This is a genomic window from Bradyrhizobium sp. 6(2017), from assembly GCF_011058295.2.
Lineage (GTDB): Bacteria > Pseudomonadota > Alphaproteobacteria > Rhizobiales > Xanthobacteraceae > Bradyrhizobium > Bradyrhizobium septentrionale.
In genome coordinates, this window is the sequence record NZ_CP049289.2 from 1927823 (window position 1) to 2389195 (window position 461373).

The 461373-nt window shown below is 59.9% G+C and carries 359 protein-coding genes and 88 pseudogenes (2 of these 447 only partly in view); 257 read left to right on the forward strand and 190 right to left on the reverse strand.

Annotated elements, in window-relative coordinates:
* Positions 1-92, reverse strand: partial view of a Fic/DOC family protein gene (locus G6P99_RS09175; protein WP_246709479.1) — the 5' portion only. It extends 484 nt beyond the left edge of the window; 92 of the gene's 576 nt are visible here — the first part of the coding sequence; the start codon lies at positions 90-92; its stop codon lies beyond the left edge, outside the window.
* 339 nt (positions 93-431) lie between these two features.
* Here G6P99_RS09175 and G6P99_RS09180 point away from each other — a divergent pair, with 339 nt between their 5' ends.
* Entirely contained in the window at positions 432-977 is a 546-nt protein-coding gene (locus tag G6P99_RS09180) for a hypothetical protein (RefSeq protein WP_165127851.1), read from the forward strand.
* A 376-nt stretch (positions 978-1353) separates the two neighbouring features.
* Here G6P99_RS09180 and G6P99_RS09185 read toward each other — a convergent pair whose 3' ends face one another.
* Positions 1354-4719, reverse strand: a complete 3366-nt coding sequence (locus tag G6P99_RS09185) for a type ISP restriction/modification enzyme (RefSeq protein ID WP_165127853.1) — start codon at positions 4717-4719, stop codon at positions 1354-1356.
* A gap of 512 nt (positions 4720-5231) precedes the next feature.
* On the opposite strand from G6P99_RS09185, the gene G6P99_RS09190 reads away from it, so the two are divergent.
* The 14 genes from G6P99_RS09190 (at position 5232) to G6P99_RS09255 (ending at position 21377) form a co-directional block, all read left to right on the forward strand.
* Entirely contained in the window at positions 5232-5519 is a 288-nt protein-coding gene (locus G6P99_RS09190; RefSeq protein ID WP_165127855.1) for a hypothetical protein, read from the forward strand.
* Positions 5509-6537 carry a hypothetical protein gene (locus G6P99_RS09195; protein WP_165127857.1) on the forward strand — a complete coding sequence of 343 codons (1029 nt, stop codon included), beginning with the start codon at positions 5509-5511 and terminating at the stop codon, positions 6535-6537. Before G6P99_RS09190 ends, G6P99_RS09195 begins: the two co-directional genes overlap by 11 nt.
* The gene (dcd, locus tag G6P99_RS09200; protein ID WP_246709480.1) at positions 6521-7135 is read left to right on the forward strand and encodes a dCTP deaminase; all 615 of its coding nucleotides are present in this window, start codon (positions 6521-6523) and stop codon (positions 7133-7135) included. Before G6P99_RS09195 ends, dcd begins: the two co-directional genes overlap by 17 nt.
* Before the next feature lie 298 nt (positions 7136-7433).
* Positions 7434-8111 carry a DNA-binding response regulator gene (locus tag G6P99_RS09205; RefSeq protein WP_165127859.1) on the forward strand — a complete coding sequence of 226 codons (678 nt, stop codon included), beginning with the start codon at positions 7434-7436 and terminating at the stop codon, positions 8109-8111.
* On the forward strand, positions 8108-8686 hold the full coding sequence (locus tag G6P99_RS09210; RefSeq protein WP_165127861.1) for a hypothetical protein: 579 nt from the start codon (positions 8108-8110) through the stop codon (positions 8684-8686). The genes G6P99_RS09205 and G6P99_RS09210 overlap by 4 nt, the downstream gene beginning before the upstream one ends.
* Position 8687: 1 nt before the next feature.
* On the forward strand, positions 8688-12104 hold the full coding sequence (locus tag G6P99_RS09215; RefSeq protein WP_165127863.1) for an ATP-dependent helicase: 3417 nt from the start codon (positions 8688-8690) through the stop codon (positions 12102-12104).
* A 91-nt stretch (positions 12105-12195) separates the two neighbouring features.
* Positions 12196-12708 carry a hypothetical protein gene (locus G6P99_RS09220; RefSeq protein ID WP_165127865.1) on the forward strand — a complete coding sequence of 171 codons (513 nt, stop codon included), beginning with the start codon at positions 12196-12198 and terminating at the stop codon, positions 12706-12708.
* Positions 12701-13198, forward strand: coding sequence for a DUF7665 family protein (locus tag G6P99_RS09225; protein WP_165127867.1), 498 nt, complete (start codon positions 12701-12703; stop codon positions 13196-13198). Before G6P99_RS09220 ends, G6P99_RS09225 begins: the two co-directional genes overlap by 8 nt.
* Positions 13146-13664: a hypothetical protein gene (locus tag G6P99_RS09230; RefSeq protein WP_165127869.1), complete on the forward strand. Its 519-nt coding sequence runs from the start codon at positions 13146-13148 to the stop codon at positions 13662-13664. The genes G6P99_RS09225 and G6P99_RS09230 overlap by 53 nt, the downstream gene beginning before the upstream one ends.
* A 2-nt stretch (positions 13665-13666) precedes the next feature.
* Entirely contained in the window at positions 13667-15130 is a 1464-nt protein-coding gene (locus G6P99_RS09235; protein ID WP_165127871.1) for a hypothetical protein, read from the forward strand.
* Between the two features lie 42 nt (positions 15131-15172).
* Positions 15173-16303 (forward strand): metallophosphoesterase family protein, encoded by a 1131-nt coding sequence (locus G6P99_RS09240; protein ID WP_165127873.1) that lies wholly within the window; start codon positions 15173-15175, stop codon positions 16301-16303.
* A complete protein-coding gene (locus G6P99_RS09245) occupies positions 16303-18978 on the forward strand; it encodes an AAA family ATPase (RefSeq protein WP_165127875.1) in 2676 nt (891 codons plus the stop codon). The genes G6P99_RS09240 and G6P99_RS09245 overlap by 1 nt, the downstream gene beginning before the upstream one ends.
* 151 nt (positions 18979-19129) lie before the next feature.
* Positions 19130-20467: a hypothetical protein gene (locus tag G6P99_RS09250; protein ID WP_165127877.1), complete on the forward strand. Its 1338-nt coding sequence runs from the start codon at positions 19130-19132 to the stop codon at positions 20465-20467.
* A 415-nt stretch (positions 20468-20882) separates the two neighbouring features.
* Complete coding sequence (locus tag G6P99_RS09255; protein WP_165127879.1) at positions 20883-21377, forward strand: hypothetical protein; 495 nt, start codon at positions 20883-20885, stop codon at positions 21375-21377.
* 186 nt (positions 21378-21563) lie between these two features.
* On the opposite strand, the gene dinB is transcribed toward G6P99_RS09255, so the two are convergent.
* The 6 genes from dinB to G6P99_RS09285 form a co-directional block, all read right to left on the reverse strand.
* Positions 21564-22598, reverse strand: coding sequence for a DNA polymerase IV (gene dinB, locus G6P99_RS09260; RefSeq protein WP_246709844.1), 1035 nt, complete (start codon positions 22596-22598; stop codon positions 21564-21566).
* 65 nt (positions 22599-22663) lie between these two features.
* The gene (locus G6P99_RS09265; RefSeq protein WP_165127883.1) at positions 22664-23389 is read right to left on the reverse strand and encodes an SOS response-associated peptidase; all 726 of its coding nucleotides are present in this window, start codon (positions 23387-23389) and stop codon (positions 22664-22666) included.
* A gap of 55 nt (positions 23390-23444) precedes the next feature.
* Entirely contained in the window at positions 23445-23870 is a 426-nt protein-coding gene (locus G6P99_RS09270; protein ID WP_165127885.1) for a thermonuclease family protein, read from the reverse strand.
* 15 nt (positions 23871-23885) lie between these two features.
* Complete coding sequence (locus G6P99_RS09275) at positions 23886-25949, reverse strand: ATP-dependent helicase (protein ID WP_165127887.1); 2064 nt, start codon at positions 25947-25949, stop codon at positions 23886-23888.
* A 61-nt stretch (positions 25950-26010) separates the two neighbouring features.
* The gene (locus G6P99_RS09280) at positions 26011-26460 is read right to left on the reverse strand and encodes a hypothetical protein (protein WP_165127889.1); all 450 of its coding nucleotides are present in this window, start codon (positions 26458-26460) and stop codon (positions 26011-26013) included.
* Positions 26461-26497: 37 nt separating this feature from the next.
* Complete coding sequence (locus G6P99_RS09285; RefSeq protein ID WP_205751479.1) at positions 26498-26890, reverse strand: hypothetical protein; 393 nt, start codon at positions 26888-26890, stop codon at positions 26498-26500.
* 144 nt (positions 26891-27034) lie between these two features.
* Between G6P99_RS09285 and G6P99_RS09290 the strand changes: the two genes are divergently transcribed.
* Both G6P99_RS09290 and G6P99_RS09295 read left to right on the forward strand, forming a co-directional pair.
* On the forward strand, positions 27035-27967 hold the full coding sequence (locus G6P99_RS09290; RefSeq protein WP_165127893.1) for a Ku protein: 933 nt from the start codon (positions 27035-27037) through the stop codon (positions 27965-27967).
* A 167-nt stretch (positions 27968-28134) separates the two neighbouring features.
* On the forward strand, positions 28135-28749 hold the full coding sequence (locus G6P99_RS09295) for a cell envelope biogenesis protein TolA (RefSeq protein ID WP_165127895.1): 615 nt from the start codon (positions 28135-28137) through the stop codon (positions 28747-28749).
* Positions 28750-28797: 48 nt separating this feature from the next.
* Here the strand turns inward: G6P99_RS09295 and G6P99_RS09300 are convergent, their stop codons facing one another.
* Positions 28798-28965 carry a hypothetical protein gene (locus G6P99_RS09300; protein ID WP_165127897.1) on the reverse strand — a complete coding sequence of 56 codons (168 nt, stop codon included), beginning with the start codon at positions 28963-28965 and terminating at the stop codon, positions 28798-28800.
* A pseudogene (gene ligD, locus G6P99_RS09305) lies at positions 28965-29856 on the reverse strand (non-homologous end-joining DNA ligase). Before ligD ends, G6P99_RS09300 begins: the two are co-directional and overlap by 1 nt.
* A 138-nt stretch (positions 29857-29994) precedes the next feature.
* On the opposite strand from ligD, the gene G6P99_RS09310 reads away from it, so the two are divergent.
* The 5 genes from G6P99_RS09310 to G6P99_RS09330 all read left to right on the forward strand — a co-directional run bounded on the left by G6P99_RS09310 (position 29995) and on the right by G6P99_RS09330 (position 33601).
* A complete protein-coding gene (locus G6P99_RS09310; RefSeq protein WP_165127899.1) occupies positions 29995-30180 on the forward strand; it encodes a DUF3606 domain-containing protein in 186 nt (61 codons plus the stop codon).
* Between the two features lie 216 nt (positions 30181-30396).
* Positions 30397-31329, forward strand: a complete 933-nt coding sequence (locus G6P99_RS09315) for an AraC family transcriptional regulator (RefSeq protein WP_165127901.1) — start codon at positions 30397-30399, stop codon at positions 31327-31329.
* Positions 31330-31457: 128 nt separating this feature from the next.
* Positions 31458-31874, forward strand: a complete 417-nt coding sequence (locus G6P99_RS09320) for an SPW repeat domain-containing protein (protein ID WP_205751480.1) — start codon at positions 31458-31460, stop codon at positions 31872-31874.
* Between the two features lie 49 nt (positions 31875-31923).
* Complete coding sequence (locus G6P99_RS09325; RefSeq protein ID WP_165127903.1) at positions 31924-32841, forward strand: NADP-dependent oxidoreductase; 918 nt, start codon at positions 31924-31926, stop codon at positions 32839-32841.
* Between the two features lie 106 nt (positions 32842-32947).
* Positions 32948-33601 (forward strand): nitroreductase family protein, encoded by a 654-nt coding sequence (locus G6P99_RS09330; protein WP_246709481.1) that lies wholly within the window; start codon positions 32948-32950, stop codon positions 33599-33601.
* Positions 33602-34026: 425 nt separating this feature from the next.
* On the opposite strand, the pseudogene G6P99_RS09335 reads toward G6P99_RS09330, so the two are convergent.
* A pseudogene (locus G6P99_RS09335) lies at positions 34027-34289 on the reverse strand (hypothetical protein).
* Between the two features lie 376 nt (positions 34290-34665).
* Here G6P99_RS09335 and G6P99_RS09340 point away from each other — a divergent pair.
* The 3 genes from G6P99_RS09340 (at position 34666) to G6P99_RS09350 (ending at position 36700) form a co-directional block, all read left to right on the forward strand.
* Entirely contained in the window at positions 34666-35187 is a 522-nt protein-coding gene (locus tag G6P99_RS09340; protein WP_165127905.1) for a thermonuclease family protein, read from the forward strand.
* Between the two features lie 133 nt (positions 35188-35320).
* Positions 35321-35503: a hypothetical protein gene (locus G6P99_RS09345; protein ID WP_007605933.1), complete on the forward strand. Its 183-nt coding sequence runs from the start codon at positions 35321-35323 to the stop codon at positions 35501-35503.
* A gap of 150 nt (positions 35504-35653) precedes the next feature.
* Positions 35654-36700, forward strand: coding sequence for an IS110 family transposase (locus tag G6P99_RS09350; RefSeq protein WP_165127907.1), 1047 nt, complete (start codon positions 35654-35656; stop codon positions 36698-36700).
* 730 nt (positions 36701-37430) lie between these two features.
* Here G6P99_RS09350 and G6P99_RS09355 read toward each other — a convergent pair.
* A complete protein-coding gene (locus G6P99_RS09355) occupies positions 37431-38474 on the reverse strand; it encodes an IS110 family transposase (protein ID WP_165129299.1) in 1044 nt (347 codons plus the stop codon).
* Between the two features lie 361 nt (positions 38475-38835).
* Between G6P99_RS09355 and G6P99_RS09360 the strand changes: the two genes are divergently transcribed.
* The 6 genes from G6P99_RS09360 to G6P99_RS09385 all read left to right on the forward strand — a co-directional run bounded on the left by G6P99_RS09360 (position 38836) and on the right by G6P99_RS09385 (position 49442).
* Entirely contained in the window at positions 38836-39783 is a 948-nt protein-coding gene (locus tag G6P99_RS09360) for an ArdC family protein (protein WP_165127909.1), read from the forward strand.
* A gap of 107 nt (positions 39784-39890) precedes the next feature.
* The gene (locus tag G6P99_RS09365; protein WP_165127911.1) at positions 39891-42008 is read left to right on the forward strand and encodes a ParB/RepB/Spo0J family partition protein; all 2118 of its coding nucleotides are present in this window, start codon (positions 39891-39893) and stop codon (positions 42006-42008) included.
* 182 nt (positions 42009-42190) lie between these two features.
* Positions 42191-46513 carry a strawberry notch-like NTP hydrolase domain-containing protein gene (locus G6P99_RS09370; protein WP_165127913.1) on the forward strand — a complete coding sequence of 1441 codons (4323 nt, stop codon included), beginning with the start codon at positions 42191-42193 and terminating at the stop codon, positions 46511-46513.
* Complete coding sequence (locus tag G6P99_RS09375; RefSeq protein ID WP_165127915.1) at positions 46513-47574, forward strand: DUF7146 domain-containing protein; 1062 nt, start codon at positions 46513-46515, stop codon at positions 47572-47574. Before G6P99_RS09370 ends, G6P99_RS09375 begins: the two co-directional genes overlap by 1 nt.
* 330 nt (positions 47575-47904) lie before the next feature.
* Positions 47905-48828, forward strand: a complete 924-nt coding sequence (locus G6P99_RS09380; protein ID WP_165127917.1) for a DUF2493 domain-containing protein — start codon at positions 47905-47907, stop codon at positions 48826-48828.
* A gap of 134 nt (positions 48829-48962) precedes the next feature.
* Positions 48963-49442, forward strand: a complete 480-nt coding sequence (locus G6P99_RS09385; RefSeq protein WP_165127919.1) for a hypothetical protein — start codon at positions 48963-48965, stop codon at positions 49440-49442.
* Positions 49443-49458: 16 nt separating this feature from the next.
* On the opposite strand, the gene G6P99_RS09390 is transcribed toward G6P99_RS09385, so the two are convergent.
* Positions 49459-49620, reverse strand: coding sequence for a DUF736 family protein (locus tag G6P99_RS09390; RefSeq protein WP_165127921.1), 162 nt, complete (start codon positions 49618-49620; stop codon positions 49459-49461).
* Between the two features lie 380 nt (positions 49621-50000).
* Here G6P99_RS09390 and G6P99_RS09395 point away from each other — a divergent pair, with 380 nt between their 5' ends.
* Positions 50001-50321, forward strand: a complete 321-nt coding sequence (locus G6P99_RS09395; protein WP_165127923.1) for a DUF736 domain-containing protein — start codon at positions 50001-50003, stop codon at positions 50319-50321.
* Between the two features lie 218 nt (positions 50322-50539).
* On the opposite strand, the gene G6P99_RS09400 is transcribed toward G6P99_RS09395, so the two are convergent.
* The gene (locus G6P99_RS09400) at positions 50540-50791 is read right to left on the reverse strand and encodes a helix-turn-helix domain-containing protein (protein ID WP_165127925.1); all 252 of its coding nucleotides are present in this window, start codon (positions 50789-50791) and stop codon (positions 50540-50542) included.
* A gap of 159 nt (positions 50792-50950) precedes the next feature.
* Here G6P99_RS09400 and G6P99_RS09405 point away from each other — a divergent pair, with 159 nt between their 5' ends.
* The 23 genes and pseudogenes from G6P99_RS09405 (at position 50951) to G6P99_RS09515 (ending at position 71363) form a co-directional block, all read left to right on the forward strand.
* Positions 50951-51223 carry a DUF2285 domain-containing protein gene (locus G6P99_RS09405; RefSeq protein ID WP_165127927.1) on the forward strand — a complete coding sequence of 91 codons (273 nt, stop codon included), beginning with the start codon at positions 50951-50953 and terminating at the stop codon, positions 51221-51223.
* Between the two features lie 164 nt (positions 51224-51387).
* Positions 51388-51582, forward strand: a complete 195-nt coding sequence (locus G6P99_RS09410; protein WP_165127929.1) for a transcriptional regulator domain-containing protein — start codon at positions 51388-51390, stop codon at positions 51580-51582.
* 67 nt (positions 51583-51649) lie between these two features.
* Positions 51650-52159: a DUF2285 domain-containing protein gene (locus G6P99_RS09415; RefSeq protein WP_246709482.1), complete on the forward strand. Its 510-nt coding sequence runs from the start codon at positions 51650-51652 to the stop codon at positions 52157-52159.
* A 133-nt stretch (positions 52160-52292) separates the two neighbouring features.
* Positions 52293-52574, forward strand: a complete 282-nt coding sequence (locus tag G6P99_RS09420; protein WP_165127931.1) for a helix-turn-helix transcriptional regulator — start codon at positions 52293-52295, stop codon at positions 52572-52574.
* A gap of 22 nt (positions 52575-52596) precedes the next feature.
* A complete protein-coding gene (locus tag G6P99_RS09425; protein WP_165127933.1) occupies positions 52597-53478 on the forward strand; it encodes a replication initiator protein A in 882 nt (293 codons plus the stop codon).
* Between the two features lie 289 nt (positions 53479-53767).
* Positions 53768-54232 (forward strand): DUF2840 domain-containing protein, encoded by a 465-nt coding sequence (locus G6P99_RS09430; RefSeq protein ID WP_165127935.1) that lies wholly within the window; start codon positions 53768-53770, stop codon positions 54230-54232.
* Positions 54229-54741, forward strand: coding sequence for a S26 family signal peptidase (locus G6P99_RS09435; protein ID WP_165127937.1), 513 nt, complete (start codon positions 54229-54231; stop codon positions 54739-54741). Before G6P99_RS09430 ends, G6P99_RS09435 begins: the two co-directional genes overlap by 4 nt.
* Before the next feature lie 206 nt (positions 54742-54947).
* Positions 54948-55637, forward strand: coding sequence for a lytic transglycosylase domain-containing protein (locus tag G6P99_RS09440; protein ID WP_246709483.1), 690 nt, complete (start codon positions 54948-54950; stop codon positions 55635-55637).
* A 250-nt stretch (positions 55638-55887) separates the two neighbouring features.
* Complete coding sequence (locus G6P99_RS09445; protein ID WP_165127939.1) at positions 55888-57651, forward strand: relaxase/mobilization nuclease domain-containing protein; 1764 nt, start codon at positions 55888-55890, stop codon at positions 57649-57651.
* 36 nt (positions 57652-57687) lie between these two features.
* Complete coding sequence (locus G6P99_RS09450) at positions 57688-59652, forward strand: conjugal transfer protein TraG (protein ID WP_165127941.1); 1965 nt, start codon at positions 57688-57690, stop codon at positions 59650-59652.
* Positions 59653-59658: 6 nt separating this feature from the next.
* The gene (locus G6P99_RS09455; protein WP_165127943.1) at positions 59659-60084 is read left to right on the forward strand and encodes a CopG family transcriptional regulator; all 426 of its coding nucleotides are present in this window, start codon (positions 59659-59661) and stop codon (positions 60082-60084) included.
* A 134-nt stretch (positions 60085-60218) separates the two neighbouring features.
* Positions 60219-61553: an MFS transporter gene (locus G6P99_RS09460; RefSeq protein ID WP_165127945.1), complete on the forward strand. Its 1335-nt coding sequence runs from the start codon at positions 60219-60221 to the stop codon at positions 61551-61553.
* A 278-nt stretch (positions 61554-61831) separates the two neighbouring features.
* A complete protein-coding gene (gene trbB / locus G6P99_RS09465) occupies positions 61832-62746 on the forward strand; it encodes a P-type conjugative transfer ATPase TrbB (protein WP_205751565.1) in 915 nt (304 codons plus the stop codon).
* A 1-nt stretch (position 62747) separates the two neighbouring features.
* The gene (locus G6P99_RS09470; protein WP_165127947.1) at positions 62748-63074 is read left to right on the forward strand and encodes a TrbC/VirB2 family protein; all 327 of its coding nucleotides are present in this window, start codon (positions 62748-62750) and stop codon (positions 63072-63074) included.
* A complete protein-coding gene (locus G6P99_RS09475; RefSeq protein ID WP_165127949.1) occupies positions 63074-63337 on the forward strand; it encodes a VirB3 family type IV secretion system protein in 264 nt (87 codons plus the stop codon). The genes G6P99_RS09470 and G6P99_RS09475 overlap by 1 nt, the downstream gene beginning before the upstream one ends.
* A 10-nt stretch (positions 63338-63347) precedes the next feature.
* Positions 63348-65789, forward strand: a complete 2442-nt coding sequence (gene trbE, locus G6P99_RS09480) for a conjugal transfer protein TrbE (protein WP_165127951.1) — start codon at positions 63348-63350, stop codon at positions 65787-65789.
* Entirely contained in the window at positions 65786-66514 is a 729-nt protein-coding gene (gene trbJ / locus G6P99_RS09485; RefSeq protein ID WP_165127953.1) for a P-type conjugative transfer protein TrbJ, read from the forward strand. Before trbE ends, trbJ begins: the two co-directional genes overlap by 4 nt.
* Complete coding sequence (gene trbK-alt / locus G6P99_RS09490) at positions 66514-66885, forward strand: putative entry exclusion protein TrbK-alt (protein WP_165127955.1); 372 nt, start codon at positions 66514-66516, stop codon at positions 66883-66885. Before trbJ ends, trbK-alt begins: the two co-directional genes overlap by 1 nt.
* A complete protein-coding gene (gene trbL / locus G6P99_RS09495; RefSeq protein WP_165127957.1) occupies positions 66882-68111 on the forward strand; it encodes a P-type conjugative transfer protein TrbL in 1230 nt (409 codons plus the stop codon). The genes trbK-alt and trbL overlap by 4 nt, the downstream gene beginning before the upstream one ends.
* 103 nt (positions 68112-68214) lie before the next feature.
* Positions 68215-68898 (forward strand): conjugal transfer protein TrbF, encoded by a 684-nt coding sequence (trbF, locus tag G6P99_RS09500; RefSeq protein ID WP_165127959.1) that lies wholly within the window; start codon positions 68215-68217, stop codon positions 68896-68898.
* Positions 68895-69913 (forward strand): annotated as a pseudogene (trbG, locus tag G6P99_RS09505) (P-type conjugative transfer protein TrbG). Before trbF ends, trbG begins: the two are co-directional and overlap by 4 nt.
* On the forward strand, positions 69910-71115 hold the full coding sequence (locus G6P99_RS09510; RefSeq protein ID WP_165127961.1) for a TrbI/VirB10 family protein: 1206 nt from the start codon (positions 69910-69912) through the stop codon (positions 71113-71115). Before trbG ends, G6P99_RS09510 begins: the two are co-directional and overlap by 4 nt.
* 8 nt (positions 71116-71123) lie before the next feature.
* Positions 71124-71363: a DUF2274 domain-containing protein gene (locus G6P99_RS09515; RefSeq protein WP_165127963.1), complete on the forward strand. Its 240-nt coding sequence runs from the start codon at positions 71124-71126 to the stop codon at positions 71361-71363.
* On the opposite strand, the gene G6P99_RS09520 is transcribed toward G6P99_RS09515, so the two are convergent.
* Positions 71339-72277 carry a LysR family transcriptional regulator gene (locus tag G6P99_RS09520; RefSeq protein ID WP_246709484.1) on the reverse strand — a complete coding sequence of 313 codons (939 nt, stop codon included), beginning with the start codon at positions 72275-72277 and terminating at the stop codon, positions 71339-71341. The genes G6P99_RS09515 and G6P99_RS09520 overlap by 25 nt on opposite strands.
* A gap of 544 nt (positions 72278-72821) precedes the next feature.
* On the opposite strand from G6P99_RS09520, the gene G6P99_RS09525 reads away from it, so the two are divergent.
* Positions 72822-73553 carry a Crp/Fnr family transcriptional regulator gene (locus G6P99_RS09525; protein ID WP_165127965.1) on the forward strand — a complete coding sequence of 244 codons (732 nt, stop codon included), beginning with the start codon at positions 72822-72824 and terminating at the stop codon, positions 73551-73553.
* A 77-nt stretch (positions 73554-73630) separates the two neighbouring features.
* Here the strand turns inward: G6P99_RS09525 and G6P99_RS09530 are convergent, their stop codons facing one another.
* A complete protein-coding gene (locus tag G6P99_RS09530; RefSeq protein WP_165127967.1) occupies positions 73631-74446 on the reverse strand; it encodes an enoyl-CoA hydratase/isomerase family protein in 816 nt (271 codons plus the stop codon).
* Positions 74447-74569: 123 nt separating this feature from the next.
* Between G6P99_RS09530 and G6P99_RS09535 the strand changes: the two genes are divergently transcribed.
* The 4 genes and pseudogenes from G6P99_RS09535 to G6P99_RS09550 all read left to right on the forward strand — a co-directional run.
* A complete protein-coding gene (locus G6P99_RS09535) occupies positions 74570-75763 on the forward strand; it encodes an ABC transporter substrate-binding protein (protein WP_246709848.1) in 1194 nt (397 codons plus the stop codon).
* Positions 75764-75784: 21 nt separating this feature from the next.
* Positions 75785-77728 (forward strand): AMP-binding protein, encoded by a 1944-nt coding sequence (locus G6P99_RS09540; protein WP_165127971.1) that lies wholly within the window; start codon positions 75785-75787, stop codon positions 77726-77728.
* A gap of 1707 nt (positions 77729-79435) precedes the next feature.
* Positions 79436-80977 (forward strand): porin, encoded by a 1542-nt coding sequence (locus G6P99_RS09545; protein WP_165127973.1) that lies wholly within the window; start codon positions 79436-79438, stop codon positions 80975-80977.
* Positions 80978-81110: 133 nt separating this feature from the next.
* Positions 81111-81238: pseudogene (locus G6P99_RS09550) on the forward strand (P-type conjugative transfer ATPase TrbB); the annotation flags it as partial.
* A gap of 414 nt (positions 81239-81652) precedes the next feature.
* On the opposite strand, the gene G6P99_RS09555 reads toward G6P99_RS09550, so the two are convergent.
* From G6P99_RS09555 to G6P99_RS09570, 4 genes and pseudogenes are all read right to left on the reverse strand, one after another.
* Positions 81653-81880 carry a molybdopterin cofactor-binding domain-containing protein gene (locus G6P99_RS09555; RefSeq protein WP_165127975.1) on the reverse strand — a complete coding sequence of 76 codons (228 nt, stop codon included), beginning with the start codon at positions 81878-81880 and terminating at the stop codon, positions 81653-81655.
* Between the two features lie 59 nt (positions 81881-81939).
* A complete protein-coding gene (locus tag G6P99_RS09560; protein WP_334262128.1) occupies positions 81940-83037 on the reverse strand; it encodes a molybdopterin cofactor-binding domain-containing protein in 1098 nt (365 codons plus the stop codon).
* Positions 83020-83463 (reverse strand): annotated as a pseudogene (locus G6P99_RS09565) ((2Fe-2S)-binding protein); the annotation flags it as partial. The gene G6P99_RS09560 and the pseudogene G6P99_RS09565, both read right to left, overlap by 18 nt.
* Positions 83464-84398: 935 nt before the next feature.
* Positions 84399-85286, reverse strand: coding sequence for a LysR family transcriptional regulator (locus G6P99_RS09570; RefSeq protein WP_165127977.1), 888 nt, complete (start codon positions 85284-85286; stop codon positions 84399-84401).
* A gap of 24 nt (positions 85287-85310) precedes the next feature.
* On the opposite strand from G6P99_RS09570, the gene G6P99_RS09575 reads away from it, so the two are divergent.
* From G6P99_RS09575 to G6P99_RS09585, 3 genes and pseudogenes are all read left to right on the forward strand, one after another.
* Positions 85311-85916 carry a nuclear transport factor 2 family protein gene (locus tag G6P99_RS09575; protein ID WP_165127979.1) on the forward strand — a complete coding sequence of 202 codons (606 nt, stop codon included), beginning with the start codon at positions 85311-85313 and terminating at the stop codon, positions 85914-85916.
* Positions 85917-85957: 41 nt separating this feature from the next.
* Positions 85958-86802 (forward strand): annotated as a pseudogene (locus G6P99_RS09580) (zinc-dependent alcohol dehydrogenase family protein).
* 85 nt (positions 86803-86887) lie between these two features.
* Complete coding sequence (locus G6P99_RS09585; protein ID WP_165127981.1) at positions 86888-87871, forward strand: MBL fold metallo-hydrolase; 984 nt, start codon at positions 86888-86890, stop codon at positions 87869-87871.
* Positions 87872-87982: 111 nt separating this feature from the next.
* On the opposite strand, the gene G6P99_RS09590 is transcribed toward G6P99_RS09585, so the two are convergent.
* On the reverse strand, positions 87983-88789 hold the full coding sequence (locus G6P99_RS09590; RefSeq protein WP_165127983.1) for an IclR family transcriptional regulator: 807 nt from the start codon (positions 88787-88789) through the stop codon (positions 87983-87985).
* A gap of 160 nt (positions 88790-88949) precedes the next feature.
* Positions 88950-89585: an aspartate/glutamate racemase family protein gene (locus G6P99_RS09595; RefSeq protein WP_205751481.1), complete on the reverse strand. Its 636-nt coding sequence runs from the start codon at positions 89583-89585 to the stop codon at positions 88950-88952.
* A 209-nt stretch (positions 89586-89794) separates the two neighbouring features.
* Here G6P99_RS09595 and G6P99_RS09600 point away from each other — a divergent pair, with 209 nt between their 5' ends.
* The 5 genes from G6P99_RS09600 (at position 89795) to G6P99_RS09620 (ending at position 94437) form a co-directional block, all read left to right on the forward strand.
* Positions 89795-90571, forward strand: coding sequence for a short-chain dehydrogenase/reductase (locus G6P99_RS09600; protein ID WP_165127987.1), 777 nt, complete (start codon positions 89795-89797; stop codon positions 90569-90571).
* Positions 90571-91047 carry a tripartite tricarboxylate transporter TctB family protein gene (locus G6P99_RS09605; RefSeq protein WP_165127989.1) on the forward strand — a complete coding sequence of 159 codons (477 nt, stop codon included), beginning with the start codon at positions 90571-90573 and terminating at the stop codon, positions 91045-91047. Before G6P99_RS09600 ends, G6P99_RS09605 begins: the two co-directional genes overlap by 1 nt.
* Before the next feature lie 9 nt (positions 91048-91056).
* Entirely contained in the window at positions 91057-92586 is a 1530-nt protein-coding gene (locus G6P99_RS09610) for a tripartite tricarboxylate transporter permease (protein ID WP_165127991.1), read from the forward strand.
* A 94-nt stretch (positions 92587-92680) separates the two neighbouring features.
* Positions 92681-93586, forward strand: a complete 906-nt coding sequence (locus G6P99_RS09615; RefSeq protein WP_165127993.1) for a tripartite tricarboxylate transporter substrate binding protein — start codon at positions 92681-92683, stop codon at positions 93584-93586.
* Between the two features lie 14 nt (positions 93587-93600).
* On the forward strand, positions 93601-94437 hold the full coding sequence (locus G6P99_RS09620) for a transporter substrate-binding domain-containing protein (protein WP_165127995.1): 837 nt from the start codon (positions 93601-93603) through the stop codon (positions 94435-94437).
* A 208-nt stretch (positions 94438-94645) separates the two neighbouring features.
* Here G6P99_RS09620 and G6P99_RS09625 read toward each other — a convergent pair.
* The 3 genes and pseudogenes from G6P99_RS09625 to G6P99_RS09635 all read right to left on the reverse strand — a co-directional run bounded on the left by G6P99_RS09625 (position 94646) and on the right by G6P99_RS09635 (position 98522).
* Positions 94646-95772 (reverse strand): annotated as a pseudogene (locus tag G6P99_RS09625) (CaiB/BaiF CoA transferase family protein).
* A 410-nt stretch (positions 95773-96182) separates the two neighbouring features.
* Positions 96183-97385, reverse strand: coding sequence for an alpha/beta hydrolase (locus tag G6P99_RS09630; protein ID WP_051346685.1), 1203 nt, complete (start codon positions 97383-97385; stop codon positions 96183-96185).
* 831 nt (positions 97386-98216) lie between these two features.
* Positions 98217-98522 carry a hypothetical protein gene (locus G6P99_RS09635; RefSeq protein WP_156928950.1) on the reverse strand — a complete coding sequence of 102 codons (306 nt, stop codon included), beginning with the start codon at positions 98520-98522 and terminating at the stop codon, positions 98217-98219.
* Between the two features lie 476 nt (positions 98523-98998).
* On the opposite strand from G6P99_RS09635, the gene G6P99_RS09640 reads away from it, so the two are divergent.
* Entirely contained in the window at positions 98999-99583 is a 585-nt protein-coding gene (locus G6P99_RS09640) for a protein-S-isoprenylcysteine O-methyltransferase (protein ID WP_246709485.1), read from the forward strand.
* A 253-nt stretch (positions 99584-99836) separates the two neighbouring features.
* Here G6P99_RS09640 and G6P99_RS09645 read toward each other — a convergent pair whose 3' ends face one another.
* Complete coding sequence (locus G6P99_RS09645; protein WP_035977990.1) at positions 99837-100061, reverse strand: hypothetical protein; 225 nt, start codon at positions 100059-100061, stop codon at positions 99837-99839.
* 444 nt (positions 100062-100505) lie between these two features.
* Here G6P99_RS09645 and G6P99_RS09650 point away from each other — a divergent pair, with 444 nt between their 5' ends.
* The 3 genes and pseudogenes from G6P99_RS09650 to G6P99_RS09660 all read left to right on the forward strand — a co-directional run.
* Positions 100506-100832 carry a hypothetical protein gene (locus tag G6P99_RS09650; protein ID WP_165128001.1) on the forward strand — a complete coding sequence of 109 codons (327 nt, stop codon included), beginning with the start codon at positions 100506-100508 and terminating at the stop codon, positions 100830-100832.
* A 196-nt stretch (positions 100833-101028) separates the two neighbouring features.
* A complete protein-coding gene (locus G6P99_RS09655; protein WP_165128003.1) occupies positions 101029-101256 on the forward strand; it encodes a hypothetical protein in 228 nt (75 codons plus the stop codon).
* 1352 nt (positions 101257-102608) lie between these two features.
* A pseudogene (locus tag G6P99_RS09660) lies at positions 102609-103131 on the forward strand (transposase); the annotation flags it as partial.
* Positions 103132-103348: 217 nt separating this feature from the next.
* On the opposite strand, the gene G6P99_RS47480 reads toward G6P99_RS09660, so the two are convergent.
* The 3 genes from G6P99_RS47480 to G6P99_RS09675 all read right to left on the reverse strand — a co-directional run bounded on the left by G6P99_RS47480 (position 103349) and on the right by G6P99_RS09675 (position 104918).
* Positions 103349-103798, reverse strand: a complete 450-nt coding sequence (locus G6P99_RS47480; RefSeq protein ID WP_029085181.1) for a hypothetical protein — start codon at positions 103796-103798, stop codon at positions 103349-103351.
* Positions 103799-103807: 9 nt separating this feature from the next.
* Positions 103808-104044: a hypothetical protein gene (locus G6P99_RS09670; protein ID WP_156929123.1), complete on the reverse strand. Its 237-nt coding sequence runs from the start codon at positions 104042-104044 to the stop codon at positions 103808-103810.
* Between the two features lie 619 nt (positions 104045-104663).
* Positions 104664-104918: a hypothetical protein gene (locus G6P99_RS09675; RefSeq protein ID WP_165128005.1), complete on the reverse strand. Its 255-nt coding sequence runs from the start codon at positions 104916-104918 to the stop codon at positions 104664-104666.
* Between the two features lie 556 nt (positions 104919-105474).
* Between G6P99_RS09675 and G6P99_RS09680 the strand changes: the two genes are divergently transcribed.
* The 3 genes from G6P99_RS09680 (at position 105475) to G6P99_RS09690 (ending at position 106873) form a co-directional block, all read left to right on the forward strand.
* Positions 105475-105912, forward strand: a complete 438-nt coding sequence (locus G6P99_RS09680; protein WP_029085200.1) for a hypothetical protein — start codon at positions 105475-105477, stop codon at positions 105910-105912.
* On the forward strand, positions 105909-106370 hold the full coding sequence (locus tag G6P99_RS09685) for a helix-turn-helix transcriptional regulator (RefSeq protein ID WP_165128007.1): 462 nt from the start codon (positions 105909-105911) through the stop codon (positions 106368-106370). The genes G6P99_RS09680 and G6P99_RS09685 overlap by 4 nt, the downstream gene beginning before the upstream one ends.
* A 314-nt stretch (positions 106371-106684) precedes the next feature.
* Positions 106685-106873, forward strand: coding sequence for a hypothetical protein (locus G6P99_RS09690; protein ID WP_156929130.1), 189 nt, complete (start codon positions 106685-106687; stop codon positions 106871-106873).
* A 414-nt stretch (positions 106874-107287) separates the two neighbouring features.
* Here G6P99_RS09690 and G6P99_RS09695 read toward each other — a convergent pair whose 3' ends face one another.
* From G6P99_RS09695 to G6P99_RS47485, 3 genes are all read right to left on the reverse strand, one after another.
* The gene (locus tag G6P99_RS09695; protein ID WP_246709486.1) at positions 107288-107566 is read right to left on the reverse strand and encodes a hypothetical protein; all 279 of its coding nucleotides are present in this window, start codon (positions 107564-107566) and stop codon (positions 107288-107290) included.
* Between the two features lie 540 nt (positions 107567-108106).
* Positions 108107-108670, reverse strand: a complete 564-nt coding sequence (locus G6P99_RS09700; RefSeq protein ID WP_029084528.1) for a recombinase family protein — start codon at positions 108668-108670, stop codon at positions 108107-108109.
* Complete coding sequence (locus G6P99_RS47485; RefSeq protein ID WP_414645569.1) at positions 108552-108869, reverse strand: recombinase family protein; 318 nt, start codon at positions 108867-108869, stop codon at positions 108552-108554. Before G6P99_RS47485 ends, G6P99_RS09700 begins: the two co-directional genes overlap by 119 nt.
* A 532-nt stretch (positions 108870-109401) precedes the next feature.
* On the opposite strand from G6P99_RS47485, the gene G6P99_RS09705 reads away from it, so the two are divergent.
* Positions 109402-109746, forward strand: coding sequence for a hypothetical protein (locus G6P99_RS09705; RefSeq protein WP_156928981.1), 345 nt, complete (start codon positions 109402-109404; stop codon positions 109744-109746).
* Positions 109747-110038: 292 nt separating this feature from the next.
* Here the strand turns inward: G6P99_RS09705 and G6P99_RS09710 are convergent, their stop codons facing one another.
* Together G6P99_RS09710 and G6P99_RS09715 are read right to left on the reverse strand one after the other, a co-directional pair.
* The gene (locus G6P99_RS09710; RefSeq protein ID WP_084518726.1) at positions 110039-110236 is read right to left on the reverse strand and encodes a hypothetical protein; all 198 of its coding nucleotides are present in this window, start codon (positions 110234-110236) and stop codon (positions 110039-110041) included.
* 195 nt (positions 110237-110431) lie between these two features.
* Positions 110432-110557 carry a hypothetical protein gene (locus tag G6P99_RS09715; RefSeq protein WP_256375207.1) on the reverse strand — a complete coding sequence of 42 codons (126 nt, stop codon included), beginning with the start codon at positions 110555-110557 and terminating at the stop codon, positions 110432-110434.
* A 61-nt stretch (positions 110558-110618) separates the two neighbouring features.
* Between G6P99_RS09715 and G6P99_RS09720 the strand changes: the two are divergent.
* The 3 genes and pseudogenes from G6P99_RS09720 to G6P99_RS09730 form a co-directional block, all read left to right on the forward strand.
* A pseudogene (locus G6P99_RS09720) lies at positions 110619-110871 on the forward strand (integrase core domain-containing protein); the annotation flags it as partial.
* Positions 110872-110936: 65 nt separating this feature from the next.
* A pseudogene (locus G6P99_RS09725) lies at positions 110937-111288 on the forward strand (DDE-type integrase/transposase/recombinase); the annotation flags it as partial.
* Between the two features lie 966 nt (positions 111289-112254).
* On the forward strand, positions 112255-114045 hold the full coding sequence (locus G6P99_RS09730) for an NEL-type E3 ubiquitin ligase domain-containing protein (RefSeq protein ID WP_029084531.1): 1791 nt from the start codon (positions 112255-112257) through the stop codon (positions 114043-114045).
* 564 nt (positions 114046-114609) lie between these two features.
* On the opposite strand, the gene G6P99_RS09735 is transcribed toward G6P99_RS09730, so the two are convergent.
* The gene (locus G6P99_RS09735) at positions 114610-114789 is read right to left on the reverse strand and encodes a hypothetical protein (RefSeq protein WP_029084532.1); all 180 of its coding nucleotides are present in this window, start codon (positions 114787-114789) and stop codon (positions 114610-114612) included.
* Positions 114790-114916: 127 nt separating this feature from the next.
* Positions 114917-116503, reverse strand: coding sequence for a hypothetical protein (locus G6P99_RS09740; RefSeq protein ID WP_225024810.1), 1587 nt, complete (start codon positions 116501-116503; stop codon positions 114917-114919).
* Between the two features lie 414 nt (positions 116504-116917).
* On the opposite strand from G6P99_RS09740, the gene G6P99_RS09745 reads away from it, so the two are divergent.
* Positions 116918-118660, forward strand: coding sequence for an ABC transporter ATP-binding protein (locus tag G6P99_RS09745; protein WP_165128009.1), 1743 nt, complete (start codon positions 116918-116920; stop codon positions 118658-118660).
* A gap of 1039 nt (positions 118661-119699) precedes the next feature.
* The gene (locus tag G6P99_RS09750; protein ID WP_256375208.1) at positions 119700-119825 is read left to right on the forward strand and encodes a hypothetical protein; all 126 of its coding nucleotides are present in this window, start codon (positions 119700-119702) and stop codon (positions 119823-119825) included.
* Positions 119826-120182: 357 nt separating this feature from the next.
* Here the strand turns inward: G6P99_RS09750 and G6P99_RS09755 are convergent, their stop codons facing one another.
* From G6P99_RS09755 to G6P99_RS09765, 3 genes are all read right to left on the reverse strand, one after another.
* Positions 120183-120422, reverse strand: a complete 240-nt coding sequence (locus tag G6P99_RS09755) for a hypothetical protein (protein WP_156928982.1) — start codon at positions 120420-120422, stop codon at positions 120183-120185.
* 714 nt (positions 120423-121136) lie between these two features.
* Positions 121137-121463: a hypothetical protein gene (locus tag G6P99_RS09760; protein WP_029084537.1), complete on the reverse strand. Its 327-nt coding sequence runs from the start codon at positions 121461-121463 to the stop codon at positions 121137-121139.
* Between the two features lie 38 nt (positions 121464-121501).
* Entirely contained in the window at positions 121502-121990 is a 489-nt protein-coding gene (locus tag G6P99_RS09765) for a hypothetical protein (RefSeq protein WP_165128011.1), read from the reverse strand.
* Positions 121991-122001: 11 nt separating this feature from the next.
* Between G6P99_RS09765 and G6P99_RS09770 the strand changes: the two genes are divergently transcribed.
* Complete coding sequence (locus G6P99_RS09770) at positions 122002-122583, forward strand: hypothetical protein (RefSeq protein ID WP_029084539.1); 582 nt, start codon at positions 122002-122004, stop codon at positions 122581-122583.
* A gap of 975 nt (positions 122584-123558) precedes the next feature.
* On the opposite strand, the gene G6P99_RS09775 is transcribed toward G6P99_RS09770, so the two are convergent.
* The 3 genes and pseudogenes from G6P99_RS09775 to G6P99_RS09785 form a co-directional block, all read right to left on the reverse strand.
* Complete coding sequence (locus G6P99_RS09775; protein ID WP_051346723.1) at positions 123559-123897, reverse strand: NAD-binding protein; 339 nt, start codon at positions 123895-123897, stop codon at positions 123559-123561.
* A 29-nt stretch (positions 123898-123926) separates the two neighbouring features.
* The gene (locus G6P99_RS09780) at positions 123927-124343 is read right to left on the reverse strand and encodes an NAD(P)-binding domain-containing protein (protein ID WP_224741971.1); all 417 of its coding nucleotides are present in this window, start codon (positions 124341-124343) and stop codon (positions 123927-123929) included.
* Positions 124324-124762 (reverse strand): annotated as a pseudogene (locus G6P99_RS09785) (IS6 family transposase); the annotation flags it as partial. The gene G6P99_RS09780 and the pseudogene G6P99_RS09785, both read right to left, overlap by 20 nt.
* A 174-nt stretch (positions 124763-124936) precedes the next feature.
* On the opposite strand from G6P99_RS09785, the gene G6P99_RS09790 reads away from it, so the two are divergent.
* The 5 genes from G6P99_RS09790 to solA (G6P99_RS09810) all read left to right on the forward strand — a co-directional run bounded on the left by G6P99_RS09790 (position 124937) and on the right by solA (G6P99_RS09810) (position 129500).
* Positions 124937-125101, forward strand: a complete 165-nt coding sequence (locus tag G6P99_RS09790; protein ID WP_224496552.1) for a hypothetical protein — start codon at positions 124937-124939, stop codon at positions 125099-125101.
* A 504-nt stretch (positions 125102-125605) separates the two neighbouring features.
* The gene (locus tag G6P99_RS09795; protein ID WP_246709850.1) at positions 125606-125911 is read left to right on the forward strand and encodes a hypothetical protein; all 306 of its coding nucleotides are present in this window, start codon (positions 125606-125608) and stop codon (positions 125909-125911) included.
* Between the two features lie 1406 nt (positions 125912-127317).
* Complete coding sequence (locus G6P99_RS09800) at positions 127318-127536, forward strand: hypothetical protein (protein WP_029085031.1); 219 nt, start codon at positions 127318-127320, stop codon at positions 127534-127536.
* A gap of 73 nt (positions 127537-127609) precedes the next feature.
* On the forward strand, positions 127610-128182 hold the full coding sequence (locus G6P99_RS09805) for a hypothetical protein (RefSeq protein ID WP_165128013.1): 573 nt from the start codon (positions 127610-127612) through the stop codon (positions 128180-128182).
* A 169-nt stretch (positions 128183-128351) separates the two neighbouring features.
* A complete protein-coding gene (solA, locus tag G6P99_RS09810; RefSeq protein WP_029085032.1) occupies positions 128352-129500 on the forward strand; it encodes an N-methyl-L-tryptophan oxidase in 1149 nt (382 codons plus the stop codon).
* Between the two features lie 993 nt (positions 129501-130493).
* Here the strand turns inward: solA (G6P99_RS09810) and G6P99_RS09815 are convergent.
* From G6P99_RS09815 to G6P99_RS09825, 3 genes and pseudogenes are all read right to left on the reverse strand, one after another.
* Positions 130494-131132: a hypothetical protein gene (locus G6P99_RS09815; RefSeq protein WP_165129315.1), complete on the reverse strand. Its 639-nt coding sequence runs from the start codon at positions 131130-131132 to the stop codon at positions 130494-130496.
* Positions 131133-131363: 231 nt separating this feature from the next.
* Positions 131364-131709: pseudogene (locus tag G6P99_RS09820) on the reverse strand (transposase); the annotation flags it as partial.
* Between the two features lie 62 nt (positions 131710-131771).
* Positions 131772-131996, reverse strand: a complete 225-nt coding sequence (locus tag G6P99_RS09825) for a UPF0149 family protein (RefSeq protein WP_029084244.1) — start codon at positions 131994-131996, stop codon at positions 131772-131774.
* 414 nt (positions 131997-132410) lie between these two features.
* Between G6P99_RS09825 and G6P99_RS09830 the strand changes: the two genes are divergently transcribed.
* Both G6P99_RS09830 and G6P99_RS09835 read left to right on the forward strand, forming a co-directional pair.
* A complete protein-coding gene (locus G6P99_RS09830) occupies positions 132411-133559 on the forward strand; it encodes a hypothetical protein (protein ID WP_224496553.1) in 1149 nt (382 codons plus the stop codon).
* Between the two features lie 344 nt (positions 133560-133903).
* Positions 133904-134533: pseudogene (locus G6P99_RS09835) on the forward strand (prolyl oligopeptidase family serine peptidase).
* Positions 134534-135004: 471 nt separating this feature from the next.
* Here G6P99_RS09835 and G6P99_RS09840 read toward each other — a convergent pair.
* Entirely contained in the window at positions 135005-135520 is a 516-nt protein-coding gene (locus tag G6P99_RS09840; protein WP_246709487.1) for an IS5 family transposase, read from the reverse strand.
* 229 nt (positions 135521-135749) lie between these two features.
* Here G6P99_RS09840 and G6P99_RS09845 point away from each other — a divergent pair, with 229 nt between their 5' ends.
* On the forward strand, positions 135750-136484 hold the full coding sequence (locus G6P99_RS09845; protein WP_165128015.1) for an alpha/beta fold hydrolase: 735 nt from the start codon (positions 135750-135752) through the stop codon (positions 136482-136484).
* 465 nt (positions 136485-136949) lie between these two features.
* On the opposite strand, the pseudogene G6P99_RS09850 reads toward G6P99_RS09845, so the two are convergent.
* Positions 136950-137363: pseudogene (locus G6P99_RS09850) on the reverse strand (transposase); the annotation flags it as partial.
* On the opposite strand from G6P99_RS09850, the pseudogene G6P99_RS09855 reads away from it, so the two are divergent.
* Positions 137363-137866: pseudogene (locus G6P99_RS09855) on the forward strand (IS701 family transposase); the annotation flags it as partial. The pseudogenes G6P99_RS09850 and G6P99_RS09855 sit on opposite strands and share 1 nt — an antisense overlap.
* A 201-nt stretch (positions 137867-138067) precedes the next feature.
* Here the strand turns inward: G6P99_RS09855 and G6P99_RS09860 are convergent.
* The 3 genes from G6P99_RS09860 to G6P99_RS09865 all read right to left on the reverse strand — a co-directional run bounded on the left by G6P99_RS09860 (position 138068) and on the right by G6P99_RS09865 (position 139952).
* Entirely contained in the window at positions 138068-138649 is a 582-nt protein-coding gene (locus tag G6P99_RS09860) for a PRC-barrel domain-containing protein (RefSeq protein ID WP_165128017.1), read from the reverse strand.
* 306 nt (positions 138650-138955) lie between these two features.
* The gene (locus tag G6P99_RS47490; protein WP_165128019.1) at positions 138956-139687 is read right to left on the reverse strand and encodes a DUF1842 domain-containing protein; all 732 of its coding nucleotides are present in this window, start codon (positions 139685-139687) and stop codon (positions 138956-138958) included.
* Positions 139688-139736: 49 nt separating this feature from the next.
* Complete coding sequence (locus G6P99_RS09865) at positions 139737-139952, reverse strand: hypothetical protein (protein ID WP_198031287.1); 216 nt, start codon at positions 139950-139952, stop codon at positions 139737-139739.
* Between the two features lie 1881 nt (positions 139953-141833).
* On the opposite strand from G6P99_RS09865, the gene G6P99_RS09870 reads away from it, so the two are divergent.
* On the forward strand, positions 141834-142262 hold the full coding sequence (locus G6P99_RS09870; protein WP_225024809.1) for a ParA family protein: 429 nt from the start codon (positions 141834-141836) through the stop codon (positions 142260-142262).
* Between the two features lie 718 nt (positions 142263-142980).
* Complete coding sequence (locus tag G6P99_RS09875; RefSeq protein WP_029085056.1) at positions 142981-143214, forward strand: DUF2188 domain-containing protein; 234 nt, start codon at positions 142981-142983, stop codon at positions 143212-143214.
* Here G6P99_RS09875 and G6P99_RS47495 read toward each other — a convergent pair.
* Both G6P99_RS47495 and G6P99_RS09885 read right to left on the reverse strand, forming a co-directional pair.
* Positions 143165-143776 (reverse strand): hypothetical protein, encoded by a 612-nt coding sequence (locus G6P99_RS47495; RefSeq protein WP_334261977.1) that lies wholly within the window; start codon positions 143774-143776, stop codon positions 143165-143167. The genes G6P99_RS09875 and G6P99_RS47495 overlap by 50 nt on opposite strands.
* 948 nt (positions 143777-144724) lie before the next feature.
* Positions 144725-144982: a hypothetical protein gene (locus G6P99_RS09885; protein WP_165123020.1), complete on the reverse strand. Its 258-nt coding sequence runs from the start codon at positions 144980-144982 to the stop codon at positions 144725-144727.
* A gap of 495 nt (positions 144983-145477) precedes the next feature.
* Here G6P99_RS09885 and G6P99_RS09890 point away from each other — a divergent pair, with 495 nt between their 5' ends.
* Positions 145478-145624, forward strand: coding sequence for a hypothetical protein (locus G6P99_RS09890; RefSeq protein ID WP_165128021.1), 147 nt, complete (start codon positions 145478-145480; stop codon positions 145622-145624).
* 2584 nt (positions 145625-148208) lie between these two features.
* Here the strand turns inward: G6P99_RS09890 and G6P99_RS09895 are convergent.
* Positions 148209-148471: pseudogene (locus G6P99_RS09895) on the reverse strand (helix-turn-helix domain-containing protein); the annotation flags it as partial.
* A 271-nt stretch (positions 148472-148742) separates the two neighbouring features.
* On the opposite strand from G6P99_RS09895, the gene tnpA (G6P99_RS09900) reads away from it, so the two are divergent.
* From tnpA (G6P99_RS09900) to tnpC (G6P99_RS09910), 3 genes are read left to right on the forward strand one after another with little or no spacing between them, the layout of a single operon-like run.
* Positions 148743-149144 (forward strand): IS66-like element accessory protein TnpA, encoded by a 402-nt coding sequence (gene tnpA, locus G6P99_RS09900; protein WP_165124207.1) that lies wholly within the window; start codon positions 148743-148745, stop codon positions 149142-149144.
* Between the two features lie 50 nt (positions 149145-149194).
* The gene (gene tnpB / locus G6P99_RS09905) at positions 149195-149488 is read left to right on the forward strand and encodes an IS66 family insertion sequence element accessory protein TnpB (RefSeq protein WP_349259795.1); all 294 of its coding nucleotides are present in this window, start codon (positions 149195-149197) and stop codon (positions 149486-149488) included.
* A 46-nt stretch (positions 149489-149534) separates the two neighbouring features.
* On the forward strand, positions 149535-151187 hold the full coding sequence (gene tnpC / locus G6P99_RS09910) for an IS66 family transposase (protein ID WP_165124201.1): 1653 nt from the start codon (positions 149535-149537) through the stop codon (positions 151185-151187).
* On the opposite strand, the gene G6P99_RS09915 is transcribed toward tnpC (G6P99_RS09910), so the two are convergent.
* Together G6P99_RS09915 and G6P99_RS09920 are read right to left on the reverse strand one after the other, a co-directional pair.
* Positions 151172-151543 carry an avidin/streptavidin family protein gene (locus tag G6P99_RS09915; RefSeq protein ID WP_165128023.1) on the reverse strand — a complete coding sequence of 124 codons (372 nt, stop codon included), beginning with the start codon at positions 151541-151543 and terminating at the stop codon, positions 151172-151174. The two genes, tnpC (G6P99_RS09910) and G6P99_RS09915, sit on opposite strands and share 16 nt — an antisense overlap.
* A gap of 1114 nt (positions 151544-152657) precedes the next feature.
* A complete protein-coding gene (locus G6P99_RS09920) occupies positions 152658-154619 on the reverse strand; it encodes a glycoside hydrolase family 127 protein (protein WP_029085035.1) in 1962 nt (653 codons plus the stop codon).
* 658 nt (positions 154620-155277) lie between these two features.
* Here G6P99_RS09920 and G6P99_RS09925 point away from each other — a divergent pair.
* Complete coding sequence (locus tag G6P99_RS09925; RefSeq protein ID WP_165123021.1) at positions 155278-155625, forward strand: hypothetical protein; 348 nt, start codon at positions 155278-155280, stop codon at positions 155623-155625.
* Between the two features lie 188 nt (positions 155626-155813).
* Here the strand turns inward: G6P99_RS09925 and G6P99_RS09930 are convergent.
* The 5 genes and pseudogenes from G6P99_RS09930 to G6P99_RS09950 form a co-directional block, all read right to left on the reverse strand.
* Positions 155814-156609, reverse strand: a pseudogene (locus tag G6P99_RS09930) (IS6 family transposase).
* 286 nt (positions 156610-156895) lie between these two features.
* A complete protein-coding gene (gene solA / locus G6P99_RS09935) occupies positions 156896-158044 on the reverse strand; it encodes an N-methyl-L-tryptophan oxidase (RefSeq protein ID WP_029085032.1) in 1149 nt (382 codons plus the stop codon).
* A gap of 169 nt (positions 158045-158213) precedes the next feature.
* Positions 158214-158786, reverse strand: a complete 573-nt coding sequence (locus G6P99_RS09940; protein ID WP_165128013.1) for a hypothetical protein — start codon at positions 158784-158786, stop codon at positions 158214-158216.
* Positions 158787-158859: 73 nt separating this feature from the next.
* Entirely contained in the window at positions 158860-159078 is a 219-nt protein-coding gene (locus G6P99_RS09945) for a hypothetical protein (protein WP_029085031.1), read from the reverse strand.
* Between the two features lie 166 nt (positions 159079-159244).
* Positions 159245-160472 (reverse strand): annotated as a pseudogene (locus tag G6P99_RS09950) (aspartate aminotransferase family protein); the annotation flags it as partial.
* Positions 160473-160898: 426 nt separating this feature from the next.
* Between G6P99_RS09950 and G6P99_RS09955 the strand changes: the two are divergent.
* Positions 160899-160994 (forward strand): annotated as a pseudogene (locus G6P99_RS09955) (GNAT family N-acetyltransferase); the annotation flags it as partial.
* 1510 nt (positions 160995-162504) lie between these two features.
* Here G6P99_RS09955 and G6P99_RS09960 read toward each other — a convergent pair.
* The 5 genes from G6P99_RS09960 to G6P99_RS09970 form a co-directional block, all read right to left on the reverse strand.
* The gene (locus G6P99_RS09960) at positions 162505-162726 is read right to left on the reverse strand and encodes a hypothetical protein (RefSeq protein WP_029085079.1); all 222 of its coding nucleotides are present in this window, start codon (positions 162724-162726) and stop codon (positions 162505-162507) included.
* A 5-nt stretch (positions 162727-162731) separates the two neighbouring features.
* The gene (locus G6P99_RS47500) at positions 162732-163001 is read right to left on the reverse strand and encodes a hypothetical protein (RefSeq protein WP_029085080.1); all 270 of its coding nucleotides are present in this window, start codon (positions 162999-163001) and stop codon (positions 162732-162734) included.
* A 25-nt stretch (positions 163002-163026) separates the two neighbouring features.
* Entirely contained in the window at positions 163027-163212 is a 186-nt protein-coding gene (locus G6P99_RS47505) for a DUF5677 domain-containing protein (protein WP_414645587.1), read from the reverse strand.
* Positions 163213-163250: 38 nt separating this feature from the next.
* Positions 163251-163676 (reverse strand): hypothetical protein, encoded by a 426-nt coding sequence (locus G6P99_RS09965; RefSeq protein ID WP_156929100.1) that lies wholly within the window; start codon positions 163674-163676, stop codon positions 163251-163253.
* Positions 163677-164229: 553 nt separating this feature from the next.
* Positions 164230-164496, reverse strand: a complete 267-nt coding sequence (locus G6P99_RS09970) for a DUF3892 domain-containing protein (RefSeq protein ID WP_084518836.1) — start codon at positions 164494-164496, stop codon at positions 164230-164232.
* 1240 nt (positions 164497-165736) lie between these two features.
* Here G6P99_RS09970 and G6P99_RS09975 point away from each other — a divergent pair.
* The gene (locus tag G6P99_RS09975; RefSeq protein ID WP_256434653.1) at positions 165737-165862 is read left to right on the forward strand and encodes a hypothetical protein; all 126 of its coding nucleotides are present in this window, start codon (positions 165737-165739) and stop codon (positions 165860-165862) included.
* A gap of 302 nt (positions 165863-166164) precedes the next feature.
* A complete protein-coding gene (locus G6P99_RS09980; RefSeq protein WP_029085083.1) occupies positions 166165-166356 on the forward strand; it encodes a hypothetical protein in 192 nt (63 codons plus the stop codon).
* A gap of 76 nt (positions 166357-166432) precedes the next feature.
* Here G6P99_RS09980 and G6P99_RS09985 read toward each other — a convergent pair.
* The 8 genes and pseudogenes from G6P99_RS09985 to G6P99_RS10020 form a co-directional block, all read right to left on the reverse strand.
* Positions 166433-167015 (reverse strand): annotated as a pseudogene (locus G6P99_RS09985) (transposase); the annotation flags it as partial.
* Between the two features lie 14 nt (positions 167016-167029).
* Positions 167030-168510 (reverse strand): annotated as a pseudogene (tnpC, locus tag G6P99_RS09990) (IS66 family transposase).
* 122 nt (positions 168511-168632) lie between these two features.
* The gene (gene tnpB / locus G6P99_RS09995; protein WP_092304020.1) at positions 168633-168989 is read right to left on the reverse strand and encodes an IS66 family insertion sequence element accessory protein TnpB; all 357 of its coding nucleotides are present in this window, start codon (positions 168987-168989) and stop codon (positions 168633-168635) included.
* The gene (tnpA, locus tag G6P99_RS10000; protein ID WP_224741334.1) at positions 168986-169390 is read right to left on the reverse strand and encodes an IS66-like element accessory protein TnpA; all 405 of its coding nucleotides are present in this window, start codon (positions 169388-169390) and stop codon (positions 168986-168988) included. The genes tnpB (G6P99_RS09995) and tnpA (G6P99_RS10000) overlap by 4 nt, the downstream gene beginning before the upstream one ends.
* A gap of 114 nt (positions 169391-169504) precedes the next feature.
* Positions 169505-170201 (reverse strand): annotated as a pseudogene (locus tag G6P99_RS10005) (IS256 family transposase); the annotation flags it as partial.
* A gap of 403 nt (positions 170202-170604) precedes the next feature.
* Positions 170605-170928, reverse strand: coding sequence for a helix-turn-helix domain-containing protein (locus G6P99_RS10010; protein WP_029085263.1), 324 nt, complete (start codon positions 170926-170928; stop codon positions 170605-170607).
* On the reverse strand, positions 170894-171112 hold the full coding sequence (locus G6P99_RS10015; RefSeq protein WP_334262130.1) for a type II toxin-antitoxin system RelE/ParE family toxin: 219 nt from the start codon (positions 171110-171112) through the stop codon (positions 170894-170896). Before G6P99_RS10015 ends, G6P99_RS10010 begins: the two co-directional genes overlap by 35 nt.
* 298 nt (positions 171113-171410) lie before the next feature.
* Positions 171411-171620: pseudogene (locus G6P99_RS10020) on the reverse strand (transposase); the annotation flags it as partial.
* A gap of 1239 nt (positions 171621-172859) precedes the next feature.
* On the opposite strand from G6P99_RS10020, the gene G6P99_RS10030 reads away from it, so the two are divergent.
* Together G6P99_RS10030 and G6P99_RS10035 are read left to right on the forward strand one after the other, a co-directional pair.
* Entirely contained in the window at positions 172860-173387 is a 528-nt protein-coding gene (locus tag G6P99_RS10030) for a RidA family protein (RefSeq protein ID WP_029085234.1), read from the forward strand.
* Between the two features lie 248 nt (positions 173388-173635).
* A complete protein-coding gene (locus G6P99_RS10035) occupies positions 173636-173827 on the forward strand; it encodes a hypothetical protein (protein WP_156929149.1) in 192 nt (63 codons plus the stop codon).
* Positions 173828-174361: 534 nt separating this feature from the next.
* Here G6P99_RS10035 and G6P99_RS10040 read toward each other — a convergent pair.
* The 4 genes from G6P99_RS10040 to G6P99_RS10055 all read right to left on the reverse strand — a co-directional run bounded on the left by G6P99_RS10040 (position 174362) and on the right by G6P99_RS10055 (position 178137).
* Positions 174362-174781 carry a globin domain-containing protein gene (locus G6P99_RS10040; protein WP_029085235.1) on the reverse strand — a complete coding sequence of 140 codons (420 nt, stop codon included), beginning with the start codon at positions 174779-174781 and terminating at the stop codon, positions 174362-174364.
* A 274-nt stretch (positions 174782-175055) separates the two neighbouring features.
* Positions 175056-176402 carry an IS5 family transposase gene (locus G6P99_RS10045; RefSeq protein ID WP_165128025.1) on the reverse strand — a complete coding sequence of 449 codons (1347 nt, stop codon included), beginning with the start codon at positions 176400-176402 and terminating at the stop codon, positions 175056-175058.
* Between the two features lie 168 nt (positions 176403-176570).
* Complete coding sequence (locus tag G6P99_RS10050; protein WP_334261979.1) at positions 176571-177425, reverse strand: hypothetical protein; 855 nt, start codon at positions 177423-177425, stop codon at positions 176571-176573.
* Between the two features lie 172 nt (positions 177426-177597).
* Entirely contained in the window at positions 177598-178137 is a 540-nt protein-coding gene (locus G6P99_RS10055; protein ID WP_156929127.1) for a hypothetical protein, read from the reverse strand.
* A gap of 859 nt (positions 178138-178996) precedes the next feature.
* On the opposite strand from G6P99_RS10055, the gene G6P99_RS47510 reads away from it, so the two are divergent.
* Positions 178997-179338 (forward strand): transposase, encoded by a 342-nt coding sequence (locus G6P99_RS47510; protein WP_371261266.1) that lies wholly within the window; start codon positions 178997-178999, stop codon positions 179336-179338.
* Between the two features lie 16 nt (positions 179339-179354).
* Entirely contained in the window at positions 179355-179948 is a 594-nt protein-coding gene (locus G6P99_RS10065; protein WP_165123022.1) for a Flp family type IVb pilin, read from the forward strand.
* Between the two features lie 1116 nt (positions 179949-181064).
* On the opposite strand, the gene G6P99_RS10070 is transcribed toward G6P99_RS10065, so the two are convergent.
* From G6P99_RS10070 to G6P99_RS10105, 8 genes and pseudogenes are all read right to left on the reverse strand, one after another.
* Positions 181065-181316 carry a hypothetical protein gene (locus G6P99_RS10070; protein ID WP_224496559.1) on the reverse strand — a complete coding sequence of 84 codons (252 nt, stop codon included), beginning with the start codon at positions 181314-181316 and terminating at the stop codon, positions 181065-181067.
* Positions 181317-181995: 679 nt separating this feature from the next.
* A complete protein-coding gene (locus G6P99_RS10075; RefSeq protein WP_029085131.1) occupies positions 181996-182307 on the reverse strand; it encodes a hypothetical protein in 312 nt (103 codons plus the stop codon).
* A 128-nt stretch (positions 182308-182435) separates the two neighbouring features.
* Positions 182436-183569: an FAD-dependent oxidoreductase gene (locus G6P99_RS10080; protein ID WP_029085130.1), complete on the reverse strand. Its 1134-nt coding sequence runs from the start codon at positions 183567-183569 to the stop codon at positions 182436-182438.
* Between the two features lie 189 nt (positions 183570-183758).
* A complete protein-coding gene (locus G6P99_RS10085) occupies positions 183759-184025 on the reverse strand; it encodes a hypothetical protein (RefSeq protein WP_063619010.1) in 267 nt (88 codons plus the stop codon).
* Positions 184026-184442: 417 nt separating this feature from the next.
* Positions 184443-184724, reverse strand: a complete 282-nt coding sequence (locus tag G6P99_RS10090; protein ID WP_156929153.1) for a hypothetical protein — start codon at positions 184722-184724, stop codon at positions 184443-184445.
* A gap of 940 nt (positions 184725-185664) precedes the next feature.
* A pseudogene (locus tag G6P99_RS10095) lies at positions 185665-186008 on the reverse strand (hypothetical protein).
* Positions 186008-187090: pseudogene (locus G6P99_RS10100) on the reverse strand (IS5 family transposase). Before G6P99_RS10100 ends, G6P99_RS10095 begins: the two co-directional pseudogenes overlap by 1 nt.
* A gap of 279 nt (positions 187091-187369) precedes the next feature.
* Positions 187370-187699: a hypothetical protein gene (locus G6P99_RS10105; RefSeq protein ID WP_156929097.1), complete on the reverse strand. Its 330-nt coding sequence runs from the start codon at positions 187697-187699 to the stop codon at positions 187370-187372.
* Between the two features lie 1060 nt (positions 187700-188759).
* On the opposite strand from G6P99_RS10105, the gene G6P99_RS10110 reads away from it, so the two are divergent.
* The 6 genes and pseudogenes from G6P99_RS10110 (at position 188760) to G6P99_RS10135 (ending at position 194980) form a co-directional block, all read left to right on the forward strand.
* Positions 188760-189971, forward strand: coding sequence for a protein BatD (locus G6P99_RS10110; protein WP_165123023.1), 1212 nt, complete (start codon positions 188760-188762; stop codon positions 189969-189971).
* Positions 189968-190956 (forward strand): annotated as a pseudogene (locus G6P99_RS10115) (zinc-dependent alcohol dehydrogenase family protein). Before G6P99_RS10110 ends, G6P99_RS10115 begins: the two are co-directional and overlap by 4 nt.
* A gap of 752 nt (positions 190957-191708) precedes the next feature.
* Positions 191709-191816 (forward strand): annotated as a pseudogene (locus G6P99_RS10120) (transposase domain-containing protein); the annotation flags it as partial.
* A gap of 1157 nt (positions 191817-192973) precedes the next feature.
* On the forward strand, positions 192974-193114 hold the full coding sequence (locus tag G6P99_RS10125; RefSeq protein WP_156929095.1) for a hypothetical protein: 141 nt from the start codon (positions 192974-192976) through the stop codon (positions 193112-193114).
* 134 nt (positions 193115-193248) lie between these two features.
* Positions 193249-194490: pseudogene (locus G6P99_RS10130) on the forward strand (IS256 family transposase); the annotation flags it as partial.
* Positions 194491-194692: 202 nt separating this feature from the next.
* Entirely contained in the window at positions 194693-194980 is a 288-nt protein-coding gene (locus G6P99_RS10135) for a hypothetical protein (RefSeq protein ID WP_029085284.1), read from the forward strand.
* 1134 nt (positions 194981-196114) lie between these two features.
* On the opposite strand, the gene G6P99_RS10140 is transcribed toward G6P99_RS10135, so the two are convergent.
* The 4 genes and pseudogenes from G6P99_RS10140 to G6P99_RS10155 all read right to left on the reverse strand — a co-directional run bounded on the left by G6P99_RS10140 (position 196115) and on the right by G6P99_RS10155 (position 199550).
* Positions 196115-196441, reverse strand: coding sequence for a hypothetical protein (locus G6P99_RS10140; RefSeq protein ID WP_165128027.1), 327 nt, complete (start codon positions 196439-196441; stop codon positions 196115-196117).
* A 138-nt stretch (positions 196442-196579) separates the two neighbouring features.
* A pseudogene (locus G6P99_RS10145) lies at positions 196580-197501 on the reverse strand (IS481 family transposase); the annotation flags it as partial.
* Between the two features lie 101 nt (positions 197502-197602).
* Entirely contained in the window at positions 197603-198523 is a 921-nt protein-coding gene (locus G6P99_RS10150) for a class I SAM-dependent methyltransferase (protein WP_029085100.1), read from the reverse strand.
* 136 nt (positions 198524-198659) lie between these two features.
* Positions 198660-199550 (reverse strand): acyltransferase, encoded by an 891-nt coding sequence (locus G6P99_RS10155; RefSeq protein ID WP_165128029.1) that lies wholly within the window; start codon positions 199548-199550, stop codon positions 198660-198662.
* A gap of 142 nt (positions 199551-199692) precedes the next feature.
* On the opposite strand from G6P99_RS10155, the gene G6P99_RS10160 reads away from it, so the two are divergent.
* The 12 genes and pseudogenes from G6P99_RS10160 to G6P99_RS47520 form a co-directional block, all read left to right on the forward strand.
* On the forward strand, positions 199693-199944 hold the full coding sequence (locus G6P99_RS10160; protein WP_165128031.1) for a glycosyltransferase: 252 nt from the start codon (positions 199693-199695) through the stop codon (positions 199942-199944).
* Positions 199945-200113: 169 nt separating this feature from the next.
* Positions 200114-200860 carry an ABC transporter permease gene (locus tag G6P99_RS10165; protein ID WP_165128033.1) on the forward strand — a complete coding sequence of 249 codons (747 nt, stop codon included), beginning with the start codon at positions 200114-200116 and terminating at the stop codon, positions 200858-200860.
* A complete protein-coding gene (locus G6P99_RS10170) occupies positions 200853-202622 on the forward strand; it encodes a polysaccharide ABC transporter ATP-binding protein (RefSeq protein WP_165128035.1) in 1770 nt (589 codons plus the stop codon). Before G6P99_RS10165 ends, G6P99_RS10170 begins: the two co-directional genes overlap by 8 nt.
* Positions 202623-202635: 13 nt before the next feature.
* The gene (locus G6P99_RS10175) at positions 202636-204333 is read left to right on the forward strand and encodes a class I SAM-dependent methyltransferase (protein ID WP_165128037.1); all 1698 of its coding nucleotides are present in this window, start codon (positions 202636-202638) and stop codon (positions 204331-204333) included.
* Between the two features lie 245 nt (positions 204334-204578).
* Positions 204579-204704: a group II intron maturase-specific domain-containing protein gene (locus G6P99_RS10180; protein ID WP_224496560.1), complete on the forward strand. Its 126-nt coding sequence runs from the start codon at positions 204579-204581 to the stop codon at positions 204702-204704.
* A 1174-nt stretch (positions 204705-205878) separates the two neighbouring features.
* Positions 205879-206736 (forward strand): di-heme-cytochrome C peroxidase, encoded by an 858-nt coding sequence (locus G6P99_RS10185; RefSeq protein WP_165128039.1) that lies wholly within the window; start codon positions 205879-205881, stop codon positions 206734-206736.
* A gap of 315 nt (positions 206737-207051) precedes the next feature.
* A complete protein-coding gene (locus G6P99_RS10190) occupies positions 207052-207372 on the forward strand; it encodes a hypothetical protein (protein ID WP_156929011.1) in 321 nt (106 codons plus the stop codon).
* Positions 207345-207607, forward strand: a pseudogene (locus G6P99_RS47515) (substrate-binding domain-containing protein). Before G6P99_RS10190 ends, G6P99_RS47515 begins: the two are co-directional and overlap by 28 nt.
* Before the next feature lie 50 nt (positions 207608-207657).
* Positions 207658-208650: a Gfo/Idh/MocA family protein gene (locus G6P99_RS10195; RefSeq protein ID WP_051346753.1), complete on the forward strand. Its 993-nt coding sequence runs from the start codon at positions 207658-207660 to the stop codon at positions 208648-208650.
* Between the two features lie 111 nt (positions 208651-208761).
* Entirely contained in the window at positions 208762-210279 is a 1518-nt protein-coding gene (locus tag G6P99_RS10200; RefSeq protein WP_165128045.1) for a GMC oxidoreductase, read from the forward strand.
* On the forward strand, positions 210276-211943 hold the full coding sequence (locus tag G6P99_RS10205) for a GMC family oxidoreductase (protein ID WP_165128047.1): 1668 nt from the start codon (positions 210276-210278) through the stop codon (positions 211941-211943). Before G6P99_RS10200 ends, G6P99_RS10205 begins: the two co-directional genes overlap by 4 nt.
* A 451-nt stretch (positions 211944-212394) precedes the next feature.
* Positions 212395-212582, forward strand: a pseudogene (locus G6P99_RS47520) (IS630 family transposase); the annotation flags it as partial.
* Positions 212583-212972: 390 nt separating this feature from the next.
* Here G6P99_RS47520 and G6P99_RS47525 read toward each other — a convergent pair.
* Positions 212973-213347, reverse strand: a pseudogene (locus G6P99_RS47525) (plasmid pRiA4b ORF-3 family protein); the annotation flags it as partial.
* A pseudogene (tnpC, locus tag G6P99_RS10215) lies at positions 213344-214906 on the reverse strand (IS66 family transposase). The pseudogenes tnpC (G6P99_RS10215) and G6P99_RS47525, both read right to left, overlap by 4 nt.
* A 46-nt stretch (positions 214907-214952) precedes the next feature.
* On the opposite strand from tnpC (G6P99_RS10215), the gene G6P99_RS10220 reads away from it, so the two are divergent.
* Positions 214953-215201 carry a hypothetical protein gene (locus G6P99_RS10220; protein WP_156929139.1) on the forward strand — a complete coding sequence of 83 codons (249 nt, stop codon included), beginning with the start codon at positions 214953-214955 and terminating at the stop codon, positions 215199-215201.
* Between the two features lie 438 nt (positions 215202-215639).
* Here the strand turns inward: G6P99_RS10220 and G6P99_RS10225 are convergent, their stop codons facing one another.
* Positions 215640-215906 carry a hypothetical protein gene (locus G6P99_RS10225; protein ID WP_165128049.1) on the reverse strand — a complete coding sequence of 89 codons (267 nt, stop codon included), beginning with the start codon at positions 215904-215906 and terminating at the stop codon, positions 215640-215642.
* A gap of 172 nt (positions 215907-216078) precedes the next feature.
* Here G6P99_RS10225 and G6P99_RS10230 point away from each other — a divergent pair, with 172 nt between their 5' ends.
* Positions 216079-216303 carry a hypothetical protein gene (locus tag G6P99_RS10230; protein ID WP_165128051.1) on the forward strand — a complete coding sequence of 75 codons (225 nt, stop codon included), beginning with the start codon at positions 216079-216081 and terminating at the stop codon, positions 216301-216303.
* Here the strand turns inward: G6P99_RS10230 and G6P99_RS10235 are convergent.
* A complete protein-coding gene (locus tag G6P99_RS10235) occupies positions 216300-216968 on the reverse strand; it encodes a hypothetical protein (RefSeq protein WP_165128053.1) in 669 nt (222 codons plus the stop codon). The two genes, G6P99_RS10230 and G6P99_RS10235, sit on opposite strands and share 4 nt — an antisense overlap.
* A 1029-nt stretch (positions 216969-217997) precedes the next feature.
* Between G6P99_RS10235 and G6P99_RS10240 the strand changes: the two genes are divergently transcribed.
* Entirely contained in the window at positions 217998-218171 is a 174-nt protein-coding gene (locus G6P99_RS10240; protein ID WP_165123024.1) for a hypothetical protein, read from the forward strand.
* Positions 218172-218502: 331 nt separating this feature from the next.
* On the opposite strand, the pseudogene G6P99_RS10245 reads toward G6P99_RS10240, so the two are convergent.
* Both G6P99_RS10245 and G6P99_RS47530 read right to left on the reverse strand, forming a co-directional pair.
* A pseudogene (locus G6P99_RS10245) lies at positions 218503-219398 on the reverse strand (IS256 family transposase); the annotation flags it as partial.
* Positions 219290-219553 (reverse strand): hypothetical protein, encoded by a 264-nt coding sequence (locus G6P99_RS47530; RefSeq protein WP_371261262.1) that lies wholly within the window; start codon positions 219551-219553, stop codon positions 219290-219292. The gene G6P99_RS47530 and the pseudogene G6P99_RS10245, both read right to left, overlap by 109 nt.
* A 386-nt stretch (positions 219554-219939) precedes the next feature.
* Here G6P99_RS47530 and G6P99_RS10250 point away from each other — a divergent pair.
* Together G6P99_RS10250 and G6P99_RS10255 are read left to right on the forward strand one after the other, a co-directional pair.
* Positions 219940-220719, forward strand: a pseudogene (locus G6P99_RS10250) (TrbI/VirB10 family protein); the annotation flags it as partial.
* Positions 220720-220723: 4 nt separating this feature from the next.
* Complete coding sequence (locus G6P99_RS10255) at positions 220724-220966, forward strand: DUF2274 domain-containing protein (protein WP_029085104.1); 243 nt, start codon at positions 220724-220726, stop codon at positions 220964-220966.
* Between the two features lie 537 nt (positions 220967-221503).
* Here G6P99_RS10255 and fcl read toward each other — a convergent pair.
* Both fcl and gmd read right to left on the reverse strand, forming a co-directional pair.
* A complete protein-coding gene (fcl, locus tag G6P99_RS10260) occupies positions 221504-222559 on the reverse strand; it encodes a GDP-L-fucose synthase (RefSeq protein WP_275949210.1) in 1056 nt (351 codons plus the stop codon).
* On the reverse strand, positions 222543-223625 hold the full coding sequence (gene gmd, locus G6P99_RS10265; protein ID WP_165124591.1) for a GDP-mannose 4,6-dehydratase: 1083 nt from the start codon (positions 223623-223625) through the stop codon (positions 222543-222545). The genes fcl and gmd overlap by 17 nt, the downstream gene beginning before the upstream one ends.
* A 718-nt stretch (positions 223626-224343) precedes the next feature.
* Here gmd and glmS point away from each other — a divergent pair.
* Both glmS and G6P99_RS10275 read left to right on the forward strand, forming a co-directional pair.
* On the forward strand, positions 224344-226170 hold the full coding sequence (gene glmS, locus G6P99_RS10270; protein WP_029085165.1) for a glutamine--fructose-6-phosphate transaminase (isomerizing): 1827 nt from the start codon (positions 224344-224346) through the stop codon (positions 226168-226170).
* A gap of 682 nt (positions 226171-226852) precedes the next feature.
* Positions 226853-227239: a hypothetical protein gene (locus G6P99_RS10275; RefSeq protein WP_275949058.1), complete on the forward strand. Its 387-nt coding sequence runs from the start codon at positions 226853-226855 to the stop codon at positions 227237-227239.
* Between the two features lie 1315 nt (positions 227240-228554).
* On the opposite strand, the gene G6P99_RS10280 is transcribed toward G6P99_RS10275, so the two are convergent.
* The 4 genes from G6P99_RS10280 to dctA all read right to left on the reverse strand — a co-directional run bounded on the left by G6P99_RS10280 (position 228555) and on the right by dctA (position 234635).
* A complete protein-coding gene (locus G6P99_RS10280; RefSeq protein WP_165128059.1) occupies positions 228555-228941 on the reverse strand; it encodes a response regulator transcription factor in 387 nt (128 codons plus the stop codon).
* Between the two features lie 93 nt (positions 228942-229034).
* Positions 229035-229712 carry a response regulator transcription factor gene (locus G6P99_RS10285; RefSeq protein WP_029084516.1) on the reverse strand — a complete coding sequence of 226 codons (678 nt, stop codon included), beginning with the start codon at positions 229710-229712 and terminating at the stop codon, positions 229035-229037.
* Positions 229709-232381, reverse strand: a complete 2673-nt coding sequence (locus G6P99_RS10290) for a PAS domain S-box protein (RefSeq protein ID WP_029084515.1) — start codon at positions 232379-232381, stop codon at positions 229709-229711. The genes G6P99_RS10285 and G6P99_RS10290 overlap by 4 nt, the downstream gene beginning before the upstream one ends.
* Positions 232382-233312: 931 nt before the next feature.
* Complete coding sequence (gene dctA / locus G6P99_RS10295) at positions 233313-234635, reverse strand: C4-dicarboxylate transporter DctA (protein WP_029084514.1); 1323 nt, start codon at positions 234633-234635, stop codon at positions 233313-233315.
* A 489-nt stretch (positions 234636-235124) separates the two neighbouring features.
* On the opposite strand from dctA, the pseudogene G6P99_RS10300 reads away from it, so the two are divergent.
* The 11 genes and pseudogenes from G6P99_RS10300 to G6P99_RS10350 form a co-directional block, all read left to right on the forward strand.
* A pseudogene (locus G6P99_RS10300) lies at positions 235125-235353 on the forward strand (DNA-binding protein); the annotation flags it as partial.
* Positions 235354-235590: 237 nt separating this feature from the next.
* Positions 235591-236623 (forward strand): annotated as a pseudogene (locus G6P99_RS10305) (Rieske 2Fe-2S domain-containing protein).
* A 3-nt stretch (positions 236624-236626) separates the two neighbouring features.
* Positions 236627-237379: pseudogene (locus G6P99_RS10310) on the forward strand (GntR family transcriptional regulator).
* Positions 237380-237389: 10 nt separating this feature from the next.
* A pseudogene (locus tag G6P99_RS10315) lies at positions 237390-238371 on the forward strand (PDR/VanB family oxidoreductase).
* A 1129-nt stretch (positions 238372-239500) separates the two neighbouring features.
* Complete coding sequence (locus G6P99_RS10320) at positions 239501-240178, forward strand: molybdate ABC transporter permease subunit (RefSeq protein WP_029084512.1); 678 nt, start codon at positions 239501-239503, stop codon at positions 240176-240178.
* Between the two features lie 1386 nt (positions 240179-241564).
* The gene (locus G6P99_RS10325; RefSeq protein ID WP_165128061.1) at positions 241565-242665 is read left to right on the forward strand and encodes a hydrogenase small subunit; all 1101 of its coding nucleotides are present in this window, start codon (positions 241565-241567) and stop codon (positions 242663-242665) included.
* A 13-nt stretch (positions 242666-242678) separates the two neighbouring features.
* Positions 242679-243992: pseudogene (locus tag G6P99_RS10330) on the forward strand (nickel-dependent hydrogenase large subunit); the annotation flags it as partial.
* Between the two features lie 109 nt (positions 243993-244101).
* Positions 244102-245010, forward strand: coding sequence for an HK97 family phage prohead protease (locus tag G6P99_RS10335; RefSeq protein ID WP_165128063.1), 909 nt, complete (start codon positions 244102-244104; stop codon positions 245008-245010).
* Between the two features lie 84 nt (positions 245011-245094).
* Positions 245095-246207, forward strand: coding sequence for a phage major capsid protein (locus tag G6P99_RS10340; protein ID WP_165128065.1), 1113 nt, complete (start codon positions 245095-245097; stop codon positions 246205-246207).
* 29 nt (positions 246208-246236) lie between these two features.
* Positions 246237-246560, forward strand: coding sequence for a hypothetical protein (locus G6P99_RS10345; RefSeq protein ID WP_029084510.1), 324 nt, complete (start codon positions 246237-246239; stop codon positions 246558-246560).
* 235 nt (positions 246561-246795) lie between these two features.
* The gene (locus G6P99_RS10350; RefSeq protein ID WP_234583992.1) at positions 246796-247893 is read left to right on the forward strand and encodes a phage portal protein; all 1098 of its coding nucleotides are present in this window, start codon (positions 246796-246798) and stop codon (positions 247891-247893) included.
* Here the strand turns inward: G6P99_RS10350 and G6P99_RS10355 are convergent.
* Together G6P99_RS10355 and G6P99_RS10360 are read right to left on the reverse strand one after the other, a co-directional pair.
* Positions 247857-248462, reverse strand: a pseudogene (locus G6P99_RS10355) (IS630 family transposase); the annotation flags it as partial. The gene G6P99_RS10350 and the pseudogene G6P99_RS10355 overlap by 37 nt on opposite strands.
* A 43-nt stretch (positions 248463-248505) precedes the next feature.
* Positions 248506-248618: pseudogene (locus tag G6P99_RS10360) on the reverse strand (IS5/IS1182 family transposase); the annotation flags it as partial.
* A 486-nt stretch (positions 248619-249104) separates the two neighbouring features.
* Between G6P99_RS10360 and G6P99_RS10365 the strand changes: the two are divergent.
* Complete coding sequence (locus G6P99_RS10365) at positions 249105-249290, forward strand: hypothetical protein (protein WP_245284957.1); 186 nt, start codon at positions 249105-249107, stop codon at positions 249288-249290.
* A gap of 427 nt (positions 249291-249717) precedes the next feature.
* Positions 249718-250602, forward strand: a complete 885-nt coding sequence (locus G6P99_RS10370) for a type III secretion protein (RefSeq protein ID WP_156929136.1) — start codon at positions 249718-249720, stop codon at positions 250600-250602.
* Positions 250603-250639: 37 nt separating this feature from the next.
* Here the strand turns inward: G6P99_RS10370 and G6P99_RS10375 are convergent, their stop codons facing one another.
* The 7 genes from G6P99_RS10375 to G6P99_RS10405 form a co-directional block, all read right to left on the reverse strand.
* Positions 250640-251692, reverse strand: coding sequence for an IS630 family transposase (locus G6P99_RS10375; protein ID WP_165128067.1), 1053 nt, complete (start codon positions 251690-251692; stop codon positions 250640-250642).
* Between the two features lie 42 nt (positions 251693-251734).
* A complete protein-coding gene (locus tag G6P99_RS10380; RefSeq protein ID WP_165128069.1) occupies positions 251735-252079 on the reverse strand; it encodes a hypothetical protein in 345 nt (114 codons plus the stop codon).
* Between the two features lie 12 nt (positions 252080-252091).
* A complete protein-coding gene (locus G6P99_RS10385) occupies positions 252092-252403 on the reverse strand; it encodes an HNH endonuclease (RefSeq protein WP_029084774.1) in 312 nt (103 codons plus the stop codon).
* On the reverse strand, positions 252400-253884 hold the full coding sequence (locus G6P99_RS10390) for a terminase large subunit (protein ID WP_246709488.1): 1485 nt from the start codon (positions 253882-253884) through the stop codon (positions 252400-252402). Before G6P99_RS10390 ends, G6P99_RS10385 begins: the two co-directional genes overlap by 4 nt.
* A gap of 79 nt (positions 253885-253963) precedes the next feature.
* Positions 253964-254386, reverse strand: a complete 423-nt coding sequence (locus G6P99_RS10395) for a phage terminase small subunit P27 family (protein ID WP_051346768.1) — start codon at positions 254384-254386, stop codon at positions 253964-253966.
* Positions 254379-255206: a hypothetical protein gene (locus G6P99_RS10400; RefSeq protein ID WP_063618995.1), complete on the reverse strand. Its 828-nt coding sequence runs from the start codon at positions 255204-255206 to the stop codon at positions 254379-254381. Before G6P99_RS10400 ends, G6P99_RS10395 begins: the two co-directional genes overlap by 8 nt.
* Complete coding sequence (locus G6P99_RS10405; protein ID WP_165128073.1) at positions 255203-255895, reverse strand: ParB/Srx family N-terminal domain-containing protein; 693 nt, start codon at positions 255893-255895, stop codon at positions 255203-255205. The genes G6P99_RS10400 and G6P99_RS10405 overlap by 4 nt, the downstream gene beginning before the upstream one ends.
* Positions 255896-256155: 260 nt before the next feature.
* Here G6P99_RS10405 and G6P99_RS10410 point away from each other — a divergent pair, with 260 nt between their 5' ends.
* The 3 genes from G6P99_RS10410 to G6P99_RS10420 all read left to right on the forward strand — a co-directional run bounded on the left by G6P99_RS10410 (position 256156) and on the right by G6P99_RS10420 (position 257900).
* Positions 256156-256479 carry a hypothetical protein gene (locus G6P99_RS10410; RefSeq protein WP_165128075.1) on the forward strand — a complete coding sequence of 108 codons (324 nt, stop codon included), beginning with the start codon at positions 256156-256158 and terminating at the stop codon, positions 256477-256479.
* 390 nt (positions 256480-256869) lie between these two features.
* A complete protein-coding gene (locus G6P99_RS10415) occupies positions 256870-257595 on the forward strand; it encodes a transglutaminase domain-containing protein (RefSeq protein WP_165128077.1) in 726 nt (241 codons plus the stop codon).
* Complete coding sequence (locus G6P99_RS10420) at positions 257574-257900, forward strand: hypothetical protein (RefSeq protein WP_165128079.1); 327 nt, start codon at positions 257574-257576, stop codon at positions 257898-257900. Before G6P99_RS10415 ends, G6P99_RS10420 begins: the two co-directional genes overlap by 22 nt.
* Positions 257901-258000: 100 nt before the next feature.
* On the opposite strand, the gene G6P99_RS10425 is transcribed toward G6P99_RS10420, so the two are convergent.
* The gene (locus tag G6P99_RS10425; RefSeq protein WP_156929034.1) at positions 258001-258228 is read right to left on the reverse strand and encodes a hypothetical protein; all 228 of its coding nucleotides are present in this window, start codon (positions 258226-258228) and stop codon (positions 258001-258003) included.
* A gap of 496 nt (positions 258229-258724) precedes the next feature.
* Between G6P99_RS10425 and G6P99_RS10430 the strand changes: the two genes are divergently transcribed.
* Entirely contained in the window at positions 258725-259612 is an 888-nt protein-coding gene (locus G6P99_RS10430) for a hypothetical protein (protein ID WP_029084777.1), read from the forward strand.
* Between the two features lie 543 nt (positions 259613-260155).
* On the opposite strand, the pseudogene G6P99_RS10435 reads toward G6P99_RS10430, so the two are convergent.
* Positions 260156-260792 (reverse strand): annotated as a pseudogene (locus G6P99_RS10435) (IS630 family transposase); the annotation flags it as partial.
* A gap of 577 nt (positions 260793-261369) precedes the next feature.
* On the opposite strand from G6P99_RS10435, the gene G6P99_RS10440 reads away from it, so the two are divergent.
* Positions 261370-261990: a hypothetical protein gene (locus G6P99_RS10440; protein WP_165128081.1), complete on the forward strand. Its 621-nt coding sequence runs from the start codon at positions 261370-261372 to the stop codon at positions 261988-261990.
* A gap of 470 nt (positions 261991-262460) precedes the next feature.
* On the opposite strand, the gene G6P99_RS10445 is transcribed toward G6P99_RS10440, so the two are convergent.
* Both G6P99_RS10445 and G6P99_RS10450 read right to left on the reverse strand, forming a co-directional pair.
* The gene (locus tag G6P99_RS10445) at positions 262461-262718 is read right to left on the reverse strand and encodes a hypothetical protein (protein WP_224496563.1); all 258 of its coding nucleotides are present in this window, start codon (positions 262716-262718) and stop codon (positions 262461-262463) included.
* A gap of 327 nt (positions 262719-263045) precedes the next feature.
* Positions 263046-263228, reverse strand: a pseudogene (locus tag G6P99_RS10450) (transposase); the annotation flags it as partial.
* A gap of 258 nt (positions 263229-263486) precedes the next feature.
* Here G6P99_RS10450 and G6P99_RS10455 point away from each other — a divergent pair.
* Positions 263487-268232: a Ulp1 family isopeptidase gene (locus tag G6P99_RS10455; RefSeq protein ID WP_205751482.1), complete on the forward strand. Its 4746-nt coding sequence runs from the start codon at positions 263487-263489 to the stop codon at positions 268230-268232.
* A gap of 79 nt (positions 268233-268311) precedes the next feature.
* Here G6P99_RS10455 and G6P99_RS10460 read toward each other — a convergent pair.
* Together G6P99_RS10460 and G6P99_RS10465 are read right to left on the reverse strand one after the other, a co-directional pair.
* Positions 268312-268561, reverse strand: a pseudogene (locus G6P99_RS10460) (transposase); the annotation flags it as partial.
* 66 nt (positions 268562-268627) lie between these two features.
* Positions 268628-269500: a transposase gene (locus tag G6P99_RS10465; RefSeq protein WP_165128083.1), complete on the reverse strand. Its 873-nt coding sequence runs from the start codon at positions 269498-269500 to the stop codon at positions 268628-268630.
* A gap of 6 nt (positions 269501-269506) precedes the next feature.
* Between G6P99_RS10465 and G6P99_RS10470 the strand changes: the two genes are divergently transcribed.
* On the forward strand, positions 269507-269860 hold the full coding sequence (locus tag G6P99_RS10470; protein ID WP_165128085.1) for a hypothetical protein: 354 nt from the start codon (positions 269507-269509) through the stop codon (positions 269858-269860).
* 135 nt (positions 269861-269995) lie between these two features.
* Here the strand turns inward: G6P99_RS10470 and G6P99_RS10475 are convergent.
* Positions 269996-270178: pseudogene (locus G6P99_RS10475) on the reverse strand (transposase); the annotation flags it as partial.
* A 258-nt stretch (positions 270179-270436) separates the two neighbouring features.
* On the opposite strand from G6P99_RS10475, the gene G6P99_RS10480 reads away from it, so the two are divergent.
* Positions 270437-276046, forward strand: coding sequence for a Ulp1 family isopeptidase (locus G6P99_RS10480; protein ID WP_246709489.1), 5610 nt, complete (start codon positions 270437-270439; stop codon positions 276044-276046).
* Positions 276047-276125: 79 nt separating this feature from the next.
* Here G6P99_RS10480 and G6P99_RS10490 read toward each other — a convergent pair.
* Positions 276126-277336: pseudogene (locus tag G6P99_RS10490) on the reverse strand (IS1380 family transposase); the annotation flags it as partial.
* A 546-nt stretch (positions 277337-277882) separates the two neighbouring features.
* Here G6P99_RS10490 and G6P99_RS10495 point away from each other — a divergent pair.
* Positions 277883-282931: a Ulp1 family isopeptidase gene (locus G6P99_RS10495; protein WP_246709490.1), complete on the forward strand. Its 5049-nt coding sequence runs from the start codon at positions 277883-277885 to the stop codon at positions 282929-282931.
* A gap of 79 nt (positions 282932-283010) precedes the next feature.
* On the opposite strand, the pseudogene G6P99_RS10505 reads toward G6P99_RS10495, so the two are convergent.
* The 3 genes and pseudogenes from G6P99_RS10505 to G6P99_RS10515 all read right to left on the reverse strand — a co-directional run.
* A pseudogene (locus G6P99_RS10505) lies at positions 283011-284221 on the reverse strand (IS1380 family transposase); the annotation flags it as partial.
* A 521-nt stretch (positions 284222-284742) separates the two neighbouring features.
* Entirely contained in the window at positions 284743-285441 is a 699-nt protein-coding gene (locus G6P99_RS10510; protein WP_165128087.1) for a hypothetical protein, read from the reverse strand.
* A gap of 7 nt (positions 285442-285448) precedes the next feature.
* Positions 285449-286225 (reverse strand): hypothetical protein, encoded by a 777-nt coding sequence (locus G6P99_RS10515; protein WP_165128089.1) that lies wholly within the window; start codon positions 286223-286225, stop codon positions 285449-285451.
* Positions 286226-286790: 565 nt separating this feature from the next.
* On the opposite strand from G6P99_RS10515, the gene G6P99_RS10520 reads away from it, so the two are divergent.
* From G6P99_RS10520 to fdxB, 22 genes and pseudogenes are all read left to right on the forward strand, one after another.
* On the forward strand, positions 286791-287885 hold the full coding sequence (locus G6P99_RS10520) for a hypothetical protein (protein ID WP_165128091.1): 1095 nt from the start codon (positions 286791-286793) through the stop codon (positions 287883-287885).
* On the forward strand, positions 287878-288219 hold the full coding sequence (hypA, locus tag G6P99_RS10525; RefSeq protein ID WP_029084745.1) for a hydrogenase maturation nickel metallochaperone HypA: 342 nt from the start codon (positions 287878-287880) through the stop codon (positions 288217-288219). The genes G6P99_RS10520 and hypA overlap by 8 nt, the downstream gene beginning before the upstream one ends.
* Positions 288219-289172, forward strand: coding sequence for a hydrogenase nickel incorporation protein HypB (gene hypB / locus G6P99_RS10530; RefSeq protein ID WP_029084746.1), 954 nt, complete (start codon positions 288219-288221; stop codon positions 289170-289172). Before hypA ends, hypB begins: the two co-directional genes overlap by 1 nt.
* Positions 289169-291401: pseudogene (gene hypF, locus G6P99_RS10535) on the forward strand (carbamoyltransferase HypF); the annotation flags it as partial. The gene hypB and the pseudogene hypF, both read left to right, overlap by 4 nt.
* A gap of 75 nt (positions 291402-291476) precedes the next feature.
* Positions 291477-291665, forward strand: a complete 189-nt coding sequence (locus G6P99_RS10540) for a HypC/HybG/HupF family hydrogenase formation chaperone (protein ID WP_234583993.1) — start codon at positions 291477-291479, stop codon at positions 291663-291665.
* Complete coding sequence (gene hypD, locus G6P99_RS10545) at positions 291662-292804, forward strand: hydrogenase formation protein HypD (RefSeq protein WP_165128093.1); 1143 nt, start codon at positions 291662-291664, stop codon at positions 292802-292804. Before G6P99_RS10540 ends, hypD begins: the two co-directional genes overlap by 4 nt.
* Entirely contained in the window at positions 292801-293847 is a 1047-nt protein-coding gene (hypE, locus tag G6P99_RS10550; RefSeq protein WP_165128095.1) for a hydrogenase expression/formation protein HypE, read from the forward strand. The genes hypD and hypE overlap by 4 nt, the downstream gene beginning before the upstream one ends.
* 800 nt (positions 293848-294647) lie before the next feature.
* A pseudogene (ald, locus tag G6P99_RS10555) lies at positions 294648-295755 on the forward strand (alanine dehydrogenase).
* Positions 295756-295886: 131 nt separating this feature from the next.
* Positions 295887-296099 carry a hypothetical protein gene (locus G6P99_RS10560; protein WP_156929026.1) on the forward strand — a complete coding sequence of 71 codons (213 nt, stop codon included), beginning with the start codon at positions 295887-295889 and terminating at the stop codon, positions 296097-296099.
* A 387-nt stretch (positions 296100-296486) separates the two neighbouring features.
* The gene (locus G6P99_RS10565; protein WP_165128097.1) at positions 296487-296681 is read left to right on the forward strand and encodes a 4Fe-4S binding protein; all 195 of its coding nucleotides are present in this window, start codon (positions 296487-296489) and stop codon (positions 296679-296681) included.
* A gap of 186 nt (positions 296682-296867) precedes the next feature.
* Entirely contained in the window at positions 296868-298364 is a 1497-nt protein-coding gene (gene sufB, locus G6P99_RS10570) for a Fe-S cluster assembly protein SufB (RefSeq protein WP_165128099.1), read from the forward strand.
* Positions 298365-298432: 68 nt separating this feature from the next.
* Positions 298433-299185 carry a Fe-S cluster assembly ATPase SufC gene (gene sufC / locus G6P99_RS10575; protein ID WP_029084741.1) on the forward strand — a complete coding sequence of 251 codons (753 nt, stop codon included), beginning with the start codon at positions 298433-298435 and terminating at the stop codon, positions 299183-299185.
* 19 nt (positions 299186-299204) lie between these two features.
* Positions 299205-300527 (forward strand): Fe-S cluster assembly protein SufD, encoded by a 1323-nt coding sequence (gene sufD / locus G6P99_RS10580; protein WP_029084740.1) that lies wholly within the window; start codon positions 299205-299207, stop codon positions 300525-300527.
* Positions 300524-301771: a cysteine desulfurase gene (locus tag G6P99_RS10585; RefSeq protein WP_165128101.1), complete on the forward strand. Its 1248-nt coding sequence runs from the start codon at positions 300524-300526 to the stop codon at positions 301769-301771. The genes sufD and G6P99_RS10585 overlap by 4 nt, the downstream gene beginning before the upstream one ends.
* 469 nt (positions 301772-302240) lie before the next feature.
* Complete coding sequence (gene nifD / locus G6P99_RS10590) at positions 302241-303743, forward strand: nitrogenase molybdenum-iron protein alpha chain (RefSeq protein WP_029084738.1); 1503 nt, start codon at positions 302241-302243, stop codon at positions 303741-303743.
* A gap of 67 nt (positions 303744-303810) precedes the next feature.
* Positions 303811-305367 carry a nitrogenase molybdenum-iron protein subunit beta gene (nifK, locus tag G6P99_RS10595; protein ID WP_029084737.1) on the forward strand — a complete coding sequence of 519 codons (1557 nt, stop codon included), beginning with the start codon at positions 303811-303813 and terminating at the stop codon, positions 305365-305367.
* A gap of 95 nt (positions 305368-305462) precedes the next feature.
* Entirely contained in the window at positions 305463-307109 is a 1647-nt protein-coding gene (gene nifE / locus G6P99_RS10600) for a nitrogenase iron-molybdenum cofactor biosynthesis protein NifE (RefSeq protein ID WP_165128103.1), read from the forward strand.
* Between the two features lie 8 nt (positions 307110-307117).
* The gene (nifN, locus tag G6P99_RS10605; protein ID WP_165128105.1) at positions 307118-308530 is read left to right on the forward strand and encodes a nitrogenase iron-molybdenum cofactor biosynthesis protein NifN; all 1413 of its coding nucleotides are present in this window, start codon (positions 307118-307120) and stop codon (positions 308528-308530) included.
* On the forward strand, positions 308527-308922 hold the full coding sequence (gene nifX, locus G6P99_RS10610; protein ID WP_029084734.1) for a nitrogen fixation protein NifX: 396 nt from the start codon (positions 308527-308529) through the stop codon (positions 308920-308922). Before nifN ends, nifX begins: the two co-directional genes overlap by 4 nt.
* Positions 308923-308928: 6 nt before the next feature.
* Complete coding sequence (locus G6P99_RS10615) at positions 308929-309330, forward strand: NifX-associated nitrogen fixation protein (protein ID WP_084518764.1); 402 nt, start codon at positions 308929-308931, stop codon at positions 309328-309330.
* Between the two features lie 8 nt (positions 309331-309338).
* On the forward strand, positions 309339-309539 hold the full coding sequence (locus G6P99_RS10620; protein WP_029084733.1) for a CCE_0567 family metalloprotein: 201 nt from the start codon (positions 309339-309341) through the stop codon (positions 309537-309539).
* 13 nt (positions 309540-309552) lie between these two features.
* Positions 309553-309852, forward strand: coding sequence for a ferredoxin III, nif-specific (fdxB, locus tag G6P99_RS10625; protein WP_029084732.1), 300 nt, complete (start codon positions 309553-309555; stop codon positions 309850-309852).
* A gap of 25 nt (positions 309853-309877) precedes the next feature.
* Here the strand turns inward: fdxB and G6P99_RS10630 are convergent.
* Positions 309878-310820, reverse strand: a protein-coding gene (locus G6P99_RS10630; protein ID WP_165128107.1) for an IS630 family transposase whose coding sequence is annotated in 2 segments (ribosomal slippage) — positions 309878-310484 and positions 310483-310820 — 945 coding nt in all. Because the reading frame shifts where the segments join, the coding sequence is not laid out codon by codon here.
* Between the two features lie 559 nt (positions 310821-311379).
* On the opposite strand from G6P99_RS10630, the gene G6P99_RS10635 reads away from it, so the two are divergent.
* Together G6P99_RS10635 and G6P99_RS10640 are read left to right on the forward strand one after the other, a co-directional pair.
* Complete coding sequence (locus tag G6P99_RS10635) at positions 311380-312231, forward strand: host specificity protein (protein WP_224496567.1); 852 nt, start codon at positions 311380-311382, stop codon at positions 312229-312231.
* Positions 312232-312871: 640 nt separating this feature from the next.
* Positions 312872-313267 (forward strand): Rieske (2Fe-2S) protein, encoded by a 396-nt coding sequence (locus tag G6P99_RS10640; protein WP_029084673.1) that lies wholly within the window; start codon positions 312872-312874, stop codon positions 313265-313267.
* 9 nt (positions 313268-313276) lie between these two features.
* On the opposite strand, the gene G6P99_RS10645 is transcribed toward G6P99_RS10640, so the two are convergent.
* Complete coding sequence (locus G6P99_RS10645) at positions 313277-313882, reverse strand: hypothetical protein (RefSeq protein WP_029084672.1); 606 nt, start codon at positions 313880-313882, stop codon at positions 313277-313279.
* Positions 313883-314154: 272 nt separating this feature from the next.
* Here G6P99_RS10645 and G6P99_RS10650 point away from each other — a divergent pair, with 272 nt between their 5' ends.
* From G6P99_RS10650 to G6P99_RS10680, 7 genes are all read left to right on the forward strand, one after another.
* On the forward strand, positions 314155-314475 hold the full coding sequence (locus G6P99_RS10650; RefSeq protein WP_029084671.1) for a HesB/IscA family protein: 321 nt from the start codon (positions 314155-314157) through the stop codon (positions 314473-314475).
* Positions 314476-314494: 19 nt separating this feature from the next.
* Positions 314495-314785: a NifU family protein gene (locus G6P99_RS10655; protein ID WP_029084670.1), complete on the forward strand. Its 291-nt coding sequence runs from the start codon at positions 314495-314497 to the stop codon at positions 314783-314785.
* Positions 314786-314796: 11 nt separating this feature from the next.
* Positions 314797-315990, forward strand: a complete 1194-nt coding sequence (gene nifS, locus G6P99_RS10660; RefSeq protein WP_165128109.1) for a cysteine desulfurase NifS — start codon at positions 314797-314799, stop codon at positions 315988-315990.
* Entirely contained in the window at positions 315987-316211 is a 225-nt protein-coding gene (nifT, locus tag G6P99_RS10665) for a putative nitrogen fixation protein NifT (RefSeq protein ID WP_029084668.1), read from the forward strand. Before nifS ends, nifT begins: the two co-directional genes overlap by 4 nt.
* An 87-nt stretch (positions 316212-316298) precedes the next feature.
* Positions 316299-316592, forward strand: a complete 294-nt coding sequence (locus G6P99_RS10670; protein WP_165128111.1) for a hypothetical protein — start codon at positions 316299-316301, stop codon at positions 316590-316592.
* A gap of 384 nt (positions 316593-316976) precedes the next feature.
* Positions 316977-318530, forward strand: a complete 1554-nt coding sequence (gene nifB, locus G6P99_RS10675; protein ID WP_165128113.1) for a nitrogenase cofactor biosynthesis protein NifB — start codon at positions 316977-316979, stop codon at positions 318528-318530.
* Between the two features lie 11 nt (positions 318531-318541).
* Positions 318542-318766, forward strand: a complete 225-nt coding sequence (locus G6P99_RS10680; protein WP_029084666.1) for a 4Fe-4S binding protein — start codon at positions 318542-318544, stop codon at positions 318764-318766.
* Here the strand turns inward: G6P99_RS10680 and G6P99_RS10685 are convergent.
* Positions 318763-319026 carry a hypothetical protein gene (locus G6P99_RS10685; RefSeq protein ID WP_029084665.1) on the reverse strand — a complete coding sequence of 88 codons (264 nt, stop codon included), beginning with the start codon at positions 319024-319026 and terminating at the stop codon, positions 318763-318765. The two genes, G6P99_RS10680 and G6P99_RS10685, sit on opposite strands and share 4 nt — an antisense overlap.
* A gap of 74 nt (positions 319027-319100) precedes the next feature.
* Between G6P99_RS10685 and G6P99_RS10690 the strand changes: the two genes are divergently transcribed.
* The 6 genes and pseudogenes from G6P99_RS10690 (at position 319101) to G6P99_RS10715 (ending at position 322305) form a co-directional block, all read left to right on the forward strand.
* On the forward strand, positions 319101-319874 hold the full coding sequence (locus tag G6P99_RS10690) for a hypothetical protein (protein ID WP_165128115.1): 774 nt from the start codon (positions 319101-319103) through the stop codon (positions 319872-319874).
* Positions 319871-320191, forward strand: a complete 321-nt coding sequence (locus G6P99_RS10695) for a nitrogen fixation protein NifZ (protein WP_029084663.1) — start codon at positions 319871-319873, stop codon at positions 320189-320191. The genes G6P99_RS10690 and G6P99_RS10695 overlap by 4 nt, the downstream gene beginning before the upstream one ends.
* Positions 320188-320428 (forward strand): annotated as a pseudogene (locus G6P99_RS10700) (nitrogen fixation protein NifZ). The gene G6P99_RS10695 and the pseudogene G6P99_RS10700 overlap by 4 nt, the downstream one beginning before the upstream one ends.
* Positions 320429-320443: 15 nt before the next feature.
* Positions 320444-320803: a DUF3024 domain-containing protein gene (locus G6P99_RS10705; protein WP_029084662.1), complete on the forward strand. Its 360-nt coding sequence runs from the start codon at positions 320444-320446 to the stop codon at positions 320801-320803.
* A gap of 33 nt (positions 320804-320836) precedes the next feature.
* Positions 320837-321097, forward strand: coding sequence for a hypothetical protein (locus G6P99_RS10710; RefSeq protein WP_029084661.1), 261 nt, complete (start codon positions 320837-320839; stop codon positions 321095-321097).
* A 14-nt stretch (positions 321098-321111) separates the two neighbouring features.
* Entirely contained in the window at positions 321112-322305 is a 1194-nt protein-coding gene (locus G6P99_RS10715) for a DegT/DnrJ/EryC1/StrS family aminotransferase (protein WP_246709854.1), read from the forward strand.
* A 701-nt stretch (positions 322306-323006) separates the two neighbouring features.
* Here G6P99_RS10715 and G6P99_RS10720 read toward each other — a convergent pair.
* Positions 323007-323318: a Rieske (2Fe-2S) protein gene (locus tag G6P99_RS10720; protein WP_246709491.1), complete on the reverse strand. Its 312-nt coding sequence runs from the start codon at positions 323316-323318 to the stop codon at positions 323007-323009.
* Between the two features lie 1526 nt (positions 323319-324844).
* Here G6P99_RS10720 and G6P99_RS10725 point away from each other — a divergent pair.
* Together G6P99_RS10725 and G6P99_RS10730 are read left to right on the forward strand one after the other, a co-directional pair.
* Positions 324845-325192, forward strand: a complete 348-nt coding sequence (locus tag G6P99_RS10725; RefSeq protein ID WP_029084658.1) for a (2Fe-2S) ferredoxin domain-containing protein — start codon at positions 324845-324847, stop codon at positions 325190-325192.
* Between the two features lie 159 nt (positions 325193-325351).
* A pseudogene (locus G6P99_RS10730) lies at positions 325352-326391 on the forward strand (IS630 family transposase).
* Between the two features lie 350 nt (positions 326392-326741).
* Here the strand turns inward: G6P99_RS10730 and tnpC (G6P99_RS10735) are convergent.
* The 5 genes and pseudogenes from tnpC (G6P99_RS10735) to G6P99_RS10755 form a co-directional block, all read right to left on the reverse strand.
* Positions 326742-328333, reverse strand: a pseudogene (gene tnpC, locus G6P99_RS10735) (IS66 family transposase).
* A 74-nt stretch (positions 328334-328407) separates the two neighbouring features.
* On the reverse strand, positions 328408-328752 hold the full coding sequence (tnpB, locus tag G6P99_RS10740) for an IS66 family insertion sequence element accessory protein TnpB (protein ID WP_165125830.1): 345 nt from the start codon (positions 328750-328752) through the stop codon (positions 328408-328410).
* Positions 328753-328922: 170 nt separating this feature from the next.
* Positions 328923-329096, reverse strand: a pseudogene (locus G6P99_RS10745) (transposase); the annotation flags it as partial.
* 323 nt (positions 329097-329419) lie between these two features.
* The gene (locus G6P99_RS10750; RefSeq protein WP_029084285.1) at positions 329420-330169 is read right to left on the reverse strand and encodes an OmpW/AlkL family protein; all 750 of its coding nucleotides are present in this window, start codon (positions 330167-330169) and stop codon (positions 329420-329422) included.
* 459 nt (positions 330170-330628) lie between these two features.
* A complete protein-coding gene (locus G6P99_RS10755) occupies positions 330629-330988 on the reverse strand; it encodes an ArsC/Spx/MgsR family protein (RefSeq protein WP_051346674.1) in 360 nt (119 codons plus the stop codon).
* Between the two features lie 873 nt (positions 330989-331861).
* Between G6P99_RS10755 and nifH the strand changes: the two genes are divergently transcribed.
* The 7 genes from nifH (at position 331862) to G6P99_RS10790 (ending at position 338074) form a co-directional block, all read left to right on the forward strand.
* The gene (gene nifH, locus G6P99_RS10760) at positions 331862-332746 is read left to right on the forward strand and encodes a nitrogenase iron protein (protein ID WP_029084287.1); all 885 of its coding nucleotides are present in this window, start codon (positions 331862-331864) and stop codon (positions 332744-332746) included.
* Between the two features lie 144 nt (positions 332747-332890).
* On the forward strand, positions 332891-333607 hold the full coding sequence (locus tag G6P99_RS10765) for a nitrogen fixation protein NifQ (RefSeq protein WP_245284874.1): 717 nt from the start codon (positions 332891-332893) through the stop codon (positions 333605-333607).
* Between the two features lie 375 nt (positions 333608-333982).
* Positions 333983-334324: a nitrogenase stabilizing/protective protein NifW gene (gene nifW / locus G6P99_RS10770; RefSeq protein WP_029084289.1), complete on the forward strand. Its 342-nt coding sequence runs from the start codon at positions 333983-333985 to the stop codon at positions 334322-334324.
* Between the two features lie 308 nt (positions 334325-334632).
* Positions 334633-334758: a hypothetical protein gene (locus G6P99_RS10775; RefSeq protein ID WP_256375202.1), complete on the forward strand. Its 126-nt coding sequence runs from the start codon at positions 334633-334635 to the stop codon at positions 334756-334758.
* Positions 334759-335309: 551 nt separating this feature from the next.
* Positions 335310-336419: an electron transfer flavoprotein subunit alpha/FixB family protein gene (locus tag G6P99_RS10780; RefSeq protein WP_029084291.1), complete on the forward strand. Its 1110-nt coding sequence runs from the start codon at positions 335310-335312 to the stop codon at positions 336417-336419.
* Positions 336420-336430: 11 nt separating this feature from the next.
* Positions 336431-337738 (forward strand): FAD-dependent oxidoreductase, encoded by a 1308-nt coding sequence (locus G6P99_RS10785; protein ID WP_029084292.1) that lies wholly within the window; start codon positions 336431-336433, stop codon positions 337736-337738.
* 39 nt (positions 337739-337777) lie between these two features.
* Entirely contained in the window at positions 337778-338074 is a 297-nt protein-coding gene (locus G6P99_RS10790; protein WP_029084293.1) for a ferredoxin family protein, read from the forward strand.
* A 245-nt stretch (positions 338075-338319) separates the two neighbouring features.
* Here G6P99_RS10790 and G6P99_RS10795 read toward each other — a convergent pair.
* The 6 genes and pseudogenes from G6P99_RS10795 to G6P99_RS10825 all read right to left on the reverse strand — a co-directional run bounded on the left by G6P99_RS10795 (position 338320) and on the right by G6P99_RS10825 (position 342240).
* A pseudogene (locus tag G6P99_RS10795) lies at positions 338320-338820 on the reverse strand (carboxymuconolactone decarboxylase family protein).
* Positions 338821-338826: 6 nt separating this feature from the next.
* Positions 338827-339381: a peroxiredoxin gene (locus tag G6P99_RS10800; protein ID WP_029084294.1), complete on the reverse strand. Its 555-nt coding sequence runs from the start codon at positions 339379-339381 to the stop codon at positions 338827-338829.
* 490 nt (positions 339382-339871) lie between these two features.
* Positions 339872-340135, reverse strand: coding sequence for a DUF2478 domain-containing protein (locus G6P99_RS10805; RefSeq protein ID WP_246709855.1), 264 nt, complete (start codon positions 340133-340135; stop codon positions 339872-339874).
* A pseudogene (locus G6P99_RS10815) lies at positions 340095-340537 on the reverse strand (DUF2478 domain-containing protein). The gene G6P99_RS10805 and the pseudogene G6P99_RS10815 overlap by 41 nt, the downstream one beginning before the upstream one ends.
* Positions 340521-341717 carry a molybdenum ABC transporter ATP-binding protein gene (gene modC / locus G6P99_RS10820; protein ID WP_165128119.1) on the reverse strand — a complete coding sequence of 399 codons (1197 nt, stop codon included), beginning with the start codon at positions 341715-341717 and terminating at the stop codon, positions 340521-340523. Before modC ends, G6P99_RS10815 begins: the two are co-directional and overlap by 17 nt.
* 358 nt (positions 341718-342075) lie before the next feature.
* Positions 342076-342240, reverse strand: a complete 165-nt coding sequence (locus G6P99_RS10825; RefSeq protein ID WP_156928932.1) for a hypothetical protein — start codon at positions 342238-342240, stop codon at positions 342076-342078.
* A 957-nt stretch (positions 342241-343197) separates the two neighbouring features.
* Between G6P99_RS10825 and G6P99_RS10830 the strand changes: the two are divergent.
* Positions 343198-345532 (forward strand): annotated as a pseudogene (locus tag G6P99_RS10830) (DPP IV N-terminal domain-containing protein).
* A gap of 627 nt (positions 345533-346159) precedes the next feature.
* Here G6P99_RS10830 and G6P99_RS10835 read toward each other — a convergent pair.
* Together G6P99_RS10835 and G6P99_RS10840 are read right to left on the reverse strand one after the other, a co-directional pair.
* Positions 346160-347230 (reverse strand): cytochrome-c peroxidase, encoded by a 1071-nt coding sequence (locus G6P99_RS10835; protein WP_165128121.1) that lies wholly within the window; start codon positions 347228-347230, stop codon positions 346160-346162.
* A gap of 1699 nt (positions 347231-348929) precedes the next feature.
* On the reverse strand, positions 348930-349229 hold the full coding sequence (locus G6P99_RS10840; protein WP_165128123.1) for a hypothetical protein: 300 nt from the start codon (positions 349227-349229) through the stop codon (positions 348930-348932).
* A 932-nt stretch (positions 349230-350161) separates the two neighbouring features.
* Between G6P99_RS10840 and G6P99_RS10845 the strand changes: the two genes are divergently transcribed.
* The gene (locus G6P99_RS10845) at positions 350162-351799 is read left to right on the forward strand and encodes a hypothetical protein (protein WP_165128125.1); all 1638 of its coding nucleotides are present in this window, start codon (positions 350162-350164) and stop codon (positions 351797-351799) included.
* 153 nt (positions 351800-351952) lie between these two features.
* Entirely contained in the window at positions 351953-352192 is a 240-nt protein-coding gene (locus G6P99_RS10850) for a hypothetical protein (RefSeq protein WP_224496568.1), read from the forward strand.
* A gap of 853 nt (positions 352193-353045) precedes the next feature.
* On the opposite strand, the gene G6P99_RS10855 is transcribed toward G6P99_RS10850, so the two are convergent.
* Both G6P99_RS10855 and G6P99_RS10860 read right to left on the reverse strand, forming a co-directional pair.
* A complete protein-coding gene (locus G6P99_RS10855; RefSeq protein ID WP_029084300.1) occupies positions 353046-353765 on the reverse strand; it encodes a hypothetical protein in 720 nt (239 codons plus the stop codon).
* 59 nt (positions 353766-353824) lie between these two features.
* A complete protein-coding gene (locus tag G6P99_RS10860; RefSeq protein ID WP_029084301.1) occupies positions 353825-354574 on the reverse strand; it encodes a hypothetical protein in 750 nt (249 codons plus the stop codon).
* 880 nt (positions 354575-355454) lie between these two features.
* Here G6P99_RS10860 and G6P99_RS10865 point away from each other — a divergent pair.
* The gene (locus G6P99_RS10865; protein WP_156928934.1) at positions 355455-355823 is read left to right on the forward strand and encodes a hypothetical protein; all 369 of its coding nucleotides are present in this window, start codon (positions 355455-355457) and stop codon (positions 355821-355823) included.
* Between the two features lie 235 nt (positions 355824-356058).
* Here G6P99_RS10865 and G6P99_RS10870 read toward each other — a convergent pair whose 3' ends face one another.
* Positions 356059-356298 (reverse strand): hypothetical protein, encoded by a 240-nt coding sequence (locus G6P99_RS10870; protein WP_246709492.1) that lies wholly within the window; start codon positions 356296-356298, stop codon positions 356059-356061.
* Positions 356299-357359: 1061 nt separating this feature from the next.
* Between G6P99_RS10870 and G6P99_RS10875 the strand changes: the two are divergent.
* Positions 357360-358341: pseudogene (locus G6P99_RS10875) on the forward strand (IS630 family transposase).
* Between the two features lie 312 nt (positions 358342-358653).
* Here the strand turns inward: G6P99_RS10875 and G6P99_RS10880 are convergent.
* From G6P99_RS10880 to G6P99_RS10910, 7 genes are all read right to left on the reverse strand, one after another.
* Entirely contained in the window at positions 358654-359022 is a 369-nt protein-coding gene (locus tag G6P99_RS10880; RefSeq protein WP_175619473.1) for a tetratricopeptide repeat protein, read from the reverse strand.
* Between the two features lie 208 nt (positions 359023-359230).
* Positions 359231-361348 (reverse strand): type III secretion system export apparatus subunit SctV, encoded by a 2118-nt coding sequence (gene sctV, locus G6P99_RS10885; RefSeq protein WP_029084950.1) that lies wholly within the window; start codon positions 361346-361348, stop codon positions 359231-359233.
* Positions 361349-361356: 8 nt separating this feature from the next.
* Positions 361357-361782, reverse strand: coding sequence for a tetratricopeptide repeat protein (locus G6P99_RS10890; RefSeq protein ID WP_029084949.1), 426 nt, complete (start codon positions 361780-361782; stop codon positions 361357-361359).
* 2 nt (positions 361783-361784) lie between these two features.
* A complete protein-coding gene (locus tag G6P99_RS10895) occupies positions 361785-362321 on the reverse strand; it encodes a hypothetical protein (RefSeq protein WP_165128127.1) in 537 nt (178 codons plus the stop codon).
* A gap of 33 nt (positions 362322-362354) precedes the next feature.
* The gene (locus tag G6P99_RS10900) at positions 362355-363248 is read right to left on the reverse strand and encodes a SctD/MshK family protein (protein WP_029084947.1); all 894 of its coding nucleotides are present in this window, start codon (positions 363246-363248) and stop codon (positions 362355-362357) included.
* Positions 363249-363366: 118 nt separating this feature from the next.
* Positions 363367-363549, reverse strand: a complete 183-nt coding sequence (locus G6P99_RS10905; RefSeq protein WP_029084946.1) for a hypothetical protein — start codon at positions 363547-363549, stop codon at positions 363367-363369.
* A gap of 43 nt (positions 363550-363592) precedes the next feature.
* Complete coding sequence (locus tag G6P99_RS10910) at positions 363593-363892, reverse strand: hypothetical protein (protein ID WP_165128129.1); 300 nt, start codon at positions 363890-363892, stop codon at positions 363593-363595.
* Between the two features lie 940 nt (positions 363893-364832).
* Between G6P99_RS10910 and G6P99_RS10915 the strand changes: the two genes are divergently transcribed.
* From G6P99_RS10915 to G6P99_RS10940, 6 genes and pseudogenes are all read left to right on the forward strand, one after another.
* Positions 364833-366320 (forward strand): DUF1521 domain-containing protein, encoded by a 1488-nt coding sequence (locus G6P99_RS10915; protein WP_165128131.1) that lies wholly within the window; start codon positions 364833-364835, stop codon positions 366318-366320.
* Positions 366321-367088: 768 nt separating this feature from the next.
* Positions 367089-367490 (forward strand): IS66-like element accessory protein TnpA, encoded by a 402-nt coding sequence (gene tnpA / locus G6P99_RS10920; protein WP_165124207.1) that lies wholly within the window; start codon positions 367089-367091, stop codon positions 367488-367490.
* Between the two features lie 50 nt (positions 367491-367540).
* On the forward strand, positions 367541-367834 hold the full coding sequence (tnpB, locus tag G6P99_RS10925) for an IS66 family insertion sequence element accessory protein TnpB (RefSeq protein WP_349259795.1): 294 nt from the start codon (positions 367541-367543) through the stop codon (positions 367832-367834).
* A 46-nt stretch (positions 367835-367880) separates the two neighbouring features.
* Entirely contained in the window at positions 367881-369533 is a 1653-nt protein-coding gene (gene tnpC, locus G6P99_RS10930) for an IS66 family transposase (RefSeq protein ID WP_165124201.1), read from the forward strand.
* Between the two features lie 81 nt (positions 369534-369614).
* Positions 369615-370007 (forward strand): annotated as a pseudogene (locus tag G6P99_RS10935) (IS66 family transposase); the annotation flags it as partial.
* A gap of 368 nt (positions 370008-370375) precedes the next feature.
* Positions 370376-370566 (forward strand): annotated as a pseudogene (locus tag G6P99_RS10940) (IS3 family transposase); the annotation flags it as partial.
* A 710-nt stretch (positions 370567-371276) separates the two neighbouring features.
* On the opposite strand, the gene G6P99_RS10945 reads toward G6P99_RS10940, so the two are convergent.
* The 4 genes from G6P99_RS10945 to G6P99_RS10960 all read right to left on the reverse strand — a co-directional run bounded on the left by G6P99_RS10945 (position 371277) and on the right by G6P99_RS10960 (position 373625).
* Positions 371277-371594, reverse strand: coding sequence for a hypothetical protein (locus G6P99_RS10945; protein WP_224496607.1), 318 nt, complete (start codon positions 371592-371594; stop codon positions 371277-371279).
* A 523-nt stretch (positions 371595-372117) separates the two neighbouring features.
* On the reverse strand, positions 372118-372495 hold the full coding sequence (locus G6P99_RS10950; protein WP_029084862.1) for a hypothetical protein: 378 nt from the start codon (positions 372493-372495) through the stop codon (positions 372118-372120).
* Between the two features lie 269 nt (positions 372496-372764).
* Positions 372765-372977: a hypothetical protein gene (locus tag G6P99_RS10955; protein ID WP_165128133.1), complete on the reverse strand. Its 213-nt coding sequence runs from the start codon at positions 372975-372977 to the stop codon at positions 372765-372767.
* A gap of 495 nt (positions 372978-373472) precedes the next feature.
* Positions 373473-373625 carry a hypothetical protein gene (locus tag G6P99_RS10960; RefSeq protein ID WP_224497162.1) on the reverse strand — a complete coding sequence of 51 codons (153 nt, stop codon included), beginning with the start codon at positions 373623-373625 and terminating at the stop codon, positions 373473-373475.
* A gap of 30 nt (positions 373626-373655) precedes the next feature.
* On the opposite strand from G6P99_RS10960, the pseudogene G6P99_RS10965 reads away from it, so the two are divergent.
* Positions 373656-374159, forward strand: a pseudogene (locus G6P99_RS10965) (IS66 family transposase zinc-finger binding domain-containing protein); the annotation flags it as partial.
* Positions 374160-374432: 273 nt separating this feature from the next.
* Here G6P99_RS10965 and G6P99_RS10970 read toward each other — a convergent pair.
* From G6P99_RS10970 to G6P99_RS11005, 8 genes and pseudogenes are all read right to left on the reverse strand, one after another.
* Positions 374433-374939 (reverse strand): avidin/streptavidin family protein, encoded by a 507-nt coding sequence (locus G6P99_RS10970; protein ID WP_035978291.1) that lies wholly within the window; start codon positions 374937-374939, stop codon positions 374433-374435.
* Positions 374940-375296: 357 nt separating this feature from the next.
* Positions 375297-375806 (reverse strand): hypothetical protein, encoded by a 510-nt coding sequence (locus tag G6P99_RS10975; protein WP_063619001.1) that lies wholly within the window; start codon positions 375804-375806, stop codon positions 375297-375299.
* A 225-nt stretch (positions 375807-376031) separates the two neighbouring features.
* On the reverse strand, positions 376032-376418 hold the full coding sequence (locus G6P99_RS10980) for a hypothetical protein (RefSeq protein ID WP_246709493.1): 387 nt from the start codon (positions 376416-376418) through the stop codon (positions 376032-376034).
* A gap of 38 nt (positions 376419-376456) precedes the next feature.
* Positions 376457-376726 (reverse strand): glycosyltransferase family 2 protein, encoded by a 270-nt coding sequence (locus tag G6P99_RS10985; RefSeq protein WP_246709494.1) that lies wholly within the window; start codon positions 376724-376726, stop codon positions 376457-376459.
* Positions 376723-376989, reverse strand: a complete 267-nt coding sequence (locus G6P99_RS10990) for a hypothetical protein (protein WP_029084858.1) — start codon at positions 376987-376989, stop codon at positions 376723-376725. The genes G6P99_RS10985 and G6P99_RS10990 overlap by 4 nt, the downstream gene beginning before the upstream one ends.
* Positions 376989-377507, reverse strand: a complete 519-nt coding sequence (locus tag G6P99_RS10995; protein WP_246709495.1) for an HlyD family efflux transporter periplasmic adaptor subunit — start codon at positions 377505-377507, stop codon at positions 376989-376991. Before G6P99_RS10995 ends, G6P99_RS10990 begins: the two co-directional genes overlap by 1 nt.
* 28 nt (positions 377508-377535) lie before the next feature.
* Positions 377536-378111 carry a hypothetical protein gene (locus tag G6P99_RS11000; protein WP_165128135.1) on the reverse strand — a complete coding sequence of 192 codons (576 nt, stop codon included), beginning with the start codon at positions 378109-378111 and terminating at the stop codon, positions 377536-377538.
* Positions 378112-379187: 1076 nt separating this feature from the next.
* Positions 379188-379426: pseudogene (locus tag G6P99_RS11005) on the reverse strand (IS5/IS1182 family transposase); the annotation flags it as partial.
* Between the two features lie 1221 nt (positions 379427-380647).
* On the opposite strand from G6P99_RS11005, the gene G6P99_RS11010 reads away from it, so the two are divergent.
* The 5 genes and pseudogenes from G6P99_RS11010 to G6P99_RS11030 all read left to right on the forward strand — a co-directional run bounded on the left by G6P99_RS11010 (position 380648) and on the right by G6P99_RS11030 (position 387420).
* Positions 380648-382051 (forward strand): GGDEF domain-containing protein, encoded by a 1404-nt coding sequence (locus tag G6P99_RS11010; RefSeq protein WP_165128137.1) that lies wholly within the window; start codon positions 380648-380650, stop codon positions 382049-382051.
* Between the two features lie 454 nt (positions 382052-382505).
* Positions 382506-383213 (forward strand): hypothetical protein, encoded by a 708-nt coding sequence (locus tag G6P99_RS11015; protein WP_414645571.1) that lies wholly within the window; start codon positions 382506-382508, stop codon positions 383211-383213.
* Between the two features lie 511 nt (positions 383214-383724).
* Complete coding sequence (locus tag G6P99_RS11020; protein WP_165128139.1) at positions 383725-384480, forward strand: hypothetical protein; 756 nt, start codon at positions 383725-383727, stop codon at positions 384478-384480.
* 540 nt (positions 384481-385020) lie between these two features.
* Positions 385021-386639: pseudogene (locus G6P99_RS11025) on the forward strand (oleate hydratase).
* A 22-nt stretch (positions 386640-386661) separates the two neighbouring features.
* Entirely contained in the window at positions 386662-387420 is a 759-nt protein-coding gene (locus G6P99_RS11030) for an SDR family oxidoreductase (RefSeq protein WP_165128141.1), read from the forward strand.
* Between the two features lie 57 nt (positions 387421-387477).
* On the opposite strand, the pseudogene G6P99_RS11035 reads toward G6P99_RS11030, so the two are convergent.
* Positions 387478-387747: pseudogene (locus G6P99_RS11035) on the reverse strand (oleate hydratase); the annotation flags it as partial.
* Between G6P99_RS11035 and G6P99_RS11040 the strand changes: the two are divergent.
* Positions 387734-388414: pseudogene (locus G6P99_RS11040) on the forward strand (oleate hydratase); the annotation flags it as partial. The pseudogenes G6P99_RS11035 and G6P99_RS11040 sit on opposite strands and share 14 nt — an antisense overlap.
* A gap of 110 nt (positions 388415-388524) precedes the next feature.
* Positions 388525-389553, forward strand: a complete 1029-nt coding sequence (locus tag G6P99_RS11045; RefSeq protein ID WP_165128143.1) for an IS110 family transposase — start codon at positions 388525-388527, stop codon at positions 389551-389553.
* 313 nt (positions 389554-389866) lie between these two features.
* Here G6P99_RS11045 and G6P99_RS11050 read toward each other — a convergent pair whose 3' ends face one another.
* Genes G6P99_RS11050 through G6P99_RS11060 form a run of 3 tightly spaced genes read right to left on the reverse strand, consistent with a single transcriptional unit; the run spans position 389867 to position 391676 of the window.
* The gene (locus G6P99_RS11050) at positions 389867-390274 is read right to left on the reverse strand and encodes a hypothetical protein (protein WP_165128145.1); all 408 of its coding nucleotides are present in this window, start codon (positions 390272-390274) and stop codon (positions 389867-389869) included.
* A complete protein-coding gene (locus G6P99_RS11055) occupies positions 390235-391086 on the reverse strand; it encodes a hypothetical protein (protein ID WP_165128147.1) in 852 nt (283 codons plus the stop codon). The genes G6P99_RS11050 and G6P99_RS11055 overlap by 40 nt, the downstream gene beginning before the upstream one ends.
* Positions 391083-391676, reverse strand: a complete 594-nt coding sequence (locus tag G6P99_RS11060; RefSeq protein WP_224496613.1) for a recombinase family protein — start codon at positions 391674-391676, stop codon at positions 391083-391085. The genes G6P99_RS11055 and G6P99_RS11060 overlap by 4 nt, the downstream gene beginning before the upstream one ends.
* Before the next feature lie 447 nt (positions 391677-392123).
* Here G6P99_RS11060 and G6P99_RS11065 point away from each other — a divergent pair, with 447 nt between their 5' ends.
* Complete coding sequence (locus tag G6P99_RS11065) at positions 392124-392942, forward strand: YopT-type cysteine protease domain-containing protein (RefSeq protein WP_165128149.1); 819 nt, start codon at positions 392124-392126, stop codon at positions 392940-392942.
* A gap of 356 nt (positions 392943-393298) precedes the next feature.
* Here the strand turns inward: G6P99_RS11065 and G6P99_RS11070 are convergent.
* Together G6P99_RS11070 and G6P99_RS47535 are read right to left on the reverse strand one after the other, a co-directional pair.
* A pseudogene (locus G6P99_RS11070) lies at positions 393299-393668 on the reverse strand (YbgC/FadM family acyl-CoA thioesterase); the annotation flags it as partial.
* Between the two features lie 467 nt (positions 393669-394135).
* On the reverse strand, positions 394136-394375 hold the full coding sequence (locus G6P99_RS47535) for a phospholipase effector Tle1 domain-containing protein (RefSeq protein ID WP_224496614.1): 240 nt from the start codon (positions 394373-394375) through the stop codon (positions 394136-394138).
* A 619-nt stretch (positions 394376-394994) separates the two neighbouring features.
* On the opposite strand from G6P99_RS47535, the gene G6P99_RS11080 reads away from it, so the two are divergent.
* The 13 genes and pseudogenes from G6P99_RS11080 to G6P99_RS47540 form a co-directional block, all read left to right on the forward strand.
* Positions 394995-396197 (forward strand): cytochrome P450, encoded by a 1203-nt coding sequence (locus G6P99_RS11080; protein WP_165128151.1) that lies wholly within the window; start codon positions 394995-394997, stop codon positions 396195-396197.
* A gap of 92 nt (positions 396198-396289) precedes the next feature.
* Entirely contained in the window at positions 396290-397579 is a 1290-nt protein-coding gene (locus tag G6P99_RS11085) for a cytochrome P450 (RefSeq protein WP_029084614.1), read from the forward strand.
* A 1-nt stretch (position 397580) separates the two neighbouring features.
* Positions 397581-397889, forward strand: coding sequence for a ferredoxin (locus tag G6P99_RS11090; RefSeq protein WP_029084613.1), 309 nt, complete (start codon positions 397581-397583; stop codon positions 397887-397889).
* The gene (locus tag G6P99_RS11095) at positions 397876-398712 is read left to right on the forward strand and encodes an SDR family oxidoreductase (RefSeq protein ID WP_165128153.1); all 837 of its coding nucleotides are present in this window, start codon (positions 397876-397878) and stop codon (positions 398710-398712) included. The genes G6P99_RS11090 and G6P99_RS11095 overlap by 14 nt, the downstream gene beginning before the upstream one ends.
* Positions 398712-400055 (forward strand): cytochrome P450, encoded by a 1344-nt coding sequence (locus tag G6P99_RS11100; protein ID WP_029084611.1) that lies wholly within the window; start codon positions 398712-398714, stop codon positions 400053-400055. The genes G6P99_RS11095 and G6P99_RS11100 overlap by 1 nt, the downstream gene beginning before the upstream one ends.
* A gap of 148 nt (positions 400056-400203) precedes the next feature.
* Positions 400204-401199, forward strand: a complete 996-nt coding sequence (locus G6P99_RS11105; protein ID WP_029084610.1) for a polyprenyl synthetase family protein — start codon at positions 400204-400206, stop codon at positions 401197-401199.
* Between the two features lie 70 nt (positions 401200-401269).
* A complete protein-coding gene (locus tag G6P99_RS11110) occupies positions 401270-401494 on the forward strand; it encodes a hypothetical protein (protein ID WP_029084609.1) in 225 nt (74 codons plus the stop codon).
* Positions 401491-403041: a hypothetical protein gene (locus tag G6P99_RS11115; RefSeq protein WP_029084608.1), complete on the forward strand. Its 1551-nt coding sequence runs from the start codon at positions 401491-401493 to the stop codon at positions 403039-403041. Before G6P99_RS11110 ends, G6P99_RS11115 begins: the two co-directional genes overlap by 4 nt.
* On the forward strand, positions 403038-403940 hold the full coding sequence (locus G6P99_RS11120; protein ID WP_029084607.1) for a terpene synthase family protein: 903 nt from the start codon (positions 403038-403040) through the stop codon (positions 403938-403940). Before G6P99_RS11115 ends, G6P99_RS11120 begins: the two co-directional genes overlap by 4 nt.
* Before the next feature lie 86 nt (positions 403941-404026).
* Positions 404027-405035: pseudogene (fni, locus tag G6P99_RS11125) on the forward strand (type 2 isopentenyl-diphosphate Delta-isomerase).
* 175 nt (positions 405036-405210) lie between these two features.
* A pseudogene (locus tag G6P99_RS11130) lies at positions 405211-405855 on the forward strand (IS5/IS1182 family transposase); the annotation flags it as partial.
* Positions 405856-406696: 841 nt separating this feature from the next.
* Positions 406697-410356 carry a Ulp1 family isopeptidase gene (locus tag G6P99_RS11135; protein WP_165128155.1) on the forward strand — a complete coding sequence of 1220 codons (3660 nt, stop codon included), beginning with the start codon at positions 406697-406699 and terminating at the stop codon, positions 410354-410356.
* Positions 410357-410576: 220 nt separating this feature from the next.
* Positions 410577-410931: pseudogene (locus G6P99_RS47540) on the forward strand (transposase); the annotation flags it as partial.
* A gap of 157 nt (positions 410932-411088) precedes the next feature.
* On the opposite strand, the gene G6P99_RS11145 reads toward G6P99_RS47540, so the two are convergent.
* Positions 411089-416638: a Ulp1 family isopeptidase gene (locus tag G6P99_RS11145; protein ID WP_246709496.1), complete on the reverse strand. Its 5550-nt coding sequence runs from the start codon at positions 416636-416638 to the stop codon at positions 411089-411091.
* Positions 416639-417048: 410 nt separating this feature from the next.
* On the opposite strand from G6P99_RS11145, the pseudogene G6P99_RS47395 reads away from it, so the two are divergent.
* Positions 417049-417503: pseudogene (locus tag G6P99_RS47395) on the forward strand (transposase); the annotation flags it as partial.
* A gap of 1 nt (position 417504) precedes the next feature.
* Here the strand turns inward: G6P99_RS47395 and G6P99_RS47545 are convergent.
* Both G6P99_RS47545 and nodS read right to left on the reverse strand, forming a co-directional pair.
* A pseudogene (locus tag G6P99_RS47545) lies at positions 417505-417630 on the reverse strand (carbamoyltransferase N-terminal domain-containing protein); the annotation flags it as partial.
* A 13-nt stretch (positions 417631-417643) separates the two neighbouring features.
* Entirely contained in the window at positions 417644-418273 is a 630-nt protein-coding gene (gene nodS / locus G6P99_RS11160; protein WP_029085112.1) for a nodulation methyltransferase NodS, read from the reverse strand.
* A 164-nt stretch (positions 418274-418437) separates the two neighbouring features.
* On the opposite strand from nodS, the pseudogene G6P99_RS47550 reads away from it, so the two are divergent.
* Positions 418438-418772 (forward strand): annotated as a pseudogene (locus G6P99_RS47550) (carbamoyltransferase N-terminal domain-containing protein); the annotation flags it as partial.
* A 371-nt stretch (positions 418773-419143) separates the two neighbouring features.
* Here G6P99_RS47550 and G6P99_RS11170 read toward each other — a convergent pair.
* The 5 genes from G6P99_RS11170 to G6P99_RS11185 all read right to left on the reverse strand — a co-directional run bounded on the left by G6P99_RS11170 (position 419144) and on the right by G6P99_RS11185 (position 420911).
* Entirely contained in the window at positions 419144-419431 is a 288-nt protein-coding gene (locus G6P99_RS11170) for an ABC-three component system middle component 2 (protein WP_334261988.1), read from the reverse strand.
* Complete coding sequence (locus G6P99_RS11175; protein ID WP_245284947.1) at positions 419428-419649, reverse strand: ABC-three component system middle component 2; 222 nt, start codon at positions 419647-419649, stop codon at positions 419428-419430. The genes G6P99_RS11170 and G6P99_RS11175 overlap by 4 nt, the downstream gene beginning before the upstream one ends.
* The gene (locus tag G6P99_RS11180) at positions 419637-419897 is read right to left on the reverse strand and encodes an ABC-three component system protein (RefSeq protein ID WP_051346831.1); all 261 of its coding nucleotides are present in this window, start codon (positions 419895-419897) and stop codon (positions 419637-419639) included. Before G6P99_RS11180 ends, G6P99_RS11175 begins: the two co-directional genes overlap by 13 nt.
* Before the next feature lie 159 nt (positions 419898-420056).
* Entirely contained in the window at positions 420057-420215 is a 159-nt protein-coding gene (locus tag G6P99_RS47555) for a hypothetical protein (RefSeq protein WP_156929106.1), read from the reverse strand.
* A gap of 63 nt (positions 420216-420278) precedes the next feature.
* The gene (locus G6P99_RS11185; protein ID WP_156929107.1) at positions 420279-420911 is read right to left on the reverse strand and encodes a hypothetical protein; all 633 of its coding nucleotides are present in this window, start codon (positions 420909-420911) and stop codon (positions 420279-420281) included.
* A 1805-nt stretch (positions 420912-422716) separates the two neighbouring features.
* Between G6P99_RS11185 and G6P99_RS11190 the strand changes: the two are divergent.
* Positions 422717-423847, forward strand: a pseudogene (locus tag G6P99_RS11190) (transposase).
* Between the two features lie 637 nt (positions 423848-424484).
* Here the strand turns inward: G6P99_RS11190 and G6P99_RS11195 are convergent.
* Positions 424485-424672, reverse strand: a pseudogene (locus tag G6P99_RS11195) (IS256 family transposase); the annotation flags it as partial.
* A gap of 14 nt (positions 424673-424686) precedes the next feature.
* Between G6P99_RS11195 and G6P99_RS11200 the strand changes: the two are divergent.
* The 5 genes and pseudogenes from G6P99_RS11200 to G6P99_RS11220 all read left to right on the forward strand — a co-directional run.
* Positions 424687-424914, forward strand: a pseudogene (locus G6P99_RS11200) (IS3 family transposase); the annotation flags it as partial.
* A gap of 101 nt (positions 424915-425015) precedes the next feature.
* Positions 425016-425501 (forward strand): IS66-like element accessory protein TnpA, encoded by a 486-nt coding sequence (gene tnpA / locus G6P99_RS11205; protein WP_165128157.1) that lies wholly within the window; start codon positions 425016-425018, stop codon positions 425499-425501.
* Positions 425482-425835, forward strand: coding sequence for an IS66 family insertion sequence element accessory protein TnpB (tnpB, locus tag G6P99_RS11210; RefSeq protein WP_165128159.1), 354 nt, complete (start codon positions 425482-425484; stop codon positions 425833-425835). Before tnpA (G6P99_RS11205) ends, tnpB (G6P99_RS11210) begins: the two co-directional genes overlap by 20 nt.
* Positions 425836-425918: 83 nt before the next feature.
* A pseudogene (locus G6P99_RS11215) lies at positions 425919-426492 on the forward strand (IS66 family transposase zinc-finger binding domain-containing protein); the annotation flags it as partial.
* Between the two features lie 70 nt (positions 426493-426562).
* Positions 426563-427845, forward strand: a pseudogene (locus tag G6P99_RS11220) (IS256 family transposase).
* Positions 427846-428283: 438 nt separating this feature from the next.
* Here G6P99_RS11220 and G6P99_RS47930 read toward each other — a convergent pair.
* The 4 genes and pseudogenes from G6P99_RS47930 to G6P99_RS11245 form a co-directional block, all read right to left on the reverse strand.
* Positions 428284-429020: pseudogene (locus tag G6P99_RS47930) on the reverse strand (transposase); the annotation flags it as partial.
* A gap of 1159 nt (positions 429021-430179) precedes the next feature.
* The gene (locus G6P99_RS11235) at positions 430180-433428 is read right to left on the reverse strand and encodes an efflux RND transporter permease subunit (protein ID WP_165128161.1); all 3249 of its coding nucleotides are present in this window, start codon (positions 433426-433428) and stop codon (positions 430180-430182) included.
* Between the two features lie 3 nt (positions 433429-433431).
* On the reverse strand, positions 433432-434565 hold the full coding sequence (locus G6P99_RS11240) for an efflux RND transporter periplasmic adaptor subunit (protein ID WP_246709500.1): 1134 nt from the start codon (positions 434563-434565) through the stop codon (positions 433432-433434).
* A gap of 37 nt (positions 434566-434602) precedes the next feature.
* Positions 434603-434884: a metal-sensing transcriptional repressor gene (locus G6P99_RS11245; RefSeq protein ID WP_029084808.1), complete on the reverse strand. Its 282-nt coding sequence runs from the start codon at positions 434882-434884 to the stop codon at positions 434603-434605.
* Between the two features lie 466 nt (positions 434885-435350).
* On the opposite strand from G6P99_RS11245, the pseudogene G6P99_RS11250 reads away from it, so the two are divergent.
* Positions 435351-436350, forward strand: a pseudogene (locus G6P99_RS11250) (cation diffusion facilitator family transporter).
* Positions 436351-436640: 290 nt separating this feature from the next.
* Here the strand turns inward: G6P99_RS11250 and G6P99_RS11255 are convergent.
* Positions 436641-437538 (reverse strand): annotated as a pseudogene (locus tag G6P99_RS11255) (transposase).
* A 341-nt stretch (positions 437539-437879) separates the two neighbouring features.
* On the opposite strand from G6P99_RS11255, the gene G6P99_RS11260 reads away from it, so the two are divergent.
* Positions 437880-440114: a hypothetical protein gene (locus G6P99_RS11260; RefSeq protein ID WP_165128165.1), complete on the forward strand. Its 2235-nt coding sequence runs from the start codon at positions 437880-437882 to the stop codon at positions 440112-440114.
* Positions 440115-440383: 269 nt separating this feature from the next.
* Positions 440384-444721 carry a Ulp1 family isopeptidase gene (locus G6P99_RS11265; protein ID WP_165128167.1) on the forward strand — a complete coding sequence of 1446 codons (4338 nt, stop codon included), beginning with the start codon at positions 440384-440386 and terminating at the stop codon, positions 444719-444721.
* 204 nt (positions 444722-444925) lie between these two features.
* Here the strand turns inward: G6P99_RS11265 and G6P99_RS11270 are convergent, their stop codons facing one another.
* A complete protein-coding gene (locus G6P99_RS11270) occupies positions 444926-445390 on the reverse strand; it encodes a tyrosine-type recombinase/integrase (RefSeq protein WP_245284933.1) in 465 nt (154 codons plus the stop codon).
* Positions 445333-446133, reverse strand: coding sequence for a hypothetical protein (locus G6P99_RS11275; protein ID WP_245284934.1), 801 nt, complete (start codon positions 446131-446133; stop codon positions 445333-445335). Before G6P99_RS11275 ends, G6P99_RS11270 begins: the two co-directional genes overlap by 58 nt.
* Positions 446134-446633: 500 nt before the next feature.
* On the opposite strand from G6P99_RS11275, the gene G6P99_RS11280 reads away from it, so the two are divergent.
* Positions 446634-446933: a DUF736 domain-containing protein gene (locus G6P99_RS11280; RefSeq protein ID WP_029085048.1), complete on the forward strand. Its 300-nt coding sequence runs from the start codon at positions 446634-446636 to the stop codon at positions 446931-446933.
* A 36-nt stretch (positions 446934-446969) separates the two neighbouring features.
* On the opposite strand, the gene G6P99_RS11285 is transcribed toward G6P99_RS11280, so the two are convergent.
* The gene (locus tag G6P99_RS11285) at positions 446970-447308 is read right to left on the reverse strand and encodes a hypothetical protein (RefSeq protein ID WP_246709501.1); all 339 of its coding nucleotides are present in this window, start codon (positions 447306-447308) and stop codon (positions 446970-446972) included.
* A 33-nt stretch (positions 447309-447341) separates the two neighbouring features.
* Here G6P99_RS11285 and G6P99_RS11290 point away from each other — a divergent pair, with 33 nt between their 5' ends.
* From G6P99_RS11290 to G6P99_RS11300, 3 genes and pseudogenes are all read left to right on the forward strand, one after another.
* A complete protein-coding gene (locus tag G6P99_RS11290) occupies positions 447342-447890 on the forward strand; it encodes a MobC family plasmid mobilization relaxosome protein (RefSeq protein WP_245284936.1) in 549 nt (182 codons plus the stop codon).
* A gap of 178 nt (positions 447891-448068) precedes the next feature.
* Positions 448069-448428, forward strand: a pseudogene (locus tag G6P99_RS11295) (relaxase/mobilization nuclease domain-containing protein); the annotation flags it as partial.
* A gap of 151 nt (positions 448429-448579) precedes the next feature.
* Entirely contained in the window at positions 448580-448942 is a 363-nt protein-coding gene (locus G6P99_RS11300; protein ID WP_246709895.1) for a hypothetical protein, read from the forward strand.
* A 245-nt stretch (positions 448943-449187) separates the two neighbouring features.
* On the opposite strand, the gene nopM is transcribed toward G6P99_RS11300, so the two are convergent.
* Positions 449188-450933 (reverse strand): T3SS effector NEL-type E3 ubiquitin ligase NopM, encoded by a 1746-nt coding sequence (gene nopM, locus G6P99_RS11305; protein WP_029085050.1) that lies wholly within the window; start codon positions 450931-450933, stop codon positions 449188-449190.
* Between the two features lie 396 nt (positions 450934-451329).
* Here nopM and G6P99_RS11310 point away from each other — a divergent pair, with 396 nt between their 5' ends.
* From G6P99_RS11310 to G6P99_RS47560, 4 genes and pseudogenes are all read left to right on the forward strand, one after another.
* Entirely contained in the window at positions 451330-452094 is a 765-nt protein-coding gene (locus G6P99_RS11310) for a Ulp1 family isopeptidase (RefSeq protein WP_246709502.1), read from the forward strand.
* Between the two features lie 28 nt (positions 452095-452122).
* Positions 452123-452263, forward strand: a pseudogene (locus G6P99_RS11315) (IS5/IS1182 family transposase); the annotation flags it as partial.
* A 173-nt stretch (positions 452264-452436) separates the two neighbouring features.
* Positions 452437-452823, forward strand: a pseudogene (locus G6P99_RS11320) (IS5/IS1182 family transposase); the annotation flags it as partial.
* A 226-nt stretch (positions 452824-453049) separates the two neighbouring features.
* Positions 453050-453151, forward strand: a pseudogene (locus G6P99_RS47560) (hypothetical protein); the annotation flags it as partial.
* Positions 453152-453229: 78 nt separating this feature from the next.
* Here the strand turns inward: G6P99_RS47560 and G6P99_RS11325 are convergent.
* The 3 genes and pseudogenes from G6P99_RS11325 to G6P99_RS11335 form a co-directional block, all read right to left on the reverse strand.
* A complete protein-coding gene (locus tag G6P99_RS11325) occupies positions 453230-453469 on the reverse strand; it encodes a hypothetical protein (protein WP_246709503.1) in 240 nt (79 codons plus the stop codon).
* Between the two features lie 30 nt (positions 453470-453499).
* Positions 453500-454136, reverse strand: a pseudogene (locus G6P99_RS11330) (recombinase family protein); the annotation flags it as partial.
* A complete protein-coding gene (locus G6P99_RS11335; RefSeq protein ID WP_165128171.1) occupies positions 454114-454305 on the reverse strand; it encodes a hypothetical protein in 192 nt (63 codons plus the stop codon). The gene G6P99_RS11335 and the pseudogene G6P99_RS11330, both read right to left, overlap by 23 nt.
* Before the next feature lie 276 nt (positions 454306-454581).
* Between G6P99_RS11335 and tnpB (G6P99_RS11340) the strand changes: the two genes are divergently transcribed.
* From tnpB (G6P99_RS11340) to G6P99_RS11355, 4 genes and pseudogenes are all read left to right on the forward strand, one after another.
* Positions 454582-454827 carry an IS66 family insertion sequence element accessory protein TnpB gene (gene tnpB / locus G6P99_RS11340; RefSeq protein ID WP_165128173.1) on the forward strand — a complete coding sequence of 82 codons (246 nt, stop codon included), beginning with the start codon at positions 454582-454584 and terminating at the stop codon, positions 454825-454827.
* A gap of 69 nt (positions 454828-454896) precedes the next feature.
* A pseudogene (locus G6P99_RS11345) lies at positions 454897-455316 on the forward strand (IS66 family transposase); the annotation flags it as partial.
* Positions 455280-456064, forward strand: a pseudogene (gene tnpC / locus G6P99_RS11350) (IS66 family transposase); the annotation flags it as partial. The pseudogenes G6P99_RS11345 and tnpC (G6P99_RS11350), both read left to right, overlap by 37 nt.
* Positions 456043-457353, forward strand: coding sequence for a tyrosine-type recombinase/integrase (locus G6P99_RS11355; RefSeq protein WP_414645588.1), 1311 nt, complete (start codon positions 456043-456045; stop codon positions 457351-457353). The pseudogene tnpC (G6P99_RS11350) and the gene G6P99_RS11355, both read left to right, overlap by 22 nt.
* A 118-nt stretch (positions 457354-457471) precedes the next feature.
* Here the strand turns inward: G6P99_RS11355 and G6P99_RS47935 are convergent, their stop codons facing one another.
* From G6P99_RS47935 to G6P99_RS11365, 3 genes are all read right to left on the reverse strand, one after another.
* Positions 457472-457675 (reverse strand): phosphoribosyltransferase-like protein, encoded by a 204-nt coding sequence (locus G6P99_RS47935; protein ID WP_420869819.1) that lies wholly within the window; start codon positions 457673-457675, stop codon positions 457472-457474.
* Positions 457672-458547, reverse strand: coding sequence for a carotenoid biosynthesis protein (locus G6P99_RS11360; RefSeq protein ID WP_165128177.1), 876 nt, complete (start codon positions 458545-458547; stop codon positions 457672-457674). The genes G6P99_RS47935 and G6P99_RS11360 overlap by 4 nt, the downstream gene beginning before the upstream one ends.
* 300 nt (positions 458548-458847) lie before the next feature.
* Positions 458848-459144: a hypothetical protein gene (locus G6P99_RS11365; protein ID WP_165128179.1), complete on the reverse strand. Its 297-nt coding sequence runs from the start codon at positions 459142-459144 to the stop codon at positions 458848-458850.
* Between the two features lie 180 nt (positions 459145-459324).
* Between G6P99_RS11365 and G6P99_RS11370 the strand changes: the two genes are divergently transcribed.
* The 3 genes and pseudogenes from G6P99_RS11370 to G6P99_RS11380 all read left to right on the forward strand — a co-directional run.
* Complete coding sequence (locus G6P99_RS11370; RefSeq protein ID WP_224496621.1) at positions 459325-459486, forward strand: hypothetical protein; 162 nt, start codon at positions 459325-459327, stop codon at positions 459484-459486.
* Positions 459487-459621: 135 nt separating this feature from the next.
* Positions 459622-459845 (forward strand): annotated as a pseudogene (locus G6P99_RS11375) (ABC transporter substrate-binding protein); the annotation flags it as partial.
* A gap of 1138 nt (positions 459846-460983) precedes the next feature.
* A protein-coding gene (locus G6P99_RS11380; RefSeq protein ID WP_165128181.1) for an IS4 family transposase crosses the window boundary here: on the forward strand, positions 460984-461373 show its beginning. 1005 nt of this gene lie beyond the right edge of the window; only the first 390 of its 1395 coding nucleotides appear in the window; its start codon is at positions 460984-460986; the stop codon falls past the right edge of the window.

Consider the following 461373-nt stretch of genomic DNA (forward strand, 5'->3'; position numbering starts at 1 on the left):
AGGGTTTTTGCATCCCTGAGGCGAGCCCGGTTCTTGAGGACGGATGTGCCCTTGTAGCAATAGGGGTCGTCGAATACGTCGTATCCGCTCAAGTCTACTAGCGACCTTTGGGTTGGACGTATGCCCTTAACACCTCAGCCCGCTTCTGGGCAGGCGTCAGGTTCTTTTTGCTAAGGGCCGACAGGCGTTCCCTCGACGCTTTGCCGAGCTTCAACCCTTCCACGGCCGAAATAGCCGCGAAAGTCTTGTCTCCCAAGACACGGGAAGACGAGTTGATGCTGGAGCCTTTGCGCTTATCGGTCATGAGCGAAATATAACACGGATTCGAGTGGGTTGCGAATACGAACTTTCATATACGTTGCCGGGAGTTATCATCCTCTTACCGCACTCATATGTGGCTGGAAACCGCTTAAGGCTAGGGGCTGGAAGCAATGCCAGGGAAGAACAAACTTCGTCTAGAACTGATCCCCGGTCCGCTTTGGCGTCAAAATCTCCGGTGCAATGTCGTCGGCCTCGGCCCAGGCCGCTGGCTGAAACTCAGTCGGGCGACCAGGGCGGCTCTCGGAAAATGCACGATCTGCGGAGGAGCCGATCGTCTGCATGGCCACGAAAATTGGAAGTACGTCGAAAAGCCTCGCAGCGGGGTCGCCATTTTGGTGGGTGTCGATGCGATCTGCACGATCTGCCATTCGGTTCAGCACTGGGGACGCATCCAGCAACTTGTGGCAATCGGCGTTATGTCCACGGCCGATGAGCGACGACTGATCCGCCATTTCATGAAGATCAACAAATGCGACAGGGCCGCATTCGAGCGGCACGTCGTTCGCTCTTTTAGAATCTGGCGTGTGCGAAGCAAAAAGCGATGGAAAATCGACTGGGGCGGTTTTCAGCCGATGATCGTCGAAGCCAAGATCGCGCGGGACCTCTATCGTCGTCGGCGAGAAGCCGCCGCCGAGCGCCGATTAGAGGCGGCTTAACGGGAGGGTGCGGTGGTGGATTTCGAGGAAGAGGGCTACGAAGAAACAGACGAAGAGAGTGAATTTCGCGAAGAGCGAAGAGAATGAACGGCAAATCGCCTTGATGGTGGTTGATGCGCTCCGGCAGTCCCACTTCAGGATTACGAGTATCGGGGCAAAGGATTCGACGCCCTCCGCCAATCGTTCCGCATGATGCCGCCCGAAACCGAGCGCCCTAACATTCCTGCCATCAAGTGAAAACTAGAGGAATTGGTACTCCGCGAACTCCGAGAGCGACAGATCGACATGTACGGTCAACCCAAGACTGTATGACTTCAATCGGCTAATTCATCGTCAGTTGGCAATAATCATCTAGAGGCCGATTCTGAAACGCCGTTCAAATACTCGCAACGTCAGCAGACTCATTCTCGGCGCTCAAAGGACTGTGGCAAGCGGTGCAATCACGGAAATTCTTATCGAGTGCCGGCCCGAGGACGCGCAGCGCTGCGAGCCTCCGAGCCGTTTCGGTAAAGTGTCTGACCTCTTCCAGTGTGATCGCTCGGCCGAGTACCGACTCCTCGCGGTAGGATAGCCATTTCTTCAACACCTGATAACCGCCTATGTGGAATTCCCACACTGAGTCAGGCACATTTCTCCAATAGGTTTGGGCGTTGATCCAAACGTCATGGGTTTGCGCACCTAACAATGTCGCTTTCTTCTGCGCCTCAATCTCGGTCGTGGTATAGGCTCGCGTATCCAATCGACCGCGCGACGGCATGACGACCCCTTTTTCGCTGCGGTTCCCCCAACCGGCGGTCACCCGCCAAAACGCTTTAGCGTCCTCTACAACGCTTGGTGTTGCTATGGTCGCGAGCTCAGGACGGATCGTACCTGAGGTAACACCGATCACCGGTTTCTCAGAGGTAAGGAGATCGCTCAACTGCTGTCCGAGGGCGGCTGAAGCAAGCAGTATTTTTGCTTTAGAGGGCAGCGGGATTCGTATCCATCCTTGACGGATACCTCCTGCGTTTTCCGAACACCACGCTGGGCTGTAGGTAATCGCAAGGACATGCCGCCAGACAGCCTGAGCAGTATCCAGGTTCGCCTCTAAGCCGAGGGTCTTCAACCAATCGACCGCGCGAACAGAGAGATTGGCCCGCGGTGAACCGGAAAGGTTTTCAACGGCAGGAATGCCGTAGCCGTGTTCGTCGATGAAGCGATCATGGTACAGGGTTTCAACCCAGTATGCAGGGAAGCCCTCTGGCTTGGAAACATTTTGAACGCGTGTGCAGAAGAACCCATGAGCGTCCGGCAACACATGTTGCAGTTCGGGGCGGTTTCTATTCCAAATCCCGGGCGTAGCAACAACATATGCCCAACCGGAATCAAACGGCCGGATACCGAAGCGGACGAGCCGAGAATCCTCGAAGCGTTCTCCCTTCAAATGCAAGACGCGCTTACGCATCGTCTCAGGATCTTTGAGGTCCATCTTCGCCGCCAGACCCGGCGCGACCGAGCGCACCGTGTCCATCGACTGGTCAGGGTCAAGGTAAACCTGCATGCGGTGCTCTAGCGCCTTGCGATCAAAATCAAACAAAGTGCCGCCGCGCTTCTCTAACAACCCAGGAAGCGGACTTGTCGCGGCCAATTCGGGTATCGCGGCCCATGATGCGTAGTCGGCCACGGCGGCGCCGGGCCGAAGTTGAAACCGGTTTTTTGAAGAAGGCGCCAGCGGCGTGTATCCGTCGTTGAGCGAGGAGGCAGTAAGCGTGGCTTTGAGCTCCGTTCGCTTTTCCGTGCCCCAAAATTCCCTGAACAGCACTTTGCCTAGGGCAAGGTGCGCGCCCGGCTTTCTGACGAGCATCGAGACGGCGGTTCCTACTCTTATGCCCTCACGGTTCATCGCTGTCGAAAAGACCGAAGGATCAGGAAGCCCGTCCGGTGTCTGTTTGCCCGTTTCCCTGCTGTCCCCATTGAGATTGTCGATCCAAATGGTATCGAATTCTTGAAGAAGACGTTGGCGCATTGCGACGAAGGACGGCCGTTCTAGCCATGAGAAATTGCTTATGTACGCGATGACCCCTTTGCCGCTCACATCGGCGATCCGGCGCTCGGCGATCCGAAAGAATCTGACGTAGAGCTCATCGAGATTGAATTTCTTCACGCCCCACTTGTCGCGCAAGCCGACTTTATAGAGGTCAACCAATCCGCCCTCACTTTCGGGGCTCGTTCCCGCATAAGCGTTGTAGGGAGGATTCCCCAGGACAACGAGGACCGGAGTTGTTTTCTTGACTGAGCCCGCAGCTCCACGCTCTTCGAATAAAGGTTCGAAGCCGGGTATCGGTGGCTCATCTTCATTTTGAGTCCAGCCGGTCAGCGCATTGGTCAAGTAGATTGCGGCGCGCTCATTTTTAACCAGCGGGGCACCGGCCCGTCTCACGGCTTCGCCGACCTGCCAATGAGCGATCACCAGCGGAGCCGTCATTATCTCAAAGCCGACGATACGCGTGGTCGCAGCTTTCTTTACTTCGTCTGCAACCAGTACGCCGATCCCTTTACCTTCCAATGTCTTTCGAATGCGCTCCAGCACGGCGACAACGAAGCTGCCCGTGCCGCAGCATGGGTCGAGCACCCAAACACTTGGGTCCGCCAGTCCGTCTTCCAAGCCCAGTTCGGTGCGAAGCGCGCGGTCTACACGCTCGACCATATATGACACGATCTCTGGCGGCGTATACCAAACCCCGAGATCTTTCCTCAAATCCGGGTCAAAGAATTCCAAGAATGGCTCATAGAAGAACTGGATCGCCTCTGCGTCATTGAATGCCGCAAAGAAGACCTCGCGATCGACACGGTCGAGAGCGCGGGCAGCAGCATCAAGAAGCGGTACTATTTCCAGCGGCTCCAGTCGCTCGGGGGTTGCGACTTGTTGAAACAGGAATCGGGCGACCGGGACTGTCATCGACCACTGCGCAGATTGCCAATTGAAGGGTGGCAACTTTTTCTGGCCTACATCAACAATCCAGGCTGAAAACAATCCGTAGAATAACGTTTGAACCAGGGTAGAACGAAACAGATGCTCGCCATCACCTTCGTCGAAATGAATGCCGATGGCTTCTTCGATACCCTTTCGAAGCGCGGCAAGTGCCGGAAGATCGGCTCGATCCGTCAACCGTGCCAGTGCATCACGCGCATAGGAAGCCAGGAAGAAGGCCAAATCACTTGGCTTTGTCAGCGGCGCGGCAGTAAGGAGGCACCGCTCCAGAAAATCGTTGAAGCGGGTACGAAGGGTGTCCGGCCTGGTTCCATCTACCAGCTTCCAAAATGCCTTTTCGTCGTTGCCGATATCGAATGTCTCAACAACGCCTTGCGCCGTCACGAGCCGCCACTGCCATAAATTCGTGGCGAGTACGAGCCCATAGGCCGGTAGATATTTTTCCGTGATCTGCTTGCTGGCGAGCAGCGTCTTTATCGAGTGGCTAGCGCCTTTGACCTCGACCACGCCGCGCTCGGGCGAAATTCCCTCTGTCCAACTGGGCTGTTCAGATTTTTTGAACTTTGTCTGCTCGAACAGCCCAAAATCGGGAATGCCGTCCTTGCCGGACGGGTGGTGCAGGCAATACACGGACGGCTTCAATTTATGACCGACAGCATTCACAACAATCGCGACAGCCGGGTAGTACGATGTCTCCTTGGTGCCAGCCTTCGTCGCCTTTACCTTGGCGATTTCGTCGAGATAGAGGTCTAGCGGAGCTAGCTTTGACATGCGGTGCTGTTGCTCGTAGGTGGCGGAGCGCGCGGCGACTCAAGGGCGCTAGGTTGTACCTTGATCGAGAACCCGTGCCCAGAGGCCGGACAGCCCGAGGCGGGGCCCGCCTTCCTAGGACCGGCAGGGTCTCGTCCGGCGCATCCACCTGCGCAAACGCCACGGCGGCGCCGCCTCGTCCGGCAATCCAGACCGCCACGAGCACACGCTGACCCACACCCTCCCGCTCTCGGCAAGTGCCAACCGGTTGCATGCGCAAACCTCTTCGACACTGGTGACTATCATGCGGTGTTCCACCGAGGCGCTTGGGCTCGCCAATCTGACGAGATCAGTGGAGAAGAAGGCGGGAGGCGAGGAGGCGAGGTAGAGGACTGTGTCAAAGGATTGGAAGTGAAGTAGTTGTTAACAACCGGTTGACGCCTGCGGCCTCTTGATTCATCAGTAGAAGATTCGGTCCATCGATTCATAAAGGTCATAGGATGCTCGCAGCAGTCCCGACGAACGAGTCAAGAATGCTCGAATTGTTCGGCCTTGCTCTCCGTCTCGTGAGCGACAAAGGATCGGTCTCGCCTCAGTTGGCTGAGCACTTCGACACGGTGTTGCGCCAGGCAAAAGTCCTGGCGAAGGATCCTTCGCAAGTTCAAGGCCAAATTTCCCCTCAAGCCGTCCAACTGGCGAGACGGTTGCGGGAGGTGACCGCACTCCGGGATGCCGTCGATCCGATTTCCGATATCGCATCGATGACGCCGGCGATGGCGGCTCAGATCTTAAACTCTTTGGGAGAAGGCGTTGCGCCCTAGGATCGATCTCTTTCTCGTCCGAGACAGCCTGAGAGATTGCCTAGAGACCACGTACTTCAGTGGCAAACTTCACACCTTCACGGCCCGGCTGATCGAGGCGATCGAATACGTCCTCGACAATCAGAGCTCGCTCAGCCCCGATGTCGTGCGAGATTTTTCCTACCATGCGCTTACTGCGAATCGATACCTAGCGGGTAGCACTACGAAGGAATCTCCGTACGAGCTCGAATATTGCTTGCGAGCCGTACTTCGAAAATGGTCCAAGCGCGATTGTCTGATCACCACCGCCCTTACGGACGGTCGCGATTTTCACTTTTACCCAGTCGATCCTTGGGAGTTCGTAAAGACGGCACTTCCGAATTTCGATGCTAAAGGGTTAGACGCACCCCTGGTCCAACTCGGCGTTCCGCGGATCTATAGCCACAAGCCTCTCTTTTGTGTCCCGCTGTATCATGAGCTCGGGCACTTCGTGGACATCTCGAATAGCGTCGTCGATCTCAGCGTGCTCGTTGAACCAACTATCGCGCCTCGCGAGCTGTCGCATCGCCGAGAGCATTTTGCGGACCTATTTGCATCTGCCTATGTCGGCGAGGCTAGCACGCGAGCCTTGGAGACCATTGCGCCCAATCATCCGACAACCCATTCCCACCCTGCCACAGCGGACCGCGTCGCGACGGTGAGAGAATTCATGAACGGTCGCTCGACGCCCCTGATCGCGTTACTGCAGCACTGCTTGGCTCAACTTGGATTGCCGACGCTCAAGATCGAGTACACGTCCCCGGTCATTCGTGATGCGTTTGACGACATCCGCACCTTTCGCGTCGGCTCCGAAAGCGAATTGCACGGTCTGTTCGACTCCGCGTGGAAGTATTTCGAGGATGCCTTAGACAAGAAGACGCCCGCCTGGACATCCGGCATGACCGATGCCGAAATCGAGCGGATAGTGAACGATCTCACGGAGAAATCGATTCGGAACACGTCGATACGGGAGAGGTGGTCCAGTGGCGCTGCTCCATAAAACTGAAATTCGGGCGCGTATGGCGCAGAAGGGTGACACGGCGCTCTTCATCGACCCGCTCTTGGAAGACTCGCAAATCGGCGAAGTTACCATCGACATGAGGCTCGGATGCGATTTCTACGTGTCTATCCTGACGCGTCGTCCGTACATCAGCACGGTGAAATCGGACCCGTCGTTCCGTGGCATCAGTTCGTACTTCCAAACGACGCGCCGTGAATTTGGTGACAGCTTTATCCTATATCCCGGTCAGCTCGCTCTCACCACTACGCTGGAATACGTCGGCTTGCCGGCGGACGTTCATGCGGATGTCCTGACCCGGAGCAGTTACACCAGGCTTGGAATCCATCTGAACACGATGATCCAGCCCGGCTATCGAGGCTGCTTTCCGATCGAGCTTTTCAACGAAAGTAACAATCCCGTTGAACTGGTCGTGGGAAGTCGTGTTTTTCAGGCTCGTCTGTTCTCCGTACCCTTCAAATCGGATTACCGGGCGGCCTCCAGGAAGTATCTGGGTAACGTGCGTCCCATGCCGTCGCGTGCTGCGGATGATCCGGATTTGGAGCGACTGGTGAGCATCCGGGAAAAGCGCGTCCCGTAGGGTCCGCATTTCAATCCATCCAAGTCACGCTCCGAAGGGTGCCTGATCGGCAAGCCCCTCCGGCTGACACTCGCGCCACGGCGGCCGGTTCGTAGGCCCAATATCCGCATTGCGCGCCTCCGATTCGGCCTCTATACGCGAGCATCAAGCCAAATCCGCAATTCCCGGTAGTTACATGCCTCGGCCGCTGCGCAAAGCCCAATCTGACGGTACCTTGTATCGAAGACGACCGGAGGTCGAAGCCGCTCTGGACGAGCTGCTCGCGCAACCCCGGGCTAACGTTGCCGATCGATGTTCAGTGACCCATGCAACGAACGCGGACTATCTTCCTTCCGAATGCCTGCTCCATCTTGTGAGGGAGGCCAAGTTCGACAATTCGGACGATCATTTCGCGGCTCTTTACCGGGAGCTCAGGCGTCGTGTCTTGGCGCGACTGCCCTCTCCGGCGGTCGGGCGGACCACGGATGGAAAGGTCCTGGAATCTCAGACTAAAGTCGATGTCTCCGACGCAGTCATGAATCGGTTCGAGGACCTTTTGATGCTGGATCGACAGGATTACGAGGAACGGCTCGACTATTTCGAGGTCAATTTCGATCATGCGGTCGCGACGCTCAGGTCGACGGCGAAGCGGAGTGCTCGGCGCCGCGAGAACCGGGCGGTTCCGATGACCTACGACGACGAAACCAGCGAGCTGAACGCGGAGATCGAGAAGGCTGCCGTCGCCCAGAACCCGATTTCAGAGTCGAAACTTGACGATCCGGGTTACCGGTCGAAGCTCGACAAGGCGATTGAACTCTTACCGGAGCCTATACGTTTCGTCATGGTGTTGCTGCTGAAGGGTTATCCGATTGAATCGAAGGAGCCCGGCGTCCGCGACATCGTCGGCACACTCGGATGCACCGAAAAGACTGTGCGAAACCGCCGAGACAAGGCGATCGAAGAGCTCCGTAAGGCACTCAACGAGGATGAGACATGACCACCCTTAAACCGGAAATGCAGCTGGAGGACGTGCTCCTCGCATTCTCCGTGGAGCCCGTCCATGACAAGCCGACGCTTGACCGTTACCTGGCCCTCTACCCACAATACACCGAAGACCTGATAGATCTGTCCCTCGACCTGCGGATCGAAGGTCGAGGGATTTCCGAGGCCTTCGAAGACGAAGCCACTTTTCAACGTGCGTTGGAACAGCTTAGGCGAGCCGGCGCATCCCGCAGCGCCGCAAATCCCTTCGAGGCTTTTCGGGGTACGTCATTCGCTTCGTTGGCAGACTCGTTAAGGGTGCCGAGATCCGTCCTTATTGCATTTCGGGATCGCCTCGTGATCGTGTCTTCCGTACCGCAGCTCTTTCTCGCTCGGATCGCTCGCGCCGCGCATACCACCGTGGCCGATTTGCTCGCCTATCTGAACCTTCCGCCGGCCGTGGCCGGCGCAATAAATTACAAGGCCGATGTTAAGCCGACTTCATCGGAGAAGGTGCCGTTCGAGGCGCTCCTCGATTCATCCGGCGTCACCCCCGAGCAGAAGGCGGATATCTACACGTCGTCCGACTAGCATGGACTCGATCGAGATCGCGCGTCAGACCGCCGAACGGCTCCATTCGGAAGCCGTCTCGCGCGGCGCCGACCCTTGGAAACCGTATGAATTCGCGACCGCCGAAGCGACGAGGCGGAGCATCGCCGTCGAGAAGCTGCCGAGGGGCGACGTTCGGTTGCGCGGTGCCCTGGCGTTGTGGGATCCCGACGCGCTGACCTTGCTGCACGAGGACGCCGGCGACGATTTCGGGAACGCTTTCCTCGTCGGTCATGAGTTGGGTCACGTCGAACTCGGTGCGGCGACCGAAGAAAATCTTTCGCTCGCGGCCAATCCTTCGCGGCCTGCGGAGGCGGCCCCGGTGGGCGTCGACCGAGTGATCGACTACGGTCGGCGCGAGCGTCGCGAAGTACAGATGGATTTGTTCGGCCGCGAATTCCTTCTTCCCCGATCGGTGGCCCGTCGGCTTCATATCGAAGATGGTATGACCGCGTCCGCCATCGCGTCGCGGCTGGGAGCCCCGTTCGGCGTCGTGGCGCAGCAGTTGTTAGACGGCTTGCTCTTGCCTGCCGTGACCGTCGACGTGCGTCCCCGCGAAGAAAAGCCACTCAACGAAGAACAGAGGACAGTTGCACAGCATTGGGGGTCACCTTTTCTTCTGGAGGCCGGGCCCGGCACCGGCAAGACGCAGACTCTCGTGGGGAGGGTCGAATGGCTGCTCGACGTCAAGAAGGTGCCGGCAGACGAGATCCTCGTGCTCACCTTCTCCAACAAGGCGGCTGGAGAGCTTGCGGACCGGATCGCTGCGAAGCAGCCGCAGGCCGCTGCGGCGATGTGGATCGGCACGTTTCACTCGTTCGGGCTGGACATCATGCGCCGGTTCTACGAGCGCCTCGGCCTGCCGCCCAACCCCCGCATGATGGATCGCACCGAGGCCATTGATCTGCTGTCGGACGGGTTTCCGCGGCTCGGGCTGACGCACTACCAGAACCTATGGGATCCCTCGTTTGAGATCAGCGATATCCTTGCGGCGATTTCGCGCGCCAAGGACGAGGTGACGAACGTTACGCGCTACGCCCAACTCGCCGACGACATGTTCGCCGCGGCATCTTCCCCTGAGCAGATTGAGGCGGCGGAGAAGTGCAGGGAGGTCGCTAAGGTCTACGCCTTCTACGAGACTCTGAAGAGCGAGCGGAAATGCCTGGACTTCGGTGACCTCGTCTCGATGCCCGTGACGCTCGTGGAGTCCGACGGCGAGGTCCTGCAGCACCTCCGCGGAAGGCACCGGCATATCCTCGTCGATGAATTCCAGGACGTGAATCGAGCTAGCGTACGTCTGCTCAAGGCGATCGCCGGCGATGGAGAGAATCTGTGGGTGGTAGGCGACGCCAAGCAGTCCATCTACCGGTTCCGCGGCGCCTCGTCCGTGAACGTGGCGCGCTTCGGCAAAGAGGATTTCGCCGGAGCGAAGCGCGGCAGATTGAAGGTCAACTATCGGTCTACCGAAGAGATCGTTGACACCTTCGTCGAGTTCGCCAGCCAGGACATGAAAGCCGCCTTGGGCGATGAGGTGGGATTGAAGGCGGAGCGCGGGCCTTCTGGCGTCAAACCGCAATACCGCGCGGTCGACGTAGCGCCCGACGAGATCGAGGCTGTTGCCGAAGCCATTGCGGAGAACAGGGCTTCCGGCATCGCCTATCGCGATCAGGCCGTGCTCTGCACGGGAAACGAACGACTTGGACGACTTGCTTCCGGTTTGGAGAGCCTTGGTGTTCCAGTGCTCTACCTAGGCAGCCTGTTCGAGCGGGACGAAATCCAGGAACTGCTGTCCCTTCTCTCGATGCTGACGGACCGCCGTGCTATGGGCCTCGTGCGCGTGGCGACAATGTCGGAATTCCGTATGGACCTTTCGGACGTCGGCGCGGTCATCCAGCATCTGAAGACCGTCGATGCCCAGCCGGTGGAATGGCTCGAGCGGATCGTCGACATTCCGGGCCTGTCGTCCGCGGGGCAAGAAGCGCTCGCGAAGCTTCGCGGCGCGTTGTATGGATTCGACTCCAGGTCCGATCCTTGGACCGCCGTCGCGAAATTCCTGCTCGACCGGACGAGAACAGGCGCGGGAATCTCGACTTCCGACCAGATGTCGATCAGGGCTCGCGGCATCGCCATCTGGCAGTTCATGAACTTCGTACGATCCCAGCCCACTGCGGCAGGCTTGCCGGCGCGACGCCTTCTCGACCGCATCCGGCGTCTGGTCCTGCTTTCGGACGAGCGGGACCTCCGCGAATTGCCGGCCGCAGCGCAGGGCATCGATGCCGTCAGACTCATGACGATCCACGGCAGCAAGGGCCTCGAGTTTCGCGCGGTGCATATACCGGGCATGAATGCCGACACGCTTCCGCGGTCGCCCAACCACGTAAGGGGGTGCCCACCGCCCGACGGAATGGTGGAGGGAGGTCATGGCACGGGTATCGATGTCCTCAAGGCGGGCCATGTCGAGGAGCAGGAATGTCTGTTCTTCGTGGCGCTATCTCGAGCGCGCGATCGTCTTCTCCTGTACTCGCCGACCAGAACGGCGAACGGAAGGGCGCGAGGGCGCTCTTCTTTCGTAGAAAGGCTCGGCGGCACGATCGAGGGCGGATCGGTCGATCCCCGGTCCTCACTTCCCGTCGCTTCCGACGAACTGCCCATACCAGTGGCGTTTCCTACAGGAATTCTATTGACGGACCACAAGCTGGGGCTATTCGAGCGCTGTCCCAGACGATTTCTTTACGCGCATGTGCTCGAAGTGGGCGGAAGGCGGACCGAAACGCCCTTCATGCGGATGCACGGTGCGGTGCGCTCGATCGTGGAGTGGCTGATCGAGGATGCGTCAGCCGAGCCGTCGTCCGCCGAACTCGAGGATCGGCTCGCGGAAGCATGGGATCGACAAGGTCTTGACCATCAAGGCTATTCGGGCGATTTCGAGCGCGTCGCCAGGCAACTCATCGAGTTCTTCGTCGCATCCCGTTCGGGGTACGGCAGGCTGCCCCTTATCGAAATGCGCTTAGCCGTGCCTGGCGGCGAGATCGTCGTTAGACCCGACGATGTGCTGACCGCCCGGGACGGACGCACGCATGTGCGTTCCGTTCGGACTGGACACTCCGGCTCCAAGGATATGGAATCGGTGTCCACGGCCGTTTTCGTATTGGCGGCGCAGGGCAGCTTCCCCGGCTGTACCGTCGAACTGGTCCACCTGAGCGACGCCGCCGTCAACGCCGTGCCGGTGAAACCCAAGGCGTTGGCCAATAGGAAGGTCGCCGCCGCCGCGGTGTTCGACGAGATCCGGGCGGGCCGGTTCCCTAGGAAGGAATCGGTCCGGACTTGCCCAAGATGCCCGGCCTTCTTCATCTGCGGCCCAGTGCCCGGCGGAACCCTGGAAAAGCGGTTCGAAAAATAATCGGTCGAGCCGTTACCGGTCGGCCGTTCCTGCGGCGATTGATCAGTTGAAGGCGGCCCATTTGGGGGGCGCCGGCATCGGAGATCAATCCATGAATCCCCACAACAATCAGTCGATGGAGGGAGGCCTCGTCGAAGAGGCGGTCCACGTCGAGATCGAAATCGAGGATCGTATCGAGGTCCTGACCTTGCCAGTCACCGGCGAGGTCGAACTGGTCGACGTGATCCGCGAAAAGCTCAAGATCGGCGAGGATTTCCATATCTTCGAGCGTAATCGCGACGAGCCGTTCAAGCACCACGATCGCGGCCGCAAGCACGTCAGGGTGGTCGCCCATCGCTGCCACCAGGTGAAACTCGACGTCCGCTTCGAGCAGCACAGCAAGCCGCACCACTTCAAGCCCTCGACCACGGTGTTCAAGGCGCTGCAGTGGGCGGTCAGCAAGCACGCCTACGACCTCGATCCGACGAACGCGGCAAAGGCGAATCTGATCCTTCCCGGCGCCGACGCACCGTTGCCGCGCGAGGACGTGCTCGGCAAGTACGTGAAGCCGGGCGACTGCACGCTGGTGGTCGATCTGACGCTCAAGGACTTCACCAATGGCTGAGGAGACGAAGTCCGCCTCCCAGCGCTCGCTGGAAGATCAGCTCGGCTCCGTTCCGTTCCAGGCCGGAGCCGAAGAAGGCCGGTGGAAGGTCCTGCGCTACGACTATCCGACGCTCGAAGTCGAGGTCACGGCCACGGACCCGTTCGGCGGCGGCACGGCGAGCTACCAGTTTCAGCTCGCATGCGACAACTTCCCGGCGCTTGGCCCGTTCGTCCAGCGCTGGGATCATGCCGCCGGATGTCGACCGGCGCCACCGTCGAAGGGGGCGCCGGGATTCGTCGAAGCGCTGAAGGACTGGGGTCATGTTTCCGGTCAGCACGGCGGCATCTATCGCGCATGGCAACGCCACGCGGCGGCCCACAACGGCTGGACCGCGAAGAGGCCCGACGAGGCCTGGCGGCACGATCGTCACATCACGTTCATCATGGAGAACCTCTATGCCCTCGTTGCTGAACAAGCTGCTTGGCTGGCTCGGTCTTGCGCCGCCTAGGCTGCGGTGTCGGCGCGAGGTGTGGAACGCCGGCGTCGCCGAGTTGGAGCGCCGTACTTTGAACGGCCGCCGCGAAAGCGGCGCCTATCTGCTGGGGAGCAACCGACCGGACGGCAGCAGGGAGATCTCGGAGTTCGTCTTCTACGACGACATCGACCCCGCCGCCCTTGCCACCGGCATCGTGACCATCCGTCAGACCGCGCTGCCGCGGCTCTGGGAGGTCTGCCGATCTCGAGGTCTGGGCGTGATCGCCGACGTGCACGTCCATCCGTATGGCTATGGCCAGAGCGAGTCGGACCAGGCCAATCCCGTCATCCCACGCATCGGTCATCTCGCGCTGATCCTGCCGAACTTCGCGCGCGGGCGGCCGCTGCCGGGCTTGATCGGCATGTACGAGTTCCTAGGCGACGGAAGGTGGGCTTCGCACAGCGACCAGGGTTCGCGTTTCTTCAAGTTGGAGGCTTGATCATGACCAAGCACTGGAAGCGCTCGCGCATCACCAAGGCGTTCGCCGACGGCTCGCGGGTCGGATCGTTCGCCGAAGCCGAAGCACGCCTGGATTCCATCAGGCTGGAAATCGTCGTCGGTGCCGACCAGATCGCAACGCCCGCGGGACAGGCGGCGGCGCTCACGGCGGTAACGACCGGCCGAAAGTGCTTCGGTCGCGTCACCATCGTCGCCAACGAGGACGCCGCGCTGATCGCGAAACTGCCGATCGGCAAGTCGGTGCTTGCGGTTGCCAGGCGCCTCGGGGCGCGGCTGACGGATATGCCGAGCCGCAAGGCGACCCATCAGATCTGCATCGGCGACGCGCCGGCCACTGCCGGCTGGAGCACCGCTTGTTGGTGGGACCGATGGTTGTCGGGCACGCGGGCGTTCGCGGACGGCGCCGTCGGCGATTCGCGCCTTGCGCTCGCCGGAGCGTTCGCCGGCGCGCTCGCCGTCAGGCAGGTATTCGCCTGCGCCGTCGCAGGTCGAAACGTCCTCCCACACGATGAGACGGTATCGTTGTGGTCACCCTGGACGGAGGTCAAGGACGGAGATGTCGGGCCGGAGCGCTTCGACGTCCCGGACAAGCTCTGGCTGCTCGGACTCGGGCACCTTGGACAGGCTTTCGTGTGGAATCTCTGTCTCCTCGGCGGCAGCGGTGACAGGCTCGCGGTCCTGCAGGACGACCAGCAGATCGGAACGGAGAACGAAGCGACGAGCATGCTGGTCTTGCCAGGCGGTCGGCAGATCGGTGGGATGAAGACCGGGGCGGCCCGTTCTTGGCTCGAAGCGAGTGGCTGGCGGACACGGCTCGTTGAGCGCAGGCATCTCGGCGACATAACGCTGACCGCGGACGATCCGCCATATCTCGTTTCGGGATTGGACAAACTGGAGCCAAGGCTCGTTCTCGCCAAGCATGGCTTTCCCTACATGATCGACGCCGGCATCGGACATGGGCCGGGCGATTTCGAGGGGATACAGATAAGGACTATCACCAAGGGCCAGGACATCAAAGGGCTCTGGGGCAAGCCCCCGCCCATCGACGGGAGCCGGGTGGCGAGACTCCAGGACAGTCCGGCCTATCTCGAATTGCAGCGGCACCTGGGCCGCTGCGGGACGTTCGAATTCGCCGAAGCCAGTGTGGCAGTGCCCTTCGTGGGGGTCGCCACCGGAGCTCTCGTGGCGGCGCAGATCATCCGCGTTGCTTCGCTCGAGGCAGTCCCCGTCCTGCTGCAGTTGGAACTCGGCGCGCCCGAGATGGCGACGTCGGGATCGATGCTCCCGTCGTCGGGGACGAATCTCGGAAGTTGTGAATACCGGCTTGATGCGATGCATCGGCAGCCGGGCAAAGATGACGCACCGGAATCCAGCACGATGGACGAAACGGAACGGCATCGGACGAAGCGATCGAATATCCACAGCGGCGGCGAAAGCACTGGTTAATCGATCGGAGCGGGCGCAACTTCGGGCGAAAGGAATCATCTTATGCGAATCATTCATTCTGCCGACTGGCAGATCGGCAAAGTATTCAAGCAGTTCGGTGCCAAGGAAGAGGCGCTGCGACAAGCGCGTCTCGCCGCCATCGAGCGTCTCGGCGAGCACGCAAAGCGCCACGGTGTGCGGCACGTTCTCGTCGCGGGTGACGTCTACGACAGCGAAGCGCCCAACGCGCACACCTTGCGTGCGCCCATCGAGCGGATGAAGACGTTCGTCGGCGTTCATTGGCACCTGCTTCCGGGCAACCACGATCCCCATCGCCCGGAGGGCGTCTGGGATCGCGTCGCGCAGCTCGGACTACCCGACAATATCCACCTTCATCTTGCGCCGACGCCGTTTGCGCTCGACGACAATTCCTTCCTGCTGCCGGCGCCGTTGCGCCGCAAGAGCGAGTTCGACGACATCTCCGCATGGATGGACGCGGCGGCGACGCCGCCGCATTCCCTGCGAATCGGGCTCGCGCATGGATCTGTCGTCAAGTTCGGGAGTGAAGGCGAGGCATCCAATCCGATCGATCCCGCGCGTGTCATCAAGGCCAATCTCGACTACCTCGCGCTTGGCGATTGGCATCGCACGCTCCAGGTAGGGCCTCGAGTCTGGTACGCTGGGACGCCCGAACCCGACCGCGCGGGCAGCCAGGAGCAGGGCACTTCGTTGCTCGTTGAGATCGCTGGGTCGGGCGCGACACCATCGGTCACGCCACTCGTGACCGGCACCTACCGGTGGATTACGCGTTCGGAAAGGATAGACGGCGAAGAGGCGCTGGAGGACCTCGATCGGCGATTGCGCAACGAACCCGACCTATCGAAGCTGATCCTGCGCCTCAAAGTCGAAGGCAGCCTCCCGCTTGCCGTGCACGCCGCGTTTCGTCGGCGAATGGTCGATCTTGACGCTGCCGTGTTCAACCTCGACCTCGACCAAAGTTCGATGGCGGCGCGGCCGACGCAGGCCGATCTCGAAGCGATCGATTTCGATGGGGTGTTGCGCCGTTCGGCTGACCGCCTCAAAAAGGTCATTGACGATTCCACCGCAGCCCCCGAGCAGCGACGGCGGGCCGAGGATGCTCTCGTCGAACTTTATGTTCGCATCGTCGGCGACTCGCGTGAGGAGGCCGCCTGATGCTTATCAATTCGCTCAGCGTCGAGGGGGTCGGCCGTTTCTCCACCGCGGCGCGCGTCGATGGATTCGGCGCAGGCGTCAACGTCCTAGCGGCCGGCAACGAGGTCGGAAAATCCACTCTCTTCAAGGCCATTCGCTCGTGTCTGTTCCTTCGTCACGACAGCAAGACGCAGGAGCTCAGAGATCTGGGCTCCGACGACAGCCAGCTACCCGCGACGGTCCAATTAGACTTCGAACATGAGGGAAAGCGCTACGTAATCAAGAAGAGCTTTCTCCGGTCTCCCTCGGCAGTCCTGACCGAGAACGGTCGCGAGATCGCGCGCTACGCCGAGGCCGATAAGGCCATATGGGACATTTTGGGCATGGCGCCAGGCAGTGGCCGAAGCATCGACGACGGTGCCTTCGGCCTGCTTTGGGTTGGACAGGGCGCTTCGTTCGCGGCACCGATCCCCGGTTCGGGTGCGTCCTCGCTTCTCAACGCGGCCATCGAGTCGGAAGTCGGCGCGCTGGTAGGTGGTGAACGTGCTCGGTTCGCCATCGACGAGATCAATCGCGAGCTCCAGCGTAACCTAACGGACAGCGAGCGTGGTCCGCGCAGCGATGGCCCCTTGGCTCGCGCGCGCGACCAGCTCGAACATTGGCGCAAGCTGGAAGTCGACGCCTCGGCTAAGGTCAATGCGCTTGAGAACCAGTTCGCGGAGATCACCCAGCTTCGAAGGCGGCATCGCGAGATCACTGATCCAGCTTTAATGGCGCAGATGACGGAGGAACTCGCCGGAGCTCGAAGCAGCCTACGCGAAGCTCAAGCGGCAGCCCTTGAGATCCGAAGTCTCGAAGCAGAAAGCTTGGCCGCTCAACGTGCGCTAGAGGCGGCGGCGCAACGTCTTCGCGGGGTCCGAGAAGTTGCCCTGCGCATCGACCGCAATCGCTCTACGGAGGCCGATCTGGAAAGAACCCTTCCTGAATCTGTCGCGAAGGAGGAAGAGGTCAGGGCGACACTTGCGCGCACAGACGAGCAGTTGGCGGCTACGGAGAACGAAGCCAAGGAACTGGCCGCCAAGGAGCAGCAGCTCGATCGGCTCTCGGCGGCGCTGGTCCGGTCGTTGGGCAGGGACGAAACGGTTCGACGCTTGGCCTCGCTCGAGGAAGCTACCAAGAGCCTTACAGGAATCAACGCCCAGCTTTCTCAAGTCGAGATTACGCCAAAGGTCGTGGATGAGCTCGACGAGCTTGACCGTCAGATAGCCTCGCTCGACGCGCAGCTATCGGCGGCGGCCGCGACGTTGACGCTTGAGGTAAGGCCGGAAGGCCTTGGCCAGGTACACATGGGCTCCCTTCAAGCCGAGGGCACTCATGCCGTGGCAGTATTGACGCCAACCAAAATCACGGTCGGAGATCTTGCTGTCGTGACCGTCACGCCGGCTCTTCATCCCCGGCATGAAAAACGACAGTCGCTCGATGCGGAGCGGTGCGCGCTCTTGAAAGCCGCGGGTGTTCGCAGCGTTGCGGAGGCCCATGCAACTCTAACGCGCCGCCGCGATCTCGAAAACAACCGTCGCGGCGTTCTCGCCGAACTCAGGAGCCTGAAGGCCGGCGAAGATCCGTCGGCGGCCTGCGCCGCCGCGAGATCGGCGCTCGCGGAAACTCAAGCTGCGGTCGATGTTGCCCTTTCGGTGACCGGCCGAATGGCTCTACCCGGCCAAACGGTAATCGATGCCGAGCGGCTCGAATACGCGCAGACGCGCAATTCGCTCGATACGCGCAACGCCAGCCTCAATGCCGCGCGCAAAGAACAGCAAAAGGCAGTCGAGACTGCCGTCGCCCAACGGGCTGATGCATCGAGCAAGCTCGAGCTGGTCCGAAAGAGCGTCATCGAGGATCTCGCGCTCTGTCCCGACGCCGATCGCGCTGCTCGCGATGCCGCTTCGGTCGCCGAAGTGGCTGCCGCCGAAAGTGCAATGCAGACCAAAGCCGGCGCGCTCGCTGCAGTCCGGCAGACGGCTCCAGACCTCGCCGAAGCCGAGCGTCGCGAACTTCGTTGCAGCCGCCTGGAGAAAGCTCTCGAGAATCGCAACGCCGAGCTGATGTCGCTCGAACGCGACATCGGTCGGCTCACCGGCCAGATTCAGGCGGCCGGCGGCGACGGGGTCGGAGAAGCCCATGCCGCTGCGTTAGAGCAGCGCCGTCTGGCCGAGCGCGAGTGCGACCGCATCGAAGATCGTGTCGCGACCCTCCAGTTGCTGCGCGACACGATGGGCGACTGCCTCGCGGAAGGCCGCGATCGCTATTACGAGCCCGTGCGCCGACATCTGCGACCCTATCTGAACGATCTCTTCCCTGGCGCGGAACTCGAACTTGGAGAAGGGTTCACGATCGCCGGAATGAAGCGAACGCGTTCGGAGAGTTTCAAGCGGCTCTCCGGCGGCACCCAGGAGCAGATCGCAGTGCTTGTTCGTCTCGCCATGGGAACCTTGCTGGCGGAGCGCGGCGGAAACGTACCGATCATTCTCGACGATGCTCTCGTCTATTGCGACGACGAACGCATCAATATGATGTTCGACGCGCTCAGCCGCGCCGGAAAGCATCAGCAGATCATTGTGCTTACCTGCCGATTGCGCTCGTTTGCCCCGTTGGGCGGAAATATGCTGCGGGTTCAGACGAGTGGCCTCCAGTAGGTTGCAATCGTCTGGCGGCGCGCTACCGCAGATACCTTAGTAACGGTCCGCGTCATCTTGCGTGATGCAGATTGCTTCGATTTTGCGTGCTGAACAATCGTGTGACCTGTAGTTTGGGTCGCTGTCTCAACTCGATCAAGGAGATTTGAGGATGGATGAGTTCATGGCGATGCGGCAAACGCCGTTGGGTTTAGCCAAACCACTATCCGATGTTGGCCCGATCGACGAAGCACGGTTCAGACCGCGCTCCAGATATTGGAAGCGATTAGGGACTCTCGGGCCTCGACGCATATTCCATTTCGCTCGTCCATCCGGAATTCTGAGCCCCTTGATTGTGACCATCGCCATTCTGCTGGCTGGCTATGCTGTGATCTGGGTGTTGCCTGGACTAATCGATTCCGCAGAACAGCGTGCTTCGAGCCGTGCGCCGGTGCACACTGACCGAAGCTCCGCAAAAACGCGTGTGGTCAGGGTTTTCACGGCACCAAAGACGATCGCCTATCGAGATCCATCCGGTACCCTCTACCGGATAATTGCCGAGGAGACGGAGGTTGATCGCTTCGTCAATGATACGCTCATGTATCTCGAGACGGAGCAAAGCAAGATCAAGGCTGAAACCCAACGCAAAATTGATGAGCTTCTGGAAAATGCATTCTCGGACGGCCGCAGTAGCATCACGCGCTATGCGGACTGGTATTTTGAATGGGGGCGGTCCTGGTCGTTTCTCAAGGAGGCGACCGTCGGGGGCTTAAAAGGCTTGGGCGTAAACAATGTTCAAGGATTTTCGGAAGCGGCCCGCAACGAGGTAGAAGCCTATTTGGTTCAAAATTACCAACGATTCGTGCTCAAGGCCGAATTGCGCAATCCCATCATTGAGGCTGGGATTTCCCAGATCCTCGCCCAAGCGCACGCGCGCTATCTCGAGACACTGACTACCATTGACAACCGTGCTCAAGTCTTTCTGAGCCAGTACACACGACATCTCCAAGTCATAGATCCCCTGGCAAAGGCAGATCTCGCGATCGACTGGGACGCGCAGAAATGGAAGGCGCCCCGCTATTCAGCGGATGATGAAGCGTTCAAGGCGGCTTTTCGGGGAGTGGCGGTTTCTGGGCTGATTGCCGTAACCATTGGACCTACGATCGAGCGTGCGATCGCTCAAGCCTTCGTGGCGGCCGCCGGCCGAGTCGTCGCGGGCCTTCAGCCCCAAATCTACGGATTTGTTGCTGGTACCGTTGTGGAGCCTGGCGCGGGGAGTTTGGGGGGCTTGCTTGTTGGCGCGGCTGGCGCGTTAATATTCGATTACGCATTCAACTGGCAGCGCGAACGTCTTGGTCGCGCCGAATTTGAACAAATCAACGCTGAAGCGTTGAAGATTACCAAGACGGAATTGTCGCGAGCGTTCCAGCGTGATCTGCTTGCAGCAGTCCACGCTTGGTTTGATGATACACGGACGATCGTTGCTGAGCAGAAGCTAGGTAAAAAATAGCCGCATTGGGCTTCCTCCTTGTCAACCGGCGATATTGCTGCGTCATCGGTTCGCGTCCGCGATCGCTTCATTATGCGAAGGTGGCACAGCATCAGCGCGGCGCTGAATGCCGCCGTTCCGTCGATTACCAACCTGTTGGATTTAACGAGCCGCTATGAAGGTATTGGAGCTAAGTCATAGAGCCGTCTCACAAGACAGTATTGCAGCAAGAAAGTGCTTTGCGTGCGGTGGTCCATGCTATGTCGACTTATATGCGCGTAGATCGATCGAAGATTTTCGACGAGGAGACGCAGACGTGCCGAACAAGCCTCTTTCCGCCAAATTAATCGCATCTGCTTTGTTTTAACCGCCGGCGGCCGTCCACATCTTACAGGCTGGGGATGCTCTTGACGGCGTTTGTCTGAAAGGAGCCTCAATGCCGACTGACTCGATCGAGAATGAAGAGATTGACCGCTCGCCGCCTATTGCGGTCTTTCTGTCTGGTGAATCCTTCTTCAAGTCTGCCGAATATCTAAGAGGCGGCATTGACGCGGAGGAAGTGCGTCTGCGTTTTAATATGCCGGTCTACTATCTCTACAGCCACGCGATGGAGCTAGTGCTCAAAGCGTATTTGCGTAGCAAAGGAGTTACCAGCAATCGGCTCAGATCTCGCGATTACGGCCACAAGTTACGGGTGCTTTGGGAAGCTTGCTTGGCAGAAAGCCTTCCTCATCACCCAATTAATGATGTTTTCGTCGCACAAATGATAGAAATTCTGGATCCATTCGCGGCAGATTTTGAGTTCCGGTACATACAGGTCGGTTTCAAGAGCCTCCCCACACTGAGAGCCGTTCAAGCAGCGGTCGGCGATCTGATGGCGACGGTGCGACCCTTCTGCGAAGCCACAGTGGACGGTCCTCTTCCCGACTGAGGGTTGGCGACTCACCCAGCAACCGTTGGAACGAATCTCCCTCCGATCGGAAGTGCGAAAAGCTTGCGGCTCCGGAGTCAGTGCTGGGGCGCAATTCAGACCAGAGAGTAGCGGTTGACATCCGCGGCTGGATCCAGCGATGCGTCCATGGCGACGATAGCTGCAACCGAGTGTCAACCGCGACAGTTAAATCGGTAGACCAAGTTGCGGCTCTAGCTGGTCGCCTTGTAGCGACGAAAGTGAGATCCCCAACAGCCGGACTGGCTTGGAAAAGGGCATCTCGTTCTGAAGCAATGTAGCCGATAGGCGTTCGAGTTCCTCGCGACTCGAAACCGCGACAGGCACGGACCGGCTGCGCGTGATTATCTCGAAGTCGTTGAATTTCACCTTCAGGGTTACTGTCCGGCCTCGCGTGCCCTTATCCTCGCAATGGCGCCAGACCTTGTCGATCAGCGGCTGCAGTTCGACGACCATGGCGTCGAAGTCGGTGAGGTCGGTGGAGAACGTGTTTTCGGCGCCGACGGATTTGCGGATCCGGTCGGCGCGGACCTCTCGGTTGTCGACACCCCGCGAGATCCAGTAGTAGTAGCTTCCGGCCTTCCCGAAGTTCGCCTCCATGAATTCGAGCGACTGGTTGCGCATGTCGAGGCCGGTGTAGAGGCCGAGGGCGTTCATCTTGGTGCTGGTTGCCGGCCCGATGCCGTGAAACTTGCCGACGGGGAGGGCTTCGACGAACGCCGGCCCCATCTCCGGCGTGATGACGTACTGGCCGTTCGGCTTACGGTAGTCGGAGGCGAGCTTGGCCAGAAACTTGTTGTAGGAGATGCCGGCCGAAGCGTTGAGGCCGGTTACTTCCTTAATCTTCGCACGGATCGCGAACGCCACGTCTCGCGCCAATGGAATGCTTTGCAGATTTTCGGTCACGTCGAGGTAAGCCTCGTCCAGCGACAGTGGTTCGATGATCGGCGTGTGCTCTGCGAAGATCTCACGAATCTGCTGGGAGACCGCCTTGTAGACCTCGAAGCGCGGCTTCACGAAGATCAGATCTGGGCACTGTCGCTTGGCGGTTACCGAGGGCATGGCCGACCGCACCCCGAACTTGCGGGCTTCGTAACTCGCGGCTGCTACGACGCCCCGCTCCTGGGATCCACCGACTGCGACCGGCTTGCCGCGGAGATCCGGATTGTCCCGTTGCTCGACGGACGCGTAGAAGGCATCCATGTCGACGTGGATGATCTTGCGCGGGCGGCCCGGGGGAACTGCCTGGTCGTCATCGTCCTCGACGGTCACGTTGTCTGCCCGACGGGATCTTCCTTGACGCCGCGGGCGACGATTTTGAGCGACCCGTCCGAAAGCGGCCGCTGCAGCTTCAAGACCTCGTCCGGAGGGGCCGTCATCCAGGTCTCGACTTCGACCGGCGTCGTCAGGATCACCGGCATTGTTTTAGGGTGGATGGCGCCGACCTCGGCGTTCGGCTCTGTCGTGAGGAACGCGTAGAGGTCGTTGGTGGTCTCGCCTTCCTTGACCTTACGGACGGAGGTCCAGTTGGTCCAGATGCCGGCGAAGCAGGCGAGGGGGCGCGTCTCATCGAGCGCGAACCAGACGTCGCCGCCTTCGGCCTTGTTGAACTCGCTAAAAGAGTTGAACGGAACCAAGCAACGGTTCTCGACGCCGAGCCAACGGGTCCAGTGTTTGCTCTTCACGTTGCGGATGTTGGTCGTTCCGCCGTCCGGCTCCATCCGGAGCAATTCGTTGAAATCGACGGGTTTGCCTTTGGCTTGCAGCTTTTCGGCTCGTTTTTTGGTCGCGTCCATCAACGCCTTTGACGACGATGGCATCCCCCACCGCGCCGTGGCGAGTTCGCGGCCCCCGGGTCCGTTGCGCACGATCGGTGCCTTGTAGTCGGGAAACACGCCGGGCATCGGCGCCAGGTTGCCGACATACCGGTTGATCACTCGAAACAGCGCGATGATGGCGGCCTGGTTGGTAGTGATCGAATAGAGATTGCACACGGGGGTCTCGTCTGCTTTGACGGCCGCACGAACGGCCCTTGAACGGCGTCGAATCCTATTTGCGCGAGCAGGTGGTGTCGCTGATCTTGTACCTGCCGCGGGAGAATTTGGGCCAGTCGCACGCGGTGCCGGACCTGGTCATCTGTTCCGCGATGTCGACTTTTTCGAGGAAGCACTGTGCCACGATGCGGTCCCGGCTGGTAGGTCGGGACCGCCCGTCGCAGACGGTGCCTTCACCCACTTGCAGGCAATGGACCGTCTTGCCCTCGATCATGCTCGACAGCACGCCGGCGGCCTGTCCGTAACCAGCTTGCCCGCGTTCGGGTGCGTCGATTCCGCAGATCCTCACGCGTACCTTGGCGCCATCGGCTTCCATGGTGAAGGTGTCTCCGTCCGATACGGCTAGAACTCTCCCCAGGTAGTCAGCCGCTATCGCTGGGGAGCAAAAAAATGCGGCGACGATGGCGACGAGCAATCTCATTTCGTATCTCCCGGGCTACCGCCACATTCCGCGCATGCGGGCGCCAATATCCACCTTGGGTCCTTGGCTAGCGGTGCGCGCCGCGGTACCGGCCGGCACAAGTGGCCAGGCCGTCCGCTCGAACAGATCGAGTAGCTTCTCGGGAATGAAGCGCGTCCTGGAGACATAGAGATGGCGATCGCCTTGCGCGTGCTGGCCGTGGACGAAGAACCGCTGCGGCACGACCAGATGAAGGTCATCCTTTGCGCGGGTTATGGCGACGTAAAGCAGGCGACGTTCCTCCTCGATCTCGGCCGAGGTGCCGGCACCGAGGTCAGAAGGCATGCAGCCATCGACGGCGTTGAGCAGATAGACCGATTTCCACTCCTGGCCCTTGGCGGAATGGATCGTGGACAGGATCAGGTAGTCCTCGTCGAGCAGCGGAACGCCGGCCTGATCGCTGGTCGCGTCGGGTGGATCCAGCGTGAGCTCGGTCAAGAAGCGTTCCCGCGAAGAATATCCGGAAGCGATCTGCTCCAGCTGGAGCAAATCAGCCCGCCGGGTCTCGGCGTCTTCATGGATGCGATCGAGATGTGGTTCATACCACAAGCGCGCACGCTCCAGATCGACAGGCCATTCCGAATTTCGAAGATTGCCGACGGTTTCGACGAAGCCCTTCCAATCATCGCCGGCGCGCGGCGGCGTCGGGATGCCTACGAGCGCGGCGATCGGATCCGCGGCCTCCGCCATACGGTCGAGCACGCGTTGCGCGGTCGCGGACCCGATGCCGGGCAACAGATGCAGCAGGCGGAACCCGGCGACACGATCTCTCGGATTTTCGACGAACCGCAGCAACGCCAGCATGTCCTTGATGTGAGCGGCGTCGAGAAACTTCAGTCCGCCGAACTTCACGAACGGGATATTCCGGCGCGTCAGCTCGATTTCAAGCGGTCCACTATGGCTGGAAGTCCGGAACAGCACGGCCTGCTCCTTGAGGAGCGTGCCGGACTCGCGGTTCTCCAGGATGCGCTCGACGATGAAGCGGGCCTGGTCGGCCTCGTCGCGGACGGTGACGAGTTGCGGCTTCGCTGCGGAGGTGCGCCCGGTCCAGAGGTTCTTGGTGAAACGCTCCTTGGCGAGACCGATAACGCCATTGGCGGCGGCGAGAATCGTTTGCGTCGAGCGATAATTGCGGTCGAGCGTGATAATGTCGGCCGGCGGCGAGAACTGGTCGGGAAAGTCGAGGATGTTGCGCACGGTCGCGGCCCGAAACGAGTAGATCGATTGGGCGTCGTCGCCGACAACCGTCAGGCCGCGGCCGCCGGGCTTGAGTGCCAGTAGGATCGAGGACTGCAGGCGGTTGGTGTCCTGATACTCGTCGACCAGGACGTGGTCGAAGCGGCCGCCGATGTCATCGGCGAGGCCGGCGTCGCCGACCATCTGCGCCCAGTAGAGCAGGAGGTCGTCGTAATCGAGAACGTTCTGCTTCTGCTTGGCTTCGACATAGGCCTCGAAAAGTTCCTTTAGCTCCGCCGCCCAACCGGAGCACCATGGATACGACGTGCCGATCACCTGCTCGATTGGCATCTCTGCGTTGACGCAGCGCGAATAAATGGAAAGGCAGGTACCCTTGGTCGGGAAGCGGCTCTCGGTCTTCGAGAAGCCCTTCTCATGCCGGACAAGGTTCATGAGGTCCGCGGAGTCCTCGCGGTCATGAATCGTGAACGCGGGGTCCAGTCCGATCTGTTCGGCGTATTCGCGCAGCAGCCGGGCGCCGATGCCGTGATAGGTGCCGGCCCAGGTCAGCGCGTCGGTCATGATCCCGGCGTTGTCACCCAACACCTTGCGCGCGATGCGTTCGACACGCTTGGTCATTTCGGACGCAGCCCGACGGGAAAACGTCATCAGCAGGATCCGGCGCGGGTCGGCGCCCTGAACGATCAGATGGGCGACCCGATGGGCGAGGGTGTTGGTCTTCCCGGACCCAGCTCCTGCGATCACCAGCAGCGGCGGCGCCGCCAATCCTCCCGCGGGGCCGTGCTCGACCGCCCGCCGCTGCTCGGGATTGAGGGTTTCGAGGTAGGCGGTTGCCGTCTGCACCTTGGGCGTCCGTTCATGGTTGGAAGAAACGACGGTCAATGATTCCTGCCGTGATCGCAACCTAGACCTCCCCTCGGGGGTGACGCGGCTGCCAACCTAGTTGGAGCAAGGTCGCCGAGGGGCGCCGCCCGGCCTTGGCGCACTTGCTACAGCGCAGACGGCTTGCGAGATCGTGCACGAAGGTGGTCGGCGGGTGCTTGAGGGCTGCCAGATCGACGTCGTTCGGGCTCTTGCACCGTGAACACTGGATTTCCAGCCAGGGAAAACCGCCGTTAATAGCCTGGTCAATTGTTGGCGAAGGGTCGATCGGTTCGCCATCGCTCCACATCCGCTCGTTCCAGCTTTCACAGAGCAACCTATCGGCCTGCTGGATCAGCGCAGCGCCCTTGGCTCGCATCTCTGCTGATTGCGCAGCCAACATGCCGGTCATCGCGCGTGCTTTCCCCAATTCCTTCGTCAGAGCCTTTCGGCCTCCGCCTGACAGCGGCGTGGGGTGGTGTTTTGGCGCCATCCGGACATCCAAGCGCAGACCAAACTCGGAGAGCAGGCTAGGTCATGTCAAATCCCGGCCAGCACCCGTCTTCTTCGTGTCTTCCGGTGCGCTGCTGGCAGGTGTTGTCGAGCAATCGCTGCGCGACGTCCTTCCAGACCGCGTTGCCGCCATACAATCGGACTGCATCGGCGGTCTGGATTTCCACGATCCGCTCGCAGCGGCGGCAGGAGACGCGCAGCACGTGACGCTGAATTTCCGAAAGACGTCGCTGCCGCATCTGGGCTCCGGTCGCATCGGCGCGCGGGTCTTTGAGTACCGATTCCCAGTATTCGGCCGAGAGGGGCGCATCCGGAGCCGCTGAAGGGGCCGGCCTGCGAGCGGCTTCAACGGCCAGCTTTTCCATCTGCTTTGGGGTCGGCATGCGCCAGCTCGCGGGTCGGTCGGTCATACGAATTAGAACATAACAAGAACAAAAGTCGAGTCCGACCAAGTGGTCGCGGAGAAAAAATCGTCCTGTTTGGAAGGCCGCGATGTCGGAACCAAGCCGGGCCGTTCGTCTTGAATCCGGCATCAGTATGGAGTTCCACCCGCCATGGCCCCCCGCGCTAATTGGAAAGGCTTTCTGCGTCTTTCCCTCGTCACCTGTCCGGTCGCGCTCTATCCGGCCACGTCGGAATCCGAAAAGGTCTCGTTCAACCAACTCAACCGGAAGACCGGCCACCGCATCAAATACGCCAAGGTGGATGCTGATACCGGCGAGGAGGTCGACAACGAGGACATCGTCAAGGGGTACAAGATCGACACGGACACCTTCATCGAGGTGACGAAGGAGGAGCTTGAAAACGTTGCGCTGGAATCGACGCGAACCATCGAGATCGACGAGTTCGTCGACCGCAGCGAGATCGACCCGAGGTATCTGATCCGTCCCTACTACCTAGTCCCGGACGGAAAGGTCGGTCACGACGCCTTCGCCGTCGTCCGCGAAACAATACGTGAGATGAACAAGGTCGCCATCGGACGGGTGGTGCTGACCAACCGTGAGCACATCATCGCCCTCGAGCCCATGGACAAGGGCCTGATGGGGACGCTGCTGCGCTATCCTTACGAGGTGCGTTCCGCGGACGAGTATTTCGACGACATCCAGGATGTCAAAGTCACCAAGGACATGCTTGATCTCGCCAGGCACATCGTCAACCAGAAGGCGGGCCACTTCGAGCCGGACAAGTTCGAAGACCAGTACGAAACCGCGCTTCTCGATCTCATCAACCAGAAGCGCGCCGGCAAACCCATCACCGCGAAAGCGCGTCCCCGCGGCGAGAACGTGGTGGATCTGATGGACGCGCTCCGCAAGAGCATCGGCGGAGGCGCGGCGGCAGCGACAGAGGCGCTGAAGAAGCCAGCCAAGAAGGCGCGCAAGGCGGCGGCCGGGCAGAAGGAAATGCTGATGCCGATTGCCGGCAAGAAACCGGCCAAGGAGGCCGCGGCGAAGAAGCCGGCGGCCAAACCGCAGCGGAAGTCGGCGTAGGGTATGCTTCCGGTCGGTTCACGGTAAGCTCGCTCCGACAGGCCGGATGCGTCGGGATATTCCCGGGCCGACCGCTCTGTTCGCCCGCTTTGGAAATTCTCTCCTCGCGAGGTAGACAGCACGGCTGATCGCATAGCAGCGGTCATTGGGCGGTGCGGGAAGCTCTCATGGCGAGAAAACTGAAGACGTACCAGACTTCGCTGGGCTTCTTCGATCTGGCGATTGCCGCTCCCTCCATGAAAGCGGCTCTGGAAGCGTGGGGCGCAGATAGCAATCTCTTCCATCAGGGTGCGGCGAAGGAGAGCCACGATCCGGACGTCATCGCCGCGACCATGGCAAAGCCCGGCGTCGTTCTCAGGCGGCCGGTTGGAACGGACCGACCTTTCAGCGAACATGCCGAACTGCCCACGGATCTTGGCGGCGGCGGACCAACGAAAGCCGCCCGCAAGTCGAAAGGTCCGAAGACGAAGAAGCCTTCCTCTCGCCCCGTCGACAAGGCTGCGGAGCGGAAGGCCGCTCTCGCCTACGAACAGGAGCAGAGGCGCCGCGAGCTTGAACGGGCGAAGGAAGAGGCCGCTAGGCAGAAAGACCGTGAACGCCGTCAGCAGGCGGTCGACAAGGCGCAGGCTGCGTTGGACAAGGCCGAGCAGGAGCACGCGAAGCGGGCCGCGGTGATCCAGGCCGAGGTCGAGGCTCTTGAGAAGAAATCGCAAACCGAACAAGCCCGCTGGCGTAAGGAGAAGGAGCGATTGGAAGCTGCACTGCGCCGCGCGCGTGGTTAGTTCCTGTGGCGGCACCCACGCGTAAAGGCCAGTGTCCCCACCAGGCGTTCATCGTTCAGGATCTGGTATGCGTGCTGCGGCTTGGTTCACGGCGGCGCGCTCGCGTCGGTCCTCGGGAGCGAGCTCCATGACGGCCCGATGTAGTTCGGCTGGAATCGTCAGTTTGCTTTCCAAGGGCTTGTTGGCCCACTGCCAGAAGCGATCAAATGCATCCATCACAGGTCCTCCCGCAGGCCTCGGAAGAACGGGTGCCGAACCTTTCCCTCGCCCGACTTCGCGCGATACTCGATCTCGGCGAGCAGCTTTGGTTCGACCCAGATGCCCTTATGTGCGATCCGCTTTGTGTACGGCTGCGTCTTTCGGATCAGCGGCTTCAGTCTCTTCTGGAGGTCAGCGGCGGAAGTCTTGTCAAAGCCGTGGTCGACCTTGCCCGCATAGATCAGATCGTCGCCCTTAAGTCGGCCGACATAGATGCCGTCCCATTTTCCCTCGTCGAGCGCGAAGCCGGCGATGGTCAACGTCTCGCGCTGGACGCACGTTTTCTTCACCCAATCGCTTGTACGGCCCTTCGGATAGGGACCGTCTCGCACCTTCGAGACGACACCTTCCAGGCCAAGTTTGCAGGCGTGCGCGAACATCTCGCGTCCCTCGATCTCGAAGCTTTCGCTGAACTGGATGTCGGTGCCATCGACTATCTTCCTCAGCTCGGCTTTCCTCTGGATCAGCGGCAGCTTCCGAAGATCGCGGCCATTCAGATAGAGCAGATCGAACGCCACCAGCACGATCTTGGTCGACTTGGTTTTTGAGCTCGTTCTGCAGCACCGAGAAATCGCTGCTGCCGTCGGCGGCGGGGACGGCGATCTCGCCGTCGATGACGGCCGAGCTCGCCTTGATGCGCCGGGCATCGTGGGCGACCTTTTTGAAGCGGTGGGTCCAGTCGTGGCCCCGCCGGGTAAAGATCCTGGCCGCCTCGTTGGCCAAATGGACCTGGACCCGGTAGCCGTCAAACTTGATTTCGTGAATCCATCGCCTGCCGGACGGCACCCTCTCGGTCGAGGTTGCCAAGGCCGGTTCGATGAAGCCGGGCAACGGCGCCTTCACGCCGATTGCCGCGGGTCTCTTACGCTGAAACGCTACTTAAGCACTCCACGCAACAGCTGATTCAAACTGACACAGTTCGAATCGTTCCGGAACCCGTGAATCCTTTGCTGCGTTGCTTTGTTATCAATCCGACAGGAGGAGCCGATGGCGGCAGCGAAGAAGACGACGGCGCGCGGGCGCAAGCAGGACCGGGCCCGTGTGGCCGGCGGGCAAAATTATGAAGTGGGGTACGAGTCCAAGAAGACAGGGCGGTCGGCGTCAGCGGTCAAGAAAGCTGTCAAAAAGGTCGGCAAGAGCGGGAAGCGCGTCGAGAAGCGTCTCGGGCGCTAGTCACAAGCTTCAACTTATTTGAGGGGTCCGAAATCCCGTCGGGCGTCCACGTGCCTTCCGAAGCCGGCTCTGGAAACTTCCGCTTTCGGGGCGAAGCGCACACGGCCTGACCTGCCGTCGGCTCCCGGTTGCGACTGACCCATCAGCGACATGTGAGGCGAAGTCTGCTATCATGCAACGCGGGTGTGGGGGGTCTAGCTGGACGAGATGGCCCGCATGTTCGACCTCTTGAGTGATGTCTTTGAGACCATCAGGCTCAAAGGAACACTTTACTTCCGTACCGACTATTCGCCACCCTGGGCCATTACCGTTCCGGCATACGAGCAAGCCGCGCGGTTCCATTTTGTGATCCAGGGATGCTGCCATGTGAGCCTCCCGTCCGGCAGCAATATCGTTCTTGAACCAGGCGATGTCGTATTGATTCCCCGCGGTCGGGGGCATGTGCTTGCGGATCGTCCCGGCCGGGCGCCGGCGCCGTTAGAACGCGTGATCCAAGAATCGGGTTACGACGGCAAGGGCGCGTTTGTGATTGGCAAGAGTGACCCTCAGGCCACGACGCAAATGGTTTGTGGTCACCTGGGCTTTTCGCAGGGCGCCGATCATCCGCTGCTTGGCGCGTTGCCCGAAGTAATCCTGATAACCCAGCCCGACCGCGCTCGTTATCCGCTGCTTGACGAGTCACTGCGCTTGGTTGCGCGGCGAGCACTGAGTGACGAGGTCGGTGCCGCCGCTTCGATCGCGCGTCTGTCGGAAGTCTTTTTTATTGAGGCTGTGCGGGCCAGCGTCGAACGTCATCCGCCGCTGGCCAACGTCATGACCGCGATGACGGATCTTCATATCGGCCGCGCCCTTGAACTGGTGCACAAAACGCCCGGCGATCCATGGACGGTCGAAACTCTCGCAAAAGCAAGCGGCATGTCGAGGAGCCGCTTCGCGGAGCGGTTTACGGAACTCGTCGGTGTTGCGCCCATGGCTTATGTCACGGAATGGAGATTGCAAAAAGCTTTGGCCAGGCTCAGCAGTTCCAAAGCAAGCGTGAAAGAAGTTGCAGCTCAGGCCGGATACCAATCGGCGGCCGCCTTTGCGCGGGCATTTTCCCAACGCTTTGGAATTCCTCCGACCGATACTCGTGATCTTGAACCGTCATAGGTTTGCATATCGTCCCAACTGTCTTGCAGACAGTCCATACTTTGTCCGCGTGTCTTGCTCCTGCCTCCTGCGCGATCCTAGGTGAGTGGTGTTGCGAATAGTCGCCATTCAAACCAAAGGAGTCCATCGTGCAAATCACTCGACAAGCCGCCCATCCCTTCAGTCACTTCGATCCCAGGTTCGTCACCAAGACGATGCACGCTTACCTGGACTATCCTGTTGCTGCGAGCTTGATCGCCTTGCCGTTCGTGCTCGGACTCGGCGACTCAAATCCTTCGGCAAAATGGGTCGCTGTCGTCACTGGCGTGGCAGCGATCATTCTGACGTTCTTTACGAATCACAAGACGGGCGTGATCCGGATTATCCCGTTCTCATTTCATGTCGCGGTTGATGCTCTCGTCGGCATCATCTTCGTGACGGTGCCGTTTGCCCTCGGCTTTACCGGTCTCGATGCCTGGTATTACTGGGCAAACGGCGGGGCGCTGTTGGTGGTGCTCTGCTTGCAGAAGTCTGACGCGATGCAGAAGCGGACAGCAAGCGCTTGAAGTCCACTTGCTTCCAGCAAAGCGACAAACGACTCAGGAGAAAATTACCATGAAGGCAATTGTAGTAACGGACAAGGCTGCGGGAAAGGCCGGGATGAAGCTTGTGGAGCGGCCCGCGCCGCAGGCAGCGATAAACGACGTCGTCGTTCAGGTTCATGCGTCGGGATTCGTCCCGACTGAGCTGGAGTGGCCCTCGACCTGGACCGACCGCCTCAACCGTGATCGAACGCCATCGATCCTTGGGCACGAGCTGGCCGGAGTGGTCACCGCTCTCGGCTACGGCACGACGGGGCTGTCGGTGGGACAGCGAGTGTTCGGCCTCGCCGACTGGTATCGCGACGGCACCCTGGCAGAGTATGTGGCCATGGAGGCACGCAACCTCGCGCCGCTGCCGGGCGACGTCGACTTCACGGTGGGCGCGAGTCTGCCAATCTCGGGCCTCACCGCGTGGCAGGGACTGTTCCAGCACGGCCGCCTTCGGGCGGGGCAAAGCGTACTCGTACACGGCGCGGCCGGCGCGGTCGGTTCGATGGTGACGCAGCTCGCACGAGAATTCGGCGCCCACGTCATCGGCACCGGACGCGCTGCCGACCGCCAGACGGTGCTCGACTTCGGCGCGAAGGAGTTCGTCGAACTCGACAACGACGCCCTGGAAGACGTCGGCGGCGTCGATCTGGTGTTCGATGGCATCGGCGGCGACATCGGGAAGCGGTCCGCAGGCCTAATTCGAGCCGGAGGAACGCTGGTGTCCATCGTCGCGCCGCCCGAGGCACGGCCCGCCGACGGCCTCGCGGTCGACTTCGTCGTCGAGTCCGATCGCGCCCAACTGAGTGAGATCGTCCAGCGGGTGCGAGACGGACGACTGCGGACGAACATCGGCAACGTTGCGACCCTCGACGATGCCGTCGCGGCTCTCAATCCGACCAAGCGGATCAGCGGGAAGACGATCATCCGCGTTCGTCCCTGAGCGACGCGCGCCCATTGATGCACGCAGCCGGCCGGCGCTGTCCAGGGCGACCGGCTGGCGCGCGCCCCATACAGCGAAAACACTCCATTCACCCACAGGAATCACCATGACCGACGGAATCCCTATGAGCGACGGATTGACCATGACCAACGCTGTCATCGAATGCATCCTGAGCCGCAGCGCCGCCAAGTACTACGACCCTGCTGCCACCTTGAGCGACGACCAAATCTGCGAGCTGGTGCGAATCGGCACCACCGCGCCGACGTCGTTCCACTTGCAGAATTGGCGCTTCATCGCCGTACGCACGCCTGAAGCCAAGGCTCGGTTGCGTCCCATTGCTTGGGATCAGCCCGCGATCACCGAAGCAGCCGTTACCTTCATCGTCTGCGGCCAGTTGGCCGATTCCAGCGTAATACCAGGGCGCCTGGCACCGCTGGTGGAAGCGGGCATCATGCCGGCGAAGATGGTGCCGGAATGGGAAATCCCCGCACGCAATCTGTATATGGAGTACCCGCAGCGCCAGCGCGACGAAGCAGTACGCACCAGCACCTTCGGCGCGGCGGCGATGATCTATGCGGCCCGCTCGCTGGGCCTGGGTTCGACACCGATGATCGGTTTCGATGCCGAAGCGGTGCATCGCGAGTTTGGACTGGCCGAGGACGAAGTGCCGGTCATGCTGTTGTCCGTGGGGCCGGTGCGTCCGGGAAACTGGCCACAGAAGCCGCGCCGCCCGGTGGCCGATGTGCTGGAATTCGCCTAGTTGAGGAGTCCGGTCTTAGCAGGGCGGCCGCCGGGTCTCACGCACCGGGTCCCTCTTCGCCCTGCTCGGCGGCGTCCTGCAGCAGGGCGGTCCTCAGCTGTTCCCAGGATTCCACATGGCGATGGCTGTCACCGCGGTCGCGTGCGTTCTCTCCACGCTCGCGGTGTTCATTATCGAGCTGGGGGCCCCGCGCGTTGGTCATTAATCTCAAAGCCGCCAAGACGTTTGGTCTTAAAGTGCCGCCAAGCTCGCTTGCCACCGCTGACGAGGTAATCGAATGACAGCCATTTTTCGCTGCACCGCATGAGTCTCAAACTGCCCCATCGCGAAATTTTTCTGCAACGCGAGCTTGGTCGCTATCGGGGTAAGGCGGACATGGAGCACGCCGCATTCCATTTGCTCGCGTCGATTGTCCAGCGCTTTGCCTAGACCTCGGGCGGGCATTCGGGGCAGGTATCGCCGACCGAGTCCAGGACCTCACCGCGCGGGCAGCCGCCTCGGGCGAAAGACCCGGTGGCATATCCTTGCGGGCGATTTCGAACGCCCGCTCACGGGCGTGCGGATCCGCGCGGTCCTGCATCCAGCCGTGGTACTCACACTCGCGGATCGCGCCTGCCTCCTGCAGCACGGCTATCGCCCATCCCCGTACCGTGCGGATCGCCGTCCGCCTCTCCTTGGTCATCAGCATCAAGATCGCTCCTCCGCGAAGGACGAATCCTTGCAGCCCTCGATTCGTTCCGGCTGCTAACACAGAGCAGGGATTCCAAATCGTCGGGGCAGGTGCTTTTCCACGTGTTCCGCCGCCCTGTGCAAAACCAGCCACGCAGCAGCCTGCCATTCAACGCGACCGGCGAAGTTATAAAGAATGACGGCGTCTGGAAGGTTTATGAATTCACTTGGCAGATGGATGCGATTCTGCTCGGGGCTCGCTTTGAGGGACGCTAGCTGCGCGACACAGGGGTTTCACTATCCCGAGCGGCCCGAGCACCCGCCGGCGCTGAAACCACTCGAGAACTGGCCGAAATCCAATCCGCGAGATTTGCGGTAGTTACAAGGTCATTGGAATGCGTCGAACCTTTGTCGCATTGATTCTCGCCATTCTGTCGAGCTTGGCCTTGGCCGACGAGTTTGTCGGACAGGCCAGCGTGATAGACGGCGACACGCTGGAAATGCATGGAGTGCGCATTCGGCTTTGGGGGATCGATGCACCGGAGAGCAGTCAGCTGTGCCGCGGCGAAGACAGTCTACAATATCGTTGCGGAGCGCAGGCCGCGAATGACCTTGATGTCTTCATTGCCCGCCGTGCCGTCAATTGTGTTCCAGTCAGCCTCGACCCATATGGCCGCACGGTCGCGACCTGTTCGGTCGGTGGTGCGGACCTCGGCGAATGGCTTGTACGCAACGGTCTTGCGTTGGATTGGCCCAAATACTCGAAAGGCAGGTATCACGAAGCTCAGCGCGATGCTGAGCGTGCGGGCCAGGGACTCTGGAAGGGCAGCTACGTCGAGCCGTGGCTCTACCGTGCATGCATCCGCGCAAGCGGAAGGCCGTCCGCCTGTTCGGACGATGCAAATGCCCATCCTTGATGCGATCCCAGCAAGGCGCCAATCCACAACGTGCGTTGGCCAATCACCGCACTTGGGCAAGTGGCTCTGGCGCGGTTTGGGCGACTCACGCTACCCATCATTCCTAATCACCTCACTGCACAATGGGAATGAAATGGTTGCAGCTACCCGTGAATTGCCGGCCTCTGGTTACGCGCTTGAAGTGGACGGCCGGCTCAAAGCCGAATTTACAACCAGAGACGGCGCCAGGGCAGGTGGCGAAGAACTAAAGAAGCGTTTTCCCATGCTTCAGATCAGGATCTATGACGCGCAGACGCATGCGCGCGAGGAAATCTAGGTCCTCCGACTAAAGCCTTCGTGGAGTTCGTCCGCTTGCGCGCGTGCGGCTCCGCCGCATCGGGCTCTCGTGTTGGGGTGGACGGCCCCCTTCCGCCACTCTGCGTGGCTAGACTGAGGTGGTCGCTGACCTCAAATGAAGGAGCCGCCCGTGGAAACGATTGTTCGCATCGGTTTGGATACGTCAAAAAGTGTGTTTCAGTTGCATGGCGTTGACGGGATGGAGCAGCCGGTTTTGCGGCGTAAGTTGAGGCGCAGCCAGGTTCTGGAGTTCTTCAGGCGTTTGCCGCCTGCGTTTGTCGCGATGGAGGCTTGCGGAGCATCGCACTATTGGGCGAGGGAGCTACGATCGCTCGGGCATGAGGTGGCGATGATCCCGCCGCAATATATCAAGCCATATGTGCAGCGCGGGAAATCCGACGCCGCGGACGCCGAGGCGATTTGTGAAGCGGCGAGTCGGCCAAAACTGCGCAAGAACTTTGTGCCGATCAAGAGTCCCGAGCAGCAGGGTGCGCAGATGCTGACACGCGTGCGCAGTCAGTTCATCGGCAGGCGTACCCAGCTCGCCAATTCGATCCGCGGCTACGCCGCGGAATTTGGCTTTACTGCGCCCAAGGGGCTTTCGCGCCTCCATCAGCTGCTGATCGATATTCGGGCTGATGAGACGGTTCCCGACTTGGCGCTGGAGCTCGTGGAAGCGTTGGCGGCAGAGCTGGCGCGCGTCGACGACCAGATCGCTAAGCTCGACAAGAAGCTCATGCACCTGCACCGGAGTAGCGAGATGAGCCGACGACTGGCGGCCATTCCGGGAATTGGTCCGATTGGCGCGACGCTGCTGTCAATCAAGGTCGTGGATGCAGGTGGGTTCAAGTCGGCAAGAAACTTTGCTGCGTGGCTTGGCCTGACACCAAAGAACCATTCAACGGCCGGAAAGAACCGGCTCGGCGTGATTACGCGCGCCGGTGACGGCATGTTGCGAACCGTTTTGGTCGCTGGCGCGACGGCTGTGATCGCAGATGTGCGGCGACGCGAGAGTCGCTCCTGGCCCTGGCTGAAAGACATGATCGCGCGCAAGCCGCCGAAGCTAGTCGCCATAGCGTTGGCAAACAAGCTGGCGCGGATCGCTTGGAAACTGATGGTCAGTGGCGAGCATTACCGACCTGCTGGCAGCGTCATACCGACGACGACGCCGGTCTAGGCTTAAACGAAATGCAGAGCTTGGCGCTAGACCGTTAGGTTTGACGCTGAGGGCGGAACTTGCAGGATAGGAAGAGGTGGTACGTTCGGCGCGAGCCGGTCATGTGAGATGCTCCGCTCGGTTTACCGGCAGAAAATGCCGCTCTCGTGTTTGGATCTCACTGTCCGCGAAGCCCATCTTGGCCGGTGGTCGCAAGACCCGCAAACAGGCCGGACATATGAGCGCAAGCGATCCGAGCATGCTGCCAGAGCCAATCCTTGCAAGTCGGGGGCCGTCCACATATGAACCGAGCCGCTTTGCGTCTCGGCCGTCCGGCTTCGATCCCCTCGCGCAAGAGCTTCGGAGCTCCTCGCCGGGGGCACTCGGGAAAGGGGCCCGCCGTCATGAAGTATGCCGGCGTCGCTATCACTGCCCCGTTCCCGGGTACCCTTTTAACCGGTCTTCTCTAACCGGGGTTGGGACGTCAAGCATAAATCTCATCTGACTATGTCATTCCGGCTGCTCCTTCCGAACCTGTCAGGGCGTCAAAGTATCCGGCGATCGCGCTTCTCTTCGAGGTCGGATCCCCGCCTCATGATGATGTTCGTGAAGAAGTGGCGGGACCATCTCGGGGACGCAGTCACGGAGCAATCGGCTCGCGCTGCAGACCGGTTATCGCCCTCACCATTCCTCGTCCTGCCGGACTCCTTGACAGCCTTTCGGCTGTGTTCTGATGGTCAGTTGATGGGTGTCAGACTGCGGCTCTGGTCTCCAGCGTTGATTTCTCCCACCGGAAGTCGCTGCCATCGCGCCACATGCGGTGCAATATAACGGACAGCTTGCGGGCCACCGCTACCAACGCATTTTTCATTGAGCTGCGTTTGGCAATACGAATGCCCCATGCCTTCAACGAGCACCACCGCCTGGTGTTGACCATCAATGAGTGTGCGGCTTCAAAGAGATGTTCCCGGGCAAAAGCGTCGCCGCACCGGGTGATGCGCCCGTTGTAATCGACCTCTCCCGATGCGTACTTTCCTGGGGTCAATCCGAGGTGGACACCAACGTGCCGTGATTTGCGGAAGCGGGCCGGATTATCGATGGTCGTCTTGAACGCCAAGGCTGTCAGAGGGCCAACGCCAGGAACTGTCATAAAGCGGCGGCAGGTCGCGTCTCTTCTTACCAGGCGTCCAATCAGGCGCGTCAACACGCGCGCCTGTTCGCCGAGCATACGACGGGCTTCCAGCAGTGGGACGACGAGAGCTTGCAAGGCTCCGTCAGGTACGATGAGCTCGCGTACACGTACTTCAAAACGGCTTTGTCCGATGAGGCCGACCTTGAATCCAAAGGTTCGAAGCGCCGCCCGAATATGGTTGTTGAGGTCGCGCTGCTTGTCGAGAAGGCATCGGCGACTACCCATCAATGCTCGCAGCTTTTGGCTGTCTTCGGTTTTGATATGGACCGCCTTAAACCACCCTGTTCGCATCATTTGAGCAAGCGCTCGCGCATCGTTTCGATCGGTTTTGACGTTTTGCGCCTGCATCACGCTCTTTGCGTGCCGGGTTTCGACACAAATGACCGGCAGGCCGCTTTCCGAAAGCCCGTTGTGCAGCCAGGACGAGCATTGACCGGCTTCCAACCCAATGCGTTGGAAAGCGAAGCCGGTACTCCTCAGCCAGGAAATTAGCGCCTCGGGCTCGGTGTCCGTCACCCCCTCCCGTACGATGTTCCCATCTCGATCAACGATGCAAATCGCAGTGCGCTTCAGAGACACGTCGAGTCCAGCGAAGTGATTCATCAGAATCTCCATCTCATTCCTGGGCGAATCGATCGACGTATTATGCGCCGGCCGAGGGAGCTCCCCCGGTTACTTCATCTCGTCGCTGCACTCGGTCCCGCGTGCCGCCTTCGGCGTCGCTATGCTCACGCTCCTGCGGGTGCCATTTTCCGTTGATGCGATGCGCCCTTGGCGCACGCCTGGTCGGGGCCTTCGGCCTGAGCACCTCAAAGCCAAGCCCCATGAAGAATTGGACGAAAGGCAGGCCGCGTCGCAGGTTCGCATTCTCACTTAGAGGCTGAGAGTAAGAGTGCCGCCCGGTTTGCCGTGACGGGTTACAGGCTGCGAGAGAGGCTCGCGGCGCCCGTCGCGGAGATCCGCGATGTCCAGACAATATCCTCGGGCGCGCACCGGTGATGACCGGACAAGCCCTTATGGCGAAATCACCAACAAGATCATAGCCGAGCTGGAGGCTGGCCGAGTGCCGTGGGTGCAGCCTTGGGGCACGGCGGCGGCGACGGCGCCTTTGGCTATGCCGAAAAGCGCCGCGACCGGCCGTCAATATAGCGGCATCAACATTCTAATCCTCTGGGGGGCCGCCACTGAGCGCGCATTCACCGGTCAGAGCTGGCTTACATTCCGCCAGGCGCTGTCGCTCGGTGGTCACGTCCGCAAGGGCGAGCGCGGCACGACAGTCGTCTACGCCGATCGGTTTGTCCCGGTCGACGAAAAGCGCCGCGCGAGCGAGAACGGTGAGGAAGCGCAGGCGGTTCCATTCCTCAAGCGCTTCACGGTCTTCAACAGCGATCAATGCGACGGCTTGCCTCCAGAGATCGCAACAGCGGCGCCGCCTCCGCCGCCAGGCCTGATCGAGCCGCAGGTCGAATACCTGATCAAGGCGACCGGCATCGACTTCCGCATTGGCGGCAACCGTGCCTTCTATGTGCCCACAGAGGATTATGTGCAGGTGCCCCCACCGCAAGCCTATTTCGAACCGATCAATTGGCATCGAACGGCCCTCCACGAGCTGGCGCATGCCAGCGGCCATCCGTCACGCCTCAATCGCGACTTGTCGGGCAGCTTTGGTACCAAGAAGTATGCCTTTGAGGAGTTGGTTGCGGAAATCTCATCCGCGTTCGGTTGCGCGTCACTCGGTATCGTGCCCACGGTGCGGCACGCCGACTATATCGGCTCGTGGCTAGAAGTGTTGCGCGAGGACAATCGTGCAATTGTCCGGGCCGCTTCCCAGGCCAGCAAGGTCGCGGACTATCTCCTCGGCTTTCTCCCAGAACCCGCCGTCGATATGCCGGAGGACCAGCAGACGGCGTGAGGCTCTGCTCGGTGGCCGCGCGCACGAGAGCGAGAGGGCAGGGACGTTTCCGTGACGGGTTGGAGGCCGAGAGAGAGGCTCCCGGCTGCCCGTCGTGGAGAATCGATATGACGAAGGCTGTCCAAAAGATCACGCTATCCCCCTCGCGAGACATTCCGTTCAACAAACTGGTCCTCAGCCAGTCCAACGTCCGGCATGTGAAGGCGGGCGTTTCCATCGAGCAACTCGCTGAAAGCATCGCGCAGCGTACGCTCTTGCAAAGTCTCAACGTGCGGGCGGTTGTGGACGCCGAAGGCAATGAGACCGGCATGTTCGAGGTGCCGGCCGGCGGCAGGCGCTATCGCGCGCTGGAACTTCTCGTAAAGCAGAAGCGCATGGCAAAGACTCAGGCGGTTCCTTGTGTCGTGCGCGAGGGGGGCATCGCTGAAGACGACTCGCTTGCAGAGAATGACGAGCGGATAGGGCTTCATCCGCTCGATCAGTTCCGAGCATTCCAGAGCTTGAGTGGCGCCGGATTATCCGACGAGGATATCGCTGCTCGGCATTTCGTGACACCGGCCGTTGTGAAGCAACGACTCCGGCTGGCGTCCGTGTCGCCAAAGCTCCACGACGTCTATGCCGAAGACGGTATGACTCTCGAGCAACTCATGGCCTTCTCTGTTACAGCCGACCACGCCAGGCAGGAGCAGGTCTGGGAGAACGTCAGCCGATCCGGCTATGATGAACCCTATCAGATCCGGCGAATGCTGACGGAAAATACCGTGCGCGCGTCCGATCGCCGCGTTCAGTTCATTGGGCTGGATGCTTACGAGCAGGCTGGCGGCGGCGTTTTGCGGGATCTTTTCGAGCACGATGATGGCGGCTGGCTCCAGGACGTTGCTTTGCTCGATCGTCTCGTTACAGAAAAGCTCAAAGCCGAGGCCGAGACGATTGCTGCGGAGGGCTGGAAGTGGATTTCGCTCGCCGTCGAATTCCCCTACGGCCACACGGATGACCTGCGTGAGCTGGAGGGCAAACCTGTCGATCTCTCCCCGGAGGAGCAGACCACCATTGACGCACTCAACGCCGAGCAAGCCAAGCTTGAATCCGATTATCAGGATGCCGACGAGTTGCCCGATGAGGTCGATCAGCGTCTGGGCGAAATCGAGGCGGCATTGGTCGCGCTCGAAGACCGGTCGATGATTTACGATCCGGCCGAGATCGTCCGCGCTGGCGTCTTCGTCTGCATCGATTCCGAAGGCCGCCTCTCGGTGGATCGGGGTTACGTCCGGCCGGAGGACGACGTGTCGGCAGACGATCCTGATGTCGGGCAGGGCGCCGACACACCGTCGATCGAGGGGAAGGCGGCTGGTGCTTCGGTCCAGCGCGCGGTCATCGCGGTGGCTGGCGGCGCTACTGATACGGAAGAAGATGATGAGGATGGGACGAAACCTCTGCCGGATCGGCTGATCACCGAGCTGACAGCGCATCGCACGCTGGCGTTGCGGGATGCGCTGGCGGAAAATCCTGCGATTGCGTTCCAGGCGGTGCTGCACAACTTCGTGCTGACGGCCTTTTACCGGTTCGCATCGTCCGGAAGCTGCCTTGAGATCGGCCTTCGCACGCCGACCTTTCCGGCTCAAGCGCCTGGCTTGAGGGAAAGCGCGTCCGGGAAGGCCGTTGAGGCGCGGCATGAATCCTGGAAAGCACGGTTGCCGAAGGGCGAAAACGATCTCTGGACCGCGCTCACAGTCCTCGACGGCACCGCACAGGCATCCCTGTTCGCTCACTGTGCGTCATTTGCGGTCAACGCTCTCTACGAGCCCGCCAACCGCTACAATCAGGGCCGCGTCTCCGTCCACGGCGTTCGCACCCGACTCGACCAGGCTGATGTGCTGGCAGGTGCCGTCGGCCTCGACATGGTTCAAGTGGGTTGGAAGCCCTCCGTCGACAACTATCTCGGCCGGGTCACCAAGCCTCGCATTCTGGAGGCAGTGCGGGAAGCAAGAGGCGAATCGTCCGCGCAATTGATCGACCACCTGAAGAAGGCCGACATGGCCAAGGAGGCTGAGCGTCTTCTCGATGGTTCGGGTTGGTTGCCGGAACCGCTGCGTCTCGTCGATTCCAGTGCGGCGTCAATGGAGCAGGAGAGTGAAGCGGGCCCGCTGCCCGAATTCCTCGACGAGGACGAGGATCGGGACAACGCGAACGACGATGATCCGCAACAGGTCGACGCGGCTGAGTGACATCGTAGGAGGGACGGCTCCGGCCGTCCGGCAATTGCTTGGGGACCGGTGTGTCGCGCCGGTCCCCATTCTTATGGGCTAGGGCAGAGAGGGAGAGCCGGGCCGGGAAGGTTTGAATCGCCGTGGTCTTAAGGAGAGCGACGGGCGGTTCGACCCATTCCTGCTCTCCCGAGAACCCTGTCATGACCGAATCTCTCGCCGGCGGCGCTGCCGCCGCGCCGCTCTCGATGCGCGCCGCTGCAACTCTCACCTCCGCCGCCGTCAGGGCCGCGCGACAGCTCGTGATTGATCTCGAGCGCGGCCGTCGCATCGATGCCGCTGTCCTGCGTAACGCCATGGAAGCTGCCTTCGGCGCTTCCGACGCCACTGGCGTCTGGAACTGGAAGACCGCCTATGATGTCTGCGAGGCGGCAACCGTTCTGTTCCTTCGCAAGTTTGGCCCGGCTATCCGTGTCAAGGCCGGCTCGACGGCCGCGATGCTGCCGATGCTCGCGACAATCACGCGCTGTCTGCCGACCCACACGCGGCGCTCCGAGCACAGCCAAGCCCTTCAACAATTCTCGACGCCGATCCCGCTTGGGCTCGCCGCATGCACCGCGGCCGGCGTCACGCCGTCCGACCGGGTTTTAGAGCCCTCCGCGGGGACCGGCTTGCTCGCCGTCTTTGCCGAGCTTGCTGGCGGCGCCTTGGTGTTGAACGAGCTGGCCGTGGGTCGCGCGGCATTGCTCGATCAACTGTTCGCCAAGGTTAAGGTCACGCGATTCGACGGCGCCCAGATCGATGATCACCTCGATGCGGGTGTCGTACCGAGCGTCGTCCTGATGAACCCGCCGTTCTCGGCATTGGCGAACGTCGATCGACGGATGGCAGATGCGGCGCTCCGGCACATCGCCTCAGCCTTGGCGCGTCTTTGCGACGGTGGGCGTCTGGTCGCCATCACCGGCGCAAGTCTTGCGCCGGATAGTGCGGCATGGCGAGATGCCTTTGTTCGCCTCCAGGAGCGCGGGCGGGTGGTGTTTTCTGCCGCCATCGATGGCGCGGTCTATGCGAAACACGGAACGCAGACCGACACAAGGCTGCTTGTGATCGACAAGCAGCCCGCCGCAGACCCGAAAGTCTTGTCGGCCTCGTTGGGCATGGCGGGCGATGTCGCCACGTTGCTCGACTGGGTGAGCCAGCATGTGCCCCCGAGGCTGCCTGTCGCCACCCCCGTCATGGTCGACGTCATCAGACGCCCCGCGACGTCTCGGCCGGCAGGCGCCTTTGCACCCAGCCCATCGCCCGCTTCGGGAGACAGCGCGCCAGAGGGCGTCGAACTCACCTACGAGACGGTCGAGTGGACACCTCCGGAAGGCGCTCGACTGACCGATGCGCTTTATGAGGAATACGCACTGCAGGCGATCCGTATTCTGGACGTGCATGCGCATCCGACCAAACTCGTGCAGTCCGCCGCGATGGCCTCGGTCGCGCCGCCGAAGCCATCTTACCGGCCACATCTGCCGGCCAATGTCGTGGCGGATGGCATCCTGTCCGACGCCCAACTCGAAAGCGTCATCTATGCTGGTGAAGCGCATTCCGAGTTTCTTGCGGGCTCCTGGACGGTCGATGCGACCTTTGATGTTGTGGCGGCCGCGCGCGACGATGCAGAAAATGCCGTTCGCTTCCGCCGCGGCTGGTTCTTGGGCGATGGCACCGGCGCGGGCAAGGGTCGGCAGGTCGCCGGCATCCTTGTCGACAACTGGCTCAAGGGCCGCCGCCGTGCGGCCTGGATCAGCAAATCCGACAAGCTGATCGAAGACGCGCAGCGCGACTGGTCCGCGCTCGGCATGGAGCGGTTGCTCGTGACGCCGCTGTCTCGGTTTCGCCAGGGCACGCCGATCCGGCTTTCGGAAGGCGTCCTATTTACCACCTACGCTACGCTGCGCACCGACGAGCGCGGCGAAAAGCTTTCGCGCGTGCGGCAGATCGTTGAATGGTTGGGCTCCGACTTCGACGGAGTGATCGTCTTCGACGAGAGCCACGCGATGCAGAACGCGGCAGGCCAGAAGGGCGAGCGTGGCGACCAGGCGGCCTCTCAGCAGGGCCGTGCGGGGCTCAGGCTCCAGCACGCCTTGCCGAATGCCCGCGTCGTCTATGTCTCCGCGACGGGCGCCACGACCGTACACAATCTGGCTTACGCCCAGCGGCTGGGATTGTGGGGTGGCGACGATTTCCCGTTTGCTACGCGGGCCGAGTTCGTCGAGGCGATCGAGGAGGGCGGCGTTGCGGCCATGGAGGTACTTGCGCGCGACCTCAAGGCGCTCGGCCTCTACGCGGCCCGCTCGCTCTCTTACGAGGGCGTCGCGTACGAGCTCATCGAGCACCAGCTTACGCCCGCGCAGGTTCGCATCTACGACGCCTATGCAGGTGCGTTCAGCATCATCCACAACAACCTCGACGCGGCGATGCGAGCCGCCAACATCACCGGCGAAACCGGAACGCTGAACGGCCAGGCGAAATCAGCGGCGCGATCTGCCTTCGAAGGCGCGAAGCAGCGCTTCTTTGGCCACCTCCTGACTTCGATGAAGACGCCATCCTTGATCCGCTCGATCGAACGCGATCTGGACGCTGGCCATGCCGCCGTCATCCAGATTGTCTCGACCGGTGAAGCGCTGATGGAGCGCCGGCTGGCCGAGATACCAACGGAGGACTGGGGCGACGTCCAGGTTGACATCACCCCACGCGAGTATGTCCTCGATTATCTCGCCCATTCCTTTCCGGTCCAGCTCTACGAGCCGTTCTCCGACCAGGAGGGCAATCTCTGCTCCCAGCCTGTCTATCGTGACGGCCAACCGGTCGAGAGCCGGGACGCCGTCGCCCGCCGCGACCGCCTCATCGAGAAGCTCGCCTCGCTGCCGCCAGTCCCTGGTGCGCTGGACCAGGTCGTCCAGCGCTTCGGCACTGACATGGTCGCGGAGGTGACCGGCCGTTCGCGGCGCATCGTTCGCAAGGGCGACAGGCTGGTGGTCGAAAACCGAGCCAGTTCGGCCAACCTCGCCGAGACCTCGGCGTTCATGGATGACGTCAAGCGCATCCTCGTGTTCTCCGACGCGGGCGGCACGGGGAGGAGCTACCATGCCGAACTCTCGGCGCGGAATCGCCGCCTGCGAGTCCACTATCTGCTCGAGCCCGGCTGGAAGGCGGACGCCGCGATCCAGGGGCTCGGCCGGACGAACCGGACCAACCAGGCGCAGCCGCCGCTGTTTCGTCCCATCGCGACCGACGTGAAGGCCGAAAAGCGCTTCCTCAGCACCATCGCCCGCCGGCTCGATACATTGGGAGCCATCACGCGCGGCCAGCGCCAGACCGGAGGGCAGGGCCTGTTCCGGCCCGAGGACAATCTCGAAAGCCAGTACGGCCGCGACGCGTTGCGCCAACTCTACACGCTGCTGGCGCGCGGCAAGGTCGAGGGCTGCTCGCTCGAGAGGTTCGAGGATGCGACCGGCCTGAAGCTCACGGATACTAACGGCCTCAGGGATGACCTGCCGCCGATTACGACTTTCCTGAACCGGTTGCTGGCGCTCACGATCGATCTTCAGAATATCCTGTTCACCGTCTTCGAGCAGCTATTGACGGCTCGGATCGAAGGCGCGGTTGCCTCCGGTACCTATGACGTTGGGCTGGAAACGCTCCGCGCCGAGAGCTTCGTCGTCACCGACCGGCGGACGATTTACGTTCATCCGGGCACTAGCGCCGAGACCCGGCTGCTCACGATCACCCAGTGCCAGCGCAATCATCCAGTGAGCCTGGATGATGCTCTCGGTCGTCTTTCGGACCCTCGCGCCATCCTGTTGATCAATGAGCGCTCAGGACGAGCAGCAGTGCAGGTCACGGCTCCGAGCTTCATGCTTGATGATGGTGAGATCGAGCGGCGCGCGCGCCTGATCCGGCCCATGGAACAGCATAGCGTTCCGTTGAAGATCATGGCGGAAAGCCATTGGGTCGAGGTCGACCGCGAACGCTTCGCCGCGGCCTGGCTGGCGGAGCTTGCCGACGTGCCCGAGTTCACGGAAAGCACGATCCCCGTCGTGGCCGGCTTGCTGTTGCCGATCTGGAAGCGGCTGCCGAACGAGTCGACCCGCGTCTATCGGCTGCAGACCGACGCGGGCGAGCGGATCATCGGCCGCAACGTCTCCGCTATGTGGGTCGCGAATATCCTTGCGGCTGACGCGCCAGCGCTGACGCCGGACGCCGCCTTCGCCGCGTTGATGGAAGGACGGACCGTCCTCGAGATTGCGGAGGGGCTCCAGCTTCGCCGTGTCCGGGTGACGGGCGCACACCGCATTGAACTGTCGGGCTTCAACGACACGATGCGCGATCGCTTGCGGGCCTACGGCCTCTTTGGAGAGATCATCTCCTGGAAGCTGCGCATGTTCGTGCCCACGGACGCGAGCGGTGTCGAGATCCTGTCGAAGGTGCTCGACCGCTACCCAGTCGAGCGTGCAAGTGAGCGGGAGGCCGCCTGATGCCTCGCGCGCCTTGCGAACTGGCACGCCGCCTCGCGCGTGAGGCCGAGGCGGTGTGCCGACACTATCTCTCCAATGGCAGGCGGGAGGGGCGGTACTGGCTGGTTGGCGACGTCCACAACACCCCGGGCCGCTCGTTGTTTGTGCGGCTCCAGGAATCACCAAAGGGCTCCGCCGGAAAATGGACTGATGCCGCAACAGGCGAGCATGGCGATCTCCTCGACGTCATCCGTGAAAGCCTGGGTTTGCGCGAATTCCGCGAGGTCGCAGAGGAGGCGAGGCGCTTTCTGAGGCTGCCTCGTGCTGAACCGGAACTCGTCTCGCAACACGTTCGTCCGTCAGCACCGGCCGGATCGCAAGAGGCAGCGAGACGGCTCTTTGTTATATCGCAACCGATCGAGGGGACCGTGGTCGACACATATTTGCAGCGTCGCGGAATAGCCCGCGTGCACCATGGTGGCAGTCTGCGTTTCCATCCGCGCTGCTACTATCGGCCCGATGAACACCTGCCGACCGAGACCTGGCCGGCGATGATCGCCTGCGTCACGGACCTCGATGGACAGATCACTGGCGTGCACCGCACCTGGCTCGATCCGGACGGCTTTGATCGCACTCGGCTGGGCAAAGCTCCGATCGATACGCCACGACGCGCGATGGGCGATCTCGTCGGCAACGCGGTTCGCTTCGGCGTGGTGGACGATGTGCTCGCTGCCGGCGAGGGTATTGAGACCATGCTGTCGCTGCGCTACGTGCTGCCGACTATGCCAATGGCGGCTGCGCTTTCGGCCAATCACCTCTCAGCCATAATACTGTCGTCTGGCCTGCGCCGGCTCTACATCGCCCGCGACGCCGATGCCGCCGGCCATGCGGTGCAGGCGACTCTCAGCCAGCGCGCAGCAGACGCCGGCATTGAAGCGATCGCGCTGTCGCCCCGGTTGGGCGACTTCAACGAAGATCTGCATGTCTTCGGTCTCGACGCGCTCCGAGCAGCCCTGCGGTTTCAGCTTGTGCCAGAGGACGTCGTTCGCTTCCTGCATTCGTCGACGGTGGCCGCGGAATAGCTCCCGGTCTTCGATCGACGTTGATAGGCCGGTCATATGCGAGGCCAATACCGGAAAAGGACGCGACCTCGGCCTTCTAGAGGGCGATCGGACGGCAAGCGGCCCGGGCCGGCAATGGCTGCGTCCGGCTATTTTCCGCCGCGCGCCAGCGATGTGAAGACACATCATACGGTTGGCCGCGCGCTTTGCATCGCGAAGCAAAATAGCCGGCCTCCGCCATCCTCCGCTGCCGCTTCGGCCCTTTCGGGTTCTGGCCCGTTCCGCCTGCCGTCAGAGGATCGCCACGAAGGCCGCGATGGTCGCGGCCGATCCGGCAAAGGACCTCTTCCCATGAACGACCATGACGATATCGAACCGCCGCACGCCACATCTCCGACCGACCACGTCCTCACTGAATTACAGCTCTTCGGTTATCGTCCCTTCGACGACCAGCCCGATCCAAGACCGCTCCCCGAGGGCAAGATGATCGTCGGCGCCGTGGTCGATATCTTTGACGCCCTTGTTGCGACCCTGAACGACACGCGGCTTGAGCCGGACCTTGACGATCTGCTCTGGTCGACCGTCAACTTGTTCCATCGGGCCGTCGATCGCATCGAACGGCAACTAGATGACAACGAACAAGCGCAGCATAAGAGCCAACGCGAGCAGAACGGCTCGGAAGTGCGATCGGTCGAACTCGAGCGCCTGACGGCCGAAGGCATCACGCTGATCGAGCGCCGCAATTGCCTGGAACTGTTCCGGGATCAGGCCATCGAGCGATTTGAGGTCCACACCGGCTCAGCTTGGCGTCCTCGGTCGGGATCATTGGTCAATCACCGAACGCTCACCGCGGCAATGATCGACTCCCGCGACTTCATCGCTGCCAAGCGTCGTTCCGAGACTGAGGTCATGTTGCCACCAGGACCGAAAATCGCACTCACCGGTGGGCTCGACTTCAATGACCACCACCTCATCTGGGATCGCCTCGACAAGGTTCACGCCAAGCACCCCGACATGGTCCTCCTGCATGGCGGCTCCCCGAAAGGCGCCGAACTGATCGCCTCCAAATGGGCAACCAGCCGCAAGGTGCCACAGATCGCCTTCAAGCCCGACTGGACGAAACACGCCAAGGCGGCGCCGTTCAAGCGCAACGATGCTCTGCTTGAGCTTCTGCCGATTGGCGTCATGCATTTCCCGGGCACGGGAATTCAGGACAATCTCGCTGACAAGGCGAAGCGGCTCGGCATTCCCGTCTGGAAGTTCGGCGGCGCATGAGCGCCGTCGCCTCGAAGACGCCAAGGTGGAGTTGCACGCCGCAACTTCGCCTCCTTTCGATTTTACGTCCGAAGCCGCGCCGCGGTGGTGGTGGAAGGCGCGACCGGTACATGTTTGCACATGGAGCCACCGCCATGCTTGTCCTTGGGCTTGCCCTCAACGCCGTTGGCATAGGCTTGTTCTGCTGGCTGATCTTTGCGCTGGCGGTCTATGCCTTGCCGTTTTTCGTCGCACTCAGTTTCGGGACAATGGCGTTTCATGGCGGCGCCGGCGTCGTCGGCGCGCTGCTTATCGGATTAGCCTCCGGCGCACTGACGCTTGCCGTCGGTCAGATCGCCGTCGCGGTCAGTCGGTCACGGACTTTGCGTATCGCGATCGCAACCGCATTCGCCGTCCCTGCGGCAATCGCCGGCTATCATGTGGTGTTTGCCCTGTCGCAGATCGGGGTGCCTTCGCTCGCTTGGCGCGAGGCCTTCGCTTGCCTGGGTGCGGTTTGCATCGGCGGCACGGCATGGACGCGCTTGACCGTTTTCGCGGAGACCCGCCCGTTGGAGTCGGCCGGGGTGGCGGAGAATATGCCTCAACCAGTTCTCACAGCCGCCAGGCATGAGTGATGACGCTTCGTCGCCATCATCGGTCGAGCAAGGTCGCACAGGGCGCCACGTTGAACGAGGGGTCATCGAGCTCGAACGAGAAGTAACCGCGCTTCTCCTCGGAGCGCTTTAAGCAAGCCGTACCAATCTCTATCCGGCCCACACAGCTGCGGTGGCGCGGCGCGCCGCGCTCGATCATTCCTTCCGGGACGATACCGCCCTTTGCGGCAGATTGTTTCTCTTTCTGCGCCGAACCGTTCCGACCTCTTGTTCAGCACAACCGAGATTCGCCAGTCTTCTCCCGAGATTGCGGTTCAGCACGCGGACGCACGTGGCCTCTTTGATGGCTTGATCTGGCCGAAGACCGGCTGCGCCTCGATCGTCTGAGCCGCAACGCCGTTGATGCGACTTTCTTCCCCTGGGCTTGCGCCCATTCCTCGCGAGACAAGAAAGTCGCTCCAACGACGTCCTCCGCTGCGCTCCGGCCCGCGAGCGGGTGCGTCGCCGATCGTCCTCGGCCTTTAGATCGCCATCGAGGCCGCGGTGGTCGCGGGCTCGAAACACAACAGGAGAAGTGACATGGCTAACATCGGTTCTTTCAAGAAGGTCGGCAACGATTTCCAGGGCGAGATCGTCACCCTGAGCCTGCAAGCCAAGGGCGTCCGTATCGTCGCCGAGACCAACCGCTCCAACGAAAACGCTCCCAGCCACCGCATCTACGTGGGCCGGGCGGAGATCGGGGCAGCCTGGTCGAAGCGCTCCGAAGAGGGCCGCGATTACCTCTCGCTCAAGCTCGATGATCTCTCGTTCAACGCGCCGATCTACGCGAACCTGTTCGATGACGAAGGCGGCGAGGGCTACACGCTGCTCTGGTCGCGGCCCCGCAAGAACGGCGAGTAAGACTCTCTCCACCAAGCCCCGCCCGATCCCTCGGGCGGGGCTTCCTAAACTCCTACCCAGTCCGCGCATCGACAGACGGGCCGTTGCGCCATTGTGCTAGGTTTGATTGCTGCGCAGCTGAGGGGCAACCATATTTGATGGGCGGCCGGCGCGTCATCTCTGGGGCGCGGTTTGCGAAGAAACGGTCTCGTGTGGCCGAATCAACTCTTGCGGTCCGATTACTTTCGCCTGGCAGGCTTTGATCGCTCGTTTCGCGCCTCCTCGTCCGGGAGGACGAGATCAACGTGGCTGATGCCCAACGTGCTGGCGAGTTCAAACAAGGTTACAACGGTTGGATTTCGGCGGCCACGTTCCAGGTCACTGATATACTGTTGGGTGAAACCGGACACTTCGGCGAATTTCTCCTGCGTGAAGCGCTTCTGCTTCCGCAGTCTTGCGAAATTTCGGCCGACCAACTTGCGCATGTCCATCAGCGCAAATTGCGTCTTTACATACTATGAGGTTTATCTCCTATAGTATGTATTTCGAGCTGCTCGCTGGTCGGCTGGGTCGCAATGAGGCTAAAATGAGACGTCGGGATCAGCCCGCCTTCAGGAGATTAGAATCATTCGCTGTTTGTTGGAACGGTCATGACAAAACCGCAGCTAGATCCTGACGTCGCGGATGTCGCGCCTAATGAGCCGGTGATGACAGCCTATGACGAACAGCATGTCGTCACGTACATTCGCCTTCTGCAGGCGGAGAGTGAGGGAGCGGATTGGCGCGAAGTCGCTCGAATCGTGTTACATATCGATTCGGAGCGAGAGTCGGACCGTGCACGCAACGCATACCAGAGTCATCTTGCGCGCGCCAAATGGATCACCGAGCAGGGACGCCTCTTACGTGGCGCGGGCTCAAAATAGAAGAAAATCGCTGACTTAGATTTGCAGCCAGAAGTATTTTCTCTCGCTCACCGGTGGTCATTCACATGCACCACGTGGTGCCAAACTAGGGGCTTCCTACAACCGCATCGTTCATAGTTATTGCGCCGCAATCCTTGTGAGCTGCATGCAATGGGGCGGAAGCAATGCCTGAATTCGACTGGCGATCGCCGGAATCGTTTAAGAGCTTAGAGAACGCTGAGATCACTCACATCGCCTGGACAGGCCTTCGTATGAACGTGGACTACCAACGCGATTACGAAACAATGATCGTGAACAGTCCAGATGGCGAAGTGACCGAGGAATTCAGGAGGAGATGGGGCATCTGCTTTCGCCCATGATCCGCAAAAGTCCGCCAAAGAACAGGCGATCTTTTGGACGCCTGAAGTTCTAGCATCCGTTGTTCCGGTGGCAATCGCCCCGGCCGCTTCTCACGAGTCAGCGTCTCTGCCGCTGCTCGACTTTACAGCTGGACAGGTGTGCCGCGCCGCCGACGGTTGGCACGCGGTGCTGCACATCGGCTCGGTGGAGCATCGCATCTGGTCGAAGCAGCCGCTGAGCGCAGGCGCTCGCTATGCAGCCGAGTTGCCGTTTGACCGCGATTTCGAAGCGCGCGCGCACGCTGCCACGCGGCTGTGGCGCGCGTTAAATGGACGCGCGCCGGGACCTGACTTTCATCGCTTGTCTAAACAACGGCGCGAACGATTATGCGCAGCCCTTCGCGCGGTCGCTGCGTATTTCGACGGCGCGACCTATCGCAGCATCGCTGAGGCACTTTTCGGCGAAAAGCGCATACCGGATCGCGCCTGGAAAACGCACGATCTGCGCAGCAGAATCATCCGTCTCGTACAAAGCGGCCTCGCGTTCGTGCGCGGAGGCTATCGCAGACTTCTGCGGCCCGAGCGCAGGGACGAGTAGCGCCGCCCTCCCGGGGGTGCCGAAAATCGTCCCCCCAATATTCGGCATCCCCCTCCGACATCGCGCTTCTCCATGATGACCGCACACACGCCGCCGTCGCATGCGCGACGCGCCGTCATTCTGGAGCTCTCAAATGCCCGATCCGATGGCCGGTCTACCCCCGCGCTTCCTGCGTACACCGGAGGCCGCGCGTTATCTTGGTCTTTCCGGTCGTACGCTTGAGAAGCACCGCACGTACGGCACCGGGCCGATCTATCGGAAGATCGGCGGCCGCGTCGTCTACGCCCTGGATGACTTAAAAGCCTGGGCTGATCTCGGCGCCAAGACGTCAACGTCAGATCCCGGCAAGGGCACTGTGCTGCCTGCCAAGAAGCATCCGGTCCTGCGCCCGTATGCAGGCCAGGAACGTCGCTGATCGCCGCGCGAGAGCAATAAACATGCGGCGCAAACAGCATTCCGAGCGCGACCAGCTTGAGCTTTTTCGGGCTCTGCCCGGCGATCTCGCGCCCCGCGACGCGCAGGATCTGATGGCTTATCCGTTCTTCTCGCTCGCAAAAACAAAGCGCATCATTCCGATCGATTTCCGCGCTGGCGTAATCGCGATTCGTGTCGAAGCCGTGCCGGAACACGGCATGGCGACCATTTGGGATGCCGACGTTCTGATCTGGGCTGCTTCCCAGATCGTCGAAGCACGTGACGCCGGCCTGAAGACGTCGCGCCTGATGGCTGCAACGCCGTACGAGATCTTGACGTTTGTCGGCCGCGGCACCAGCGCGAGGGATTATGACCGGCTGAAGGCTGGTCTCGACAGGCTTCAGTCAACGACCGTGCTGACATCGATCCGCCAGCCGGCAGAGCGGCGACGGCATCGTTTCTCCTGGATCAACGAGTGGAAGGAGACGGCCGATGCAAGTGGCCGTCCATTTGGGCTCGAACTGATCCTGCCGGATTGGTTCTATGCCGGCGTCATCGATGACGCGCTCGTGCTCACGATCGACCGCGCCTATTTCGATCTGACGGGCGGACTTGAGCGCTGGCTTTATCGGCTCGTGCGCAAGCACGGTGGTCGCCAGGACGGCGGCTGGAGCTTTGACCTTGTGCATCTCCATGCCAAGTCCGGCATCCTCTCGCCGCTCAAGCACTTCGCTTACGACGTTCGTCAGATCGTCCAGCGCCAGACATTGCCCGGCTATCAGCTCGTGCTCACGCGCGACCCGAACGGTAGCGAGCGGCTGAACTTCGCGCCAATACCCGTCGATCCCCTAACGGCACGCCTGCGCCGCCGCGGTCTCATCCCAAATTCGGAGGACATCCTGTGAATCAACTCGTGCTATCGGGGACCGCAACCCTCGTGCTATCGGGGACCCGATCCTCGTGCTATCGGGGACCGGAATCGAGCTTAAGTGCTTGTTTCCCAGCGCCTTCCAGCCGCTCTAACTTTACTAACCAGAAATCCTTCGGATTTCTTCTAACGGACCAGTCTGAAAGACGCGTTGGAGGCGACTGGCAACGGTGGACCGCCAGTCCTGTTTGCCTGCAGAAGCAGCACACGCACTTCACCGGCCGCAAAGCTCACGGCTCCCAGCACGAGCTTCAGGGAGCGGCGGCATGAGCGACCTCACCGAAGTGGAAGTGTTGTGGCTTGAGAAGCGTATCGAAAACCGCATTCGGTTCGGTCGCATCGTCAAGGAACGGAAGCTTGATCGTCACCGGCGTGTCCTGTCATTTGCAGCCGGCAGCATCTTTGCCTTCGTCCGTTGGACCTCCAACGACTTTGGCACGATCATTTCGCGTATCGACGTCTTGCGCGCGGTCGCACCGGGACAGCGCTGCTCGACCGTGCCGTATGTGAAGCCCGGCGGAGAGATTTTGCTACGTCTCTCTGGCTGGCCGAAGGTCGAACGAGTGTTGCAGATGACCGATGCCGTTGAGGCGCTCGGCATCGATCCGGCCGACGTCGCTCCTGACCATTGGCATCACGTCCATAACCGTCTGTCCGTCAACGAAAACCCGCGGCCCTACACGAAGGCGCGCCACCAGGCCTGGCTCCATCGTCAGGGAGTGATGCGATGACGCGCCGCGTGATCACGCTGACCACGACGTTCGCGGTTGCTGCCGCGCTCGTCGCGACAATCGCCCTGGAGCCGCTTCCCCTCTTCATTTGGAATGCATCGGCAAGCGCGCCAATCGGTCTCTATAGCTTACGTCCGGCGAAGCGCTTCCATGTTACTGAGCTAGTCGCCATTCAGCCGCCAGAGCCGCTTGCGACCTTTCTCGACCTGAACGGCTATCTGCCAGTCGGCGTCCCCATGCTCAAGCGAGTCTTGGCGCTGCCCGGGCAGGCAGTCTGCAGAAGCGGGCTCACCATTTCGGTTGACGGCATTGAAATGGGTGAGGCGCGAGACCGCGACGGGCGTGGCCGGCCGCTGCCGAAATGGCAGGGTTGTCGCGTGGTCGGCGACGGCGAGCTTTTCCTCATGAACTGGCAGTCGGCCGACTCGCTTGACGGCCGATATTTTGGATTCCTTCCGGCGTCGGCCGTGATCGGCCGTGCGCTTCCCGTGTGGACACGGGAGGAGTGACCGTGCGTGTTCCATGTGTTCGACCAGCCATTCCTCTGTTTGATCAAATGCGGGGCCATCCCTCCGTCCCGACCAACGATAGCACAGCCGTCGCGCGCAGCGCCGGTCCAGGGCGGCCGAAAGGCTGGCGCGAAGCGGCTTTACCTTGGACGGGCGCGAGCACGGCGGCACGCTTGTGTTTTTTCGAGAGGAGCGCGCGCGCTGTCGTGCCGTTGTTTGCTGCGCTGGCTGTGAGTAACGCCACGGCTGTCGCCGAAACGCGACCCGCGGAGCCTATCGCGAGTCATCGGACGAGCGATCCATTTGCAGATTTCGTCGAGGAAGCGTCGCGTCGCTTCGGCGTGCCGGTGCGTTGGATACGCGCGGTCATAGGCGTCGAAAGCGCCGGAGACGCGCGCGCCAAGTCACCCAAGGGCGCCATGGGGTTGATGCAGATCATGCCAGAGACTTGGGCGGAGCTACATCTGCGGTACGACCTCGGCAACGATCCCTACGATCCACATGATAACATTCTTGCGGGAACTGCGTACCTTCGCGAGCTACACGGTCGGTACGGTTCACCGGGCTTCCTTGCGGCCTACAACGCCGGACCTTCTCGCTACGAAGAACATCTCGCCGGCCGCCCATTGCCAGCAGAGACCCAGACCTATTTGCACAAGCTTGTGCCAATTATCGGCAGCGACATTGCAGCGTCCGGCGCAGTCACCAGTTTGCAGCCATCAGCAGCGACGCTCTTCGTTGCGCGGTCTGAAAGTTCAAGGATCACTCCCCGGCTCCGGCCTGAGCGTCCACCGAGCCGGGCGTCGACGGCCGCGTCCGTTCTCGACGCCTCAGCCATTGTGCCACAAACAACAGGGCTGTTCGTCGCGAGGCCTGATGCGGGAGGCCCGCAATGACTGAATGCGCAAGCTCGCAAGCATTGGCGTGCTCTGGAGAAGAATGGGCGGAAAGGCGAGGGCAGTGGGGAAACACGACAGCAGGACGGCGAGATAAAAGGGGCTCGCCGGTCGACCCGCAAGCCATTGGCATGGCTTGGGTTCTACCGTGCCGGTCGGTCGGGGCGCGTGCCGCGCCATGCATTTTTAGCAATGCAATCAAAGACATTTTCGGCACTGTCAGCGCTCTTGCGCCTCTTGAGGCCCTGCCATGACGGTGGGCGACAGCGATCTGCGTATTCGACCCGGGCGCATTCGCAGCACCCGCGCGCCGAAACCGAAGAGCTTCATCAACCAGGTGCTACGCGCCGCGAAGAAAGCCGGGCACACCTCGGGTCAGGCTGCCGCCGGTAAGCGTTCCGCAGCCTTCGGGCGCTCGACGTTTGGCCGCGGTAGGCTTGCGTTCAGCCGCAGCCGATTGTTCAACCCGACGCGACGCGTCGTGGTCAAAGCGCGCGTTGTCCGCCGCAAAGGACGAGCATTCCGCTCGGCGCCGCTGACGGCCCATCTATCATACCTGAAGCGCGATGGCGTGACTCGGAGTGGTGAACGGGCCGAGATGTTCGATGTGAGCGGTGACAGTGCCGATGGCGCGGCTTTCGCGGAGCGGTGCGAGGGAGACCGGCATCATTTTCGGTTCATCGTCTCGCCCGAGGATGCCGGCGAGATGAGCGACCTCAGAGCTTTCAGCCGCGACTTGGCCAGGCAGATGGAGATCGACCTCGGCACGCGGCTCGACTGGGTTGCCGTCGATCACTGGAACACAGACAACCCTCACGTCCATCTTCTCGTTCGGGGCGTCGACGAAGAGGGCGCCGATCTCGTCATCTCCCGCGACTACATCAGCCGAGGTTTGCGCTCACGCGCCGAGGAACTGGCTGCCATCGAGCTTGGACCAAGACCGGAGCATGAAATCCGCAATTCGTTGGAGAGGGACGTCACAGCGGAGCGATGGACGCGGCTTGATCAAGAGATCCGGATGGCAGCTGACGAAACCGGCTATGTCGATCTTCGCCCCAATAATCCCAGCAGTTCGGATCCCGAGATCCGGCGCCTGATGGTTGGTCGTCTCCAACATCTGGAGAAGATGGGTCTCGCGGCGTCAGCTGCACCTGGGGAATGGATGGTCGGGCTTGAAGCCGAGCATAACCTACGCGATCTCGGCATGCGCGGCGATATCATCAAGACGATGCACCGCGCCTTTACCGAGCGCGGCGAGGCACGCGGCGTTTCCGACTATGTCATCGAAGGTGGGCCGCCGACATCCCAGATCGTCGGACGGCTGGTTGATCGAGGACTGCATGACGAACTGACCGGGGAGGCCTACGCCGTGATCGACGGAACAGACGGACGCGCTCACCACGTCCGTTTCCGCGGGGTCGAGGCCTTCGAACACGCTCCGCCGGTCGGCGGGATCGTCGAAGTGCGACGCTTTGGTCAAGCCGGCGAGCCGAGCCCCACCGTGATGCTTGCGACCCGTTCCGATCTCGAGCTCAGTGCGCAGGTCACCGCGAAAGGCGCGACCTGGCTCGACCACCGCCTGGTCGAGCGGGACCCTATGCCACTCGCCATGGGCGGATTCGGCCGCGAGACTCGCGACGCCATGGAAGCTCGCACCAAGCATCTGATCCAGGAAGGTCTGGCACGGCGGCAGGGCCAACGCATCATCCTGCAGCGCGACCTGCTGAACACGCTGCGCCGACGTGAGCTGGACGAGGTGGGGGCAAGAGTCTCGGCCGACACCGGCCTGCCTCATGTGAAGGCCGCCTCCGGGGAGCAGGTGACCGGAACGTATCGCCAGCGGCTGACGCTCGCCTCGGGGCGTTTCGCCATGATCGATGACGGACTTGGCTTTCAACTCGTGCCCTGGTCTCGCGAACTCGAGAAGAAGTTCGCCCAACACGTCACCGGCGTCGCGAAGGACGGCGGAGGCATCGAATGGGGCTTTGGCCGCAAGCGCGACCTGGGTCTCTAGCAATCTCGCCAATTCAATTACCGAAAGGCATACGGGATGTCCGGAACAAAAATCCTTTGGGGACAGGTGATTGTTGTCAGTCTGATCGTTTTGCTCGCCATCTGGGGAGCAACCGAGTGGACGGCCTGGCGGCTCGCCTACCAGCCGGAGCTCGGGCGGGCCTGGTTCGAGCTGTCGGGCTGGAAGGTCTATTACCCGCCAGTCTTCTTCTGGTGGTGGTTCGTCTACGATGCCTATGCACCTCAGGTCTTTGTCGAGGGCGCCTTCATCGCGGCGTCAGGCACCTTCGTTTCGATTGCCGTGGCGATCGGCATGTCGGTTTGGCGTGCGCGCGAGGCCAAGAATGTCGAGACCTATGGCTCGGCCCGCTGGGCCGATGAACGGGAGGTTCAAGCGGCGGGACTTCTCGGCCCGGATGGCGTGGTGCTGGGCAAGCTCGACCGCAACTACCTTCGACATGACGGACCGGAGCACGTGTTGTGTTTTGCGCCCACTCGGTCCGGCAAAGGCGTCGGGCTTGTGGTTCCTTCGCTGCTGGCCTGGCCCGGTTCAGCCATCGTTCACGACATCAAGGGCGAGAACTGGCAACTGACCGCCGGTTTCCGCTCCCGTCACGGCCGCGTTCTGCTGTTTGACCCGACCAACCCAAAGTCCTCAGCCTACAATCCGCTGCTCGAGGTCCGGCGCGGGGAGTGGGAGGTACGCGACGTCCAGAATGTAGCCGACGTCCTTGTTGACCCCGAGGGTTCGCTCGACAAGCGGAACCATTGGGAGAAGACCAGTCATTCGCTCCTGGTCGGCGCCATCCTCCATGTCCTCTATGCCGAGGAGGATAAGACCCTGGCCGGCGTCGCCGCCTTCCTGTCCGATCCGAAGCGGCCGATCGAGGCGACGCTGAAGGCGATGATGACCACGCCGCACCTTGGCGAGCACGGCGCTCATCCCGTGGTCGCTTCGACTGCACGCGAACTCCTCAACAAATCGGAGAATGAGCGCTCCGGCGTCCTGTCCACCGCGATGTCGTTCCTCGGACTTTACCGCGATCCCGTCGTGGCCAAGGTGACCCGCCAGTGCGACTGGCGGATTGCAGATCTGATCGCCGATATCAGCCCGACGACGCTTTACCTCGTGGTGCCGCCGTCCGACATCTCGCGGACCAAGCCCTTAATCCGTCTCGTGCTGAACCAGATCGGCCGGCGCTTGACGGAGGACTTGCATGCCAGCGATCGCCGGCATCGCATCCTGATGATGCTCGACGAGTTCCCGGCGCTGGGAAGGCTTGATTTCTTCGAGTCGGCGCTCGCCTTCATGGCGGGCTATGGCATCAAGAGCTTTCTGATCGCGCAATCGCTCAACCAGATCGAAAAGGCTTACGGACCCAACAACGCGATCCTCGACAACTGCCACGTCCGGGTCAGCTTCGCGACCAACGATGAGCGGACTGCCAAGCGCGTGTCCGACGCGCTGGGTACGGCGACCGAGATGCGGGCAATGAAGAATTATGCCGGGCACCGATTGAACCCCTGGCTGGGGCACTTGATGGTCTCGCGACAGGAGACGGCGCGGCCACTCTTGACCCCTGGCGAGGTCATGCAGCTTCCTCCGCGAGACGAGATCGTCATGGTGGCTGGCACGCCACCGATCCGGGCAATGAAGGCGCGCTATTACGAGGATCGGCGGTTTACCGAGCGGGTCTTGCCGCCGCCCGATCCCGCGGCCGCCGGACGGTCATCGCGGACGGACGGGTGGTCGGCGCTCCGAACGCTGAAGCCAGCGGCAGGTCCAACCGATACGGCCAATAGCGGTCTTCGCCGTGAGCCCGAACTCCCCGATCATGTCGCGATCGTCAAGGAGACGACCGAGCCGACGCCGGCAGAAGAATTTGCCGCTGTTCTTGACGACGACGAGGACGCGATCCGCCAGTCCCGGCTCATGCGCCAGCAGATGCGCGGCGTTGCCCGCCAAGTCACGCTTGATCCAAACGACGGCATGGAGCTCTGAGGCGTTATGCGCGACCGGATGAACGTATATTTCCCGCCCGAGCTTCTGAAGCAGATCACGGATCTTGCCGATCGCAAGAAGCTATCCCGGTCCGCAATCGTCGAAGCGGCGGTTGCTTCATTTGTGTCGCCGGACGGAGCTGATAGGCGGGAGGCGGCGTTTACCCGTCGCCTAGACCGGCTGTCGCGTCAGATACAGCGGCTTGAACGCGACGTCGGCTTGACGGCCGAGACCTTGGCTCTCTTCATCCGCTTTTGGCTTACGATCACGCCGCCGTTGCCCAACGATGCGCAGCCGGCCGCGCAACTCAAGGGCCGGGAACGCTTTGAAGGATTTGTCGAGGCGCTCGGGCGCCGTTTGCAAAAGGGGCAGAGTTTCCTGCGCGAGATTCCAGAAGATATCGTTCATCAGGAGACGGGCAGCGAAACTTGATCGAACTATGTAGACGAGCCGTTCGCCGGTCCTTCTTTTTCTACGCCAGCCCACGACCGCAGCAATTTAGCCAAGCCGACAAAAAGCTGGACGCGCTATCGGCTCGAATGAGCTGAGGAGCAAGAAGGGCCAGCATGCAAATTTCAGTGGCGTGGCGGCTCATCGCGCGCGTTTTTCTCCCGTTTGCTGCCGGATACTATCTTTCATATCTGTTCCGAACGATCAACGCTCTGATCGCCGGCAGTCTCATCTCGGATACCGGGCTCGATACTGCCGACCTCGGGTTGCTCACGTCAGTCTATTTCCTGGTCTTCGCGGCGGCCCAGATCCCTATTGGTATATTGTTGGACCGCTTTGGCCCGCGTCGCGTCCAAAGTGCGTTTCTCTTGGTCGCCGCGGCAGGTGCCGGACTATTCGCGGTGTCCACGGGGTTGTCGACGCTCTTGATTTCGCGAGCAATGATTGGCCTTGGGGTGGCGGCGGCGTTGACGGCTGGCTTGAAGTCCATCGTTCTCTGGTTTCCCAGGGAACGAGTAGCCTTGCTCAACGGCTACATGATCATGCTCGGGTCGCTAGGAGCAGTGACCGCCACGGCTCCCGCCGAGCACCTCCTCGCTTGGATGGGTTGGAGACAATTCTTTGAAATCCTGGCGGCCGTGACCGGTGCCACGGCCCTGCTCATTTACGTCGTAGTTCCTGAACGAGTCATCATCCCATCATCCGCATCAATCCCGGCCACCCTTAGCACGGTTTTTGGCGACAGGCGTTTTTGGCGAATTGCCCCGTTGTCAGCGACTTGCGTGGGATCGGCCTGGTCTCTGCAGGGATTGTGGGCATCGCCGTGGCTGACGGACGTAGAGGGACTTGATCGTGCGAGCCTTGTCGGGCAGTTGTTCATGATGTCGATCGTACTTAGTGGCGGTGCCTGGTTGTTCGGTACGACGGTCCATTGCATCAGACGAAGAGGAGTTGGAGCGGAAACAATATTGGTAATTGTCGCATTGCTGTTCGTCGCCGCCGAGCTTGCCCTGATCCTGCACGCGCCTTTGCCGTCCATCTTGCCGTGGTCCGTTGTCGCAATTGTCGGAACTGCGACAGTGGTCAGCTTCGCGGTAATAGCCGACTACTTTCCGCCAGAACTCACCGGTCGTGCCAACGGCGCCCTGAACGTTCTGCATTTCGGTTGGGCATTTCTGGCCCAATACGGGACGGGGCTGATCCTGGAGCAATGGTCCAAGGAGGATGGCCATACGTCCATCCTGGCGTATCAAGTCGCGTTCGGTCTCAACGTAGCCGTGCAGATCGCGGCGTTCGTTTGGTTCGCGCTGCCGTGGCTCCGATCCTTCACCTGGTGGATGGGTTCAATTCCCTTCTTCGCGTCGGTTAGCGTTTCCGACGCCGTCGAACTCGCCATTTCGTACGAACAAACGGTCGTACTATTGCCGGCGGATGTCGATGAGGAGTGGTGAGCCGCTGCCCGCAACGTTACGTGTTAGCCTTCCCGGCAAGCACTGATCAACATTCATCGCCATCCAACTGGTGCGTTCGAGCAGGCGTCAAATATCCGTTCCCAGTCTCTCTTTTTCTGCGCCAGTCTACGATGACCGAAAGCGCCTGTTGCGCCGAGTCGATTGGTGGCTTTCTTAATCATCCCCATCTGAGGACGCTCTTTAGACGTCCTCATTCGGTGGGGGCGGCGGTGGCGATCCATTCTTTTCAATCGGAAGCAAATTCGCGTGGCGCGCGAATGCTTCGTAGTGCGCTCGGCACCGCGATTGCGGGCTATCTGGAAGATGACGCGATCATCGAGGTCATGCTCAATCCAGATGGCCGATTGTGGATTGATCGGCTGTCGAGTGGCCTCACTGATACCGGCGAAACCTTGTCTGCGGCGGACGGCGAGCGCATCGTTCGTCTGGTGGCGCACCATGTAGGCGCGGAGGTGCATGCAGGCTCGCCACGCGTCTCTGCCGAACTGCCCGGGACCGGTGAGCGCTTCGAAGGCCTCTTGCCTCCAGTCGTTGCGGCTCCAGCCTTCGCTATCCGCAAGCCCGCGGTCGCCGTGTTCACACTCGACGACTATGTCGCCGCGGGAACCATGACATCGGATCAGGCCAGCGCCTTAAGGGCTGCGGTCGCCGCGCGCAAGAACATCCTCGTCGCTGGTGGCACGTCGACTGGCAAGACCACGTTGACCAACGCGCTTCTGGTCGAGGTGGCAAAGACCTCCGATCGGGTCGTGCTGATTGAAGATACCCGCGAACTTCAGTGTAAGGCGCCCAATCTTGTCGCCCTGCGGACCAAGGACGGCGTAGCAACCCTATCTGACCTTGTCCGATCCTCGCTTCGACTGCGTCCTGACCGCATCCCGATCGGCGAGGTCCGCGGCGCAGAAGCGCTCGACTTGCTCAAGGCCTGGGGCACCGGTCACCCCGGCGGCATCGGCACCATCCATGCTGGTACCGCGCTCGGTGCTCTGCGGCGGCTCGAGCAACTCATCCAGGAAGCGGTAATCACGGTTCCGCGCGCCCTGATCGCGGAGACCATCAACCTCATCGCCGTGCTTGCCGGTCGCGGTACCGATCGTCGCCTCGCCGAACTCGCCCTCGTCTCGGGGCTTGGGTCCGCCGGCGACTACAGCCTTTCACCAGCAGGAGACTGACATGCGTCTGCAATTTCGCTTTCTTCGAGAAGCCGCTTCACTGGCAGCTTCCGGCACGGTCCTTCTGACGACGGCGCCGGCTTGGGCGGCTGGCTCGAACATGCCGTGGGAGCAGCCACTCAATCAAATCCTGCAGTCAGTCGAGGGTCCAGTCGCGAAGATCATCGCCGTCATCATCATCGTCGTCACCGGGCTCACGCTCGCATTCGGCGATTCCTCCGGTGGCTTCCGCAGATTGATCCAGATCGTGTTTGGTCTGTCGATCGCGTTCGCGGCCTCGAGCTTCTTTCTGTCGTTCTTCTCCTTCGGCGGCGGCGTGGTGATCTGATGGATGACCCTGTCGCGGGTTTTGTCGTTCCCGTTCACCGCGCGCTCACCGAGCCGATCCTGATGGGCGGTGCGCCGCGATCGGTCGCGATCGTCAACGGCACGTTGGCAGCCGCCCTCGGACTTGGACTGCGGCTTTGGATCGCGGGTCTGGTCCTCTGGTTCATCGGTCACATGGCCGCCGTCTGGGCCGCCAAGCGCGATCCCGCCTTCGTCGATGTGGTGCGCCGACATCTGCGCATTCCCGGTCATCTTAACACCTGAGCTCTCAGTCATGATGAACCTTGCCGAATATCGCCATTCCAATGCTCGTCTTGCGGACTTCCTGCCTTGGGCAGCCCTGGTCGACGAGGGAATCATCCTGAACAAGGATGGCTCGTTCCAACGGACAGCAAAGTTCCGGGGACCTGACCTCGACAGTGCGGTGCCAGCTGAACTTGTCGCCGTCGCAGGGCGTTTGAACAATGCCTTGCGTCGTCTGGGATCTGGTTGGGCCGTATTCGTTGAGGCGCAGCGCCATTTTGCGGGTGCTTACCCACCGAACACCTTCCCAGATGTCGCGTCTGCGCTGGTCGACGCCGAGCGCAGAGCACAATTCGAGGAAGCAGGCGCCCACTATGAGTCCAGCTATTTCCTGACCTTCCTCTATTTGCCGCCGGAGGAGGGGGCCGCCAGGGCAGAGCGACTGCTTTATGAGGGGCGCGATCGCACCGTTGGAGCAGACGCTCGGGAGGTGCTCCGCGGGTTTGTCGATCAAACCAACCGGGTGCTTCAGCTCCTGGAAGGGTTCATGCTGGAATGCGCTTGGCTCAATGATCAGGACACGCTGACCTATCTGCACTCGACGATTTCGACCAGGCGTCATCGTGTTCGAGTGCCCGAAACTCCCATGTACATCGATGCGCTGTTGGCCGACCAGCCGCTGACCGGCGGGCTCGAGCCGATGTTGGGCTCAGCCAATTTGCGGGTCCTTACGATTGTCGGTTTTCCGGGCGCGACGACGCCTGGAATCCTGGACGACCTGAATCGCCTGGCGTTTTCATATCGCTGGTCGACTCGCGCGATCATGCTCGACAAGACCGATGCCACCAAGCTGCTGACCAAAATCCGCCGCCAGTGGTTCGCCAAGAGAAAGTCGATTGGCGCCATTCTCAAGGAGGTCATGACCAACGAGGCGTCGACGCTGCTCGATACCGACGCACACAACAAGGCGATCGATGCCGACGCCGCCTTGCAGGAACTGGGGTCGGATCAGATCGGACAAGCCTTTGTCACGGCAACTATCACGGTCTGGGACGGCGATCCCGGTGCGGCCGATGAAAAGCTGCGGCTGGTCGAGAAAGTCATTCAGGGCCGCGATTTCACCTGCATGATCGAAACGGTGAACGCCGTCGAAGCCTGGCTCGGCAGCCTGCCGGGACATGTCTACGCCAATGTGCGGCAGCCGCCGGTCTCGACCCTTAATCTCGCTCATATGATTCCGATGTCGGCCGTTTGGGCGGGCGAGGCGAGGGATCTACACTTCAAGGGTCCGCCGCTCCTATTTGGCAAGACCGAAGGGTCGACGCCGTTTCGATTCTCTCTCCATGTCGGCGACGTCGGCCATACCCTCGTAGTGGGACCGACCGGTGCTGGCAAGTCGGTGCTGCTGGCACTGATGGCGCTTCAATTCAGGCGTTACCCGAACTCTCAGGTCTTTGCGTTCGATTTCGGCGGTTCGATCCGGGCGGCCGCGCTCGCCATGGATGGCGACTGGCATGATCTCGGCGGTGCATTGTCTGAAGGAGATGAAAACCCCGTCGCCCTACAGCCGCTGGCCTGGATCGATGATCCCTCGGAGCGCGGATGGGCCACCGAATGGATCGGCGCGATTCTGGCGCGGGAGAAGATCGAGATCACCCCGGAGGTCAAGGATCATCTGTGGTCGGCGCTGACGTCTCTCGCGTCGGCGCCGAGGGAGGAACGCACGCTCACGGGCCTGTCGGTCCTGCTGCAATCCAATTCCCTGAAACGTGCCTTGCAACCTTATTGCCTGGGCGGTCCGTCTGGGCGCCTGCTCGATGCCGAATTCGAGCGCCTTGGTGAGGCCTCGGTCCAGGCGTTTGAGACCGAAGGGTTGATCGGAACGAGCGCGGCCCCGGCCGTGCTGGCCTACCTCTTTCATCGTATTGGGGACCGTCTCGACGGCCGGCCCACACTTCTTATTGTCGATGAGGGTTGGTTGGCCCTCGACGACGAGGATTTTTCCGGTCAACTCCGGGAATGGCTGAAGACGCTTCGGAAGAAGAATGCGTCCGTCATCTTCGCCACCCAATCGCTTTCGGACATCGACGGCTCCGCGATCGCGCCGGCGATTATCGAAAGCTGTCCGACGCGACTGTTGCTGCCGAACGAACGGGCGATCGAGCCGCAAATCACCGCGATCTACCGCCGCTTCGGCCTCAATGACCGCCAGATCGAGCTTCTGAGCCGCGCCACGCCGAAGCGGGACTACTACTGCCAGTCTCGCCGCGGCAACCGGATGTTCGAACTTGGTCTCGGTGAGGTTGCCCTTGCCTTTACGGCAGCCTCGTCCAAGACCGACCAGACTGCCATCGAGCGGCTCCTCGCCGAACATGGACGTGATGGCTTCGTTTCCGCCTGGCTCCGGCACCGTGGCGTCGCCTGGGCCACAGACCTGATCCCCAATCTCGGCAATCTGGAGAGGTCGCTATGAGCCGTCTTAGCTCTTTGCTTGCCGCTGGTACCATTGCCCTCACACTGGGCGTCACAGCGCCTACGCGGGCGCTGATCGTATTCGATCCCAACAACTACGTCCAAAATGTCCTGACCGCCGCGCGGGAGCTTCAGCAGATCAACAATCAGATCACCTCGTTGCAGAACGAGGCGCAAATGCTGATCAATCAGGCAAGGAATCTGGCAAACCTACCGTATTCATCGCTCCAGCAACTGCAATCCTCGATTCAGCGCACCCAGCAATTGCTGGCCCAGGCCCAGCGCATCGCTTACGACGTCCAGCAGATCGATCGCGCGTTCTCGACGAGCTATGCGCCGGCTACTGGCAGCCAGTCGAGCCAGATCTTGGTCGCCAATGCTCAATCGCGGTGGCAAAATTCCTATGCCGCAACGCAAGATGCGCTTCGGGTCCAGGCCGGCATCGTTGGTAACCTCGACACCAACCGCATCCAGACGTCCGCACTCGTAACGTCAAGCCAGGGCGCCAGCGGCGCCCTGCAGGCAACCCAGGCCGGCAATCAGATCCTTGCGCTTCAGGCGCAGCAGCTTGCCGATCTCACCGGCGCCGTGGCTGCACAGGGCAGGGCGGAGAGCCTTGAAGCGGCGCAGCGCGCGGCCGCGCAAGATCAGGGCCGAGAACAACTCCGGCGGTTTCTGACGCCGGGACAGGGCTATCAATTCTCCAATGTGCAGATGTTCCACTGATGACGGATACGGGCCCATTCAAGGCGTTATCGCTACTCACATCAATTGGGATACTGGTCGTCGCAGCTTGCACGATCCAGCTTCGTGGTGGCCAAGATGCGTCTGTGCCGTCGAAGGCAGAACAGACCACAGGCGTCGACGATTCCGATCTCGCCCGCTGTCGCACCGTCACTTCGGAGGATGCGGCAGGCTATCAGCATTGCGAAAAAATTTGGACCGAAAACCGGCGTCGCTTCTTTGGAAGGAAGAACGGCCCTGCAACTTCCAGCCGCGGTGATCCGGCCGCCGACTTCGCACCCAGTCCAAAGGATCAGAGCCGGATGCCGCAAGGTTATCCCTCGGTTGCGATACCCGAGGTCGAAAAGCCATGACCGGCACTGGCATCATCGATCAGTTCCTTGAGACGTTTACTCGCTACATCGACAATGGCTTCGGGCTATTGGGTGGTGACGTCGGATATCTCGCAACAACTCTGGCTGCGATCGATATCACGCTCGCCGCGCTGTTCTGGAGTTGGGGGACGGACGAAGACATCATCGCGCGTCTCGTCAAGAAGACGCTCTTCGTCGGTATCTTTGCCTACCTCATTGGCAATTGGAATAATCTCGCGCGCATCGTCTTCGAGAGTTTTGCCGGTCTTGGACTGAAAGCGTCCGGCAGTAGCCTCTCCGCGGGAGATTTCTTGCGACCGGGAAAGATCGCTCAAGTTGGTCTCGATGCTGGTCGACCGTTGCTCGACTCGATTTCGGGCCTGATGGGCTACATCAGCTTCTTCGAGAATTTCGTTCAGATCGTCATTCTCTTGTTTGCGTGGGTCGCCGTGTTGCTCGCCTTCTTCATTTTGGCGATCCAACTCTTTGTCACGCTGATCGAATTCAAGCTGACGACGCTTGCGGGCTTCGTGCTCATTCCGTTTGGTCTGTTTGGCAAGACCGCATTTGCGGCCGAGCGCGTCTTGGGCAACGTCATATCATCCGGTATTAAGGTTCTGGTCCTGGCCGTTATTGTCGGCATTGGCTCGACCCTGTTCTCGCAGTTCACCTCCGGCTTCGGCGGCGCACAACCGACCATTGAAGACGCGATGACCCTGGTACTCGCGGCGCTCTCATTGTTGGGCCTTGGCATCTTCGGTCCGGGAATCGCAAACGGGCTTGTGTCCGGTGGGCCGCAACTCGGTGCTGGCGCTGCGGTCGGAACCGGCCTCGCGGCCGGTGGCGTCGTTGCAGCTGGCGCGGGCCTTGCTGCCGGTGGTGCTGGCCTTGCCGGTGGAGCGATCGCAGGTGCTGCGCGCGGTGGGGGCGCCGTCTTGAGCGGAGCATCCGCAGCCTATCGAAGCGGTGGAATTGCCGGCGTCGCCGAAGCCGGTAGCTCGGCTGCCATGAGCCCGTTACGTCGAGCTGCGACCGCATTCGCCAGCAACGGACAAACGAGCGAACCGGCTGCGAAGCCTTCCGCGGATGGGCAACCTGATTGGGCACGGCGCATGAAACGTGCACAGACCATTCAACATGGTGCGTCGACCGCTGGCCACGCGGTCCGCTCAGGCGATCATGGCGGCAGCGGCTCCTCCGTCGATTTGTCCGAAGGAGAGCGCTGAAACGCAGCCAAGTGTCGCCGTCCACCCGCTGTAGGCAGCGACGTCCCGAGTCATGAAGTCGCACCACGTCACACCGACCACTCGATCCAATGGGGCAATATCGATGTTCAAACGACCTTCTGTTCACTACGGGCGCATGCCCGGACCGATTACGCCTTATCAAAAGGCAGCTCAGGTCTGGGATGAACGCATTGGATCCGCCCGCGTGCAGGCCAAAAACTGGCGCTTGATGGCGTTCGGCTGTCTCATGCTGTCAGCCGGCCTCGCCGGTGGACTTGTCTGGCAATCGGCGCAGGGGTCGATCACGCCCTGGGTGGTTGAAGTTGATCGACTCGGGCAGGCCCAGAGGGTTGCGCCCGCCAATTTCGACTATCAACCCACCGACGCGCAGATCGCCTACCATTTGGCGCGCTTTATCGAAGATGTCAGAGGGTTGCCGGCCGACGGCATCGTGTTGCGCCAGAATTGGCTCCGGGCCTATGACTTTGCGACCGATCGCGGCGCGGCTGCCCTCAACGACTTCGCGCGTAACAACGATCCCTTTGCGAAGCTGGGTAAAGCCCAGATTTCCGTCGACGTATCGAGCGTCATCCGCGCCTCACCCGACAGCTTCCGAGTGGCTTGGATCCAGCGCATTTACGACAACGGCTCGTTGAGCTCGACCGAACGCTGGACCGCGATACTCACGGTTGTCATCGAGACGCCGCGCGATGCCGAACGCCTTCGAAAAAATCCTCTTGGCGTCTACATCCGCGCCATCAATTGGTCGAAGGAGCTGGGTCAATGAGCAAGACAAGCGCTTATGCGAAGACGCCCATCCTACGCCGCAAGCAGAACGCCGGAGTCGTGGTCCCGAAGCGAGCGGTCCTGTTTGCCCTGCTACTCTGCACGTCGGCTCTCGGAGGGTGCGCGACCTATATTCCGCCGGAGATCAGCTATGACGCGGAAGTGCCCGCGTTGCCAGCGCCGCCAGGACCAGTCGACGACAAGTCGCAGCCGCTTCACGTACCTCCCGTTTGGAAACCTGCTTTTGGCGGCAAGTCAGGAGGCAAGGAAGAGACTGAACCTATGAGCCGGGTCGAGACAGCCAACAGCGCGGCGCGCGTCGAACCGCGCAAGCGGGGCTATTTCAACGCGGCCCAGATCTACGCATATAGCCCCGGGGCGCTCTACCAGATTTATGCCGCTCCGGACAGATCACTGATATTGCGCTCGAAGAGGGAGAGGAATTGACGGGATCAGGACCGATTGCCGCTGGTGACACAGTGCGCTGGGTGGTGGGCGATACCGAGAGCGGAAGTGGTGACACGCGACGCGTCCACATCCTGGTGAAACCTACCCGCGCTTCGATCGAAACCAACCTTGTCGTCAACACCGACCGGCGCACCTACCTGATCGAACTCCGTTCCCGAGAGCGGCCATACATGCCGTCCGTTGCCTGGTACTACCCGGAAACCGTTCGCGAACAATCGCGGGCGGCCACGCTAAGACTTGTTCCTCCCGATCCGGCCCAGCGCGTCTTTCGTTACGCGATTGAAGGGGACAGCCCACCCTGGCGGCCGCTTGCCGCGTATGATGATGGCCGAAAAGTCTACGTCGAATTCCCGCAGGGGATTGTCCAGGGCGAGATGCCGCCGCTCTTCGTCATCGGTCCCGACGGAAAGACCCAACTCGTCAACTATCGCGCATACGGCAACATGTTGATTGTGGATCGGCTGTTTGCAGCCGCAGAATTGCGGCTCGGGGGTGAGCTCCAGCAGAAGGTCAGAATTGTCAGGACCGACGGGAGGCCGTCGTCATGAACGCCCAGAATGATCGCGAACAGGCGATTCAGCCGCAAACACCGGACGAGCAGTCTAGGAGCTTCCGACTAAGAGCGGAGCCTCCGCGAGTGACGCGTCTGTCGCGGAAGGTTCTAGCGGGAGGAAGCGCAGTTGCCTTGCTCGTGATCGGTGGTGCGGTGTTGTGGTCCCTGCAAAGCAATCGACCCCGAAATCAGGCGGCGGACGAGCTCTATAGTACCGAGCATCATAACGTAGCCGATGGCATCACGGCACTACCGAAAGATTACACGGGCGTTCCGCGCCAGGCAGCTCCGCAACTCGGTCCGCCGCTCCCTGGAGATCTTGGCCGGCCGATCCTTGCCGCTCAGGGCCAGTCGCCAGCGATCGGCGCGGATGCAGAACAGCAGCGCCGAGATCAGGAAGCAGAGGCAGCCCGCGTAAGCCACTTGTTCGCTTCGACCAATGGGAGAGAAGCGCGGTCACCTGCTGCAGCGACTCAGGGGAGCGACCGCAGTGCTTCGTCAATCCCGACCACCAATTCCGACGAAGGATCTTCGCAAAACGGTCAGGACAGGAAGCTCGCCTTCGTCAATGCATCCGCGGATCGCCGTACAGTAAGCTCGGACCGCATCACTAGGCCGGCTTCACCGTACGTCGTGCAAGCCGGAACCGTCATTCCTGGAGCCCTGATCACCGGGATCAGATCGGATCTTCCAGGCCAAATCTCCGCGCAGGTAACAGAAAGCGTTTTTGATTCGCCAACCGGGCGCCTTCTGCTCATCCCGCAGGGAGCGCGCCTGATCGGTGTCTACGACAGCCAGGTCGCGTTCGGCCAGTCTCGCATCCTGCTGGTTTGGACTCGCCTGATCATGCCGAATGGTCGTTCGATCGTTCTGGAGCGACAGCCGGGCGCGGATGCGGCAGGATACTCAGGGTTGGAAGATGAAGTCGACAACCATTGGGGCGAACTGTTCAAGGCTGCCGCCCTATCGACGCTGCTGGCTGTCGGTACCGAGCTCGGCGCGGGCTCCGACACCAACAGCAATGATAGTGCCATTATTCAGGCACTGCGACACGGAGCGGGAGACTCTCTGAACCAAACCGGCCAGCAGATTGTCCGCCGCAGTCTCAATATTCAGCCGACTCTGACCATTCGTCCAGGATTCCCGGTACGGGTGATCGTCAATCGTGATCTCGTGCTCGAACTGTACAGAGGGTGAGGACAGTTATGGCCAAGCTCAAGATTGCAACGCTGCCCGACGATAAGCCCGTTAAGGTCAGCGTCGAATTGCCGGCCGTAGTGCATCGAGATCTGATTGCTTATGCGAAAGCCGTTGCAAGTGAGTCCGGTCAGCCCATCAGCGATCCGGGCAAGCTTATCGCCCCTATGCTGGCGCGGTTCATGGCTACCGACCGCGGCTTCGCAAAGCTACGGCGCTCATCTCAAGCGCGGGCCGGTGAGGGATAGCGTTCGGCCAGGAGTTTGAGAAAGCAGTCTAAGGCAGGATTTTCGTTGTCTGCGCGCCAATGTGCGGTGAAGTCGACTCGCGTCGCTCCCGTGCCATCGCGCAATTCGCGATAGACCAAGCCAGCAAGGCTCGCTCCAACATCTGATTCCAGCACCAACCCGATCCCGAGCTTCATGCTGATGAGACTCTTGATGATCCCTCGACTAACGTCGTGGTGATAGATCTTCGGTCGATCCGCGGCAGAAACAAGCTTTGAGATCAAGAGATCCTCAAGTTCGCGGCCGGGATCGTGCTGGCTTAGCAGAACGGTCTCGTTTCGGAGGTCTGTCCAATAGACTACGGGTTGCGCTGCCAATGCATGATTTTCCGGCAGAGAGACCAGGATGCGCTCACTCCAGAGCGGGCGGACGCTATTGTCCGGAAGCAGCACGTCTCCAGTTACAATAACAACGTCCGCCGTGCCATTTCGCAGGGCGTTCGCTAAGCGCATTCGCGACCGCTCGACCGTTGCGATTTCGATCCGAGGATGTCGGTCCTTGAACTCGGTGAGTGTCGCTCGTAGATTGCCGGCCGATATGGAGGTGCAAAAGCCGATCGAGAGGCGGCCTGCTTCGCCTCGCGCATTCAATTTTGCCGTTGCAATAAGAACATCGACCTGCTCCAGAATCAATCTAGCTATCCTCAGAACGCTTCGTCCGGCCGGCGTCGGCTTTACCCCTCCGCCTGAGCGCTCGAATACGGTGACGCCGATCCGATGCTCAAATTGACGAATAGATCGGCTCAGGATTGAGTGCCGAGTGGACAGTAACTCGGCGGCTTGCCGAATACTCCCATAATCTGCGGCTGCGACTGCAAACCGAAGCTGCTTCAGATCGACAGCGCCCATAAAGAGCGCGCGTGGCTGGTCCATCATCTCGTTCTCCAAGGCCGGCGGACCCATCGCTGCGCTGCACGCAGCGATGGCGGCTCGCCTGGTTGGTTCAGCGATCTCATGATCGAAGCCGCGTTTGTGATGCCACCGCCCCAATTTTGGCGAAGGGTCTTGATCAACCGCATTGTTCGTGTATGAATATATTTCACACAAGCATGAATGTCATTCACAATCCAGAATGACCGCGACGAGCCGGTGGCACGTTCGGGCCATCAGTGGGAAGTCCCAATCGCGCTCATCTAAGGGGATCGTTTTTGGATGACGAGTTTCCAGGGAGACGCGCGGCTAAGTCACGACCGCCGCGTGAGCGCGTATCGATGTCGGATTCGGCAGAATGAATCGAGTGCAAATGCGACAAGAGCGATGCGTTAGCCGCCGGCTCGCTGGTCGGCTTTGAAGTTATCATCGTAGTCTCGCACGCCTAGAGATCGCGCGGTCCGATCTGGTCTAACAATATAAGTGAGAGGGCCTTCTGTGGAATGTGGGTGAACCGAGGCGTCAAGCTCTCAAGTGGTGGGACAGGCAAATGCTTGCGCAGTCTAACAGACAGCAGTTTTTGAAGAATGCAATTCTGACCGGTCTCCCCAGGCCCGAATTGGCAGCGATAAGCCGCTTCCTTGTGCCGGTTGCCTTGAAAGAACGGATGATCTTGCAGGAGCCCAAAAGGCCGGTCAAACACGTCTATTTTGTTGAATCCGGGATTGTCTCACTAAGGATTGTTGCTGCGGAAAGCATATTCGAGACTGCGGTCGTGGGATATCGGGGGGTCGTCGGGGCTTCGTTCCTACTGGGAGGGCACATTCTAACCCAGCAATGCGTGGTGCTTTTTCCCGGAAATGCGTTCCGAATCGAGGCGGACAATTTGCATAGCGCGATGAGCGAACTGCCTCAACTTCGCGAGCATCTTTCGCGATACGTGCAAGCATTGGTCACACATGGTGCTCAAACGGGATTGTGCGGCGTTAGGCACGAACTTGAGCGACGGTTAGCGTGCTGGCTCAGTCTGACATGTGATGCGCTCAATGGACATGCTCTTCCCCTCACGCACGATTACTTCAGTCTCATGGGACTGCGGCGTGCGGGGGTGACGGAGACACTCATCAGGTTCGAAGAACAAGGCCTCATTCGAAAGACGCGGGGGCTCCTACGAGTGGATGATCGTGGAAATCTTGCTCGAAAGGCGTGTGGCTGCTATGGCGTGATTGCGAGCGCTTATGCCTCGGTTGAACGCTTGGCAAGAGCCGAACATCCAGGCTAAACAACGATGTCATGGGATATTGCCTACGCCGCAACTAACCTATGCTATCCCATTTCGAGATCCTTGCTTCGCTCAACTTAGATTGGGCTTTGCCTGGAAAACGCGGGTGGCCGCTTTTCCAGATGCGAAGCGAGTCCTTCCTTCACCTCTGGACTGTCGAAGCCCAGGAATTCCATTGCAAGCCCGGCGTCGAATGTCGGCCCAGCCTGGCGCAACCAGTTATTGAGGGCATATTTGGTCCACCTAATGGCTGTTTGTGCGCCGTTAGCAAGCCGTGTTGCGATTTCGACCGCGCGCTGATCGAGCGCGCTGTCGTCAAGGGCTTCGGTGATCAAGCCGATCCGCTCCGCCTCGGCTCCCAAAAGAGGATCGCAGGTCAGGAGATAATATTTTGCCTTTGCCATACCGCACAGAAGCGGCCAGATCATCGCTGCGTGGTCGCCGGCGGCGACGCCCAGTCGGGTATGGCCATCGAGGATCCGGCAGTCTCGCGTCGCGAGGGAAATGTCCGCCAGGATCCCGCAGACCAGTCCGGCGCCGACCGCAACCCCCCGCATGGCGCTGATTACCGGCTTGGAGCAATTGATGCAGTTGTAGACAAGGTCGCGGGCCTCTTTCCACCCTCTTGCTCGCGCTTCGAAGTCGTCGATCTGCGCCCGCACCAGCGAGAAGTCGCCCCCTGCCGAGAAGTGCCGGCCGGCGCCGGTTATGATGACCGCGTTCGCTTCGGGATCGGCGTCGACATCGCGCCAAACCTCGACCAGCTCGCGGTGCATCACGGCATCGGCGGTATTCATCTTGCCATTGCTCATCGTGATGCGGACAACCCGTGGGGCCGGGTAATCGAACTGGAGACGCTGGTAACCCGAATATCGCTGCTCTTCTTGCCGCATGGCATGACCTCCCTCTCGCTAAGACCGTCAAAAAACGTGTCGTACTCTCTAGCGGCTATTCACAATATCGAATAATATGCTACTGTCTGAATATAAACAACGGATTTGTCGGGAGGGAACGTGATGCGCAAGCGCGGGACGGCGTTGGCTCTGCTGGGGGCGATCTCGATCGCTTTCTGCCCTCGAATCGTACAGGCGGACGAACCCGTCAAGATCGGCGTCCTGACTGATATGTCGTCGGTTTATGCCGATTATGGCGGCGCCGGCTCCGTTCTGGCGGCAAAGATGGCGGTCGCAGACAGCGGAATGGCCGATCGGGTCGAGGTCCTGTCCGCGGATACCCAGAACAAGGCCGACATCGGCGTCGCAACAGCGCAAAAATGGTTCGACCAGGGGGTCAACGCCATATTCGACGTACCAAATTCGAGCGTCGCGTTGGCCGTCAACGGCGCTGCGGGCCGCGCACAAAAGCTGGTTTTCTTCAGCACCACGATTAACGACAGGATCACCGAGGAGGAATGCAACGGCTACGGCCTGGCATGGGTCTGGGATACCTATTCGGTCGGCCGCGCCGAGGCAGCCGCGCTGATGCGCGAAGGCAAGGACACTTGGTTCGTCATTACGCCTGACGGCGCCGCCGGCATCGCGCTAGAGCAGACCGCCCGCGAGGCCGCGGCAACAAATGGCGCAAAAGTCGTCGGCGCGGTGCATCATCCAACTAATCAGCCCGATTTCGCATCCTATCTGCTACAGGCGCACTCTTCTGGCGCCAAGGCCGTATTGTTCGGTTCCGGCGGTGGCGATTTGGTGAACGCGCTGAAGCAGGCGAGAGAGTTCGGGCTGCCGCAGGGAGGCATCACCATCGGCACCATGTACGCGATCAACACCGATATACAGTCGCTCGGTCTCAACGATATGCAAGGTCTCACGGTCGTGACCGCATTCGACTGGAACCGCAACGAACAAACCAGAGCGTTTGGCAATCGTTTCTTCGCCGTTCACAAGAAGATGCCGACCATGTTTCAGGCGGGTGCGTATTCCGCCGTGTTGCAGTATTTGGCTGCCGTCAAGGCGACTGGCAGCGTGGAGACCGACAAGGTTCGCGCTTACCTGCTATCCGTACCGATGAATGACGTGTTCTTGCAGAATGGAAAGCTTCTGCCGAATGGCCGGATGCTCCACGACATGTTCCTCGCGCGCATCAAGAGTCCCGCGCAATCGAAGGGCGACTGGGATTTCTTCGACTTTGTTGGCGAAGTGCCGGGAACAGAAGCGTTCCGGAAGTTGTCCGACAGCAAGTGCCCGCTGGTGAAATAACGAATATCTGGAGAGGACCGTATGGCGCAGGATCTGGCTAGTGATATTTGGCATCCCAGTTCCGATGAGGTTTCTGAAGCCGGCGTTTCTCGGCTGATGAAGCACTTCGGCATCACAGATTTCGATGACCTATATCGTTTCTCAATCGACGAGCCGTCGAAATATTGGGACGGCGTCAACGCATTTTGCGGCGTCGTTTGGTCAAAGCCCTACGATCGGTTCGTCGATCTTACGGAGGGGCCGGAATTCCCGCGGTGGTTTGTAGGCGGCGAACTGAACTGGGTCGATTCCGTTTTGCAGCACGCCGAGGATAAGCTGCAGCGAGATCGCCCGGCGGTCATCGCGGAGAACGAAGCTGGTGAAATCGTCACTGCAACGTATGCCGAACTGAGACGTCAGGTGGAAGGATTCGCAGCCGGCCTGACAAAACTCGGCATTCGGCCCGGCGATCGCGTCGGACTGTTGATGGAGTCGGGAATTGAAGCCGTCGTATCCTTGCTTGCTGTTCCCTATATCGGCGCGATCGTCGTACCGCTGTTCTCCGGATTCGAGGTCGACGCGGTTTGTTCGCGCCTTTCGGCGGCGGGTGCCCGGGCCATCATCGGAACATCTGCCTTCTATCGCCGCGGGCGCGCCGTAGAGACAGGTCGGACGCTCGCGGAAGCGGCAAGCCGCCTGGCCAAGGTCGAATATCTGATCTTGAAGGGAAGCGGAGATCATTCGGCCTTCGGTCCAAAGGCTCTGAACTGGCGAGGTCTAATAATGGAGCCGCCTTCCGGAACGAAAGCGCGCCGAATGAGTGCGAATGATCCCTTCATGATCATATTCACGTCAGGAACGACGGGAAAGCCCAAGGGGATAGTTCATACCCATGGCGGTTTCCCCGTGAAGATCGTCCACGATGCGACCGTGTTCTATGATCTTCGCGAAGGAGACCGCTACTTGTGGCCGGCCGATATGGGTTGGGTTGCGGGGCCGATCTTCACGGCGGCCACGCTGATGCGCGGCGCTACCATGATCTGCTATGACGGTGCGCCGGATGCACCGGATTGGTCGCGCGTTTCCCGCTTGATCGAGCGGCACCAGGTGACGCACCTGGGCGTTTCGCCCACTCTGATCCGGGGCCTCGCCGCGCACGAAGCGCAAGCGTGCGCCGGCCGCGTCGATTCCATCCGACTCATGATCACTAGCGGTGAGGCGATCGCGCCGGAGCCGTTCAACTGGTTCCGGAAAAGATTCGGGAACGGCAAAGCGCCATTGATCAACTATACTGGCGGCACCGAGGCGTCGGGAGCCTTGTTGGCGAGCGTGATCGTCAAACCGATCCGGCCAGCGGGTTTCAACACCGTGAGCCCCGGAATCGCGGCATTCGTGGCCTCGGGCGAGGGAGCGTGCCTCGTCGGCGCTGTAGGCGAGCTCGCGCTGGCAGGTCCATATCTCGGAATGACGCAGGCGTTCTGGGAAGACCGCGAACGTTATCTTGACACGTATTGGCGCTCGGTGCCCGGCCTGTGGGTCCATGGCGATCTTGCTATTGAGGAGCCCGATGGCCATTTCTTTCTGCTCGGACGCTCCGACGACACCATCAAGGTCGCGGGCAAGAGGCTCGGGCCGGCGGAAGTCGAAGACGTCCTGCTCGAAATGCCGGAAATCAGTGAAGCCGCAGCCATCGGAATCGATGATGCCTCGAAAGGCCAGCGCCTCGTCGTCTTCGTCGTTCCGACGCCGCAGCCGCAGTTGTCGACGTCCTTTCCGACGGAGGCGTCCGACTATGTTGCACAAAGGCTGGGACGCGCGTTCCGGCCATCCGTGGTGCATGTGGTCGGCAGCTTGCCCAAGACCCGCAGCTCGAAAGTGATGAGACGGGTCCTGCGCAACATATACACCGGATCGCCCCCCGGCGATTTGTCGTCGCTGGACAATCCTGCGTCCATCGCGGAAATTGAACGATTGAGGGCAGGCTGAATTCGTCTTGCTCGTCTTGGTGGCCACATTCGAGGGCTCACTTTGAACCCGCACGAGTTCGAAGTGACCGATACGATTCCGCGAGGCTGTCTCGACATATTCAACCAGGACCAACGCAAGTCTGTTGAGGGGCGGATTGGGAGGTTTAGGAGTCTCTAGTCTTCAGCTGATGGACATCGAGAAGATGCAGGAAAAGGTGGTATTGCGTTGACTAAATGGGAAGTAGATCGAGCGAATGGGACAAGGCCGTGTATGATCGATCGCCTCGAATGTTTTGAGCGAGCGAGTTCTTTACTGAGAGCTATCAGCTGAAACGCTGACGCGTCGTCGACAAGCAGGCCTATCAATTAGTACCTGGTCGGCAAGGAACGGATATCGAGGGATATGACTACGTGACCGATGGCCGCAGAAAAAGAAACTGGAGAGACGACGAGGACGCGCTCTTGCGTAAAGCAATCCTCGAAGCCTACCCCGTGGAGTTAATTACACAATCGTTGAGCCGGTCGTCGCCCGCCGTTCGAGCGAGGGCGCATGCACTTGGTCTGACGATAAGTCGACTGGGATTTCGACGGCGACGCGCAACTAAGTGGGCTTAGCGGCTTGCTGGGAAGCAGCATAAATGAAAGCTGCTGCCGTAAGCGAAATAGGCAAAATATGTGCAGCTGGTTTCTCCTGCCAAATCCGGTTGGTTATGGAGCCGATCCTCTTCGACCGAGCGTGATCGTACAATCAGGTCCATATTCGCGTTGACGCAAATCACTCTGGTTCACGCAGAAACATCCAAAGCGCGTGTCTACTGCAGGACGACTGCGCCACGAAGCTGAAGCTGGCACGTCGTGCTGCACATCGGCTTGGTGGAGCGTTGCATCTGGTCAAAGCAGCCGCTGACCCCAGGCCCCGACTATGCAGTCGAGTTGCCGCTTGACCGCGATTTCGAGGCGCGCATTGCCACGCGGCTGTGGCGCGCGCCGAATGGACCCTCGAGGCCCCGCCTTTCATCGGGTTAATAAACAGCGGCGGGAACGATGATGAGCTGTCTTTCGCGATCGCTGCGTACTCAGCAGGTACGACCTATTGCAGCAGAGCCTCAGTCGGCGAAGAGCGCATACCTGATCGCGTCTGGAAATCGCTGGATTTGCGCAACCGAACCATCCGTCTCTAAAAAATGTCGGCCTGGCCTTGGTACGCGGAGCTATCGCAAATTGCGGCCGTTCAAGTGTCGGTTTCTTCCAGCGACATACCAAGGCCAACCTATTGAGCGATCGACTGCATCGCAGTGCTTCTCGAACGAGGAATCAATACGCAGAGGCAAGCGACGAGCATGAGCATGCTGCGCGAGTACCCCATGTCCCGACCAATGATTGCAGGGCCGTCACCCGTTTCAAGCCATGGGGCCAATGGCGTGGCCGCTTATGAGCAAGCGAGTCGCGTACGGAACGTACGCTTCTGACTCGTTTTGGTCACGCAGGCCAGTAACGACGATCGTCCGTCCAATTCGGACGAAGTCCGCCCACCATTTCGAAGTGAAATCTGCAATGTCCATAACGTTGGAAGCGGAAGCATCCGCAGTGCGGCGTTCGAAAGTTTAGTGGCCAAGACCGTTCCGGGGGCCATCGACCGTCTCGAATTTGGGGCGGCAATCGTCGTCGATCTATTAGCGAAATAGTTGGACGACCATCGTGGATACGAGGCTAATGGAGGTTTGATATGAGGATAATTGAGAGTCTACTTCTTGGATCATCGACGGCTCTCGTCGCGGTCGGCGGCGCTCAGGCGGCCGATCTTCCCGTCAAGGCCAAAGCGGTCGAGTACGTGAAGGTTTGCTCCCTGTATGGTCCCGGTTTTTATTACATTCCGGGCACCGATACCTGTATCAAGCTGGGCGGCTACCTGCGTGTGGACGTCGTGGCGAACACTAACTCGGACGACTCCGGCAATACCTCGGGTGCCGCTGGCGCGAACAATCGTTTCACCAACGGCTACACTTGGCGTTCCCGTGAAGCCCTGTCCATCGATACGCGCACCGCGACTGAGTATGGCGTGGTCCGTACTTATTTTTATACACCGTTTAGCTGGACGACGGACAGTTATGGTCCGGGCGCTGCGGCGGGTTCGACGATCTACTCGCCGATCGGGACTTCTCCCGCTCCGGGTAACGCGACGGGCGGCGGGATCGGCGGCGGAAACATCGGCGTCAACTACGCTTTCATCCAGTTCGCCGGCTTCACCGTGGGTAAGGCGATCTCGCAGTTTTCGTCTCCGTGGAACAACTATCCGGGAAACAACTTCGACGGCCTTGTCGGCGGCGGCGGTACGACTACCGGTGTGAACCAGTTCACCTACACCGCGCAGTTTGGCAACGGTGTGTCGCTATCTCTGTCGGCTCAGGATCAGACGGCGTACTACCAGGCCGGCGTGAACAACATCAGCGCTGGTGGCGCCTGGGGCACCAGCGACTACGCCGGCTCAATCGCCCCGGACCTCGTCGCAATGCTGCGCGTCGATCAGGCCTGGGGACTGCTCCAGGCGTCGTTCGCGGCGCATGACAACCACACGGCCTATTACGGCGCCACCGAGTCGACCGGGCATCCGGACGACAAGTGGGGCTGGGCTGGCCAGCTGGCTCTGTCGATAAAGGACATCCCGACCGGACCTGGCGACACCATCAACTTGCAGGGCGTCTACACAAACGGCGCCACGCGGTACAACATTCAGGATCTGGCTGTTCCGGCCGGTGCAAACACGATCTTTGGTGGCACCAGCCTGGTTAGCGCCTACCAGAGTGTTGGGTTTGGCATTGCGCCCGACTCTGTGTTCGGGGCCGGCGGTCAGCAGCAATTGATCTCTACTTGGGGCTTCAATGGAGCATACGTGCACAACTGGAACCCCAACTGGAACACCAGCATCTACGGTGCGTACGCTGGGATTATGTATAACAGCACGGCTAAGTCACTCATCTGCGGGCCGGCCGGCAACGGTGTGGGCGGCAGTTTCCGCTTGACCTTCGGGAGCGCCGGCCTGACCACGTGCAACCCCGACTATAACATCGCCCAGATCGGTACTCAGACCCAGTGGACACCCGTCAAGAACCTGACCTTTTCGGCTGACCTGACCTACACCCGTCTTGATCAGAACATGGCTGGCACCATCACCGCCTCCGGCGCTTCCGTTGGCAAGCCCGTCGCAATGTACCAACTGAGGGATCAGCGGACGCTCGTCTTGCTGCTCCGCGCTCAGCGCAACTGGTAAACGCCAATTGACTGGTTGGGCTGTCTAATCTCCAAGTGGGGCCTCCGGCCTTTTTGTCTCCTGACGGGCCAAGACCTCGAGAAGTGCTGTCGCCGTTCCAAGAACATCCGCGCTTCCGGCGGTACATCGGGCGACCCGCGAATTGCAGTTCGAAGTGCCCAATCTTAGAACGCTGCGAACCAAGATGGCGTCGCCACGCTATCGGACCTCGTCCGCTCGTCGTTCCGATCGCGCCCGGATCGCGTACCGTTCGGTGAGATGAGCGCGCCGAACTACGCCGAGGGTCGATCCTGGGCCTGGATCCGTTGCAGTCCGAACAAGGTGATGTTTCGCGCCGCCAACCAGGATAACTGCTGCGTTCTTCGACACACGGCGAAAGGTGGTCGATATGGTCGCAATCCTTCGAAAGGGAGGAATACGAGGAACGTTGCCAGGTTCCTTCCTGTCGCCGCACGTTCAGGCATCTCATGCCAGTTCCAGTCGTCGCGTCTTCGACCGACAATCGTGAAATCAAATGCGAAGCGGCAATGAGCGCAGCCGTCTGCCGGTAGCTGCGAACAGGGCATTCGCGATGGCTGGTGCAACGGCGGGAAGACCTGCCTCGCCGACGCCTCCCGGTTCACGGCTGCTTTCAAGAATGTGCACATTCAAATGCGGGGTTCGGTCTTCACCACGTCATAATCGTTGTGCACATCTTCCTTGTTCAATCGTGATCTCCTCCGTGAGGGTGGCGCTCAAGCCCATCACCAAGCAGCCTTGCATCTGCGCAAGCACGGCATTTGGGTGAATTGCTGTCCCGCAGTCGATGACGCCGGTCAGACGGTGTACGATCAATCCCTTCGCATCGACCGAGATTTCTGCAACCTGGCAGACGAGACTTCCCACTGCCTCGAAGAAGGCCATCCCGAGAAATCGCCCGGCCGGGCGTGGCAATAGCCAGCCCGATTCCGCAACGGCCTTATCTAAGACGGCAAGCGCGCGTCGGCAGCAGCGGCAGTGATATTCTGCGTTGGAACCCAAACCTCGCAACGTGACTCGGACAGCCGCACCGTGCAGTTCATTGGCTCCATGGGGGCGTGGTACAAAAAGGATGTCGAGTAGTCCTGCTGGACGCGCGTTTCGTCGGGTGCAGTGTCGACGCTCGCCGGCGCAGTCAACGTTTCCTCTGCTTTAGACGACCGATCGCCCAGACCTAGAAGTTGCTCCTGCGCGATCCGCGCCGAGTCGACCGCCCCGTTGCTCGACTTGCTGAACTCGACCTCGATGTCCTCGACGGCTTGCTTTGCTCTCCAAAAACGATCAGCGACTACCGCATTTGGAAGTCGAACGATCTCTATGATCCCAGGTCGACTCTTGACGTCTTTTGCATCGAAACTCGTCAAGGTTTCACCAAAAACCGGCGACTGGCGGATTGCCGCGTAGACCATCTCCGGTAATCTCACATCGACGCCATAGATCGCTGAGCCGTCCACCTTGGCCGGCAGATCGAAGCGAGGAATGGATTTGCCGATGTGGATCTTTCGATCCAGCAGTTGTCGAGGCTCCTCCGTGAGAAAGCGCTGCGCGTCAGCGGCCAAGACGGCGATATCCAGTCGCCGGCTCGAGGCAGGGTGCTCGACAAATCCGTCCTGCAATTGACATTCTTCGTGCGTCACGCCCCATTGCGCTGCTGCGGCATCGATCAGGGCTTCGTGTGCAGAGGCGGCCGCTTTTCGTAACGGAGTGTAGCAACGTCGGACGGTATAGCTGCCCGAGGTGGACTGGATCGGCCGGCCCGGCGTGTTATATCGACGATCAAGGGGAGGGGGTCGAATCGTGACTCTTTCCCAGGGAAGGCCCAACTCGTCCGCCAAGATCATCGCAAGACCCGTCTGGCTACCCTGCCCCATCTCGACTGCGGGGACGATGAGGTCAACATTTCCTGTTGCGTTGATATGGATGAACGCTGTGAGTTCGTTGGCTTGGCTTGGCTTGGCTTGGCTTGGCTTGGCTTGGCTTGGGTTGGGGATTCGGGGAGCGCCGCGGCGGTATTTCCAACGAAAGTGTGCCGCGAGATGGATCGCGCTCCGTACGCGAGCGTAGGTCCCGCAGCGGCAAATGTTGGTGATGATCTCGGCAATCTGCTCGTCGCTGGGATTGAGGGTCTCCGCCAGAAGAGCCGCTGCCGCCATGATCATACCCGACTGGCAATAGCCGTATTGGGGCGTTTGCTGTTCGATCCAGGCCCACTGCACGGGATGCGAGCGGTCACGGCTCAGCCCTTCGATCGTCGTGATCTGCCGAGATTCAACCTCGCTGATCTGTGTTTGGCAGGAGCGCACCGCCACCCGCCCGTCCAGATGAACTGTGCAGGCGCCGCATAGTCCAGCGCCACAGCCGTACTTGGCGCCTGTCATGTTGAGCACGTCGCGCAGGACCCAGAGCAATGGGGTTTCGCGCTCCACATCGACAGTTCGCACCGCTCCATTTATCGTCAGTCTGACAATGACCATCTTGCTATCCACGATTTGAGCAGGCCCCGGATTCATGGCCAAAGGCAATTCTCGGATGTGCGTATCGGTGACGTCCAACCGAAATATTCGAATTCTGCTATGCCCGCGGGGAAGCTTGTTGCTCGCCGGAAAGCCTTGTTGGCTACTGAGATGGTGTCCGACGTGCTTTAACCGAGGCCTCCTTACCTCGCACGCGTCTATTCGGTGGCCGCCATCATCGGTCCGCCCGTGGCGCTGAGAAGCAAGTTCGGCCATGCTTACCTTGCGCCCACAGTCGGGATCATCATAAATGGTCCACATAGTCTCTTCGGATTTGGAGGCATAGTGTGCGGGTCTGTCTTCGCCCAGCTGCAAGCGATCGCCGCGGTGGTGAGCCAGGGCGGCCTCTCCTTCATTCGTTCAAACGGCATCCCGCCGGCCAGAACGATTACCGCGAGCGTGCCGGCGGCGCGACAACGCCGGCGAGAGGGAATGTAGCGCCGAAGCCACCGTCTCATAGACGAGAAAGTCAGCGGCCACAGGCGCGACAATGCCTTCGCAGTTCGCACCATCTGGGCAAGGCCGCCTACCACCCCGACTCGGGACGGCTCAACGATATCCATGATCGTGCTGATGTAGGAGGTCTACGAGAGCTGGACCAGAAACACGGCCATTCCCATCAATCCGACCGGATTCCCGAAAATAGCGGGATAGCCATGAGACCAATGCGCGCCGCCACGCCGATCAAGCCCATCGCGGCCGCGATTTTCCTGCTTGGGACGGCAGCGCCAGTTCGCTTCAACAGAAGATATAGCTGCCGAAAAAGCTGCCCTGTCGCTCCGATCAACCAGGTGACGGATCCAACGGTCATGCCTGCGGGCTAGCTATATGGCTTCGATCTTTCAAGCAGACCGGGTGATGCCGAGTCATCGCCAACCATTTTTGCAAAGTCAGGTCGCGCTCAACGTCTCGATCACGGCCAGGACGGCGGCAGGTGTACGGCGCAGCCGGGGATGGCAGAGGCGCCATCCCTCCAGTCGAGGGAGAAAGCTTTCCAGCAGCCGCTCGAGGCTACCCTCGCCGAGAGGTCTCGTGGCGAGTGGCTCAAGCACATATGCGATCCCGACCCCCGCCACCGCGGCGGCAATCGCAACGTCGCAGTGCGAGGCGGTGATGGGTCCTGACACCGTCAGGGCGACCCGCCTGCCGTCCATATCGAAGCACCATGGGGCGCACTCATGGGTGTTTGGACGCCGCCAGTTGATGCAGCGATGTTCGAGCAAATCCGTGGGGATACCGGGCCTGCCATTTGCAGCCAGATAGGCCGGCGCGGCCAGCACAACGTGGCGCAACTCGCCGCCAAGGGGCACTTCGTTCATGTCGGAGTCGGCGCTTTCTCCGCGTCTCACGATGATATCGAAGCCATCCGCAAAGCTGCCAAGGCCGTCGTCGACGGTGAGATCGAGGACGATGTCCGGGAGCGCTTCCGCGATCCGGTTGAGTGCTTGCCGGACGAAACCCTGGTAGGCCGGACGGGGAACACGCATGCGGACCAGGCCACGCGGCCTGACGCGCTGGTCGCGCGCGTCCTGGACCGCTTCCTCCATCTCAGCCATCGCCGGTCCAAATCTGTCCAGCAGACGAACGCCCGCGCCTGTCAGCGATACGCGACGCGTCGTTCGGTGCAACAGTGTGACGCCTAGCCGCTCTTCCAGCGAGCGGATCGTCTGGCTCAGCGTGGATGGCGCCATCCGAAGCTTCTCAGCGGCACGCGTAAAGCTGCCCTGGCTCACGACCTCGGCGAACGCTTGCAACTGGGCGAAGTCAGACCCGCGCATTATGCCTCCAAATCTGAAGAGACTATGTGGACCATTTATGATGATCCCGACCGTGGGCGCAAGGTAAGCATGGCCGAACTTGCTTCTCAGCGCCGCGGACGGGCGGATGCGGTGCTTCGCAGAATTGCTCGAACAGGGATTGCATCATTGACGCTCGGAGCGGAAAGCGTGGCAAACACAGCCGAACACGAGAGGGTGGCTCGTACCGCCGATGAGTCAAATTTCCAGATCGTCATGGACGCGTTCCGTAGATGGAGCGGAAGCGAGGGATCCTTATTTGACCTGATGGCCGACGGTGCGGAGATCGAGATTCCAGGCACCGCCGCGCATTGCGGTGTCTTCAATAAAAGCGTCTTTAATGCCGACATAGCGATACCATTCATTGCGCGCTTCAGTGTGGCGCCAATTCCTTCGGTTCGCCGCATTTGGGCAGACGGCGATGATGTCGCTGTACAGGCGCAAGCCGTTGGAACAAGGCGCGACGGGAAGCCGTATGCGAACAATTACGTCTTCATTCTGAAGCTTCACGAAGGGCGGATCGCAAGGGCAACCCTGTTTCTCGATATGGTTGCCTTCAACGACGTCTGGAACCATGTGGAGCCGTCAACCTCTAAGCGGAGAGTAGAGTGAAGCGTTGGAGTATCGATCGCCACGGGGTCGATAGAGTGCGGATGACGGAGGTACCGCGTCCGGTCCCTTCACGGGGCGAGGTGCTGGCGCGGGTTTCGGCAGTGGCCCTGAATGCCCGCGATCTGATGATGATCGAGAGCGGGATGGGGCTCGCGCGCGAATTTCGCTTCATTCCGGCTTCCGACATGGCGGGCGTGGTCGAAGCCGAGGGCGATAGCATTCGCCGATTTGGCCCAGGCGAGCGTGTCATCACCACCGTAAGGCCATCGTGGATCGATGGCCCGTCTAGCGGATCAGCAGCCGGCCCTTCATATCGAACGTTGGGCGGATACTATCCGGGTGCGCTGGCAGAATACGTCTGCTTTCCCGAGGATTGGTTCACCGCGGCCCCGGCGACGCTTGACGACCTACCTGCCAGTACATTGCCGGTAGCCGGCTTGATGGCCTGGTTCTTGCTGATCGAGCAGGGGCGCCTCAAGGCGGCAGAAACGGTCTTGGTGCCTGGTACCGGTGGCGTCGCCATCTTCGCGGGGCAGACTACAAGGATGCATGGGGCCGAAGTGATCGTCAGTTCCGGAAGCGATGACAAACTCCATCGCGCCAGGGCGCTCGGCGCAGTCCACCTCATCAATCGGAACAAGACGGATGTCGTCCGCGAGGTGCAGGCGCTTACGCCGACCGCACCGATCCTTGTGACAGCGCCGACGATCCAAGGCATCGTCACCGGCCACCGCCGCGCCCTGGAAGATCTCGTTCGTGCCGTGGATCGGAGCAGACTGAAGCCGAGCATCGATCGGCGCTATTCTTTCGACAAGTTGCCCGAGGCCCCTGAACCACCTTGCTCGCGGGTCCATTCGGGAAAGTTGTCGTCGATGTCCTGGCGTAATGATGCAGTCGGCTGTGCCCGGAAGGCTCACTGTGCATCTCCTCGATCCCCGGCGAAAGCCGACTAACTTGCTTGGAGGTAAGAAATGTTTCGGCCGAAGAACGGAGAGATTTCTCGGAGAACCGTGCTCGGGAGCGCAGCGACGGCCGTGCTAGCTTCAACGTTTGATTCGGCTCCCGCGCAGGCGTTGGCGCCTCTATCGAAGGCCGCAGGTCCGTTCTTTCAGAAGTTTAGGCTCGGAGAGATCGTGATCACGGTCGTTTCGGATGGCTTGATATTCGGCGGCGATCCAAAAAAGACGTTCACGGGAGCAACGCCGGAGGAGATATCCACGCTGCTGTCCGGCAGCTTTCTCGAGACCAGCAAGCTTGCGTTCGACGAGAACGTGGTGCTGGTAAACACTGGCTCCAAATTGGTCCTGTTCGATACCGGCTCGGGACCCGTCAAGGATTTCGGCCCGGATGCAGGCAAGCTATTCGAGAACTTGAAAGCGGCCGGCGTCAATCCTGCCGATATAGATGCGGTCGTTCTCACTCACGGTCATGCCGATCACATCTGCGGCGTGGTGCGGGATGGGCGCATCATGTTCGATAACGCGCACTTCTACATCAATCAGGTCGAATATGACTTCTGGCTCGATCCTGCGAAGGCAGGAACGCCATTGAAGCTGTTCCATCAACAGGCGGTTCTGAACCTGCTGCCGATACGGGACAGGTTGAGCTTTATCCGCGACGGCCAGGAGGTCGTGCCGGGAGTACAGGCGATACTCGCCCCTGGCCATACGCCCGGGCAGATGGCCTTCATGATTACGTCGGGCGCAAAGAGCTTGGCGTTGATCGCGGATGTAGCCCGGCACCACATCCTGAACGTCGAAACCCCGCGGCTCGAATTTGTCGGCGATATCGATCCGCGGCAATGTGTCGACACGCGCATAAGACTGTTTGAGATGCTAATCCAAAACAGGACTCCGCTCTTGTCCTACCATTATCCGTTTCCAGGTGTTGGTCATCTGGCGAAATGGGGTGATCGCTATCGCTATTATCCAGCAGGGTTGCTGCAGGGTATCTAATTCAGTCGCGCCTTGCGGGGTGGCTGCGTGGCTGAGCGTGGTCAGCGCACGTTGCACCGATCGTGCTGCCGAATGACCGATGTCGAGATAATGGTCCGCATGGACGAACGGTCAGCTGGCTTGAGACCGACGGGGAAAGAGGGAAGTGCCGACGAGCGCAGCAAGTTCACGCAACTCGAGGCCAAGTTCTTCCAGCCGCTCCTGTGTTTGCTGTCCGTTGATCGAGACTGCGCTGAAGCCGAAACGAGGACGTCTGCTGTCATCAACGGCGACCGAAGCCACCGTCACCAATCCGCGATACATCATGCCGTCGTCCAGCGCCCAGCCCGTCTCTCGCGTCCTCGCGACGTCCGCTTGATAGGCGGCAAAGGTCGGCGGCGATTGCCAGTGCAAACTGGCGAACCGACGACGGAGCTCCGTTGCCGGGAGTTGCATCGCGGCGGCAACGCTGCGTCCGACTGCACCCGCCAACATCGGCAGGCGGTAGCCGATATTGATCTCAACACGGATGGCGGTCTGGCTGTGCGCTCGGTCGATCAGCACGACGTGGTCGTCATCGGTGACCCGCCAGAGCAGTAGCAGCGTTTCGTAGTTCAGCGCCAGGCGTTCAAGCTCGGGGTGGATCAATTCCCTATGGCTGATACCGACCATGCCATATGCAAGCTCGGCCATGGCCAGCCCCAGCGTGTAGGTCTTGGCAGTGGGGTGGAACGAGACGAACTGGGCGCGCGCCAATGTACGCAGGATGCCAAAGCAGGTGCTGACGCTTACCTTGGTGGCGCGTGCGACGGTAGCGACCCCCACCGGTGAGCTGCTCGCAGCCAGAAATTGCAGGATCCTGAGCGCGTTGACGACCGCGCCCACATCCCGCTGCGGCGCCATATCCTTGTGCGAGTCTCTCTTCTTCAATTCGGTCATCGAGACCACATCCTTTGCGCATGCGCAAGTCAAGATTCGGCCGAAACATGCCAGATTATTGGCAAGCTTTACAGAGGCACGTCCCGGGCGCGGCGGGACTCACGTGGACGAAAGACCGACGTCGCAGATGGGGCGGCGGCCGGGGCGTTAGAGAGGGCGTTTATACAGTTGCGGGTTCAAGGAGGCGACGCAGCTTCTTGACGGCCGTATCCGGGGAGGTCAGCACGGGCTTGCCTGTTGCTGCGGCGACCGCCGAGGCCGACGACGCCATGCTGGACTGCGCTAATGCGATTACGTCGCAGCCGCCCAGATCACGCTGGGCTGCTTCGGCGATAAGACGATCATGACGCCCCGTGTCTCCCTCATTCAGCGCCTTGAAGGCTCCAGGTACGAACACCTTCGCGGCTAGGGTTCCTCGAGGGAATTCCTCCGGCATCGTGTCGAGCGTCGGAGCGAATGTTGCGAGCAAGCCGATCCGCCGCCCGCGCGCTACTGCAGCTTCGATCATCGCTTCGTTCGGCTTCAGGACCGGCACAGGCGCAAGCATGCGCTGGGTCGCCTCGATCGCGCGTCCAAAAGCCGAGCATGTGAACAATATGCCGTTCGCGGGCGCCCTGACAGCATAGCTGGCGACTGATAGGAAGCGCTCGGATACATGATCATGCCCGCGCTCCCTCGATAGAAACAGGTCTTCGTCCAGCACGTTGAAGACTTCCGCTTCCGGCCAATGCCGTTCGAACGCGGCCAACATCGGCGCAGCGGAAATCATCTGAATGTGGATCAGGGCGATGCGCATGAGGTTCAACACGTCGTGGACGAACGACTTCCTTCCGGGTGCGCTTTGCGGCGCGGGCCCTTCAGAGAATGCCTGAACGCGCCATCTACTAGAATCCCGGGCGCCGAGCAAATATCGTCTTTCAATATTGTGAATAGCGTATTATATACTGAATGACGAACAAGCCTGCATGGCAAACCAATGCTGGCAGTTGGGAGGGAACTCGCCGAATGGATTTGAAACTGAATGGCCTGAAGGCCCTGATCACCGGATCGTCAAAGGGGATAGGGGCCGCATGTGCAGAGTCCCTTGCCCGTGAAGGGTGCTCGGTCGTTTTGGTGGCCCGCGACGGCGACGCATTGAACGCCGTGAGCGCTCGATTGGCGGCCTTTGGCGGCATGGTTATTGCCGAACCGGCAGATTTGGCCGATAGCCGAAACGTCGATCGCCTGGCGGCAGCCCACGGAGACGTCGATATCCTGGTGAACAACGCTGGCGCGATTCCCGCCGGGCATCTACACGAAATCGACGAGGCGACTTGGCGTCGCGCCTGGGACCTCAAAGTATTTGGCTACATCAACATGTGCCGGCGGTTTTATGCCGCGATGCAGGTGCGGCGCCGCGGCGTCATCATCAATATCATTGGCTCCGCCGGCAAAAGAGTCGACTCCAGCTACATCGCCGGCTCCACGGGAAATGCTGCGCTCATTGCCTTCACCGAGGCGCTCGGCAGCGCGAGCGCGGCGGATGGCATCCGCGTCGTGGGCATCAATCCCGGCCCGGTTGCGACCGAGCGGCACGAGGCTATCTTTCGCCGCCGCGCCGAGTTGAAGTTGGGCGATGGGGACCGCTGGCGGGAGTTGCTGGTCTCGCTGCCATTCGGCCGAGCTGGCCTCCCCGATGAAATTGGGGCCATGGCCGCGTTTCTTTCCTCAGTACTCTCCAGCTACACCAGCGGCGACGTGATCACAATCGACGGCGGCGCCATCAACAGACGTGCGTCGTGATGCCGGCCTTGCGAAGCTATGCTTTGAACAAGGATTGTCTTGGCGGCGCTCTGGTCGCGAGCGTCGGGGCTATCGCCATTGCAGCAGTCCGCAAAGACGAGTTCGGGGCACTGGACCGCATGGGTCCGGCCTTCTTCCCGAGCGTCGTGGGCGCTACGATGATCATAGTTGGCAGTGCAATCGCGCTTGTCGGAGTGGGGAAAGCAGCGTCGGATCGTGATCGTGTCTTGACACTCGATTTGCGCGCCTGGGGGCTGGTTCCGCTCAGCCTCTTCGCCTTCATCGTCGTTGGCGCGTTCTCCGGTTTGCTGCCAGCGACCTTCGCGATCGTTTCGATCGCGGCCTTGGCCGACCGGCACAACACATGGCAGGACATAGTGCTGTTGGCAGCGATCATGACGGTCACTTGCCTTGTGGTGTTTTGGTGGGGACTGCAAGTGCAATTTCCGCTCTTTCACTTCGGCTTTGGCGAATGAGGTCCTAGCTTGACTGCTGCTCTCCTTGACCTTTGGAGCGGGTTCGGCGTTGCGTTGCAGCCGCAGAACCTGCTGTGGTCGCTCCTCGGCGTATTGATCGGAAACCTGATCGGGGTACTGCCCGGTATGGGCGCGCTGACGGCGATCTCGATGCTATTACCGCTGACCTACACGTTGGCGCCGATCCCGGCGATCTTGATGTTGGCAGGCATCTTCTATGGTTCGCAGTACGGTGGCGCGATCGGGGCGATCCTGTTGAACATGCCGTCACATCCGCCGCACGCAGTCACGTGCCTGGACGGCTATCCAATGACCATGCAGGGGAGGGGCGGCGCGGCCTTGGGGGTCACGATGATCGCCTCGTTCTTCGCGGCCTCGGTCGGAATCATTGTCATGATCTTTGCGTCGCCGCTGCTGGTCCGAGTGGCGTTCGAATTCGGGCCGCCCGAGATTTGCGCCGTTATGCTGTTAGGGCTCACCGCCGGCGCCACGATGGGGCGTGGATCGGCGCTGAAGGGCGTGTCGATGACCGCCCTTGGTCTTTTGCTCGGCATCGTCGGCACCGACGTGAACAGCGGCATAGCGAGGCTGACGTTCGGGGTAACGGAATTGCGCAGCGGCATCGAGTTGGTCGCGCTCGCGATGGGCCTCTTCGGCGTTGCCGACTTCATCAACACTGTGAACCGCATGGCTCCGATTACCTCCCGTGCAAAAGTTCGCTTCCGCGACATGCGCCCGACACGCGCGGAGTTGAAGATGGCGGTGTATCCGATGATGCGAGGCACGCTGATTGGTACGCTGTTCGGCGCGATGCCGGGGACCGGGCCAACGATCACGACCTTCATTGCCTATGCGGTCGAACGGCGGATTGCGCGCGACCCTGGCCGGTTCGGCCGCGGTGCGATCGAAGGAGTTGCGAGCCCTGAAGCTGCGGCGCATGCCAAGACGCAGGTTGATTTCATCCCGACCATGAGCCTTGGAATTCCCGGAGATGCCGTCATGGCACTAATCCTCGGGGCGCTACTGATTCAAGGCATCCAGCCTGGACCGCAACTTATACGTGAACACCCAGATCTGTTTTGGGGCCTGATCGCTAGTTTCTGGGTCGGCAACGTCCTGCTGATTTTGCTCAACGTGCCGTTGATCGGAGTTTGGGTGAAGATGCTGCAAGTGCCGTATCGGTTCCTGTTCCCATCCGCGTTGCTATTCATCGCGATCGGCGTTTACGCAAGCGGCAACTCGCTGTTTGCCGTCGCGGAGGTTCTGGCCTTCGGGCTTCTGGGGGCGGTGTTGCTCGCGCTCGATTTTCCGATTGCCACAATATTGCTGGGCTATGTGCTAGGGCCTCTTATCGAGGAGAATTTTCGCCGCGCACTGATTTTGTCGCACGGCGATCTGGCGATTTTTATCGAACATCGTATAAGCGCCGCCTTCCTCTTGGTCTGCGGCGTGATCGTCGCGGCTCAAGCGACGATGGTGATGAGGTCTCGGCTTTCGCTCGGCCGGTCCGCCACTCAGGAGGCCGGACATGCCCGGTAATGCCAACGCCGTGCGACATCCACGGCGCATATTCATGAGAGCCCTGTTTCGGTCAGTCGGAGCGCTATTCCCGCTCTGTCTCGCGGCTCAGTCGATGCAAGCGTCGGATTATCCGCAGCGGCCGGTTCGAGTCATCGTGCCATCCAGCGCGGGCGGCACGACCGATCTGATCGCTCGTATTGTTTCGAGCCGGCTGGCCAAACTGTTGGGGCAGAGCTTTGTGGTGGAGAACCGCGTCGGCGCGAATGGCGTGGTCGGTGAGGACTATGTTTCGCGTCAAAAGCCGGACGGTTACACGATCATGTTTGTGCCCTCTGGGCACGCGATCAACAACAGCATTTACAAGAACATCGCCTATGATCCAGAGAAGGATTTCACGCCGATCATCCTGATCAACACCGTGCCCCTGGCGGTCGTGGCCCGGCCGGGGCTGCAGGTTGAGCACCTGGCAGATCTCGTCTCGCTGGCTCGCGCCAAGCCTGAGCGGATCACCTTTGGATCGGGCGGCATCGGCTCGTCCAACCAGCTCGCAACGGAGCTGTTTGCAACTCAGTTCAATCTGAAGCTGGTGCACGTCCCCTTCAATGGGGATTCGCCCACCATCAACGGGCTACTCGGTGACCAGATCGATTTCGCATTTATCAATGTGCCGGCGGTGCTGCCTTACATCAAGGAAAAGACGCTCAAAGTGCTCGCGGTCAGCACGGCTGGGTCCATCCCCTCGTTGCCGGACGTGCCGCCGGTCGCGGCGACAGCGCCGGGCTATATCGCTGCCTCGTGGCATGCGGTGTTCGCGCCCGCCAAGCTGCCGCCCGAGATAGTGGCGACCCTGAACCGTGGCATCAATCAGGTGCTCAGTTTGCCGGAGGTTCGATCCCGCCTCGCCGAAATGGGCATCGAGGTCAAAGGTGGGACATCAGATGAGTTGGCTGGCTTCCTCCACTCGGAGATCGCCAAATGGGCGGAGATTGCGCGTATCGCGAAAGTCAAGGCCGAGTGAGGAGATTTGCTCTGATGACGCGTTTTCAGAACCTTTTGCGATGGGCGCCGCTCGGCTTGGTATCGGCGATTGCCTGCTCCAGCGCGACGGCCGGCGCGCTCGACGATATACACGCGCGGGGACGACTGATTGTCGGCGTCAAGACCGACTACCGCCCCCTTGGCTTCCTTGATGAGAACGGCCGAAACGCGGGCGTCGAAGTGGAGTTGGCTCGGTTCATTGCTGGCAATGTTCTGGGAGATTCTTCTAAGGTCGAGTTCGTGCCGGTGGTGTTCAAGAACCGTGTCGACTATTTGCTGTCCGGCAAGATTGACTTGATCTTGGCGACAATGGTCACCACGCCAGAGCGCCTGAAGATCGTGGATGCTAGCATTCCGTATCTGCGGCCCGGCGGCGGCACTTTGCTTGCGCCAAAGGCGGGGCCCGTCACTTCTTGGGAAACGACCCGAGGTCACAACATCTGTGGAATCGAAGCAAGCTACTTCAATCCAACGTTGATCTCGCGGTTTGGAGCCAAGGTGACCGAATATCCGGATGCCGATCAGGCCTACCAGGCCCTCGCTGATGGAAAGTGCACAGGGTTCGCGTTCGATGAGATATTGTTGCGGATGAAGATAAGGGATCCGCAGTGGAGTGCATTCGCCATCGTGGGCGAACCGTTGCAGATGAATGGCTTTCAGATTGGCCTCCGTAAGGGTGACGAAGCTTTCCGGGCTACCTTGGACACGCTGATATTAGAGGCACAAGCCGAAGGTAAGATGGTTCAGTGGGAAGCCAAGTACGGCATGGACATTGATCCTTGGAGCCTTGAGCAGGTACAAGTCGCGACGAAGAAGCTGGCGGGCGACTGACTTGCCGGCGGGTTGCGGGAATCGCTAGGCGGTCGTTTCCGCGGAGTGAGCCGCGCAGAAAGACTTTGGCAGGCCGAGCACGCGCAACGAGATAGCTGAGGATCAAGTTCGTCGATTTCGGCGCTACCAATTGACTTGGTCTCGCAGAACTTGCGCTTGAGGTCGCGCTCTTCGACCAAGCCAAATCCCTGGCACGCCGTGTCGGCCGCTATTTTGCGATCTTCGATGTGGCCGACGCGGCAGCCGTGAGCGCGGCGATCTCGTCGCCGTCATAGCCGAGAGCTGAAAGCAACTCGACCGAATGCGCTCCCAGCGGTGGAGCGGAGCGGCGCCGGAGGTTTGTTGTCGCGGCTGTCCATACGATCTTGGACACGATCGGCACGCTGCCCCGCCCGACGGAGACCGGCTCATCCTCGAAGAAGCCGCCGGCACAATTCTCCTCAGCGACCAGAGCCTCGGCTGGTGCAAGGGCGCGACAGCCCGGAATCTTTGCAGCTTCTAGCTCGGCCAGGCACTGGTCCGAGGTGCGGGTCGAGCACCAGCCCGCCATGATCGAACTGAGTGCCTCGCCGTGCTCTCCACGAGTGATGTCGGAGGTGACGCGCGGATCGGAGAGTAAATCGTCTCGTCCAAGCAAGCCAGTCGAGCGGCGAAACTTGCCATCTCCGATCACCTGGACCAGGATCCAGCCGTCCTTAGTAGCAAAGAGGTCGGATGGCCCGGCGATCGGGCTGCGGTTACCGATCGGCTTACGGCTACGTGCGCCGGCGGCCTCCTCGATCAGCATTGGATTCGTCGTGGTCAGCGCCATTCCAAGAAGCGAGGTCTGTACATGCTGACCGTGCCCGGTCAGTTCGCGCTCATAGAGCGCAGCCATGGTCGCGAAAGCCACGGACATGCCCGTCGCGTAGCCGACATAGGAGACAGCGGCGCGCATCTGCTGTTCCCCTGTACCTGTCAGCCACATGGCACCGCTGAGTGCTTGGCCCGTGCCGTCGAAGCCGATGCGATCCCGGCTGGGGCCCTGGGGTCCATAGGCCGAGACCGTCGTCAGGATGATGTCTCGCCTGCAGGCTTTCAGGCTATCGTAATCGAGCCGGGCCCGCTTCAGCGCCCCGGGAGGAAGCTTGACAATCACCACGTCAGCGGAGGCCACGAGCCGCTCGAATGCTGCGCGGCCCCGCGAGTGATCGAGGTCGAGCGCGAGCGATTTCTTGTTCTGATTCATCTGAAGATAAACCGCCCCCCTGCCCTCCAACCCGATAGGCATGATTTCACGGGCGCGCCCGCCGGCGGCTCGATGCGGATCACCTCAGCGCCTTGCTCGGCAAGCATCGCGGCGCAAAAGGGCGCAGCGATATAAGTCGAGAATGCGCACTCCCGATAGACCAACGGCGGTATCGCCAGAAATCGGGGGCCGCGAGGTATCGCATCCACTCGGGTTCTTGGTCATCCATCGTCCTCGCTCAGATTAGTGCGATTAGGGGGCTTCCCATCGCAGGAAGGGATTCATGCATGAGCGGCGTAGCCGATCAAGACTTTCGGCGAACATTCGTCGGCGCGACCTGTTACGGGGCGGCATCCTTCGGATCGCTGTCGAACCAGCACAAGGAGGTCGTTCTTGATCCGGCTCGTTTGCGGCTGGCTGGGCGGCAGCTTTTGCCATGACGCGCGCTCCTCGAGATGGCGTTTGGGCATTTGACGATTTCCATCCTGGAGCGGAACTAGAGCGAAGAGGCTACTTATCAAGTTCGGGTCGTCATCAGAGAACCGTTTGCCCCGAATAGCCCAACTGCTCCAGACGGTGAAGTCGCAACGTTGAAGTCGAGCGGTCCGCAAGTAATCATGCAATAATCGTAAGCCGAGCGCTGATCATTTCCCATTAGAAACTGATAATGGATCTGCATAAAGTTGAACCGATGGCGTCGGAAGCGGATAGGACTTACCATTGAGTGTATTTGGACGCGCCGAATCTTTGGATGGACTCCTGAATGGTCTCGACTGATACGTTTCAGAGTGACAGGGTCGAAACGATAGAAGCTGATCGCGTCATCTCGTGCTTGGTATTCGACCCAGTCGATGGCAGCCGTTCCGGCCACAAGTTGCGCCGCTTCCCGTATTTGGCCGCCCATCGGATGCAACGACAATTTAGGGATAGTGGCGCCCACTGTAAGAATGCATAGCTTTGGTCCGCGCGTTTCGAGCAGAGGATCCAATTTTAGCGCGCGCGCTACCGCCGCTATTGAGAGCGCAGCGCCAAGGGAATGGCCTACAATCAGAATTTCATCAACTTCTGCGGCCCGAGCTGCTTTTGATATCAGCTCCGCAAAATCGCTGAGCCGCCTGTCAAGTTCGCGTTTTTGCCCGTGAAGAAATTGAAGGGAGAAAATGGCATCGTCGAGAATGTGGTTTATCCGACGCTTTGGTCCAATCCAGAGCATCGAGATGACGAAGATGGCAAGCGATAGAAGAATTCCAAGCAGTAATTCTTCTACCCAAAATGTTGGGCGTATGAACCTGATCACCAGATATGATAACCCAGCGCTGCAAAATGCGATCAACAGTAAACAGCAATACGGAAAGATGAAGAAGAGGGCATATTTCCAGCTTGCGATAGCATATTTAAATAATGTTCCCGTTACGATGAAGTCGAATAGGGCTTTCACGGACTGAACGAGACGAGGCACGAGCCCGACTCCCGAATCGCATCGAATGAGATCATCCCAGCGCAGTATTTCGAAGGTGACGTAAGTTTTCCAGTTCGGCCCCCATGCCTCCAAGTTACACGAGGCATTGATTGCAGATGTGTTCGAGATTTCCGACAGCCGTGAAGAAGCGCCCCAAATCTTATCGAAGCTCGACAGCGAGCGGCGTAAGCGATCAACCTGCTCTTTTGGGGTGATTGGATCGTAGCCGCCGATGTGGAAGACGTGCCGTCGTTGAATCATTTAACAACTCGAAGTCTGCATTGAAGGTTGCCGCTCATTCTGGAAAAGCGAAACGTATATACACTTTACTCCAGAACCGCTGCGACGTTGATCGGGATCCGTGGTGAGCCTGATATGGACGATGGTTAAATTACCACTCCAGCTGCGAGGTGGCACTCATTGATATTAGCCTTGGTCAAAAAAGCGCACAGGACAAGCCCTAGGCCACTTCGGAGGCCATTGTTACGATTTACAAGTTGATTTAATGCGACTGGAAGTGGACGAGGCGTCCTGAAATGGAAAGCGCGTTACAGCGCGGCACTGGATGCGCCGTCCTGACGCTCCTTTTTGCAAGCAGCTCGCTTTTGAGCGGCGGGCTCAGGCGACGCCCGGAATTTCGGTTGCGATGTTCGGGATGTAAACGGCAACCACTTTAACATCGACAAAAGCCCGGCGCTGCATACCATGGTGATACGAAAGATAAGGGCAATCGGCCCCCGCTGTTGCGCGCCCACGAAAACACCCGAGTCTTTCGAACTCAGTTTTACCTGCGGCCCGAGCGACCAATTCTTAGCACGACGCCCAAAAGACAGTTGGAAGGTGGGGTTTGATATAGCATTTGATGCTTTGGGTTACGTCTCTGTTGGGCCCGGTGTCCGTGTTGTTTCTCTTTAGCAATTCGGGCCGGGGAGGCAGTCATTGACGACGTTTAGACAATTCTCATTGGCTATAGCCATATGCATGCTGGCAACCGTGTGTGCCGCCTTCACAAAGCCGATTCATATCGTAGCGGTCGGCGCAAGCAACACGCAAGGTTGATACGTTGGAGAGCAAGACGCTTACCCAGCTAAGTTAGAAGCCCTGCCGAGAGCGAAGGGCGTCAACGCGACCGTCGTCAATGCCGGCGTTCCCTTCGATACCACGGCTGGTATGCTCAAGCGCATTGATAACGCCGTTCCAACGGGAACCGACATCGTAATCTTGCAGCCTGGAGGCAATGATAGGCGCTTTTTTGTTACGAAGGAGCAGCGGGCGGCCAATGTCGCGGCGATGGAGCGGCGGCTGTGTGATCGCGCCATCAAAAGCATCGTGTATGACGAAGAGATTCCTTCTCAGTATTATGCTTTTGACTTCATTCACCTCACGGCTGACGGTCATGCTTTCATAGCGTCGCAGTTACTCCCGCGAGTGCTGGCGACCGTAGACCGAAGAGCCATGGTGGCTTCGCCGCGGGCGAAATAGAAATAGTTTTGTCATGGCAACCGGTCCGGCGCTCGCAATCCTGTCGATCGCGGACTTTTAGCTGGATCCAGGGAAGCTAACAAAGAGCGTCTTCGTAGATGTCTTTCTCAACGGGTGCTATTTGAGAAAACTCGAGCAAGAGCTCGACCAATGCTCTCATAACCATCCTCTGCTTTGTGCTATTCGCCCCAAAGAGAGCGAACGAACGCGGCGACGCACCAGCCTTGGATACCGCCGGACGTGCTGCCAATTAATCAGTGGAAACGACCGGCAACCCTTGTATGATCCCTCTCTGGACCTCTCCAGATCAAATCTCAGACGTTCGCTAAGGATGGCGCCGTTTCGATGGTCGGCAAAGATGGCGCGCGAGCGAAACAAGCGCTCGGCACACGGTGACACCTGGCATTGCCAAATTCGTGTTTGTGATGATGGCGGTTGGTTGGTATCTGATCCGCTACAAATACGCGCGTCGTGCTCGCCGTGAAAAGGTCGTGCGGAGCGCCCGAGGTCTTCGCGAAAACACCCTGCTGCTGATATCGCTTACGGGTCTTGGTATTGTGCCATTCATCTACATTGTAACCGCCATACCTCACTTCGCATCGTACGCCTTCCGGCCAGCTCAAGCGTGGCTGGGTGTTGTTGTGGCGATCGCAGCGCTGGTCATGTTCCGGCTAACCCATCGCGCTCTCGGTCGAAACTGGTCGTTAAGCCTCGACGTGCGGGAAAACCATCGCCTGATCACAGACGGGATTTATCGAGAAAGTCGGCACCCCATGTATTCCGCATTCTGGCTTTGGGCTGTCGCTCAGGCATTGCTTATGCCGAATTTGGTAGCCGGTTTCGCTGGCTTGATCGGATTTGGGACATTGTTTTTCGGCCGGGTTGCCAGAGAAGAACAGATGATGCTGGAAACGTTCGGCGACGAGTATCGCGAGTATATGGCGCGGACCGGACGCATTATACCGAGGCTGTTCTGAGCTGGCTGTACGAGATCGGTCTCGCCCGTCCAATATCCAACGCCACGTAAAGTAATCGCTCCGTGTCGTTTTTGTCACATCCGGCAGAGAAACGACCGCACGAGCGCCAGCTTTGATGCAGCGTTAATTGCGCCGTAGCCGTTGGAAGGTTAGGTGTTTGTGCTCGGCTACATGAAGGATGGGCAAGTGCGCTCATTCCTCGTGAAGGGCAATACGGTGGCCCTTAAGGAAGAACTTGTCCGTCAAGGCAGCCTTACTCCGGAATGCCAAATTCCTTCGCAACACGCGCCGCGATCTCGTGCGGATCGTGAGCACCCGACTTGTCGATCTCGATTACCTTGCGAGCCACAATGTCGGAAACAGGGTCATTGCGATCAACAAGGTGTAGCGACTTTAGGCTGAACGTGAAGGCGCGGTTGAGTCTTTCAACCTCTTCGGGACTAATCTTGCCACCCTTCAATAGCCGATTGATCGGCATTGTCGCCCTCCCTAGCCAAGGTTCCTTTTTAGCTGAAAACTGAAGGGCCGCGCATTGAAATCGACGTACTCACGCGCGCAAATAAGTAGCGGTGCCTACGTCATCGCGGCGCTCTCCCGCTGAAGGCGATTCGCAGGGCGGCGAGAGCTTCGCGCTGAGACTTCAGGAACAGGGGAAGGGCGGGAAAAGTTGAGACTCAATGAAAACTCCATGAAGGATATCTCACAGCTATCAATAGACTGGGCGACCGCCTTGACAGCTTTCTCCTTCAGTTTGTCAAAAGGCCAGACTGAGGCTGCTCATATCGCCAAAATAAGGCCCGGTAAATCTTCATAGCCTAGGAGACGCTCAATCCTGGTAGGTGCGTCGCAGTTCGGTTTTGGCGATAGTGCCTCATCTCGCAGACTCATTGCGCGATACCGTCACTCGTAAGGGAGCAGAATCATGTCCAGACTTCAGGGGACGTATGTGAACGACAACATCGGAGCGAAGCTTGTAATTTCACAGGCTAACGATTCGAACGGCCAGATCGCTGCTGCTTCGATCAGCTATAATGGCCATAACTATCCTGCGACCGGCCACTACCACTTCAAGAACAGCACTGGCCCAACCACGGTAGCGGTTCTAACCGGTCTGGACGATGACACTGGCTATGTCGCCTTATCCTTGACCGCCGAAAACCAGGAATTCAAACGTCTGAAGAGCTTCGGTGGGCTCGCTAATTTCGATGCCGAGACTATCGGCCTCGGCGGCGCCTTCATTCGCCAATAACGCAGACTGGATGTGGCTTTCGGAGTCACGCAGCCACGTTCGGCTTTGTGGGCTATGGGGGCGGAACGGAAGACTTCACCGCGCGGCCGAACCATATAGGCGCCGCTCTCTTTGTCGGGATTGCCTGCGAACCTAGAATCACCAGGTTCGCAGGCATCGTAGCAACCCATTTTTTCAATGACCTGATTATTTGGTGATGAGCGAAACCTTCGAAGGCTGGACACGCGAGCAGGACGAGATCTTCTGGCATTTGGTAAAGAAGCAAACTCCAGAGGAAGTCATCGCGGCGGCGCTGAACAAAACTTGTCAGGATCTCAGACGGCGCGGCTATGTGCTGGGATTGCCAGCGAAATGGTTCAAATCCGCAAGGAGAACGACCGATCAGCCGGTGCTGGAGGGCGGGAAGGGGGGCGACGCTGTCTAGCGGAGAGATTTCCAAGGGCCGACCGCCCTGTTGAACCGATCCAGTTTTCGCGTGCCAATGATGCGATGACCGTTGGGTCTCGCGTAATAGTAGCGTACTCGGCTGGTCCAAAGCTGAAAGGGCGGAGCGGCCTCATCGTCGCTCTTGGTGTGACCAGGACAAGGGTGCGCGTCCTCTTGGACGGCAACATGAGACCGATCACACTCCACGTGTGCCTGTTGGAAGTTGTATAGTCGCGCCGCGCAGCAAAATGATGTCCGTCCGCGCAGCGAGCAAGTACAAAACAGCCCAACGCCGCCCGCTTGAAATGCATGCGGGCGACGTTGGCTCTCCCCAGGAGGGATGACAAAATCCTGACCTGGATAAAGTATGGAGGGGAGCTTACGTCTTCGCTATCCGCATGACTCCGGTATCACCGATGAGTAGTGGAGGCAGTGCGGTGCGGTCTAGGATCGGCTGACGGCAGAACGCGGAGCTGCCCAGCAGGGTGGTTGCGGCGGTGAAGGATGCAAGGCGTGGAGGGGGCTGGCTTGAGGTGACATAAGCAAAGAACGGCTACGGATACCGCCTGGATACTTCGTGAAACCTCAAACGACCATCGCCATGAATGAGCAACTACCAGACTTGGGAGCACTTCAGACAACCGTGGAACTAATCTCACAAGAAGGTTAGGAACAACATATAACGGCCCATGTTGGAGAAGCTTTCAACTATACTCACCGCCATCGAAATTGCGAACGCCAAAAAGCGCGTTAAATATCGACACGCGAACGTTCGACACGAACATGACGACTTTGTCAGGATTGCTTATCAATGGCTGGACGCGCAAATGCCAACCAAGAGGATGTTGCGCCGTACTTACCCTTTAAGGGACATCATCGAGATTTGGGGCGGTAGGCACATTGCAGAGTCCGATGTAGAGGTTGCGGCTGAACTACACCCGAGTATCCAATGGCAAATACCCTCACTTCAATATCAGCGCTCGCCTAACGTTTCCCTCCGGTAGTCGCCTTGCCAACATTGCAGAGGCGAGAACGCAAGACTACAAGCTTACGACGTATCACTTCATTCAAACGTACGGTGGGATCGAGGAACCGTAGGGCACGGAGCACCGTCGATGGATCGTCACGCGGTCGCACGGTTTACCCGCCAGAATAATCTGCGCATCGCTATGGTGTTCTTGTTCCCGCCTACACCAACTGCACACAGCCTTACGGCACGACGTGCGTCATTGTTATCCCGACCAGCAACAGCTAAGAGGCCGACCGGAAATTAAAGTTGGGTGATTTCAGCAGGTTGTGCGTTTTCGAGGTGTTCGAAGCCATCGGAGAAGCAGGTGACTTGGGCCAAAAATCACCCGCTGTCAGCATGACAGACGAGAACTGCGCTATGCAAGCGATTGTACGGATGCGGAATGGGACTTGCTCGAGCTGTTGATCCAAGGCCGAGCAAGGTCGGGCGACCGCGCACGACCTGCATGCGATCGGTATGGGATGCGATCCAGTACATTACATTGCGACGACGGGATGCCAAAGGGCGCTACTGCCGAAGGATTTTCCTCCCTTCACGACGGTGCGGTACTATTTTTATGGCCTGCGCGACCGCGGGGCGTTGGATTGATCAATGAAGCCCCGGTTGAAATCGCGCGTAGGCTTGCTGGACGGGAGCCGCAACCAACGGTGGCGATCATCGGTCAAGACGACCGAGAGCGGAGGGCCGCGCGGCTTTGATGCGGGCAAGAAGATCAAAGGTCGCAAGCGCCACATCGTCACCGATACACAAGGAAATTTGCTGAGCACCATCGTGCACCCGGGCAATGTTCAGGATCGGTTTGCGGGGGGCGATGTAGTGCCAGGGCCAAAGACCTCAGCGTGCACCCCCCGCAATTGACTCGCCAACGTGCGCATGAGCGAACTACCGAGGCCGTCTACGATGCTATCGCTCTGATCCTCGGTCCCCTCTCACCGGCCGAATGTGCCAATTACTTCGCCGACGCCGGATATGGCCAAAACTAAAGTCATCACGCTCTAGGTTGTGACAAACCGAAGTTGCATCCGATGCAAAGACCGCCACGGGATATCGCCCCGAGCGATCAGACCTTGACCCTTATGACCGGGAGCACGCCGTCACCTACATGCGCATGCTGGAAGCGGACGCAGAGTGCGCAGACTAGCGAGAGGTAGCGGAGATCGTATTGCGCATCAATCCTAAACGCGAGCCGCAGCGTGCCCGCCGAGCGTATGAGACGTATCTCGCCCGGACCAAGTGGATGACTAATCAAGGATACCGGCACATCTTGCGTGACGGCGGCCCGGCCGTCGTGGATAACTAACTTCAGGTATCCATGTTCTTTAGTCCGCAATTGCTTTGTTGAGCGCGTTCGAGGCTTGCCTGAGGCCATCCACATATTCGGCTGTGTCAACGGCCTCGGAGCCGCCCACCGCATGGACGCGGACTTGGCGACCTCAAGATCTGCCAAAAGCTGATCAATGTTCGCTCGCTCTCGCTGCAACTCTTCAATGATCGAACCGTGTTTTGTCATCCCGCTTCCTTACTCATCAGGCTTGACTGTTGTACTCGCAGCCACCGTTAAACTCGACGAGCCGGCGTGTTCGCTCATCGTATCGCCAGCACGCTCGGGGGTGTGGCCGCTTGTGAACGTGCCGCGATACCCGAAGAAGAACAGATGCATGTCGCCGAAATCGGGGCGGTCACCTTCGTAGTCGTCAAGCTCCACATCATTCCACGCAAGCCCGTCATCCAGATCATTGCGGGGCTCGCCAGGCATGAGGACAGCAGAGCTCGCAGGGGGATGGTTGTGGTCGTAGTTGACCGGAACTGGCGGCTCTGCGTGCACGCTCAGGCTTACTTGCATAGCTTCGATGACGGCAGGGAGCGTCCCATAGTTTGCGACCGAGTAGGAAGGCCATTCCCACCGCGAAAGCGGCGACCGTGAGCAAGCAACCTATAACAACCTCGGGCACTCGGAACTTCATGCTCGCTCGTCTGATTGAGAGGTGCCATTGCGCCCGTACAATCTAAGGATGCTGCACCAAATGGTGGTTCAATTGAATAGCTGGCTTCCAGCCCGACCCTATTGGGATTTGGTTGCGGGAGGACGGACCTTCTCCCCGCGAAGCGTCAACGAGATACTCCGCAGGTTGAGCGCGTGCTAACGTCTAATGGCTTCGCCGTCAGGTTGGCACCTATGCCGACAAGTAGGTGTAGGGCTCGGGTTGCCGTGTCCGGGTGCGGAACGCTGCGCGCCGGCTTGTGCTGGTGTGCCGCGTCTCGGAGTGCACGCTCCGTCAAGTGCTGGAGCTGTGTAGTGCGTGGCGACCTTCCGTACATCGCATACGTCATTTTGATGGGACTAACCTCGCTCGCCATCGCCGCGGTCGTAATATTCATGCAATGAGGTGGCCGTCCTCGTGTTCAGCCGCGGTGTCCGATGCCTCGGGATCTTCAGAGGTTCGGCAGCTCAGGGCCCCACGGAGCTCAACAAGATGGATGGTTGGATAGTGACAGCGGCTTTCTTCAAGGAAGATAGTGACGATGACGAAGAATTCAGGCACATAACTTTGCGTGGGGGCCGTCGCCGATCCGGCGGAAGTGGTGAGGATGACCATCGCGGAATGCGGCGCAAAGGCCGCAATGCTCAACTGCCCAATCGAAGAGGAGCAGTTGCGAAGACTTGGCGTGAAGCCCGGCGAGCTTCTCATCGTGCACGATGACGAAATCAGTCCGACTATTTCGCACCCTCGTAACGCGGCAGTCTGATGTCGTTCAGTTGCGTTCGGTTCGTGACATTGTAGTCCGGAAAGCACCGCTCGCGCGAGTAGTTAGTCTGCACAAGGTATGAAAGCGCGCCGTTTGCCTCTCTGCGCAATGTGGCCGTTTGGCACACTGATTGCTGAGCCCATGTATGACTTGGTCGCTTATTGATTGAGGGCCAAGTCCTCGCACCGTAACTCGTGCGGGCGGTCGTCAGCAGCCGCCCGCACGCTTTTCATGGTGGTGCGCACTATTTCGCCTCTCTTGCATCTTGAATGGCACGCGAGTTGCTGAGAGCCTTTGGCTTGGCTGTTTATTTCACGCAACCCCAGCAGCCAAGCTTGGCGTAGCAAACTTCGCGCGGGCGGCTCCTCCAGACGCCCGCGCCTCTTTTCCTGGGTTCTACCAGCCTTCTGCAACAGGCTCGCTGGGGAGATAGTTCACATGAGCCGTGAAGAGGCTTTGGAAGACGCCATCGCGGCGCTCGGAGATTGGTCCGGGGGAACGACCGAAACGAGCGTAGTTCTCGCGACGATTGCGCAGCTCATGGCGACTGGGCCGCCCCCTAGCCGGCCTCAAAACCAAAAGCTCGTTTCCCCGACTGACACTCACGATGGCTTTGTGGAGTGTGCTGTAATGGACCGGCTCAAATTCATACCGGCCTTCGAGGCCGCTATTCGCTCTTCCGCCCCTGAGAAGCCAGCTGCACTCCGAGAGGTCATCCGCCAGCGCGGAGGCCCTGATGAGTTCGCGGTGACGAGCACTGAGCTCTTTAGGCTGATCAAGATCATATTCTCGCGGCGCATGAAGAGCATCGCTCATGAATGGCAAGCTGCCGCCCGCTCGTGGTCGCTTGGCTTGGGGGCGGCTCGCGAGCAATGAAAGACAGCACTGGGAGCATCACTGCGGATGTTGGACCGACATCGATCGGCCTTATCGGCATCTTAATGACAGCGGTCCAACTGGCCGCGCACTTCAAGACCACGCCTCGGACAATCGCTCGTTGGGCTGAAGAGCCAAATTTTCCGTGCGCGAGCACTTCAGCAGGTGAGGTAATGTGGCTGTTAACGGACGTGCAGGAGTGGAACCGCCAACGCCGACGCACCCGCGCCGCGCTACGCTCCAAAGAGAAGACCATCGAGAAGGTGGTGGAAAAAGCTGGCCGCCGCCAGCGCCTGATTGCAGCGTTTTCCCGGCGATATCCGCCGCAGATCCGGCGATCGGCAGTTCTGCCGCTTGGCGCGCCCCTCTCGCGCAAGATGATCGTTCAGGCCGATGGCTCGCTAGCCCCTGCGCCCACTGAAGAACAAGAATCGAATGAAGCCGATTTTCATCAGTGATAGGATCTTAGTGCTGCCGTGTTTCGCCAAGCTGTCAATGCGACTGCCGGCGGCATTGATCGCGTCGATGACGCGCTTCTCAAGTGCACCCAGCGTGTCTTTCGGCACGTAGTTCCGGGACACCTCAACGCGGAGATCGGCCAGCCTTTTTCGAGCGAGATTGTTCGAGCGACCGCCGGATACGGATTTGGCTGCCTGATCCGCGGTCACTTTGCATCCGTTATAAAGTTGGACAGTTCATCCTGAATGTGAGGGTGCTTCCGATGGAGACCACGGCCCCGAGCAGCCGGTGCGCGGCAGGAGAGAGGACGCCCATGGCCCTTGTTTCCATCGAAGATCGCGCGGCGGTTCGTATCATCACCTACGCAAACGCCCCGTTCGGCACCATGACCGCTGCCGGGACGGCCGAGATGTTTCATGCAGTCGCGGCTGCAGGAGAAAACACATCGGTGCGGGCCGTCGTCATCACGGGGAGCGTACCCGGCATCTTTCCGCCATTATGACGTCAGGGAACTCTCTGACGCCGCGGATGCGATGAGCCCGGAGCGCCGCGACTGCCGTCGCCGCCCGGTCCTCGACCGCCAGGCTTCCATGCGCTCACGGACCTGATTGCAGCCGTCGAGAAGCCGGTCGTAGCCGCGATAAATGGCTTATGCATGGGTGGAGGCTTTGAGCTATCGCTAGCATGCGACCCGCGCATCGCAGGGATGCCGTTACGGCATCGGTCTGCTGGAAACCCGTATTGGCATCTTTCCGGGTGGCGGCACGCAGCGCTTGCCCAGGATCATTGGAGAGGCCAAGGCGCTCGAGATGATCCTGCGCGGGTTAACCGTGACGGGACCGCGCGCCACGAAATCGGGATTGTGCATGAGGTCGTTGATGACCCGCACGCGCGCGCCCTGGAGGTCGGGGCCGAATTATCGAGCCGAGGCGCTATTTGGTACGGTACGCTCGCGGAATGCCTGCGCGAGCCTCATGTCGAAGGCGAAAATCAACACCGCCTCCACATCTCTCGTCACGAGTCGGGCCATAGGGGGGCGACGGTGCGGGTGCGCATCTTGTTGCGACCCAAGATAGTAGCGGTCGGATCTCCATCCAATATCCGCTGCACTTGCTTGGGGTGGCAGCCAAGCTAAGTGGATCAGGTTGCTGACGTAGTTGTCCGTTATGTTTTCCTGCGCGGCAATTTGAGCCATGGATTGGGCTTTCCCTGTCCGTAGCTGCTCGAACCAACTGCGTGCTCGCGCGATAGCTTTCACAAGAACAGGGTCAGCTTGTGGGCGACGATAGTCGTCGATCAGGAATTGGGTCGAGCCGGCGCGATCCGTCCCTACGAACGGAACCTCGAGCGAAATCTCGCGCTCCTCCCCGTGCGGGGCAGGAGGTTTTGGAGCGTTGTTGGATAGCGCGCTGCGCAATTGGCTCGAGCTGAGGTTGATGTTTTAGCTCGTCTTCCTGACGATCACGCGCGAAACCAAGTCCGAGACGATGGCCATCTTCCGCTCTGAATGTTCGGAAGCGATCACTTGGGCAAGCTGTTCTGCAGTCCCGATTGCTGCACGAATTTCTGCGACACGGTAACCGCTTCCTAGGAAACTCGAGATTTGCGCGCCCTCTGTGAGAAAATCATATAGGCGTCCGAGGACAATATCGTCAGCTTGCGCTGCCGGAACTCTAAGTTGATCCGGCTCTTCTGATGATAGAGATCGACCTCGGCGATTCGGGGTGACGTAATATCAATACCGTTTGCCGTTCTTACTCGTGTGGCCCGCGGCGAGACGGTTACCGGCGTCGTCGTACATGAGTCCTCTCAGCACGTTCGGACTCTCGGCGTTCGATCGCGATCGTCTCCTATGGCCGTTCGCGCTGAGCTGGGCCTGAACGGCATCCCAGGTCGTCGGGGAGATGAGTGCCGGATGTTGTCCCGGATGACGAGCACCCTTATGCACGATCTCTCCCAGATAAAGGGGGTTGGAGAGGACCTTGTAGATATGACCGCGAGCGAAGGGGAGATTGCCAATAGCCCGCTCCCGCTGAATCGAGTAAGGCTTTGTGCGGAGATTGAGGCGAGCCAGCTCGTTCTGAACGTTCCTGACGTTCTTGAATTTGAGAAATAGATCAAAGATCGTGCGCACAGTCTGGGCCTCAAGATCGTTGACCTTGAGAGTGCGATCCATGCGGTCATAGCCGAGAGGGACCCAGCCTCCCATCCACATGCCCTTCTTTTTGGAGGCAGTGATCTTGTCGCGAATCCGTTCGCCGGTTAGTTCGCGCTCGAACTGAGCAAAGGATAGCAGCACATTTAGCGTAAGGCGCCCCTTCGAGCTCGTCGTGTTGGGTCACTGAAACGAACGAGACGCTTGCAGCGTCGAACACGTCGACAATCTTTGCGAAGTCCGCAAGCGAGCGGGTGAGGCGGTCGACCTTATAAACGACGACGATGTCGACCGCCCCCGTCTCGACGTCAGCAAGGAGCTGCTTCAAGGCCGGACGATCCATCGAACCGCCCGAGTATCCTCATGTGTCTGGGTGCGACCGGGAGCTTATCAGGGGGGGGGCTCAGGGGGCGTTATTGCAAGTCAAAAGCTGAAAGACGCGGTGGCTAACGGATATACGCGCAATCTTAACAGGTTGGCGAATGATCTCGGGGAGCGCGGTCTATCGTTTGACGGGAGTAGTGACGCTTTCTTGCTCGCCCATGCTAAAGAAATCTCCAAGGGTGATAAACTTATGTGGGCCGCGGTGGGGGCGCTTAGAGAACATCGTGCCCCCAACGCTCCGGGCGCTTCATCTATTGGTGGGCGCCCACCGCTTCCTCCTGCCGTTGGTGACGAAGGGTTCATTAAGGGCGCCATAAGCCACGCCCTTGAGAGCAACAAGTTGGGTTCGACTACCGCCCGGAGTTTCGATTGGGCGCTTCGCAAATTCTCCCGAGAGCTAGGGCTTTACAGCGATTCGCTTTCTGCACTCGCACGTAGCCCTACGTGTCTACGCGGACAGATTGTTTCGCAACGACGGGGGGAAAATGGTCTTGTTCCTGCCAGTGAACGACGCCGATCCTACAGATCCTCGTTGCCAAGGGAATCATTGGTCGCTGCTGTTCGTTGATCGCCGCGACCGGAACTCGCCGATTGCCTATCACTACGATTCCTTCTGGGGATTCAACGAGACGTCTGCAGACCATCTGGCAGGAAGGCTGGGCCTCCCCGGCGACTCGGTGCAAGCCGGCATGGCCCAGCAGCAGAACGGCTGGGATTGCGGCGTCTTTGTCGTGGACGGCACGCGAGCGCTGGTTAGGGGGTTGGTGGCAGGCCAGCGAGGCCTGCAGAACCTTAGCAACTCAGCGTCAGTCGGCCGGCACTGCAAACCCGACTGAGGGGCTGTTAAGGGGTCAACTGCTCCTATGAGCAGCCAAGACCAGCCTCCTGAAGTTGCAGATGCTTCTTCAGCAGTAATTCGGTCACACCTTAAGCTGACATATCGGTCTTCATTGTTGCTTCCCTTCTCAATGAGAGGATCAATCAGTGACGGAGGTCGGCAGCTCCTGCCGCCGGGCAACGAGAGACACTCAAGAGTCGTGCCAGCGGCGGGGGAAGAGGTCCCGAAAAGCCGTCCTTCATTCTATTCAACAACTTGAACCTCGAGCGCGGCAGCCCGTCGGTCGAGCATCATGTGCCGCAGACGCGATAAGCCGAGCAACTGAGAGCAACGCAAGTCACGTCGGAAGAGCTGCAACCGGAAGCGGTGGGTGGCGTTGGAAGGCCAGCGGCGTCGAACAGCAGGTCGCATGCCGTGCCGCCGATGATCGCGTAGTGGTCCTCATGTCCCGCGAAAAACTCCCGGAACTTCTCGATGCCAGCTACCATGTGATTTTCTCCAAGAGATGTTCTGCCGCCATGGAGACACGTTCGTCTCGTTGATCCCTGAACTGAGCGTAAAGTGACAGAGGGTCCACGGTGTCGGTGTCAGATAATGCGGCGGGATCGTGTGCCCACGTCTCGATGACAAGATCGGCTTGATCGCGGCTGGCTTCAACGAAGCCGGAGGTCTGTGCGATCGCCTTAATTGCCGGCGGCGACGGCGTAGGTGGCGATCAACGGCCTGGACAAATCGGTCAGCGCGGCAAGCGCCGATTCGCCAGCCTGCTTGAGGGGTGCCTGGAAGTGATCGCCTTGGACGAACTTCACAGCGCGCACCGGGCTGCGGAGGACCGCGCGCCGCCTCGAACAACTGGCGTCCATCGTACTTGAAATCGAGCGCTGGCACCTGACCCTGAAAAACCGCATTCTGCTCGACAACTACTACCTGCCCGGCGACCTCGAACGCCAGATACGGGCCTTCATCGAACACTACAATCACGTCCGCTATCATGAGAGCATCGACAACCTCACTCCTGCCGATGTCTACTTCGGCAGGGCTGAGGCGATCCGCGCCGAGCAAACGCATCAAGCGCAACACCATCGCAAACCGCCGCTTGCAGCATCAATTGCAAGCGGCTTAAACTCTAACCACTGATGAGCCAGAGCCTCCCTTCTCGAAAAGCCTGATCAGTCTCAAATCATCTGACGACGGACAATCACGGACAAGCTCCGTTCGTACGGCGCTGCGAGGGCGAAGATGGGCTTTCACGTCGAACATCGCCAGCAAAAAGCTCTCAACAATTGGGCCGAGAATTCTCATCAGCCGATGCGGCGACGCGAGCGGATCATGAAGCGTTTCAAATCGTCCCGTCAGGCTCAACGGTATCTGTCAGTTCATGATCAGGTCGCGAACCTTTTCCACATCCCCTATTCCGGAGCCGTCACTGCCGACTACCGTCGCGCTTCGCGCGGGCGAGCCTTTGCGACTTGGCGCGAGATCTCCGCGACAAGCGCTATCGCCGAATCTCGAACCTTTGAGAAGCGCCTCCTTCGGCTCGCGGTCGATTAAGTTGACGATGCCCCGCTGCCTCCAGCAGCACGCCAGCCGCGATGGAATTGCAACCCACGGTGATCCGGGTTTTGGAGCGGCTCTCGCCCGACACCAGTCGGACTGTGTGCGCGGGAAACTGGGGTGCACGCCGAAGGCGAACATTATCAGTGGAGGGAGATTCCACCCAGAGAGTTGTCGATTGATCTGGTAGCTGACGAGCGGTTCAGAGGGCAACTTCCGGATCGGAGCCTCGTGACAAAGGCCGTCTTTGGACGGTTGAGCGATCCACTGGGCCGTAGGGCGAGTAAAGTCTAAGCAGGCCTCGAAAGAAGCAATGTGGATGCAGACCCACCCCCAATTTGGGGAAGGCCGCGCGGGAAGCAATCGACACATGCACCTGTCCGGTCCACCGGGGTAATGGACACGGCACGTTGGAAGGGTGATGCGCGTCGCGGCTTCGACGCTGCTCCTGGCAGCGGACCGTGCGGGAGTCGGAAAGGGTCGTACGACCGTTGAAGCCGGGTAATGCCGGTGGAGGAAAGGACCCTGACCGCCGAACGGGATGTTCGTGCCGCCGAGAAAGACGCGGCGGCCTGTCAATCGGCGTTGGACTGGGGTCCATGCCGAAACACATCCCTCGATTTGTCTCACAGGCGCTGATGGCGAACACTCAAGAACTCTGCATCTGGCCGAGCAGCAATGGCTCAGGACAGTTTATTCGTAACCCGTTCAGACGTCGGCTTTGTTGAGTTCAAGACGCTCAATCCCCCTGCTGCTCGGGCCTCATCTGGCTCAAGCCGAGAAAGGCTGCACCGAATCGAAGCCGAACTCCTTCACACATCGCGCAGATCGTTCCCTCAACATAGTTCAACGCTCGTCAGCTCGACGTAAGCTGAATGTCTTAGATGCTGCAACCGTTCGATGTGGGCTGATAGGTCGCCTTGATTTGCTCAGTCCGACAAAGGAGTAGGGAATGGATCCCTTTGATGCAGGGCAGGCTCAGCGCGGTGATGGCAGCACTGCCGAATCTTCCGAACGCGAGGACCGGGAAGGTGAGGAGGCCCAGTGGGTTGGAGTCTTGACCCACGCGGTGCTCGCCGCTGACGATCCGGCAAACCTCGGGGTTTCTGCTCCTGAGGGGGGGCACGACCAGATGCTGGAGGAGTGGGCTGTCGAAGAGGGGCAGAACCCGCTCGAGGATCGGCAAGAGGCTGTAAGGCGAGTGAATGCTTGGAATCAGGGCGAGCTGAATCTTGGAATGCTGCGCCTCACCAGCCTGCCTCCACTTCCGGCCGGGCTCCACTTGCTCGACGCGTCCTTCAACCGGCTGACCAGTCTGCCCGAGACTCTCCCTGACGCACTCTCTTCGCTCAGTGTTAGGGGGAATCAGCTGGCCAGCCTGCCCGCGCTTCCGGCCGAGCTCGCCTCGCTGGACGTGTACCACAATCGGCTCACCAGCCTGCCTGACGCCCTCCCGGCCGCGCTCGAGGACCTCAACGTTGGCCACAACCAATTGACGAGCCTGCCCGAGACCCTCCCGGCCAGGCTCGAAAGCCTTGACGTTAGTGAAAACCAGTTGACGCGTCTGCCAGAGACTCTCCCGGCCAGTCTCGAAAGACTTGACCTTAGCCAAAACCAGCTAACCAGCCTACCCACGGGCTTGCTAACGCAGTTGGGTGCTGCTGCCGAGATGGTTGTGTCTGGCAATCCGCTGCCCGAGGAGGTGCTGACGAACCTGGACACAATCCAAAGTGCCTATGGGTATGCCGGCCCGAGGGTCTTGTTTCTGGCCGACGAAGGAAGTGATTTGTCCGAGACGGACGAAGATCAGTCGGAGGAGGACGCCGCTGCGCAGTTTCTTCCCGAGACAGTAGCGGACTGGCTCAACCGGGATCCGAAGGAGGGTGATCCCGAGGTGGTGGCCAAGTGGCAGAGCTTTGCAGAAGAACCCGGCGCCCAGCAATACGCAAACTTCCTCAACGGGCTGCGGGGTACCGTGAACTCTGGGAACGAAGGATTCCAGCAGGGGGTGGCCAATGATCTGCGGCAGGCGGCGGCCAACCCGCAATTGCGCGCGCAGTACTTCCAGCTTGCTCTTGACGCCAACGAGAGCTGCGCGGATCGCAGAACTTTGACCTGGAACGGCATGCAAACCGCACGCCTGATCGCCAACGTCGAGAGCGGGCTCTATGACAATAACGAGGGGGTAGCGGCCCTCGTTGATCTAGGCCGTGTCATGTTCCGCTTGGACGCACTGGGGGGGATCGCGCGCGAGAAGGTCCAATCGCTCCGCACGGGCGACACCATCAACGACGTCGACGAAATCGAGGTCTACCTTGCCTATCAGGCCAAGCTGCGCGAGCGGCTGGGGCTGCAGCATATCGCCCCGGACATGAACTACTTCTACGACTCTTACCTCACCGAGGAAGACATTGACAGGGCTGAGACGTCTGTGCGGAGCAAGGAGGCGACGGGGTTCGCCGACTATTTGGCGACGGACTGGAAACCTTGGGACGATGTGGTGCTCCGCATTGAACCCGAACACCATGCCACGATGGAGAAACAGCTCGCCCATGCCTTGGAGGAGGAGTTCCAAGGCCGACTGAAGCAAAAGCTCGTTGAAGCCGGACTGATCGGCGCTGAAGCCGATGTCGTTGCGGATGCCGAGCGGGAGTTCGGACACCAGGTCAGCAAGGACATCGCTCGCGAGATCAAGGGGGCTCTGAGGGACACGGTGTTCAACAAACGCGGCCTCAGTCTGTGAAGCGGCGTCTGCTGCTTGACCACGCGGTCCTTTCCAGATCGAAGGATCAAGCAACTGCCTGAGCGAGGTATTGGTTCAACCGCAGCGCGCGGAAACTGAAAACTGCGACGGCTGATCAGCCATTATGCTGTGAAGCGGCAGTAGTGCTTTGCTTCCGATGGCGAATGGAAGGAGGGCACAGCTGACTGTGCTGCTCACTCTCGAAGCCAGCAGGCCCGGCGGTGCGAGTTACCGTCTCGGCTTTGGGTGCACTATGCCCCTGGCTTGGATTGTGGCCGTGCTCTCGCGACTGTTCTGACGAGAAGGGCACCTCGGGAAACCAGGGTGCTCTTTGTCGTTTAGGGGATTAGCCGGGCTTCGGTAACGATCGCGAGTTGCCGCCCGTGTTCGATGATTAGGTAGTTAGTCCCTGGGCGTAACAACCGGGAGCGCGGATTTCGAATCCAATAGCATAGTCGTTGGGCCTATTTATCATCTCAAGGGGGACGTTGATCCCCAATGCTGGCATGAGTGTTGGCTGCTATTCGGGAGAAAGGCCAACCGGTACGGAACGACCCGAAGCCGTTAATTCCAGAATGCCGGCGGGTTAACGTAGCCGTTAAGGGAACGTTGAGCGCGCGCGGCGTCCGCGAAGTGCTCGGCGCCGTCCATCGTCGGCGCGTGCGCGTGGGAACTGAAGCCGAAACCTTTCGGCCAAAACGAAACCGCGCCGGCCGGATCAGTGAAGCGGATAACGTGGGGCATTTGCGTTCCTTTCGCGTTGCGCACAATCGCGCGTGTTCAGAAATCGAGCGGCGACGAGCGAAAACGCCAATTGCAACCCTTCTCCACTGTAGCAGGTGTTCTGACGCGTGATCGTTGATGGCGGCAATCAACAGAGTTGTCGAACGAAACGTTCTGCCCATAAAAAACGTGCCAAGGTGCTCGTTGCGGAAAATTCGTGTGTTGTTATCACCCTGTTCAAGAGTGCCATGACAGCCTCTTGCGAAACCAAGCCGAAGTCGGCCAAGGCGCAAGAAGCAAGCTGTGATGAAATTATGTCCGCACGAGCCGCAATCGCCTTTGGCAGTACAAGCGCGAAAGTCTCCTTTGCGTAACCGCGTGGAAATACGTCAGAGCCCAAGCGCTCACGCAAGTAAGAACGGAGGAGCTCCTTGCCCGAGCGAAGTGCAAACGGAAGCTTCGCTCCAAAATTGATCAATCTCGGATCGCCGAATGGGCGGACGGGCCAAAGTCCTCGCGTCGCGAGTGGGCGAGCATGACAAAGACTTGCGAGCAGAGTTGTGGATAGAGTGGCGCTGATGGGGGCGCTAAAAAGGAAGGATGAACGAGCGGCGTCAAGCCCGCGTTTCGTCAATAGGTCTTCTGCAAGCCCAAGCGCGATATCCAGGTGGGGTGAAGACGGAGATCTGGGTTCATCCTCGTCGTTGGTGAAGCGAGCGCAAAGCTCGTCTCCTCCTATGCCGGTCCAGATTATTTCGCAGCCATCACCGCGGAACCGATCCCAGAGTGACCCGAACGCCTCAAGGTAATACTCTGAAATGAGTGGCAGACGTCCTTTCAGGTCAAGATCTAGATCAATCGCCGGCATGTGGGCGTGCATGTCAACTTTGTGATCGCGGCAATCCAGTGCGCTCAAAATGCTCGCTCGGCGGTCAATCTGCTTGGGGCTACTCCCGTCGCCCAATAGTATCCCGCCACATGCTAGCGATGCTACGTTCTCGCCAACAGCAATTGCGACGGAAGCGGAGTCCATTCCTCCGCTCAGCTCCACAGCGCTTGCGCAGAAGGCCGTCGGCCGCGAACGAACAACCGCCTGAAGAGTATCAGAAAACTCAAGGACATGATTGCTCTCCTCTCGTCCAGAGAGCTCAGGGGCTGATGAAGTTGTCGCGCCGTACACAAATGACGTTTCCGATCTGTCGACGTACAAGGTGGAGCAAGCAGTCAGCAGGTTAACGCCAACGCAGGCCTGTCGCGCAGAGTAGAACGTTCTCATAGATAGATGATGGGCTATGATTTCTGCATCAATCGTTCCCGAGTTATCCAAAAGATCGACGAAATCCCAGGAGAGCGTAACCGTACGGGTGCGCTCCTCCACGTGGAAGTAAATTGGGAGGCTACCTATATGGCCTGCTCGTACACGCAACCGAGGACCCCGGCGAGCGGCCTCGATCACGATAAAATCGAGCGGCCAGTACATGCATTTCTGGTAGTGCTGACGAAACTGATCCGTAGACGCATGGGCTATTACGACCGAATGAACGCCAGCCCCGTCCGCCGCTACTTGACGCTCACGTATGACGAAGAACCATTGCTCAGTGTTCTTCACTAACGAACTCTCAAGACTCTTATGTTGGAACGGCCGGATGCAGCTTTCACCAAACTGTATCGAACTGCCTTTGGCAACAGGATCGTAGTTTTCCAAGTCGGCTATTTTCAGAGTGGCCTTGAGCATTTGTTCCTTAAACGTTACCGCCTCTCGTGGGAGAGGCGGTAACGGAGTTAAGAATGATCTTAAAGGTAGCCGAAGTTACTGCTGTCGTTAGGGAAGGGGCCCTTCTCTCCCTGAATAGTGGGAGGTGGCAGCACCGGTAAGGGGAGGTCAGTTGTATCGGGCCGCGATGGCCGCTTAGACGTGTCTGCAGTTGCGCTCTTCATGTCTGTTCCTATTGATAGCGTGATCGGGCTTCTCGTCGTGTGGTGCGGCAGCGTGTCGAACCACACTATAACGTCTCTCATGTGAGAAGCCGGGCGACAACCTACCAAGATTTGGCGGGGTTGGATGACGGTGCTGGACAAAACTGGGTTGGAGTCTAGTAACGGTAAACGGCAGCAAATTCCGCAGAGCCGCATCTTTACGTGAGATCGTATGGAATCCAGATCGCAAGGCCATGTCGGCTCTCTCAGTGTAAGCAAAGCCCCATTCCCTGGATCCACCGCAGATCAGGTCAACGACAGCGCATTGTCGCCGGTTTCCGAAATTCTGCATGCGTACTGGCGATCCGATCGGCGCTTGCTTCTCATCGTTGCCACAGTGGTGCTGATCTCCAGCGCGAGCAGCGTCGCAGCCCCCTATGTATTTTCGAGTCTCATTGATCGTCTCCCGCGGGAGGAAGGCATGTCGGCGCTTGCCTGGGGATTCGCCGGCTATGCGGTCCTGCTCGGCATAGCCTCCGCATTGCAGCGCATGCTGCAGTATCTTTCCTTCATGACAGCCGAGAACCTGGGCTTCATCGCTGCAACTCGCTTTTTCGATCGCATCCTGAGAAAAACCTCGGCCTTTTTTCTTGAGCACAATCCCGTGGAGATACAGAGTGCGGCCGCGCGCGGGTGCAGCGGGTTGACGACGTTGGTCCAGCTTGGAGCTATGATATTCATCCCGGCTGCAGCGCAGCTTCTGCTTACGCTCGCTACTCTCGGTGTGCTCGTCAATATCCAAATCGCTGCAATCGTCGTCGCTTATGGGGCTGTCGCGATTACATTGGGGTGGAGTTCCACGCGTCGGGCGCGCGTGTTTCTGGACCGGGCCATCGAAGCCGGACAGGAGAATGCGCGTTTCGTCGGCAACGTCATGAACTCCATGGACACGTTGCGCCATTTCGGTAGTCATTCCTGGATGAGCCAGCGCTTTACGATGAAGGCGCGGGAGGTGCGCGATAACTGGCGAGCCTACGTGTTTCAACGATTGGCCTACATAGCCGTGCTCGGCTTAGCCATCGCGCTACAATTTGCCGTCACACTTCTCCTTCTAATGCCTGAATACCGGGCCGGCGCGGTCACGATCGGCGATATTGTGCTATTCAACACGCTTCTACTCCAACTCAATATGCCCTTCGAGATGGTCGCGCGCGCGATCTCTGACGCGGCGCGGTCGCGAGCCGACCTCATTCCTCTCGCCAGACTGTGGGGCGCACCAGAAGAGCGGCGAACATCTCATGCTCATGATTTCACGCCCTCCGCTGGCCAGCTATCCTTCGAGGGCATTCGTTATGCCTACGACAACGGTCGTGGCGTTACGAATGTCTCGTTTATGGCTAGGCGCGGCGCCATTACCTTCCTTGTCGGCGAATCCGGATCGGGGAAGTCGACAATATTCAAGCTCGTCCTAAAATCGATTGAGCCAGACTGCGGCCGTATTCTGGTCGATGGAACCGATATAGCGACCATCGATCACACGGATTGGTATGCCGCAGTTGCTGTTGTGCCGCAGGACGTGATGTTGCTCAATGAGTCGGTAGCCGACAACATTCTGCTAGGACGGCGCCGCGACGAGGTGCGCCTTCGCGGTGCGTCGGAAAAAGCCGCAATTCTCCCCATTATCGAGGCTCTGCCGGAAGGATTTGAAACAACCGTTGGAGAACGCGGTTTGAAGCTTTCAGGCGGGGAGCGCCAGCGTATTGCTATTGCCCGCGCGCTCTATGGCGAGCCGGCGATCCTTCTTCTCGACGAGGCCAGCTCCGCGCTTGACGAACGAACCGAGCGGGACATTTTGGACCATATTCGCAGCCTGGCGGAAGATGTGACCGTGCTGGCAATCACTCATCGCAAAGGCGTCATTTCTACAACCGACGTCGTGGTCGAGCTGACCGACTGCGGTTTGTCCTTGACATAGGCGAAGGGGATGATCAGCCCGGCGCGTTGATTGTCTGCACTGCAGGCGCATTGCTGGACGAGATGCCTTCGCAATTGCAAGAAGTGGCCCACGCAATTAAGACGTGTCAATCGTGCATACGATGACGTAATTGCGGTCAGCGCCTGCGGCTCAAAAAGTCAGCTATCTTCAAGCCTTCCCGCAAGCTCGCGAATCGGAGGGGACTATGAAGCAACCGCCAGCCTGTTGAGCTCGTCGGATAGCAGGGGAAGGTATTTTTCGAAGCGTTCGGCTCTTTGGTTGGGGACGAGCGCTGTCACCACTTTCTGGAGGGCCTGTCCGACGACGGGTACGATTGACAGCACCGATCGCGCTACGGCGGTCGTGACATCGGCGCCGCTCGTTCCCAAGTCTGGTTTTTCTGAAACGCCCGGGTGTTCTGTCATGACGACGATACAACCCGAACGGGCCAGCGAACGCAATTCCCCGAAAGGGGATGGATTTTTAGGTGCAGGCTGTCCGCGGGTGTAGGAACCCGGACCGAAACAGGCTGGCGATCGATCGGCGTCGATTGCTGCCGAAAGCGCGGTGAGCCTTGGCGGGCTCGCTAGGCGCTACTGGAGCGCCTTGGCGGGCGCGCCCTTCTGGCTTTATGCCGGGGGCGCTGCGCCATGTCCAGAGGGGAAACCCTTAAAAGCGTTGCGACCTGTCTTTCGGCAGGTTCCTACCCCCGGCTGCCAGTCTGACACTGGGCGCCGTTGTAGGAAGCCAAACCGAAAGACTAACCACATGCAAACCCTCATAGAACAGCCAGCGGACTCCGCCGGGCGATTTTATCCGGCCTCGCTATCCAAGCGGGAGCGGGAAACGACTCTCCAGCGCCTCCGCAGACTCAGGAAAGAGGCATCGGCCGAAATCGAGCGGAGCGGGACGATTGCGATCGCGAGGACTGCTTCGAAGACGACGAGCCCGACCTTGGAAGCCTCGATTGCCACCACAGCCCGTTTGCATTGGCACAACCCGATGCCGACACCTCGGTTCATCAGATGCACCGGGTCGCATGGCAATCATCGACCACGCCAGAGCGATCAAGATCCGCGAAGAGGCGAGGGTCGCGCTGCTCGAGCGTGACAGCAACATCGTTCGGCCCCAGCCGGCGAAGGCGGGGGTAACGAAATGCGCCTGATCGGCTTGTTGGTGATGCGATATCGGCTCAGGCTGGCGCGGAACGCGATCCTGCTGAGCCGCAAGCTGGCGACGATCGGCAGCGGCATGCTGTTCTGACCGTCCCAAAAAAATACGCCGCCGGTCTCAAAAATACATGCCCGGCGACGTTTTCTTCCCGAACTGGGACGCTGAAATCCCCAGCCTTAAACGTACTGCACCGTGTGTGCCACAGGCTCATGACCGGCGGGCCGAAGGCCCTTGAGCGTCTGTGCTCGGCGCCGGCATGCTGTTCTAGCCACCTTTAGAATACGTCTTGACGGCGGTTCCTTATCGGAGCCGCCGTCTCAGCCGGTTAACCCCCGCCGTCTTGGCCGCCTTAAATATCTTTGCTGGTCAGCGGATCGTGGCTCGAAGCAATGCCACCGGTATTGGGCCAAAGTTGATATCCCTGCTTTGCAAATGCATCAGGGTCAAAGCCAATAAGGCCCGGTGCAGTCACGTCCCTAATTTCCTTTGCAAACGCCCATGAGCCGACTTTTGGAGCGGGGAGATTGCTACCACTCTGCTCTTTGGTAATTGCCGATTGAGCACCGGCCTTAAAAACATATCCCTTCACTGAAGACTCCACATTGCCCTGCCTTGCGAGGTGGATATCCTAGATCCATTTTGCGGATGCGGCACCGCAATTCATGCGGCGGGGAAGATGGGACGTAGGAGGATCGGAATTGATGTCACATATCTCGCCATTCAAGTCATACAAGACCGCTTCAAGACTTGGCTTCCACAGGCGTATGTTCAAGCTGTTCGCGACAACAGTGCCTCACGAGCGCGAACCACAGCCCCTTGTAAAGCGTTTGCTGCTCGGCTCTTGGGACGGAGGCAGCAACGACGCTCGGAAGACCCTGGAGGGCCTTGAGAAGCGGAAGACGCCCCTCAGCGATCACCTTCACGATGTGCTGCCCGCCTGGTGCGCGATTTCATTTTCTTGAATGGTGAGTTCACCAGGTTGTTTGAAGAGTTCGAACTGCTGGCGGCACTGGCATATTTGACCCTGTCGAATTCGCTGGAGGATTTGCAGAACACCTTGAGCAAAACTGGCGGACGCGATTTCGCCTGGAGCCCAATCGGGCGTGCCGGCTGGGACGGACAAACCAGGCGGCAGATACTCAAAGGATGGAACACGCCCGAGGCAAATGCCGCAATCCTGAAAGCGGGATTCGCGAACAAATCTGCCGAATATTTACAAGTTGGCGATCGACAGCCTGAGTCGTCTCGCAGAACACGTGGGTTGGCGATGGCCGGGGAATCGCGGCTTCGCTATTGGCCGGCCTCAATCGGACCTATCAGGTTCGCCCTTGGTTTTCTTTCGAGCGAAATAGTCGATCATCGCGTTGAAGTTAAACCCGATGCCGGCGATGTTCGCCTTTAGCTCGAAGAAGCCGGCAACCGTTGCCAGCCCGCCTTTGGGCGTGCTGTCTGCCTTCGCCGCAGCGGATACCGTGCAGCTGGCAAGAGTTTCCGTCACCCGGAGCAGCAGGTTCAAGCGGCGATCATTGAAGATTGGCTCGGCCGGAGCAAGAGCTTGAAGATGCGTTTTCGCCTCGGTCAGGCGATCGGCTTTGGCCGACCAAATCGCGATCGCAGCATAAGCGAACACGAAATCCTCGAACTCATGTCCCGGCAGGTTCTCTCGCTTTACGGATCGATCTCGGTGGCGGCAGCATCGATTTTCTTGCTATAGAGCAAACATCCTGCGACGTGGACCTTATCGAGGTCAGACCCGCCAAGCGCAATTGCCTGACGATAAGCCATTTCTGCCTGATTCCACTCGTCAGCATATCGGTAGCTGTCGCCTAACTCGCGTTGAATGGCGGCCCTGCCGCTTTTTGGCCAGGGATCCTCAAGCAGCAGCGCGTGAAATTGCAATGCCGACTCCTTCAGCATCGACTTGTCCCGTTTCATGCTGCCGAGAAGTTGAAGGAGCCCGCCATAAAGGTGCTTCTCGTACCCATCCAGCCGCTCATCCGCTTCGGTCTGCCGCACAAAGCCAATGATTTCGCCCAACTGTTGCTCGGCGGTTTGCGTGTCAGCAATCATGAAGTATTGAACGGCTTTGGCTCCCCGATACTGCAGCTGGTTTTTGCGGTCGTCATCCAGTTCGAGGATGCGGTCTAATATTTCCATTCGAGCTGCAAATGGCAGATCATCAAATTCAAGATCTGCCGTTCGCCAGCAACCATCAAGATGCGCCGATGGTGCTGTCCCACATGGTCGCACGACGGCTGGAGAAGAACGCAAAGCTGAAGCGGCGCCTGTCGGCCGGTTACCGGCAAGAGCTGACGCTTCAGAACGGCATCGTTGTGCGGGCGATGACGCTCCCGTTTGACGGTGACCGGGTCGGCGAGCTGTTCAAGTTCACCACCCAGGGGCTGCTCTTCCATTTTTCGGGATTGTGCTCGATCGGCAGGAGCACGGGGTCTGGGCGAGCTGCTAAACCGGCCCGGGGAGGAGATCCACCGGAAGCTCCTGGCGCAGAATGCCCTCGTCCGGGCAAAGGGCGACATCGGTGGCGGTACCTTCGTCTACGAGGGGCGCAAGGCATGGATTTCCCGGAGATGTCGGTCTGGGCGTTTCAGCTGTTCGGGGGCCTTCGCGTCAGTGGCGACGCCCAGGAGCCCGAAGCCATGACGCGGGTGGTCGGCGGGGTGACCGCCTCGCAACGAGTTCTCCGGCTGCTCGATGATGGTCAAGGCTCCGATGCTCCAACAGCGGCTTAGCTGCCATAAGAGAGACGAGCGAGAGAGCAGCAAAATGCCGATACGGAAGAAGTGGAAGCCGAAATGGAGCGAGCCATGCCCATGCGCCTCCGGAAAGAAGTGCAAGGATTGCTGCTTCAAAGCTGATGTCCGCTTCGAGTGATCTAGCGGACTTAGGGGAGGGTATTTCTGCTTGGGTGTTGTCTGCACGTCACGCGCGCGCATCAGCGGTTGCCGGCATAGCGGTTGATGACGCGGAATAGTGCGCGGATGACTTTTTGGTTTGTGATCGAATCCATGTTGCACATCCAGAGATGATCATAACCGATCTATGGGGTCTGTCAGGCGAGGCAATCCTCAAATTCTAGTGGCATTTCCAATGCCCGCGCCCCATGACCACCAAATCGCGGGAGGTAATTTGGGCGCAGGATCATGGGCGCGAAGATGCGCGCCGAGACTGCCCGTAAGGCTGCCAAAGGAGGCAGCGCAGAAGGGGGACCGCGCGGAGGAGGAGTGGTCGATCCGCATATATGGTACGGCGGGCCCCCGCGTCGCCGATGCGCGACGAAAAGCAGGGCCTGGTGCGGAAGTGATCGGCTTTGAGGGCGAGCGCCATAAACCTTAGTATAGTTTCCGTGGCCCCTTTGGATGCCGGACCCTTACCTACGTTCGATTGAGCCGCTGATCGCGATCATCTTAGCTAGGGTGTGCGGTAGCGCCCCGCTATCGCCGCCCTCCTTGGGCGTTTCCTCCCTAGACTTGGGCTGCTTGTGGCAACGCAGGCGGCCTATCTTTTTGATGCCGTCAAGGTTCGCATCAATTCCGCGCCTAGCGAACGACTCTGGATGTAGTCGATTGACCTCTGCGAGCATCTCGACTGACTATGCGTTTCGTCTTGAAGCGTGCACCCAGATGGCGCGAACGGCCAACTAAGTAAACGTCTCTGTGCGTACCTTCCCCTGAAGCGTCGCCTTCCACCGTCAACGTCATCAGGCCTTACAACCCCGCCCTTCGCGCGGCGAGCCGTGCCAGGCCGGACCAGTCGGCGTCGCCGTCGCCTTGCGCGACGCCCTCGATGAAATGATCCCGCACCAGGCTCGCGACCGGCATCGGGACCGCCAGCGCGTCGGCTGCGGCGAGCGCCAGCCGCATGTCCTTCAACCCGAGCGACATCTTGAAGCCATCAGCGGGTTGTTTCTCGTCGGCGATGATTGGTCCGTAAGTCCGATAGACCGGCGCTGAAAACAGCGTGCTAGTCAGAATATTGAGATAACGATGCGGGTCGATACCGGATTTGCGCACCAGCGCGAATGCCTCGCCCAGCGACTCGAGCACCGACGCGATCAGGAAATTGCCGGAGAGTTTTACCAGATTACCTCGGAGGGGCGGTTGCTGATGACAAAAGTCTCCTGACCCATCGCATCAAACAGCTGATGGCAACGCTTGAGCATCGCGTCAGCGCCGGTCGCGATGATGAAAAGCTTGGCTGCCGCCGCGGGCCGCCCGAACACAGGCGCAGCGACGTAACCCTGGCCGGCTTTGCCATGCGCCTCCGTCAGGTGATCGGACAGCCCCACGCTGATCGTGCTCATGGAAATGTGGATGGCATCGCGGCGAAGCGCGGAAAGCGCGCCGCGGTCTCCGAACTCGACGCCCTCAACGGTCGCGTCGTCGGCGAGCATCGTGATGAGAATTTCGCCTTGGCAGGCATCGGCAACGCGCTCGGCGATTTTCGCGCCCTCGCGCGCCAGGGCTTCAATCGCCGTACGAACGGAGCTTATCCGTGATCATCACGCCACGCGCGGCGGCGTGCCGGCAGATTTCAAGAGCTTCTTCATGAGCCGCTGCGCAGCGCGCGAGTCTCTTCGGCGCTGGATCAAGACGTCGAGAACGAAGCCATTCTGATCGACAGCGCGCCAGAGCCAATGTTGTGCGCCCGCGATCGAGATAACGACTTCGTCCAGATGCCATTTGTCACCGCGAGCGGGTGCGCGCTGGCGGATCCGATCGGAGAACGGCTTGCCGAATTTCCGCCCCACTGGCGCACGGTGTCATAGGTCACGCCAATGCCACGCGCCGCCAGGATTTCCTCGACCATGCGCAAGCTTAAGGGAAACCGGAAATACAACCCAACGGCACAGCTGATCACTTCCGGTGGGAAGTGATGGCGGAGATAAAGAGGGTCCCGGGCGGTCGGCATGCCGGTTGTCTACCCCATCGGTCGCTCCAATTCGTTAACTTGACGGTGCCGGTTGGGGGGGAGCCTACAAGCGTTGGCAGGCGACGAACTCCACGAGTTAAGGTATTCTGGAGAAAACTCGGTCGCGCATCTCCGCGCAAAGCCGGGACACCGACCAGATCAAGGAGATCACGGATGGCCCACAAGAAACTGGTCAATCAGAGCGGGCTGCTGCTTACAGTGTTGCTCATCACGCGTGTTGGCTCGGAGCCCAACCAGTCCGTGACGACGCGCGGCAGCAGCTGGGATAACGTGCTGAACACACATGACACGCTGCCCTCAGCGGAGCGGGCGGCTTGAACGTGGTGGGCTCGAATACGTAACCGCGGTCCACGGCGCTACGACCACCGACTCTCTACGGCCTAAACGCCGCCGGCAGTTTGATGGAAGCTCCCGTCGGCGACCAACGCCTCCCGGAAATCCTACGCTTTGTCGTGCTTGGACATCGTCCCCTCTCTGTGATCACTTCCAGACAGTGCGTCGCCGCCAGTTAAGCCTGTGGTCAGGCATAGGCACAAGCGAATCCCATTAAAGAGATCGTCAACCACGACTATCGCAAGCCCAGAGAAGCCGGGAACGGACCGGCGCTTCCCCACATGATGCTCCGGTCCCTATCCAATTCTGAACCGATGATGTGACGCCGACCATTGTTGCCCAGGCGATCATAATGAATGACTACATGTTCGAACCAATCGCGGACGAGAGCAATAAGGTTGGACTGCTGGCTCATGGCTACACGGGCGGGGTCACCCGGTCGGAGCCGCCGTTGCGCTCGAAAACCTCAAACTCATCGAGGAGCGGGGTCTGATTGCGAACGTTGGCCGCATCGGGCCCTACATGCAGGGGCTGCGCACGCTCGTTGACCATCCACTCGTTGGGGAGGTCCGCGGCGTTGGCCTTATTGCGGCAATCGAGCTGGTGCTGGACAAGAAACGGAAAGTCGCCGCTACTACTCCGGGCGACGTTGGCAGCATCGCGAGCCGGTTGCTGCACGAGCGAGGGATCATCGTGCGGAATGTAAACGATGCATTGTCGATTTGCCCATGGATCAAATCGACGAGCTCGTCAACGGGATCACGGGCATGCTCCACGATCTTAAGGCGACTGTAGTTAATTGTCGCGAGCCTCACTAACGTTCACTCAACCCCGTTAGTGCGCCTCAAGTCCGATTGCCTGGACAGATCCACCAATGATCGATACACGGCGCATAACGCGCATGCATTTGCCCGATCAAACCGGTGCTTGCGCAAATCCGCGGCGCAGTCGAAGTCGCGTAACAACTATAGGGCGAGATCGACGGCGCGAGATGCAGACGCCCGGAAGGCATGACCCTCATCGCTGCGAATCACGATGGCCTTCTTTTCGCAGCAGGAGGCGTTGACGATCGCTGGGCCTCGCTCTCGATCAAGGCAAACGGGATGGATTTATCTCGGTTGGCACAATGGCGACGACAGCATCTACGCCACAAGGTCGACCAGGGCTTGGACCACGCCTCAGCCGCCGACCTCGAAGCGGCTGATCCGGAAGACGCAGTCCCTGCTTTCAAGCGACCGCCCTAAAAGGAAGCTTGAGCCGAAGCTTCTCGCGAGAACGAGTACCGGGCCAAGTCGGCCGAGGGAACGGTACGATACCATTCTTCAAGGACTTGCGAGAGTTCCCCGAGATCATGCCGCTTGCTTGCGGCCCAGGTAAAGAGGGTGACTTTTCTAGATTGGCCTCGGTCCCGGCAGCCATGTGGTATTGCACTTTCAGCGAAGCCTCTTGGCCGGCTCGGGCAGCTCATGCCAGCCGCCGGACAGCCAGCGGCAACTTGTAGGCGGTGGTCTCGAAGTGCCCGAATGAATGTTTTTGATGAACTCGTCACCCCGTCGAATGAACCATAGCCATCGCGTTTGCCACAATCAGGCGCAATGCCTTTCAAGCTCGAAGCCGTCTCGCTGCAGCTCCCCGATACTGCTATGCGTTTTCATTTGCTCTTCCTCTCTTTGAGGAGGGCGCCGTTCGCTTTGATACCCGGATCATTCTCCAACCGCTTACCGCATGAGTTCGCGCGCCTGCGGCTCAATTGCAGGCGGCTCTCAAGCGGAGAACGAATTGTATACAGAGTCGGCCGTGCCATTCCTTCCTCCACTTGGTTCGAGGTCTAAACCGCGATCTAACTCAGAACTTTGCCTGAAGAGGGCCGCGGTAACCCTGGCGGCCCTTTCTGGCTGCGGGTGGTGCTCGAAATGAGGAAGTGGCGATGTTCGAGCTCTCACAAATGTTGTCAGCTTTGACCTGACATCAACAAGCGACGCGATGCCCAACAGAGGACTGTAGTGCTTGCAGAAATCGCGCCTTTCAGTCCGGCACGTCGCTTGCTTTGTTCACACCACGATCACACCGTGACGAGAGGACGATGTGGAGAATGCTGTCTCGAGTTCACGAGGTGTTAATTACGATGGTCGTGGCGCCGCGTCATTGCTGCGCTTTCTCGAATCGAGAGAGCGCTCGGCTACGATATCTATCTTACGACCGTGCGCGACTGCCGGCTGCTGCTTCCGGTCGCCGCACCGTTCTCCACCGCAGCGCTCTTCGCAGCCCACGTGCTCGCGAGCTTTCTGCTGCTCGTGCCGTTATTCGCCAGCGTGGTCTTCGCGGAAGCACTGTTGGCGCTCTATGGCACTGCGATGGCGGCGGTGCACGTCATCCGCGCGGACAACGATCCACGGCCGGGAGCTGCAGATCACCACTAAAGCGCTGGTCGCCATCTCGGCGGCAGCCTCTTTCTTATCGGCGGCGGCCCCATGGCTCGGCCAAACATTTGTCATGAGGCTGCTCGCGTCGTTCATCGTCAAGCTGTTGCGTGCCGTGTGCAAGAAGCTGTTGCAAATCCTCTCATCGGTCGGCATAGCGGAGAACGCTTGGCTCGATATTGTGGTGGCGAGGGACGATCTTACCGAGCATCGCGTCTTCGTAGCCCAGTGCAGGCTGCAGAATTCTCCCAGAGAGCTGTCGAAAGAGCTCGGCATCGCATTCCGTGGCAGCCGCTTGCCGTACGGAGCACTGGTCGTCGGTGCCGGGGTGGTACGCGCCAAAAGGCTGATCAACAACCGTCAGCAGTTCGCAAGTCTGCTCGATGGCTGCGATCTCCGGGTTGCGCTGGTGCAATATTATCTCAGCGTGGTGCGCTCCACCCACTCGCGGCCGACCATTGTCGAGCTGGATGTCGAACATCCTCATCAACAAGCGATAGACGCCTGCGATCGCGGGAGCGAGGCGGCATTTCGCCGTTCCGCGCAGGCGGGTCGAGCGCTGCTCGCTCTCAGCCCTATGGTAAAGTCCCTGGTCGATGGCGCGGCGCTCCCTTTCGACCGCTGCGGCAGGGCGGCAAGCCCATAAGACCGAAAAGGCTGACAAGGCGAATTGCGAATACTGCGCGACTGCACCCTTCAGGGATTCTTGTGCTCCTGCTGCGGCTGCAGTGTGTCCACCAAGGGCGGGGCCCGCAAAAGTGCGGTGGCGCGGCAGATCAATCGCGCGTGCTAAACAGCGAAAGAGGGAGTGAGGGATGCGTGCTTGCGAAATCGCCGTCGTCGGCCTCGGCCTGATAGGGAGTTCTGCGTTCCATGCGCTGGTGCGTCGTGGGGCCGACGTGCTCGGATTCGACCCTCTTGTCTTGGGCGAGGCTCGCGGCTCGTCGCATGGCTCATGCCGAGTGTACCGACGCTTCAATTTCGAGAGCGCGGCTTACACGGAGCTTAGCGATGCTGCCCTCAAGGGATGGCGGATGTTGGAGGCCGCCAGCGGACGAACAATCCTCATGCCGACCCACGTACTCGAAGCAGGACCTCCCGGATCGAAGATGGTGGCCGACTCCCGCGCCGCCGCGCTCAAGGACGCCGTCCCCGGTCCGGTCACGGGAGCGGAAGCAAACGCCGCATTTCCCGCGTTCCGGCTTCCGGATAATTGGGATGTGGTCGTCCAGGAAAGCGGCGGGATCCTGTTGGCCGAAGCGGCGATCCGCGCGTTTCGCGAAGGCGCCGAACACCGCATCATTCTGGCTCCGGCCCGAATACGGCCGGTGGCCGCCGGCATCCGTATTTCAATGCCCCGAGAGGTAATCTTGGCCGAGAGGGCCATCATTGCTGCAGGACCGTGGATTGCCGGGCTAATCCCGGGACTCGCACGACACTTAAAGATCACCCGACAAACGGTCGGTTGGTTCAAGCCGGCCAAACCCGAATTGGTGCGTTACGGCGAGTTTCCGGCGTTTATTGTCGAAGGGGAGAAAGGAGTGGTCTACGGCTTTCCCGATTTCGAGGGACGAGGCGTGAAGGCTGCACAGCACGACCAAGGGCCAGTCGTGGGGGCAGACGCCTGGCACCCGCCGCCAACGGACGCAGAACTGGAGACTGTCGGATTGACACTAGCTGAATTGGTTCCCGGTGCGGCGGGGCCAATCGTCGAGCGCGATATCTGCCTCTACACGAACACGCTGCGAGCAGACCTGCAACCGGACGAGGGCAACGAATTCATCATCGATCGACTTCCGGCCGACCCCCGCATCGTCGTTGCGTCGCCTTGCTCCGGTCACGGTGCGAAGTTCGCCAGCGCGATCGGTACGATGCTCGCGGATCTGGCACTCGATGCGAAGCTGATAGCGCCGAACGCGTTTCGGCTCGACCGTTTCAGCGGCGTCGCGCCGCCAAACTCCTGAGACGTCAATTGGCATCCAATTCTGGAATTGCAGACAATGGCGTAATTGCGGTCGTGGGCTCGGGCACCAATGGAGCTCCCGCAAACAACCAATTCGCATCAACTGCCATGAAGCACTATGTTGGGCCGGAAACCGCAGTGTGCGTGGTCGGCGAGACGGGGCAAGTGAGTCTTTGAAGGCCGCCCGTAATCGGTCTGTGCCGGGAATGCCCCAGCTGATCAAGTAGCTCGCAGTGTTTGTGGGTCGCGAGGGCTTCGCCCTGATCTAACGGCTGACGCTTGGCCGGCGTCGGGTTCCAGTTATTCGCCGATCGCGAACCGCGAACATACTGGGCGGAGCGGAAGGAGTTTCCGAAAGTGGCGATCAATCACACCAAATACCCTAATCAACTTCATTGGTCTTTTCGAGGCTTTTCGGCCTTGTGCACGCGCTACCCCTGCCCTGCAGTCCATTGCGGGTCTCACCTGCTTTCGAGAAGCTGACGAGGCCGCGGTCCCGTAGCTGAGCGGCATTCGCTCCGCCCAGCCTGTTCGTTCGCTAAACGTGGTCGGCCTGCCGCTATCGCAGACCGTGCCTTCGCCCCATCGTTCTCTGTATGCCGAATCAGGCCCACGCCCGCATGACGCTGTAATTGGTAAGCGGAGTTGATCAGCTTCTCTTTATAGCTCGCACGGAGACCGCCCTCCGTGGTATTATCGGGAACACCGGCTCTGCCAGCTTCAACATCGAGCGGGACATCCCCCAACTCGTTGGCTTCCGCGAGAAAATGCCAGCAACGCAAGAAGGCCGCACTTTGCCGGCGCGGCCTTCTCGAAAACCTTCTGATCCAGCTATTCAGCGGCGTCGGACATGGCGCCCATCATCGTTGCGGATGCGACCACGCAAGCTCACCGCCTTGGGGTCCTTAGTGAAGATCAGGCGCGCGGACCATTCCAGCCGAAGGATACGCTTGTCAAGCGGGCACCTGGTGAGCACACGCTCAACGTGCGTCGCTCAGGTGAGACGCTGAGCCGTTTCGGCCTCGTCACCGCCCCAGCCGGCGTCCGCGATCGATGTGTCGATCAGCTCGCCGCGCAACAGCGCGAGCGGCGATTTGTAGTACAGCGCGACGTTGTGGAGGGGATCCGTCAGGACTTTGAAGACCCATACCAGCCCGGTCTGGCCGTCACGGGTGACGAAGAGCTGGATCATCCGAAAGAGGCCGCCGCCAATGCCTATAACGAGCCATACCGTGCCGACTTGCCGGATGAAGTCAAGCCGCCCGACAGGCGGATCGAACATGCCAAACAGCGGGAAGACGTAGAGTGCGAACGGCGCCAGGCCCCAGATTATCAAGAGCACAATCTTGCGCGTCTGGTTGTAGCCGACCTTGACCGCCTCCTTGTACTCGTTGCTGACTTTGTTCACGTTATCGTAGCCGCTCGGCTCGAAGAAGAAATGTCCGGTCTGCCGCGTCAGCATCGCAAGCCAGCCAACGAGGCCGGCCATTGCCGGGTCCTTGAACAAGAGCGCATAGCAACCGAGGAAGATGAAAGCGCTGATCAAATGCAGCATCTGATTAATTCTGCTCCGGTGATAGTAACGGTAGTCATCCCACCGCAGGTTTCGCAGCATGTCTGACAAAGGGCTCATGATTAATCCTCGGTCATTTGACGATGTTGAAGCCATAAGCCGAGTCCGTGACAGATGCGTGAATGCATTATGATGTCGCATTGCAGCTTAATGAGGTGGTAAAGCCGAGCGCCAGGCGCACGCGAAAAGTCGGATGTTCGCTTTTCGGCTTGATATTGGTGACCAGGGCAGCCCAGTCGACCACGATCTCCTTTAACCGAATCAGACCCCTTGCAGACGGGGCGGGGCCATACGTTTTTTGAGCAGACGGTTTTCCAGGGTCAGATCGGCTACGGCCTCCTTCAGGGCGGCGGCCTCCCGGCGGAGATCCTTCACCTCGCCGGAGGTCGCAGCTCGCGCCGTATCGCCCGCCAGGAGGCGCTTGCTGGCCTCGAGGAACTCCTTGGACCAGCCGTAATACATCGAGGCGGCAATGCCCTCGCGCCGGCAGAGCTCGGAGATATTCTCCTCGCCCCGCAGTCCTTCCAGCACGGATACGGATCTTCTCTTCCGTCGAATACTGCCGGCGCGTCTGGCGCCGAATGTCCTTTAGCACTTGTTCTGCCGGCGCTTTGCCCAGTCCGGATTTCTGCTCCATCTGCGCTCCTGTTGGCTACGATGAACCAGAAATCCTCCCTCCGCAAAATCCTTCAATTTGTCTCACATGCGCTGACGGCGAACAGTATGGTCGAGATTCTCGAAGACCGGCTGGTCCGTGCTGTCCTCATGCCACACGACTGGAAGCCAATCGCTGGGCGTGATCTGCTCCGGGCAGGCCAGCAAACCGGCGATAAAGCCGTCAGGATCTTCGAGCAGCATCGTTTCCTCGCCGAGGGCGAGCAATTCCTCGTCAAGCTGCTTGGGTCGGCGCGACAGACCGGACATGGGCACTCCAATTCCATGGAAGCACGGCCTTGCCAAAGCCCATTGCCTTCCAACGCCTCGCATGAGACTCGACAGATCGAAATTCCGCCCAGACCAACAAGGGTCGCCTTCTCATGCTTAGCGCAAAAGGCGGCTTTCTGCTGCGCAACCTGCTGCGCAACGTACGGTCGTTGCTCATAGCGCGATTGTCAGCTTTGAGACCAACGTCCCCAAGTTAACGCTGACACAAAGTAGAAAGCGACTGGAGAACCTCCAATTTTCAAGCGGCACGCTGCTTGCTTCGTTCGGGGCACCAGCGGGCGCGGTTCCCCACATATCCGCTCTTCGAAACCGAATGCACATATTCCGTCTGCTTCCGCCTACCTCGCAAGACGCGGCGAGCCCGGCCCGCCGACCCAGTCCAGGACAACTCCCATGAAAAAGTCGCTCCTCCTCGCCGCGTCGCTCTCCATGACCTGTTTGATGTCCGCGGCACTGCCCCAGAAGCTGCCGGCTGCGATGCAGGCGGACGATCCTTTCCTTTGGCTCGAGGAGATCGAAGGGCCGCGCGCATTGGCTTGGGCTCGCGCCGAGAACGACAAGACGCTCGGCGCGCTCCAATCGGATCCCCGCTATCAGCGCTTCTATCAAGAGGGGCTCACCATCCTCCAGGCCAAGGATCGGATTCCGTACGTTTCCTTCGGACGGCGCGGTCTCGACAATTTCTGGCAGGACGAGAATCACGTGCGCGGCGTCTGGCGACGTACCACGTTTGAGAGCTATCGCGCCCAGGACCCGCGATGGGACACCATCCTCGACTTGGACGCGCTGGCTGCCGCGGAGAAGAAGAATTGGGTCTTTGAAGGGGGTAGCTGCCTGCCGCCCGAAGAGCGCCTGTGCCTGCTCAAATTTTCCGAGGGCGGCAAGGACGCCGTGTTCGTGCGCGAGTTCGACGCGGACGCACAAGCCTTCGTCACGACCGGCTTCGACCTTCCGGAGGGAAAGCAGGGCGTCAGCTGGATCGACGGCGACACGATCCTGATTGCACGCGATTGGGGCGAAGGGACCACGACGCAGGCCGGCTACCCTTTCGTCGTGAAGGAGCTCAAGCGCGCTCAGCCGCTCGTTGAAGCGCGCGAGGTCTTTCGCGGCGAACCGACCGATGACGGGACGGTGCCATTCGCGCTGCGCGACAGTGCAGGCATGGTCCATGCGACCGGCGCGGTGCGCACTATCAGCACGTTCGAGTATGAGTATGTGCTCTTCGGGCCCAAGGGGCCGATCAAGCTCAACCTGCCAAAGAAGGCGACCATCGGTGGCATCGACAGTGGCCGCCTGCTCGTGACGCTCGACGAGGAGTGGACGCCGTCCGGCGGCACCCGGTTCGCAGCCGGCTCGATCATCTCGTATGACCTGGCCGAATGGAAGCAGGATCCGCTGCGTGCCAGACCGTCGCTCGTCTTCCAGCCCGGGCCTCGGCAGGCGCTCAGCGGGTTCAGCGCCACCAGGAATTTGTTGATCCTGACGACCCTCGACAAGGTTCAGAGCAAGGCGTTCGTCTACAAGTATGATCAGGGCACCTAACGGGCCACGCCGATCCCGCTTCCGGAGAATGCGAGTGTCGGTCTACCTGCCGCATCGAATGAAAGGACGAGGTGATGTTCACCGTCTCCAGCTTTCTCAGGCCGACGTCGCTCTGGTACTTCGACGCCGCGACCGAAGCCTCGACATACTGAAGTCGATGCCTCCTAGGTTCAACGCGTCTAGACTTGTCGTGGAGCAGTTCGAGGCAACTTCGCGATACGGCACCCGCATTCCTTTCTTTGTGGTGCGGCCCAAGAGCGCGAGGTTTGACGGATCGACTCCAACCATTCTTTATGGCTATGGCATGGTTTCAGATTCCGCTCCTGCCGTCTTATGCGGGGGTTATGGGACGGCTCTGGCTCGAGCAGGGCAATGCATATGTCGTCGCGAACCTGCGCGGCGGCGGCGAGTACGGGCCGCGATGGCACGAGGCCGCCCAGGGGGCAACAAAGCAGCGCACATGGGATGATTTTATCGCCGTTGCGGAGGACCTGATCCGACGGAAGATCACCTCTCCGCGCCGCCTGGGCGTAGCCGGCGGCAGCCAGGAAGGCCTGCTGGTGGGGACCGCATTCACCCAACGACCCGACCTCTTCGATGCCGCCATGGTGGAGGTGCCGCTGTTCGACATGGTTCGGTTCACCAAGCTGGCCGCCGGGGCCTCCTGGACCGGCGAGTATGGCGATCCCGCCATTCCCGAACAGCGCGAGTGGCTCGAGGCCTACTCGCCCTATTAGAAGTTGGTGCCGGCCAAGACCTACCCGACCCCCTTCATTCTCACCTCCACCAAGGACGACCGCGTGCATCCGGCCCACGGCCGTAGGACAGCCGCAAGGCTCGCTGAGCTAGGCCAGCCCTATTTTTACTATGAGAACCTCGACGGGGGGCATAGTGCCGCCGCCAATCTCATTGAAGATGCACGCCGGGTGGCCCTCGAATATACCTATGCATTCCGGCGGCTTGTCGATGAGTGATGTCGAGAAAACAAAATCTCACTTCACATGATCGACCTTGGCGGCGCCGTCATCGGCAGCGGCGTCAGCAAGCCCGTGTTTACTATATTCAGACCGTGGTATCGCCCCGGATTAGAGCGGCAGGGCAGCGCTGTCGGTCATCATCACGGGCTTACTTGAAGCTGCCGGCGGCAGGGACGTGGACGTTCTCGACCTGCCGCTATCTCGCGCGGGTCGTTCGATACACCAGACTATACGATCTGGGTAGCGGCCATCTGAACCAGCCTGAGCGCTTGAGATTGGCCACTGTCAGTTACCTCGGCAGATCGGCCGCAAGCCATTCCGACGACGACATTGTTTGATTCTGTTGAAGACCCGTTCGACCCGGTTGCGAGCGCGATAGAGATAAGGGCTGAAGCAGATCGGATCGTTACGATTAGTTTTCGGCGGGATGTTGGCCCACGCGCACTTCTTCGTGGCAAGCTCTCCAATTCAGTCGGCGTCATAGCCACGATCGGCAAGCAGCATCGACCCCGATTTCAGACGAGACAGCAATTTCCCGGCAAGTCGAACGTCATGGGCCCCGCCGGGGCTCAATGCCAGCCGTACCGGCAGGCCATTGCTATCGACCAACGCATGAATTTTGCTCGTCAAGCCGCCGCGTGATCTTCCCATCAATTGGCGCCGATTCTTTGTGATGCAGGCGCCGTGCTGATGCACGCGGACAATCGCGGTGTCGATCATCTGGACAGCGGCATCATGGGCAGCGGCAAATGCGTCTATGATACGGCCCCAGACACCAGCCCGCCGCCAGCGGACGAAGCGGGTTGTATCAAGTGGTGTACGGCCCAAACGCCTCGGGCAGATCGCGCCAAGGTGCTCCAGATCGCAAGCCCCAAATATACCATTGAGGACGCGGCGGTCGTTCACTCGAGGAACGCCACGCGGCTTGTTCGGCAGCATCGGCCTTATGGCAGTCCATTCATAGTCGGCGAGTTCATAGCGCATGATTCGAGCCCCAAGTTTTAGGAGTTTGAGTCACAGGGGTCTCGCCAGGCGCAACATTTCTGGCGTGGCCCCGGCTCGGCACTTTCGGTCAGAAGCGAACATCAGCTTGCCGACGCCCCGCTGAAACCGTTGAAAATGACCCAAACGACATTCGGTTGCTTGCCAGGCGTTTACGGATTGCCCTCAAAGTGCAGACTTCCGTTCAGAGACAACGAAGGACGACCCGCCGATGACCCATCGAATTCTTGTGCACGGGGTGCCTGACACGCCATTCATTTGGAGTGCTTTGATCGAGCAGCTTGGTGCGCACGCGCTGGCACCCAGTCTTCCCGGCTTTTGCGCCCCGCCGCCCGCGGGATTCGGCAGCACCAAGGACGAATACGCGAAATGGTTGGTTGATCTGCTGCAGGATCAATACGCCACCTACGGCCCGCTTGATATCTTCGGACATGATTGGGGTGCATTGTTGACGTTAAGGGCTGCTTCACTGCGCCCGGACTTGATCAACTCATGGGCGATATCGGGAGCGGCGATCGACCCGGATTATGGTGGCCACTTTGTTGCTCATATCTGGAATACACCGCTCCTAGGCGAAATTGCGATAGCCGCTTCACCAAGAAAGATGATAGAAATCATTTTACGTCAGAGCGCGCTTCCACCTGATATTGCGAGGCACGAAGCGGCTGCATGGAGCGCAAACATGCGCAGATCCATCCTCGCACTTTATAGGTCAGCCAACGCGCTCCGATTTGAGGGAGACTGGGTTAACCGGCTCGAAGCCCTACCCAAGCGGGGGCTGTTGATTTGGGGAGCGAAGGACCCTTATGTGCCGGTGTCGGTGGCCCGACGCTTTGCGACGAGGCATGGCGCGAATCTTCTTATAGAACGCAATGCGGGTCACTGGGCCATCGTCGAGCGCGCCAAGGAAATCTCGGGCGTACTCCTAGCTCACTGGCAGAAATAGCTCGGTTCGTGTCCGCCAGGAATCGACGTTTGCCCCTGTAGGACCAACGAGGGCCTTGATAACCTCTTCTGGTTCCGGACCATCACGACCTGGCTGCGCTGCCGCACGAACCTGGTCACCATAGGGTCAAAGCAGACGTAACCTTCGTCGCATGACGCCGCCGGTTTTATGGGGTACACGGCCTTCTGTAATGGGCCCGACGATGTAGCCTCCCGAGTGAACGTCACGCCGCCGAGCTCATGCTTCTGTCCGTGGTCAAGGCCTGGCCGCCACATCATGCTGTCAGAGGGAGCGGTGAGCCTATCTAGATACGCGTGGTTCGTCAGGCGACGACCACTGGCCGTGTAACGGCTTCACCGGATCCACCGTCCCGGCACGGGACTTCGGGCACAGGGCTCAGTTCAGCCCGGTTGCGTTCTTGATCTCCTCCACGTCTTCTATGTTGCGGATCGGATCCGCTCCTGCTCATCGATAAGTTGTGCCGTCGACCCAGATGCGATGCAGGATCACTGCGAGCTTGCGTGCCAGGGCAACTTTTGCGCGCTTCGAGCCTCGCCGCTTAGCGACGTCCATCCCCCAGCGCTTGAGTTTTGAGAACCGCGTGATGCGCGATAGCAGAACGTTGGCGGCTTCATACAACACCCTGTGCACCATCTCATCGCCAGCCAGCGTGAGCCCGCCTGTGACGTCTTCTTCTCCCGATTGGTACTTCTTTGGCGTGAGCCCGAACAGCAGCGCCTGCTGCCTTCGATTTTACGATGCGATGAGGGTCATCAATCGCTGATTTGTAGGTAACAGCCACTAGGGGGACCAACGCCCGGCACTGGTCATAAGCCGGCGACAGACTGCATCGTCACGCACAATTGCCAGCACAGCCTTGGCGCAGCGGGCCGAAGGGTCGGCTGAAAGCCCGATTTGCTGCTGTCCGTGTGCGCATCGCCGACGGGCCTCCGCAGCGAATATGGGATAAGGATCAGCAGCATCTCCCGGGCGACGAGGCGTGGCTCATTGGCGAGCATCGCGCCTCGGGGAGAAGAAATACTATCTTGCTAACCTGTTCGCGGCGGCAGATCTGCGCATACTGGCCGCCACCATCAAGGCGCGATGGATTTGCGAGCAAGCCCATCAGCAGCAGAAAGAAGAGCTTGGCCTCGATCACTTCGAAGGGCGTTCGTGGCAAGGTCTTCATCGTCACGCCCTAATGACTATGATTGCCTACGCCTTCTAGCAGCACCGTCGCCTCGCACACGCGGGGCGGAAAAAAAAGAATCAACGGGCCTCCGCCTCAACCAACCATGCCCGCCGTACCGTCACGCTATCGTTGATCTCATCCTTCGGCCAGCGTCTCAGCGGTGTCCCTACTGCAGAAAACAAATCCATGAAAAACCTTGGCGCAAACAGATTCTGCCAAAGTAGTGCTAAGTTGCCCTTACCTTGGCTGGGACGGCGCATCAGCACCTCGTCAATTCCCTTCAGCCGTTCAGGCGACAAGACAGTCAGGCCACAGCTCCCTACGGACGGGCGATAGCAGGCACACCGAGCCGTCAACGGCGGAAAGAGAGGGGCCCCTAGCACCGGACGCGTCATCGATCCGGCCACTCAAACAAAAAGCCGCCCCGTTGGGGGCGGCTTCGGATCGTAGGCGAGAGCTCCGGCATGGCCTTCAATTCATCCTTAGTGGCGTTAAGCACTGCGTGATCGGGGTACCAACTCTTACTGGCGCTGGTGGTGGTGGTTGTCGTGGTCGTAGTTGCGGCACCGGTGGTGGTTCGCGTGGTGCTGTCTGGAGCGGAAGTCGCTGCAGGAGCATTCGCTGGGGCGGACGTTGTCGACGTAGTTGTCGAGGTCACCGGTTGGTCAACCCACTTCAACTTATCGAAGGCGACTGCCACGTAGTGCTCGCCCAAGCCGAGAACGCCGCCAACACCTAGAACGACATTGGCCACCTTGCCTGACCTATCCAAGATCACCTCGTTGATTTCGCCGATCTTCTCGTTTGCTTCATTGTACACATTCACGCCGGCAAGCTTAGACGCACGCCATTCACCCACCTTGTGCGTGGTGGCAGTGGTAGTCGAACCGACCTGGTTCGTGGATTGCGCCGAAGCCGCGCCGGTCATCGACGCAGTAGCCAGGAATGCGATTGCAATGCATTTCGAAATCATGATGTTCCTCCATTGCTTAGGGGAACAACAGGGCGCGGAAAGTTTGGTTCCAGAGACGGAACAAGAAACAGTATCCGTGCTGCCGAGGTCTCTGAGACCTGATGCTGTTCCGTGATGGCAGAATTCCGTCCCTATGTTTTCAGACTTTCGAGAGGCACCCCACGAACTCGAGCGAAGATTTGCTTGTGGTTGCCGTTCAGCCCGTTGGGCCGTTTCCAACGCGATGACCGCTTTCACGAGGACCAGACGTGAGCCAACTTCACCGCCAGCCACTTCGCTAATGCAGCGTTCACGGCTACCGGACATTCATGTGCCATCCAGTGGCCAGACCGGATCATGACCTCGGTCAAGTCGTCGCAGTATTGACGCATCGGCTCTGGGAACCGGGAGCCTCCAGTCGTCAAGGGGAGGTCCCGGGTTCTGTTGAATTTCTGAAGAGGTTGGCGTTGCCCACCTTGAGCCGGTAGGCTCTGGGTGCTGATGCCACAAAGGAGAGCAACGCCATGAAGAGAGATACCACACCGGCTGGGTGTCTGAACGATCAGCCCAGTCTCGATAATCGGGCAGGAGCCTTGCCGGCCCGAACTTGATGCGTTCATGCGACGACTGGAGACACCAGCTTGACCGGCGCGGCCTCGACCTCCTGTCAATCGCCGTGGCCGCTGCGATAGCGGTAGGAGGCGATTCCCGATTGCCAGTTCGGGACCAGGTCATGCGCAGATCGACGTTGGGCAGAATCACCGGTCCCAGCCCGGCATGGTGCGGCCAGTGGATCGGCGGGTAGCCAGTAAGGAGTACTAGAAGTAGTGCCGGCGCCGGCAAGAGCGTAGGCAGCTGGCTGTAATTGCCTTGCAGGGAGGCGGCGACATCGAGCGGCGGATTAACAGCTTGGGTGATGCTGCCGCAGCCCTGGATCCGCCTGTTCGGCGTGTCAACGACCAGATCCAGCATGAAGATTATGTCTCCTGGGCGGCTTTCGCCAATCTGATAGCAGGCGTGAAACAATCCGACGTGGTCTTTGGTTGTCGTATCTGGCATAGAGCTATCCTTTCCTGTTTAAGAGGATTGAGCGGGTGATCGGCCGTGGTCATCCGGCCAACTTCCGCACGTAGTTGTCAGATTCTTCCGCCGAGATCGCCTTCACCGGAATGCGCGTGCCATTGCTACCGGACACGACGATTTGCGGCACATAATGGCCGGGGAAGCTGCCCTTGACCGCGTAGGGCGTGGACCCATCACCGAGCGGTCCCGTCCAGCCCATCACGTCGATCTTCAGGCCGCCGACCCAATGCGGATCGCGCACTAGGGTAATTCCTGTCGTGAAGTTCGGCGCATCACCCTCAACTTCGACCAGAAATAGCCCGAATCCATCGGATCCGTGATGAAGGTGACTTTTGTCGTTTTAGACGGCTCCGTCTGATAGAAACCCATGATTGTCCTCGTGAGCTGACGATGCTTGGGCGACGCTGCGCAGCATCCCCGCACGCCTGATGACCCGTGCGGCGCTGGGTGGTGTCCGCCAGCGGCCGCAGAGAATTTGCGCGGTGAGTGCTTCAATGGCCATAGAAAGGTGCGCCTCGCCGGTGCGAGCCCCGCGGCTCAGCGTCGAGTTGCGGACATTGTGGCATCGGCCTGACACGAATGAATACGACGAGACCGGCGTCAACTTTCTGCGCGACCAGTCTAAGACAGTTCGCCGTCTTTTGCGTCTATATCCGCGTCGGGCTTTCGATCGTAAGTGCAGTAGGCCACGGCAGCACGGCTTGCAGGTTCGTTGTCCGCGCTTTCGGCAGGAGCTTGAGCAATTCGGGTTTGATAAAGCCGAGCGGCCGAGCGCAGCCGTGTGTACGAAAAACCAAGGGAGAGCGCGCGGTTTCGTCGCGCCCTGAGTAGAAAATGACTGTTGCGAACGTCTAGGTTGTATGCAACCGTAGGCTTGGGCATCAGAAACCCGAGATAGCATCAGTGGCCATCAAATGGGCCAGCGTATAACAGCCCCGTTCGGTGGGACGGTGCGCCCATGTCGAAGGGGCACCCCAAAAGCACATTGGCCGTTCAGGATTTCTGAACCCCCGGCAGCCAGTCCGCTACCGGCATCAGAGCTAAAAGCAAAATCCATGAACCATCAGCGAATCTCGCGCCGCGCCGTGGCGATCGCTCGCGTCTGCAGTCTCGAAGTGTTGCACGACAACGAAACATCTCAGCAGAGAGCCGACCGGTTGCTGGTGCCGCACAAGCGGCGTAACGGCATCGTCAACTTAATCGACCGCCGAGCTGAAGGAGGCGCTTCTCAAAGATTCGAGATTCGGCCATTGTGCTTGTCGTCTCGCACCAAGTCGCAAAGGCTCGCTCGCGCGAAGCGACGGCAGTGACGGCTCCCCATGCGAGCCAACAGATAAGCCCGCTAGCCTCTCCGGATTTGTTAACGATCTGTGGACGCTCACATTGCTGTCGGCCGCCAACGACGATCTTGGCGGGGTTTCCTCGGCAAGGCGGTTGATACCTTGGTCCGGCGAGTGTCGCCCACGTGTGGATTCAGGATCACTCGCCGAGGAGCTTCGACAATACAACGCCGCTCGCTTGAAATGATTCGAGCGGCGTTGGCTCCTAGCCCCGCGAAGGTGATGCAAAATCCCGACAAGGATGGGTCAGCACAAAGCGTGCCAAGGTTCATGTCTCAAACTGGAACTTTGTAGAACTGCGGGAGTCGATTCCTGGCTCTCGACCCCTTCACGACGCTCAATCGATGGAAAGCCCAACCAACTGAGCTGACGCCATTTAGTGTTCTTCGCGCTGGGACCCTTTGACTCTCGCGGAGCAGGGATTTCCTGTCTCTGGGGCTTCGGGTTCTGTCGCGTCCTTCCAGCAGTTGATGTCGCAATATGGTGCAGGCCCGGAACGTGTTGGAAGTTCAAACCAACACGCCGGGGAGGGCGGCTGCGCTTCGGTGACAACATCAACCGCCTGTCGACCCGTGTGGACTGGTTTTCGATCCGGCGCGTCTTTTTTCTTTGGCTGGGCCGACCTGACTCTTCTGGCAGGGGATTTGTGCCGGGCTTTGAAGATTATCTAGAAAGCGCCGGTCCGTAGCGGGTGTTGGTTCCAACCAACACCGGGGATTAAGAGGCCGGTTTCATCGAAATCGTGCCAGCAGGAGCAGCACGATCGGAAGGAGTAGTCATCGATGAACACGATCGTCATCAACAATAAAAAGGGTGTCGGCAAGACGACGCTTGCTGTGCATCTGGCTTGGTTCATGGCGGAAGCTGGCCGCCGGGTTCTGATGATCGATGTTGACGCGCAGGGCAGCGCGACCGACACGCTCAAGCAGCATACAGGGTCGATCTCGGCGGCCGATCTCTTCAAGCCCGCGACCCGAGTCGCTGGTGAAAACAACGGTATCACGCTGGCACCGGCCGACAGCTCCTTTACGGATATCGATCGCGGCAACGCTGCTGCCGTCATGACCCTGCAGCAATCTCGCCGATGCCGCCGAGCGGTTCGATATCTGAATGATCGATACCTCGCCATCGCTTGGGCTTCGCAGCGTCGCTTGCCTGGTCGCCGCCTCGCATGTGCTGGCGCCAATTTACCTGGAAGACTAAAGGCCTGATGCAGACCGTGATCGGTGTCCAACGACGGTGCGGTCGCCAGGACACGAGATTCCTCGGCTTGCTGCATTCGAATTTCAATACCAAGTCGCCTCGTCAACGGACGCACTTAGAGCAGCTCTTGCGCGAAGCGGCAAAGTACGTATTCCCAGGCCCGATTGTTGCACGAGACCGCTATGCTGAAGCCGTTGCGGAACGCGTGCCGGTGTGGAGATTGAAGCGTCGCTCGGCGCAAGAAACTCGCGTAGTTTCACAACCGAGGTCGGCGGCATCGTCGCTGGCAATAAGGGTTCGCTATCAGAACCGGACCGGAGAGCTTGTTGTCGATCAAACGCAAGCAGTCGCAGCACTCAACGCAGCAAGGGTGGAGACGAAAAAAAAGAGCTTGGGATCTCGGTCATAATGGAAAAATGGATCGTCTCCCAATCCGTCATCAATCCAGGCCTTCGACTCCAACCAGAGAGAGAAGATTGGCTAGCAGCTAGGCGACATCTCGCTCTCGATACTCGATCTCGCCGATTGAAGCCGCTACTCTCGTAAATAAGGGAAGCGGCCAAGGCGCGGCAGTTGGTCTCCGCGGTCACAGCAAACAGGCCAGCCCTATCACTACAAGGCGCTGCTCCTTGGGAGCCCACCAAAACGGTAGTTCAGGCGACCGCGGCAGATTTGCAGAGTACGACCCGTCTATCGATCACGGGGGCGATGCCGGAGCCAAGCTTTATGGAAAGCGTTCAGTACTTCGTCACGCGCCATGAAGGCCAGTGGAGGGTTGCGCTCAATTGTGAGTACTCCGGCGCTTACGCCACTGAGGAAGAGGCGATCCGCGCCGCGGTCGACGCAGCCCACAAGGAGGGAAAGGCAGGACGCGACGCTCAGGTTCTAGTTCAGGGCCATGACCACAGGTTCAGAAACGAGTGGACATATGGCCAAGACCTATACCCACCGTCCGGCTAATCGGGCTGGAGGCTCGTTTCAAGGCTCGTGCCGATAAGCGAGCATACTGTGACCGACAGCATGCTGGAAACCGGTCAAAGAGGGAGCGCCGGAGCGGGTCACAGTGTCTTGAGGTATTCAAGCAACGCCTTTTGTCTTGGTCGCTTAAACTGATCCCGTACTCGTGTCCGCATCGGCTATTGCCAGAATTGATATTACTACAATCCGTGACGGACAGAGTTTCGCTCAGCGGCTCCTGGGTGGCAGCAAGACCAACGTTTTCAATGTCGTATTTCCGTCCAACGCTAAACTGCGATTTGCGCTCCCCTGATGGCTTGAGCAATTCCGCCAGGGTAGGGACCGAGCCGTTATGAAGATAAGGTGCGGCGGCAAATACCCTGCAGAACACGAGCCTCGTAGGCGCCCCCACGGAGGGAGCCGACTCCGAATCGTTTCGGCTTGAGGAGGACAGGGGCATGTCCGTCCCGCCAGAACGCCAAGCGCTACTAGCTGAGGTCTGGACCATTCTCTCAGCCGCCCGCGATCTCGGAGATATCGTTACGCACTTGGTTGCGCGCCGCATTGTGGACACTCACTTGAATGACCGTCAGCCCCGCATCACGTCGGATATCGAAGTGATTATGATGTACTTCCGTTGAGCACATCAAGCTATTGAAGATTTACGGGGCCGGCCACTGCGCCGGCTTTCGTTTTGGTCGATCTCTTCGCTTTCGTTTCTGGTCCGATCACTTGTGCCTTCTCTGTCGGTCCGGACGTACAGCCGCCATGCTGTGCAAGCCGTATTAACGACAGATACGGCCGCGTCTGCGATGAGAATATAGCTTCGAGAAGCTGGGTTGATGTTCATGTGCGCCTCTCCTCATCGGCAGACGAATAGCAGCCTCGAAGGCCGGTATAAATGTGGTCTGTCCATTGCACCAGCCTCAAGCGATCGTGAGCGCTGGCCTAGGAAGTGACTTTCCGTTTTCGAGGCCGTCTGGGCGGCGGCCTAGTCTGTTCGAGCTTCGCGATCGCGGCAAGCACGACAGCTGTTGCGACCGTCCCTTGGGACCACTGTGTGAGTGCCTCAATGGCGTTCTTCAACGCCTCTTCACGGGTCATAGCATGATCTCCACGCCGCGCCGCTAGGCCGATGCTACGGAAAGACGCGCGAGCGGCTGGAGGAGCCGCTCGCGCTAGTTAAGGCTGCGCGGACTTGGCCATCTCATGGGGGGTGTGCGAAAGTATGAGAAGCCAAGTCCAAACGTCTCTCAGCAACTCGCGTGCCAGACAGTCACGATCCAAGAGAGGCGAAAAGCTGCGCAGCCTCTCCACGCGTCATGATCGACACGAAGCGCGGCGCTAGGGCGATCAATGAAAAGCGTGCGGACGGCGGAAGGAGCCGCCCGCACAAGTTGCTGGTGGAGACTTGGCCGTCTCACGAGGGTCATCAATATGCAACCAAGCCATACAGGGCTCAGCAACTCGCGTGCCTGACGGTCACGCTGCAGAGACGCAAAACGGCTTGCTTTCACACCTCGTGCAGACTGACTACCTGCACTGTGGTGGCAGCTTCCAGACGTACGTCATGAACCGGACGCGACTGAACGAGATCAGACGTGCGGCGCTTTTGGTGGCGTCTGGGGCGCAGGATGATTGGATCAACCTCGTCATCGTGTATAGCTATCAGCTCGCCGGGCTCCACGCCGAGCCTTTGCAACTGCTCCTTTTCGATCGGGCAGTTTAGCATTGCGGCCTTTGCGCCGCAGTCTTTCAGGGTCAGCTTCACTGCTGCACCTCGGGAGCAGCCCTCGCCATGTGAGATCGGCTCGCACCTGATCCTGCAAACTCGGAGCCATGGGGCGTGCATGCCGTCAACCGAGCGCGGCTGCTGGGGGGCGACCGGATCAAGTTAGAGCGACAGGCACGGGCTCTATCGCGCCGAGCAGGATGACATCCAATGCGACGGCTCACGCCATTCAAGGAGCAATCCGTTGCGTGGTTTGAGCCTTGCAGGCCGGCAAAAGCCGAGGCGCGTACCACAGCCGCCGAGGTGCTGGCCTCGGCGGCCTAGAGCTATCAATAGACTGGACGACCGCCTTGACGGCGTTTTCCTTCAGTTTGTCAAAAGGCCAGACTGAGGCTGCTCATATCGCCAAAGCAAGGCCCGTCATAGCCTAGGAGACGCTCAATCCTGGTAGGTGCGTCGCAGTTCGCTTTTGGCGATAGTGCCTCATCTCGCAGACTCATTGCGCGATACCGGAACTCGTAAGGGAGCAGAATCATGTCCCGACTTCAGGATGGCACTGGCTATGTCGCCTTATCCTTGACCGCCGAAAACCAGGAATTCAAACGTCTGGAGAGCTTCGGTGGGCTCGTTAATTTCAATGCCGAAACTATCGGCCTCGGTGGCGCCTTCATTCGCCAATAACGCAGACTGGATGTGGCTTTAGGAGTCACGCAGCCACGTTCGGCTTTGTGGGCTATGGGGGCGGAACGGAAGACTTCACCGCGCGGCCGAACCATATAGGCGCCGCTCTCTTTGTCGGGATTGCCTGCGAACCTAGAATCACCAGGTTCGCAGGCATCGCAGCAACCCATTTTTTCAATGACGTGATTATTTGGTGATGAGCGAAACCTCCGAGGGCTGGACACGCGAGCAGGACGAGATCTTCTGGCATTTGGTAAGAAAGCAAACTCCAGAGGAAGTCATCGCGGCGGCGCTGAACAAGACTTGTCAGGATCTCAGACGGCGCGGCTATGTGCTGGGTTTGCCAGCGAAATGGTTCAAATCCGCAAAGAGAACGACCGATCAGCCGTTGCCGGAGGGCGGGAAGGGGAGGCGCCCCTGTTTAGCGGAGAGATTTCCAAGGGCCGACCGCCCTGTTGAACCGATCCAGTTTTCGCGTGCCAATGATGCGATGACCGTTGGGTCTCGCGTAACAGTAGTGTACTCGGCTGGTCCAAAGCTGAAAGGGCGGAGCGGCCTCATCGTCGCTCTTGGTGTGACCAGGACAAGGGTGCGCGTCCTCTTGGACGGCAACATGAGACCGATCACACTCCACGTGTGCCTGTTGGAAGTTGTATAGTCGCGCCGCGCAGCAAAATGATGTCCGTCCGCGTATGCGAGCAAGTACAAAACAGCCCAACGCCGCCCGCTTGAAATGCATGCGGGCGACGTTGGCTCTCCCCAGGAGGGATGACAAAATCCTGACCTGGATAAAGTATGGAGGGGAGCTTACGTCTTCGCTATCCGCATGACTCCGGTATCACCGATGAGTAGTGGAGGCAGTGCGGTGCGGTCTAGGATCGGCTGACGGCAGAACGCGGAGCTGCCCAGCAGGGTGGTTGCGGCGGTGAAGGATGCCAAGGCGCGGAGGGGGCTGGCTTAAATTGCAGAGGTTTAGGAAAAATTGAATTGAGCTGCCGATCTGCAAACTCTTGCAGATGCGGGCCTGCGGTCGGGAGTGTTTGTAATTCCGGACAGCTCCAAGCGCTGCCGAAAGGCAGCGGACAAGCAAACCGGCACCGCATCCTCTGGTCTGGCGCGAGGCCGGCGACCACCCGACGCGAGTTCGTGGTGTTAACTTCAGAGGGACGACTTCAAATCTACCAGCCTGCTTAGCGCCTTAGCAACTACTCTGACCTCATGGAATGGCAATAACCTGTGACCGCGCCAGCGCCTGCATCAGGTGCGTTGCCAGGGCCCCAGCGGGAAGGGGGCTTTGCGATTTGCCCGTCGGCTTGTGAGGTGCGGGGATAGTGACTGTCGCCATCTTCAAGAAAGACCGCGACGACGAAGAAGACTTCAGGCATGTAACTTAATCGTCGAGCAAGGGCTAAAATACAGGATCTCATCAAGGCGCCTCTGCCAGATAGCAAATCACCTTGGAAGAACGGGGATATCGTGGTCAGCCCAAGAGGGGCTGATCCCTCGACGGTGACTTTGACCGACCGCATACGCCAGGCGCTGAAGCGTCATCTCTTTGTGCAGCCTTTCAAGGTGGTTGCCCGCGTGGGGTCGACAGGAAGTGATGAAACGGTTCTCGAACCCGATGACAACATCAAGTCAAACAACCTCGACGTGGTCATAACCCCACGCAGAGACGGCGAGCTGTTCCTTTACGTGAATGACTCGATTTGCCGTTCGACGGAATGTGTGGCTCAAGCTTCTACGATCGCCACGACGGAGAAGCCACGATTGAGGTTCGTCAGGTCAATTAGCGCTGGTGTTTCCCATGAGGTTGATTATCCTTCTCGGCACGCTCGCCATCGCATTGCCTTTTGTTAATTGCCCAGGCGGCCATGCCATTAGGAAACGCCGTCTCCTTGCGTCTTCTGGAGCGACCGACGGGGCACGGTGATTCGAAATATACCGTTCCGCCTGAGCCTGCGAAGGGCGATCGTCTCGAAGCTGATACGTTGTTCGAATGGGTCCAAGCGCAAGGACGATCAGCGAAGGGCTATGCGCGCCACGTTATTTCGCTCGACATCGCCTATTTGGTATGTCTCGGCTTGTTTCTAGGTTATGCTAGCGTTCTTCGTGCGAGGCTATCGCATTGGCCTCCAATCTTGTTGAATGTACCCGTTTGGGCGTTTTGGCTTTTGCCCGCAGTCTATATTCTCTGCGACCTCACCAAGGATGTCCTTATCCTCGTGATGCTCAACTGGCCGCCTCGGCCATTCGAGGCGTCGCTTTCACTCTCCTCGCGGGCATGCGGGGCCTTAAAATCATCTCCGTCGGTCTGGCTTTCTCGCAGGTGCTGTTGCTTTGCCTCCTGTCGTATGTCTCACCCGCAATCGCCGAACGCTAGACCCAGCTTGGGAAATTCCAATCGTCGGCCGCGCGAGGGTCTAGCAAGGTGGTTGGCTGACGACGGAAAGTTGGAACCCGCGCAGCCGGCCTATGCGGCTTGAGGTCCATGACCCAAACGATCGTTTTCTCCTGCAGTCCGATACCCCCAAACCGTGTCGGTCGAAACTTCCTCCACGTTCTGAGCGGCCTGCAAGCTGCACTTGCCCGTGAGTTTGCGTTCCGCCCCGGGACGCGGCTCTTCTTTCAGCGCCCGCTCCAGATTGCCTTCCACGAAGCGTCGCTTGGTGCGGTACACGGTCGAGCCGCTCACGCCGACGCTCCTACGATCTCCTCGTCGCTGGTCTCGGCATCGGCGGCCAGCAAAATCTGCGCTCGCTTGAGCTTGCGGGACGCATGCTTGCCGCCGCTAAGCAGCGCCCTCAGTTCGGTGCGCTGGATGACGCTTGAACGCGCCGGCCTCATCAGACGGCAGCCAAGGACACCTCGCAGCATCGAGGTCCTCATTGATCCGAAACTCCTGGCGGAGCTAATCTGACTGCCGGACCCAACCTGTCAAAATCACTGTGCAGAGCCACTAGTGAGAGCAGCCAGAGGCCCTGAAATTCCAATGCAGCATTAAGCTGCCCCGTCTACACGGTCGTTGAGCCACAGCAGCGTATCCCTCCATTGAGGGCCGCCTTGTTTGACGGACGCGAGCGCTGCAGGTCCTAGGGGTAATCCTAGGAGAAGCGCTATGACGATTTCGCGGGCAGAGGTGATCACATCGGTCGAGCGGCGGCGTCGGTGGTCACAGGATGAGAAGGAACGGCTAGTTGCAGCATCGTTCGAGCCCGGAGCCACTGTTTCCGAGGTGGCTCGCATGGCCGGCCTTCATGTGAGCCAGCTGTTCAGGTGGCGCAAAGAGCTTTGCAAGCACGGTGAAACGAGTGTAGCGCCGTTGGTGCCGGTCGAGATTGTGCCGTCTGTGCCGCCGCGGGATGTGGCCGAAGCGCCATTGACGACGGCGCCGGCGCGTCGACGGAGGAGCCAGGGCATCATCGAGATTGATCTCGGTAGCGGACACCGCATCCGGGTCGACGGTGACGTTGATGGAGACGCGCTGCGGCGAGTTCTCGATGCCCTGGTGCGCCGATGATCCCGGTTCCGACAGGCGCGCGAGTGTGGCTCGCGACAGGCTACACGGATATGCGCAGAGGCTTTCCGTCGTTGGCACTCCAAGTGCAGGAGGTGTTGCGCAAAGACCCGCTCAGCGGTCATCTGTTCGTCTTCCGCGGTCGCCGCAGCGATCTTGTGAAGATGATCTGGCACGATGGCCAGGGAGCATGCTTGTTTACCAAAAGACTCGAGAGAGGAAGGTTCATCTGGCCATCGGTTGCCGGTGAATCGGTAACGATCTCTCCGGCGCAATTGAGCTATCTGTTGTCCGGGATCGATTGGCGCAACCCTCAAGAAACCCAGCGCCCGACGCGGGTCGGATAGCCGTTTTACGGTTTGAATCTGCTGCTTGATCTGATTCAATGGCTTCATGATATCGAAGCCGGACGATCTTCCATCGGACCTTGCGAGTGCCCTGGCGGCGCTGCAGGCCGAGCGTGAGGCGCGGCTGCGAGCCGAGGCGGTGGCTGCCAGTGCGCGGGCGGAGCTGTCGGACAACGAGGCGCTGATCGCGCATCTCGAACTGCGGATCGAGAAGCTCAAACGCGAACTGTACGGGCAGCGCTCCGAGCGCGCGGCACGGCTGCTCGAGCAGCTGGAGTTGGAGCTCGAAGAACTCGTCACCACGGCGAGCGAGGATGAGCTTGCCGCGCAGGCCGCAGCGGCGAAGACGCAGAACGTCCGCCCCTTCATGCGCAAGCGGCCGGTGCGCAAGCCATGGCCGGATGACATCGAACGCGAGCGCGTCGTCATTGAGGCTCCAACGACCTGCGCCTGCTGCGGTGGATCGCGGCTGGCGAAGATCGGTGAGGATGTGACCAAGACGCTGGAGGAGATCCCGCGCCACTTCAAGCTGATCGAGACGGTACGCGAGAAGTTCACCTGCCGCGATTGCGAGAAGATCAGCCAGCCGCCCGCGCCGTTCCATGCCACGCCGCGCGGCTTCATCGGCCCACAATTGCTGGCGACGATCCTGTTCGACAAGTTCGGCATGCATATCCCGCTCAACCGCCAGAGTGCGCGCTTTAAGGCCGAGAGGATCGATTTGCCGCTGTCGACGCTGGCCGACCAGGTCGGCCACGTGACCTTCGCCGTCATGCCGCTCTTCCACTTGATCGAACGCCATGTGCTCGCGGCCGAGCGCCTTCATGGCGACGATACCACCATCCGTATCCTGGCGAAGGGCAAGTGCACGACCGGGCGGATCTGGACTTATGTGCGGGATGACCGGCCCTTTGCCGGGCCTGCGCCGCCGGCGGCGGTCTATTACGCCTCGAGCGACCGACGAGGCGAGCATCCGCAGAAGCATCTGGCCGCCTTCGCCGGCATCTTGCAAGCCGATTGCTACAACGGCTTCGAGCCGCTGTTCGACCCGCAGAAGAAGGTGCTGCCGATTACGCCGGCGTTTTGCTTCGCCCATGCGCGGCGGGGCTTCTTCGAGCTGGCTGACATCGAGAAGAATGCCCGCGAAGGCAAGAGAGGTAAACCGGTCTCTCCGATCGCGCTGGAGGCGGTCAGGCACCTGGATGTGTTGTTCGAGATCGAGCGCGCCATTAACGGCTGCGGCGCCGAAGAGCGGCGCGCCGTGCGCCAGGAAAAGAGCAAGCCGCTCCTCGGGGACATGCACGCCTGGTTGCTGCGTGAGCGCGAAACCCTCTCTCGCTCCTCCGAGGTCCTGAAGCCTATGAATTACATGCTCAGGCGCTGGGACGACTTCGCCCGCTTCCTCGACGATGGCAGGATCTGCTTGACCAACAATTGTGCTGAGCGCGCATTGAGAGGCATCGCCTTGGGAAGGCGCAACTGGACCTTCGCCGGCAGCCAGCGTGGTGCCGACCGTGCCGCCATCATGCTGACGATGATCACGACCTGTCGTCTCAACGACGTCGATCCGAAAGCCTGGCTCGCCGACGTCCTCGCCCGTATCGCCGATCTTCCCGCATCGCGTCTGCACGAATTGCTGCCCTGGGAATGGAAGCTCCTGCGCCAAGCCGACAAGCCCGCCGATCAGCAGGCCGCCTGACCTTCACGCAACGCCATCATAGAGCTCGCCGTACCCGCGCGCATGCGTCCATCACGCGGTCCTCGTCGTATGCGTACACAGCAGCTGAAGTTGACCGCAAAGCTAATCGCCGTGCCTTGATTGGTCTGAGCAAGCCAGCCAGTCATCGCTTGGGGCACATTGCCGTCGGAGCTGTTGCTTGCGTTTCGTGTAGGTGCCAGACGTGCTCCGGTACTCTGACCGTAGCTGTTGACGGTCAGAGTTGAGCCATATTGGTTGGTCCAGGTCCAGGTGGGTTGGGCATTTTCTGCTGCATCCAATAGCAGAACGCATACGGATGCCACGTAGTGCGTCAGTTTCCAGATTTCTTGAGACATCGTCGAATCCATGTGATCCGAAATAGGAGAACCATACAACCGATTTTGGACGACGTGCGTTGATGCACACCTTTCAAAGCGGAACCCACCATGACGGTGATTCCTAAAGCTCGTCGAGGCCGTTCTAGTTCCAGGTTGGTCTGTTCAACAATTCCCGGGAATCTGCCTTTTGCCGATGGTTGCTTTGTGTCTTATCTGCCACAAAAGACCTCCGAGGCACCTGCCAGAAATGGTAGGCCGTCCCGCTCGCTGAGCATGTTGCGAATGCACGCCGACGACGTCACGGTCACAAGAGCGCGCCCGCGCGGAGGAATTCAGAGGCATAAGAAAGTGGGCGCGCTAATACCTATCTGAGCGACCAAGGGTTCCTCGATCGACCGTGCGATGTTATGCGCCGTAAGCTGGTAGCTCCGCCTTCTCGCGTCCGGCAACCTTCGCAAGCCGACCACCCGAGAGGAAGTTAGGCGGGCGCCAATATTGAAATGAGCGAATTTGCGCCAGATTCGGGCAGGCAAGTTAGCTGCAACCTGGTGTCGTCGTAAAAGATGACCTTTCGACTGTTCAGCACCATGTCCGCTCTCCCTCGGTAAACCAAAACGAATGACGTGCTGGGGATTAACGCGCAATACTCACCATATCGTCTTACCCGCGGATGGTAGCTGTTATCACGCAGGAATCGGCGACCGCCAGTCCTGAACACTCTGGATCAGAATCGTAAGATTGTGCAGCGGTTTATCGCCTCGGCTTTCAGACTTCAACGACGACCTACAAACGTTCGGCCTCGGTGAACTCCGCTCAGCCTCGCAGCTCCAGTTTACGCCGAAGGATGTCGCGCGCTTCGTATGCTCCGATTGCGACCAGGCCAGCTGAATGCGATCTCCAGCAAGTGGTTAGGCTGACGCCTGTCAGCCTCTCAACGGTTCACCGGTTCCAACGCACGTCTTGACGGTCGATGGGATTGAAATCGCTAGAAGGACCAAAAACCAAGCCGAAGCATCGACCAAGCCATCGCTCCTGAAAGCACCTTCTGCTGCGTGCGACGAGCAGCCTATGCCGGCGCTCAACCTATGCTCTTCTTTCCGGCCAAGTTGCTTCAAATAGGTCCCGATTATGGTCACCACTCATTAATCCAGATCCGCATTTCACCTTCGCCGCGGTTGGCCCAGCTGAACCACGGAATGAATGTCAAACGCTGCGTTTGCCGCTGTCCAGGCACGTTGTCGTAGTGATAAAGCGGTGCTTCCTCAGAGAGCCTGTGTTGCAAACGAAAGCCATCAGCCTGCAGCAAACTCTTGCCGGCAAAGAGGCCCTTGCCTTCAACAAGCGAAAATTGGCTGTCTGCATCCAGCCAAATATTATGTAGCTCCGGCCCGTTGTCGGCTTCTTCCAGACAATAAATTAGGGGGCCACGCTGAATAGCCACTTTGCCGGCCAGGTGGCGAAGTTGTGGATGGCCATACACGCGGCGTGCTTTCATGGGCAGCTGCAATTTGCAGCGATCGCCCTGCCGCCACGTGCGGTGAATGTGCAAATAGCCTTTGCACGACTCGCAATTGACTGGTTCGCCGTTCAGTCTGACCTCTGGCGCGCTGCACCATTCCGGCAGGCGCAGCGCGAGCGTGTGCGTGATTGGCTGCTCCGATTCCACGGCGATCTCCACCTGGTCCTCCCAGGGATAGTTCCCGCTCATGCGCAGTCGCAGCGTATGCTCTCCGACCGGTAACGCCACGCTGTTGCCAACGTAGAGATTGACATAGAGCGCGTCGGAGCGTGGCGTGTAGATGTAATGACCAATTGATGTGAAAAGGCGCGCGATGTTTGGCGGACAGCAGGCGCAGCCGAACCAGCGCTGTCGTACCGGCGAGACATGACTGTAGATGCGGTTGGACCGCAGTGTTTTGGGATGAGCTTCGAGTGGATTGACATAGAAAAAATGGCGTCCATCTAACGCGATACTGCCCAGAACGGTGTTATAGAGCGCACGCTCCATCACATCGGCATAGCGACTGTCCGCCTCCATCTCCAGCATCCGGCGGGCGAACATCATCAGGCCAATCGACGCGCAGCTTTCCGCGTACGCAGTATCGTTCGGCAGATCGTAGTCGCTGCTGAACGCTTCGCCCGCGCTTTGCGAACCAATGCCGCCGGTGATATAGATCTGCCGCTGCACCATGTTTTGCCATAGCCGCAGGCAAGCTTGGCGTTGCTGCTCGTTCTGAAGCAGACGCGCCAGATGGGCAACCCCAGTCATGAGGTATACAAACCGAACCGCATGACCTGTTGCATTCCGCTGCTCCGAGACCGGCAGGTGCGCCTGGCTATAGGCTTTATCTCTGACCATCCAGGGCTCGACGTTTGCTTTGCGGTGACGGGATCGCTTCTCATACTCTATGTCATAGAAGTGCGGCTCCCTGCCGCGTTGCTCCACGAAATAATTCGCCAGTGTGAGATATCGCTGCTCCAGCGTCGCTTCGTAGAGGCGTATCAATGCGAGTTCGATTTCCGGATGGCCATCATAGCCGTGTAACTGATGGCGCTCCGGGCCAAACACCACGGCGATGTGATCAGCAAGCCTGCAAACGACCTCCAGTAAGCGCCTTTTGCCAGTCGCCTGAAAGAAAGCGACGCCCGCTTCAATCAAGTGGCCGGCGCAGTAAAGCTCGTGGCATTCGCTTAAGTTGCTCCAGCGCTCCCCAGGCGCCTTTACCGTGAAATAAGTGTTCAGATAGCCGTCGCCGCACTGGGCGGCCGCAATCAGTTCAATCAGGTCATCGGCGATTTTCTCCAGTTCTGGATTGGATGTTTCGCATAGCGACCAGGCGACTGCTTCCAGCCATTTCGCCACATCACTGTCCTGGAAAACCGGGCCGTAGAACTCGCCACTTGCTCGATTGGCGGCGATCCGAAAGTTGTCTATCGCATGGCTCGGCGGGACTTCGGGAATACGGTCGTTCAGCGCCTCCCACTGATAAGGGAGCGTCACCTCCCTCACCAATTGCCGGCATTTCCCAATGAGCGGATCAGTAATCCGTAAGTCATGGAGATCTACTTCCGTAGTAGCCGTCGGCCGATTCATCTCGCTCTCCTTCGTGTTGGGGGCACGGGCCGATGGTTCATGAAAACCTTACTCATATCCCATTGTTGAGTTTGCAGGGTGCGAATTGGCAGCCTCAGCATGTCCTGCCTGCCGTCGTCAGCTCATGCGTCTTTCGCGTGCTTCCAAATCCCGGCATGACGAGCGATTGAAGCGTCCCTCTGGTCATCAGGGGCGGAGAGAGAACTCACCTTCTTTGAATAGACTCAGACGTTCTATGACGGTCGACACGAACGACATTGTCAATCTCCATACATCGCGCTGACCAGCACGCTCGATGGTGAAGACAGCAATTTCCGTGCCGGCAACGGCGCAGATCGTTCGTCTCGACTAGCACGTCCTCGGTATCCACCAGTCCGTCGCGGCTTCGACGTGGATTCGGCGCACCGCCTTCGGCCCGGATGGATTTTGCTCTGCGCTGCTGCTGCTCCAGTTCCGGCGGGGCGTCGCGCGCTTCCTGGTCCCCGCCGCAATCGAGACCGGTTGGCCGCGGACTGGTTATGACCGTTCCTGTGAGCTCGAGCCTTGCGGATAGAGGCGCCTTTGCCGGTATTGAGGCGAATGCCGTATCGCATCGCCTGGCGAACCTTCGGCCTTAATGAATTGCGCTCATTCCCTGCTGCGATAATGGAGAGGGCCGATGCGCAGGCGCGCCTGGCCGCGTTGGAAGGCGCAGGCGACGGGGCCTCGCGAGAAGAAGAGGGCGCAACAGAAGCTGAAGGAGAGGAGGCTCGCCATAAGTTCGCAGGTCGGCGCGGAAAGCGAGCCGCTTCAGGAAGTCAAGCCATGGATGGACCTGCTCATTCAGGACATCGAGGCAAACGAGTTGCGCCGCTACGAACGGCAGGCGCGAATTCGGCGAGAACGCGATCGGTCGGGGACGAAGCATGGAGCCGTTCGAAATGAGGGCCGTCGAGGTCGGTCGTCATGGGGGACGTCCTTTGCCGGATCGGCCGCGCCCATCGTGGCCTTCGTGGCGATCATCTGACGGCAGGTGGAACGGACCAGAACCCGACGCAAAGCGAAGGGCCGAAGCGAGGGGGAGATGGCAGAGGCGCGGCTATTTTGTTTCGCACAAAGGCGCGGTCCGCGCCGGCGGAAAATAGCCGTGACCTCCGCCATTGCCGGGCCGTACCGCTCGCCGTCCGATCGCCCTCTAGAAGCCAGGGGGCGGCTCTATCCGCAAGGGCCACTCACGGCATCGTCAACTTGATCGACCGCCGAGCTGAAGGAGGCGATTCTCAAAGGTTCGAGATTCGGCGATAGCGCTTGTCGTGGAGATCTCGCGTCAAGTCGCAAAGGCTCGTTCGCGTGAAGCACGACGGAAGTCGGCAGTGACGGCTCCGGAATAGGGGATGTGGAAAAGGTTCGCGTCCTGATCGTGAACTGCCAGAACCCGTTGAGCCTGACGGGACGATTTGAAACGCTTCATTATCCGCTCGCGTCGCCGCGTCGGCCGATGAGAATTCTCGGCCCGATAGGTGAGAGCGTTGTGCCGGCGATGTTCGACGTGAAAGCCCATCTTTGCCCTGGCAGCGCCGTAGGAACGGAGCTTGTCCGTGAACATCACGCGCGGCGGTGTGCCGGCGGATTTCAAGAGCTTCTTCATGAGCCGCTGCGCAGGGCGCAAGTCTCTTCGGCGCTGGATCAAAACGTCGAGAACGAAGCCATTCTGGTCGACAGCGCGCCAGAGCCAATGTTGTTCGCCCGCGATCGAGATAACGACCTCGTCCAGATGCCATTTGTTACCGCGAGCGGGAGCGCGCTGGCAGATTCGATCGGAGAACGGCTTGCCGAATGTTCCGTCCCACTGGCGCACGGTTTCATAGCTTACGCCAATGCCACGCGCTGCCAGCACTTCCTCGACCATGCGCAAGCTTAAGGGAAACGGGAAATACAACCAAACGGCATAGCTGATTACTTCCGGTGGGAAGCGATGGCGGAGATAAAGAGGGTCCCGGGCGGTCGGCATGCCCGTCGTCTACCCCCTCGGCCGCTCCAATTCGTTAACTTGACGGTGCCCTCCTGCGAGCTACTTGATCAGCTGGGGCATTCCCGGCACAGACCGATTACGGGCGGCCTTCAAAGACTCACTTGCCCCGTCTCGCCGACCACGCACACTGCGGTTTCCGGCCCAACATAGTGCTTCATGGCAGTTGATGCGAATTGGTTGTTTGCGGGAGCTCCATTGGTGCCCGAGCCCACGACCGCAATTACGCCATTGTCTGCAATTCCAGAATTGGATGCCAATTGACGTCTCAGGAGTTTGGCGGCGCGACGCCGCTGAAACGGTCGAGCCGAAACGCGTTCGGCGCTATCAGCTTCGCATCGAGTGCCAGATCCGCGAGCATCGTACCGATCGCGCTGGCGAACTTCGCACCGTGACCGGAGCAAGGCGACGCAACGACGATGCGGGGGTCGGCCGGAAGTCGATCGATGATGAATTCGTTGCCCTCGTCCGGTTGCAGGTCTGCTCGCAGCGTGTTCGTGTAGAGGCAGATATCGCGCTCGACGATTGGCCCCGCCGCACCGGGAACCAATTCAGCTAGTGTCAATCCGACAGTCTCCAGTTCTGCGTCCGTTGGCGGCGGGTGCCAGGCGTCTGCCCCCACGACTGGCCCTTGGTCGTGCTGTGCAGCCTTCACGCCTCGTCCCTCGAAATCGGGAAAGCCGTAGACCACTCCTTTCTCCCCTTCGACAATAAACGCCGGAAACTCGCCGTAACGCACCAATTCGGGTTTGGCCGGCTTGAACCAACCGACCGTTTGTCGGGTGATCTTTAAGTGTCGTGCGAGTCCCGGGATTAGCCCGGCAATCCACGGTCCTGCAGCAATGATGGCCCTCTCGGCCAAGATTACCTCTCGGGGCATTGAAATACGGATGCCGGCGGCCACCGGCCGTATTCGGGCCGGAGCCAGAATGATGCGGTGTTCGGCGCCTTCGCGAAACGCGCGGATCGCCGCTTCGGCCAACAGGATCCCGCCGCTTTCCTGGACGACCACATCCCAATTATCCGGAAGCCGGAACGCGGGAAATGCGGCGTTTGCTTCCGCTCCCGTGACCGGACCGGGGACGGCGTCCTTGAGCGCGGCGGCGCGGGAGTCGGCCACCATCTTCGATCCGGGAGGTCCTGCTTCGAGTACGTGGGTCGGCATGAGGATTGTTCGTCCGCTGGCGGCCTCCAACATCCGCCATCCCTTGAGGGCAGCATCGCTAAGCTCCGTGTAAGCCGCGCTCTCGAAATTGAAGCGTCGGTACACTCGGCATGAGCCATGCGACGAGCCGCGAGCCTCGCCCAAGACAAGAGGGTCGAATCCGAGCACGTCGGCCCCACGACGCACCAGCGCATGGAACGCAGAACTCCCTATCAGGCCGAGGCCGACGACGGCGATTTCGCAAGCACGCATCCCTCACTCCCTCTTTCGCTGTTTAGCACGCGCGATTGATCTGCCGCGCCACCGCACTTTTGCGGGCCCCGCCCTTGGTGGACACACTGCAGCCGCAGCAGGAGCACAAGAATCCCTGAAGGGTGCAGTCGCGCAGTATTCGCAATTCGCCTTGTCAGCCTTTTCGGTCTTATGGGCTTGCCGCCCTGCCGCAGCGGTCGAAAGGGAGCGCCGCGCCATCGACCAGGGACTTTACCATAGGGCTGAGAGCGAGCAGCGCTCGACCCGCCTGCGCGGAACGGCGAAATGCCGCCTCGCTCCCGCGATCGCAGGCGTCTATCGCTTGTTGATGAGGATGTTCGACATCCAGCTCGACAATGGTCGGCCGCGAGTGGGTGGAGCGCACCACGCTGAGATAATATTGCACCAGCGCAACCCGGAGATCGCAGCCATCGAGCAGACTTGCGAACTGCTGACGGTTGTTGATCAGCCTTTTGGCGCGTACCACCCCGGCACCGACGACCAGTGCTCCGTACGGCAAGCGGCTGCCACGGAATGCGATGCCGAGCTCTTTCGACAGCTCTCTGGGAGAATTCTGCAGCCTGCACTGGGCTACGAAGACGCGATGCTCGGTAAGATCGTCCCTCGCCACCACAATATCGAGCCAAGCGTTCTCCGCTATGCCGACCGATGAGAGGATTTGCAACAGCTTCTTGCACACGGCACGCAACAGCTTGACGATGAACGACGCGAGCAGCCTCATGACAAATGTTTGGCCGAGCCATGGGGCCGCCGCCGATAAGAAAGAGGCTGCCGCCGAGATGGCGACCAGCGCTTTAGTGGTGATCTGCAGCTCCCGGCCGTGGATCGTTGTCCGCGCGGATGACGTGCACCGCCGCCATCGCAGTGCCATAGAGCGCCAACAGTGCTTCCGCGAAGACCACGCTGGCGAATAACGGCACGAGCAGCAGAAAGCTCGCGAGCACGTGGGCTGCGAAGAGCGCTGCGGTGGAGAACGGTGCGGCGACCGGAAGCAGCAGCCGGCAGTCGCGCACGATCGTAAGATAGATATCGTAGCCGAGCGCTCTCTCGATTCGAGAAAGCGCAGCAATGACGCAGCGCCACGACCATCGTAATTAACACCTCGTGAACTCGAGACAGCATTCTCCACATCGTCCTCTCGTCACGGTGTGATCGTGGTGTGAACAAAGCAAGCGACGTGCCGGACTCGTGCAGCAACCGGCTCGCGATGCTGCCAACGTCGCCCGGAGTAGTAGCGGCGACTTTCCGTTTCTTGTCCAGCACCAGCTCGATTGCCGCAATAAGGCCAACGCCGCGGACCTCCCCAACGAGTGGATGGTCAACGAGCGTGCGCAGCCGTTCCTGCATGTAGGGCCCCGATGCGGCCAACGTTCGCAATCAGACCCCGCTCCTCGATGAGTTTGAGGTTTTCGAGCGCAACGGCGGCTCCGACCGGGTGACCCCGCCCGTGAAGCCATGAGCCAGCAGTCCAACCTTATTGCTCTCGTCCGCGATTGGTTCGAACATGTAGTCATTCATTATGATCGCCGATAGCGGAAAATAGCTGGAACTGCTTCGAAACTACAATTACATTGGGCGCGATGTTGCAGGTTTCGCAACCGAACATTTTTTTGGTCCAGCCAAAGCCGCAAATCACCTCATCAGCGACCAAAAGGATGCTATGCTTTTTTAGTACCCTTTGAATTTTGTCCCAGTAAGTTGGCGGCGGAACGATGACGCCGCCCGCGCCCACTACGGGCTCACCGAAGAATGCTGCGATGGTATCGGCACCTTCGCGCTGAATCAGCGACTCGAGCTCCTCGGCCCAACGCGTTGCAAAGGTCTCCTCCGAGTCGCCCGCACGGCTGTCTTTGTAGAAATGGGGAGAGCCCGTGTGCATAATGTTGGGCAGCGGCAGATCGAAAGAGCGGTGGTTGTCGGGAAATCCGGTCAGGCTTGCCGCACCGACCGTGACGCCGTGATAGCCGCGCAACCGGCTGATGACCTTCTTGCGCTGAGGCTGGCCCAATGCATTCGATCGGTAGGTGATCAGCTTCAACACCGTATCGTTCGCTTCCGAGCCGGAGTTTGTGAAGAACACCTTACTCATCGGCACCGGAGACATCTTCACCAGCTTCTCGGCAAGCGCGATGGAAGGCCCATTCGATCGTGAGGCGAAGGTATGATAGAATGGCAGGATTTGCATCTGGCGATGCGCGGCTTCGATAAGCCGCTTTTCGCGGAAGCCAAGACCCGCACTCCAGAGACCGGCCATCGCATCGAGGTAGCGTTTTCCTGCCGTGTCGAAGGCGTAGGGGCCCTCGCCGCGTTCAATTATGAGCGGCCCGGCCCGTTGGTGCGACCGTGCGTTGGTATAGGCGTGAAGCTGATAGGCCACATCTCGGGCCTGTTGAGAACTGGGCAGCATGGTCGGCGTCACATCATCGGTTCAGAATTGGATAGGGACCGGAGCATCATGTGGGGAAGCGCCGGTCCTTTCCCTGGCTTCTCTGGGCCTTGCGATAGTCGTGGTTGACGATCTCTTTAAAGGAATTCGCTTGTGCCTATGCCTGACCACAGGCTTAACTGGCGGCGACGCACTGTCTGGAAGTGATCACAGAGAGGGGACGATGTCCAAGCACGACAAAGCATCGGATTTCCGGGACGTGTTGGTCGCCGACGGCAGCTTCCATCAAGCTGCCGGCGGCGTTCAGGCCGTAGAGAGCCGGTGGTCGTAGCGCCGTGCACCGCGGTTACGTATTCGAGCCCACCACGTTCAGGCCGCCCGCTCCGCCGAAGGTGAGCGGGTCTTGTGTGTTCAGCACGTTATCCCAGCTGCTGCCGCGCGTCGTCATTTCGGCTCGTCACGACGGATGCGGACTTGCGCGCAAAGCTCGCATCCTACGGGGAGGGTGCGACTTACATGCTCCGCGATCTCGCTGCGACGTAATCTCCCTCCAGGGCCGCGGTCCCATGCCGAATCAACTTTGAGCGAAGGAATCAGAACCCGCTGATCAGGTACAGGACCCTAATCGTGTTAGCGAGGAATCGCTTCCACCGAATTGTCTCATCGGGATTTACTCCGCCAACTTTATGTTTCGTTCTTGGGCGTTCTGGCTGCCTGTCTTTGTTGATGCAGCAAATGCGGGCGCGTTTTGCTTGCGCCGGTGACGCGCTCCAGGTTCACCCAGAGCATTAGCGTAAACGGCTTGAAGCGCACGTAGCGTTAGGTTGTAAGATAAAGGGAATTTGCGGGCGCCGCCAGAGCCGATTTTGCGGGCGCCCCCGGAGCCGATCATGACGAAAAGATAAGAATGCTTCAGTTCTCAAATGGAGCTCCGCATGAACATGTTCGAAACGCGGCGTGAGGCAGCTGGGCGAGGGAGCCGACTTCGTTGTGTCGATTAATCATCGCGATGAACGTTTCCCGGCCCCGTTGGGTCCAGGCAAGAAGATACGTTCTGGCTAAGTATGATCCGACAGATCGGATCCATTGGCCGTGGTCCGTTTTGCGTTGTCGATGTGTGCAGCCAATGCCGTGGTGGACGGTAAAGACGCCTAGAACCGGAAGCTGTCAAAATCGCGGAGCGCGGGACGCATCGACGGAATGGTCGCACTAGCTATGGCAAAAGGGGCCGCACCGCTCGATGAAACCAAGCCGCCGCGCAAATACCAGTTGCTGTTCGCATAGAGAAGGAGATTTGCAATGAAGCTGTTCGATATGCATCTAGAATTCGGCCAATCCAACATCAGAACGCGATGCGATTCGGACAGATCGATGGAGTCTTGGCCGACTGGAACGCGACTCTCGATGAGAACGGCTTCCAAGGGGAAGAGCAGCGCCGGTCAAAATCGTCAGAATTCATCGTTGATCGATTGGGCGAAGACCTGCACCACAATAATCACGAGGTTCCTATGATTGCATCGCCGCGGCGCTGTTTCTGATCTCAACGGGGCCGATTGGCGCAACGGCGATGCCGTACCTTCGCCAGGGCGGTGTCGTCGTAATAAATGAAATCACCGAAGTTGGAGAGCGGAAGTACAATTTTCGAACCAAGTTCGATGAGAAGACCTCGGCATCGATGCAATTATACGATCTCGGTTCATCGGAGTCGCCTTCTACCACTTGGATCTACCGGCCATTGCCACACGATGAAGGGATAAGACTTCACGCCTCCGGCTTGGCCAAAATCTCGGCGATCGTTTCACCATACATGCAGCGCCAACCGTCGTCTGTCAGCCGCCAGCCAATTTCCCCTTAGTGACGAGCATTTGGGCCGGCTTCGATCAACCCCACTGCCACCAGGCCCTCAATGGTCTTCGTGCCGACGCCAGTCCCGAGTTCGGCTTTGATGTGGAAATTGACGTAGTCAACGTCATGCGGTCCAGCGCTTGGCGCTCCTTTGCCATGAGGAGTCTATGCATTGGTTCACCGCCTAAATGGCGCCGCCAGCCGTTGGCTACTCATGTTCACGCACTAATTGGTCGTGAGACGCTTGGAAGTTGTCAGTAATTTCCGTCAAGAGCTGGAACATCATCTTTACGCTGATCAAATTGTCCAAGGTCGGATTCAACATGTTCAGAACCGAAGAAACCTGCATCAATGATCGAGCGGTAGCGTGTCCGGGATCCGCCAAGCCGGCATTGCTGGGACTCGCCAGAAGAACCTTCATTTCGTCCATCAGCCCTAACTTGAACAGCACGCCCTTTGGATTTGCGTGAACATTATGGCTTGCCAGGCGATAGTAGGGACGAGGTGATCGAGCTCGACGGCCTCAAATATGTCTTCGATCTTCGGACTGGCCTTTTTTAGATGCTCAGCAGCCCAACCCTGCTGGGTCTTAAAGTTGCGTCCATACCTTGATAGCGCCGCCGCGTATTGGCTCTCAAGGTGTTGCATTTCTTCGTCGCTGCAGGGTTCTTGACCCAACTTTGTGCAGTGCTTTTGATACTGCAACGCCGCCCGGCGGGTCTCTACAACTTCATGCGCGAAATAGCGCTCCGCTAAAATCTTCCCCGTGTTCCCCGATCAGACTGGCCACCGCCGTCGCCTCGCGGAGCGTCCGCCATCTAGCCATAGCGGCATCAGCAAATCCTCCGCTCAGCAACCAGATGATTTCCTGGGTAAGCTGGCAGGATCGCGCGTGAAGCAGGCGGATGGCCGCCATCGAATAGGCGATTGGCTCTGGCTCTGACACGCCATGCGCTATGTTGTTTCCGAATTCGCTGGCAATTGTAACGAGCAATCGAGCTCCTCGAGTCCGGCTCCCCAACGCTCAGCGATCCTGCTCCGGAAGCCGTCCAAGCTGTCCTTCTGTTCCGTCGCGTGCTCTTGCCATCCCCGCTTAAGAGTGGAGAGCAATTGCGTCGAAACCTTCTCTGTGAAGTCGTTTGTCAGAGATGGAATTTGATCCTCAAGATCGCCAAGCCGTCGCGACAGCTCGTCTTCATCACGTCGATCAAATATTATCTCGACCGGCTCGCCGGCTCCCCCATCATCGACCGTCACCGCATCGACGCTGTTTGCTTGAAGGAGTCCGTCGACTAAGCTGGCGAGGTGATTTTCAGCTATATGCACGCCTTGCTCGCGAATCTTCTCCTGGATCAATTTGGCGGCCACTTCACGGGCCATGTCGTGAAGGCTTCGATTGAAAGCTTCTTGTATTGACCCCGAGTGGAGCGGCGGTGCAAACTTCATTTGGCGCGAGTGCATCGCTTAGACATCGTAACTTCCGTCGGGCAATTTCTTGCGTTTCGTCTTAGGAACTGGCTTAACTTTGGTCGTGTCAATTGTCGCCAGCTTTGGCTTGAATGTCTTTAAGGGCTTCCGCTTCGGTCCCGTTTTTGTTGTGGTGGCCACAGGCTGTTTCCCTTTAATGAATATAAGAAGGGAATGTGCCACAACCTAAGCGGGCAGGAAAGCCAAGGGCTGGGGCTCTCACGCCCGCCACTCCGCGGCTCGGCTTTCACTCGAACTTCCGCGCCATGGACGCATGCGTCCAATTCTTGATTTTGACCCAATGCGGGCATCGGCCGCCGCGGTATGGGCGATCGGAGCGCTTCGATACCAAGCCCTCAAAGCCGAACTCGCAGGCCTTCCGGAAGAGGTCCGGGCCGATCTCACCTTGCTCGAAGTCCGAGACAAAGATGCCCCTCCGGCCGGAGCGCGAGGGCCGACATGCTGGTCACGGGCAATCCGGAAGACTAAGAAGATTGTCGGGAAGAAAACGATTGTTCTCGGTATTGAGGTACTCGCGACCATCGTGTTTTTTGACGGTCACCTTGACCGTCTTGCCCTGCTCAGTGACCTCATAAGCGCTTTTGTCGCGTCTGACGTTTGCAATGGCTGTTTCTTCCGTGTCTTGCCATCCTGAACCACCGACTGCTTGAATGCGCCGATGGCGGTCTTGATGGTTAGGCAGCCTGGCAATGCAGGTAATGCGGCGAGTCATGGCTCACTCCGATTCGTCTCCAGCGGCGGAACGGCATCCAGCAAATCCCCAATCAACCAAGCGAGGATACACAAACTGGGGAGCAGCCTTATGGCCCGACGGGCGTCATTATTATCCGGACCAGCAGGACGGCGCTTAAGACCGCAAGGCCAATACAAATGCGGCCAAGGTTGAATAAGAACGGAAGTGTGATCGTTCGAACATGCCACGCTCCTCTTGTCCTTGACGCGAGCGGGTACCGCTCCTGCATTTGTATCCTAAACTCCATGCCGCGAGTTCTTTCTTTAGGCGTGCAAGCTTGGCGACCCCGGCTTCGGGATCGCGGCCTCTCACCTGGCGCTTTAGCTCTCCCGCGTCGCGACAAGGTCTCGTCTGAGAATGCCGACCCGTTTGTTGAGCGCGTGGCGCAACGCATTGCCCTCACATACCAGCAGACCGCTTGGACATACAATCCATCATGACCCGTTGAATCTGGACTAGTGTCATACTTTCGATCTGGGCAATGCGCTTCTTAACTCCGGCACGCAAGTTGGTAGTCTTTTTAGACATCGAACAGAGTCCTGATGCTCCACTGGACAGCCCGAATAGCTAACGGCGGTTCACCGTACAGCACCAACATTGGATCAGGCTCCTACCTATTCTAGGGGGCGCCGGCCGCCCGGATCGCGGTCGGCACCCGGCGCATACTCCTCCATTCTTCAAGTCAGAGGGACAAGCAGGACTCGATCGCGCCGGGGCGGGATGACAACCGAAGGACGGCTCACGTCATTTAAGGGGCAATCCGTTGTGCGGGTGAGCCTTGGTGTATGTCGTCCGGCAACGTCGTCGCCAAGGCTCTCACGTCCTCAGCGAATAGGCGTCTCTCCCGCGGGACCCTGGGGGCTTGGGGCAGCTCAAAAATACCGCAACCCCGTAGGATCCCGCATTGCCAAGCCTCCAATAGAGCAGCATGTTTCGTCTGGGATTCATTGGAGGGAGAACCGTAGTGATCTCGCAAGCGGACGTCGGAGCGGTCGGCCAATCATTCAGCCGTGCCGGACGATAGAAGAGCTGAGGCCGTTGCCGCGGAAATGAACGGCGCCGGGTTTAAGAATGTTGCGATCAGGGACACAAGCCGGCCCGCGAAATGAACAGTCGGTGAGCAGTCTTCTCTAGTATGGAATTGCTGCTTGCGAGACAGTGCGCTCTAGCTCTTCTACGGCACGTACAGCGCCCTTGGTTGACGGAAAGAAATGCGTCGGTGAGTGCGTCGATCTCGCCGTTCCAGCCATCGGCCGCGGGCTCGCGCGGCACGCCGCTGACGGTCACCACCTCGGATAGCTTGGGCACCTTGCCCACCGGCGCCGCGGTCAGACTCATCCACTGATAGGACCGATCCCTCGGGATCACCGAGCGCACGGCCGATGAAGGAGCAAAGCTTGCAGCCGTCTGGCGCTCTCCGCTTCTGTTGCCGTCTGCCGACCAGGGTGATCTGGTTGCTCTCGCTGTGGGTACGGTTTCGCTGTGGGGGACGGCCTGGGAGCACGACACGGGATACCGCGCGCAATTCGGGCGCGTGCGAACTGTCGATGATCTGTTGGTAGGTGAGGAGTTCGAGCGCCGCCAGACAGAGTGCGACCTACTCGATCTGGTACGAAACAACTACGGCTTAAAGAAAGGAGTAGCCACATGCTGTTCTTTGTCGATCTCGCCCTCGCGCCTCTGCAGTTCATGGCCTCGTTTTGCGACGAGATGGTGAGGCCGCTGACGCGATCGGTGCGCCCTGCCATCGCGGGCCCGGCCCAGATAATTCCTATCACCCCAGAGCGTCGGGCGCGCCGGAAGCGGAAGATTCTGCGTCGCCTGCAGCTCGGCTATTGAGGAGGCTGCGCTGATGACCGTGGGGATGTCCCGATTGGTGTTGAACTACGTCGGGCCGACGTTGCCGGAATGAATGTTACGCGGCCCTCGAGACGTGGGCAACGGGCTTGATCGTCATGCGATCGTGGTGAGCTTGAAGGGCCGCACGTAGAACCGACAATTGCTTATGCGCCTTCAATCGTCGAAAGCCCTTGTTGGCCTCGATCATGCCGGCCGCGACCCATCGCAAGGCCATACCGGCATCCCGGCAGCGTTCGGCGTTGCGCGTGACGCGGCGAATGGTGCCCATCATGTTCTCGGCGATGTTGGTCCAGGCGAGCGATCGACGAAGCTCCTTCGGCCGCTTCAACCGGACGACAGTCAGGATTTCGTCGAGGCCTTCGAGGATGCTGGCCGCTACGCCGGGGCATTGCTGGTCGAGTCGACGCGCGAGATTGCGGATCAATTTTTCAGCCTTGTCGGCGTCATCGAGCTCCCAGGCCTGGCGCAGCACCCGACGGGTGGCCGCATGATGCTCTTTCGGCAGGCGTTCCATGATGTTGCGCGCCTTGTGGATCTGGCAGCGCTGGATCGCAGCGGCCGACGAAGGTGCGGCGGATCGCCTTCGACAACGCTTTCGCGCCGTCGGCGATGAACAGTCTTGGCACCGTCGGGTCGAGCGTAAGCGCTGTTTTCAGGCCACAGCTTTGAGGTCGTGACGGCAATAGGCCCACGGCAGCAGGTGATCGATCTCGTTATTCGGATGACCGTTGACGATCCTGGTGAGCGCGTCGGTCAAGTAGGCAAGCGGATCGACATCGTTCAGCTTACAGGTTTCGACCAGGGAGGCGATGATAGCCCAGTGCTCGGCACCACCGTCGGAGCCTGCGAACAGCGCATTTTTCCGGTTGAGCGTGATCGGACGGATCGAGCGCTCTACGGCGTTGTTGTCGAGCTCGATACGGCCATCATCGATAAAGCGCGTCAGGCCCTCCCAGCGTGAGAGCGCATAGCGGATGGCGTCGGCCAGCTTGCCCTTTTGGCTGATCAACGCGAGCTTTGCGCGGAGCCACTGCTCGACGGCTTCCGCCAGCGGTCGGCTTTTCTGTTGCCGAACGAGACAGCGCTCCTCGGCGCTACGGCCACGGATGTCCTTCTCGATGGCATAGAACTCGGCGATATGCTTGAGCGCCTCGCCCGCAATGGGCGCGGGACCGGGGGCGGCGAGTTCGTAGAAGTTACGCCGCATGTGGGACCAGCAGAATGCAAGCTGAACGTCGCCACGCTCGGCCAGCTTGCCATAGCCAGCATAGCCATCGACCTGCAGGATCCCCTTGAAGCCTGCCAGATGGGCGATTGGTCGGTCGGCTTTGCGATCGGGAGCATAGACATAGGCGACGCCCGGCGGATCGGCGCCGCCCCATGGCTGGTCGTCCGCTGCATAGGCCCAGAGCTGACCGGTCTTGGTGCGCCCTCGGCCGGGATCGAGCACCGGCATCGTCGTCTCGTCGGCGAACAGCTTTGGCCGTCGCCTGAGCTTGCCGAGGAGGCGCTCATGCAACGGACGCAGGTGGAAGGCTGCTTGTCCCACCCAGTCCGCCAGCGTCGAACGATCGAGCTCAATGCCCTGGCGGGCGTAAATCTGAGCCTGCCGATAGAGCGGCAGGTGATCGGCATATTTGGACACCAGAACCTGGGCGACGGTTGCTTCGGTCGGCAGTCCGCCCTCGATCAACCGGGCCGGGGCCGGCGCCTGCATGACACCGTCCTCGCAAGCGCGGCAGGCGTATTTGGGACGCCGGGTAACGAGGATCCGGAACTGCGCCGGGACCAGGTCCAGCCGCTCGCTTCTATCCTCGCCGATCCGATGTAACTCGCCCTGGCAGCAGGGACAGGTCTTGTCCTCGATGTCGACGACGACTTCGATCCGCGGCAGGTGCGCCGGCAAGGTGCGCCACGGTTGACGCGGCGCCTACCGGCTTGCACCTCACGGCCTTCAGGTGCGCTGACGTCCTGCGCCGTCTCGCCGTACGCTGCCACCTGCTCGACGTCTTCTAGGCCCAGCAGCATCTGATCTTCAGGCAGCGTCTCTGCCCGCCGGCCAAACCGATGCCGCTGCAATTCCTTGATGATCTGACGCAGCCGTTCGCTCTCGCACCGCTCCGCAAGCAGCATCGCTTTCAGCGTCTCGGGATCGTCAGGCAGGGCGTCGCTCACACCCAATTCAGAGCATATTCGCCGCCAACTGGCGACGCGTCCGACGCTCCTGATTCACTTCGCCGCAGCACCGCCAACAACTATCCCGCTTGTGTTGGCGCCGGCGTCGCCCGTGCTTCATGCACAAGCCGCCAGTCGAGCCCCTCCAGCAGCGCCGACAATTGCGCCGCCGACAGACGCATCACACCGTCCTCGATCTTCGGCCAGCGGAAGATTCCATCCTCCAGCCTCTTGGCGAACAGACACAAACCCGTTCCGTCCCAGAACACCAGCTTGATCCGATCCGCCCGCTTGGCCCTGAACACATAGACAGCTCCCGAGAATGGGTCAGCCCCCATGCTCTCGCGCACCAGGGTAGCAAGCCCCTCCATTCCCTTGCGGAAGTCTACCGGTTTAGTCGCCACCATCACCCGGACCGCACCCGACGGACCGATCACTGGCTCGCCTTCAGCGCCTGGACGATCGACGCAATCATTGTTGGGTCGGCACCACGACCGGCCCGGATCGTGATGCCGTCAACTTCGATCTCGATGATCCCGGAATCCGTCTTGGCCTTGCAGCGCACCGCTTTGCGCTCACGGCCAAGAGCGGGCGCCGGCACTACGGCATCCACCACCGCCGGCACAAACTGTACTTCTTCCACTTCGGAATGACCGCCCGCAGCTTCTCGCAACTGACGGCGCCAGCCAAACAACTGCTGCGGCGACAATCCATGCCGTCGCGCTACCGAACAGACCGAGTCGCCGCTCGCAACGATCTCCGCAACAATCCGCGCCTTGTCCTCGTCGCTCCACTTCCGCCGACGGCCGGCTCCAGTGAAGACCTCAAGCCGCCTCACCGGCTCCGTGATAGCACTATGCACTGTGTCCATTCTAAGCCTAACGGTTCAAACAAACCGCAGACTCGCAGATCGCCCCGTCAACCGGTAGGTGGCCGCTGAACAGCGCTTACGGTCGAGCCCGCGCGAGACCAGGTTGTCCAGCAGGGCCTGAACCGTTGCGGCATTCTGGGTCGCCCCTTCCACCAGCGCCAGCGGATGCTTGTTGCCTTCGCCGTCAACTCCGATCGCGGCGACCAGCACGAGATCGTCGCCGAGATGCAGCCCGTCGATTTGGACCACCAGAAGGTCGAGCGCGGACTGATCGGCAGCCATGAAGTCAGCCAGCCGCGCCGCCGACAGCGCTACGAATCTCCGCGAGGCCGCCGACTTCGAAACCCCCGATCCGGGCGGTGCCGGCACGTCACCTTCGGGCAGCCGGACGGCGCGGCCGAACCGGCGCGTCGACACATTGATCAGCATCAGGTTCATCGCCCAGCGACCGAGCCAATCCTCCTGCGCCGCCGTTTCCCAGCTCGGGATCGTGACCTCGCGGCCATCCACGCCCCGGACCCGCGGGCGCTCGACCTCGATCTTGCCGCCGTGGAAACCGATCCGTCCCCGCGTTCGGCCCCAACGGTGCGCCCGCCGCGCCGCATCGCGACCGTGGCGCGGCCCGCAGGCCGCCGTCACATCCGTCTCCATCATCGTGCCGAGCGCCTCGATCCCTGCCGCAAGGCAGAACCGATCGAAGCTCGCCCGCACTTCTGCAAACGCTTCGTCCAACAGCCCCGGTCGCCGGCGAACCAGCCGGTGTGATATCTCTCGTCATGGCGTTGCTCTCCTTTGTGGAATCAGCACCCCGAGCCTACCGGCTCAAGGTGGGCAACGCCGACCTCTTCAGAAATTCAACAGAACCCGGGACATCCCCGATGACCGTCGCGGAATTGGTCGCCCTCTTGCTCACAAAACCGCAGGATTTGCCGGTTGCCTATAGTCTTTGCTCCGAGCAGTGCCTGCTGAGCGTTGATATGCGATGCATCGTCGGTCTTGTCGGTGACGGTGAGCCCTACGTTGCACTTTGTGCAGGTGGCCGTGAGCGCGTCGTTAGACATTCGTTATGGTTCCGTTGAAAGAGAGGCCGCAAGGCTGCGGCCGCCCGATCAGAGTATACAGAGGCGCACGCGACATCGGCGCGGATATAACAAGGGCCGCTCAAATGGCGACCCTTAGCATTACGAAAATTCGAACTCAAGCTTCGCTTTGGTTTTCGGCTTTGCGTCCGAAACTACAATGCGCACGTTTTCTCCCAGCGCGTTGAGAAGGTTGAATAGACGCTCATATGAAAATCCGTCAAAATTCCCACGCATCAGTCGCGACACATCGGGCTGCGCAATCCCGATCACCTTCGCGGCCTGTGATTGTGTGAGCCCCTTTGATCGAATGATCGCGGCAATGCCGAGCACAAGGTCAGCCTTGGCAAGATGCATTTCTGCATCCGGCACGCCGATGTCGGCGAAAACATTACCGCTGCCTTTTGTGCTTCTTGCCTTGCTCATTTGCTTTCTCCGCGTGTAGCTCGATTGCTGTCTTCAGCCGAGCGCGTATCAGATCCTTATCGCTCTCGGATGTCTTTTTGCCTTTGGTGGATTTCTTTTGAAAGGCGTGGAGTACGTATATGGCGCCTTTCAGCTGAACCGTGTAGACAGCCCGGAACGGGTCTCCATCAAAATTAGACGTGATTTGGAGGACGCTAGCTCCGCCAAAAACCTTTCAGCGGCTTTACATTTTCACCTTTTTCGCCCTTCTGGGCAGCGCGGAGTGCAAAACCGATCTCCTTCTTGCAGGGAAGGGGAAAGGCGGAAAGATCTTCAAGCGACGAGCCGACGAACTCGAGGGAAACATCCACCTTGCTTTCGGATGCCTTTATAGCAGATTTACTATTGGCCATGTCAACGGAAATGTTTGGGGTTTGGTTCCCAGGAAAATTTGCGGCGAATCCGGTTGTTTGGCGCGTCAGATACAATCGCAATGGTGGCGCGACCGCAACGGAAGCAGCCAGCCAGGCTTGGGCGGTCGCGAGCTCACGATCCGGCAGCAAGGTGACGACCCGGCGCCTTTCCAGGTTGCAGATGATACTGGCGTATCGGTGATTGCGCCGCCAGGCCCAGTCATCAATGCCTATAACCCTGAGCGGGTCGGACGGCGAACGGCTGCGGCGTCGCACGACACGCAGGAGCGTGTCCTTGCTCGTAGCACGCACTCTCTACAACAAACCCACGCGGCACCAGCCTGGAGCGGTGGAGTGCTTGCTGCATGGCGCTGATTCTTCCCGCAATTAATGCGCCAGAGATCCCTCGAACTGCATCAAAAGTGATGGTGTGGAACGGCCCTTCGAACCGGCATCAAAAGTGCCTAACGTGGTCGCTTCGAGAGGCGCCACAAGGGAAGGACCGTTCCAATGGAGAAGATTATCACAGTAGGTTTGGATTTGGCTAAGTCGATCTTCCAAGTGCACGGGATCGGCAACGACGGGAGAGTATATGAGTCAGAGCCAAATTTGAACGCCGAATGAGAGCGAGAAATGCGTCTTCGTGATACTGCTGGTCATGGCGTGGTCTCCGATCCGGCGATCCAACGCCGGATGATTCGAGGTTGATCACCTCGGAGACTACGCCACCTTCAAATCCAGCCAATCCCGCGACGGGGGCCCGGCGCTCGATGAGGCGGGACTGACGACGTTCCAGTTCGTCCTGCAGGATCAGGGAGAAGGTCTCGAGGAATGGCTGGTTTGGCGCCCTGCGCCTGCAGCACGCGCGTCTGCAGCGTGTCGCGGACGCCTGACAGGCACAGCTGTCGCAGGCAATGTTCAGTTCCCGGCATGGTCAGCACCCACAAGACCCACTAGCGAACGGATGGGCGAGCTACAGAATCTACTCACGAAATGATCAGCACGGCCCGTATACAGCCGATCTGTAGAACAATGACGATCCGGCATTGTAAGCTGGTGACAAAAGTCCAACTCGATGGACGATGTACTACGTGGGGGCGGACTGGAACTTCCACAAAATGACTGGCTGAATGACAAGCAGATGGATCGGTTGGGCACGCTTGAGGCAGACGCGAACTGCGGTATCAGCTATTGCTCCATAGAGCCATCATATGGGCGGTCATTTACGGTGTGACACGCAGGCGAACGCTTGTGTTTTCAGTTTTTACTTCCGTATAGCGTTGGAGGCCTGGCGGAGAGCGTCGCAGAAGGTTGTGAACCGCGAGTGCCTTGGGCAGCACAACAAGACAGACCGCACGGGAGAAAGGTTCCGGAATGCTCGTCCTACCCCAAATGGGAGGTGACCCGCGCAAATCAATCGCCCACACTACTCTTAGTCAAAGGGTCCAGAAGCTTTGAGTCAGTGACGGCCACACAGCGGATGCTGCCGGTAGGTCCGCTTTAGAGAAGTACGTTGACGGGTAAGTGCGGGGGCGCTCGATGAGGGAATTTGCGGGATTGATCGCCTTTTGTTTGGTGACCTTAGCTTCAGCATTTGACGGCGCGCAGGCGGAGAATTCGTCGAGTGCGGAGGCTCGCTTGAGAGAGAAGAACATCACGCTGCCGGTTGAGGCCGCTCCGGTCGGTAGCTACGTCAACGCGGTACAAGTTGGAAATCTCTTGTTCATGGCGGGCAGTGTTCCAGGCGGTTTGAAGGGTAAGCTCGGACGGGATCTGACTGTCGAACAAGGTTATGAAGCCGCGCGGCAGGCCGGCTTGATCATGCTGGCAAAAGTGCGCGCGGCGCTGAGCAGCCTCGATCGGGTGAAGCGCGTGGTCAAAGTGGTCGGTATGGTGAACTCGGCCGACGACTTCGGTGACCAAGCCAAGGTGGTCAATGGATATTCCGACCTAATGGTCGAGGTGTTCGGCGAGTCGGTTGGTAAGCATGCTCGCTCCTCGTTGGGCGTGGCGGCGCTTCCGCGCCAAGCCCCGGTCGAAGTCGAAATGATCCTTGAGGTAGAGTAGCTTTGTCGGCGGTCGCGATCTCGTTACACAATGCGCTTGGCTAAAGGAGATGCAGCGCGAGGGTTGAAGATATCCGCTCTGCCGACGTGACGTCTTTGTCGGTTCTTATGGCAGAATAAAGCGCTGACGCACGCATCACGCGCATCAAAGGACCCTGCGTTTAGCGTGGTCGGGAATCTGTGCAGCAAGCACGAGGCCAATATCATAAGGGCGTACAGGCCTTGCGGTTGGCGGACCAGGAGGTTACCATGAAACAACTCGCTACAATCATTCTAACGACATCAGCTCTGCTGTGTCTCGCTGTTGTTGTACCGATCAGCGATGCGTTCGCCCAACAGACACAGCGTGCATCCTACAAAGTGGGCGCGGAAAATACCAAATACACACAACAGCAGTTTCTCGACGTCGGCGACGTTGCTGGCCATCAGGTGCGATTTTGAAATTCATCGTATCTTTTCGACTAACGCCCCTGTCGTCAATGGATTGAAGATCAAGGAAACGTGGACGCGTTGCGTTTCCGATTACGTCGACAATAATGGCACTGCCAGCATATACCCAGCATATACAATGTCTATGTTGTCGAAAATGGCGACAAGTTCTTTACCCGCGGGACAGTGCTTGCTCATAGCGCCGGGCTGGGAAAGCTTAGCAACACGACTGTCGCCTACATCACGGAAGGTACGGGAACGCTAGCTAGCATTCGGGGAATTGCGCGAACAACCGGCCACGCCGATCCCAAAGTAGGTGTAAATGAGACACAAGTCGAGATCGAATATTCGATCGGCAAGTAGTTGCGGATTTCATTTCTCCGCAGGACTCATCGAAGCGCGTTTGCGTGAGTTTCCAATTCAGCGAATCTCGGAACGTCAGCTCAGGAGCACGAGCACTGTTCGCGCGACAAGGTTTTTTCGTGTGTCTCCAGCCGACCGGAGATCCACGATTGGGTCACGAATTAGGCTTCTCGCCCGCCGTTGTCAAAACGAACTCTGCCGGCCGGCCGCGCGCAGCATCTCGTTCTGGGCGGTGGCGTAAAGCGTCCGCCACGATTCCCTCAGCTCGGGGGTGAAAGAAGGGCCGAATTTGCAATCAAAGCTCCACATCAACGCCTCGCCCATTGCGACGAAGTGCGATGGCTGAACGCCAAGTCTGGCGTGCTTGTGACCTGAAAGCGTGATCAGCGATTGGAACATCGGTCTTTCGTCGAGCGAGGCGACCAGCGCGGTGATCATATCCAGCACCTTCATCCGCTGCTGCTCGATATCGCCGCCGAATATATCTCTTGCATCAGGAGCTAGTTCAACGAACCTGTTGTAGCACAGGTCAGCGAGGTCGCGACGGATCGGCCACATCGCGTCAAACGATAACCTGATAAGGTCGACCTGCTCGGGCGTCATTGGTTCAGACGAGCAGGCTCGTAAAGAATGGTTTTGTGATCTCAGCGACTGACGGCTCCTTTCGTGAGAAGTGACGACGGAGATAAATTGGTGTTTGCAGTTCCAGCAGCGCCAAAGATCCTGAACTTCGTTTGCATTGACGCGCTCATGCCACTCGCGGGTGACTAACCCAGAACCACAGCGAAGGCATTCTTTGTGATGTGGCATTGAGATTGGTGTCATGTAGAACCTCGTTTCGTATGCACAAGCGACGCATACGGTAGAAAGTCGTCGGTTAAGAAGCCGATTTGAGTGGTGTGCGGTGGCTGGTGACTGAGAAGAAGGCAGCCAGGAAGAGGTACCAAAGAGCCCTTAGCCAGGCGAGGATGCGGCGGAAGTTGTAACCGACGGCGGAGAGGATGACGTTGGCGGTATCGCCGGCGCGGCCTTTGAGGTAGCAGCGGCCGAGGTGTCCGTCAGCCTTCAAATGGCCGATCACGGGCTCGATAGCGGAGCGGCGCCGCAGCTGGCGCTTGATAGTGCCGAAGACGCCGCGCTTCTGGCCGGAGATGAAGACGCGGCGCGGGTTCTGTGCGTCATGGCCGCGGTATCCCTTGTCGACAAAGGCGCACTCGATCGCGCAGCCGGTGAGTGTCTCGGTTCGGGCGATGACGTCCCGCAGGGTGTGACCGTCGTAAGGGTTATCGGGCAGCGCCTTGGCGTGCAGCACGAACTGGCCGCCGGGAGCAGGCCGGTTGTTGGTGACGATGGAAGCCTTCACGCCGAACTCGTAAGGCGCGCTGGCGTTGCCCTTGCCGATGCACTCCACCTCGGGGGCATGGAAGGAATACAGCTTCCAGCCGCGCTGGCGCTGCTGCTGCGAGCGAATCTGCGTGGCCCGGCTCAACGGGAGTGCGAACGCCTCTTCGAGCGCATCCTGGCCTTCGATCTTGCGGCGGATGTCGCGGATGATCCGGCCCAGGCGGCTGCGCAGGATGCGCAACTGCCGCTGGTGCCGCTTGAACTGTTTGGCATGGGCGTAGCGTCCCGCCATCATCGCGGTGGCCTTGGCGATCCGAGAATAGGATTGCCGCAGCCGCACTCCGTGCTTCCTCGCTAGGCGGTTGAGCCCCTGGATCGCCGCATGCAGCAGCTTGGCATCGGTCGGAAAGGTGATGGCCTTCGGCTGCACCGTGGTGTCGACCGTGACCCGCTCAAGGTCCTTGCCGCGTAACGCGCCGACGTCGTGCGCCACCCGCAGGCTCTCGGCCAATAGCAGTTCCAGTCTGTCGCCGAGCCGCTTGCGCCAATGGCTCAGGTCCGAGCGCTCGTGCGGGAATGCGTGCTGGAAGAACTCTTCGCCAGTGAAGTACTGGAAATACGGGTCGTGGACCCAGCGTTCGCATACCCCCTCATCGGACAGCCCGTAAATGTGCTTGAGCAACAACAGCCCGATCACGAAGCGGGTCTCAATCCCCGGCCGGCCGTTCTCGCTGTAGAGCGGCGCGATCTCGCCGTCGATCCAGTCCCAATCGATCTTGCCGGTGAGCCGGACCAGCTCGTGCTTCAGATTGATGATCTGGTCGAGCCGCGCCCGGAAAAAATCGTTCGCTCCCGTCGTTTTGTGCTTCTTCGGCCGCATCGTGCCCTCCGATGCGGACAGGGAATCATGCTTCGCCCGTCGAGGGAATCTCGAAAACGAAATTGCAAGCTTCCGATGCACAAAACACCAAAACCTTGCAATCTCAGAACGTCATTCCAGCCAAATTACGATTCCAGATCAGTCGCCTGGAAGCTTCTTAACGGGCGACTAGAAAGGCGATAATTTGTAAGCCATCACTTGCGCTTCCTTGAGCAGCTGTGCTGGATCAGATCTCCGTTTCAAGGCTCGTGCCGATAAGCGAGCATACTGTGACCGACAGCATGCTGGAAACCGGTCAAAGAGGGAGCGCCGGAGCGGGTCACAGTGTCTTGAGGTATTCACGCAACGCCTTTTGTCTTGGTCGCTTAAACTGGTCCCGTACTCGTGTCCGCATCGGCTATTGCCAGAATTGATATTACTACAATCCGTGACGGACAGAGTTTCGCTCAGCGGCTCCTGGGTGGCAGCAAGACCAACGTTTTCAATGTCGTATTTCCGTCCAACGCTAAACTGCGATTTGCGCTCCCCTGATGGCTTGAGCAATTCCGCCAGGGTAGGGACCGAGCCGTTATGAAGATAAGGTGCGGCGGCCCAAATACCCTGCAGAACACGAGCCTCGTAGGCGCCCCACGGAGGGAGCCGACTCCGAGATGCTCTTTCTGCTCCCTGCCGCTTGGCCTTTTTGATTGCTTCGGAGGTGCTGGCAGTATCGAAAGCCGTTAGCAAATCCTGCAGCGTTGGTGGTAGTCGCACCAGCCCCAGAGAATCCGGTGTGTCCGACGATCCCGGGTCTGGCGCCGCTGCCACCCGTGCGTTAGTGGAAGGCGCGGCGCCGGCCAACAGGTGTTCTGCGATCGAACCAATGACCGAGCTCGCAAGAATGTTAAGGACCTCATCGTTCTCCTTGAGTGGGACGGTCGCGAAGGGATGTACGCTCCCTTCAGCACGCCCGTCTTCGCTTTCCAGGCGAGGACGTCGTATTCTCGTGTATCGGTACCAACGTTCTGGACCGTAGTCCTCCATGTTTTGATGAATGGAATGCGTTGCTCTCCGTCTTCAATCCCGTGGCATTCGCGACATCCCCCTTCAGCGGAATCCCTTTCAAAAATAGCCTTGCCTCGTGGGGCTAAAGCAGCGTCAATCTTCCAGGGCCATTTCGGAGGGCCGATTCGCTTCACCAAGTTTTCAAGCTCGCTCAGGCCGTCGAAATTGGCGGAGTTATTGTCGAGGAAATTGATGATCGCGCCCTGACGCTTCGGCTCGAACGTAGCGAATACCCCCAGAACCTCGCCAACTGTCGACGAAGATCCGCAACATCGGCCGCATCCGGCGTTGCGGACCGCAGAACAGCTGCAGCAAACGGAGCGAACGAGCTGTCGCTGGCGATCACGTCGCCGACTGCCTTGTCCAGATCGCCAAGCAGTGCGTAGAAGTCTACAAACCCCGGACCGCCATCCACCCGATACACCTTGCCGTCAACTTCGATCTGGCGCGAGTGACATGCCGAGCAGGTCATTCCGACGACCTGGAAGTCTTGAGGGCCAGAAGCGTGAAAGCCGACGGGAAGGTTGGCCGTGTTTGCAGGATTCCGTAGATACCCGTACCGTGACAAGCCATCCGCGAGGAACGGCTGTCCGTTCGTTTGCTTCAGGGCCTGCATCCAAGATAACGAAATCGAACGCGAACCCTGATCGCGCGAATAGAAATCCGCTCTCGCTGCCGCGGTCCAATCCATACCTTGGTCAACTTAGATAGGGTTGGCGTCGGTACCCTGAGCGCTCGATCTTGTCGTGACGAAACGTTAAGGCAATTAGAATGAGAGTACGGAGCATCGTGTGGCCTACCGCTTCCATTGTCAAAATCGCCCGAAGAGACGTTCGCCGAAACTCCACGCCGTTTCCGGCAAACTTGGGCTCGCCTTTCGGCTTGCAGGTCGCCTGATCTTTGGTCATTAGAGGGCGCTGTCCAACTAAGTTCAACCTACCAAGTCTTGGGAGAAGGCACCGGTTAGCGGTGTATCGGTAGCCTTACTAATCGCAGAACCTGCCGTAGCGAATCAGACCGACGCCGATTTGTCTCCAGAGACTGACGATCGCTTTGGAGGCCTGGCTAGGTATTGGCGTGCGCTGCCGGGCAACATGCGTCTCACCGCATCGGGGTATCAAAGTCTCGGACCGTGAAATCGTTGGCCAAGCTCTCGTCTGAAAAGCACAAAGAGTCTTTGGGCAGACCTCTTGTTGCTGATTCCGCAACGAGCGCGGTACGGTACGATCGATCATCGCACCGGATCTTTGTGTGTAGGGCGTCGACAATTCATCAGCATCAGCCTCATCGCCCAGGGGCCAGTCCTCTTGCGCCGCCATTCCCCAGATCGTACGTGCGGGGACATAGGGACATAGGGGCGGGCGGCGCAAGCGCATCTGCACCTTCGATCGCAACGAATTTTCGTCGCAGGTCGTGTTACGTCGCCCAAGGCCCCGCATCCCCTGACCGATCGGGTTGGATCAACGTAACCGGCATGAGGCCCCCACCTCGCCATCGTGAGGCTCGGCTGCGATACAGCCTGGCATGAGCTGATCGGTGGAGGTGCAACGATGGCAAATACCATGCTTCATGCCAGGCAGGAAGGTGATTCCTATCGTCGGGTCGAGGTGATCACCGGACAGCGGCGGCGATGCACGGGCGAAGAGAAGGCCCGGATCGTAGCGGAGAGCTTCGAGGAGGGGGCGAACATCTCCGAGGTGGCGCGGTGCAATGGCGTTGCCCGCGGGCTGCTCACGGTGTGGCGACACCAAGCTCTCCGGGGTAATCGAGATCGAGATGAAATCCAGCTTCGTGCACCGCGTCCTGAATGCGATCACGTCGTGTACCTGGAGCCGGCTGTTCAGGTCGCCTTCGTCAAGTTCATTGAGCGTATCGTGGAGGGCCGCAAATGACCGAGCGGCTGGCACGTTGATTGCGGAGGCGCAGCGGCTCACTGCGCTGAAGCGCGAGAAAATCGAGTTGGTCGTCGCCGAGACGGCCCGCAGCAGTGAAGCCATCGACCTCGATGCTATCGACCACATGCACGACAACCCAGTGACGGACGACGACTGCGAAGTGATCGCGTTTGATCGCCATCGTCTTGCGCAACGTCTTCCGCTGCGGATGCCGAACCTGGGAGCCGTGATCCTGCCCTTCGTCCCGGATCAGCGTGGGGTCACCTCGATCCAGTACTCGATCCTCTGCGCCGGGATCGCGCTCGCCATCGTCTCCTCGCTCGGCGGCACGCTGGGCGCGGCGTTTCAAAGCATCTCGGCATACCTCGGGGGGGGGGAGATGGAGAGCAAAGAGATCATTCGACAGACGGCGACCGAGTTCATTGAGGCGGTTCGTGCCGGCCTCGTTCAATACATCGAAGAGCACATAGGAGCGTCAATTGATGGCCGGTTCTTGGTGAATACGAGGCGACGATATCCGGTGCTCCCGTCCGTGTCGTTTCGGCTTGAGGAGGACAGGGGTATGTCCGTCACGCCAGAACGCCAAGCGCTACACCTAGCTAGCTGAGGTCTGGACCGTTCTCTCAGCGGCCCGCGATCTTGGATATATCGTTACGCACTTGGTTGCGCGCCGCATTGTGGACACTCACTTGAATGACCGTCAGCCCCGCATCACGTCGGATATCGAAGTGATTATGATGTACTTCCGTTGAGCACATCAAGCTATTGAAGATTTACGGGGCCGGCCACTGCGCCGGCTTTCGTTTTGGTCGATCTCTTCGCTTTCGTTTCTGGTCCGATCACTTGTGCCTTCTCTGTCGGTCCGGACGTACAGCCGCCATGCTGTGCAAGCCGTATTAACGACAGATACGGCCGCGTCTGCGATGAGAATGCTATAGCTTCGAGAAGCTGGGTTGATGTTCATGTGCGCCTCTCCTCATCGGCAGACGAATAGCAGCCTCGAAGGCCGGTATAAATGTGGTCTGTCCATTGCACCAGCCTCCAGCGATCGTGAGCGCTGGCCTAGGAAGTGACTTTCCGTTTTCGAGGCCGTCTGGGCGGCGGCCTAGTCTGTTCGAGCTTCGCGATCGCGGCAAGCACGACAGCTGTTGCGACCGTCCCTTGGGACCACTGTGTGAGTGCCTCAATGGCGTTCTTCAACGCCTCTTCACGGGTCATAGCATGATCTCCACGCCGCGCCGCTAGGCCGATGCTACGGAAAGACGCGCGAGCGGCTGGAGGAGCCGCTCGCGCTAGTTAAGGCTGCGCGGACTTGGCCATCTCATGGGGGGTGTGCGAAAGTATGGGAAGCCAAGTCCAAACGTCTCTCAGCAACTCGCGTGCCAGACAGTCACGATCCAAGAGAGGCGAAAAGCTGCGCAGCCTCTCCACGCGTCATGATCGACACGAAGCGCGGCGCTAGGGCGATCAATGAAAAGCGTGCGGACGGCGGAAGGAGCCGCCCGCACAAGTTGCTGGTGGAGACTTGGCCGTCTCACGAGGGTCATCAATAAGCAACCAAGCCAACAGGGCTCAGCAATTCGCGTGCCTGACGGTCACGCTGCAGAGACGCAAAACGGCTTCCTTTCACACCTCGTGCAGACTGACTACCTGCACTGTGGTGGCAGCTTCCGGACGTACATGTCATGAACCGGACGCGACTGAACGAGATCAGACGTGCGCCTTAGTGGCGTCTGGGGCGCGGGATGATTGGATCAACCTCGTCATCGTGTATAGCTATCAGCTCGCCGGGCTCCACGCCGAGCCTTTGCAACTGCTCCTTTTCGATCGGGCAGTTTAGCATTGCGGCCTTTGCGCCGCAGTCTTTCAGGGTCAGCTTCACGGCTTCCGCCAGATCGGTGACTGCAACCGCGTAAGTTACATGCCTGAAGTCTTCGTCGTCGTCGCGGTCTTTCTTGAAGATGGCGACAGTCACTATCCAACCATCCTCCTTGCTGCACCTCGGGAGCAGCCCTCGCCATGTGAGATCGGCTCGGACCGATGATCCTGCAAATTCGGAGCCATCGGGCATGCATGCCGTCAACCGAGCGCGGCTGCACGCAAACAAGAAACATACCTAGACTAGCCTCAACGGCTCGCGGGAGGCAGGTAACGAGGCATCATGCGCATTGCGCACTCATTAAGCTGTGCGTGAAACGCGTCGGCGGTGTCGCTGTTTCCGAAAAATATTCGACGGCGGTCACGGCCAAGAGCTTCGATACAAAATTCGCGCGCTTTGTGGATGGCTCTCCACGTTCCGCGTCAGTTAGTGCGTTTTGGGCATTCACAGACGAATCGGTCAGGAGGAGGAGCCGCGGCGGCGATCAACGGTCGTTTCATATCGGAGGCTCAACAAAGGCGCAGGCGAGATTGGTCCGGAATACTAATCGAGCCATCCCTCGTTGTCGAATTCGGCCGGTCTTGATTAATCCGTATCATCCCGGGAACCTCTTCCACACGAGCCGGGAGTTGCGATAGGCTCATAGCCTCAAGAGGAGGCGACTGGGAGTGCCGAGCGAGAAGCGGGTCAGTGTTGAAGAGCGGCCGGCAATCCTCCCGCGCCTTCGTTCCATACAGGCGTGACGCAGGGCGCGTTTCCTCGGCAGCGCCGACGATCATACGGCTCGCGATGATGTGATAGATGTCGTTAAGCCAGACCGGCGCCGATTCCGCGATCGCGTCGCTATCAAAGCACTCTTGCGTCCAACGCGCTTGACCAAAACGCCTACGAATGGCGACAGGATCGCGATGATCACCGCCGACCCGGCAAGCACCGTCGGAACCAATATTTGCGCTTCCGGGTTCTGCGCAAGATCTTTCATCATAAACGGCAGGACTTGCGATACAGAACCACTCCAAAAATCGTCATCCATGGGGCAGATGTCAAAATCCATCCCTGCAGCGACCTCGCCTGTCTTGTCATACATTTCCCCCTCTCGTGACATACTTGTTGTGGGCCGAAGTGAGTACGGAGTTTGCGTTCGGTCCACGGACGTGGCCCTGCCACCGCGGAATCGACGTCCGTCCCTTCCCAGCTGACTTCGCCTGCTTCCGATCAGACGGGCGTAGCCAGAAACGCGTAGCCTTCACGAAGAAGGCCCATCGAATGGTCCCGGCCATGCTCCGGTTTGCGCTCTTCCCGGCAAATGGCGTATGCGATGTCGTATACGCGACTGACCCTTTGCTCGCGCCGACGGCAATAGGTCACGAGCGAAGTCTCCAAGTCGTTGTTGCGATCCAGTTCCTGGGCAAGAACCAGTGCATCCTCGATTGCCATACCGCCGCCGGATGTCATTTGCGGCGTCAACGAATGGGCCGCGTCGCCCAATAGCACGACACGGCCACGGTGCCAGGGGGCTGGCATCATCAAGACATCAAATGGGCGGTAACTTATGTGCCTGTCTTCGCCGATCACCTTGGCAGCCGCGACCAGTTCGGGCGCCGTAAAGGGGGCGAGCAGTTTACGGAGATAGTCGCACACCTGATCTTGCGGAATACGAAGCTTTTCGTCCGTGCGTTCCAAGAAGAACAGATAGCACAGTTCCTTCGATAGCGGCAGCGCGCCAACTACCCGGCCCGTCGGAAGGCGATATAGGACGAAGCCATTCATCGCCTCGGTGCGAAAAACCGTATAACGCCATACGCCTTGACCGGCGTAGTGCGGCTTGAACTCTTCGCCGAAGATGCTCTGGCGGATGTTGGAATAGGCACCATCCGCAGCGATCAGCAGGTCGGCGCGGTCCGTCTCGCCGTTCGATAGCTGAACCGTCACCCCTCCATCGTCCTGATCAATTCGGGTGACCGTTGTGTTGAAATCAATCTTCGCGCCGCCCTTCGTCGCAAAGTCTTCCAGGATCTGTCCCAGACGTGGCCGCATGATTCCCAGTGCGCCAGGACGATCGGCGTCCCAAATTCTTGGGGTGGACTGTTCGCTCAGAATCGTTCCTGCGCCATCGCGCACCGACACGATGTCCCAACCAAGGCCACCTTCAAGACACGCATCCACCAATCCCAGTTCGGCGAGTGCCCGCAAGGCGTTCCCCAGCAGCGTAATACCGGTGCCGATCCGGTCACGCTTGTCTCCCATTTCAATGACTCTGGTGGATACGCCGATCTGTTGAAGCGCATGGGCCACCGTCAAGCCGCCAATTCCGCCACCCACGATGAAAACCGTCTTCACCGCGCCCATGTTTCCTCCTCTCCTTGTTGGCATTTTATTATCTTGGCGATCACACTTCGCGGGCGTCAACAACTCGGGTGCCAAAGAGGAGAGGAGCAAGCGACTCGCTTCTTCACAACGCGCCAGCTAACTGCTCGTGGAGCTTCCGGACATGCATGTTTCCAATCCGACGCTGTTGAATGAAAAATCAGACGTTGGCTAATGATGCCGAGGCCGTGAGGTGATTGGATCAATGTCATCGTCGTGAACCACGGCCAGTTCGCCAGCTTCCAAGCCGAGACTTTGCAACATTCCAGCTTCGAGCGGACGGTTAAGCATTGCGCCCTTTGCGACGCTATCTCTCATGGCCAGCTTTGCGGCTTTGCTCGGGTTTGCGACTGCGACCGCGTAAGTTATGTGCCTGTACCCGTCGTCGTCGTCATCGCCGTCTTCCTTGATGGCGACCGTCACTAACCAACCGTCCATCCTGCCGCTCCGTGAGGCATTGGCCTACGAGCTAACGAGCCTCTGCCAGAGCCATCGAACATCCGTGACACGGGGCTAGCCGCGAGGTCGGGGCCGCGTGCGCCAGTCCGTTGATCAGGTCTCTTGCTTTCGAGGCGTATCCGGTGACGACCTAGCAGGCTGTTGAAGAACTCAGCCGCGTTCGCAAACGAAGGCTGAATCGTCGCCATTGTGCATGTAGAAGTGACCGACGAGCCTGCCCGCGGTGCCGATCATAGCCCATCGGCGACCGCAGGCGGGGTCATTCTCGTCGTGCCCTTCCCATGAGAACTCCGCGCGGGCCGAACCGTCTCGCGCGCCGTAGCGGACACCGCGCCCGATTGCCGGTAGACCGCGAACTATCGCTCCTTGCCGAGTCATCGTGTTCCCTGATCAAACTTAATGGAGCTGGCGGGGCCAGATCAGCCAATCATGCGTGTCGTCCCATAGGGAACAAATCCCGCCTTTCACCATGCCGAGATCATCCAGTTGCTGTAGACTGAGTTCAGAATTCGCCAAGGCCACCCCGCCGAGACCGGCATCCAATGAGAATCGGGCGGCGCCGACATCCAGTGAAGCCTTGATGGCTTCGGTGGCGTTAGCCACCGCGACCGCATACGTTACGTGCCGAAGTTGGCCGCTTTCTATGTAGCCAATTGAAACCATCCAACCTGCTGCCATGTGTGCAATCCGATATGGAGACTGCCCCAGCTCACTCTGCGCCACTAAGCGCAAAGCGCACCTACCAATAGTGGGAGGTTGGAAGGGCCGGCTCCCTTAGGCTCGCAACCTCAAGAGGAGTGGCAGATTTGACGAGCGAGAAGCGGATCAGCGTTGAACGGCCGGCGATCCTGACGCGTCTCCGTCGAGTGCAGGCGTGGCGCAGGCACGGTTCCAGCGGATGCTAGACTAGCCGATCCCACATCGCCAGAATGATCCCGCGCGACACAAGTCCATCAAAGCCGCGCAGCACTACTTAGCCGTCTCGACGCGCGCCAAAATCATTCTGATGGGGCTGACAGAACGCTAGGCATATGGCTCCGTGGGCCGGACCCGCTTGCGTAGCGATCTCACGTCACGCTCGCGCCGAGAACGGCTCACTCGCGGTCAGAGTAGGGATGCACGTTGCCACCGCAATGCTGTCCGTTCGGGCTTAGAGGCCCCCAGAGGTACTGGCCCGTTCTTTTGAAGCGTCCACATAGGACACTGCCGCTGACTGACATACGCGAAGCGCTCTCCTGATCCGACATGTAATGGTGAGTATTATGTTCTGGACCGATTTTGATGGCGTCGAGTTTTCTTGTAGGCTTAGCGGGGATATCGCTCGTCGCGCTGATCGTCAGCGTAAGTTGGGGTGAGCGTCCTACTTCTCGTGATGAGGACAATTTGGCCTCGGCGTGTAGCCTCTTCTTTTCGGGGCTCCGCGAAGTTGACTCTTCGCTTTGATGATGTGGAACAATTTACCACGGCTTGGTGCTCTTTCCGGGGCGTTGCGACCGTCCTTTTCAAGGTGGGACCATGACGGAGGAACACCGCGATTGGACTCTCATCATCGTACTTCTGAGTATTGCCGGCGCAGTGCTGCTGGTTGAGCTTATGTTCTAGCAGGCTGTTGAAGAACTCAGCCGCGTTCGCAAACGAAGGCTGAATTGTCGCCATTGTGTATGTAGAAGTGACCGACGAGCCTGCCCGCAGTGCCGATCATAGCTCATCCGCGACCGCAGGCGGGGTCATTCTCATCGTGCCCTTCCCATGAGAACTCCGCGCAGGCCGAACCGTCTCGCGCGCCGTAGCGGACATCGAGGAAGCCCTTCGCGCACCGAAGGCAATTTCACCGTCGGACTTGCCCGTGAAGGTGAGATGCGCCTGTTCGACGAGGTCGAGGAAGTCGCCGTCCCAGTTGTCCATTTCGACGATGCTCCAACGGCCAGCAAAGGCCTTGGCGAAGCCGGGCACCTTGGCCATCAGCCGGCCTCCGCGATCAGCTTTGGCAGCCGCACCAGATTGTAGGCGGCGGCAGCGAAGGTAAAGGCCCATCCGACGCGTTCACGGCCCCGGAAGCGGGTCTTCTCTTGCCCGGCGACCGTCTTGATCCAGCCGAATGCCTCCTCGATCCGCTTGCGGATGCGCTGGCTGGCGGCATAGCCGCCGTGCCGGGTCGTTCGCCGGTCGATCGCAGAGCTGCGGCCGCTGGTGTTCTGCGCAACATGCGGCGTCACGTTCATCGAGCGCAGCTCGTTGACGAAGTCTTCTGCGTCGTAGGCTTTGTCGGCACCAAGCGTGATCGCTGTCGGCCGGTCGGCACGCGGTTCGATCATGTGCAGCGCGGCCACCCGTTCGGCATGCCCGTCGGCCCGCGTCAGGCGGGCGTCGACCAGCAGGCCGTGGCGGTTCTCCATCAGCCCATGCCCGATGAAGCACAGCTTCGTTTCCTTGTCCTTTCCCTTGCGGTAAAGCCTGGCATCCCGATCGGTGGTCGAAGCATGGGTGTCGTTCGAGCGCTTCTGGCCATGGAAGTCCGCTTCGGCATTGCGCCCGCCGCCTTGCGCCGGCGGCGCGCCAGAGCCTCTTCACGCTCTTCATCGAGGCCCAGGCCTCGATCAGCGTACCATCGACCGAGAAGTGATCGCTCGACAGCAGCTTCTTCACCTTGGGCTGCGCCAGCACCGCCGCGAGGAACTTGGCCGCGATGTCGCCTTCCAGCAACCGATCGCGGTTTTTCGAGAACACCGAATGGTCCCAGGCTCCGTCGTCGACGCCAATTCCGACGAACCAGCGGAACAGCAGGTCGTATTCCAGCCGTTCGATCAAAAGCCGCTCCGAGCGGATCGAATAAACGCTTGCAACAGCATCGCCCGCAGCAGCTTCTCCGGCGGGATCGACGGCCGCCCAATCGGCGAATAGAGCGCGGCAAACTCGCGCTCCAGCGTCGACAGCGCCTCGTTCACGATCGTCCGGATCGCTCGCAGCGGATGGTCACGCCGCACCCGCGCCTCCAGATCGACGTAGCTGAACAGCTCGCCCGTTCGATTGTCGCCGCCGCGCACGCACCATCTCCGAATCTCGTCAGAGCCAATGAATCACGGTCGCTGGTCGGCGGCGAGCACCTTTTTCAACAGCCTGCTAGACCTTGACGGCTATTCGAACAGGTTTTTACCGGCATAAGGGGCCGTTGGCGTGACGCGGCCCGTTTCATTGTCTCGCCCTAGCCGGAGAGAATTAGGGCATGTGTACATTCCGGCAATCAGCGATGATTTTTCGGAAGCGGAACGGGACGAACGCGTGCGAACGGACTCAATAGCTGGACTGAGACCGAAGAGCGCTTGCTAGTTGCGCTGCACGAGTCCGGGATGGATCACCGGCCCATAGCGCTCCAGTGCGGCGCCAACCTTCGAGGCTATCGAGATCGAGGGAGTCATGGTGTCAATTCGCCCTGATTTCATCGTCGGCGGCGGCGGAGGTGGGACCATGGCGTCGCGGTGCTCGATAGCGTCGGCACGGAGATCGGGCGAGATGTTATTGGCGAGATGCCTCGCTGAGGAGCGGCCCAAGGCATCCAAAGTTCGCCGCTCTCCTTCGTCGATCCAGAATTTTCCCATTCGCCATATGCGACATAATATGCGCTCCGTGTACTGGTGGTTGGCAAAGTCGGTCATTGCGACTGCCGAGCCGTTAACTCAGCCTCAGCTGAGCGCAGCGAGGCTCACGCTTGCTCCTGACAGTGGGCTGGCGGCTCTATGAGCATATCGAGGGTGGCGCGCTTCTCCGGTAAATGCGACGATCGCGGAGATGCTGCTGATCAGATCCGCGCTTTGATTCCTTGGGTTGCCTGGCCGGCGAGCTCTAGTCGAAGCCTACCCGCGCGCTTCCGCCGCTCTCGGTTCCGGCGCGGTACGATGCATTCGGGGCGCCAAAGATTAGAGGGACCGGAAACGCATTCGTCCCGTCGTTAACGGCCGAGCAGACAGCGTTGAGGCAGTGGTGTTCCCACTCAGCGACGAGTCCTCTTACATTACCGGTTCAGAGATGGTAGTGGATCGTAGTCTCACGATCGGCGTCCCACAGAAATCTGAAGCGCTCGAGACTATTTTCTGATGGGGATCGAATGAATGTCGATTATGTCAGTTGCGACCACGTATCCAACGTACTATGTCGCTCGATCCGACTACGCGCCTTGGATAATGTGGGTTTATCGTGCCAGCCAGTATGGTAGTCGAACTCGCGGGTGGACTGTTCAGCAGTTCGTCCGCGAATCTCTTCGCGTCAGCCTCACTTGGAAAGGTTCTGGTTTCTCGAATGGGGTATCGATTTGGCCCCTTCGACTGGTTGAAGGAAACATACCAAGTGTGTTTTAGCCATATCCTTTTCGTGCTCATCGGCCGATGATGACTTTATGCCTCAACGCATGTGATGCAGCCGGATCGGCACAGTTTTCAGTGACGATCATTAACTAGGGTCGTCATGCCCCATCAGCAGGTCAATTGCGAGCATTGGTAGTTGATCGCTTGCGGCAATTGTCGTCGATGAGGGGCTTGACTATTTGGCAGGCCGTCGGATCGACCCAGCCCAGAAGGGCGGCCAGAAGATCAGGTTACACCGGCAGACCTGACCACGTCCCGCGCCGCTGAAGCCTGGACAGGTTCAGGCCACGCCTGCTGATGTCCTCAAGCTGAAATATGCCCCCCAGGATGCGACGCAGCCGGCGGGAGCGAAGCAATGAGGTATCCGCTGTCTAACGCAGCCCCGATGCTTGGCTCGCTGGCGCCATGCGCGGCCCACGCTCAGAAAAACACGCCCGAGCCGATCCTGCGGGTGACGCTCGATCCGCCCTGCGTCGTGGTGAGACAGGCCGCCACGCAGCGGATCGAGGTGCTGGCGCCGAACTACATGACGGCGCCGCCCAAGCTGCCAGAGTTCCAACCGTCAAATGCCCTGACGCGCCTGCTGCGCAGCCCCAATGAGAGCGAAGAGCGCGACGGCCTCACTTATGGCGGCGTCCGGTTCGAATTCGCGATCCATCCGCAGGAGCCGGGCAGTTATGCGATCTCTGGTCTGACGATCGTCGCCAAATACGCGGTCGATCCGCCGGCCACACGCGAGGCAACGCTCACGCTCCCCCGGATCGCATTTCAGCCCTTCATCCCGCATGTGGCATCCGATCTGCCCTTCCTCGCTGCAGGCAGTCTGTCGATCGCGCTGACCATCAATCGCTCGTCGGATCAGCTCGAGACCGGGAATGCCGTGGCGCGAACCGTCACTATCGAGGACCGAGGGCATTCCGACGATGCTGTTGTCGCCGGCGAAATTTGCTGTCCGAGACGGGCTCATGCTCTACCCCGCTCAATCGTCGCTTCAGACGTCGGCGCGCAAAGAATCTACGTGACGCATTTCGATGCGGTGACCTGCATATCGAGGCAAACCCGTCAGCGAGCGGCGCATCGCCGGTTGGTACGTCCGGCGCACGCCGGTCGTGAGGCGTATTGCGCGACGTGTTCGCGCGCGACTGGCTGCAACAGTTCGAACCGGTCGCGCCACGCATGCGATCGAGGCATTGCGGCTCGCTGCCCACGATCCTGTACTCGACGCCGAGATCAGCGTGGTCGAGCGCGCGCTCTTCCACGGCAGCCGTTCAAAGCGATTCTGGAGAAGGACAGCAGGGCGCTTGCCGCCAGCGGCGAGAAGGGCCTGGTGCAGATTAATGGCGGTGCCGTATGCCGGCATGACCACCGATGCGTTCGCAAGCTCAGTGCGCGGCTGGCTCGGACGGCTCAGTTGCGGTGCCAGTTTGGAGGCTACGACGGCAAGATCCAAAACTGCCTGCCGATCACCAAAGTCTGGAACTACACGGTTCGGCTCTACCGGGCGACGATGGCAATTGCCCGAGGCAAAACCGGCGGACTGAATACGCAAGGAGGTGATGCGAAATGAAAGCGCTCATCTTCGAGGGGCCCGGTAAAAAGTCTCTCGCGCAGCGACCGAAACCGGCCATCCTGGAATCCGGAGACGCCATCGTGCGGATCGTGAAAACCACGATCTGCGGCACTGATCTCCACATCCTCAAGGGCGATGTAACGACCTGTCAGCCCGGCCGAATTCTAGGCCATGAGGGCGTGGGCGTCGTTGACCAGGTTGCATATCGTCCTGCGGCAAATGCGACTTCTGCCGGAGAGGTATGTATTCGCACTGTCGCACCGGCGGGTGGATCCTCGGCAACAAGATCGACGGCACGCGGGCCGAATATGTCCGGACGCCGCATGCCGACACCAGTCTCCACCATTTGCCTGATGGGGTCGATGAGGGAGCTCTCGTCATGCTCAGCGACATCCTTCCCACCGGATTCGAGTGCGGCGTGCTCAACGGCAAGATCTCGCCCGGCTCCGCCGTCGCCATCGTCGGTGCCGGCCCCGTCGGCTTGGCTACGCTGCTGACCGCACAATTCTACTCGCCTGCCGAGATCATCATGATCGATGTCGATGACAAGCGTCTCGCCATTGCGCGCCAGTTTGGCGCAACACAGACGGTCAACAGCGCCGACGGCAAAGCAGTTGAGAAGGTTCGCGCGCTCACGGGGGGAGAGGGCGTGGATGCTGCCGTTGAGGCCGTCGGTGTACCGGCGACTTTCAAACTCTGTACCGACATCGTCTCGCCGGGCGGCGTCGTGGCAAACGCTGGCGTACACGGCGTCAAGGTCGATCTGCATCTGGAACGGCTCTGGTCCCAGAACATATCGATCACCACGCGGCTGGTAGACACTGTCTCGACGCCCATGCTGCTGAAGACGGTCTTTTCCCACCGCATCGAACCGAAGCTGCTGATTACACACCGCGTCAAGCTCGACGAGATCATGGAGGCCTACGACATGTTCTCGCGTGCGGCAGAGACCGGGGCCTTGAAGGTGATCATCGAGACATAACACAACGAGGAGGGTAGTGGTGTCGGCGGGCGGAAGAAAGAGGTCGACACAGCCCAGGACGAAAGTGTCTGAAGTTGCAACGAACGAAATCGAAGGGCGCGCGTCGCCGCCGCGGCACAGGCGATAACAATTGACGAAAGGAGATGGCCGAGCAGCGCACAAGCCTCAGCATCTTGAGCGTTCAGTTGCTCCAGGCGTCAGGACAGTACAAAGGCGTTTCACGAGACGAGAGCGCTACCGCGGTGCACTCACGGGCGGCGGGCCTAAACCAGGCGCTGAAATACTCGACCGATTTCTCGTAGCTGTTTACCCAAGACGGTGCCTCGCTGAAAAGGCAGCCCTCGGGATCACGGGCATCAAGCAGCAGGCTGACGCGATACGGATCCAAGCCAAGACGCTGGGCGCGGCACCGGTGCGGCCAGTACACGGCCGGCTAGAGCCGGCTTGCCGAGCCCACTGCGGAACAAGCAGACGCTCACGGATCAGGACATCGCTCAGCTCAAGGCTTAGGCCGCGGCGTGGGGCAGGCACGCGGCCGAACAGGCAGGCGTGCGCCAGGACATCAGGTTCGGCTCGGCAACCGCTCCGTTGAACCCTGATGACGTGCAGATCGCCCAGCAGCTCAGCGGGAACCCCGACGTTGCCACCACCCTAGCTTCCGTGGGCCCCCCGACCTCCACACCAATGCGGCGCTGAGTCAGGTTCTGATTTCCAGCGATCTCGTGACCGCTATCACCGACGCGCTCGACGCGTATCTCACCGACGTCCTGACAAGGATCGTCAACGGGCATCCAAACCGCGACATCGACCAGCTACTGCCCTGGGCCTACCGCGCTCAAGCCCTCAAAGCCGTGGCCTGAAAACGACGCATACGCCGCAACGAGTGCGGCCGCTGCTTCCACCCGCGGGCCCCGCTACGTCCAGCGCTATTACGGCTATGACGACGGCTATGTGATGCGCCGGAGCTACGGCTGTCACGGCAGCCCTGGCTACGACGATCGCGGTTATGGTTACTATGGCGGTGGCTTCAGCTTCGGCACGCATGGCTGGCAATCGCTAATGACGCTTCTTCAGGAAGCGGCCTTGGCATGTCGAGCGAGCCGCGATTAGTCGGCAGACACGCAAGCTCAGCTCTATTGGCCTGATTGGCTGTGGGCTCCGCCATTGGCCGAGTTATTCCATATCGTTCCATTTGCGAATCCCGCTTACGGATGCCAACCGAATGATGGCCGCACCTGTGTGTGCTGGAATGGCTTGTCGCAGCTTGCCGTCGAGCTGAAGGCTTGTGCTTCTTTGAGTGGCTTCGAACCATGTGCAATCTGCGGATCTGCCCGTCGGTTACCCGAGCGCATAAGTTCTGCCATGCTAGCTTTGATTTCAGGCGAGTGTTTCCGATTGATCCTGCACATCCGGCCCGGACTATGAGCGGGAGAGAGGCCAAGCCGCGAGTTCGTTGATTGCTTAGCAGTGTCTGGCGAACCGCCATGCACATTAATCGACGTCCATCGTTCGCGGGTAACGCATGAGACCAGTGTCGCCCGAATCGAACCAATTGCAAAGCTGGGCCCCCGCCGAGCCTAGCCGCAGCGCGGGCGCCAGTGCGGCCCTGGCTCGTCTACTGTTTTGAAAGTACGGCTTCTTGCTTCTTCTGCATCGGGACGGTCGTGCTGTAATACGGTCAGATGAATGAGCCCCCGGCACCTTGATTTAGGTCTTGACTGATCGGCTCATACCCACTGATAGCAGGCGACTTGGATTGCTCGGTTGGAAGCAGTAGCAGGGCTGTGATGGGTCGCTTGCTCGACTCGTCGTTTTCCAGACCATGTAGATGAACTTCCCACCTGCTCCTTCCTTCAGATCTTGACCGGTCCATTGCCAACCGGGGGGCGGGTTTCTTTGCGCTTCGTCATATGCAATGAAATTGTCGACGTCACCGGATTACTGTCGCCTAGAGTATGCCCGATATAAATGTACTTCCCTCCCACGCCCGTATTCGTGTCGACGAGAGACGGAAGCCTTGATCGCGATGGCGGGACCGTTCGCGGAAGCTCGCTTCAGCGGGCAGCTGTTCTGTGCTGACAGTGACGAAGCCAACATCGCCAGCGCAATGGCGCAATTGTCGGAGGCGCGCGCGCTACGAGGCGAAAGCAATTTCTGATCGTAGCGGAAAATGTGGCTATTCGCTCCGCCGACGGGGATGGCCCGGGTTCTGTTGAATTTCTGAAGAGGTCGGCGTTGCCCACCTTAAGCCGGTAGGCTCGGGGGGCTGATTCCACAAAGGAGAGCAACGCCATGACGAGAGATATCACACCGGCTGGTTGGCCGGCGACCGGGGCGGTGGACGAAGCGTTTGCGGAAGTGCGGGCGAGCTTCGATCGGTTCTGCCTTGCAGCAGGGATCGAGGCGCTCGGCACGATGATGGAGGCGGATGTGACGGCGGCCTGCGGGCCGCGCCACGGTCGCGATGCGGCGCGGCGGGCGCACCGTTGGGGCCGAACGCAGGGACGGATCGGTTTCCACGGCGGCAAGATCGAGGTCGAGCGCCCGCGGGTCCGGGGCGTGGATGGCGGCGAGGTCACGATCCCGAGCTGGGAAACGGCGGCGCAGGAGGACTGGCTCGGTCGCTGGGCGATGAACCTGATGCTGATCAATGTATCGACGCGCCGGTTCGGCCGCGCTGTCCGGCTGCCCGAAGGTCACGTGCCGGCACCGCCCGGACCGGGGGTTTCGAAGTCGGCGGCCTCGCGGAGGTTCGTAGCGCTGTCGGCGGCGCGGCTGGCTGACTTCATGGCTGCCGATCTGTCCGCGCTCGACCTTCTGGTGGTCCAAATCGACGGGATGCATCTCGGCGACGATCTCGTGCTGGTCGCCGCGATCGGGGTTGACGGCGAAGGCAACAAGCATCCGCTGGCGCTGGTGGAAGGGGCGACCCAGAATGCCGCAACGGTTCAGGCCCTGCTGGACAACCTGGTCTCGCGCGGGCTCGACCCGACGGTGCCAACACTGTTCATCGCCGACGGCGTGAAAGCGTTGTCGAAGGCGATCCGCCGCACCTTCGGTTCGGCCGCTGCGATCCAGCGCTGCCAGATCCACAAGGCGCGCAACATCATGGAACGCCTGCCGAAAGATCGGGTGCTGCGCCAGGCCTGGGAGCTCGATGACGCCGACAAGGCTGAAAAATTGATCCGCAATCTCGCGCGTCGACTCGACCAGCAATGCCCCGGCGTAGCGGCCAGCATCCTCGAAGGCCTCGACGAAATCCTGACTGTCGTCCGGTTGAAGCTGCCGAAGGAGCTTCGTCGATCGCTCGCTTGTACCAACATCGCCGAGAACATGATGGGCACCATTCGCCGCGTCACGCGCAACGCCGAACGCTGGCGGGATGCCGGTATGGCGTTGCGATGGGGCGCGGCCGGCATGATCGAGGCCAACAAGGACTTCCGACGATTGAAGGCGCATAAGCAATTGTCGGTTCTGCGTGCGGCCCTTCAAGCTCACCACGATCGCATGACGATCAACCCCGTTGCCCACGTCGAGGGCCGCGTAACATTCATTCCGGCAACGTTGGCCCGACCTAGTTCAACACCGATCGGGACATCCCCTACGCCGACCTTGCCATCCCTAGCGATCGATAATTTTACCGTCTCAGCCGCCCCGCCGTTTTGTAGCCTCCCCATTATTGGGAGCTGGTTGCCAGCGGATGGACGCGTAAAGTGATCGCTAACTTGAATACCGGATGAACACTGAGATGGCTGCAGGGTGGATGGTTTCGATCGTCGTCGTCAAGAACGACAAGCTTCGATATGTCGTATATGCCGTCGCAATGCCTGATCGGACGGATGCCGTGGAAGTATCGCTGGCGGCTAGGGCGGGTGAAGCAACGATCGCGAATTCCGAACTCGGCGAGGCCGATTTAGAGGGCCTTCGGCTAAAGGCCGGCGAGCTTGTGGCCATATACGGTGATCGCAATGATCCGCCGATGTCGCGCAAGTGGCGTCCTTTCCAACCGCGCGGCACAAACTAGCGGGCAACCGTCGGGATCAGTGTCACCTGCTCGGACCGTGCAGTCGCCCCAGGACCGCAAACGGCGAAGGCTGATTAGCTGCCCCTTGGTTCAGCAACGCGCTGTTACTGATATGGATCGAACTCCGACGTTTGTTTGTAGCAAGCACCAGAAAACGCAACGCCGCCCGCTCAAAATGCATGCGGGCGGCGTTGGCTCTAGCCCCAGGAAGGAAATGCAAAATCCTGACTTGGATTGAATATGGAGGAGGGCGCACGCCGCCGCCGTAGGACTCCGGTACCCCCCAATCAATAGGGGAACTGTGCTGCGCGGGGTTTCGGATCAAGCAACTAAGTTGCTCAGGCTCCAGCGTGTGCCTCTTCGCTGGGCCGTTCTTGGGGGCCGGCGGTTGAGGAAATCTTCATCGTGCCTGCAACGGACAAGAAAAGGTGCGACTCGTCCGATATTGAGCCGCCGATTCCTTCCATCTTACCGCGCTCTTCTACTCGCTTCTGGTTGAGCATAAGACACGGCGAGAAGCGCCTTGAAGCGCAAATCCCAAGCGCGCTTTTGGATCGGCCCGAACTCTGTTGCGACGCGCATATAGTTTCGCGCAGTCTGATCCGTCATTCCAACTCAGATTAAATCCACGGCAAGAAATTGCAATGGCCAAGCACCATCTTCTCTAGCAACTCGCGGCCGACCTGGATAATAGACGCGGCCGCGAGTTGTGTGCGACCCGGGATGCGCTCTGTTGCCGCGCGAGCAGACGCCTAGTTCCGCGAGATTGGATGCTCACTCCGGCAGTGACGCGCCAAAGCAGGCGAGGCCAAGAATTAGCAGTGCGCCAGCGCATGCCTCCAAGACCTTCGATCGATGCCGACGTGCGTACAAGGCCAGGGCGGATCCCGAGATCATACTCAGGATGCCAAATTCCCCAATCATTCTCGATCCAAATTGCTGAACTTGAAAGTTGGCTTTGGACGAAAAGAAGAGCCTGGACGAACCCATCCAGTCGTCGCTTGAAATAGAAATATCTTCGGACGCCCATAGCCGGCGCGCAAGTGGCGAGTTTTCATGTCTGCCCTTGAACCTTATCGCCGCACCGGCCGACTTAGGTGTCTGGCCCAGGTTGCGACCTTAGGCTGACGACTCTCAGCCGTTGAATCCGTTCGTCATTTTGAGGCCTTGTCGGTGGACGCGAATCTTGATCAGACGATTTAAACGATTTGCATGCGGGATGTCTGGATCCTGCGGACCGGAAGGTAGTATTGGGGCTCCAGAAGGAACGATCGCTCGCGCGCAGTGAGCAACGACTGGACCTTTTTGGTCCATCCAGAAATCATCAGGTGATTGGCGGACGCCGCGCTCGGCGATCTTCTGCTGTTCCTTCATTAGCGCGAGCAATTCTACGTAGTTCTTTGCCCTGGCGGGATTTGGTGGGATCGCGTCAAGCATCCCGTCGTATAGTTCTTCACTCACACTGCCCTCCTTTTGAGCTTACAAAAAGAAGCAACTCTAACCGACGGCATCCAAGAGCGAACCTACCTGATTTGGCTTTTTGATTCTGGTAAGCGTGCCGGTAGCGCTGTGCGCTGTCTTGCAACGTCCCCCGTCATTTTAGACAGTAGATCCCGGCCTGATGTTGGCGCATGACCGCGGGGACAGGACGAGGGTGTTTAGTCCCGGCATTTGCTGGAGCGGGTTGAGTCTGGATCTTTCTGGCTGGGAAGTCCAGCATTTGCAGATGTGTTCGTAAGGTGTGAGGCCCTTCAGGGTCTTCAAGCGCCGGGCGTAGTTGTAGGCGGTGATGAATTCGGCAAGGTGAGCTTCGAGCTGATCGTGTCGATCGTTATGGTACCGTTGGACGGTCGCTTCCTTGATCGTGCGGTTCATGCGCTCGACCTGGCCATTGGTCCGGGGATGCTTGATCTTGGTCAGCCGATGTTCGATCCTTGGCATCGCATATCGAACATATGCGTCACGTATCTTGCCGCCGGGCCGTCCGCATAGCGCGGCGGGAAAGTGAACTGGATCCCATTGTCGGTGAGAACCGTGTGGATCTTGTAGGGGACAGCCGCGATCAGAGCTTCGAGGAAGGCCGAGGCTGAGGTCCTTCCCGTCTTCTTGACCAGTTGCACGAAGGCGAACTTGCTGGTGCGATCGATTGCGACGTAGAGGTAGAGCTTGCCTTCGGCAGTCTGGAGTTCAGCGATGTCGATGTGGAAATAGCCGATCGGATAAGCCTTGAACTTTTTCTTCGAAGGCTTACCGCCTTCAACCTCCGGCAATCGGCTGATGCCGTGGCGCTGAAGGCAGCGCTGCAGGGACGACCGCGTCAGATGCGGGATGGTCGGCTGCAGGGCATAGAGGCAATCGTCGAGCGGCAGTAGCGTATGCCGCCGGAAGGCGACGACGATCGCCTCCTCCTCGATGGAAAGGATTGTCGACTTGGCTTCCCGGAGCCTGTCGAACGATCGGCGACGGTCTCGCGCTGCTTCCACTTCGCGACGGTCTTCTGGTTGATCCCGTAGCGCCTGGAGTGGGCGAGGGTGATATCGAACTCGAGGCGCGGCTCCCCAAAATTGGGCGCTTCTGCAACTTTCTGGCGTAAAGCGCATCGATCAGAATGCCGCGTTTCGTTCATCTGAAATCTGCCGCGCTCTCAATGTAGATCACACACTTGAGGTAGTGTGCCTTGAGCAGCTCGGTGGAGTTCAGCGTGATGTGGGTGCGGTCTTCAACGTGAGACGCCAGCATTCGCCGCAGAGAATTGACGGAATACTGCTCGACGTGGTCGATCTCTTTTTCTCCGAGGCGCCACGCAACATAGCGGTCCTGTAAAGAGCGCGGCATAAGTCCGACTCCTCGGACGTTGAAGTGGGGCTCAGGTTGGAACGTCCAGCGATACGGTACCGTCAAATAGATCGCCGAAGGAAAGCTCCGCAGCTTGCGTACATTTGCGAAGAATTCAGGAAGGCGTTTGATGTGCTCGAGTACGCCCTCCATCGAAATAAATCCGACATTGTGGTCATCGAGCTCGATCGGCCAACCGTCACAAACGTCGCCACAAACTAGCCTCGCCCCCTCGACGCCTTGTTCGGCAAGTAGCCGCTTTGCCATTACGAGATAATGCGGGGCAAGATCGATCCCGATCACATTTTGTCCAAAATAACTCTTGGAGGAGGCCGCCATGCCAAAGCCCATGCCGCAACCGACATCGATGTGCACCTTGTCGCGGGGCGGAAACGGCTTGCCGATCTTACCGAGGATTGCAGAGGTCTCAGCGATGCACTCATTGACGGCGCCGATGCGACGCGCAAACACGAGTCCTCGTCCGTGTGGCATTTTCCGACCGACCTCGTCGTCCCTGAGGTCAAAGAACCGATTGATCATGTCGATGAAGCCGCCATCGTGTTCCTCCAGTATCCGTGCAACGTCAATGGCATGAGCCAGCGGATAAACCGGGTCCGGCGTTATCTTGCTCTCAATTTGCTCAACGCGTAGGGGGATAACCTCGTCCCGATCGATGTGACCGACTTTCTCTTGGAAATTCAATTTCACTCTCTTGTCTTCAGATATCTAGAAAGATATTCCGGCAACTGTTGAGAAGCGTAGCGGTCAGAGTAGGCAGTTCTATCAGCGGTATGAATTCGGTACAATCAAAGATCGCGAAAATGGCTGATGTGCTCTCGGGGTGTCAAACGGCAAGCCGTACGATTGGAATGCATCTGACTAGACCCACGAAGGCAGCCGAGATGATCACCGTGAGAACGAAGGTGATTGGTATATCCAGAATAGGCCGCAGTAGTGCAGGCGCGAAGCGCCCCCACTGCCATCGCAGAGTTTCGAGCACTATCGGATGAACAAGATAGATCCCGAGCGTCAATGGCACGAAAGCGGTGAGCCATCGGGTGAAGCTCACGGGTACTCTCAGGCTGTTAAAAAGGCAGAAAACCGCCGGCGCCATGATCAGGACGGTCGGACTAGAGTAGCTGTAGAAATACAGCCCCCACCGACTGTTGACGCCGCGCTTGGATACGACGACGAAGGTGAGTGCCGCGGTTATCAGGACCGCGCAAGCGAACAGCGCCGCGGTTGGGCCGGGCCGCACGCGGGCATCGAGCAACAGCGCACCTAGAGCGAAGTAGCCAAGATACGGCACGAAGAAGGTCAGCGCGTTAGAGTTAAGACCCTGGGCGGTCAACGTGATTGACGCGAAGGCGAGCGCCAATCCCGACATGACGAGGCTCTGCGATCGCGGCAAAATGCTGATGGCGGCGGCAATTGGCGGTGCGAAGACATAGAAACCGCCGATCAGGAAAAGGAAATACAGATGATAATAGGGGGGGCGGAAAAGACCTCCTTCGCGACCGACAGAGCGGTGAAATGCTCGTCGTAATAAGCTGACCTCCACCACAGATAGGCGGCGGTCCAAACGACGATGGGCACCACAGTGGTGCGCGCGCGGCGGAACATGAATGCGAGAGGTTGCTCGATTGGTTTGGACGCGATCAAGGCACCGCTGATCATCACGAAGACTGATACACACCAGCGCGTCGACGAGTTGACGAGGTTCGCGAAGTTCCAAGAAAGCTGGCCGACCTCTCCATAAATATAGATGGTCCGCGCTGGTGTGCAGCAGGACGACTGCCAAGCAGGCGCCGACTCGCAACAGGGCGAGATTTGAGTTTCGGTTGAGAGCGATAGTCGACGGGCGCTTAGTGCCATTCTTGGCAAACGATCTGCCGTTTTTGCGCGACGTAGCAGAAGAGCACGGCTTCGGTGTCGTCACCGATCTAGACAAGCCGGAGGCCGTTGCCGCTGCCATAACGACGGCTCTTGCCGATTCCGGACATTATGCTGAACTCAAGTGTGCGGCTGTTGAAGCTGGCTTGCGCATCAACTGGGAACTCGAGGGGAAGAAGTTGCTGGATATTTATGCGCGCCTCATGAAGCCGGCGAAACAACGCTGTGCGGCATGACTGGATTTCGTGCGTTAAGTTTCCTGTCTGCGCCGGAGCGGAGGTTCGGTGCGTGATCCAAAAAGCCAAAGGCACCTAGGGAGCCGTAGAGCGAACGGACGTTGCTCTACGGGGGGCGCGAAAAAGGATGCTAGTTGCGCCAGTTCGGCTCATTTGGGGTAATCGTTGGATGGTGCTTGCAACCTTCCTGCACGACTTGCGCCAACGCCATGGAGCGAGCTTTTTTGGATTAGCCTGGACGGTCCTGTTTCCCGTGATCTTTTTGGGACTCTACAGCCTAGTGTTCAATCTTATCCTGCAGGTGCGGATTCCGGGCAAGAGTTCGTTCGACTATACTCTTATCATCTTTTCGGGGCTCATCCCGTTTCTTGGATTCAGTGAGGCTCTGTCCGCCGGCGTAAGCAGCCTCGCTGATAATCGGTCATTGCTTAAGGGAACGATCTTTCCGGTGGAACTCATTGCCGTAAAGTCGGTGCTGGTTTCTTCTGTCACGATGTTGGTAGGTCTCGCACTACTACTAGCCATCCTTGTTGTGCGCGGAGAGATGCAGGTTACGCAGCTTGCGTTACCGCTGGTTCTTTTTACGCAGTTTATTTTCACGGTCGGACTCATTTGGGTCCTCTCCATTTTCAACATCTTCTTCCGTGATATTGCCAATCTAGTATCGCCGCTTCTCTTGTTCCTTATGCTGGTTTCGCCGATCGGCTATACGGACGACATGATCCCGTCGCGCATGATGCCGATCATGGTCGTCAATCCACTGTATTATATGATCTCGATTTACCGCGATCTTATTCACTTTGACCGCATTCCTGTGGGGAGGCTCGCGGCCTTCGGTGCCGTATCGCTAGCGCTCTTCACCCTCGGCTTCCATCTGCTTCAGCGCTTGAAAACCCTGGCTGCCGATCATGTCTGATCTCGCTATCGAACTTCGCTCGGTGAGCAAGCGCTATCGGCTATTTCGCTCGAAGGGGTGGCGGATGGCCGACGCGCTGGGCCTGCCAACACCCAAGGATGCCGCGTGGGATTTCTGGGCACTTCGAAATGTGAACCTTTCTTTGAAGCGCGGCGAGCGCGTTGGTCTCATCGGCCGCAACGGCGCGGGGAAGAGCACGCTGCTTAAGCTGATCGCTGGTCTGATCCGGCCGAGCAACGGGGCACTTCGGGTCTCTGGGCGCGTGACCGCGCTCATGGAGATGGGAACCGGATTCCATCCCGATCTCACTGGCGCTCAAAACCTGCGTGCGTCGCTCGCCTATTTGGGCGTCACCGGTAGAGCTGCGGACAAGAAGGCTGATGAGATTACTGAGTTCGCGGAACTCGGTGATTTTATCCATCACCCCTTCCGTATCTATTCGGCTGGCATGCAAGCCCGTCTCACCTTTGCAGTCGCCACAAGTGTCGACCCCGATATCCTCATCGTGGACGAAATTCTCGGTGTGGGAGACGCGTATTTCTCCATCAAAGCCGCGGCCCGAATGAAGGACCTCACACGGAATGGTGCTACGCTGCTGTTGGTTTCACATGACCTCGCCTCCGTACAAATGATGTGTAGTCGGGCCGCCTGGATTGATCGGGGCCGAGTAGCGGCCGAACGCGACACGCTAACTCTCTGTAAGTCCTACATGTCAGCAATTCGACTGCGGGAAGATGCCCGGCTCAAGGTGGCCGAGACGGGCACTAGCCTTAGCGCCAGTTCGAATTCGGGAAGTCATTTTGTGACGGGTAGATTTGTCACCGGTGCGCCGTCTGCCCCGAAAGCACGCCATCGTGTTCGTTCGATCCGACTATTGATAGATGATAAGGAGCAGGCGTCTCTGCGCGTTGGCGACGCTCGCGACAATGACTCGACGGAAGTCGTTTGGCTGACTGACGCGCCGGGCTATACCAACTGGTCCGCGCCCCAGGTAGGACCGGACAATACGGTTTGGCGGGAATTTCGTGACGAGAATGGACGCTACTTGCACGCCCCTTTCACCATTCGGATTCCCTCTGACCTGATTGCATCCGGGATTGTGGAGATCGAGCATGCGGCCGTTGCCGGTGAGGATGTGCGGGTTGAGTTCACGACTGACGAAGCCTATTCGCTGGCTGCCACATTATCTCCATCACCTGACGGCGCGTGGGGAACTGAGCGTCTGCGTTTGCCAGCAAAGTTGTCGTCGTCCACCGACTCAGCGCGGGAGCAATCGACAACGGAGAACGTGGACCATGTTGTGGATGGCGACTCTTACGGAGCGGGCGAAGCTCAAATCACGGCGGTACGTTTCTTTTCGCCTGACGATGAGCGGAGCGAAGAGCGTCGAACGTTTATATGCGGCGAGGCAGCCGCGGCCGAGATAGAGTGGGAGGCATCGAGTACTATCGATCATTGTCGACTGGTCCTCGCTGTCTACCGTTTGGATGGCCGCTGCGCAGCACAGGTCGTTAGTCCGGCTTCCACGCGGACGGCAGGTCGGCACCGTGATCGCGTTTCGCTGATGCCAATTCGGCTTGGACCGATGGAATACATCGTATCCGTAGGCGTTTTTAGAGATCTTCACGACGAGCATCATCATGGTGGGGATCCTCTACATGTGCTCGATCGGCGCTTTCGTCTCAAGGTCATGAGTCCCCCAAATAGGGGCCTTGAAACCGGCGATGTTCTGCACGATGCAACGTGGCTGTCCTACAGTTAGAGTAGTGCGGAATATGGTAGAGGCCGATTCGTCAAGTTACTATCAGCAGGAAGCGCTTTGGCGCCAGGATATTGATGCTTCTACAAGAGAAGTGCGCGATGCTGTCCTAGCCATGATCCCTCAAGATGCTCGCAGCATTTTGGACGTCGGATGTGGAAACGGAGCTATTACTAATCATCTACCTGCGGATCGCCATGTCGAAGGCTGTGACATCTCGCCGGCAGCATTAGCCCATGTCCGCTATTCTTCGAGGGTTGCCGAGATCACCGCGCTACCGTTTTCCGACGGCGCATTCGACCTGGTGCTAGCCACGGATGTGTTGGAGCACATCGCTGAAAGCGAGTATCGGAAGGCGCTCGATGAGCTCTATCGCGTATCGACACGGTGGCTGCTTATTGCTGTCCCGTACAATGAGATTCTCGACGCCGCGACGGTCGACTGCGGCTCCTGTGCCCGTGGTTTCCATATGCATTGGCACCAGCGGTCGTATTCTGCGGAGATATTGGCGCGGCTTTGGGAAGGAAGGGCTGCTGCGGTCAACCGCGCCTTTTGCGGCGCGCGCTGGCGATGGAGTTCATCACTTGTTGTTCAGCTGCTGCATCTCTTTAACGGTCGCCATTACGATTTCGAGCACGCTCAGTGCCCATACTGTGGCTCGCCCTATCAGCCAAAGCAGGCACAGTTGTCGGCCGCATTTGAGCACCGAATAGAAGCCTTGCATTATACGCTCGCTCTGACGGGACGAATCCCCTGGCCGCAGCGCTCGGAGATAGTCATGCTTTTCGACAAGACGACTGTGGCGGCAAGGCCGGATGTGTTGACTGAAGATAAGCAGAGTCCTCCGATAGCCCTGCCGCCACAGATTGAGCGTGACGATCTCCCGATGCTTGTCGATCCTAGTAGCTATGAGCGGGCGCCTTACCTGGTCCCGGGTCTGGCAAATACGACGGCAATCTTTCTCCCGCGTTTGCCTATGCGCGTTCGCGCGACGCCCAATTTGCCCTTGGTTATGTACGATCCCCTCGTCCAGCAGGACGTATCGCTCCAGTCGGAATCTGAAGGTTGGTGCAGCGTCCCCGCCGTATCCGCTTCTCGCTTTGGTTATCTTCTGCGCATCGTTGAATCCTCTGGGCCGATGATCTCTATTTCGTTGGAGGGCGAGGTCGATCCCTTGCTGGCTGAATCTTCTGTTCGCTCTGGCGCTTCTGCTCTGGAGCGTCACGTTGGCGAGTTATCGAAGCTCAATGAAGAACTTGAAGACAAGCGTGCCGCCGGAGAAGAACGGATCGAGGCGCTCCTCCGTCTTTGTTCGGAGCTCGAGGCTGGCCGAGCTCAGGCAGAGAAACGGATAGAGGAGTTGTTGAAGGTCGCGGACGAGCTTGAAGCGAAACGCATCGTTAGCGCAGGCCAGATCGAAGGGCTCCTGAGGCATTGCGCGGAGCAGCAGGAGAGCGGAGCTGAGTCAGAGAGCCGGATACAAGAGCTGTTGAAGTTCAACGAAGAACTCGAAGCAAAGCGCTCGGCTAGCGAGGATCGGATCGAAGCACTTCTTCATCTCTGCTCGGAACTTGAGGTTGGTCGAGCTCAGTCAGAGCATCGGATTCAGGAGCTTTTAGGACTTGCCGAGGAGCTTGAGGGTAAGCGTGCGGCAGCTGAAGAGAGAATTCGCCGTTTGCTGGAGAAAGAAGCTCCAGATACTAAAGCCCCATGACTTAGCCAGCGGTGTGCCGAGATTAGTTTGTCGCCAAATGGGGCATCCTCCGGAGAGCCTGGATGCTTTGTGACGTTTGACCATAGTGTCGTTTCGAGGTGCGACAAAATTACTATCCACGCGAATTTGCACTGCTGGCCGCATTCGCTACCGGCGATGTTCGGGATCTAATCGTGCAACGCTGCTGCTGGCGGTTCCGCGAAGCCTCTCGCCTGGCTGGAACGAAGAGCCTCAGCTAATTAACATTGCTCCGACGAATCCATGAACGCACGACGTCACAGTATTGCCCGGACACACCAGAGAACACCATCACCGTTATCAGCCGCCTTCTTCGCGGCTGGTGCGGTTACTTCGACCAAGCCCTTTCATGAAGACGTATGACTTCATCGGGTGGTACGTCGATCGCCGTCTGCGGCACTGGATAATGCGACGACCAGGAGGAGGTGGTAGGGGCTTCGAAGAGTATCCGCAGGATTACCGGCACGATACGCTCCAACTCTTCCGCATCCAGACCGTCGTACTGACCGATCGAGCGCGAAGGTCTGACGGACAAGTAAAAGCCGGGTGCGCGAAATCTGCATGCCCGGTTTGACGAGCGACGTTTGAAGCGGAACTGTGGTGCGAACTGCGACACCGGCGAAGGCCGCGGAAATAGTAAAGACTCGCGACTTATGGTCACCGTGGTAGCGTCCAGTCTGCCGACCTCGAGAATCCGGTCATCGAGGAAGCGACCTGCCAATATTGAGCGCGTAGCGGATGTCATCAGCGAGCATCGAGCCGCTGGAGATCATCCACGGATGTTTTTCGAACCACGGCTTTAACGACCCGACCAGAGGCCAGCGGGCGTTCCATGCGCGCGGCGCCGGTGCCTGGTCAAATTGACCCGAGGCTGGCGTCCGGCGGATCGCAAAGCTCTACGCCATCGAAGCTCCACCAATTCACCAATGCATGAGCGTCCACGATTCTTGTGATGAGCGATTTCGCTCAGCCGATCATAACTGTCATAGGTATCGGATAAGCGTCTGTTGAAGCCGTCCAGGGACTATTCTGCGAATGCGCGACTGCGACCGAGGGCATATCGGCAGAGCACGATCGCAGACTTGACCGCTATAGCCGCGGTCGTTGGACGATCGTCCAAAAGTCGCGCTTCTTCGTTTGACCACGCTCAGATCGGGCACCGGCGCCACGATTTCACACGAACAGGCGATCCGCGGCTGCGAAATCGCAGCACATGAGGTTGGCAACGGGCTGCCGATGGGAAGCAGGGCGGCATCACCAATTGCCAAGTGTCGCGCGATCAAGCCCGATCCCTTGGCGGCCATAGATTTCGGCCTAAGGGTGAACGGGCGTCAGCAGGAGTTTCTACGATCAATGGGGTTGCCGAGCCGTTGTCCTCTCCCAAATTTGGTAGGTTGAACTTAGTGGACCGCGCCCTTTAATGGCCGATAGTCAAGGACCCGCGGGCCCAAAGGCAGGTCAGAGGATCGAGCCAAGCTTGCCGCAACCGAGGGATTTCAGCGAACGTTTCTTCGGGCGAGTTTAACAATGAAGTCAGTAGGCCATACGATGCTCCGTGCTCTCGTTCTAATAGCCTTAACGGTTTTCGTCACAACACGGTCGATCGCTCAGGGCACCAACGCCAATCCCTTCTACGTTGACCAAGGTCTGGATTGGACCGCGGCAGCGAGAGCAGATTTCTATTCGCGCGATCAAGGCTCGCGTTTGATCGCGTTGTCTAGGATGCAGGCCCTGAAGCAAAGGAACGGACAGCCGTTCCTGGCGGATGGTTTGTCACGGTTATCTACCGAATCCTGCAACTCCGGCCAACCTTCCCATAGGCTTTCACGCTCTGGCCCTCAAGACTGTCAGGTCGTGGGAATGACTTGTTCAGCATGTCACACGCTCCAGATCGAAGTTAACGGCAAGGTGTATCGGGTGGATGGCGGTCCGGGGTTCGTCGACTTCTACGCACTGCTTCGCGACCTAGACAAGGCGGTGGGCGAAGTGATTGCCAGCGACAGCTCATTCGCTCCGTTTGCTGCAGCTGTTCTGCGGTCCGCAGTGCCGGATGCGATAGATGTTGCGGATCTTCGTCTACAGGTAGGTGGGTGGTACTTGCGGTTTCACACGCTCATGCATGGTGCGCGCGCTGCCAGAGAACGGCTGGGGGTTTGCCGTTTGGATGCTGTAGGGATGATTTTCAACCGCGTATCCGGTCTGGACATCGGTCCGCCACCCGACTTCATGATTCCGGAAAACATAAAAACCGCCGACGCTCCCGTGAGATATCCATTCCTTTGGAATGCGCCGCGGCAAGACAAGACGCAGTGGCCGGGTTTCGCAAAAAACGGAAGTGGCATTGTAGGGCTGGCTCGGAACGTGGGCCAGGTTCTGGGGGGCTAAGTTTGAGCCGAAACGTCAGTCAGGGAGGGGTCATCAATTTCCTCATCAATAATTCCGCTAACTTCGACGGTCTGAGCGAACTCGAAAACTTAGTAACGCGAATCGGCCCTCCGAAATGGCCTTGGAAGTGTGACGCTGCCTTGGTTGCCCAAGGCGACGTGATTTTCGAAAGAGATCCCGCCGAAGGGGGATGTAGCGCATGCCATGCGATCCAAGAGGGCGAGCAGCGCTTTCCGTTCGTCAAGACGTGGAGACTGCGATCCAAAACGCGGGTACACGGGAATACGATGCCTCGCCTGGAAAGCGAAGACTGGCGTGCTGAAAGGAGCGTACATTCCGCTGGCGACGGCTCCCCTTGAGGAGAGCGATCAGGTTCTTAACATTCTTGCGACCTCGGTTATTGGCTCGATCGCAGAACACGTGTTGACCGGCGGCACCGCTTCCACCACAGCGCGGGTGGCGGTGGCGCCACTTGCCGTCGAGCCCGCGTGGATCATTGAGAGCATGCTAACGAAAGATGGCGGCTTCGACGCCATGAAGCGCTTGCTGTCGTCGGAGAGGCGACCAACGGCGGTGGTTGCTTCAACGACGTCGTGGCAATCGGCGCGATGTTGGCGATCGCACGACAGGGGCTGACCGTCGGGCGCGATGTTGCCGTCGTCGGTTTCGATGATACCGCCGAGGCCATCATGTCTCTCCCGCTCTGACCACTGTGTCGGTCGATGCCGGTAGTCTCGGAGAGCGCGCCGCGCAGATGCTGCTGAGGCAGATCAACGAGGGCGAGCGTCGTCTCGAGAGTTGCGGGGGCGAAGCGCGGTTGGTCGTTCGGGAGAGTTGTGGAGCGGAATTCAAACGGAGAATCGCATCTTGAGTGGCCTGCGTTGGGGATTGATCGGTGCAAGTACAATCGCGCGCGAGTGGATGATCGAGGCCATCCGCGGAGCGGCTGGCGCGGTGCGGGCTGTGATGGGCAGCGATCCGGAGCGGGCGCAGCGATTTGCCAGCGAGAACGGGATCGCGATAGCAACAACCAGCCTCGACGCGTTGCTCGGAAGCGGTATCGATGCGGTCTACATCTCGACAACAAATGAGCATCATTGTTCGCAAACGCTGGCCGCGGCCGCGGCCGGCAAGCATGTGCTGTGCGAGAAGCCGCTCGCGCTGAACTTGCCGGACGCGAAGCGAATGGTCGCGGCCTGCAAGGCGGCAGGGGTGCAGATGGGGACAAACCATCATTTGCGCAACGCGGCCACCCATCGTGCAATTCATGCCGCGATCAAGGCGGGCCACATCGGCAAGCCTCTATTCGCCCGCGTTTTTCATGCGGTCTATCTTCCGCCGCACCTGCAGGGCTGGCGGATTGAGAGGCCGGAAGCGGGCGGCGGCGTCGTGCTCGATATCACCGTTCATGATGCCGACACCTTGCGTTTCGTGCTCGACGAAAATCCTGTCGCCGTGACCGCGATGACGTCGCGGGGTGGTATGGGCCAGGCAGGTCTCGAAGACGGTGTCATGGGGGTGGTCCGCTTCGAAAACGGGCTGATTGCCCAGTTCCACGATGCCTTCACGACAAGATACGCGGTGACCGGCTTCGAGGTCCATGGCGAAGAGGGATCGCTGATCGGGACCGACTGCATGACCCAGGTGCCCAAGGGCGAGGTCTTGCTGCGGACCAGGGACGGCGAAAGGCAGCTCTCGATCGCGCACGAGAATCTCTATCTACGGGCGGTGCGCCTGTTCGGCGACGCGGTTGCCGCCCGTGGCGCGCCGTCGGCTACGGGCGAAGACGGGATCAAGTCGCTGAGCGCCGCCCTGTCGACGCGCGAGGCTGCCCGAACGGGACGCGAGGCTCCCATCGATCTGACGACCCGAGGTGCATATGGTACGAACGAAGGTCTTGCGCATGCGCGCTGATGCTGACGTCCGGCTCGGACAACCGCACACTTTTGCGTTCAACCTCGACAAGGCGGTGCTGTTCGACCCAACGACCACGCGCCGTATCTGATCGAGTGGTGCGAGACCTGCATGAAGATCACGGAGTCAACCGATGTCCTCGTCATCGGGTCTGGAATGGGCGGTGCGAACTTTGCCGCGGGTCTGGCGCCTACGGGCGCAAAGATCGTGATCCTCGAGCGCGGCCAGCGTCTGCGCGATAGCGAGGCTGCGCGGGACGCAAGGGCGATCTTTCAGCGCGGGGTGTTCCGGCCGCAGGAGTCCTGGGTCGATGGGGCGGGGAAGGCCTTCAATCCCGGCAACTACTACTGCGTCGGCGGCAATACCAAGCTCTACGGGGCGGTCCTGATCCGCTACCGCGCTCAAGACTTCGCGCCCATCGCGCACCGCGATGGAACGACGCCGGGCTGGCCGTTCAGCTATGGCGAACTGGAGCCATGGTATACCCGGGCGGAACAGCTCTACAACGTGCGCGGCGCGCTCGGAGACGATGCCTCGGAGCCTTTTCACTCCGCGCCCTATCCGTTCGGCCCCGTGCCGGATGAGCCGGCGATTGCGGCGGTACGGCAGCGGCTCAAGAAGATCGGGCTCAAGCCGTTTATACTGCCGCTTGGCATCGACATCGAGACATGGCTCAAACGTGCCAAGACTCCGTGGGATGCATTCCCCGACGCCGGGCACGGCAAGATGGATGCCGAATCCTGCGGGCTTGCCTGTGCTCTCGCCCATGACAATGTCGCGCTGCGCGAAGGTGCGCAGGTCAAGCGGCTGGTCGTCGAGCCGGACGGCAAACGCATTGCCGGCGTTGAGGTCATTCAGGCCGGTGAGCGGACCATGATCGGCGCCGGCATCGTGGTGCTCGCGGCGGGCGCCGTCAATTCGGCCGCACTGCTTCTGCGCTCGTCACAGGCCGGCATCGCGAACCGCTCCGATGCAGTCGGCCGTTATTTCATGAACCACAATTCCTCGGCTGTGCTGGCGATCGATCCGCGCGTCGTCAACAACTCGATCTACCAGAAGACGATCGGCACCAACGATTTCTATCTCGATGATGGGCACGGCGGACCGCCGCTGGGCAACATCCAGTTGCTAGGACGTGTCACCGCGCCGATTCTGAAGGCCAACATGCCGCTCGCGCCGGAATTGGCGCTTGGGCTGATGAGCCGGCATGCGGTCGACTGGTACGTGATGAGCGAGGATCTGCCGCGCGCCGAGAGCCGTGTGACGGTCGATGGTGCGAATATCCGGCTCGACTGGCTGCGCTCGAACTGGACGACCCATTTGGCGCTGGTGGCGACGTTGAAGGAACGGCTGCGTGCCGCAGGTTATCCGATCGTACTGTCAAAGGCGTTCGACCGGCGCACGCCCTCGCATCAGTGCGGGACAGTGCGCATCGGCCTCGATCCAGCGACATCACCGCTCGATCCGTTCTGCCGCTCCTTTGATCACCCCAATCTGTTCGTTGTCGATGCGTCGTTCCTGCCGACCTCGGCGGCGGTGAACCCGTCGCTGACGATCGCCGCCCAGGCGTTGCGCGTCGCGGATCATGTCGCGAGGACCGATCTTCGAACTCATGGGGACATGAGATGACGGTTTACGACTACATCGTCGTCGGCGCCGGCTCGGCCGGCTGCGTGCTCGCCAACCGCCTGAGCGTCGATGCGTCGACCAGGGTGCTGCTGCTCGAGGCCGGCGGCAGCGACAACAACCCGCTGTTCAGCATGCCGGCGGGGTTTGCCAAGATGACCAAGGGCATCCCCTCCTGGGGATACTCGACGGTGCCCCAGCGTCATCTCGGCGCGCGGGTGCTCCGCTATACCCAGGCGAAGGTGCTAGGTGGCGGCTCCAGTATCAACGCGCAGGTTTACACCCGCGGAAATGCCCGCGATTATGATGGTTGGGCGGCGGATGGTGCGACAGGCTGGAGCTACGCGGATGTCTTGCCGTATTTCAAGCGCACCGAAGACAACCAGCGCTTCGTCGACGCCTACCATGCGCGCCGTGGTCCCTTGGGCGTCTCGGTGCCTGTCAATCCGTTGCCGATCAGCGAAGCGTTTCTGCTAGCCGGGCAGGAATATGGAATGCCCTACAATCCCGATTTTAACGGTGCGCGGCAGGAGGGCGTCGGCCACTATCAAGTAACGGTGCGAGATGCCCGGCGGTGCTCGACCGCCACCGCCTATCTGCAGCCGATCCGCGGCCGACCGAATCTCACCGTCCTTACCGACGCCTACAGCACGCGGATCGTGGTCGAGAATGGGCGTGCTGTGGGAATCGCGTCGGTACGCGGAGGGCAGCGGGAGATCGTTCGCGCCGAGCGGGAGGTCATCCTTGCGTCCGGCGCCATCGGATCGCCTCGCCTTCTGCTGCTATCGGGGATCGGTCCGGCCGACCATCTGAAATCAGTCGGTGTCAAGCCGATCCACGATTTGCCCGGCGTGGGCGAGAATCTTCAGGACCACCTCGACGTCTATGCGATCGCGGAGTGCAAGGGCGACGTTACCTACGACAGCTATGTGAAACTGCATCGTATGATCTGGGCGGGACTGGAATATCTGCTGTTCAAGCGCGGACCGGTCGCGTCCACCCTATTTGAGACAGGGGGCTTCTGGTATGTCGAGCCGGCGGCGAGGGCGCAGGAATGGCCGGACGTGCAATTCCATCTCGGGCTCGGCTCAGGAATCGAGGCGGGCGTAGAAAAGCTAAAACAAGCAGGCGTCACGCTGAATTCGGCATTCTTGCGGCCGGGCTCGCGTGGTACCGTGCGGCTCGCAAGCGGCGATCCTTCCGCGATGCCTCTGATTGACCCAAACTATTGGTCTGATGCGCGTGATCGCCCGGCAGCGATCGAGGGGCTGAAGATGGCCCGTGAGATTCTCCGGCAACCCGCGCTCGAGCCATTCGTCATGGTCGAGCGGATGCCCGGTGTTGCGGCTACAAGCGAAGCCGCTCTCGTCGACTATGCTGTCAGGACCTGCAAGACCGATCATCACCCTATAGGCACCTGCCGGATGGGCACTGACCAGCTGGCGGTGGTCGATCCGTCGCTGAGACTTCGTGGAGTCGATGGTCTGCGGATTTGCGACGCTTCCGTGATGCCGCGCATCACGTCATCCAACACGAACGCGCCCACCATCATGATAGCGGAGAAGGCGGCAGACCTGATTCTCGGGAAGACGACGTTCGCCGCACCGCACTTGGCAAACATGGAACGTCGCACGTCGAACGAACGGCTCAACCCGAAAAATCGATGAAGTGGGCTGTGTTGTAGCCGCAGTATTAGTTGGCGCGTTGCGCAGCCAGACTCACGTCTCGCTTTCGTCGAGAAGGGTTTTTTGGAGCATTTGCTCGCCCGCTCGGCCTCGATCTCGAAGTACTGCAGGCGAGGTCCGAAGGCATCCGTGTGCCGCTCAGGATGAGGATAACAAAACATACCAGACCGACCGGATGCAGAATTGATTATAGTTCCTTGATAGCGAACTTGAGGCGTCGTCTGCTTCATCCCGACATGATGCAATTCTGAGCAGTCGGGATGCTAGGAGGTAGAACATGCCAAATATGCGTAATCCACCACCCAGCCCGGCATCATCGATAGATATTGGAGGCAGCTTCTCAGCTTGCGTAATACTTTGAACCGCGGTTATCGAATGCAGGGCGGGTGCCTTCGAGGACGTCGACTAGATACTTGTGGATTTGCGGGGATTCGATCGAACAGTGGTGTGCTTCGACGAAAGCCCGGTCCAACTCATCGGCGAAACGCGTCAGCCGATCCCGGCCAAGCCCCGCAGGCTCGAACGTTACGATTATGAGTATCGTCGGAATGCACGGTCAATCTCTTTGTTCTCCTCGACGTGCATCGTCCCTGGCGCAAGGACAAGGTCACCGGGCGGCGAGATGACGGCGCTCGAGATTGGCCGGAATCCGGCCTCTACCCGAAAGGCAACGCGCGGACATGGGCCGAGCTCGGCCCGTCCCGGATCCGGCCGCTCCTGGTCGTGAGCGCGATGGTCTATGGTAAGCGTAGCTCTGCGGCCCTTTTGATTGGCTCTTGACGCCCTATTTTGATCGCAGCTTTTGCCGGCGTGGCTTCCAAATTCCGGACAATGCGTTGACGGCGGCCTCAAGCGCCTTCCGGTCGACGACGTTGGGATCGAACCGCTCCGGGCCCCAGAGGCGCATTTGTTCGTGCTCCGGATGGGTGGGGTCACCGATGGCATCGGGGTATTCGGATAGCCTGGCGCACCGCCTACGTCTTCCGGAGGACAACCACCGGCGGCCTCGAGCAAGAGGGGAAGTCCCTCTGTCGTCGTGTTGTCGAACCATTTTTCGAGTTTGATCACATGGTCCCAGCTGTCGCCGAAGTCATAGAGATAATGGATCGTTTTGGCGCCGGTCTCTCGAACGATTTCGCAGAGCCGCGCTTTGCGAGCATCGATGCGCTGGGGGCCAAAATCACCATCGGGGTCAGGGATGCCCCAGCGTCCTTCGCCAGCGTGGAACTCGAAGAGATGGCTATCCGTCCAGCCAAACGCCGCCTGAAGCGTCAGATGCAGCCGATCGAGACGCAGGGTCAGCGGTACGACGAGGCGGCGCATCACCTCCGGTTTCACGTCCTTGAGGGTCACCTTGATCCGGACCGCGGTCGTGTTCAGGCTCATGCCGCCAGCCTCGGATCGTGTGCATGCATCTTGTAGGTCGACGCCCAGGGAAGCAGTTCGTCCAGTCGCGCCGCAGGCCAGCCATTGACGAGCTTCGCGAGGACGTCGGAGAGCCAGTGCTCGGCGCTAACGCCATTGAGTTTGCACGTCTCAATCAGCGAAGCCAGCAATGCCCGGTTCTCGGCGCCCTCGTCGCAGCCGGCAAAAAGGGAGTTCTTGGCGTTGAGCTTGATCGGCCGCATCGCACGTTCGACCGCATTCGTGTCCATCTCGATGCGCCCGTCATCAAGGTAGAGCGTCAGGCCGTCCCAATGGCGCAGCGCATAACGCAAAGCCTTCGCCGTGTCGCACTTCTGCGCAAGGTGATCAAGCTTTGCCTCAAACCACTGCTTCAAGGCTGCAGCCAGAGGCCGGGCATGCCCTTGTCGGCCCGCGCGGCGCTCGGCATCAGATCGGCCACGTAGTGCTTTCTCAACCGCGTAGAGCTGGGCAATGCGCTTGAGGGCCTCCCGGGCAACCGGAGCCGGCGCCAGTGAAGCCTCGCGCTCGATCTTCACAAATTGACGCCGTAGATGCGACCAGCAGAAGGCAAGCGTACCGGACAGGGCGTCCGCACGCGTCTCTCGGGTCATGGTCTTGTAGGCCTCATAACCATCGCAATGGATGATGCCCCGGTATCCTTCAAGCAGCCTCAAGCCATGAACGGCCCCACGGCCTGGTGCATAGGCGTAAACCACGCCAGGTGGGTCAGATCCGGCCCAAGGCCTGTCATCGCGCGAGAGCGCCCAGAAGTAGCCGGTTTTGGTCCTGCCGCGCCCCGGATCCAATACCGGCGCCGGGGTCTCATCGACACAAAGCTTCGAAGAGGCGAGCAAAATCTCGCGCAAACCATGCCAAAAGGGTTCCAGCTCCTGGGCGGCGTAGCCGACCCAGAAGGCGAGCGTGGAACGGTCGATGGCGATGCCGTGCGTCGCCAACATCTGCCTGGCGATAAAGCGGCAAATGCCAATGATACTTGGCATCGATCACATGCGCGACCAGCCGCTCCGTGGGCAGTCCCCCTTGATCAATCGTTCGGGCGCAGCATGTTGGAGGACGACGCCATGACAAGCGCGGCAGGCCAGTTTGGGCCGGCGAGTGACAATTACGCGATACTGCGCCGGTACGACGTCGAGCCTCTGGCTCTCATCGCTCCCAATTTCAAAAAGGACGCCTGCGCAGCACGGGCAGCAGGTTGCAGCGGGCATCAGGGTCTCGACGATGCGTGGCAAATGCTCCGGCAGCTTGCCACGATTGGCCCCGCGCTTGGAAGTTCTCTTCTCGCAGGTTCTTGGATTGGCGTGATTCTCGGTTGCTTCGAGAGCCGCGACGGCCTCTTCGATGTCCTCCAAACCAAGCTGAAGCTGAGCAGCGTCCAGCTTTTCCGACGATCGACCGAACTTCGCATCTTTTGCAAGCTTGAGCAGCCGCTCGAGCCTGGCGCAGCGATCCAGTAGAGCCGCGGCAAAGACACGCAACTCGGCTGGATCGCTCGGCAGCACATCAGGTAAATCACTCATTGGCCCGAGTCTGCCATGCTTCGCGCCACGATGCAGCGAAGACTTTATGTCCTACGCAAAGCGCTTTCGGCTGAGAGATTCGAGGCGCGTGCATGCGCGTCCAATCCATGCCGGCCAGAAGCGCGGCATTCACCCGCATGACGCCGGCCACGATGGGAGGACATTTGAAGCCGCCGCCATCCAGCCGTTTCCAGTACATCACAAGGCCGCTGCCATCTCAGACGACAATCTTCACCCGATCGGCGCGCATCGCACGGAAGACTACCACCACACCCTTCATCGCGTCTCGGGTTGAAGCTTCCACGGGGTAAGATGAGGGCCGCCGGCTAAGTTGGGCACCTAATCCCGGACGATCTAATCCAATCTGCCATGTGGGCAGTCACTTGATGCTCCCGCGCTTTGCGCAATATCGCATCGCGCTTTGGGCATGCCGGCATCTGGTCAGCGCAGTTCCTTAAGCGCGCCGCCTCTTCCAACAGACGGTCAGTAAGGGGCTTTGCTTGCTTGAAAAGCATTCGGTGTTTGATCATGCGCTTTATCTCTGCCGAGAGAAACCTATGATGGGTCGCTGGCAATACCATCGCGGCCGCCCGCGCCAGTTCTGACTTTGACGATTTGGTGTCCCGCGACATCGGGGCCAAGCAACCAAGCCCAGCAACGAGCGTGCCAAACGACCGCACGCGGCCCGAAAGGCTCTGGTCAGCGGTGCCTTGAGAATTGGGGCGGCTCGATCCTAGCCGGTATCAGGACTCCACGTCCGTGAGATCAGCGGATCATTCCGATCATCATATATGGTCACAAGCTCGCCAGCTCTTACGCCGAGGCCCTTCAAGTCAGCTTCGCGTAGTTCGGAATTCGAGATCGCTGCTTCGCCCGCGCTGGCCGCCAACGAAGCCTTTACGGCTTCTGTCGCATCGGCCATTGCGACCGCATAGGTTACATATCGAAGCTTGCCGTCGGCTTTGGGAACGCCGATTGAAACCATCCATCCTGCTGCCATCTCACTCGTCCGATATTCAAGACAGGCGGTTACTCTACGCATCCACGCCTAGTAGCCACCTCCCAATAATGGGAGGATTGCAAATCCGTGGCGGCCAAGTCCGTAGGATCACGGGACCCTCTTCCATGCGTAGCGCGAGCTGCGCTAGGCTACGACTTGGAGGAAAGCCGCCGTGGCGAGCAAGTTTGAGCGGATCGACACTGTCGCGCGGCCGGCCATCCTGCCACGCCTCCGCCGTGTGCAGGCGTGGCGCAGAGCGCGGCTCCAGCGCCTCCTATCTGATCCCAACATCGCACAGAATGACCCGGGAAGGCTCAAGTCTATCAAAGCGGCACAGCACTACATGGCCGTCTCCGTGCGCGCCAAAGCCATCCTCGCCGGGATCATCGATCGCTAGGGGACGCCGGGGGCAGCGCAGCAAATAGCCAAATCAAGCATCGGGCCGTAGAGCCTGCCAGCTCCGATCAATAGTTCTTCCGCGACAATTTCGATAGCGCGCCAGCTTTCCGCCACGAGCGTCTTTGCTTTCGCCTCATAGTGCTCGCGCGGCTCCGGCAATTGCGTCATTGCGCTGGTGATGTTGGCTTCGTCATCGCCAGCACAAAGCAGTCGGCCGGTGAAGCGAGCTTCCGCGAATGGCCCTGCCATCGTGATCAAGATTTCAGTCTTGGGACTGGCCTTCTCGTGCCACACGTGCCCAATGCGACCCATAAATGGAATGATGGCAACACACGCGACCTCTATGTCTAGTGCGCGAGCAATCACTGCATGCCCCGCCTCGTGATATGCAGCGATCTCGCGCTCTTCGAATACTTCGGTGTACTCCTGCTCGATATCCGGAGGATGGCAGCGCGACCCTAGGGGCCTGACATTGCTAGGGCGTAACTTTAACGCGCGCATCCCCGTTATGGAAGAAAGCTTCCGTTTTGGAGGCCGCCTAGGTGTCGGCCTACGCGCTTCGAGCTTCGCGATCGCGGCAAGCACGACGGCCGTTGCGACCTTCCCTTGAGACCATTGTGTGAGCGCCTCAATGGCGATCTTCAACGCCCCTTCACGGGTCATGGCATGATCTCCACAGCGTGCACTAGGCCGATGCTACCGAAAGAAGCGCGAGCGGCTGGAGGAGCCGCTCGCGCTAGCGCAAGGCTGCGCGGACTTCGCCATCTCATGGGGGTTGCGCGAAAGTATGAGAAGCCGAGTCCAAACGTCCCTCAGCAACTCGCATGCCAGACCGTCGCGACGCAAAAGAGGCGAAAAGCTGCGCAGCCTTTCCACAGGTCACGATCCACACGAAGCGCGGCGCTAAGGCCAGCACCGTGAAAAGCGTGCGGACGGCGGAAGGAGCCGCCCGCACGAGTTGCTGGTGGAGACTTGGCCGTCTCACGAGGTTCATCAGTAAGCAACCAAGCCATAAGGGGGTAGCAACCGGCGTGCCAAATAGTCGAAATGCAACTCTGCTTGAAGGAGAGGCAGAACGCAGCGCTTCCAGCTTTGGCCCGAGCAATTACTCGCAATTCAAATGGCGGCTTCCGGACACATGTCATCAATCGGACGCGGGTGAGCGAGATCAGACGTGCAGCGCTTTTAGTGACGTTGGGGTCGCGAGATGATTGGATCGATCTAGTCATCGAGTATAGCGATCAGCTCGCCGGGCTCCACGCCGGGCCTTTGCAACTGCTTCTCTTCGATCGGGCAGTTTAGCATTGCGGCCTTTGCCCCCGCAGTCTTTCAGGGGCAGCTTCACGGCTGACCGCAAGGTTACATGCCTGTTCGTCGTCGCTGTCTTCCTTGAGGATGGCGACCGTCACTATCCAACCATCCATCTTGCTGCACCTTGGAAAGAGTCCTGGCTATGTGAGGCCGGCTCGCTCCGATAATCTTGCAAATCCGGAGCCACCGGACTTATCAACGCCGCGCAGCACCGCACTGTCGTCTATGCATGCCAAAGTCATTCTGTTGGGGCTGATAGGCGCTAGGCATATGCCGCGCGGAAAGGCGAAGGTCTTCTCAGCCCTATGGGCGAGACGCTAGGTCTTTACGCTCTCTTAACCTCTCATGCTGCGGATGTCAGGCAGAAAGGAGGTGACTGCCATGACACTCGACGAATTTGTCGCTGCCGATATCGCTCATCTTCGAAAGCCAATTGCGATCGGCGATAGCTGCCCGCCAATAGCGGACAAGAACAGGCACAGCGCGCTAATCGCAGAACTCGAAGCATCGCTCAAGACGACCGATCAGCCGCAGAGCGCGGCCTGGTCAGGCTAGATGCGGTAAGGGGCCCTGCTCCGAGCAAAGGGGGCATGATGGTGGCTGTCCCCTGATCAAACGGGGTCACGACTTGAGTCGGCCCAAGCATCCGGAGACGGAGGGTTGCCGTGGAGAACTAGGCCGGAATCGACGTGTCATTGGAACTGTCGAGCGTGTGCGTTGTGGATGCCCAGGGTAAAATCCTGAAGGAAGCAAAGGTCGCGAGCGAACCCGACGCCTTACTCAACGGCGCGATGGTTTCCAGTGTCATGTAACGGGCACGCTGGACGGCCCATTCATCGTTCTGCTCGAGCAGGATCGCGCCGATGAGGCGGACGATGGCATCCTCGTTGGGGAAGATGCCAACCACCTCGGTGCGCCGCTTGATCTCGCCGTTGAGGCGCTCGATTGGGTTGGTGGAGTGCAGCTTGGTGCGATGTTGCGGCGGGAATTCATGTAGGCCAGCACATCGGTCTCCGCTTCGTCGAGGAAGTCGGCAAGCTTGGGCAGCTTGGGGCGGAGTTGATCAGCGACCTTACGCCACTGCGCCGTTGCGGCTTCGGCATCGTCCTGGGCGAAGGCGGTGGCGATGAAGGCGGAGACGACGCGCCGCCCGCTCTTGCCGGCGTGCGCCAGCGCGTTGCGCATGAAGTGCACGCGGCACCGTTGCCAGCCGGCGTTGAGCACCTTGGCGACGGTGGCCTTGATGCCCTCGTGGGCGTCGGAGACGACGAGCTTGACGCCGCGCAGGCCGCGGCGGGCAAGTTTGCGCAGGAACGCCGTCCAGAACGTCTCGGCCTCGGAGGGACCGATATCCATGCCGAGAACCTCGCGGTGGCCGTCACTGTTGACGCCGACCGCGACAATCACCGCGACCGAGACGATGCGGCCATTCTGGCGCACCTTCACATAGGTGGCGTCGATCCACAGATACGGCCAGTCGCCCTCGATCGGGTGGGCGAGGAACGCCTTCACTTTGTCGTCGATCTCGCCGCACAGCCGGCTCACTTGGCTCTTGGAGATGCCGCTCATCCCCATTGCCTGCACTAGGTCGTCTACCGAACGGGTCGAGACGCCCTGCACGTAGGCCTCCTGCACCACGGCGGTGAGCGCCTTCTCGGCCATCCGGCGCGGCTCTAGGAAGCCTGGGAAGTAGGAGCCCTTGCGCAGCTTGGGGATGCGCAATTCGACCGCGCCGGCGCGGGTCTCCCAGATCCGGTCGCGGTAGCCATTGCGCTGCGCCAGACGCTCGGGGTTCTTCTCGCCGTAGGCCGCCCGGTGTGGCCCTCGACTTCCAGCTCCATCAGCCGCTGGGCGGCAAAGCCGATCATCTCGCGCAACAGATCGGCATCGGGGGTCTTCTCCACGAGCGTGCGCAGGTTCATCATATCGTCGGTCATCGGTGATTCCTCGGTTGCGTTGGCGTGTCGCAACCCGATCCTACCGGAGAACTGCCGATGACCACCGCAAAGCCGCCCGCCCGCTACGGCGCTATTTGAGGCGCGCGTGCGGGCGGCTTTGCTCTACCGAGCTACACCATCACTGGGGACACGACCGGATTCTCATAGAGCAGTTTCTCGGTGGCTCGCGCATCATCCACATGTACGGGAAAATACGAGACGATGTAGCCAACGCTATTCAGGTTGACTGAGAAGCAGAAGGCACGGTCTTAGAAGCTGCGTTCGGCCGTGGCACCGGCGAATATCATATGAGAATGAAGCACCTTCTTGATGTGGTACATGCTGCGTCAGCGGGGTTGCGTGTGATCGACCCTCACGACAAGCACAAGTCGGCGCGTACCAGCAAGGTCTGTGCCAGCACCAATGTCCGTCCCTCAACTGCTGTGACATCGGCCAATGAAACGCCTTCGAATGCCACGACATCATCTGATGAAACGTTCGCCCAGAATGGCCAGGAACGGAAGCTTGCCTTCGTCAGCGCATCCGTCGACCGCCGGACGACCAGTCCGGATCGCCTCGTGAGGCCAGCTTCGCCGTTTGTGGTGCAGGCCGGCACAGTCATTCCGGCCGCTCTCATCACGGGCATTCGATCCGATCTGCCGGGGCAGATCACGGCGCAGGTGACGGAAGCTGTCTATGACAGTCCAACGCGGCGAGCGCGCCTTATCCCGCAGGGGGCAAGGCTGATCGGCACCTACGACAGCCAGGTGGCATTTGGCCAGTCGCGCGTACTGTTGGTTTGGACGCGGCTGATTATGCCGAACGGGCGTTCGATCGTCCTGGAACGGCAGCCTGGCGCAGATGCATCTGGATACGCCGGCCTCGAGGACGAGGTCGACAATCACTGGAAATAGCTCTTGGGCGCAGCAGCGGTTTCGACACTGCTCGCTGTTGGCACGGAGGTCAATTCGGGCGCGGACGCAGGCAACACCAACAGCGACCTCATTGCTGCGCTCCGGCGTGGAGCGGAGGATTCCGCAAATCAGACAGGACAGCAGCTGGTTCGCCGCAATCTCAACATCCAGCCAACGTTGACGATCCGCCAGGGATTCCCGGTGAGGGTGATCGTCAACCGCGACCTGGTGCTCGAACCATATATAGGATAACGCGATGGCAAAGCTCAAGCTTGGAGCGATCGAAGACGACAAACCGATCAAAGTGGCGCACGAACTGCCGGCAAGCGTCCACCGGGACCTCGCTGCCTACGCTGAAATCCTGGCCCAGGAAACGGGACAACCCGTTCAGGATCCAGCCAAGCTGATCGCACCTATGCTGGCGAGGTTCATGGCGGCGGACAGGAGCTTTCGCAAAGCTCGGCGCGCGCGTCAGCGTGCGAATGGCGGCGAGGGGTAGCGCTCTAACAGCAAGTTCAATGCGGCCAACTTGGGTTGTCGTTGTCCGCTCGCGAATATGCCCAAGAGTCGAGCCGGCCGCGGCCGGTGCCGTCGCGCAATTCGCGTAGAAGAGGCTCGCATACGATTCCTGCGTTCGTGCTAATCAGGCTCGCCGCGGCGGCTGACACCGTGGCGCTCGATTTTTGGCGCCTTCAGGCTAAACTAGCTTGGAAAACAAAAGATCCTCAAAGGCTTTCCGTCTCTCGTAGTTCTGCATCGTCACGCTATCGCCGTGGGTGCTGATGACGGACTATCGCTGGACATGGCTGAAGAGGAATATTGGCGCGTTCCAACTCAATGATCGATCGCGGCTCAGCATCGACTTCAGATCGCGCTTATCAACTGTCGACTTCGGCGGAGTAGAACAACACATCCGCGATCATGATCATTCTGCGTCGTGATGCAAGCCGGTTGATCCGCATGCTGGCCAGCATGTACATGGTGAGGATCCAACCGGTCGCTGTGTTGAGAAGAAGGCCGTTCACGGAGTAGATTATTACCGAGTGGCCTGGGCTGACGGACGGCCGGGAGAGTCGCCGCGGACTCGTCGTGCAGGATTGCCTTCCCTTAAGCCCACTTGCCGGGGATGAGCTGGATCACTCTGGTGGCCTTTATTGCTCTGGCCGAGATACGCCCGGTACGTCAACTTAATGCCTTCCTCCAGTGAGGTCTGGGCACGCCAGCCGAGCCTGGCCAAACGGCTGACGTCGAGCAGCTTGCGCGGGGTGCCGTCCGGGCGCGACGTGTCGAAGCTGATCTCACCGCGATAGCCGACGGCCGCCGCCACCAAGAGTGCGAACTCGGCGATGGTGATGTCTGCGCCGGTGCCGATATTGACCAGGTCCGGCGAGGAATAGGTCTTCATCAGGTGGATGCAGGCGTCGGCGAGATCGTCGACATAGAGGAATTCGCGGCGCGGCGTCCCGGTGCCCCACACCACGACTTTGGTTGCGCCTGAGACCTTGGCCTCGTGGAAGCGGCGGATCAGCGCGGCGACGACGTGGCTGTATTCGGGATGATAATTGTCGCCAGGACCGTAGAGGTTGGTCGGCATCACGTTGATGAAATCGGCTCCGTACTGGCTGCGATAGGCCTCGGCCATCTTGATGCCGGCGATCTTGGCGATGGCATAGGGCTCGTTGGTCGGCTCCAGCGGGCCGGTCAGCATCGAATCCTCGCGCAGCGGCTGCGGCGCCAGGCGCGGATAGATGCAGGACGAGCCGAAGAACATCAGCTTCTCACATCCATTGGCATGGGCGGCCTGGAGCACATTGGTCGAGATCGCGAGATTGTCGTAGAGGAATTCGGCCCGCAGCGTGTTGTTGGCGACGATGCCGCCGACCTTGGCGGCGGCGAGGAACACGGCCTGCGGCCGCTTCGCGGCAAACCAGACGTTCACCGCGGCCTGGTCGCGCAAATCGACCTCGCTGCGCGACACCGTCAGCAGATCGGCCTGTTCGCGCGCCAGCCGGCGCATCAGCGCCGAGCCGACCATGCCGCGATGGCCGGCGACGAAAACCGTCTTACCCTTCAGTTCAAACGTGCTTGCCATTGCCCGCGTCCTGCCTGGCCTCAGCGAGATCGCTGGCGACCATCTCCTTCACCAGCTGCGCGAATGGCGTCTTCGGCGCCCAGCCGAGCTTGGCGCGTGCCTTGCTGGCATCGCCGATCAGGAGATCGACCTCGGTCGGGCGGAAATAGGTCGGATCGATCTGCACCAGGGTCTTGCCGGACGCCTTGTCGACGCCGACCTCGTCGACGCCCTTGCCGCGCCATTCGATGCTGCGACCAACCTCCGCAAACGCCAGCTCGACGAACTCGCGGACCGAGCGCGTCTCGCCGGTCGCGAGCACGAAATCATCAGGCTCGTCGGCCTGCAGGATTTTGTGCATGCCTTCGACATAGTCGCGGGCATGGCCCCAGTCACGCTTGGCATCGAGATTGCCGAGATAGAGCTTGCTCTCGAGGCCGACCTCGATGCGGGCGACGGCGCGCGTGATCTTGCGCGTCACGAAGGTCTCGCCGCGGATCGGGCTCTCATGGTTGAACAGGATGCCGTTGCTGGCGAACATGCCATAGGCCTCACGGTAGTTCACCGTGATCCAGTAGCCGTAGAGCTTGGCGACGCCATAGGGCGAGCGCGGATAGAACGGCGTCGTCTCCTTCTGCGGCACCTCCTGCACGAGCCCGTAAAGCTCCGAGGTCGAGGCCTGGTAGAACCGCGTCTCCTTTTCCATGCCAAGGATGCGGATCGCCTCCAAGAGGCGCAGCACGCCGATGGCGTCCGCGTTCGCTGTATATTCCGGGCTCTCGAAGCTGACCTGGACGTGGCTCTGGGCGGCGAGGTTGTAGATCTCGGTCGGCCGGATCTGCTGCATCAGCCGGATCAGATTGGTCGAATCCGTCATGTCGCCGTAGTGCATCAGGAACGGCACGTTGCCGGCATGCGGGTCCTGGTAGAGATGGTCGACCCGCGCGGTGTTGAACGAGGACGAGCGGCGCTTGATCCCGTGCACGGTGTAGCCGAGGCCAAGCAGATATTCGGCGAGATACGCGCCGTCCTGCCCGGTCACGCCGGTGATCAGCGCCACGCGCCGCTTTGAATCCTGAGCCGCCATGGTCTCTATTGGTTGCGCCGTAAAGAGCCCCCCTTAAGAACGTCAGTTGCGAAGCGGCTGCGAGAGATCTAGATGCTCAAGCGCGCTACACCCGCAACTAGAGGAAAGCGATCGTCAGCTCCGATCATACACATCATATATCCATGCACACTATATACATTGATTTATACCGATCCGGCAGTTGCTCTATCCCAATATTACAATCATTCGGACCTGGCTTATCGTGGCCGGATAAAGCGACGTGCTGAGGTTAGCCAGTTGCAAGTTAGGAGATCGGCATTGCATTGATAGAATCGCAGCATGCAGGCCGACACCCAGCCACAGCCTGTGCATAGATATCGCAGCCCACAATGCGTACCGCTCACTCAACCTCCAACAGAACACTCAGCCTAGGGCGCAGCAAGCTCATCGACCATATCGATGACATCGCTTCTGCTGGTGCAGGAAATACGGGGAGCTTGCAAACACTTGTATAGTTCTTCGAACGTTTCGATATCGAAAGTTTACCTTCGTACAATCGAGCTATCGATATTGATCGTTTAGTCTGATCTCGACAAGCGGAGCATGCATCTGTCCGAGTATCGCATGTTCGCCTGAACGAGCGCGACAAACATTTCCAGTAACAAATGGCAACACACGCTAGAGCAGCCCCGCAACCACGTCGACAGCAGGCCATTCGGAAGCCGCGGCTTCGCGAACTTGGGCTGCATTGATCAGCATGTGTGGAATTGTCGGCATCCTGGGGCGTGGTCCGGTCGTTGGACAGTTGGTCGCTTCGCTCGAGCGGTTGGAGTATCGTGGCTACGACTCCGCAGGCGTTGCGACGCTCGAAGGTCTCCGTATCGAGCGGCGGCGCGCTGAAGGCAAATTGAGAAATCTTGCCGAGCGGCTACACCGGCATCCGCTATCGGGTCATATCGGCATTGGTCACACCCGATGGGCGACTCATGGAAGGCCTACCGAAAGAAATGCCCATCCGCATGCGACGGAAAATGTCGCGGTCGTTCATAATGGGATCATCGAGAATTTCCGCGAGCTGAGAGCCGAACTGGGACAGAATGGAGCTCATTTCAGCTCAGAGACCGACACCGAGGTGGTGGCGCATCTCGTTGAATCCTATCTCATGAATGGCTACTCGCCACAGCATGCGGTGCAGGCGTCGCTGCCGCGGCTGCACGGAGCCTTCGCGCTGGTATTCCTGTTCAAAGGCCACGACGATCTTTTGATCGGTGCGCGCAAGGGATCACCCCTTGCGATTGGGCATGGCAATGGCGAAATGTATCTAGGATCGGACGCGATCGCGCTCGCACCCTTGACCGATTCCATTACTTATCTTGAAGATGGCGACTGGGCCGTGCTTACCCGCTCGATTTGTATGATCTACGACGCGGACGGCACTATCGTCCACCGGGAAACATCAAAGTCAGGCGCGTCGTCACTCCTGGTAGATAAAGCGAATTACCGCCACTTCATGGCTAAGGAAATCCACGAGCAGCCGATGGTGGCCGGGCAGACATTGGCTCATTATGTCGATATCGGCGCCGAGCGCGTCGCCCTGCCGCTCAAACTACCGTTCAACTTCAATTCGATTCAGCGAATCTCGATTACGGCCTGCGGCACGGCAAGCTATGCCGGTCACATCGCCAAATACTGGTTCGAGCGGTTAGCACGCCTGCCGGTCGAAATCGATGTGGCATCCGAGTTCCGTTACAGGGAGGCGCCTTTGCGCAAGGGCGATCTCGCGATCGTCATCTCGCAGTCGGGGGAGACTGCCGACACACTGGCTGCGCTGCGTTACGCCAAGAGCCAGGGTCTGCACACGATATCTGTAGTCAACGTCCAGACCTCGACGATTGCGCGTGAGAGCGAATCCGTGCTGCCGACGCTGGCGGGACCGGAAATCGGCGTCGCCTCCACCAAGGCGTTCATCTGTCAGCTAGTGGTAATGGCGGCGCTTGCCCTGGCAGCAGGCAAAGAGCGCGGTAAACTGCACGAGATCGATGAATCGAAGCTTGTCGGCGAGCTTATCGAAGTGCCGCGGCTGATTGCTGCGGCGCTGTTGATCGAGCCGCAGATCGAGAAACTCGCGCGTCATGTCGCCAAGTCGAGCGATGTGCTCTATCTCGGCCGCGGCACATCGGCCCCCCTGGCACTGGAGGGTGCGCTCAAGCTGAAGGAAATCTCGTATATCCATTCAGAAGGCTACGCCGCTGGCGAGCTCAAGCACGGACCGATTGCATTGATTGATGAGACGGTGCCCGTGGTGGTGATCGCGCCATACGACGCGGTCTTCGGGAAAACTGTCTCGAACATGCAAGAAGTCGCGGCTCGAGGCGGCAACATCATCTTGATCACTGATGCGAAGGGCGCTTCGGAAGCGACGGTGGACACGCTCATGACCATTGTGATGCCGGACATGGGTGGAAGCTTTACGCCCATGGTTTATGCCATCCCGGTTCAGCTTTTAGCCTATCATACTGCCGTCGTTATGGGGACGGATGTGGATCAGCCGCGCAATTTAGCAAAATCGGTCACCGTCGAATAGCCGGCTCCGGCAATGTCGAGGTGCTTCTCCGTTGTCTAGCCATCAGGCTGCGGTGGCTGCCCCATCTGGTGGATTCAAAATCCGGAAAGGCTGTAGTCTCGCGCCTATCCATGGTTGGTGGATACTTGGTTGTCGCGAATTCTGGTAACTGTTAGCAGGCCGCGCGCTCCCCCGGACTTATCGAGACTGCGATCTGGGCATACGTCTAGCATGGCGCGCGGCATCAGAAGGAGAGCGTTCGACGGCTGATTCAATAGGAGAACTATCGATCGAACCCGCTCCTGATAGGCTGACATTGCGAACCATGCTCGTAGCCTCACCAATCCCGGCAACGCCAATGCGACGTGCATTGGTGCCGCTTTAGGAAAGCTTGCCGAAAGGATGGGAGGGCATTCACGGTCTCGCGTCAGGTTTTGGTAAGGCAGTCAGCCTATCAACTCCGCCGAGTTTAACAAGCCTGAACCAAATGCGGAAGTGTATGCCCGCTGGGAGCACCAATCGCCATGTATAATCGGATCAATGGCTTGTCCACTTCCAATCCTCACGCTTTGTCGAAGCTGACGAGCAAGGGGATGCAAACAGCTTCGCGGATGCGTTCGCCAATATGCGCTTGGCTGCGCCAGGCCCCAGTGGCAGCTCATCGTCGGCAACAAGACCGTATTCGCTCGTTCAAAACCCTCCTGTGGTGGAGATCAATAGGTCGTCGTTCAGAAAGGCAGCTCAGACCTATCACGGCGAAAAGATCAAGTACATCGCCGACAACCCGCAAGAGTACTCAGATTTCGTGTCCGCAAGAGCAGGGCGAACTGCGGAAATTGCTGAGGACTATGGAACAACTCGAGATTCCGATAATGCGCGATACTTCAGCTACCAATTAGGAAACAAGAGTGTCGGGCTTCTAAGAATGGAAGGCGGCGACAGCATGACAGAGTTCGACGTCAAGCGATGGCGGGAGCTGTTTCCTGGGCGAACGGGGACTACCTCGAGTGTAGATCTTCAGGTCGTTCATCCGCTTGTCGAGAACGCTGGCGATATTCTGCTCGAGCATCAACTTCGAATGGACGGCTAAAGGCCGTTGCTCAATTTGCGTCCGGCTAATCCAGAAGCAAGAGCCCGTGGGGAGAAGTTGGGGTTTGTCGAGGTTGACGCCGACAATATGGTTCTCGACCCAGAGATGTCAGAAAATTGGATAAGAACAGTGATGGTGAATGGCAGCGAAAAGGCGCTGCCGCGCGATATCTTTCCGAAATTGGCAACTGTGAGAACGGTGATACCGAGATCGCAGAAGGCTCCGCGACATACGATTGCGAGGATGATTTTATGTGACTAGAGTATAGTTGCGTGGAACGTATCTCGACGTGCTCTTCGCGCCGTCTTTGCTGCGCTAGGCGGCCTTGGGGAAGGCTCACAGTCAGAAGAGCTCCTGCGCGGAGAAGATGGTACGCAGACTGAGCCGGCCGGCGTAGTCTTCGCCGAGCTGCTAGTGCCTGGTGCGCTCTGTGACAGCAATGCACGAGCCAATAGATCGAATTGGCGGCGTCGTAATAACTTTACGAGGCGCGGCCAAGATCCGCCCGGCCGTCGAAAGGAGGCCGGGCATTTTGCACGCAGATTATGTGGGGTATCTGGAGGCAAAGGTCTTCCGGGCGATCTGATGAGGCCCAAGAGTTCATGAGGAGCAAAGGAGCAGCCTGAGATAGGGCGTGAAGGAGCTACGGAGCGATTGCTGCCCCCCAATAGACAAGGAGGATAGAAGCTGTGACGGGCGGCGCGGTGAACAGGAGCTCGTCCCACAGAGCTTTTCGCCCGACGAAATGAACAAGACTCAAGCAATTGGTTCGAAAATGCGTTCCGGAGAGCTCTTGGGCTGAGCAGAGCTCTTTCGTTGTTGAAAATAGTATGCTTGCTGCAACGAGACCGAGCTAAGCAAGCGCGCGAACCTGTCGAATCCTGTCCGGGAGGAGGATCACCCTGAGCACCAGCCTACGGAGATTGAACGGAGCCGGGAGTGCCGAGTACCGCGAGCCTCGCGGCGGCAACGTTGGTCCTGATCAACGCGGCTAGCGGGCGGAGCACGTCACAAGGATCAATAAGCCAAAGTAAGAAATCGACCGCTGGTGATGCCGGCCGATTTCGGGGAGTTCATTCCAGTAGATCGTACGAGCTCGAGATAGGATTTCAACATGCAGGTCTTGAACCCTGCTTGAGCGAACTCGCGGGTGACGAGCCTAAAAAAAGCGGACCAACCAATTAGACTGGAGCGCGCGGACCCGGCCTCTCGGAGTTCTAATTACAGGCGCAGCGTGCTCGGCGCCAAGAAGCTGATCGATGTCGTGTCGCGTGAGAAGTGCGCAGATTGGACATGAGGTTGGCGGTCTTCTGGATTAGGTGTGCCCCCCGTCGCGATTCTCCTGCAGTGCGGCATCGAGGCACTCGATCAGCGTATGTCCGGCGAAGGGCTTGGCCAGAAAGCCAATCGCTCCCGCGTCCAGGGCTGAGGCGCGCACGCGGTCGTTCGGGAACGCAGTAATGAAAATGAACGGCACACCGTGACCTCTCGCCCGCATTTCTGCCAACAGGTCCAAGCCGCTCATAACCGGCATCTGCAGATCCGAAATTACGCAGGCGGTTTCGTTCAATCGCGGTGACCTCAAGAAGTCCTCGGCCGACGCAAACGTTTGGACGATGTAGCCACGCGATTTCAGAAGGTTCTCTGTCGCCGCGCGGACCGACGCGTCGTCGTCAACGACAGATATTAAAGGCGTGGACAAGACGTGCCCTCCGGACGCGGGAATGGCGGCTGCCGCAGCATTAGCCACCCTCGGCGAAAAGTGGGCTTGAGTGTTGAAATTGTAAAATCATACTTAGGTTTGTTCGGGCCGATTTGCGCGGATGCTCAGCGTCTCAGTCATTCTGATCAAATCCGCGAGCGACCGGGCGCGCATCTTTTTCATTACGTGTCCCCGGTAGATCTTGACCGTAATCTCGGCGAGCCTCAGCTCGGCGGCTATCTGCTTGTTCATCAGGCCGGTAGCGACCAGCTTCATCACCGCCTGCTCGCGCGGGCTTAAGGTGTTAAATAGAGCCTGCAGTTCCGCGACGGTCTGCTCAGCCTTCCGTCTTTTGCGATCACGTTCGGTCGCGGCGACCACGGCGTCAAGCAGCTCCTGATCGCGAAACGGTTTGGTGAGAAAATCGACGGCTCCGCCTTTCATGGCCCTGACGCTCATTGGAATGTCGCCATGGCCGGTGATGAAGATGATCGGAATATGAATGTTCAACCGCGCCAGGTCAGCCTGGAACTCAAGTCCACTCAGACCTGGCAGCCGGATATCAAGAACCAGGCAGCTAACAACATCGGGAAGCCCGCTCTGTAGCATTTCGCGGGCCGATCCGAATGCAACGACGTCCAGGCCGACCGATTGAAAAAGGTTCGTTAGCGACCGACGCATCGAGGTGTCATCTTCGACAACGAAGACTGTCGCATTTGCCGACGCTTCAGCTTTGCTGCCTTCGCGCGGGGGGGAAGGGCGTTCGCTCACGGCACGAGCTCCTTGTGCAACGGTAGGTCAAACCGAAAGCTCGCTCCCGGCCCCTGCTTGCGAACGACTGAAAGGCGCCCTGCATGAGCTTCCACAATCGAGCGGCAGATCGAAAGGCCCATGCCAAGGCCACTCGACTTTGTCGTGAAGAAGGGGTCTAATACTCGGTCGGTATCATCTTCAGCGATCCCGACGCCGCAATCCGTCACGGTAAGCTGCACGTATCCCGTATCGTCCTCCGACGACTGAATCACCAGTTCGCGCGTCCGGTCCGTAACTGCGTCCATGGCTTCGATCCCATTCATCACCAGATTGATAATCACCTGTTGCAGCTGAATCCGATCACCGAGGATTGCGGGCAGCGCTTCCGTCAACTTGGTCTTTAGCGTCACTCGGTGGTTAACCAGCTCACGTGCCACCAGAGCAATAACATCCTTGACTACATCATTGATATCGAGCGGTACCATCTCGATCTCGCCTTTCTTCGCAAGTGCGCGAATGCGACGGATCACCTCGCTTGCCCGGATTGCGTCTTCGATTATCCACTCAACCGAACAGCGAGCGGCGGAAAGATCAGGTGTCTGGCGGCCCATCCAACCGAGGCACGCGTCGGCGTTGCTGATAATCGCGGCGAGTGGCTGGTTGATTTCGTGGGCGATGGAGGTTGTCAGCTCTCCTAGCGTCGTCACACGCGTCACATGCGCAAGCTCCGCCTGCGCCTTTCGGAGCTCTTGTTCGGTTTGATCTCCGCGAATCAAAGCGGTGATGTCGGTGCTGACGCCGCGGTAGCCGAGGAAATTGCCGTTTAAATCAAAAAAAGGCTTGCCGCTCGTCCGGACGTAGATCGGAGATCCCATACGGTTGACAGTGCGGTAGACCAGATCCCGAAACGGAAGATGCGCCTCCAGCGTCGCCCGATGTTGCCGCCACTTCTCAGGTTCTTCCTCGACGTCGCACGCGATGTCCCAGCGAGGCAGGCCCATCAATCCCGTCGCCAATATTCCCGCAGCGCTGGTGTGCTCGGATAAGTGGGTGACCTGATGATCTGGTCCCGTCTCCCAGAGCCAGTCGGAAGCTGTTTCGGCGTAATCGCGAAAGCGCTGCTCGCTTTCGCGCAGCGCGGCAAGTGTGTTTTCCAAGCGTTCCCTAGCGGCGTATTGCTCGGTGACATCCATGTGTGTTCCGATGAGTTCGCGCACATTGCCATCGCTGCCGACCACCACATGCGCGACGGAGTGTATGCGTCTTATCCCGCCATCTGCTAGAAGGATTCGAAAATCATACTCGAAGCGCTCTTCCTTGCCTTCGATAGCCTGGCGCTGCACTTCCTGAAGCCGCGGCAGGTCATCTGGATGAACGCGCGACCGAATGGTCTCGATCGATACAGTCTCTTGCGGTTCAAAGCCAAATAGACGGTCGACCTCAGCGGAGCGATACACAAAGTCGAGACTGTAGAGGTCCCAGGACCAGCTGCCCGTGTGACTGAGACGCTGGGCCTCGGCCAAATAGGCTTCGCTACGGCGTAGCTGCTGTTCTACTTGCCTTGCTGCCGTGATATCCGTCGCTGCGCCGACAAACTCGATGTCACCGGTGGCAGTTCTTGTTGCTCGCGCCCGCGCGTGGATGTGCTTCACCGAGCCGTCCGGCAGCAGCAACCGGTATTCGTGCTCGAAGTCCCTTGGGTCTCGCATCGCTCGATCGATGATCTCTTGGACCGAAGCTTTATCGTCTGGATGGGTACGCTCGACAACCAGTTCCGGCGCAGGAGCCGTCTGCGGGTCCAATTGGAAAATTCGAAAGTTCTCCTTTGACCAAAAGACCTCGCCGGTAGCAACGTTCCAGCCGAAGCTGCCTGTGTGGCTCAACTCCTGCGCCTGAGCCAAATGGGCTTCGCTCCGCTGCAGGGCAAGTTCGGTTCGCTTTCGCTCCGTGACATCTTCGCACGCTATTAGGACAATGGGCTGGTCATCGGCCCAGAGCATGGCTTTAGCGTTTTCACGTACCCACAGTACCGAGCCGTCTTTCCTGATTTTCTGGACATCCCAGGTGTGCGATTGGCCGATATCTTCAAGGCAGGTGCGAACGCATTTGTGAACGAACGCGCGATCTTCCTCGAGAAAGATTCCCAGCACGGATTGGCCGATCAGTTCGTCGCGGGCATAGCCGAGTTGTGTCGCGCCGAAGGTATTGACGTTGAGGACCGTACCGGCTTCATCGAGCATGAAGTACATGGCCGGGTTGTGCTCAAAGATCGCGCGCCACCGTTTTTCGCGATCCTTCAAATCGGCCGCGCCGCGCCGCAGCTGGGCCGCAGCCTCATGCGTAGCCTCTCTTTCCTGGCGGACTCTTCCGATCAGGTGTGTTCCAACGATCGAGACAGTAAGAAATGCGACGACCACCGGAAGAGCTTGGGGGTCGTCAATCCGTAGACTGAACGCCGGCGGCACAAAGCAGTAGGCCAAAGCAGCGATGGCTAAGACGGAAAGCGCGTATGATGCGACAAAGCTGCCGATCAACGAAAACAGCAATATCACCAGCAGATAGACGAGCGCCATCGCGGCGAAATGCGTTTGAAGGTAAAAGGAAGCTAGCGTCACCACCGCCAGCGTTATGCTGCCGAAGGCAAACTGCGTGGCCGAACGTTTGAAATTGCTGATCTGATTATGCATTCTTCGACCGTCCGGCCGTTATGCGGCAGGAGAGCTATAACATTCTAGGCAAAAATAAGGCAATCCTTTCTGCCCCAGAGACGCACACGAGCATTTCCGGGATCGATTGCTTACGGTTGAACTGAGCACGTACCGAAGAAAGGCGCATTACAAACGTACGTATAGTTGTCCTAAACCATTCAATATCGCGCTGACATGCGTGCAACCGAGCCCGGGCTATCTGTTTTCCTTCGCTATTGAAACGCTCGCGGGCGCGTGAGGCTGCGGCCGAGCACAGCTGCGTGGCGCCAAGGCACATCAAGGTCAGGGTCAGCGGCCACATCAATTCAGCTAAGCGCTGACGCTGAACAATGCGGCAGGTTTTGCCTATGCGGAGAGAGCAGCGAAAAGCTCTGGAGCGCCGTGACGTTACCCTCTGGGATCCATCTCAGGTCGGTGAAGGGGCCAATCTGGTCCACCGTGATCACGTCCATCGCGGTCTCTTCCGCAATGCGCACCGGAACAAGCCAGATGATCGAGTTGCGCCAGCGAGGTCGCCGTCGGACGTGGCGGGTTCATCAGTAGCCACGTACCAACCGTTTCATGGGCGGACCGGGTACCGTGGACCGTCACGCCGCACAGATTCTGTCATTAACCGTATGCTCTGGCTCGGCAAACCTTGCCCCGGCATTTGGATGGCCAGGAGCTGTACCTCAAAAGGCGCGCCTGGAGATGGCTGCCGAAAACAATGCTCTCTTTTCCCTTTTTATGTGAGGATCTTTCTCAGAGCGGTTGCCTGGACCGCAGCGCAAAGCAGGCGGTCCGAGATCGCGTGAGAAAACGCTCCGGTTTGCAGTTCAGGTCGGCTGCGCCGATCAGAACTGCGAAGAATCACAAGTTTGGGCAACACTCGCGTTCGACGCGTCTTGTAATCACGGATAAAGTCCGTGGCCTACCTCCTTGTGCTTCTAATGTCGATGCTGGTGGAATCGGCGGGCTGGTTGAGCCGGGCGTGCAGCGTCCCGTGCTTGAGTTCGCCTTCCCACCAGGAGACGAACACAGCTGCGATGCCGTTGCCGGTGATATTGGTAAGGGCTCGTACCTCGCTCATGAACTTGTCGATCGAGAACACGATTGCCATGCCCGGCACTAGCGCTGGGTTGACCACCGACAACGTAGCAGCGAGCGTGATGAAGCCCGCGCCGGTGACGCCGCTTGCCCCCTTCGAGGCCAGCATTGCCACGAGTAAGATCGTGAGCTGCTGGCCAAGAGTGAGATCGACCCCGAGCGTCTGGGCAATGAACAAGGTCGCAAGCGTCATATAGATGTTGGTGCCGTCGAGGTTGAAGGAGTAGCCGGTTGGCACCACGAGGCCGACCACGGGCTTGGAGCAGCCCAGCCGCTCGAGCTTCTCCATCAATTGCGGCAGCGCGCTTTCCGAAGACGAGGTGCCGAGCACGATTAGAAGCTCATCCTTGATATAGGCAATGAACTTGAAGATCGAAAAGCCGACAAGGCGCGCGATCAGGCCGAGAACGACCACTACAAATATCGCGGCCGTCGCATAAAATAGCGCGATCAGACCGATCAGATTACCGAGCGCCGCCGGCCCGAACTTGCCGATCGTGAAGGCCATTGCGCCGAACGCGCCGATCGGAGCCGCTTTCATGATGATAGCGATCACGCCGAACACCGCGTGCGCAACGTCGTCAATCATGCCGCGCAGCCGCGCTCCACGCTCTCCCAGCGCCATCAGCGAAAAGCCAAACAGGATCGCGAACAGGAGCACCTGCAGAACATCGCCGCGAGCCAGGGCGCCGACCACGGTATCGGGAATGATATTGAGAAAGAAATCGACGGTTTTCGAGGCTTCCGCCTGCTTGACGTAATTGGCGACTGCCGCAGCATCGGGTTTGACGGCAAGGCCACGGCCGACTTGAACCAGATTGCCCATGACAAGGCCCAACACCAAGGCAAAGCTGGAGACGATTTCGAAGTATACCAGCGCCTTGACGCCGACGCGCCCGACTTTCTTTGCGTCCTGAATATGCGCGATGCCGGATGCAACGGTGCAGAAGATGATCGGCGCGATCACCATCTTGATCAGCTTGATGAAGCCGTCACCGAGCGCCTTGACCCAGTCGTTGGTCGCGACCGATGGCCACTGCCATCCGACGATGGCGCCAATCACGATAGCGATCAACACTTGGACGTAGAGAATTTTATACCAGGTTTGCGACGCGCGCGCAGGCGCCGCAGTTGCCATGGTGGTCATGACGCTTCCTTCCCGAATTCCCTCGAATGTGAGCCGCCGCGTCGTGAGAGCCGACGGCATCATACGAGGCTGTCCTTTTAGCCGTAGCCGTGTCCGATTGAAGACGGTTCCGGGAGCCGGCGCGTCATTCCAAAGGCAGGCATTCAGTCACGTTATCTTTTTCGGCAAGCAAGATTTGCACCAGACGCTAATCTGCGGCCGATCAAACCAGGCATAAGCCGTCTATCTCTTGATGAGGTTATCTGAATGCTCGGACCTGCGTTCGCATGTTCGAATGGAAGGCGTTGCGCTGGGTGGCGTATCTCTTGCTCTGGCAGGGCACGTAGGCCGAGTCGCGTCTCAGCGTTGAAGCTTAGCGTGATCGGAATGTGTCGAGTGCCGAGTTGATGCAACAGTGCGTTGCATTGGTAAAATCGATTGTTTGGATCGCAGGTATCCACGCGATGGAAGCTTGGCGACATCTGAGCGTCAGATCGAGATTCTTTTTGGGCGCGTTATCTCTGCTTGGCGGGCCGCACGCTCAAGAAGCACCGGACATATGGCGCAGGGCCAACGTATCGACGAATTTGGCGGTCGCGTCATCTACGCACTGGATGAGCTGAAAGCGTGGGCCGATCTCGCTGTCAGGGCGTCAACGTCCGATCCCGGTAAAGGCATTGTTGCTGCCGGCCAAGAATCGCCCAAGGCTGCGCCCTATGCACGCCAGGAGTCATGGTGATCGCCGCATGAGAATAGCGACGATGCAGGACTGAGATGCAGCAGGATGTGCCGTCTGGCGATGTCCCGGGAGTTTGACCAAGCTGATGCCTCTCCATCGCCGGCCGGGATATATAGGGTTGATAAAATCGAATCTTGTATACATGCTGTCATTCCGACGACGATTTTGACTGCAAAAATTTCTCATAATGAGCATATTTCCCACGAAATCTCGAACTAGTGTATACACTAAAGCCGCATGAGCGATTGCTTTCCGACCAATGCCTGTACGCGGCCGCTTGGGATGCCGAGGTCAAGCAGGCGCTGTTGCCGCGCACGATCTGCGGCAGGCACGCCGTAATGTATCGGCGGGGGCGCTGGAGGATGCCTGTTGGCATCGGTTGGTGCCGCTCTCAAAAGGGCGCCTTGAGGGCGACAGCGTTGTCTGCGGCTATCATGGGCTGAAATTCAATGCGCAGGGGCGCTGCACCTTCATGCCCTCGCAAGAGACAATCAATCCCTCCGCATACGTGCGTGCCTATCCCCTAGTCGAGCGCAATCGCTTCATCTGGCTGTGGATGGGCGATCTGGCGCTGGCTGACCCAGATTTGGTGCCGGACATGCACTGGAACGACGATCCTGCTTGGGTCGGTGATGGTGAGACCATTCACCTCAAATGCGACTATCGTTTGGTCGTCGACAATCTCATGGACCTGACGCACGAGACTTTTGTGCACGGGGCCAGTATTGGCAACGACGCCATCGCGGAAGCGCCGCTTGACGTCACGCACGGCGAGAAGACTGCCATAGTAACGCGCTGGATGAAGGGGATTACTCCCGCCGCCGTTCTGGTCGAAACAGTTGCAAAAGCCTGGTCGGGTGGACCGCTGGCAAATCATTCGTTTCGAGGCGCCGTGCACCATCAATATCGACGTCGGGGTGGCGCCCGCCGGAACAGGCGCGCCCGAAGGCGATCGCTCGGCGGGTGTCAATGGTATGGTTCTCAACACCATCACGCCCGAAACGGAGACGACCTGCCATTATTTCTGGGCATTCGTACGTAATTACCGCTTAAGCGAACAGCGTCTGACCACCGAACTCCGCCAAGGCGTTTCCGGCATCTTCCGAGAGGATGAGCTTATTCTCGAGGCGCAACAGCGCGCCATCGACGAACATGCCGATCGGGTCTTCTACAACCTCAACATCGACGCTGGCGCGATGTGGGCACGCCGCCTGATAGATCGCATGATCGACGCGGAAATCCGCCGCAGCACCGGCAAGCCGCGGAGTAGGACATGGCCGAGCGTGACAGCGATCGCTCTGTCTCACAGACGGTGCGTGCCCAGCTCAGTTTGCGCGATCTGATTCTGTCGGGTGATTTGCGGCCCGGCGAACGGATCTCCGAATTGCAGGCTGTGGAGGCGACCGGCGCCTCGCGCACTCCGGTGCGAATGGCGCTGGTTCGACTGCAGGAGGAAGGGCTTTTGGAAGCGATCTCTTCCGGCGGTTTCATGGTAAAGGCATTCTCCGAGCGTGATGTCGTGGACTCGATCGAACTGCGCGGCACGCTCCAGAGGCTGGCCGCACGCGTTGCCGCCGAGCGCGGTGTTTCGTTGCGCGATCTCGAACCCTTGAAAGGTTGTCTTGACGAGACTGACGGTCTTGTGCGGCAGGATCCAATCTCCGTCGAGACTTTCTCCTCCTACGTCGCGCTCAACGCGCGCTTTCACGCGCTGCTGACGGAATTGTCGCGCATCCGCCCTTGATCAGGCAGGTCGATCGCGCGTCCGCATTACCGTCCGCCTCGCCTAGCGCGCTTTGTGATGACACAATCGACACTGCCGGATGCGCGCCACACACTCCTAATTGCGCAGGATCAACACCGCGTCGTAATCGACGCAATCGAAAATCGAGAAGGCGCGCGGGCCGAAGCAATCATGCGGGAGCACGCGCAAGTGGCGGCGCGCAATTTGCGCTTGGTGCTCAAGAACAAGACGCATTCCGACCTGCTGCCGGGACTGGCGCTCATTAGGATGGCAGGCGATTGAAGGGAGCTGCATGCGGTTCATTGAAAGCTGGATACCCGCAACCCTCGTTGCGACATGCGATCTGACGCCTTCGATCCGCGAGCTGCTGATCAAGCCGGACAACTTTGATAGCGCGGCCTATCCGGTGGGCAGCCATATCAATGTCGCCGTCACTGTCGATGGACACGGCCGGAGACGCGGTCCTACTCCTTGGTCGGCGAAGTCGACCGGGCGGGCTATGGCATTGCGGTGCGGCGCGTGGAGGCTCGCGCGGCGGCTCGCAGTACATGTGGTCGCTCGCGCCGGGCGCGCGGCTGACCATTACATTGCCGGTCTCACTGCTGTCGATAGACTGGGCGCGCCGGCACTACTGCCTAATCGCCGGGGGCATCGGTATTACGCCACAAATAGGGGCAGCTCAGGCGATAGCCCGCCGCGATAGCCAATTCACTTTACATTATGCCGCGCCTTCTCGTGATCAAGCCGTCTATCTGGATGTCCTCGTCCCCTTGCTGAACGAGAGACTTAATATCCATGCAAGCAACGAAGGGCGTCGGCTCGATTTCGATGACTTGTTCGCCCCGCTGCCGCCTGACGCCTTGACACTCTTGTGTGGTCCGATGCGGATGCTCGATACGGCGCGCCGGGCTTGGACCGGCGCAGGGCGCGCACTATCGGACCTACGCCACGAGACCTTCGGTTCGAGTGGCTCGCTGCCGACTGAAGGTTTCCGGGTGTGCCTTGCAGATCCTGCCATCGAGCTAGTGATTCCGCGCGATCGCTCGTTGCTCGATGTACTCAATGAAGCTGGTTACGACGTGATTGCGGATTGCCGGCGCGGGGAGTGCGGCGTCTGTGCGATCGATCTCGTCAACATCGACGGTGAACTTGACCACCGCGACGTCTTCTTCAGCGAGCAGCAAAAGCGCGCGAACGCAAAGATCTGTGCATGTGATTCTCGCGCTCACGGCACGATCACCCTCGATATACTACATCGCCTGGACACGATATAGGCTCGTTGCAGCGCTTGTTTCGGCAGTGGGTCCTAGTCCAGCGCTCGGAACAACTGGCGCATGACCACGCATGGGACTGTGGCGCGGTTGCCGGCCGTCATGCCTGCTAGCGTTTAAGGAACGGCTAACCAATTCTTCGAAGCAGGAGATGCACGCGAGGATTTCCGTCGAGTATCCGGAACGTTATGAGACCCCAAGGGCATCTCGCGCACGTCAACTCTGCAGTTTCATTGTGCGGCGCTGTCCGCTCGAGGACAATGATGCCAGAAAGCTGACAGAGCGTTAGGTCCACTCCACAGCAATGCCCATCTATGCGCGTTTTTCCTCACGTTGAGCACGGAGTGCATCACATTTGGCAAGCGGCACAGACATTGCTGGACGACAAGACAGGAGCTGGTGCCGTCAGACTGGGTGAAGCGGCCCTGTCACAGGAGTCTCCGATGAGGCCTGCGATTTCCGCCCTCTTGCCCTCTCTCGCAGAAATGACGCGCGTCAATATGGCACCCCTCATCAAGTTCCTCATGCCGACGGATAGGCTTGCCGGATTGTCAAAGCGGGCGAGGTGGTCCGAAGCCATGTTGAATGTCATAGCGGGCACTGAGCTATACAGCCAGGCCACGCAAGCTCCAACATTTCTGGCGTTTCGCTCGGGCGACCGCGGTCGCCCGGCTCGGCTGCTTGAGGGCGGCCTCGCGCCTCCGGAAAGCCACTTCGCCTCTCTGGCGAGTTCGGCTTCGAACGTTGTGAATCGTGCGTGCAAGCCGTCGTCGTTCTCCGTGCCGTCGATCTGCAGGCGCGTCGTCGCCGCAAAAGGGACGAGTGGGCCGGACACCGCAGATGCATTCGCAATGGGGAAGGCGGCGCGGCCGAAGCTAGTACAGTGTGCGTCGATCCCACAGATTGATCGATTGATTCAGACCGGAGATTCTGAATCGCCGCTAAAAGGGAACGATGTGAGAACGCGCCGGCGGTTAGCAAAGGACCTTGTGAACCGACCTGGCAGGATGCCTCGCTTCTGGAGGTTGGATCCGGCCAAAAGGCGCTGCATGCCAAATCCTTCAGCAAGCCGGACGTGCAGGCGATCGCTCTGCCGATATGGCAACGTGCTCTCACCGTGGAGCTGACGCACATGGATACCTTTTCGGCCGAGATCTGGCAATCCGTTGCGCTCACGATCGAGCTCGCCAGCATGACGACGATGATCCTTTTGGTTGTTGGCGCGCCACTCGCGTGGTGGCTGGCACGTTCAAAGACGGTTTTGAGCAAGGCGGTGGCGACGATCATCGCGCTGCCGCTGGTGCTGCCTCCGACGGCGCTTGGTTTCTGCGTACTCGTCCTGCTCGGCCCGAACAGACCGGGTGGCTTTCTCGCCTCTTTCTGGGGCGAGCACACGCTCGCCTTTACCTTTGCAGGAATTGTAGTCGGATCGGTCCTCTCAGCGCTCCCTTTGGTGGTGCAGCCGATCCATAATGCCTTTATTGCGATAGGCGGGGGACCGCTCGTCAATCAGCGTGCTTCTCCATTGTATGCCTTCATTACTATCGGTCTGCCGTTGGTGCGACTGGAGTTTCTCAAGGCTGCCTTGGTTGGCTTTGCTCATTCGATCGGCACCTTCGGCGTAGTGATGATGATCGGCGGCAACATTCCTGGGCGCACCAAGGTGTTGTCAGCTTATGTCATTGACTATGTGCAAGCATCGCGCTGGAGCGAGGCAAGTTGGATTGCCGGCGGTATGGTGATGTTTGCCTTTGCCGTCATTTTTATTCTAACCTTCATCGACAAACGCTGTGCCAGAAGAGGCACATGAGGGCACCAGCCCTGATTGAATCCGCTTCGGTATGACGGCCAGACATGTCCGATCGTGAGCGAGCAGCAGCATTGCAAGCCGGATCCGGTCATCCGTTATGGCCGCGGCTGCCGCTGGAATCGGCTTTAATTCGCCGCACGTCGCGCCTCTGCCCGAGGCTAGGGCTTGACGTCGGAGTTCCAAGAGCCGCCTTGCCAAACTGGAGGAGCTCTGCGCTCGCCAGATCGTTGGCAAGTGCGTGCCGGCGCGGGTTGCATCGCCTGAGACGGCAAGCTCATCCACTAAAAGGCATACGGGCAATTCGATCCCTGCGAAAGCAACATCGATGCGCTTCGAAGCGATATTCGCAGTCGCGTCCGTCGCCAAACCGATAATGGCGATTGCCTATTACGCTGATGCGGCAAGTTGCCTACCCCTGCAGGCCGAGATTACCGCTCACTACCCGGACTTCGCAAAAACATGAAAGTAGAGGGGGGGGCAGCCTGACGGTTGATCAAAAATTCGAACGCCGAGGGCGCCATAGATCAGCCTCACTTATGGCGCGCCCGGATAGCTCGGATCAAGCAGCGCGTCTTCATCCGGATTTCGTAGCTCCGCCGGTCAAGAGCGATGAACAGGCTTTCATCGAAGCCATACTAAGCTGCCGCTGCCCCATCTTCTCGACCGATGTGCTCGGGATTGTCGTCGAAAAGTCAGCGAACAGCGATTGTGACAGTATCCTGCGAACAGCCCGTGGAGGCTGATCGAAACGCAAGATGCCACGTTCCATTTGTCGGGATCGCAACGCGAGCGCCCCGCGCGTCAATTTCTAGACGCCCCTCTGACAGGAAAGCCACAGAACTCGAGCTCCTCGAAAGTCCGACGAAGTTTGACTGCGGGGGAGTTTGCGTATTTGCGACAGTCCATGACGATGTGCGGTTTGGACAAATGCTGCTAAACGGCAGGACCTCGATGGGCAACGCTTTCGAGATCTCAAGACGGCGCATCACATAATCTCCAACGACTTTGCGGGATTGGGACTCGGAGCGGCTGTGCGCGAATGAAAGGGCTCCTCGGCGCTTCCAGGCAATTCAGGTAAGTTGACCTGGACTGGCGCCGCTGGATGAGAGCTTTGAAGGTCCAGACTCCGATTATAGATCCTGTGAAAGTGCTCGCGCAGCAAGCGCCCACTGAATGAAAAATGCATCGGATCGATCCGCCCCGACGGATCATTAGCACGAATGGCGGACAACGCGTAGCTTGTGCCTCGCGAGCTCGGTTCGCTCATCCCTACCGATAATCGCGAAGCGGCGGCGCGTATCTGCCGAGTGTGCTCCCATGCGGTGGCCTGTTTCTTGCTGTCGAGGTCAGTAATTGTTACGGCCGACAAGTCACTTGGAAGGGGCCATGGGCGGGGCATCGGAAACTTTCTACAGCGTGATCAGACGTCAGGGTATCACGCGTCGTAGTTTCCACAAATTCTGCAGTTTGACAGCCGCGAGCTTCGGACTCGGTTCGCTCGCCGCAAGCGGTATTGCTTCCGCCTTAGAGACCAAGCCGCGTGTGCCGGTCATCTGGATGCACGGGCTCGAGTGCACCTGCTGCTCGGAAAGCTGTATCCGATCGGCTCATCCGTTGATTAAAGACACGCTGCTATCGATGATTTCGCTCGACTATGACGACACGATCATGGCGGCGGCAGGACACCAGGCCGAAGCCATCCTGGAGGAAACCCGTGCCAAGTACAAGGGCAAGTATGTGCTTGCCGTGGAAGGCAATCCGCCGCTGAACGAAGGGGGCATGTTCTGCATAGACGGCGGCAAGCCGTTCGTTGAAAAGCTCAGGTCGATGACGGAAGAGTCCATGGCGATCGTCGCTTGGGGCACGTGTGCGTCCTCGGGCTGCGTGCAAGCGGCCGAGCCCAATCCGACTGGGGCGGTGCCGATCGATAAGGTGATCAGCAACAGGCCGATCATCAAGGTGCCCGGGTGCCCGCCCATCGCAGAGGTCATGACCGGCCTGGTGACCTTCATGACCGCGTTCGGAAAGCTGCCGCAGCTCGATCGCCAGGGACGCCCCAAGATGTTTTATTCCGAGCGCATTCACGACAAGTGCTATCGGCGTTCCCATTTCGACGCTGGCCAATTTGTCGAGGAGTGGGACGATGAGGGCGCACGCAAGGGCTATTGCTTATACAACATGGGCTGCAAGGGGCCGACCACTTACAATGCCTGTTCGGCCGTTCGGTGGAACGGCGGCGTGTCATTCCCGATTCAATCTGGCCACGGCTGCTTGGGCTGCTCCGAAGACGGCTTTTGGGACAAGGGTTCATTTTACGACCGACTCACGACCATCAAGCAGTTCGGCATTGAGAAGAACGCCGATCAGATTGGCATGGCCGCTGCCGGCGTTGTTGGGTTGACCGTCGCTGCGCATGCGGCGGTCACGGCTGTGAAACGGTTGACCCACAAGCCGGATCGCGCAGCTGACAAAAGTAAGCCGAGTTGAGGGGAAGGTGACGGTGGCTGTCCAGACACCAAATGGGTTCAATCTCGATCCTTCTGGCAAGCGAATTGTCATCGATCCGCTGACCCGCATCGAAGGCCACCTGCGCGTCGAGGCCAATGTCGATTCTGATAATGTGATCCGCAATGCGGTCTCGAGCGGGACGATGTGGCGTGGCATCGAAGTCATCCTGCGCGGGCGCGATCCGCGGGACGCCTGGGCCTTCACCGAGCGGATTTGCGGTGTCTGCACCGGCACCCATGCGCTCACCTCCGTGCGCGCCGTTGAAAATGCGCTAGGGATCGCCATTCCGGAGAATGCCAACTCGATACGCAATATCATGCAACTGTGTCTGCTTGTGCATGATCACCTGGTGCATTTCTACCACTTGCACGCGCTCGATTGGGTTGACGTGATGTCCGCGCTCAAGGCCAATCCCAAGTCGACGTCGGCGCTGGCGCAGTCTATCTCGCCCTGGCCGCTGTCGTCCCCTGGCTACTTTAAGGATTTGCAGATCAGGCTCACTAAGTTCTTCGGATCCGGGCAACCCGGTCCGTTCAAGAATGGCTATTGGGGGCATCCGGCCTACAAGCTTCCACCGGAAGCGAATCTGATGGCCGTGGCGCATTATCTGGAGGCGCTCGATTTCCAGAAAGAAATCGTCAAGGTCCAAGCGGTCTATGGGGGCAAGAACCCGCATCCGAACTGGCTGGTCGGCGGCGTGCCCTGCGCGATCAATATCGACGGAACTGGCGCGGTGGGTGCGATCAATATGGAGCGGCTTAGCTTAGTGTCCTCGATCATCGATCGTTCGATCGAGTTTGTCGAGCAGGTCTATCTGCCGGACATTGCAGCGATCGGCTCGTTCTACAAGGACTGGCTGCATGGCAGCGGGCTTTCGGGCAAAGGTGTGATGTCCTATGGCGACATCCCCGAAAATGCCAACGACTGTTCCGCGAAAAGTCTCAAGCTGCCGCGCGGCGTCATTCTTGATGGCGATCTCAGCGAGGTGTTGCCGATCGACCATGGTGATCCCGAGCAGATTCAGGAATTCGTCGCCCATTCATGGTATAAATATCCCGGTGGGGTCTGCGGACTGCATCCTTGGGATGGCATCACCGAGCCAAGTTTTCAGCTTGGGGCAAAGGTCAAAGGCAGCAAGACAGATATCAAGGAGCTCGATGAAGGCGGCAAGTATTCCTGGATCAAAGCGCCGCGTTGGCGCGGCCACGCGGTCGAGGTCGGGCCGTTGGCGCGATACATCATCGGTTGTGCGCAAGGCAAAGCCGAGTTCAAGGAGCCGGCCGAGAAACTGCTCAAGGGGCTTGACGCTCTTGAACACCGAGGTGAGCGTGACCGCGCCAGTCACCGATGCAGCAGTGACCGGCAGCGTCACATCCGCATTGATCGCGGCGGCGATAGCGTCGGCGATCTCGGGGATGCTGAAGCGCAACAAGAATATCACGCGACAGGACATCGAGCCCGATGATGACGAGTCGCATTCCGACTTCATGGATCGATGCATCGACGAACTCGGCGATGCCGAGGAGTGCCAGATTATCTGGGACAATCGCGCCGCCGATGGCATCCGCTACAAGACGCATGCCGCCAAGGTCAACGGTCTCGAGTTCGTGCTCTCCGATGAAACGCCGGATCGCATGGACGATGTCATCATGTCGGACGGCTGGGACCTCACGAACTTCAAGCGCAATCCGATTGCGCTGTTCGGCCATCAAAGCAGCTTCCCGATTGGCAAGTGGAAGAATGTCCGCGTCGTAGACAAGGAGCTGCGCGGTGTTCTGGAGCTGGCCCCGGAAGGCACTTCCGACCGCATCGATGAGATCAGGCGGCTGATCGATGCCGACATCCTTCGCGCTGTCAGCGTCGGCTTCAAACCGAAAGAGAGCAAGCCGCGACCGGGGGCCGACTTCGGCCTGTTCTTCACCAAAAGCGAGCTGGTCGAGACCAGCGTCGTCTCCGTGCCCGCGAATCCGAATGCGCTCGCGGTCGCCAAGTCTCTGAGAATTTCCCCCGCGACTATCGACCTCGTCTTTGCCGGGAAAGGCACCAAGGACGGGATCAAGCGGCGCGGGATCACCGGCGGGCAAGCCGACACCCCATCGTTTGGTAGAAAGGGCACGACAATGTCGTTTGCTCAAAGGATCGCTAACTCCGAGCAGCGGGTCGTCGCATTGCGCGACCAGCTTGCTGCGCACTGGGAGAAGACCGACGAAACCAATGTCAGCGACGAGCAGCTGAAGATCGCCAATGATCTGAACGAGAAGATCGAGCGCGAAGAGAAAACGCTCGAAGCCCTGCGCGGTGCCGAGAAGACTCTCGGCGAGTAGTCTGATGATGGTGGCCGCACCATCGTGGTGCAGCGTGGCAGCACAGCAGTTCGGCCCCATGCTGAGCCGCTGCGCCCGCTCTCGGTGCAGCGCAAGAAGATCGAGCCGCAGGAGCTGCTGGTCCGCTTGGGTGTGGTCCAGCTGCTGGCGCATCAGCAGCGCAAGCCGGTCGATCTCATCATGCGCGAGGTCTATGGCGAGGATGAAGCACTGCGCGCTGTCTACGATTGGGCAGTGAAGGCCGCGACAGCACCCGCAATGGCGACCGTAGTCGGCTGGGCCGCTGAGCTGGTGCAGCAGATGAACATCGGCTTCATGGAAACCTTGATGCCGAAGTCGATCTATCCGCGCCTGTCGGCTGCAGGTCTGAACCTGTCGTTTGGCACCAACGGCAAGATCGTGGTGCCGACGCGGGCACTGACGCCGACCATCGCGGGCTCCTTCGTCGGTGAAGGTCTCCCGATCCCTGTTCGTCAGGGTCTGTTCACTTCGCAGGTGCTGACGCCCAAGAAGATGGCGGTCATCACCACTTGGACGCGGGAGATCAGCGAGCACAGCGTGCCCGCAATCGAAGGCCTGCTGCGCAATGCGATTCAGGAAGATACCGCGATCTCGCTCGATAGCGTCCTGATCGACAGCAACCCGGCAACGACGATCCGCCCTGCCGGTATCCTCAACGGCATCACGCCGCTGACGCCGACTGCTGGTGGTGGCTTCAATGCTCTGGTCGGTGACATCAAGCAGATCAGCGGCCAGCTGCTCACCGCGACCAAGGGCAACGTGCGCACGCCGGTCTGGCTGATGAATCCGCAGCAGGTCAACAGCGCTGGTCTCGTCGCAGCTCCCGGCGCGGGCGCTTTCCCGTTCCGCGACGAGATCAGCAACGGCAGGCTCTCGGGCTGGCCGATCATCGGCTCGGGCACGGTCCCGCTTGGCACCGTGATCGCGATGGATGCAGCCGACTACGTTTCGGTCGGCGGCGATGCACCGCGCTTCGAGCTGAGCGATCAGGCCACGCTGCACATGGAGGACACCGCACCGCTCGACATCGTGAGCGGCGCAGCGCCTGGCACGCCTGCCAACCCGGTGAAGTCGATGTTCCAGACTGACAGCATCGCGCTTCGCCTGATCCTGCCCATCAACTGGACCATTCGTCGGCCCGGTGTGGTCTCGGTCGTCAACGGCGTCACTTGGTAAGCGGGGCAAACCCCAGAAGGAGAATCGAAATGACCGACACCGAACGCGAGGCTGCAATCAAAAAGCAGCTGGCCGATCAGAAGTCCGAGCGGGAAGCCGCGCGCACCAAGATGGCCGAGGACATGGCCAACGCGAAGCCGACACCGACGCAGGATGAGAACGATCAGGCGGCGATGGGCCTTCATACTGGCGAGCATGAACCGGACGGCTCTCCCGAGCAGGGTCCGGACGGCAAGCCGATGCCGAAGGGTCAGGAGCATCGCACCCGGCAGGCCGAAGCCGCCAAACCCGCGCAGGGCCGAGGCGACTATTCGACTCGCTCGTCCAACCCGGCTCCTGCAAAGCATGAATGACTGACCTCGCCACCAAGCCTCGCGTGCGGATCAAAGCAGGCCGCAGCAACGCGCTTGTCTCATAAGAGGGCGAGACGCATGCGGAGCCTGGTATCTGCCGGTCAGCGGCGGCTGGTTGCCCGCCGATGTCGGCGATAGCATCAACTGGTGGCAGAACGGCTACAGTGTTCTCTCGGCAACAGCACAGTCGGCAATGGTCGAGGCTTGCGTCTCTGCCTATGCGCAGACCGTTGCGATGTGCCCCGGCGATCACTGGCGGCTGAACGATAAGGGCGGGAGAGATCGGGTCACAACCTCGGCCCTCTCCCGCCTGCTTCGGCATCCGAATGATTATCAATCGATCAGCGACTTCCTGCTGAACGGCACGCGCTCGCTCTATCTCGACGGCAACTGCTATGCGCTGGCGCTGCGCAATGACCGCTTTGAGATCGATGAGCTGCATCTGATGCAGCCGAAGCTCTCCTATCCCCGGCTGGCGCAGACCGGCGATATTTTCTATCAGCTCGGCGGCAACGACATCATCGCCAAGCGGCTCGGCGACGAGACCCTGATCGTGCCGCAGCGCGATGTGCTGCACATCCGGCTGCACAGCATGCGGCAGCGCTTCCCGACTCCGCTGGTCGGCGAGTCGCCGGTTGTCGCGGCCTACAGCGATGTCGGCATGGGCGCGGCCATCGCGCAGCAGCAGCTGTGCTTCTACATGAATGAGGCGCGGCCCTCGGCGGTGCTCTCGACCGATCTGGTGCTCGACAAGGATCAGGTCCAGGCGCTGCGGGATCGCTGGAACGATCAGGCCAAGGGCCAGCATCAGGGCGGCACGCCGATTCTTACCGCAGGGCTGAAGGTGCTGCCGTGGTCGCAGGGCGGCAAGGATGCCGCGACTGCCGAGATGCTGAAGCTGTCAAACGAGCATATCGCGCTCGCCTTCCGCATCCCGCCGCAGGTGCTCGGCATCGGCGGCAACAATCTGTCATCGACCGAGCTGCTGATGCAGAGCTGGATTTCGTCCGGTCTCGGCTTCGCGCTCAACCACATCGAGGAATCCATCGGGCTGCTGTTCGGCTTGAAGGGCCAGCCTGACGAATATGTCGAGTTCGATACTGCGGCGCTGCTGCGTTCGGCGCTGAAGGATCGGATCGAAGCGCTGGCGCGCGGCGTTCAGGGCGGCATCTATGCGCCCAATGAGGCCAGAGCCTTCGAAGGTCTGGATCGAGCAAAGGATGGCGACGAGCCGCGCGTGCAGCAACAGGTGGTGCCTCTCAGCCAGATCGAGGCAACCCCGCCAGCTCCCGCGAGGCCGGTCAAGGCGCGGCCATTGGGCAACTTCAGATAACCCTGCGCTCGCTCTAAAGCTTGGATCGAGGGCTTCTCGTCCACGCATAGCACAATGGCCTTCGCGGGCTGGGCGACGTAGAGGCCAACAACATCGGCGGCTTTGGCCGTAAAGTTCGGGTCGTTGCTCTTGCACCAGGACTTGCGAGCCGCAAGGTCAATCTTGTGGCTACGCAGGAACCGCCAGACATATTGGACATCAACATCGCCCAGCGCCTCGGCCAGCAGCGGGCCAGTCCAGCGCGCAAACCCCTGCGGTGGCGGCTTATGCAGCAGCTTCAGAATCCGCTTGTCGGTGGCCTTCGTATAGATCGGCTGCTTGCCGGGCCGCGGCTTGTCGTGCAGTCCTTCAAGGCCATGATCGGCATAGCGGTGTCGCCAAAGGCTGACAATCCGCGGCTGGACTCCGACTTCTTTGGCGATCGAGCGGGTGCTGCGCCCGTCCGCCGCCAACAGAACTATCCGCGCCCGCTTCAAATCGCGCTGCAGCGTCACCGGCGAGCGACAGCACGCCTCAAGAACCTTGCGGTCTCTCCGCGAAAGGTGGACTTCTCTTGCTTCGGGGATCATCCATATCTTGAATCACGACTCACGTTCCAAGAAAAGTGGGTACTAGCGTCAGGACCGTCTCGATGGCAAGATCGGAATAGCGGGTCGGCCGCCACGCGTCGTGCGTCGAAGCGACTGCCTGCCGGCCAAGGCTTCTTCCGTCAGCCACAGCGTCAGACTGCCGCGCCGTCGAAGGAAGGCTCGTCAGCTTGTTGTCAGATTGCTCGCTTACCCTGCTAGCAAGTCTTAAGTAGACCGATATTGACTACAGCGCAGATCAGTCGATAGGAGCGAATCGCGTGGTTAGCAGAATCACTGGTTCATCCAGCAACCCACAAGCGCAGGCCATGCCGATGAATCGGAGCAGGCAGCAGATAATCAGAGGTTTACGGAATCGCTTGACCGGCACTAGTTCGTCGTCAGCGACACGGCCGTGTTCCCTTACCGCTGAACCTTCTATCTACGAGATGGACAGTGATGAGTTCAGGCAAGAGTTGAGGGACTTCTATGGTGTCGACGTCAGGCACATAGCCAATAATCCTCAAGAGTACTTGGATTTCGTGTCCTCAAAAGCTGAGCGCACCGCAATTGTCGCTAGAGTCGGTGCGACCGTAGATGACGAGGCGGGTTCGAAGTACTTCAGCTATCAGTTGGGCGATAACGATGAACAACGAGGGTGAATGGCAGCGGGCAGACAAGCCCCGGCTGTATCTTCAAGCCGAGAGCGAGGATCCCGTTGAACGAAGTAGCGACGAAGACGAAGGATGTGTCGAGTCAGAGTCGTCCGACGATGATCTTTCTTGGTACGTGGCGCGGGCGCTCAATTTCCGCGGAGGACCGGCGGAATGAGAGTCTAGATAGACTAAAGGGAATGTGCATGAAGGCTATCATGTTCCGTTTTCCGCGTGCCGGGCGCGAAGGGGATATCCCGGCCGCTCCAATCCGTTAGCTTAACGGTGCCGCCTGAGCTCCTCTGTAGGGGCATTGGTGCAGTGAAATTTCATCAGCATAAAGGAGATTGCTTGTGGGAATTTGTTGTTCAAAGCCTTCAGGAGTAGGCTCGCCTTATGATAGTTCGAGCGCCGACGGCGCCTCGCACTCAACGGCCCGCAGCGACAGCGGCGCCAGCGATCGCCAATGGTCCGCGCTAATTTCGACGGCATCGGGACCGGCTGCGACGGCATCGGAACCGGCCGCGATGGCTCCCCGAGTCGCTCTGGGAACGTCGCCGAACACGTTGCAACAACGACGCGGTGTGGCACTACAGCGACATGAGATGCAGCAACTCGCCTACCTCATTGCGGCCATGATGACTGGCGATCCGGTCAGAAGCCCCGCTCGGATCACCGCGGCCGGTCAGACAGTGCACGACGTTCGCCTGCTCCTCAGGCACGGACGCGGCAACGTTCATGCGGATGGCGAGCCGTCCCACGGGCACAACGTCGTAGGCGCACGTCTGGCCTACCGCGGCCTCGATCGCGACAACCAGATGGCATTGGCGGGCGCGCTGGGCGCAGGCTTTTGCGATCAATTCGCGCGCCTCGCTGCAGTCTCGCACGCGCCGCATTTGCGCGATGGTGAATCGGTCGTGAATGCAGGCGGCGAGGTGGAAATTATGGAATTGAACGCCGATCACACCATCTCGGCCACGCGAACTGGACACGCATGGAACGAGCTACGCCGCGGCAACGGACGCGATGGAGAGACGACCATCGTGCAGGACGGCTGGTCGAACGGCCCGGCGGTGCGGCTGAAAGACAGCGCGTGGGCGAACGTCCAGGTGGAGGGAGAGGACCTGAGTATCGACAAGGACGGCGCCCTGTGGTTGAAAGATCGCGTCGAGCGACTGATACCTCTCGTCCACCCGGACGAAGACGAATACACAGCAGGGTGGCTGGAGGAGTTGCGCCGAAATCCGACCCAACAGGATCGCTTTTTGGAAACTCAGGTAGTGTCGGCCGAGTTCGCCGCAAAAGCGAGGGAAGCCCTAGAGCAGATTCCGCGGGAACAGCAGGAGCAGTTGGTCTCGATGGCGGCGCAGGAATTCTATGGGCTGTCTCCCCACGAGGCGGGCGCCCCGCATTTTATTCACTCGGTGCTGGAACAGGTTGGGCTCCTAGACCATCAGGATCGTCCGCCGGTGGTGCCGCCGGATTATTAGTGTGGGCCCGCGTGAGATCTGCGTCTAGTACCCGGAATCAGAGCTGAGTGATACGGCGGCCTTTGAAGGGGCGTTGACGAACCTTTTTCTTGGTCCAGACGAAGGGCTCGGCTTTGTCGTTGTAGGCATTGATGTGTTCCTGAAGCTGCTTGAGGCTTGTGAAGGAGGTGCCGCTAAGTGACTGCCCCTGCAAGATCGAGAACCAGACCTCAACCTGATTGAGCCAGGACGCGCTTGTCGGCGTGAAATGAAATTGCACGTTGGGGTGGGCCTTGAGCCAGTGCTCGTTTTTCTTGTGGGTGTTGAGGTTGTCGAGGATGACGTGAAGCTTTCGGCCCGGAAAGGCCGCGATAACGCCGTTCATGAAGTCGAGGAACTCGACGCGGCGACGGCGTTTTGAATGAGCCGCGATGATCTTTCCGGTGGCGACTTCGAGCGCCGCAAACAATGTCGTAGTGCCATGCCGCTTGTAATCGTGGCTCTGGCCGGTCAAGGCGCGGCCATTGGGCAACTTCAGATAACCCTGCGCTCGCTCTAAAGCTTGGATCGAGGGCTTCTCGTCCACGCATAGCACAATGGCCTTCGCGGGCGGGGCGACGTAGAGGCCAACAACATCGGCGGCTTTGGCCGTAAAGTTCGGGTCGTTGCTCTTGCACCAGGACTTGCGAGCCGCAAGGTCAATCTTGTGGCTACGCAGGAACCGCCAGACATATTGGACATCAACATCGCCCAGCGCCTCGGCCAGCAGCGGGCCAGTCCAGCGCGCAAACCCCTGCGGTGGCGGCTTATGCAGCAGCTTCAGAATCCGCTTGTCGGTGGCCTTCGTATAGATCGGCTGCTTGCCGGGCCGCGGCTTGTCGTGCAGTCCTTCAAGGCCATGATCGGCATAGCGGTGTCGCCAAAGGCTGACAATCCGCGGCTGGACTCCGACTTCTTTGGCGATCGAGCGGGTGCTGCGCCCGTCCGCCGCCAACAGAACTATCCGCGCCCGCTTCAAATCGCGCTGCAGCGTCACCGGCGAGCGACAGCACGCCTCAAGAACCTTGCGGTCTCTCCGCGAAAGGTGGACTTCTCTTGCTTCGGGGATCATCCATATCTTGAATCACGACTCACGTTCCAAGAAAAGTGGGTACTAGGCCGCTGTTTCGACAGCGATGGCGAACTTGCAATCGACCTTCTGATCGACCGGATGATCGCGCGTGCCTGAGCGGAGTTTCAGGAAGGCAATGGCGCGAGCCCAATGCTCGGCGATGACGATCCCGCTGTTCGGCTTTGCGACGATGGTCACTTCCTCGCCGTTGCTGCCGTACAGATCATTGTAGAAGTTGCCGTCGCTGGAAACTTGCAGCGTCAGATTCGCTGCCGTGTATTCCTGCGGAACGGTGATGCGGACGATCACGCCAGCCGAGCAATCAATGCCATCGGAAAGGGATTCGCCAGCTGCGATAGTGGGTCCGTCGATAACCTGAAGCGGCATGATGCGTCTCCTTCAGCGGTGCCGGTTGGCGGGATGGTTCGGATCGGTCGGCCAGCCATCGGCATCGACCGCGACATCGAAGCCGCGCGCCTCGATCCGCTGCTTGGTCGAGCTATGGCAGGGCGAGCAAAGGCTTTGCAGCGCGCCCAGGCAGAACAGAGTCCAGTCACCGCGATGCGGCTCGACGTGATCGACATGGGTGGCCGGGGTGACGATGCCGTCCGCTGCGCAGAACTTGCAGAGCGGATGCGCGAGCAGCTGCTGCCTGCGGCGGCGCTGCCAGAAGGCGGTGTCGTAGAAATGCTTCCAGTCCTCGCGGCTCATCCGATCAGCGCCGCGATATCGATGGGCTTCTCATTGCCGCGATCCCGAGCGCGCAGACCGAGCAGCATGGCGATGGAGACCGCGCCGTCGATGCGAAAGCGCGCCTTGTCCTTGTCCAGCTTGCGATTGCCAGCCGGGTCCGTGGTCGCCACAGCGTTCGCCATGTTCCAGTTCAGCACCGGATTGCCGGGATGGATCAGCTTGCGCTCGATGATCGCCAGCTCCAGCGCATCGATGGCAGGCCCCATGTCCTTGAAGCCTTGGCCCCATGGCACCAGCCGCAGGCCGTCGCCGCCCTTCTCGCCGTCCTCGTAAGCCTGCAGGCCGATGCGGTCGAACTCGCGCAGGATGTCGTTGATGCGCCAGCGGTCATAGGCCATGCCCTTGACCTTGTAGCGCTGCGTCATCTCGGCGATGAAGAGCGCGATCACCTCCGGGTTGATCGATTTGCCGGGGCTGATCTTGAGATGGCCAGCTTCGGCCCACTCGCGGTAGCGATGCGATCCCGAGCCGAAGTCGCGGCTCGAATGCTCGGTGAGATGATCGCGCGGCTTCCAGAAATGCGGCTCGATGCGGCAGGGATCATCGACGGAGCCGATCATCAGCGCGGTGAGATCGACGGTGCTCGAAAGATCGAGCGCGAGATAGACTTCCTCGCCCTGCGCCAGCGGGGCGTCGCCAGCGCAGGCCATCCATTCCGCTCGCGAGATCAGCGAGGCGATGGACGAAACGCGCTGATTCAGGAATAGATTGCGGACCTTCGGCTCCTCGGCGGGCATCCGGATCGCCTTGCGGATCGCGGTCGCGAGGTCCTCATAGTCGCGGAATTTGCCGAGCGCAGGATTCGCCTTGTGCCATTGCTTCTCATCGGCCAGCTCGCAGTCCTCGGCGGCGGCGTAGAGATGGCAGACGATGGCGGGATCGACGCCGGAAAGCCCGTCATCGATCAGCTTCGACATGATGTGCTCAGGATCGTTGCTCTGCGTTGAGATCACGATGAAGAGCGGTTCATCCCGCGCGCCGAAGGAGGTATCGAGCACGTCATAGAGGTCGCGGTTCTTCGCCTGGGCCAGCTCATCATAGATCACGAGGCTCGGCAGATAGCCGTGCTTGGTGCCTGCCTCGGCGCTGATCGCGCGGTAGACCGAGGCAGTGCGGCGCGCGACCATGGTCTTGGTCGATGGCACCAGCTCGATCTCCTTCGCCAGCTCGGGCTCCAGCTCGACCATCTGGCGAGCGAATTTGTAGACGATGGCGGCCTGATCGCGATCATTGGCGGCGGAATAGATTTCGCCATGCACCACGGCCTCGGGGCCGACCAGATGCGCGAGCACGATTGCCGCGATCAGCGCGGTCTTGCCGTTCTTGCGCGCCATCGAGAGGATGGCGCGGCGCACCGCGCGGCGCAGGCCGAGATGCGGCTCATAGGTCGCGCGGATGAATAGCTTCTGGAAAGGCTGCAGCTCGAAGGGCTTCCCCATGCCGTGCCCCGAGGGCACGGTCAGGCGCTCGATGAATTTGATAACGGCCAGTGCGCGCCGCCTGCCGTCAGGCGTGCGCTTAACCGGCGAGGAGTCCGGCAAACTTGCTCTGCGAATTGTCGCCATGAATGCCCGCGCTGATGCGGCTGCGCGCAGCTGGCGTGAGGCCGAACTCGGCGGCGAAGCGGACCACATCGCCTGCATGCTTGCGGACGATGGAGACCAGCGGGTTCTGTACGGCGTCGCCGATTTTCGATTTGATGATCAGGCCATGCATGACCGGATCGCCTGACTGCATCCGCGCCAGCGCTTCAGACGCCAGCCGCCATTGCCCGAAGGCATGGCAATAGGTCGCGAGCGCCGGGATATCGACCACCGTAAGCAGGCCGAGCCGATGCAGCTCGGGGGCGGTGCGCCACCATTCATCGGCGGCATAGCCGGTGATGAAGGGCGGCGGCTCGGGGACATCCGGCAGCTGCTCGGGCTGCGGCTCGTCAGGCAATCTTCGCTGGCCTGGATTCCCGCGCAGTAGCTTCAGGTGCGTCGGCAGTGGCCGCTTTCCGGGTTTCATCTTTCTTCCTCTCGTCTTTCCGCTGGAGCGTGGGGATCGGTGCTGCGCCGTCGCTGTGCTGGTTGGTGCCAGCCATCGCCTGCTTCCCACGCACGCCGCGATACATGGTTGCGCCGCGCGCCTCGATGGCGCTGTACGGCAGCGGCTCGCCGATCAGGCGCGAGCGCGCTGCTGGATTGGTGAAATAGATGTAGCGCAGCGTGTAGCCTTCGAGCGTCGGGCCAGTGCCGCGCCATCGGCCGCCCGTCGCCGCCAGATGCTGCAGCCGATTGCGCCCGGTGATCTGCGACATCTTGTGGACGATGCTGCCGTCCTCGGCGATGTGCAGGTCCTTGTTGGTCTTGATCATCGTGAGCAGAAAGCCCGCCGCCCGATAGATCGTGCCGTCGCCGCATTGGCAGGCGTCGGCGAAGGAGATGATCCATTCGATATGCGGGTAGTTCTTCCTGATCATGCGCAGCGCGATGCCGAGCGCGCGGCTTTCCGAATTGCGCGGCAGCGCATCGGTGAAGGCGAGCCGGTTCAATTCGAGGAAGCCGTTCCAGCCGGTGTCGCGGACCAGATGTACGATGTTTGACTTCTGCAGGCTGGGGCCGAATTGCATCGCGCCCTCCAGCATGCCGTGCAGGAAGACGCCAAGCGATAGCGTCGAGTTGCGGACTACCTTGCCGCTGTAATGCACGCGCCGGATCAGCGCATCAGCATCGCGCTTGGCGATGGGGCGGACCTCGATCTCCTTCGCGCTGGTCATTGCGCCAGGTACGCGCGGCAAATTTCCGCCAGCGCGTTGCCGTTCCGGCTCTTGTTTTCCGAGGCCTCGCTCGGCGGCCCCAGCGCCTGCGATGCCCGCTCAATCGCCGTGCTCACGGTCTCGGCCTGCGTCTCGTGCAGGATGAAGGTCATCTGCTGGAAGGGCGAGCGCTCGCCATCGGCAAGCACAGGCATGCCGCCCAGCGCCTCGACGCCCACGCCCATCTCGCGCAGCTCGGTCTCGGAAAAGCCGGTCAGGCTATCGAGGCCCAGCCGCGCAAGGTCGTTCAATTCGATGCGCAGCAGCGCGCGATCCCACTGGCCGTTCTCGGTCAGCTTGTTGTCGGCGATCAGATAGGCGCGCTTTTGCTCGTCCGACCAGCCGCGAGCTACCATCGTCGGCACCTGATCGATGCCCATCTGCTCGGCAGCCAGCACTCTCCCGTGGCCAGCTATGATCGTCCCGGCTTCATCGACCAGCACCGGGATGGTCCAGCCCCACTCGCTGATCGAGGCCGCGATCTGCTCGATCTGCTCCTCGGAATGCAGTCGCGCGTTGCGGGCATTGGGCACCAGCTCGCGGATCGGGCAGCGCGATACCTGATCCGCAGGCCAGTTTTGGGCGATTTCGGACAGCCCGAAATGCCTGTTTTTGTCGGGAGAAACCGCCTTTTCGCTGGGCTGCTGCATGCCAGCTCCCTGGTCAAGTACCTGCAAATGCTGCGATTTTGGCGCTGAGAAGGATCTTCCACCCGGCAACGAGTCGACCGAGAGGGATCGATAGGGCCGTTTTGATCAGTAAGTTGGCGGGGGCGGGCATCGGCTAACTGCGTCAGGTTCGGAGCGGTATGTTCGACGCAACTTATTGAAAACAGTAGAGTTTCAACGGGAGTCATCGGGACTGCGCGCTCTATGCGGTGCGGGCCTGTCCATTCCTGACGCAGCCGAAGATGCGCCGCAACGAGAAGGACGTGCCCGAGCATCTTGAACCTGCTGGCCTGATGCTGCGCAGGAATCCGGGCGTGACGCTGATCTGGACGACGCTGCGCTACACGATCTTCAAGGATGGTCACGGTGGCGCGCTGTTCAATGTCGGCGATCCCGAGCGCGTCGAGTTCTTCGCCGAGGGCCGCGCCGCGACCCGCGCCGAAGTGATCGCCAGCATCGATAGCGGCCTGCCGGTCCTGCGCGAGATGGCCGAGCGCGACGGGCCTGATGCCGTCGCCGAGCTGCAGACGATGTACGGCAAGGCAATGGAGCTGGTGCCTGCATAAGCTGATGAGTCTTTTGCAGTGAGGGAGGAAAAGCAGTCGCCTGGGGCACGTAGAGAGCGCAGAGGGAAAGGAGCGCGAGGACGCCCGCGGTTGATAGATGGGAACCGCAAGATAATTTGGCTAAGATCGCAGGGTTATGCGAAATGCCCCCCGAACGCCCTAGGGACCCGAACCAGCTCGCCAAGCGAATCATTGATATCGCCACTGGCGAGACGCCCGACCGCGATCCTACGCCAGAGGAAGAGGGCAAAGACCCGGCTGGGGCGGAGGAAGAGGTCCATGGCTTTCGTTTAACTCACTTTGGCCCTGTTGTTTGGCTAGCGTGAATTCCCCGAGTCCGCTGCTGTTGTTCAGGTCTTGACGGAGTTCCGAATGCGATGCGCGCCATCGTTGGCCGTTCTAGTTTTGATCGCGAGTTCGAGTGTTCAGGCGCAAACGGTTACGGAGCCGGCCATCTCGAAAGTAGTCGAACAGGTTCGCGTAGATGCTGATTATCTCACTAAGCGTTTGACCTGGGATAAAGATGTCGACTTGGACCGCGTGCGGCAATTTGGGCTGGCGCTCACGGCTATGAACCTCGTCCAGCAGCAGGTCAGCTCGACGCGATATGGCGCTGTCGCGAATACATCCCCCGAGGATCTGCCCGCCAACGATGAAGAGGCCCTGTCGCGCGGGATCGGCATTTGCGGGAATCAGGTTTCTGTATTTCTCAACATCGCGACACGAGTTGGCCTCGAGGCACGCAGCCTCGAATTCTACTGGCCGGATGAAGCCGACGTTCGTCACTCGCATATCGCGGCAGAAGTGAAAATTAGCGGCAAATGGGCCTTCTTCGATGTGACTTGGGGAACCTATTTCAGGCGTGATCCCACCGCTTCGGGACAGGCATCTCTGCTCGAAATCCTGTCTTTCGATGAGGCGAAAGCTGTGCCTGATCGGGCAGCTCACGCCGTCACCAATGAGTCGGAACTTTCTTTTCGACTTCAGCTCATCAACAGCCTTGATCCGTTCGACTACTTCACGAAGGCGGATGGCTACCTGCGCGGCAAGAGCGGGGACATAGCTCTTGCGGCGCCGCGAAGTAACGGCGGTGCTTGGGCAACCACATCGGAGTGAGCGCCGATTACTCGACCTCGCATGTCGGAAACGCCTCGGTAGGATTGCGCGCCGCGGCTCATGTGGTTCACGGCCGGATCGACGAGATCGGCCGCGGCTGCGTCGGATCGAACGTCCTCGTCGCAGCCGTGAACGGACGCGAGGCTGTCAATGAGATAGTGTCTCCGGGCACTGAGAAGGACTTTGATCTGCCCGATGGTGTCGCGGCGGGCGACACCATCACGCTGTCGATCAGGCCCAAGTCCGATGGCGCAACCTGCGTTCTCGTATATAAACAAATCATCCTGAGCGACCGCTCATCCTAAAGAGGATAGCCGGCCGACCTCGCGCGGCCTCGTGGATTACGACGTGGTCGTTCTCGAGCTTGTAACCAACTGACCATAGGCGGAGGAACAGTTCCATTCGTTATATTCCGACGAACGATCGGCAGGTTTCGGGCTGGGAACGTTGACTGTAGACGTCCCATAATTGCGGATGATTTACCCAGGAAGCAATCCCATTGGCCTCGATCTTCATCAGGATCGCCATATTGTTAGCCGTTGCGATCCTGGCTTTTGGCGTTTCCCGAATAGGCGTACCGGCGCGATCGTTGCCATAGCGACCTGCGTCATAGGTGCCATCATTATTCTTCATTTCGTCGCGTCTTGAGACATCACAGCACGATGTGGCCCCAGCCACCCTTGGAGGCCCAGGGGCGATTGCTGGGGCCACATGACCGGTCCCGCGTCAGTCGAGATTGGAAGCCTGCGGAAGCTTGGGGTCTGGCAGGGTGAGAAAGCCGGTGCCGCATTAGCGCAAGGAACGCTCGGGTCGAGAACGAATAGCCATGCCCCGGGCCAATGCGGCCCGCCCTATAGCCGAGCGCAATCTGGGATTTTACCGTGGGTGAACGAAAGTTTTCGGGATGGCGTAAGCCTGATGTCAGCTGGAAATGTTTAGATACACAAATACTCCAACGGCCCCGGCTCGTACCGCTCTGGGGCCGTTTTTTTTCCTTCTACTATAAAGGGTATGGTGGTTGTCGCTGTAGCCGACCGCGGGGCTCGTCAGCTTCTCGAAAGCTGGGTTAGATATCAAAGTATTATTAGATACAAAGCACTAAGAGAGCGCTACTCAACGAGGCAACGCGATGAATATCGACCCATGGGACACAGAAAGCTTTATGGAGTCTTACAGTATCCTGCTGCAGGAACAGTCGAAAGAAGTGAGCGCACAGGCCAACTCACAAGTACACTCGCCCCCGCATCAAGCGAGCTTTGAGCGGCAGCTAACTGAGTTGCCGCTAGACTACGAACGGTGCCCCGCCGCATCCTATGTCAGGGGCCGCGCCGAACTTGCCGCATCGCTGGCCGGAGCGAACGTTGAGTCGCTCAGGAACGAGATCGAGCGGGCCGAGCAGCGATCGGCACAGTGGCCAAGCACAGCCGGACCTTCCGCCCGCGTCGATGGCGACCGCGTTTTCGATGAGGTATTAACGTCGTCGTATCTGCAGCTGCACCGCTTTCAGGACGAGATCAGTCATTGCAAGCCGCGCATGGACGACGATGTGAATGCCATGAGCCACGTACGCTCCCTCGCCGATTTGCGTTCCCGCGGCATCCGGCATGTCTCTGAGGCGTTCTGCACTGACGACCTTGATGAAATTGATAGGGCGCGCAGTGCTGCACTTCACACGAACGGCTACACCGAACAATCTTCTTTCGTGTCGTTGGCCCAGGACCCTTCGCGACTGCTCCTTTCAGAGGACACGGACTCCGCGAGGGCAATCGCTGAAAGCGCTAGGGAGTTGCACACCTACAGGGTACCGCGTGTTGCCGCTTGGCCGGCCGATCGCATCGATGGCATTCTTGCCCGCTCGAGGGATCCTGTAGACCACGATTTGCGAAGGTGGGTGAGCGGAACACCGACCGAGGAGACCGAAGTCTTGTTTCTCGGCGGCGATCTGGAAAAGTATCGGACGGCCAGCCAACCGAATCCGTACAGGACGGATCATCCAGGTGGAAATCAAGAGGGTTAACGATCGGCGTCATCCTGCGCTACGCTTCCATGTCCCGCTCCAAACTCGCCTGCAATAAAGGGCGCATTCAGAGCATCGCTGCGTCATCCATGGCATCCATGGCGCCGACAATTCGTTCTGGAACTGCTGAGCCGCGAGAGCGCGAGGAAGCGTCGGGCGGCGCGATGTGATGTCGACCGCGACGGAGCGTTAAGGGTCGGCGTCACCGGCGGAGAGACCGCTTTCGGCATGCAGGTCGCGCCACACTTCTTGTGCCCACAAGGCTCCTTCACCAACCACACTTTTAACCTCGTGACTCCAAAGCCCAGTGTTACCGGCTCGCACCAAGCGACACAGTCTGAAAAGGCCGCGCACTGAAACCGCAGTTCAGTGGCTTGAGAAGCGAGCAACCGGTAAGAAGGGCGAAAGATCGGATACCCAACTCAGAAGCTGATGGGTCTGTTGGCGAGAATCATTCGAGCGTCCACGAATGAAGGTGATGTTGTACTAGTACCCTCGTCACAGTGATTATGACTCTTTGGAAGTGGCGGGATAGGCGCCTTACTCATAATCGTAACGTTCGAGCCTGCCGGGCTTGGCCAGAATGGGCTGACGCGTTTCGCCGATGAGTTGCACCGGGCTTTCGTCGAAGCACACCACTGGCCGTCTGGAGTCGGGCGCCTCGGCATAGAGGTCGAGCACATCCTCCATGCGGGCGACGTATTCGCCGTCGACCTGCGGAATGCACCACATGTCTTTGCGCCAGGGTTTGAGGTCATTTTCGGCCAGGCGCCGCCGAACCGTCTCGTGCGACAGGCTCTTGTGTTCGGTGAGTTTGACCATCGCGCCTGCCAGCAGCTTGAGCGTCCAGCGGGCACGGCCCTTTGGGGGGCTGGCACAGGCGGTCCGCCACCAGCAACGCCTCTTCCTTGCCGGTGAGTTTGCGCTCCGCTCCGGGACGCGGCTCTTCGCTCAGCGCCGGCTCCAGATTGCCTTCCACGAAGCGTCGCTTGGTCCGATACACGGTCGAACCGCTCACGCCAACGCTCCTGGCGATCTCTTCGTCGCCGGCCCCGGCATCGGCAGCCAGCAAAATCTGCGCTCGCTTGAGCTTGCGGGACGCATGCTTGCCGCCGCTGAGTAGCGCCCTCAGTTCGGTGCGTTCGATTTGGCTGAGTTCGACCCGATAGCGTACATTCATGGCGTGCCTCCTCGTTCGAGGCACGCACGAACAACTGAATCGGATGGCCGGCGTGAGTCCTTCGACAAAACCCTTCACGCCCACGCAGGGGCAGTATCTGGCTTTTATCCACCTCTATACCCGGCTGCATCGCAGGCCCCCGGCCGAAACCGACATGCAAGAATATTTCCGCGTCAGCCCGCCTTCGGTCCACCAGATGGTGCTGACGCTGGAAGCGCCGGCCTTATCAGACGGCAGCCCAGGACACCTCGCAGCATCGAGGTCCTCGTTGATCCGAAACTCCTGCCGGAGCTAATCTGACCGCCGAACCCAACCTGTCGAAATCACTGTGCAGAGCCACTAGGCCGCCAGCGGCGATCGAGGATCGGCCACGGCGGGCAACCGATCATCACGCCGGAAGCCAAAGCCTGGTTGGTGTCGCTGGCGTGCGACAAGGCCAAGGAGCACGGCTATCCGCATGAACTGTGGATTCTTGTAGTTGACCAGCGCAGCGTTCTCTGAGCCAAATCGCGGTCAAACCACCTTTTGCCAGTCGCGAGGGCTCTGAGCGCGACTGCGAGGAAGCAGAGCTAAAGCCATGTCTCCTTTAGAAGCAATCAGCCGCTGGCTGGAATCACAGGACTTAGACACTCAACTTGAGGTCGCTGCATACGTGACATTCTCGATCTTTAGGAAGAGTGACGTTCTCACGCTTGGCGGGCCGGAGGAGCTCGACACTCTTCAGCGTTGGTTGACCGAACCAGAGTTGGATCCAAGGGCCGCCGCAGGTCGTGCTCTGACCTTCCGGCTCGCCTTCGAGTACTTTGCCGAGGGCAGAATCAGAGGGGATGGATGGAAACGAACCGAAGAACTAGAGCGTAAGAGTCTGGAACTAGCTAAGCGCGACGGAAAGCTTGCGGCTGCGCGCAAGGCGCAAAGAAAGCTTCAACTGTTGCCAACCCGAAAAGAGCACTGGTATCGTGTTGCGAAATCCTGGAATGGATTGGCGGCGACTTATCTAACACGCGAGGCTCTCGCTCTCGGATCTTTGCCGAGATGCGACCTGAAGGCCATTTCAAATGGTCACTGTCTTCCATCGGTGCCTACGGTCGAGGCTTCGGATGCGGCCTTGGTTCCGATAGTGCCCGCTACAGCTGTTGAAGAAGGCGAAGAAGGGAGGAACGAAGTGCTCTTCTCACAAAAGAGTGGACAGAGTTAAGCTGCTTATACCTCGGTCGGCAAGGAACTTGGTCTGCGCGTGCGTTTGCGGTGGACGGCCCATTGCACGATCGTTGAACCTGTTGGCGTCGATGCCGCTCCTCGTTTCGCCAACTGCAAAACAGGAATCCGACATCAGCCCATAGGTTCCACGATGCAGGTTTCATGAAATCGATCGTCTAGTAGGAAGGATGGCTTCGCCGGATTGATTTCCGTCACCTGGAGATTAATCCCGCGCGAAGGTTGCGTGGACGCCGGGCTTGGCGGCAAATCGGGTGCGGTCGTCGCGAACAGGATTCGTTTGCTCGCTTCCGGATCGAAGGGGGCTGGGCCGCTGGGAATGGCCTCTCCAGAGTCTTCTTATTGCGTCTCAGGCACCAAGAATAAAGTTGGGGTGACGCGGCTTCCCTCCACCTGATGGATTTTCCATCCCTCTCTCCGCCCGCTGGTCCCAAAAGGTTCCAGAGCCAGTCACTCTTCCGAATAAGCCTCCCGTCGGATCGACTCTCGCCCAGTCGTCCCTTGAAGGCGCTCAGCGCAGGGACGCTCAAACGGCGTTACCGAACCGCTGAAATGCCCCTCGAGCTCGGCAACTGCTCTGTGCTCCCACTCATTAGCCTGGGCGAGCAATGAACACCGCTGAAGGGGCCGAAATGCCGCGGCCTGACGGCATAGCGAAGCTATCGCACGATAGCGGCGCACATTTTCTTCAACGGCCAGCCCGGTCATGTGTGGATCCCCCATGTCTTTCACGTGTGCGAACTTGCGGCAGAATTATTTTCGATCCGTTAGCGGCCAGAGTGGAAAGCGTGAATGGTTGGCAAAACCTTGCTGGCACGCTGATGATGAGCGTTCCACCGAAGGATCCACATCAACTGAGCCCTAATAGCCCGTCCTATTCGTGAGAGTGCGTTTTTTTAGTCCGATTGATGTGGCCGCGCATCTGCTCTGACGAGGCGCGCGGGATTGCCTTCGGCTTTTCACCGCCTGACGACCGGTACTTTGCAACGCGCTTGAGGTGTAGGTTGGGCGAACGGGGGGCGGACGCCCCGCCGGTCAAGGACCGAGCGGCAGCAGCGCGCCTGGCAAGCCGCGGATCAGGTCGGCTTCGGGACATGCCGCGGCAAACGCAAGGCGAATGCGGCTCGTGGTCTCGACGACACGGACAGCGAGTTTCAAGAGCCGAAGACGCAGCGTCGCGAACTCGGCAGTGGCCAATTCCCGGACTTTGGGAATTGAGAAGCAGTATTTTGTCTCTGAATCTTCGGTCTATCGGCTGTTGACGGCGAAGCGCGCAGGTCATGCACCATGCTCGAGGCACGTTGTCGTCATCAGTTTCTCGACAGCTTCCCCATTTAACAGGGTTGGTCGCGCTGGAAGCACATCGGCTGCCGATGCTCACGGTGCGTACCTGTCGAGGGCTGTAAAGGGTGGTTTGTTGCTGATTCCCAGCATGCCAGATCGAAGGCTCGGTTCATAATTTGAAAGGGAGAAGGGATGGATTTCCCCTCGATCAAGTGGGTGCGTGAACAATCGGACAGCACGGGCCCGCAAGAGAGTTCACCCGCGGCGCCGTCCGCAGATGCGGCGACCTTTGAGCGGCAACTGAGCGAGATCGCCAATTCAAGTGGAGGTGGTGGAGCAATGCCCGCCGCCGCTGCGCTGCAGCCGGCTCAGTCAGCTGGGGTTTTGATAGGGCGGAGCAAGCAGCCTCTTTATTCCGAGGACGCTCGCCTTATTTCGGGGCTTGAGGAGGTCCTCCTCCGCAATGGCAACGCCGCCAACCAAACCGCCTACGGCTATGTAAGTTCTCTTCGCAGCTTCGGCCGCTGGCTCTTCGCAAATAACAAAGATCCGATTGCTGCTCGGCTCGACGACCAGTCGCTGACCGATGATGCGCGCGAGGCCATCGAAAAGGGTCATAACAGGGGACTCCTTCCGGCAATTGACCATCTCCGGACCTTCCAGTCGACGGGCGGAGTCGTGCCGATCACAGGCCGCGCTGAGCTAAATCCTCACCCCCAGGACGTGGCTCTCATCAAAGAGTACAAAAACGAAGCAGCGACAGGGACCGGCAAGACGTATGCAGCTGTTCTTCGCAGTTTCAGTGACTACCTGCGTGAAAACAACAAGAAGGGCATTGCTGGTCGGCTTTCCGGCAATGCGCTGGATGGAGATGTCGAGAGCTATAGGAAGGTCGCCGGTGCTGATTCGAGGATCGGTGCCGCGCTGGCCCATCTCCGAAAATCGCAGGCCGGCGCTAAAGCGATGGAGCGCGAGCGCCATATTCCCCCCGTTCCTGCTCCCGAAGACGCCGCACTGACGGAGTCGAGGCGGGTCGGCGCCGCCGCTGCGCAGCACAGCGCGTCGCAGGGCGCGGGCAGTTTGCCAGAGGAGCTGCTTCCTGCGGAAGGCTACGATCAGGATTTGGGCCGGATGGACGAACCCGGCCCGTCGTCCTCGGCGCCGCAGCCGGCTCAGTCAACGGGGGTTTTAATGGGGCGGAACAAGCCTCTTTATTCCGAGGACGCTCGCCTTATTTCGGGGCTTGAGAAGGGCCTCATCAAGGGCACCGGCGCCGAGCGTACCGCCAAGGACTATGTATATTCGCTTCGCGGCTTTGGCCGCTGGCTCTTCGCAAATCACAAAAAGGGCATTGTTGCTCGGCTCGACAACGAGTCACTGACCGATGATGCGCGCGAGTTCGCCGGAAACGGTAAGCCCGGTCTCCTCCTTAGGGCAATAGATCGTCTCCGGACCTTCCAGTCGACGGGCGGAGTCGGGCCGATCGCAGGCCGCGCTGAGCTGAATCCTCACCCCCAGGACGTGGCCCTCATCAAAGAATACAAAAACGAAGCAGCGACAGGGACCGGCAAGAGGCATGCAACTGCTCTACGCAGTTTCAGTGACTACCTGCGTGAAAACAACAAGAAGGGCATTGCTGGTCGGCTTTCCGGCAACACGTTGGATGAAGATGTTAAGCGCTATAGGAAGGACGCCGGGGGTAATCCGACTATCGGTGCCGCACTGGCTGATCTCCGAAAATCGCAGGCCGGCGCTAAAGCGATGGAGCTCGAGCGCTATATTTCCCCAGTTCCTGATCCCGAAGACGCGGCACTGATGGAGCCGAGGCGGGGCGGCGACGCCGCTGCGCAGCACAGCGCGTCGCAGGGAGCTGTCGGTCGGCCATTGGTCCTCCCGGAAGGTTACGATCAGGATTTGCTTTGGGAGCTGATGGACGAACCCGGCCCGTCGTCATCTCTCGAGCCAGCCGCGCGCCATGACCAGTCATCGGATCCCGGAGAGACCATTCGTCCCTTGAACTGGGGCTACGACCGCCAGCAGTTCCCGGACGAGCCGATGGGTGCACTTGCCAGGAGCAACCTCCCGCCAAGCGAGGAGGTCCTCATCAACGATGAGCATGACACAGCTGAGTTGAGGCCAGCGAAGAGGCCGAGGACCCTAGACAATCTGCACGGCCTTGCCAGCGAGCGGCAGCTGAGCGAGATCGCCAATTCAAATGGAGGTGGTGGAGCAATGCCGGCCGCCTCGGCGCTGCAGCCGGCTCAGTCAGCTGGGGTTTTGAAAGGGCGGAGCAAGCAGCCTCTTTATTCCGAGGACGCTCGCCTTATTTCGGGGCTTGAGAAGGCCCTCATCAAGGACAATGTCGCCAATCCCACCGCCCACGGCTATATATATTCTCTTCGCCGCTTCGGCCGCTGGCTCGTCGCAAATAACAAAGATCCGATTGCTGCTCGGCTCGACGACCAGTCGCTGACCGATGATGCGCGCGAGGCCATCGAAAAGGGTGATAACAGGGGACTCCTTCCGGCAATTGACCATCTCCGGACCTTCCAGTCGACGGGCGGAGTCGTGCCGATCAAAGGCCGCGCTGAGCTAAATCCTCACCCCCAGGACGTGGCTCTCATCGAAGAGTACAAAAACGAAGCAGCGACAGCGACAGGGACCAGCAAGACGTATGCAACTGCTCTACGCAGTTTCAGTGACTACCTGCGTGAAAACAACAAGAAGGGCATTGCTGGTCGGCTTTCCGGCAACACGTTGGATGAAGATGTTAAGCGCTATAGGAAGGACGCCGGGGGTAATCGGACTATCGGCGCCGCACTGGCTGATCTCCGAAAATCGCAGGCCGGCGCTAAAGCGATGGAGTTCGAGCGCTATATTTCCCCCGTTCCTGATCCCGAAGACGCGGCACTGATGGAGCCGATGCCCGCCGGCGGCGCCGCTGCGCAGCACAGCGCGTCGCAGGACGCGGGCAGTTGGCCAAAGGAGCTGCTTCCTGTAGAAGGCTACGATCAGGATTTGCTTTGGGAGCTGATGGACGAACCCGGCTCGTCGTCATCTCTCGAGCCAGCCGCGCGCCATGACCAGTCATCGGATCCCGGAGAGACCATTCGTCCCTTGAACTGGGGCTACGACCGCCAGCCGCTCCCGGACGAGTCGATGGGTGCACTTGCCAAAAGCAACCTCCCGCCAAGCGAGGAGGTCCTCATCAACGATGAGCATGACACAGCTGAGTTGAGGCCAGCGAAGAGGCCGAGGACCCTAGACAATCTGCACGGCCTTGCCAGCGAGCGGCAGCTGAGCGAGATCGCCAATTCAAGCGGTCGCCTGCTGACGTCGGCGTCCCCCACCCATCAACAGGGTGCATCGCCATGGCAGGCGCAGCCGATGATGCAGGCGAGCGGGCACGAAGATGCCACGGCGCCGCATGTGGTCGCGACGTACGTCGGAGGCGCCGCTGCGCAGCACAGCGCGCCGCAGGGAGCTGTCAGTCGGCCATTGGTCCTCCCGGAAGGTTACGATCAGGACCTGCGTTTGATGGTGGAAGACGGCCCACCGTGGTCCAGGGTTCCCCCTGAGCAGGCGCAGGACATAGTCCAAGCTGGACAGCAGGAACCTGCCAGGTCCACCTCGACCTGGTCGCCGCAGATGCCGCTCAACTTTGATTGGAGCATGTGGCCGATGGAAGCAGCGTCAGCGCCCGCTGCCAGGGCTCCTTCAGACATCGAGGGCGGTCTTGAGGCCGCGGTTCATCCGAATCCGCCCGCACCGTTCGAGTTGCGTGACAATGCTTGGAGCCCGGCGCCTGACTTTCCGCCGCCGTTTGCCGGGCCAGTACCGGGTCATCACCAGGGCGCTCGACAGCCCGGCTCGCCGCAGGGGCTTTCTCCGGCGCCAGCCTTCTCGGATGATGAAGCTTTGGCGTGGTTGCGCGAGGAGCTGGCGCTGCGGCAGATGCAAGAACCGGCCTCACCATCAACCAGCAGGGCTCGCTCAGACACCTACGGCGGTCTTGAGTCTTTTGTTGATCTGGATGCGCCCACGTCGTCCGAATCACGCGACGATGCTCACTTTGCGCCCGCGCCCTCTGCCAGGGCTCGCTCAGACACCTACGGCGGTCTTGAGTCTTTTGTTGATCTGGATTTGCCCACGCCGACCGAATTGCGCGACGATGCTCACTTTGAGCCGGCGCCCGCTGCCAGGGCTCGCTCAGACACCTACCGTGGTTTTCCATTGGTTGATCTGACTGCGCCCACGCCGTCCGAACCACGCGACGATGCTAATTCTGTACGGCCGTTTCCGAGCACCTCCGCTGATGCTCAGATCGGGGCTTTAGGTCCGACAGCCTCCTCCCACGGCCGCGGGCTGGTGCTCGAGGACACGGAATGGCTGGGCGACGAGCATATCGACAGGGATTACCGGCTCCAGGAGCAGGATTTGCAGAGGTACCATCCGGATCTCGCCGCCCGGACGCGGTTCGTGAATCCCCTCATCGTCCTAAATTATCTGCGCTCTAACGACGATGGCGTCGTGCGAACCGAATTCCAGCGCATCGTCTACGATAATGGTAACGATACAGCCGACTTCCTGTTCCTGCCCGTGATTAATGCCGATCCTCAAGATCCTAATAGCCTCGGCAACCATTGGTCGCTGCTGTTCGTTGATCGCAGAGACCGGGGGCGGCCGGTCGCCTATCACTACGATTCCTACGGGGGACTCAACCACAAGGATGCAGAACATCTCGCAGGTCGGCTGGACCTCCGCCTGGAGCCAGCCGGCATGGCCCGGCAGCGGAACGGGTATGATTGCGGCGTCTTCGTGGTGGACGGCACGCGGGCGCTGGTTAGGCAATTGGAGCAAGGACGGGAACCAGACCTGCTGAACCTCAGCAACCTCGTTGCCAATCGGCAGGCACTGCAGAACCGACTCAGGGGCTGATGTCGCCATGGGCGGATAGCTCAGGCTGGAGCGGCTCACGCCGACGGCCTGGGCCCCCGGGCACGAAGGACCGGAACCAGCGCAGCGTCGCGAACTCGGCTGTGGCCAATTCCCGGGCTTTGGGAATCGCGTCGCGCACGGTCAGCATCAGCCAATAAGCGGCGGTGTGGAGAACGAGGCGGACTTGATTGGCGAGCGCCGAACGGCAGCTGGTGCGATCGGACGGTACGCCGTTCGCGATCCCAGGACTTGGCCTTGTGGCGCGTCTCGGTATAGCCGCGCAGAACCGGCAGGTTCTCGATGGCGCGTCGCGTGCGTGCGCGGCTTGCGGCCAAGATTGCTCTCGATGGCCTCGATCAGGGGCACCAACTGGCCCTGATCGCTGCCGTGCTGGGTCAGTTCTTGCGCGACAATGATCTGGGCATGTGCATCGACGGCCGCCTGGGCATGATGCGGCTTTCCGGATCGGTGAAGTTGCGTTGCGCCTTGGGATTGGGTTCCTCCGATGGCAGCGCCGCCGGTTTGCCCGGCTTCTTGCGGCCTTCGGCCTGGCGCTGCTGTTCCTTTTCGGCCTCGATGCGGCGCTCTTCCTCAGCCGCCAGTTTGGCGTCCGCTTCCAGCGCCGCCATCGCTTGCTGGATCTTCGCCAGCCGTTTCTGCTTGTCGACGGTCCAGTCCGGCAGTTCGTCGCTGTTGCCGAAAGTCTCATCCTCCGAGGCATCCGCCGCCTCGGCGGCCGCCAGCATGCGAGCGACCTCGGCCTTCAATTCCGCCTCGCGCTTCTTCATGCGCTCATAACTCATCGCCTTGTGTTTCGACGCGTTCGCCTTGATCTTCGTACCATCCAGCGCGACATGACCGAGCTTGACCAGCCCGGCCGTCTCGCACAACTTCAGAACCTGCACGAATAGCGCGCCGAGCGCCTTCAAATGTCGCTTGCGAAAGTCGCTGATCGTCCGAAAATCCGGCGCATCCAGCGCCACGATCATCACAAAATCGTTCCGCTCCCGGCAGGCCTTGGCAATCCGACGCGACGAATACAGCCCACTCGCATAGCTATGCAGCAGCAGCGCCACCATCATCCGCGGATCAAACGGCGGCTGCCCAAGCCCGCTCACATAGCTGCCCATGATCTCCCTGAGATCGAGGCTCTCCCGCACCAGATCAACCATAAACCGCGAGACATGGCCTTTCGGCACGAAGTCCTGCACATTCGGCGGCAGAAGCAGCGTCTGATCGATGTTCCAAGGCCGAAAATACTTGCTCATCGCCCAATGTTGAATCAGACCCGACCAGATTTGAACAGCGACTATCCAGACAAGCTCCTAGAAGCACTGGTTACACTTCTCATTAGTTTCAACAAACCTAACGAGGTCCCTAACGCTCCAAATGAAATGGCGCTTCGAGAACTGCATCGGTGCGGGACGCTATTTCTTTTGGACAAGCCGGGCGAATATCGCGACGTTCCCGTTCAAGTCGCCAATATTCAAACTGGGCAGGTTATTTATCAGGCTCCGCCTTCAGGAGATGTTCCAGGATTAATCGAAGAGTTTTTCAAAGAACTTATTGGAATCTGGACGTCAGGGGATGCGCTAGCCCGTCCTATTCGTGAGAGTGCGTTTTTTTAGTCCGATTGATGTGGCCGCACATCTGCTCTGACGAGGCGCGCGGGATTGCCTTCGGCTTTTCACCGCCTGACGACCCGTACTTTGCAACGCGCTTGAGGTGTAGGTTGGGCGAACGGGGGGCGGACGCCCCGCCGGTCAAGGACCGAGCGGCAGCAGCGCGCCGGGCAAGCCGCGGATCAGGTCGGCTTCGGGACATGCCGCGGCGAATGCAAGGCGAGTGCGGCGCGTGGTCTCGACCACACGGGCGGCGATTTTCAAGAGCCGAAGACGCAGCGTCGCTAACTCGGCAGTGGCCAATTCCCGGACTTTGGGAATTGAGAAGCAGTATTTTGTCTCTGAATCTTCGGTCTATCGGCTGTTGACGGCGAAGCGCGCAGGTCATGCACCATGCTCGCGGCACGTTGTCGTCATCAGTTTCTCGACAGCTTCCCCATTTAACAGGGTTGGTCGCACTGGAAGCACATCGGCTGCCGATGCTCACGGTGCGTGCCTGTCGAGGGCTGTAAAGGGTGGTTTGTTGCTGATTCCCAGCATGTCAGATCGAAGGCTAGGTTCATATTTTGAAAGGGAGAAGGGATGGATTTCCCCTCGATCAAGTGGGTGCGTGAACAATCGGACAGCACGGGCCCGCAAGAGAGTTCACCCGCGGCGCCGTCCGCAGATGCGGCGACCTTTGAGCGGCAACTGAGCGAGATCGCCAATTCAAATGGAGGTGGTGGAGCAATGCCGGTCGCCTCGGCGCTGCAGCCGGTTCAGTCAGCTGGGGTTTTGAAAGGGCGCAGCAAGCAGCCTCTTTATTCCGAGGATGCTCGCCTTATTTCGGGGCTTGAGGAGGCCCTCCGCAATGGCAACGCCGCCAACCACACCGCCTACCGCTATATATATTCTCTTCGCAGCTTCGGCCGCTGGCTCGTCGCAAATAACAAAGATCCGATTGCTGCTCGGCTCGACGACCAGTCGCTGACCGATGATGCGCGCGAGGCCATCGAAAAGGGTCATAACAGGGCACTCCGTCCGGCAATAGATCGTCTCCGGACCTTCCAGTCGACGGGCGGAGTCGGGCCGATCGCAGGCCGCGCTGAGCTAAATCCTCACCCCCAGGACGTGGCCCTCATCAAAGAATACAAAAACGAAGCAGCGACAGGGACCGGCAAGAGGCATGCAACTGCTCTACGCAGTTTCAGTGACTACCTGCGTGAAAACAACAAGAAGGGCATTGCTGCTCGGCTTTCCGGCAACACGTTGGATGAAGATGTTGAGCGCTATAGGAAGGACGCCGGGGGTAATCCGACTATCGGTGCCGCACTGGCTGATCTCCGAAAATCGCAGGCCGGCGCTAAAGCGATGGAGCGCGAGCGCCATATTTCCCCCGTTCCAGATCCCGAAGACGCGGCACTGATGGAGCCGATGCACGCGGGCAGTTGGCCAAAGGAGCGGCTTCCTGCAGAAGGCTACGATCAGGATTTGCTTTGGGAGCTGATGGACGAACCCGGCCCGTCGTCATCTCTCGAGCCAGCCGCGCGCCATGACCAGTCATCGGATCCCGGAGAGTCCATTCATCCCTTGAACTGGGGCTACGACCGCCAGCAGTTCCTGCACGAGCCGATGGCTGCACTTGCCAGGAGCAACCTCCTGCCAAGCGAGGAGGTCCTCATCAACGATGAGCATGACACAGCTGAGTTGCGGCCAGCGAAGAGGCCGAGGACCCTAGACAATCTGCACGGCCTTGCCAGCGAGCGGCAGCTGAGCGAGATCGCCAATTCAAATGGAGGTGGTGGAGCAATGCCGGCCGCCTCGGCGCTGCAGCCGGTTCAGTCAGCTGGGGTTTTGATAGGGCGCAGCAAGCAGCCTCTTTATTCCGAGGATGCTCGCCTTATTTCGGGGCTTGAGGAGGCCCTCCGCAATGGCAGCGCCGCCAACGAAACCGCCTACCGCTATATATATTCTCTTCGCAGCTTCGGCCGCTGGCTCGTCGCAAATAACAAAGATCCGATTGCTGCTCGGCTCGACGACCAGTCGCTGACCGATGATGCGCGCGAGGCCATCGAAAAGGGTCATAACAGGGCACTCCGTCCGGCAATAGATCGTCTCCGGACCTTCCAGTCGACGGGCGGAGTCGTGCCGATCACAGGCCGCTCTGAGCTAAATCCTCACCCCCAGGACGTGGCTCTCATCAAAGAGTACAAAAACGAAGCAGCGACAGGGACCGGCAAGAGGCATGCAAGTGTTCTTCGCAGTTTCAGTGACTACCTGCGTAAAAGCAGCAAGCCGGGCATTGCTGCTCGGCTTTCCGGCAACACGTTGGATGAAGATGTTAAGCGCTATAGGAAGGACGCCGGTGGGGATCCGAATATCGGTGCCGCACTGGCTGATCTCCGAAAATCGCAGGCCGGCGCTAAAGCGATGGAGCGCGAGCGCCATATTTCCCCCGTTCCAGATCCCGAAGACGCGGCACTGATGGAGCCGATGCCCGCCGGCGGCGCCGCTGCGCAGCACAGCGCGTCGCAGGACGCGGGCAGTTGGCCAAAGGAGCGGCTTCCTGCAGAAGGCTACGATCAGGATTTGCTTTGGGAGCTGATGGACGAACCCGGCCCGTCGTCATCTCTCGAGCCAGCCGCGCGCCATGACCAGTCATCGGATCCCGGAGAGACCATTCGTCCCTTGAACTGGGGCTACGACCGCCAGCCGTTCCTGGACGAGCCGATGGCTGCACTTGCCAGGAGCAACCTCCCGCCAAGCGAGGAGGTCCTCATCAACGATGAGCATGACACAGCTGAGTTGAGGCCAGCGAAGAGGCCGAGGACCCTAGACAATCTGCACGGCCTTGCCAGCGAGCGGCAGCTGAGCGAGATCGCCAATTCAAATGGAGGTGGTGGAGCAATGCCGGCCGCCTCGGCGCTGCAGCCGGTTCAGTCAGCTGGGGTTTTGATAGGGCGCAGCAAGCAGCCTCTTTATTCCGAGGACGCTCGCCTTATTTCGGGGCTTGAGGAGGGCCTCCGCAATGGCAACGCCGCCAACCACACCGCCTACGCCTATGTAAGTTCTCTTCGCAGCTTTGGCCGCTGGCTCGTCGCAAATAACAAAGATCCAATTGCTGCTCGGCTCGACGACCAGTCGCTGACCGATGATGCGCGCGAGGCCATCGAAAAGGGTCATAACAGGGCACTCCGTCCGGCAATAGACCATCTCCGGACCTTCCAGTCGACGGGCGGAGTCGGGCCGATCGCAGGCCGCGCTGAGCTGAATCCTCACCCCCAGGACGTGGCTCTCATCGAAGAGTACAAAAACGAAGCAGCGACAGGGACCGGCAGGATGTATGCAAGTGTTCTTCGCAGTTTCAGTGACTACCTGCGTAAAAGCAGCAAGTCGGGCATTGCTGCTCGGCTTTCCGGCAACACGTTGGATGAAGATGTTAAGCGCTATAGGAAAGACGCCGGTGGGGATCGGAATATCGGTGCCGCACTGGCTGATCTCCGAAAATCGCAGGCCGGCGCTAAAGCGATGGAGTTCGAGCGCTATATTTCCCCCGTTCCTGATCCCGAAGACGCGGCACTGATGGAGCCGTGGCGCGTCGGCGACGCCGCTGCGCAGCACAGCGCGTCGCAGCGAGCTTTCAGTTGGCCAGAGGAGGTGCTTCCTGTAGAAGGCTACGATCAGGATTTGCTTTGGGAGCTGATGGACGAACCCGGCCCGTCGTCATCTCTCGAGCCAGCCGCGCGCCATGACCAGTCATCGGATCCCGGAGAGACCATTCGTCCCTTGAACTGGGGCTACGACCGCCAGCAGTTCCCGGACGAGCCGATGGCTGCACTTGTCAGGAGCAACCTCCTGCCAAGCGAGGAGGTCCTCATCAACGATGAGCATGACACAGCTGAGTTGCGGCCAGCGAAGAGGCCGAGGACCCTAGACAATCTGCACGGCCTTGCCGGCGAGCGGCAACTGAGCGAGATCGCCAATTCAAATGGAGGTGGTGGAGCAATGCCGGCCGCCTCGGCGCTGCAGCCGGCTCAGTCAGCTGGGGTTTTGATGGGGCGGAGCGAGCAGCCTCTTTATTCGGAGGACGCTCGCCTTATTTCGGGGCTTGAGAAGGGCCTCATCAAGGGCAACGGCGCCAAGCGCACCGCCAAGAACAATGTAAATACTCTTCTCAGCTTTGGCCGTTGGCTCTTCGCAAATAACAAAGATCCGATTGCTGCTCGGCTCGACGACCAGTCGCTGATCGATGATGCGCGCGAGTTCGCCGGAAACGGTAAGTCCGGTCTCCTCCTTAAGGCAATAGACCATCTCCGGACCTTCCATTCGACGGGCGGGATCGTGCCGATCGTAGGACGCGCGCAGCTGAAGCCTTACCCCCAGGACGTGGCCCTCATCACAGAGTATAGTAACGAAGGAGCGACCAGCAAGACGTATGCAGTATCTCTACGCAGTTTCAGTGACTACCTGCGTGAAAACAACAAGAAGGGCATTGCTGGTCGGCTTTCCGGCAACACGTTGGATGAAGATGTTAAGCGCTATAGGAAGGACGCCGGGGGTAATCGGACTATCGGTGCCGCACTGGCTGATCTCCGAAAATCGCAGGCCGGCGCTAAAGCGATGGAGTTCGAGCGCTATATTTCCCCTGTTCCTGATCCCGAAGACGCGGCACTGATGGAGCCGTGGCGCGTCGGCGGCGCCGCTGCGCAGCACAGCGCGTCGCAGGACGCGGGCAGTTGGCCAGAGGAGGTGCTTCCTGTAGAAGGCTACGATCAGGATTTGCTTTGGGAGCTGATGGACGAACCCGGCCCGTCGTCATCTCTCGAGCCAGCCGCGCGCCATGACCAGTCATCGGATCCCGGAGAGACCATTCGTCCCTTGAACTGGGGCTACGACCGCCAGCAGTTCCCGGACGAGTCGATGGGTGCACTTGCCAGGAGCAACCTCCTGCCAAGCGAGGAGGTCCTCATCAACGATGAGCATGACACAGCTGAGTTGAGGCCAGCGAAGAGGCCGAGGCCCCTAGACAATCTGCACGGCCTTGCCGGCGAGCGGCAGCTGAGCGAGATCGCCAATTCAGGCGGTCGCCTGCTGACGTCGGCGTCCCCCACCCATCAACAGGGTGCATCGCCATGGCAGGCGCAGCCGATGATGCAGGCGAGCGGGCACGAAGATGCCACGGCGCCGCATGTGGTCGCGACGTACGTCGGAGGCGCCGCTGCGCAGCACAGCGCGCCGCAGGGAGCTGTCAGTCGGCCATTGGTCCTCCCGGAAGGTTACGATCAGGACCTGCGTTTGATGGTGGAAGACGGCCCACCGTGGTCCAGGGTTCCCCCTGAGCAGGCGCAGGACATAGTCCAAGCTGGACAGCAGGAACCTGCCAGGTCCACCTCAACCTGGTCGCCGCAGATGCCGCTCAACTTTGATTGGAGTATGTGGCCGACCCTGGAAGCAGCGCCGGCGCCCGCTGCCAGGTCTCGCTCAGACACCTACCGTGGTTTTCCATTGGTTGATCTGACTGCGCCCACGCCGTCCGAATCACGCGACGATGCTAATTCTGTACGGCCGTTTCCGAGCACCTCCGCTGATGCTCAGATCGGGGCTTTAGATCCGACAGCCTCGTCTCACGGCCGCGGGCTGGTGCTCGAGGACACGGAATGGCTGGGCGACGAGCATATCGACAGGGATTACCGGCTCCAGGAGCAGGATTTGCAGAGGAACCATCCGGATCTCGCCGCCCGGACGCGGTTCGTGAATCCCCTCATCGTCCTAAATTATCTGCGCTCTAACGACGATGGCTTCGTGCGAACCGAATTCCAGCGCATCGTCGATGATGATAATGGTAACGATACAGCCGACTTCCTGTTCCTGCCCGTGATTAATGCCGATCCTCAAGATCCTAATAGCCTCGGCAACCATTGGTCGCTGCTGTTCGTTGATCGCAGAGACCGGGGGCGGCCGGTCGCCTATCACTACGATTCCTACGGGGGACTCAACCACAAGGATGCAGAACATCTCGCAGGTCGGCTGGACCTCCGCCTGGAGCCAGCCGGCATGGCCCGGCAGCGGAACGGGTATGATTGCGGCGTCTTCGTGGTGGACGGCACGCGGGCGCTGGTTAGGCAATTGGAGCAAGGACGGGAACCAGACCTGCTGAACTTCAGCAACCTCGTTGCCAATCGGCAGGCACTGCAGAACCGACTCAGGGGCTGATGTCGCCATGGGCGGATAGCTCAGGCTGGAGCGGCTCACGCCGACGGCCTGGGCCCCCGGGCACGAAGGACCGGAACCAGCGCAGCGTCGCGAACTCGGCTGTGGCCAATTCCCGGGCTTTGGGAATCGCGTCGCGCACGGTCAGCATCAGCCAATAAGCGGCGGTGTGGAGAACGAGGCGGACTTGATTGGCGAGCGCCGAACGGCAGCTGGTGCGATCGGAGGCGAGCTGTGTCTTATGCAGCTTGATCAGATTCTCGGCTTGGCCGCGCGCGCAATACAGGCTGTCGTAGATCCACTCGGCCGAGCCGACATCGAGGCTGGTGACGACGAAACGGATGTCGAGGCCGAGCATCGTCGCCTCAATACGGGCGACGGTCGTCGTTCGCGATCCCAGGACTTTGCCTTGTGGCGCGTCTCGGTATAGCCACGCAGAACCGGCAGGTTCTCGATGGCGCGTCGCGTGCGGATGTCGTCGGCGGCCTCGTCGACTTTTCTGGCGAGCGGCTTGGTGCCGGACAGACCGAAGATGTAGTCGATGCCGTTGGTCTCGCACCACGCCATTGCCTCCGGCCGAGCATAGCGCCTGTCGCCACGGAATGTAATTCGCGTGTTGTGCCACCGCGTCCGGATATGCCGTATCAGGCGGCGCAGATGGGCACGCACCTCGACGCCGCCCGGCGTCTTGCCGGGCCGCAGCACGACCGCCACGGGCCGGCTCTTCTCCGTGTCGTAGACGTGGATCGGCAGGAAGCAGCGTTCGTCATAATGAGCGTTGAACAGCGAGAGCTGCTGATGGCCGTGGACGACATCGCAGGTATCATCGATGTCAAGCGTGACGGATGCCGGCTCGCGCGGGTAGCTATCCATCCATGCGTCGACCAAAGTGTAGGTCAGTCGGATCACGTCGCGCAGGCGCGGAGCATTCTCCAGCCGCGACAGCGTCGGTTGGGAACACAGATCGCGACCCGTGTCCGGCAGCCGTCCGCAGGCCAGCTTGAATGCGGGATCGGACCGCAGATGATCGGGGTCGTCGGCGTCCTCGTAGCCGCAGCAGATCGCGAACATGCGCGCGCGGAACATATCGACAAGGCTGTGCACGACCCGCGTCGGATCGCGCCGATCCGGGAACACCCGGGCCAAATTGTCGGCCAAGCCGAGACGCCGCTCGGCCATCGCCAGAAGCATCACGCCCCCGTTCGAGGTCAGCCGACCGCCATCGAAGGCAGCTGTGACTTTCCTGGCGTGAACGGCTGGAAACGAGAAGGGCAGAATCGTATCATCGGTCATGGCGGGCGTGGTGTTCGCGGCTGAAGGTGATGGGGTGGCTTTGCAACCGAATCCTACGCCGCATCAGCGCTTTACACCACGCTCGCCAGCCTCTCAGGCGCCCTCTGACGAATAAGACGGGCTAGACGACATCGCCGATGCAATAGGCGTTTCAAGATTAATACTGAATTGTAAGGCACCAAAAGTTGGTTGCGTTTCGATTTTGACTCGCGCGTTCAGCGCATCCTGTCAAGATGTTGGCTGGAGATAGTCCTCGCCGCGAAAGCTGGCCGTACGCCTCACCGATGAGAAGCAGTATTTTGTCTCTGAATCTTCGGTCTATCGGCTGTTGACGGCGAAGCGCGCAGGTCATGCACCATGCTCGCGGCACGTTGTCGTCATCAGTTTCTCGACAGCTTCCCCATTTAACAGGGTTGGTCGCACTGGAAGCACATCGGCTGCCGATGCTCACGGTGCGTACCTGTCGAGGGCTGTAAAGGGTGGTTTGTTGCTGATTCCCAGCATGTCAGATCGAAGGCTAGGTTCATATTTTGAAAGGGAGAAGGGATGGATTTCCCCTCGATCAAGTGGGTGCGTGAACAATCGGACAGCACGGGCCCGCAAGAGAGTTCACCCGCGGCGCCGTCCGCAGATGCGGCGACCTTTGAGCGGCAACTGAGCGAGATCGCCAATTCAAATGGAGGTGGTGGAGCAATGCCGGCCGCCTCGGCGCTGCAGCCGGCTCAGTCAACGGGGGTTTTGATAGGGCGGAGCAAGCAGCCTCTTTATTCCGAGGACGCTCGCCTTATTTCGGGGCTTGAGGAGGCCCTCCGCAATGGCAACGCCGCCAACCAAACCGTCTACGGCTACGTAAGTTCTCTTCGCAGCTTTGGCCGCTGGCTCTTCGCAAATAACAAAGATCCGATTGCTGCTCGGCTCGACGACCAGTCGCTGACCGATGATGCGCGCGAGGCCATCGAAAAGGGTCATAACAAGAGACTCCGTCCGGCAATAGACCATCTCCGGACCTTCCAGTCGACGGGCGGAGTCGTGCCGATCACAGGCCGCTCTGAGCTAAATCCTCCCCCTCAGGACGTGGCTCTCATCAAAGAGTACAAAAACGAAGCAGCGACAGGGACCGGCAAGAGGCATGCAAGTGTTCTTCGCAGTTTCAGTGACTACCTGCGTAAAAGCAGCAAGCCGGGCATTGCTGCTCGGCTTTCCGGCAACACGTTGGATGAAGATGTTAAGCGCTATAGGAAGGACGCCGGTGGGGATCCGAATATCGGTGCCGCACTGGCTGATCTCCGAAAATCGCAGGCCGGCGCTAAAGCGATGGAGCTCGAGCGCCATATTTCCCCAGTTCCTGATCCCGAAGACGCGGCACTGATGGAGCCGTGGCGCGTCGGCGACGCCGCTGCGCAGCACAGCGCGCCGCAGGGAGCTGTCAGTCAGCCATTGGTCCTCCCGGAAGGTTACGATCAGGATTTGCTTTGGGAGCTGATGGACGAACCCGGCCCGTCGTCATCTCTCGAGCCAGCCGCGCGCCATGACCAGTCATCGGATCCCGGAGAGTCCATTCATCCCTTGAACTGGGGCTACGACCGCCAGCAGTTCCTGGACGAGCCGATGGGTGCACTTGCCAGGAGCAACCTCCCGCCAAGCGAGGAGGTCCTCATCAACGATGAGCATGACGCAGCTGAGTTGAGGCCAGCGAAGAGGCCGAGGACCCTAGACAATCTGCACGGCCTTGCCAGCGAGCGGCAGCTGAGCGAGATCGCCAATTCAGGTGGAGGTGGTGGAGCAATGCCGGCCGCCTCGGCGCTGCAGCCGGCTCAGTCAGCTGGGGTTTTGATAGGGCGGCAGAGCAAGCAGCCTCTTTATTCCGAGGATGCTCGCCTTATTTCGGGGCTTGAGGAGGCCCTCCGCAATGGCAACGCCGCCAACCAAACCGCCTACGCCTATGTAAGTTCTCTTCGCAGCTTTGGCCGCTGGCTCTTCGCAAATAACAAAGATCCGATTGCTGCTCGGCTCGACGACCAGTCGCTGACCGATGATGCGCGCGAGGCCATCGAAAAGGGTCATAACAGGAGACTCCGTCCGGCAATAGACCATCTCCGGACCTTCCAGTCGACGGGCGGAGTCGTGCCGATCACAGGCCGCTCTGACCTAAATCCTCCTCCCCAGGACGTGGCTCTCATCGAAGAGTACAAAAACGAAGCAGCGACAGGGACCAGCAAGACGTATGCAGTTTCTCTACGCAGTTTCAGTGACTACCTGCGTGAAAACAACAAGAAGGGCATTGCTGGTCGGCTTTCCGGCAACACGTTGGATGAAGATGTTGAGCGCTATAGGAAGGACGCCGGGGGTAATCGGACTATCGGTGCCGCACTGGCTGATCTCCGAGAATCGCAGGCCGGCGCTAAAGCGATGGAGCGCGAGCGCCATATTTTCCCCGTTCCTGATCTCGAAGACGCGGCACTGATGGAGCCGAGGCAGGGCGGCGACGCCGCTGCGCAGCACAGCGCGTCGCAGGACGCGGGCAGTTGGCCAAAGGAGCTGCTTCCTGCGGAAGGCTACGATCAGGATTTGCTTTGGGAGCTGATGGACGAACCCGGCCCGTCGTCATCTCTCGAGCCAGCCGCGCGCCATGACCAGTCATCGGATCCCGGAGAGACCATTCGTCCCTTGAACTGGGGCTACGACCGCCAGCAGTTCCTGGACGAGCCGATGGGTGCACTTGCCAGGAGCAACCTCCTGCCAAGCGAGGAGGTCCTCATCAACGATGAGCATGACACAGCTGAGTTGAGGCCAGCGAAGAGGCCGAGGACCCTAGACAATCTGCACGGCCTTGCCAGCGAGCGGCAGCTGAGCGAGATCGCCAATTCAGGTGGAGGTGGTGGAGCGATGCCGGCCGCCTCGGCGCTGCAGCCGGCTCAGTCAGCTGGGGTTTTGAAAGGGCGGAGCAAGCAGCCTCTTTATTCCGAGGACGCTCGCCTTATTTCGGGGCTGGAGAAGGCCCTCATCAAGGGCAATGTCGCCAATCCCACCGCCCACGGCTATATATATTCTCTTCGCCGCTTCGGCCGCTGGCTCTTCGCAAATAACAAAGATCCGATTGCTGCTCGGCTCGACGACCAGTCGCTGACCGATGATGCGCGCGAGGCCATCGAAAAGGGTCATCACAGGAAACTCCGTCCGGCAATAGACCATCTCCGGACCTTCCAGTCGACGGGCGGAGTCGTGCCGATCACAGGCCGCGCTGAGCTGAATCCTCACCCCCAGGACGTGGCTCTGATCAAAGAGTACAAAAACGAAGCAGCGACAGGGACCGGCACGATGTATGCAGCTGTTCTTCGCAGTTTCAGTGACTACCTGCGTGAAAACAACAAGAAGGGCATTGCTGGTCGGCTTTCCGGCAACACGTTGGATGAAGATGTTAAGCGCTATAGGAAAGACGCCGTGGTCGGGGGTAATCGGAATATCGGTGCCGCACTGGCTGATCTCCGAAAATCGCAGGCCGGCGCTAAAGCGATGGAGCGCGAGCGCTATATTTCCCCCGTTCCTGATCCCGAAGACGCGGCACTGATGGAGCCGATGCCCGTCGGCGGCGCCGCTGCGCAGCACAGCGCGTCGCAGGACGCGGGCAGTTGGCCAAAGGAGCGGCTTCCTGCAGAAGGCTACGATCAGGATTTGCTTTTGGGGCTGATGGACGAACCCGGCCCGTCGTCATCTCTCGAGCCAGCCGCGCGCCATGACCAGTCATCGGATCCCGGAGAGACCATTCGTCCCTTGAACTGGGGCTACGACCGCCAGCAGTTCCTGGACGAGCCGATGGGTGCACTTGCCAGGAGCAACCTCCTGCCAAGCGAGGAGGTCCTCATCAACGATGAGCATGACACAGCTGAGTTGAGGCCAGCGAAGAGGCCGAGGACCCTAGACAATCTGCACGGCCTTGCCAGCGAGCGGCAGCTGAGCGAGATCGCCAATTCAGGCGGTCGCCTGCTGACGTCGGCGGCCCCCACCCATCAACAGGGTGCATCGCCATGGCAGGCGCAGCCGATGATGCAGGCGAGCGGGCACGAAGATGCCACGGCGCCGCATGCGGTCGCGACGTACGTCGGAGGCGCCGCTGCGCAGCACAGCGCGCCGCAGGGAGCTGTCAGTCGGCCATTGGTCCTCCCGGAAGGTTACGATCAGGACCTGCGTTTGATGGTGGAAGACGGCCCGCCGTGGTCCGGGGTTCCCCCTGAGCAGGCGCAGGAGATAGTCCAAGCTGGAGAGCAGGAACCTGCCAGGTCCACCTCGACCTGGTCGCCGCAGATGCCGCTCAACTTTGATTGGAGCATGTGGCCGATGGAAGCAGCGTCAGCGCCCGCTGCCAGGGCTCCTTCAGACATCGAGGGCGGTCTTGAGGCCGCGGTTCATCCGAATCCGCCCGCACCGTTCGAGTTGCGTGACAATGCTTGGAGCCCGGCGCCTGACTTTCCGCCGCCGTTTGCCGGGCCAGTACCGGGTCATCACCAGGGCGCTCGACAGCCCGGCTCGCCGCAGGGGCTTTCTCCGGCGCCAGCCTTCTCGGATGATGAAGCTTTGGCGTGGTTGCGCGAGGAGCTGGCGCTGCGGCAGATGCAAGAACCGGCCTCACCATCAACCAGCAGGGCTCGCTCAGACACCTACGGCGGTCTTGAGTCTTTTGTTGATCTGGATGCGCCCACGTCGTCCGAATCACGCGACGATGCTCACTTTGCGCCCGCGCCCTCTGCCAGGGCTCGCTCAGACACCTACGGCGGTCTTGAGTCTTTTGTTGATCTGGATGCGGCCACGCCGTCCGAGTTGCGCGACGATGCTCACTTTGCGCCGGCGCCCGCTGCCGGGGCTCGCTCAGACACCTACCGTGGTTTTCCATTGGTTGATCTGACTGCGGCCACGCCGTCCGAATCACGCGACGATGCTAATTCTGTACGGCCGTTTCCGAGCACCTCCGCTGATGCTCAGATCGGGGCTTTAGGTCCGACAGCCTCGTCCCACGGCCGCGGGCTGATGCTCGAGGACACGGAATGGCTGGGCGACGAGCATATCGACAGGGATTACCGGCTCCAGGAGCAGGATTTGCAGAGGAACCATCCGGATCTCGCCGCCCGGACGCGGTTCGTGAATCCCCTCATCGTCCTAAATTATCTGCGCTCTAACGACGATGGCTTCGTGCGAACCGAATTCCAGCGCATCGTCGATGATGATAATGGTAACGATACAGCCGACTTCCTGTTCCTGCCCGTGATTAATGCCGATCCTCAAGATCCTAATAGCCTCGGCAACCATTGGTCGCTGCTGTTCGTTGATCGCAGAGACCGGGGGCGGCCGGTCGCCTATCACTACGATTCCTACGGGGGACTCAACCACAAGGATGCAGAACATCTCGCAGGTCGGCTGGACCTCCGCCTGGAGCCAGCCGGCATGGCCCGGCAGCGGAACGGGTATGATTGCGGCGTCTTCGTGGTGGACGGCACGCGGGCGCTGGTTAGGCAATTGGAGCAAGGACGGGAACCAGACCTGCTGAACCTCAGCAACCTCGTTGCCAATCGGCAGGCACTGCAGAACCGACTCAGGGGCTGATGTCGCCATGGGCGGATAGCTCAGGCTGGAGCGGCTCACGCCGACGGCCTGGGCCCCCGGGCACGAAGGACCGGAACCAGCGCAGCGTCGCGAACTCGGCTGTGGCCAATTCCCGGGCTTTGGGAATCGCGTCGCGCACGGTCAGCATCAGCCAATAAGCGGCGGTGTGGAGAACGAGGCGGACTTGATTGGCGAGCGCCGAACGGCAGCTGGTGCGATCGGAGGCGAGCTGTGTCTTATGCAGCTTGATCAGATTCTCGGCTTGGCCGCGCGCGCAATACAGGCTGTCGTAGATCCACTCGGCCGAGCCGACATCGAGGCTGGTGACGACGAAACGGATGTCGAGGCCGAGCATCGTCGCCTCAATACGGGCGACGGTCGTCGTTCGCGATCCCAGGACTTTGCCTTGTGGCGCGTCTCGGTATAGCCACGCAGAACCGGCAGGTTCTCGATGGCGCGTCGCGTGCGGATGTCGTCGGCGGCCTCGTCGACTTTTCTGGCGAGCGGCTTGGTGCCGGACAGACCGAAGATGTAGTCGATGCCGTTGGTCTCGCACCACGCCATTGCCTCCGGCCGAGCATAGCGCCCGTCGCCACGGAACGTAATTCGCGTGTTGTGCCACCGCGTCCGGATATGCCGTATCAGGCGGCGCAGATGGGCACGCACCTCGACGCCGCCCGGCGTCTTGCCGGGCCGCAGCACGACCGCCACGGGCCGGCTCTTCTCCGTGTCGTAGACGTGGATCGGCAGGAAGCAGCGTTCGTCATAATGAGCGTTGAACAGCGAGAGCTGCTGATGGCCGTGGACGACATCGCAGGTATCATCGATGTCAAGCGTGACGGATGCCGGCTCGCGCGGGTAGCTATCCATCCATGCGTCGACCAAAGTGTAGGTCAGTCGGATCACGTCGCGCAGGCGCGGAGCATTCTCCAGCCGCGACAGCGTCGGTTGGGAACACAGATCGCGACCCGTCTCCGGCAGCCGTCCGCAGGCCAGCTTGAATGCGGGATCGGACCGCAGATGATCGAGGTCGTCGGCGTCCTCGTAGCCGCAGCAGATCGCGAACATGCGCGCGCGGAACATATCGACAAGGCTGTGCACGACCCGCGTCGGATCGCGCCGATCCGGGAACACCCGGGCCAAATTGTCGGCCAAGCCGAGACGCCGCTCGGCCATCGCCAGAAGCATCACGCCCCCGTTCGAGGTCAGCCGACCGCCATCGAAGGCAGCTGTGACTTTCCTGGCGTGAACGGCTGGAAACGAGAAGGGCAGAATCGTATCATCGGTCATGGCGGGCCTGGTGTTCGCGGCTGAAGGTGATGGGGTTGGCTTTGCAACCGAATCCTACGCCGCATTAGCGCTTTACACCACGCTCGCCAGCCTCTCAGGCGCCCTCTGACGAATAAGACGGGCTAGGTCGGGGACTCTCGGACTCTCCAGGCTTTGCAGGCTAGGTCGGCACCGGAATTGCAGCGCCAGTCCTGTGCCGCTTTTCCACTACAAGCTGATCGATAGTCGGATTGTGACGGATCGAGGAGGCCAGATCTCCTTGATGCAATATCTGCGCAGATCGAGGCGATTACTTCAAGCGCGAGTACCAGCGACGGCCGCCTGATGCTCGAGAGCAAGGATGACATGCGCAAGCGCGGGATGCCGAGCCCGGACGAGGGTGACGCAGTGGCGCTGACGTTCTCGGAGCCTGGTGGGGGCCCCGGTGGTGAGTAACAGCAACTTCAATCGGCCGCTCGAGTATCAGGACATGGGAATCTGCTGACCGGGCCGGACGGCAAACGCGTGCCTTCTTGCACGCTTTACCCGACGAACGAGTTAATTCTCCAACGAAGATCGGACAAAAGCTTTGAGGCTGTCATATCGTGCAATTCGACCTTTGGTTCAGTCGTCATCGCGACGTTAGCGAGGGATGTCCGTAGCTCTGAAGACGGAGGCATGCCGACCGTAGTGGCGAGCACTTTAACGGCGCGTCGCTGCTGTAAACTGTGGTTTGCCAGTAGGCTCATGTTCTGTGGATGAAATCCAAACCCAAGATAAATCACCAGCTGAGCAGCTTCCCACGCTGCAGAAAACTTTTGCGGGTCATGCATCACCTCATTGTCGGTGAGAGTACGAATTCTATCAATTTGACCCCATAAGTTGTTTTGCGGCGCCGCGCCGAAGACGAGATTGCTTCCTGAATCCCGAAATATTGGTCCTAGCCCTCCATAAGGCCGAATGATGTTCAGATTCTCTATCGCAGCTTGTGCATCGGGTAACGTGACCTCAAGTCGCCGAAGTGACCAGAAGAGATAATGCTCGATGCACCGGTCATAGTTGAAAATGACAAGCGTGATATTCTTAAAGGCATGCTCGACGATCTGACTTAGCTTATAGCCAGTGATTGCCATGGAGAAGATCTGTTCTATCCATCCGTCTCGCCCTGCATCATGTTCTAAGCCCTTGCGCGATTGAACCCGCAGTGGAGATGATGCCTCTGCCATGAGAATAGCGCGCATGTTGCATCTATATTTGATCCCAGGTTTTCGACCTTAGCGACGGCCTCGCTGCTGCTCCAGACAGAACCCATTGCAATGAGCGAGTTTCGAAACGCAAAAGCGAAGGCTGAGAACTCCTCCGCGTGGTCAACGCCATATTTGTATATGAACTGATCAGAGAGATCTTGATTGCCTCTTTTGACGATTCCTCGGCCATTAACGCCGAGATGAACTGCTCGATTTCTTTCGCCCGGTCAGCATAGGCATTCGTAAACCAGACAAGAGTCACTGCTGCTCCCGCAGCCGCGATCCTGCCAGAATGCTTGTAGTGCAAGGCGACTAACAATTTCCTGAAGACGTTCTCAATGGCGTCAATGGCAAAGTCGCTGCCAGTAACCATCTTCAGGTCGCTGAGCACATACCCTGGCGGTCTTTGGACACCTTCATCTTTCAGAAACGAGCGCTTCTCGTTGCTGGTCATCGGGCGCACCAGGCTTGGGAAGTTGTTGCCCATCGAGGTTAAATATTTCCGTAGATCCTCTTGGTAAACTTCGAGGTCATCTCGCGTGTCGCGCAGCCTAACCAGAACGGCCATGGCATTCTCATGATGGCGGCTGCTCTGATTGCACGCGGCACAGGCAGGAAATTCGAAATCTTCCGGACCAACCCGACCGTTAAACAAGGCGCGAGCCGGCTGGTGATCAATGTCAGCCGTACGCTCGTTGCCCCCGCAAAAACAGCAGCGCGGATGAAGCGCCAGAAACCGCGCTTTTCGAATCTTCTTTGCCCCATTGCGGCCTCCCATCGGACTCAACCCCAACGGGCAGGCGAACGCAATTCCTCCCTGGAAGGGAGGGGATGGATTTTTTAGCAAAGCAGGTGCAGGCTGTCCGTGGGCCTAGTAGATCAACGAGCGGCGCGGCAACGCCTTCAGCGTTCACGGCATGAAATGGGACGGGATAACGATAGCCGGTTGCGCCACAATTGCACTTTCCGTGCTGATCTTAGTTTTCATCCTGACGATGTAGTCGAGCGCCCCTCTGCAAGAGGAAGTGAGCAATTTTGCTCAGACGAGAGCTGAGCCGTGTGCTGATTTAGCAAGCACCGGAGGATTGCTCTATGCCAGAGATTTTCTTTCGCATCGGCATTGTCGTGCTGGGAATTTGCCCGGTCGCCCTTGCTGCATTTGCTTTGTTCATCTGACTACCTAGCCCGCCCGCACCAAACGGGCTGGTAGATGGCCCCAGCAACCGCCTGCCCCTACAGGCCCCAAGGTTGCTGGGGCCATTCTCTATAAGGACCGCCTCATTTAACGGGTCCGCAGCTGAGCGCCCTAATTTGTCGCGTGAGATGATGGAGGAGCGCCGCCCATGAGCCTCGCCTCCCGCAACAAGATTGATGTCACCGTATCGATTGCTGCCGACGTAATCGCCGCAGTCGAGATCGTGCCCCGAGCCCGGCCGCCGCTGGCGTGGCTGTTCGCCGGCAAACAGGCCTCGTCGGTGCTTGAGGGGCTGCCGCGGCTCTTCGCGCTATGTGCCGCTGCGCAGCAATCTGCCTTACTGGCCGCGATCGAGGCGGCGCGCGAAGAAGAGATCATCCTCGCGACAAAGCAGCATCGTATTACCTTGGTCGTTGCCGAGCGTATCGCGGAATTGCTGCGTGGCCTCTTTGTCGGTCATCTTACGCCGAACGTCGGCAGTGCGGCAGCGGTTCGATCCGTGATGCACGGAATATCAGTGTTTATCGGCAGCGAACAGCCAATCCGCGGCCCTGCTCGACGCGAAGCAATAGCGCGAATTGGGGCCGCGATGGCCGCGCTCGGCATAACGAGAGAGGCTGGCGCGCTGAAGTCCGGCAGCCCGTTCGCGCTTCGCATTGCAGAGCTTGATGAGGTCGACTTGAAGTCAATTTCGATCGAGCACTCGTTCCTGTCCGTTGCCGACGACCGCAATATCGTTGAACGGCTACTCGCGGACGACGACACGTTCTGCTGTTGTCCGGATCTCGAGGGGCATGCGCCCGAAACGGGGCCGTTGGCGCGCCAAATGACGCGTGATCGGCTTCCGCCGGGCCGGCCGGCTGCGGTTGAGCGGCTGATGGCCAGAATTACGGAGATGGTTCGGCTGTGCGCTTGGCTCGAGGCTGGTGCTCATCTCGAGTCGGCGGAACATGGGATCATCGAAAGCTACAGGCTAGGTCCTGGCCGTGCAGCGGCAGCAGTCGAATGCGCCAGGGGGCGCCTCTATCACGCGGTTGAGCTTGATCCTCGGGGCCGGATATCCCGCTTCGAATTCCTAGCGCCGACGGAATGGAATTTCCATCGGTGCGGACCACTTGTCCGGGGCCTTCGGGGCGCGGTGCTGACGGCGAGACCACATCAGGAAGGGGTTCGTGCGGTGATTGCATCGCTCGATCCTTGCGCCGGGTTCACGCTCAATTTTCGCGAGGTTGGCGATGCATGAAATGGCGCTTTGTCTGGGCATCATCGAAATTGTCGAGGAGGAGGCGCGTCGCCGATCGATTTCGCAGGTGCGGAGCATCTGTCTGGAGATCGGGGCCCTGAGCCATGTCGCGCCCGAAGCTATTAAGTTCTGCTTCACAGCTGTCGCAACACGGACCGTCGCCGACGGCGCGGTTCTTAAAATCATCGAAGTGCCTGGCATGGCCTGGTGCATGGCCTGTTCGAAGAGTGTCGAAATTGCTCTGCGCGCTGAGTGTTGTCCTTACTGCGGCAGTTATCAGTTGCAGATAACGGCAGGCGAACAGATGCGCGTGAAAGAGCTGGAGGTCAATTGATGTGTACCGTATGCGGTTGCAGTGAAGGAATGTATTCGACCGGACGCGTCGAAGTTCATGATGCGCAAGACCACTGGCGCTATCATGCTCGTGTGCAGGACGGTGATCGCCACGGCGCCCATGTGCATGGTGATCAAAGCTTGCTGCATTCCTACCATGCTCGCCAAGAACATGCTCGCCATCATCATCCTGGCCATCCGCAGGCTCATGATGGGCAGGCCATTCAGAGCTGCGGGGCCGGTGCGGCTACCTTGAAGGTAGCGGACACGAACCGCGAGCGGGTCATTCAGGTCGGACGCGACATACTTGGCAAGAACGATAGGATCGCGGCGGATAATCGCGCGCTCTTCGTGGCCGATGACCTGCTGGCGTTTAATCTTGTGTCCAGTCCCGGTGCAGGCAAAACGTCGCTGCTCGTCCGCGCCGTGTCCGAGCTCAAGCGCACTCGCCCGATCGGGGTCATCGAAGGCGACCAACAGACCTCGAATGATGCCGAACGCGTTCGCGCGGCTGGCGTGCCGGTTGTTCAAGTCAATACCGGCAGGGGGTGCCACCTCGATGCTTCAATGATCGGCGAGGCCTACCGCCGCTTGCCGCGGCTCACGCGCGGTATTCTCTTCATCGAGAACGTCGGTAATCTGGTCTGTCCCGCAGCCTTCGACCTAGGCGAAGCCTGCAAGATCGTGATGCTATCGACCCCCGAAGGTGAAGACAAGCCGCTCAAATATCCGGATATGTTTGCCGCTTCGTCGCTCATGCTGATTAACAAGATTGATTTGACATCATTCCTTGAGTTCGATGTGAGCAAGACCATCGAGTATGCAAGGTGCGTCAATTCAAGGATCGAAGTGCTCACGGTCTCGGCGCGTACTGGCGAGGGTTTCGGCGCGCTCTATGCCTGGATCGACAATCAGGCGCATCAGAGACTCGCCGAGAGGGACACAAGGCGATGAGCGCCGCCCCCACCTGCGGCCAAACTCGGCTACGCGTGCGCGTGAGCGGAGCCGTGCAAGGGGTCGGATTTCGTCCTTACGTCTATGGCCTGGCCACGCGGTACGGATTGGCGGGGTTTGTCGTCAATGATCCAGAGGGCGTTACGATCGAGGTGGAGGGTAACCGTGCGTCGGAGTTTGTCGCCGCTTTGCCGCTTGAAGCACCACCACTGGCATGCATCGACCACATCTGCGTTCAGGAGACCGGAGCGCTCGCGGCGAAAGACTTTTCGATCGGCACCAGCGAAGGTGGCAAGTCGTCAACGCGGATCGTCGCCGATGCCGCGACCTGCCAGCAGTGCATCAGTGAGTTGTTCGATCCGAAAAGTCGCCATTACCGTTATCCCTTCATTAGTTGCTCGCATTGCGGCCCGCGCTATACCATCTCCGAACAGCTTCCCTACGATCGCCGAAACACGGTCATGAAGGCCTTTAGGCTGTGTGCCGCCTGCGTCAGCGAATATCTCGATCCGGCGAGTCGCAGGTTCCATGCGGAGGCGATCGCGTGTCCGACATGCGGCCCACGGCTCAGCCATGGAATCAACGCTATTGTCGCGGCAATCGTCGAGGGCCAAACCGTGGCGATAAAGGGGCTGGGCGGATACCAGCTGCTTTGCGACGCGCGCAACCAGGGCGCGGTGCAGCGTTTGCGCGGCAGAAAGCGGCGTCTTGAGAAGCCATTCGCGGTCATGGTCGGTTCCATAGAGCGGGTCAATGAGATCGCGGAAGCGAATGAGCCCGAGTTCGCGCTACTCGAATCCTTAGCTCGTCCCGTCGTCCTTCTACGTTCGCGCCATAATTTAGCACCCGCGATAGCTCCCGGCTTATCGCGGGTAGGTGTCATGCTGCCCGCGGCCCCGCTGCATCACCTCATCTTTCAGGTGCTTCGTTCGACCGGAGTATCGCTTGTGGGGACTGGCCCCGTCATCGTTGCCACCAGTGCCAATCTTTGTGGCGAACCGCTGCTGATCGACAACGCGCAGGCGCTGCGGCGGCTTGAGGGAATCGCCGACCTTGTCGTGACCCATGATCGCGAGATCCTAACGCGTGCGGATGACTCCGTCGTGTCGGTTGTGGCGGGCCGCCCCCAACGCATTCGTCGCGCCCGTGGCTATGTTCCAGAAACCGATCCGGCTTGCGAGATCTGTGCCGTCCGTACTCGCTGTTGGCGGTGCGTTGAAGTCGACCATCACCGTCACGCGGAACAACGAAGCGTTCGTCTCCCAGCATATTGGCGATCTCGATACGGCCGAAAGCATTCGTGTGTTTGAAGAGACGATTCGTCATCTCACATCGATTCTTGACGTCGAACCTGCCATCATCGCCCATGATCTGCATCCCAATATGGCGTCCACGCGCTTTGCGGAGGCAAGCGGCCGCGCGCTGGTCGCTGTCCAGCATCACCACGCGCATGCTGCCGCCGTCATCGCTGAGCACGGTCATGCGGGACCTACGCTTGCCCTGGTGCTCGACGGCCATGGCTTTGGCTCGGACGGCGGAAACTGGGGTGGCGAGCTGTTGTTGTGCGAAGGAACGAGGTGTCGGCGCATCGGACATTTCGCTCCTCTGCAAATGCCTGGTGGAGATCGTGCTGCGCGCGAGCCGTGGCGCATGGCGAGCGCAATGTTGCAGTTGCTTGGCAGGGGAACCGAAATCGGCCATCGCTTTGCAGCGCAACGCCAGTCTGAGCGCGTGCGCGCATTGCTAAATCAGCAGGGCGGGACCATCACAACCAGCGCGGGCCGGTTGTTTGATGCGGCGGCGGCGCTGCTGGGCATTGCGAGTTTGCAGAGCTATGAGGGCGAGGCCGCAATGAAGCTCGAGGCGCTGGTGCGGCGGACTGAGATTCTCGATGCCGGCTGGACGATGGATGGCGGCGTGCTGTCGCTTCGTCCGCTTTTTGAGCACTTGATTACAGACAACGTAGGCGCCACGGACGGAGCGGGGCTGTTTCATGGCACTCTCGCCGCCGCTTGCATTGACTGGGTCACGCGCTTTGCGCGAACAACCGGCGTCAATACCGTCGTCCTAAGCGGCGGCTGCTTTTTGAACGCGGTGCTGGCTGACCAAATTACGCGCGGGTGCAGCAGCGCCGGTCTCACCCCGCTGATGCCAGGGCAGGTACCTCCCAATGATGGCGGTTTGAGCCTTGGCCAGGCGTGGATTGCCGCCCTGCGGATTGCTGAACAGCGTCAGCCCTGGAAGGAACAGTCTGATATGTGTCTTTCGGTCCCGGCTAAGATCGCAAAAATGCTTCCCGACGACATGGCGATCGTATCCATAGATGGCGTCAGCCTGGAAATATCGATCGCACTCATCGACGAGCTCGACGTCGGCGACTGGGTCCTCGTTCATGTCGGCTACGCGCTGGCCAAGATCGACCCGATCGAAGCCAAGCGTACGTTGAAGCTCCTGCAAGAGCTAGGCAGTGCAGCACCGGAACTCCGATCATGAAATATGCCGACGAATTTCGCGACAAGACCTTGGCGCAGGGAATAGCGCGTGCGATTGGCGCCGAAGCTGGTCCGCATAGGGCCTATCGGTTCATGGAATTCTGCGGCGGACACACACATGCGATCTCCCGCTACGGCCTGGTGGACTTGCTGCCCGCGAACGTCCGCATGATCCACGGGCCTGGTTGTCCCGTCTGCGTTCTGCCCGCGAGCCGGATCGACATGGCGATCCGGCTCGCCGAGCGCCCGGGGGTCATCCTGTGCGTTTACGGCGACCTGATGCGCGTGCCCGGGTCGCAAGGACAGTCATTGCTGGGAGCCAAGGCGCTAGGCGCTGACATTCGGATGGTTTACTCGACGATCGACGCTATTCGGCTCGCCGAACAGGCGCCGAGCCGGGACGTGGTCTTCTTTGCCATTGGATTTGAGACTACGACGCCACCGACGGCGGTGATGATCCGGATTGCCGAGAAGAAGCGGCTGAAGAGCCTCAGCGTGTTCTGCAACCACGTGCTTACACCGTCCGCCATGCACAGCATTCTCGAGAACCCGAAGATCCGCAATATCGGCGGGGGCGCAATTGATGGCTTCGTCGGGCCTGCACATGTCAGCACCATCATCGGTACGCGACCTTACGAACCTCTGGCAGAACAATTCGGTAAGCCGATCGTGATCGCGGGATTTGAACCGCTCGACGTCATGCAGGCGATCCTGATGCTGGTGCGGCAAGTGAACGAAGGCCGCTCCGGCGTGGAAAATCAATACAGCCGTGCGGTTACGCGCGAAGGCAATCAGCGCGCCAAGGACGAGGTCTCGCAGCCATTCGAACTGCGTGAGCAGTTCGAATGGCGTGGACTTGGACTCGTACCCAAAAGCGGACTGAAGCTGAAGCGGGCATACGCGAGATTTGACGCCGAGGCGCGTTTTGCGATGCACGAACTGCGTGTCGCTGACAATCCAGCGTGCGAGTGCTGCGCAATTCTGCGCGGCGCCAAGCGGCCGGTCGACTGCAAGCTGTTTGGAACTGCTTGCACGCCGGAAAATCCCATAGGAGCCTGCATGGTCTCATCGGAGGGCGCTTGCGCCGCGTATTGGACGTATGGCCGAGTTCGCGATGATCAGCTGGGACGGTTGTCATGAGCGTAAAGGCCAATCAACGCAGACTTGATGTCGAGAACGGACGCATTGATCTTTCTCACGGGTCCGGGGGCCGTGCCATGGCGCAGCTAATCTCGGACATTTTTCACCGAGCCTTCGGTAACGAATGGCTCGCCCGCTGCAATGATCAATCGGCGTTTGATGTTGCAACAGGCAGAATGGTGATGACGACGGACGGCTATGTGGTTTCACCGCTGTTCTTTCCTGGCGGCAATATCGGGTCACTCGCTGTGAACGGCACGATCAATGATGTCGCTATGGCCGGCGCGCGTCCGCTCTATCTATCGGCTAGCTTTATCATCGAGGAGGGGTTCCGATTTTCGGATCTGCAAACGATTGCGGATTCGATGGGCGTAGCGGCGCGCGACGCCGGCGTTTACATCATCACTGGGGACACCAAGGTCGTCGAGCGCGGCAAGGCGGACGGTCTGTTCATCTCCACGACCGGCATCGGGTTCCTGGCCGATGCGCTCGATCTCTCGGCCGACAAGGCAAGGGTTGGCGACCGTGTCCTGGTGTCCGGTAGCCTCGGCGATCATGGGGTGGCGATCATGTCAAGGCGCCAGAACGTCGCCTTTCAAATCGAGATCGGCTCGGATTCAGCCGCGCTGCACGACCTCGTAGCCGTCATGGTTGCGGCCGGTGGCAGCGGTATCCGGGTGATGCGTGACCCCACGCGTGGCGGCCTTGCCGCCTCGCTCAACGAGATTGCGCATCAATCGGGCCTCGGCTTCCGTCTGCAGGAAGCCGCCATTCCTGTGAAGCCTGCGGTTGCGGCGACCTGCGAACTCCTTGGGCTTGATCCGATCCATGTCGCTAACGAGGGCAAGCTCGTTGCGATCGTCGCGCCTGATTCTGCTGATGCTGTGCTTGCAGCCATGAAGGCGCATCCGCTCGGGTGCGATGCAGCTGATATTGGAGAGGCGGTAGCTGACGATCACAAGTTTGTGCAGATGGCGACCAGTTTCGGTGGCGGACGAGTTGTCGATTGGCTGTCGGGCGAACAATTGCCTCGGATCTGTTGAACATGTCACGCCCAACTGCGGCGGGCATGAGGGGGCACGCATCAGCGGTTATTAGCCATTCAAAAAAATGAGCTAAAGTCTACGACCTGCCCAGCTGGCGGACTGTGATGCTCGCTCTTCCAGAAATTCGGCAAGGCTGGATTTTCATTTGTGGCATTCCCAAGCCGCGAACCCAGTCCCAAGCGTTTTATTCATGCACCATCCGTCGCACACCCAAAGTCGTTGCTCCCCACTTGACACTTCGAGGTTAAGGTGAGGCGAAAGGCGCTCTTACGAGGCTCTTTACAGCGCCTTGGCTCAAGTCGCGCCGCTTAGTTTGTAGCCTAGTGTCGCACAAGAGCAGCTTAGAAATAAGAGATCATCGATCTGCTCCCCTGAATCTCGGCGGCTTAGGAGAAGGCACTGACACCGAGGTCCGTGCATTCGCCGACCTCGTGCATAGCCAACGCGTGATTCGCAGGTAATGAGATGAGAATAGGTTTGGTCCAGAGCGGAAGGACCCTGTCATCGCGGCGAAGGTAGTTCTGTAGACGTTTTCAAGACGCCCACGGATCCGTTATATGATTCTTTCAGCGCGGGTGCCATTGCGGTCGAGAGCCTGTTCGCGTCGGCTGCGGAGGGCTCGATCGTTGAGCTCAGCGAGTATGGTTATCTAAGCCACTCAGCATCTTGCCGCATCTTGTTTGAAATCCTGCGCAGCTGGTCAAAGATCGCTGAATTCCTGCGCTATTGTGGCGCTCGCGTCGCAGTATCGTTACGTACTTCCGATTAGAAAGCCGCTCCAGGCAGGCAGTTTTCAAATGAAGGTCGGAGTCCCCAAGGAAATCAAGGCGCACGAATATCGCGTGGGCCTTACCCCTGGAGCTGTCCGCGAATACGTGGCGGCGGGCCACCGCGTGATGATCGAGACCGATGCTGGCGCGGGCATTGGCGCGACGGATGAAGATTATCGCAACGCCGGCGCAACGATTCTGGCGTCCGCAGTCGAGGTATTCGCGTCGAGCGAGATGATCGCAAAGGTTAAGGAGCCTCAGCCGTCCGAATGGAGCCAGCTGCGGGAGAGCCAGATCCTCTTCACTTATCTGCATCTGGCCCCGGACCCCGAGCAGGCCAAGGGGCTCCTAAAATCTGGGTGCACCGAGATCGCCTATGAGACCGTAACTGATGAGCAAGGGGCCATTGCTGGCGCCTATGAGCGAGGTCGCGGATAGGCTTGCGATTGAAGGGGCGGGTAGCGCCCTGAGGCGTAGTGCTGGCGGACGAGGGCTGTTGATCGGTGGAGTGCCCGGTGTTCAGCCGGCCCGGATCGTGGTGATTGGAGGTCGCGTCGTTGGTACGCACGCGGCGCGCATGGCGATCGGTTTGGGTGCAGAGGTCACCATCATCGACCGCTCGATACCCCGGCTCCGCGAACTGGACGAGCTTTTTGAAGGGCGCGTTCGGGCCAGATTCTCGACCATCGACGCCGTGGAGGAAGAGGTATTTGCGGCCGATGTTGTGATTGGTGCGGTACTTGTTCCAGGTGCGAGCGCGCCGAAGCTCGTTCGGCGGGGTATGCTGAGTTCGATGCGTAAGAGGGCGGTGATCGTGGACGTCGCTATCGATCAGGGCGGCTGCTTTGAGACATCGCACCCAACCACTCACGCTGATCCAACCTGCGAAGTGGATGGCGTCATTCATTATTGCGTGGCCAATATGCCCGGCGCCGTGCCGCTGACCTCAAGCCAGGCACTGAATAACGCCACGCTGCCGTTTGGTTTGGCACTGGCCAACAAGGGGTTTGTCGCCGCGCTCGAAAATCCGCACCTGCGCGCGGGCCTCAATGTCCATCGGGGCCGGCTAACTTACAAGGCCGTGGCCGAGAGCCTCGGGTTGCCTTTCTCACCGATCGAACAGGCTGCGGCCTGATCCCAGAGGCCCTTACGGGCGTTTCCTCCCTGACTTGGGCCACCCTTCGGGGTGGTTTTTTTCGGCTCGATCAATTTGCTAACCAGCGCGGGCGGATGTTTGAAACGCGAAGCGAAGCCGGGGAACACCAGATGATCGCGCTTGGCTTTCAGTTGCCCCATGATGCGAGGCAATGTGCCTTTGCCCGTACAGGGCATATGAATGCAGGTTACCGGTCATCTTCGGGGCTTGAAAAGCGGGTGCCGCGGCACCTAAACGCCGCGATCATCGGAGTGACTTTGTCTGGCGCGATCGCCGCGACAGTTTCTGGCTCTGCGGTGGAGATGTGCGTCGTGCCGGTGTGACCCCCGCCGGTTGTTCATCGTGGCGCTTTAGTCGAATCCGCCGCCATTCCGGTGAGCAGAACCAATAACATGGGGCCCGGCCGACCTGGCGGCGGAGCACTCGGGAAGAGGCGACCCGATCGCAGCCGCGTGACCGCGGCCATGGGAAGGATCGCGCCATAGGGCTGGCGGACGCAGTTCACGTGGTTGGCTGACCGCCGTCATTGATCGTGCGCGCCACGGCACCGAGATCAAGCCACTATGATTCCGAATGTAGAGTTTGCGACACGCCGTCGAGGCGGCGACATGCGCTCTGGAAGATAGCCGAGGCAAATCAGCCCAGACTGATTGGCACGAGACTTGAAGGCAAGACGCTGTCCCGCACCTTCTGCTTATGGAACCGCAGTGATGGCCTACAAGATAATCGCGTCCCAGTGCACCGTCTGCGGTGCGTGTGAGTTCGAATGTCCCAACGCTGCGATTAGCCTGAAGAACGACATATATGTGATCGATCCGACCAAGTGCACCCAATGCGAAGGAAATTCTGACGCGCCGCAGTGCGCCGTCGTTTGCCCGGTGCCCGAGACCTGTGTGCCGGCATAGGGAATTAGCTGATGAGTGGGGCCCCGGCGCGAAACAGAATGAAGACACCACTGAGAGCGGCAGCCTACCGGCTTCGTCGATCGATTCTCTTACGCGCTGGCCCCGAGTGGTCCTAACTTGTGGGATCAGTTCGGAGAGGGCGCGCCGGAACTGGTTGGAGTTGTCTTTGCGCGAGCGGAGCAGGCAATGGTAGCTGTAGAAGAGACGGTCGAGCGCGTCCGGCGCATCGACGTTGACCAGTATCGATATGGGTTTGAGACGCAGATCGAGTCCGACAAGGCCCCGAAGGGGCTGTCGGAAGACACCGTCCGCTTCATCTCTGCAAAGAAGAATGAGCCGGCCTGGATGCTGGAATGGCGTCTGGAGGCGTATCGCCGCTGGCTGACCATGACCGAGCCGACCTGGGCGCGCGTCAACTATCCGAAGATCGACTATCAGGACATCTACTACTACGCGGCGCCGAAGCCCAAGAAGACGCTGTCCTCGATCGACGAGATCGATCCGGAAATCCTCAAGACCTACGAGAAGCTCGGCATTCCCTTGCGCGAGGTTGCGATCCTCGAAGGCGTCGAGCTGCCGCCTGGTGGCGCGCTGTCGCCCAGCCGCAAGATCGCGGTCGACGCCGTGTTCGATTCGGTGTCGGTGGCGACCACCTTCCAGAAGGAGCTGAAGGCGGCCGGCGTGATCTTCATGCCGATCTCGGAGGCGATCCGCGAGCATCCCGAGCTGGTGCAGAAATATCTGGGCGCCGTGGTGCCGACCACGGACAATTACTTCGCGACGCTGAACTCGGCGGTGTTCTCCGACGGCTCGTTCGTTTACGTGCCGCCGGGCGTGCGTTGCCCGATGGAGCTGTCGACCTATTTCCGCATCAACGAGCGCAACACCGGCCAGTTCGAGCGCACGCTGATCATCGCCGACAAGGGCTCCTACGTCTCCTATCTCGAAGGCTGCACCGCGCCGCAGCGCGACGAGAACCAGTTGCACGCCGCCGTGGTGGAGTTGGTCACACTCGACGATGCCGAGATCAAGTATTCGACGGTGCAGAACTGGTACCCCGGCAATTCCGAGGGCAAGGGCGGCATCTACAATTTCGTCACCAAGCGCGGCGACTGCCGCGGCAGGAATTCCAAGATCTCCTGGACCCAGGTCGAGACCGGTTCGGCGATCACCTGGAAATATCCGAGCTGCATCCTGCGCGGCGACAATTCGAGCGGCGAGTTCTACTCGATCGCGATCTCGAACGGCTTCCAGCAGGTCGATAGCGGCACCAAGATGATCCACCTCGGCAAGAACACGTCGAGCCGGATCATCTCCAAGGGCATCGCCGCCGGCAAATCGCAGAACACCTATCGCGGCCTCGTCAGTGCGCACCGTAAAGCCACCGGCGCGCGCAACTACACCGCCTGCGATTCGCTCCTGATCGGCGACAAATGCGGCGCGCACACCGTGCCCTATGTCGAGGCCAAGAACTCCTCGGCAACGTTCGAGCACGAAGCGACCACGTCGAAGATCTCCGAGGACGTGCTGTTCTACTGCGTGCAGAGAGGCTTGAGCGAGCAACAGGCCCTTGGCCTTGTCGTCAATGGCTTCGCCAAGGACGTTCTGCAAAAACTGCCGATGGAGTTCGCGGTGGAAGCGCAGAAGCTGATCTCGATCTCGCTCGAAGGGTCCGTCGGATAGCCAACCGTCCCGCGGGACCTCCCGAGTGCGGCTCACCCGGGATGATGCATTTCAGGAGATAGATCAGAATGGCGCTACTCGAAGTTCGAGATTTGCATGCCGGCATGGACGAGCGCGAAATTCTTCGCGGGTTCGATCTTACGGTCAACGCGGGTGAGGTACACGCGATCATGGGGCCGAACGGCTCCGGAAAGACCACGCTCAGCCACATTATTTCCGGCAAGCCCGGGTATCAAGTGAGTGCAGGCCAAATCCTGTTCAACGATGAAGATCTTCTCGCGATGGAACCGGAGGAGCGCGCTGGCAAGGGGATATTTCTTGCGTTTCAGTATCCGGTGGAAATTCCCGGCGTGACCACCATGAACTTCCTGCGTACGGCGTTGAACGCTCAGCGTAAAGCGCGCGGGCAAAAGGAATTCTCCACGCCCGATTTTCTCAAAAGGGCCCGCGAGATAGCCAAGTCGCTCAACATCCCACAAGGCATGCTGAAGCGCGGCTTCAATGTCGGATTTTCCGGCGGCGAGAAAAAGCGCAACGAGATTTTGCAGATGGCGCTATTCGAGTCGAGCCTGTGCATCTTGGATGAGATAGATTCCGGCCTCGATATCGACGCGCTGCGCATCGTCTCCAACAGTATCAACGCTCTGCGTTCGCCGGAACGGGCGATGATCGTGATCACCCACTATCGGCGGCTTCTCGACTATATAGCGCCGGATTTTGTGCATGTGATGTCCAAAGGGCGGGTAAGGAAGCGCGGCGGCAGAGAACTCGCGCTGGAGCTCGAGGCTTGTGGCTACGCTCAATTTGAAGGTGCGGCCTGACCTCTCAAGAGATTTCCTGATGAAGCAAGTTTTGGCAAGAGAAGCCGACGCCGGACGTGCAAAGAGCAATCTCTTCACCGCGGCGCACGGACGGCTGCCTGGCTGTGGGCCTGTCGCCCATATCCGTGCGAGGGCATTCGAGGCCTACGAGCGTGCCGGCCTCCCGCATCGGCGCATCGAGGCTTGGAAATATACAGATCTATGCGCCTTGATCGGCGAGGTACTGCCACTCGCTCCGCGACCAGATGCAGCTGCGCTGGTGCGCGCAAAGTCGTCGGTCATGCAAGCGGCTGCCGATCAAGCAGTCAAACTGGTTTTGGTGGATGGAATATTCGCACCCGAGCTATCCGACGTCGGTAGCCTCGAAAATGGGATCGATGTGCGGTCGTTGCGGGAGATTCTGGAGAATCCGGCCAATAGCGCAATGGCCGGCCTGGTGCTTTCGACCACAACTGATGCGATGATCTCGCTCAATGCCGCGATGGCGACCGACGGCCTGGTGATTACGATCGCCGAGGGCAGCGCGATTAAGCGTCCCATTCAGATCGTTCACGTTGCAACCTCATTGTCGGTGTCCGACTTTACCCGTTCCTACCTGCAGCTAGGTAAGGGAGCGCACGCGGCTGTGGTGGAAACATTCGTCGCGGCTGATGGCGCGAGCCGATATCAAACCAACGATGCGATAATTGTCCTGGTTGGTGACGAGGCGAGCCTTTCGTATATCCGGGTGGCAGCTGATGCCGCTGACGCCGTGAACCTTTCGTCGGGAATCATCGTAGTCGGTACCAGAGCGAGCCTCAATCTCTTCAGCATGACCTGCAGCGGCTCCATCGGTCGCTATCAGGGATTCGTCACACTGGCCGGCGAGGGATCCAGGCTCTCGGCGAACGGGGTCAATCTCATCAGGGAAAAACAGCACGCCGACACAACAATCGTAGTCGACCACGCCGTGCCGCATTGCATCAGTCGGAATAAGTTCCACGCGGTCGTCGACGATTGCGGCCGCTCGGTGTTCCAGGGCCAAGTCGTCGTACGTCCCGCCTCGCAGAAGACGGAAGCCGCGCTGATGACGCGAGCGCTGCTCCTGTCCGACCAGGCCGAGGCGGACAATAAGCCCGAACTCGAAATCCTTGCCGACGACGTGACTTGCGGCCACGGATCGACTTCAGGTGCGCTGGACACCAGTCTCATATTCTATCTGCGCGCTCGAGGTCTATCAGAGAAGGATGCGCAGGCGTTGTTGATTAGAGCATTCATTGGCGAGCCGATCGAGGAGATCCCCGCCGGCAATCTGCGCGAATTTGTGACCGCGCGAGCTGAACACTGGCTGCGGGCGCGATGAGTGTGCACCCCGCGATAGGCAACGGTAGTTACCAGGTCAGCCGTCTGCGCGCGGACTTTCCTGCGCTGTCCATGACGGTGTACGACAAGCCGCTTGTGTACCTTGATAACGCCGCATCCGCGCAAAAGCCGAATGCGGTTCTTGACCGCATGATGCATGTGTACTCCAGCGAATACGCCAACGTACATCGCGGCCTGCACTATCTGGCGAATGCGGCGACGGAGGCGTATGAGGGCGCCCGTACCAAGGTGGCGCGGTTTGTGAACGCACATCTGAACGAAGAGATCGTCTTCACCCGCAGCGCTACGGAGGCCATCAATCTGGTCGCCCAGACCTTCGGCCGTGAACGGGTCAGCGCCGGTGACGAGATCGTTCTGTCGATTATGGAACACCACTCCAACATTGTGCCGTGGCATTTTTTAAGAGAACGGCTCGGCGCAGTCATCAAGTGGGCGCCGGTTGATGATGACGGCAATTTCCTGCTCGATGCATTTGAGCGGCTCTTGACCCCGCGCACCAAGATGGTTGCGATCACTCAGATGTCGAACGTGCTGGGTACCGTTTTGCCAGTGAAAGACGTAGTGAGGATCGCACATGCACGGGGTATTCCCGTACTGGTCGACGGCTCGCAAGGATGTGTCCATTTGACCGTCGACGTCTGCGACATCGATTGCGATTTCTACGTAATGACAGGCCATAAACTCTATGGTCCGACAGGGATCGGCGTGCTTTACGGCAAGTCAGAGCATCTTTCGTCAATGCCGCCCTTCAATGGTGGCGGCGAGATGATCCGTCAGGTCTCGCGTGCCGGCGTCATCTATGGTGAACCGCCGCACCGGTTCGAGGCGGGGACGCCGCCGATTGTCGAGGCGATCGGTTTGGGGGCGGCTTTAGATTACATCAATTCGATAGGCAAAGAACAGATCCGCAAGCACGAGAACGCGCTGCTCGCTTACGCAAATGAGAAGCTAGGGGACATCAACGCCGTACGAATCATCGGGACGCCGGCCGAAAAGGGGCCGATCATCTCCTTTGATATGAAAGGCGCGCATGCACATGACATTGCTACGGTCATCGACCGCGCCGGAGTTGCAGTGCGGGCGGGTGGCCATTGCGCGATGCCGCTGCTCGAGCGCTTGGGTGTGCTGGCGACGTGCCGTGCGTCTTTCGCACTTTACAACACAAGTGAAGAGATTGATACGCTCGTGCGGGCACTTATCAAGGCACGACAGCTGTTCTCGTGAGCCGGTGAGCTTGCGGCGTCTGGGCGGTGGAGCATCGAACTCCCGACGATGACGACGTCATAACCGTTGGCATCATCGTTGTCGCTGAAGGCAAGTATCTGTAGATCTCAACAAGCATGGATGGCGTCGGCAAACCCGGGCTCGATCAGCCGGCCTTTGCCGCTCGGTTCGCTTGTTACGGGCGCTCTCTCGAGCGCGGAGCATCGCGATCGGCAGCCGCACATCTGGAATCGTGCGGTGCTACTTCACATATCGCCGCCCCTGTTCCATTTCGAACAGGACCAAACGAAGGGTTCTCCGGGCAAAGCGCGATGTCGCGTTAGCCACAATACCCCGTGCTGCACCACGGAGCGCGCTAACTGATTTCAATCGTTCCGCTTTTTGTGCTCGCGCCGCACTGGCATGCTCGTTGCAAAACTCTAGGTCACGAAGCCGCTCTCGCAACAGCTAACCCTCGGAGGACCTCAGCATGAGCCTCGCCTCGACCCAGAGCATCGCAGAAATCAGGGCTCGCAACAAAGAGCTGATTGAGGAGGTCCTGAAGGTCTATCCGGAGAAGACCGCAAAACGGCGCGCCAAGCATCTCAACGTGCACCAAGCCGGCAAGTCGGACTGTGGGGTCAAGTCCAACATCAAATCCATCCCTGGTGTGATGACAATCAGAGGCTGCGCCTACGCAGGATCCAAGGGCGTGGTCTGGGGGCCGATCAAGGACATGGTCCATATCAGCCATGGACCGGTGGGCTGCGGTCAGTACTCGTGGGGCTCGCGTCGTAACTATTACGTTGGCACGACCGGGATCGATAGCTTCGTGACCCTGCAATTCACCTCCGACTTCCAGGAAAAGGATATCGTATTCGGTGGCGACAAGAAACTGGTCAAAGTTCTTGACGAAATCCAGGAGCTTTTCCCACTCAACAACGGCATCACCATCCAGTCGGAATGCCCGATCGGATTGATTGGAGACGACATCGAGGCTGTGTCAAGAGCGAAATCCAAGGAGTATGGCGGCAAGACCATCGTGCCGGTCCGCTGCGAGGGCTTTCGCGGCGTCTCGCAGTCGCTCGGCCACCACATTGCCAACGACGCCGTGCGTGATTGGATTTTCGACAAGTTCGAGCCAGATGGTAAACCGAAGTTTGAGTCGACGCCGTACGATGTTGCGATCATCGGAGACTACAATATCGGCGGCGACGCCTGGTCATCGCGAATTCTTCTGGAGGAAATGGGCCTGCGGGTGATTGCGCAGTGGTCTGGTGACGGTTCACTCGCTGAGCTCGAGGCAACGCCGAAGGCAAAGCTCAACATTCTGCATTGTTACCGCTCCATGAACTACATCTCCCGCCACATGGAAGAGAAGTTCGGTATTCCGTGGTGCGAGTATAACTTCTTTGGACCTTCAAAGATCGCAGTGTCGCTGCGCAAGATCGCGGGCTACTTCGACGATAAGATTAAAGAAGGCGCTGAGCGGGTGATTGAAAAGTACCAGCCGCTGGTGAGCGCCGTAATAGCAAGATATCGCCCGCGCCTGGAGGGCAAGACGGTGATGTTGTACGTCGGCGGTCTTCGCCCGCGTCATGTGATTGGCGCATACGAGGACCTCGGGATGGAAGTCGTGGGTACCGGATACGAGTTCGGCCACAACGACGACTATCAGCGCACCGCCCAGCACTACGTCAAGGACAGCACGCTCATCTACGACGACGTCAATGGCTACGAGTTCGAGCGTTTTGTCGAAAAGCTCCAGCCCGACCTGGTCGGATCGGGCATCAAGGAAAAATACGTTTTCCAAAAGATGGGTATACCGTTCCGGCAGATGCATTCCTGGGACTATTCAGGTCCATATCACGGCTATGACGGCTTTGCGATCTTCGCGCGCGACATGGACATGGCTGTCAACTCGCCGATCTGGAAGAAGATGAAAGCGCCTTGGAAAGAAGCTTCGAAGTCGAAGCTCTTGGCTGCAGAATAAAGCAATGTATCTGGCTCTTCGTGGAGAGCCGGGGCGATACCAATTTCGATAGTGAAGGATCTTAAAAATGGCGCAGAGTGCAGAACACGTGCTCGATCATCTCGAACTGTTTCGCGGTCCAGAATACCAGCAGATGCTGGCTAACAAGAAGACGTTCGAGAATTCCCGCGATCCAGCCGAGGTTGAACGCATCAAGGAATGGACGAAAACGCCTGAATACCGCGAGAAGAATTTTGCGCGGGAGGCGCTGGCGGTAAATCCGGCCAAAGCCTGCCAGCCGCTTGGCGCCGTGTTCGCCTCGGTCGGTTTTGAGGGCACGCTGCCCTTCGTCCACGGCTCGCAAGGCTGCGTGGCTTACTACCGCAGCCATCTGTCGAGGCACTTCAAGGAGCCGAGTTCCTGCGTCTCTTCCTCGATGACGGAAGACGCCGCGGTGTTCGGCGGCTTGAACAACATGATCGATGGACTTGCCAACAGCTACAACATGTACAAGCCCAAGATGATTGCGGTTTCCACGACCTGCATGGCCGAGGTGATTGGCGATGATCTCAATGCGTTCATCAAGACATCGAAGGAAAAGGGCTCTGTTCCGGCGGAGTTCGACGTGCCGTTTGCACACACGCCGGCGTTCGTCGGTAGCCACGTCACCGGGTATGACAACGCACTCAAGGGTGTTCTGGAGCATTTCTGGGACGGCAAGGCCGGAACAGCGCCGAAGCTGGAGCGCAAGCCAAACGAGTCGATCAACATCATTGGTGGGTTCGATGGCTACACCGTCGGAAACCTTCGTGAGATTAAGCGCATCTTGGCGCTGATGGGTATCCAATACACCATACTGGCCGATAACTCCGACGTCTTCGATACCCCGACTGATGGCGATTTCCGGATGTATGACGGCGGCACCACGCTGGAAGACGCAGCTAACGCGGTTCACGCCAAGGCGACAATCTCAATGCAGCAGTGGTGTACCGAAAAAACGCTGCCGCTCGTGTCTGAGCATGGCCAGGACGTCGTCTCTTTCAATTACCCGGTGGGCGTCTCCGCAACAGATGACCTTCTCCTGGCGCTATCACGCATCAGCGGCAAGCAGGTCCCGGAGCAACTCGCGCGAGAGCGTGGCCGCTTGGTTGATGCCATCGCTGACTCCAGCGCGCATATCCATGGCAAGAAGTTCGCAATCTATGGCGATCCGGATCTCTGCTATGGGTTGGCCGCCTTTCTGCTCGAGCTCGGCGCCGAACCAACCCATGTGCTGTCCACCAACGGCAATAAGGCGTGGCAGGACAAAATGCAGGCGCTGTTTGCAAGCTCACCGTTTGGGCATGCCTGCCAGTCCTATCCGGGCCGAGACCTCTGGCACATGCGCTCGCTCTTGTTCACCGAGCCGGTCGATCTTCTGATTGGCAACACCTATGGCAAGTACCTGGAACGTGACACGGGAACGCCACTGATCCGCATCGGCTTTCCGGTGTTTGATCGGCATCATCACCACCGCTCCCCTGTGTGGGGCTATCAGGGCGGCCTGAATGTGCTGGTGAAGATCCTCGACAAGATCTTCGACGAAATCGACCGGAAGACCAACGTTCTTGGCAAAACTGACTACAGCTTCGACATCATTCGTTGATGACGGACAATGCACGTGCCGTCGCCGAAAACACTGGCGATGGCACGAGCGCACGATGGCTCAACTTGCAATTAGTTCGGCTAAGAGGAGAACGGATGAGTTCGCTGTCAGCTACGGTCCAGAATATTTTCAACGAGCCGGGCTGCGCCAAGAACGGCAGTAAGTCGGAGGCTGAGCGCAAGAAGGGATGCACCAAGCTACTGCAGCCGGGTAGTGCGGCGGGCGGCTGCGCCTTCGACGGTGCTAAGATCGCGCTACAGCCGTTTACCGACGTCGCTCATTTGGTGCATGGTCCGATCGCTTGCGAAGGCAACTCCTGGGACAATCGCGGCGCGGCGTCTTCCGGTTCGAATCTATGGCGCACCGCATTCACAACCGATATGAACGAAACCGATATCGTATTTGGAGGTGAGAGGCGGCTCTGGAAGGCGATCAAGGAAATCGTCGACAAGCATGACCCGCCCGCCATTTTCGTCTATCAGACCTGTGTTCCCGCGATGATCGGCGACGACGTCAACGCGGTCTGTAAGGCCGCCTCGCAAAGGTTCGGCAAACCGGTCATCCCGATCAATTCCCCGGGGTTCGTTGGCTCCAAGAACCTCGGCAATAAGCTCGCCGGCGAGGCTTTGCTGGAACATGTGATCGGAACGCGGGAGCCAGACCGCACCACACCTTACGACATCAATCTGATCGGAGAATACAATCTTTCGGGGGAGCTCTGGCAAGTCAAGCCTTCGCTCGATGAGCTTGGAATCCGGATTCTCTCATGCATCTCGGGCGATGCCAAATATCGTGAAGTCGCGTCGTCCCATCGGGCGCGGGCGGCGATGTTGGTGTGCTCAAAGGCCATGATCAACGTCGCGCGCAAGATGGAGGAACGCTACGGAATCCCGTTCTTCGAAGGCTCGTTCTACGGTGTCCAGGGTTCAAGTGATTCGCTGCGCCAGATTGCCCGCTTATTGGTTGAGCGCGGCGCACCGCAAGATCTGCTCGGGCGCACCGACGCGGTGATCGCGCGCGAGGAGGCGCGGGCCTGGGCCGCGATCGAACCGTACAAGTCACGCTTCAAGGGAAAGAAGGCTTTGCTGATTACCGGCGGGGTCAAGTCATGGTCGGTCGTTGCGGCACTACAGGAGGCCGGGCTCGAATTGGTCGGAACCAGCGTGAAGAAATCGACAAGGGAGGACAAAGAGCGCATCAAGGAGCTCATGGGACAGGATGCCCACATGATCGAGGACATGTCGCCGCGTGAAATGTACGAGATGTTGAAGGGCGCAAAAGCGGACATCATGCTATCGGGCGGCAAATCGCAGTTCGTCGCGCTGAAAGCAACGACGCCTTGGCTCGATATCAACCAGGAGCGATGCCATGGCTATATGGGCTATGTCGGAATGATCAAGTTAGTGGAGGAGATCGACAAGTCGCTCTCAAATCCGATGTGGGAGCAGGTACGTCGACCGGCACCATGGGAGGCCTTGGCCAGGGCGAAGCTGCATATGCAGTCGCCGGCGGCCGAGATCGCCTGCGAACCGGCGCTCGCCGAAACGGCGCGCCGCGCGAGGAAGATTTGCCACTGTAACACGGTCGATCTCGGCACGATCGAGGATGCGATCTACGCGCATGGTCTGAGAAGCGTCGAGGAAGTCAAAGAGCACACCGATGCGGTCGGTGGTTGCTGCAAGAGACGCATCGAGGACATCTTGGTGCCCTCGCCATCTGCCATGCTGCAGGCCGCAGAATAGGGGGAATCATGGCCCTCACCACGGTGCCAACAAAAGCCTGCGCGGTCAACCCGCTGAAGATGAGCCAGCCGATTGGCGGCGCATTCGCCTTCATGGGGCTGCGCGGGGCGATGCCGCTTCTGCATGGCTCGCAAGGATGCACTTCTTTCGGGCTCACGCTCTTTGTGCGGCATTTCAAGGAGGTGGTACCGCTGCAGACCACCGCGATGAGCGAGGTCGCGACCGTGCTCGGCGGCTATGAGAACCTCGAGCAGGCGATACTCAATATCTACAACCGAGCCAAGCCAAAGATCGTCGGAATCTGCTCGACCGGCATCACCGAGACTAACGGAGACGATGTGGATGCTTACCTCAAGCTAATCCGAAACAAGCATCGGCAACTTGCGAAATTGCCGCTGGTCTATGTCTCGACACCCGATTTCAAGGGCGCGTTCCAGGACGGCTGGGAGAAGGCTGTGACGCGCATTGTGGAATTGCTGCTGGTGGAAGGGCCCAACGTCAACGGCCTGCGCGATCCCTCGAGAGTGAACGTTCTTCCAGGATGTCACCTCACGCCGGGTGATCTTGACGAACTCCGTGCCATCCTGGAGGATTTTGGGTTGCGGCCATCCTTCCTGCCTGACCTGGCAGCGTCGCTCGATGGGCATATCCCCGACGAGTTTACGTCAACGACCATCGGCGGCATCGGCGTCGACGAGATCGCGAGCATGGGCCGCGCCGGGTGGACCATTGCAATCGGCGCGCAGATGCGGCGAGCGGCAGAGGTCATGCAGGCCAAAAGCGGCGTTCCATTTCGCCTCTTCGAGCGGCTGTGCGGCCTCGGTCCGTGCGACGAATTCATGACGTTTGTGAGTGAAATCAGCGGCCGTCCCGTGCCACCGAAATATCGGCGGCAGCGCGGCCAGCTCACGGATGCAATGCTGGACGCGCACTTCCATATTGGTGGTCGCAGACTTGCGATCGCCGCTGAGCCAGACCTCCTATATGATCTCTCCAGTATGCTGCACGAGATGGGGGCGCAGGTGCGTGCGGCCGTAACGACCACACAATCGGCGGTGATCGAGCGGATCAAGACCAACGAGGTGCTAATTGGTGATCTTGAGGATCTCGAAGAGCTGGCCAGAACCGAGAATTGCGACTTGCTGATCACGCATTCGCATGGCAGGCAAGCGGCTGCCCGGCTGAAAATTCCGTTCTATCGTGCGGGTTTTCCGATGTTCGATCGACTTGGCGCAGGGCACCAACTATCGATCGGTTATCGTGGTACCCGCGATCTGATCTTCGATATCGCCAATCTCGTGATCGCGGACCGCGAGGAGAACCATCCACCTACGCCCGATCGATGGCGGGCTCCGGTCGCACTGCCATCAAGGTCCGGGCATCTCAGTTCCATCGGTGCAGCCGAGAGGTCGACTGCATGAAGGTCGCATTCGCCACTCAAGATCTAAGGTGCGTCGATGCTCATTTTGGTTGGGCAAAGAATATTGCTATCTACGAGGTCGCGCCAAGCGGACACGTGTTTCTCAAAGCGGTTGAGTTTGAGGGCGATCTCAAGGAAGACGGCAACGACGACAAGTTAGCGCCGAAGATCGAGGCGATTAAAGATTGCGCAATTCTTTACGTTGCTGCCATCGGCGGTGCCGGTGCTGCCCGGGTGGTCGCCAACAAGATCCATCCGATCAAGGTAAACAAGCCAGAAAACATTCTGGTGCTGCTCGAAAAGCTCGAGGACGTCCTAAGAGGCACACCACCTCCCTGGCTACGCAAGGCAATGGCAAAGGACCAGCGGAGCACATTCGAGTTCGACGAATGAGATGAAATGACCGCAGAAATAGAGCAGCAGGACAGCTCCGCCGATGCGCTGTTCATCAAGGAGCTAGTCAAGATTTGGCGCGCTCAGGACACCACGGGAGCCTGGAAGGCCAAGAGCGATCTCGACCTTCTCGAGCCCTATGTCTTGGACAAGGAAAAGCGGCGTGCGTTGCCGATTGTCGGTGATCCTGGCCCCGATACGCTGTGGCGGCTGGAACTGTTCTTCAACGCGGTCGCGCTCGCGGTCGAGAGGGAAACCGGTGTGATGATCCAGCCGATCTTGAAGCTGCATCATGAAGGATTTGGCCGCATCGTGCTGATCGGAGGCCGGCTGAGCGCCGTGAACAAGCGGCTGCGTGATGTGCATCGCGACCTGATACGGAAGTTTCCGGACGTGGCGAACTATTGAGGATACTGATGAGCGAACGTGAAACACTGAAGGCTGAAATAAAGAAGCTATCGGCCAAAGCGCTACAAGCCAAAATGGATCTGCACGACCTTTCGGAGGAATTGCCCATCAACTGGACCTCGATCATGGTCGTTGCGCAGAAGGCGCACGATGCCTATGCCGAACTTGAGCGCAGAAACCATGATTTGAAGGCGTTGGAAAATACTTAAGAGGGGCCGACACATGTCATTTACAACGCGCGATGGCCGCGACTGGACGCCAGACTACCTGATGTCGATTGACGCCAAAAAATGCATCGGCTGTGGCCGCTGTTTCAAGGTGTGTGGCCGAGGTGTCATGGCGTTGAAGGGAATCAGCGAGGACGGCGAACTTGTTGATCTTGACGATGACGAGGACGATGAGATCGAAAAGAAGATCATGGTTCTGAATGATCAGGGCGCCTGCATCGGCTGCGGCGCGTGCGCCAGGGTGTGTCCGGCCAATTGCCAGGTCCATGTTTCAGCCCCAGCCGAAGCTGCCTGACCGGTGGCCCTAGAGCGTGATGAGTTTAGTTTTGGTCATATCCGGCGTTTGCGAAGTAGTTGGCGCATTCGGCCGGTGAGACGGTGCCGAGGATCGGAGCGATAGCATCGTAGACGGCCTCGGTGGTTCGCTGTGCGGCTTTGCGCAGCCAGTGTTTGAACTTGGCGAAGAACTGCTCGATCGGATTGAGATCAGGCGAGTATTTCGGCAGGTAGAAGAGCCGGGCGCCGGCGGCACGGATGGCGCGACGCACGGCGTGGGCCTTGTGGGAGCCGAGATTGTCCATGATGACGATGTCGCCGTGCCGCAGGGTCGGGACCAGAGCCTTCTCGATATAGGCAAGGAAGGCTTCGCCGTTGATCGGCCCCTCGAGGAACCACGGAGCGGTAATGCGATCGTGGCGCAAGGCGGCCATGAAGGTCATGGTCCGCCAGCGGCCGTGCGGTACCTTGGCTTTGATACGTTGACCGCGCGGCGCCCAGCCCCGCAGCGGCGCCATATTGGTCTTGGTCCAGGTCTCATCGATGAACACCAGCCGAGTGGGATCGATCCGATCCCGATACTTGGTCCACTGCGCCCGCCGACGGGTGACATCGGGACGATCCTGCTCGGCGGCAATCAGCGTCTTTTTTGTAACTGAGCTTCTCGGCGTGGACGAACTCCCACGTCGTGCGGTAATCGACCTTCAGGCCACGCTCAGCGAGTTCGGCCACCAGCCTGCGCACGGTAAAATCGTTTCGGCACCGTTGCATCAGCCATTCGCGGTGCGGCCCCGCAATCTTCTTTGGCCGATAGCCCCCGATCTGGTCTGGCTTGACGCTACCGGTCTCGTGGAAGCGCTGTACCCAGTTGATCGCCGTGCTGATGCCCACCCCAAATTGAGCCGCTGCCTGATGCCGCGACAGGCCACCTTTGATGACAGCTCTCACTACCCGCTCACGAAGGTCGTCCGAATAGGCTCGTCCCATCCATGCTGGCCTCCTTCCCAGCCAGCATGTTGAATCAGAAGCCTTCCGATTTGGGAATCCCAAATCGATTCAAGCTAGACCCATCCCGCTCTAGCCCGCTTGCGGCAGGCGCTATATTTGCAATGGAATAGATCCATTGTTGATCACTTGATCTGCGATGGAGATCAGACCCGCATGCTCTGACGGCTTCAGTTATTAAGACACAGCGAGCGGAGACGTTGCAGCTAAGGCTGTTTGATCGGCAAGGCAAGCGCATACCCTTGGGTGACAACACCGTCTCGAAGATCAGTCTCTTAGCAGTGGGGTCAGCGTTTCGTGCAGGTGTATTGCGATTCAGGTCATAACGCATGGCGCAATGCTGATCCCGATGAGGGAGCACGCTTCTCGGGTGAACGGTACCGTCTTTATTTGTTTGCCTGCTCCCTTGAGGATTGGAAGAGCCTAAATTGGCCGCCTATGCGTCAGGTTATGGTCAGCTAACCTGTATATCATCCTCCGCAGAGCTCGTGCGGCACGAGCTCATACAGCGTGCAATTGAGCCGAGAGGAGAGCGAATCTGATGTATGGCAGAATCGTCGGATCGTCCAGCCAGTCTGGAAGCGCCAGCCACGTTGATGAGTCTGGAGATGAGGGAGAGAGCCCGCGATTTGCGGACACAGTTGCAGGCATGGAGCCCGGTGCGTCGTCGTCGGTGACAACGACGCCATACTCTCTGGCTTCCGATCCGCCGATCATAGAGATCGATCGATCTTCCTTCACGGAGGGAGTGAGGAGATTTTTGGGCGGTGACATCAGGCACATCGCCAGTAACCCAGAAGAGTACTCGGATTTCGTGTCCGGGAAGGCTCGGCGCGCAGGAATGGTTGCTGGAAGCTACCTCCACACTTACGATGATCCAAGCAAGCCAGCACGATTCTACAGCTATCAGTTGGGTGACGAAACTGTCGGGCTTTTAAGAGCAGGTGGGCCGGCTCGAATCAAGGGGGAGCAGTTTCGGCAACAGTTTGGACGCAATGATATCACGTCCGTGGTTGACCTTCGGGTTACTCATCCGTTGGTCGAGAACGCGGGCGATATTCTGCTGGAGCATCAACTGCGACAGGACGGCGACCATCCCTTGGTCTTGTCACGTCCTGGCTTGGAGGGCATGGAACCCCGTCTGGCCGAAATGGGTTTTGTTCACATGGGGCGTAATTATTGGGCGCTTGATCCTAACCAGCATCCAGAAGTGTGGACGAAAAACGAGAGCAACGAGTGGCAGCGAGTAGACAAGCCTACGAAGTATCTTACTAAGGTCGAGGATAGTGACACCGCTTCTGAAGCAAGTGTCGAAAGTGCCGAAGCGGCCTCTTCAGATGATGATCCGTCATTCTACTTGGAGCAAGCTCTCGAAGGATTGCGCATGGAGTAGAACAGCCGCAGTAAAGAGACCTGGGCAGGAAATGACGGCTGTTTCGTGAATGGACGCGTCGCCGCGAAGGTCCTAGCGTTAAACGAGGGGGGGGGCGTACGTTAGCAGCGTGCGGCCCCATTCGCCTGCCTATCCTATTCAGAAAGTAATGATATTCTCGCGCTTGCGGGCCGTGCAGCTGGAATCGGTGCAACAAAGATCGAGTACGAATCCGCGCCCCAATCGTGTAGCCAATGCAACGGCGCGTCATGATATGAGCAGGTTGAGGGCGGTATGTGCTCAAGGAAGCTTCGGATCAAACTATATGCCAAGGTGACGATCGCGACACAATTCGCAGCGTATTTGGTCTAGTTGGCGCAAGTGGAAAGGCTGTGGCGATCAGTGAGCAACCACTGCGTTTAGTTCAGTAAGGTGTCGGAAAAGTTTGCGCGCGAAAGTTGCAGCTGCGAATGGGCAAGGAGTAGGCAATAAGCCTCGATGCTCGCGCGGAGCCGACCCAATCGTGCACCTGCGCCAATCAGCTGTGACGAAGCCTTAAGGTCGGATCGTCAGAAAGCCGAGCGGTTCTGGCTCTTCTACGGTTCTTGCATGTTTGATCGTCCCGCGAAATGAAGAGCGTCCTGCAATAAACGAGCAATGAATGCAGCCAGATGCAATCTATGCGATTTGTGGCATTAACGACATTCCAAGCCGCCGGGCCATGGGTTTCCATCTGATGGTCGTCGATGACGAGGGCGGTCACCGGCCGTGGTCCATCGTTGTAGTGCGGTGGGGCAAGCAGGTGTTTGGTTATGCCAATAAATGCCCGCACAACAGCGTCAATCTGGACTGGAACTGGAACGAATTCCTGGATCCATACGGCATCCGGCTGATGTGCGGCAAGCACGGATCGACCTTCGAGCTCGCCACGGGACGATGCGTCGAAGGTCCATGTAAGGGTGGCGCGCTCACGCCGATCGCGTTGACGGTTCTGGATGGCGATATCTGTGTCGTCGGTATGCCTCTTGTCGAAGACGATGCGCTTCCCAACGAATGAAGGCCGCGCTCAGACCGGCCGGTTTTCGTTACGGTTTTTCACGGGTTCCATCCTCTTCAGCCCGTCTTCGTACGAGATCTCGTCATAGGATAGCTCAAGATCGGACAGCTCGATGTCGTTTGCCGCATCGAGCAGGTAATCAAGCTTGCCGCCCGCATCGAGCTTCTTGATGTCGTCCTTGCTGACTCCGACCAGGTCCATCATCTCCTTCCAAACGGTGGATTCATCACACGGTAAGACGTGGAAGGTAACATCACCGAGCTTGATTCGGTATTTCGCCAGCAAATCTATGTTGTTGCAGAATATGAAATAGCTGCCATTCGGGCTTAAGGCGCCGTCAAGGACGGCTGCGACGTCAGCCAGATACGCGAAGGAATGCAGATACCCTGCCAGCACCGGAATAGTGCGTTCTCCTTCCTGCGCGATCGTTAGAACCTGCTCGATGGAATAGTCCGGCGGTCGCTTCTCGTCGGCGACCTGGGTCTGGAATTTCAGTGCGACATCGCCGCGAAAGCCGAACCGGTCCGGCTTGGTGGTCCCGCCTTTGAGTACGGCATTGAGCAGGCGACCCTCCTTCTCAAGTCTGCCGAGTGCGGTGTTTTCGATTGCAGTCATTAAAATCGTCCTCGATCTAAGCTCCTCACCGACGACTTGGCCGGTGCGAATGCAATGCAAATTGCTTGCCGTCGCATGCGTGGCGGCCTTCGGCGTATCTTAGATAAAAAAGGCGTAAGTGGGCTGCGATTGCCTCAAGTAGCTTTGAAAGAAACCCGACACGAGTTCAAAAGCCAACAGGTGCGATCCGGAAAGGTAAGCATCATCAAGCGTCCTCTCGCTGGCACATGACTTGCCCTTCAGCAGGCAAAGCTAAGCAGTTGAGAGAGGCCATGATCAAGCTAACGGATAGCGCAGTGAATGCGGTCAGGGGCGCAATGTCGTCATCGGCGCAGCCAGCAAGCGGGCTGCGCATTATCGTCGAGGCAGGCGGCTGCAACGGACTCAAATACATGATGGGTCTGGCCAAGGAGCCGAAGCCTAACGACACGGTGATCGAGTGCGACGGTGTGAAGGTGTTTGTCGACAACAAGAGCCATGACCATCTGGTCGGCACAACCATCGATTTCGTGATGGCGCTGGAGAGCCCAGGCTTCACTTTTAATAACCCAAACGCCACTTCGAGCTGCTCCTGCGGCAAATCGTTCAGCTGATAAGAAAAGGCGTCAAAACATGCTGGCGGACCCCGAACAACTGAGGCAATTGACGGCGATCTCGACCGGCCGAGCGGGACGCATCCGCGCTGTAATTGAGGAGATCCGTGCCAATCTGCAACGCAGTGGCGCCGACTATCAGTTGATTGGAATTGATGGCAGCAAGATCATGGTAGGCGCAACCCGTGCCTGCGCGCTCTTTAAGCTCTTGAGGATGACGCTGGAAGGCGTTCAAGTGCAGCTGGTCGACAGGCTCGTCGAATTCGTCCGCCTGATCACGGTTGTTGTTGCAGGCAAAACGCGGGATTGAATGGGGATCAAATGCCGGTTTATCTAGACAACAATGCGACGACGCGGACCGATCCATCCGTCGTGCAAGCCATGTTGCCGTTCTTTACCGAGCAGTTCGGAAATGCCTCCTCGGCCCACGCCTTTGGCGGCGAGGCCGCGGCCGCGCTGAAGCAGGCGCGGCGTAGCTTGCAGGCTTTGCTAGGGAATGCCTACGATCATGAAATCGTTTTTACCTCCGGTGGAACCGAGGCCAATAATGCCGCCATTCTTTCTGCGCTTGCCACCCAAGATGGTCGCGACGAGATCGTCACGACCTCGGTTGAGCATTCCGCCGTGCTTGCGCTGGTCGAGCAACTGGCGACAAGAAGTGTCAAGACGCATATCATACCCGTAGATGCCCACGGCTGGCTTGACGTCGAGGCCTTTCGCTGCGCGCTCGGGCCACGCACAGCGATCGCCTCGATTATGTGGGCGAACAACGAGACCGGCACCATTTTTCCCGTGGAGTTTTTAGCCGGCTTGGCACGTGAGGCGGGCGCACTGTTCCATACCGATGCGGTCCAGGCCATAGGCAAGCTGCGCGTCGACCTAAGGGACAGTGCGATCGATATGTTGTCGCTGTCCGCACACAAATTGCACGGTCCCAAAGGAATGGGCGCGCTCTACCTGCGCAAAGGGACAAAATTCCGGTCCCTGATCTGGGGCGGATCACAGGAAAGGCGGCGCCGCGGCGGAACGGAAAATATTCCCGGCATCGTCGGTCTTGGAAGGGCTGCGGAGCTTGCTGTGGAGCGGCTCGAGCCGGAGCGCGTTCGCATTGGTGCATTGCGCGACCGTCTGGAGCAGGGGATCTTACATAATGGCGAATGCTTTGCGCTCGGCGATGTCAACAACCGGTTAGCGAACACAGCCAATATCGCTTTCGATCATCTCGAGGGCGAAGCAGTCGTCCATCATCTCAATCGTGCGGGCATTGCCGTGTCGCTCGGATCAGCCTGCAGCTCCGGCTCAATGGTGCCGTCGCACGTTCTGCGCGCCATGCAGGTGCCGGCGTGGAGGATGCGCGGCGCGGTGCGCTTTTCTCTCTCGCGTGAAACCACCGTCGCGGAGGTTGACGAGGTCGTGTGCGCTCTGTCAGACATTGTTGCTCGCTTGCGTGCCACCTCGCGGGAGTCTGGCGCTCCGCCCAGCTATGCGTCACAGTCGAGGGAGTTGAGCTTGTGAAAATCATGATCCGCCGCTCGTCGGACGCGGGCCTGTCGATCTACGTGCCAAAAAAGGATCTCGAAGAGCCGATCGTGGAATCTGAGTACGAGTCGCTCTGGGGCGGCTGGATCAAGATAGCTAATGGCTGGGTGCTCGATTTACCCGAGATGGCGAGCGACACACCATTGCCGATCACAATCAATGCCAAAAAACGGGGCGAGAACGGGAAAGATGCATGAACATGAGGCCAATCTTCTACATCGGCATTGGAGAGAATTGCTAATATCGTTTCGCTGACCTGCTTGGCCAGGAGGTCGATAGTATCGTTGCCGGGCTTCGGTGTCTCGATCTCGATTCCGATCGGTGCCTCGACATATTCGCAGCCAGAGATCAGGAAGCTCTTGGCGGCTGCTCGCTATGGCAGCATCGTGGTTCAGTTGCCAGACGCCATCAAGGAAAGGCGGACCGAACGGAGCTTTCTTGCTCTCGCTTCAACTATCGCTATTGCGAAGCAATGCGGCGAAGATCATCAGGCGTTCCTGCCGATACCACGATGCAATCGTCGATCCGAGCGTCTTCTCAATGCAACGAGCGCCGTGTTCAGCTCAAGCAAGGCCTGACACCGATTTGGCTCCCTCGCGCGTTGGGGATAATGCTCATCAATTAACGGCGCTGTGACGTCGGATCGCCAGAAGTATCGACCCATTTGTGGCCGGCAGCAGCGCGCAAAACCATGCAGATAGAGCAAGGATCCCGCGCGCCTCTAGTGCGAGTATGAATGCACCATCCACGGATCTCTGTGTCTGAATCACGACGTACCTGCCGCATTTCCAACATGCGCTTCGTTGCTATTCTAGTATCAATATCGATCATTACCGCTGACTGTTTAAGTAGGGCTGCAACGTCACCGTTTCCGCTATGGCATGTGAGTTGCTACTCCCCCTCATGAGGCGTTCTCAGGATTGGTCTTGGAAAGCCGATGATGCCTGCACGGGGAGATGAAAATGAACGCGGTCGTTGGGCGCGGTAGATATGTCGAAGGTTCATTGGACAAGATGATGCGGCCCACCGCCGAGCACAGGGGCTGCGGCACGTCGGTCAACACAGGCCAGGCGAGCTGCCGCTCACGGGCGGCCCACGGCGAACTGCCGGCCGAGATTTGGGAAAAGGTGAAGAAGCATCCATGCTACAGCGAAGGGGCACATCATCACTACGCCCGTATGCATGTCGCGGTGGCTCCGGCCTGCAACATCCAGTGCAACTACTGCAACCGCAAATATGATTGCGCCAATGAATCGCGTCCGGGCGTGGTGAGCGAGAAGCTTACCCCCGAGCAGGCGGTGAAAAAAGTGCTCGCGGTCGCGACCATCATTCCGCAGACGACTGTGCTTGGCATCGCTGGTCCCGGCGATCCGTTGGCCAATCCAGAAAAAACATTCAAGACGTTCGACCTGGTCGCCAAGGCGGCTCCCGACATCAAGCTGTGTCTGTCGACCAACGGATTGGCCCTGCCGGACTATGTTAACACCATCGCCAAGTCCAAGATCGAGCACGTCACCATCACCATTAACACGATCGATCCTGAAATCGGCGCAAAGATCTATCCGTGGATCTTCTTCAACCACAGGCGCTACGTTGGCATCGACGCGGCGAGGATACTCACCGATCGTCAGCTACAGGGTCTCGAGATGCTTAGCGAGCGGGGTATCCTATGCAAGGTCAACTCGGTAATGATCCCGCATATCAATGACCATCACCTTGTCGAGGTCAACAAGGCGGTGAAGTCGCGCGGAGCCTTCCTTCACAACATCATGCCACTGATCTCGGCGCCCGAGCACGGCACAGTATTCGGCCTCAACGGTCAACGAGGTCCGACGGCTCAGGCACTGAAGGCACTGCAGGATGCTTGTGAGGGAGGGGTAAACATGATGCGGCATTGCCGTCAGTGCCGCGCCGATGCGGTGGGGCTGGTCGGCGCGGATCGCGGAAGCGAGTTCAACATCGACCGAGTCATGAAAATGGATGTCAAATATGACCCCGAGATGCGCAAGGCTTATCAAGAAAAGGTAGAGGCTGAGCGTGCCGCCAAAGTCGCGGCCAGCCGAGAGGGCCTCGCGGAGTTCGCCGGCGAGATGAGCGAAATCACCGTTCTGGTCGCGGTTGCAACCAAAGGCTCGGGGCTGATCAACGAGCACTTTGGACATGCAAAAGAGTTTCAGGTGTACGAAATTTCCACATCCGGCGCCAAATTTGTCGGCCACCGGCGCGTGGATGTCTACTGCCAGGGCGGCTATGGCGAGGGGGATAGGCTTTCGACCATCATCCGAAGCGTAAATGACTGCCATGCGGTGTTCGTGGCCAAGATCGGCGGTTGCCCGAAGAGCAATCTGATCAGGGCCGGAATCGAACCGGTCGATCGATACGCGCATGAGTTCATAGAGAAGTCGGCGATCGCTTGGTTCAGGTCCTATCTCGAGAAGGTAAAACGCGGAGAAATCCAGCATGCCCAGCGAGGTGACGCCGACATTCGGTATGGGTCCCTGATCTCTGCGGGGTAAAGGGGGCGTATGTGCCATTCAAGATCATTGCCTCGCAGTGTACGAGCTGCTCAGCCTGCGAACCGTTGTGCCCGAATGTTGCGATCTCGGAGAGCGCGGGGCGCTTCGTCATTGAACCGGCGAAATGCACCGAATGCATCGGTCATTTCGATGAGCCGCAATGTGTCGCGGCTTGTCCCGTTGACGGCACCTGCGTCATTGACACCTCCTTGCCGCGTTACCAGGCGCCATCCTAAAGAATTAGCCCATGATCAGAATGCCAAGAGCTGCTGCTGAAAGCGTCCAAAGCGTCGTGCTGCGCGTTAGCGGCGCCGTAGGCGCCGAGGTTCGGGCCTTTCTCAGAAACGGCGGCCGCCTTGGATTGGCCGCTGCCCGCGGGCAGAAAGGACGCTGTGGACAATTCGTCCCGTGCAGCGCTCCAGCGACGTTTCTCGACGCCGGCAGCCGCCTTCCAGGCGGTGCTGTCATCGTCGATGTGACTGATGCTGCTGCGCACGCCAGTCCATCATTGGTTGGACCAGGCGCTCCGCGGCGGAGCGTGACGGCGCACACCCAAGAGCACAGCTGCCGATGAACCTTGATTTAACAGCCAACCCGCCGTCCGGCAGCCAGAGAGCGCTGATCTTGTCCACGCCGACCGGCGATGATCTCGCCGGCGCGACCGAGGCTCGGCTGCGGCAGGCACGGCTGTTCGATCATCTTGACGAGGTTGCAAACCAACATGTAGTCGAAGCGCGTGCGCTCACCTCGGACCGCGCCGCCGCATTGAACAGCGTCTACGGCTTCTATCTTTGCACAACGCGCCTCTCGGAGGCGCCGGAGCTCGAAAAGCTCCGTGTTTCCGAAGCCGTGGGGGCGAATCCTCACGCCTACCGTCGGATGCGGCTCGGCAAAAGCGACGAAGGACCCGCCGCCGCGAACAGGCGTCCCGAACTCAAGCCGACTGACCAGAACGGCGCGGGGATCCTTGCGGATGTTCCGAATCGAATAGTCGGCAATGTGATCGAGGCGCGCCGCATCGCGCCGCAGCTGCTCGGTCAGCTGATGAGTGATACGGACGTCGAGTTCCGCGACATGGTGGCGCGCGATGTTCCCTATCAGTGGTTGCCAGCCGTAGTGAACGGCCCAGATGCCTCGGTGGGGTTCGAGATCGCGCGATCGCCCTTGCCAGAGGCGCCAACTGCTCTACGGCACGGCCCTGATCGGCAGGTTTACCTAGAAGCGGCGAGCTGCATCTCAGCTATTGAATTGACAAATCGCGCCGGAGGTGAGGGCGAAGTGATGCGGGACCTCGCCTGCGATGGCTCGGGCATGCCTGCATGTCCGCTTGGGAGCGGCGCATGAGCAACATCGTTCGCGACAGCGACGTCGTCGAGCTCAGCGGGCCGCCTGTCTTCAGCTTTGGCGAAAAGGTACGAGCCAATCGCACCATCCGCAATGATGGCACCTATCCCGGCAAGCAGGTTGGCGACATTCTGGTCTCGAAGGGAGAGGTGGGTTACGTCGTCTCGATCGGCACGTTCCTGCAGCAATTCTACATTTACGGGGTCGAGTTTCTGGAAACGGGCTACCGAGTTGGCATGAAGCGCAAGGAGCTCGAGCCGGTGGACACGTGCGAGGAGACCGATGATCTGCCATTGCCGGAAGAGGCTGTGTCATGAGTGAGTTCCGCTTTTCGAAATATCGCCGGGGCCGGCGCGTTAAAGCCGTCGTCGACCTCATCAACGACGGCTCTTTTCCCAATACGGAGCCCGAGGAGTGCTTGCTCGGCGCCGGAGCGACTGGCGAGATCATCAGGGTAGCCATCCATAACGAAGCGAACGTGCCGATATATACTGTCGATTTTGGTGAACGCCCTGCTCATCGGCTGTCTAGAAGAAGAGATCACAGTGCTTTGAAGGGAGGAGTTCGCGATGAATGCCGCGCTGATGAGGAAGGTAAAGACGGGGCTGATTCCTCACCCGAACGAACTCGATCGCAAGCGGATCCAGCGCGGCTTGAGTTCGCGCAAGCGTTATCTGTATGTTTCACCGAACGTGACGCCGGTGAGGGGTGGCTATCTCATCGAGAGCGCCTGTTGCTCGCGCAATATCGATAAGGATGGCGGTCTGATTGATGTTGCCTTGATTCTTTATGATGCCGTGGGTGGGATCTGGAAGCTGTTTTGCAAGAACCACGCAAAGGGAATCTGGGAGTTCTACAGCCTTTACCACCGTCTGACTTCAGCAATCGACGAATTGAACACCGATCCGGAACGTCTGTTCTGGCAATGACGAACGAACTTTGACGAGCCATAAGGAGCCACGATGGCGCTCAGTGCGGAGGAACTGATCGAAATCGAGCGGCTGCTTGCGGACGATGGCGCCGATACGGGCTCCTTTGTCGAGCTGCCGCGCCGCTTCCCGCAGCTTGCCTGGGTACGTTGCGATGCGTCGGATGTTGCGGACCAGCCGTTCCGGCAGTTTCCTCATTTCGACCTGCATTTGCTGGATGGCTCGGATCACTGCGTGCGGATTACGGCCGATCCGACACGGGCGACCGGCATTGTACTGGCGAAAAGGAATTGAGGGCGGTGAGCGGCATTGAACTCGCAGCGCACCCCCTGGATAGCGCGGATAGTGTTGAGGCAAATCCATCCTTTATTCCACTGTCCGATCCCGATATCACCTTAGCCGAGCTCTCTGCCGTGGAAACATTGCTATGTTCACCGCAAATCTCCAATGGACGTACCACTGAGGCGTTCGAGCACGCTTTCGCAGCGTATCTTGGCCGCAAATATGCCGTTGCCGTATCAAGCGGCACCATCGGGCTCCTGCTTGCGCTCAAGGCGCTCGGGATCGAATCAGGGCAGGAAGTCATCGCCTCGCCCTATTCCTTTCGCGAGACGGTCCATGCCATCAGTCTCGCAGGCGTACGGGTGGTATTTTCCGACATCGACTATTGGTCGGGAACATTGGTCCCAGCAAAGGCCGAGGAACGCATCACGGCAAACACGCGGGCGATTGTCGCCAGCAATTCCAACGGTCATCCGGCGCCATGGTCGGAATTGCGTGCGATTGCCCAACGCCATCAGCTACCGCTTTTGGAGGATTCCACCGAGGCGATCGGATCGAGCTATAAGGGCGAGCTCGTCGGCAGGTTTGGCGACCTGGCGGTATTCGACTTTGCTCAGCCCCTGGCCATAAGTTGCGGCGAAGGCGCCATGGTCGTGACCGATGATATCGATATCGCGGTTAGCTTGCGTCGGTATTGCGCCCATCGACTGGACGAACGCTCCTCCGTTGTCGTCAGTGCCACCGCACCTTACCAGGCTCGTATGAGCGATCTCACCGCGGCTTTGGGGTTGGCACAGCTCAAGCGTCTCAACGAAAGCCTGGAGCGTCGCCGGTTGGTCGAGCAGCTCTACAACGCGCATATGCAATCATTTGGAGGCATCAAACCGCCTTACGTTGGCCCCCATGTGACCGAGGTGAACTGGATGCTCTATCTCGTCCATCTAGGGACGCGCTTCACGCGATCCGGCCGTGACGTCATTGTCGATGATCTGCGTGCCGCCAAGATTGAATCCGCCGCCTATAGCCATCCATTGCATATGCAACGTCACTATTTTGATCTCGGCTATCGGCGGGGCGATTTCCCGGTTGCGGAAAAGATCGCCGATCGCGCCCTGGCGCTGCCGTTTCACACCCATCTCACGAACGACAAGGTCGAATTTATCGTCGAAACCACGAAAGATGCGTCGATCAATGTGGGCGCGGGTGCAGCGATCTACTAAGATGCTTGTCATCCACTACTGAAGGAACAATAGGTTGAGTTGCGATGAGCCGTGCTGCCATTGCGCTAGATCAGCAACGCGATGGCGGGCCGTCTGTGGCGGCATTTGGCGCGCAGATCGCCACCCCGACGAATATTGAGGAAGGCCGGATGCCACATCTTCGTCCGAAAATCCCGGAGGAGAAATGCTCTCCGACAGCGATCGTGCAAAACACTGGCAAAGTAGTGAAGGCGCCGTCTCCGACCAGAGGGTCCAGGCCCGCGCCAGGGCCTCGGAACCGAGCACGTCATAATCCAGATCCTCAGTTTCGGTTCGGGTCTTTAGATTGACCAGTAAGGAGTTGTGCTATCGAGCGGACTGGCGCCAAGGGCTTTAGCCTGTCGCGGATCGATGCTAGCGGCGAGTGCTGTGAACTCGCAACAGGGTCATTGTTCACGTCCGCTTCGCTCCGAACGGGAGGGTGGTGCAAATCAGCGGGCGTTAAGGACATCAAACCATTGGTTCGGCGTGAGCTTCGCCGGGCACTCGAACCGGGATCCGGATGCGTGCCACTGAACTTGCGGGTTCAAAACGTTCTGCTCTTACAAGTTCAAAAAGCGACGACACGCACCTGCGCCAACGCTCACAAGGCTTTATCCGGCGCCAAGCGCCTAAGGCAACTCGAGCAATAGCTAAGCGATGCAGCTGTTAATCGGGGTGGATCATAACATCCATGGTTTCGCCGCTGTCCTCGAATAGGTCGGCACGCCGATCATCCGCCAGCAGCTTGACGCCCCGCGCAGGCAGACGTCACCATCTATCACGGTGAGTGCGACCGGCTCAAGCGCTTGTCCGTTGCAGGGCCCATCGATGCATACCCCAGTGTCGATCTCGAATCTTGCACCATGCCGTCCGCATCTGAGAAAGGAGCGATCTGGAGAGAAAAACTCGCCGGAGCCGATGTTGAGCCAGGCACTGTCATGCGGACAACGGTTGACATACCCGAAATAATCGTTCCCGAAAGTGCGCAGCACAATAATTAGAAACGGCCGGCATCAGCGAGACATACGGCGAATACCTCGATCTGATCGCTCAGCAGGTTGCCGATTATACCTTCGCTCATTCCCGCCTCGTGGTTTCCTGCTTGAAGGTTTCGATCGCGGTCCGCGTCAGTCGAAAAACACCACGACCACGAGCGATCGGGCGATAGCTTGAACTGGCACGGCCCGGCGATCTCCGTGGCACGAAGGAAGGGCTCTGGCGCTAACTCACCAAATGGACCTGGCATGCAAGAACCGCTTCTGGCTGCCGGTGGATGACAATAGGTTCGAGCAAGAAATGCCCTCGGCGGCTGCAAGCCCACCGAGGACACCGTCTGGGCTGGAAGAATGGGGAGACCCAGACTGACAGGACCGTTTGAGCAGAGAAATGACGATCCTGTATCCGATGTTCGCGGGACACGCAGCGCGCAACGCACGCCGAACGATCGGATGTCCGCGGGCGCCGCCGGCGTTCGTGTCTGCGTTGCAATTGCAATGCCAACCCTCTGTACATCCAACGCCCTGGCGAATTTCGTCACCTTGATCCACTGACGGCATCGCTCCAGGTCAAATGCATTAACGAGCACGTGCGCGTGGTCATTCTCATCGTTCCGCAAGATGCGGCGAGCGAATCTCGAGTTGAAGCGCTTGAAGCGGTTGAGGCAAGCCGACATCGTTGTGTGGGCGGTTTTGCCGCTGCTGCCAATCGGGATTGCGGCAGGCCAGCCCTGTCGCCTCAAACGTAAGCTCGGTGATCACCTGTGCCTCGCTCGGACCCCGTCGCGATTGGGCGCTATCTTTGACGAAAACGCGGGATGGGCAGCGGCACGTGCGCGGCGCTTAACCTTTCGGCGAGGAAGTTCTTTGGTTCGCGGTCGAACGATGCAATTAGCCGACTCCCCTGGGCAGAGCGCTCTATTCACTGGGCCGATCGCCATACGCGCTCCTCGATAGACGGTACGCAGATCACGAAGATCGCGGCTCATTCCGCGAAATGACCGTGCAAGGTCTGAACAGACCGAGCGAGTATCTTCCGTCTAATCGCAGGAGCGGACTGCGGAAAGCTGAAGCTGAAGCGTTGAACGTGATGCGACGTTTGTCATGTCCGGAACAGGAGAGAACGACATTGTCGTAACCGCGGCAATGAGTGTCAGTGGCGCCGGAGGCGGGCAAGGGATCGTTGCGGAAACGAGCGTTACGCATTGGCGTGGAAGTTGCTTGAACATGTTGGATGGTTGAGCAAATGATGCGTGAGCAGAAACGGTCACGATTTGGGAGAAGGCGTTGAAACTGATCAAGGAGGCCGGTCAGACGCGGAGGTATCTGCTCGCGGATTTTCCGATAACAAGCACGACTAACAAGCACGATGATGTCCGCTCGCTTCGGCTGCTTTCGCGAGCACGAGTGGGAGTCAGCTGCTTCAATTGATCGATCCGGCGTTCAACTGAAGAATAGATTGTGCGGCAAGTACTCCGGCGTTGCCGCTTTTCAGATGAACCCGTTGATTGCAGGATAGGCGCATGAATGCAGAAACCGAATTCGAGCTTCCTCAACTTTACAGGCATCATGCCTTTGCCTGCCATACGCAGCGTCCGCCGAATCATCCGCACGGCAGCTGCGGCGCCTCGGGCGCGCAAGCCCTGTGGGATAGGATGGGCAAGGCGATCGAATCGCAAGGTCTGAACGATGTCGGCTTCACGGTGGCGGGCTGCCTCGGCTTTTGTAACTCCGGCCCTTTGATGGTCGTCTATCCCGACGGAGTCTGGTACCGCGCGACCACGCCCGAGGACGTGGACGAAATCGTAAATTCTCATCTCGTACAAGGCAAACGCGTGGACCGTCTTGTGATGGTGCTCAAGCGAAGCTAGTGTCCTGAGTCACAAGTTCGCAATCGTAGATTCGCAGTAGATTCGCGTCGCCGTGCCAAGGATGGAGGCTGCAGCAGCGACGGAGGATCTGATGGCGGTCCAGCAACTTGCGCCCTGACATTGAGCGATGAAGAGCGTGCCGAACTGAAGTCGCTGACGATGCGGCGGAAGACAGCGCAGGCGCTGGCTCTGAGAGCCCGGATCGTGCTGACCTGCGCGGAGGGCGGTCAGAACAAGGAAGTCGCGGCCAAGCTGGGCCTGGACCGATCGACGGTAGGCAAGTGGCGGCGGCGTTTTGTGGAGCGGCGCGTGGACGGGCTGCATGACAAGCCGCGCTCCGGGGCGCCACGTACGGTTGACGATGCCCGCATCGAAGCCGTGATCGTGAGGACGTTGGAGAGTTGCCCTGAGAACGCCACCCATTGGAGTTCTCGCGACATGGCGAAGGCCAGCGGCCTATCAGTGTCGACGGTGCAACGCATCTGGCGGGCCTTCGGGCTCCAGCCGCACCGAATGGAGACGTTCAAGCTCTCGACCGATCCAAACTTCGTGCCCAAAGTGCGCGACGTTGTGGGCCTCTACGTCTCGCCACCGGAGCACGCCATCGTTCTATGTGTGGATGAGAAGTCCCAAATCCAGGCGCTGGACCGCAGTCAGCCGATGCTGCCGATGCGTCCCGGCCAGAAGAAGCCATGACTACACGAGGCACGGCACCACATCGCTGTTCGCCGCCCTCGATATTGCTAGCGGACGGGTCATCGGCAAGTGCATGGACGCCACCGCACCGCCGAGTTCCGCAAGTTCCTCGACGAGATCGAAGCTGCCGTGCCGCGTGAACTGGACGTCCATCTCGTCATGGACAATTACGCCGCGCACAAGACCCCTTGATCCGAAAATGGCTGGCTAAACGGCCGCGTTGGCACGTGCACCTGACCCCGACCAGTTCGTCATGGCTCAACCAGGTCGAGCGCTTCTTCGCGCTCCTCACCGATAAGAAGATCAGGCGCGGCATCTATCGCAGCATCGCCGCTCTCAGGGCTGACATCACTTCGTTCATCGACCGACACAACGCCGATCCAAAACCGTTCCGATGGACTAAGTCCGCCGATGACATCCTTGCTTCCATCGAACGCTTCTGCCGGTACAATGCCCCGGCAAAACACGACCCGATGTCGCGAACTTCTGGTTCAGGACACTAGCTGGCTTCGCTTAGCGCCGCTTGGTCCGGGCTATCGAGAATGCACGGCTTATCTGTTCAAAGACTGGGGTCGTTGAGCTGTTCGATCGTTCTTAAGGTGACTGGGTGCCCTCACGCCTCCAGGAGGTGCGCAACAGGAGGCCATTGACCTTGTCGCTGTGGCCTTGGATTCAAAAATGTTCGGTGAGAGACGGACCGGTCAGAGTAGTGCGCTTGATCGAGTCCGATGAGGCCCGAGCGTCACCCCTTTTGTAGCGCGGTCTGCCTCCCAGAGCGACAACCGATTTGAATTGCCGCCTTTGATAAGCGGCTGGCACTCTGCAGCGTGCGTAAGCGGCAAGCTGAGGCCGTTCACGCGGCGTGGTTCCATGGCATAAGCGCCTCGATCTGGCTGCTCGGCCAGCCGTTGGCGATGCGCTGAAGCGTGAGGGTGAGCCAGGCGAACGGATCGACGTTGTTCATCTTCGCTGTCTGCAGCAGTGTCGCGATGGTCGCCCAGGTTCGTCCGCCGCCGTCGCTGCCAGCGAAGAGGCTATTCTTTCTCGTAATTGTTTGTGGCCTGATGGCGCGTTCGACGATGTTGGAGTCGAGCTCAATGCGGCCGTCGGTCAGGAAGCGCTCGAAGATGGCACGGCGCGAGACGGCATAGCGGATTGCCTCGGCCAGTTTTGATTTGCCGGAGATCCGCCGCAAGGTCTGCTGCCAGAGATCAAAGAGATCTGCGACGACCGCCGCGGAGGCTTGCTGACGCGCGGCAACGCGTGCGTGGGGACTTTGACCGCGCACGGTCTTCTCGACCTGCCAGAGCTTTGCCATCCGCTCGACCGTCGTCGTTGCCACTTTCGAGCTTCCTGCAACATGCAGCTCGTAGAACTTGCGTCTGCTGTGTGACCAGCAGCCAGCCAATGTGATGCCATCATTGCCGCGATCGGCGCGCGCCAACTTGTTATAGGCGGCATAGCCATCCACTTGCAGGATGCCCCGATAACCATTGAGATGGCGGACCGCGCATTCGCCGGAGCGGCTGTCTTCGAAGCGATAAGCCACCATCGGGGGACCGCTGCGGCCAAAGGTGCGGTCATCTCTGGCATAGGCCCATAAGTAGGCCGTTTTCGTCGATCCGGAGCCGGGAGCGAGCGTCGGCAGGGTGGTTTCGTCGGCAAAGACCCGTTCGGCCTTCTTGACCTCGCTGAAGATGTAGTCGGCCATGATCTCGAGCTCGAAGCCGAGCTTGCCCATCCATTGCGCCATCAGCTGGCGGTCGAGCTCGACATGATCGCGCGCGTAGATCGCCTCCTGCCGGTAGAGCGGCATGCCATCGGCGTATTTGGCGACCGCGATCTGGCCAGAAGCGCTTCCGTCGGAATGCCTCCTTCAATGATATGGGCCGGAGCCGGCGCCTGGATTACGCCGTCCGCGTTCTTGAAGGCATACTTGGGACGGCGCGTGACGATCACACGGAACTTCGCTGGCACCACATCCAGACGCTCCGACACGTCCTCGCCGATCACCACCTTCTGCTTGCCGGCATGCTCAGCAAGGTCTTCCGGCTCAATGACGGTTTCGATCCGTTCCAGATGGGGCGCAAAGCCCTTGCGCCGACGCGGTGCACGCTTGCCATCCGCTTGCTCATGGCCCTTGCTGACCTGGGCCTTGATTGCAGCGATGCCGGTCTCAATTTCCTCGAAGACAAAGGCCTGCTGTTCATCGTCGCCGTTCGCAGAGCCGAGCTTTTCCGATCGTCGGCCGAACCGGGCGCGGTCGAAGGCCTTCAGGATCTGCGTCAGCCGCTCGATACGCGCATCGGCATCGGCGTTGCGCACCCTGAGATCGGCGACTTCGCTCTCCAGAGCATCGGCGCGGGCCGCCCTCTCGGCCAGGGCAAGCACCATGGCTCTCAGCGTCTCTACGTCATTCGGGAGGTTGAGATCGGGCGGCGTCATTGGCCCGACCAGAGCACATTTTGCCCCGGTTCTCTTGCCTTTTCAGCTCACTGATTCACTTCGCCGCAGCGCTTTTACCCAACAATCTCCGGCGGCTTGACCGCCACGGTCCGGACCCGCTTCCAGTCCATTCCATCCACCAGTGCCATCAACTGCGCAGGATTCATCTGCACCCGATGATGCCCGATCCGCGGCCAGCAGAACTTCGCCTTTTCGAGACGTTTTAAATAGAGGCACACGCCGGAGCCATCCCACCATACGATCTTTATTCTGTCGGCTCTTTTGGCCCGGAAGACATAAAGCGCACCGTCGAACGGATCTGAGCCCGCATCGCGCACAAGCGCAACCAGGCCATCGATACCCTTGCGGAAGTCGACTGGATGGCTGGCGAGGAACACCTTCACGCCCGAGGGAATCATGCCGAACGCACCGCCCGGATCACTCGCTGCAAGTGCGCCTCGTCGACGTCCACGCCGGCACGCACGACGACCTCGCCAATGGCAATCTCAATCACTGTGCCTGCCACAGACGCCACCACGCCCTCGCAACTCGAGTGCCGCGAGCGATAATGCCGCTCGGCCCGAGCATCACGGCGCCAAGCGAACAGCTGCGACGGGTGAATGCCGATCCGGCGGGCGATCGCCGAGACGCTCGCGCCAGGCTCCAGCGCCTCTGTCACAATTTGCGCCTTGAACTCGTCCGACCAGCGTCGGCGAAGCTGCCGCGGCGCTCCCTCAAGACGGTCGGCGACCGCTTCGATCATATGGAAGGTTCTAGTTCCAGAACTAGGCGCAGACATAGAAGCTCACATCGGCTCACAAACTCAGCAGCCGATAGCCGATCGCTTACCACTCCGCCAGACGGGGTTTCTTTGCCGCTTACCAGCGTGCAAGGAGGCAGGGAGCTGAATCTAGTCGATCACTATTAGTGATGCAGGCGCTCCGCCACTTCATGCCATCAATTCGTAGCTCACAGAGCGAGCATTGTTGCGCGTGCAGTCCGGCGCTGGCGAGACGGTGCACCTTAAACTCGCCGTCTCGCTCGCATCTGAACAAGCCGATCTCTTCCCTGGAGCTTGTGCTATCGTCAGAACTTGTACGTGATTCCGCCGCTGACGAGCCATGGGTCGATATTGGCGCGGCCAGTGACGGCTATCGCATTGTTTACGGTCGCCGAGTAATCCGGCCGCAGCCACAACTTCTTCACGTCGAAGTTGAGGCCCCAGTGACGGTCAAGCATGTAATCGAAGCCGAATTGGACCGCGGCGCCAAACTGGTTGCTGATGCGCAAATCCGCCACCGCAAGCCCCGCGAGCGGCGTATTGGCTGCTGATTGGTTGAAGAATGCGGTGTAGTTGATGCCCGCGCCGATATAGGGCTTGAGCGGCCCGAAATCGGTGAAGTGATATTGCAGCGTCAGTGTCGGAGGCAATAGCCAGGCCTTTCCAACATCGAGCCCGTTGAGCGTGCCGCTACCGCTGATGTGATGGCTGGCCACGCCGAGAATGAGTTCGGCGGCAATGTTTGTTGTGAAGAAATAGGTGATGTCGAGCTCCGGTATCACTCGATCGCTGATCGACAGGCCGGAACTTGGTGACGACAGCGGCGGGGCTCCCGCGACGTTGACCGAGCTGGCTGCGCTGTCCGGCAAGACGCTGAGCACGCGCAGGCGGATCATCCACGGATTGAAGGGGGCGATCGGGGGCGATTTGTAATAGACCGGTGCCGGCGCCAGATCTGCAGCCTGTACCGAGATGCTGACGGAACTGAACGAGGCCGCGAGCGTGAGCAGCGATGCCGTCGTCAGAAGGGTTCTTGCTTTCATCAAGTTCTCCATTCCAAGTCCGCGCGAAGAGTCGCGCGAGAACCTCTGTCACACATTGCGGATGGAGAAGGATTTGATGCCGATCAAAATGGCTACGGCCGTAGCGCAATTAAGCAGCCAAGTTGCATAAGCACCACGGCCGGGAAGCGTCGTGGCGCCTGTTCATCGATATTCGACTCAATATTCTGTCTGAGCCGAACTCTACTAGGAACTGGTTATCATCTTATCGATCTGATCCAAGCCAGATGAGTCATGGGGCGATGGAGGCGGTCTAGCTGCAGCGGCCTCTTACACACCGTGAGCGCGAAAGGGTTGTGTTCACACGGAGCGCAACATGGGCTCCGCTGTGTTACAGACGAGCCACTCACACTTGCTTGTCGGCGAAAAGCGTGTCGGCGGTCCCTGAAGGGTTCGGAAGGCGACAACGTCGCTCTTCGCGTCAGTTTCCGCACGATAGCATTCATCATCTCATTACATCTGGAGACAGCCTGGGGCTTTTCCTTCGTGCGGACATCTCTCGAGATCATCTTGCGTCTTCTGGCCAAGCATCGACAATACGGGCTCGTCATCGAATCCGGCGTATCTTGCACCGTCGGCGTTGATCAGCGGGCGTCGGATCAGGAGCGGATCGCGCAGCATCAACGCGAGCGCGCTCGCCGCGTCGATTTCGTCGGGATTGATATCGCCCGACTTGATACGAGGCGCGGCTCGGTTGAACCAGGATGCGATCGGCTTATTGCCGAAGAAGAGGCGTAAATCCTCGGCAGTCCATCGCTCCTTCAAGATGTTCTTGGCTATCACGTCATGGCCAGCGGCCTTCAGCGCCTGCATTTGATACGCATTGGTGTCGCAGCCGGGTTTTTGATAAAAGATAATTGTCGCCGTGGCCTGCTCCTTATGTAGGTACGGCGCGCTGAACGATCGGGCCGGCGACCGCCGCGTTCCAGAGTGCATTCGACCTTTTTTGAGAACCATCCCCAAGGTCAGCGGCTTTACCACCTGCCGCGGCTCATGCCGCCGACCGACTTGGCCTCCTCGGGCGTTTGCAAACGACCAAGATCCGGACATTTTGAAATTGAGCCGCTAACTCATCGATGAGCTCCTTTCGGTCTCGGAAAGAAGGCACCGAGCAGGAGTGCATTTGGCGTCAACCCATGGGTGACGCTTGAAAGGCGTCTTGGGCGGTAAGCTCGTGCGCCCCGATCTGGTTCATGCTGCATTGAATTGCAGGTCGCGCGGCAGATCGAACACCACCGGCGAAACACTACCTGCAAGGTTTCGCCGCCGACATCCTCACTCTCCTCCGATCGTCGACAAGGGGCTTGCAAGAAGAGTAGCAAGGTCCGTTCCACACATGATGCATCGGACAAGCGCGCCAGACCGGCTTTTCCGGTTGATTGGTTCTGGCCACTTGTTGGTTTCCTTACAGCTGCGCAGATCCTGTCAGGTCCAAAACAGCCAGGATCACGCATCGGCTCGCTGGCGGTTTTCAAAACGTAATCAGAAGCTTAATGTGCGCGGACAGGCGTTGGCATGGTGGTTGCTAATGAGCGGTAGCAACACTGAGTGAGGGCTGAGTGCACGCCGACGCTTAAGACGAGCGATGCGCTCCTTCCCTTGAACCCGTGTGCCCCGTTTCTGAACGAGAACAAGCTGGCGCGTACGAAGCGCGGAACTTTGGCAAATCGGTTGATGGAGAGCAATATGTCTTCACTGAGACAAATCGCGTTCTACGGAAAGGGTGGTATCGGCAAGTCGACCACTTCACAGAACACGCTGGCGGCGCTGGCCGAGATGGGTCAGAAAATCTTGATCGTAGGGTGCGACCCTAAGGCGGATTCGACCCGCCTGATCCTGCATGCCAAGGCGCAGGACACGATTTTGAGCCTTGCAGCGAGCGCCGGCAGCGTGGAGGACCTCGAGCTCGAGGACGTGATGAAGGTCGGCTACAAGGACATCCGCTGCGTGGAGTCCGGCGGTCCTGAGCCAGGGGTCGGCTGCGCCGGCCGCGGCGTCATCACCTCGATCAACTTCCTGGAGGAGAACGGCGCCTATGAGAACATTGACTACGTCTCTTACGACGTGCTCGGGGACGTCGTTTGCGGAGGCTTTGCGATGCCAATCCGCGAGAACAAGGCCCAGGAGATCTACATCGTCATGTCCGGGGAAATGATGGCGATGTATGCCGCAAACAACATCTCCAAGGGCATCCTGAAATACGCCAATTCCGGCGGCGTGCGGCTGGGCGGCCTGATCTGCAACGAGCGGCAAACCGATAAGGAGCTGGAACTGGCGGAGGCTCTGGCCAAGAAGCTAGGCACTCAGCTGATCTACTTCGTGCCGCGCGACAATGTGGTGCAGCATGCCGAGTTACGCCGCATGACGGTGCTGGAGTATGCGCCCGAGTCGCAGCAGGCCGATCATTATCGCAATCTCGCGAAAAAGGTTCACAACAATGGCGGCAAGGGCATCATTCCGACCCCGATCTCCATGGACGAGCTCGAGGACATGCTGATGGAGCATGGTATTATGAAGCCTGTCGACGAATCCATCGTCGGCAAGACCGCCGCCGAGCTCGCGGCCTCGTAAAGGTCGCGAGTCGCGGCCTTGTGAAGGCGCGCGACGGATGCCGGTCTCCTCACCTCCCCATCCGGGAGACCGGCATTCTGACGAACGACCGTGACCAAGATCAGGATGGGGCAGAGCAAACCAGATCGTGGAATCCATCGATTCATGTCCGAAGCGCACTTTCTTCCTTTTGTGGCTGCTTGTGCCGTTGATGCGAGCAGCCGGATGCACAGAGGAATTGCAACCTACCGTCTGCTCACCGGTGTGCCTCCTGAAGATGCCGACATTGCCACTGACAGTAATTTCGATTGCCATGTCCTGGCGTCTATTCTGGCGGTTGCCTCGATGGATGGTGGCCCTCTTCCCGAGAAGGCGGGCCTGTCCGGCCACGAGCTAGCGGCCTTGCTGGAGCAGCACTTTCCCTCGGTAGGGGTCAAGCTCGTGGAGCGGCTCCTGTCGGTCGAGTGCGATGAGAACGACGAGATCGCAATGGTGCGCGATCTTTTGCTCAAGCAGCGCTCGACGGAAGGACATATCGGTCGCTGGCTGGCCGCGATGATCGCGCGCCGCGCCATTGAGCCGGACCACCTGTGGGAAGGCTTGGGATTACGCAATCGTGCCGAACTCTCTCGGCTGCTCAGCCGCCACTTCGCGCCGCTCGCCGCGCGCAATATCAACAATATGCGCTGGAAGCGCTTTTTCTACCGTACGCTGTGCGAGGATGAAGGCCTCGTAATGTGCACGACGCCCGTCTGTACGCAATGTAACGACTTCAGCCTCTGCTTCGGCGAGGAAAGCGGCGAGAGCCGGTTGGCCGAGCGCCGGCGCGACTTTCTGTTGCAGGCGGCTCGCCCGGTTGTCCGCGGCGACTGGCCCATCTGAGTTGCCACAGGAATCTTCGAACGCCTCGTCCGGATTTGGCGGTTCGGAGAGGGGGGGCTGGCTAGCGCCACTACAACGCGAGCCCATCATGTATCCAAGGCGATGCCGCGCCCAAGCGCTCCGCGACAGGTCCTGTATCCCGGCGCTCTGCAGTCGCGTTCGAATTGAGCATGGCAACAAGCAAGGTGAGGCGTCTTTTCATCGGTGCTGAGTCGTCACCGGCGAGCCCGTGGGCCGCGGTATTGTGGACGCAGCTTTCCAGGGCCAGGCTTTGGCCGTGGAGAGCAGCCGTGCGAGCTAAGGCCTGCAGCAGGATCGTAGGTGCTGCCACAACTCGCCGAACGTCGACGAACTAAGCCAAGGGAGATTTTTGCAATGAGCAACTCATGCTCGCCAGCCGGGATCCTGGATCGGCTCAGCAAGGCCTCGTCGGCGGAAGAGTTCTTTTCGCTGCTAGGCGTCGATTACGAGCCGAAAATCGTCAATGTTGCGCGCCTTCATATCCTAAAGCGCATGGGACAATATTTTGCCAAGGAGCAGTTCGCCGGTGCCGCAGAGCCGGAGATCAGAGCTCGGTGCAAAGCGTTGCTGGAGCACGCCTATGCCGATTTCGTGGCATCGTCACCGATCGAGCAGCGAGTGTTCAAGGTCTTAAAGGAAGCCGTCGCAGACCCTAACAAGTCGGTGGCGTTTGTCCCGTTGAGTGCGCTGAAGTGATTTCGTGCTCCACTGCGGTGTGGTTTGTCCCACCTGGCCGGGTGACGGTGTCTTGTACAGCCTTCGTCTTCATTCAAATCAACCCCTCTGCAGCCTGACGCGAGCCGCGCTGTCGCATTCCCGACCCATGTCTGAGCTTTGCTCGTGCCCGCGGTGTCAGGGGCCATTTTAAGTGTCTTCCAAGACGTTGCCTTCGCGCGAAACTCCATGGTTCTTGCGACTGGTACGACACTTGCTGTTGTTCTGCCGATCCCGTCTTCGATGCCGACAGATGGTGGCCGTCCGAGATGAGATTTGAAGGAGGACCTATGACGTCGCTTCTACTATCCGCCGAGCGCTGCGGCATGATCTTATGGCTCACCCCAATGCCGTTCGAAATAGCCTTTGACGCGACCGAAGCCGGCATGGACCGCGAGATGGTGGTCAATGGGTAAGTCACCCGTCCACGCTACGCCCGGAGCGGGTATGCACATGGTCGTCCGCATCGCGCAGGCCTCCGATCATGCGCAGATCCGCATCCGCTCCATGGCCGATGGCAAGATGCGTCAAGAAACGGGGCCAACGTCGGCTCTTATGAGTTGTCGGCGCCGGAGGCAGGGCAGGGATTGCGTGACAGGAGCGGTGGCCAGATCCCTCTGGCCGTCAGAGTCAACGCGGAGCGCGGGGCCGAAAGCGAGACGCCGGTATTGCGCGATCACCGGACTGACTGACCCAAGGTTGGCAGCGGCCGGTCAGATTGACCGCGGCGGCCTGGCCGCCGCGGTGGCGCTCGTCGAAGGGAGCGCGCAAGGAACCAAGGTCGAGCATCTCTGCGAAGTCTCGCCCGTCCGCTACGTCTACCGCGGCGGCGCGTCTCGCCGCGATGGTGGGGCGCGCCGAACGGACGAGCGGCCGGCCAGGCACTGACCAAAAGTGATCTTCCGTTGAGCGAAGTAGAAAGCAATCCTGTGGTGCGTGCGCGCGTTATTTTGAGAGGATCTAGAGCATGAGCAATGTCATAAAAACGAGCACGCTGGCGGCTGGCGGCCGAGCGGCAGCGAAAAAGGAACTGCCGGAGCACTTTAAAGCATATAGGCATGTCTGGGTCTTCGTCGAGCAGGAGCGCGGCCAGGTGCATCCGGTATCCTGGGAGCTGATGGGTGCGGGGCGCAGGCTCGCCGACAGGCTGAAGGTGAATCTAGCTGCGGTCGTTATCGGCCCGGAGGGACAGCCCACGCGTAACGCCGCGCTTGAATCCTTTTGCTATGGCGCAGATCTGGCTTATCTCGTGAGTGACAATGTCCTGTCAGATTATCGCAACGAGTCCTATACCAAAGCGCTAACCGAACTCGTCAACACCTACAAGCCGGAGATTCTGCTATTGGGTGCGACGACACTCGGTCGCGATCTCGCAGGTTCCGTGGCGACGACCTTGTCGACAGGGCTCACTGCCGACTGTACCGCGCTCGACGTCGACACCGATGGTTCGCTTGCAGCGACGCGTCCGACCTTTGGCGGCTCGCTGCTCTGCACGATCTATACCTTGAATTATCGTCCGCAGATGGCAACCGTTCGCCCGCGCGTCATGCCGATGCCAGAGCGTGTGGTACGCGATGCCGCTCGTATCATTATCCACCCACTTGGCCTCGTTGAAGACGATATCGTCACGAAAGTGCTCTCCTTCATCCCCGATCGCGATTCGGAAACGTCCAATTTGGCCTACGCCGATGTCGTGGTTGCCGGCGGCTTGGGGCTGGGGTCGCCTGACAATTTTCGGCTGGTGCGCGAGCTCGCAACTCTGCTTGGCGCCGAGTATGGCTGCTCGCGTCCTCTGGTGCAAAAAGGATGGGTTACGTCTGACCGGCAGATCGGCCAAACCGGCAAGACCATCCGGCCAAAGCTCTATATTGCTGCCGGAATTTCCGGCGCGATCCAGCACAGGGTCGGTGTGGAGGGGGCGGATCTGATCGTCGCCATCAATACCGACAAGAACGCGCCGATCTTCGACTTCGCCCATGTCGCGATCGTCAGTGACGCCCTGCATCTGCTACCGGCGCTGACAGCTGCGTTTCGGGCGCGGCTTTTGCCGAATTCCCGTGCTCGGATCGCAGTCTAGAGGAGACAATGATGATTGAGGAGAGGTTCGATGCGATCGTGGTCGGAGCGGGTATGGCAGGCAATGCGGCGGCCTTGACCATGGCCAAGCGCGGCCTGAAGGTGCTGCAGCTCGAGCGGGGCGAGTACCCCGGATCGAAGAATGTGCAGGGCGCGATCCTCTATGCGGATATGATGGAGAGGCTGATCCCCGAGTTTCGTGAGGAAGCGCCGCTCGAGCGTCATCTGGTCGAACAGCGGTTCTGGCTACTGGACGATCGCTCCCACGTCGGCATGCACTACCGCTCGGATGACTTCAACGAGGAGCGGCCGAACCGCTACACGATCATACGCGCGCCATTTGACAAGTGGTTTTCGTCGAAGGTGCGGGAGGCCGGGGCGACCGTGTTGTGCGAGACGACAGTCACCGAGCTCGTGCGAGACGACCGTGAGAGGGTTGTGGGAGTTCGTACAGATCGCGGCGGCGGCGAAATACATGCCGACGTTGTCGTGCTGGCCGAGGGTGTCAATGGACTGCTCGGGACGCGCGCTGGCCTGCGCGCGCGGCCGACACCCAATAACGTCGCGCTCGCGGTGAAGGAAATGCACTTTTTGCCTCGCGAAACCATCGAGGCACGTTTCAATCTTAAGGGCGATGAGGGCGTCGTGATCGAGGCGGCCGGAACCATTTCTCGCGGCATGACCGGAATGGGTTTCGTCTATGCCAACAAGGAATGCATTTCGGTCGGCATCGGCTGTCTCGTCGCCGATTTCCAGCGCACCGGCCAGACACCCTACGGCATGCTCGATCATTTCAAGCAGCATCCGTCCGTGGCACCGCTGATCGCAGGTTCTGAAATCAAGGAGTATGCGGCGCATCTCATTCCCGAAGGCGGCTACAAGGCAATCCCGCAGCTCTACGGTGATGGGTGGGTAGTGGTGGGGGACGCGGCGCAGCTCAACAACGCCATCCATCGTGAGGGTTCCAATCTTGCGATGACCTCAGGCCGCATCGCGGCGGAAGCAATCGCCGAGATGAAGTCGCGCCGCGAGCCCATGACGGCGAAAAATCTGTCGCTCTACAGGAAGATGCTAGCCGATTCCTTCGTGATCAAGGATCTCAAGAAGTACAAGGACTTGCCCATGCTGATGCACACCCATTCGCAAAACTTCTTTCTTACCTATCCGCAGCTCATCTCCAAGGCGATGCAGAACTTTGTGCGCGTCGATGGGACGCCGAAGCTTGAGAAGGAGAAGGCGACCCTGAAATCCTTTGTCAAGGCGCGGTCATGGAGGGGCCTGATCGGCGATGCGTCTCGCTTTGCTCGCGCCTGGCGCTGACCGCCAATAGTGTGAGGTTCAGCAATGGAAGGTCAAAGCATGAATGTCGAGCCCTCGGTGCGCGTCGAAGACAAGCTGTATTACAACCGATATCTTGTCGACATCGGTCACCCCCACGTCAAGGTACGCGCGCACACAACGCCGTCGGCGGAACTGCTTGCGCTCTTGAAAGTCTGCCCCGCACGATGCTACGAACTCAACGACAATGGACAGGTTGAGGTAACCGTCGATGGTTGCATCGAGTGCGGCACCTGCCGCGTGATCGCCGAGCCCACCGGCGACATCCAATGGAGCCATCCGCGCGGCGGGTATGGGGTGTTGTTCAAGTTTGGCTGAGAGTGAACGAACACAGCAGTATGATCGCCATGTAAAGGAGGATCTCGCCGCCACAGTTGCGCATTCCGCCTCTCTGCACGGGTTCAAGTTCGAACGAGGCGCGCACCTCGAGAGGACACCCCACAAGACAGACATTGCATCGGGATATCACGATCACTCGGGATGCGCGTAGGAATGGTTGTGGCGCCACTGAACTGCGCCACAAAGGTGTCGAACCGGTGGAAAGGGAGGAATCAGCCGGTCGCCTAAGGGGGAGTAGACCCTGCGGCCTCGATAGCAACTGCCACTGACTGCACGATCGCGGCAAAGCGCACGGCGGTCTGATGGCTTCGGAACTCACGCCAGCGGCCCGCAGCGTCTTCTCGTGGGCGTCAATACAGGCACCGCAGCCGTTTATAGCCGAGACCGCCAACGACCGCTCCGGGATTGCCGATCACGTTCATGCGCAGCCGTGGTTGCATGGTGTTGGAGACAAGGTGAACGAAGCGGTAGTAAGCGTTGTTCATTGCCATCACAGAAGCGGCGGATTTCGCGGCGGCGATTGCCTCAGGCGTCATCACGGCGGCCGCAGCCGATTCCATCGCGGCAACAAGGGCCGCATTGCGGGTGGCAATCGCGGTCGCGAGCATCAGGCCATATTGTCGCTGCGGCGAGAGCGTCTCATCGGCCACCAAGGACGTCAGATTGAGCCTGACGTCCTTGGCACAATCGGGAATCTTCTCGTGCAATTGCTCGATCGACGACATGGGGCCTCATGCAACCTTCAGGGTTTCGCCGCCGACTTCGCGGTTGCAGGGACAGAGCTCGTCGGTTTGCAGCGCGTCCAGAACGCGGAGTGTGTCCTTTGGGCTGCGCCCGACATTGAGATTAGTCGCATAGACGTGTTGGATTGTGTTGTCGGGGTCAACGATAAAGGTGTAGCGATAGGCGACACCCTCGGGTGAACGCACGCCAAGGCCATCGACCAGGGCCCCCTTCGTGTCGGCAAACTGCCAGATCGGTAGGTTGTGAAGGTCGACATGTGAGCGTCGCCAGGCGAGCTTGCAGAACTCGTTGTCGGTTGAACCGCCCAGTACGATCGCATCGCGGTCGGCGAATTCCTTGGACAGCCGGCCAAACTCGGCGATTTCGGTTGGGCAGACGAACGTAAAGTCCTTGGGATAAAAGAAGATGATCTTCCACTTTTCTGGAAAGCTTGTTTCTGTCAGCGTCTCGAACGCACTCTGTCCTTCTTCTTCTTGCACTTGAAAGCCGGGCTTCACGCCTGTGACTTCGAACGGCGGCAACTGATTTCCAATTCCGAGCATGCTGTCCTCACGAGTTTGTTTTATAATGATCGTGCCTCACCGGTGAAGCAAGCTATATGCCATCCGTTCTCAAGACCCGATTGCTGAAACGACGCCAACTAGTGACGTGGCTGCGTGCATTTGATCCACGTTTCGATTGAATCTCACTCTCGCTTTCAATCATGCTTTGCGGATGCGCGATGTTCGCGTCGCTTGGAGTATCGGTTAGGGCCATGCTATGTGGCGATTGGGTTGCCGCGGTTCTGAAGATCCGCAGCCAGTGCACGGTCCGGGTTCGACGACTGCAGCAAAGACGGCAATCGGACCTGAACTTCGACGATCCGTCTTCGATCGACAGGCACTGCAAAACCGACTGAGGGGGTGATGCTAGCGTCGACCGGGTAAAGCACGCGCGCAGCTTGTCGAAGTGCGGCTTCTTGCCGATCAGGGTCCGCAATCAGCACGTTCACAGAGCATCACGGTGGCTCACAATGTAGGGCGGACGCCGGAGCTAAGCTTGCTTTCGTTGTCGGCGAAGCAGCCCGACGGGTGATTTCGGGGTCAACATATCCGAACTACACACATACGTCATCAAGCTGTCCGGTATCATAGCGCCCAAATGGCCGCAGCCGCGACTAACCGCCCGGGCGGCGCGCTGGCGGGATGGAGATATCGCGCCACCATTCCTCGACACTAGTAGCAACCTACCAATGTCCCCAGCGAAAGTTCGCCAATCAGCAAGACATGTTCTTGGAACGGCCGTCAAGAGTGGCACACCGCGGGTGATGGCCTCTGTGAATTCGGCGGCGCAGGCCGTGGCCAACGGCTTCTTGTCTGGCAAATTTGCTGATCACCAGGAGATCGACCTTGTCGCAAAGCGCCCGGGAAACGACAGCTTCGGCTTCGGCAAGTCCAGTCGTATTTAGATTACAGGACGTAGCTCCGCTGCCGAGTGACTGGTAAATCGAGATCTCTTGCCCCGTCGCAACGTCCACTGCAAGCATAGGTGCGTACCGTTTGTGGCCCAGAAGCGACGCTGGACGATGCGGCTGACGCGTACGGCTTGCCGCGCAAGATCCTGAACGAAATCGGCGAGCAACCTGTCGACGTCGTCTTTCGGCCGGTAGAAAATCGCAGCCACAGCATTCGGATCGATTTCTTCAAGGTTGCCGATCATGGCCGTGGTCCGATTTCTGTTTGTTTCTCGCGTCGACACTTACCTGTCGAACTTCTCCTGCCGGTGTGGAAGGCGTTATGAGCAACCGCTCGGGGAGCGCGGCCGGCAAGGCTCGCGCGACCTCGGCGAATACGTCCGTTCCATTGCTAAGCCCTAGTTCATCAAAGGAGCGGCGTGTGATGCGGGCCAAAAGTGGCACGCCCGAACGGCCAGTTTCGAGAGCCAGAACCAACGTGACCTCAGCTTCGTCGAACGGCAGAGAGGCCTTGATGCGTGCCGGAAAGATATTGAGCATGGAACTTGCGCGCGGGGCCTCGCGCGCGATGCTGACGTCGCTGGCTGCGATGCGCAGCCGGAGCTGCGCGCCTGGTCTTAAGGGCGGTCCAGGTATCAACAGACGCGCACCTTTGAGGCGGAGGATGATCAGCCCATAGCGCCCGTCATAGCCGCCGACTACGGTGTCGATGCAGACCGCCGCTTCGCCGCGCCCGGCAAGCGCTGGATTGCTCTGCATGGCATGCAGGGGACCGACCGCAGTCACAACGCCATTTTTCATCATGACGAGATGATCAGCAAAGCGCTCGATGTCAGCCATGTCATGGCTGATATAGATCATCGGCAACGTGAGCTGTTCACGTATGCGCTCGAGAAATGGCATAATCTCGCGCTTGGCGGGGCGGTCGAGCAAAATGAGCGGGTCATCCAGCAAAAGTAGCCGGGGTTGGGCCAACAGCGCGCTGCCAAGGGCAAGCCGCTGTCGCTCGGCGCCCGAAAGGTGTGATGGCGAACTGTCAAGCAGTGACGCCAAGTCGAGCAATTCGACAACATCATCAAAGTCGATCAGTGCTGGCTTGGATTGTTTCGCGTTATACAAAAGGGTACGCTTGACGGATAAATGGGAAAAAAGGACCGGTCGGTGGAATACATACGTGACGGGACGCAGATGGGGCGGCCGAAACGTGGTCTCGTCCTGCCAAATCTCGCCATCGATCGCGCAGAATCCGCTCGGTAGACGCTGAAAGCCGGCGATGCAGCGCGCGAGCGTGGTCTTGCCGCACCCAGGGGGACCGAAAACGGCCGTGACACCTTTGGCTGGTACGCTGAATTGTGCATCTAGGGGGACTCTTGCGAGAGAGCCGTTGAAGGCGACTTCGATACGGCCAGGTTTTGCGTCTCTCACTTGCCTGCACCTCTGCTGTAGCGATCAATCACGGTCACGGGCGGAATGGCCGCAAGGGAGATGATCACCATGCCGCCGACAATCCAGTCTGTTTGGTTCCAGCGCGGCGTCTCCGCCCCCGGGGAGGCCACAAGGTGCGGCCGCTGGATTGCAGATTGACGGTGTTACGACAGCCGGCATCTTATGCGTCTCCGCGCCATCGAACATCGCGGCAATCGAACGCTCCCGCGCGCGCTTGCCGATGACACAGGTAAGGTGGGGTTCCAGTGTCGCGCAATTCGTAGCCGGGTTGGCCGGACGGAGATTATCCAATCGTTGAAATGGCACGGCTTGCGTCGTTTCGCTGTGGAGGCGTGGGCTATCGCGCCAGTTCAATACTGCCTCGCGGCTGGCAATCCAATGGCACCACAGCGTTGATAGCCGAAATAAAATGTGCGCCAGCGCCGATATTGATGGCTTCCGCTTTTTGCGGCGCAAGCAGCATCAAACTCAGATCGACCAGGATCAATCGGATAAGCCTCATTGGGACTCCGAGGGTGGTTCGCCGCGAGGAGCTTTCGACGCGGCAGCCCCTTGCTCCTCACCCAGCAATCCGCGTGCCGTTCAAAAATAGGGTGCGCGGCCTGCTCGGCTCATCGTGAACTCGCATCGGTCGGAGCACAGTGTGTGGAATGGCCGCATTGTATCGTTGGGTTTCAGACGTTCGCGTCGCCAACCGGCCATGCAGGATAGACGAAATCAAAAGCTGTAGATGCTGCGGGCTTTGCGTCGAGAAATGGGTTGGTGACCGCACGGTCGTGACGATCGCTCTTGATGCAAAAGCTTAGATTATCCAATTCGTCGCCCGATCCGGTTAACGATCTATGATGGATATCCCCGGTTGCCTCCACAGCTGATCGGGTAAGTTCTCATCGGGTTGATCTATCGCGATCCTACGGTCAGCGTAGTCCGCGCTTCCCGAAATCCTGAGGCGACTTGTTTGAGTGATTCGGCAACGGGCGCGACAAATACCTCCCATTCGCAATGGCATTCCGGACATTGGTCGCTACAGCTGGCCGACGCTGCATGCGTTTTGTGCTCCTCAGACTGGCGCCTTGTTTCAACAATGACCGATCTTGTCGTGTGACGATATCGTAATCAAAAGAACGCGGAGGTGCACTACTCGTTGGCATAGAGTCTGCACGCGATAAGCGGCGTGGAGGGAACACTGTAATGTCGGTGCTGCAGCAATCACAGGCGGATCGCGTGTTCGCGCGGCGATATGCGATGTGGTGGATTGTTTGAGGCGCTTGCAGCTCTGGCGAGCCGCCAATGTCCATCAGAACGCCGAACGGTTCTGTTCTTACCAGAGGCTAAGTGCAGGCGTCACTAAAGAATCAAGGGCACGACGAAGGAAACAGCTGTGTCCACCGGAAATGGCATATCAATCGGGAAGTCACTCAGATTGACTTCAGCCTACAATTGGGAGCGGTGAATGAGAATGTACAAAGTTCTTGCCGTAACGGTGGCGCTGTTGGCCCAGCAAGAATGCAAGGCAGCGCAGAGCCTGCCAGAGGACATCGTGAATGCGCCGCTTGCACAATCCGATTACGAGCGGGCGCTCACAACAGAGGACCGCTATGCCCGGCTTACTGTCAATGTCCCTGACGTGCTGTTCTGGCTCGGCGAGGGCGACGCGCTCGTCTACCGCCGGACAACGCGAGGCAAGCAGCAGTTCATTTTCGTTGATGCCGGCAGAGGGGTAAGGCAGCCGGCGTTTGATCAAGCCCGCCTCGCGACGGCACTGAACAGGGCGAGCCACAAGCACTATAGGCCAGAGAATCTTCCTTTCGACCATTTCGAGCTGGCCGACAAGGGTGCCAAGATTACCTTCAATATCGAGCATCTGCGTTGGAGCTGCGATCTTGTCAGCGATGCCTGCACAGGTGCTGCAATGCAACCGGGCGACAGCCAGCGGAGCCCCTATGACGACACGCCACTGGCAGAGAACGATCCTGACAGGACAAGCGCCTCGCCTGACGGAAAATGGCTGGCCTACATTCGAAACTATAACCTCTACCTGCGCAGCCAGGATGGCTTGCAGGACATCCAGTTGACCTGGGACGGGTCCCAGGCCGACTATTATGCTCTCTTCACGCTAAGCTGGTCTCCAGCCTCAACTCACCTGGCTGCCTACCGAGTCCGTCCGGGTCTCCAGCGGGAGGTCCATTACCTCGAATCCTCGCCGGCGGACCAGCTCGAACCCAAGCATTCCACGATGACGTATCCTAAGCCGGGCGATGCCATCACACTACTCCAGCCCGTGCTGTTTGACGTCGCGAGCCGACGCGCGATTGCAATCGATGGTGCCGCATTCCAAAATCCGTACAGTCCTTCGGCGGTCCAGTGGTGGAAAGACGGTCGGGGATTCACCTTCGAGTTTAATCAGCGTGGGCACCAGCTCTATCGTCTGATCGAGGTCGACGCCGCCACAGGTCAAGTGCGCTCGCTGATTGATGAGGTGAGCAAGACATTCGTCGACTACCAGCCATTGGTGATGGACCAGGTGAATACTGGAAAAACGTTCCGCTACGACATCGATGATGGGATGGAGATCATCTGGGCCTCGGAGCGCGATGGTAACGAGCATCTCTATTTATTCAATGGCCGGACAGGCGAGCTCCAAAACCAGATCACCAGAGGTGATTGGGTGGTCCGCGCGGTGTATCATATTGATCCGATCAAGCGTCAGATCTGGTTTGGCGCGAGCGGAATGCACCCCGGCGAAGATCCCTATTTCGTCCATGCCTATCGCATTGACTTTGATGGGAAAGGACTCACGGCGCTCACACCTGAGCCGGCAAATCATCACATCGAATTCTCGCCTAACGGTCGCTACTATGTCGACCTTTGGTCTCGCATTGATGTTCCGCCCCGCATGGTGCTGTACCGCGCCAGTGATAATACCGAATTGATGCAGGTTGAGAGCGCCGAGATTGCCGAGCTCATCGCCGCTGGCTGGCAGCCACCCGTCAGTTTCAACGCCAAGGGGCGCGACGGCGAGACGGACATATGGGGCGTCATTCATCTGCCCGTTGATTTCGATCGAAACAAAAGATACCGCGTGGTGGAGCATATCTATGCAGGTCCGACAGGTTCCTTTGTTCCCAAATCCTTCTCGGCATCGTTTGAGCCGCTCACGCAGCTCGGCTTTATCGTTGTTCAGATCGACGGCATGGGTACGAATCATCGCTCGCGCGCGTTCCATGACATTGCTTGGAAAAATCTGAAAGACGCGGGCCTTCCCGACCGGATCCTATGGCACAAGGCGGCGAGCGCGAAGTATTCTTGGTACGATGTCGCCAACGTCGGCATTTTTGGCGGGTCCGCTGGCGGGCAGAACGCGGCTAGCGCGTTGCTTTTCCATCCCGATTTCTACAAGGTGCGCGGTCGCAAACAGTGGCTGCTACGACAACCGGCTGGACAAGATCTGGTGGAACGAACAGTGGATGGGCTGGCCGGTCGGGATCGAATATTCGCAGTCCTCCGCCATCGATAATGCCCACAGGTTAGAGGGCAAGCTGCTGCTCATTGTCGGCGAAATGGACCGCAATGTTGATCCGTCCGCCACCTTCCAGCTTGCGGATCGGCTCATTAAGGCGGGAAAATACTTCGACATGCTTTATGTGCCCGGTGCAGATCATGGAGTTCCCGGCCGTTATGCGCAGCTCAAGCTCTTGGATTTCTTCGTCCGCAACATTCTCGAGCAAACACCGCCGAACTGGAACGCCAGCTCAATCGAGCGGCCGAAGAGCAAATCAGGCCATGATGGCTGAAGACCCATCGCGAGTCCGTCTAACAGCGCTATACCCGGCAATACCTGCTTCAATCCGGATCGGCGCGCGGCACCTTTCTGACACCGACGATCGAGGACGGATTGACGAGGGCCGCATCAGTTGCGCTCCCCAATCAGGAGCACGAAGGCCGCTCGCGCGACGGCGAGCATCGCGAAGCTGCGCGACATCGTGCTTGGTCCTCGCGACAAATAACAGTCGAAAGGAACTGACGGGCGAGCTGTTCGCGACCCGGATCGTGTGCACCATAATCGGAGCTAAATCCGTCTTGTCGGCCTTGTATCAAGCTGCAAGTTCGGTCACGATCCGGGATCGATGACGTTTCACCCATCGTCGGAACGATTGCCTGAAGCGCTTTGACGATCTGGTCATTCGCGCTTGCCAGGTCAGGCGAGGGGGGCTGATGGAAGGAGAGATATAAGAGCTCACGGCACGCTCGGGCAATGTTTGCTTCTATGGCAAAGCCGATGGCACCCGTAGGAACTCGGAGCCGGATTGCTTTTTGCTGTCCAGAGTGTGAGCGAGCTCCAGCTTGAGACACCTTTTCACTTCGCCGCAGCGAACCGCATTCCTGCGCGACAAACGCCTGGTTCTGCTGCGGTGATGGCTCTATTTGTGCACGGAGGGCTTAGGCGTTGTGTCGGTACGCGTGGGCAATATCGGATAATCGATCTTAGGCAGCTGCCCGGTGAGTGAATTCAGAAATGCCACGATGTCATCTTTTTCTGTATCGCTAAGCTTCGCGCCGAGTTGACTCTCACTCATTACGCCAACCGCTTCTTTGAGGCTCCAAACCTGGCCGGAATGAAAGTAGGGGGGCCGCAATGCGACGTTGCGCAACGGCGCAGAGCGGAAAACATACTCGTCGCTGGGCATCTTGGTGACGGCGAAACGGCCCTTGTCGTTTCTCGGCAGTAGGCTTGCGGCGGGCCGCTCCACCGCACCGAAAGCGAAGTAATCCTGCCCACCGACGTTGATACCATTGTGGCAAGACGAGCATCCCTTTTCGATAAACAGCTTTAATCCCGCTTTCTGCCGATCGCTAAGGGCATACGCATCACCCTCGAGGTACTGATCAAAAGGGGCGGCGGGCGTGATCAAGGTGGCCTCGAAAGCCTCGATGGCCTTGGCGAAATTTTCAAAGGTAACCGGCGTTGCATCGCTGGGGAACGCCTTACTGAACATAACGATATACTCGGCCATTGAATTCAATGTGTCGACCACGTGAGCGGGCGTCGCATTCATTTCGATGCTAGCCTGGACGGGACCTTCGGCCTGCGCCTTGAGGTCTGCCGCTCGACCATCCCAGAACTGCGCCACATTGAAGACGGCGTTGTAGACTGTTGGTGCGCGACGTGAACCCAGCTGCCAGCGATGCCCAACCGATGTCGGGCCAGCATCCACTCCGCCGGTTCCAAGGTTATGACATGTATTGCAGCTAATGACCTCGCTCGCAGATAACCTCGGATCGAAGAAGAGAGTCTTGCCGAGTGTGACCTTTTCGTGGGTGATGGGGTTGTCCTTGACCGCGGGAACGATTGAGGGGATCGGCCTGAAAATCCGCCTCGCGGCGTTCATCAAATCATTATCGGCGCCTGCCGCCGACGAAGCCAGGACCCCAGCGGCCAAGACATATAGCGTGCCCACCATGTAAAGCTCGCGTACCGCTGATTTCCTCATACTAAGCCTCACTCTCGTCGCCTTTGCCGGTATTTCGAACATCGGGGTGGGGTATGCGAGCCTGCTCGTCTCGCCCGGCTCGTGTTGCGGCTAGACTGCATACCAGGACTCATCCGCCGTCGCCGGAGTAGCAACCGCCGTGCCAGTGGAGCTTAAGGTCTAAGCCGCTGATCGGTCTCAAGCAATTGCAGACTAGCAATAGCAGAAGGCCGCTTGAATCTGCTGAATCGGGCGCCCGTCACAGACCGACAACCACTAGCCCCGACCAAAGGAGTTCTGGTCTACGCTTCGAACCTGTGTGCTCAGGTCGTGCGCTGTCGGTCCGGCGTTCTTCGACCGTGCAGGTTTCAAGACATTGGTCAGACGCCGAACAAAACGAGTAGCTTTGACGCAATCGGGCGATCGATTCGATGGATCCGCTGTGCCCTTGCGACGCCTTCAATAATACGCTGCGCTATCAACGGTGGGCCGCGATCATCGGCCGACATCAAATGGCGTTTTCGTGCGCGCTGCCGCGTGGAGTGCGCATTACTCGCTCACGTCAAGCTATAGATATTCCAGCCAAGAACGTTGTGACAGTGGCTCGACGATCAAAGTGCTTGAATCGACCGTAGCGTCAGGTTGTAGGTGTAGGCCTTGCTAAGGAGGATCGGACGCCCTTGCAGAACGGAATATTAGTAAGGATAACATCGCGAATGTCTCAAGATCCAGAACGGGCTGCGGGATCTGCAATTGCCAATCTCTATTGTTCTGTGGCCCGCAACAATTCTATAGCGCTGCTGCAACAATGACTCGCAAGTGTTGCAAAGCCGGGTCCGCAATAGCAGGACCGCTGCTACCGTTGCAGTGGCCTTCTTCCATGTGTTGCGCGTGGCGCAAAGAACAATAGTGAAGGACATGCAGCTTAGGGAGTTCTTGTTGAATCGGGAGCCACTAACGAGTTGGGCTTACCGGGCGCTTCGCTATCTAGCCGGCCTTGCAGCGATTGCGATTGCGGCCACGTGGTGTACAGGGAACGCCCGCGCTCGGGATCTGAGGTCAGAGGAGGTCTTGACGTCTTGCAGACCAGATGTGATGCGCTTCTGTGATCACTTCACAGGACGTGGAGATATAGACGCGGCCATGTTTTGTCTGAAGGACAATTTCAAAAGCTTGCGTATCGAATGTCGCCGAGTGATGCCCACCGCGGCGAAGAGAAGCGGAAGATCGAAACCAGGCGTCAACAGCCAGCCGATCGTCCTGCATCGGGAATGATGCCGCCGGCGCGGCAATTTTGCAATATCAACGACAGTGACGTGCCAGAATTGATAGGGCGCCGGAGCTTTCGCCACGCTGGTTCTCGAAAGTCAATCGGGCTGGAAGCGTCGCCTGGCTGGTTGCAGTTGATCCGCCAGCGGGTACGTGCGCGCTACGACGCCATAGGCGTCGCTAGGCAATCAAAACGCAAGCATGTTGCGAGGTTTTAATGTGATCTAAAGATGGTAATCGCGGTGCTGTTGCGCTCGTTATCAGCGCTGCAGTCAATTCGGCGGGGTGCGAGGCCGCAGTAAGCAAGCCATCGGTTCGCACCAACTGGTCCGGGGGATCTATCGGCTTGCATGTTTGGGTTAGGGTCGCGCGGTTCAACCCATGGCGGTCTTCCAACTCAGGGCGCTCCGCGCTTGCCCTTCCCGTCAGCTTCGAAGGGGCTTCGTTCATATCAGCTACCAATCGACATTCCGAAGCGGTCGGTTGATGCCATTGCGGCGCTCTCGATGGGCGCTTCAGTGGAGCCGCTTGGGCCGATTGTGGCGATTTTGGTCGAATTAACTTCAGAGCATAAAGTCAAAGGAAATGCGACCTGCAAGAGCCATTTAAAGTCAGAAAGTTGTTCAAGCAGACGCTTCTCAACGACCTCGCGCTCCGCACCGGGCAGCTCCGTTTCGAGCAACCTACGACAGCGCCAGATCTCGTTCCGTATCCACCTGATCTCACTCAATCGATCGTCAATCGAAATCATCGTGGATGTTCACTTGGCATTGGAGTATTAAGTTCATCGTCTGCAGTGCGCACCCGCTCCATGGCCCCACATTCATGCCGATTGATTACGTCTGAGAACTTGCGGCTTGCCGCCATTCCTCGGCAAAATGTGGTGAGCGATTCAACGTATGCAAGGTTCTTATCAATCTCATATCATCTTACGATGTGCGTGGGACTAGAATTTGCAGCAGATTGCTGCAGTTTCCGGCGTTGAATCGTGTAGGTTGCATTATTCCTGCGTTCCATCCGTGTCCATAGAAGATTTAACAGTGAGGGGCCGCGCTCACCCCATCATGGGATTCGCATAGCGGTGATGTTTTCTCGCAGGGAATAAGATGAGCGCGTGCAACTCGATCGAGTAAGCGGCACGCGCCGAGCTTGAGACCTCTGCGAGCAGATTGTAAAATGGCATTTAAAATAGTGTTGAACGAGAGAAGATCGGCGGCTGACGCCGTCCGCGTCGCAATGCCGATTTAGTAGCTTGAATCTAGCGTTGCGTCAGGTTGTAACCTCGCAGAGGCGTAAAAACAAAGGCGCGCCTGGCAGGCGTCTACGATTTATTGGCGATAATGATCGGGCAGGATGGCTCACTAATTGCCGATGTTCTCGCTTGGGAGCGACGGGCAGGAAAATCGGTTGCATCCTCGGCGGGACGACGCCGTTCTGTCATTGTCGATCGGGGTGGAAAGAACGAAGTTGCGATATTGCGTGAGACGATAGAATGCTACGGACAGGAGTGACAACAGCTGCAACCGTGTGTCTCGTCGCAGCGACAGCGAGCTGAGTGAACAGCCGGGAGCTCGCAAGGAGATGCTCCAATTGCATAGGTGGCTAATTGCCAGCCAGAGGCGATGATCGGTCACATTGACCGCGTGGCCGCACGGTGCGCCGTGGTGAAAGCTCGGAGGTCGTATGTCCGCTGAAACTAACCTGACGACGGCGCTAAGCGAAATTGATCGTGCTCGTGACATCGTTGAATTCTCAACCGCAGTGGTCGCGCGCGACAAGCAGCTCCGCAAGGCGGACCAACTGGTGTTTCTGCAGAAAGCGGCCGTTGAGTTTCAATCTAGATTCCTGCCAAGCTTCGAGGAAAGCATCCGTGCCGAAAGATCGTGGGGCTATGCCACGACGTGCAACGCGGTGAGTCGAAAAGCCGGAGGTCAGCCAGGGCGGGACGCTTGCGAAAAGATCGCTTCTCGCGTGTCGCAGATTGACCATGCTCTGATGGAGAAAATCGGAATCAGGGCCCTATCTATCTTTGCAGCGTCATTCGGCCGGCACTCCAGGAGCTCGGAATGTCACTATGGAGCGATCCGAATAGCTAGGCTTTGTCGCGAGGAAAGCAGGTCGCTTCAAGAGCTGAACAATCTGAGCCTGGCAGCGCTGATCAACGGCTTCAGCAAATGGCCAGAAGAGGCCGACTTTCGCCAGGCCGCCGTCGCAATCGCGGGTGAGGTTATTCGCCGTGCGAACCGCCACCACCAGCTCTCTGAGTTTACACAGCAAGGGTTGGTGAGTCTGGTCAACGGTTTCAGCAAATGGCCGGAAGAAGTGACCTCGCGCCAAGCTGCGGCAGCGCTGGCACTTGAAATCGTGCGCCGTCCCGGTCGGCTCCGCGCTTTTGCGCAGCAGGGATTGGCCATCCTGGTGAACGGTTTCAGCAAGTGGCCAGATGAGCGGCCCTACGGTCAAGTTACAGTCGCGATCGCTGGTGAAGTCCTTGGACGTGCCGCCCGGTTTCGTGAGTTTAGCGAGCAGGATCTGGCGAATCTAGTGAATGGCTTCAGTAAATGGCCAGATGACGCGGTCTCTCGTCAGGCGACAGTCGCGATCGCAAGTGAACTCCTGCGCCGTGCCACCCAGCTTCCTCATTATACCCAACAAGGACTGGCGAACCTGGTGAACGGCTTTTGCAAATGGCCGGAAGATGCGGTCTGTCGTAAGGCTACAGTCGCGATCGCTGGCGAGGTTCTTCGCCGTGCTGCGCAACTCCGCGATCTTACGCAGCAGGGGTTGGCAAACCTGGTGAACGGTTTTAGCAAGTGGCCGGAGGAGCTGGCCGTTCGCCGCGCCGCGGTCGCACTCGCTCGTGAGGTCTTGCGCCGCGCTACCCAGTTAGACGATTTTTCACAGCAGGGGCTGGCGAATCTAGTGAACGGCTTCAGCAATTGGCCGGAGGAGCTGCCGTGCGCTCAAGTGACCGTTATGCTCGCGGGCGAGGTGCTTCGCCGCACCGAGCGCGGGACCGGGCTCTCAGATTTCTCTGCCCAGGACCTCAGGGGGGTAGTGATCGGTTTCAACAGATGGCCGCGAGAGAGCGCCGCTCGCCAAGCCACGATCGCAGTCATCAATGAGGTCCTTGGCCGCGGTATCCGGCTCTTTGACTTTACCAAGCCGGAATCGGAGAATCTGCTGAATGGCTTCAGTAAATGGCCGCAAGACGCTGTCCGCCACCAGGCGATAGCGGAGATCATCAGGCAGCTGAAACTTTCGCAAACTGGAGCAGCGCAGCTCCGTACTGGAGAGAAGTGGTCCCAGCAGCCGAGGTAATCGAGCAAAGAAATCTCCCGGCGGTTGCGCTGTTCAATGCGTATCATGCAGCGACTCCGCGACACAACGAATCGACGCGGCGAGCTCCTAATGATGTGATCGGGAGCGTCACATTACACAGAAGTGAGTAAACAATCAGAAGGGACGCAGTTGTTGATCGAGGCTGAAAAGGATGTCGTCGACCACATGCTCTCATCATTGACGACCAGCTTGTTGCAGAACCGTATCGCCCCCTCCAACGAACAGGTCATGCATCATTTCGGGATCGCCTGCGAGAGTGCGGGACTGATCGCGACGGAAGAGGCGGCAATCCGGATGCGCGTCTCACGCGAGATCAACAACGCGCAGTCGGTGCTTGAGTTCATCGGTCGCGGTGCGGATCGACTGCAGTGACTGGGCCTTAAGAAGCACCTATCGTATCGCTGCAGATGCTCAATTGTTGAACTGAACACGCCTGCGATCAAGACTCGGGTCATGGGCGTTTGCCGGCCTCTATCTGTGACGCCATGAGCGATGTTGGAAGATCGATCCTCGCGGCTGATGTCAAGCGAGACGGCAGTTCTTCATCCAAGAAGACATAGGATAGCTTTTGTTGATTACGTCGAGGGCGGGTGCTGCCTCGCGGTGGGGGTCAGCAACGTTACAGCGGATGAGCTTTGGGCTTTTCAAGAGCTGCGGCAGGTCGCTTCGGCATGCGCTTCTTGTCGCTCATATCACTGACGACGAAGTTGCCAGGAGCGGAGGTATCAGTTCGAAATCAGGGGACAATGTACGCACTATCTGGTAACGCGCTGATAACCATGAGAGCACGGCGAGCCGCCATCGCGTCCGCACGTGTGGCGACGCAAGAGAGGCACGTCGACGCGAGCGCGGAGTATCACACCCGCTTAAACCGGCAACTGGCAGAGGATGGTCCCGACGGAAGACGTAGATGCCGAACCGTGCGCCCCGCTCCGCGACGAGATCGCTTGCGAGATCAAAAGCGTGGTAATGCGCGGGAAGCCCGGTGTTGAGCTGTGAAGCACCACTTGATGGAAGAGCCGTCGACACGTCTGGCTCCTCGCAACGTCAGCTGCTCACTGATCTTTCCGAGAGCCGGCGTGTCCGGATCGGCCGTTCGGCGTAAGAGCTGCCGCGGACGATCACGACGAAAGGGAGTGCTCTCGACTCGACGATCCCGGTAATGAATCGCGTCTGGTAATTGCATACGTTCATCTCTAATCGAAATGGACGGCGAGATGGAACCTCACGTGGCCCTTGTGCTCCTTAGGCTCGCGATGTTCGTCGCCCGAGATCGATAGGGGCCCCGCAGGATCATACTGGATTCCAGATCGCGAAACATAGTGTAATTTCCGCGGATCCACTGATGTAGTTCGGTAGACCAGTCCTTCTCGTTGCGCAGATACCCGGTGAATGAGAAGCTAAGTCGGTCGATATATCTCTTGAGAAACGGCGGCAGCGCGGGAATCCGAAGTACCCGCTCGCCATCCATCGCTCCAGGTAATTCTCCGCGGAGCACAAATTCATTGTGCACAGTGACTAGTGCCGGCGTCGGAATCCTTTGCCGCAGCATTTCATAACTGCGCATGGAGATGCGGTCAGTGCCAGCGACGAACAAGATGATAGGCGCGACATAGCAGCGCGCCGTCTCTTTGATGAAGCCAATCTCCTCGCACATCTTGAAGAACTCGTCGAAGGCATGAAAGCCGAGGTCGATCACCTTGGCTACCCGATCGTGGATGATCAGTGGGTCCATCAGCTGCATCTTGCCGTAAGTATCAATCACATCTGCGGTCTCCGTGATGTTGGGAAGGTAATCAAGTAATGACGGCTCCTTCAGATTGACATCAAACGACAACGCGGTGCCATGTTTCAGCAGCAAGAACTCGCTTACGAGGCGAGCGATGAGGGTTTTGCCGACCTGCGGGCTAGGAGAGCAGATGATGTAGATTGGGGTCGCTAACATAGCCGGCAGATCAATGTTGTTTGGTACGTGGCTCAACCCGGAGCGCGCTGAGAATCGGATTACTTCTCGCCGGCCTGGGTGGCTGACCTGGCGCCGGCCAGCTCCGTCAAGTTGATGCGGTCAAATTCCCTCCAGACATTTGCCAGCCAGTGCCGGACATAACCGCGCAGCACGAAGGAGTTGTTCGCTGGCTCATCGTTCCGCCCCTTGTTTGCGACGAAGTCCACGAATGGGACGGAAGCGACTTCGACCTGCTCATAGGCCATCTCGTTGAGTTTCGGTATGGTCAACTCGGTCGCATGCTTGATGCGGTGAAAATAGGAATTGTAGGTCGATTGGTCCCACTGAAAGAACTGAGTGTCGTTGATGAAGTTCTTGACCAGATAGTACTTTGCGCCGCTCATGAAGGTCGCGGTCTCAGCGATCTCGTCCAGAGAAGCGATGGATGATCCCAAGATATGGAATACGGCAAAGGTGATCTGGCCGGACCGCGCCGAATCCAAAAAGCCGATGTCGCGCAAGGAGGCCAGTGCTGAGGACAATAAGCCGGCGCGAGCATCGATGACGGTGACGGATAGCCCTGAATTCAGGGTATCGAAAATCTTCATCTGGTCCGCGGTCGTCGTCATATCGACGATCTCGGTGATCTCGGGATAGAAGCGCTTCAGCGTTCCCCGCGGCGACTCCGTGTCGAATGCGCGTGTTTGCACCTTATTGACGCTGAAGTAGTCCAGAAGCGTTCGTGATACGGTCGTCTTTCCGACTCCTCCCTTGTCCGCGCCCACCACAATCACAACTGGCTTCACCATGACAATCTCCTGAGACACTCGCTGTTGCCGCGCGCGAAGTACGCGATCGGCGAGTCTCTGCTTTGGACGCGAACATGGCAGAAAGAAGGGGCAATGGCATCTTTGATGCGGGAGCCGCGCAACTGATGAATATTCTGCAATAGCGAGCCGCAGAGGCCACTTGATTGCAGTGACAATGTAGGTCGAGAACAGCAACTAATCACTCGTGATCGTACTCCACGAGAGGTTTGCGAGTAGCTGAAGGGAAGTTCTCGAGGAGACAACTATGCGCGGGTGGTGATCATCGCGATCACCATTAGCTACTTGATGCGGCCGATTCTCGATCAGCCTGAAATGACGAGAATCGCACGTGGCGTCAGATTCAAGCTTTGATCGAACTGATCGAGGCGGTGCTATGAGGTGGGCTTGCGTCCAGGCAGGACCGAACGCTGCCCAGATAACTCTGATGAAAGTCGTCCTCTGTCTGCAGCTCGGCAGATTGGCAGTCGTTGCAAGGTGTGCCGCTCCGCAATTCGCAGGACTTCCCTAAGACGGGCCTTGTGGTTTCCTCATCCACCAAGTTGACAGGAACACGTCGCGATGCGGAGTAGGGCTAGGTCAGACGCATCCGCCAAACAGGCCGGCGCCGCCGCCTGCCGCAGCTTCAGCGATGACTGTTTCGGCGGATGTTATCCGGTCGGTGCCAGCCTTTCTTCGCGGGCCTGGACAGGGGAGCATCGGCCGAGCCACCTCAGCCGTTCTGGTCCGCAAGCCGCTGCTTGGGGCTCGGCCCATTCCCCTGTGGGCTTCTCGGCCCAGTTGCCGTTCGTTAGCAGAGCTGGCGTCGCCGGCACGATGTGCGCAGCTCGACCCAGATGAATATTTGTCAGTGAGAGCCTTCATGGAGCTCAGCATCAAGCTGACTTTGGATTGTATGGTGTGCAGAGCCGCTCCGGCGGTGCGCGCCATCGAGTGGAGGGCACCAGGAGCGGTGCCTCGCACCTCGGTCGCCACGGAGCTCCATACTCAATGGCGATCGCCTTTCGTTACATCGGGGCCAAGTTCCGTTGCGGCCAAGGAAGCCGACAAAGCGGGAGCCGCACACCGTTCGCAAGCAGCCGAGCAAAGCTGGACCGATTGCTCGACGGCTCTCGATGGGCGCACTGCGTGGTCAAGTGACCGCAAAACAAAACGCGGAGTTTACCTTCTTGGCAGCGCGCTCAACCGCGAGAACGTCACGAACACGACATTGCAGGTGAAATGGACGTGAACTCGGTAGCAACTGAGCAAGGATGGCGACTTGCGGCGCACGGCGGATCGCAGGGCAATGAGAGCGACGGTTTAGCTTTTCAGGCTCGCTGTGAGATTGATTTGGATGCGCATCTGTGCAAAGAGCCTGAGAGGCTGCGCCGTCCAATAAGCTGTCCGGCTCAGGCCGTCGTGCACGGCTGCTCGATTGCTGCGCGGGGCCATGTATCGTGGCCGATGGCTCCATCCACCTCCCTCTACACCGCGATTGGCTTGGCAACGTTTCTCATCACAGCGAGACGGGAGCTGGCAAACATCTCTCTATTGTACACTCCGCCGAAATGATCCAGGACGAAGGTTCCAGAATAACTCAGCTTGTCGGTAACGCGCCTGATGAGGTTATCGAGAATTGCGGCGACTTCGCCAATGCGGTCGCTATAATGAGCGCGAATAACGTTAACGGCGTTCATTGAGTGAACCGCCTCGTCGGCAATCACTTCTCTGAGCCAATAATGGAACGTGTCGTTTCTTGTTCTGGCGGGGTGCAACGTCAGGCTGCGGATCTTCGCAACTTGAGCAGTGTGGAGGTGCCTTCAGTGAAGCGTCAGGCCGCGGCGTCAAATGGCATGCGCGTTCCTAGTGTGGTTTGAACTCCCTGCCGCCACCGGGTCCATTCCCGCGCGGGATGCTTGGTGTCAGTGATCAAATTGTACCTCGAATTGTATCAGAGTCGAGTCGGACCAGTGCGAGAATCCATCTTGCTGACCACCTGAGTTGTCTCATCGTGAGCGGCGCGATCTACATGAAGTTGTATCCATCATCGTACGGATCCTGCGCGGGAGTCGCTGCGTTCTGGGGCCGCCCAGCAACACTACCGACTCTGTCTTCAGTTGCGGCAAGATACAAGGGTGGTTTGCCCTCTCGCTGCCATTGTCCATCTTCGTTCTTCTTCCACCTGTCCTCGCGCTTGGTAGGGTCAAGCACCATCATCGAATCGCTTACCTCAACGAAGCCCAATGCTCTTGCGCGAGCTTTCGCTTCCGGGTTGATCGAGTGAGACAGGACGAGCGGTTCGTCGCCATCGAGCCGAAGCTGATGTTCCAGCAGAATATCGCCTGCGTTATCGACAAGTGGATGGGTAACTCGGAAATCTATCCTTGACGTGATTTCACCTCGTCCGGGGAACTTCTCCCGCCAGGGTTGTCGCCTTTGAAGAGCTCGCTCATGAGGCCTCCGGGCTCGGTTCGAAGAAGTCCAACGCTTTTGTTGCCCAGCTGATAGCTGAAATATCGCGCCTGTTCCGATCCGGCTTTCCTGCCGAAGCGAAACGGGGAGATTGGATCTGAGTACCGCTGCGATGCGTAGCAATATGCCTGATATCGTCGCCATAAAACTCCTCTAGCTCGTTCTCGAAGGTGGACTTTGAGATCTCAACCACCGGGGGCTCGGAACCGAGAAAGTACGGCCGGGTTCCCGTCGAAGATGAGCCAGCGTGCTGACTAGAGCGGGATGGGTCTAGCTTGAATCGATTTGGGATTCCCAAATCGGAAGGCTTCTGATTCAACATGCTGGCTGGGAAGGAGGCCAGCATGGATGGGACGGAGCCTATTCGGACGACCTTCGTGAGCGGGTAGTGAGAACTGTCATCAAAGGTGGCCTGTCGCGGCATCAGGCAGCGGCTCAATTTGGGGTGGGCATCAGCACGGCGATCAACTGGGTACAGCGCTTCCACGAGACCGGTAGCGTCAAGCCAGACCAGATCGGGGGCTATCGGCCAAAGAAGATTGCGGGGCCGCACCGCGAATGGCTGATGCAACGGTGCCGAAACGATTTTACCGTGCGCGGGCTGGTGGCCGAACTCGCTGAGCGTGGCCTGAAGGTCGATTACCGCACGATGTGGGAGTTCGTCCACGCCGAGAAGCTCAGTTACAAAAAAAGACGATGATTGCCGCCGAGCAGGATCGTCCCGATGTCACCCGTCGGCGGGCGCAGTGGACCAAGTATCGGGATCGGATCGATCCCACTCGGCTGGTGTTCATCGATGAGACCTGGACCAAGACCAATATGGCGCGCCGCTGCGGGGCTGGGCGCCGCGCGGTCAACGTATCAAAGCCAAGGTACCGCACGGCCGCTGGCGGACCATGACCTTCATGGCCGCCTTGCGTCACGATCGCATTACCGCTCCGTGGTTCCTCGAGGGGCCGATCAACGGCGAAGCCTTCCTTGTCTATATCGAGAAGGTTCTGGTCCCGACCCTGCGGCACGGCGACATCGTCATCATGGACAATCTCGGCTCGCACAAGGCCCACGCCGTGCGTCGCGCCATCCGTGCCGCCGGCGCCCGGCTCTTCTACCTGCCGAAATACTCGCCTGATCTCAATCCGATCGAGCAGTTCTTCGCCAAGTTCAAACACTGGTTGCGCAAAGCCGCACAGCGAACCACCGAGGCCGTCTACGATGCTATCGCTCCGATCCTCGGCACCGTCTCACCGGCCGAATGCGCCAACTACTTCGCAAACGCCGGATATGACCAAAACTAAACTCATCACGCTCTAGACGAGCCTAGCCGCATTTCGGAAAACATGTCTGCGAAGCTTCGGCTATCCTCAGTGCGGTGTCCCAGTTCATCTGCCTCGGAAACGCTTGCGGGGTAGGCGATGGAGGAGTCACTGATGCGATTATACATGGCGAGTTGCATTCCTCTCGGCGACGTTGCTTGGCGGAGCCTGTCTCTTCAGTCTCCGCGCGACTCATAGGCAGCATTTGCTGTCGGCAAGCTGACCGGCAGGCATCGGCGCTTCGCTGCTGTTCGCCAAATCATCTCGAGCGGGCCAACGCCTGCCGGCCGTCCGTTAGCGGCCGTGGTCTGTGTTCCCGCTCTCCGTCTTGCTTTCAAGTGCGAGCGAGAGTTTGAGGTTGTTACGCAACATCGCATTTGCGGGAGCTGTTTCAAGAGCTTGGCGGTATAGCGCTTGTGCCTCGCGATGGCGGCCCTCGTGGTCGAGCACAACACCCTTGGCATTCAGCGCGCGCAGGTCGCCAGGTACGACCAGTAAGAGCGCGTCGAGCACCTCAAGCGCATCATCTGGGGATCTGCGTCCCAACAGGGCCCGCGCAAGAGGAATCGCCGCATCGACGTTGTCCGGTTGTTGCCTCACCGTGTCGCGTAAAGTCTGCTCGTCAGCATCCCGATCGATGGCGCGAACAATGCGCTCACGCATGGCAGGATCAATCTCCACGGCGCCTGCTGGATCTGATGTGGATGTCTGCTGCGGGGAGAGCGCCGACCGCTCCGAGCCGGCACAAGCTGAGAGCAGCAATATGGCGAGAAGAGCTGGGCACGAGCCCGGACCAAAGGAGCACAAGCGCCGCCCGACGCTGATCGCATATGGAGTCATGGGCCATCTCGGGATAAGTGGCTGCGTTCTGTTAAGTCGCCGCGGTAAGGAGCCCGCCACGCTCCGAGGAAGCGGCCTTATCCTTGGCAGCCGGAAGCTTGACGGACCCAATCGGCTGGACGGTGAAATCCGAAGCGAGATCTTGATAGGACAGAACGGGCAAATCGATTCCGTTGCGGGTGAGAAAGCCTCGTACAAAACGTCGGATATCCATCGAACCGAGAATAATGGGTTGGCTCTGACTTCGAGCGATGGTCGAATGGATCTGACGGAATTGTGCAAGCAGCTTCTCGCTCTGCCAATCGTCCAAAACGAGGTATGGACCGACAGCGGTTTCGCGCACCGCGCCGCGGACAATATCCTCGGTCTCGCGCTCGATGATAAAGGCGGCCACAACCCGATGGGCATTGGCATAGCGAAAACAGATCTGCCGTTTCAAGGTGGCACGAACATATTCGGTGAGCAGGACCGCATTTTGCTCGCGTTCACTCCATTCTGCCAGGGCTTCCAGCAGTAGGCGGGTGTTGCGAATTGGAATGCCCTCATCGAGTAGGCGGCGCAGGACCTCGGCGATCCGAGGAACGGTGGTCGTACGCAGCACTTCCTTCACCAGATCAGCGTATTCCTGCTCCATCCGGCCAAGCAATTGGCGGGTTTCTTGAATGCCTACCAAGCGCTGTGCATAGCGTGTCAATGTGAAGTGGAGACGCAAGGCAAGAATTTCGCTCGGACGGTGATATCCGATTCCCGCGGCTTTGAGGGCGGCCGCATGACCTTCTTCGATCCAGACCCGATTCGTCTCCGGCTCTTGTCGAAAGGGGATGCCGCTCAATTCGATGTTCGCCACATCGTCGTTGAGCGCGAGTTGCGTCGGATCGATTACATCTCGTTCCACCGGCACGCTGTCGACATCTACCCTGAACTGCGACTTGGACAGATGCTGATCGACCTGAGCCGGGATACGCGGGACCGTTATGCCAAGATCCGCCGATACCAGCGTCGAAACGCGCGCGATGCACTGTTCCAGCTCGTTCTTGTCGATTGAATACGTCAGGTCCGGCGCGAGGAATAGCGCGATCGGAAGTGCCTCCGCATGAACAGCTTGTTTCTGGGTCTGTGCTAGAGCCCGAGCGGAAGCGGCGGCATCTGCACTTGTCTTACCTGCCGTCTTGTCGCTTTTCGCCCCAACCCTGACATAGCTCGCTGCAGCGAAGAGCCCAGCTAGAATGACGAACGGCGGCAAAGGGAAGCCGGGAACGAGTCCCATCAAGAGCAAGACGCAAGCGGCTAAGCGAAGGGCTTGTGTGCTTGCCGTGAGTTGGTTGACAATATCGGCGCCAAGTCTGAGCTTGGAAGGCCCGTTGACACGCGTGACGATGGTTGCGGCCGTGATCGACAGCAGCAGCGCCGGGATCTGCGAGATGAGCGCATCCCCTATTGTCAGCAGCGTATATTGGTGCAGCGCCTCATCGAGCGACATACCCTTGGACAGCAGGCCGATACTGATCCCACCCAGCATGTTGATGCAGATGACGATCAGGCCAGCGATCGCGTCGCCCTTGACAAACTTCATGGCACCATCCATGGCGCCATGAAGTTGGCTCTCTTGCTCCAGTGCCGCGCGCCGGCGACGCGCTTCGTGTTGATCGATATGGTTATTGCGCAGCTCCGCGTCTATCGCCATCTGTTTGCCCGGCAGCGCGTCGAGCGTGAAGCGCGCAGAAACCTCTGCGACGCGCTCGGCGCCTTTCGCAAGAACCATGAACTGCACCATGGTCACGATCAGGAATATGACGACTCCGACAGCGATATTCCCTGATATTACGAAGTCGCCAAAGGTGTGGATAATGCTGCCTGCGTCACCCTCCGCAAGAATAAGCCGCGTGGTTGCGATGGTCAGCGAGAGACGAAATACCGTCGAGATAAGGATGACGCCCGGCAACGAGGAAAAATCAAGCGCTGTGCTGAGATAGAGGGCAACCATCAGCAGCAATATGGCAAAGCCAAGATTGAAGCCGATCAGCATGTCAATCACGATGATCGGGATCGGCATGATCATCATGCCGATCGCCAGAAGCAGCATCAACGCGACCATAAAATCCGGATGGGCCGGCGCGCGCAGGATGAATTTACGCAAGACGTTGGCCATGAAGGTCCCTATTTCTGTTTGATGAGAGCGGTGCTGCCGCGCAATGACACATAGCGTCGGAAGACATCGCGGGCCTCGGTCATGCGGCCTGCCTCTCGCAGCGCGTGACTGCGCAGGAGCGTCAAAGGCACGCGTGAAGACGGGTGAGCATCAACGGCGTCCAGCCGATCGAGCACCTCAAGTGCTTCGTCGCCAAGGCCCTCCGAGATGAGGGTGTAGGCCAGAATTCGGAGCAGATCGACATCCTGGGAATGTTCGCGGGCTGCGATTCGTAGCAGGGCCAGACTTTGTGCGCTCTGCCCGCACGCGAGGTGGACATAGGAGAGGGCGCAGAGCAGGTCACGCTCCGGCCCGGAGATCAGCAGGATATCGCCGGACTTGGAAACGTCCGGGGCCGAGGTGCGGACCTCCTGCACTCGATCCGATTCGATCATGGCTAGCCCTTGATCAAGCTGTTCTGATTTTGCCGGAGCAGAAGGAACCGCCGCAGTTCTTGCTGCAGGATCGCCAAGCATTCGCCGGCCGTCTTGTCGTCTGGCGTTGATTCCAGCGTTTGCGTTAAGCGCTCCAGAAGAGCACCATGCCTGTCTGCGCGCAGCACGTCCGGATGACGCAGGCGTGGAATGACGAAGGAGAGCAGGCCATGTGACAGATTGTGGCCATAAAGTGAGGCAAGTACTGCGCGGGGGTCGATTTCATTTGCGCCAGCAGCCCTCTCGAAGAGAGTGACGCGCGAGATTGCATCGATCGGGCCGACCTCGAGCGCGGCTTCGCTCGCAGGATCAATTGTCAGATCCTGAGCGGATGCGTCTCGCCACGACGCCTGTTTCGTGGCGCCATCTGCATGAGCGCCCGCGACTTCGATGTGGTCGGCTTTCGGGGTGGTCGGGCCGTTGACCGGTGCATGCTCCCCCGCGTCATACCCCTGCGACGAGGGGCCGGACCCTACAGGGTGCTGGGGCAGTCTGGCCATCGGCTTCTCCTTTCTTCCTGCAGGGCGGAAACGTTAATAGGGAAGTGCAGCGAAGCGGCCGTTCCGACTGAGCAGCACTCGTCCATCCTCGATTCGATCGACGGTCCATCCATTGCTCAGCAGCGCTCCCACGAAATACTTCTGGCCGCCGATAAGAAGATAACGTTCGCTTCCGCGCCAAACCGCTTGGACCGAGATTGAGGGCGGCGCCTTTTCGTCCTTGACGGTGACCGCGTTCACAAGGGCAGGAGTTCCGTTGGTTTGATGATCAAACCATTGCTGGATTTCCTGCCATTTTGCGCCAAGGGCTGGCGTTACGGTTCCTTCTGCGGTCACAACGCCGTGCCCCGAACCGACCTTGATATTAAGAAGGCCCCCTCGTTCAACCTCCTGCCGCAGCAATTCGGCAGTTGCATCAGCGGCCTTCGCATCCAGACGATTGATGGCTGGTTTGGCGGCAATGTCGGCCACAGACGATGCGTCTGTGCTCGGCGTCACTGCGCTATCGTCAGGGGCGAATATGGGCGAGACGGCGCCGATCGCCATGGAGCTGAGCAAGACGAGGCTGAGCACCACGATCCAGATAAAAGAGCGGTTGCTTGAGCCACCTTGCTGCAAATCTTGCGTCGACCAGCGAATGGACATGGCGCCGACATGAACGACGGCAGGAAGAGGAACACTAACGCGCTCGCCTGGGGGCATATTCTCGCGGCCGTCCAGTCTGATATTGGCTGCAAGGGCCTCGATCTCGATCGAATTGGTATGCGGGGTGATGCGAAGGTGGCGCGGTTCGAGCCCTTGTTCAAAGAAGATCAGATCGGCATCGAGGCCGCTGCCGATGAGGCTGGCCCCAATAGCGGCTTTGCCCCTAAGCCCGGCATAGAGCCCCGATAAGACCTCAAACTCGAGAGAAATCGATTCGCTCACGGATCATCTCCTGAATAACGAGACAAGCCGTACGGCAGTTCGCCGTACGGCTCTTGCAGAGTTCGTCATTCACTGCGCGGACACGGTAGCGACTCGGTGAGCCAACCGTCTTGCAGATTTACTGGACGCGTTCGTCGGCGACCTTCTTCTCGGAAGAGAGCTCGGTCGTAATTCTGCGCATTGCCACGGCCTGGGCCTGAACTTTTTGGCTAACACGCTCGAACTCAGCCATCTGGTTCTGGAAACCGGCATCCTGGGTAGCAGGAGCGGCACCGTTACCGCCAACACTATTAACCGCCATGTCTATTTACCTTTCTTTGTCGTGTGTCGTTAGTTGTGGCCTGCTACGTCGGGCGGGCCGATGATACGATGGCAGGAATAGAAAGAAAGACGTGCTCGCCCCCCAGACTGCTCAGGCTCAGCTCTGCGTTCTTGCCGAGACCATCGGTCTTGGGCTGTACGTTGCTCGTTTCAGCGTTCTTGTTGTCGGCAGTTTTGTCGGAGTGACTATCTTCGGACTCCAACTTGTGGATCACCTTTTCAAAGGTGTGATCAATGGCCCCGCCCACGGCGGAACCAATCGCAGCTCCGGCAGGTCCGCCCAACCATCCGCCGGCAGCGCTTCCGATCATTTCTCCAATCATCGGCTTCTCCTATGCTCGTCTTGTTACGCTCAATAGACGACTCCTCGCCTACAGTTCAGCGGCCTCATGCTAGGAGCGCTACCTTTCGAGAAGCTGACGAGTCTCCCGTTCCAGAACATTGGGGTGGCCCTTTGCAGAAGCTCATCACCTGCTGACAGCTTGCAAGCTTCATTTGCCTCCCTGGCCGCGCGTATGATCAGCCTGACGCCGAGCCGATATCGGCGCGGCGAACGTGCCTGCGCGTCAGGCGCAATTCGTTGGTCTGGTGAAGCTTGCAGCGAAGCTCTGACGGGTGTGCGTGGTCCGGCGATCAGGCCCGGTCGCTAGGCCTACGGCCGGGTTGTTGCGTTTGTCGGTGAGCGTTGCTGCGGAGACTGATGGTGTGATCGCCGGCACTTAGAGATTGCATCGATAGCGCGCGACGGGGAGCGGCGGGGGGGGGGGGCTTTTCTGGTCCGACGGAGCGACTGGCGGCTTCGCGGTGAGGCCTCGTCGCTTATTGAGGCCTCGCAAGGAACAGGACCTATCAGCGTAGCTGACATCGGACAGTCGATCGTCGGGTGCGAGACTACATGTTACCGGTGATCGGCGAGCGTGGATGTTCCCTAAAGGTGGTCTGTCGTGGAAGGCAGCTGCGAGCAATCACGCGATCCTCAGCCCGTGTCTGCTGACGAGGGCTGTGATGTTCAGTCGATGGTTTGTTGTCGTCAGCTTTTCGACAGGTACTGCTGGTACAGTCTTGGGACTTGGATGCGTGCGACATGCTCGTGCCAAGCCGACGAGAGAAGGGAGGGATCTCATCAGGGTTGCCGACGCCGGCAGCGAGAAGCATCCATTCGCTCGCCATCGGGCCAGGGGTGCGTTCTAAAATGGTTCCTAGTTGATTGAGCACAACGCTCGCAATTTTACCGCTTTCTTCGATGCAACAGGAGTGAACTAAATGGCGTATCTTCCCGTGGCCGGTCTCCCCGTGGTCGGCGCACTCGATTCGACGGTGAATGGAGTGGGGTCTGACGGGGTGGTTGCCAGCCCCGCTTTCGGCGCGCTGTTGGGGCAGTATGCCTCGACGGGTGCCTACCAGTACCTGCCGGCAGGTACTGCCGTCGTTGTCGCTCCGGTGGTCGTCACTCCAGTCGTGGTTGCTCCCATGTACATGATGGCGCCACCTCCTCCTTCCATGCTGTTGAGCCAGCAAAGTTCGGGTTTGGAGTCTTCCGTCGATCCGGTATGGACGCATGAGGTCAAGGATGGTAAGGCCACGATCAACCTCGGCGACAAATATACGATCACGGCCAATGAGAAGGATGGCACCTGGACCGTTCGCAACAACCAGACCGGCCATGTCACGAAGATCCATGGCGATCCCCATGTTGACGCGGACGGGGATGGCAGGGATGACTTCGACTTCAAGAAAGATATGACCTTCCAGCTCGACGATGGGACCAAGATTACCGTCAATAATGTCGACTACGGTAATGGTGAGGCCATCTCCTCAAAGTTGACCATTACGAACGGTCACAACGCGATGGTTGTGGAGGGGCTCGGCGACGACAAGGATGGCAAAAACAATCTGAGGGTGACCCAGTCCAATGCTGGCATGACTCTTGATGAGCTGACACCCGATGGTGCCCAGGCGATCCATGAGAGTGGCCAAGGCTGGGTCGATGGCGCCGGCGGCGTGGTGAATCAGGCGAGTATCGATGCCGGCGAACAGGGGCGCGCGCCGGGCAACTACCAGTCTGCAAGCGCAACGCCTGCCACTGCAACACCCGTGTTCTTCGTTCCTCCTCCACCGCCGCCTCTTGCGATGGTTCCGCTTGCCGTCGCGCCGGCGCCGTCATCTCAGCCAGCGCCAGTGTGGTCGCACGAGGTCAAGGACGGCAAGGCGACGATCAACCTTGGTGATAAGTATACGATCACAGCCGATGAGAAGGACGGCACCTGGACCGTTAGGAACAACCAGACCGGCCATGTCTCGAGGATCCACGGCGATCCTCATGTCGATGCTAATGGCGACGGCAAGGACGATTTCGACTTCAAGAAAGGTATGACCTTCCAGCTCGACGACGGCACGAAGATCACGGTGGACACGGTCGATTATGGCAAGGGAAAAACCATCTCCTCGAAGCTCACCATCACCAACGGCGACAATGCCATGGTTGTGGAGGGGCTCGGCGACGACAAGGATGGGAAGAACAATCTGAAGGTCACGCAGTCTAATGCTGGGCGGACGCTTGATCAGCTGACGTCCGATGGAGCTCAGACAATCCATGAGACAAATCAGGGGTGGGTTGACAACTCCGGACGCAAGGTGACGCAGTCGGTGATCAACCACAATGAGAACCCGGATGCGCCGCCGGATTTCAAGACGATGATGCGCGAGAGCATGTTCCGGCGCATTTTCCGTCACGATGCACAGCCGGCATGAGGCCCGATCCCGGGGCGTGTCGGAAACTCGTGGAAGCGGGCGCTAGCGCCCGCCTTTCATTTTCGCCAAACGGCCGCGAGAATGGCAGCTTGGCGATCTATCGATTCAGGATCGACGGTAACAGCCAGATTGTCTCGGCAATCGCAGCCTTCGCCCCGACAAACGGGCGGAGGGCCTCCAGGCCCGGCTACCCGGCCAGAATTGCTGCGGCGCGTTCCCGCCCGTTGTCGGCGATGGAGGCGTTGCACAGGAACGGTGCTCTCAGGTTTGTCTGCATGCCGACGCAAGCGTCGCAGTGAAAATCCCGTCAAGATCGCAGATTGGATTGAGGGCTGCCTCGACGGCGCGATCTACCCTCGGCTCAAAAGCACAAGCCCTGTCTCGCGTTGAGCTCTGCCTGTCTTTAGCCTCCGAAGCCGGGCGTGAACCCCAGCGCCCCCGAACATCCATCAGCTTCTCAGGAAGCCGGAGGCGCCGTGGGCTATGAGCATCGCCATTCCCGTCAAAGTCTGCTGCTAGGGACGTTAAAAGGAAATCGCAGCAGCCCGCTGCCAAAAAGATCCAGGTGCATTCGGATTCGCGGACCCGCTCGCAGCTCGGATCTGAGATCATTGAATGCGCATCTAACTGGTGGCATGTGCCAAGTCTCACTTGGCACGTCTTCGATTCGATCACCACGCGGGCTGTATCGTATCCCTCCATTGAGGGCCGCCTTGTTTGACGGACGCGAGCGCTGCAGGTCCTAGGGGTAATCCTAGGAGAAGCGCTATGACGATTTCGCGGGCAGAGGTGATCACATCGGTCGAGCGGCGGCGTCGGTGGTCACAGGATGAGAAGGAACGGCTAGTTGCAGCATCGTTCGAGCCCGGAGCCACTGTTTCCGAGGTGGCTCGCATGGCCGGCCTTCATGTGAGCCAGCTGTTCAGGTGGCGCAAAGAGCTTTGCAAGCACGGTGAAACGAGTGTAGCGCCGTTGGTGCCGGTCGAGATTGTGCCGTCTGTGCCGCCGCGGGATGTGGCCGAAGCGCCATTGACGACGGCGCCGGCGCGTCGACGGAGGAGCCAGGGCATCATCGAGATTGATCTCGGTAGCGGACACCGCATCCGGGTCGACGGTGACGTTGATGGAGACGCGCTGCGGCGAGTTCTCGATGCCCTGGTGCGCCGATGATCCCGGTTCCGACAGGCGCGCGAGTGTGGCTCGCGACAGGCTACACGGATATGCGCAGAGGCTTTCCGTCGTTGGCACTCCAAGTGCAGGAGGTGTTGCGCAAAGACCCGCTCAGCGGTCATCTGTTCGTCTTCCGCGGTCGCCGCAGCGATCTTGTGAAGATGATCTGGCACGATGGCCAGGGAGCATGCTTGTTTACCAAAAGACTCGAGAGAGGAAGGTTCATCTGGCCATCGGTTGCCGGTGAATCGGTAACGATCTCTCCGGCGCAATTGAGCTATCTGTTGTCCGGGATCGATTGGCGCAACCCTCAAGAAACCCAGCGCCCGACGCGGGTCGGATAGCCGTTTTACGGTTTGAATCTGCTGCTTGATCTGATTCAATGGCTTCATGATATCGAAGCCGGACGATCTTCCATCGGACCTTGCGAGTGCCCTGGCGGCGCTGCAGGCCGAGCGTGAGGCGCGGCTGCGAGCCGAGGCGGTGGCTGCCAGTGCGCGGGCGGAGCTGTCGGACAACGAGGCGCTGATCGCGCATCTCGAACTGCGGATCGAGAAGCTCAAACGCGAACTGTACGGGCAGCGCTCCGAGCGCGCGGCACGGCTGCTCGAGCAGCTGGAGTTGGAGCTCGAAGAACTCGTCACCACGGCGAGCGAGGATGAGCTTGCCGCGCAGGCCGCAGCGGCGAAGACGCAGAACGTCCGCCCCTTCATGCGCAAGCGGCCGGTGCGCAAGCCATGGCCGGATGACATCGAACGCGAGCGCGTCGTCATTGAGGCTCCAACGACCTGCGCCTGCTGCGGTGGATCGCGGCTGGCGAAGATCGGTGAGGATGTGACCAAGACGCTGGAGGAGATCCCGCGCCACTTCAAGCTGATCGAGACGGTACGCGAGAAGTTCACCTGCCGCGATTGCGAGAAGATCAGCCAGCCGCCCGCGCCGTTCCATGCCACGCCGCGCGGCTTCATCGGCCCACAATTGCTGGCGACGATCCTGTTCGACAAGTTCGGCATGCATATCCCGCTCAACCGCCAGAGTGCGCGCTTTAAGGCCGAGAGGATCGATTTGCCGCTGTCGACGCTGGCCGACCAGGTCGGCCACGTGACCTTCGCCGTCATGCCGCTCTTCCACTTGATCGAACGCCATGTGCTCGCGGCCGAGCGCCTTCATGGCGACGATACCACCATCCGTATCCTGGCGAAGGGCAAGTGCACGACCGGGCGGATCTGGACTTATGTGCGGGATGACCGGCCCTTTGCCGGGCCTGCGCCGCCGGCGGCGGTCTATTACGCCTCGAGCGACCGACGAGGCGAGCATCCGCAGAAGCATCTGGCCGCCTTCGCCGGCATCTTGCAAGCCGATTGCTACAACGGCTTCGAGCCGCTGTTCGACCCGCAGAAGAAGGTGCTGCCGATTACGCCGGCGTTTTGCTTCGCCCATGCGCGGCGGGGCTTCTTCGAGCTGGCTGACATCGAGAAGAATGCCCGCGAAGGCAAGAGAGGTAAACCGGTCTCTCCGATCGCGCTGGAGGCGGTCAGGCACCTGGATGTGTTGTTCGAGATCGAGCGCGCCATTAACGGCTGCGGCGCCGAAGAGCGGCGCGCCGTGCGCCAGGAAAAGAGCAAGCCGCTCCTCGGGGACATGCACGCCTGGTTGCTGCGTGAGCGCGAAACCCTCTCTCGCTCCTCCGAGGTCCTGAAGCCTATGAATTACATGCTCAGGCGCTGGGACGACTTCGCCCGCTTCCTCGACGATGGCAGGATCTGCTTGACCAACAATTGTGCTGAGCGCGCATTGAGAGGCATCGCCTTGGGAAGGCGCAACTGGACCTTCGCCGGCAGCCAGCGTGGTGCCGACCGTGCCGCCATCATGCTGACGATGATCACGACCTGTCGTCTCAACGACGTCGATCCGAAAGCCTGGCTCGCCGACGTCCTCGCCCGTATCGCCGATCTTCCCGCATCGCGTCTGCACGAATTGCTGCCCTGGGAATGGAAGCTCCTGCGCCAAGCCGACAAGCCCGCCGATCAGCAGGCCGCCTGACCTTCACGCAACGCCATCATAGAGCTCGCCGTACCCGCGCGCATGCGTCCATCACGCGGTCCTCGTCGTATGCGTACGGCGGAAGCCTTCGAGCAGTGGCTCCGCGCAAAGCTCGCGTTGATCAGCCAAAAGGGCAAGCTGGCCGACGCCATCCGCTATGCGCTCTCACGCTGGGAGGGCCTGACGCGCTTTATCGATGATGGCCGTATCGAGCTCGACAACAACGCCGTAGAGCGCTCGATCCGTCCGATCACGCTCAACCGGAAAAATGCGCTGTTCGCAGGCTCCGACGGTGGTGCCGAGCACTGGGCTATCATCGCCTCCCTGGTCGAAACCTGTAAGCTGAACGATGTCGATCCGCTTGCCTACTTGACCGACGCGCTCACCAGGATCGTCAACGGTCATCCGAATAACGAGATCGATCACCTGCTGCCGTGGGCCTATTGCCGTCACGACCTCAAAGCTGTGGCCTGAAAACAGCGCTTACATAGAAGCTCACATCGGCTCACAAACTCAGCAGCCGATAGCCGATCGCTTACCACTCCGCCAGACGGGGTTTCTTTGCCGCTTACGCTAATTCAGCAGGTAGAGTATCTGATCGCTTACGCGGCGGTCGCCAAGCAATCTTAAAGCTTCGAATATCACAAGGCGAACAGAATTCCCGAAACCTCTTCTGCCGGTTTGGGGATGTGTAGTGCTCGGCTTCGGCGAGAGTCAGATGGCCCAGTGCGACCATGATCTCGTGAGCGGTCGCGCCAGGGAAGCGAAACCATCACTGTGCAGGTAGGACGCGACCAGCGACCGATTGATCGCGCTGCGTCCTTCCTTATCGACGGCCGTTGTTGGAGAGCTTCTTCTCGCTCAAGACCGAACGCACCGCCACAAGATCTACCGTACCAGAGACGAGGCACGCGCCGATGTGTTCGACTACATCGAACGATTTTACAACTCGACCCGCAGGCACTCGACCATCGGCTACCTCAGCCAGGTTGAGTTCGAGCGCAAGGTGGGATTCGCCAGTAGAAGACAGTGACTATTTGAAATGACCTTCAGGTGCATCTCGGCAAAGATCCGACAGCGAGAGCCTCGCGTGTAAGATAAGTAGCCGCCAATCCATTCCAGGATCTCGCAACACGATACCAGTGCTCTTTTCGGGTTGGCAACAGTTGAAGCTTTCTTTGTGCCTTGCGCGCAGCCGCAAGCTTTCCGTCGCGCTTAGCTTGTTCCAGATTCTTTCGCTCTAGTTCTTCGGTCCGTTTCCATCCAACCCCTCTGATTTTGCCCTCGGCAAAGTAGTCGAAGGCGAGCCGGAAGGTGAGAGCACGACCTGCGGCGGCCCTTGGATCCAACTCTGGTTCGGTCAACCAACGCTGAAGGGTGTCGAGCCCTCCGGCCCGCCAAGCGTGAGAACGTCACTCTTCCTAAAGATAAATCAAGAGTGTCACGTATGCAGCGACCTCAAGTTGCGTGTCTAAGTCTTGTAATTCCAGCCAGCGGCTGATTGCTTCTAAAGAAGACATGGCTTTAGCTCTGCTTCCTCGCAGTCGCGCTTAGAATCCTCGCGACTGGCAAAAGGTGGGGTTGACCGCGATTCGGCTCAGAGAACGCTGCGCTGGTCAACTACAAGAATCTCCAGGTGACGGAAATCAAACCTGGCGAAGCTATCCTTCCTTCCAGACGATCGATTCCATGAAACCTGCATCGTGGAACCTATAGGCTTATGACCGATTTTGGTGTGTTTTTTCAATCGAACTTATAGGACGCCTGAAAGAACGTACCCCAGCGTTCCATGCTGTACTTCGCAAGTACGGTCGGTTCACCGCAGCCGCTGCACAAAGGGTTGCTTCGCCTGTTGGTCCCCATCGCCCAGTAGCGGCCACCGACGCCGACGCTGAAGTTCCTGGTGACGAAGTAGGACAAGACGCCTTCAACTTGGACGCCTCGGCTCCCATTGCCCCGTTGTTCATCAAACATGGTCTCGTCGCGCAAGAGATGATTGTCACGCCCCTTGAAATCGGTCCACGGCAGGTACGCGACGTCAGCATTCAGACGGGTCAGCAAGATCGCCGACAACCTGGTGGATGTCGTCGCACACCGGGCATTCATAGGTGCGGATTTGAAGACCCCAGCGGCCGGGCGTGATGCGTGCCAGCGACATTGCGGTTAGACATGCCGGGCATAGTCGCCCGAAATGGTAGGCCATGGTTGCGCGCCTTAACTCAGGCGGGAGCACGATACTCTCGGTCACCGATTATTGCCGTTGATGGTGCGGTGATTGGGCAAGGCTCGCATGTCCGGTCGCCGACTTGCTGGTCAAAAGAAAACATATTGGCAAAGGTTAATGACGGCTGCCAACCAGCAGAACGGATGGCGTCCTAATGGAAATTGATGGGACAGAACGTCCAATACTGGGAACATCGGCTAAGCCTTGGTTTCTGTTTGCTTAATCCAAAACAGGCCACTCACAAACTCAAATTAGGTACTTGCAATGGGGCGGGAATGAGGGCCTGCAGATAGCTCTGGGTGCGCCACAGTTGTGAACCCTCGCAAGGGTTATGGAATACTAGCGCCGTCCGAGATTGGGTCATTGTCCAAAGCTACCGAGCTCATAGCAAGCCCAAGCCCAAGACCTAGCGCCGGGAACAACTCGGCTCGCGGCTGCTGCCATACCGGCAACCTTGCAGTCTGACATCGTCGCCATGTAGCCCTCAAGGATCGTTATTTTACTATCCTCCTGCTGCACGTAGGCAACGACGCCTAATACGCCCGATAAGCCTCGTTGTAGGGTAGTGTCGTGGCAGACATAGGACGCGGAATAGCCGGGCTTCACGGTTGCGGCCTTGATCGCTAACTCACCAATCCTCCGACACTCATCTAAGGTCTCTGATGGTCGAGCAGTGATGTTGATGGTGGCCAGAATGCTAAGATGCGTCGAGGCGACAATGTTGATGAGCGGTGGCATGCCGGCTGACTTCGAAATCATTACTGCGTAATTCCGTTGAGCGCATCAAGCCATCGAAGATTAATGGGGCTGGCCATTGCGCCGGCCTTTCATTTTGGCTGATTTCTCCGCCTTCGTTTCTGGTCCGATCACTTGTGCCTTGTCTGTCGGTCCGGACGTACAGCCGCAATGCTGTGCAAGCCGCATTAACGACAGGTACGGCCGCGTCTGCGATGAGAATACTATAACTTCGAGAATACTATAACTTCGAGCGGCTGCTGGATTCATACTCATGAACGCTTCTCCTCATCGGCCGCGTCGCAAATGATCGTAAGCAGCCTAAAGAGCGTAAGCGGAGGTATGCGCATGAGTTCTGTACTCGTCATCGCGAACTCGTCAGGGCCTCCGTGCTCGCGGATGGTCTCGCGAAGTGCGGCGAGCTTGTTAGGATCGGCAGAACGAATAGCAGCCTCGAAGGCTGGTATGAATTTGAGCCTGTCCATTTCAACAGCCTCCTAAGCGTTCGTGAACGCTGGCCCACGAAGTGACCTTTCGTTTTGGCGGAGGCCTAGTCACTTAGAGCTTCGCGATGCGGCAAGCAACTCGCGTGCCAGACAAGTCACCATGCAAGAGAGAGGAGGAAGAGCACCCAGCACTATGAAAAAGCGCGGGCGGCTGCTGACGACCGCCCGCGCGAAGTTGCGGTATGAGGGCTTGGCCCTCACGAGGTCAATCAACAAGCGACCAAGCCATGCATGGCAAAACGGTCACGCCTGCAAAACAGAGCGCTTTCACACCTCGTGCACCCTAGCTACCGGAACGATGTGGCGGCTTGCGGACTGCAATGTCATGAACCGGACGCGGCCGAACGAGATGAAACGTGCAGCGCTTAGTGGCGCCGGGGTCGCGTGATGCGGGTCGATCGCGTCATCGTGTATGGCTATCAGCGCCGGGCTCCAAGCCGAGCCTTCGCAACTTCTCCTCTGCGAGAGGGCAGTTTAGCATTGCGGGCTTTGCGCCGCAGTTTGCAATATGGTCATCCTCGCCGCTTCTGACGGGTCGGCCACTGCAACCGCGTAAGTTATGTGCTTGAATTCCTCATCGTCGGCGCCTTCCTTGAAGACGGCGACGGTCACTATCCAACCGTCCATGTTGCCGCGCTCCCGAAGCCATCGCCTGTGGAGCGGTTGCGTCTGGAGCGGTTGCAGCGCTACGCGCCTAGGAGCGAAGCTCAAGGACCGTATCGTCAATGAAGCCGAGCAGACCGCCGCTAAGGACGGCGCGGAAGACGGCGATGTTAGCCGGCGGGGATTCCGGATACAGGGTTGCCTGAGGGCGAGAAGCCCGAGCCGAAGAAGCGCGACCGCAAGCCGCTGCCGGCCGATCTGCCGCGCCAGCGCATCGAACATGACCTGCCCGAGGACAAAAAGGCCTGTCCGTGCTGCCGGAGCCGGATGCATCGGATGGGCGAGAACGTCGCCGAGCAGCTGCGCATCGAGGTGAAGGCGACGGTGCTGCGGCATGTGCGGTTCAAGTATGCGCGCCGCCACTGCGAGCGGACCGCACTGAATAGCCCGATGGTGACTGTGCCGATGCCGGCGCAGCCCTTGCCCGGCAGCGTCGCCACGCCTTCAACGCTGGCGCTCGTGCTCGCCAACAAGTACGTCGACGGCACGCCGCTATATTGACTGGCAGACGCGCTGGCGCGCGCCAATGTCAGCATCAGGCGCGGCGGGAGGGAGATGGCGTATTCTGAAATGCGATCAGACGGAGGCAAGCGAGCCGATAGAACCGTAGTGTGGGCCCCTCCAAGCCGAGCGCCCGGAATTGATGGACGAGCGCCAGTACCATCATAGATGAAGAAAGTCTCACGCGCGGGCCTATGCACGTGCGCGAGACTGCTTGGCTCGAGCCGCAAATAGTGGCCGCTCGCCTACGTCGACTTGGCAAGCTGGCCATCATTTGCGCTTCTTCGTATTTGAGAGCTTCTCTCCCGCGTCGCCTTTCGCCGCAGTTGCATCAGCAGACACCAATTTTGACTTGTCGCCGCTACCGAACGTGAAAGTGTCGGCGCCTGCGCTGATGCCATTCCATGCCACCGCCTCGGCGAGTGAAAGCAACCAAAGCCCTTGAAATCCCGATGCCGCATTAACCTGTCCTGTCCAAACAGTGGTTGAGCTGCAACCTTCGAAGTTGACAGCAAAGCTTATCGCCGTTCCGTTGTGGTTCTGGACGAGCCAGCCTGTCATCGCCTGAGGCACGCCTTCGTCGCAGCTATTGGTTGCGTTGTTCGTATAGGTGCCGGAAATCGCGCCGGTGCTCCGGTCGTAGCTGCTGACCGCCAGGGTTGAGCCGTACTGGTTGCTCCATGTCCAAATGGGTTGCGCCTCTGCCGCTGTCGCCAGTATCAACCCGAGGCAGGCAGACGCGATCCACTCGATTAATTTCCAATTTGCTAGACGCATTGTAGACTCCATTTACTGGTAACTCCACAGCCTTCTGGCCGTCGTCGTATGGTAGGGCTGCGCCGATGGTCCAATACGCGCTCTCGCTGGGACTCAATATCTCACAGCCCCCAGCGCCACCCCAGCGGTAGTTCACGCGGATCAAACCGATATCAAAGTCCTGACCAATACGCGCGGTCCCTGCAAAAGCGCCTGCTGGACCGCCCACAAGCCCGGTTGAAAAGAAGAAGTCCGCATCCCGATGAGCCGTGAACAAGTGATCGTACTCAACGCCAATTGACCAGTTCCGAGCGAAGTCGAATTCAAGGCCCGTGCCTACGGCGCCGCCCCACCGGGGCTCGCTGCCGTTATCGACGTTCATCCCCGTTGTGAAATCGAAGACCCGGTACTTGTCGCGGACGACCGGAGCGCCACTTTCACATAGAGCAGCATGTTATTCCAAGTGTAGCCAACCTGGCCCGTGAACAGGCCGAAGGCATCGATCTTGGTGCCATCCTGGACGCCGACGAAAGCGAGATTGGAGTTGGAGCCGCTGAGATTGGGCCAGTTACCCTGCGCCTCCAGGTCAAACACCGAGTTGGCTATTTGCCGGCCGTAGCCGATTTGGCCACCGAACGTGCCACCGGTTGCATTGTGGCAACCCATGCCACGAGGTGGAGCGAAGACCAAGCCGGCGGCGTTGGCTACGTCCCAGCACTGATGCGCGGTGCTACCGCCGCCATTGATGCCGATGTAGAAGCCGGTCCAATCAAAGATCGGAATCACTATCGGAGAAGCTTTGGCGTAAGGCCGCGCGGCTAGATCTGCGGAGGCGGCAGGAGCGGTCAACGCGATCAGGGCTACCGTGCCGAGCAAGACGTTCTTCATGCGAAACGACTCCGCGATCGTTCATCGGGCACGCGTACCATAGCTACATCCTCTCGATCAATAACCAAGCTCAATAGTTGACTAAGGGCGCAAGACATCCAGCAGCATGCTGAGCGGCGTTTGATTTGGGAATGCCTACAGAGCTTGTAGGAGCCTCGCGGTGCGGTTTTGCTGATACTGAACTAACGGCGGCATATCGAACCAGCTCAACGCAAACGGCGAGGGTCATGATGAAAATGGCTGTTTGGAGTGCGATCGGCTTCTTTGCGGTAGGCCGCCGTCGCCCGACGTATTGAAGACGAAATCGGAGTTAAGCGACACGATTAGGCCGCCGATTGTCAATCCGAGCAGGATTAGGAATGGTCGCATCAACGTCCATTGAATAACGACTTTGGCGCGGTTGCCACCCTTGGCCGTCACCGAGAAGTTATGCGATCCCCTGGTCAGCAGCCCCAGAGCAGCAGCCCGACTGATCGGCCAGGCCGCCATCAGCTGAGCCGTGTCGTTGAGAAGCGGGACAAACAGTCCTTTCGACAGCCAGTTCAAAGATACCAGGACCACCAGGTAATACGGCACGTAAAATTTGATAATGTCGACCAGCGACGCGTTCACGATCGTGATCCCGCACCACCAGTACAACAGTGGGCAAATCAGGCTGGCAAGCCGGAAGGGAAAGGTGGTGAGCCAATAGAGTAGTGGTCGATGATGCCGATTCGATGCATCAGCCCGAGGCGGTGCAAGCCAAATGGGCTGTATGAGTTGCGGACGATCTGCATTAGGCCGAGGCACCACCGGCCACGCTGGACGATATACTCTTGCAATCCCTCGGGAGCCAAGCCTTCAGTCAGCGGCTCGTTAAGGTACACGGTTTGCCAGCCGTTTTCTGCGAGCTTGAGCGTGAGCAGGAAGTCCTCGGTCACGCTTTGTATCGGAATCCAACCGATAGAGCTTCGAGCATGGCGAATCCCCAACTGAAGAGCGCATCCGCAGTCCAGTCGAGCGGCGCCAGAGTTTCGGTGATGCGCCAGATCACATAGCGCCACGAGAGTATGGCGGCCGCCCCAAGGAGAAGTGCGCGCCAATACCATTTCATCGGATTGAGCAAGGGGAGGACAGTAAGGCGGAGCCCGATTACCAAAGCGGCGCCTGCGAAGGCAGCAAGGAGTGGAGACAGCAGAAGCATCAGAGTCCGTACCGCGTAATAAACCGGCGAAATTGTGCGATGGGACCGCCCGTGAAGATGACGCGACCAGTACGCCCGATCGCGCAGCTGAGATCTGGCTCTGCCGCGAGGTCGGGAACAGTCACGGTGACGTCAAAGCGCTGGAGATGCTGCGCACTTGGACCCACAGCAAGGTTGGCGTACAGCGAGCTTGCACCGGATCCGCCGAGGCGGGTTATGGTTCCATCGAAAATCCGATCATCCCCAAACAACCGAAACTGGACCGCCGCCCCCACGGAAAGACTGTCGTACAGAGACTCGGCGACGCCGGCGGCGACGATCAGCGTATTGCAGTCGACGATCTTGACAAGATCCTGGCCACGCCGCGCGTATTGGCCGTCGTCTACCAGTATGTCCCAGACTAGGCCCGAGATGCCGGCACTGAGCGTGGCGAAGGTCAAACTATTGACACGAAGACGCTCGGCGTCGATCTGCCGGTCGAGCTGGGCGATGCGCGCCTTCAGCTGCTCTTTGTCCACAGTCAGCTCGGCCAGCCGTTGCTCGAGTTCACGGATACGTTGGGTCGAGGAGGGAGCAGCATTGTAGGACTCCCCGATAAAGACGTTCGCGAGCGGACGCGAGTTCGGTCTCCGAGTAATTTACTCGCTGCCGCGCACTCTCGAGTTCTTGCTGGGCGACGTCGTAAGTTGCGCGAGCGCGATCCAGATTGGCCGCTGTCTGTACGCCACGCGTGTTTAGTTCGTTCGCGCGCTGGAACTCTGCATCCGCCTGACGGAGGCGCGCAGCCGCAGCGTCTTGAGTTGCTTTCGTTTCGGCAATTCGGGGCTGGCCAGCAAGGCGCTTGAGCTCGATCCGTTGGTCTTCGCGATCGCGATCAAGCTCAAGAAGCCTGGCGGTATCGAAACGCTGGTCGTATATTTCAGCTATAAGCCCGCCGGGGCTAACGCGCGCGCCCATGTTTTTTATGGCGAGCGTCACCCTTCCTTCGATCGGGGCACGAACGATGTTGAGCCTAGCATTGAGCGTAGCATCCGCCGATGTCCCAGCAAAGTGCTCGCCGATAACAACGTATAGTCCCACAGTCAGCAGGGCGAAACCGACGACGACGCGTACGAGTCTCATAGGCGACTTGCAAGTTCATTACCAATGGGAAGGTGGCTCCACTGAGCGGCATTTGCTACGCTAGCGTTCTCAAGAGGGCGCTACGGAGACTCGTTTTTCTTTAGGCCTCTGCCAAACCATCCTCTGCTGCTTGTTTCGGGTTGGAACGCCGGGTGCCACTCGAACCGATTTTGACATCGGCAATGAAGCGGCCGCATTGCATCGAACGATAGTTTTACAAGCTCGACCCGTTCGGGCGCCATCTATCAGACTAGCAGGCTGGTAAAGAACAGTTTCGTGATCTCAACGGCCGGAGGATCCGTCTCATCAGAACTGGCGAGGGTGACAAATTCGTTCTTGCAGTTCCAGCAGCGCCAAAGATATTGGACCTGCGCACCTGTGCGCTCATGCCACTCAAGGTGGACCAATGCAGAACCACATCGAGAGCATTTATCGGAATGTGCCATCGAGATCGACGCCATGTGAAAGCTCGTGTATTTGCGCAGCGAGGCCATGGGTAAAACGACCATATCGTAAGCCGCCGCTCCTCGAGCGCCTGCGTTGGATGAGACCTCCCCTTCAAGCCTCATGCCAACTGCGAGAGCTTGATCATAAAAGGCCCAACTGCTTGAGGGAGAGTACCAAAACCGACAAGCATGTCTGAAATCGGACGTCGGCGTAGTTGGTCGACCGTTCTTTGATAGTGGATGGGGTGTCAACCCCGATAGACAAAAGTGATCCGGTGCCGGGTTCATGGTTCTTTCCGCGGACGTCTCTATGCCGGAGCGCACATGATTGCGTTCTTTCTGCGAAGGACGGCAAAAAGAATCCCGGCATTGGTCCATGCGGCTTCGCAGTCGGTACGTGTTTTGAGCAAGAAACTTATGCAAAGCCGCTCGATGGGAGACGAGGTGATGCCTTGTAAAGTTCGCCTGCCTCGTCTGGACCTCGACGCGCGACGCTTGCTAAGCTGCTCGGTAGTGCCGGAGCTTGGCTCAAGCGGAGCCATCGCGAGATGGCTGTATCGAGCGCATGCCATGACTTCTTCGTACTTGCAATCTCAAAACGTGCTTGCATCGTTTCTTTCGAGCCGATCTTTAAGGAGTTGGATTGAGCTGAGCTGGACAGTTGAGCATGCGCCAAAGCGAGACCAGCAACAGGCGCAAAGTTCTCCAACCCAAGCGAGGATGCGTCGGAAGTTGGGGCCGGCGGCAGAGAGGGCGACGTTGGCTGCGGCCCCGGTGCGGCCTTTGAGGTAACACCGGCCGAGGTGTCCTTCGGTTCTGAGGTGTCCTATGATAGGCTCAATGGCGGAGCGGCGGCGCAGCTCCCGCTTGCCACTCTCAGGCCTGGAATCGCAGAAGGCCTCGAGGAAGATCCAGATCCATGCATCGACCAGCAAGGAGCCTTCCTCCGAAGTGACTGTCAAAGATTACGCAGCCCCTTGGCGATCGCTTGGCCAACCTCTCGCTTAGCCTGATGACCATGAATTATCAAGAAGAACCAACCAATTGGCATGCCGACCTCACGGTCGATGGGCTTCGACGCGGTCCATCAGGATACGGACCGACGCGTCGCCAGCGATGAGCCTCTCTTCCGGCAAATGCAGCGGGCGCGGCACGAACCCGATCTCGAGCGTACCTTTATCGTCATAGTCGTAGATGTTGAACGCCCAGTGCGCGTAGATCCGCTAGGCCGAAGCACTTGCCCGCCCGCCCAAGCATTCGATAGAGCCAACCGGCGATTACCTTCTCGCGGATATATCTTCGTGCGTGATCCATGACGGATCGAGTAACTCGTCCTTGCCGCAAGCCAATCTCACAGGTTGCGTTAGGGAACCTACAAGGTTTGGCAGGCGGCTAACTCAACCAGTTTAGGTATCCTACGGCCCCGGTCGCGCAGTGCGGGGACATCCCAGACGAAGGAGATCGCAGATGGCCTACAAGAAACTCGCCAATCAAAGCGGGCTGACGCTTACGGTTTTGCTCATTACGCGTGTTGGCTCGGAGCCGAACCAGTAACGGATCGATTGTGGCGGCGGCACTACCGGCGGGCGGCAGGCAGACGGTTGAGTACGGTAATACGCAGACTCCTTCCTCAACGGGCTCGTGATTTCCTTGTCTCGATGGGCATTTTCGAGCGCCTCGCAGACCGTGACAACTCGCGGCAGGGGCCGGAATAATCTGCTGAACACACGACACGTTGACCTAGCGGAGCGGGCGGCCTGAACGCGGTGGGCTCGAATACATAAACGCAGTCCACGGCGCTGCTGATCTCGGTGGCGGCGGGAGCTGGCCGCTGCTGGACGACAAGGCCGACCCTATCCGCGCCGCCGCCTGCTCGATGGGGTGCCGCAGGACGGAAAGGTCAAGCTCATGCCTCCGTCGCAGCGGTGATCGCGGGCGCCGAGTTGTTGAATGGCCTCCGGCCGCGACGCATTCTGGTTCCTTCATCTGGCTAGTACACAAGGACCGAAGGTGCTCTGGGACAGTATCCTTCGGAGACGCTCAAGTGTCCACGAAACGATCTGACGTCATCATGGGAGACGGTATTGCATATGAGCACCAATCGTGCGGTACCCGAGCCGCCTAATGCGCTCCGGCTGGTCACACAGGCGTATATGAGCCTTCTCCTCATCGCCTTCGCCTTGATGCCCGCCCAGTTCATTGCCTACCTGTATTTCCAGCAGGATCCCACGCTAAAATTCGAAAATCACCCATTCCATGAATTCGCGATTGCCCTCGCCACCCTCGAAGGGCTGTTCGTCACCTATGTGACGTGGCGCTGCTACTGGTCTTCGGGCGAACCTCTGTTGCGTTGGTTGACGCTGGGTTTTCTCGGCTTCGTATTGATCTATTTACTGCACGGCGCCTTCACCAGGATGGCACACCGCAACATCTGGCTGTTTCTGCTCTATGGACCGGCGTCGCGTCTCGCGATGTCGATTCTTCTCTTCGTTGGGCTGCTCAGCTATAACCAGCCATCAGACGAGGTCGAGAAGCGTTCGGATGCGCGCACATGGCTGATGTGGACCGGCCTGTTCCTGACCGTGGATATAGCTGTCGCCTTGATCGCCTACTCCCCCTATGCGGGACACCCGGCGGTACGCTTGTCCATGGAGGGCGGTGCACTGGTGTTCAGCGCGCTGAACGTTGCGGTCATGCTCATGCGAGGGATTCACTCGCCGCTCATGCTTGTTTTCGGCATCTCGGTCGCGTGGTTTGCGTTATCGTCGCTCGCATTCATTCTGGCGGCACCGTGGAATCATATGTGGTGGCTCGCCCACGCGATCTTTGCTGGCGGGTTCTTGCTGCTCAGCTATGGCGTTGTCCAGGCTTTCCGAACGACGCAATCCTTCTCGACCATCTATAGCCAGGAAGAAATGATGGCCCGCCTGGCCGATTCGATGGCCGACACTCAAAGGGCGCTACAGCAAGTGCAGGTGAGCAATCAAAGGTTAGAACGCCTTGTCGCCACCGACCCACTGACCGGTGCCGGAAATCGGCGACACTTCCTCGACCATATCGGCGCCGAGATCGCGCGGGCCAAACGAACCGGTGCTCCATTATCTCTGCTGTCGCTCGATCTCGACCATTTCAAGGATATCAATGACTCACGTGGTCACAGCGTCGGCGATGAGGTGCTCCGCGCATTTGTGCGAAAGTGTCTGGAGGCAATTCGCCCTTATGACTCTGTCGCACGCGTGGGCGGTGAAGAATTCATGGTCTTGCTGCCCGCGGCGACGCTCGACACGGCTTACGCGGTAGCCGAACGCCTTCGATCGACGATTGAAGGCACTGCATTCGACGTCGAAGCTCAGCCGTCGGTCGGCGTCACCATCAGCGTTGGGGTGTCGGAGTTCGGGCGCGATGGAGACACGCTTGACGGATTGCTGAACGTCGCCGATCAGCGGCTCTATCGCGCAAAACATGAAGGTCGCAATCGTGTGATTGCCGCGTAAGCTTCATTCATTCGCGCGCTTAGCCTCAGGCGCTCCGCGCCGTGGCGCTCATTTTCGTTGTCATTCTCCAGGTCAGATCCGAAGCTCCACTTACCAATTTCTCTTCGTCGCCCATCGCGAAAACGAGAAAGTTTTTCGGAATGAGTCCGGAGTAGCACAATGGCTTCGCGGTCAAAAAGTTCGCGCTGAAGCTGGTCGAGCAGGCGCGCCGCATTCTTCGTTGCTCAAAAAGCTCAGGAAAATCCAGTTGCCGGAGATCGCCTATACCGCGCTAACCCAGGCAAGCGACTATGCCGGCACCTTCTAGGTGGAGCGCGGTTTAACCGGGACGGTTCTCGGGAGTCGCGCAGCCGGTCGAGGAAGAGTCGAAGAAGATTCATGACGTCGGCAACAATCGCCCATTCAATTGCGTGATCCGGCGCCTGGACAGCGCGTTCTATCGATCCTCGGGCAGATGCTGGCGGGCAAGGTGGGTGATCCCGACCGCAGCGGTGTCGACAACCGTCTGTTCGTGAACGGGGTTGTGGGTTCCGCGGTCCGGCGCCTAACTGGCAGCACCTGCACCTGCCGGAGCGCTATGGCAAGTGGAACAGCGTGCCTGCGCGGTTTCCCGCTGGGCCAAAGCGGCGTGTGGGAGAAAGTGTTTGCCGAACTGATCCGGGATCGCGACAATAAATACCTGATGCTCGACACCACTCTGGTTCGCGTCCACCAGCAGGCCGCGAGCGGAGAAGGGGGCCAAAACTCAAGAACTCGGGCGCTCCGGAGGTGGTTTGACGACCAAGATCCACATGCTCTGCAACGGCCTCGGTCGTCCGCTTACATGCTCATGGCCGGTCAACGACACGGCAATCTCACTACGAAAGCCCTGCTCGAAGGCTTTGAGGCCGGGGCCGTGCTAGCCGACAGGGCCTATGACTACAACGACGTCTGCGCAAAACCATCGCAGACAGGAACTCCCAAGCAGAGATTTCCTCAGCCGCTCTCGCAAGGTCCCGATCCCCCACGACGAAACGATCTACAAGCTGAGAAACCGCATCGAGCGCTGCTCAACAAGCTCAAAACACTTCCGCCGCTTCGCTACGCGATTCGACCGACGGGCCGAACTTCCTCGCGTTTGTCCACCTCGCCGCAATCTGCTTTTGCTTCAATGAGTGTGTAGTCGTCCTAGCTATACGCCCAACCAACGCGCCCCTAAGGCGGCGCTGTATCGTAGCAACCGAATTCGGCACGGCGTTCAGTTCTGAGCGGGACAGCAGCGGGGTCTTTGCATTCTGAGAAGCCCAAGTTTTTTGACGGACGCGGGCCGACGAGGTCGGGAGGGCGGAATCGTCCCCTTCGTGCGGCGATGCGTGGATAGCTTACCTCACCGCAGAGGGTGGCTGTGTTTTGAGACGATCCAGCATCTTCGATCCCTCGCGGAACGACTTCGACCAGGATTTCTTGGCAAAGTCCAAGTGGCACTTCATAGCCTGAAAGTGGATTGTCCTTTTCGCCGTCAGTGACTTCTCCGAAAATCAATAAGAGCGCGAAGGCCCAGCCAGCCCAATTCCATTGGCTTTGCATACGTCCACGCCGTACCGAATGAGGTGGGTATGACAAGTTGGAGATTGTGGTACCTTCTGAAGGTTGATGATCGGAACTGAGCAGCGAACCACTTAGCACGTCGGCAAATGAACGCGGAGAACAATTTCGCGGCGCGGCTCATTGACGCCGGTCGCCTCGCAGCAATAGCACGTACATGCGGTCTGAAAGCTGACGTCTCATATTACGTCAATGAGGCGCTCAAAGAGCTTTGGCGAAGCAGGTCGCCCGACGAGGCAAAGAGGATCGCTCAGCGCTGGGTCTTGTGGGACTCAGAAGGGAGGCCGTGGCCGCGCCTGCCATCGCTGGAAAACGTGGTTCCGTTCTATCGCGCCGGCACGGCACAGGTATCGGTTGTGAATCGGCCGGTGACGCCACTGCATGCAATCCGGAACTGGTTCGAAGGCCAGAATGAGGAGGTACGATGCGAGATCGCTGGCATGGCAGCGCTTCTGGTCTTGGAAGGTGGTGGTCTTCTCGAATGCAGCAGCAAAGGGTGGTGTGACCATCTTCGGAGGTGGCTGAGCGAGGCGGGATTGCCAGCCCATACGATCATCGGCCGCGCTTTGAGGTTCCGGACCTGTTTTGAGTATTTCGCGGAGAGCAGGTTCACCGAGTCGGGCTGGAGACGGTCCGAAGCGGCCGCTCTCAAAATTCTCGAAGATACCAAGCGCGACCCGAACTCGGAAGCTGTGCGGTTTGTACCAATTGCCCGAAAACTGCTTGATACCTTGCCCGCTCGAAAAATCCGTTGGATGGAAGTACGGAAGTCCTGGAGAGAACTGGCGAACGCCAGCCTCACAGCCCGGGCTCTCAGGGTATGGAGCGCCTCACAGATGAGATAGGAGGTAGCACGGACCCCGGTTCAGAAGTGTGGCGCCATCCCGAAAGACTTTAGCGATGCGCCAAGGACCGGTACGTGCTTGCGCTCGAACTCAACCCGGCCGCTGGCCAAGCACCTTGTAAGGTCGCCTTGGGCATCTTCGTACTGACGTATGGTCGACTTCGGCAAAAGCGACAACTGGCACCGTCTCAATTTCCGTCTTGTCCGGTTGCTTTCTGTCTTGTCTGGTTGAAGACGGAGATGGTTGTAAGCCCGACATGACGACGCTCCCATTCCGTCTTCAAGCAAAGCCCGCAATCAGCTTTTGCGCGCCGCGCAGCCGCTGCTGGTATGGCTTGATCCAATTCGATGATCGCGGCGCCGTTGCTGCTTATGGTCAGGCGCTCGACGGCGACTGCATGTGGCTGTGCACCCCGAAGGGCTTCTGGCGCTTGTTGATTATGCAGTCCGGGAGCTGTGCTTCGCGATCATATTGTTTTGCACGGCGCCATCGGCGCGCCGATTGCATAGACATTCCAACCGCTACATGCTGGAGAACTTTATGTCCTCTGCTTCTCTCGTTTCTCGCCTTAATCCACCGAAGCAGGCGGCTCCTCGCAAGGCCTATTTGGTCGGAACAGGCATCGCCGCCCTGGCCGCAGCGGCTTACCTCGTCAAGGAGGGCGGGCTATCCGGCCCGAATGTCGTCCTGTTCGAGCAAATGGAGCAGTTCGGCGAAAGCCTCGACGCACATGGCGATCCGAAGGACGGATATGTCATGCGCGGCGGGCGGCGCATGTTCGAGGAAAAGTTCAACTGTACCTGCGACTTGTTATCCTTCATTCCCTCGATTGCCGACGAGACCAAATCGGCGAAGGACGAATTGATGGAGTTCCATCAGGAGTTCTTTTGGAACGACAAGGCGCGCTTGGTTTCGGGAGGGCAGATCGTCGACGTCTCCGATCTGGGGTTCAGTGAGAAAGATCGGCTCGACCTGATCGCGCTTTGCGCGGCTCCAGAATCGGTGCTCGACGTCAGGACGATCCAGGACTGGTTCGAACCCCACTTTTTCCGCAGCAATTTCTGGTTCATCTGGTCCACAACCTTTGCTTTTGGGCCATGGCACAGCGCCGTCGAGTTCAAGCGATACTGTCTGCGCTTCCTGCATCTGTTCTCGACGGTCGACACTTTAGCGGGGATCTACCGCACCCAGTTCAACCAGTTCGACGCCATGGTCCGTCCGATCGTCGCATGGTTGACGGCGCGGGGCGTGCGGCTGGAGATGGGGACGGAAGTGACCGATGTTGATATTGTCACCGAAGGCGGGAAGAAGACCGCGACGCGTTTGCGCTATCGGCATGGCGGCGAAGATCGCACCATCGATCTGGCCGAACGGGATCTTGTGTTCGTGACCAACGGGTCAATGACATCCGATACGAGTTACGGTTCGATGGACACGGTTCCCGTGCTGAATACGGAGCGAACCGGAGGGGCGTGGAAACTTTGGGAGCGCCTGGCTGCCAAGAGTCCGGATTTCGGCCGCCCCGCCGCCTTCGCTTCCAAGATCGATCAGTCCAAATGGGAATCGTTCACAGTCACCGCGGACGACTCGAGCTTCTTCGACCGGCTAGAAGCCTTCTCCGGCAGTAAGGCCGGCAAAGGCGGATTGGTAACAATTAAAGACTCCAATTGGCTCCTGACCATTGTCCTTAATCGGCAACCGCACTTTTACGAACAGCCGAAGAATGTGTGGGTGTGGTGGGGCTATGGGCTCTACCCGGACAAGCCGGGTAACTTCGTGCATAAGCCCATGTCGGAGTGCACGGGGCGTGAAATTCTCATCGAATTGCTTTCGCACCTGCGATTCACAGAGAGTATTCCGTTCATTCTCGACACGTCGCGCGTCATTACGGCGATGATGCCTTACATTACCGCCCAGTTCATGCCGCGCGTCATGACCGACCGAGGGTGATCCCGAAGGGATCGCGCAACCTCGCCTTCATCGGCCAGTTCTGCGAGATTCCCGCCGACGTTGTCTTTACCGTTAAATATTCCGTGCGCGCGGCGCAGACTGCCGTTTTCGGCTTGCTCGATGTCCAACGTTCGGTCTCACCCCTTTACAAGGGCCAGCATGACCCTCGCGTTCTCTTCGACGCCTGGAAGACGCTGCACCGCCATTGATCAACGGAACGAGTCGACGACTATGGGACGTGTGAACGACAAGGTCATTCTGGCGACCGGCGGGGCTCGCGGAATGGGGGCAGCTAATGCGCGCCTGCTGGTGGCTGAGGGGGCCAGGGTCGTGATCACTGATATTCTTCATACAGAAGGAGAGGCTCTCGCGGCTCAACTTGGCAATTCGACCATCTATATGCCTCAGGACGTTACCCAGCCGAAGCAGTGGGCCGAGGCGGTCGCAAGCGCCGAAGGGCGCTTCGGCGCGCTCCACGGGCTGGTCAACAACGCCGCGATCGCCAACATAGCCCCTATTGAGCAGTTCTCGCTCGATCAGTGGAACAAGACCCTTGCCGTCAATCTAACCGGCGTATTCCTCGGAATGCAGGCAGCCCTACCGGCCATCCGGCGCGCGGGCGGAGGTTCGATCGTCAACGTCTCGTCCGTCGAGGGGCTGCGGGGCAGTGCCGGACTCCACGCCTATGTCGCTTCGAAGTTCGGCGTGCGGGGCATAACCAAGTCCGCTGCACTGGAAGCCGCGGCCTCGGGAGTCCGCATCAACTCGATCCATCCCGGCTTCATTGCCACCCCGATGACCGAGAGCTTCGAGTCCTCCCTTTTCCCCGTTCCACTCGGGCGGGCAGCCGAGCCGCAGGAAGTATCGCAGGTCGTCTTGTTCCTCCTCAGCGACGAGTCCAGCTACCTTACCGGTTCGGAGGTCGTCATCGATGGAGGTCTGACGGTCGGCGTCCCGCGCAAATGCCTGGCGCCCGAGAACCTCTTTTGATTAGCCTGACTGAATGTCCAATCTAGTCGGATAGAATGTTGCGATGTACTACGGTCATAGGCACTCGAAATGATCCTCCATCTCGCGGCCACCCCGGACCACGAAGCCCCTTCCCAGGTCTTGGTTACCGTCGAGAGCCCCACCGGGTATCTTCAGCCGTTCGAGGATGGTGATCCGGTCGCCACGCATATGGCCATCGCGGATCAGGAAGGCCGCACCGGAAAGCGCCGCCAGGCCCGCACCGACGAACCACGCAGTCTTGTTGTCCACACCTTCGGGTTTGCGAGGGCGGGCAAAAGCTTCGTAATCTGGGTTGTTCCGGTCGATCCCTTCGCTGGAAACCGAAGGTGCCAGCGTGCTCGACGAATTCTACTGGTTGAACAAGGATGATCCGAACTACTCGCTGCAACGGGCGACGGTGAACCAGGGACAGGACGCGCACACCGACGGCCTCTTCACTCTGAGCGAAAAGGCGGAGAAGGAATTGATCGCCGTCTTTCTTACCTCCCGTGAGGAGATGGAGAACAGTCGTATCGACGAAGTGTTCGGGAAAGAGTTTTTCTGCAGCAATTTTTGACTCTATTGGCGGACGATGTTTGCCTTTGCGGAGTGGCATTCCGCCCTGGAGATGAAGCTTTATCTGGATCGGTTCATCCATCATATCGGGGGCCTGCCGGATTTCAGCGCGCTGAAGTTTACCAGGTACAATCAGTATGAATCGCTGGTTCTACCGTTGTGCAAATGGCTGTTGGAGCAGGGCGTCAACTTCCGCTACGACGTCGAAGTCACCGATGTCGATTTCGACATAAAGGCCGGATGCAAGCAGGCCACGGCTATCCACTGGCTGGAGGACGGCGTCGCCGGCGGCATCGGCCTTGGCGCCGACGATCTTGTATTCATGACGATCGGGTCGCTCACCGAAAACTCAGACAAGGCAGACCATCACACGCCCTCCAGGCTCGACGAAGGCCCGGCGCCTGCTTGGGATCTGTGGTGTCAATCGGCGTTCATTGCAAACGATGACGTAATTGCGGTCGGCGCCCGCGGCTCAAAAAGGTCCGCTATCTTCAAGCCTTCCCGCAATCTCACGAATCGGAGGGGGCCATGAAGCAATATGTTGGACTGGATGTCTCGCAAAAAGAAACTTCAGTATGTGTGGTCGACGAAGTGGGTCAGATCTTGTTCGAAGGAAAGGCAAAGTCCGACCCAGGGGCACTCGCGGCATTGCTTCGCAAGCGGGCGCCACAAGCGGAGCGCATCGGATTTGAGACTGGGGCGATGGCGAGCTGGCTATGGCACGAACTTCGTAGGATCGATTTCCCGGTGGTTTGCATCGACGCGCGGCATGCCCACGCGGCTTTGTCCGTACGCATGAACAAAAGCGATCAGAATGATGCTCGAGGTCTGGCCGAACTGGTTCGGGTTGGCTGGTATCGAGAAGTCAAAGTCAAGAGCGAGGAAAGTCAGAAGATCCGCGCGATACTCGTCGCGAGATCCCGGCTCGTCGCCATCCGTCGTGATATCGAGAACCAGGTCCGCAGTCTGATCAAAGAATACGGCTTGCTGTTCCCACGCGCGATCGGACTGCAGTTCCGCAATCAGGTCCGTGAGCTATTGGGCGAAGATCATCAGCTCTTCGGTGTGATCGCGCCGCTTCTGTCGATCCATGAGCAGATCTGTAAGCAACAAAGCAAGTTCGACAACGAGGTCCGCGAGTTGGCGAAGTCGGATGAGACGACGCTTCGTCTGATGACGGTTCCTGGTGTCGGCGTGGTGACGGCTTTGACGTTCCGCCATACGATCGATGACCCGTCCCGCTTCCGATCGGCATCGACTGTTGGCGCCTATCTGGGTCTTACACCTCGGCGCAACCAGTCTGGCGAAACGGACATCAATGGCAAGATATCTCGATGGGGCGACCGGCTCCTCCGAACCTACTTGTTCGAGGCCGCTACCGTACTTCTTTATCGGACAAAGAAGTGGTCTTCCCTCAAGGCCTGGGGCATGAAGCTCGCCAAGCGGATCGGCATGAGGAAGGCAAAGGTCGCCATCGCCCGAAAGATCGCAGTCATCCTTCACTGCATCTGGGGCGATGGCACATCCTTCGACTGGGGGCAGCCGCAGCCGGTCTGATATTTGCTCGAAAGTTCCTGGTCCGGTCTGCCGGACTGGCGACGTCCCGCTGGGACGGTGTTGAGGCGACCTCGTTCATTCGGCTGGTGGCGGCTCGATCGTACTCCGCTGCAAACGTTGAGGCGTCCGACCCGGACATCATCATGAGGCGCTACGCGACCTCGGAAAGGACCATGACCCCAGCGAAGACATCAACCAGTCAGGGCGATCCAATGCCTGGCCGGCAAAGTACGTATCAGCCGCGCTCGCGCCGTCTCCGCAACCCTGAACCAGCTCCGACGGCGCGAGCACTACCACCGTGCGATGGGCGAATTCAGAAATGTAAAGCTTGACAACAAACCGCAATTAAAGGGCCGAATGACAGGCAGAGCTTCTGTGTGGGCGGCTCGCTGCCACTCAAAGTCTGCTTGGCCTCACCCGCAGCTTTCTTGGCGGCGGTGGTAAGCCCAGAGATCAAGTCATCTGCAGGAACCTCTTCGAGCAGGCGTATGCGCCGGTCCGTGTCGTTGAGGTTGGTGAGATTCCAATCCGAGGTTGGTACGACCGCCATTGTTAGGCTGCCACGCCGGAAAAAGGCACTCGATGTCCGAACACTACCATTCGAGGTGCCCGCGAGATTGTTGAGGCGGCTCATGGCCAGTTTCAGATACTCTGGCTGTCCTCTCGCGAAGTCGGCCTTCGTCAGTTCATCGGCCGCTTCCGGACGCGCCCATCCTTCCATGATGCGCCTGCGCGTCTGCCCGTCCCATGAGACCCGTCCCATCGGACACCAGGCAAAGCTTCTGCCTGTGGCGCCGCTGGTTGCTTGCTGCAGGTCCTCTTTGCTGGTCCCGATCGAGATATACGCCAAGGAACAGAGCAGCTCGCAATCTTCGAAAAGAGTGGTGTAACCATTCGACGAAAACAGATAGTCGCCGGTCCAGGATTGGAAGACGTCGTGCAGATGATCGCTGAGGGCGTCTTGCGCTTTTCAAGCCCCGGCAAGAATTTCCAGGCGCTGTTTTCGCCACCCGCACATGACGTGAGAAATAAGTGACTCACCACGGTTGTAGTGTTGTCGCGCTCGGTCACGATGGTGACGCTGAGGAATTTGAGAAGATCAGTATATCGCCGGGCAGCAAGCAATGCGAGGCCATACGCGTAAAGGAGGAGAACGGCCGGGTAGGTGCGCAGATTGATCAAGGCGACCAACCCGCCGATACTTTCCCTGACGCCGAATTCGATCCGCAAGTCGAGCACCAAGCGCAACTCTGATCCGGTGCCCCAACGCCCGAGAACACCCACAATGCGCGCGACCGACTCCGTTGCACTCTCTGCTCGCGCCACCCTCTGCATGATCAGGTCATTGGAGAAGGCGCCGATCAGTGCGAAATCCGGGCCGTTTAGCGTCCTTTCCAGCTTTCGCGCTTCTTCACCAATAAGATCACCCAGCTGAATGCGGAATTCAGGCCTTGCCAAAAAGCGCTTGTCGCTGGCCACCATCAATTCAACGCTCTGTGGGTTTTGCCTTTTTATGTCAGCCTGGCTGCTCACCAAGCGTTCCAAGCTTTCGTGTCCGCGCTATCAATGCGAATGGTCCTGCCGGCCCGCTGGCTAATCAGGTCCGTGGCGATCTTGGAAGGTTCACCTCGCGCCACCCAGTACACTGGATATCCCCGCGTCGGGGCCCGCGTGAGTGCCGCTCTCAACGCGGGGTCCCAATCAGGGGACCAGCCGCTCACGATCAGCCCGTGCTCATCGATGATGCGGTCGAGAACCTTGTTCAGATGCGTCACGTCACCGCCCGACAGCGTGACGACACGCACACCGCCGAAAGCCATATGCTTGAACAGTCCAGCGATATCCTCCTGATCGCGGCTCAGGCGATCCATCGCCACTGCGAGCACGACGACGAATTTGCCGCGCGTGGCATCGCTGATCAGTTCCTGATGCCGACGCGGCGGCTCGCGAGATGGATCTAGCGCGCGATCGAGTGCTTGCTGCTTTCCGACGACCGTTCCTTCCTTTAATGTCGTCCTGGAATGACGCCGCCCAGCGCAAAGATAGCACGTCGTTTGGCGACCAGATAACAACCTCGCGGAGGCGATCGCGGAACAGATTGCCGAGCAGCGCCAGGCCGTCACGAAACAGGGAATACCGATAGTCGCCCGCTTCGCAGCTCACTGTGAGGCCCTCACGGACGGACAGCCGAACCCGATCGGTTAAAGGTCGGTAGTTGAAGCGTTGGCGGTAGTGCCCGCTCACCGCCACGAATGATTCCGGTGAGCGCACTCAGGAATTCGGCGCCAGCCTCACCGCTACTATCCTGGCAAACAGCGTTGCGGAGGAATTGTCCGTCCCCGCGATAGCGCTGCTCAAGGCCACCTACCGGATGATGCGCGGGAGGATCTGACACAGCGCTACGCCGCACCGTATCAGACATTGTCAGAAGTCCGCCAAAGGAACGATTCTAAGCTGGACAACAGCTGCCCGTCAGCTCGCCATCAGCTTGGCTGGGTATCCTCGCAGCAGGGCCTAAGCAGCCCGAATCGATACGTGGAGACTAGCGCAGCACAGAAAGGTGAATCGTCATGTACGATCGAATCAGTAGCTCATCGACACGCACTAGCCACGCTGACGAACTGAGTCAGTCGGTGGATAGCGGCAGCTTTACGGAAACACTAGCACATCTCTCGCCTCAGTGGAACTCACAACCGGGGGAGTTGCCCGACAAGATGGGGGCCTGCTGCAGCAAGCCACATACCTCGGATGAAAACGACGTTCGTACTTCCAGTGCCTCCGACCCCAGTACATCCGCTCCAGAGAGTCCGGCCACCTCCTTGTTTGATTACAGAACGGCCGATCTGCGTGATGCGAATGTGGACGGCATCTGCGTTGGGCTGACTGCGGAGTGGTTCCGCAATCTTAACAACAGCCCACCAACCCGAATGCGTGCGCTCACACCTGGGTCGCAAACGCACGCCTCAGCGGCTGAACGGCAGCAGCAATATCAAAATCTCAAGGATCAGTTGCGAAGCAGGGGAGCAGACTCTTCTCACGCCGACCTTCGGGCACAGAATGCCATTTTGGAGGAAGCTGGCTTGGAACCGGCTGGAGAAGAGAAGAGATTCGCATTCGGCAAGTCTTCGAACGTCGAGCGCATGGTGAACGAAATCAACAAAGACCGATCGAACCATTTGCTCAGCTTGTATTTCGCCGAAGGCGGCGCACACACAGTGGCGACGTCGGCCTCCAATGGAACGACCACGCTTTTCGACCCTAACTACGGAGAATTTACTGTTCGATCAGATCCGAACCAGATGGCTTTATTGTTACAAAGCCTCGCCGATCGTTACAGGAATCCCAACGGGCAACATTTGTCGACAATCACGACGCAAAGGATGCAGTGAGTTGGGCCTGCAGGCCGGTGGTGATTGACGCCTTCTGTGAAGGCGCGGATGCGTCGGCCAGCGCTTGCGTTCGGTCGCGGCGTCGGGAGCCAGCTCTGCGGCGGATGGAGGAATTTCCTTCCAAGAGCTTGGCAGCGATGAATGAGGCCGCAATGTCAATGATCGTCGCGTATACGAGCGCCACGACGAGAACAGTCACCCAGATGGATTGTGAACCTTGAGCAACCTGTCGCTCCGGCGAACTCTGACTTGACGATGTCGCAGCAGAAGGCCAATGCATTGATTTCATCGGGGCGCTGGAGCGTTAAGGCGTGAACGAAAGGCAGATTTATCTGTGCTCTTCCATAGCAAGCCTCAGACCTTGGGATGCGCTGCGCTTTTCCGCCTGAGATAAACGCGACCCGTACGCGCGCCGAGACCAAGAGATCGTCCCCGCGCCTGCACTCCTGCGGCAAGCCAACCGACGTGCCTCTCACCTCTTGCGGGACCGTGACAATGTCAAGAAGGCCGTCCAAGAACGGCGGTTTTAGAAAATCGATTGTCGTCGAACGGACAACGAAGGCGAAGCCCGGGGCATCGTTCCGCGTTTCCTCGAGCCGCGCTTGCTGATTGGTGCCGAGCGGGCGCAAGTAATTCGTTCTGCCGCGCTCCATGAAACGGAGAAAACTCGTGTGATAAACAATCTGGCAGGGCGTCGATATCTTCAAAGTAGACTCGCACCTGCATGTAGCGCCGTCCGTCTCGAATTTCGCCGTCAAGAGAGACTGTCACAGCGCGGTTCCCCTTATTGCGCGTATAGGGACCAATTGTCTTGCACCGAGGGGGGCTGGGCAAGCGCTAGAATCCTTTGCTTGGCTCCTGCTGACGCCGGCGGCATCGACGCGGTTCGTGGCTCCGGATGCCTCGAGCATCCGCCACTACGGGCAGCAGATCGCCGGCTATAGAAAGCAGAGCAACGCCAATCCACCGGTCAGGTCGTCGAACTCGCTTAGCAAGCAAGGCTGCTGATGGTGAGGCGCTTCGAAGCGACGACAGAGCTTAGTCGCGGCTGAGACTTAATCTCGAAGCCAGCCTTAGCGCGGCCAAGCGCTCAAGCACCGCCGGATGAAGGGCTGCCTAGCTCTGCACTTGACGTAACCCTTCGGTCCACTTGACTTGCCCCCCGCAAGTGACCCGGGTTCGCGCTCGTCGTGCTACGGACCAAGCGGATCCGGATTCAGCTTCAGGAATCTATCGTCTACCTTGATGCCGAAGCCGTCGGGCGTCTTGCCGTCGGGAAGGTCTCGGCCGCATGCGCCATCCAACCCAGCGAGGGAGAGGCGGGCTTCGTTTTCCGGATAGCGACCGCCGACATCGGAGTGGCTTCCGGCGAACCACACCTGCTGCAGCCAATTCGGATGCTTACAATATCGCGCAAGGGCTGCCCCGCACATTCAGCGCGAGAGCAGGCCTTTGTCGGGCACTTGCCGCGCCGGTTGTCGGCATTGAGACTCAATGCCGGAAACCTGACACTCCGCGCCGCTACGAAATGCCTGTTGAGCCTGCGAATTCACTTCGGCACGCGATTTGCTCTGTTCACGGCATCATCACCAATCGCAGTGCGATGGTCTTTGGGGCGGACACGGCGCGCGTCGCTGTTCGCGTCTGGTCCGTTCCGACGGTTTGCTGTGGCAATGACTTGGCGTTCGATTGTGGACCGAGAAAACGCAGGGAAGGGGAGTGTTGGATGCGATTTAGAGTTCTTCTTTTGGGAGCCACAACAATTGCGCTCGTCGCGAGAAGCGGCAGACCTTGAGCCAGGAGTCAAACTGCCACCGGCGGTGTGGGACTGGTCCGGAGGCTATATTGGCGGACACGTCGGTGGCGGGTACGGTCGAACCTCCTTCACCAATCCCGATGCGCCTTCCCCGCGTTGTTCGTGCGGCTGGGGGATCTGCCGCTGACCGTCGCCGCGGAGGAGGTCGTCGACGTGCCGTCTTACGTTCATTCGCTGCCCGCAGCGCCTGCCGGTCACCTTCCGCCCTTCCATCGCTTAGAGAGTGAAGTGCCACCATGTCCGAACACCCCTTGCCGACGCTACCGATGTGGCGCGTCGATCACATCGAGCCCTCGCCCGAGATGTTGGCGCTACGCGCCAACGGTCCGATCCACCGCGTGCGCTTCCCGTCCGGGCACGAAGGCTGGTGGGTGACGGGCTACGACGAGGCCAAGGCGGTGCTGTCCGACGCGGCGTTCCGGCCTGCGGGAATGCCGCCGGCGGCATTCACCCCGGATTCGGTGATTCTCGGTTCGCCGGGGTGGCTGGTCTCGCACGAGGGGGCCGAGCATGCCCGGTTACGCACGATCGTGGCGCCGGCGTTCAGCGACCACAGGGTGAAGCTGCTCGCGCAGCAGGTAGAGGCGATCGCCGCGCAGTTGTTCGAGACGCTGGCGGCCCAGCCCCAGCCCGCTGACCTGCGGCGCCACCTCTCCTTTCCGCTTCCGGCCATGGTCATCAGCGCGCTGATGGGTGTGCTCTACGAGGATCACGCCTTTTTCGCCGAGCTGTCCGACGAGGTGATGACGCACCAGCATGAAAGCGGCCCGCGCACCGCGTCGCGCCTGGCCTGGGAAGAGCTGCGCGCCTACATTCGCGGCAAGATGCGGGACAAGCGCCAGGATCCGGGCGACAACCTGCTGACGGATCTGCTCGCGGCGGTCGACCTGGGCAAGGCGACCGAGGAAGAGGCGATGGGCCTGGCGGCGGGCATGCTGGTGGCCGGGCACGAGAGCACCGTCGCGCAGATCGAATTCGGCCTGCTGGCCATGTTCCGCCATCCGCAACAGCGCGAACGCCTGGTCGGCGATCCATCCCTGGTGGACAAGGCGGTGGAGGAAATCCTGCGCATGTACCCGCCGGGCGCGGGCTGGGACGGCATCATGCGCTATCCGAGGACCGACGTGACCATCGCGGGCGTTCATATTCCCGCGGAGAGCAAGGTGTTGGTCGGCCTGCCGGCGACGTCGTTCGATCCGCGCCATTTCGACGAACCGGAAATCTTCGACGTCGGACGCGACGGAAAGCCGCACCTGGCGTTCTCCTTCGGGCCGCACTACTGCATTGGCGTGGCGCTGGCCAGGCTGGAACTCAAGGTGGTGTTCGGTTCGATCTTCCAGCGCTTTCCCGCGCTGCGCCTGGCCGTGGCGCCGGAAGAACTGAAGTTGCGCAAGGAGATCATCACTGGCGGGTTCGAGGAGTTCCTGGTGCTCTGGTGATGCGCGGACGCCGCCGGGGATCGCGATCTTCTCCGCAATTTGCCGGCGCGCCTCGCGCGCCGGTCAGATCAGCCAGCCAACAGGTAACCAAGATGGACATGCAAGAAACCACGGCAGCATGCCGGGACGCCTTCGCCGAACTAGCGTCGGCGGCGCGCATCCACGACCCGTATCCGTTCATGCGGTGGTTGCGCGAGCACGATCCGGTGCATCGCACGGCGTCGGGGCTCTTTCTGTTGAGCCGCCACGCCGACATCTACTGGGCGTTCAAGGCCACGGGCGATGCGTTTCGGGCGCCGGCGCCGGGCGAACTGGCGCGCTATTTCCCGCGTGTGGCGACCAGCCTGTCGCTCAATCTGCTGGCGTCCACGCTAGCGATGAAGGATCCACCGACGCATACGCGTCTGCGCCGGCTGATCTCGCGCGATTTCACCATGCGCCAGATCGACAACCTGCGGCCGAGCATCGCGCGCATCGTCGCTGCGCGCCTGGACGGCATGGCGCCCGCGCTGGAGCGCGGGGAGGCGGTGGACCTGCATCGGGAATTCGCGCTGGCCTTGCCGGTGTTGGTCTCCGCCGAACTGTTCGGCATGCCCCCGGACGACATGTTCGGGCTCGCCGCCGGCATCGGCGCCATTCTGGAAGGCCTGCGCCCGCACGCCAGCAATCCCCAGCTCGCCGCGGCGGACGCGGCCAGCGCCAGGGTGCTGGCCTACTTCGGCGACCTCATACCGCGCAAGCGCGCCGATCCCCGCCACGACATCGTGTCGATGCTGGTCGGCGCACACGACGACGATGCCGACACGCTGTCGGATGCGGAGTTGATCAGCATGCTGTGGGGCATGCTGCTGGGCGGCTTCGCCACCACTGCTGCGGCCATCGACCATGCGGTCCTGGCGATGCTGGCGTATCCCGAACAGCGGCACTGGCTGCAGGGAGACGCCGTGGGGGTGAAGGCATTCGTCGAAGAAGTCCTGCGCTGCGACGCGCCCGTTATGTTCAGCTCCATTCCGCGTATCGCCCAGCGCGACATCGAACTGGGCGGCGCGGTGATCCCGAAGAACGCGGACGTGCGCGTGCTGGTCGCGGCCGGCAATCGCGACCCGGACGCCTTCGCCGATCCCGACCGCTTCGATCCCGCGCGGTTCTACGGCACCAGTCCTGGCATGTCGACCGACGGGAAGATCATGCTGAGCTTCGGCCACGGCATCCACTTCTGCCTCGGTGCGCAACTGGCCCGGGTGCAGTTGGCCGAGAGCCTGCCGCGGATCCAGGCGCGCTTCCCCACACTGGCATTGGCCGAGCAGCCGACCCGGGAGCCGTCCGCGTTCCTTAGGACGTTCCGCGCGCTGTCGGTGCGGCTGCAAGCGCGGGGGGGCTGAGATGCGCGTCGTGGTCGACCAGGATCTGTGCGGAACCACCGGGCAGTGCGTGCTGACGCTGCCGGGCACCTTTCGCCAGCGCGACCCGGACGGCGTGGCCGAAGTGTGCGTGGCGACGGTCCCGCAGGCGCTGCACGCCGCCGTGCGGCGCGCGGCCAGCCAGTGCCCGGTCGCCGCCATTCGGGTCATCGAAAGCGACGCTGGCGATGACCAGCGCGCCAGCGCCGACCCTGCGCCTTCTCCGGCGGAGGCCGAGCGGCATGCCGCGAAAGACCAACGCAATCCAGGAGGACACGATGGGACGGTTTGAAGGCAAGGTGGCCGTGGTGACCGGCGCCGGCGCCGGCATCGGCAAGGCATGCGCCCTCGCCATCGCGCGCGAGGGCGGCAGAGTGGTGGTAGCCGACATTGATGGCTCGGCGGCCATCGCCGGCGCCGCGCAGATCGCGGCCGAAGCGGGCCACGCGCTGGCCATGGCCATGGACATCGCCGATGCGCAGGCGGTGACAGCGCTTTTCGAGACGGCGGAGCGGCAACTCGGTGGGGTCGACCTGCTGGTGAACAACGCGAGCGCCATGCACCTGACCCCGCGCGACCGCGCGATCCTCGACCTGGACCTGGCGGTCTGGGATCAGACCATGGCGACCAATCTGCGTGGCACGCTGCTCTGCTGCCGGCAGGCCATCCCACGGATGATCGCCCGCGGCGGTGGCGCGATCGTCAACATGTCGTCGTGCCAGGGGCTTAGCGGTGACACCTCGCACACGTCCTACGCCGCGTCGAAGGCGGCGATGAACATGCTATCGGCTTCGCTCGCCACCCAGTACGGTCATGCGCAGATCCGCTGCAACGCGGTTGCGCCGGGTCTCATCATGACCGAGCGTCTCCTCGCCAAGCTGGACGAGTGCATGCAACGGCATCTGCGCCGGCACCAGCTCCTGCCGCGCGTCGGCCGCCCCGAGGACGTGGCCGCGCTGGTGGCGTTCCTGCTCTCCGACGATGCCGCGTTCATCACCGGCCAGGTCGTGTGCATCGACGGCGGCATGCTGGCGCATGTGCCGACGTACGCCGACGGTGGCAACAGCCGCGCCGCGCGGCCTGCCGCCGAAGCGGCAGCGGCGCCGCGCTGCTGATGGACATGCTGCTCAACCCGCTGGACCGTCGGCACCGGCTGCGGTACGATATCCCGGTCGTGCCCGGCGCTTTCCCCCTGGTCGGGCATCTTCCCGCCATCGTCTGCGACCTGCCGCGCCTGCTGCGGCGCGCGGAACGGACGCTGGGCAGCTGCTTCTGGCTGGATTTCGGCCCTGCCGGACACCAGATGACCTGCGCGGATCCGGATGCGTTCGCATTGCTCCGGCACAAGGACGTGTCCTCGGCGCTGATCGAAGAGATCGCGCCCGAATTGCTTGGCGGAACGTTGGTCGCCCAGGACGGCGGCGCGCACCGGCAGGCGCGCGATGCGATCAAGGCGGCGTTCCTGCCCAAGGGGCTGACCGAGGCCGGCATCGGCGACCTATTCGCGCCCGTCATCCGGGCGCGGGTGCAGGCGTGGCGCGACCGCGGCGACGTAACCATCCTGCGCGAAACCAGCGACCTGACGCTCACGCTCATCTTCAGACTCATGGGAATCCCCGCGCAGGACCTGCCGGGATGGCATCGCAAGTACCGGCAACTGCTGCAGTTGATCGTCGCGCCCCGGGTCGACCTGCCCGGACTGCCCTTGCGGCGCGGCCGCGCAGCCCGCGACTGGATCGACGCGCAGCTGCGCCAGTTCGTCCGCGACGCGCGCGCGCATACCGCGCGCACCGGGTTGATCAACGACATGGTGAGCGCCTTCGATCGCAGCGACGATGCGCTCTCCGATGACGTCCTGGTCGCCAATATCCGCTTGCTGCTGCTTGGCGGTCACGACACCACCGCCTCGACGATGGCCTGGATGGTGATCGAGTTGGCGCGGCAGCCTGTGCTGTGGGACGCTCTGGTCGAGGAGGCGAAACGCGTGGGCGCGGTGCCGACCCGGCACGCGGACCTGGCGCAGTGTCCGGTCGCCGAGGCGCTGTTCCGCGAGACGCTGCGCGTGCATCCGGCGACCACGCTCCTGCCGCGTCGCGCGCTGCAGGAATTGCAACTCGGCCAACGGCGCATTCCCGCGGGCACCCATCTGTGCATCCCGCTGCTGCATTTCTCGACATCGGCGCTGCTGCACGAGGCGCCTGATCAGTTCCGCCTGGCGCGGTGGCTGCAACGCCCGGAGCCGATCCGGCCGGTGGACATGCTGCAGTTCGGTACCGGCCCACACGTCTGCATCGGCTACCACTTGGTATGGCTGGAACTGGTGCAGTTCTGCATCGCCTTGGCGCTGACCATGCACAAGGCCGGGGTGCGGCCGCGGTTGCTGAGCGGCGTCGAAAAAGGCCGGCGCTATTACCCGACCGCACATCCGTCCATGACAATCCGCATCGGATTCTCATGAGCTGGCATCGCATGCCCCGTGTGGCGAGGCAGCGGCGCCGGCGACGCGCGGCATTGCTGCACTCGGCGCGCGCCCGGTGCGACGCCGGCAACACCGCGGCGGCTCGGCGCTCGCCGTGGCCGTGTCAGGTACCAAGGAGATGAACAACATGCAGACTGGTTCCACGCTACACGACGACCGAACTGGCCTTTCCGCGCTCGGCGGATTGGGCGCGCAGGCGCGCGGCGCACCCGGGCTGCTGCCGGAGATCTGGATGCAGGACGGCGCAAAGCGGGTCGAACAGGCGCTGGCGCGTCTTCTCTGCGCCGAACACGACGGTGAGACCGAGCTGATGGCGGCGATGCGCTACGCCACCTTGCATGGCGGGAAGCGCACCCGCGCCTTGCTCTGTCTGGCTGCCGGCGCACTGGCCGACACGCCGGCGCACATGCTCGACGACGTCGGCGCCGCCATCGAAATGATGCACGCCTGTACCCTGGTCCACGACGACCTGCCCGCGATGGACGACGACGTGCTTCGCCGCGACCTTCCGACCGTGCACGTCAAGTTTGGCGAAGCCACTGCGATCCTGGTCGGCGATGCGCTGCAGGCGCACGCCTTCCTGACCCTGGCGAGCCTGGATGCGCCGGGCGACAACCGTATCGCGCTCGTGCGCGAACTGGCGCAGGCGGTGTCCGCCGAGGGGGCCGCAGGCGGGCAGGCCATGGATCTGTCGCTGGTCGGAAAGCACGTCGAGCTGGACAGGATCGTGGCGATGCATCGGATGAAGAGCGGCGCGCTAGTGCGCGCGTCCGTTCGCATGGGCGCGCTATGCGCCATCGCGGAGGATGCCGCGCACGCTGCGCTGTACTGTGCGCTCGATCGCTACACCGCCTGTTTCGGCCTGGCGTTGCAGGTGGTCGACGACATTCTCGACGCGACAGCGGATACCGCGACGCTGGGCAAGACCCCCGGCAAGGACGCGGCGGCGCAGAAGCCGACCTGCGCGTCGATCATGGGGCTGCAGGCAGCTCGCCACTTCGCGCTGGATTTGTTGCGCGACGCCGGGGAGGCCATCGCCCCGTTGGGGCCGCGTGCGGAACGGTTGGCGCAGATGCTGCAGCGGGCCAACGCGTATCTGTTCAAGCACGCGCCATGCGCATGAGAGCGCCCGTCCGCATGGAGTCGCCCCTGTGCCGCTGCGATCGGCGGGCGGCAGCAGTGCACGCTGCACTGTGTCCGAGTCCGCGGCGCCGATCGCAGCGGTTGCCCAGCACGGCTGCGGCGCACGTGGCGCGCTGCGCGCAAGCCTATGCGGCGGACCGGCATCGGGGCGCGTCGCCGCGCCGGAGCAGGGCGGCCGTCCGGCGCTGCCCATGCGCCGGGCCTGCGGATACGTGCGCGGCGTCTGCCCGATCCTGGTTCTCGTCAACCGTCTGCAGAAGGAACATCCCGCGTGAACTCGCTGTCCGAACAGATCCTTTCCGAATTGCGCCACCTGCTGAGCGAGATGAGCGACGGCGGCAGCGTCGGTCCGTCCGTCTACGACACGGCGCGAGCTCTGCAGTTCCACGGCAACGCCACTGGTCGGCAGGACGCATACGCGTGGCTTATCGCACAGCAACAGGCCGATGGCGGATGGGGAAGCGCGGACTTCCCGCTGTTCCGCCATGCGCCCACGTGGGCGGCGTTGCTGGCATTGCAGCGTGCCGATCCTTTTCCTGGCGCTGCCGACGCAGTCCAGGCTGCAATCCGGTTCCTCGAGCGCCAGCCCGATCCCTACGCGCATGCGGTGCCGGAAGACGCGCCGATCGGCGCGGAGTTGATCCTGCCGCAGTTGTGCGGCGAGGCCGCATCCTTGCTGGGCGGCGTGGCGTTTCCGCGCCACCCGGCGCTCTTGCCGTTGCGGCAAGCGTGCCTGGTCAAGCTGGGGGCGGTGGCGACGTTCCCGAGCGGCCATCCGTTGCTGCACTCCTGGGAAGCCTGGGGGACGTCGCCGACCACCGCATGCCCGGATGATGACGGCAGCATCGGCATCAGTCCGGCGGCCACCGCCGCGTGGCGTGCGCACGCCGTGACACAGGGGAGCACGCCGCAGGTCGGGCGTGCCGACGCGTATCTGCAGGCGGCATCGCGGGCGACGCGCAGCGGCATCGAAGGTGTCGTTCCCAACGTCTGGCCGATCAATGTGTTCGAGCTATGCTGGTCGCTGTACACCCTGCATCTGGCCGGGCTGTTCGCGCATCCCGCGCTCGCCGAGGCGGTGCGCGTGATCGTCGCGCAGCTCGACGCTCGCCTGGGCGTGCGCGGTCTAGGCCCGGCCTTGCACTTCGCGGCCGATGCGGACGACACCGCCGTTGCGTTGTGCGTCCTGCGCCTTGCAGGCCGCGACCCGGCGGTCGATGCGTTGCGCCATTTCGAAATCGGCGAGCTGTTCGTCACCTTCCCCGGCGAGCGCAATGCCTCGGTGTCGACCAACATCCACGCCCTGCATGCGTTGCGACTGTTGGGAAAGCCCGCCGCCGGCACCAGCGCCTACGTCGAGGCCAATCGCAACCCGCACGGTTTATGGGACAACGAAAAATGGCACGTTTCGTGGCTGTATCCCACCGCGCATGCGGTCGCTGCGCTGGCGCAAGGCAAGCCCCAGTGGCGCGACGAGCGCGCGCTGGCGGCGCTGCTGCAGGCGCAGCGCGACGACGGCGGCTGGGGCGCCGGTCGCGTGGCCACATTCGAGGAAACCGCCTATGCGCTGTTCGCGTTGTACGTGATGGACGGGAGCGAAGAGCCGACAGGGCGCCGGCGCATCGCGCAGGCGGTGGCGCGTGCGCTGGAGTGGATGCTCGCCCGCCATGCGGCGCATGCATTGCCGCAGACGCCGCTGTGGATCGGCAAGGAACTGTATTGCCCCACCCGGGTCGTGCGCGTGGCCGAACTCGCCGGGTTGTGGCTGGCGCTCCGTTGGGGGCGGCGCGTCCTGGCCGAGGGAGCAGGAGCGGCGCCATGATCCAGACCGAACGCGCGCTGCAGCAGGTGCTGGAATGGGGGCGTTCCCTGACCGGGTTCGCCGACGAGCATGCCGTGGAAGCGGTCAGGGGCGGCCAGTACATCCTGCAGCGCATCCACACGAGCCTGCGCGACACCAGCGCCCGCATCGGCCGCGATCCGCAGGACGAAACGCTGATCGTGGCGTTCTATCGCGAACTGGCGCTGCTGTTCTGGCTCGACGATTGCAACGACCTTGGCCTGATCGCGCCGGAGCAGCTCGCCGCGGTGGAGCAGGCGCTGGGGCAGGGCGAGCCGTGCGCGCTCCCCGGATTCGAGGGCTGCGCTGTGCTGCGCGCTTCGCTGGCCGCGCTCGCCTACGATCGTCGCGACTATGCTCAGCTTCTCGACGATACCCGGTGCTACTGCGCGGCGCTGCGCGCCGGACACGCGCAGGCGGCAGGGGTGGAACGCTGGTCCTACGCCGAGTACCTGCACAACGGCATCAATTCGATCGCCTACACGAACGTGTTCTGTTGCCTGTCGTTGCTGTGGGGGCTGGACATGGCGACCTTGCGTGCGCGTCCGGCGTTTCGCCAGGTCCTGCGGCTCATCTCCGCGATAGGGCGCCTGCAGAACGATCTGCATGGACGCGACAAGGACAGGTCGGCCGGCGAGGCCGACAACGCGGTAATCCTGCTGCTGCAGCGCTATCCGGCTATGCCTGTGGTGGAGTTCCTCAACGACGAGCTGGCCGGCCATACGCGCATGCTGCATCGGGTGATGGCGGAGGAACGCTTTCCCGCGCCGTGGGGACCGTTGATCGAGGCCATGGCGGCCATCCGCGCGCAGTACTACCAGACCTCGACCAGCCGCTACCGCAGCGACGCTGCGGGGGGAGGCCAGCGTGCGCCGGCCTGAACGCGCGGGAGGGCGGCGGCGTGCGCGCGCTGCCGTCGGTCCGATCCGACGCAACGCCGTCGCCCGATGCGACGGATGGAGCGAGCATGAGCGACGCCGCCCTGAGCCGGCGCAAGGACGACCATCTGGACATCGTGCTGGATCGGCGAACGGCGCCGGCCACGGTCGCCGCCGGCTGGGAGTACATCCGTTTCGAACCTGCGCATTGCCCGAGTTGGACCTGATGCACATCGACCTGCGCGCTACGCTGCTGATCAGTTCCATGACCGGCGGCATGCCACGCGCCGAGGCCATCAACCGGCATCTGAGCGAGGCAGCGCAAGCCTTGGGGATCGCCATGTGCGTCGGTTCGCAGCGCGTGAGCCTGCAATCCCGCAACTCCCAGGGGCTGACGCGCGCGCTGCGCCGCCTGGCCCCAGACGTCCCCCTTGCTGGCCAATATCGGCGCCGCGCAACTGCGCGAGGCCGACGGCCTGGACCTGGCGCGCCGGGCGGTGGATGCCGACGGACGCATCGTCCATCTCAATCCGCTGCAGGAAGCGGTACAGCCGGAGGGCGACCGCGACTGGCGCGGCGTCCTGGCGCAGATCGCTCGCGCAGCGCGCAGCGTGGGCGTGCCGATCGTGGCCAAGGAAGTGGGGTCGGGCCTCTCCGCCTCGGTGGCCTGTGCGCTCGTCGAGGCGGGCGTGGCGGTGATCGATGTCGCCGGCGCCGGCGGCACCAGTTAGGCCGTGGCGGAGGGCCAGCGCGCCCGCGATGCCGCCGACCGTGCGGTGGCGATGGCGTTCGCCGATTGGGGGATTCCGACCCCGGCCAGCGTGCAGGCGGTACGTCGGGCCAACGGTGAAGCTGATCGCGTCGGGCGGGATCCGCGACGGCGTCGACGTGGCCAAGGCCATCCGCCTGGGCGCGGACATCGCCGGGCAGGCGGCCGGCGTGCTGCGCGCGGCTACGGTATCCACTGAGGCGGTTGTCGCGCATTTCGAGATCGTCATCCGCCAGTTGGCCGTCGCCTGCTTCTGCACCGGCTCGGCTGATCTGGCGGCGTTGCGTCAGGCGCGCTTGTTGCCCTCGGTGCATCTGCCCGCCGGTTGATGCCGGCGTCGCCCGCACGTGGCGGCGGGCGCCTAGTCTTACTGAGTCAGAAAGTCGCGGATGCGGGGGATTCGCGCTGGTCGCGGATTTGTTAGGGTGCTGCTTCGTGATCAGCGAAGCGCCCCGCCATGCCCGACTGGACAGCCGAGAGTGAAGCCGCATTCGACGCCTATGTCGATGCCCGATGACGCGCTGGCGCCAGCGGCTCGGCGAGGAGCAGCTCGTCGCGCTGATCCAGGAAAGTCTGTCGGTTGCACACAAGACTGGCGCCATCGGCGCTAAGGACCTGGAGCGGGTGGTAGTCGATATCACGGTGCAGCCCAAGGCGCCGTTGCGCATCCGACCGACGCGCGGCTGATGCATCGGGCCATCACCAAGCTCGTCGGGCTTGCCAAGCGCAACCGTGTGCTGCTGCAGAGCCATCTGCGCCTGGCGAAGCGCGCCGCCATCATGGTCGGCCGCTATACCCACGCCCATCAGTTCAAGCGCGCCCGGCGCCAACTCAAGTTCCTGCGGACGCGGCTTGGCCGGATCATCCGCGACATCCGCCGCAAGATTGATGGCGATGCGGTGCTGGAAGCTCGCTTTGGCCCGCTGCTCGATCTGGCGCAGCGGGTGCGTACCCAGGATCAGCATCAGCACGGCCCCAAGGTCTATGCGTTACATGCGCCGGAGGTCGAGTGCATCGGCAAGGCGAAAGCCCGCGCGCCTTACGAGTTCGGCTGCAAGGTCAGTATCGGCCCCCGTGACGTCCCCGAAGGGCGGACAGTTCGTGCTCCATGCCAAGGTCCTGCACGGCAATCCCTTCGAAGCCAATTCAGGCGGTCGCCTGCTGACGTCGGCGGCCCCCACCCATCAACAGGGTGCATCGCCATGGCAGGCGCAGCCGATGATGCAGGCGAGCGGGCACGAAGATGCCACGGCGCCGCATGCGGTCGCGACGTACGTCGGAGGCGCCGCTGCGCAGCACAGCGCGCCGCAGGGAGTTGTCAGTCGGCCATTGGTCCTCCCGGGAGGTTACGATCAGGACCTGCGTTTGATGGTGGAAGACGGCCCACCGTGGTCCGGGGTTCCCCCTGAGCAGGCGCAGGAGATAGTCCAAGCTGGAGAGCAGGAACCTGCCAGGTCCACCTCGACCTGGTCGCCGCAGATGCCGCTCAACTTTGATTGGAGTGTGGCCGACCCTGGAAGCAGCGTCAGCGCCCGCTGCCAAGGCTCGCTCAGACTCCTACGGCGGTCTTGAGTCTTTTGTTGATCTGAATGCGGCCACGCCGTCCGAATCACGCGACGATGCTAATTCTGTACGGCCGTTTCCGAGCAGCTCCGCTGATGCTCAGATCGGGGCTTTAGGTCCGACAGCCTCGTCCCACGGCCGCGGGCTGGTGCTCGAGGACACGCCTCACCGATGAGAAGCAGTATTTTGTCTCTGAATCTTCGGTCTATCGGCTGTTGACGGCGAAGCGCGCAGGTCATGCACCATGCTCGCGGCACGTTGTCGTCATCAGTTTCTCGACAGCTTCCCCATTTAACAGGGTTGGTCGCACTGGATCGGCTGCCGATGCTCACGGTGCGTGCCTGTCGAGGGCTGTAAAGGGTGGTTTGTTGCTGATTCCCAGCATGTCAGATCGAAGGCTAGGTTCATATTTTGAAAGGGAGAAGGGATGGATTTCCCCTCGATCAAGTGGGTGCGTGAACAATCGGACAGTACGGGCCCGCAAGAGAGTTCACCTGCGGCGCCGTCCGCAGATGCGGCGACCTTTGAGCGGCAACTGAGCGAGATCGCCAATTCAAATGGAGGTGGTGGAGCGATGCCGGCCGCCTCGGCGCTGCAGCCGGCTCAGTCAGCTGGGGTTTTGATAGGGCGCAGCAAGCAGCCTCTTTATTCCGAGGATGCTCGCCTTATTTCGGGGCTTGAGGAGGTCCTCCGCAATGGCAACGCCGCCAACCACACCGCCTACAACTATGTATATTCTCTTCTCAGCTTTGGCCGCTGGCTCTTCGCAAATAACAAAGATCCGATTGCTGCTCGGCTCGACGACCAGTCGCTGACCGATGATGCGCGCGAGGCCATCGAAAAGGGTCATCACAGGAGACTCCGTCCGGCAATAGACCGTCTCCGGACCTTCCAGTCGACGGGCGGAGTCGTGCCGATCACAGGCCGCGCTGAGCTAAATCCTCACCCCCAGGACGTGGCTCTGATCAAAGAGTACAAAAACGAAGCAGCGACAGGGACCGGCACGATGTATGCAGCTGTTCTTCGCAGTTTCAGTGACTATCTGCGTGAAAACAACAAGAAGGGCATTGCTGCTCGGCTTTCCGGCAAGTTCCTGGATGGAGATGTCGAGAGCTATAGGAAAGACGCCGGGGGTAATCGGAATATCGGTGCCGCACTGGCTGATCTCCGAAAATCGCAGGCCGGCGCTAAAGCGATGGAGCGCGAGCGCCATATTTCCCCCGTTCCTGATCCCGAAGACGCGGCACTGATGGAGCCGATGCCCGTCGGCGGCGCCGCTGCGCAGCACAGCGCGTCGCAGGACGCGAGCAGTTGGCCAAAGGAGTTGCTTCCTGCAGAAGGCCACGATCAGGATTTGCTTTTGGGGCTGATGGACGAACCCGGCCCGTCGTCATCTCTCGAGCCAGCCGCGCGCCATGACCAGTCATCGGATCCCGGAGAGACCATTCGTCCCTTGAACTGGGGCTACGACCGCCAGCAGTTCCCGGACGAGCCGATGGCTGCACTTGCCAGGAGCAACCTCCCGCCAAGCGAGGAGGTCCTCATCAACGATGAGCATGACACAGCTGAGTTGAGGCCAGCGAAGAGGCCGAGGACCCTAGACAATCTGCACGGCCTTGCCGGCGAGCGGCAGCTGAGCGAGATCGCCAATTCAGGTGGAGGTGGTGGAGCAATGCCGGCCGCCTCGGCGCTGCAGCCGGCTCAGTCAACGGGGGTTTTGATAGGGCGGAGCAAGCAGCCTCTTTATTCCGAGGACGCTCGCCTTATTTCGGGGCTTGAGAAGGGCCTCATCAAGGGCAACGGCGCCAAGCGCACCGCCAAGAACAATGTAAATACTCTTCTCAGCTTTGGCCGTTGGCTCTTCGCAAATAACAAAAGGGGCATTGTTGCTCGGCTCGACAACGAGGCGCTGATCGATGATGCGCGCGAGTTCGCCGGAAACGGTAAGCCCGGTCTCCTCCTTAAGGCAATAGACCATCTCCGGACCTTCCATTCGATGGGCGGGGTCGTGCCGATCGCAGGCCGCGCGCAGCTGAAGCCTCACCCCCAGGACGTGGCCCTCATCACAGAGTATAGTAACGAAGGAGCGACCAGCAAGACGTATGCAGTTTCTCTACGCAGTTTCAGTGACTACCTGCGTGAAAACAACAAGAAGGGCATTGCTGGTCGGCTTAACACGTTGGATGAAGATGTTGAGCGCTATAGGAAGGACGCCGGTGGGGATCGGACTATCGGCGCCGCACTGGCTCATCTCCGAAAATCGCAGGCCGGCGCTAAAGCGATGGAGCTCGAGCGCTATATTTTCCCCGTTCCTGATCCCGAAAACGCGGCACTGATGGAGCCGAGGCAGGGCGGCGACGCCGCTGCGCAGCACAGCGCGTCGCAGGACGCGGGCAGTTGGCCAGAGGAGCTGCTTCCTGCGGAAGGCTACGATCAGGATTTGCTTTGGGAGCTGATGGACGAACCCGGCCCGTCGTCATCTCTCGAGCCAGCCGCGCGCCATGACCAGTCATCGGATCCCGGAGAGTCCATTCGTCCCTTGAACTGGGGCTACGACCGCCAGCAGTTCCTGGACGAGCCGATGGGTGCACTTGCCAGGAGCAACCTCCTGCCAAGCGAGGAGGTCCTCATCAACGATGAGCATGACACAGCTGAGTTGCGGCCAGCGAAGAGGCCGAGGACCCTAGACAATCTGCACGGCCTTGCCAGCGAGCGGCAGCTGAGCGAGATCGCCAATTCAGGCGGTCGCCTGCTGACGTCGGCGGCCCCCACCCATCAACAGGGTGCATCGCCATGGCAGGCGCAGCCGATGATGCAGGCGAGCGGGCACGAAGATGCCACGGCGCCGCATGCGGTCGCGACGTACGTCGGAGGCGCCGCTGCGCAGCACAGCGCGCCGCAGGGAGCTGTCAGTCGGCCATTGGTCCTCCCGGAAGGTTACGATCAGGACCTGCGTTTGATGGTGGAAGACGGCCCGCCGTGGTCCGGGGTTCCCCCTGAGCAGGCGCAGGAGATAGTCCAAGCTGGAGAGCAGGAACCTGCCAGGTCCACCTCGACCTGGTCGCCGCAGATGCCGCTCAACTTTGATTGGAGTATGTGGCCGACCCTGGAAGCAGCGCCGGCGCCCGCTGCCAGGGCTCGCTCAGACACCTACGGCGGTCTTGAGTCTTTTGTTGATCTGAATGCGGCCACGCCGTCCGAATTGCGCGACGATGCTCACTTTGCGCCGGCGCCCGCTGCCAGGGCTCGCTCAGACACCTACGGCGGTCTTGAGTCTTTTGTTGATCTGGATGCGGCCACGCCGTCCGAGTTGCGCGACGATGCTCACTTTGCGCCGGCGCCCGCTGCCGGGGCTCGCTCAGACACCTACCGTGGTTTTCCATTGGTTGATCTGACTGCGGCCACGCCGTCCGAATCACGCGACGATGCTAATTCTGTACGGCCGTTTCCAAGCACCTCCGCTAATGCTCAGATCGGGGCTTTAGATCCGACAGCCTCGTCCCACGGCCGCGGGCTGGTGCTCGAGGACACGGAATGGCTGGGCGACGAGCATATCGACAGGGATTACCGGCTCCAGGAGCAGGATTTGCGGAGGAACCATCCGGATCTCGCCGCCCGGACGCGGTTCGTGAATCCCCTCATCGTCCTAAATTATCTGCGCTCTAACGACGATGGCGTCGTGCGAACCGAATTCCAGCGCATCGTCTACGATAATGGTAACGATACAGCCGACTTCCTGTTCCTGCCCGTGATTAATGCCGATCCTCAAGATCCTAATAGCCTCGGCAACCATTGGTCGCTGCTGTTCGTTGATCGCAGAGACCGGGGGCGGCCGGTCGCCTATCACTACGATTCCTACGGGGGACTCAACCACAAGGATGCAGAACATCTCGCAGGTCGGCTGGACCTCCGCCTGGAGCCAGCCGGCATGGCCCAGCAGCGGAACGGGTATGATTGCGGCGTCTTTGTCGTGGACGGGACGCGGGCGCTGGTTAGGCAATTGGAGCAAGGACGGGAACCAGACCTGCTGAACCTCAGCAACGTAGTTGCCAATCGGCAGGCACTGCAGAACCGACTCAGGGGCTGATGTCGCCATGGGCGATAGCTCAGGCTGGAGCGGCTCACGCCGGCCTGGGCCCCCAACGGCGGGATCGCCGAGGTGAAGCGAATCCGCTGGTCACCGCGCGATCCCGAATCTTTACCCGGCCTCGATGGTTCATCGAGCACGACTTCCATGCGCTCGTCCTTTCCATCAATACCCACGCTCAGTAGTTGACTAAGGCACAAGACATTTGTGGTCCAGCAGCATGCTGGTGCTGATCGGCGCGACGCCGGAAGGCAAGAAGGAACTCATCGGCTTCCAGGTCGGCGTGCGCGAGAGTGCGCAGAGCTGGCACGAACTGCTCGTCGAGGCGAAAACCCCTGGGCTGAAGATCGCCCCGGAAATCGCCGTCGGAGACGGCGCGCTCGGCTTCTGGAAGGCGCTCGACGAGGTCTTTCCCGCCACGCGACATCAGCGCTGCTGGGTGCACACAACCGCGAATATCTGAACAAAGTTGCAGTGTCGGTGCAGGCCAGCATGAAGAGGATCTGCACGAGGTCTATTTGGCGCCCAACCGAGCTTCGGCCGAAGTGGCGATCGACGTCTTTGCCGAGAAATACGTCGGGTTCTAACTACGTCGGCGGTGCGAAGACAGGATTCCGTCGTCAATTGCGGTTCAATAGTGAAACGCCGTTCGTTCACGAATCGTAGAGGTTTTCGCCGGCAGTGGCCGTCGGCGTGAGCCGCTCCAGCCTGAGCTATCCGCGCACGGCGACATCAGCCCCTGAGTCGGTTCTGCAGTGCCTGCCGATTGGCAACGAGGTCGCTGAAGTTCAGCAGGTCTGGTTCCCGTCCTTGCTCCAATTGCCTAACCAGCGCCCGCGTCCCGTCCACGACAAAGACGCCGCAATCATACCCGTTCCGCTGCTGGGCCATGCCGGCTGGCTCCAGGCGGAGGTCCAGCCGACCTGCGAGATGTTCTGCATCCTTGTGGTTGAGTCCCCCGTAGGAATCGTAGTGATAGGCGACCGGCCGCCCCCGGTCTCTGCGATCAACGAACAGCAGCGACCAATGGTTGCCGAGGCTATTAGGATCTTGAGGATCGGCATTAATCACGGGCAGGAACAGGAAGTCGGCTGTATCGTTACCATTATCGTAGACGATGCGCTGGAATTCGGTTCGCACGACGCCATCGTCGTTAGAGCGCAGATAATTTAGGACGATGAGGGGATTCACGAACCGCGTCCGGGCGGCGAGATCCGGATGGTACCTCTGCAAATCCTGCTCCTGGAGCCGGTAATCCCTGTCGATATGCTCGTCGCCCAGCCATTCCGTGTCCTCGAGCACCAGCCCGTGGCCGTGGGACGAGGCTGTCGGATCTAAAGCCCTGATCTGAGCATCAGCGGAGGTGCTCGGAAACGGCCGTACAGAATTAGCATCGTCGCGTGATTCGGACGGCGTGGCCGCAGTCAGATCAACCAATGGAAAACCGCCGTAGATGTCTGACGGAGCCCTGCCGGTTGATGGTGAGGCCGGTTCTTGCATCTGCCGCCGCGCCAGCTCCTCGCGCAACCACGCCAAAGCTTCATCATCCGAGAAGGCTGGCGCCGGAGAAAGCCCCAGCGGCGAGCCGGGCTGTCGAGCGCCCTGGTGATGACCCGGTACTGGCCCGGCAAACAGCGCCGGAAAGTCAGGCGCCGAGGCCCAAGCATTGTCACGCAACTCGAATGGTGTGGGCGGATTCGGATTAACCGCTGCCTCAAGACCGGCGTAGGTGTCTGAGCGAACCCCGGCAGAGTGTGCTGCGTCGAAGGTCGGCCACATACTCCAATCAAAGTTGAGCGGCATCTGCGGCGACCAGGTCGAGGTGGACCTGGCAGGTTCCTGCTCTCCAGCTTGGACTATCTCCTGCGCTCGCTTAGGAAAGGTCACCTCGGACGGTGGCCCGACTTCCACCATCCCCCGAAGCAGATCATCATCGTCACCTTCCGCAAGAAGTTTCTTTGGCCAAGTGAAAGCTGGCTCGGGCGCACTGTACTGCGCCGCGGCGTCCGCCTCGCCCCTGGCGCGGACTGTGAGCGGAGCGACTCCGGTCGCCGACCGCGAGTCCCGGAGACGATCTAGTGCCCTAAGGACGCCCCCCTTCGAAATTTTGTCGAACGCCTCGGCATCATCATCAAGCGACTCCTCGTTGATCCGAGCCGCGATTCCGGACTTGTTGTTTGCAAATAGCCACCGGCTGAATCTGCGAAGAGGACGAACATAGCTTGTCTTGACGCTGATGTCCTCATACCCCGCGTCGATGAGTGCGGCCGCGAGCCCCGAAATCAGCGGCTCATCCTCGGGATGAAAAGAGGGTTTACTCGCTCCGGCCCGAAGATGAGCCAGTGCGGCGTTGATGACTTTGTGACCTCCGGCCTCTTCCTTATAGACCTTGGCATCTTCGTCCAATTCGTTCAACGATGCGTGCTTAAGCTGAGCTGCAATGCCCGGCTTGTTGTTTTCACGCAGGTACTGACTAAAACCGGTAAGAATGCTTCCATAGGTCTTAGCCGTACTTGCAGTGCCCTTAGTCGCCGCTTGAACGTTGTACTCTTTGATGAGGGCCGCGTCCTCGGGATAAGGAAGCCGGTCAGCGCGGTTTGCGATCGGCGCGCCTCCGTCTGCCGATTGGGAGGTCATTGCAAGACCTTGTGGATTGTTTAGGGTCCGCTGCCTCTTCGCTGCTCTGAACTTCGCTGTGTCATGCTCATCGTTGATGAGCACCTCCTTGCGTCGTAGGAGGTTGCTCCTGTCAAGTGCAGGCCCTGAAATGAAGGGCGCATCCTCGGAGTGAAAGGGAGGGCGGATGCGTTTACTCGCTCCGGCTCGGAGATGAGCCAGTGCGGCGTTGACGTCTCTGTAACCTCCGGCCTCTTCCTTATAGACCCTGACATCCTTATCCAGCTTATCCTGTGACGTGTCCTCAAGCCGAGCAGCAATGCCCGGCTTGTTGTTTTCACGCAGGTAGTGACTAAAATTGGTAAGAATACTTGCATAACTCGCCGCGGTACTTGAAGTGCCCTTGGTCTCAGCTTTTGCTTTGTACTCCTTGATAAGGGCCGCGTCCTCGGGATAGGGGGTCAGGTCGACGCGGCCGGCGATCGGCACGACTCCGCCCATCAGCTGCGAGGTCATGAGATGACCTACTGCTGTAAGGAGGTTCTTAGTATGATCGCCCCCCTTGAACTCCTCGACATCCTTGGTCAGCGACTCGTCGTAAAGCCGAGTAGCAATCTCTCGCTTGTTGTTTGCAAAGAGCCAGCGACCGAAACTTAGAAGAGTATTTACATTGTTCTTGGCCGTGAGCTCGGCGGCCCCCCCTTTGATGAGCGCGTCCTCAAGCCCCCAAATAAGGGGCGCATCCTGGGAATAAAGAGGGCGCTTGCTGCCACCTACCAAAACGCCAGTCGAATGATCCGGCTGCAGCGCCGACGCGCCTGGCATCGCCCCACCATCGGCCTGCGGCACGCCTAAACTGTCGATCTTGCCCAGCTGCCGCTCACTCGGACCGCTTTGCGGATTGTTTATGGTCCTGCGCTTCTTCGCTATTCTGAACTCCGCTTTGTCATGCTCATCGTTAATGAGCACCTCGTCGCTTCGTGGGAGGTTGCTACTTTCAAATGCACTCATCAGCTCGTCCGGGGACTGCTGGTGGTCGTCGCGCCAGTTCGAGAAACGAAAGGCATCTCCCGGATCCAGGACCTGGTCATCTCGCGCGGTTGACTCGTGAGACACCCGATCGTTATCTTCCGCAGGGAGCACCTCTGGCCAACTTGAAGCTGCCTGCGGCAGATCCTCATCGTTGATTTCCGGAGGCAGCTCCTCTGGCCAACTGAAAGCTTCCCCCGACGCGCTGTGCTGCGCAGCGGCGTCCCCGACGCGCCTTGGCTCCATAAGGACGGCATTTTCAGGATTAGGAACGGGGGGAATATGGCGGAGCTCGATCGCTTTAGCGCCCGCCGGCGATTTTCGGAGATGAGCCAGTGCTGGACCGATCATCCGGTAATCCCCGGAGTCCTTCTTATAGCCCTTGACATCTTCATCCAGCGAATCGTTAGACAACCGAGCAGCAATGCCCGGCTTGTCGTTTTTGCGCAGGTACTCACTGAAACTGCTAAGAGCAGTTGCATATTTGTACGCAGTCGTTGCTCCTTTTTTGTGTTCTTTGATGATTGTAGCTTTGTACTCTTTGATGAGAGCCGCGTCCCGGTGATAAGGATTGAACTCAGTGCGGGCTGCGATCGGCACGGCTCCGTCCGTCGACTGCGAGGCCCGGAGATGACCCAGTGCTGTGAGGACGAACCGCTTCTCACTTTTGTCGAACGCCTTGACTTCTTCATCCAGCGACTCGCGGTCAAGACGAGCAGCAATTCCCTCCTTGTTGTTTTTAAGGAGCCAACGTCCCAGTCTGAGAAGAGAATCTATATTGTACTTGGCGGTGCGTTCCTTGAACCCGCGCTTGATGAGTGCCGGCGTCAGCCCCTCGATAAGGGACGCATCTTCGGAATAAAGAGGCTCCTTACTGTGACCTACGAAAGCCCAAGTTGACTGGCCCGCCTGCAGCGCCGAGGCGCCCGGCATCGCCTTGCCGCCTCTGACCAGCGACGCTGGAGCGTATTGCTGCCCGCTCTCCTGCATGATGGGCTGCGCCTGCGGTGCACCGACTTGCACGGTTGTCTCGAGAGGCGACGTGGGGCCGGCCTCGCCCGTCGTTTCCAAAAGCATGTCCTGCTCGTGACGTTCCGCCGGGGGCTTCTCTGGCCGACTGACAGCTCCCTGCGACGCGGTGTGCCGCGCAGCGGCGTCCTCGACTCCGCCTGCTGATGTCCGGAGATGACCGAGGGCTGTCAGAACGAGCCGGTTTCGACTTTTGTCGAACGCCTTGACATCTTCATCCAGCGACTCGTGGTCAAGACGAGCAGCAATTCCCTCCTTGTTGTTTTTAAGGAGCCAACGCCCGAGTCTGAGAAGAGCCCTAACATTATCGGTGATGGAGCGCTCTTTGAACCCGCGCTTGATGAGGGTGGCCTTTAGCCCTTCGATAAGGGACGCATCCGGGGAATAAAGAGGCTCCCCGATGCGGCCTACGAAAGCCCAAGGTGACTGGCCCCCGCCGTCTCCACTATGCGGCGCTGAGGTGCGTTCGTCCCCGCTCGCCGGCATGATGGGCTGCGCCTCCGTCGGCAATGCACCGACTTGCAAGGTTGGATCGAGAGGCGACGAGGGGCCGGCCTCGTTCGGCGCCCCCAAAAGCAAACCCTGCTCGTGGCCTTCCGCAGGAAGCTCCTCTGGCCAACCGGCAGCTCCCTGCGACGCGCTGTGCTGTGCAGCGGCATCCCTGACGTGTCTCGGCTCCAGCAGGGCCGCTTCTTCGAAATGAGGAACGGCTGGGATATGGCACTCGAATTCTATCGCTCGGGCGCCCACAGGCGACGCTCGGAGATGAGCCAGTGCTGCACCGATGTTCCTGTGACCACCGGCGTCCTTCTTATAGCTCTTGATATCTCCATCCAACGCCCGGTCGAAAAGCCGACCAGCAATGCCCTTCTTGTTGTTTTCACGCAGGTAGTCACTGAAAATTTTAAGAGCAGTTGCGTAGACCCTGGCGGTATCTGTCGCTGCTTCATTTTTGTACTCTTCGATGAGGGCCGCGTCCTGGGGGTGAGGATTCAGCGTAGCGAGGCCTGCGATCGGCACGACTCCGCCCGTCGACTGGGACGTTCGGAGATGATGTATTGCCGTATGGATTCTCTTGTTGGCATCACCCTTTCCTGGGAACTCCCGGACATCATTGGTCAGCGACTCGTCGTCGAGCCTAGCAGCAATGGCCCTCTTTTTGTTTTCAAAGAGCCAGCGTCCGAATCTGAGTAGATGACCTACACTGTCCTTTGCGGTGGTTTCGGCGGCCCCACCCTTGATGATTGCCTTCTCAAGCCCTAAAATGAGGGGCGCATCCTCGGAATAAAGGGGGTGCTTGCTGTGACCTACCAATACCCCAGTCGACTGGCCCGGCTGCAGCGCCGAGGCGCCCGACATCGCCTTGAGGCCTCCACCCTGCGACGCCGGAGCGTATTCGCGCCGGCTTGCACGCATGATGGGCTCCGATGACGATGCACCGAGTGGATGTATGTGAGCCTGCATGAGCACACGGCCCCCTGAATTGTCGATCTCGCTCAGCTCCCGCTCAAACGCCGCCGCGTCTGCCGAGGAGGGCGCCGGTGGGCTCTCTTGCGGGCCGGCGCTGCCCGATTGTTGCTGCAAAGGACTAGTTGAGGTGGAATCCATCCATTCTCACTTTCGAAAATCTAGGCCCATCTGAGCTGAGACTCGGATCTCATGAGCGAGGAAGCCCAAGGCGATCAAGACTGTGGCATGATCTGCCGTCGGACCCAGCAACAGACAACCAACCGCGCCGCCCAAGCAGTCGGACACTCCAATGTTCTTCCCCTGCGATCAGTAGCTGCCTAGAGACACACTGTTTATGTGGGGGAAGCTGTCGAGAACCTGACGAGCCGACTCCCGTGACGCCGCGTCAGGACATCATCTTGCGCGTGTCTGCGCCCCGCGCGAGCTAGCCCGTCTTATTCGCAAGAGTGCGCCTGAGGGCTGGCGAGCGTGGTGTAAGCGCTGATGCGGCGTAGGATTCGGTTGCGAAGCCAACCCCATCACCTTCAACCGCGAACGCCACGCCCGCCATGACCGATGATACGATTCTGCCCTTCTCGTTTCCAACCGTTCACGCCAAGAAAGTCACTGCGGCCTTCGATGGCGTCGCCTGACCTCGAACGGGGGCGAGATGCTTCTGGCGATGGCCGAGCGGCGTCTCGGCTTGGCCGACAATCTGGCCCGGGTGTTCCCGGATCGGCGCGATCCGACGCGGGTCGTGCACAGCCGTGTCGATATGTTCCGCGCGCGCATGTTCGCGATCTGCTGCGGCTACGAGGACGCCGACGACCTCGATCATCTGAGGTCCGATCCGGCATTCAAACTGGCCTGCGGACGGCTGCCGGACACGGGTCGCGATCTGTGTTCTCAGCCGACGCTGTCGCGGCTGGAGAATGCTCCGCGCCTGCGCGACGTGATCCGGCTGAGCTACATTTTGGTCGACGCATGGATGGATAGCTACCCCCGCGAACCGGCATCCGTCACGCATTGTCGATGGTTTGATACCGCGGATTATTACCCCGTTTCTCTTGTTCGACGCAAAAGACCAACCGTCCGTCTTCGACAAGGGCGACCGCCCCGTCATGTGTCAGCTTGATACCGCAGATTCGCATAGTCGCTCCGTCTCTAACGCGTCAAATTCGATTGATTCGACGAATGAATCGGATTCCTGAAGCTGGCAAGCAAGCAGTCTTCGTTAGCCGACTCCCCCTGGCACTGCAGCCGCTCGACCTCGACTAACCTTTCGTTGAGCATGGACATGATTGTCTCGGCACCAGCCGCATGGCCCCAGTGTCGACATGTAGCATCACGCGCGGATCCGAAAATCAGAAGCCCACCTGGCGCGAGCATCCGCGTCAGCCTGTCGATGCTTGCGCGCATCTCGGTCACGTCCTCGAGGTAATAAAGAACTTCCGCAACGACGATCAGATCGAACGGCTCGGTGGCTACGAACTGTTGAATGTCAGAGACTATCCACGTGATGTGCGACCACCTTTTGGTCCGTTGGCATGCTCGACCAATCGCCCGCAGCACGACATCGACCACTGTGAGACGATCGCAGTGAGGCGCTAGCTTCTCCGTGAACGCGCCAGCGGCACACCCAACCTCCAGAGCACTTGCGATAAATCCTCGTGAAAGCGCCAGACGGAGCATTTCGGTGTGACGTTTGCGCTCGAAGGGATTACCATCGATCCGCCACGGATCATCAGTCGCCAATTCTCGCTCTAGCAGTTGATAGGTCACTTCCAGACTCACGTGTACGCTCCTCGCCCTAATTCGCACCACAACCGGCAGCAGCAAATCGCACTCAGACGTCATCAACCTCGGCGGAAACGTTCTCGTCCCAATCGCGCTAACGGTTTACGGCGCCGAAGCGCGCCTGTGCCGCGCGTTCTTCGTTGCAAGCCAACCAGTATTCCATGTCGATCAACCGGGTCAACCAAGTGTCCGTACGATTGCTGGCAGCCAGCTGCCGCACCGATCTCTCGATTCCGTTGGATGCCAAGCTGTTGCTGCAGAAGTTGCTAGTGCAAGAGTTCGGTACCGAGGTTGATCCATCACGAATCTCGTTCGTGAACCACCAACCTGACGCATGCCGTGAGCGCGTTTGCGATGTCAGGCTTTGAAGAGAGCTTGGTTCTCGCAATCGATGGGGGTGGGGACTTCCTCTCGTCTCGTCGCGGTAGGAGCTGGCACCGAAATTAAGCAACTCGCAACCTTACCGGAGAACAACTCTCTAGCTAGAATGCTCTTAAGGCGAGCTCTTTGCAGGAACGAGAGCGGAGTCATCGACGCCGGTTTGCGCCTTCGCGCGGAAACTCGGTGTCATGCAAGCCCTCGACCATCAGAGAACCCCCACCGGCTGCGCTCCGGTGTAGCGTGAATGATTCGCCGGCAGTCGACTTCATGCCAAGGAGGACGCGATCGTAACCTTCACGTTCGGGAAAGCCGGCGACGGTGCGCTTCGAGCCGGCTTCAACGTGCTTTACGGCGCTTCCGATACCGGTAAATCGTTTATTCTCGATTCGATCGACTACATGCTCGGTGGCAAGGGCCCCGCTGCGGGCGGTGGCCGGTTCGGCGCTAGGTAACTCAAATGATGGATTTGTAGGTGGGCAAAGACGCTCATGGCGCGCCGATGCTCCGCTCGAATTCCTGAAATTCAATCATCCAGGCACCGAAATATTGACGGATGATCGCGTTGAATTCGGCATCCGTATATTCGCTAAAATGTCCAATCAGCCAATTCGCGCGGTCTTTGAGTTTTAGCAGGTAGGACGAATCCAAGGCATCGAGAAAGGTCGCCGCGTTCTCACCGGCAACATACATCAAGCCGGCTTCCTGAGGCTCCTGCTCGACGAGGTCGCGCGACATCATCAAAACGAGTCCCTGATGGACAATCTGTCGTCTCACTTCGGCGTCGGGCGAACGCAACGGCGTTGGCAGATGCAGGCTCTCTCCGGGCCGCCGTCGAGATCATTGGCTTTCACCAGAATATAGTCGAGCGCTGTCAGGTGCTGCAGATCGAACGCCCTCGGATAAGCAGCGCCGAGAAGAGCCACGGCGCGGATGCCGGCTTCGAGCGGGCCATTGAACGTGACCTGCCGACCTGACGGCTCTATTTCGTCCATTTCAGCTTTTCGCCGTTCGCGAGTTGATGGCAGATGCCTCGGCGATCCTGCGTTTGCGCGATTGGGGCGATTGGATTCGCCGTGATCGCCATGTCTTGTGCCGCCTTTGTGACCGCCACGACGCGATTATAACTGTCGTCATATTCGTCGTCGTGAGTATCGATCACGGCAGCGTAGATTTCATCCTGCAGCCGTTCGAAGGTGCCGGGCTCGACCTTGTCGCGGACGAATTCTCGCCAGCTTGCCAATAGAATTAGTCGAGCGCGGATCTCGACCGGCGGGCCGGCCGATCCGCAAAGGAGGGAGGTTATCGCCGCCCTGATCGCTCGTTGAGGTAACCTGGATACACGGTCTGGCTGGTGTCGGCGAGAAGCCGCACCAGCCAGCTCTACCAGCAGAAGCCGACATCAGCCCCTGAGACGGGTTTGCAGTGCCTGACGATCTGCGACGAGCGCGTCGAACTGCAGCAGGTCTGGCCGCTCTCCTTGCGCCAATCGCTTAACGAGCTCCCGCGTGCCGTCCACCACAAAGACACTGCAATCATAACCGTTCCTCTGCTGGGTCATGCGGGGTGACTCCAACCGGGCGCCCAGCCGTTCCGCGAGCTGTTCTGCAGGCTTGTTGTTGTATCACCGGAGGGAGTCGTAGTGATAGGAGACCGGCCTTTCCCGGTCGCCGCGATCAACGAACAGCGGCGACCAATGGGTACCGCGGTGATTAGGATCCGCAGCGCCGGCTTCGTTCACTGGCAGGAATAGGAAATCGGCTGCATTCTGATCATAGACGATGCGATGAAGGGCGCGCAGCGCGTCGTTCTCGGCGCCCCTGCTCAGACGAAAGGGTATGAGGGGATCCACGAACCGCGTCCGGGAGGCGAGATTTGGACCGTTCCTCTGCAGCTCTTGCGCCTGAAGCTCGTAATCCCTCACGATATGTTCGTCGCCCAGCCATTGGCTGGCGCCGAGCACCCGCCCGCTGCGGTCGTGGGACGAGGCTATAGGATCCAAAGCTCCGATCTGAGCACCGGAGGATGTGCTGGTAAACTCCGGCGCAGAATGAGCATCGTCATACGACTCGTGCGGTGTGGGCGGCAAATCAAGCAGAGAGCCAAGCTCGTGGTAGAAATCTGACGACGGAGCCGGTGCCACTAACGCAGCTTCACTCATGAGCCGAAGGCGAGGGTGATGGATGAGCTGAACGTCATTGGGTCCTCCGGCCCCCAAGACGGCGGTGTAGCGCTCACCGCGAATATTGTAACTCATCACCCGCTGTTCCGCGTCCGGCAACGGGCCCAAGTGGCTCAAGCTAGAGAGCATCGTTTCCGGGGCAGATTGGGCGGGGTGGAAAAAGTCCTCGGGAGCGGCAAATGAAACATCAATCGTCTCGTCGACTGGGGGGTGGTCTCCTCAGCCCTCACGGACGCTGGCACGGCTTGCTCCTCAGAGACCACTATTGGGCGATACGGCTGCACTGCCGAGGGCATCGACTCACCGCCTCCGGCACGCGGTGCTGAAGTGTATTCGTGCTCGTCCCCCGGCATCGTGAGCTGCGCCTCCCATCCCGATGTGCCCACTTGATGGCAAGGGTCCTGCATCGGTTCGATCTCCTCCATCTCCTCCCTCAACCGAGCCAAAGCTTGTCGAGTGGCCTCGCCGAGCGCGGGGGCCGTCTCCTCAGCCACGGCGGACGCCGGCCCAGTATGAGCATGGTCACGCAACTCGAACGGTGTGAACGGATTCAGATCAACCACTGACAAAATCGGCCCATGATGATGGCGCGCCGTCAAGTGACCCGGCTGCACCACCGAGGCGCCGATCATCGGCACACCACCTCCAGCGTACGGTGCCGTTCCGTGTTCTTGCCCGCTCCCTGGCCTGGGGGGCTGCATCAGCGCGCGACCGCTTGATCTGCCGATCTCGCTCAGCTGCCGCTCATGGCGGGGGGCGCTCTTGAGAAGTGCACCCATCAGCTCGTCCGCGGCCTGCAGGTGGTCCTGGCGCCAGCACAGAGGACGAAAGGACTCTGCGGGATCCGGATCAAAACTCCAATGGCCAAGAGGAGTGATGCTCCACGGTTGTTGAAGCTTGTCTGGACCGATAGCTAAGGCTGACGAATGGACCGGTTCAGCGCACGCGTCGGGTGAGCGCCCAATCTGCTCTTCGTTGACAGCTAGCACTGGCGGGGCGGTAGCCTGACCCCCGTCCTGTCGAGAGCCGCTTGCCACGGAAGCGCCGCCCCCGCCGCTGTCACGAGTGATACTCAACCCGTTATCAGTTGAAGCATCGGACTCACGATACCTACGGAGGGGCCTGCAACGCCTGATGCATTTTCCGATCATCCTGGAGCCTCTCATTAGCGTAAGCGAGCAAGACATCGTCATCGAGCGCATGGAGCGTTTTTCCGCAGGCTCGAGATGTTTCGCTAACCTGCGAAGGCTCGCAGCATAATTCAGCGCGGTGCCCGGTTTCAGCCGCCGGAGCGCACGTCACCCGGGACCGCCCTCTCGATGAGGCTCTGGTCGTTTTGAGAGGGTGTATAGCTTTGACGTCCGCCTCGAGCTGGCCCGGCGATGAGGCCCGGGTTGTTTTGACCAGCCGGAGCACTACGCTCGCGATATATGTATACGAATCGCCTCCAAGGCGGGCCGCATCATCGTCTTCGGGAACGCCGCGTCAGCGATAGCGACCAACGAATCGAGACCAACAAGCCCTTCAATCGTCTCGCCCCGAAACCCGAGATAATCCCCCAATCTGCGCAGAAGCCCAACATAATTCTGCACAGTCTTGGACGGTAGTCCCCGCCGCGCAGCGTATGCCTGAACAGCGGCGTCGATAAAGCTCAAATCCCCCTGAGACAGATGAGGATGGAACGGGTCTGGCAGGGCTGGGACGCCGGGCGCGGGAATCTGGGCAGGGGTTCGACGCGCCTCGCCCAAGTGCTGCTCAAAGCCCTCTTGCCCGACCTGTCCGGGGATGTCCCGCGTTCTGTTGAATTTCTGAAGAGGTCGGCGTTGCCCACCTTGAGCCGGCAGGCTCGGGGTGCTGATTCCACAAAGGAGAGCAACGCCATGACGAGAGATATCACACCGGCTGGTTGGCCGGCGACCGGGGCGGTGGACGAAGCGTTTGCGGAAGTGCGGGCGAGCTTCGATCGGTTCTGCCTTGCGGCAGGGATCGAGGCGCTCGGCACGATGATGGAGACGGATGTGACGGCGGCCTGCGGGCCGCGCCACGGTCGCGATGCGGCGCGGCGGGCGCACCGTTGGGGCCGAACGCGGGGACGGATCGGTTTCCACGGCGGCAAGATCGAGGTCGAGCGCCCGCGGGTCCGGGGCGTGGATGGCGGCGAGGTCACGATCCCGAGCTGGGAAACGGCGGCGCAGGAGGACTGGCTCGGTCGCTGGGCGATGAACCTGATGCTGATCAATGTATCGACGCGCCGGTTCGGCCGCGCTGTCCGGCTGCCCGAAGGTGACGTGCCGGTACCGCCCGGATCGGGGTTTCGAAGTCGGCGGCCTCGCGGAGGTTCGTAGCGCTGTCGGCGGCGCGGCTGGCTGACTTCTTGGCTGCCGATCTGTCCGCGCTCGACCTTCTGGTGGTCCAAATCGACGGGCTGCATCACCCGACGGTGCCAAGACTGTTCATCGCCGACGGCGCGAAAGCGTTGTCGAAGGCGATCCGCCGCACCTTCGTCGGCCGCTGCGATCCAGCGCTGCCAGATCCACAAGGCGCGCAACATCATGGAACGCCTGCCGAAAGAGCATCATGCGGCCACCCGTCGGGTGCTGCGCCAGGCCTGGGAGCTCGATGACCCCGACAAGGCTGAAAAATTGATCCGCAATCTCGCGCGTCGACTCGACCAGCAATGGCCCGGCGTAGCGGCCAGCATCCTCGAAGGCCTCGACGAAATCCTGATTGTCGTCCGGTTGAAGCTGCCGAAGGAGCTTCGTCGATCGCTCGCCTGCACCAACATCGCCGAGAACATGATGGGCACCATTCGCCGCGTCACGCGCAACGTCAAACGCTGGCGGGATGCCGGTATGGCCTTGCGATGGGGCGCGGCCAGCATGATCGAGGCCAACAAGGGCTTCCGACGATTGAAGGCGCATAAGCAATTGTCGGTTCTGCGTGCGGCCCTTCAAGCTCGCCACGATCGCATGACGATCAACCCCGTTGCCCACGTCACGAGGGCCGCGTAACATTCATTCCGGCAACGTTGGCCCGACGTAGTTCAACACCGATCGGGACATCCCCGCTTCTTAACCGACGACTGCTTAGTCGCGAATCCGGCCGCACGGCGGTTGCTGAAGATTGGACAAGAAGCCTGCATGCGTGAGTCGAGGCGCTCGGGTTTTCGGGGAGCGTCTGTCACTAGACGCCGTCTATGACGGCTCCTCGAGCATGAACTTCGAGAATACAGTCGTCTTGTCCATTGCCACGCGAATTGCGGCCGAAAAGGCCTGGCCGAACGAATAAAGGATGAGAATCTGCTAGCTGGCAATCGTCAACTTAATCGGCCTCTGAGCCGAAGACGGCACGTCTCAGAGGTTCGAGAATCGGCGATAGCGCCTGCAACCCGCTCACCCGACGATGACTGGTCTGCTCGGCAGACCGCTCGCCGGCACGGCGAGCTGTGGTGTAGACTTGTCGTCCTGGCGTAAGTTTGCCATGTTTGCTTTCCATTTTCTGCGAGTTACTGACTTGCTTAGCACTGTCAATTGCCCTTTTCAGGTGCTTACCCACTTAATTGAGAGCTGAGAACAGCGAACCTACTAATTCTAGCACCTCTGTACAGTGATTGTGGCTCTTTGGAAGTGAGCGGATAGACGCGGCCCTAACCCCGATCGCGGCCACCAGCACGAGATCGTCACCGGGATGCAACCCATCGATTTGGACCACCAGACGAGCGCGGACAGATCCGCAGCCATGAAGTCGGCCAGCCGCGCCGGCACATTGATCAGCACCAGGTTCATCGTCCAGCGACCGAGCCGTTCCTCATGCGCGGCTGTTTCCAAGCTCGGGATATGACCTCGCATAGCGGCGGATCGCCGCGCTGCTCAAGCGCGAGCGGCGATCCGCCGGCCACGACCCGGTCAACGCCAAGCGCGTCCACCGGCTGATGATGAAGAGCGGCTTGTTGCTGGCCCGGCATACATGGCGCCGCGTCCCGCGGGCCCATGATGGAACGATCATGACAAGCCGCTCCAATGAGCGCTGGTGTTCAGACGCGATCGAGTTCACCTGCTGGAATGGCGAGATCGTGCGCGGGTTGCCTTTGCTCTGGACGTAAGCGCGGCTTTCTACGCACCTTTTTATGTTGAGAGAGCTGATGCATGAGGTGTCCACCAAATGTGAGGTGGACACTACGTGATGGAAGAAGGACAGAAGCTGCGGGTGACGGTTGTGCACCCGAGCGGACGACGAACATTTGATCCGGTAGCTAAGGAGCATCTTATCGCCGCCTGCCTTGAGCCGGGCGCTTCGGTTGCCAAGCTGGCGCTCGAACATGGGGTCAATGCGAACCTTGTGTGGAAGTGGATACGCCAGCACCGGTTCGCAAAGAAGGAAACGGTGGCGATCGCGCCGCCTTCGACGCCGGCGTTTATTCCGGTTCAGATCGAAGGCACCCCGGATCGGGCTATGTCGAGGCAGGACAGTGCTGCTGTGCAGGACCTGCGACCCAATGATCCTGGGGTGCAGCTCTCGGAACTTGAGCGGACAAGCCCTCTTTCCTCTCCGGCCAAGGTGAACGCATCACTGCCGAATGGACTGCAGCTGACGCTGGAATGCGGTGATGTACGAGCGGTGATGGCGATAGTCGGAGCGTTGTGCGATGTTCAGACTGGCCGCTGACGTTCAGGTCTACCTGCACCGCGAGCCGATCGACTTCCGGGCCGGCATCAACAGCCTCGCGGTGCTGGTTCAGGAGACGATGGCACTCGATCCATTTGCCTCTGCTGTGTTTGCTTTCTGCAACCGTCGTCGCGACCGGATGAAGCTCCTGTTCTTCGATCGGTCAGGGTTTGTGATGGTGTTGAAGCGGTTGACCGAGGATAAGTTCCGTTGGCCTCGGCGCCAGGAAACGGTGGTACGACTTACGAGCGAACAATTGCATTGGATCCCCGACGGAATCGACATCGATGCGATGGTCCGCCATCCGGTGCGACAATATCAGGTTGCTGGCTGACAGATTGCCGGTCTACGGCTTCCAAATATCCCGGGCGGCTGAACTATCTTGACGCCACGGCATGCTTCCGATTCAAGAATCCGATGAATCGAACGGGCGAACCGAGCGGTCACAGAGCTGATGGCGCAAATAACCGCGCTGCAAGTGGAGAACCGCCAGCTCACCGAGCGCGTCTCCAGACTTGAGGAGGAACTGGCGCTGGCGCGACTGCATCGCTATGCGCCGCGCAGTGAAAAGCACATTGATCGCGTCTTTAACGAGGCCGAAGAGGCTGCGGTTGGCGATAAAAACTTTGACGAAATCGATGCTGCCGTCGATCTGCCCGACACCGGATTGTCGCCTACTGGAAAGTCGGTGGGGAAGAAGCGAGGGCGCAAGCCGTTACCTTCGAGCCTGCCACGGGAATGCGTCGAATATGACATCCCCGACGATCAGAAGGTCTGTCCATGCTGCACCGGCCGGATGCATCGGATGGGGGAGAGCCTTACCGAGCAGCTCCATATCGAGGTGAAGGCCAAGGTCGTGCAGAACGTACGGTTCAAGTACGCATGCCGAAACTGCGACCGCACCGGGATCAACACGCCGATTGTCATCGCGCCGATGCCGGTGCAGCCCTTGCCGGGCAGCATCGCCACGCCTTCGACGTTGGCTTCTGCTCCGCATCTACGATGTACTGAAACTGCGGCTGCTTGACGCCTCCACTTCTCCACCGAAGGAGCGATATGCCGTGTCCAACGATAACGTCATCCAGTTGATTCAGCCAGGAATCTTCAACGATCAACTCACAGAAGTCTTGCGCAACGGGGCACGTGCCCTTCTCGCCAAGGCGGTCGAGGCCGAAGTCGCAGACTTTCTCGGCCAGCATGCCGATTTGAAGACCCCGGACGGCCACCAGCCCGTCGTGCGCCACGGCCACCTGCCGGAGCGCGAGGTGATGACCGGCATCGGTCCGGTCGCCGTCCGCCAGCCGCGTGTACGCGATCGCGAGGCGGCCGCTACTGATCCTGGTCGCATCCGGTTCTCTCCGTCGATCCTGCCGCCCTACATGCGCCGCTCGAAATCGATCGAGACGCTGCTGCCGATCCTTTACCTGAAGGGTATCTCCACCGGCGACTTCTCGGAGGCGCCGGCGGCGCTGCTCGGCAAGGATGCTGCCGGGTTGTCGGCATCCGCCATCGGCCGGCTGAAAGGACGGTTGGATCGACGAGCACGCCGCGTGGCAGAAGCGCGATCTGTCGGCGAAGCGCTACATCTTCATCTGGGCCGATGGCATCCATCTCCAAGCACGCCTTGAAGACGAAAAGCAGTGCATCCTGGTGCTGATCGGCGCGAGGCCGGAAGGCCGCAAGGAACTGGTCGGCTTCACCGATGGCGCCCGCGAGAGCGCGCACGATTGGCGCGATCTGCTGCTCGACCTGAAGCGGCGCGGGCTCGACCTGGCCCCTCAGCTCGCCATCGCCGACGGCGCGCTCGGGTTCTGGAAGGCCGCCGGTGAGGTCTGGCCGAAAACGCGCGAGCAGTGCTGCTGGGTGCACAAGACCGCCAACGTGCTCGGCAAACTGCCGAAGAGCCAGCACCCGAAAGCCATACGCGCGTTGCGGGAGATCTGGATGGCCGAAACCAAGGCCACAGCCGAGCTGGCGTTCGACGCCTTCATCGAGAGCTACACGCCCAAATACGAGAAGGCGGCCGACTGCCTGAGCAAGGATCGGGACACGCTACTGGCGTTCTACGACTTCCCCCGAGCACTGGAAACACCTGCGGACGACCAATCCCATTGAAAGCACCTTCGCCACCGTGCGCCACCGCACGATCCGATCGAAGGGCTGCCTGTCCAACACGACCGCCCTAGCAATGGTCTTCAAATTGCTTGAGGGCGCACAGAAAAGCTGGCGACGGCTCGACGGACACAACCAGTTGCCAAAACTCGTTCTCGGTGTGACATTCAACGACGGGATCGAGGTCATCGCCAAGTCGACCGACCGTCAGCCCGCAACCGCCGCCGCCTGACCGGCCCGGTCGTCACCAAAAATTGGCGATAGCTCCGTCGCCGATGGTCGAATCTTCTTCATGTCGAAGCACCAATCCGGCCACTGACAGGTTCGAGCGCAGTCTCTGACGTTGTGCGTGGTGTAATACGAAAGGTTGGCATCCCCGCTCCGCAATGCCCGTGCCCAGGCGATGACCCGCTCAGGCTTAGACGGATGGCGAAAGCTGACGCAGCGCAGATGTTACCTCCGTGCCGTCGGGCGCGGAGCAGTCGAGTGCCGCGATCAGCGGGTGCAGTCCCGCCGCAGCATTGCCAGCTACCCGATCGAGCGCCGCGCCGACCGGGCGCGGCTATTGGCATCGGAGACAGGGTCGCGTTGTGGTTCGGCATGCCCCTGTATTCGGGGTAATCGGCATCCAATCGGGGCTCTGACGCATATTCGATGATCATGTTTGTTTTTATGGCGCGCCAATCAGCCTAGCCTGAAGGAGATCGAGCTTAGCGCGCCCGTACATCTGCCGTTTGACCAGGTTGAGTTTGGTGATCTGAGCTTCCACTTGGCCATTGGACCATGGTTGCGTGATAGCCGCGTGCACCGCGCCCTTATCTTTGGCGATGCCATTCGCGAACGAGCCAATGAGGCTCCGCTTGGATTCATCTATCCAAGGTTCGAGCTCGATCTCGACCCTCTTTCATCGCGTGGAAGCGGCCAACGAGAGCGTGGGCATCGGCCAGCATAGGATCGCTTTGTTCAATAGCGGCAACCGTTACGGTCTCGGCCTTGCTTAGGTGGTCGGGCTTCGTCGTCAACAACTGCGCTATCGTCCTGGCGGCGGGGACCTTCTGCAATTGTTGACGGCTGATAGTCTCGGCGCGTCCCCCATTTCGCCACCACGCGCAGCGATCCCTTAAAGCCTTGCCCTCTCAAACGGCGCCAGAGTTCGGCACCGTTGCGACAGCCGCCCGACCCCTGCGCGTCCAGGAACGGCAGGTGCCCATCCAGGGTGCTTTGACGGCTACGGAACATATCCGTACCGCCGCCGCGGCTAATTTGGCGAACCAGATTGCGACTATGTCCTGTGCGGCGGACGATCTCCTTGAGCGGCACACCGTCGCTGACAAGAGCCGCAATTGCAGCATGGCTGTCCTGGCGCCGCAGATAGCCCTGATAGCGAAGCTTTTCCGCGCAGGTCAAGGTTCAAACTAACAAGCTGGTTCAACCGGTCCCGCTCCGCAGGTCCATTTCAAACCCAGGAACTCGGAGCATCCGTGCTGCGATACATTGAGCCAGAGGCGGCAAGGTGAAGTAGCGGTACGAACCCCTTTTTGATTTCATGACGTGGGCCGCCCGGATGTGCAGACATCTGCGCATCCGCGTGGCCTACCCTTTTCGGTAGGCGGCAACCGTCGGTGAGGCATGTAAACCTATCCGGATCGATCTGTCTTTCTGCCCGCGCGAGGCCCTCGCCATGAAGCGGATGTCGCCCCCTGAAGCGATCGCGGCCGTCGCCTTGTTAGCGATCTTCGCGTTGCGATTTGGTTTCGCGCCATTGGCGTGAACGTCGAGCACTCGTCGTCGAACCGTGCGCGATCGATGGTCACACTTCGATGACCATAGAAAATGGCAGAGGTCGGGATGCGTAAGATGCTGGTCTATGGCTCAGCTCGATAGAGTCTTGCCTCGGCTGTCACGGAATCGGATACGAAGCCGTACAGGCCCATAGAACGCGAACTGAGAGGAGTTGGCCGCCATTTGTCATTCGGCCCTTTAATTGCGGTTTATTGTCAAGCCCCCCTTTTGAACTCGCCAACGGCACGACGGTAGCGCTTGTGCCGTCGGAGCTGGTCAGGGTTGCGGAGACGGTGCGAGCGCGGCTGCAGTGTGATGGTTAGTGAGGCATTGGATCGGCCTATAGTTGAACCTTTGATGCCATCGCTGGGGTCATGGTCCTTTATATGGACGCCTCCCGCTTGCCAAGTCTCGCTTAGGGATGCCACACAGAATACGGCTGCAGTTTTATATCCGGCCTGTTTGTGCAGGTGGATACCTGCTGGCCCTGATGGAATTCGGTAAGCGCGAAGGCAGTACCCTGGCTTCAGGGTTAGATTAAATGTGCGAAGAAGGCCTCCGGCTCGGACGGAGGTTTTGGATGGGATTGGACGGCAAAAAGGACGTCCATTTGGACGGCTCGTCGGTTGGGGCGGTCAGCCTGTGAATCGGCGTGGGGTCCGGACGCCGATCGGCGTCCCAAGTGCTTGATTGACTTCGCGCGTGCAGCGCCTGGTGATCTCGAGACTGCTCGTCCACGCGCTGGGCGTAAGAGACGCCCGAAGAAGACTGACGGCGTGAGCCGCTACTCCGCTGCGCGATCGTGGACTATCGCCTTGGCGGGAACGCTGCGCCGGTCCGCGCCGGCTTTGATGGCGAAGCGGGCGTACAGCGCGGGCAAAACAACAAGGGTGAGCAGGGTAGCGGTGAGGAGACCGCCGATCACAACGGTTGCCAGCGGCTTCTGGACCTCGGCACCTGTGCCGGTCGCCAGCGCCATCGGCACGAACCCGAGCGAGGCGACGAGCGCGGTCATCGCAACGGGGCGAAAGCGGGTCAGCGCCCCCTCGCGGATGGCAGTTCTGGGATCTCCGCCCTCGAGGATCAGCCGCCGGATCTGTGTCAGCATGACCAGACCATTCAGCACGGCCACGCCGGACAGTGCGATGAAGCCGACGGTCGCCGAGATCGAGAAGGGCATCCCGCGAAGCCACAGCGCCGCGATTCCGCCGGTCAACGCCAGTGGAACCGCGCTGAAAACGAGTGCCGCGTCCCGTGCCGAGCCAAGCGCCCCGAATAACAGCATGAAGATCAGCGCGAAGACGCCGGGCACGACGAAGACGAGGCGCTGGCGCGCGACCGCGAAGTTCTCGAACTGGCCGCCCCAGGCGAGATAGCTGCCCGGCGGCAGCTTTACCTTCTCGGCGACCTTCGCCTGCGCCTCCGTAACCACCGAGCCGATGTCCCGGTCCCGGATATCGGCAGTTGCCACCACTCGGCGTTTGCCGTTCTCGCGACTAATCTGGTTGTAGCTGACGGTCTGCTCGAAAGACGCTACCGTCCGGAGCGGGATGGACGCTGCGGGCGCGTTCGGACTTGCGTTCGGGAGCGGGAGAGGAAGCTCCTCGAGCGCTGGAATGCTGTCCCGCAACTCGTCGGGAAGCCGCACGACGATTTTGAAGCGGCGGTCACCCTCAAAGACGAGACCGGCGTCGGTGCCGCCAATCGCGGTCGCTATCAGGTCCTGCACCGAGGCCAGGCTCAAGCCCCGCCTCGCGATCTCCCCCTTGTCGATATTGATGTCGAGGAACGGAAGACCAGCCGTTTGCTCCGTCTTCACGTTCTGGGCGCCGTCGATCTTGCGGATGACATCGGCGATCTGGCCCGCGGTCTTTTGCATCCGCTCGAAGTCGTCGCCAAAGACCTTGACGGCCAGATCCTCTCGGACGCCAGCGATGAGTTCGTTGAACCGCATCTCGATCGGCTGCGAGAAGCCGACCTTGTTGCCCGGAAGCTTCGCGGTCACCTCCTCGATCTTCTTGATCAGATCTTCCTTCGTCATCGAAGGATCGGGCCATTCCCCTTTCGGCTTGACGATGATGTAGGTGTCGGATGCCGACGGCGGCATCGGGTCGGCTGCAAGATCGGGCGTGCCCGTGCGCGAGAAGACGAACGAGACCTCGTCCAGGGTGCTTATCTGACGCTCAATGAGAAGCTGCATCCTCTGCGACTGTGCGAGCGCCGTGGACGGCACGCGCTTCACCTCCATGACGATGTTCTTCTCGTCGAGGGTCGGGGTGAATTCCTGGCCGAGACGCGTGAACAGGAGCGCGGCGCCGACGAAGAGAAGGCCGGCAGCGGCCACCACGGGGAGCGGTCTTGCGATCGAGCCCGCGAGGAGCGGGGCGTACCAGCGCTTCAGCGTTCGGACGATGACGTCCTCGCGCTCCATGACGCGTCCGCGGACCGCGATGGCGATCGCCGCGGGGACGAACGTCAGCGACACCACGAAGGCCACGGCAAGGGCGATCATCACGGTGAGCGCCATCGGCTCGAAAGTCTTGCCCTCGACGCCGGAGAAGGCGAGCAGGGGCGTGTAGACCAGTATGATGATGATCTGACCGAACACGGATGGACGGATCATCTCGACCGCGGACGCCGTCACGGTGTCCAGACGCTCCTGCAGCGACAGCGCGCGGCCGAGCTCGCGTTGGCGCTCGGCGATGTGCCGGAGGCTGTTCTCCGCGATGATGACGGCGCCGTCGACGATGAGGCCGAAGTCGAGCGCACCGAGGCTCATGAGGTTCGCGCTGATCCGCCCCTGCAGCATCCCGCTCGCGGTGACGAGCATCGTGACAGGGATGACGAGAGCGGTGACCAGCGCGGCGCGGAAGTTGCCGAGCAGGACGAAGAGCACGGCGATCACCAGGAGGGCGCCTTCGGCGAGATTCTTCGCGACCGTTTGGATGGTGGCGTCGACCAGTTGCGTGCGGTTCAGGACCGTGTGGGCGTAGATACCCGTCGGCAGCGTCCTGCCGATCTCCTTGATCTTGACGTCCGCCGCGGCTGCTACGGTCCGGCTGTTGCCGCCGATCAGCATCAGCGCGGTGCCGAGCACGACCTCGCGCCCGTCGACGCTCGCACTGCCGGTCCGGAGCTCCTTTCCGATAGCGACCTCGGCGACGTCCCTGACGCGGACCGGCACGCCGCCACGTGTCGCGACGACGATGGTCTCGATGTCTTCGAGGTTTTCGACTCGGCCGGCGGCGCGGACGACGTACCCTTCGCCGTTCTGCTCGATGTAGTTCGCGCCGCGGCTGGCGTTGTTGGCCTCGATCGCCTCGATGATCTGTTTTAGGGATAACCCGTAGCCGACGAGCTTCGCCGGATCCGGCTGCACCTGGTACTGTTTGACGAAGCCGCCGCTGGCGTCCGCGCCGGCGACGCCCGGCACGGTCTTCATCTGAGGCCGGACGATCCAGTCCTGAACGGTCCGAAGGTAGACGGTGCGCTGGAAATCGTCGGTCAGCCGCTCGCCCTCTGGAGTGAGGTAGCTCCCATCGGTTTGCCAGCCGGGCCTCCCGTCGCGGATTGGTGCGGACGCGCCCGGCTTTTCGTACTCCACCGCCCACCAGTAGATCTCGCCGAGGCCCGTTGAGACCGGTCCCATCCGGATGTCGACACCGGGGGGCATATCGGTCTTGGCTTCGTTGACACGCTCGGAGACGAGTTGACGCGCGAAATAGATGTTGGTCCGGTCGGCGAAGACGGCGGTGATCTGCGCGAAGCCGTTGCGCGAGAAGGAGCGCGTCGATTCCAGACCGGGCATGCCGGCGAGCGCCGTCTCCAGCATGACGGTGACTTGCTTCTCGATCTCGACCGGCGTCATGGCTGGGGCCACGGCGTTGATCTGCACCTGGACGTTGGTGACGTCGGGCACGGCGTCGATCGGAAGCTTCGTCAGCGACCAGAAGCCCGATGCAGCCGCGGCCAAAGCGATCAGCACGACCAGCCATCTCCGGCGGATTGAGAATTCTACGATACGTTCGATCATCGCTCAGTCCTCGTCACCGCGCTTGGATACCTCCGCCTTAAGCGGGAACGTGTTCGAGGCGGCTACGGTCTCGTCGGCAGCCAGGCCAGAGACGACCTCGACGACCGGTCCGTCTCGTCCGCCGAGCACGACGTTGCGGGCTTCGAAACCTTCCTTGGTCCGGACGAAGACGGTCTTGCGCCCATAGAGGGTCTGGAGTGCGGCAAAGGGGATGGTGACCGCCGCATCATGCCTTTCGACCGCGATCTTCGCCGTGACGAAGGAACCGGGACGCCATCGACCGCCTGCATTGTCGAGCGAGACCACGACGCGGGCCGTGCGGGTCTCCTTGTCCAACAGGGGGGTGACGAACGTGATATTGCCCGAGCCGGTCTCAGTGATCCCGCGCACGGCCACGGCGACATCCTGGCCTTCCCTGACCAGGGGCAGGTCTGTCGCCGAGACCGCTAGGTCGACCCAAACGCGGCTGAGGTCGACGATGACGAAGAGCTCGGTCTCCAGACTGTCCCGTCCGACGGCGGTGCCGAGCTCCACCTTTCGCTCGACGATGCGTCCGGAGATAGGGGCGCGGACGTTCTGGCTGCGCAGCGTCCCGTCCGGTGCCTGCGGCAGCCCGGAGACCTCCGCATCGCTGACGCCGAGCGCCGTCAGCTTCTGACGAGCGATACCGAAGCGCATTTCGGTCTGCGCCGCCGCGTTGCGCGACTTGATGTACTGCTGCTCGGGGACGGCGCGGCCTTCCCACAGCGATTTGTCGCGCGCCGTGAGGTCCTGCTGCAGTTCATTCGAGAGTTTGGCGGAGAGGTACTCGCTCTTGGCGTCGGCGACCTCGCGGCTCTCCAGAACGCCCAGGACTTCGTCCTTCTGAACGTCGTCGCCGATGTTCTTCCGCAGATCAGCGACGGTTCCGGACACTTTGATCGAGACATGCGCGACCCGCCCTGCGTCGGGCACGATCGTGCCCGGCACCGTCAGCCGTCTGGCTATCGAGGCAGGTCCCGCCTGACGGAGTTCGATGCCTGACAGCCTGATGCGTTCATCGTCCATGACGATGACCGCGGGTTTCGCGGAATCCGACTGTGCCCAGGACGGCACAATGGTGCCGGCTACTGTCGCAAGCGCCGCGACGAGAATCATGCAGGCCGTTCGTATACCCGGGACCATCTTTTGCTTCCTACAGGTAGCGCGAGATCGCCTTGAACTCGGCGAGGACGCTCTTGGTCGACTTGCCCGATCTACCGTTGGCGGCGGCGTCCAGGCAGTTGTCGACGTGATCGTGGATCAGGGTCTTCTTCGCCTCGGCGATCGCCTTCTCGACGGCGTGCAGTTGCTGCGCGAGGTCGAGACACGGCCGGCCTTCGGCGAGCATCGCGATGACCTTTTGGAGATGCCCGTCGGCCCGCCTCAGCCGTTTGACGATCTCCGGATGACTTTCGTGGACGTGATCCTTGCTCATGGTCCCATATCCTATCCTATGGGAGGGGAGGGGATACTTGAAGTCAGCGGGGGGCAGGCGCGGCACGGCAAATCGACGCGGCAGCCGGTTCAGATCATCAATTCCTCACGTTGCTGGTCTTGCCTGCGCTCTACGCTCTCTTTTTGCAAGAATTTCAATCCCGTATCCGTCGAGCCGAGGTGCAAAATCGGCGCGCCGGCGCTGGCGGGTGAGAATGTTCGCATTCTTGCGATTTGCGCAGCCGCCCTTGCTCTGGGACAGATTCCGGTGTGAGGCCCGCGGTAGCTTGGCGAGCGAGCGTCCGTGGGCGGCGGAACATATCGACGACCTACGCAGCCGGTCTTGAAGTGAACCATGGCGCGTCAAACCAGTTCTTCCGGTGGGACCGGACCAGATTCGTGTTCTGATCCGCAACGTCGTTGGCCAGATAGGCGGCGGCATACTGAGAGCGAAGGAATCAGGTCTAATGACCAACGACGGGACGGGCGGCCATATCGCCGCCGATGAACATCGGCATGTCGACGACAACCATGACCACCGGCTTGAAAATGCCGCCGACAATGATCATCATGGGCATGGTGGCGCTGGTCACGTTCACGCGCCGGCGAGGCGTTCGCCATCGGCGTTACCCTGAACACCGCGTTAGTCGCGGCCGAAGCGGTATATGGTTTTCTTGGGAACTCCACCGCGCTCATGGCCGATGCGGGACACAATCTGAGCGACGTGTTCGGTCTGCTGGTTGCTTGGGGCGCATCGATCGCCTCGAAGCGGCCGCCCAGCGGGCGGTTCACCTACGGGCTCCGGGGATCCTCCATTCTAGCGGCACTCGCGAACGCGATCTTCCTGCTGGTGGCCACCGGCGCGATCGGGTGGGAATCGATACAGCGTTTCCGGGATCCGGAGCCGGTTGCCGGCTACACCGTCATGGCCGTTGCCGCGATCGGCATCCTAATCAACGGGGCCACCACTATGCTGTTCGCCAGCGGCCGCAAGGGCGACATCAATATCCACGGGGCCTTCCTGCACATGGCGAGCGACGCTGCCGTGTCGGCGGGGGCGTGATCTCGACGGCTCTTATCCTATGGACCGGCTGGCTGTGGCTGGATCCTGCAATGAGCCTCGTGATCTGCGCCGTCATCCTATGGAGCACGTGCGGCTTGTTGCGGAACTCGGTCGGAATGTCGTTGAGCGCGGCCCCCGCAGACGTCGATCTTGACGCAGTGCGGACGTTCCTGAGCGGCAGACCGGGCGTTACGGAAGTCCACGACTTGCATGTATGGCCGATCAGCACGACCGAAACCGCCATGACTTGTCACTTGGTCATGCCTTCCGGTCATCCTGGTGACGAATTCCTCATGGAATGCAGCCGGGCAATGAAGAAGTCCTACAACATCGGCCACGCAACGCTGCAGATCGAAATCAGCGACAACAACGAGTGCGCGCTGGCGCCGGATAACGTGGTCTAAACTAGCCATTCACTTGCCAACTGTGGCGCGCCGCGGCTGCCGCTCCAACATAGCGCTCAAGGCGCGAGTAGAGCGGACGGCCCGAGCACCAAGGCTCAGCTCCTTTGGTACCATGTTGTTAGCCCGCCCTATTCGTGAGAGTGCGTTTTTTTTGGTCCGATTGATGTGGCCGCACATCTGCTCTGACGAGGCGCGCGGGATTGCCTTCGGCTTTTCACCGCCTGACGATCGGTACTTTGCAACGCGCTTGAGGTGTAGGTTGGGCGAACGGGGGGCGGACGCCCCGCCGGTCAAGGACCGAGCGGCAGCAGCGCGCCTGGCAAGCCGCGGTCGGCTTCGGGACAGGCCGCGGCAAACGCAAGGCGAATGCGGCTCGTGGTCTCGACCACACGGGCAGCGAGTTTCAAGAGCCGAAGACGCAGCGTCGCGAACTCGGCAGTGGCCAATTCCCGGACTTTGGGAATCGCGTCGCGCACGGTCAGCATCAGCCAACAAGCGGCGGTGTGGAGAACGAGGCGGACTTGATTGGCGAGCGCCGAACGGCAGCTGGTGCGATCGGAGGCGAGCTGTGTCTTATGCAGCTTGATCAGATTCTCGGCTTGGCCGCGCGCGCAATACAGGCTGTCGTAGATCCACTCGGCCGAGCCGACATCGAGGCTGGTGACGACGAGACGGATGTCGAGGCCGAGCATCGTCGCCTCGGGCGACGGTGCGTCGTTCGCGATCCCAGGACTTTGCCTTGTGGCGCGTCTCGGTATAGCTATCCATCCATGCGTCGACCAAAGTGTAGGTCAGTCGGATCACGTCGCGCAGGCGCGGAGCATTCTCCAGCCGCGACAGCGTCGGTTGGGAACACAGATCGCGACCCGTGTCCGGCAGCCGTCCGCAGGCCAGCTTGAATGCGGGATCGGACCGCAGATGATCGGGGTCGTCGGCGTCCTCGTAGCCGCAGCAGATCGCGAACATGCGCGCGCGGAACATATCGACAAGGCTGTGCACGACCCGCGTCGGATCGCGCCGATCCGGGAACACCCGGGCCAAATTGTCGGCCAAGCCGAGACGCCGCTCGGCCATCGCCAGAAGCATCACGCCCCCGTTCGAGGTCAGCCGACCGCCATCGAAGGCAGCTGTGACTTTCCTGGCGTGAACGGCTGGAAACGAGAAGGGCAGAATCGTATCATCGGTCATGGCGGGCCTGGTGTTCGCGGCTGAAGGTGATGGGGTTGGCTTTATAACCGAATCCTACGCCGCATCAGCGCTTTACACCACGCTCGCCAGCCTCTCAGGCGCCCTCTGACGAATAAGACGGGCTAATCTCGAACCTTTGAGAAGCGCCTCCTTCGGCTCGCGGTCGATTAAGTTGACGATGCCCCGCTGCCTCCAGCAGCACGCCAGCCGCGATGGAATTGCAACCCACGGTGATCCGGGTTTTCCTGTGAATCGGGGAGAAGCGCCCTTCGTCAGCTACTCGTCAGCCAGCCAGTCTATGCAGACTGGCTGCGCATTCTCGACTTCATCGGAGGTGGAATATGACGGGCATTGGCCGAGCTGGCAAATCGCACGTTGGGCCCGCAGGAGCCGACAGCGCATGGGGATCGAGCAGTTCGAGCCCGGAGCCCGGTCCCGCCCCTGGGGAAGGCGGGCAATCTTTCGACTCCGTCGTGGAGCGGATGCGCTCCGGGCCTCGAGATAGAGCGGCTCCGCTCGTGAGCCTGCCACCAGCTTCGGCGGTGGCGGTCCCGATTTCCTCAAGTGGCGACGGAATCAAAGCAGCGAAGCAAAAAATGCGCAGCCTGCTTGAGGGCCTTGATGCTTCTAAAAATGCAGCCATGCAAGCCCGGAATCCGTCGGAGGCGCAAGAGCTGATCGATCAAGTCGTCAAGGCAGGCTCGGAAGTTCTGGACTATTACGCGAGCTTTCCCCCGGACATGGCGCGCGAGCTTCTTTCCGACGGTCAGGCTCGCCAAGTCCGCGCCGAAACTATCGCTGCGGGAGACGAATGCAACATCGTGGCCACCTGGATTGTCAACGACCTGGAGGCGAACAGGAGCAAAGCAGCAGCCGTGCTCGACCGGATGCGAGATGCCGGCGCTCCGCCCGGCCAGCTGGGCCGGGCGGTATCCAGCGTGGCGAAGCATTACGAAGCCTGCTTGGATTGGTGGGGAAAGAAGGTATTGCGCTCGGAGCGGATGCAGTCCGTCTATGCGGCCACCGCCAACTTGCCAAGCACCACGTCCAAGATGCGGGAGGAGGAAGAGGCCGCGCTACGCCAGCGTACCGGCTGGGCACTTAGTACGAAGTGCATGTACCTGGAATCGCGCATCGCTCTCGCGCGACTCTTGATCGAGTCGAAGGCGGCCACGTTCGGCCCAGCCGTGAACGACGCCCTCATGGGTGAGGACGGGCGGGTGCGACTGCTTGGGACCTTTATCACGGATTTTTTTCCGGCATTCAACTCGACTTCCGATGCCGTTCTGCAGGGAGCGGCGCTCGACGCAGACCACTGCACCGTTCTGGAAGGAGTCATGGAGCGGCTTTCGGAATTTGCCTCAGGGGTGCACGGCATCGTTACCCGACTAAGGGACGCCGGAACGGATGCCGACCTTCCGTTGGAACTGTTGGGCCAGATCGCGGAAGGTGCATGGGTCACCGCGGACGACGTCACGCGTCTTTTGGACGTGCAGCCAAAGACGCCCGCCATGCTTGAGCCGCCGGCCCGGACTGCCGTAGTGGTTGAGGGGGGCGCGGCGCGGAGGAAGGGGAAAGGCAAGCGCGCCCCGGCCGCAGGCGAGCGAAGTTCGGCGGCCGGGCTGCGCGAGCCGCAGCTCGCCACGCCCGACGCTGCCACGGCCCCAACAGGCAAGGTGATCGTACTCTCGGATCTGGGTACGAAGAAACTCGCGAGCGCGGAGGAGGCAGACGCGAGGGCGTCATCGTCGGCGACTGGGCACCTGGAGATATTGCAGGCTCCGCCCTCCAGGAAAGCACTGAGCGGATTACTCGAGCGAATGGACGAACTTTTGCAGTTCGATCTGCCGGCTCAGCAAAGCGCCGTCTCGCAAGCGCGCCAGATGAAGCCCGAGGACGCCGATCACGTCGTGGATCTCATCGTTAAGCGACTGCAGACGCAGGCCTCCGAGATTGAGGCCAGTGTAGTCGCGCTGGAGGAGCCTCGCCGACGTGTCCTACTCACGCCTGCGCAAGTGCCGGAAGTGCATGACAAAATAACCCGGCTCAAGGCGATGTTGTCCGAGGTGCAGGGACAGGCGAACTCTTTGAAGGCAAAGGCGGCGATCACGATCGACTGCATGAAGACCTACGCGTTTCCGTCCCAGAAGTATCTTGAACAGTTGCGGGCGGCCGGGGAGCTGGCGTCTGTGAATCCACCGCGCGCCTTGAAGGATGATCCGGGGACACTGTTCGAGATCAAGCTGCAGCCCAAGGCCCTGCGCAATGGCGCGATGCCAAGCCCGATGTGGGTGCACATCCATACCAAGCGGCCGGTACATGCCTGGCAGTTGGCAACGCTGAGCGATGCCGAGTTCGCCGCTTGCCACGTGAAGTCCAATGACCAGCGCGGCTACAATCAGGATTGGCAGAGCGCTCGAGCTGCGACGGGGCGCGAGAATGTCGTGATCCACCGCGGCAAGCTCACGCCGGCGTTCTGTAGGTCCTTATTGCGCACCGCAGCTGGCGGCCAGCCGTGGTATCCCCTTCCCGAGGCGGAGCACGCGTCGATGCAGTTCGCGCGCCTCGGGATGTAGTTACCTGGGTGTCTCGCGCCGGAGCGCCGCTGTGGTGACACGATCAAGTTGGCCGTTATCACCGAGAGGAAATCCTCGATGAGCTCGAAGCCGGCGCGAACTCCTCGAACAGATCGACAACGGGGTCCGATTGAAATTCGATCGGGAGCGTCGTGACCACGACTTCCTTTCGCTTGGCAGCTGAACCGTCAAATGCCGGCGATGTGTCGACTCAAGTCCAGGCACATACGATCAGCGCTCCTGGCCTTCATCTTCGAAAGTGAGTACAAATGAACTTCGTCTCAATGAATCGCGTGCGTCAACAAACGGATAGCGTGGACGCGCAAGATGCCTCTCCGGCCGACTCGTCGGCAGAGGCGGCTGCCTTTCAGCGGCAGCTGAGCGAGGTCGCTGTCCCGTCCTCTCCCGTGCTCATGCAGGCCCGCGCCCATCAAGCGGATGCATCGCGATCTGAGGCGCGGCCCATCATGCGGGCGAGCGGGCAACCATATACGCCGGCTCCGCACGGTGAATGCGGTGGAACGATGCTGAATGCGTCGGCGCTGCCGCTCGGCCATGCAAATTTGGTTTTCGCAGGTAGCAGCATGGATCCTGTTTATTCCGAAGATGCGTCTCTTATTGAGCGGCTCGGGCCGGCACTCTTCAAGGCTGGGGCCTCCGAGCGCACCGTCAGGCGCAATGTACGTTGTCTTCTCGGATTGGGGCATTGGCTCGTAAAGAACGGAAAGCCGGGCATTGATGCCCGGCTTTACGAAGAGTCGCTGGACAAGGATGCCCAGGAGTTTGGCAAGCAGGAGGGGCAGGCCGTCGCTACGCCACTGGATCATCTTCGAGCCGCCCAATCGCCGGGCGGCATCGCGCCGATTGCAAGCCGGGTTGAGCTGAATCCCTATCCCCAAGATGCGGATCTCATTAACAGGTACAAGGAAGATGCAGCGTCAGGCACCGCCAACACCGTCAGGACCTATGCAACTCTTCTTATCGATTTCAGTGATTACCTCCGTGAAAACGATAAGCCCGGCATTGCTGCTCGACTTGGCGACGGCTCGCTGGATAATGATGTCAGCCAGTATAAGGAGGCGGACCCCCGTGGCCGCAGAAAAGCCGGGGCCGCACTGGCTCATCTCCTGAGGTCGCCGGCGGGTGCTAGAGCGATCGACCTCCGGCGTCATATTCGCTCCGTTCCTGATCTCGAAGAGGCGGTTCGCGCCGAGCCGAGGCGGACCCGGGCCGCGACTGCGCAGCACAGCGGGTCGAACGGAGCTATCAGCTGGCCGGAGACTCTGCCTGCGAACCAGCAGGATCTGCTTTTGGAGACGATGGACGGACCCAGCTCCTCGCCGCCTCTCGAGACAATCGCGCACCATCAACAAGCAGCGGATGCCGGAGGGTCTTTTCGTGACTTGAACTTGCCCCGCGACGACCATGGGGTTCCACCGCCGCATGGCCTGGCATTGGATCCTGCAGAGTCCCTGAACTGGCGCCACCATGACGACGAACTGACGGATAAACGTCACAGGAACCCGCTCGGGCCAGGCGAGCAGGTTCTCGTCAACGATGAGCATGATATAGGGGAGTTGAGATCAGCGAAGAGGCAGAAGACGCTAAGCAATCCGCAGGGCGTCGCCGTTGAGCGGCAGCTGATGCAGATGCCATCCCATCAACTGGCGGCGGCACCTTCGCAGATGCAGGCTCTGATGCCGTCGCCGGACGAGCTGATCGGCGAGCAGCTCCCGGGCGAAGACGCGGAGCTCTTGGCGAGGTTTCGTTTAGACGCCGAGCGGCGCAAGCTCACCCCAGGCGCCATCAAGAACGGTGTTTCCGGACTTGGGGCATTTGTTCGCTGGGTCAACGCAAGTCATGGGGGGTCCGTAGCTTCTCGGCTGCGAAGAGGTGCAACGCTGGATGAGGAAATTGCGGCGTACCGGAGCTTGGGCCGTGACCCCCAGCGCCGCATTACATCGGCTCTGGATGTTCTCCGGCGGCTCTTGCGTGGGGGTGAAGAAGCCGAAGCTCCCGAACCCCGCGTCCTCGGTGCCCCACGTCGCCTGGTTCCTCATCCAGAAGATGCGCCCCTCATCGAGGGCGCGCTGAGCCAAGCTCTGAAAAATCTTAAAACTGCGAAGGAGAAGGGGTCTGCGCAAAAGCGGGCGACACGTCTTCGTGCGCTGAGTGCGTGGCTCAAAGGGAATCGCAAAGGGAGCATCATCGGGCGACTTAACGGCTCTAGCAAGGAGCAGTTAACGCTGGACAACGATGTGCTCGCGTTCCAACGGACTGGAGGCAGAATATACGGTCCCGATTTGTCGCATCTTCGCAGCTACTTAAAACTCATCGAGGCGAACCGAGAGCTGGGGCTGCCAGGCCCTGAGCAGCCGAGCTCGCCGGCCGCGCAGGGCGATCGGCATCCCGGCTCGGCGCAGGATCTTCCCTCAACGCTGGCAAGCCCAAGCGCGGGAGCTTGGGTTTGGTTGGGTGAACAGCTGCAAGAACCAGCATCACCATCCAGGCCCCCGTCACATGCTAAGGGCAGGCTTGAGCCATCTGTTGATCTGAATGCGCCGACGCCGTCCGAGCTGCGCGACGATGCTCACTTTGCGCCGGCGCCTGCTGCCAGGGCTCGCTCAGACACCTACGGCGGTCTTGAGTCTTTTGTTGATCTGGATGCGCCGACGCCGTCCGAGCTGCGCGACGATGCTCACTTTGCGCCGGCGCCCGCTGCCAGGGCTCGCTCAGACACCTACGGCGGTCTTGAGTCTTTTGTTGATCTGGATGCGCCCACGCCGTCCGAATTGCGCGACGATGCTCACTTTGCGCCGGCGCATCCTGCCCGGGCTCGTTCAGACACCTACGCTGGTCTTGAGCCATTTGTTGATCTGGATGCGCCGACGCCGTCCGAGTTGCGCGACGATGCTCACTTTGCGCCGGCGCATCCTGGCAGGGCCCGCTCAGACACCTACGCTGGTCTTGAGCCATTTGTTGATCTGAATGCGCCGACGCCGTCCGAGTTGCGCGACGATGCTCATTTTGCGCCAGCGCATCCTGCCCGGGCTCGTTCAGACACCTACGCTGGTCTTGAGCCATTTGTTGATCTGAATGCGCCGACGCCGTCCGAGTTGCGCGACGATGCTCATTTTGCGCCAGCGCTCCCTGCCGGAGCTCGTTCAGGCACCTACGCTGGTCTTGAGCCATTTGTTGATCTGAATGCGCCGACGCCGTCCGAATTGCGCGACGATGGTCACTTTGCGCCGGCGCATCCTGCCCGGGCTCGTTCAGACACCTACGCTGGTCTTGAGCCATTTGTTGATCTGAATCCGCCGACGCCGTCCGAGTTGCGCGACGATGGTCACTTTGCGCCAGCGCCCGCTGCCAGGGCTCACTCAGACACCTACGGCGGTCTTGAGTCTTTTGTTGATCTGGATGCGCCCACGCCGTCCGAATTGCGCGACGATGCTCACTTTGCGCCGGCGCATCCTGCCCGGGCTCGTTCAGACACCCACGCCGGTCTTGAGGCAGCGGTTAATCCGAATCCGCCCACACCATTCGAGTTGCGTGACAATGCTTGGGCCCCGGCGCCTGACTTTCCGCCGCTGTTTGCCGGACCAGTACCGGGGCATAGCCAGGGCGCTCGACAGCCCGGCTCGCCGCAGGGGCTTTCTCCGGCGCCAGCCTTCTCGGATGATGAAGCTTGGGCTTGGTTGCGCGAGGAGCTGGCGCGGCGGCAGATGCAAGAACCGGCCTCACCATCAACCGGCAGGGCTCCGTCAGACGTCTACGGCGGTCTTGAGTCATTGGTGCATCTGGATGCGCCCACGCCGTCCGAATTGCGCGACGATGCTCACTTTGCGCCGGCGCCCGCTGCCGGGGCTCGCTCAGACACCTACCGTGGTTTTCCATTGGTTGATCTGACTGCGGCCACGCCGTCCTCCGAATCACGCGACGATGCTAATTCTGTACGGCCGTTTCCGAGCACCTCCGCTAATGCTCAGATCGGGGCTTTAGATCCGACAGCCTCGTCCCACGGCCACGGGCTGGTGCTCGAGGACACGGAATGGCTGGGCGACGAGCATATCGACAGGGATTACCGGCTCCAGGAGCAGGATTTGCGGAGGAACCATCCGGATCTCGCCGCCCGGACGCGGTTCGTGAATCCCCTCATAGTCCTAAATTATCTGCGCTCTAACGACGATGGCTTCGTGCGAACCGAATTCCAGCGCATCGTCGATGATGATAATGGTAATGATGCAGCCGACTTCCTGTTCCTGCCCGTGATTAATGCCGATCCTGAAGATCCTAATAGCCTCGGCAACCATTGGTCGCTGCTGTTCGTTGATCGCAGCGACCGGGGCCGGCCGGTCGCCTATCACTACGATTCCTACGGCGGACTCAACAACAAGGATGCAGAACATCTCGCAGGTCGGCTGGACCTCCGCCTGGAGCCAGCCCGCATGGCCCAGCAGCGGAACGGGTATGATTGCGGTGTCTTCGTGGTGGACGGGACGCGGGCGCTGGTTAGGCAATTGGAGCAAGGACGGGAACCACACCTGCTGAACCTCAGCAACGTAGTTGCCAATCGGCAGGCACTGCAGAACCGACTCAGGGGCTGATGTCGGCTTGTGCGGATAGAGTTGGCTGGAGCGGCTCTCGCCCGACACCAGTCGGACTGTGTGCGCGGGAAACTGGGGTGCACGCCGAAGGCGAACATTATCAGTGGAGGGCGAAGCGCGCGAAGGCACGAAGATGCCGCTCGGCCTTGACCAGCTTGTAACCGAGCGTGCGGCGAAGGGTGATGTAGCGGTCAGCGTCCTCGCTCAACATGGTAGCCTCCGGCCCCAGGGCTGCGCAATCTCCGACAAGAGGCCGATGTCCACCTTGGCATAGAGCGCCGTGACCGATGGGGAGCGGTGCCGCAGCACGGCGCCGACACCGGCAAGGCTGGCGCCGTTGCGCAGCATGGTCGTCGCGGCGGAGTGGCGCAGAACATGAGCCCCACGATGGATGCTTTTGACGCCAGCCCTATCGAGGGCACGGCGCACGATGCATTTCACGGCGATGCGGCTGAGCGGCCTGACGGGCGCAGCACTCGTCAGGAAGACCCGCGTTGTCGCGACGCGCGGCCGTGCCCGCTCGATATAGGCGAGGATGGCATCGCCAATCTCCTGAGTCAGTGGCAGGCGCTCCTCGCGCCGAGCCTTGCCGGCAAGGGTTATCCTGCCAGTCACCCAGTCGATCTCACCGAAGGCCAGATTAGCGACTTCGCTTGCCCCGAGGCCCAAGTGGGCAAGGAGCAGAATGACGGCCCGATCGCGCAGCCGATCCTCGCCGTCACAAGCGGCAGAAGGCGGCCGATGTCGGCTTGCCCGAGGAAGCGTGGCGTCGTCGCCAACTGCCAGTTCGCGAAGCTCGGAACAGCCTGTTCCCGGCCGACCGGGCACTGCCCGGTCGCCACAAGATATTTGAGGTAGGCGCGCGTGGCGACGGTGATGCCTTGCGCCCGTCCGCGTCCGTGCGGCTTCGCGCGATCGAGCACGAAGCCGCGGATCGCGGCGGCTGTGTACGGGGCGGGATCGGTGCCGAGCGACGCCAGCAGGTCGACCAGGATCGCCTGATAGGTGTCGAGCGTGGAGTCCTTGACGCCGCGCTGCTCCCGCATCCAGCGACGGAAGGCGGCCAGTGACGGCCAGCTCTCCTCCAGCGACGGCCGCCGCTCCGGCGGCAGGACGTTCGTCTCACGCAGATAGGCGATGAACAGCGCGGCGGCGCCCTGTGGCGCACGAGTTGTCTTGCTACCCCGGAATACCGACGCCGATGCGGCGAAGCCGGCGGCGAGCGTTTCGATCTCGAAGCCGGACGCGCGGACCCAATCGGCCCACAGCGCGAGCAGGCGCGCCATCTCTGTTACTGTCGCCGGTGTGTATTTCCGCAGCGAGAGCGAGTCCTTGAAGTCATCGACATGCGGTTGCAGCCAGTTGATCCGGACATCAACGCTTCGGCGATGTCCGCGCTTTCGTTTTGTCACCACGTTTTCCTTCGAGTTGCTTGTTCACGTCGGGAGCGCCCGGCGCGTCGAGCAAATCGAAGGTTTCGACCCCATTCCATGCGATAGGCGTTTTGCCCACTGGATCCGAACCCGACGTGTCCGTGGAGACCCGTCGGGCGCGGCGTGTGTCGTTGGGTCGGAGCATGCTGGCCGTAATGCCGGAGGGCTGACGCGCCGGCGGCGCCGAACGTGCTGAAGAGGCGCCGACCGCCAGCGTCGTTCTCTGCCGACAATGCCGGCGAAGCCCCCGATGCGCCCTCTCTTGGGGCTGGTCTGGCGCCGCTCCGGACTTGGCCTGCAACGGCTCCGCCGACCTTCTTCCCCTGCGGCCGCGCCGCATTCCTCGCGCAACAACAAGCTCGGCTGCGCCGTCCTCCGCTGACGCTGCGGCCCGAGGGTGCAGACGTCCGGTCCGTCGCTTCACGACCGCCATCGAGGCCGCATCGGGCGGCTTCGGCCAACTCTCAGGAGATACGACAATGGCTCAGATCGGCACCTTCACCCGCGACGAAAACGGCTCCTATGCCGGCACGATCAAGACCCTCACCCTCAACGTCAAGGCCACCATCAAACCCTGCGACCGTGACAACGACAAGGCGCCCGACTATCGCGTCACCGTCAACGGTGTCGAGTTCGGCGCCGGTTGGAGCAGGACCGCCCGTGAGACAGGCGCCGAGTACCTCTCGCTCAAGCTCGACGATCCGTCCTTCACGGCTCCGGTCTACGCCTCCCTCGTTCAAGCCGACAAGGGCGAGCACAAGCTCATCTGGTCGCGATGAACCGGCGAAGGGCGCTCCGCTTCCAGCGGGGCGCCACTATTCAAGCACATAGCCCAGCGCGCGATAACCCGCCCGTCGCTTCGCTCCCATCCGGGCCAGAACCGGGACGGTATTATCGACATAGTCGACGACCAAAACATCTTTCTTGCCATCATGCTGGCTATGCAGCCGGCCGACATACTGTGCCAATGTTCCCTTCCAGGCGATCGGCATCGTCAGGAACAGCGTGTCGAGTCGAGCGTCATCGAAGCCTTCACCGATGTAACGGCCTGTTGCGAGTATCAGACGCTCATCATCAGGAACATTCAACACCGTGTTGGCTGTTTTGCGATCCTTCGCGGACATACCGCCGCGCAGGACCACGAGATTTTTCACGGATGGCGAGAATCTCTGACGAAGATAATCGAGATGGTCTTTTCGTTCCGTCAGAACGAGTGCATGGCTCTGATCTCGCTTCGCGTCCCCGACGAGGTCGCGGCGGAGTTCTCAGTCCTTGCTGCTACCCGGGGCGGCAAGTCCGCCCTGCTGCGGCGTCTGATTGCTGATGCCCTAGCTGCGCCAGCGCCGCGCATATTGGCGTTGCCGGTCGGACGGCCGGAGAAGGTGACGGTACGATTCCGCGAGAGCGAGATGCGGCAGCTCGCGGAGGTTTCACATCAGCGCGGCATGACGCGGACCGGCTGGATCGTCGCCCTGGTGCGCTCACGATTGGGGTCGCCAGTGCAGCATTCCCCGAACGAGCATGAAGCGCTTCGCGCGATCGTTCGCGAGCTCAACCGGATCGGCGGCAACATCAACCAGATCGCGCGTGCGGCAAACACCAGTGTGTTGCAGGGCAGGGCGGTTGAGCCTGATTTTCTCGCAATTCGAGAGGCCAAATTGGTCATTGAAACTGAACTCGCGCGGCTACGTGATGCGCTGCATGGGAATGCGGATTATTGGGATGGGCGGCGATGAGTCGGTGCTCCTCCCCTCGGTCGCGCGACTTGGCCCCCGAACTTCCGCCGATCTCGTACGTCTGGGAAACGCCCAATCGGCGCCCTCGGCGGGCCGAGTGGGATATCCCCGACCCGGCCGCCTTACGCCGGCGATGCGTGCCAAGCTCGAACGCATCGTGCGCCGAGCGCCAGAGGTGATGGTCAAAATCACCGGCCGGACCAAGAGCGTGGCTCATCTCAAATCGCACCTCGCATACATCACGCGAAACGGCGAACTCGATGCGGAAACAGAGCAGGGCGCGTCACTGACGGGTCGGTCTAGATTGAAGGATCTGCAGCAACGATGGGAGGATGATGCTGTTCTTGACGACAAGCGCCGCCGCGATGGGGCGCTTTCGATCAACATCATTCTGTCTATGCCGGCGGGAACTGACGCGATTGCGGTCAAGGATTCGGCGCGGGCGTTTGCGATCGAGACGTTCGATGGCAATCACGACGACGTCTTCGTCCAGCACCTCGACGACAAGCATCCCCACGTGCACTTGACCGTTCGGTCGCTTGGCCATGACGGCAAGCGCCTCAACCCTCGCAAGGCGGATCTTCAGGCCTGGCGGGAGCGGTTTGCTGGCGAGCTCCGGCTTCGCGGGATTGCGACGGAGGCAACGCCGCGGCGAACCCGCGGACGGGTTCGAAAGGCTGATCGCGGCTTTGCGCAAGCGAAAGATCAGGCCCGATGTCGACCGATTCGCCCGCACGGATGTGCTTTCGGAGGTGAGGGGCGGCAAGGTTGTGAAACATCCTTGGGACGAAAAGATTATGTCACGTCAGGATGCGATCCGGCAGCGATATCTCGACTATGCCGCCGAGCTAAAGCGCTCTGGAGCGGCAGCAGATCACGCCCTCTCGCGCCAGATTCGGCAATTCGTCAACGACATGCCTGCTGTCGAAACCCGTCGGCATGCGCTGAAGAATGAGCTTTCGGAGCTTGCCAATACCCGCCGCCGCGGCGCGGAGCAGGGCGTCGATGCAGAGGGGCGCCACCAAACAAGAGGCAATGACCGGACCAGATGAGCGAGCGTAGGATGTCAATCGGCGTTCAATTTGAACGCCGATTGACAGGCTGCACGCCGACCATTTCACGCTGCCGCACACCGTGCGATCTTCACGGCGGTAGATGCGTGCTGCCTCAACGGGCCGCGCCTCAGCCTCTCGCTCGAGCGCCAATCGTCAGCTCAAGGATGATGTCGATTGCAGGATCCATCTAGAGGCAGCCCCGCAGAGCAATGAAAATATCCCTGCGGGACTCTTGGGAAGTCTCATTGTTCTAGGCCACGCTCTGCGAGCAGCCGGTGCATGACCTCGCCTTTTATCTCGCCAGCGATTTGGTTTCGGACTTGGGCTCCGAGCACCCGCTCGGCATCGACGTCGCCTACCAGACCATGTTCGGCCAGTCGCTGATCCAGACGGCTTTGAAACTCTTCGCCCATGGCTTCGACGAGCCGGTCCTGCATCGCTGCATGTTCGTCCGGTGCGATGCGCCTCAGCACCGTCTCCCAAGGTTGCCAGCGGGTTGCCATATAGTCGGTGAATTGGTTCGCTTCCCGCTCCCGGACCAGGTCCAGTGCCTCCGTCGCATCATCCTCGCTTACGCGAGAGACCGCCAGGAAGCGCATGTCAGGGGCGACGTGACTGAGCTCCAGCGGCTCGCGCAGCCGATGTTGATAGGCCAAGTAGACTTCCACGTCGTCTATGTCTGGGTCGAGGCTGAGGAGCGAGTTGACCCTGTCGCGCGCGATCTCATCAAGCGCCTCCAAGCGGAACGCAACACGGCCGCGCTGGATCAGTTCGCCAAGACGATCGTCATAGACGCCGCCCTCGACATCAGCGTTGAGGCGCGCGGTCTGCATACCGTTCCAGTGCAAGGTAACTCGATCCTCGCAGCTCGCGTTGGCCTCGGAAGCCTGTGCAAAAAACTGCTCGCGCAATCTCGGATTGGCCGCCGCCTGCCGCAGATCATCAGCCACTCTCTGCCGAAACTCGTGATTGCCATAGTTAACGGTCTCTCGTAGCCTCTCTAGGAACCGTGCGTAGTCCTGGGCGCCGGGCTCATCCGCAAAGTGCAGCCATTCGGCCAGTGCCGAGGGGGCGTCTCCCAGCCAATGCGCGGCAGCCTCATATAGAGATTGCGGCGCAAGCTGAGGTGGCGCTTCAGCCGCCGCCAGATTAGCGAGGACGTCGTCCGGCAGCGGGTTATCCCCGAACTCGAGGTTCTCCAAATGCGGGTAGCTGAGACTAAGATTCGGTACAAGACCCTCAAGAAGATCCTCAGGCAGGCTGGTCAGCCGGTTACCGCTGAGATTGAGTGATTGGAGCGTGCTCGGAAGGGGGGCGGGGAGGTTGGCCAATTGATTGCTGCTGACATCGAGTTCAATAAGCCCCGATGGGAGGGAGTCGGGGAGGTCGGTAAGCTGATTGCCACTAACCGCGAGCGAGGTGAGCCTGCTCGGGAGAGCGTCCGGCAGGCTAGTTAGTCGGTTGTCGCTTGCGTTCAGGATCTCGAGCCCAGCCGGAAGGTTGGCCGGCAGACTGGTCAAGCTGTTATCGGCCACCTCCAGCCGAGAGAGGGTCGCCGGAAGAGCGTCCGGCAAATTGGTCAACCGGTTATGGCTAATGAGAAGATGCTGAAGACCGGGTGGGAAGCTAGAGGGCAGGCTGCTTAGCTCGTTGTGCCTGGCGCGCAGTTCAAGCAATCTTGGCGGCAGGGCGGCGGGCAAAGCGGTCAGGGAGAGGGAGGACAAATCCAGCAAGTGCGAGCCCGCGTTGTCCGAACCCCTAATTCGTGTGCGCCCCTGTCGCCGATTCTCGGCTTCGCCCTGCCCCTCTTCGGCAACCCAGTTGTCGAGGATCTGCGCGCGCGCGGAGGCCGGGGTCCGATATCCTGTCATGGCTTCGACCAAATCCGCCACGGCTCGGCTGAAGCCGCTGAGGTAACTTTCCTGCTCCCCCTCTTCAGAAGCGTCCGAGGAAGAACCTGCACTCCACTGTGCCTGTCCTGTGTTCATCAATTTCTCCATCGTCAGAACAAGAATGCCCCCGCTTCTCAAGGTCGCGAAGCAGGCTGGTTGTCATGATCATTCGAGAGCCAGCATCATTCGAGAGCCAGCGCACGTGCGCTGCGGCTCCCGCCCGACTCGAGCCGGTACAGGTTCACATGAGCCCAAACGCGGCAAATGGATCGCTACTGCTGCGAGGCTTCCTGCCATTTCGTTGACTAGATTAAGTCCCGGAGGACCGTCAACGTGGCAGCGTTCTGCCCGTAGCAGGCCTACCTGTCGATCAGCTGACGAGTGTCGCTGCAGAACCCCGGGTCGCTCGGTTGCCAGCGGTGACAGAAGTAAGCCCGCCTCTTTATTCCGAGGATGCTCGCCTTATTTCGGGGCTTGAGGAGGTCCTCCGCAATGGAAGCAGCGCCGGCGCCCGCTGCCAGGGCTCGCTCAGGCACCTACCGCGGTTTTCCATTGGTTGATCTGACTGCGCCCACGCCGTCCGAATCACGCGACGATGCTAATTCTGTACGGCCGTTTCCGAGCACCTCCGCTGATGCTCAGATCGGGGCTTTAGATCCGACAGCCTCGTCTCACGGCCGCGGGCTGGTGCTCCAGGACACGGAATGGCTGGGCGACGAGCATATCGACAGGGATTGCCGGCTCCAGGAGCAGGATTTGCAGAGGTACCATCCAAATCTCGCCGCCCGGACGCGGTTCGTGAATCCCCTCATCGTCCTAAATTATCTGCGCTCTAACGACGATGGCGTCGTGCGAACCGAATTCCAGCGCATCGTCTACGATAATGGTAACGATACAGCCGACTTCCTGTTCCTGCCCGTGATTAATGCCGATCCTCAAGATCCTAATAGCCTCGGCAACCATTGGTCGCTGCTGTTCGTTGATCGCAGCGACCGGGGCCGGCCGGTCGCCTATCACTACGATTCCTACGGGGGACTCAACAACAAGGATGCAGAACATCTCGCAGGTCGGCTGGACCTCCGCCTGGAGCCAGCCGGCATGGCCCAGCAGCGGAACGGGTATGATTGCGGCGTCTTTGTCGTGGACGGCACGCGGGCGCTGGTTAGGCAATTGGAGCAAGGACGGGAACCAGACCTGCTGAACTTCAGCGACCTCGTTGCCAATCGGCAGGCACTGCAGAACCGACTCAGGGGCTGATGTCGCCGTGCGCGGATAGCTCGTCGACGATGCCGCCAACGTCATCCTCTCCGCCGTCGGTTACAACTTCCGCCACATCCTCGCCTGGCTAAGGGCTCTTTGGTACCTCTTCCTGGCTGCCTTCTTCTCAGTCACCAGCCACCGCACACCACTCAAATCGGCTTCTTAACCGACGCGCCGCGACGACGACGATATTGAAGATCTACTCCGTCTCAACTTCCCCAAAAGCCGCAGCGCCGAAAACCCGGCCTGATATAACATAATCTCTCGTCCAGCAGCGAATCCACTGGCTCTCGTAGGGGCCGACTGATTCTATGCGAGATTCAATGTGACGAGAAAGTCGCGCTTACGTTCAAGCGGCACCAGCGGCAGTTGCGCATCCTGCGCAGCCGCCTGGGCCGGATCATCCGCGACATCCGCCGCAAGATCGAAGGCCAGGATGCGCTCGAAGAGGCGTTCGCACTCCCGTTGAGCCGGGCCACGCAGATCCGCTCGCAGCAGCAGCGCCAGCGCGGCTGGAAGCTGTATTCCTTCCATGCCCCCGAGGTGGAGTGCATCGGCAAGGGCAAGGCCAGCGCGCCTTACGAGTTCGGCGTGAAGGCTTCCATCGTCACCAACAACCGGCCTGCTCCCGGCGGCCAGTTCGTGCTGCACGCCAAGGCGCTGCCCGATAACCCTTACGACGGTCACACTCTGCGGGACGTCATCGACCGAACCGAGACACTCACCGACGTTGCCGGACGACATACACCAAGGCTCACCCGCGAGGCATGTTGGCGCCGTGCGAGGCATCGCAGTCGACATTCGCACCGCTGGTCGTGGAAAGCGCGTTGGAGGAGCGTCAGGTTCCGGCGATCAAGCTTGAGATCGCGATCGGCGATGTCGTGCTGCGGACGGACACAGCCATAGATGGCGAGCAGCTGTCCCGGGTGATCCGCGCAGTGCGAGCGTCACGATGATCGCGGCCGTTGCCGATCTGAAGATTTACATCGCGACGCGGCCGATCGACTTCCGCTGTGGCCACGATGGGCTTGCGGCGAAGGTGCAGGAGATGCTTCGTCTCGACCCGTTCAGCGGCGCAGCCTTCGTGTTCCGATCGAAACGAGCACAGCTCGTTTCATTGTACGTCCCTTTGTCAGATTCCGGGCAGACGGATCATCTTATCGTATTGATAATCAATGTAGTTTTTCGGTCGACGTTCGATCACGCGCTGCACCGCTATGCGTACTGCTTCCGAACTCAGCGTGTCGACGGGGACCAACCATTGCGAGTCCTTGATTGCTTGTGTTGCCGGCAAGATGCCCTTCAGAACCAGGCTCTTTGCAGATCCGACGCAAATTCCAAAGTGGACCGCAGCCTTCGCGAGGCTGATCATTTTGCCGTCGGATGACGCGGGGTCGTATTCGTGATAGGCTGGCGCTTTCCAGCTGAGCTTGTAGATTTGAACATTCTCAGGACCACAGGCATTTTGATGTCGGCAGCGCGCAGCCAAAGAAAGACCTGCCGGGCGCTGCCGAGCTCGCGGAACTTCGTGAAGACGAGTCGAACCACTCCCGCCACATGTTCGTCGGGATCGATTTCGATCTTGCCGAGTTCACTCCAACAAAATCCGGGTGGTAGCATGAAGCGGTACTCGCCGCGCTGGGCCTTGGAGGCTCGAGCGGCGATTCCACGTTGGCGAAGCAGGCTCAGCTCATACTCCGACATCGTCCCCTTCAGTCCGAGAAGCTCAAGTGATGCCAGTCGCGTCCATTGCGCGCCAGCCGCGATGCCTCGATGCAATAGACGGTACCGACATCGCCCGAGCACACCATCGCCACAAGCCGCTCAAATCCGGGCCGCTGAGTGCTGCCGGAACCTGAGCGGCCAAGATCGTCGTCAATGACCGTCACCGACTTAAATCCGGTGGTTTCCGCGGCCTTTGCCAAGTCATATTGCCGCCGCTGGCTTTCGAGATTCCCCGTGACTTGGGACATTGTCGATTGGCGAACATAGACGACGGCGGTGCGGCTGAGGTGATCAGGCGTGATCTTGATACTCATGGTCACCTCCCGGCATCTGAGCGGTCTGGACGCCCGCCGCTTCCAGCAACAGATCAGCGAGCGCCTGGACCAGACCTTTGGGATTGGCGCTCAGCGGGTTCTGGGGAATCCGGTGACCCAGATCCAGACACAGCTGCATCGGCTCGCGATATTGGCTTTTTCTCCGCACGTCCCTTCTCCCTCTTCACCGAAGGACGGGATCGTGCGCTCGACGCCTGATTCGTTCCGAGAAGCTTCAGAACAACGGCAAGTTCGTTGAGCCCCTCAATACTGACCTGCGGCGGTCCAAGCGCCATGCCGGAGCGATAGCTTTTGTCAATCCAGTTGGGTACCTCACGACTAAACCCACGGCGTTCCTCCGTGTAGATGCACTTCAAATCCTTGCCGCGTCGGAACGGTGCGACTTGAAGCGTTCGTCCAAAAAGGGGATGCCACGGATATGCGATTGTCGCGCTTCGAAGACTGTATGCAGAATGTCGGGCGTTGGGCGGACCGGATCAAAATTTTGGTCTGGGATCGAACGGGCCTGGTGTTGGTGCACAAGCGTCTCGAAGGTTGCAAGTTCGTTTGGCCAACGATCGCAGACGGCGTGATGCGCATATCGCCGGCGATGTTCGCAGCCCTGTTCGAGGGGCTGGATTGGAGGTTGGTCCGCCCGGAAGAAGCGCGGCGTCCACAGGTCGCTGGATAACTGCGGCAGAATGACTCGGAAGCTATTTTGAACGTGGCACGCGCGGCGACGATGTGCTCGAAATAGCGCATGAGCATCGCGGCACTACGCGACGAAAATGAACAACTGAAAGCGCTTTTGGCGCAAACGCAAGCGGCCTTGAGCGAGCATCAGGCGGCGCTGGCGACGTCGGAAGAGTCGCGGCGTCGGTTGGAGGTCATTCTCGGCGAATTGCGACGCGAGAAGTTCGGCGCGACGTCCGAGAAGCTGCGGCCAGATCAGTATCACTTACCGCTGGAAGACGTGGAGATCGCGCAAGGCATCCTGGACGCGGCGCAGGAGAGAGCCGAGGCTGTGATCAAGGGCCGATCGCGGAGCGTGCCGGATCAAGGTTCTCATCGCAATCGCGGCTGCTTGCCTGCCCATTTGCCGCGGGTGGAACGGATCATCGAGCTTGCGAGCACGCTCTGTCCGTGCGGTTGCGGCGCCATGACGAAGATCGGCGAGGACGTCAGCAAACGCCTCGACGTGATCCCGGCGCAATGGCGGTGTTGGTCACGCGCCGCCCGAAATACATCTGTCGCCACTGCTCGGGCCCTGTCGTGCAGGCGCGCGCACCGGAGCGCGTCGTGCCCAGCGGGCTGCCGACCGAAGCGGCCATTGCGCACGTGATCGTCTCCAAGTTTGGCGACCATACGCCGTTTTACCGTCAGGCCGAGATCTATGCGCGCCAGGGCATCCGGCTTGATCGGGCGACGCTGGGCAACTGGTCCGGCCGCGCCTGCTTCCATCTTCAGCCCATCGCGAACCACATGCGCCGCCGCCTGGCCATGGCGGATCGGCTGTTCATGGACGAAACCACGGCGCCGGTGCTCGATCCCGGGCGAGGCCAAACGAAGAAGGGCTACTTCTGGGCGATCGTCTCCGACGATCGAGGCCACAGCGGCCCAAGTCCGCCGATCGTGCTGTTCCGATATGCCCCCGGTCGCAGCGGTGCCTTTGCGGAGCAGTTCCTGGATGGCTTTTGCGGACGCTTCCTGCAGTGCGATGCCTATGAAGGTTATGACCGGCTAACCGAAGTCGCTCGACCGCAAGGGCCGTGGACGCTCGTGCATTGCTGGAGCCATTGCGCCGGCGCTTCGTCAAATTGGCCCGTAACACCAAATCGCCGATCGCCGAGGCCGCCGTTCGGCACATCGCACAACTTTACGCCATCGAAGCCATGGTCCGCGGCTCATCGCCGGACATCCGGCTGGCCGCGCGCAAGGAGCACTCGCTGCCCATCATAGCCGCGTTAAAGCCGTGGTTCGAGAAACGGATATCTGGCGCCCGGATTTGGGTGAACGAGTGCGCCCAACCGGCGCGAAATCCTACGTGGTGGTTTATAGGGCGGGCGCCGGCCGCGGGGCGCCCATGCGGCGTTACACTATCGCGGCGGTTGGAAAAATCGCGCCTGAGCGGGCTAGAACGCGCGCCAAGGTTATTTTGGGGGCTGTGGCACATGGGCACGATCCGGCGGGCCAGAAAACTACTGAGCGGGGAACGCCCACGGTGGCTGAATTGGTCGACCGTTTCATGGTTGACCACGTGCGAGCGAAACGCAAGGACGGGACGGCAGAGTTCTACCTGGACGTCTTGGACCGCATTGTTAAGCCGGCCTTGGGCACCGCTAAGGCCGACAAGCTGACGCGGGTACAGGTCAGCAAGCTGCACTCCTCGCTCGCCGAGACGCCCTTCCAGGCCAACCGTGTTTTAGCGGTGGTTGGTAGCATGTACGCCTTCGCAGCTCGGACCGACATCGTCGCCGAAGGCACCCATCCGGCGCGCGGCATCGAAAAATTTAAGGAAAGCCGCCGCGAACGTTTCCTGACTAGCGATGAACTTGAGCGCATTGGAGGTGCTATTCGGGAAGCGGAAACGGTCGGCATTGCTTGGACGGTGGATGAAACGAAACCTACTGCCAAACATGTCGCAAAGGAGAAGCGTTCTACCCGGATCGCACCGTCTGCCGCGGCCGCGCTGCGGCTCCTCCTATTTACCGGCTGCCGTTTGAGGGAAATCCTGCATCTGCGGTGGCAACATGTAGATATTGAGCGCGGCTGTTTGTTTCTGCCTGACAGCAAGAGTGGCCGAAAAACGGTCATTCTAAACGCGCCAGCCCTTTCTGTACTGAACAATCTAGAGTGGATTGGGCCCTATGTCGTTCCCGGCGACGACCCGGAAATGCCACGCCACGATCTGAAACGGCCGTGGGGTGCCATCACCAAAAGGGCCGGCCTAACCGGTGTTCGGCTTCACGACTTGCGGCACACCTACGCAAGTTTCGGTGCTGGTAGCGGGCTAGGATTGCCAATCATTGGCCGGCTGCTTGGCCACACGCAAGCGGTCACTACGGCGCGGTACGCACACCTTGACAATGATCCGCTTCGGCGAGCATCAGAATCAATTGCAGGCCAAATTGCAGCGGCATTAGACGGCAAACGGCCGCCGACGGTGACGCCCTTTCGACGCAAGGCCGCTCGATGGAAGATGCACAGCTACAACTAGACGGCGTCAGACCCCTTATTCGTTATTCGCCTCTCAAAGCAGGCCGGCGCACGGACTTCGCTGCGCACCGAGTAGGGAGCAATACCGAAAGGGTGAAGCCTTTAGAATATGCCAGCTATTAGGCTACGATGAGACGACCGGCGTAACCGCGGCGAATAAAAAGTGGAAACCAAGGCTCGCCATCAACAACGCCCGGGCACCATAACGCAGTGAACGTAGAGGTTGAAACGTTCCATAGCGTGACTGTACGGCCTTCTGAGTTTCCGTAGCCGAGCGCGTTTTTAACTAAAATTGTGAGCCAAAATTCCACGCCATGGCTCATTTTTGACTCGTCCGGCGCAGTAGGCGCAGCGCTGCCAACAGCGCGGTGAAGAGCATCGTTAACAGCAGGATTGCGACGGTGGCTTCGCGGATGTCGTGGACCTGCCAGCCATACCCTCTGGCGTCCACGGCTTCGCCTGTCTGTCCCATTACCCAGGGTACGATGTGAGTAAGGCCGGCGCCTACATAGAACAGGATACCGATCGCCGGCAGCTTGAGGCTCAGCTTTGAATACGGCCGGAGGTCGCTGCGGCGCAGGTAGAGCGCGAAGACCTGGAAAATCAGCCATGAGGTGAGAAGCCAGCCAACATAGTTGGTAAGAGGAACACCGAACACACCGCCGCCGTTGTGCCATATCCAGACCTTGGCGATAGTTGCGTTGGGGGCATCTATCACAAGGTCCCATTGAGTCATCACGAACGCCGCGACGACGGGCAGGGCGATCAAGTTGAAAGGACGATCGAGCTGATGGTCGGCGCCATCAAGCAGAACAGACGCGACCGTCCACGAAAAATAGCCCGCGCCGAACCACAGGGGTCCGACGACGATCGGAATGAGGCCGACATGCGGTAGACCCGCACCGACCTCAAAATGATAGACGCCGAATGGAAAGCCCGTGGCGGTGCCGAGGTTCTCCATCGCAAACGAAATTGCATTGCAAGCAACGAACAGGATCAAGGCGCGTCGCGCCCCATAAGCAAGGGCGGCGTGGGCTAGTGCGCAGGCAATGAAAACTACCGCGAGCGCTTGCGCGAACGGAGTTGGATTCCAGGAAAACCCGATTGCGGCAGCAAGAATACCAGCGACGAACAGCCAAAGCACGGTATCCTGCTGCGCGGCGTGTCGACTGCGCGCCACGTTGTCTGGTGTCATTGTGTGTGATCCGTTGAGCGAGCGATCAATGGCAACGTTATTGGCTCATTTTCAACACTGCAATCTGCGTGGATCGGACTACGAGCTGCGATGTCCAGTTAGCGTACGGCCGTGCATTTCCCGTGCCCCGGGCACGACCTCACTACTAAACAATTGATTTTATTAGCGTAAAAAGCAGACCCGCAGCCTTCACACGGGAGAGGTCCAAGGTTCGATCCCTTGTGCGTCCACCATTTCCTCTTCCTTCAGCAGATCGATCAGCGCAGCGGTGGTCTGACCGCCGTTCGCCCCGCATTCCCCTCATTGCCGGCGGCGGTGCGGGGCCGATGACGGCTTGCCGGTGCGCCGGCTGAGTTCGCCGAGCAGGTCGCGAACGGCGCCGTCGAGTTCGTCGGGCGAGGTGGCGTGATCGGCTTGTTGTGTGCCGGTCGGCCGATACCGGCCGCGGGCGGAGATGTCGTCATTGGCGGCCCGCGCCTTCGGCGCGTGAATGCGCGGTGGTGACCGGCGCCGACGGCGCGAGATCAGCTCGCGGACGCCATATCCCGATGCGAATCCGATCCCGGCGACGAGAACGACAATCAGAAGCTCCAGCATCGTGCTGTCCCCAATCATCTTGCTGCAATGCAATAAGCGCGACAATGCGGCAGGGGCGTGACCGGGCCGGTTCCTTTTCACGGTATCGAACAGAACGCCGCCCCCACGGAGTCCTACGGTGTTTTATTCGCGAGCCTCCTCGGCTACCTTCCCGGAACTCGCGGAGGCCGGGACGTCTCGATGCGCAAGGGCAATGACTACATTCTGAAGCTGCGGCCGTGGTCGTTGTCGACGTTCGTGGTTGCCCTGCTGGCCGTAGTGCTGGCCACTGCGACCCAGGAGATGTTCGCGAGCTTCGGCATGCAGTTCTATTTTTTTATCGGGATCTATGTCCTCCATTGAAGTTTGGATGGCGCCCATTCCAGCTTCTCGCAAAAAGTTCGCGAAATCCCCAGAAAGCTGCGCGGCGTGCTCGTGCGCCTTGATCGGCTCCGCAAACTTCAGTCCATCAAATGAAAGCGACGTTCCGACGAACGAGACATCCACAGCCTCGGGCTGAAGCTCGCGCAGGGTCTGGTCATCACCGAGGCCTAGATCTCAACGACCGCACTCGCGCCTTCGGCAAGCGCTTCTTCGAGCGCATGAAGCGGATGCCGACGATGAACCAGGCAGCGACCTACAACGCCACCCTGCACTACCTCAACGCGGTGAAGGCCGCCGGAACCAAGGAGACCAAGCCGGTGCTGCCCCCGCGTCGGCAACCGACAGGGCCTTCATCGAGAGTTCACCGACGACCATCGGCTGCGCAGAAATTAGCGATCTTGATCGCAATTCTCAAGACGCGTTCTCCTCTTCGGCGCCGTCGGCGCTCGATGCCGATCCCGACAAGACGGTGCTGTTTGCGCGGGGCCGTTTGAAGGAAGCCAAAGGAAGCCAGAAGGTGGTTTGAGCATATTGGCTGGAACGTCCCGCCCCAAAACGAACGGGGCCGACGGATACTCCAGTGGGGCGCCGATCATGCTTGCCTCGCCTCGCCGGGTAACCCGATGCGATCGGTGCGCCGTTGGTGCCGATGCTGGGCACCCTGGTTGACGCGAGAGCAATTGGAAGCGGTCGTTGCGGACACGAAGAGCAGCAACAAGCTGTGGACTCCGGACCAGTGCGCGACTGCTCATAGTACCCATTCGCGACCGTCAAGCCTTCGGCTTCCGGTTCATCGGAGCCTGCGACGACCCGAACTACAAAGTTCGGCTCGAGCTGAAGCGAGTAAAGTACGCCACCTATTCGCGTAACTACCGAAAGAGGAACGGCACGGGCGCCAAGCGTGGACGTCCGCGACTCTTGCTCTCGCCGGAGGCGAAGGCGGAGCGTGAGCGCGTGCAAGCTAAGGAGCGCGCAAAGAGGAAACGAGAGCGTGACCGGTTTGGTCGTCCTAACGGTCGACCGAAGTCGAACAAGCTGGGTGTGGCGCAGGTGGTTGCTGGTGAAAATGCGTCACGGAAAAATGCGTCATGTCACATAATAGATATAGGTAGCCTGACGGAGATTAGCGTGACGCATTTATCGTCGGGCTGAGATGAAGAGCGCCGCGCGCCCCAAGCGCGACGGCGCGAACTCGGACCGAGGACGCGGCGTCGCTTAAGGCGCCGCCGCGCCGAAGCCACTCATAGCGTCGCCATGCCGGAAGCGAGGATCTGTGCGCGCCCTATAGGATTGCGTGGGCCCAAGCTATGGCCGCGGCAGCAAGATCGGCCAACTGAGCGTAGAAGGCCTTGAACCAAGGAGTACTCGTCAGTGCTTCGAGGCCTTTGTTGCCCACAAATTGACCAGCTCCTGCGACTACGCCAAGTGCGAAGGCGCTGATCGCGGAGGGAACGCGCGGAGGGGCGTGCTCGGCGATTGACGACCGGTATCGAGACGTGGGTTGATCGGGAAGTTGCGGGATGCGAGTTTAAGGATGAGCGGCTTGGCCGCCGGTTCGGCAAACTGCTCGCCCAGATCGGGAGCGACATGGGTCAAAGCATCCCGCTGGTTTGTCAGGACTGGGACAACACGAAGGCCGCCTATCGCTTCTTCTCCAACGAACGGGTCAACGAGGCGGATATTCTTTGCGGTCACTTTGAGGCGACGCACGGGCGCGTAACGACGACGGAGGGACCGATCCTCGTCCTCCATGACACGAAGGAATTCAGCTTCAAGCGCGAGAAGCCGGATCTGATTGGCTTTACGGGTAAGACGGCAGGGCGCACGCAGTGCGGCATCTTGATGCATTCGAGCCTCGCCGTGACG

What these genes read in the sequence shown, in the direction of transcription:
- G6P99_RS09180 (WP_165127851.1), top strand. Translation starts at nt 432, where the DNA reads ATGCCAGGGAAGAACAAACTTCGTCTAGAACTGATCCCCGGTCCGCTT.
- G6P99_RS09185 (WP_165127853.1), bottom strand. Translation starts at nt 4,719, where the DNA reads ATGTCAAAGCTAGCTCCGCTAGACCTCTATCTCGACGAAATCGCCAAG.
- G6P99_RS09190 (WP_165127855.1), top strand. Translation starts at nt 5,232, where the DNA reads ATGCTCGAATTGTTCGGCCTTGCTCTCCGTCTCGTGAGCGACAAAGGA.
- G6P99_RS09210 (WP_165127861.1), top strand. Translation starts at nt 8,108, where the DNA reads ATGACCACCCTTAAACCGGAAATGCAGCTGGAGGACGTGCTCCTCGCA.
- G6P99_RS09215 (WP_165127863.1), top strand. Translation starts at nt 8,688, where the DNA reads ATGGACTCGATCGAGATCGCGCGTCAGACCGCCGAACGGCTCCATTCG.
- G6P99_RS09220 (WP_165127865.1), top strand. Translation starts at nt 12,196, where the DNA reads ATGAATCCCCACAACAATCAGTCGATGGAGGGAGGCCTCGTCGAAGAG.
- G6P99_RS09225 (WP_165127867.1), top strand. Translation starts at nt 12,701, where the DNA reads ATGGCTGAGGAGACGAAGTCCGCCTCCCAGCGCTCGCTGGAAGATCAG.
- G6P99_RS09230 (WP_165127869.1), top strand. Translation starts at nt 13,146, where the DNA reads ATGCCCTCGTTGCTGAACAAGCTGCTTGGCTGGCTCGGTCTTGCGCCG.
- G6P99_RS09235 (WP_165127871.1), top strand. Translation starts at nt 13,667, where the DNA reads ATGACCAAGCACTGGAAGCGCTCGCGCATCACCAAGGCGTTCGCCGAC.
- G6P99_RS09240 (WP_165127873.1), top strand. Translation starts at nt 15,173, where the DNA reads ATGCGAATCATTCATTCTGCCGACTGGCAGATCGGCAAAGTATTCAAG.
- G6P99_RS09245 (WP_165127875.1), top strand. Translation starts at nt 16,303, where the DNA reads ATGCTTATCAATTCGCTCAGCGTCGAGGGGGTCGGCCGTTTCTCCACC.
- G6P99_RS09250 (WP_165127877.1), top strand. Translation starts at nt 19,130, where the DNA reads ATGGATGAGTTCATGGCGATGCGGCAAACGCCGTTGGGTTTAGCCAAA.
- G6P99_RS09255 (WP_165127879.1), top strand. Translation starts at nt 20,883, where the DNA reads ATGCCGACTGACTCGATCGAGAATGAAGAGATTGACCGCTCGCCGCCT.
- dinB (WP_246709844.1), bottom strand. Translation starts at nt 22,598, where the DNA reads ATGGATGCCTTCTACGCGTCCGTCGAGCAACGGGACAATCCGGATCTC.
- G6P99_RS09270 (WP_165127885.1), bottom strand. Translation starts at nt 23,870, where the DNA reads ATGAGATTGCTCGTCGCCATCGTCGCCGCATTTTTTTGCTCCCCAGCG.
- G6P99_RS09280 (WP_165127889.1), bottom strand. Translation starts at nt 26,460, where the DNA reads ATGGCGCCAAAACACCACCCCACGCCGCTGTCAGGCGGAGGCCGAAAG.
- G6P99_RS09285 (WP_205751479.1), bottom strand. Translation starts at nt 26,890, where the DNA reads ATGACCGACCGACCCGCGAGCTGGCGCATGCCGACCCCAAAGCAGATG.
- G6P99_RS09290 (WP_165127893.1), top strand. Translation starts at nt 27,035, where the DNA reads ATGGCCCCCCGCGCTAATTGGAAAGGCTTTCTGCGTCTTTCCCTCGTC.
- G6P99_RS09295 (WP_165127895.1), top strand. Translation starts at nt 28,135, where the DNA reads ATGGCGAGAAAACTGAAGACGTACCAGACTTCGCTGGGCTTCTTCGAT.
- G6P99_RS09300 (WP_165127897.1), bottom strand. Translation starts at nt 28,965, where the DNA reads ATGGATGCATTTGATCGCTTCTGGCAGTGGGCCAACAAGCCCTTGGAA.
- G6P99_RS09310 (WP_165127899.1), top strand. Translation starts at nt 29,995, where the DNA reads ATGGCGGCAGCGAAGAAGACGACGGCGCGCGGGCGCAAGCAGGACCGG.
- G6P99_RS09315 (WP_165127901.1), top strand. Translation starts at nt 30,397, where the DNA reads ATGTTCGACCTCTTGAGTGATGTCTTTGAGACCATCAGGCTCAAAGGA.
- G6P99_RS09325 (WP_165127903.1), top strand. Translation starts at nt 31,924, where the DNA reads ATGAAGGCAATTGTAGTAACGGACAAGGCTGCGGGAAAGGCCGGGATG.
- G6P99_RS09330 (WP_246709481.1), top strand. Translation starts at nt 32,948, where the DNA reads ATGACCGACGGAATCCCTATGAGCGACGGATTGACCATGACCAACGCT.
- G6P99_RS09340 (WP_165127905.1), top strand. Translation starts at nt 34,666, where the DNA reads ATGCGTCGAACCTTTGTCGCATTGATTCTCGCCATTCTGTCGAGCTTG.
- G6P99_RS09345 (WP_007605933.1), top strand. Translation starts at nt 35,321, where the DNA reads ATGGTTGCAGCTACCCGTGAATTGCCGGCCTCTGGTTACGCGCTTGAA.
- G6P99_RS09355 (WP_165129299.1), bottom strand. Translation starts at nt 38,474, where the DNA reads ATGAATCACTTCGCTGGACTCGACGTGTCTCTGAAGCGCACTGCGATT.
- G6P99_RS09360 (WP_165127909.1), top strand. Translation starts at nt 38,836, where the DNA reads ATGTCCAGACAATATCCTCGGGCGCGCACCGGTGATGACCGGACAAGC.
- G6P99_RS09365 (WP_165127911.1), top strand. Translation starts at nt 39,891, where the DNA reads ATGACGAAGGCTGTCCAAAAGATCACGCTATCCCCCTCGCGAGACATT.
- G6P99_RS09370 (WP_165127913.1), top strand. Translation starts at nt 42,191, where the DNA reads ATGACCGAATCTCTCGCCGGCGGCGCTGCCGCCGCGCCGCTCTCGATG.
- G6P99_RS09375 (WP_165127915.1), top strand. Translation starts at nt 46,513, where the DNA reads ATGCCTCGCGCGCCTTGCGAACTGGCACGCCGCCTCGCGCGTGAGGCC.
- G6P99_RS09380 (WP_165127917.1), top strand. Translation starts at nt 47,905, where the DNA reads ATGAACGACCATGACGATATCGAACCGCCGCACGCCACATCTCCGACC.
- G6P99_RS09385 (WP_165127919.1), top strand. Translation starts at nt 48,963, where the DNA reads ATGCTTGTCCTTGGGCTTGCCCTCAACGCCGTTGGCATAGGCTTGTTC.
- G6P99_RS09390 (WP_165127921.1), bottom strand. Translation starts at nt 49,620, where the DNA reads ATGATCGAGCGCGGCGCGCCGCGCCACCGCAGCTGTGTGGGCCGGATA.
- G6P99_RS09395 (WP_165127923.1), top strand. Translation starts at nt 50,001, where the DNA reads ATGGCTAACATCGGTTCTTTCAAGAAGGTCGGCAACGATTTCCAGGGC.
- G6P99_RS09400 (WP_165127925.1), bottom strand. Translation starts at nt 50,791, where the DNA reads ATGGACATGCGCAAGTTGGTCGGCCGAAATTTCGCAAGACTGCGGAAG.
- G6P99_RS09405 (WP_165127927.1), top strand. Translation starts at nt 50,951, where the DNA reads ATGACAAAACCGCAGCTAGATCCTGACGTCGCGGATGTCGCGCCTAAT.
- G6P99_RS09410 (WP_165127929.1), top strand. Translation starts at nt 51,388, where the DNA reads ATGCCTGAATTCGACTGGCGATCGCCGGAATCGTTTAAGAGCTTAGAG.
- G6P99_RS09420 (WP_165127931.1), top strand. Translation starts at nt 52,293, where the DNA reads ATGCCCGATCCGATGGCCGGTCTACCCCCGCGCTTCCTGCGTACACCG.
- G6P99_RS09425 (WP_165127933.1), top strand. Translation starts at nt 52,597, where the DNA reads ATGCGGCGCAAACAGCATTCCGAGCGCGACCAGCTTGAGCTTTTTCGG.
- G6P99_RS09430 (WP_165127935.1), top strand. Translation starts at nt 53,768, where the DNA reads ATGAGCGACCTCACCGAAGTGGAAGTGTTGTGGCTTGAGAAGCGTATC.
- G6P99_RS09435 (WP_165127937.1), top strand. Translation starts at nt 54,229, where the DNA reads ATGACGCGCCGCGTGATCACGCTGACCACGACGTTCGCGGTTGCTGCC.
- G6P99_RS09445 (WP_165127939.1), top strand. Translation starts at nt 55,888, where the DNA reads ATGACGGTGGGCGACAGCGATCTGCGTATTCGACCCGGGCGCATTCGC.
- G6P99_RS09450 (WP_165127941.1), top strand. Translation starts at nt 57,688, where the DNA reads ATGTCCGGAACAAAAATCCTTTGGGGACAGGTGATTGTTGTCAGTCTG.
- G6P99_RS09455 (WP_165127943.1), top strand. Translation starts at nt 59,659, where the DNA reads ATGCGCGACCGGATGAACGTATATTTCCCGCCCGAGCTTCTGAAGCAG.
- G6P99_RS09460 (WP_165127945.1), top strand. Translation starts at nt 60,219, where the DNA reads ATGCAAATTTCAGTGGCGTGGCGGCTCATCGCGCGCGTTTTTCTCCCG.
- trbB (WP_205751565.1), top strand. Translation starts at nt 61,832, where the DNA reads ATGCTTCGTAGTGCGCTCGGCACCGCGATTGCGGGCTATCTGGAAGAT.
- G6P99_RS09470 (WP_165127947.1), top strand. Translation starts at nt 62,748, where the DNA reads ATGCGTCTGCAATTTCGCTTTCTTCGAGAAGCCGCTTCACTGGCAGCT.
- G6P99_RS09475 (WP_165127949.1), top strand. Translation starts at nt 63,074, where the DNA reads ATGGATGACCCTGTCGCGGGTTTTGTCGTTCCCGTTCACCGCGCGCTC.
- trbE (WP_165127951.1), top strand. Translation starts at nt 63,348, where the DNA reads ATGATGAACCTTGCCGAATATCGCCATTCCAATGCTCGTCTTGCGGAC.
- trbJ (WP_165127953.1), top strand. Translation starts at nt 65,786, where the DNA reads ATGAGCCGTCTTAGCTCTTTGCTTGCCGCTGGTACCATTGCCCTCACA.
- trbK-alt (WP_165127955.1), top strand. Translation starts at nt 66,514, where the DNA reads ATGACGGATACGGGCCCATTCAAGGCGTTATCGCTACTCACATCAATT.
- trbL (WP_165127957.1), top strand. Translation starts at nt 66,882, where the DNA reads ATGACCGGCACTGGCATCATCGATCAGTTCCTTGAGACGTTTACTCGC.
- trbF (WP_165127959.1), top strand. Translation starts at nt 68,215, where the DNA reads ATGTTCAAACGACCTTCTGTTCACTACGGGCGCATGCCCGGACCGATT.
- G6P99_RS09510 (WP_165127961.1), top strand. Translation starts at nt 69,910, where the DNA reads ATGAACGCCCAGAATGATCGCGAACAGGCGATTCAGCCGCAAACACCG.
- G6P99_RS09515 (WP_165127963.1), top strand. Translation starts at nt 71,124, where the DNA reads ATGGCCAAGCTCAAGATTGCAACGCTGCCCGACGATAAGCCCGTTAAG.
- G6P99_RS09520 (WP_246709484.1), bottom strand. Translation starts at nt 72,277, where the DNA reads ATGATGGACCAGCCACGCGCGCTCTTTATGGGCGCTGTCGATCTGAAG.
- G6P99_RS09525 (WP_165127965.1), top strand. Translation starts at nt 72,822, where the DNA reads ATGCTTGCGCAGTCTAACAGACAGCAGTTTTTGAAGAATGCAATTCTG.
- G6P99_RS09530 (WP_165127967.1), bottom strand. Translation starts at nt 74,446, where the DNA reads ATGCGGCAAGAAGAGCAGCGATATTCGGGTTACCAGCGTCTCCAGTTC.
- G6P99_RS09535 (WP_246709848.1), top strand. Translation starts at nt 74,570, where the DNA reads ATGCGCAAGCGCGGGACGGCGTTGGCTCTGCTGGGGGCGATCTCGATC.
- G6P99_RS09540 (WP_165127971.1), top strand. Translation starts at nt 75,785, where the DNA reads ATGGCGCAGGATCTGGCTAGTGATATTTGGCATCCCAGTTCCGATGAG.
- G6P99_RS09545 (WP_165127973.1), top strand. Translation starts at nt 79,436, where the DNA reads ATGAGGATAATTGAGAGTCTACTTCTTGGATCATCGACGGCTCTCGTC.
- G6P99_RS09555 (WP_165127975.1), bottom strand. Translation starts at nt 81,880, where the DNA reads ATGGCCTTCTTCGAGGCAGTGGGAAGTCTCGTCTGCCAGGTTGCAGAA.
- G6P99_RS09570 (WP_165127977.1), bottom strand. Translation starts at nt 85,286, where the DNA reads ATGCGCGGGTCTGACTTCGCCCAGTTGCAAGCGTTCGCCGAGGTCGTG.
- G6P99_RS09575 (WP_165127979.1), top strand. Translation starts at nt 85,311, where the DNA reads ATGTGGACCATTTATGATGATCCCGACCGTGGGCGCAAGGTAAGCATG.
- G6P99_RS09585 (WP_165127981.1), top strand. Translation starts at nt 86,888, where the DNA reads ATGTTTCGGCCGAAGAACGGAGAGATTTCTCGGAGAACCGTGCTCGGG.
- G6P99_RS09590 (WP_165127983.1), bottom strand. Translation starts at nt 88,789, where the DNA reads ATGACCGAATTGAAGAAGAGAGACTCGCACAAGGATATGGCGCCGCAG.
- G6P99_RS09595 (WP_205751481.1), bottom strand. Translation starts at nt 89,585, where the DNA reads ATGCGCATCGCCCTGATCCACATTCAGATGATTTCCGCTGCGCCGATG.
- G6P99_RS09600 (WP_165127987.1), top strand. Translation starts at nt 89,795, where the DNA reads ATGGATTTGAAACTGAATGGCCTGAAGGCCCTGATCACCGGATCGTCA.
- G6P99_RS09605 (WP_165127989.1), top strand. Translation starts at nt 90,571, where the DNA reads ATGCCGGCCTTGCGAAGCTATGCTTTGAACAAGGATTGTCTTGGCGGC.
- G6P99_RS09615 (WP_165127993.1), top strand. Translation starts at nt 92,681, where the DNA reads ATGCAAGCGTCGGATTATCCGCAGCGGCCGGTTCGAGTCATCGTGCCA.
- G6P99_RS09620 (WP_165127995.1), top strand. Translation starts at nt 93,601, where the DNA reads ATGACGCGTTTTCAGAACCTTTTGCGATGGGCGCCGCTCGGCTTGGTA.
- G6P99_RS09630 (WP_051346685.1), bottom strand. Translation starts at nt 97,385, where the DNA reads ATGATTCAACGACGGCACGTCTTCCACATCGGCGGCTACGATCCAATC.
- G6P99_RS09635 (WP_156928950.1), bottom strand. Translation starts at nt 98,522, where the DNA reads ATGACCGTCAGCCGTGAGGTGAATGAAGTCAAAAGCATAATACTGAGA.
- G6P99_RS09645 (WP_035977990.1), bottom strand. Translation starts at nt 100,061, where the DNA reads ATGCCGATCAATCGGCTATTGAAGGGTGGCAAGATTAGTCCCGAAGAG.
- G6P99_RS09650 (WP_165128001.1), top strand. Translation starts at nt 100,506, where the DNA reads ATGTCCAGACTTCAGGGGACGTATGTGAACGACAACATCGGAGCGAAG.
- G6P99_RS09655 (WP_165128003.1), top strand. Translation starts at nt 101,029, where the DNA reads ATGAGCGAAACCTTCGAAGGCTGGACACGCGAGCAGGACGAGATCTTC.
- G6P99_RS47480 (WP_029085181.1), bottom strand. Translation starts at nt 103,798, where the DNA reads ATGACAAAACACGGTTCGATCATTGAAGAGTTGCAGCGAGAGCGAGCG.
- G6P99_RS09670 (WP_156929123.1), bottom strand. Translation starts at nt 104,044, where the DNA reads ATGCCTGGCGAGCCCCGCAATGATCTGGATGACGGGCTTGCGTGGAAT.
- G6P99_RS09680 (WP_029085200.1), top strand. Translation starts at nt 105,475, where the DNA reads ATGAGCCGTGAAGAGGCTTTGGAAGACGCCATCGCGGCGCTCGGAGAT.
- G6P99_RS09685 (WP_165128007.1), top strand. Translation starts at nt 105,909, where the DNA reads ATGAAAGACAGCACTGGGAGCATCACTGCGGATGTTGGACCGACATCG.
- G6P99_RS09690 (WP_156929130.1), top strand. Translation starts at nt 106,685, where the DNA reads ATGGCCCTTGTTTCCATCGAAGATCGCGCGGCGGTTCGTATCATCACC.
- G6P99_RS09695 (WP_246709486.1), bottom strand. Translation starts at nt 107,566, where the DNA reads ATGGCTCAAATTGCCGCGCAGGAAAACATAACGGACAACTACGTCAGC.
- G6P99_RS47485 (WP_414645569.1), bottom strand. Translation starts at nt 108,869, where the DNA reads ATGGATCGTCCGGCCTTGAAGCAGCTCCTTGCTGACGTCGAGACGGGG.
- G6P99_RS09710 (WP_084518726.1), bottom strand. Translation starts at nt 110,236, where the DNA reads ATGGTAGCTGGCATCGAGAAGTTCCGGGAGTTTTTCGCGGGACATGAG.
- G6P99_RS09730 (WP_029084531.1), top strand. Translation starts at nt 112,255, where the DNA reads ATGGATCCCTTTGATGCAGGGCAGGCTCAGCGCGGTGATGGCAGCACT.
- G6P99_RS09735 (WP_029084532.1), bottom strand. Translation starts at nt 114,789, where the DNA reads ATGCCCCACGTTATCCGCTTCACTGATCCGGCCGGCGCGGTTTCGTTT.
- G6P99_RS09740 (WP_225024810.1), bottom strand. Translation starts at nt 116,503, where the DNA reads ATGCTCAAGGCCACTCTGAAAATAGCCGACTTGGAAAACTACGATCCT.
- G6P99_RS09745 (WP_165128009.1), top strand. Translation starts at nt 116,918, where the DNA reads ATGGAATCCAGATCGCAAGGCCATGTCGGCTCTCTCAGTGTAAGCAAA.
- G6P99_RS09750 (WP_256375208.1), top strand. Translation starts at nt 119,700, where the DNA reads ATGGCAATCATCGACCACGCCAGAGCGATCAAGATCCGCGAAGAGGCG.
- G6P99_RS09765 (WP_165128011.1), bottom strand. Translation starts at nt 121,990, where the DNA reads ATGGAAATATTAGACCGCATCCTCGAACTGGATGACGACCGCAAAAAC.
- G6P99_RS09770 (WP_029084539.1), top strand. Translation starts at nt 122,002, where the DNA reads ATGGCAGATCATCAAATTCAAGATCTGCCGTTCGCCAGCAACCATCAA.
- G6P99_RS09790 (WP_224496552.1), top strand. Translation starts at nt 124,937, where the DNA reads ATGGCCCACAAGAAACTGGTCAATCAGAGCGGGCTGCTGCTTACAGTG.
- G6P99_RS09805 (WP_165128013.1), top strand. Translation starts at nt 127,610, where the DNA reads ATGAGGCTGCTCGCGTCGTTCATCGTCAAGCTGTTGCGTGCCGTGTGC.
- solA (WP_029085032.1), top strand. Translation starts at nt 128,352, where the DNA reads ATGCGTGCTTGCGAAATCGCCGTCGTCGGCCTCGGCCTGATAGGGAGT.
- G6P99_RS09815 (WP_165129315.1), bottom strand. Translation starts at nt 131,132, where the DNA reads ATGAGCCCTTTGTCAGACATGCTGCGAAACCTGCGGTGGGATGACTAC.
- G6P99_RS09825 (WP_029084244.1), bottom strand. Translation starts at nt 131,996, where the DNA reads ATGTCCGGTCTGTCGCGCCGACCCAAGCAGCTTGACGAGGAATTGCTC.
- G6P99_RS09830 (WP_224496553.1), top strand. Translation starts at nt 132,411, where the DNA reads ATGAAAAAGTCGCTCCTCCTCGCCGCGTCGCTCTCCATGACCTGTTTG.
- G6P99_RS09840 (WP_246709487.1), bottom strand. Translation starts at nt 135,520, where the DNA reads ATGCGCTATGAACTCGCCGACTATGAATGGACTGCCATAAGGCCGATG.
- G6P99_RS09845 (WP_165128015.1), top strand. Translation starts at nt 135,750, where the DNA reads ATGACCCATCGAATTCTTGTGCACGGGGTGCCTGACACGCCATTCATT.
- G6P99_RS09860 (WP_165128017.1), bottom strand. Translation starts at nt 138,649, where the DNA reads ATGATTTCGAAATGCATTGCAATCGCATTCCTGGCTACTGCGTCGATG.
- G6P99_RS47490 (WP_165128019.1), bottom strand. Translation starts at nt 139,687, where the DNA reads ATGCCAGATACGACAACCAAAGACCACGTCGGATTGTTTCACGCCTGC.
- G6P99_RS09870 (WP_225024809.1), top strand. Translation starts at nt 141,834, where the DNA reads ATGAACACGATCGTCATCAACAATAAAAAGGGTGTCGGCAAGACGACG.
- G6P99_RS09875 (WP_029085056.1), top strand. Translation starts at nt 142,981, where the DNA reads ATGGAAAGCGTTCAGTACTTCGTCACGCGCCATGAAGGCCAGTGGAGG.
- G6P99_RS47495 (WP_334261977.1), bottom strand. Translation starts at nt 143,776, where the DNA reads ATGCGGCGCGCAACCAAGTGCGTAACGATATCTCCGAGATCGCGGGCG.
- G6P99_RS09890 (WP_165128021.1), top strand. Translation starts at nt 145,478, where the DNA reads ATGTCCCGACTTCAGGATGGCACTGGCTATGTCGCCTTATCCTTGACC.
- tnpA (WP_165124207.1), top strand. Translation starts at nt 148,743, where the DNA reads ATGACGATTTCGCGGGCAGAGGTGATCACATCGGTCGAGCGGCGGCGT.
- tnpB (WP_349259795.1), top strand. Translation starts at nt 149,195, where the DNA reads ATGCGCAGAGGCTTTCCGTCGTTGGCACTCCAAGTGCAGGAGGTGTTG.
- tnpC (WP_165124201.1), top strand. Translation starts at nt 149,535, where the DNA reads ATGATATCGAAGCCGGACGATCTTCCATCGGACCTTGCGAGTGCCCTG.
- G6P99_RS09915 (WP_165128023.1), bottom strand. Translation starts at nt 151,543, where the DNA reads ATGTCTCAAGAAATCTGGAAACTGACGCACTACGTGGCATCCGTATGC.
- G6P99_RS09920 (WP_029085035.1), bottom strand. Translation starts at nt 154,619, where the DNA reads ATGAATCGGCCGACGGCTACTACGGAAGTAGATCTCCATGACTTACGG.
- G6P99_RS09925 (WP_165123021.1), top strand. Translation starts at nt 155,278, where the DNA reads ATGCGCAGGCGCGCCTGGCCGCGTTGGAAGGCGCAGGCGACGGGGCCT.
- solA (WP_029085032.1), bottom strand. Translation starts at nt 158,044, where the DNA reads ATGCGTGCTTGCGAAATCGCCGTCGTCGGCCTCGGCCTGATAGGGAGT.
- G6P99_RS09940 (WP_165128013.1), bottom strand. Translation starts at nt 158,786, where the DNA reads ATGAGGCTGCTCGCGTCGTTCATCGTCAAGCTGTTGCGTGCCGTGTGC.
- G6P99_RS09960 (WP_029085079.1), bottom strand. Translation starts at nt 162,726, where the DNA reads ATGGACGAAATGAAGGTTCTTCTGGCGAGTCCCAGCAATGCCGGCTTG.
- G6P99_RS47505 (WP_414645587.1), bottom strand. Translation starts at nt 163,212, where the DNA reads ATGGCGGCCATCCGCCTGCTTCACGCGCGATCCTGCCAGCTTACCCAG.
- G6P99_RS09965 (WP_156929100.1), bottom strand. Translation starts at nt 163,676, where the DNA reads ATGGCCCGTGAAGTGGCCGCCAAATTGATCCAGGAGAAGATTCGCGAG.
- G6P99_RS09970 (WP_084518836.1), bottom strand. Translation starts at nt 164,496, where the DNA reads ATGACTCGCCGCATTACCTGCATTGCCAGGCTGCCTAACCATCAAGAC.
- G6P99_RS09980 (WP_029085083.1), top strand. Translation starts at nt 166,165, where the DNA reads ATGCTGTTCTTTGTCGATCTCGCCCTCGCGCCTCTGCAGTTCATGGCC.
- G6P99_RS10010 (WP_029085263.1), bottom strand. Translation starts at nt 170,928, where the DNA reads ATGAGCAAGGCAAGAAGCACAAAAGGCAGCGGTAATGTTTTCGCCGAC.
- G6P99_RS10030 (WP_029085234.1), top strand. Translation starts at nt 172,860, where the DNA reads ATGAGGGAATTTGCGGGATTGATCGCCTTTTGTTTGGTGACCTTAGCT.
- G6P99_RS10035 (WP_156929149.1), top strand. Translation starts at nt 173,636, where the DNA reads ATGAAACAACTCGCTACAATCATTCTAACGACATCAGCTCTGCTGTGT.
- G6P99_RS10040 (WP_029085235.1), bottom strand. Translation starts at nt 174,781, where the DNA reads ATGACGCCCGAGCAGGTCGACCTTATCAGGTTATCGTTTGACGCGATG.
- G6P99_RS10045 (WP_165128025.1), bottom strand. Translation starts at nt 176,402, where the DNA reads ATGCGGCCGAAGAAGCACAAAACGACGGGAGCGAACGATTTTTTCCGG.
- G6P99_RS10050 (WP_334261979.1), bottom strand. Translation starts at nt 177,425, where the DNA reads ATGGAGGACTACGGTCCAGAACGTTGGTACCGATACACGAGAATACGA.
- G6P99_RS10055 (WP_156929127.1), bottom strand. Translation starts at nt 178,137, where the DNA reads ATGGATTGGACCGCGGCAGCGAGAGCGGATTTCTATTCGCGCGATCAG.
- G6P99_RS47510 (WP_371261266.1), top strand. Translation starts at nt 178,997, where the DNA reads ATGGCAAATACCATGCTTCATGCCAGGCAGGAAGGTGATTCCTATCGT.
- G6P99_RS10075 (WP_029085131.1), bottom strand. Translation starts at nt 182,307, where the DNA reads ATGTATGACAAGACAGGCGAGGTCGCTGCAGGGATGGATTTTGACATC.
- G6P99_RS10080 (WP_029085130.1), bottom strand. Translation starts at nt 183,569, where the DNA reads ATGGGCGCGGTGAAGACGGTTTTCATCGTGGGTGGCGGAATTGGCGGC.
- G6P99_RS10085 (WP_063619010.1), bottom strand. Translation starts at nt 184,025, where the DNA reads ATGGACGGTTGGTTAGTGACGGTCGCCATCAAGGAAGACGGCGATGAC.
- G6P99_RS10090 (WP_156929153.1), bottom strand. Translation starts at nt 184,724, where the DNA reads ATGGCAGCAGGTTGGATGGTTTCAATTGGCTACATAGAAAGCGGCCAA.
- G6P99_RS10105 (WP_156929097.1), bottom strand. Translation starts at nt 187,699, where the DNA reads ATGACCGACTTTGCCAACCACCAGTACACGGAGCGCATATTATGTCGC.
- G6P99_RS10110 (WP_165123023.1), top strand. Translation starts at nt 188,760, where the DNA reads ATGAGGTATCCGCTGTCTAACGCAGCCCCGATGCTTGGCTCGCTGGCG.
- G6P99_RS10135 (WP_029085284.1), top strand. Translation starts at nt 194,693, where the DNA reads ATGAACACTGAGATGGCTGCAGGGTGGATGGTTTCGATCGTCGTCGTC.
- G6P99_RS10165 (WP_165128033.1), top strand. Translation starts at nt 200,114, where the DNA reads ATGGTGCTTGCAACCTTCCTGCACGACTTGCGCCAACGCCATGGAGCG.
- G6P99_RS10170 (WP_165128035.1), top strand. Translation starts at nt 200,853, where the DNA reads ATGTCTGATCTCGCTATCGAACTTCGCTCGGTGAGCAAGCGCTATCGG.
- G6P99_RS10175 (WP_165128037.1), top strand. Translation starts at nt 202,636, where the DNA reads ATGGTAGAGGCCGATTCGTCAAGTTACTATCAGCAGGAAGCGCTTTGG.
- G6P99_RS10185 (WP_165128039.1), top strand. Translation starts at nt 205,879, where the DNA reads ATGAAGTCAGTAGGCCATACGATGCTCCGTGCTCTCGTTCTAATAGCC.
- G6P99_RS10195 (WP_051346753.1), top strand. Translation starts at nt 207,658, where the DNA reads ATGATCGAGGCCATCCGCGGAGCGGCTGGCGCGGTGCGGGCTGTGATG.
- G6P99_RS10200 (WP_165128045.1), top strand. Translation starts at nt 208,762, where the DNA reads ATGAAGATCACGGAGTCAACCGATGTCCTCGTCATCGGGTCTGGAATG.
- G6P99_RS10205 (WP_165128047.1), top strand. Translation starts at nt 210,276, where the DNA reads ATGACGGTTTACGACTACATCGTCGTCGGCGCCGGCTCGGCCGGCTGC.
- G6P99_RS10220 (WP_156929139.1), top strand. Translation starts at nt 214,953, where the DNA reads ATGTCCTACGCAAAGCGCTTTCGGCTGAGAGATTCGAGGCGCGTGCAT.
- G6P99_RS10225 (WP_165128049.1), bottom strand. Translation starts at nt 215,906, where the DNA reads ATGGCAGCAGGATGGATGGTTTCAATCGGCGTTCCCAAAGCCGACGGC.
- G6P99_RS10235 (WP_165128053.1), bottom strand. Translation starts at nt 216,968, where the DNA reads ATGACCCGTGAAGGGGCGTTGAAGATCGCCATTGAGGCGCTCACACAA.
- G6P99_RS10240 (WP_165123024.1), top strand. Translation starts at nt 217,998, where the DNA reads ATGACACTCGACGAATTTGTCGCTGCCGATATCGCTCATCTTCGAAAG.
- G6P99_RS47530 (WP_371261262.1), bottom strand. Translation starts at nt 219,553, where the DNA reads ATGACCGACGATATGATGAACCTGCGCACGCTCGTGGAGAAGACCCCC.
- G6P99_RS10255 (WP_029085104.1), top strand. Translation starts at nt 220,724, where the DNA reads ATGGCAAAGCTCAAGCTTGGAGCGATCGAAGACGACAAACCGATCAAA.
- fcl (WP_275949210.1), bottom strand. Translation starts at nt 222,559, where the DNA reads ATGGCAAGCACGTTTGAACTGAAGGGTAAGACGGTTTTCGTCGCCGGC.
- gmd (WP_165124591.1), bottom strand. Translation starts at nt 223,625, where the DNA reads ATGGCGGCTCAGGATTCAAAGCGGCGCGTGGCGCTGATCACCGGCGTG.
- glmS (WP_029085165.1), top strand. Translation starts at nt 224,344, where the DNA reads ATGTGTGGAATTGTCGGCATCCTGGGGCGTGGTCCGGTCGTTGGACAG.
- G6P99_RS10290 (WP_029084515.1), bottom strand. Translation starts at nt 232,381, where the DNA reads ATGCATAATCAGATCAGCAATTTCAAACGTTCGGCCACGCAGTTTGCC.
- dctA (WP_029084514.1), bottom strand. Translation starts at nt 234,635, where the DNA reads ATGACCACCATGGCAACTGCGGCGCCTGCGCGCGCGTCGCAAACCTGG.
- G6P99_RS10320 (WP_029084512.1), top strand. Translation starts at nt 239,501, where the DNA reads ATGGATACCTTTTCGGCCGAGATCTGGCAATCCGTTGCGCTCACGATC.
- G6P99_RS10325 (WP_165128061.1), top strand. Translation starts at nt 241,565, where the DNA reads ATGGGCGGGGCATCGGAAACTTTCTACAGCGTGATCAGACGTCAGGGT.
- G6P99_RS10335 (WP_165128063.1), top strand. Translation starts at nt 244,102, where the DNA reads ATGCTGAAGCGCAACAAGAATATCACGCGACAGGACATCGAGCCCGAT.
- G6P99_RS10345 (WP_029084510.1), top strand. Translation starts at nt 246,237, where the DNA reads ATGACCGACACCGAACGCGAGGCTGCAATCAAAAAGCAGCTGGCCGAT.
- G6P99_RS10350 (WP_234583992.1), top strand. Translation starts at nt 246,796, where the DNA reads ATGTGCCCCGGCGATCACTGGCGGCTGAACGATAAGGGCGGGAGAGAT.
- G6P99_RS10365 (WP_245284957.1), top strand. Translation starts at nt 249,105, where the DNA reads ATGAACAACGAGGGTGAATGGCAGCGGGCAGACAAGCCCCGGCTGTAT.
- G6P99_RS10370 (WP_156929136.1), top strand. Translation starts at nt 249,718, where the DNA reads ATGCAGCAACTCGCCTACCTCATTGCGGCCATGATGACTGGCGATCCG.
- G6P99_RS10375 (WP_165128067.1), bottom strand. Translation starts at nt 251,692, where the DNA reads ATGATCCCCGAAGCAAGAGAAGTCCACCTTTCGCGGAGAGACCGCAAG.
- G6P99_RS10380 (WP_165128069.1), bottom strand. Translation starts at nt 252,079, where the DNA reads ATGCCGCTTCAGGTTATCGACGGACCCACTATCGCAGCTGGCGAATCC.
- G6P99_RS10385 (WP_029084774.1), bottom strand. Translation starts at nt 252,403, where the DNA reads ATGAGCCGCGAGGACTGGAAGCATTTCTACGACACCGCCTTCTGGCAG.
- G6P99_RS10390 (WP_246709488.1), bottom strand. Translation starts at nt 253,884, where the DNA reads ATGGGGAAGCCCTTCGAGCTGCAGCCTTTCCAGAAGCTATTCATCCGC.
- G6P99_RS10400 (WP_063618995.1), bottom strand. Translation starts at nt 255,206, where the DNA reads ATGACCAGCGCGAAGGAGATCGAGGTCCGCCCCATCGCCAAGCGCGAT.
- G6P99_RS10405 (WP_165128073.1), bottom strand. Translation starts at nt 255,895, where the DNA reads ATGCAGCAGCCCAGCGAAAAGGCGGTTTCTCCCGACAAAAACAGGCAT.
- G6P99_RS10410 (WP_165128075.1), top strand. Translation starts at nt 256,156, where the DNA reads ATGCGCCGCAACGAGAAGGACGTGCCCGAGCATCTTGAACCTGCTGGC.
- G6P99_RS10425 (WP_156929034.1), bottom strand. Translation starts at nt 258,228, where the DNA reads ATGAAGAATAATGATGGCACCTATGACGCAGGTCGCTATGGCAACGAT.
- G6P99_RS10430 (WP_029084777.1), top strand. Translation starts at nt 258,725, where the DNA reads ATGAATATCGACCCATGGGACACAGAAAGCTTTATGGAGTCTTACAGT.
- G6P99_RS10440 (WP_165128081.1), top strand. Translation starts at nt 261,370, where the DNA reads ATGTCTCCTTTAGAAGCAATCAGCCGCTGGCTGGAATCACAGGACTTA.
- G6P99_RS10445 (WP_224496563.1), bottom strand. Translation starts at nt 262,718, where the DNA reads ATGACCGGGCTGGCCGTTGAAGAAAATGTGCGCCGCTATCGTGCGATA.
- G6P99_RS10455 (WP_205751482.1), top strand. Translation starts at nt 263,487, where the DNA reads ATGGATTTCCCCTCGATCAAGTGGGTGCGTGAACAATCGGACAGCACG.
- G6P99_RS10465 (WP_165128083.1), bottom strand. Translation starts at nt 269,500, where the DNA reads ATGAGCAAGTATTTTCGGCCTTGGAACATCGATCAGACGCTGCTTCTG.
- G6P99_RS10470 (WP_165128085.1), top strand. Translation starts at nt 269,507, where the DNA reads ATGTTGAATCAGACCCGACCAGATTTGAACAGCGACTATCCAGACAAG.
- G6P99_RS10480 (WP_246709489.1), top strand. Translation starts at nt 270,437, where the DNA reads ATGGATTTCCCCTCGATCAAGTGGGTGCGTGAACAATCGGACAGCACG.
- G6P99_RS10495 (WP_246709490.1), top strand. Translation starts at nt 277,883, where the DNA reads ATGGATTTCCCCTCGATCAAGTGGGTGCGTGAACAATCGGACAGCACG.
- G6P99_RS10510 (WP_165128087.1), bottom strand. Translation starts at nt 285,441, where the DNA reads ATGCGCGCTATTCTCATGGCAGAGGCATCATCTCCACTGCGGGTTCAA.
- G6P99_RS10515 (WP_165128089.1), bottom strand. Translation starts at nt 286,225, where the DNA reads ATGGGAGGCCGCAATGGGGCAAAGAAGATTCGAAAAGCGCGGTTTCTG.
- G6P99_RS10520 (WP_165128091.1), top strand. Translation starts at nt 286,791, where the DNA reads ATGAGCCTCGCCTCCCGCAACAAGATTGATGTCACCGTATCGATTGCT.
- hypA (WP_029084745.1), top strand. Translation starts at nt 287,878, where the DNA reads ATGCATGAAATGGCGCTTTGTCTGGGCATCATCGAAATTGTCGAGGAG.
- hypB (WP_029084746.1), top strand. Translation starts at nt 288,219, where the DNA reads ATGTGTACCGTATGCGGTTGCAGTGAAGGAATGTATTCGACCGGACGC.
- G6P99_RS10540 (WP_234583993.1), top strand. Translation starts at nt 291,477, where the DNA reads ATGGCGATCGTATCCATAGATGGCGTCAGCCTGGAAATATCGATCGCA.
- hypD (WP_165128093.1), top strand. Translation starts at nt 291,662, where the DNA reads ATGAAATATGCCGACGAATTTCGCGACAAGACCTTGGCGCAGGGAATA.
- hypE (WP_165128095.1), top strand. Translation starts at nt 292,801, where the DNA reads ATGAGCGTAAAGGCCAATCAACGCAGACTTGATGTCGAGAACGGACGC.
- G6P99_RS10560 (WP_156929026.1), top strand. Translation starts at nt 295,887, where the DNA reads ATGATCGCGCTTGGCTTTCAGTTGCCCCATGATGCGAGGCAATGTGCC.
- G6P99_RS10565 (WP_165128097.1), top strand. Translation starts at nt 296,487, where the DNA reads ATGGCCTACAAGATAATCGCGTCCCAGTGCACCGTCTGCGGTGCGTGT.
- sufB (WP_165128099.1), top strand. Translation starts at nt 296,868, where the DNA reads ATGGTAGCTGTAGAAGAGACGGTCGAGCGCGTCCGGCGCATCGACGTT.
- sufC (WP_029084741.1), top strand. Translation starts at nt 298,433, where the DNA reads ATGGCGCTACTCGAAGTTCGAGATTTGCATGCCGGCATGGACGAGCGC.
- sufD (WP_029084740.1), top strand. Translation starts at nt 299,205, where the DNA reads ATGAAGCAAGTTTTGGCAAGAGAAGCCGACGCCGGACGTGCAAAGAGC.
- G6P99_RS10585 (WP_165128101.1), top strand. Translation starts at nt 300,524, where the DNA reads ATGAGTGTGCACCCCGCGATAGGCAACGGTAGTTACCAGGTCAGCCGT.
- nifD (WP_029084738.1), top strand. Translation starts at nt 302,241, where the DNA reads ATGAGCCTCGCCTCGACCCAGAGCATCGCAGAAATCAGGGCTCGCAAC.
- nifK (WP_029084737.1), top strand. Translation starts at nt 303,811, where the DNA reads ATGGCGCAGAGTGCAGAACACGTGCTCGATCATCTCGAACTGTTTCGC.
- nifE (WP_165128103.1), top strand. Translation starts at nt 305,463, where the DNA reads ATGAGTTCGCTGTCAGCTACGGTCCAGAATATTTTCAACGAGCCGGGC.
- nifN (WP_165128105.1), top strand. Translation starts at nt 307,118, where the DNA reads ATGGCCCTCACCACGGTGCCAACAAAAGCCTGCGCGGTCAACCCGCTG.
- nifX (WP_029084734.1), top strand. Translation starts at nt 308,527, where the DNA reads ATGAAGGTCGCATTCGCCACTCAAGATCTAAGGTGCGTCGATGCTCAT.
- G6P99_RS10615 (WP_084518764.1), top strand. Translation starts at nt 308,929, where the DNA reads ATGACCGCAGAAATAGAGCAGCAGGACAGCTCCGCCGATGCGCTGTTC.
- G6P99_RS10620 (WP_029084733.1), top strand. Translation starts at nt 309,339, where the DNA reads ATGAGCGAACGTGAAACACTGAAGGCTGAAATAAAGAAGCTATCGGCC.
- fdxB (WP_029084732.1), top strand. Translation starts at nt 309,553, where the DNA reads ATGTCATTTACAACGCGCGATGGCCGCGACTGGACGCCAGACTACCTG.
- G6P99_RS10635 (WP_224496567.1), top strand. Translation starts at nt 311,380, where the DNA reads ATGTATGGCAGAATCGTCGGATCGTCCAGCCAGTCTGGAAGCGCCAGC.
- G6P99_RS10640 (WP_029084673.1), top strand. Translation starts at nt 312,872, where the DNA reads ATGCAGCCAGATGCAATCTATGCGATTTGTGGCATTAACGACATTCCA.
- G6P99_RS10645 (WP_029084672.1), bottom strand. Translation starts at nt 313,882, where the DNA reads ATGACTGCAATCGAAAACACCGCACTCGGCAGACTTGAGAAGGAGGGT.
- G6P99_RS10650 (WP_029084671.1), top strand. Translation starts at nt 314,155, where the DNA reads ATGATCAAGCTAACGGATAGCGCAGTGAATGCGGTCAGGGGCGCAATG.
- G6P99_RS10655 (WP_029084670.1), top strand. Translation starts at nt 314,495, where the DNA reads ATGCTGGCGGACCCCGAACAACTGAGGCAATTGACGGCGATCTCGACC.
- nifS (WP_165128109.1), top strand. Translation starts at nt 314,797, where the DNA reads ATGCCGGTTTATCTAGACAACAATGCGACGACGCGGACCGATCCATCC.
- nifB (WP_165128113.1), top strand. Translation starts at nt 316,977, where the DNA reads ATGAACGCGGTCGTTGGGCGCGGTAGATATGTCGAAGGTTCATTGGAC.
- G6P99_RS10690 (WP_165128115.1), top strand. Translation starts at nt 319,101, where the DNA reads ATGAACCTTGATTTAACAGCCAACCCGCCGTCCGGCAGCCAGAGAGCG.
- G6P99_RS10695 (WP_029084663.1), top strand. Translation starts at nt 319,871, where the DNA reads ATGAGCAACATCGTTCGCGACAGCGACGTCGTCGAGCTCAGCGGGCCG.
- G6P99_RS10705 (WP_029084662.1), top strand. Translation starts at nt 320,444, where the DNA reads ATGAATGCCGCGCTGATGAGGAAGGTAAAGACGGGGCTGATTCCTCAC.
- G6P99_RS10710 (WP_029084661.1), top strand. Translation starts at nt 320,837, where the DNA reads ATGGCGCTCAGTGCGGAGGAACTGATCGAAATCGAGCGGCTGCTTGCG.
- G6P99_RS10725 (WP_029084658.1), top strand. Translation starts at nt 324,845, where the DNA reads ATGAATGCAGAAACCGAATTCGAGCTTCCTCAACTTTACAGGCATCAT.
- tnpB (WP_165125830.1), bottom strand. Translation starts at nt 328,752, where the DNA reads ATGATTCCCTCGGGCGTGAAGGTGTTCCTCGCCAGCCATCCAGTCGAC.
- G6P99_RS10750 (WP_029084285.1), bottom strand. Translation starts at nt 330,169, where the DNA reads ATGGAGAACTTGATGAAAGCAAGAACCCTTCTGACGACGGCATCGCTG.
- G6P99_RS10755 (WP_051346674.1), bottom strand. Translation starts at nt 330,988, where the DNA reads ATGCAGGCGCTGAAGGCCGCTGGCCATGACGTGATAGCCAAGAACATC.
- nifH (WP_029084287.1), top strand. Translation starts at nt 331,862, where the DNA reads ATGTCTTCACTGAGACAAATCGCGTTCTACGGAAAGGGTGGTATCGGC.
- G6P99_RS10765 (WP_245284874.1), top strand. Translation starts at nt 332,891, where the DNA reads ATGTCCGAAGCGCACTTTCTTCCTTTTGTGGCTGCTTGTGCCGTTGAT.
- nifW (WP_029084289.1), top strand. Translation starts at nt 333,983, where the DNA reads ATGAGCAACTCATGCTCGCCAGCCGGGATCCTGGATCGGCTCAGCAAG.
- G6P99_RS10775 (WP_256375202.1), top strand. Translation starts at nt 334,633, where the DNA reads ATGACGTCGCTTCTACTATCCGCCGAGCGCTGCGGCATGATCTTATGG.
- G6P99_RS10780 (WP_029084291.1), top strand. Translation starts at nt 335,310, where the DNA reads ATGAGCAATGTCATAAAAACGAGCACGCTGGCGGCTGGCGGCCGAGCG.
- G6P99_RS10785 (WP_029084292.1), top strand. Translation starts at nt 336,431, where the DNA reads ATGATTGAGGAGAGGTTCGATGCGATCGTGGTCGGAGCGGGTATGGCA.
- G6P99_RS10790 (WP_029084293.1), top strand. Translation starts at nt 337,778, where the DNA reads ATGAATGTCGAGCCCTCGGTGCGCGTCGAAGACAAGCTGTATTACAAC.
- G6P99_RS10800 (WP_029084294.1), bottom strand. Translation starts at nt 339,381, where the DNA reads ATGCTCGGAATTGGAAATCAGTTGCCGCCGTTCGAAGTCACAGGCGTG.
- G6P99_RS10825 (WP_156928932.1), bottom strand. Translation starts at nt 342,240, where the DNA reads ATGAGGCTTATCCGATTGATCCTGGTCGATCTGAGTTTGATGCTGCTT.
- G6P99_RS10835 (WP_165128121.1), bottom strand. Translation starts at nt 347,230, where the DNA reads ATGAGGAAATCAGCGGTACGCGAGCTTTACATGGTGGGCACGCTATAT.
- G6P99_RS10840 (WP_165128123.1), bottom strand. Translation starts at nt 349,229, where the DNA reads ATGATTTCGATTGACGATCGATTGAGTGAGATCAGGTGGATACGGAAC.
- G6P99_RS10845 (WP_165128125.1), top strand. Translation starts at nt 350,162, where the DNA reads ATGTCCGCTGAAACTAACCTGACGACGGCGCTAAGCGAAATTGATCGT.
- G6P99_RS10855 (WP_029084300.1), bottom strand. Translation starts at nt 353,765, where the DNA reads ATGTTAGCGACCCCAATCTACATCATCTGCTCTCCTAGCCCGCAGGTC.
- G6P99_RS10860 (WP_029084301.1), bottom strand. Translation starts at nt 354,574, where the DNA reads ATGGTGAAGCCAGTTGTGATTGTGGTGGGCGCGGACAAGGGAGGAGTC.
- G6P99_RS10865 (WP_156928934.1), top strand. Translation starts at nt 355,455, where the DNA reads ATGGAGCTCAGCATCAAGCTGACTTTGGATTGTATGGTGTGCAGAGCC.
- G6P99_RS10880 (WP_175619473.1), bottom strand. Translation starts at nt 359,022, where the DNA reads ATGCGTGAGCGCATTGTTCGCGCCATCGATCGGGATGCTGACGAGCAG.
- sctV (WP_029084950.1), bottom strand. Translation starts at nt 361,348, where the DNA reads ATGGCCAACGTCTTGCGTAAATTCATCCTGCGCGCGCCGGCCCATCCG.
- G6P99_RS10890 (WP_029084949.1), bottom strand. Translation starts at nt 361,782, where the DNA reads ATGATCGAATCGGATCGAGTGCAGGAGGTCCGCACCTCGGCCCCGGAC.
- G6P99_RS10895 (WP_165128127.1), bottom strand. Translation starts at nt 362,321, where the DNA reads ATGGCCAGACTGCCCCAGCACCCTGTAGGGTCCGGCCCCTCGTCGCAG.
- G6P99_RS10905 (WP_029084946.1), bottom strand. Translation starts at nt 363,549, where the DNA reads ATGGCGGTTAATAGTGTTGGCGGTAACGGTGCCGCTCCTGCTACCCAG.
- G6P99_RS10910 (WP_165128129.1), bottom strand. Translation starts at nt 363,892, where the DNA reads ATGATTGGAGAAATGATCGGAAGCGCTGCCGGCGGATGGTTGGGCGGA.
- G6P99_RS10915 (WP_165128131.1), top strand. Translation starts at nt 364,833, where the DNA reads ATGGCGTATCTTCCCGTGGCCGGTCTCCCCGTGGTCGGCGCACTCGAT.
- tnpA (WP_165124207.1), top strand. Translation starts at nt 367,089, where the DNA reads ATGACGATTTCGCGGGCAGAGGTGATCACATCGGTCGAGCGGCGGCGT.
- tnpB (WP_349259795.1), top strand. Translation starts at nt 367,541, where the DNA reads ATGCGCAGAGGCTTTCCGTCGTTGGCACTCCAAGTGCAGGAGGTGTTG.
- tnpC (WP_165124201.1), top strand. Translation starts at nt 367,881, where the DNA reads ATGATATCGAAGCCGGACGATCTTCCATCGGACCTTGCGAGTGCCCTG.
- G6P99_RS10950 (WP_029084862.1), bottom strand. Translation starts at nt 372,495, where the DNA reads ATGCCACCGCTCATCAACATTGTCGCCTCGACGCATCTTAGCATTCTG.
- G6P99_RS10955 (WP_165128133.1), bottom strand. Translation starts at nt 372,977, where the DNA reads ATGGACAGGCTCAAATTCATACCAGCCTTCGAGGCTGCTATTCGTTCT.
- G6P99_RS10960 (WP_224497162.1), bottom strand. Translation starts at nt 373,625, where the DNA reads ATGGACGGTTGGATAGTGACCGTCGCCGTCTTCAAGGAAGGCGCCGAC.
- G6P99_RS10970 (WP_035978291.1), bottom strand. Translation starts at nt 374,939, where the DNA reads ATGCGTCTAGCAAATTGGAAATTAATCGAGTGGATCGCGTCTGCCTGC.
- G6P99_RS10975 (WP_063619001.1), bottom strand. Translation starts at nt 375,806, where the DNA reads ATGAAGAACGTCTTGCTCGGCACGGTAGCCCTGATCGCGTTGACCGCT.
- G6P99_RS10990 (WP_029084858.1), bottom strand. Translation starts at nt 376,989, where the DNA reads ATGCTTCTGCTGTCTCCACTCCTTGCTGCCTTCGCAGGCGCCGCTTTG.
- G6P99_RS11000 (WP_165128135.1), bottom strand. Translation starts at nt 378,111, where the DNA reads ATGAGACTCGTACGCGTCGTCGTCGGTTTCGCCCTGCTGACTGTGGGA.
- G6P99_RS11010 (WP_165128137.1), top strand. Translation starts at nt 380,648, where the DNA reads ATGAGCACCAATCGTGCGGTACCCGAGCCGCCTAATGCGCTCCGGCTG.
- G6P99_RS11015 (WP_414645571.1), top strand. Translation starts at nt 382,506, where the DNA reads ATGCTGGCGGGCAAGGTGGGTGATCCCGACCGCAGCGGTGTCGACAAC.
- G6P99_RS11020 (WP_165128139.1), top strand. Translation starts at nt 383,725, where the DNA reads ATGAACGCGGAGAACAATTTCGCGGCGCGGCTCATTGACGCCGGTCGC.
- G6P99_RS11030 (WP_165128141.1), top strand. Translation starts at nt 386,662, where the DNA reads ATGGGACGTGTGAACGACAAGGTCATTCTGGCGACCGGCGGGGCTCGC.
- G6P99_RS11045 (WP_165128143.1), top strand. Translation starts at nt 388,525, where the DNA reads ATGAAGCAATATGTTGGACTGGATGTCTCGCAAAAAGAAACTTCAGTA.
- G6P99_RS11050 (WP_165128145.1), bottom strand. Translation starts at nt 390,274, where the DNA reads ATGGAAGGATGGGCGCGTCCGGAAGCGGCCGATGAACTGACGAAGGCC.
- G6P99_RS11065 (WP_165128149.1), top strand. Translation starts at nt 392,124, where the DNA reads ATGTACGATCGAATCAGTAGCTCATCGACACGCACTAGCCACGCTGAC.
- G6P99_RS47535 (WP_224496614.1), bottom strand. Translation starts at nt 394,375, where the DNA reads ATGTGCGGGGCAGCCCTTGCGCGATATTGTAAGCATCCGAATTGGCTG.
- G6P99_RS11080 (WP_165128151.1), top strand. Translation starts at nt 394,995, where the DNA reads ATGTCCGAACACCCCTTGCCGACGCTACCGATGTGGCGCGTCGATCAC.
- G6P99_RS11085 (WP_029084614.1), top strand. Translation starts at nt 396,290, where the DNA reads ATGGACATGCAAGAAACCACGGCAGCATGCCGGGACGCCTTCGCCGAA.
- G6P99_RS11090 (WP_029084613.1), top strand. Translation starts at nt 397,581, where the DNA reads ATGCGCGTCGTGGTCGACCAGGATCTGTGCGGAACCACCGGGCAGTGC.
- G6P99_RS11095 (WP_165128153.1), top strand. Translation starts at nt 397,876, where the DNA reads ATGGGACGGTTTGAAGGCAAGGTGGCCGTGGTGACCGGCGCCGGCGCC.
- G6P99_RS11100 (WP_029084611.1), top strand. Translation starts at nt 398,712, where the DNA reads ATGGACATGCTGCTCAACCCGCTGGACCGTCGGCACCGGCTGCGGTAC.
- G6P99_RS11105 (WP_029084610.1), top strand. Translation starts at nt 400,204, where the DNA reads ATGCAGACTGGTTCCACGCTACACGACGACCGAACTGGCCTTTCCGCG.
- G6P99_RS11120 (WP_029084607.1), top strand. Translation starts at nt 403,038, where the DNA reads ATGATCCAGACCGAACGCGCGCTGCAGCAGGTGCTGGAATGGGGGCGT.
- G6P99_RS11135 (WP_165128155.1), top strand. Translation starts at nt 406,697, where the DNA reads ATGGATTTCCCCTCGATCAAGTGGGTGCGTGAACAATCGGACAGTACG.
- G6P99_RS11145 (WP_246709496.1), bottom strand. Translation starts at nt 416,638, where the DNA reads ATGGATTCCACCTCAACTAGTCCTTTGCAGCAACAATCGGGCAGCGCC.
- G6P99_RS11175 (WP_245284947.1), bottom strand. Translation starts at nt 419,649, where the DNA reads ATGGACGAAATAGAGCCGTCAGGTCGGCAGGTCACGTTCAATGGCCCG.
- G6P99_RS47555 (WP_156929106.1), bottom strand. Translation starts at nt 420,215, where the DNA reads ATGACCCAGCAGAGGAACGGTTATGATTGCAGTGTCTTTGTGGTGGAC.
- G6P99_RS11185 (WP_156929107.1), bottom strand. Translation starts at nt 420,911, where the DNA reads ATGAGTTACAATATTCGCGGTGAGCGCTACACCGCCGTCTTGGGGGCC.
- tnpB (WP_165128159.1), top strand. Translation starts at nt 425,482, where the DNA reads ATGTTCAGACTGGCCGCTGACGTTCAGGTCTACCTGCACCGCGAGCCG.
- G6P99_RS11235 (WP_165128161.1), bottom strand. Translation starts at nt 433,428, where the DNA reads ATGATCGAACGTATCGTAGAATTCTCAATCCGCCGGAGATGGCTGGTC.
- G6P99_RS11240 (WP_246709500.1), bottom strand. Translation starts at nt 434,565, where the DNA reads ATGATTCTCGTCGCGGCGCTTGCGACAGTAGCCGGCACCATTGTGCCG.
- G6P99_RS11245 (WP_029084808.1), bottom strand. Translation starts at nt 434,884, where the DNA reads ATGAGCAAGGATCACGTCCACGAAAGTCATCCGGAGATCGTCAAACGG.
- G6P99_RS11260 (WP_165128165.1), top strand. Translation starts at nt 437,880, where the DNA reads ATGACGGGCATTGGCCGAGCTGGCAAATCGCACGTTGGGCCCGCAGGA.
- G6P99_RS11265 (WP_165128167.1), top strand. Translation starts at nt 440,384, where the DNA reads ATGAACTTCGTCTCAATGAATCGCGTGCGTCAACAAACGGATAGCGTG.
- G6P99_RS11280 (WP_029085048.1), top strand. Translation starts at nt 446,634, where the DNA reads ATGGCTCAGATCGGCACCTTCACCCGCGACGAAAACGGCTCCTATGCC.
- G6P99_RS11290 (WP_245284936.1), top strand. Translation starts at nt 447,342, where the DNA reads ATGGTCTTTTCGTTCCGTCAGAACGAGTGCATGGCTCTGATCTCGCTT.
- nopM (WP_029085050.1), bottom strand. Translation starts at nt 450,933, where the DNA reads ATGAACACAGGACAGGCACAGTGGAGTGCAGGTTCTTCCTCGGACGCT.
- G6P99_RS11310 (WP_246709502.1), top strand. Translation starts at nt 451,330, where the DNA reads ATGGAAGCAGCGCCGGCGCCCGCTGCCAGGGCTCGCTCAGGCACCTAC.
- G6P99_RS11325 (WP_246709503.1), bottom strand. Translation starts at nt 453,469, where the DNA reads ATGATCAGCCTCGCGAAGGCTGCGGTCCACTTTGGAATTTGCGTCGGA.
- G6P99_RS47935 (WP_420869819.1), bottom strand. Translation starts at nt 457,675, where the DNA reads ATGAGCCATGGCGTGGAATTTTGGCTCACAATTTTAGTTAAAAACGCG.
- G6P99_RS11360 (WP_165128177.1), bottom strand. Translation starts at nt 458,547, where the DNA reads ATGACACCAGACAACGTGGCGCGCAGTCGACACGCCGCGCAGCAGGAT.
- G6P99_RS11365 (WP_165128179.1), bottom strand. Translation starts at nt 459,144, where the DNA reads ATGCTGGAGCTTCTGATTGTCGTTCTCGTCGCCGGGATCGGATTCGCA.
- G6P99_RS11370 (WP_224496621.1), top strand. Translation starts at nt 459,325, where the DNA reads ATGCGCAAGGGCAATGACTACATTCTGAAGCTGCGGCCGTGGTCGTTG.